The organism is Mesorhizobium sp. B2-1-3A (assembly GCF_006442655.1).
Classification (GTDB): Bacteria; Pseudomonadota; Alphaproteobacteria; order Rhizobiales; family Rhizobiaceae; genus Mesorhizobium.
The window spans coordinates 56,369-508,299 of the sequence record NZ_VFWK01000004.1 but is presented as its reverse complement, the minus strand read 5'-3'; the positions used below and the strand labels follow the sequence as shown (position 1 = coordinate 508,299).

At 62.9% G+C, this 451,931-nt stretch carries 433 protein-coding genes, 7 tRNA genes, 4 pseudogenes and 1 riboswitch (2 of these 445 running past the window's edge); of the genes and pseudogenes, 184 read left to right on the top strand and 260 right to left on the bottom strand.

The features are described from left to right. The 8 genes from bamA to FJ977_RS18135 all read right to left on the bottom strand — a co-directional run. Positions 1–825 carry the 5' portion of an outer membrane protein assembly factor BamA gene (gene bamA / locus FJ977_RS18170; protein WP_140773550.1) on the bottom strand. Its footprint begins 1,557 nt before the window's first position, so 825 of the gene's 2,382 nt are visible here — the first part of the coding sequence; its start codon is at positions 823–825; its stop codon lies beyond the left edge, outside the window. A 217-nt stretch (positions 826–1,042) separates the two neighbouring features. After that, complete coding sequence (rseP, locus tag FJ977_RS18165) at positions 1,043–2,185, bottom strand: RIP metalloprotease RseP (RefSeq protein WP_140773548.1); 1,143 nt, start codon at positions 2,183–2,185, stop codon at positions 1,043–1,045. Positions 2,186–2,282: 97 nt separating this feature from the next. After that, positions 2,283–3,098 (bottom strand): phosphatidate cytidylyltransferase, encoded by an 816-nt coding sequence (locus FJ977_RS18160; protein ID WP_140773547.1) that lies wholly within the window; start codon positions 3,096–3,098, stop codon positions 2,283–2,285. Further along, positions 3,095–3,829, bottom strand: a complete 735-nt coding sequence (locus tag FJ977_RS18155; RefSeq protein ID WP_140773545.1) for an isoprenyl transferase — start codon at positions 3,827–3,829, stop codon at positions 3,095–3,097. Before FJ977_RS18155 ends, FJ977_RS18160 begins: the two co-directional genes overlap by 4 nt. A 32-nt stretch (positions 3,830–3,861) precedes the next feature. Beyond that, complete coding sequence (frr, locus tag FJ977_RS18150) at positions 3,862–4,416, bottom strand: ribosome recycling factor (RefSeq protein ID WP_140773543.1); 555 nt, start codon at positions 4,414–4,416, stop codon at positions 3,862–3,864. A 109-nt stretch (positions 4,417–4,525) separates the two neighbouring features. Continuing rightward, entirely contained in the window at positions 4,526–5,248 is a 723-nt protein-coding gene (gene pyrH, locus FJ977_RS18145) for a UMP kinase (RefSeq protein ID WP_140773541.1), read from the bottom strand. A 161-nt stretch (positions 5,249–5,409) separates the two neighbouring features. Beyond that, positions 5,410–6,519: an aldo/keto reductase gene (locus FJ977_RS18140; RefSeq protein WP_140773540.1), complete on the bottom strand. Its 1,110-nt coding sequence runs from the start codon at positions 6,517–6,519 to the stop codon at positions 5,410–5,412. Between the two features lie 37 nt (positions 6,520–6,556). Further along, positions 6,557–7,084: a nuclear transport factor 2 family protein gene (locus tag FJ977_RS18135; RefSeq protein ID WP_140773538.1), complete on the bottom strand. Its 528-nt coding sequence runs from the start codon at positions 7,082–7,084 to the stop codon at positions 6,557–6,559. Positions 7,085–7,200: 116 nt separating this feature from the next. Between FJ977_RS18135 and FJ977_RS18130 the strand changes: the two genes are divergently transcribed. Further along, on the top strand, positions 7,201–8,136 hold the full coding sequence (locus FJ977_RS18130; RefSeq protein ID WP_140773536.1) for a LysR family transcriptional regulator: 936 nt from the start codon (positions 7,201–7,203) through the stop codon (positions 8,134–8,136). A gap of 13 nt (positions 8,137–8,149) precedes the next feature. Here the strand turns inward: FJ977_RS18130 and tsf are convergent, their stop codons facing one another. From tsf to FJ977_RS18105, 5 genes are all read right to left on the bottom strand, one after another. Beyond that, complete coding sequence (gene tsf, locus FJ977_RS18125; RefSeq protein WP_140773534.1) at positions 8,150–9,070, bottom strand: translation elongation factor Ts; 921 nt, start codon at positions 9,068–9,070, stop codon at positions 8,150–8,152. 126 nt (positions 9,071–9,196) lie between these two features. Further along, positions 9,197–9,979, bottom strand: coding sequence for a 30S ribosomal protein S2 (rpsB, locus tag FJ977_RS18120; RefSeq protein WP_023777441.1), 783 nt, complete (start codon positions 9,977–9,979; stop codon positions 9,197–9,199). 177 nt (positions 9,980–10,156) lie between these two features. Then, entirely contained in the window at positions 10,157–10,768 is a 612-nt protein-coding gene (locus FJ977_RS18115) for a LysE family translocator (protein WP_140773532.1), read from the bottom strand. Next, positions 10,765–11,043, bottom strand: coding sequence for a DUF4031 domain-containing protein (locus FJ977_RS18110; RefSeq protein ID WP_140773530.1), 279 nt, complete (start codon positions 11,041–11,043; stop codon positions 10,765–10,767). Before FJ977_RS18110 ends, FJ977_RS18115 begins: the two co-directional genes overlap by 4 nt. A 36-nt stretch (positions 11,044–11,079) precedes the next feature. Continuing rightward, positions 11,080–11,910 carry a cell envelope integrity EipB family protein gene (locus tag FJ977_RS18105; protein WP_140773529.1) on the bottom strand — a complete coding sequence of 277 codons (831 nt, stop codon included), beginning with the start codon at positions 11,908–11,910 and terminating at the stop codon, positions 11,080–11,082. A 138-nt stretch (positions 11,911–12,048) separates the two neighbouring features. Here FJ977_RS18105 and FJ977_RS18100 point away from each other — a divergent pair, with 138 nt between their 5' ends. The 5 genes from FJ977_RS18100 (at position 12,049) to FJ977_RS18080 (ending at position 16,316) form a co-directional block, all read left to right on the top strand. After that, positions 12,049–12,513 (top strand): RidA family protein, encoded by a 465-nt coding sequence (locus FJ977_RS18100; protein WP_140773528.1) that lies wholly within the window; start codon positions 12,049–12,051, stop codon positions 12,511–12,513. Between the two features lie 7 nt (positions 12,514–12,520). Beyond that, complete coding sequence (locus FJ977_RS18095; RefSeq protein WP_140773526.1) at positions 12,521–13,249, top strand: glycerophosphodiester phosphodiesterase; 729 nt, start codon at positions 12,521–12,523, stop codon at positions 13,247–13,249. 55 nt (positions 13,250–13,304) lie between these two features. Then, positions 13,305–14,522 (top strand): GNAT family N-acetyltransferase, encoded by a 1,218-nt coding sequence (locus FJ977_RS18090; protein ID WP_140773524.1) that lies wholly within the window; start codon positions 13,305–13,307, stop codon positions 14,520–14,522. A 107-nt stretch (positions 14,523–14,629) separates the two neighbouring features. Then, positions 14,630–15,067, top strand: coding sequence for an HIT family protein (locus FJ977_RS18085; RefSeq protein WP_140773522.1), 438 nt, complete (start codon positions 14,630–14,632; stop codon positions 15,065–15,067). A gap of 112 nt (positions 15,068–15,179) precedes the next feature. Further along, positions 15,180–16,316 carry a phosphatase PAP2 family protein gene (locus tag FJ977_RS18080; protein ID WP_140773520.1) on the top strand — a complete coding sequence of 379 codons (1,137 nt, stop codon included), beginning with the start codon at positions 15,180–15,182 and terminating at the stop codon, positions 16,314–16,316. On the opposite strand, the gene FJ977_RS18075 is transcribed toward FJ977_RS18080, so the two are convergent. The 4 genes from FJ977_RS18075 to FJ977_RS18060 form a co-directional block, all read right to left on the bottom strand. Beyond that, entirely contained in the window at positions 16,228–16,959 is a 732-nt protein-coding gene (locus tag FJ977_RS18075) for a chloramphenicol phosphotransferase (RefSeq protein WP_246683141.1), read from the bottom strand. The two genes, FJ977_RS18080 and FJ977_RS18075, sit on opposite strands and share 89 nt — an antisense overlap. A gap of 63 nt (positions 16,960–17,022) precedes the next feature. Beyond that, positions 17,023–19,491 carry an ATP-dependent Clp protease ATP-binding subunit ClpA gene (gene clpA, locus FJ977_RS18070; RefSeq protein ID WP_056576958.1) on the bottom strand — a complete coding sequence of 823 codons (2,469 nt, stop codon included), beginning with the start codon at positions 19,489–19,491 and terminating at the stop codon, positions 17,023–17,025. Between the two features lie 6 nt (positions 19,492–19,497). Continuing rightward, the gene (clpS, locus tag FJ977_RS18065) at positions 19,498–19,827 is read right to left on the bottom strand and encodes an ATP-dependent Clp protease adapter ClpS (protein ID WP_010909565.1); all 330 of its coding nucleotides are present in this window, start codon (positions 19,825–19,827) and stop codon (positions 19,498–19,500) included. 276 nt (positions 19,828–20,103) lie between these two features. After that, a complete protein-coding gene (locus FJ977_RS18060) occupies positions 20,104–20,433 on the bottom strand; it encodes a phasin family protein (protein WP_140773518.1) in 330 nt (109 codons plus the stop codon). Positions 20,434–20,719: 286 nt separating this feature from the next. On the opposite strand from FJ977_RS18060, the gene FJ977_RS18055 reads away from it, so the two are divergent. Beyond that, the gene (locus tag FJ977_RS18055) at positions 20,720–22,144 is read left to right on the top strand and encodes a D-alanyl-D-alanine carboxypeptidase family protein (RefSeq protein ID WP_140773516.1); all 1,425 of its coding nucleotides are present in this window, start codon (positions 20,720–20,722) and stop codon (positions 22,142–22,144) included. A 47-nt stretch (positions 22,145–22,191) separates the two neighbouring features. Here FJ977_RS18055 and FJ977_RS18050 read toward each other — a convergent pair whose 3' ends face one another. From FJ977_RS18050 to FJ977_RS18040, 3 genes are all read right to left on the bottom strand, one after another. After that, positions 22,192–22,893, bottom strand: a complete 702-nt coding sequence (locus FJ977_RS18050; RefSeq protein WP_140773515.1) for a DnaJ domain-containing protein — start codon at positions 22,891–22,893, stop codon at positions 22,192–22,194. Between the two features lie 277 nt (positions 22,894–23,170). Beyond that, a complete protein-coding gene (locus tag FJ977_RS18045; protein ID WP_140773513.1) occupies positions 23,171–23,608 on the bottom strand; it encodes a DUF1489 family protein in 438 nt (145 codons plus the stop codon). A gap of 69 nt (positions 23,609–23,677) precedes the next feature. Then, a complete protein-coding gene (locus FJ977_RS18040) occupies positions 23,678–25,081 on the bottom strand; it encodes an L-serine ammonia-lyase (protein ID WP_140773511.1) in 1,404 nt (467 codons plus the stop codon). 178 nt (positions 25,082–25,259) lie between these two features. On the opposite strand from FJ977_RS18040, the gene FJ977_RS18035 reads away from it, so the two are divergent. Beyond that, positions 25,260–25,979: a DUF599 domain-containing protein gene (locus tag FJ977_RS18035; protein WP_140773509.1), complete on the top strand. Its 720-nt coding sequence runs from the start codon at positions 25,260–25,262 to the stop codon at positions 25,977–25,979. On the opposite strand, the gene FJ977_RS18030 is transcribed toward FJ977_RS18035, so the two are convergent. The 7 genes from FJ977_RS18030 to FJ977_RS18000 form a co-directional block, all read right to left on the bottom strand. Further along, positions 25,952–26,749, bottom strand: coding sequence for a YdcF family protein (locus FJ977_RS18030; protein WP_140773508.1), 798 nt, complete (start codon positions 26,747–26,749; stop codon positions 25,952–25,954). The two genes, FJ977_RS18035 and FJ977_RS18030, sit on opposite strands and share 28 nt — an antisense overlap. Positions 26,750–26,804: 55 nt before the next feature. Then, positions 26,805–28,370, bottom strand: coding sequence for an amidase family protein (locus FJ977_RS18025; protein WP_140773506.1), 1,566 nt, complete (start codon positions 28,368–28,370; stop codon positions 26,805–26,807). Further along, entirely contained in the window at positions 28,370–28,825 is a 456-nt protein-coding gene (locus FJ977_RS18020) for a GNAT family N-acetyltransferase (protein ID WP_140773504.1), read from the bottom strand. The genes FJ977_RS18025 and FJ977_RS18020 overlap by 1 nt, the downstream gene beginning before the upstream one ends. 7 nt (positions 28,826–28,832) lie before the next feature. Continuing rightward, the gene (gatC, locus tag FJ977_RS18015) at positions 28,833–29,120 is read right to left on the bottom strand and encodes an Asp-tRNA(Asn)/Glu-tRNA(Gln) amidotransferase subunit GatC (protein WP_027044576.1); all 288 of its coding nucleotides are present in this window, start codon (positions 29,118–29,120) and stop codon (positions 28,833–28,835) included. 80 nt (positions 29,121–29,200) lie between these two features. Further along, positions 29,201–30,058, bottom strand: a complete 858-nt coding sequence (locus tag FJ977_RS18010; RefSeq protein WP_246683140.1) for a radical SAM protein — start codon at positions 30,056–30,058, stop codon at positions 29,201–29,203. Further along, the gene (locus FJ977_RS18005) at positions 30,055–30,471 is read right to left on the bottom strand and encodes a hypothetical protein (RefSeq protein ID WP_140773503.1); all 417 of its coding nucleotides are present in this window, start codon (positions 30,469–30,471) and stop codon (positions 30,055–30,057) included. The genes FJ977_RS18010 and FJ977_RS18005 overlap by 4 nt, the downstream gene beginning before the upstream one ends. Positions 30,472–30,495: 24 nt before the next feature. Further along, the gene (locus tag FJ977_RS18000) at positions 30,496–31,203 is read right to left on the bottom strand and encodes a metal-dependent hydrolase (RefSeq protein ID WP_140773502.1); all 708 of its coding nucleotides are present in this window, start codon (positions 31,201–31,203) and stop codon (positions 30,496–30,498) included. Positions 31,204–31,327: 124 nt separating this feature from the next. Between FJ977_RS18000 and ruvX the strand changes: the two genes are divergently transcribed. Then, positions 31,328–31,834, top strand: coding sequence for a Holliday junction resolvase RuvX (ruvX, locus tag FJ977_RS17995; protein WP_140773500.1), 507 nt, complete (start codon positions 31,328–31,330; stop codon positions 31,832–31,834). On the opposite strand, the gene FJ977_RS17990 is transcribed toward ruvX, so the two are convergent. From FJ977_RS17990 to FJ977_RS17980, 3 genes are all read right to left on the bottom strand, one after another. After that, positions 31,752–32,093, bottom strand: a complete 342-nt coding sequence (locus FJ977_RS17990; RefSeq protein ID WP_140773498.1) for a DUF6105 family protein — start codon at positions 32,091–32,093, stop codon at positions 31,752–31,754. The genes ruvX and FJ977_RS17990 overlap by 83 nt on opposite strands. Continuing rightward, positions 32,093–32,641 carry a hypothetical protein gene (locus FJ977_RS17985; RefSeq protein ID WP_140773496.1) on the bottom strand — a complete coding sequence of 183 codons (549 nt, stop codon included), beginning with the start codon at positions 32,639–32,641 and terminating at the stop codon, positions 32,093–32,095. Before FJ977_RS17985 ends, FJ977_RS17990 begins: the two co-directional genes overlap by 1 nt. A 118-nt stretch (positions 32,642–32,759) precedes the next feature. Beyond that, the gene (locus FJ977_RS17980) at positions 32,760–34,388 is read right to left on the bottom strand and encodes a DNA alkylation response protein (protein ID WP_140773494.1); all 1,629 of its coding nucleotides are present in this window, start codon (positions 34,386–34,388) and stop codon (positions 32,760–32,762) included. Between the two features lie 226 nt (positions 34,389–34,614). On the opposite strand from FJ977_RS17980, the gene FJ977_RS17975 reads away from it, so the two are divergent. From FJ977_RS17975 to dprA, 4 genes are read left to right on the top strand one after another with little or no spacing between them, the layout of a single operon-like run. After that, positions 34,615–35,595: an aspartate carbamoyltransferase catalytic subunit gene (locus tag FJ977_RS17975; RefSeq protein ID WP_140773492.1), complete on the top strand. Its 981-nt coding sequence runs from the start codon at positions 34,615–34,617 to the stop codon at positions 35,593–35,595. Then, positions 35,592–36,878, top strand: a complete 1,287-nt coding sequence (locus FJ977_RS17970) for a dihydroorotase (protein WP_140773490.1) — start codon at positions 35,592–35,594, stop codon at positions 36,876–36,878. The genes FJ977_RS17975 and FJ977_RS17970 overlap by 4 nt, the downstream gene beginning before the upstream one ends. Before the next feature lie 56 nt (positions 36,879–36,934). Beyond that, a complete protein-coding gene (plsY, locus tag FJ977_RS17965) occupies positions 36,935–37,522 on the top strand; it encodes a glycerol-3-phosphate 1-O-acyltransferase PlsY (protein WP_140773489.1) in 588 nt (195 codons plus the stop codon). Then, positions 37,519–38,649, top strand: a complete 1,131-nt coding sequence (gene dprA, locus FJ977_RS17960; RefSeq protein ID WP_140773487.1) for a DNA-processing protein DprA — start codon at positions 37,519–37,521, stop codon at positions 38,647–38,649. The genes plsY and dprA overlap by 4 nt, the downstream gene beginning before the upstream one ends. Before the next feature lie 9 nt (positions 38,650–38,658). On the opposite strand, the gene FJ977_RS17955 is transcribed toward dprA, so the two are convergent. The 5 genes from FJ977_RS17955 to FJ977_RS17935 form a co-directional block, all read right to left on the bottom strand. Then, positions 38,659–38,871 carry a hypothetical protein gene (locus FJ977_RS17955; protein ID WP_140773485.1) on the bottom strand — a complete coding sequence of 71 codons (213 nt, stop codon included), beginning with the start codon at positions 38,869–38,871 and terminating at the stop codon, positions 38,659–38,661. After that, positions 38,868–39,665, bottom strand: a complete 798-nt coding sequence (gene otsB / locus FJ977_RS17950; protein ID WP_140773484.1) for a trehalose-phosphatase — start codon at positions 39,663–39,665, stop codon at positions 38,868–38,870. The genes FJ977_RS17955 and otsB overlap by 4 nt, the downstream gene beginning before the upstream one ends. After that, positions 39,665–41,434 carry a trehalose-6-phosphate synthase gene (locus FJ977_RS17945; protein ID WP_140773482.1) on the bottom strand — a complete coding sequence of 590 codons (1,770 nt, stop codon included), beginning with the start codon at positions 41,432–41,434 and terminating at the stop codon, positions 39,665–39,667. The genes otsB and FJ977_RS17945 overlap by 1 nt, the downstream gene beginning before the upstream one ends. Before the next feature lie 110 nt (positions 41,435–41,544). Continuing rightward, positions 41,545–43,707, bottom strand: a complete 2,163-nt coding sequence (locus FJ977_RS17940; protein WP_140773946.1) for an amylo-alpha-1,6-glucosidase — start codon at positions 43,705–43,707, stop codon at positions 41,545–41,547. Positions 43,708–43,749: 42 nt separating this feature from the next. Continuing rightward, on the bottom strand, positions 43,750–44,811 hold the full coding sequence (locus FJ977_RS17935; protein ID WP_140773480.1) for a glycosyltransferase family 4 protein: 1,062 nt from the start codon (positions 44,809–44,811) through the stop codon (positions 43,750–43,752). Positions 44,812–45,018: 207 nt separating this feature from the next. Here FJ977_RS17935 and FJ977_RS17930 point away from each other — a divergent pair, with 207 nt between their 5' ends. Both FJ977_RS17930 and FJ977_RS17925 read left to right on the top strand, forming a co-directional pair. Further along, positions 45,019–45,477, top strand: a complete 459-nt coding sequence (locus tag FJ977_RS17930; protein ID WP_246683138.1) for a hypothetical protein — start codon at positions 45,019–45,021, stop codon at positions 45,475–45,477. Between the two features lie 300 nt (positions 45,478–45,777). After that, on the top strand, positions 45,778–46,437 hold the full coding sequence (locus tag FJ977_RS17925) for an FkbM family methyltransferase (RefSeq protein WP_140773477.1): 660 nt from the start codon (positions 45,778–45,780) through the stop codon (positions 46,435–46,437). A gap of 102 nt (positions 46,438–46,539) precedes the next feature. On the opposite strand, the gene FJ977_RS17920 is transcribed toward FJ977_RS17925, so the two are convergent. Beyond that, positions 46,540–46,615, bottom strand: a tRNA-Lys gene (locus tag FJ977_RS17920). A 314-nt stretch (positions 46,616–46,929) separates the two neighbouring features. Here FJ977_RS17920 and FJ977_RS17915 point away from each other — a divergent pair. Then, positions 46,930–47,433 carry a BA14K family protein gene (locus FJ977_RS17915; protein ID WP_140773476.1) on the top strand — a complete coding sequence of 168 codons (504 nt, stop codon included), beginning with the start codon at positions 46,930–46,932 and terminating at the stop codon, positions 47,431–47,433. Between the two features lie 111 nt (positions 47,434–47,544). Here the strand turns inward: FJ977_RS17915 and FJ977_RS17910 are convergent, their stop codons facing one another. From FJ977_RS17910 to FJ977_RS17830, 17 genes are all read right to left on the bottom strand, one after another. Beyond that, positions 47,545–48,021, bottom strand: a complete 477-nt coding sequence (locus tag FJ977_RS17910) for a DUF6882 domain-containing protein (protein WP_140773474.1) — start codon at positions 48,019–48,021, stop codon at positions 47,545–47,547. Positions 48,022–48,053: 32 nt separating this feature from the next. Continuing rightward, positions 48,054–49,547, bottom strand: a complete 1,494-nt coding sequence (gene glpK / locus FJ977_RS17905) for a glycerol kinase GlpK (protein WP_140773472.1) — start codon at positions 49,545–49,547, stop codon at positions 48,054–48,056. A 92-nt stretch (positions 49,548–49,639) separates the two neighbouring features. Further along, the gene (locus FJ977_RS17900) at positions 49,640–51,364 is read right to left on the bottom strand and encodes an ABC transporter substrate-binding protein (RefSeq protein WP_140773471.1); all 1,725 of its coding nucleotides are present in this window, start codon (positions 51,362–51,364) and stop codon (positions 49,640–49,642) included. Positions 51,365–51,443: 79 nt separating this feature from the next. Continuing rightward, positions 51,444–51,731, bottom strand: coding sequence for a DUF2160 domain-containing protein (locus tag FJ977_RS17895; protein WP_056576880.1), 288 nt, complete (start codon positions 51,729–51,731; stop codon positions 51,444–51,446). Further along, positions 51,728–52,066, bottom strand: a complete 339-nt coding sequence (locus FJ977_RS17890) for a hypothetical protein (RefSeq protein ID WP_140773469.1) — start codon at positions 52,064–52,066, stop codon at positions 51,728–51,730. The genes FJ977_RS17895 and FJ977_RS17890 overlap by 4 nt, the downstream gene beginning before the upstream one ends. After that, positions 52,066–52,986: a carbohydrate ABC transporter permease gene (locus FJ977_RS17885; protein WP_056576877.1), complete on the bottom strand. Its 921-nt coding sequence runs from the start codon at positions 52,984–52,986 to the stop codon at positions 52,066–52,068. The genes FJ977_RS17890 and FJ977_RS17885 overlap by 1 nt, the downstream gene beginning before the upstream one ends. Position 52,987: 1 nt before the next feature. After that, positions 52,988–53,854: a sugar ABC transporter permease gene (locus tag FJ977_RS17880; RefSeq protein ID WP_140773467.1), complete on the bottom strand. Its 867-nt coding sequence runs from the start codon at positions 53,852–53,854 to the stop codon at positions 52,988–52,990. Beyond that, the gene (locus FJ977_RS17875; RefSeq protein ID WP_140773465.1) at positions 53,855–54,922 is read right to left on the bottom strand and encodes an ABC transporter ATP-binding protein; all 1,068 of its coding nucleotides are present in this window, start codon (positions 54,920–54,922) and stop codon (positions 53,855–53,857) included. 10 nt (positions 54,923–54,932) lie between these two features. After that, positions 54,933–56,012 (bottom strand): ABC transporter ATP-binding protein, encoded by a 1,080-nt coding sequence (locus FJ977_RS17870; RefSeq protein WP_140773463.1) that lies wholly within the window; start codon positions 56,010–56,012, stop codon positions 54,933–54,935. Between the two features lie 41 nt (positions 56,013–56,053). Continuing rightward, a complete protein-coding gene (gene glpD / locus FJ977_RS17865; protein ID WP_140773461.1) occupies positions 56,054–57,580 on the bottom strand; it encodes a glycerol-3-phosphate dehydrogenase in 1,527 nt (508 codons plus the stop codon). 125 nt (positions 57,581–57,705) lie between these two features. Further along, positions 57,706–58,473 carry a DeoR/GlpR family DNA-binding transcription regulator gene (locus FJ977_RS17860; protein ID WP_027044602.1) on the bottom strand — a complete coding sequence of 256 codons (768 nt, stop codon included), beginning with the start codon at positions 58,471–58,473 and terminating at the stop codon, positions 57,706–57,708. Positions 58,474–58,591: 118 nt separating this feature from the next. Continuing rightward, a complete protein-coding gene (locus FJ977_RS17855) occupies positions 58,592–60,013 on the bottom strand; it encodes an aspartate aminotransferase family protein (RefSeq protein WP_140773459.1) in 1,422 nt (473 codons plus the stop codon). Positions 60,014–60,221: 208 nt separating this feature from the next. Beyond that, on the bottom strand, positions 60,222–60,953 hold the full coding sequence (locus tag FJ977_RS17850; RefSeq protein ID WP_140773457.1) for a peptidase: 732 nt from the start codon (positions 60,951–60,953) through the stop codon (positions 60,222–60,224). Between the two features lie 31 nt (positions 60,954–60,984). Continuing rightward, entirely contained in the window at positions 60,985–61,776 is a 792-nt protein-coding gene (locus FJ977_RS17845) for a transglutaminase family protein (protein ID WP_056576855.1), read from the bottom strand. A gap of 7 nt (positions 61,777–61,783) precedes the next feature. Continuing rightward, on the bottom strand, positions 61,784–62,725 hold the full coding sequence (locus tag FJ977_RS17840; protein WP_140773455.1) for an alpha-E domain-containing protein: 942 nt from the start codon (positions 62,723–62,725) through the stop codon (positions 61,784–61,786). Between the two features lie 134 nt (positions 62,726–62,859). Further along, the gene (locus tag FJ977_RS17835) at positions 62,860–64,272 is read right to left on the bottom strand and encodes a circularly permuted type 2 ATP-grasp protein (protein ID WP_056576849.1); all 1,413 of its coding nucleotides are present in this window, start codon (positions 64,270–64,272) and stop codon (positions 62,860–62,862) included. A gap of 170 nt (positions 64,273–64,442) precedes the next feature. Next, the gene (locus FJ977_RS17830; RefSeq protein ID WP_010909609.1) at positions 64,443–64,679 is read right to left on the bottom strand and encodes an Lrp/AsnC family transcriptional regulator; all 237 of its coding nucleotides are present in this window, start codon (positions 64,677–64,679) and stop codon (positions 64,443–64,445) included. A 251-nt stretch (positions 64,680–64,930) separates the two neighbouring features. On the opposite strand from FJ977_RS17830, the gene FJ977_RS17825 reads away from it, so the two are divergent. Then, the gene (locus FJ977_RS17825; protein ID WP_140773453.1) at positions 64,931–65,350 is read left to right on the top strand and encodes a DUF4864 domain-containing protein; all 420 of its coding nucleotides are present in this window, start codon (positions 64,931–64,933) and stop codon (positions 65,348–65,350) included. 4 nt (positions 65,351–65,354) lie between these two features. Here FJ977_RS17825 and tgt read toward each other — a convergent pair whose 3' ends face one another. From tgt to coaD, 7 genes are read right to left on the bottom strand one after another with little or no spacing between them, the layout of a single operon-like run. Then, positions 65,355–66,485: a tRNA guanosine(34) transglycosylase Tgt gene (tgt, locus tag FJ977_RS17820; RefSeq protein ID WP_140773451.1), complete on the bottom strand. Its 1,131-nt coding sequence runs from the start codon at positions 66,483–66,485 to the stop codon at positions 65,355–65,357. Next, positions 66,478–66,747, bottom strand: a complete 270-nt coding sequence (locus tag FJ977_RS17815; protein ID WP_140773449.1) for a hypothetical protein — start codon at positions 66,745–66,747, stop codon at positions 66,478–66,480. Before FJ977_RS17815 ends, tgt begins: the two co-directional genes overlap by 8 nt. After that, the gene (queA, locus tag FJ977_RS17810; protein ID WP_140773447.1) at positions 66,737–67,825 is read right to left on the bottom strand and encodes a tRNA preQ1(34) S-adenosylmethionine ribosyltransferase-isomerase QueA; all 1,089 of its coding nucleotides are present in this window, start codon (positions 67,823–67,825) and stop codon (positions 66,737–66,739) included. Before queA ends, FJ977_RS17815 begins: the two co-directional genes overlap by 11 nt. Beyond that, positions 67,825–68,274, bottom strand: a complete 450-nt coding sequence (locus FJ977_RS17805) for a DMT family transporter (RefSeq protein ID WP_140773445.1) — start codon at positions 68,272–68,274, stop codon at positions 67,825–67,827. The genes queA and FJ977_RS17805 overlap by 1 nt, the downstream gene beginning before the upstream one ends. 12 nt (positions 68,275–68,286) lie before the next feature. Next, complete coding sequence (locus FJ977_RS17800) at positions 68,287–68,799, bottom strand: peptidylprolyl isomerase (protein WP_140773443.1); 513 nt, start codon at positions 68,797–68,799, stop codon at positions 68,287–68,289. A 29-nt stretch (positions 68,800–68,828) separates the two neighbouring features. Further along, a complete protein-coding gene (locus FJ977_RS17795) occupies positions 68,829–69,416 on the bottom strand; it encodes a peptidylprolyl isomerase (protein WP_140773441.1) in 588 nt (195 codons plus the stop codon). A 16-nt stretch (positions 69,417–69,432) separates the two neighbouring features. Continuing rightward, a complete protein-coding gene (gene coaD / locus FJ977_RS17790; protein WP_140773439.1) occupies positions 69,433–69,933 on the bottom strand; it encodes a pantetheine-phosphate adenylyltransferase in 501 nt (166 codons plus the stop codon). A gap of 193 nt (positions 69,934–70,126) precedes the next feature. Here coaD and FJ977_RS17785 point away from each other — a divergent pair, with 193 nt between their 5' ends. Next, positions 70,127–70,279, top strand: coding sequence for a hypothetical protein (locus tag FJ977_RS17785; RefSeq protein WP_081294748.1), 153 nt, complete (start codon positions 70,127–70,129; stop codon positions 70,277–70,279). A gap of 68 nt (positions 70,280–70,347) precedes the next feature. On the opposite strand, the gene gyrA is transcribed toward FJ977_RS17785, so the two are convergent. Beyond that, positions 70,348–73,152 carry a DNA gyrase subunit A gene (gene gyrA, locus FJ977_RS17780; RefSeq protein ID WP_140773437.1) on the bottom strand — a complete coding sequence of 935 codons (2,805 nt, stop codon included), beginning with the start codon at positions 73,150–73,152 and terminating at the stop codon, positions 70,348–70,350. 210 nt (positions 73,153–73,362) lie between these two features. Here gyrA and FJ977_RS17775 point away from each other — a divergent pair, with 210 nt between their 5' ends. Continuing rightward, positions 73,363–75,066: a SulP family inorganic anion transporter gene (locus FJ977_RS17775; protein WP_140773435.1), complete on the top strand. Its 1,704-nt coding sequence runs from the start codon at positions 73,363–73,365 to the stop codon at positions 75,064–75,066. Further along, positions 75,063–75,686, top strand: coding sequence for a ParB-like protein (locus tag FJ977_RS17770; protein WP_140773433.1), 624 nt, complete (start codon positions 75,063–75,065; stop codon positions 75,684–75,686). Before FJ977_RS17775 ends, FJ977_RS17770 begins: the two co-directional genes overlap by 4 nt. Here FJ977_RS17770 and FJ977_RS17765 read toward each other — a convergent pair. Beyond that, complete coding sequence (locus FJ977_RS17765) at positions 75,650–76,543, bottom strand: AraC family transcriptional regulator (protein WP_246683136.1); 894 nt, start codon at positions 76,541–76,543, stop codon at positions 75,650–75,652. The two genes, FJ977_RS17770 and FJ977_RS17765, sit on opposite strands and share 37 nt — an antisense overlap. A gap of 85 nt (positions 76,544–76,628) precedes the next feature. Between FJ977_RS17765 and FJ977_RS17760 the strand changes: the two genes are divergently transcribed. From FJ977_RS17760 to FJ977_RS17750, 3 genes are all read left to right on the top strand, one after another. After that, positions 76,629–77,156 (top strand): hypothetical protein, encoded by a 528-nt coding sequence (locus FJ977_RS17760; protein ID WP_140773431.1) that lies wholly within the window; start codon positions 76,629–76,631, stop codon positions 77,154–77,156. Positions 77,157–77,188: 32 nt separating this feature from the next. Continuing rightward, a complete protein-coding gene (locus FJ977_RS17755) occupies positions 77,189–77,566 on the top strand; it encodes a VOC family protein (RefSeq protein ID WP_140773429.1) in 378 nt (125 codons plus the stop codon). 101 nt (positions 77,567–77,667) lie between these two features. After that, positions 77,668–78,297: a MarC family protein gene (locus FJ977_RS17750; protein ID WP_140773427.1), complete on the top strand. Its 630-nt coding sequence runs from the start codon at positions 77,668–77,670 to the stop codon at positions 78,295–78,297. 66 nt (positions 78,298–78,363) lie between these two features. Here FJ977_RS17750 and FJ977_RS17745 read toward each other — a convergent pair whose 3' ends face one another. Further along, on the bottom strand, positions 78,364–78,789 hold the full coding sequence (locus tag FJ977_RS17745) for an OsmC family protein (RefSeq protein WP_140773425.1): 426 nt from the start codon (positions 78,787–78,789) through the stop codon (positions 78,364–78,366). Between the two features lie 146 nt (positions 78,790–78,935). Then, complete coding sequence (locus tag FJ977_RS17740) at positions 78,936–79,457, bottom strand: single-stranded DNA-binding protein (RefSeq protein ID WP_056576800.1); 522 nt, start codon at positions 79,455–79,457, stop codon at positions 78,936–78,938. Positions 79,458–79,683: 226 nt separating this feature from the next. Here FJ977_RS17740 and FJ977_RS17735 point away from each other — a divergent pair, with 226 nt between their 5' ends. The 9 genes from FJ977_RS17735 to FJ977_RS17695 all read left to right on the top strand — a co-directional run bounded on the left by FJ977_RS17735 (position 79,684) and on the right by FJ977_RS17695 (position 88,160). Then, on the top strand, positions 79,684–79,998 hold the full coding sequence (locus tag FJ977_RS17735) for a metalloregulator ArsR/SmtB family transcription factor (RefSeq protein WP_015317709.1): 315 nt from the start codon (positions 79,684–79,686) through the stop codon (positions 79,996–79,998). A gap of 14 nt (positions 79,999–80,012) precedes the next feature. Then, complete coding sequence (locus FJ977_RS17730) at positions 80,013–80,489, top strand: SRPBCC domain-containing protein (protein WP_140773423.1); 477 nt, start codon at positions 80,013–80,015, stop codon at positions 80,487–80,489. Positions 80,490–80,509: 20 nt separating this feature from the next. Then, on the top strand, positions 80,510–81,115 hold the full coding sequence (locus FJ977_RS17725; RefSeq protein WP_140773421.1) for an ATP-dependent Clp protease proteolytic subunit: 606 nt from the start codon (positions 80,510–80,512) through the stop codon (positions 81,113–81,115). A gap of 88 nt (positions 81,116–81,203) precedes the next feature. Next, positions 81,204–81,503, top strand: coding sequence for a hypothetical protein (locus FJ977_RS17720; protein WP_140773419.1), 300 nt, complete (start codon positions 81,204–81,206; stop codon positions 81,501–81,503). A gap of 703 nt (positions 81,504–82,206) precedes the next feature. After that, the gene (gene uvrA / locus FJ977_RS17715; protein ID WP_140773417.1) at positions 82,207–85,128 is read left to right on the top strand and encodes an excinuclease ABC subunit UvrA; all 2,922 of its coding nucleotides are present in this window, start codon (positions 82,207–82,209) and stop codon (positions 85,126–85,128) included. After that, the gene (locus FJ977_RS17710; protein ID WP_140773415.1) at positions 85,128–85,538 is read left to right on the top strand and encodes a DUF302 domain-containing protein; all 411 of its coding nucleotides are present in this window, start codon (positions 85,128–85,130) and stop codon (positions 85,536–85,538) included. Before uvrA ends, FJ977_RS17710 begins: the two co-directional genes overlap by 1 nt. Next, complete coding sequence (locus FJ977_RS17705; RefSeq protein ID WP_140773413.1) at positions 85,535–85,999, top strand: GNAT family N-acetyltransferase; 465 nt, start codon at positions 85,535–85,537, stop codon at positions 85,997–85,999. The genes FJ977_RS17710 and FJ977_RS17705 overlap by 4 nt, the downstream gene beginning before the upstream one ends. A 35-nt stretch (positions 86,000–86,034) precedes the next feature. Beyond that, positions 86,035–86,841, top strand: a complete 807-nt coding sequence (locus tag FJ977_RS17700) for a DUF72 domain-containing protein (RefSeq protein WP_140773412.1) — start codon at positions 86,035–86,037, stop codon at positions 86,839–86,841. A gap of 170 nt (positions 86,842–87,011) precedes the next feature. Beyond that, positions 87,012–88,160, top strand: coding sequence for a GGDEF domain-containing protein (locus FJ977_RS17695; protein WP_140773410.1), 1,149 nt, complete (start codon positions 87,012–87,014; stop codon positions 88,158–88,160). A gap of 6 nt (positions 88,161–88,166) precedes the next feature. Here the strand turns inward: FJ977_RS17695 and FJ977_RS17690 are convergent, their stop codons facing one another. Together FJ977_RS17690 and FJ977_RS17685 are read right to left on the bottom strand one after the other, a co-directional pair. Beyond that, complete coding sequence (locus tag FJ977_RS17690; protein ID WP_140773408.1) at positions 88,167–88,538, bottom strand: DUF4260 domain-containing protein; 372 nt, start codon at positions 88,536–88,538, stop codon at positions 88,167–88,169. 42 nt (positions 88,539–88,580) lie between these two features. Then, the gene (locus FJ977_RS17685) at positions 88,581–89,015 is read right to left on the bottom strand and encodes an ester cyclase (protein ID WP_140773406.1); all 435 of its coding nucleotides are present in this window, start codon (positions 89,013–89,015) and stop codon (positions 88,581–88,583) included. Here FJ977_RS17685 and FJ977_RS17680 point away from each other — a divergent pair. Then, positions 89,014–89,595: a MarR family transcriptional regulator gene (locus FJ977_RS17680; RefSeq protein ID WP_140773404.1), complete on the top strand. Its 582-nt coding sequence runs from the start codon at positions 89,014–89,016 to the stop codon at positions 89,593–89,595. The genes FJ977_RS17685 and FJ977_RS17680 overlap by 2 nt on opposite strands. 58 nt (positions 89,596–89,653) lie before the next feature. On the opposite strand, the gene FJ977_RS17675 is transcribed toward FJ977_RS17680, so the two are convergent. The 6 genes from FJ977_RS17675 to urtA all read right to left on the bottom strand — a co-directional run bounded on the left by FJ977_RS17675 (position 89,654) and on the right by urtA (position 95,884). Next, positions 89,654–89,830 (bottom strand): hypothetical protein, encoded by a 177-nt coding sequence (locus FJ977_RS17675; protein WP_081294751.1) that lies wholly within the window; start codon positions 89,828–89,830, stop codon positions 89,654–89,656. Positions 89,831–90,099: 269 nt separating this feature from the next. Continuing rightward, positions 90,100–90,795 carry an urea ABC transporter ATP-binding subunit UrtE gene (urtE, locus tag FJ977_RS17670; RefSeq protein ID WP_140773402.1) on the bottom strand — a complete coding sequence of 232 codons (696 nt, stop codon included), beginning with the start codon at positions 90,793–90,795 and terminating at the stop codon, positions 90,100–90,102. A gap of 71 nt (positions 90,796–90,866) precedes the next feature. Further along, positions 90,867–91,613 (bottom strand): urea ABC transporter ATP-binding protein UrtD, encoded by a 747-nt coding sequence (gene urtD / locus FJ977_RS17665; protein WP_140773400.1) that lies wholly within the window; start codon positions 91,611–91,613, stop codon positions 90,867–90,869. Between the two features lie 3 nt (positions 91,614–91,616). Beyond that, the gene (urtC, locus tag FJ977_RS17660) at positions 91,617–92,846 is read right to left on the bottom strand and encodes an urea ABC transporter permease subunit UrtC (RefSeq protein WP_140773398.1); all 1,230 of its coding nucleotides are present in this window, start codon (positions 92,844–92,846) and stop codon (positions 91,617–91,619) included. Continuing rightward, positions 92,843–94,459, bottom strand: a complete 1,617-nt coding sequence (gene urtB / locus FJ977_RS17655) for an urea ABC transporter permease subunit UrtB (RefSeq protein ID WP_140773396.1) — start codon at positions 94,457–94,459, stop codon at positions 92,843–92,845. Before urtB ends, urtC begins: the two co-directional genes overlap by 4 nt. A gap of 114 nt (positions 94,460–94,573) precedes the next feature. After that, the gene (urtA, locus tag FJ977_RS17650) at positions 94,574–95,884 is read right to left on the bottom strand and encodes an urea ABC transporter substrate-binding protein (RefSeq protein WP_140773394.1); all 1,311 of its coding nucleotides are present in this window, start codon (positions 95,882–95,884) and stop codon (positions 94,574–94,576) included. Positions 95,885–96,197: 313 nt separating this feature from the next. Here urtA and FJ977_RS17645 point away from each other — a divergent pair, with 313 nt between their 5' ends. Together FJ977_RS17645 and FJ977_RS17640 are read left to right on the top strand one after the other, a co-directional pair. Continuing rightward, positions 96,198–96,605: a hypothetical protein gene (locus tag FJ977_RS17645; protein WP_140773392.1), complete on the top strand. Its 408-nt coding sequence runs from the start codon at positions 96,198–96,200 to the stop codon at positions 96,603–96,605. A 139-nt stretch (positions 96,606–96,744) separates the two neighbouring features. Then, complete coding sequence (locus FJ977_RS17640; protein WP_140773390.1) at positions 96,745–98,655, top strand: PhoX family phosphatase; 1,911 nt, start codon at positions 96,745–96,747, stop codon at positions 98,653–98,655. 63 nt (positions 98,656–98,718) lie between these two features. Here the strand turns inward: FJ977_RS17640 and FJ977_RS17635 are convergent, their stop codons facing one another. The 3 genes from FJ977_RS17635 to FJ977_RS17625 all read right to left on the bottom strand — a co-directional run bounded on the left by FJ977_RS17635 (position 98,719) and on the right by FJ977_RS17625 (position 101,344). Continuing rightward, complete coding sequence (locus FJ977_RS17635) at positions 98,719–100,290, bottom strand: GMC family oxidoreductase (RefSeq protein ID WP_140773388.1); 1,572 nt, start codon at positions 100,288–100,290, stop codon at positions 98,719–98,721. Positions 100,291–100,338: 48 nt separating this feature from the next. Beyond that, the gene (locus tag FJ977_RS17630; protein WP_140773386.1) at positions 100,339–100,869 is read right to left on the bottom strand and encodes a gluconate 2-dehydrogenase subunit 3 family protein; all 531 of its coding nucleotides are present in this window, start codon (positions 100,867–100,869) and stop codon (positions 100,339–100,341) included. 79 nt (positions 100,870–100,948) lie between these two features. Next, positions 100,949–101,344 carry a VOC family protein gene (locus tag FJ977_RS17625; protein WP_140773384.1) on the bottom strand — a complete coding sequence of 132 codons (396 nt, stop codon included), beginning with the start codon at positions 101,342–101,344 and terminating at the stop codon, positions 100,949–100,951. A 229-nt stretch (positions 101,345–101,573) separates the two neighbouring features. Here FJ977_RS17625 and FJ977_RS17620 point away from each other — a divergent pair, with 229 nt between their 5' ends. After that, complete coding sequence (locus FJ977_RS17620; RefSeq protein WP_140773382.1) at positions 101,574–101,879, top strand: ribbon-helix-helix domain-containing protein; 306 nt, start codon at positions 101,574–101,576, stop codon at positions 101,877–101,879. A gap of 122 nt (positions 101,880–102,001) precedes the next feature. On the opposite strand, the gene FJ977_RS17615 is transcribed toward FJ977_RS17620, so the two are convergent. Both FJ977_RS17615 and FJ977_RS17610 read right to left on the bottom strand, forming a co-directional pair. Continuing rightward, positions 102,002–102,715, bottom strand: coding sequence for a DeoD-type purine-nucleoside phosphorylase (locus FJ977_RS17615; protein ID WP_140773945.1), 714 nt, complete (start codon positions 102,713–102,715; stop codon positions 102,002–102,004). A 189-nt stretch (positions 102,716–102,904) separates the two neighbouring features. After that, positions 102,905–105,481 carry a PAS domain-containing sensor histidine kinase gene (locus FJ977_RS17610; RefSeq protein WP_140773380.1) on the bottom strand — a complete coding sequence of 859 codons (2,577 nt, stop codon included), beginning with the start codon at positions 105,479–105,481 and terminating at the stop codon, positions 102,905–102,907. Positions 105,482–105,808: 327 nt separating this feature from the next. On the opposite strand from FJ977_RS17610, the gene FJ977_RS17605 reads away from it, so the two are divergent. Then, a complete protein-coding gene (locus FJ977_RS17605) occupies positions 105,809–106,573 on the top strand; it encodes a flagellar biosynthetic protein FliO (protein WP_140773378.1) in 765 nt (254 codons plus the stop codon). 158 nt (positions 106,574–106,731) lie between these two features. Here FJ977_RS17605 and dksA read toward each other — a convergent pair whose 3' ends face one another. Next, positions 106,732–107,148, bottom strand: a complete 417-nt coding sequence (gene dksA, locus FJ977_RS17600) for an RNA polymerase-binding protein DksA (protein ID WP_006202025.1) — start codon at positions 107,146–107,148, stop codon at positions 106,732–106,734. A 273-nt stretch (positions 107,149–107,421) separates the two neighbouring features. Here dksA and FJ977_RS17595 point away from each other — a divergent pair, with 273 nt between their 5' ends. The 4 genes from FJ977_RS17595 to FJ977_RS17580 all read left to right on the top strand — a co-directional run bounded on the left by FJ977_RS17595 (position 107,422) and on the right by FJ977_RS17580 (position 111,237). After that, positions 107,422–107,925, top strand: coding sequence for a histidine phosphatase family protein (locus FJ977_RS17595; protein ID WP_140773376.1), 504 nt, complete (start codon positions 107,422–107,424; stop codon positions 107,923–107,925). 76 nt (positions 107,926–108,001) lie between these two features. Next, complete coding sequence (locus FJ977_RS17590) at positions 108,002–109,480, top strand: YcjX family protein (RefSeq protein ID WP_140773374.1); 1,479 nt, start codon at positions 108,002–108,004, stop codon at positions 109,478–109,480. Further along, positions 109,477–110,562, top strand: a complete 1,086-nt coding sequence (locus tag FJ977_RS17585; RefSeq protein WP_140773372.1) for a YcjF family protein — start codon at positions 109,477–109,479, stop codon at positions 110,560–110,562. Before FJ977_RS17590 ends, FJ977_RS17585 begins: the two co-directional genes overlap by 4 nt. Before the next feature lie 123 nt (positions 110,563–110,685). After that, positions 110,686–111,237, top strand: coding sequence for a hypothetical protein (locus FJ977_RS17580; RefSeq protein WP_140773370.1), 552 nt, complete (start codon positions 110,686–110,688; stop codon positions 111,235–111,237). A gap of 85 nt (positions 111,238–111,322) precedes the next feature. Here FJ977_RS17580 and FJ977_RS17575 read toward each other — a convergent pair whose 3' ends face one another. After that, positions 111,323–111,589, bottom strand: coding sequence for a hypothetical protein (locus FJ977_RS17575; RefSeq protein WP_019858327.1), 267 nt, complete (start codon positions 111,587–111,589; stop codon positions 111,323–111,325). A gap of 343 nt (positions 111,590–111,932) precedes the next feature. On the opposite strand from FJ977_RS17575, the gene FJ977_RS17570 reads away from it, so the two are divergent. Together FJ977_RS17570 and FJ977_RS17565 are read left to right on the top strand one after the other, a co-directional pair. After that, positions 111,933–113,768: a monovalent cation:proton antiporter-2 (CPA2) family protein gene (locus tag FJ977_RS17570; protein ID WP_140773369.1), complete on the top strand. Its 1,836-nt coding sequence runs from the start codon at positions 111,933–111,935 to the stop codon at positions 113,766–113,768. Between the two features lie 14 nt (positions 113,769–113,782). Then, positions 113,783–114,328 carry a DUF924 family protein gene (locus tag FJ977_RS17565; protein ID WP_140773367.1) on the top strand — a complete coding sequence of 182 codons (546 nt, stop codon included), beginning with the start codon at positions 113,783–113,785 and terminating at the stop codon, positions 114,326–114,328. 44 nt (positions 114,329–114,372) lie between these two features. Here FJ977_RS17565 and folK read toward each other — a convergent pair whose 3' ends face one another. The 3 genes from folK to folP all read right to left on the bottom strand — a co-directional run bounded on the left by folK (position 114,373) and on the right by folP (position 116,185). Further along, positions 114,373–114,885: a 2-amino-4-hydroxy-6-hydroxymethyldihydropteridine diphosphokinase gene (gene folK / locus FJ977_RS17560; RefSeq protein WP_140773365.1), complete on the bottom strand. Its 513-nt coding sequence runs from the start codon at positions 114,883–114,885 to the stop codon at positions 114,373–114,375. Then, positions 114,869–115,228 carry a dihydroneopterin aldolase gene (gene folB / locus FJ977_RS17555; RefSeq protein ID WP_056576709.1) on the bottom strand — a complete coding sequence of 120 codons (360 nt, stop codon included), beginning with the start codon at positions 115,226–115,228 and terminating at the stop codon, positions 114,869–114,871. The genes folK and folB overlap by 17 nt, the downstream gene beginning before the upstream one ends. A 72-nt stretch (positions 115,229–115,300) precedes the next feature. Continuing rightward, positions 115,301–116,185: a dihydropteroate synthase gene (folP, locus tag FJ977_RS17550; RefSeq protein WP_140773363.1), complete on the bottom strand. Its 885-nt coding sequence runs from the start codon at positions 116,183–116,185 to the stop codon at positions 115,301–115,303. Positions 116,186–116,284: 99 nt separating this feature from the next. Between folP and FJ977_RS17545 the strand changes: the two genes are divergently transcribed. Next, positions 116,285–116,908 (top strand): DUF922 domain-containing Zn-dependent protease, encoded by a 624-nt coding sequence (locus tag FJ977_RS17545; protein ID WP_181179920.1) that lies wholly within the window; start codon positions 116,285–116,287, stop codon positions 116,906–116,908. A gap of 232 nt (positions 116,909–117,140) precedes the next feature. Beyond that, positions 117,141–118,616 carry an MDR family MFS transporter gene (locus FJ977_RS17540; RefSeq protein ID WP_140773944.1) on the top strand — a complete coding sequence of 492 codons (1,476 nt, stop codon included), beginning with the start codon at positions 117,141–117,143 and terminating at the stop codon, positions 118,614–118,616. 102 nt (positions 118,617–118,718) lie between these two features. On the opposite strand, the gene FJ977_RS17535 is transcribed toward FJ977_RS17540, so the two are convergent. From FJ977_RS17535 to FJ977_RS17525, 3 genes are all read right to left on the bottom strand, one after another. Further along, positions 118,719–119,756 (bottom strand): NAD(P)/FAD-dependent oxidoreductase, encoded by a 1,038-nt coding sequence (locus FJ977_RS17535; RefSeq protein ID WP_140773359.1) that lies wholly within the window; start codon positions 119,754–119,756, stop codon positions 118,719–118,721. Positions 119,757–119,834: 78 nt separating this feature from the next. Next, positions 119,835–120,155, bottom strand: coding sequence for a 2Fe-2S iron-sulfur cluster-binding protein (locus tag FJ977_RS17530; protein ID WP_137931040.1), 321 nt, complete (start codon positions 120,153–120,155; stop codon positions 119,835–119,837). 100 nt (positions 120,156–120,255) lie between these two features. Next, positions 120,256–120,624, bottom strand: a complete 369-nt coding sequence (locus FJ977_RS17525) for an Hpt domain-containing protein (RefSeq protein ID WP_140773357.1) — start codon at positions 120,622–120,624, stop codon at positions 120,256–120,258. Positions 120,625–120,896: 272 nt separating this feature from the next. Here FJ977_RS17525 and FJ977_RS17520 point away from each other — a divergent pair, with 272 nt between their 5' ends. Beyond that, a complete protein-coding gene (locus tag FJ977_RS17520) occupies positions 120,897–127,412 on the top strand; it encodes a kinesin (protein ID WP_140773355.1) in 6,516 nt (2,171 codons plus the stop codon). Between the two features lie 184 nt (positions 127,413–127,596). Further along, positions 127,597–128,211, top strand: a pseudogene (locus FJ977_RS17515) (3'-5' exonuclease). A 35-nt stretch (positions 128,212–128,246) separates the two neighbouring features. On the opposite strand, the gene FJ977_RS17510 reads toward FJ977_RS17515, so the two are convergent. The 4 genes from FJ977_RS17510 to FJ977_RS17495 all read right to left on the bottom strand — a co-directional run bounded on the left by FJ977_RS17510 (position 128,247) and on the right by FJ977_RS17495 (position 132,320). Continuing rightward, on the bottom strand, positions 128,247–128,843 hold the full coding sequence (locus FJ977_RS17510) for an ABC-type transport auxiliary lipoprotein family protein (protein ID WP_140773353.1): 597 nt from the start codon (positions 128,841–128,843) through the stop codon (positions 128,247–128,249). Positions 128,844–128,930: 87 nt separating this feature from the next. Further along, the gene (locus tag FJ977_RS17505) at positions 128,931–130,304 is read right to left on the bottom strand and encodes an MlaD family protein (RefSeq protein ID WP_140773351.1); all 1,374 of its coding nucleotides are present in this window, start codon (positions 130,302–130,304) and stop codon (positions 128,931–128,933) included. 14 nt (positions 130,305–130,318) lie between these two features. Beyond that, positions 130,319–131,128 carry an ABC transporter ATP-binding protein gene (locus tag FJ977_RS17500; protein WP_140773943.1) on the bottom strand — a complete coding sequence of 270 codons (810 nt, stop codon included), beginning with the start codon at positions 131,126–131,128 and terminating at the stop codon, positions 130,319–130,321. Positions 131,129–131,132: 4 nt separating this feature from the next. Next, positions 131,133–132,320 carry an ABC transporter permease gene (locus FJ977_RS17495; protein WP_140773349.1) on the bottom strand — a complete coding sequence of 396 codons (1,188 nt, stop codon included), beginning with the start codon at positions 132,318–132,320 and terminating at the stop codon, positions 131,133–131,135. A gap of 77 nt (positions 132,321–132,397) precedes the next feature. On the opposite strand from FJ977_RS17495, the gene dgcA reads away from it, so the two are divergent. Then, positions 132,398–133,381: an N-acetyl-D-Glu racemase DgcA gene (gene dgcA, locus FJ977_RS17490; RefSeq protein ID WP_140773347.1), complete on the top strand. Its 984-nt coding sequence runs from the start codon at positions 132,398–132,400 to the stop codon at positions 133,379–133,381. Here dgcA and FJ977_RS17485 read toward each other — a convergent pair. After that, positions 133,352–134,566 carry an MFS transporter gene (locus FJ977_RS17485; protein ID WP_140773345.1) on the bottom strand — a complete coding sequence of 405 codons (1,215 nt, stop codon included), beginning with the start codon at positions 134,564–134,566 and terminating at the stop codon, positions 133,352–133,354. The genes dgcA and FJ977_RS17485 overlap by 30 nt on opposite strands. Positions 134,567–134,694: 128 nt before the next feature. Beyond that, positions 134,695–135,510 carry a UDP-2,3-diacylglucosamine diphosphatase gene (locus FJ977_RS17480; RefSeq protein ID WP_140773344.1) on the bottom strand — a complete coding sequence of 272 codons (816 nt, stop codon included), beginning with the start codon at positions 135,508–135,510 and terminating at the stop codon, positions 134,695–134,697. A 118-nt stretch (positions 135,511–135,628) separates the two neighbouring features. Here FJ977_RS17480 and FJ977_RS17475 point away from each other — a divergent pair, with 118 nt between their 5' ends. The 4 genes from FJ977_RS17475 to FJ977_RS17460 all read left to right on the top strand — a co-directional run bounded on the left by FJ977_RS17475 (position 135,629) and on the right by FJ977_RS17460 (position 141,123). Next, entirely contained in the window at positions 135,629–136,408 is a 780-nt protein-coding gene (locus FJ977_RS17475; RefSeq protein ID WP_140773342.1) for an SDR family oxidoreductase, read from the top strand. Positions 136,409–136,584: 176 nt separating this feature from the next. Beyond that, complete coding sequence (locus tag FJ977_RS17470) at positions 136,585–138,909, top strand: NADP-dependent malic enzyme (RefSeq protein WP_140773340.1); 2,325 nt, start codon at positions 136,585–136,587, stop codon at positions 138,907–138,909. Between the two features lie 192 nt (positions 138,910–139,101). Next, on the top strand, positions 139,102–139,782 hold the full coding sequence (locus tag FJ977_RS17465; RefSeq protein ID WP_140773338.1) for an outer membrane protein: 681 nt from the start codon (positions 139,102–139,104) through the stop codon (positions 139,780–139,782). Positions 139,783–139,920: 138 nt separating this feature from the next. After that, entirely contained in the window at positions 139,921–141,123 is a 1,203-nt protein-coding gene (locus FJ977_RS17460; RefSeq protein WP_140773336.1) for a DUF2865 domain-containing protein, read from the top strand. Here FJ977_RS17460 and gltX read toward each other — a convergent pair. The 6 genes and pseudogenes from gltX to FJ977_RS17430 all read right to left on the bottom strand — a co-directional run bounded on the left by gltX (position 141,041) and on the right by FJ977_RS17430 (position 149,277). Then, positions 141,041–142,414 (bottom strand): glutamate--tRNA ligase, encoded by a 1,374-nt coding sequence (gene gltX / locus FJ977_RS17455; RefSeq protein WP_140773334.1) that lies wholly within the window; start codon positions 142,412–142,414, stop codon positions 141,041–141,043. The genes FJ977_RS17460 and gltX overlap by 83 nt on opposite strands. 158 nt (positions 142,415–142,572) lie before the next feature. Next, positions 142,573–143,751, bottom strand: a complete 1,179-nt coding sequence (locus tag FJ977_RS17450) for a hypothetical protein (protein ID WP_140773332.1) — start codon at positions 143,749–143,751, stop codon at positions 142,573–142,575. 364 nt (positions 143,752–144,115) lie between these two features. Further along, positions 144,116–145,916: pseudogene (locus FJ977_RS17445) on the bottom strand (ABC transporter ATP-binding protein). A 392-nt stretch (positions 145,917–146,308) separates the two neighbouring features. Further along, positions 146,309–146,719, bottom strand: a complete 411-nt coding sequence (locus tag FJ977_RS17440; protein ID WP_140773330.1) for a GNAT family N-acetyltransferase — start codon at positions 146,717–146,719, stop codon at positions 146,309–146,311. A gap of 56 nt (positions 146,720–146,775) precedes the next feature. After that, a complete protein-coding gene (locus tag FJ977_RS17435; protein WP_140773328.1) occupies positions 146,776–148,452 on the bottom strand; it encodes an NAD+ synthase in 1,677 nt (558 codons plus the stop codon). A 108-nt stretch (positions 148,453–148,560) separates the two neighbouring features. Continuing rightward, positions 148,561–149,277 carry a DNA-3-methyladenine glycosylase I gene (locus FJ977_RS17430; protein WP_140773326.1) on the bottom strand — a complete coding sequence of 239 codons (717 nt, stop codon included), beginning with the start codon at positions 149,275–149,277 and terminating at the stop codon, positions 148,561–148,563. Positions 149,278–149,363: 86 nt separating this feature from the next. Here FJ977_RS17430 and FJ977_RS17425 point away from each other — a divergent pair, with 86 nt between their 5' ends. Both FJ977_RS17425 and FJ977_RS17420 read left to right on the top strand, forming a co-directional pair. Beyond that, complete coding sequence (locus FJ977_RS17425) at positions 149,364–149,927, top strand: DUF1003 domain-containing protein (protein ID WP_140773324.1); 564 nt, start codon at positions 149,364–149,366, stop codon at positions 149,925–149,927. Further along, positions 149,924–150,511, top strand: a complete 588-nt coding sequence (locus FJ977_RS17420) for a DedA family protein (protein WP_140773323.1) — start codon at positions 149,924–149,926, stop codon at positions 150,509–150,511. The genes FJ977_RS17425 and FJ977_RS17420 overlap by 4 nt, the downstream gene beginning before the upstream one ends. A gap of 30 nt (positions 150,512–150,541) precedes the next feature. On the opposite strand, the gene FJ977_RS17415 is transcribed toward FJ977_RS17420, so the two are convergent. Together FJ977_RS17415 and FJ977_RS17410 are read right to left on the bottom strand one after the other, a co-directional pair. Then, positions 150,542–150,901: a diacylglycerol kinase gene (locus FJ977_RS17415; protein ID WP_140773321.1), complete on the bottom strand. Its 360-nt coding sequence runs from the start codon at positions 150,899–150,901 to the stop codon at positions 150,542–150,544. A gap of 78 nt (positions 150,902–150,979) precedes the next feature. After that, positions 150,980–151,396: a GFA family protein gene (locus tag FJ977_RS17410; protein ID WP_140773319.1), complete on the bottom strand. Its 417-nt coding sequence runs from the start codon at positions 151,394–151,396 to the stop codon at positions 150,980–150,982. A 413-nt stretch (positions 151,397–151,809) separates the two neighbouring features. Here FJ977_RS17410 and FJ977_RS17405 point away from each other — a divergent pair, with 413 nt between their 5' ends. After that, complete coding sequence (locus FJ977_RS17405) at positions 151,810–152,880, top strand: diguanylate cyclase (protein WP_140773317.1); 1,071 nt, start codon at positions 151,810–151,812, stop codon at positions 152,878–152,880. A 65-nt stretch (positions 152,881–152,945) separates the two neighbouring features. On the opposite strand, the gene FJ977_RS17400 is transcribed toward FJ977_RS17405, so the two are convergent. The 4 genes from FJ977_RS17400 to FJ977_RS17385 all read right to left on the bottom strand — a co-directional run bounded on the left by FJ977_RS17400 (position 152,946) and on the right by FJ977_RS17385 (position 159,131). Further along, on the bottom strand, positions 152,946–153,515 hold the full coding sequence (locus tag FJ977_RS17400; RefSeq protein ID WP_246683134.1) for a DUF4337 family protein: 570 nt from the start codon (positions 153,513–153,515) through the stop codon (positions 152,946–152,948). Between the two features lie 191 nt (positions 153,516–153,706). Beyond that, positions 153,707–155,080, bottom strand: a complete 1,374-nt coding sequence (locus FJ977_RS17395) for a 3-deoxy-7-phosphoheptulonate synthase class II (RefSeq protein WP_056576615.1) — start codon at positions 155,078–155,080, stop codon at positions 153,707–153,709. A gap of 134 nt (positions 155,081–155,214) precedes the next feature. Continuing rightward, positions 155,215–158,712 carry a transcription-repair coupling factor gene (gene mfd, locus FJ977_RS17390; RefSeq protein WP_140773315.1) on the bottom strand — a complete coding sequence of 1,166 codons (3,498 nt, stop codon included), beginning with the start codon at positions 158,710–158,712 and terminating at the stop codon, positions 155,215–155,217. Positions 158,713–158,843: 131 nt separating this feature from the next. Then, a complete protein-coding gene (locus FJ977_RS17385) occupies positions 158,844–159,131 on the bottom strand; it encodes a succinate dehydrogenase assembly factor 2 (protein WP_140773313.1) in 288 nt (95 codons plus the stop codon). Positions 159,132–159,223: 92 nt separating this feature from the next. Between FJ977_RS17385 and recG the strand changes: the two genes are divergently transcribed. Continuing rightward, positions 159,224–161,332: an ATP-dependent DNA helicase RecG gene (gene recG, locus FJ977_RS17380; protein WP_140773311.1), complete on the top strand. Its 2,109-nt coding sequence runs from the start codon at positions 159,224–159,226 to the stop codon at positions 161,330–161,332. On the opposite strand, the gene FJ977_RS17375 is transcribed toward recG, so the two are convergent. The 4 genes from FJ977_RS17375 to FJ977_RS17360 all read right to left on the bottom strand — a co-directional run bounded on the left by FJ977_RS17375 (position 161,284) and on the right by FJ977_RS17360 (position 166,414). After that, complete coding sequence (locus tag FJ977_RS17375; RefSeq protein WP_056576606.1) at positions 161,284–162,036, bottom strand: DUF502 domain-containing protein; 753 nt, start codon at positions 162,034–162,036, stop codon at positions 161,284–161,286. The two genes, recG and FJ977_RS17375, sit on opposite strands and share 49 nt — an antisense overlap. A 93-nt stretch (positions 162,037–162,129) precedes the next feature. Further along, positions 162,130–163,953, bottom strand: a complete 1,824-nt coding sequence (gene glmS / locus FJ977_RS17370; RefSeq protein ID WP_140773310.1) for a glutamine--fructose-6-phosphate transaminase (isomerizing) — start codon at positions 163,951–163,953, stop codon at positions 162,130–162,132. A gap of 199 nt (positions 163,954–164,152) precedes the next feature. After that, entirely contained in the window at positions 164,153–165,529 is a 1,377-nt protein-coding gene (gene glmU, locus FJ977_RS17365) for a bifunctional UDP-N-acetylglucosamine diphosphorylase/glucosamine-1-phosphate N-acetyltransferase GlmU (RefSeq protein ID WP_140773309.1), read from the bottom strand. Between the two features lie 138 nt (positions 165,530–165,667). Next, positions 165,668–166,414: a cytochrome c biogenesis CcdA family protein gene (locus tag FJ977_RS17360; protein ID WP_056572171.1), complete on the bottom strand. Its 747-nt coding sequence runs from the start codon at positions 166,412–166,414 to the stop codon at positions 165,668–165,670. A 166-nt stretch (positions 166,415–166,580) separates the two neighbouring features. Here FJ977_RS17360 and FJ977_RS17355 point away from each other — a divergent pair, with 166 nt between their 5' ends. The 8 genes from FJ977_RS17355 (at position 166,581) to rpmG (ending at position 175,646) form a co-directional block, all read left to right on the top strand. Continuing rightward, a complete protein-coding gene (locus FJ977_RS17355; protein WP_140773308.1) occupies positions 166,581–166,958 on the top strand; it encodes a hypothetical protein in 378 nt (125 codons plus the stop codon). Positions 166,959–167,318: 360 nt separating this feature from the next. Further along, positions 167,319–169,955, top strand: a complete 2,637-nt coding sequence (topA, locus tag FJ977_RS17350) for a type I DNA topoisomerase (protein ID WP_140773307.1) — start codon at positions 167,319–167,321, stop codon at positions 169,953–169,955. A 6-nt stretch (positions 169,956–169,961) separates the two neighbouring features. Next, complete coding sequence (rnr, locus tag FJ977_RS17345; RefSeq protein ID WP_140773306.1) at positions 169,962–172,268, top strand: ribonuclease R; 2,307 nt, start codon at positions 169,962–169,964, stop codon at positions 172,266–172,268. After that, positions 172,268–172,702 carry a DUF983 domain-containing protein gene (locus tag FJ977_RS17340; protein ID WP_181179918.1) on the top strand — a complete coding sequence of 145 codons (435 nt, stop codon included), beginning with the start codon at positions 172,268–172,270 and terminating at the stop codon, positions 172,700–172,702. The genes rnr and FJ977_RS17340 overlap by 1 nt, the downstream gene beginning before the upstream one ends. Before the next feature lie 74 nt (positions 172,703–172,776). Continuing rightward, the gene (locus FJ977_RS17335) at positions 172,777–173,517 is read left to right on the top strand and encodes an NUDIX domain-containing protein (RefSeq protein ID WP_140773303.1); all 741 of its coding nucleotides are present in this window, start codon (positions 172,777–172,779) and stop codon (positions 173,515–173,517) included. 77 nt (positions 173,518–173,594) lie between these two features. Beyond that, complete coding sequence (locus FJ977_RS17330) at positions 173,595–174,773, top strand: MFS transporter (RefSeq protein WP_140773301.1); 1,179 nt, start codon at positions 173,595–173,597, stop codon at positions 174,771–174,773. A 92-nt stretch (positions 174,774–174,865) separates the two neighbouring features. Further along, complete coding sequence (locus tag FJ977_RS17325) at positions 174,866–175,324, top strand: hypothetical protein (protein ID WP_140773300.1); 459 nt, start codon at positions 174,866–174,868, stop codon at positions 175,322–175,324. Positions 175,325–175,478: 154 nt separating this feature from the next. Next, positions 175,479–175,646, top strand: coding sequence for a 50S ribosomal protein L33 (gene rpmG, locus FJ977_RS17320; protein ID WP_006201775.1), 168 nt, complete (start codon positions 175,479–175,481; stop codon positions 175,644–175,646). 103 nt (positions 175,647–175,749) lie between these two features. Here the strand turns inward: rpmG and ugpC are convergent, their stop codons facing one another. The 7 genes from ugpC to FJ977_RS17285 all read right to left on the bottom strand — a co-directional run bounded on the left by ugpC (position 175,750) and on the right by FJ977_RS17285 (position 182,833). Beyond that, a complete protein-coding gene (gene ugpC / locus FJ977_RS17315) occupies positions 175,750–176,817 on the bottom strand; it encodes a sn-glycerol-3-phosphate ABC transporter ATP-binding protein UgpC (RefSeq protein WP_140773298.1) in 1,068 nt (355 codons plus the stop codon). 4 nt (positions 176,818–176,821) lie between these two features. Then, positions 176,822–177,670, bottom strand: a complete 849-nt coding sequence (locus FJ977_RS17310; protein ID WP_140773296.1) for a carbohydrate ABC transporter permease — start codon at positions 177,668–177,670, stop codon at positions 176,822–176,824. Continuing rightward, positions 177,670–178,593, bottom strand: coding sequence for a sugar ABC transporter permease (locus tag FJ977_RS17305; RefSeq protein WP_140773294.1), 924 nt, complete (start codon positions 178,591–178,593; stop codon positions 177,670–177,672). The genes FJ977_RS17310 and FJ977_RS17305 overlap by 1 nt, the downstream gene beginning before the upstream one ends. A 182-nt stretch (positions 178,594–178,775) precedes the next feature. Continuing rightward, positions 178,776–180,053, bottom strand: coding sequence for a sugar ABC transporter substrate-binding protein (locus FJ977_RS17300; RefSeq protein ID WP_140773293.1), 1,278 nt, complete (start codon positions 180,051–180,053; stop codon positions 178,776–178,778). Positions 180,054–180,082: 29 nt separating this feature from the next. Next, positions 180,083–181,270: a PLP-dependent transferase gene (locus FJ977_RS17295; RefSeq protein WP_140773292.1), complete on the bottom strand. Its 1,188-nt coding sequence runs from the start codon at positions 181,268–181,270 to the stop codon at positions 180,083–180,085. Continuing rightward, entirely contained in the window at positions 181,267–182,001 is a 735-nt protein-coding gene (locus tag FJ977_RS17290; protein WP_140773290.1) for a FadR/GntR family transcriptional regulator, read from the bottom strand. The genes FJ977_RS17295 and FJ977_RS17290 overlap by 4 nt, the downstream gene beginning before the upstream one ends. Before the next feature lie 130 nt (positions 182,002–182,131). Further along, positions 182,132–182,833 carry a DJ-1/PfpI family protein gene (locus FJ977_RS17285; protein ID WP_140773288.1) on the bottom strand — a complete coding sequence of 234 codons (702 nt, stop codon included), beginning with the start codon at positions 182,831–182,833 and terminating at the stop codon, positions 182,132–182,134. Between the two features lie 88 nt (positions 182,834–182,921). On the opposite strand from FJ977_RS17285, the gene FJ977_RS17280 reads away from it, so the two are divergent. Beyond that, complete coding sequence (locus FJ977_RS17280) at positions 182,922–183,869, top strand: GlxA family transcriptional regulator (protein ID WP_140773286.1); 948 nt, start codon at positions 182,922–182,924, stop codon at positions 183,867–183,869. Between the two features lie 47 nt (positions 183,870–183,916). Here the strand turns inward: FJ977_RS17280 and FJ977_RS17275 are convergent, their stop codons facing one another. The 3 genes from FJ977_RS17275 to FJ977_RS17260 form a co-directional block, all read right to left on the bottom strand. After that, positions 183,917–185,413 (bottom strand): FAD-dependent monooxygenase, encoded by a 1,497-nt coding sequence (locus tag FJ977_RS17275; RefSeq protein WP_210243844.1) that lies wholly within the window; start codon positions 185,411–185,413, stop codon positions 183,917–183,919. A gap of 632 nt (positions 185,414–186,045) precedes the next feature. Then, positions 186,046–187,419, bottom strand: a complete 1,374-nt coding sequence (locus FJ977_RS17265) for a PleD family two-component system response regulator (protein WP_140773284.1) — start codon at positions 187,417–187,419, stop codon at positions 186,046–186,048. A gap of 33 nt (positions 187,420–187,452) precedes the next feature. Beyond that, on the bottom strand, positions 187,453–187,824 hold the full coding sequence (locus tag FJ977_RS17260; protein ID WP_006334976.1) for a response regulator: 372 nt from the start codon (positions 187,822–187,824) through the stop codon (positions 187,453–187,455). Between the two features lie 247 nt (positions 187,825–188,071). Between FJ977_RS17260 and FJ977_RS17255 the strand changes: the two genes are divergently transcribed. Further along, complete coding sequence (locus FJ977_RS17255) at positions 188,072–188,371, top strand: DUF3572 domain-containing protein (protein ID WP_027052046.1); 300 nt, start codon at positions 188,072–188,074, stop codon at positions 188,369–188,371. Continuing rightward, on the top strand, positions 188,368–189,021 hold the full coding sequence (locus FJ977_RS17250; protein WP_140773283.1) for a hypothetical protein: 654 nt from the start codon (positions 188,368–188,370) through the stop codon (positions 189,019–189,021). Before FJ977_RS17255 ends, FJ977_RS17250 begins: the two co-directional genes overlap by 4 nt. Before the next feature lie 40 nt (positions 189,022–189,061). Here FJ977_RS17250 and FJ977_RS17245 read toward each other — a convergent pair whose 3' ends face one another. Together FJ977_RS17245 and FJ977_RS17240 are read right to left on the bottom strand one after the other, a co-directional pair. Beyond that, complete coding sequence (locus FJ977_RS17245) at positions 189,062–190,615, bottom strand: hypothetical protein (RefSeq protein ID WP_181179916.1); 1,554 nt, start codon at positions 190,613–190,615, stop codon at positions 189,062–189,064. Between the two features lie 83 nt (positions 190,616–190,698). Then, positions 190,699–191,286 (bottom strand): GNAT family N-acetyltransferase, encoded by a 588-nt coding sequence (locus FJ977_RS17240; RefSeq protein WP_140773281.1) that lies wholly within the window; start codon positions 191,284–191,286, stop codon positions 190,699–190,701. Positions 191,287–191,352: 66 nt separating this feature from the next. Here FJ977_RS17240 and FJ977_RS17235 point away from each other — a divergent pair, with 66 nt between their 5' ends. Continuing rightward, entirely contained in the window at positions 191,353–192,681 is a 1,329-nt protein-coding gene (locus FJ977_RS17235; RefSeq protein WP_140773279.1) for a DNA polymerase IV, read from the top strand. A 62-nt stretch (positions 192,682–192,743) separates the two neighbouring features. On the opposite strand, the gene FJ977_RS17230 is transcribed toward FJ977_RS17235, so the two are convergent. After that, positions 192,744–193,250 (bottom strand): hypothetical protein, encoded by a 507-nt coding sequence (locus FJ977_RS17230; protein ID WP_140773277.1) that lies wholly within the window; start codon positions 193,248–193,250, stop codon positions 192,744–192,746. 183 nt (positions 193,251–193,433) lie between these two features. Between FJ977_RS17230 and FJ977_RS17225 the strand changes: the two genes are divergently transcribed. Beyond that, a complete protein-coding gene (locus FJ977_RS17225; protein WP_140773275.1) occupies positions 193,434–194,315 on the top strand; it encodes a DMT family transporter in 882 nt (293 codons plus the stop codon). A gap of 26 nt (positions 194,316–194,341) precedes the next feature. Here the strand turns inward: FJ977_RS17225 and FJ977_RS17220 are convergent, their stop codons facing one another. The 4 genes from FJ977_RS17220 to FJ977_RS17205 all read right to left on the bottom strand — a co-directional run bounded on the left by FJ977_RS17220 (position 194,342) and on the right by FJ977_RS17205 (position 201,934). Then, positions 194,342–195,145, bottom strand: a complete 804-nt coding sequence (locus tag FJ977_RS17220) for an ion channel (protein WP_140773273.1) — start codon at positions 195,143–195,145, stop codon at positions 194,342–194,344. A gap of 79 nt (positions 195,146–195,224) precedes the next feature. Then, the gene (locus tag FJ977_RS17215) at positions 195,225–196,235 is read right to left on the bottom strand and encodes a methyltransferase (RefSeq protein ID WP_140773271.1); all 1,011 of its coding nucleotides are present in this window, start codon (positions 196,233–196,235) and stop codon (positions 195,225–195,227) included. A 40-nt stretch (positions 196,236–196,275) separates the two neighbouring features. Then, positions 196,276–199,803 (bottom strand): DNA polymerase III subunit alpha, encoded by a 3,528-nt coding sequence (gene dnaE / locus FJ977_RS17210; RefSeq protein ID WP_140773270.1) that lies wholly within the window; start codon positions 199,801–199,803, stop codon positions 196,276–196,278. A gap of 118 nt (positions 199,804–199,921) precedes the next feature. Then, entirely contained in the window at positions 199,922–201,934 is a 2,013-nt protein-coding gene (locus tag FJ977_RS17205; protein ID WP_140773268.1) for an acetyl/propionyl/methylcrotonyl-CoA carboxylase subunit alpha, read from the bottom strand. A 198-nt stretch (positions 201,935–202,132) separates the two neighbouring features. On the opposite strand from FJ977_RS17205, the gene FJ977_RS17200 reads away from it, so the two are divergent. From FJ977_RS17200 to FJ977_RS17175, 6 genes are all read left to right on the top strand, one after another. After that, on the top strand, positions 202,133–203,260 hold the full coding sequence (locus FJ977_RS17200) for an S-(hydroxymethyl)glutathione dehydrogenase/class III alcohol dehydrogenase (protein ID WP_140773266.1): 1,128 nt from the start codon (positions 202,133–202,135) through the stop codon (positions 203,258–203,260). 68 nt (positions 203,261–203,328) lie between these two features. Then, positions 203,329–203,898, top strand: coding sequence for an S-(hydroxymethyl)glutathione synthase (gene gfa / locus FJ977_RS17195; RefSeq protein WP_140773265.1), 570 nt, complete (start codon positions 203,329–203,331; stop codon positions 203,896–203,898). Positions 203,899–203,961: 63 nt separating this feature from the next. Continuing rightward, positions 203,962–204,429, top strand: a complete 468-nt coding sequence (locus FJ977_RS17190; protein ID WP_140773264.1) for a YaiI/YqxD family protein — start codon at positions 203,962–203,964, stop codon at positions 204,427–204,429. Positions 204,430–204,459: 30 nt separating this feature from the next. After that, a complete protein-coding gene (locus FJ977_RS17185; RefSeq protein WP_140773262.1) occupies positions 204,460–205,137 on the top strand; it encodes a DUF1345 domain-containing protein in 678 nt (225 codons plus the stop codon). Between the two features lie 97 nt (positions 205,138–205,234). Further along, a complete protein-coding gene (locus FJ977_RS17180; RefSeq protein ID WP_140773260.1) occupies positions 205,235–206,116 on the top strand; it encodes a cytochrome b/b6 domain-containing protein in 882 nt (293 codons plus the stop codon). A 1-nt stretch (position 206,117) separates the two neighbouring features. Next, complete coding sequence (locus tag FJ977_RS17175; RefSeq protein WP_140773259.1) at positions 206,118–206,909, top strand: molybdopterin-binding protein; 792 nt, start codon at positions 206,118–206,120, stop codon at positions 206,907–206,909. 84 nt (positions 206,910–206,993) lie between these two features. Here FJ977_RS17175 and FJ977_RS17170 read toward each other — a convergent pair whose 3' ends face one another. The 5 genes and pseudogenes from FJ977_RS17170 to FJ977_RS17150 all read right to left on the bottom strand — a co-directional run. Continuing rightward, on the bottom strand, positions 206,994–207,422 hold the full coding sequence (locus FJ977_RS17170; protein ID WP_140773257.1) for a hypothetical protein: 429 nt from the start codon (positions 207,420–207,422) through the stop codon (positions 206,994–206,996). 112 nt (positions 207,423–207,534) lie between these two features. Next, on the bottom strand, positions 207,535–208,536 hold the full coding sequence (locus FJ977_RS17165) for a hypothetical protein (RefSeq protein WP_140773255.1): 1,002 nt from the start codon (positions 208,534–208,536) through the stop codon (positions 207,535–207,537). Between the two features lie 147 nt (positions 208,537–208,683). Continuing rightward, complete coding sequence (locus tag FJ977_RS36680) at positions 208,684–208,824, bottom strand: DoxX family membrane protein (RefSeq protein ID WP_281406831.1); 141 nt, start codon at positions 208,822–208,824, stop codon at positions 208,684–208,686. A 109-nt stretch (positions 208,825–208,933) separates the two neighbouring features. Next, on the bottom strand, positions 208,934–209,506 hold the full coding sequence (locus FJ977_RS17155) for an NADPH-dependent FMN reductase (protein WP_140773252.1): 573 nt from the start codon (positions 209,504–209,506) through the stop codon (positions 208,934–208,936). A gap of 115 nt (positions 209,507–209,621) precedes the next feature. After that, a pseudogene (locus FJ977_RS17150) lies at positions 209,622–209,837 on the bottom strand (IS3 family transposase); the annotation flags it as partial. A 116-nt stretch (positions 209,838–209,953) separates the two neighbouring features. Here FJ977_RS17150 and FJ977_RS17145 point away from each other — a divergent pair. The 4 genes and pseudogenes from FJ977_RS17145 to gcvP form a co-directional block, all read left to right on the top strand. Next, positions 209,954–210,100: pseudogene (locus tag FJ977_RS17145) on the top strand (IS5/IS1182 family transposase); the annotation flags it as partial. Positions 210,101–210,200: 100 nt separating this feature from the next. After that, positions 210,201–210,287, top strand: a riboswitch (glycine riboswitch). 149 nt (positions 210,288–210,436) lie between these two features. Continuing rightward, a complete protein-coding gene (gene gcvT, locus FJ977_RS17140) occupies positions 210,437–211,537 on the top strand; it encodes a glycine cleavage system aminomethyltransferase GcvT (RefSeq protein WP_140773248.1) in 1,101 nt (366 codons plus the stop codon). A 5-nt stretch (positions 211,538–211,542) separates the two neighbouring features. Continuing rightward, the gene (gene gcvH, locus FJ977_RS17135; protein WP_140773246.1) at positions 211,543–211,911 is read left to right on the top strand and encodes a glycine cleavage system protein GcvH; all 369 of its coding nucleotides are present in this window, start codon (positions 211,543–211,545) and stop codon (positions 211,909–211,911) included. Between the two features lie 18 nt (positions 211,912–211,929). Then, the gene (gene gcvP, locus FJ977_RS17130; protein WP_140773244.1) at positions 211,930–214,740 is read left to right on the top strand and encodes an aminomethyl-transferring glycine dehydrogenase; all 2,811 of its coding nucleotides are present in this window, start codon (positions 211,930–211,932) and stop codon (positions 214,738–214,740) included. Here gcvP and FJ977_RS17125 read toward each other — a convergent pair whose 3' ends face one another. The 10 genes from FJ977_RS17125 to cpaB form a co-directional block, all read right to left on the bottom strand. Then, entirely contained in the window at positions 214,741–215,916 is a 1,176-nt protein-coding gene (locus FJ977_RS17125; protein WP_140773243.1) for a GGDEF domain-containing protein, read from the bottom strand. A gap of 169 nt (positions 215,917–216,085) precedes the next feature. Continuing rightward, positions 216,086–216,559, bottom strand: a complete 474-nt coding sequence (locus FJ977_RS17120; protein WP_140773242.1) for a hypothetical protein — start codon at positions 216,557–216,559, stop codon at positions 216,086–216,088. A 160-nt stretch (positions 216,560–216,719) separates the two neighbouring features. Then, positions 216,720–217,553 carry a hypothetical protein gene (locus FJ977_RS17115; protein WP_140773240.1) on the bottom strand — a complete coding sequence of 278 codons (834 nt, stop codon included), beginning with the start codon at positions 217,551–217,553 and terminating at the stop codon, positions 216,720–216,722. 76 nt (positions 217,554–217,629) lie between these two features. Next, positions 217,630–218,595: a type II secretion system F family protein gene (locus tag FJ977_RS17110; protein ID WP_140773239.1), complete on the bottom strand. Its 966-nt coding sequence runs from the start codon at positions 218,593–218,595 to the stop codon at positions 217,630–217,632. 1 nt (position 218,596) lies between these two features. Further along, positions 218,597–219,562, bottom strand: coding sequence for a type II secretion system F family protein (locus tag FJ977_RS17105; protein WP_140773237.1), 966 nt, complete (start codon positions 219,560–219,562; stop codon positions 218,597–218,599). Between the two features lie 4 nt (positions 219,563–219,566). Next, on the bottom strand, positions 219,567–220,985 hold the full coding sequence (locus FJ977_RS17100; protein ID WP_140773235.1) for a CpaF family protein: 1,419 nt from the start codon (positions 220,983–220,985) through the stop codon (positions 219,567–219,569). After that, the gene (locus FJ977_RS17095) at positions 220,982–222,196 is read right to left on the bottom strand and encodes a response regulator/pilus assembly protein (protein WP_140773233.1); all 1,215 of its coding nucleotides are present in this window, start codon (positions 222,194–222,196) and stop codon (positions 220,982–220,984) included. Before FJ977_RS17095 ends, FJ977_RS17100 begins: the two co-directional genes overlap by 4 nt. Positions 222,197–222,231: 35 nt before the next feature. Beyond that, complete coding sequence (locus FJ977_RS17090; RefSeq protein WP_056572257.1) at positions 222,232–222,501, bottom strand: hypothetical protein; 270 nt, start codon at positions 222,499–222,501, stop codon at positions 222,232–222,234. A gap of 6 nt (positions 222,502–222,507) precedes the next feature. Beyond that, positions 222,508–223,893 (bottom strand): type II and III secretion system protein family protein, encoded by a 1,386-nt coding sequence (locus FJ977_RS17085; protein ID WP_246683204.1) that lies wholly within the window; start codon positions 223,891–223,893, stop codon positions 222,508–222,510. A 90-nt stretch (positions 223,894–223,983) separates the two neighbouring features. Next, positions 223,984–224,910, bottom strand: a complete 927-nt coding sequence (gene cpaB / locus FJ977_RS17080; RefSeq protein ID WP_244735111.1) for a Flp pilus assembly protein CpaB — start codon at positions 224,908–224,910, stop codon at positions 223,984–223,986. A 238-nt stretch (positions 224,911–225,148) separates the two neighbouring features. On the opposite strand from cpaB, the gene parE reads away from it, so the two are divergent. Together parE and FJ977_RS17070 are read left to right on the top strand one after the other, a co-directional pair. Continuing rightward, complete coding sequence (gene parE / locus FJ977_RS17075) at positions 225,149–227,206, top strand: DNA topoisomerase IV subunit B (RefSeq protein ID WP_140773230.1); 2,058 nt, start codon at positions 225,149–225,151, stop codon at positions 227,204–227,206. A gap of 46 nt (positions 227,207–227,252) precedes the next feature. After that, positions 227,253–229,322, top strand: a complete 2,070-nt coding sequence (locus FJ977_RS17070) for an FUSC family protein (protein ID WP_140773229.1) — start codon at positions 227,253–227,255, stop codon at positions 229,320–229,322. Here FJ977_RS17070 and FJ977_RS17065 read toward each other — a convergent pair. Continuing rightward, entirely contained in the window at positions 229,319–230,443 is a 1,125-nt protein-coding gene (locus FJ977_RS17065; RefSeq protein WP_140773227.1) for a DUF2336 domain-containing protein, read from the bottom strand. The two genes, FJ977_RS17070 and FJ977_RS17065, sit on opposite strands and share 4 nt — an antisense overlap. 152 nt (positions 230,444–230,595) lie before the next feature. On the opposite strand from FJ977_RS17065, the gene FJ977_RS17060 reads away from it, so the two are divergent. Together FJ977_RS17060 and FJ977_RS17055 are read left to right on the top strand one after the other, a co-directional pair. Further along, positions 230,596–231,048 carry a MaoC family dehydratase gene (locus tag FJ977_RS17060; RefSeq protein WP_056572267.1) on the top strand — a complete coding sequence of 151 codons (453 nt, stop codon included), beginning with the start codon at positions 230,596–230,598 and terminating at the stop codon, positions 231,046–231,048. Next, entirely contained in the window at positions 231,048–231,929 is an 882-nt protein-coding gene (locus FJ977_RS17055) for a CoA ester lyase (RefSeq protein ID WP_140773226.1), read from the top strand. Before FJ977_RS17060 ends, FJ977_RS17055 begins: the two co-directional genes overlap by 1 nt. A 3-nt stretch (positions 231,930–231,932) precedes the next feature. Here the strand turns inward: FJ977_RS17055 and FJ977_RS17050 are convergent, their stop codons facing one another. Beyond that, on the bottom strand, positions 231,933–232,607 hold the full coding sequence (locus FJ977_RS17050) for an isoprenylcysteine carboxylmethyltransferase family protein (protein ID WP_140773224.1): 675 nt from the start codon (positions 232,605–232,607) through the stop codon (positions 231,933–231,935). A 135-nt stretch (positions 232,608–232,742) separates the two neighbouring features. On the opposite strand from FJ977_RS17050, the gene FJ977_RS17045 reads away from it, so the two are divergent. Next, positions 232,743–233,459: a TetR/AcrR family transcriptional regulator gene (locus FJ977_RS17045; protein WP_140773222.1), complete on the top strand. Its 717-nt coding sequence runs from the start codon at positions 232,743–232,745 to the stop codon at positions 233,457–233,459. An 11-nt stretch (positions 233,460–233,470) separates the two neighbouring features. Here FJ977_RS17045 and FJ977_RS17040 read toward each other — a convergent pair whose 3' ends face one another. Both FJ977_RS17040 and FJ977_RS17035 read right to left on the bottom strand, forming a co-directional pair. Beyond that, the gene (locus tag FJ977_RS17040) at positions 233,471–234,079 is read right to left on the bottom strand and encodes a flavin reductase family protein (RefSeq protein ID WP_140773216.1); all 609 of its coding nucleotides are present in this window, start codon (positions 234,077–234,079) and stop codon (positions 233,471–233,473) included. Further along, positions 234,080–234,664, bottom strand: coding sequence for a nitroreductase (locus tag FJ977_RS17035; RefSeq protein ID WP_140773214.1), 585 nt, complete (start codon positions 234,662–234,664; stop codon positions 234,080–234,082). It lies immediately after the preceding gene. Between the two features lie 154 nt (positions 234,665–234,818). Between FJ977_RS17035 and FJ977_RS17030 the strand changes: the two genes are divergently transcribed. Beyond that, positions 234,819–235,781 carry a hypothetical protein gene (locus tag FJ977_RS17030; protein ID WP_140773212.1) on the top strand — a complete coding sequence of 321 codons (963 nt, stop codon included), beginning with the start codon at positions 234,819–234,821 and terminating at the stop codon, positions 235,779–235,781. A gap of 24 nt (positions 235,782–235,805) precedes the next feature. Here the strand turns inward: FJ977_RS17030 and FJ977_RS17025 are convergent, their stop codons facing one another. The 5 genes from FJ977_RS17025 to FJ977_RS35825 form a co-directional block, all read right to left on the bottom strand. Further along, the gene (locus tag FJ977_RS17025) at positions 235,806–236,750 is read right to left on the bottom strand and encodes a GNAT family N-acetyltransferase (protein ID WP_140773210.1); all 945 of its coding nucleotides are present in this window, start codon (positions 236,748–236,750) and stop codon (positions 235,806–235,808) included. Between the two features lie 85 nt (positions 236,751–236,835). Next, the gene (gene thrS, locus FJ977_RS17020) at positions 236,836–238,812 is read right to left on the bottom strand and encodes a threonine--tRNA ligase (protein ID WP_140773208.1); all 1,977 of its coding nucleotides are present in this window, start codon (positions 238,810–238,812) and stop codon (positions 236,836–236,838) included. A 149-nt stretch (positions 238,813–238,961) separates the two neighbouring features. After that, the gene (blaOXA, locus tag FJ977_RS17015) at positions 238,962–239,780 is read right to left on the bottom strand and encodes a class D beta-lactamase (RefSeq protein ID WP_140773207.1); all 819 of its coding nucleotides are present in this window, start codon (positions 239,778–239,780) and stop codon (positions 238,962–238,964) included. Positions 239,781–240,493: 713 nt separating this feature from the next. Then, entirely contained in the window at positions 240,494–240,868 is a 375-nt protein-coding gene (yidD, locus tag FJ977_RS17010) for a membrane protein insertion efficiency factor YidD (protein ID WP_140773205.1), read from the bottom strand. A gap of 76 nt (positions 240,869–240,944) precedes the next feature. Further along, positions 240,945–241,103, bottom strand: coding sequence for a hypothetical protein (locus FJ977_RS35825; protein WP_181179914.1), 159 nt, complete (start codon positions 241,101–241,103; stop codon positions 240,945–240,947). A gap of 90 nt (positions 241,104–241,193) precedes the next feature. Here FJ977_RS35825 and FJ977_RS17005 point away from each other — a divergent pair, with 90 nt between their 5' ends. Further along, positions 241,194–242,111: a LysR substrate-binding domain-containing protein gene (locus tag FJ977_RS17005; RefSeq protein WP_140773204.1), complete on the top strand. Its 918-nt coding sequence runs from the start codon at positions 241,194–241,196 to the stop codon at positions 242,109–242,111. Here FJ977_RS17005 and FJ977_RS17000 read toward each other — a convergent pair. Further along, the gene (locus FJ977_RS17000; protein ID WP_056572283.1) at positions 242,108–242,554 is read right to left on the bottom strand and encodes an iron-sulfur cluster assembly scaffold protein; all 447 of its coding nucleotides are present in this window, start codon (positions 242,552–242,554) and stop codon (positions 242,108–242,110) included. The genes FJ977_RS17005 and FJ977_RS17000 overlap by 4 nt on opposite strands. Before the next feature lie 240 nt (positions 242,555–242,794). Here FJ977_RS17000 and folE point away from each other — a divergent pair, with 240 nt between their 5' ends. The 3 genes from folE to FJ977_RS16985 all read left to right on the top strand — a co-directional run bounded on the left by folE (position 242,795) and on the right by FJ977_RS16985 (position 245,029). After that, positions 242,795–243,430, top strand: coding sequence for a GTP cyclohydrolase I FolE (gene folE / locus FJ977_RS16995; protein ID WP_056572284.1), 636 nt, complete (start codon positions 242,795–242,797; stop codon positions 243,428–243,430). Positions 243,431–243,514: 84 nt separating this feature from the next. Then, a complete protein-coding gene (gene hisI, locus FJ977_RS16990; protein WP_056573393.1) occupies positions 243,515–243,973 on the top strand; it encodes a phosphoribosyl-AMP cyclohydrolase in 459 nt (152 codons plus the stop codon). Positions 243,974–244,057: 84 nt separating this feature from the next. Beyond that, entirely contained in the window at positions 244,058–245,029 is a 972-nt protein-coding gene (locus FJ977_RS16985) for a patatin family protein (protein WP_140773203.1), read from the top strand. A gap of 10 nt (positions 245,030–245,039) precedes the next feature. Here FJ977_RS16985 and recJ read toward each other — a convergent pair whose 3' ends face one another. From recJ to FJ977_RS16945, 8 genes are all read right to left on the bottom strand, one after another. Continuing rightward, positions 245,040–246,821: a single-stranded-DNA-specific exonuclease RecJ gene (gene recJ, locus FJ977_RS16980; protein WP_140773937.1), complete on the bottom strand. Its 1,782-nt coding sequence runs from the start codon at positions 246,819–246,821 to the stop codon at positions 245,040–245,042. A 292-nt stretch (positions 246,822–247,113) separates the two neighbouring features. Next, a complete protein-coding gene (locus FJ977_RS16975; protein WP_140773202.1) occupies positions 247,114–247,338 on the bottom strand; it encodes a DUF6434 domain-containing protein in 225 nt (74 codons plus the stop codon). 161 nt (positions 247,339–247,499) lie between these two features. After that, entirely contained in the window at positions 247,500–248,483 is a 984-nt protein-coding gene (gene glpX / locus FJ977_RS16970; protein ID WP_140773201.1) for a class II fructose-bisphosphatase, read from the bottom strand. A 200-nt stretch (positions 248,484–248,683) separates the two neighbouring features. Further along, entirely contained in the window at positions 248,684–248,851 is a 168-nt protein-coding gene (locus FJ977_RS16965) for a Thivi_2564 family membrane protein (RefSeq protein WP_081295122.1), read from the bottom strand. Between the two features lie 71 nt (positions 248,852–248,922). Beyond that, a complete protein-coding gene (locus FJ977_RS16960; RefSeq protein WP_140773200.1) occupies positions 248,923–249,282 on the bottom strand; it encodes a hypothetical protein in 360 nt (119 codons plus the stop codon). An 89-nt stretch (positions 249,283–249,371) separates the two neighbouring features. Continuing rightward, positions 249,372–250,685, bottom strand: a complete 1,314-nt coding sequence (locus tag FJ977_RS16955) for a homoserine dehydrogenase (protein WP_140773199.1) — start codon at positions 250,683–250,685, stop codon at positions 249,372–249,374. Between the two features lie 37 nt (positions 250,686–250,722). Then, entirely contained in the window at positions 250,723–251,940 is a 1,218-nt protein-coding gene (locus tag FJ977_RS16950; RefSeq protein ID WP_140773197.1) for an LL-diaminopimelate aminotransferase, read from the bottom strand. Positions 251,941–251,985: 45 nt separating this feature from the next. Continuing rightward, positions 251,986–252,318, bottom strand: a complete 333-nt coding sequence (locus tag FJ977_RS16945) for a hypothetical protein (RefSeq protein WP_348643213.1) — start codon at positions 252,316–252,318, stop codon at positions 251,986–251,988. A 158-nt stretch (positions 252,319–252,476) separates the two neighbouring features. Between FJ977_RS16945 and phaC the strand changes: the two genes are divergently transcribed. The 4 genes from phaC (at position 252,477) to FJ977_RS16925 (ending at position 256,791) form a co-directional block, all read left to right on the top strand. Then, positions 252,477–254,312, top strand: coding sequence for a class I poly(R)-hydroxyalkanoic acid synthase (gene phaC, locus FJ977_RS16940; protein WP_140773195.1), 1,836 nt, complete (start codon positions 252,477–252,479; stop codon positions 254,310–254,312). A gap of 215 nt (positions 254,313–254,527) precedes the next feature. Next, entirely contained in the window at positions 254,528–255,790 is a 1,263-nt protein-coding gene (locus tag FJ977_RS16935) for a YcbK family protein (protein WP_140773194.1), read from the top strand. A 435-nt stretch (positions 255,791–256,225) separates the two neighbouring features. Further along, a tRNA-Glu gene (locus FJ977_RS16930) sits at positions 256,226–256,300 on the top strand. 209 nt (positions 256,301–256,509) lie between these two features. Continuing rightward, positions 256,510–256,791 (top strand): hypothetical protein, encoded by a 282-nt coding sequence (locus FJ977_RS16925; protein WP_140773193.1) that lies wholly within the window; start codon positions 256,510–256,512, stop codon positions 256,789–256,791. Between the two features lie 1,411 nt (positions 256,792–258,202). On the opposite strand, the gene FJ977_RS16915 is transcribed toward FJ977_RS16925, so the two are convergent. The 7 genes from FJ977_RS16915 to FJ977_RS16885 all read right to left on the bottom strand — a co-directional run bounded on the left by FJ977_RS16915 (position 258,203) and on the right by FJ977_RS16885 (position 262,177). Continuing rightward, positions 258,203–258,607, bottom strand: coding sequence for a TadE/TadG family type IV pilus assembly protein (locus tag FJ977_RS16915; protein WP_140773190.1), 405 nt, complete (start codon positions 258,605–258,607; stop codon positions 258,203–258,205). Beyond that, the gene (locus tag FJ977_RS16910; protein WP_140773189.1) at positions 258,597–259,037 is read right to left on the bottom strand and encodes a TadE/TadG family type IV pilus assembly protein; all 441 of its coding nucleotides are present in this window, start codon (positions 259,035–259,037) and stop codon (positions 258,597–258,599) included. The genes FJ977_RS16915 and FJ977_RS16910 overlap by 11 nt, the downstream gene beginning before the upstream one ends. Positions 259,038–259,043: 6 nt before the next feature. Further along, entirely contained in the window at positions 259,044–260,270 is a 1,227-nt protein-coding gene (locus tag FJ977_RS16905) for a pilus assembly protein TadG-related protein (protein ID WP_181179912.1), read from the bottom strand. Positions 260,271–260,507: 237 nt separating this feature from the next. Beyond that, the gene (locus tag FJ977_RS16900; RefSeq protein ID WP_056573404.1) at positions 260,508–260,771 is read right to left on the bottom strand and encodes a DUF6074 family protein; all 264 of its coding nucleotides are present in this window, start codon (positions 260,769–260,771) and stop codon (positions 260,508–260,510) included. 161 nt (positions 260,772–260,932) lie between these two features. Beyond that, positions 260,933–261,229 carry a DUF982 domain-containing protein gene (locus FJ977_RS16895; protein ID WP_140773188.1) on the bottom strand — a complete coding sequence of 99 codons (297 nt, stop codon included), beginning with the start codon at positions 261,227–261,229 and terminating at the stop codon, positions 260,933–260,935. A 180-nt stretch (positions 261,230–261,409) separates the two neighbouring features. After that, positions 261,410–261,649, bottom strand: coding sequence for a hypothetical protein (locus tag FJ977_RS16890; RefSeq protein ID WP_140773187.1), 240 nt, complete (start codon positions 261,647–261,649; stop codon positions 261,410–261,412). Between the two features lie 111 nt (positions 261,650–261,760). Then, a complete protein-coding gene (locus FJ977_RS16885) occupies positions 261,761–262,177 on the bottom strand; it encodes a hypothetical protein (protein WP_140773186.1) in 417 nt (138 codons plus the stop codon). Between the two features lie 200 nt (positions 262,178–262,377). Here FJ977_RS16885 and map point away from each other — a divergent pair, with 200 nt between their 5' ends. The 10 genes from map to FJ977_RS16835 all read left to right on the top strand — a co-directional run bounded on the left by map (position 262,378) and on the right by FJ977_RS16835 (position 272,662). Beyond that, positions 262,378–263,205, top strand: coding sequence for a type I methionyl aminopeptidase (map, locus tag FJ977_RS16880; protein WP_140773184.1), 828 nt, complete (start codon positions 262,378–262,380; stop codon positions 263,203–263,205). A gap of 55 nt (positions 263,206–263,260) precedes the next feature. Then, positions 263,261–264,025 carry a DNA repair protein RadC gene (gene radC / locus FJ977_RS16875; RefSeq protein WP_140773183.1) on the top strand — a complete coding sequence of 255 codons (765 nt, stop codon included), beginning with the start codon at positions 263,261–263,263 and terminating at the stop codon, positions 264,023–264,025. 360 nt (positions 264,026–264,385) lie between these two features. After that, on the top strand, positions 264,386–265,195 hold the full coding sequence (locus FJ977_RS16870; protein WP_140773182.1) for a hypothetical protein: 810 nt from the start codon (positions 264,386–264,388) through the stop codon (positions 265,193–265,195). Between the two features lie 355 nt (positions 265,196–265,550). After that, positions 265,551–266,732 (top strand): PfkB family carbohydrate kinase, encoded by a 1,182-nt coding sequence (locus tag FJ977_RS16865; RefSeq protein WP_140773181.1) that lies wholly within the window; start codon positions 265,551–265,553, stop codon positions 266,730–266,732. Between the two features lie 60 nt (positions 266,733–266,792). Next, positions 266,793–267,569 carry a glutamine amidotransferase gene (locus tag FJ977_RS16860; RefSeq protein ID WP_140773180.1) on the top strand — a complete coding sequence of 259 codons (777 nt, stop codon included), beginning with the start codon at positions 266,793–266,795 and terminating at the stop codon, positions 267,567–267,569. A gap of 35 nt (positions 267,570–267,604) precedes the next feature. Continuing rightward, positions 267,605–268,375 (top strand): ATP-binding cassette domain-containing protein, encoded by a 771-nt coding sequence (locus FJ977_RS16855; RefSeq protein WP_140773179.1) that lies wholly within the window; start codon positions 267,605–267,607, stop codon positions 268,373–268,375. A 34-nt stretch (positions 268,376–268,409) separates the two neighbouring features. After that, positions 268,410–269,396, top strand: a complete 987-nt coding sequence (locus FJ977_RS16850; RefSeq protein ID WP_140773177.1) for an autoinducer 2 ABC transporter substrate-binding protein — start codon at positions 268,410–268,412, stop codon at positions 269,394–269,396. Positions 269,397–269,442: 46 nt separating this feature from the next. After that, positions 269,443–270,390 carry an ABC transporter permease gene (locus tag FJ977_RS16845; protein ID WP_246683129.1) on the top strand — a complete coding sequence of 316 codons (948 nt, stop codon included), beginning with the start codon at positions 269,443–269,445 and terminating at the stop codon, positions 270,388–270,390. Next, the gene (locus FJ977_RS16840; RefSeq protein ID WP_140773175.1) at positions 270,387–271,346 is read left to right on the top strand and encodes an ABC transporter permease; all 960 of its coding nucleotides are present in this window, start codon (positions 270,387–270,389) and stop codon (positions 271,344–271,346) included. Before FJ977_RS16845 ends, FJ977_RS16840 begins: the two co-directional genes overlap by 4 nt. Further along, positions 271,346–272,662, top strand: coding sequence for an ArgE/DapE family deacylase (locus FJ977_RS16835; protein ID WP_140773174.1), 1,317 nt, complete (start codon positions 271,346–271,348; stop codon positions 272,660–272,662). The genes FJ977_RS16840 and FJ977_RS16835 overlap by 1 nt, the downstream gene beginning before the upstream one ends. A gap of 54 nt (positions 272,663–272,716) precedes the next feature. Here FJ977_RS16835 and FJ977_RS16830 read toward each other — a convergent pair whose 3' ends face one another. The 3 genes from FJ977_RS16830 to tig form a co-directional block, all read right to left on the bottom strand. Then, positions 272,717–272,923, bottom strand: a complete 207-nt coding sequence (locus FJ977_RS16830; RefSeq protein WP_246683127.1) for an SMP-30/gluconolactonase/LRE family protein — start codon at positions 272,921–272,923, stop codon at positions 272,717–272,719. 150 nt (positions 272,924–273,073) lie between these two features. Continuing rightward, positions 273,074–273,598, bottom strand: coding sequence for a hypothetical protein (locus FJ977_RS16825; RefSeq protein WP_140773173.1), 525 nt, complete (start codon positions 273,596–273,598; stop codon positions 273,074–273,076). 165 nt (positions 273,599–273,763) lie between these two features. After that, entirely contained in the window at positions 273,764–275,248 is a 1,485-nt protein-coding gene (gene tig / locus FJ977_RS16820) for a trigger factor (protein ID WP_140773172.1), read from the bottom strand. Between the two features lie 354 nt (positions 275,249–275,602). On the opposite strand from tig, the gene FJ977_RS16815 reads away from it, so the two are divergent. Further along, positions 275,603–275,685: transfer RNA gene (locus tag FJ977_RS16815), tRNA-Leu, on the top strand. A gap of 19 nt (positions 275,686–275,704) precedes the next feature. Here FJ977_RS16815 and FJ977_RS16810 read toward each other — a convergent pair. Then, positions 275,705–276,289 carry a GDYXXLXY domain-containing protein gene (locus tag FJ977_RS16810; protein WP_140773170.1) on the bottom strand — a complete coding sequence of 195 codons (585 nt, stop codon included), beginning with the start codon at positions 276,287–276,289 and terminating at the stop codon, positions 275,705–275,707. Continuing rightward, entirely contained in the window at positions 276,286–277,404 is a 1,119-nt protein-coding gene (locus tag FJ977_RS16805) for a DUF2157 domain-containing protein (RefSeq protein ID WP_140773169.1), read from the bottom strand. The genes FJ977_RS16810 and FJ977_RS16805 overlap by 4 nt, the downstream gene beginning before the upstream one ends. 235 nt (positions 277,405–277,639) lie before the next feature. On the opposite strand from FJ977_RS16805, the gene FJ977_RS16800 reads away from it, so the two are divergent. The 5 genes from FJ977_RS16800 to FJ977_RS16780 all read left to right on the top strand — a co-directional run bounded on the left by FJ977_RS16800 (position 277,640) and on the right by FJ977_RS16780 (position 280,627). After that, positions 277,640–277,780 (top strand): DUF1127 domain-containing protein, encoded by a 141-nt coding sequence (locus FJ977_RS16800; RefSeq protein WP_013531315.1) that lies wholly within the window; start codon positions 277,640–277,642, stop codon positions 277,778–277,780. A gap of 50 nt (positions 277,781–277,830) precedes the next feature. Further along, the gene (locus FJ977_RS16795; RefSeq protein ID WP_065005581.1) at positions 277,831–277,971 is read left to right on the top strand and encodes a DUF1127 domain-containing protein; all 141 of its coding nucleotides are present in this window, start codon (positions 277,831–277,833) and stop codon (positions 277,969–277,971) included. A 569-nt stretch (positions 277,972–278,540) separates the two neighbouring features. Further along, on the top strand, positions 278,541–279,953 hold the full coding sequence (gene trmFO, locus FJ977_RS16790) for a methylenetetrahydrofolate--tRNA-(uracil(54)-C(5))-methyltransferase (FADH(2)-oxidizing) TrmFO (RefSeq protein WP_140773168.1): 1,413 nt from the start codon (positions 278,541–278,543) through the stop codon (positions 279,951–279,953). A 67-nt stretch (positions 279,954–280,020) separates the two neighbouring features. Continuing rightward, entirely contained in the window at positions 280,021–280,311 is a 291-nt protein-coding gene (locus tag FJ977_RS16785; RefSeq protein ID WP_140773167.1) for a type II toxin-antitoxin system ParD family antitoxin, read from the top strand. Next, positions 280,295–280,627, top strand: coding sequence for a type II toxin-antitoxin system RelE/ParE family toxin (locus FJ977_RS16780; protein ID WP_181179910.1), 333 nt, complete (start codon positions 280,295–280,297; stop codon positions 280,625–280,627). The genes FJ977_RS16785 and FJ977_RS16780 overlap by 17 nt, the downstream gene beginning before the upstream one ends. Before the next feature lie 12 nt (positions 280,628–280,639). Here the strand turns inward: FJ977_RS16780 and FJ977_RS16775 are convergent, their stop codons facing one another. The 7 genes from FJ977_RS16775 to FJ977_RS16745 all read right to left on the bottom strand — a co-directional run bounded on the left by FJ977_RS16775 (position 280,640) and on the right by FJ977_RS16745 (position 286,627). Beyond that, positions 280,640–281,590 (bottom strand): sterol desaturase family protein, encoded by a 951-nt coding sequence (locus FJ977_RS16775; protein ID WP_181179908.1) that lies wholly within the window; start codon positions 281,588–281,590, stop codon positions 280,640–280,642. Further along, positions 281,590–282,024 (bottom strand): hypothetical protein, encoded by a 435-nt coding sequence (locus FJ977_RS16770; protein WP_140773164.1) that lies wholly within the window; start codon positions 282,022–282,024, stop codon positions 281,590–281,592. The genes FJ977_RS16775 and FJ977_RS16770 overlap by 1 nt, the downstream gene beginning before the upstream one ends. 79 nt (positions 282,025–282,103) lie before the next feature. Further along, a complete protein-coding gene (locus tag FJ977_RS16765; protein WP_181179907.1) occupies positions 282,104–282,955 on the bottom strand; it encodes a phytoene/squalene synthase family protein in 852 nt (283 codons plus the stop codon). Between the two features lies 1 nt (position 282,956). Further along, entirely contained in the window at positions 282,957–283,352 is a 396-nt protein-coding gene (locus FJ977_RS16760; RefSeq protein WP_181179905.1) for an Mth938-like domain-containing protein, read from the bottom strand. 25 nt (positions 283,353–283,377) lie between these two features. Beyond that, a complete protein-coding gene (secDF, locus tag FJ977_RS16755; RefSeq protein ID WP_140773163.1) occupies positions 283,378–285,927 on the bottom strand; it encodes a protein translocase subunit SecDF in 2,550 nt (849 codons plus the stop codon). Positions 285,928–285,978: 51 nt separating this feature from the next. Then, the gene (yajC, locus tag FJ977_RS16750) at positions 285,979–286,320 is read right to left on the bottom strand and encodes a preprotein translocase subunit YajC (protein WP_056572354.1); all 342 of its coding nucleotides are present in this window, start codon (positions 286,318–286,320) and stop codon (positions 285,979–285,981) included. Positions 286,321–286,414: 94 nt separating this feature from the next. Continuing rightward, complete coding sequence (locus FJ977_RS16745; protein WP_140773161.1) at positions 286,415–286,627, bottom strand: hypothetical protein; 213 nt, start codon at positions 286,625–286,627, stop codon at positions 286,415–286,417. Here FJ977_RS16745 and FJ977_RS16740 point away from each other — a divergent pair. Further along, complete coding sequence (locus FJ977_RS16740; protein WP_140773159.1) at positions 286,611–287,501, top strand: ATP-binding protein; 891 nt, start codon at positions 286,611–286,613, stop codon at positions 287,499–287,501. The genes FJ977_RS16745 and FJ977_RS16740 overlap by 17 nt on opposite strands. 27 nt (positions 287,502–287,528) lie before the next feature. Here the strand turns inward: FJ977_RS16740 and FJ977_RS16735 are convergent, their stop codons facing one another. Then, positions 287,529–288,350 carry an AraC family transcriptional regulator gene (locus tag FJ977_RS16735; protein ID WP_140773158.1) on the bottom strand — a complete coding sequence of 274 codons (822 nt, stop codon included), beginning with the start codon at positions 288,348–288,350 and terminating at the stop codon, positions 287,529–287,531. Positions 288,351–288,456: 106 nt separating this feature from the next. On the opposite strand from FJ977_RS16735, the gene FJ977_RS16730 reads away from it, so the two are divergent. Then, the gene (locus tag FJ977_RS16730; RefSeq protein ID WP_140773156.1) at positions 288,457–289,347 is read left to right on the top strand and encodes an NAD-dependent epimerase/dehydratase family protein; all 891 of its coding nucleotides are present in this window, start codon (positions 288,457–288,459) and stop codon (positions 289,345–289,347) included. Positions 289,348–289,457: 110 nt separating this feature from the next. Here the strand turns inward: FJ977_RS16730 and FJ977_RS16725 are convergent, their stop codons facing one another. From FJ977_RS16725 to FJ977_RS16665, 13 genes are all read right to left on the bottom strand, one after another. Further along, positions 289,458–290,990 (bottom strand): peptidoglycan DD-metalloendopeptidase family protein, encoded by a 1,533-nt coding sequence (locus FJ977_RS16725; RefSeq protein ID WP_140773155.1) that lies wholly within the window; start codon positions 290,988–290,990, stop codon positions 289,458–289,460. A 127-nt stretch (positions 290,991–291,117) separates the two neighbouring features. Beyond that, on the bottom strand, positions 291,118–291,771 hold the full coding sequence (locus tag FJ977_RS16720) for a protein-L-isoaspartate(D-aspartate) O-methyltransferase (RefSeq protein WP_140773154.1): 654 nt from the start codon (positions 291,769–291,771) through the stop codon (positions 291,118–291,120). Beyond that, positions 291,768–292,526, bottom strand: a complete 759-nt coding sequence (gene surE / locus FJ977_RS16715; RefSeq protein WP_140773152.1) for a 5'/3'-nucleotidase SurE — start codon at positions 292,524–292,526, stop codon at positions 291,768–291,770. Before surE ends, FJ977_RS16720 begins: the two co-directional genes overlap by 4 nt. Then, positions 292,526–293,830 carry a serine--tRNA ligase gene (gene serS / locus FJ977_RS16710; RefSeq protein ID WP_140773151.1) on the bottom strand — a complete coding sequence of 435 codons (1,305 nt, stop codon included), beginning with the start codon at positions 293,828–293,830 and terminating at the stop codon, positions 292,526–292,528. The genes surE and serS overlap by 1 nt, the downstream gene beginning before the upstream one ends. 191 nt (positions 293,831–294,021) lie before the next feature. Continuing rightward, positions 294,022–294,897, bottom strand: a complete 876-nt coding sequence (gene tatC, locus FJ977_RS16705; protein ID WP_140773149.1) for a twin-arginine translocase subunit TatC — start codon at positions 294,895–294,897, stop codon at positions 294,022–294,024. Further along, on the bottom strand, positions 294,894–295,667 hold the full coding sequence (tatB, locus tag FJ977_RS16700; RefSeq protein ID WP_140773147.1) for a Sec-independent protein translocase protein TatB: 774 nt from the start codon (positions 295,665–295,667) through the stop codon (positions 294,894–294,896). The genes tatC and tatB overlap by 4 nt, the downstream gene beginning before the upstream one ends. A gap of 30 nt (positions 295,668–295,697) precedes the next feature. Then, positions 295,698–295,919 (bottom strand): twin-arginine translocase TatA/TatE family subunit, encoded by a 222-nt coding sequence (locus tag FJ977_RS16695; protein ID WP_010909892.1) that lies wholly within the window; start codon positions 295,917–295,919, stop codon positions 295,698–295,700. A 180-nt stretch (positions 295,920–296,099) separates the two neighbouring features. Next, positions 296,100–296,867, bottom strand: coding sequence for an SMC-Scp complex subunit ScpB (scpB, locus tag FJ977_RS16690; RefSeq protein WP_140773145.1), 768 nt, complete (start codon positions 296,865–296,867; stop codon positions 296,100–296,102). Continuing rightward, on the bottom strand, positions 296,864–297,667 hold the full coding sequence (locus FJ977_RS16685; protein WP_140773932.1) for a ScpA family protein: 804 nt from the start codon (positions 297,665–297,667) through the stop codon (positions 296,864–296,866). Before FJ977_RS16685 ends, scpB begins: the two co-directional genes overlap by 4 nt. 63 nt (positions 297,668–297,730) lie before the next feature. Next, positions 297,731–298,750, bottom strand: a complete 1,020-nt coding sequence (gene nagZ, locus FJ977_RS16680) for a beta-N-acetylhexosaminidase (RefSeq protein WP_095790978.1) — start codon at positions 298,748–298,750, stop codon at positions 297,731–297,733. A 151-nt stretch (positions 298,751–298,901) separates the two neighbouring features. Then, positions 298,902–302,282, bottom strand: coding sequence for an SPOR domain-containing protein (locus FJ977_RS16675; protein ID WP_140773143.1), 3,381 nt, complete (start codon positions 302,280–302,282; stop codon positions 298,902–298,904). A gap of 103 nt (positions 302,283–302,385) precedes the next feature. Further along, a complete protein-coding gene (gene argS / locus FJ977_RS16670) occupies positions 302,386–304,143 on the bottom strand; it encodes an arginine--tRNA ligase (protein WP_140773141.1) in 1,758 nt (585 codons plus the stop codon). Positions 304,144–304,206: 63 nt separating this feature from the next. Next, positions 304,207–305,421 carry a deoxyguanosinetriphosphate triphosphohydrolase gene (locus tag FJ977_RS16665; protein WP_140773140.1) on the bottom strand — a complete coding sequence of 405 codons (1,215 nt, stop codon included), beginning with the start codon at positions 305,419–305,421 and terminating at the stop codon, positions 304,207–304,209. Between the two features lie 87 nt (positions 305,422–305,508). Between FJ977_RS16665 and erpA the strand changes: the two genes are divergently transcribed. The 4 genes from erpA (at position 305,509) to FJ977_RS16645 (ending at position 307,476) form a co-directional block, all read left to right on the top strand. After that, entirely contained in the window at positions 305,509–305,856 is a 348-nt protein-coding gene (erpA, locus tag FJ977_RS16660) for an iron-sulfur cluster insertion protein ErpA (protein WP_013531288.1), read from the top strand. Positions 305,857–305,860: 4 nt separating this feature from the next. Continuing rightward, positions 305,861–306,259, top strand: a complete 399-nt coding sequence (locus FJ977_RS16655; protein WP_140773138.1) for a VOC family protein — start codon at positions 305,861–305,863, stop codon at positions 306,257–306,259. A gap of 14 nt (positions 306,260–306,273) precedes the next feature. Beyond that, positions 306,274–307,068 (top strand): exodeoxyribonuclease III, encoded by a 795-nt coding sequence (gene xth / locus FJ977_RS16650; protein ID WP_140773136.1) that lies wholly within the window; start codon positions 306,274–306,276, stop codon positions 307,066–307,068. 90 nt (positions 307,069–307,158) lie between these two features. Next, positions 307,159–307,476 carry a hypothetical protein gene (locus FJ977_RS16645; RefSeq protein ID WP_181179903.1) on the top strand — a complete coding sequence of 106 codons (318 nt, stop codon included), beginning with the start codon at positions 307,159–307,161 and terminating at the stop codon, positions 307,474–307,476. 40 nt (positions 307,477–307,516) lie between these two features. On the opposite strand, the gene FJ977_RS16640 is transcribed toward FJ977_RS16645, so the two are convergent. The 4 genes from FJ977_RS16640 to FJ977_RS16625 form a co-directional block, all read right to left on the bottom strand. After that, on the bottom strand, positions 307,517–308,368 hold the full coding sequence (locus FJ977_RS16640; protein ID WP_056572397.1) for a tetratricopeptide repeat protein: 852 nt from the start codon (positions 308,366–308,368) through the stop codon (positions 307,517–307,519). Next, positions 308,355–310,079, bottom strand: coding sequence for a dihydroxy-acid dehydratase (gene ilvD / locus FJ977_RS16635; RefSeq protein WP_140773132.1), 1,725 nt, complete (start codon positions 310,077–310,079; stop codon positions 308,355–308,357). The genes FJ977_RS16640 and ilvD overlap by 14 nt, the downstream gene beginning before the upstream one ends. 290 nt (positions 310,080–310,369) lie before the next feature. After that, a complete protein-coding gene (locus FJ977_RS16630) occupies positions 310,370–311,581 on the bottom strand; it encodes an OmpP1/FadL family transporter (RefSeq protein ID WP_140773130.1) in 1,212 nt (403 codons plus the stop codon). Positions 311,582–311,941: 360 nt separating this feature from the next. Continuing rightward, positions 311,942–314,725, bottom strand: a complete 2,784-nt coding sequence (locus tag FJ977_RS16625) for a valine--tRNA ligase (RefSeq protein ID WP_140773128.1) — start codon at positions 314,723–314,725, stop codon at positions 311,942–311,944. 265 nt (positions 314,726–314,990) lie between these two features. On the opposite strand from FJ977_RS16625, the gene FJ977_RS16620 reads away from it, so the two are divergent. Then, a complete protein-coding gene (locus FJ977_RS16620) occupies positions 314,991–315,623 on the top strand; it encodes a VOC family protein (protein WP_140773126.1) in 633 nt (210 codons plus the stop codon). 59 nt (positions 315,624–315,682) lie between these two features. Here FJ977_RS16620 and FJ977_RS16615 read toward each other — a convergent pair whose 3' ends face one another. The 4 genes from FJ977_RS16615 to FJ977_RS16600 form a co-directional block, all read right to left on the bottom strand. Further along, complete coding sequence (locus FJ977_RS16615) at positions 315,683–316,519, bottom strand: PopZ family protein (RefSeq protein ID WP_140773124.1); 837 nt, start codon at positions 316,517–316,519, stop codon at positions 315,683–315,685. Positions 316,520–316,735: 216 nt separating this feature from the next. Next, positions 316,736–318,127 (bottom strand): TolC family outer membrane protein, encoded by a 1,392-nt coding sequence (locus tag FJ977_RS16610; RefSeq protein WP_181179901.1) that lies wholly within the window; start codon positions 318,125–318,127, stop codon positions 316,736–316,738. A 168-nt stretch (positions 318,128–318,295) separates the two neighbouring features. Next, positions 318,296–318,964: a protein-L-isoaspartate O-methyltransferase gene (locus FJ977_RS16605; protein WP_140773122.1), complete on the bottom strand. Its 669-nt coding sequence runs from the start codon at positions 318,962–318,964 to the stop codon at positions 318,296–318,298. A gap of 91 nt (positions 318,965–319,055) precedes the next feature. Then, positions 319,056–319,129, bottom strand: a tRNA-Cys gene (locus FJ977_RS16600). A 265-nt stretch (positions 319,130–319,394) separates the two neighbouring features. Here FJ977_RS16600 and FJ977_RS35820 point away from each other — a divergent pair. Beyond that, positions 319,395–319,613 (top strand): hypothetical protein, encoded by a 219-nt coding sequence (locus FJ977_RS35820; RefSeq protein ID WP_181179899.1) that lies wholly within the window; start codon positions 319,395–319,397, stop codon positions 319,611–319,613. Between the two features lie 48 nt (positions 319,614–319,661). Here FJ977_RS35820 and FJ977_RS16595 read toward each other — a convergent pair whose 3' ends face one another. Continuing rightward, positions 319,662–319,922 carry a hypothetical protein gene (locus tag FJ977_RS16595; protein WP_140773120.1) on the bottom strand — a complete coding sequence of 87 codons (261 nt, stop codon included), beginning with the start codon at positions 319,920–319,922 and terminating at the stop codon, positions 319,662–319,664. Between the two features lie 222 nt (positions 319,923–320,144). Here FJ977_RS16595 and FJ977_RS16590 point away from each other — a divergent pair. Further along, a tRNA-Asn gene (locus FJ977_RS16590) sits at positions 320,145–320,219 on the top strand. 146 nt (positions 320,220–320,365) lie between these two features. Here the strand turns inward: FJ977_RS16590 and FJ977_RS16585 are convergent. Then, positions 320,366–320,560 (bottom strand): hypothetical protein, encoded by a 195-nt coding sequence (locus tag FJ977_RS16585; RefSeq protein WP_140773119.1) that lies wholly within the window; start codon positions 320,558–320,560, stop codon positions 320,366–320,368. Between the two features lie 488 nt (positions 320,561–321,048). Between FJ977_RS16585 and FJ977_RS16580 the strand changes: the two genes are divergently transcribed. From FJ977_RS16580 to FJ977_RS16570, 3 genes are all read left to right on the top strand, one after another. Further along, positions 321,049–322,182, top strand: coding sequence for an acyltransferase (locus tag FJ977_RS16580; RefSeq protein WP_140773117.1), 1,134 nt, complete (start codon positions 321,049–321,051; stop codon positions 322,180–322,182). 317 nt (positions 322,183–322,499) lie between these two features. Further along, complete coding sequence (locus tag FJ977_RS16575; RefSeq protein WP_140773116.1) at positions 322,500–322,793, top strand: hypothetical protein; 294 nt, start codon at positions 322,500–322,502, stop codon at positions 322,791–322,793. Positions 322,794–322,922: 129 nt separating this feature from the next. Continuing rightward, entirely contained in the window at positions 322,923–323,354 is a 432-nt protein-coding gene (locus tag FJ977_RS16570; protein WP_140773115.1) for a cupin domain-containing protein, read from the top strand. An 85-nt stretch (positions 323,355–323,439) separates the two neighbouring features. Here FJ977_RS16570 and FJ977_RS16565 read toward each other — a convergent pair whose 3' ends face one another. Further along, positions 323,440–323,895: a carboxymuconolactone decarboxylase family protein gene (locus FJ977_RS16565; RefSeq protein ID WP_140773114.1), complete on the bottom strand. Its 456-nt coding sequence runs from the start codon at positions 323,893–323,895 to the stop codon at positions 323,440–323,442. 273 nt (positions 323,896–324,168) lie between these two features. On the opposite strand from FJ977_RS16565, the gene FJ977_RS16560 reads away from it, so the two are divergent. From FJ977_RS16560 to FJ977_RS16550, 3 genes are all read left to right on the top strand, one after another. Further along, positions 324,169–324,927: a copper homeostasis protein CutC gene (locus FJ977_RS16560; RefSeq protein WP_181179897.1), complete on the top strand. Its 759-nt coding sequence runs from the start codon at positions 324,169–324,171 to the stop codon at positions 324,925–324,927. Continuing rightward, positions 324,924–325,412, top strand: a complete 489-nt coding sequence (locus tag FJ977_RS16555; RefSeq protein WP_140773112.1) for a GNAT family N-acetyltransferase — start codon at positions 324,924–324,926, stop codon at positions 325,410–325,412. Before FJ977_RS16560 ends, FJ977_RS16555 begins: the two co-directional genes overlap by 4 nt. 68 nt (positions 325,413–325,480) lie before the next feature. Further along, positions 325,481–325,963 carry an SRPBCC family protein gene (locus tag FJ977_RS16550; RefSeq protein WP_140773110.1) on the top strand — a complete coding sequence of 161 codons (483 nt, stop codon included), beginning with the start codon at positions 325,481–325,483 and terminating at the stop codon, positions 325,961–325,963. Between the two features lie 70 nt (positions 325,964–326,033). Here the strand turns inward: FJ977_RS16550 and FJ977_RS16545 are convergent, their stop codons facing one another. The 4 genes from FJ977_RS16545 to FJ977_RS16530 form a co-directional block, all read right to left on the bottom strand. Then, entirely contained in the window at positions 326,034–327,056 is a 1,023-nt protein-coding gene (locus FJ977_RS16545; protein ID WP_140773109.1) for an acyltransferase, read from the bottom strand. 269 nt (positions 327,057–327,325) lie between these two features. Then, on the bottom strand, positions 327,326–328,123 hold the full coding sequence (locus FJ977_RS16540) for a xanthine dehydrogenase family protein subunit M (protein WP_140773108.1): 798 nt from the start codon (positions 328,121–328,123) through the stop codon (positions 327,326–327,328). 12 nt (positions 328,124–328,135) lie between these two features. Continuing rightward, entirely contained in the window at positions 328,136–330,487 is a 2,352-nt protein-coding gene (locus FJ977_RS16535; protein ID WP_140773107.1) for a xanthine dehydrogenase family protein molybdopterin-binding subunit, read from the bottom strand. Between the two features lie 109 nt (positions 330,488–330,596). Then, positions 330,597–331,097, bottom strand: a complete 501-nt coding sequence (locus tag FJ977_RS16530; RefSeq protein ID WP_140773106.1) for a (2Fe-2S)-binding protein — start codon at positions 331,095–331,097, stop codon at positions 330,597–330,599. Positions 331,098–331,119: 22 nt separating this feature from the next. On the opposite strand from FJ977_RS16530, the gene FJ977_RS35815 reads away from it, so the two are divergent. The 3 genes from FJ977_RS35815 to FJ977_RS16520 are packed head-to-tail and all read left to right on the top strand — an operon-like array spanning position 331,120 to position 333,904. Further along, on the top strand, positions 331,120–331,425 hold the full coding sequence (locus FJ977_RS35815; protein WP_181179895.1) for a hypothetical protein: 306 nt from the start codon (positions 331,120–331,122) through the stop codon (positions 331,423–331,425). Then, positions 331,413–332,549 (top strand): FIST signal transduction protein, encoded by a 1,137-nt coding sequence (locus tag FJ977_RS16525; protein WP_181179893.1) that lies wholly within the window; start codon positions 331,413–331,415, stop codon positions 332,547–332,549. The genes FJ977_RS35815 and FJ977_RS16525 overlap by 13 nt, the downstream gene beginning before the upstream one ends. Positions 332,550–332,563: 14 nt before the next feature. Beyond that, a complete protein-coding gene (locus FJ977_RS16520) occupies positions 332,564–333,904 on the top strand; it encodes a hybrid sensor histidine kinase/response regulator (protein ID WP_140773105.1) in 1,341 nt (446 codons plus the stop codon). A gap of 77 nt (positions 333,905–333,981) precedes the next feature. Here FJ977_RS16520 and FJ977_RS16515 read toward each other — a convergent pair whose 3' ends face one another. After that, the gene (locus tag FJ977_RS16515; RefSeq protein WP_140773104.1) at positions 333,982–334,665 is read right to left on the bottom strand and encodes a response regulator transcription factor; all 684 of its coding nucleotides are present in this window, start codon (positions 334,663–334,665) and stop codon (positions 333,982–333,984) included. 233 nt (positions 334,666–334,898) lie between these two features. Here FJ977_RS16515 and FJ977_RS16510 point away from each other — a divergent pair, with 233 nt between their 5' ends. Both FJ977_RS16510 and maiA read left to right on the top strand, forming a co-directional pair. Continuing rightward, a complete protein-coding gene (locus FJ977_RS16510; RefSeq protein ID WP_140773102.1) occupies positions 334,899–335,597 on the top strand; it encodes a fumarylacetoacetate hydrolase family protein in 699 nt (232 codons plus the stop codon). An 11-nt stretch (positions 335,598–335,608) separates the two neighbouring features. After that, the gene (gene maiA / locus FJ977_RS16505; RefSeq protein WP_140773101.1) at positions 335,609–336,259 is read left to right on the top strand and encodes a maleylacetoacetate isomerase; all 651 of its coding nucleotides are present in this window, start codon (positions 335,609–335,611) and stop codon (positions 336,257–336,259) included. Positions 336,260–336,264: 5 nt separating this feature from the next. Here maiA and FJ977_RS16500 read toward each other — a convergent pair whose 3' ends face one another. Next, complete coding sequence (locus FJ977_RS16500) at positions 336,265–337,509, bottom strand: MFS transporter (protein ID WP_140773099.1); 1,245 nt, start codon at positions 337,507–337,509, stop codon at positions 336,265–336,267. Positions 337,510–337,609: 100 nt separating this feature from the next. Here FJ977_RS16500 and FJ977_RS16495 point away from each other — a divergent pair, with 100 nt between their 5' ends. Then, positions 337,610–338,071 carry a helix-turn-helix domain-containing protein gene (locus tag FJ977_RS16495; protein WP_140773097.1) on the top strand — a complete coding sequence of 154 codons (462 nt, stop codon included), beginning with the start codon at positions 337,610–337,612 and terminating at the stop codon, positions 338,069–338,071. A gap of 110 nt (positions 338,072–338,181) precedes the next feature. Then, positions 338,182–339,222 carry a zinc-dependent alcohol dehydrogenase family protein gene (locus FJ977_RS16490; protein WP_140773095.1) on the top strand — a complete coding sequence of 347 codons (1,041 nt, stop codon included), beginning with the start codon at positions 338,182–338,184 and terminating at the stop codon, positions 339,220–339,222. 21 nt (positions 339,223–339,243) lie between these two features. On the opposite strand, the gene FJ977_RS16485 is transcribed toward FJ977_RS16490, so the two are convergent. Next, positions 339,244–340,107, bottom strand: a complete 864-nt coding sequence (locus tag FJ977_RS16485) for a DMT family transporter (RefSeq protein WP_140773094.1) — start codon at positions 340,105–340,107, stop codon at positions 339,244–339,246. A 105-nt stretch (positions 340,108–340,212) separates the two neighbouring features. On the opposite strand from FJ977_RS16485, the gene FJ977_RS16480 reads away from it, so the two are divergent. Then, positions 340,213–341,631 carry a PLP-dependent aminotransferase family protein gene (locus tag FJ977_RS16480; protein WP_140773092.1) on the top strand — a complete coding sequence of 473 codons (1,419 nt, stop codon included), beginning with the start codon at positions 340,213–340,215 and terminating at the stop codon, positions 341,629–341,631. A gap of 16 nt (positions 341,632–341,647) precedes the next feature. On the opposite strand, the gene FJ977_RS16475 is transcribed toward FJ977_RS16480, so the two are convergent. Then, complete coding sequence (locus FJ977_RS16475; RefSeq protein WP_140773090.1) at positions 341,648–342,538, bottom strand: LysR family transcriptional regulator; 891 nt, start codon at positions 342,536–342,538, stop codon at positions 341,648–341,650. 128 nt (positions 342,539–342,666) lie between these two features. Between FJ977_RS16475 and FJ977_RS16470 the strand changes: the two genes are divergently transcribed. Further along, a complete protein-coding gene (locus FJ977_RS16470) occupies positions 342,667–344,142 on the top strand; it encodes an MFS transporter (RefSeq protein WP_140773088.1) in 1,476 nt (491 codons plus the stop codon). A 25-nt stretch (positions 344,143–344,167) separates the two neighbouring features. On the opposite strand, the gene FJ977_RS16465 is transcribed toward FJ977_RS16470, so the two are convergent. The 3 genes from FJ977_RS16465 to FJ977_RS16455 all read right to left on the bottom strand — a co-directional run bounded on the left by FJ977_RS16465 (position 344,168) and on the right by FJ977_RS16455 (position 346,695). After that, entirely contained in the window at positions 344,168–344,665 is a 498-nt protein-coding gene (locus FJ977_RS16465) for a MaoC family dehydratase (protein WP_140773086.1), read from the bottom strand. Between the two features lie 202 nt (positions 344,666–344,867). Further along, the gene (locus FJ977_RS16460) at positions 344,868–345,296 is read right to left on the bottom strand and encodes a phasin family protein (RefSeq protein ID WP_140773084.1); all 429 of its coding nucleotides are present in this window, start codon (positions 345,294–345,296) and stop codon (positions 344,868–344,870) included. Between the two features lie 103 nt (positions 345,297–345,399). Next, complete coding sequence (locus tag FJ977_RS16455) at positions 345,400–346,695, bottom strand: DUF445 domain-containing protein (RefSeq protein WP_140773082.1); 1,296 nt, start codon at positions 346,693–346,695, stop codon at positions 345,400–345,402. A gap of 331 nt (positions 346,696–347,026) precedes the next feature. On the opposite strand from FJ977_RS16455, the gene rirA reads away from it, so the two are divergent. Beyond that, complete coding sequence (rirA, locus tag FJ977_RS16450; RefSeq protein ID WP_140773081.1) at positions 347,027–347,488, top strand: iron-responsive transcriptional regulator RirA; 462 nt, start codon at positions 347,027–347,029, stop codon at positions 347,486–347,488. 284 nt (positions 347,489–347,772) lie between these two features. Here the strand turns inward: rirA and FJ977_RS16445 are convergent, their stop codons facing one another. Genes FJ977_RS16445 through hemP form a run of 5 tightly spaced genes read right to left on the bottom strand, consistent with a single transcriptional unit; the run spans position 347,773 to position 351,888 of the window. Then, complete coding sequence (locus FJ977_RS16445) at positions 347,773–348,561, bottom strand: heme ABC transporter ATP-binding protein (protein ID WP_140773079.1); 789 nt, start codon at positions 348,559–348,561, stop codon at positions 347,773–347,775. A gap of 23 nt (positions 348,562–348,584) precedes the next feature. After that, entirely contained in the window at positions 348,585–349,685 is a 1,101-nt protein-coding gene (locus tag FJ977_RS16440; protein ID WP_140773077.1) for an iron ABC transporter permease, read from the bottom strand. An 11-nt stretch (positions 349,686–349,696) separates the two neighbouring features. Then, complete coding sequence (locus FJ977_RS16435) at positions 349,697–350,587, bottom strand: hemin ABC transporter substrate-binding protein (protein ID WP_140773075.1); 891 nt, start codon at positions 350,585–350,587, stop codon at positions 349,697–349,699. 11 nt (positions 350,588–350,598) lie between these two features. After that, positions 350,599–351,660 (bottom strand): hemin-degrading factor, encoded by a 1,062-nt coding sequence (locus tag FJ977_RS16430; RefSeq protein WP_140773073.1) that lies wholly within the window; start codon positions 351,658–351,660, stop codon positions 350,599–350,601. A 21-nt stretch (positions 351,661–351,681) separates the two neighbouring features. Next, positions 351,682–351,888 (bottom strand): hemin uptake protein HemP, encoded by a 207-nt coding sequence (gene hemP, locus FJ977_RS16425; protein ID WP_010909946.1) that lies wholly within the window; start codon positions 351,886–351,888, stop codon positions 351,682–351,684. Positions 351,889–352,087: 199 nt separating this feature from the next. On the opposite strand from hemP, the gene FJ977_RS16420 reads away from it, so the two are divergent. From FJ977_RS16420 to FJ977_RS16405, 4 genes are read left to right on the top strand one after another with little or no spacing between them, the layout of a single operon-like run. Next, positions 352,088–354,307 carry a TonB-dependent hemoglobin/transferrin/lactoferrin family receptor gene (locus FJ977_RS16420; protein ID WP_140773071.1) on the top strand — a complete coding sequence of 740 codons (2,220 nt, stop codon included), beginning with the start codon at positions 352,088–352,090 and terminating at the stop codon, positions 354,305–354,307. A 5-nt stretch (positions 354,308–354,312) separates the two neighbouring features. Continuing rightward, positions 354,313–354,756, top strand: a complete 444-nt coding sequence (locus tag FJ977_RS16415; protein WP_140773069.1) for a hypothetical protein — start codon at positions 354,313–354,315, stop codon at positions 354,754–354,756. 1 nt (position 354,757) lies between these two features. After that, positions 354,758–355,894, top strand: a complete 1,137-nt coding sequence (locus tag FJ977_RS16410; protein ID WP_348643212.1) for a TonB family protein — start codon at positions 354,758–354,760, stop codon at positions 355,892–355,894. Positions 355,895–355,953: 59 nt separating this feature from the next. Further along, a complete protein-coding gene (locus FJ977_RS16405; RefSeq protein ID WP_019858631.1) occupies positions 355,954–356,268 on the top strand; it encodes an antibiotic biosynthesis monooxygenase in 315 nt (104 codons plus the stop codon). A 43-nt stretch (positions 356,269–356,311) separates the two neighbouring features. Here FJ977_RS16405 and FJ977_RS16400 read toward each other — a convergent pair whose 3' ends face one another. Together FJ977_RS16400 and putA are read right to left on the bottom strand one after the other, a co-directional pair. Continuing rightward, positions 356,312–357,379, bottom strand: a complete 1,068-nt coding sequence (locus FJ977_RS16400) for a glycosyltransferase (protein ID WP_140773067.1) — start codon at positions 357,377–357,379, stop codon at positions 356,312–356,314. A gap of 81 nt (positions 357,380–357,460) precedes the next feature. Next, positions 357,461–361,069, bottom strand: a complete 3,609-nt coding sequence (gene putA / locus FJ977_RS16395) for a bifunctional proline dehydrogenase/L-glutamate gamma-semialdehyde dehydrogenase PutA (protein WP_140773065.1) — start codon at positions 361,067–361,069, stop codon at positions 357,461–357,463. Between the two features lie 162 nt (positions 361,070–361,231). On the opposite strand from putA, the gene FJ977_RS16390 reads away from it, so the two are divergent. Then, positions 361,232–361,684: an Lrp/AsnC ligand binding domain-containing protein gene (locus FJ977_RS16390; RefSeq protein ID WP_056572481.1), complete on the top strand. Its 453-nt coding sequence runs from the start codon at positions 361,232–361,234 to the stop codon at positions 361,682–361,684. A 64-nt stretch (positions 361,685–361,748) separates the two neighbouring features. Here the strand turns inward: FJ977_RS16390 and FJ977_RS16385 are convergent, their stop codons facing one another. Then, entirely contained in the window at positions 361,749–362,948 is a 1,200-nt protein-coding gene (locus FJ977_RS16385; protein ID WP_140773063.1) for a cytochrome-c peroxidase, read from the bottom strand. Positions 362,949–362,955: 7 nt separating this feature from the next. Further along, positions 362,956–363,405, bottom strand: a complete 450-nt coding sequence (locus FJ977_RS16380) for a FixH family protein (protein ID WP_140773928.1) — start codon at positions 363,403–363,405, stop codon at positions 362,956–362,958. Positions 363,406–363,556: 151 nt separating this feature from the next. Here FJ977_RS16380 and FJ977_RS16375 point away from each other — a divergent pair, with 151 nt between their 5' ends. After that, on the top strand, positions 363,557–364,477 hold the full coding sequence (locus tag FJ977_RS16375) for a sugar kinase (RefSeq protein WP_140773061.1): 921 nt from the start codon (positions 363,557–363,559) through the stop codon (positions 364,475–364,477). A gap of 12 nt (positions 364,478–364,489) precedes the next feature. Here the strand turns inward: FJ977_RS16375 and FJ977_RS16370 are convergent, their stop codons facing one another. The 3 genes from FJ977_RS16370 to FJ977_RS16360 all read right to left on the bottom strand — a co-directional run bounded on the left by FJ977_RS16370 (position 364,490) and on the right by FJ977_RS16360 (position 368,208). Continuing rightward, positions 364,490–365,512, bottom strand: coding sequence for an aldose epimerase family protein (locus tag FJ977_RS16370; RefSeq protein ID WP_140773059.1), 1,023 nt, complete (start codon positions 365,510–365,512; stop codon positions 364,490–364,492). A gap of 92 nt (positions 365,513–365,604) precedes the next feature. Next, positions 365,605–367,062, bottom strand: coding sequence for an NAD-dependent succinate-semialdehyde dehydrogenase (locus FJ977_RS16365; RefSeq protein ID WP_056572490.1), 1,458 nt, complete (start codon positions 367,060–367,062; stop codon positions 365,605–365,607). A gap of 195 nt (positions 367,063–367,257) precedes the next feature. Further along, positions 367,258–368,208, bottom strand: a complete 951-nt coding sequence (locus tag FJ977_RS16360; protein WP_140773057.1) for an AEC family transporter — start codon at positions 368,206–368,208, stop codon at positions 367,258–367,260. 144 nt (positions 368,209–368,352) lie between these two features. Here FJ977_RS16360 and FJ977_RS16355 point away from each other — a divergent pair, with 144 nt between their 5' ends. The 10 genes from FJ977_RS16355 to FJ977_RS16310 all read left to right on the top strand — a co-directional run bounded on the left by FJ977_RS16355 (position 368,353) and on the right by FJ977_RS16310 (position 379,144). Further along, positions 368,353–371,373: a caspase family protein gene (locus FJ977_RS16355; RefSeq protein ID WP_140773056.1), complete on the top strand. Its 3,021-nt coding sequence runs from the start codon at positions 368,353–368,355 to the stop codon at positions 371,371–371,373. 99 nt (positions 371,374–371,472) lie between these two features. Further along, positions 371,473–372,021, top strand: coding sequence for a histidine phosphatase family protein (locus tag FJ977_RS16350; protein WP_140773054.1), 549 nt, complete (start codon positions 371,473–371,475; stop codon positions 372,019–372,021). Between the two features lie 224 nt (positions 372,022–372,245). Continuing rightward, positions 372,246–372,316: transfer RNA gene (locus tag FJ977_RS16345), tRNA-OTHER, on the top strand. A 5-nt stretch (positions 372,317–372,321) separates the two neighbouring features. Beyond that, positions 372,322–372,390: transfer RNA gene (locus FJ977_RS16340), tRNA-Leu, on the top strand. A gap of 362 nt (positions 372,391–372,752) precedes the next feature. Beyond that, positions 372,753–373,898 (top strand): slipin family protein, encoded by a 1,146-nt coding sequence (locus FJ977_RS16335; protein WP_181179891.1) that lies wholly within the window; start codon positions 372,753–372,755, stop codon positions 373,896–373,898. A 235-nt stretch (positions 373,899–374,133) separates the two neighbouring features. Beyond that, positions 374,134–374,427 (top strand): acyl carrier protein, encoded by a 294-nt coding sequence (locus FJ977_RS16330; protein WP_027029416.1) that lies wholly within the window; start codon positions 374,134–374,136, stop codon positions 374,425–374,427. Positions 374,428–374,483: 56 nt separating this feature from the next. Then, entirely contained in the window at positions 374,484–375,674 is a 1,191-nt protein-coding gene (locus tag FJ977_RS16325; protein ID WP_140773052.1) for a beta-ketoacyl-ACP synthase, read from the top strand. 51 nt (positions 375,675–375,725) lie between these two features. Next, complete coding sequence (locus tag FJ977_RS16320; RefSeq protein WP_140773050.1) at positions 375,726–377,003, top strand: beta-ketoacyl-ACP synthase; 1,278 nt, start codon at positions 375,726–375,728, stop codon at positions 377,001–377,003. A 115-nt stretch (positions 377,004–377,118) separates the two neighbouring features. Then, positions 377,119–378,147 (top strand): zinc-binding dehydrogenase, encoded by a 1,029-nt coding sequence (locus tag FJ977_RS16315; protein WP_140773048.1) that lies wholly within the window; start codon positions 377,119–377,121, stop codon positions 378,145–378,147. Between the two features lie 13 nt (positions 378,148–378,160). Beyond that, entirely contained in the window at positions 378,161–379,144 is a 984-nt protein-coding gene (locus tag FJ977_RS16310; protein WP_181179889.1) for a lipid A biosynthesis lauroyl acyltransferase, read from the top strand. 66 nt (positions 379,145–379,210) lie between these two features. Here the strand turns inward: FJ977_RS16310 and FJ977_RS16305 are convergent, their stop codons facing one another. Next, entirely contained in the window at positions 379,211–379,642 is a 432-nt protein-coding gene (locus FJ977_RS16305; protein WP_140773044.1) for a L,D-transpeptidase, read from the bottom strand. Between the two features lie 220 nt (positions 379,643–379,862). Between FJ977_RS16305 and FJ977_RS16300 the strand changes: the two genes are divergently transcribed. The 5 genes from FJ977_RS16300 to FJ977_RS16280 all read left to right on the top strand — a co-directional run bounded on the left by FJ977_RS16300 (position 379,863) and on the right by FJ977_RS16280 (position 386,539). After that, positions 379,863–381,140, top strand: a complete 1,278-nt coding sequence (locus FJ977_RS16300) for an acetylornithine deacetylase/succinyl-diaminopimelate desuccinylase family protein (RefSeq protein ID WP_140773042.1) — start codon at positions 379,863–379,865, stop codon at positions 381,138–381,140. A gap of 227 nt (positions 381,141–381,367) precedes the next feature. Further along, positions 381,368–382,846: an ABC transporter substrate-binding protein gene (locus FJ977_RS16295; RefSeq protein WP_140773040.1), complete on the top strand. Its 1,479-nt coding sequence runs from the start codon at positions 381,368–381,370 to the stop codon at positions 382,844–382,846. Positions 382,847–383,106: 260 nt separating this feature from the next. After that, positions 383,107–384,054 carry an ABC transporter permease gene (locus tag FJ977_RS16290; RefSeq protein ID WP_140773038.1) on the top strand — a complete coding sequence of 316 codons (948 nt, stop codon included), beginning with the start codon at positions 383,107–383,109 and terminating at the stop codon, positions 384,052–384,054. Continuing rightward, positions 384,051–384,920, top strand: a complete 870-nt coding sequence (locus FJ977_RS16285) for an ABC transporter permease (protein ID WP_140773036.1) — start codon at positions 384,051–384,053, stop codon at positions 384,918–384,920. Before FJ977_RS16290 ends, FJ977_RS16285 begins: the two co-directional genes overlap by 4 nt. Beyond that, the gene (locus FJ977_RS16280) at positions 384,917–386,539 is read left to right on the top strand and encodes a dipeptide ABC transporter ATP-binding protein (RefSeq protein WP_140773034.1); all 1,623 of its coding nucleotides are present in this window, start codon (positions 384,917–384,919) and stop codon (positions 386,537–386,539) included. The genes FJ977_RS16285 and FJ977_RS16280 overlap by 4 nt, the downstream gene beginning before the upstream one ends. A 15-nt stretch (positions 386,540–386,554) precedes the next feature. Here the strand turns inward: FJ977_RS16280 and FJ977_RS16275 are convergent, their stop codons facing one another. Further along, positions 386,555–386,986 (bottom strand): TerB family tellurite resistance protein, encoded by a 432-nt coding sequence (locus tag FJ977_RS16275; RefSeq protein WP_027046940.1) that lies wholly within the window; start codon positions 386,984–386,986, stop codon positions 386,555–386,557. Positions 386,987–387,106: 120 nt separating this feature from the next. On the opposite strand from FJ977_RS16275, the gene FJ977_RS16270 reads away from it, so the two are divergent. The 4 genes from FJ977_RS16270 to FJ977_RS16255 all read left to right on the top strand — a co-directional run bounded on the left by FJ977_RS16270 (position 387,107) and on the right by FJ977_RS16255 (position 389,595). Then, positions 387,107–387,892, top strand: coding sequence for a TSUP family transporter (locus FJ977_RS16270; protein ID WP_140773926.1), 786 nt, complete (start codon positions 387,107–387,109; stop codon positions 387,890–387,892). 52 nt (positions 387,893–387,944) lie between these two features. Further along, on the top strand, positions 387,945–388,115 hold the full coding sequence (locus FJ977_RS16265; protein WP_080511798.1) for a hypothetical protein: 171 nt from the start codon (positions 387,945–387,947) through the stop codon (positions 388,113–388,115). A gap of 101 nt (positions 388,116–388,216) precedes the next feature. Continuing rightward, entirely contained in the window at positions 388,217–389,047 is an 831-nt protein-coding gene (locus tag FJ977_RS16260) for an AraC family transcriptional regulator (protein WP_140773032.1), read from the top strand. A 128-nt stretch (positions 389,048–389,175) separates the two neighbouring features. Then, positions 389,176–389,595: a VOC family protein gene (locus tag FJ977_RS16255; protein WP_140773030.1), complete on the top strand. Its 420-nt coding sequence runs from the start codon at positions 389,176–389,178 to the stop codon at positions 389,593–389,595. 276 nt (positions 389,596–389,871) lie between these two features. Here FJ977_RS16255 and FJ977_RS16250 read toward each other — a convergent pair whose 3' ends face one another. Together FJ977_RS16250 and FJ977_RS16245 are read right to left on the bottom strand one after the other, a co-directional pair. Beyond that, positions 389,872–391,347, bottom strand: a complete 1,476-nt coding sequence (locus FJ977_RS16250) for a cobyric acid synthase (protein ID WP_140773028.1) — start codon at positions 391,345–391,347, stop codon at positions 389,872–389,874. Beyond that, a complete protein-coding gene (locus FJ977_RS16245) occupies positions 391,347–391,961 on the bottom strand; it encodes a dimethylsulfonioproprionate lyase family protein (RefSeq protein ID WP_140773026.1) in 615 nt (204 codons plus the stop codon). Before FJ977_RS16245 ends, FJ977_RS16250 begins: the two co-directional genes overlap by 1 nt. A gap of 144 nt (positions 391,962–392,105) precedes the next feature. Here FJ977_RS16245 and FJ977_RS16240 point away from each other — a divergent pair, with 144 nt between their 5' ends. The 3 genes from FJ977_RS16240 (at position 392,106) to mmsB (ending at position 394,661) form a co-directional block, all read left to right on the top strand. After that, positions 392,106–393,272, top strand: coding sequence for an isobutyryl-CoA dehydrogenase (locus tag FJ977_RS16240; RefSeq protein ID WP_140773024.1), 1,167 nt, complete (start codon positions 392,106–392,108; stop codon positions 393,270–393,272). Between the two features lie 57 nt (positions 393,273–393,329). After that, on the top strand, positions 393,330–393,698 hold the full coding sequence (locus FJ977_RS16230) for a four helix bundle protein (RefSeq protein ID WP_140773020.1): 369 nt from the start codon (positions 393,330–393,332) through the stop codon (positions 393,696–393,698). Between the two features lie 78 nt (positions 393,699–393,776). Then, a complete protein-coding gene (gene mmsB, locus FJ977_RS16225) occupies positions 393,777–394,661 on the top strand; it encodes a 3-hydroxyisobutyrate dehydrogenase (RefSeq protein ID WP_140773018.1) in 885 nt (294 codons plus the stop codon). Between the two features lie 281 nt (positions 394,662–394,942). On the opposite strand, the gene FJ977_RS16220 is transcribed toward mmsB, so the two are convergent. The 7 genes from FJ977_RS16220 to FJ977_RS16185 form a co-directional block, all read right to left on the bottom strand. After that, entirely contained in the window at positions 394,943–395,587 is a 645-nt protein-coding gene (locus FJ977_RS16220) for a cytochrome c oxidase assembly factor Coa1 family protein (protein ID WP_140773016.1), read from the bottom strand. Positions 395,588–395,736: 149 nt separating this feature from the next. Further along, complete coding sequence (locus tag FJ977_RS16215; RefSeq protein ID WP_140773014.1) at positions 395,737–396,102, bottom strand: hypothetical protein; 366 nt, start codon at positions 396,100–396,102, stop codon at positions 395,737–395,739. A 137-nt stretch (positions 396,103–396,239) separates the two neighbouring features. Further along, positions 396,240–397,619 (bottom strand): aspartate aminotransferase family protein, encoded by a 1,380-nt coding sequence (locus FJ977_RS16210; protein ID WP_140773013.1) that lies wholly within the window; start codon positions 397,617–397,619, stop codon positions 396,240–396,242. 257 nt (positions 397,620–397,876) lie between these two features. Beyond that, positions 397,877–399,934 carry a prolyl oligopeptidase family protein gene (locus FJ977_RS16200; RefSeq protein ID WP_140773009.1) on the bottom strand — a complete coding sequence of 686 codons (2,058 nt, stop codon included), beginning with the start codon at positions 399,932–399,934 and terminating at the stop codon, positions 397,877–397,879. 73 nt (positions 399,935–400,007) lie between these two features. Beyond that, a complete protein-coding gene (locus FJ977_RS16195; protein WP_181179887.1) occupies positions 400,008–401,183 on the bottom strand; it encodes an MFS transporter in 1,176 nt (391 codons plus the stop codon). After that, on the bottom strand, positions 401,180–402,361 hold the full coding sequence (locus tag FJ977_RS16190; protein ID WP_140773008.1) for an MFS transporter: 1,182 nt from the start codon (positions 402,359–402,361) through the stop codon (positions 401,180–401,182). Before FJ977_RS16190 ends, FJ977_RS16195 begins: the two co-directional genes overlap by 4 nt. Positions 402,362–402,531: 170 nt before the next feature. Further along, complete coding sequence (locus FJ977_RS16185; RefSeq protein WP_140773006.1) at positions 402,532–404,463, bottom strand: phospholipase D-like domain-containing protein; 1,932 nt, start codon at positions 404,461–404,463, stop codon at positions 402,532–402,534. A gap of 263 nt (positions 404,464–404,726) precedes the next feature. Here FJ977_RS16185 and FJ977_RS16180 point away from each other — a divergent pair, with 263 nt between their 5' ends. The 3 genes from FJ977_RS16180 (at position 404,727) to FJ977_RS16170 (ending at position 410,314) form a co-directional block, all read left to right on the top strand. Continuing rightward, positions 404,727–406,304, top strand: a complete 1,578-nt coding sequence (locus tag FJ977_RS16180) for a trimethylamine methyltransferase family protein (protein WP_140773005.1) — start codon at positions 404,727–404,729, stop codon at positions 406,302–406,304. 74 nt (positions 406,305–406,378) lie between these two features. Then, a complete protein-coding gene (locus tag FJ977_RS16175) occupies positions 406,379–408,949 on the top strand; it encodes an FAD-dependent oxidoreductase (RefSeq protein WP_140773003.1) in 2,571 nt (856 codons plus the stop codon). Positions 408,950–408,958: 9 nt separating this feature from the next. Next, the gene (locus tag FJ977_RS16170) at positions 408,959–410,314 is read left to right on the top strand and encodes a Xaa-Pro peptidase family protein (RefSeq protein WP_140773001.1); all 1,356 of its coding nucleotides are present in this window, start codon (positions 408,959–408,961) and stop codon (positions 410,312–410,314) included. Here FJ977_RS16170 and FJ977_RS16165 read toward each other — a convergent pair. Both FJ977_RS16165 and FJ977_RS16160 read right to left on the bottom strand, forming a co-directional pair. Then, positions 410,279–411,106, bottom strand: a complete 828-nt coding sequence (locus FJ977_RS16165) for a PhnD/SsuA/transferrin family substrate-binding protein (protein ID WP_140772999.1) — start codon at positions 411,104–411,106, stop codon at positions 410,279–410,281. The genes FJ977_RS16170 and FJ977_RS16165 overlap by 36 nt on opposite strands. Before the next feature lie 90 nt (positions 411,107–411,196). Then, positions 411,197–412,207: a fatty acid desaturase gene (locus FJ977_RS16160; RefSeq protein WP_140772998.1), complete on the bottom strand. Its 1,011-nt coding sequence runs from the start codon at positions 412,205–412,207 to the stop codon at positions 411,197–411,199. Positions 412,208–412,436: 229 nt separating this feature from the next. Here FJ977_RS16160 and FJ977_RS16155 point away from each other — a divergent pair, with 229 nt between their 5' ends. After that, positions 412,437–413,294, top strand: coding sequence for a helix-turn-helix transcriptional regulator (locus FJ977_RS16155; protein ID WP_140772996.1), 858 nt, complete (start codon positions 412,437–412,439; stop codon positions 413,292–413,294). Between the two features lie 108 nt (positions 413,295–413,402). After that, a complete protein-coding gene (gene bmt, locus FJ977_RS16150; protein WP_181179976.1) occupies positions 413,403–414,425 on the top strand; it encodes a betaine--homocysteine S-methyltransferase in 1,023 nt (340 codons plus the stop codon). Between the two features lie 15 nt (positions 414,426–414,440). On the opposite strand, the gene FJ977_RS35810 is transcribed toward bmt, so the two are convergent. The 3 genes from FJ977_RS35810 to FJ977_RS16135 all read right to left on the bottom strand — a co-directional run bounded on the left by FJ977_RS35810 (position 414,441) and on the right by FJ977_RS16135 (position 417,787). Beyond that, positions 414,441–414,710 (bottom strand): hypothetical protein, encoded by a 270-nt coding sequence (locus FJ977_RS35810; RefSeq protein ID WP_181179885.1) that lies wholly within the window; start codon positions 414,708–414,710, stop codon positions 414,441–414,443. A gap of 363 nt (positions 414,711–415,073) precedes the next feature. Beyond that, entirely contained in the window at positions 415,074–417,224 is a 2,151-nt protein-coding gene (locus FJ977_RS16140) for a VWA domain-containing protein (protein ID WP_140772993.1), read from the bottom strand. Between the two features lie 2 nt (positions 417,225–417,226). Beyond that, positions 417,227–417,787, bottom strand: a complete 561-nt coding sequence (locus FJ977_RS16135; RefSeq protein ID WP_140772991.1) for an RNA polymerase sigma factor — start codon at positions 417,785–417,787, stop codon at positions 417,227–417,229. Positions 417,788–418,009: 222 nt separating this feature from the next. Here FJ977_RS16135 and FJ977_RS16130 point away from each other — a divergent pair, with 222 nt between their 5' ends. Both FJ977_RS16130 and FJ977_RS16125 read left to right on the top strand, forming a co-directional pair. After that, positions 418,010–418,564, top strand: a complete 555-nt coding sequence (locus FJ977_RS16130) for a chromate transporter (RefSeq protein WP_202321836.1) — start codon at positions 418,010–418,012, stop codon at positions 418,562–418,564. Next, a complete protein-coding gene (locus tag FJ977_RS16125; protein WP_140772987.1) occupies positions 418,564–419,115 on the top strand; it encodes a chromate transporter in 552 nt (183 codons plus the stop codon). The genes FJ977_RS16130 and FJ977_RS16125 overlap by 1 nt, the downstream gene beginning before the upstream one ends. A 17-nt stretch (positions 419,116–419,132) precedes the next feature. On the opposite strand, the gene FJ977_RS16120 is transcribed toward FJ977_RS16125, so the two are convergent. From FJ977_RS16120 to FJ977_RS16100, 5 genes are all read right to left on the bottom strand, one after another. After that, positions 419,133–419,870 carry a dienelactone hydrolase family protein gene (locus FJ977_RS16120; protein WP_140772985.1) on the bottom strand — a complete coding sequence of 246 codons (738 nt, stop codon included), beginning with the start codon at positions 419,868–419,870 and terminating at the stop codon, positions 419,133–419,135. Positions 419,871–420,014: 144 nt separating this feature from the next. After that, a complete protein-coding gene (locus tag FJ977_RS16115; RefSeq protein ID WP_181179975.1) occupies positions 420,015–421,292 on the bottom strand; it encodes an MFS transporter in 1,278 nt (425 codons plus the stop codon). A gap of 26 nt (positions 421,293–421,318) precedes the next feature. Continuing rightward, complete coding sequence (locus FJ977_RS16110; protein WP_140772981.1) at positions 421,319–421,996, bottom strand: FadR/GntR family transcriptional regulator; 678 nt, start codon at positions 421,994–421,996, stop codon at positions 421,319–421,321. A 102-nt stretch (positions 421,997–422,098) separates the two neighbouring features. Further along, entirely contained in the window at positions 422,099–422,782 is a 684-nt protein-coding gene (locus tag FJ977_RS16105) for a 4Fe-4S dicluster domain-containing protein (RefSeq protein WP_181179884.1), read from the bottom strand. 97 nt (positions 422,783–422,879) lie between these two features. Next, the gene (locus tag FJ977_RS16100; protein WP_140772979.1) at positions 422,880–424,454 is read right to left on the bottom strand and encodes a trimethylamine methyltransferase family protein; all 1,575 of its coding nucleotides are present in this window, start codon (positions 424,452–424,454) and stop codon (positions 422,880–422,882) included. A gap of 284 nt (positions 424,455–424,738) precedes the next feature. On the opposite strand from FJ977_RS16100, the gene FJ977_RS16095 reads away from it, so the two are divergent. Further along, positions 424,739–425,437: a B12-binding domain-containing protein gene (locus FJ977_RS16095; RefSeq protein WP_027046950.1), complete on the top strand. Its 699-nt coding sequence runs from the start codon at positions 424,739–424,741 to the stop codon at positions 425,435–425,437. Positions 425,438–425,522: 85 nt separating this feature from the next. Here FJ977_RS16095 and FJ977_RS16090 read toward each other — a convergent pair whose 3' ends face one another. Continuing rightward, the gene (locus FJ977_RS16090) at positions 425,523–425,660 is read right to left on the bottom strand and encodes an entericidin A/B family lipoprotein (protein ID WP_019858698.1); all 138 of its coding nucleotides are present in this window, start codon (positions 425,658–425,660) and stop codon (positions 425,523–425,525) included. A 54-nt stretch (positions 425,661–425,714) separates the two neighbouring features. On the opposite strand from FJ977_RS16090, the gene FJ977_RS16085 reads away from it, so the two are divergent. Beyond that, positions 425,715–426,353 (top strand): DUF1638 domain-containing protein, encoded by a 639-nt coding sequence (locus FJ977_RS16085; protein WP_140772977.1) that lies wholly within the window; start codon positions 425,715–425,717, stop codon positions 426,351–426,353. On the opposite strand, the gene FJ977_RS16080 is transcribed toward FJ977_RS16085, so the two are convergent. Continuing rightward, positions 426,350–427,273, bottom strand: a complete 924-nt coding sequence (locus tag FJ977_RS16080) for an NAD(P)-dependent oxidoreductase (protein ID WP_140772975.1) — start codon at positions 427,271–427,273, stop codon at positions 426,350–426,352. The two genes, FJ977_RS16085 and FJ977_RS16080, sit on opposite strands and share 4 nt — an antisense overlap. Before the next feature lie 151 nt (positions 427,274–427,424). Here FJ977_RS16080 and FJ977_RS16075 point away from each other — a divergent pair, with 151 nt between their 5' ends. From FJ977_RS16075 to FJ977_RS16050, 6 genes are all read left to right on the top strand, one after another. Next, positions 427,425–428,000 (top strand): DUF4893 domain-containing protein, encoded by a 576-nt coding sequence (locus FJ977_RS16075; RefSeq protein ID WP_140772973.1) that lies wholly within the window; start codon positions 427,425–427,427, stop codon positions 427,998–428,000. 86 nt (positions 428,001–428,086) lie between these two features. Next, positions 428,087–428,869 (top strand): formyl transferase, encoded by a 783-nt coding sequence (locus FJ977_RS16070; protein WP_140772971.1) that lies wholly within the window; start codon positions 428,087–428,089, stop codon positions 428,867–428,869. Positions 428,870–429,073: 204 nt separating this feature from the next. Beyond that, positions 429,074–429,376 (top strand): virulence factor, encoded by a 303-nt coding sequence (locus tag FJ977_RS16065; protein ID WP_056572575.1) that lies wholly within the window; start codon positions 429,074–429,076, stop codon positions 429,374–429,376. Beyond that, entirely contained in the window at positions 429,369–429,965 is a 597-nt protein-coding gene (locus tag FJ977_RS16060) for a methylenetetrahydrofolate reductase C-terminal domain-containing protein (RefSeq protein WP_140772969.1), read from the top strand. Before FJ977_RS16065 ends, FJ977_RS16060 begins: the two co-directional genes overlap by 8 nt. After that, entirely contained in the window at positions 429,962–431,053 is a 1,092-nt protein-coding gene (locus tag FJ977_RS16055) for a methylenetetrahydrofolate reductase (RefSeq protein ID WP_140772967.1), read from the top strand. The genes FJ977_RS16060 and FJ977_RS16055 overlap by 4 nt, the downstream gene beginning before the upstream one ends. A gap of 82 nt (positions 431,054–431,135) precedes the next feature. After that, positions 431,136–432,110, top strand: a complete 975-nt coding sequence (locus FJ977_RS16050; RefSeq protein WP_056572581.1) for a methyltetrahydrofolate cobalamin methyltransferase — start codon at positions 431,136–431,138, stop codon at positions 432,108–432,110. Positions 432,111–432,189: 79 nt separating this feature from the next. Here the strand turns inward: FJ977_RS16050 and FJ977_RS16045 are convergent, their stop codons facing one another. Then, complete coding sequence (locus FJ977_RS16045; RefSeq protein WP_140772965.1) at positions 432,190–432,384, bottom strand: hypothetical protein; 195 nt, start codon at positions 432,382–432,384, stop codon at positions 432,190–432,192. 71 nt (positions 432,385–432,455) lie between these two features. Here FJ977_RS16045 and FJ977_RS16040 point away from each other — a divergent pair, with 71 nt between their 5' ends. Further along, entirely contained in the window at positions 432,456–434,525 is a 2,070-nt protein-coding gene (locus FJ977_RS16040) for an ASKHA domain-containing protein (RefSeq protein ID WP_140772963.1), read from the top strand. Between the two features lie 29 nt (positions 434,526–434,554). Here the strand turns inward: FJ977_RS16040 and FJ977_RS16035 are convergent, their stop codons facing one another. Further along, entirely contained in the window at positions 434,555–435,580 is a 1,026-nt protein-coding gene (locus FJ977_RS16035) for an acyltransferase (RefSeq protein WP_246683124.1), read from the bottom strand. A 296-nt stretch (positions 435,581–435,876) separates the two neighbouring features. Between FJ977_RS16035 and FJ977_RS35805 the strand changes: the two genes are divergently transcribed. Beyond that, complete coding sequence (locus FJ977_RS35805; RefSeq protein WP_181179882.1) at positions 435,877–436,062, top strand: hypothetical protein; 186 nt, start codon at positions 435,877–435,879, stop codon at positions 436,060–436,062. Positions 436,063–436,295: 233 nt separating this feature from the next. Next, positions 436,296–437,249, top strand: a complete 954-nt coding sequence (locus FJ977_RS16025; protein ID WP_140772961.1) for an alpha/beta hydrolase — start codon at positions 436,296–436,298, stop codon at positions 437,247–437,249. A gap of 22 nt (positions 437,250–437,271) precedes the next feature. On the opposite strand, the gene FJ977_RS16020 is transcribed toward FJ977_RS16025, so the two are convergent. Then, positions 437,272–438,171: a LysR substrate-binding domain-containing protein gene (locus FJ977_RS16020; RefSeq protein ID WP_027043894.1), complete on the bottom strand. Its 900-nt coding sequence runs from the start codon at positions 438,169–438,171 to the stop codon at positions 437,272–437,274. Positions 438,172–438,394: 223 nt separating this feature from the next. Here FJ977_RS16020 and FJ977_RS16015 point away from each other — a divergent pair, with 223 nt between their 5' ends. From FJ977_RS16015 to FJ977_RS16000, 3 genes are all read left to right on the top strand, one after another. Next, a complete protein-coding gene (locus FJ977_RS16015; protein ID WP_095199791.1) occupies positions 438,395–438,580 on the top strand; it encodes a hypothetical protein in 186 nt (61 codons plus the stop codon). A 341-nt stretch (positions 438,581–438,921) separates the two neighbouring features. Continuing rightward, positions 438,922–439,056, top strand: coding sequence for a hypothetical protein (locus tag FJ977_RS36675; RefSeq protein WP_081295128.1), 135 nt, complete (start codon positions 438,922–438,924; stop codon positions 439,054–439,056). A 281-nt stretch (positions 439,057–439,337) separates the two neighbouring features. After that, a complete protein-coding gene (locus tag FJ977_RS16000) occupies positions 439,338–440,339 on the top strand; it encodes a GlxA family transcriptional regulator (RefSeq protein ID WP_056572589.1) in 1,002 nt (333 codons plus the stop codon). A gap of 5 nt (positions 440,340–440,344) precedes the next feature. Here FJ977_RS16000 and FJ977_RS15995 read toward each other — a convergent pair whose 3' ends face one another. From FJ977_RS15995 to FJ977_RS15960, 8 genes are all read right to left on the bottom strand, one after another. Beyond that, positions 440,345–441,142, bottom strand: a complete 798-nt coding sequence (locus FJ977_RS15995) for an ABC transporter ATP-binding protein (protein ID WP_140772957.1) — start codon at positions 441,140–441,142, stop codon at positions 440,345–440,347. Next, entirely contained in the window at positions 441,139–441,912 is a 774-nt protein-coding gene (locus FJ977_RS15990) for an ABC transporter permease (RefSeq protein WP_140772955.1), read from the bottom strand. Before FJ977_RS15990 ends, FJ977_RS15995 begins: the two co-directional genes overlap by 4 nt. A gap of 90 nt (positions 441,913–442,002) precedes the next feature. Further along, on the bottom strand, positions 442,003–442,953 hold the full coding sequence (locus FJ977_RS15985) for an ABC transporter substrate-binding protein (RefSeq protein ID WP_140772953.1): 951 nt from the start codon (positions 442,951–442,953) through the stop codon (positions 442,003–442,005). Positions 442,954–443,092: 139 nt separating this feature from the next. Further along, complete coding sequence (locus FJ977_RS15980) at positions 443,093–443,434, bottom strand: peptidase inhibitor family I36 protein (RefSeq protein ID WP_140772951.1); 342 nt, start codon at positions 443,432–443,434, stop codon at positions 443,093–443,095. A 91-nt stretch (positions 443,435–443,525) separates the two neighbouring features. Continuing rightward, on the bottom strand, positions 443,526–444,374 hold the full coding sequence (locus FJ977_RS15975) for a DUF1194 domain-containing protein (RefSeq protein WP_140772949.1): 849 nt from the start codon (positions 444,372–444,374) through the stop codon (positions 443,526–443,528). Positions 444,375–444,467: 93 nt separating this feature from the next. After that, positions 444,468–447,029: an FAD-dependent oxidoreductase gene (locus tag FJ977_RS15970; RefSeq protein ID WP_140772947.1), complete on the bottom strand. Its 2,562-nt coding sequence runs from the start codon at positions 447,027–447,029 to the stop codon at positions 444,468–444,470. Between the two features lie 124 nt (positions 447,030–447,153). Beyond that, entirely contained in the window at positions 447,154–447,903 is a 750-nt protein-coding gene (locus FJ977_RS15965; RefSeq protein WP_246683123.1) for a siderophore-interacting protein, read from the bottom strand. A gap of 59 nt (positions 447,904–447,962) precedes the next feature. Then, entirely contained in the window at positions 447,963–448,973 is a 1,011-nt protein-coding gene (locus tag FJ977_RS15960; protein ID WP_140772943.1) for a pyridoxamine 5'-phosphate oxidase family protein, read from the bottom strand. Between the two features lie 207 nt (positions 448,974–449,180). Between FJ977_RS15960 and FJ977_RS15955 the strand changes: the two genes are divergently transcribed. Further along, positions 449,181–450,002: a helix-turn-helix transcriptional regulator gene (locus tag FJ977_RS15955; RefSeq protein ID WP_140772941.1), complete on the top strand. Its 822-nt coding sequence runs from the start codon at positions 449,181–449,183 to the stop codon at positions 450,000–450,002. 3 nt (positions 450,003–450,005) lie between these two features. Here the strand turns inward: FJ977_RS15955 and FJ977_RS15950 are convergent, their stop codons facing one another. Beyond that, the gene (locus FJ977_RS15950; RefSeq protein ID WP_140772939.1) at positions 450,006–450,764 is read right to left on the bottom strand and encodes an FkbM family methyltransferase; all 759 of its coding nucleotides are present in this window, start codon (positions 450,762–450,764) and stop codon (positions 450,006–450,008) included. After that, positions 450,761–451,931, bottom strand: partial view of a DUF2029 domain-containing protein gene (locus FJ977_RS15945; protein WP_140772937.1) — the 3' portion only. Its footprint extends 62 nt past the window's final position; only the last 1,171 of its 1,233 coding nucleotides appear in the window; its start codon lies beyond the right edge, outside the window; the stop codon is at positions 450,761–450,763. Before FJ977_RS15945 ends, FJ977_RS15950 begins: the two co-directional genes overlap by 4 nt.

Genomic DNA, 451,931 nt, shown 5'->3' with positions numbered 1-451,931 from the left:
GCCTTCCTGGACGGTGATGGTGACCGTGTACTTATTCGTGGCGCTGTCGAGTTCGCCGACGGCCGAAACGACCTGGAAATCGGCATAGCCGTGATTGTAATAGAAGCGGCGCAGCAGCTCCTGGTCGGCGCGCAGCTTGTCCTCGTCATAGACGTCGTCACGCAGGATGAACGAAACCCAGGACGAGCGCTTGGTGTTGATCACGTCCGACAGGCGACGGCTCGAATAGGCGCTGTTGCCGACGAAGTTGATTGCCGCGATCTGCGTGCGGTCGCCTTCCGTGATGTGGAAGACCACATTCACGCGGTTGTCGCCGAGGTCCATGACCTGCGCGGTCACGCCGGCGTCGTCGCGGCCGATATGCTTGTAGGCGCCCTTGATCTGCTCGACGTCGGCATCGAGCGTCGCCTGTGAGAACGTGCCGCGTGGCTTCAGCTGGATAGCCATCTGAAGCGCGGGGTCCTTGATCTTCTTGTTGCCCTGGAACAGAACCTGGTTGACGACCTTGTATTCGGCAACCTTGACCACCAGCGTCGAGCCGACCTGGTTGATCTGGACATCCGAGAACAGGCCGGTGCCGAACAGCGCCTTGACGGCCGCGTCGATGTCGGAACTGGAGAAGGCCTTGCCCGGCTTGATGGTGATGTAGTTGCGGATGGTCTCGGCGTCGACACGCTGGTTGCCGGTCACCTCCACCCTGCTGACGACAGCGGCTTCGGCCGTCGATGTGGCAACGAATTGCACTGCGAGCGCACCTGGTACGACCAGAGCGGCGGACAGTGCCGCCGCTGACGCGGCGTTTAGAAACTTGGAAGCTGCCTTCATCGGGCTTAATAACCTTTTCTCGTAGTCCCCACGGCGAGAAAACCGGACGTGCGGTAATTTCCCCTACCGTATTAACCGGATTTTCCCTACACGCAAGGCTTCTGGTTAATTTGTATTTACTTAACCCTGGTGCGTGGCTTTCGCGTCACTCATATCCCCGTGCATGGTAAACGGCGTCTCAACATCGGCCATGCCGAAGCCGAATTTCTTCATGATTTCAGCATCCAAAGAGATCATTCCAGAACACGAAACCCATGAAGCACAGGACAAGGAGCAGACCGGCCCGATAGGCCATTTCCATCATCCGTTCCGACACCGGTCGGCGAATGACGGCCTCCACCCCGTAGAACAAGAGATGGCCTCCGTCGAGGGGGGGAATCGGCAAAAGGTTGAGAATACCTATCCCGACAGACAGCAGCGCGACGAGCTGCACCAGCCACTCGAAACCCAGCTTCGCAGCCTTGCCCGCCATGTCGGCGATCTTGACCGGACCACCCAATTGGCACTTGTCCTCGCGGCCCGCGGCGAAACGCTGCAGGAACTGGCCGGTGCGCTCGATGACGTGGCCCGTTTCCTCAACGGCCGCCGCCACGGCACCGACCGGCGTGTAGGTGATGAGACGGGGCTGGCCGAGTTCCTTGTTGTTGACGACGCCGATCACGGCGACCTTGACCTTGTTGCCGAGCGCGTCTTCCTGCTCCATCAACTGCGGGGTCGCGGTGACCGTGACTTCCTTGCCATCGCGCAGCATGACGAAGGTGATGGTATCGCCGGCCCGGCCCGAGACCAGCCGCTGCACATCGCCGAAGGTTTCGACCTTGCTGCCGTCGACGCTGACGAATCGGTCCCCGGGCAGGATGCCGGCCTTCGCCGCGGGACTGTCCGTCGTAACCTCCGCCACCATGGGCTCCGCGACATAACGCCCATAGGCCGCAAACAGGACGGCAAAGACGACGATCGTCAGCAGGAAATTGAACAGAGGCCCGGCCGCGACCGTCGCCGCGCGCTTCCAGATCGCCTGGGTATGAAAGGCGACCTTGCGCTCCTCGTCGGTCAGCGTCTCGAGTTCATCCGAGGTGGGTTGGCTGGAGGTGGCGTTCATGTCGCCGACAAATTTGACATAGCCGCCAAGTGGTATGGCGCAAAGCTTCCAGCGCGTGCCATGCCTGTCGTTGAAACCGATGAGTTCGGGACCGAAGCCGATCGAAAAGGCCTTGACCCCGATGCCGCACCAGCGGCCGACGAGGTAGTGGCCCATTTCGTGGACGAACACCACCACGGTCAGCACGAAGAGAAACGGCACGAGCGTGCCGAGAAAGAAACCTTCCGTGCTGAAAATCGCGTGAAGAATCTCGTTCAATTCAGGTCCTCAAATTCTTCCGCAGTTGCGCCGTGACTGTGACATCAATCCAGGCGAATCCAAGGCGCGTCCGCGCGAGATCGTGGAACGGCATCATTCAAATCTGAAACAGCCCCTGTGCCGGATGATCGGCGCCCGCCGAAATCCAGCCGATGACGTACAGGGCGAGAGCCGCCGCGACAAGCCCGTCGACACGGTCCATCACGCCGCCATGCCCCGGAATGAGCACACCCGAATCCTTGCGGCCGTGCCGCCGCTTTACCCAGGATTCGAACAGGTCACCGGCTTGGGCTACAATCGAAAGCACCAGCGCCACAAGGCCGAGCAGCGCCAGGTTCCCGGCACCGGCGGCGGCTGCCAGCATAACCCCGGCAACGACACCACCGACAGCGCCGCCAAGCGCGCCGCTGCGCGTCTTGCCGGGCGAAATCGACGGCGCAAGTTTGGGACCGCCGACGGCGCGCCCGACGAAATAGGCAAAAATGTCGGTCGCCCAGACGACCGCGAACAAAAACAGGATGGCGACGAGGCCCGCATGGTCGCCATCGCGCAGCAGGGCGAGCGACAGGCCGGACACGCTGGCGTAGGCAAGACCGCTTGCCTCCCACTGCCCGGTCTGGCGAACCAGGGCGGCAATCGCCGTCACGGCAATCAGAATCACGGCAAGCAGCAGCAGCCAGAACGCAGGAAGCCCGGCGATCAGGGCCCCGATGAAAACGACCGCCAGCGCTTCGGGCAGGAAGCCCAGCCCATGGGCAGTGACAGGCCGCGACATGCGTGTCCACTCGTAAAAGATCATCGCCACCATGGCTGCGCAAAGCAGCCGGAAAGGCAGGCCGCCAAGCCAGGTCAGGCCAAGGGCGATGACGGCAAGCACGACCGCTGAAATGACGCGGAGCTGAAGGTTGCTCATCCCGCGGCCGGTCGCGACGCGACGTCTTGCGGGCCCAATCCGCCGAAACGGCGCTCACGGCCGGCAAATTCGCGCAAGGCCTCGGCGAGGTGCTCGCGGCTGAAATCAGGCCAATAGCAAGGCAGGAACACCAACTCGCTATAGGCGGCCTGCCACAAGAGGAAGTTGGACAGGCGAAGCTCGCCACTGGTGCGTATGACCAGTTCCGGATCGGGAATGCCTTGCGTGTCGAGACAGCCGGCAAAGCTTTCGGCGGTGATCGCTTCGCTGTCGATCTCGCCGCGCGCCACGGCCGAAGCAAGCTTGCGCGCCGTGCGCACGATCTCGTCGCGTCCGCCATAGTTGAAGGCGATGACCAGCGTCAGCGCTTCGTTGCCGGCGGTGAGCGATTCGGCCTCGTCGAGCAGCCCTCTGATGTCGGCCTGCAGCCCTGCCCTGTCGCCGATGATCCTGACCCGCACACCGCTCTGATGGAGTTCGGCGAGATCGCGGCGGATGAACAGCTTCAACAGTCCCATCAGGTCGCTGACTTCGGACTTCGGCCGCGACCAGTTCTCCGACGAGAAAGCGTAGACGGTCAGGAAGGAGATACCGAGATCCGGTGCCGCGCGCACCGTCTTGCGCAGCGCCTCGACGCCGGCGCGATGACCGGCGAGCCTCGGCATGCCGCGCGACTTGGCCCAGCGTCCATTTCCATCCATGATGATCGCGACATGCGCGGGCGTTGTCATGATCTCGCTTTCGGGTCAGCCTGCGGCCAACCCTAAACCTGCATGATTTCAGCTTCCTTGTCGGAAAGCAGCTGATCGATGGTGCTGATCGTTTCGTCTGTGAGCTTCTGGACCTGGTCCGAACGCTTGCGCTGATCGTCCTCGCTGATGGTGCCGTCCTTCTCCGCCTTCTTCAGGAAGTCCATGCCGTCGCGGCGCACATGGCGCGCGGCGACGCGGGCGTTCTCGGCGTAGCCGTGCGAGATCTTGACCAGTTCCTTGCGGCGCTGTTCGTTGAGCTCCGGCAGCGGAATCCTGAGATTGGTGCCGTCGACGATCGGGTTGAAGCCCAGATTGGATTCCCGAATGGCGCGGTCGACGGCTCCAACCATCGACTTGTCCCAGATCGACACCGAGATCATGCGTGGTTCCGGAACGGTAACGTTGGCGACCTGGTTGATCGGCATGGTGGTGCCGTAGGCCTGCACCTGGATGGCATCGAGCAGATTGCTGGAGGCGCGACCGGTCCGCAGCGAAGCCAGGTCATGCTTGAACGCGGCGATTGCCCCATCCATGCGCCGCTTGAGATCGTCGTACTCACCACTCATCTTAGTCTCCTCGACCCGTCTGCCGCGGGTTCACTGCTTCGGGGCAAGGCCCCGTTCGAGCCTGATTTTCGAAAAGCCGGTTTCCCTTTTCAAGGGATCAGGCCCCGGATCAATCGTCCGCGACGACCGTGCAGCGGCCGCCGCCCCTCAGAATATCGCCGAAACCACCTTTTTCGTGGATCGAATAGACGATTATCGGAATGTTGTTTTCACGCGCAAGTGCAATCGCAGCAGTATCCATGATGGAAAGGCCGCGATTTATGACTTCGGCATGGCTGATGCGCTCGAAACGCGTCGCATGCGGGTCCTTTTTGGGGTCGGCCGAATAGACACCGTCGACTTGCGTGCCCTTGAACAACGCGTCGGCGCCGATTTCAGCCGCGCGAAGCGCTGCGGCCGAATCAGTGGTGAAGAACGGATTGCCGGTGCCGCCGGCAAAGATCACCACCCTGCCCTGGTTCATGTAAGCGTCTGCCTGGCGTTGCGAAAAACTCTCGCAGAGTTCTGGCATGGCGATCGCCGACAGCACCACAGCATCGACGCCGATTTTGTGCAGCGAGGTGCGCAGTGCCAGCGAGTTGATGACCGTGGCAAGCATGCCCATATGGTCGCCGGTGACGCGGTCACCGCCCTTGGAGGCGACGGCCACGCCGCGGAAGATGTTGCCGCCGCCGATGACGACTCCGACCTCGATGCCCAGCGCGCGGGCCTCGGCGATGTCGGCGGCAATGCGATCCACGACCGAGACATCGATGCCGAAATGCTGTTCGCCCATCAACGCTTCGCCCGACGCTTTCAACAAGACACGTCGGTAGAGGGGCTTCACCGTCATTTGGTCCTCGTCATTTTGCATGTGGCGCGCCTGGGCTGGCCGCCCTCGCGCAGGCGCCGCGTCCCGAACATTGGCGCGATGCCGAGTTCCGATACACGAAGGGCGCCGCGATGTCACGCGGCGCCCAATCGGCGAATTCACGGCAACCCCTGGCCGATCGATCAGTCGGTGGATACGCTGGCCGGCTCGCCCTCGACAAGCACCGGCGAGGCGTAGCCGGGAGGCTTGTCGCCCGTTGCCGCGCCGCCGGTGACGCGCGCCTGTATCTGCGGCCCGAAATAGGAATAGGGAAACGACGCCGGCGTTGCGCTGACCGAATCCAGCCGGTTGCGAAGCCCTGCCGGTATCTCGAAGTCCAGCGCGCCAAGATTGTCCTTGATCTGGCCGAGCGTCGTCGCACCGAGGATAACGGCGGCGATTCCGGGCTGCGTCGCCACCCAGTTGAGAGCGACCTGCGGCATGCTGCGGCCGAGCTCGCACGCAACCTTCTCGAGCTCGGCCACGATGGCCCAGTTATGCTCCGTGAATTTCTGGAAGCCCGGATGCGTCGAGTTGCGAAACCCGTCGAGCCGGCCCGCGTTTCCGGCCTGGACCGGCCGATATTTGCCGCTGAGCAGCCCGCTGGCCAGCGGGCTCCAGACCATGATGCCGGCGCCATGGCGCGTGCCGAACGGTACGAACTCATTCTCGATCGAGCGCTCGGCGAGGGAGTATTCGAGCTGCAGCGCCGAAACCGGTTCATATCCGCGCAGCTCGGCGATCGCCTGTGCCCGCCCCGCATACCAGGCCGGCACGTCGGACAGGCCGACATGGCGCACCTTGCCCACCCGCACCAGGTCATCCAGGGTGCGCATGACCTCTTCGGCCGGCGTCAGCCTGTCCCACACATGCATGAGGTAGAGATCGATATAGTCGGTGCCCAGCCGCTTCAGTGAAGCGTCTATCGCGCGCATGATGTTCTTGCGGCCGTTGCCGCCGGCATTGGGATTACCGGGCTGCATGCTCATGGTGAACTTGCTGGCGATCACCGCGTTATCGCGCAAGCCCCGCTCGGCGATGAATTCGCCAAGCCAGGCTTCGGCGGTGCCACCGGTGTAGAGGTCCGCCGTGTCGAAGAAATTGCCGCCTGCCTCGACATAGGCGTTAAACATCGCGCGGGCCGTGTCCCTGTCTGCTCCCCAACCCCACTCCTTGCCGAACGTCATGGTGCCCAGCGCCAGCCGGCTGATCCTGAGGCCGCTGTTGCCGAGCGTGTAATAGGTCATGGTCATGATCGTCTTCCAATGCTTGATGGTTGATGCCGCCGCATCACTGGCCCGGCGTCGCCTTGACCCAGGGGTTGCCGCGCTCGTGCGTCATGCGGAAGGCGAAGCCATCGACCTTCCAACCGGAGGCGGCGCGCGTCAGCTTGTGCTCATACGTGCCCCAGACCTCCCAAAGCGGGTCGCCATTGCCTTCCATCCGGTTCCAGGCATAACCGTTGGACAGGACGGTCGCCGTGTCCGCCTCGAGAACGACCTGGTGATTGGTGCGCAGGTGCAGGCTTGTCTTCGAACCCTTGAGGTTGCAGGCCCAGGCGCCGATCAGATCGTCGGAGGCGATGATGGCCGCGGGCTGTCCCGACAGGCTGCTGAAGTCGGCGGCAACCCGATCCGCGAAATAGCTGCGCGCGAGTTTCCAGTCCTGCGCGTCGACGGCGCGGTCGATGGCATCGGCGATCCGGATGACCGCGCGTTCATCCGCTAGCGCCTGCCAGCCGGATGGTTCCGCCCCGCCGGCATCGACCGGTGACAGCGCCATGCCGGCCGCGAAAGTTACGTGCTTCAACGCATTCATGTCTCTTCTCCTCAATGCCATCAGCCAACCGCGGATGTGTCGGCGACAATGTGGATCGGTGTCTTGGCATCGATAAGATTGCATTGTTCGCAAGGACCATGCGATATCATTCATGAATGGATCGGGATCTGCTCAGCCATCTGCCTGTCATCGTTGCCGTTGCCCGGCGCGGCGGCTTCGCGCTTGCAGCCGCCGAACTCGGCATGAGTCCGTCCGCCGTCAGCCATGCGGTGCGCCTTGTCGAGGAGCGCATTGGTCAGCCGCTGTTTGCGCGCACGACGCGCAGCGTTTCGCTCACCGAGGCCGGCAAGGCACTGGTGGAAACGGCGGCCCCTGCCCTCCAGGATATTGCCGAACGGATGGATCGTATCCGCAGCGTCAAGGGCAAGCCGTCCGGCCTGCTCAGGATCAATGCCTCCAACATCGCGATCCCATTGGCGGTGACGCCGGTCGTTGCCGCCATGGCCGAGCGCTATCCGGACATCACGGTGGAGGTCTTCGCCGATCAGGGACTGGTCGACATCGTCGGCGAAGGTTTTGACGCCGGGATCCGGCTGGGCGAGATGATCGCGCAGGATATGGTCGCTGTGCGGCTCACGCCTCCGTTCAAAGCCGTCATCGTCGCCTCTCCCGCCTATATCGGACGCCGTGGCCGCCCGCGCAGCGTAGCAGATCTCGCCAACCACAATTGCATCGGCTACCGGCTGGTTCGCTCCGGCGCGCTCTATCGCTGGGATTTGGCGGAGGACGGCAAGGATGTCGTCATGGAAACCGGCGGAACGGCCATCGTCACGGATTCGCTGGCCGCGATTGATCTCGCGCTTGCCGGAGTGGGCCTTGCCTACATGTTCGAACCGCTGGCGCGCGCGGATCTTGCGGTCGGCCGCCTGGTGCAGGTGCTGCCGCAATCAGCGATCGAGGAACCTGGCCTGTTCCTCTATTTCCCGCGCCGGGCGGCGATGGCGCCGAAGCTGAGGGCGTTTATCGACACCGCACAAGAAATCGGCCTGACATCCATGCGGACATCAGGCCGAAAAACACTGTCGGAATAAAGCGGTAGGAAGCTTACTTCTTGACCGCCGCCGCGACTTCCGCCGCGAAATCGGTCTCTTCCTTCTCGATACCCTCGCCAAGCGCGAAGCGCAGATAGGCGGTGATCTTGGCCGGCGCGCCGATTTCCTTCTCGGCATCCTTCAGCGCCTTCTCGACGGTGATGTCGGGATTGAGCACGAAGGCCTGCTTCAAGAGCACGACTTCCTCGTAGAACTTGCGCATGCGGCCTTCGACCATCTTCTCGATGATCGCTTCCGGCTTGCCGGATTGACGCGCCTGGTCGGAGAAGATCGCCTTTTCGCGTTCTACCGCGGCCGGGTCGATCTGCTCTGCCGTCAGCGCCATCGGGTTGGTGGCGGCGACGTGCATGGCGACCTGGCGGCCGAACGCGTTGGCCGCATGCTCATTGCCCGTGGTTTCGATCGCCACCAGCACGCCGAGCTTGCCAAGGCCGTCGGCAACCGCGTTGTGGACATAGGTCGCCACCGCGCCATGCGGAACGGTCAGCTTCGCCGAGCGGCGGAAGCCCAGGTTCTCGCCGATTGTGCCGACAGCGTCCTTGATGGTGTCGGTGACCGACTTGTCCGAACCCGGATATTTGGCGGCGGCAACCGCCTCGGTCGCGCCATAGGCGAGAGCGACCTTGGCAACGTTGGCGACGATTTCCTGGAACGCGGCGTTGCGGGCGACAAAGTCGGTCTCGGAATTGACCTCGACGACCGCGGCCTCGCGCACGCCATTGTCGACTCCGATCAGGCCTTCGGCGGCGGTGCGGCCGGCCTTCTTGTCGGCCTTCGAAATGCCCTTCTTGCGCAGCCAGTCGACGGCCTCTTCCATATTGCCGTTGGTCTCGTTCAACGCCGCCTTGCAGTCCATCATGCCCGCGCCGGTCAAGTCGCGGAGTTCTTTGACCTGTGCAGCCGAAATGCTCATTGTCGCCTCTTTGTTTTAAATGCACCGACGCACCATCGGTACTCGATGGTGCGTCTGTTTAGCGTGCCAAAATATGAGAAAGATGAAGGCCGTCGCCGGCCTTCGATTATCAAGCCCGGGTTGTTATCAAGCTTCTGGGGCTTCCGATGCCGGAGCCGGATCGAGCGCCGGCTCGACCGGAGCTTCAACCGAAGCGCCGATGTCGACGCCGAGCGCGCCCTGCTGACGGGCGATGCCGTCGATCGCAGCCTTGGCGATCAGGTCGCAATAGAGCTGGATGGCGCGGGCCGCGTCGTCATTGCCGGGGATCGGGAAATCGATCTTGTCCGGATCGCAGTTCGAATCGATGATGGCGACGACCGGGATGCCAAGGCGCTTGGCCTCGAGGATGGCGATCGCTTCCTTGTTGGTGTCGATCACGAACATCAGGTCGGGCGTCGAGCCCATGTCCTTGATGCCGCCCAGCGCCTTGTCCAGCTTCTCGCGCTCGCGATCGAGGTTCAGGCGCTCTTTCTTGGTGAGGCCCTGGGCCTCGCCGGCCAGCATCTCGTCGAGCTTGCGCAGGCGCTGGATCGAATTCGAGATCGTCTTCCAGTTGGTCAGCATGCCGCCGAGCCAACGCGAGTTGACATAGTACTGGGCCGAACGCTGAGCCGCATCGGCGACGATGTCCGACGCCTGGCGCTTGGTGCCGACGAACAGCACGCGGCCGCCCTTGGCGACGGTGTCGGAAACCTGCTTCAGCGCCTGGTGCAGCAAGGGCACCGTCTGCGAGAGGTCGATGATGTGGATGTTGTTGCGGGCGCCATAGATGTAGGGCGCCATCTTCGGATTCCAGCGGTGGGTCTGGTGGCCGAAGTGAATGCCAGCTTCCAAAAGCTGGCGCATGCTGAAATCAGGCAGAGCCATTCTTATTTTCCTTTCCGGTTAGCCTCCACGGACACAGGCATTTTCGGACCAGGTCCTCGAACGCCACCGGAGGTTTCAGCCGGATTTCTCCCGGGCAGACACCAAAGTCCGTGTGTGGAATGAGCGCGCATATAGAGGGGAAGCGCGACAAACGCAAGCGGGGTGCCGTTTTACGGCTCAGCGTGCGGCAATCAGCGCTCCGGTACCGATCATGACGCTACCGGCAAACCGGTTCATCAGCCGCATGCGCCTGGGTGTCCTGAACCAGCCCGAAGCCCGGCCCGCAAGCGCCGCATAGGCACCCATGGTGAGGACGTTGACGCTGATGACGACGGCCACCACCAGCAGGCCATCGACAAAGGTGAGCGTCTCGAGGTTGAGGATCAACGGCATGATCGAGGCATGGAACAGGATTGCCTTCGGGTTCCCCAGCGCAATGGATGCGCCAAGCAAGAAGGACCGCGACAATCTCGCCTCGGCCGTCCGCGGCTCATCCGATTGCGCGGCCGAGGCGCGCCACATCCTCATCCCGAGAAAGATCAGATAGGCAGCACCGGCATATTTCAGCAGGAGAAATATCCATTCGAAGGTCTGGGCCAGCACCACCAGCCCGAGCAGCGCCAGGGTGACCAGCACCGCATCGCCGGCGGCGACCCCAATGCCGGCCATGAAGGCACGAAGGAAACCACGCGACACGCCGTTGGTGATGACCGCGAACATCGCGGGTCCCGGTGTGGCGGCGGCGAGTGTGACGGCGGCGCAATAGGCGAGAAATGCAGTTGGCGTCATGGCTTGGCCTTTCCATTGGGCACCCGCACGCGCCGGAAGATCGCGACGATCTCCTCGCGGCTGCATTCGATGGCGCCGAGCCGCACCGCGCGGTCGCGCTCCAGGCCGGTTATGTCATAGTGCGGAGCCGATGTCTTGGGCGGGCCCTGGTAGGACGAGCGCTTGACGCCCAGTTCGGCGGCGAATCGATGCAATTCGTGGATATCGTCGGCCATCAGGTGGCACCAGCGATGGCCGGCCCACTTCCAGATCGCCGCATCGACGTAGACCGCCATCAAGCCCGCCGCGGCCAGCTCAATTGCGCGCCCCGGCTATTTCGATACCGGGCAAGGCTTTGTCTGGTCGAACAGCGAAAGATTGACCAGTTTGCCCGTCATCGAGAAGTCGCCATAGTCCATGGTGAGATCGCGGGTGATGCCGTTCTCATGCAGCTTGAAGCTGATCCGGTATTCCGGCACCTCTTCACCGTTCTGGGCGCTGTCATCGAAATAGGCGATGTCGACAGGCCAGTATTTGTCGGTGGCGAGTTTCGCCAGCGCCGGAGCTTCCGGATCGGCCTTGTCGGCCTCGGTCTTCTTGCCGACGACGACGGTGGTCGTCATCACCTTGTTGGCGTCTTCCGAGCCGTCGAACAGGTTTGTCTGGTAGAAGTTTTCGCCTTTCTCGGCCTTGCCGATCAGCTCGACCAGATGCTGGGTCGGAAACTGGGTGGCGGCGAGTTCCAGGCTGTTCTTCTCAGGCTTGTCGATATCGACCTTCAGCCCTTTCGCATCTTTCGTGGCGATACCCTTGACCTCCTTGTCGAGGTTCTGGTCGACAAAGGATTTGGTCACGAACGAAAAGGTCTTGCCTTCGGCATCCTCGAAAGTCGTCGTCTGCTGGTCGGTGAGTCTCGTGTTGTCGTTGGTGACGATCTGGGTCACGAAACGGAATTTCACCGTATAGCCTTCGCAGGCCGAACCGTTGAATTCGTAGACCATGCGACCGGATATGCCTGTTATGCCGGACCGGTCGGAGGCCTTGTTGAGGGTGAGGTCATACACGGCGCGGTGCGCCTGCAGCGCCGGGACGGCGAAAGCTGGTCCTATCGAGAAGACCGCCGACAACAGGACGGCGTGGAATGCAAGGCGCGTTGCGCGCATGAGGTACTCCGATCGTCGCGGCTGATGGCAGGCCGCAGGGAAAGATGGTCCAGCTTAAAAAAAGTCGTGGCGGAAGCGAGGCAAAAATAGCAATTTCGGCCCGGCCATCGCGGCGCCTTCCAGCAATAGGGAAAAGCAATGAGTGAAACAATCGAAAAGCGGCTAAGCGATCTTGGCGTGGCGCTTCCTGTCGCCGCCGCACCTGCCGCCAACTACGTGCCCTATTGCAGGTCAGGCAATCTGCTGTTCACCGCCGGACAATTGCCGCTCAAGGACGGCAAGCTGCAGGCGAGCGGCCTGCTCGGCCGCGACGTCGACACGGCAAGCGGCAAGGACGCGGCAAAATACTGCGCAATCAACATTCTGGCACAGGCCAAAGCCGCGCTCGGTGATCTCGAGAAGATCCGCCGGCTGGTCAAGATCACCGTCTTCGTCGCCTCCACGGCTGACTTTGTCGAGCAGCATCTGGTCGCCAACGGCGCCTCCGATTTCCTGGTCGCCGCCCTTGGCGAGCGCGGCAAGCACGCCCGCTCCGCTGTCGGCACCGCCTCCCTGCCGCTTAATGCCGCAGTGGAAATCGAAGCGATCTTCGAAGTCGAATGAGGCTGACATGACCGACCTATCCTGGCTGACGGCCCGGCCGGTTGCCCATCGCGGCTTCCACGACATGAACAAGACGCGCTGGGAAAACACGCTGTCGGCCTTCGCCGCCGCGGCTGAACGCGGCTACGCCATCGAATGCGACGTGCATCTGTCGTCGGACGGCGTTCCCATCATCATCCATGACGACGACCTGAAAAGGCTCACCGGACAGGATGGTTTCGTCTGGCAACGCAGCGCGGCCGAACTGACCGCGCTCAAGGTTGGCGGCACATCCGACCATTTGCCGACGCTGCAGGAAGCGCTCGACCTGGTTGACGGCCGCGTCCCCATGGTCGTCGAACTGAAAGGGATTCCCGGCCGCGATGAAGGCCTGGTGGCGCGTGTCGGCAAGATGCTCAAGCGTTACAAGGGCAAGGCGGCGATCATGTCGTTCGATCACTGGCTGATCCGCGATTTCCCGAAACATGCGCCAGGCATTCCCGCTGGTTTGACCGCCTACGGCAAGGACCTCAAACTGATCGAAGCGCATTTTTCCATGCTGGCGCACGAGATCTCCTTCACCTCCTACGCCGCCGGCGACTTGCCGAACCCGTTCGTCAGCTTCGTGCGTGAAAAGCTCAAGATGCCCGTCATCACCTGGACGGTCCATGACCAGCCCGCGATCGATCTGACCTTCAAATATGCAGATCAGATGACATTCGAAGGGTTCGAACCCGACCTAGTCAAAGTCGCCTGAGCGGTGTGTCTGAAACGTGACTTGTAGCAGCCCGAATGGAGCTTAAATAAGCCTCATGGATCAGGGCGACGACGGCGACCAGCAAACAGCAAACGCGGACTATTCGATCCGCATCGCCGCCGGCATTGGTGCTTTCACCTGCGATGAATGGAACGGCTTTGCCGGCACCACGCGCGGCGATGCGGAAAATGGCTATAACCCGCTCGTTTCATTCGCGTTCTTGAGCGCACTGGAAGATTCCGGCTGCGCCGTGCGGCGCACCGGCTGGCAAGGACATCACCTGCGGCTGGAGACCGCGCAAGGCAGGCTGCTGGGTGCGGTCCCCTGCTATCTCAAGTCGCACAGCCAGGGCGAATATGTGTTCGACCACGGCTGGTCGGATGCCTTCGAGCGCGCCGGTGGCCGCTACTACCCGAAACTGCAATGCGCCGTGCCGTTCACGCCCGTCACCGGCCCTCGCCTGCTGGTCGGCAAAGGCGAGGATCCCGATGCGGTCAAGGCCGGGCTCGCCGCCGGCCTCAAAATGGTGACCGACAAGCTCGGCGTGTCCTCGGCGCATGTCACCTTCGCGCAGGAAAGCGACGTCGCGACGCTTGAGGCCGCGGGCTTCCTGCATCGCACCGACCAGCAGTTCCACTTCTTCAACGAAGGCTTTTCGACTTACGACGACTTTCTCGCCACACTTGCCTCGCGCAAGCGCAAGGCGATGAAGAAGGAACGGCGCGAAGCGCTTGCCGATGGCGTCACCATCGAGTGGCTGACCGGCAAGGACCTGACCGAGAAAGCCTGGGACGACTTCTTCACCTTCTACATGGACACCGGCAGCCGCAAATGGGGCCGCCCCTATCTGAACCGCCAGTTCTTCTCGCTGATCGGCGAACGCATGGCGGACGACATCCTGCTGGTGATGGCCAGGCGCAACGGGCGCTACATTGCCGGCGCCATCAATTTCATCGGCTCCGACGCGCTCTATGGCCGCAACTGGGGCTGCATCGAGGATCACCCCTTCCTGCATTTCGAGGTCTGTTACCACCAGGCCATCGATTTCGCCATCGAACGCAAGTTGAAGGTGGTCGAGGCTGGCGCGCAGGGAGAGCACAAGCTGGCGCGCGGCTACAGGCCGGTGACAATGCATTCCGCCCACTACATTTCGCATCCTGGCCTGCGCAACGCGGTCGCCGACTATCTCAGGCGCGAGCGGCGCGAAGTCGAGCGGATGGGCGAATATCTGGAAGAGCATACCCCGTTCCGCAAGGACTTGGAGGAGGAGTAAGCAGGTTTTGGCATGGTCGATCTCGCCTGATCGCCCGTCGCATCGTCTTGCCGCTCCGGAAGAGCTTCGCTACACGGGATGGCGAGGTAGAATCCGGAGCGTTCGCCATGGCCCAAGCCGCCTATGACACCGACAACATCTTCGCCAAGATCCTGCGCGGCGAAATTCCTTCGCACCGCGTTTACGAAGACGATGCGGTCGTGGCCTTCATGGATGTGATGCCGCAGGGGCCGGGCCACACGCTGGTGGCGCCAAAGGCACCGTCGCGCAATCTGCTCGACGCTGCCCCGTCGACCTTCGGCCCGCTTTTCACGGTCGTCCAGAAAGTGGCGCTGGCCGTGAAGAAGGCTCTCGACGCCGATGGCGTCACCATCCTGCAGTTCAACGAACCGGCCTCCGGGCAGACCGTCTACCACCTGCATGTGCATGTCATCCCGCGCTTCGACGGCATCCCCCTGAAGCCGCATACCGGTGCAATGGAAAAGCCCGAAGTGCTGGCTGAGAACGCCGAAAAGATCCGCGCCGCCCTGCCGGCTGAATCTTAAGTCTTTGTAAACCGAGCGATCATCGCAGCGACTTGGAACATCACCCGGCGGCGGCATTCTTAATATTCCAGCAAGCCCTTGCGAGGCATTTTTCCTGCGCGAGGGACATGCATTGCAAGATACTTTAGAATATTTGAGCCGGCGGTCCGGGGCCAATGGTGAGGCCGCTTTTTCAAAACTCTTGGTCGAATCGTTTCTTCGGCACCGTATTATTCATGCGGTTGCGCTGTTTACTCTGGGATTAGGCTTTGCGGTTGGCGCCCGGGTCGGAAATTTGCCGGATTTCGGGTTGCTTTACGAGTATGCCTTTTATCTGGTGGTCTATTTCTGGATTTTTGGATGTGCATATGCAGCCTTCCGGCTGCTTCAACTGGCGTTGTTCCACCGCGCAAGATCGCCAGCCAACCATTTGCTGGTTTCCTTCCGGCAATTGCTGGCCGATAGAAACCGCATTGCCAATGGCGTGAACGGCCTTGTCGCGATCCTGATTTTTGTTTCGGGGTTTTCAGTGTTGAAGGGCGCGATCGCGGTACTGGCGCCTTTCTCCTGGGACCAGGCCATCGCTCACTTCAGCACCAAGCTGCATTTCGGGCGCGCTTCTTACCAATGGCTTTGGTGGATTCTTGAAAGCCCGCTAGCCCTCCGTCTTCTCAATTTCTGCTATAATTTTTGGTTTGCGGTGCTGATCGTGACTGTCTTTTCAAGTGTCGCGGCGACCCGCGATACTCTTCTGCGTCATCAGTTCCTGCTCAGCTTCATGCTGCTCTGGCTGATCGGCGGCTTCTTCGTTGCTTTGACATTCTCATCCGCCGGCCCCTGCTACTTTGCAAGGTTGGGCTTCGGCGATCTCTATCAGCCGTTGATGGACGCACTTCAGTCGGCGAATAGCCAGTATCCGATCTGGGCCCTGTCCCTGCAGGACCGATTGTGGAACGGCTATGAGGGTGTGTCCTCAGGAACCATGGGCATATCAGCGTTCCCTTCCATTCATGTCGCGTCATCCGTGCTTTTTGCACTGTATGTAACGAGGCTGTCTCCACGGCTGGGCGTCGCACTGTGGATATTCGCGGCGATCATCATGCTCGGCTCCGTGGTTCTTGGGTGGCACTACGCCCTGGACGGTTACGCGGGCATACTGATCTCGGTCGCCATCTGGAAAATCACCGGCGTGGTATTGTCCCGGACGACGATTGCTTCACGTTTCGCGAGCGAGGTTCCTTTGGCCCGCCCGGAAGCTGCGTCGCTATAGTCAGGAACGCTGGTGGGTTGCGGGGGGACGGATCTACAAGCCCCTGAAAGGCTGTCGGGTTCGCCGCTCCCGGTAGAAGCCGTTCGCGGATCGCATCCGCACATTGCACCGGGCTCAGCAATGAAGTGTCGACCTCAAGGTCATATACGCCCGGCCGGTGTACCTCATCCTGCCACAGACGCACCGGCGAAGGTACGGGATCAGCCGGCGAGCCGGTGACATAACCCCTGCCCGCCTCGCTGGCGGCTCGCCTTTCCATGATGATTTCAATTGGACAGCGAACGCCGACAAACAGCACTGGCAGGCCGGCGAGCCGGCGCGCACAATCGATCAGGCAGTCGAGGGGCTTCGAATACGCATCGTGATGGCCGACATCCGTCACGACATTCAGGCCCAGCCGGCTATGGGCCGCGATCGATTCGTAGAGGGCCGCATAGAAGCGGGGCACGAAGACCTCGAGGTCAGGTCGCTCGCCGCCAGGGCGCAGGCCTATTCCCGGACGATATCGCGGGGGTGTGATCCGCTCATAGCTATCGACGCCCAGATTCATCCACGGGCCATCGAAGCTTTCCTGAATGGCTCTGGCGATGCTCGACTTTCCCGATCGCGGCGCGCCGTTGAGGATGATGATCTGGCCGGCCATGGCCACCCCATTGTTCGAATGAAAAAAGCCCCGTTTCCGGGGCTTTTCTCGACTGCGAAATGATCAGTTCTTTCTTGGCAGTTGCGGTACAAGGCTGCGCTTGCCGCCATCCTTGCCCTTGGGCTCCGGCTTCTGCGCCACAACCTTCTTTGCCGCGGGCTTCTTGGCCACCGCCTTCCTTGGCTTGGGTGCGTCTTCCGGCTCTTCCTTCTTCGGCTGCACCGGCGCCTCGTCGGCCAGCGATTCGAGCTTCAGGCCGGTCTCGCCGGTTTCCTTCTTCTCGACGGTGACGCGCACCGTGCCGCCCTTCTTCAGCTTGCCGAACAGCACCTCGTCGGCCAACGGCTTCTTGATGTGCTCCTGGATGACGCGACCGAGCGGCCGCGCGCCCATGCGCTCGTCATAGCCCTTGTCGGCGAGCCAGGCGATCGCATCCGGCGACAGGTCGAAGGTGACGCCACGCTCGGAGAGCTGGGCCTCGAGCTGCATGACGAACTTCTGCACCACCTGATGGATCACCGGCACCGGCAGCGAGCCGAATGGGATGATCGCATCGAGACGGTTGCGGAACTCCGGCGTGAACAGCCGATTGATCGCCTCGACATCGTCGCCTTCGCGCTTGGTCGAACCGAAACCGATCGCCGCGCGCTGCGCATCCGATGCACCCGCATTGGTGGTCATGATCAGGATCACATTGCGGAAGTCGATCTGCTTGCCGTTGTGGTCGGTCAGCTTGCCGTGATCCATCACCTGCAACAGGATGTTGAACAGGTCCGGATGTGCCTTCTCGACCTCGTCCAGCAAAAGCACGCAGTGCGGATGCTGGTCGACGCCATCGGTCAACAGGCCGCCCTGGTCGAAGCCGACATAGCCGGGAGGCGCGCCGATCAGCCGTGAAACGGTATGGCGTTCCATGTATTCCGACATGTCGAAGCGGATCAGCTCGACACCGAGCGAGGCGGCGAGTTGCTTGGCGACTTCGGTCTTGCCGACGCCTGTCGGGCCTGAGAACAGGTAGGAGCCGATCGGCTTCTCCGGTTCGCGCAGGCCGGCACGTGCCAGCTTGATCGCCGAGGTCAGCGCGGTAATGGCGGTGTCCTGGCCATAGACGACACGCTTCAGTTCGATGTCGAGGCCTTGCAGCACTTTCTCGTCATCGGCCGAAACGGTCTTCGGCGGGATGCGCGCCATGGTGGCGATCGTTGCTTCGATCTCCTTGATGCCGATGGTCTTCTTGCGCTTGGCTTCAGGCACCAGCATCTGCGAGGCACCGGTCTCGTCGATCACGTCGATCGCCTTGTCCGGCAGCTTGCGGTCATTGATGTAGCGCGCCGACAGCTCGACCGAGGCCTTGATGGCTTCGCTCGTGTAGCGGACCTTGTGGAATTCCTCGAAATAGGGCTTCAGCCCCTTCATGATCTCGATGGCATCCTCGATGGTCGGCTCGTTGACGTCGATCTTCTGGAAGCGCCGCACGAGAGCGCGATCCTTCTCGAAGAACTGGCGGAATTCCTTGTAGGTGGTCGAGCCGATGCAGCGAATCGCACCCGACGACAAAGCCGGCTTCAACAGGTTGGACGCGTCCATCGCGCCGCCCGACGTGGCGCCGGCGCCGATCACCGTATGGATCTCGTCGATAAACAGAACGGCGCCCGGATAATCCTCGAGCTCCTTGACGACCTGCTTCAGCCGCTCCTCGAAATCGCCGCGATAGCGCGTGCCGGCCAGCAGCGTGCCCATGTCGAGCGCGAAGATGGTGGCGTTGTGCAGCACTTCGGGAACATCGCCCTCGACGATGCGCTTGGCCAGGCCCTCGGCGATCGCCGTCTTGCCGACGCCGGGGTCGCCGACATAGAGCGGATTGTTCTTGGAGCGGCGGCACAGCACCTGGATGGTGCGGTTGATCTCCGACTCGCGCCCGATCAACGGATCGATCTTGCCGGCCTTGGCCTTGTTGTTGAGGTTGACGCAATAGGCGGTCAGCGCGTCCTGCTGCTGCTTCTTCTTGCCGCCTTCCTCTTGCGGCTCGGCGCCATTCTGGCCGCCCTGTTCGTCATCGGCACCGCGCGGCGAGCGCGTCTCCGATGCGCCCGGGCGCTTGGCGATGCCGTGCGAGATGTAGTTGACCGCGTCGTAGCGGGTCATCTGCTGTTCCTGCAGGAAATAGGCGGCGTGGCTCTCGCGCTCGGCGAAGATGGCGACGAGCACGTTGGCGCCCGACACTTCCTCGCGGCCCGACGACTGCACGTGGATGACCGCGCGCTGAATGACGCGCTGGAACCCCGCGGTCGGCTTGGAGTCCTCGTCGTATCCGGTGACGAGGTTGTCGAGCTCGGTGTCGATATAGGTGAGAACAGTGTGCTTCAGCTCGTCGAGATCGACGTTGCAGGCGCGCATGACGGCGGCCGCCTCGGTGTCGTCGATCAGCGCGAGCAGCAGATGTTCTAGGGTTGCGTATTCATGGTGCCGCTCATTGGCGAGCGTCAGCGCCTGGTGAAGCGCCTTTTCCAGGCCTTGGGAGAAAGCCGGCATGTTACCTCACTTCTTCTCCATCACGCATTGCAGCGGATGCTGATTCTGTCGGGCGAAATCCATGACCTGAGACACTTTGGTCTCGGCCACCTCGAATGTATAGACCCCGCACTCGCCCACTCCATGATTGTGAACATGGAGCATGATGCGTGTGGCGGCTTCGCGGTCCTTCTGGAAAAAACGCTCCAGAACGTGAACCACGAACTCCATCGGAGTGTAGTCGTCGTTGAGGATGAGGACCCGGTAAAGGCTGGGCTTCTTGGTTTTGGTTTTGGTGCGCGTGATCACGGCCGTCCCGCGGCCGGCCTCATTGCCGTCGCCGCCGCCGTTTTGCATCCGCGCCACTTGTTTCGTGGCAGTCAAACCGATCGTCACGTAATCCTGCCTCTTCGAATCCTCATGCGAGTTCGACATGTAGGTGTTCGATGGACGATTTTAAGCCCTTCTGGTTAGCTGACAATATGGCTAGGTGACCAAACTTCGCGGATTTTCGCAATCGTGAAGCGCTACGCCGCCCTGGAGCGGAAATTGGCATGAAAAAACCCGGCCGCGCTTCCGCGACCGGGTTTGTCCCAGACCCAAAGGGCCTGACTTGCAGCTGTCGGGCGAAAATTACTTCGCCTTGGCAACGATCGATTCGAACGGCTTGTAGGCTTCCTTGGCGAGTTCGGCATAGAGATCGCCAATCTTGGTGGCCTCGGCGACGAACGCCTCGTAGGACTGCTTGGCGTAGTCAGACTGGATCTCGATCGCCTTTTCCAGCGACTTGGCCGAAAAAAGCTTCTCTGCAGCGGCGCTGCCGGCCTCGAAACTCTTCTTGGTGTATTCGCCGGCTTCGGTCGCGATCGCCTGCGCGCCCTTGGAGAGCGAAGCGAAGCTCTTCAATCCGGTATCGGCGAATTCCTTGCCGTATTTGCTGAAGTCCTCATAGGTCTGGGTCATTTCACGATTCCCTTGACGGTTGAGGCGTCCTTCTTCGGGGCGCCCTTGTGCAATGCACTCAAATATATTGTGCGACGCACAAAAGTCAATATTTGGCCTGCGTGCGGAGCCTGCCTGCGCAGGCAATGGCTAAAAATCAAATAAAGTGAGTTTCAAGCCCGAAGAAAATGGTGAACGCGGCGGTTACCATAAACGGATTGGTAACGCTGCCCCGGTAGCTTGGCCGGAAGTGAGGCAGGACCCTTTGCCGCCTCCAGCGCAACGAAGAAATTCAAGGGAAATATCAGTGCGTCAGGCGTTGTTGGGCATCGTTTCCAAATCCACCTCCCCCCTCAAAGCGATCATGGTCTTCGCCTTGGCGATGACATTCGTTTGCGCTGACGTCGCCACGTCGCTGGCAGCGCGGCCGGCAGCCATTGTCGTGGACGCCAAGACGGGCAAGGTGCTGTACTCCGCGGATGCCAACGGCAGGCGCTATCCGGCGTCGCTGACCAAGATGATGACGCTCTATCTGACCTTCGAAGCCATGGCGAAGGGCAAGATCAGCAGAAACTCGCCGGTGGTGTTTTCGGCCCATGCCTCCGCCGAGGCGCCGACGAAGCTTGGCGTGAAGCCGGGCGGTTCGGTCACGGTCGAGACCGCGATCCTGTCGATCGTCACCAAGTCGGCGAATGATTCGGCCACCGCGCTCGGCGAAATGCTCGGCGGTGATGAAACCACCTTTGCCCGCATGATGACCGCCAAGGCGCGGCAGCTCGGCATGAACGGCACCGTCTTCCGCAACGCCAACGGCCTGCCCGATCCTGGCCAGTTCACCACCGCGCGCGACATGGCCACGCTGGGCATCGCACTGCGGGAGCATTTTCCCCAGTACTATGGCTATTTCTCGCAGCGCTCCTTTCTCTACGGCCGCCAGCGCATCAACGGACATAACCGCCTGCTTGGACGCATCAAGGGCGTCGACGGCATCAAAACCGGCTACACCCGCGCCTCCGGCTTCAATCTCGTCTCGTCCGTCTCCGACGGCAACCGCCGGCTCGTCGCCGTTGTCATGGGCGGAACGTCGGGCGGCAGCCGCGACAACCAGATGGCAAGCCTGATCAACACCTATATGCCCAGGGCATCGACCCGCGGTGGTGGCGATCTGGTCGCCAAGGCTGACAGCAACAATCCGATCAAGGCACTTGCCAAGGTTCTGCTGCCCAAGCACGACGCGCCGACCCCGGATGAAAAGCCGGTAGCCGTCGCTGAAGACGACACAGCTGTCGCCGACGACGCAACCGTCGCCCAGGGCGACAGCGAGGACGAGGAGACCGCTCAGGCCGAGGCACCCAAGCTGGTAGTCCCGGCAAAGAAGGTGAAGACCGTCATCGTCGCTGCCCCCAAGGTCGCCACGGCACAGGTCGTGGCCGCCTATGCCGAACCGACACCGGCTGTCGATCCGGTCAACACGGCGTCGGTACCGTCGGGCTGGGCCATCCAGGTCGCATCGTCGCCTAAGCAGTCGGAAGCCCAGGCATTCCTCGACAAGACCACCAAGCAGGCGCCCAAGGTGCTGGCGGATGCCGCCGGCTTCACCGTCGCCTTCGACAAGGACGGCGTCACCTATTACCGCGCCCGCTTCGGCGGCTTCGGATCGAAGGACGCCGCCTGGAAGGCCTGCACTGCTTTGAAGAAGAAGAAAATCGAGTGCTACGCCGTCCAGCAATAGGACGGCGTGGAAGCGATCTCCCGGAAAATTGTTGCGTCGAAGGAGAACTAATTGTGATTGGAGAGCAAGACGTCCTTGGCTTCGTTAATTCGCGCCGCCAGGAAAGACGTGCCGCCGACATCGGGGTGCAGGCGCTGCATCAAGCGGCGGTGCGCCTTGCGGACATCCGCCGCGGCGGCCCCCGCTTCAAGACCAAGGACCTTGTAGGCCTCCTCCTTAGTCATGGAGCCCGGACCTGGCGCAACACCCAGCCCTTCGCCACCGTTCGTCTCAGTGTTTTTGCGCCAGACGGGAAATCTGCCGTCAAGATACGTCTCTAGCAGTTGGCGACTCTCCGCATCGCCGGAGAGTTCGCGGTAGAGATGCTGCAGCTCCGCAAGGCCCATCGCGCCAAGCATCTTGCCGTCGTGACGGCCGGCCAGAACCAGTCCTTCAAGGCCGCCCGTATTGTGATCCAGTTCCATCTCGAGTGCTGCCGTCCGCACCGTTGAGCGTTTTCCCGACGCCGAACTGACCTTGGGTCGGTTCGCGTGCGTGGCGGCATACCAGCCGATTGCCACGAACAGGATGACGCCGCCGATTCCGCTTCGACCGACCAGAAGCACGGCGCCGCCCACCAGCGCCAGCAGCACCGGACCCAGTGTTCTCGTCCCGCTCGCGAGCCGGGCCGGGTCTGCCCGGAGGAAGGCCGAGACTACGGCCAAGAGCGCCAGCAGCAATGCGACCAGAACGATAATTGCGCCTAACATTTCCCACCGCCCCGCGGATACCCTGTCGGCCCGGACAGCCGCGTGATGTCATCAAACACTTTTTCTGCGCCGGAATGATGGCCTTCCCTCGGGCGGGAAGAGGCCGCCATGCAGGCCGGCCCGGCGAACGCCGCGGCTTTCGTCAAGTTCGACAGCTTTTGATCGCGCATGAATTTCAAGATGTGGCGTTGTGGCTCCGCTTGCAAGTCCAGTGCGAGGCAAGATTGAGGGCCAGAAACAGCCCGCGCCAGGACAGGCAACGCTTGTGCGCGGAGACCTACAGCAAGCCGAGGTCGGCAAGCTCGCGCCTGAGTTTCGGCGGCATCTCGACCAGCCCGGCCTTGCCCTTGCCGAGATCGAGTGGCGCGTCCGAGGGTTTCAGGTAGCGCCAGCCCTGGAAAGCCCGCCGCGACTGCCAGTCAGTGCGCACGACTTGCGGATCGAGCATCAAATGGCAGCGGCCGATGCCCTCATCGTCTGTGAACGGCCGGATTTCGGTGATCAGCTGGCGGCACTGCACGTTGCCCTTGATCACCCAGTAGAGTGAACCGCCATCGGTGATCTCGGCGCCCCGCGTCGGCACCATGCGCGTGGTGTGCCAGTGTTCGACCGGTTCACCGGCCCGTCGCCGTTCGTCAAGACGGAACGCGATCCATTCCTCGAGATCCTCGACGCTGTCGCAGCCGACGCACAGTTTTAGGAGATTGAGAGCCATTCGCTAAGGTTAGTCCGGAGCGCCGACACGTCAACGGCCTGACGAACTTCTCCACAGTGCCAGGCGCCCTCAGCACTCCACGACATTGACGGCGAGCCCGCCGAGGCTGGTTTCCTTGTACTTCTCGTTCATGTCGAGGCCGGTCTGGCGCATGGTCTCGATCGCCGAGTCGAGCGGCACGAAGTGAACGCCGTCGCCCTTGATGGCCAATGACGCGGCGGTCACCGCCTTGACCGCGCCGAGAGCATTGCGTTCGATGCATGGCACCTGCACCAGCCCGCCGACCGGATCGCAGGTCATGCCGAGATGGTGTTCGAGCGCGATTTCGGCCGCATTCTCCACCTGCATTGCCGTACCGCCCATGACGGCGCACAAGCCGGCCGCGGCCATTGCCGAGGCGGAACCGACCTCGCCCTGGCATCCGACCTCGGCGCCCGAGATCGACGCATTGGTCTTGATGATGCCGCCGACGGCCGCTGCCGTCAGCAGGAAGTCGCGGATGCTCGGCTGGTCGGCCTCGGGATGGAAATGCAGCCAGTAGCGAAGCACCGCCGGCAGCGTGCCGGCTGCGCCATTGGTCGGCGCGGTGACGACGCGCCCGCCCGCCGCATTCTCCTCGTTGACCGCCATCGCGTAGATCGACAGCCAGTCATTGGCGAGCAGCGGATTTGGCCGGTTCTGTTGCCACTGTTCCTGCAGCTTGTCGTGGAGTTGCCGGGCGCGGCGCCGCACCTTCAGCCCACCAGGCATGATGCCGTCCTGCGACAGGCCACGGTCGATGCAGCCCTTCATCGCGTTCCAGATCGCGTCGAGGCCGGCATCGAGCTCCTCGCGCGACATCTGCGTTTCCTCGTTGAGGCGCTTCATCTCGGCGATGGAAAGGCCGCTCTTGGCCGCCATCTTCAGCATCTCGACCGCGTTCTTGAAGGGATAAGGCACTTTCTTGCCCTCAGTCGTCACCGACCCCTTGGCCTTCATCCGCTGCAATTCTTCTTCCGAGACCACGAAGCCGCCGCCGATCGAATAGTAGATGCGCTTGAGAAGCAGACGGCCACCGGAATCATAGGCATAGAACGCCATGCCGTTGGCGTGACCCGTGAGCGGCGTCTTGCGGTCGAGCACCAGATCCGTGGCCGGGTCGAAATGGTAGGACGGATGACCGGGCGGTGAAATCAGCCTGTCGGCGGTGATGCGGCCGACAATGCCGTCGGCCTGGTCGGGATCGACTGTTTGCGGCGTCTGGCCGGCGAGGCCGAGGATAACGGCGCGGTCGCTGCCATGGCCGATTCCGGTATAGGCGAGCGAGCCGTGCAGGCTGGCCCCGATGCGGGCAACCTTGGCGCCGGCGGGGCGCGGCCAGTCGTCCCCCGCGACCTCGTCGAGAAACCGACGCGCGGCAGTCATCGGCCCCATCGTATGAGAGCTGGAGGGGCCGATGCCGATCTTGAACAGGTCGAAAACCGAAAGGAACACGCTGTCTCCTGGGGCACGTCGAGGACTTCATACAGATATAGGAATTCCCCGGATGTTTCCGCTCTTTTGGCAATCGCGGCGCAGCACCTGCCGACCTTGTTTGCTCCGGCAGCGACATTGCCGTCGATCACGTGAGCCCGCATCGAAGCGACCGCGCTGGATGTGATAAATTCAGCCCATGGGCGATTCCTTCTATCTTTCGATGGCTGATTTCGGGGCGCTGGCCTTCTTCCTGATCGCGTGGCTGCTGCACACGCTCGCCTCCGACGGCAAGCTGGTCAGCCGCATGTCGCTGACGACGGCGATGAATGCGCAGCGCGAAGCCTGGATGCGCACCATGGCCGAACGCGAAATCCGTATTGTCGACACCGCCATCATGAGCGGCCTGCAGCAGGGAACCGCCTTCTTCGCCTCCAGTTCCCTGATCGCGCTCGGCGGCTGCTTTGCCTTGCTCGGCGCGTCCGACCGGGTGCTTGAAGTGCTGAGCAACCTGCCGCTCGGCGGAGCGCCGTCGCGCCCGGCCTTCCAGATCAAGGTGCTGGGACTGGTGCTGATCCTCGCCTTTTCCTTCTTCAAATTCGGCTGGGCCTACCGGCTGTTCAACTACTGCTCGATCCTGATCGGCGCGGTGCCGATCCCGCACGGCGAAGCCTCACGCAATCCGGTCACGGAAACGGCGGTGTGGCGGGCGGCGCAGATGAACATGCTGGCCGGCAAGCATTTCAACTCGGGCCTGCGCGGCGTGTTCTTCTCGATCGGCTATCTCGGCTGGTTCGTCGACCCGGTGGTGTTTGTGCTGTCGACGCTGCTGTTGCTGGCCGTGCTGGTGCGCCGCCAGTTCTTCTCGGCGGCGCGGCGCGCCGTCATCGGTCAGCCGCCCGGCGCCGGAAACGGCTGATCGATGCGGCCCGAAAGCCAATAGGCTAAAAGCCCGATCCATTCGCGGAGCGCTATGGTGGTGTTCTGCACGGAATCGATCGGATTGTCGCGAAACAAGCCGACACCTTCCTTGCCGGACGTGTGATAGTCGACCGGCCATGGAACGGTTGGAAACCCAGCCTTGTCGAACAGCGCCTTGGCCCTTGGCATGTGGAAGGCGGAGGTCACCAGCAGCCAGGTCTCGCCCGGCTTCGGTTCGACGAGTTTGCGGCTGAAGACCGCATTTTCGTAGGTGTTGCGGGACTTGTCCTCGAGGACAAGACGATCGGCCGATACACCAAGCGGGACGAGCAGGCGAGACGCGGTGTCGGCGTCCCCCTCGGCGTCGATGAAAAACGAGCCGTGTCCGCCCGATACAACCACCTTGGCCTGTGGGAAGCGCCGGGCGAGGATTGCGGTCTCGATCATGCGGTCGCCGCTGCTGCCCAATTCATAGCCGCCACGCGCCAAGTTGATGGCGCCCTCGAAGCCGCCGCCGAGCACGATGATGCCATCTACCTTTTGCGGCAACGGAGGGCGCGGAAAGCGTTCTTCCAGCGGGTTGAGCATCATCGCGCCAAGCGACGTCCAGGTCGAGAGCGCAAGGATCAGAAACCCGAGCACGCTGCCGGTGACGGCCAGCCGCCGCCGGCCGATCATCCCGGCGATCAGCCCCGCCAGAAGCAGGAAGATCGTCAGGTTGAGTGGCTGGATGAAGAACCAGAAGACCTTGGAAAGAAGGAAGAACATCGCTCACCCCATTGCGGCGTCGCGCATCCTTTTACGCGCTAGACGAGCGATACCCTTACCACCACTTTTCCGGCTGGAATGTGCCGGCCGCCTGCTCGATGACGGCGGCGGTCTGGAACAGCGTCTCTTCCTCGAACGGCCTGCCGATCAGCTGCAGGCCAAGTGGCAGGCCCTTGGGATCGAGACCGGCCGGCACGGCGATGCCCGGTAGGCCGGCCATGTTCACGGTGACCGTGAAAATGTCGTTGAGGTACATCTTGACCGGGTCGGCGGCCATGTCCTCGTCGGCAATGCCGAAGGCGGCCGACGGGGTCGCGGGGGTCAGGATGACGTCGACGCCGGCCGCGAAGACGTTTTCGAAGTCGCGCTTGATCAGGTTGCGGACTTTCTGGGCCTGCAGATAGTAAGCGTCATAGTAGCCGGCCGACAGCACATAGGTGCCGATCATGATGCGGCGCTTGACCTCGCGGCCGAAACCGGCCGCGCGGGTCTTCTCATACATCTCGACAATGTCCTTGCCCGGCACGCGCAAGCCGTAGCGGACGCCGTCATAGCGCGCGAGGTTGGATGAGGCTTCCGCGGGCGCCACGATGTAGTAGGCCGGCAGTGCGTATTTGGTGTGCGGCAAGGAAATGTCGACGATCTCGGCGCCGGCATCCTTGAGCCAGGCAATGCCCTTCTGCCACAGCGCCTCGATCTCCTCGGGCATGCCGGCGACGCGGTATTCCTTGGGAATGCCGACCTTCATGCCCTTGATCGGCTTCCCGATCGCCGCCTCATAGTCCGGCACCGGCCGGTCGACCGAGGTCGTGTCCTTCGGATCGACGGAGGCCATCGACCTGAGCAGGATCGCGGCGTCGCGCACGTCGCGCGCGATCGGTCCGGCCTGGTCGAGAGACGAGGCGAAGGCAACGATACCCCAGCGTGAGCAGCGGCCATAGGTCGGCTTGATGCCGACGGTTCCGGTGAAAGCGGCCGGCTGACGGATGGAACCGCCAGTGTCCGTGGCCGTGGCGCCGGCGCACAGGAAGGCCGAGACGGCGGTCGCAGAACCACCGGAAGAGCCGCCCGGCACCAGTTGCGCATTGTCCAGGCTGCGCTGGGTTTTCGTGCCGCCGGCCGATACGAAGCCGCCATCGCCCTGATGCGTCGTCGGCATCACCACCGTGTCGAGGCGAGAACGCCGCCACGGGTTTATGACCGGGCCATAATAGGATGTCTCATTGGACGAGCCCATGGCGAACTCATCCATGTTGAGCTTGCCGAGCATCACTGCGCCGTCGGCCCACAGATTGGCAGTAACAGTCGATTCGTAGCGCGGCTTGAAGCCGTCGAGTACATGGCTGCAGGCCTGGGTATGAACGCCTTCGGTGCCGAACAGATCCTTGATCCCCAGCGGAATGCCTTCCAGCGCACCGCCCTCGCCCTTGACCAGCCTGGCATCGGACGCCTTGGCCATGTCGCGCGCTCTGTCGCCGGTCACAGCGACATAGGCATTGAGCGCCGGATTGGCGCGATCGATCGCCGAGAGATAGGCCTCGGTGATCTCGGTCGCGGTGATTTCCTTGCCGCGCAGCTTGGCGCGGGCCTGCGAAATCGTCAGTCGGGTCAGGTCGCTCATCAAAGGCTCTTTTCGTAAAATACCGACCACTCGGAATCGGGATAATCCAGCACCGGGCCGCAGCGCGAGAACCCGGCACGTTCGTAGACGGCCCAGGCCGCGGGATGACGATCGCCCGTCTCCAGCACCAGCCGCTTCAGTCCTTCCTGCCGCGCCAGCGCCTCGACCCGTTCGACGATCCCAGCGCCGATCTTGCGGCCGCGATGCGAAGGCCGCGTGTACATGCGCTTGACCTCGCCGATGGCGTCGCCATGGCGTTTCAGCGCCCCACAACCGATGGCGATGCCATCGTCGCGGGCGATGAAAACGGTCGTATCCTGGCCCGCCATCTGCTCGACCGTCAGATGGTAGCAATGCTCAGGCGGGGTCAATTCGAGCAAGGTCTCGTTGAGTTCCTGGACCAGCCCGCGCACATCGTCCTGCAGCGGCGTCTCGATGGCGATCTCGATTGCCATCGGCGCCCTACTCCACGACCTTTGGCACGAGGAAGAAATTCTCTTCGGTCGCCGGAGCATTGGCGACGATGTCGGCCGCCTTGTTGCCGTCGGTGACGACGTCCTGGCGCTTCTTCATCTCCATCGGCGTCACCGAGGTCATCGGCTCGACGCCGGACACATCGACCTCGTTCAGCTGCTCGACAAAACCAAGGATGGCGTTCAGCTCGCCGGTCATGCGCTCTGCATCTTCTTCGCTGACCGCAATGCGGGCGAGACGCGCCACGCGCTTCACTGTCTTGACATCAACGGACATACATTTGCCTCGGGGAAAACCAGTCCGGGCTATAGCGGCGCGGCGCGCACTGCGCAACATGCATCGTGCCTGGCATCGCGCTAGGCAGCGGTGCCGACCCGGTCCTTGGAGCGCCGCAGCGGGTTGGGCAACTCGAACAATCGCTTCGTGGACGAACACATGCCGCATGCGTCCTCGTCTTCCAGCGCCGCGAAGGCTCGCAATTCCGCCATGGAGCAACCTGGCTCAAGCGGTCGATATGCCAGATAAGGATCCCATTTGCCGGAAAGCCGGTATTTTGCCTTCTGCATTGGCAGATAGGCGAGAGGACCGCATTTCCAGATCTGCCCGTCGTGGAGTTGCTTGCAATGGCGAGCCGGGCAGATTTCCCAACTGGCGCGAGGATCGCCGTCTTCGAACGGCGACATGGTGTCGCCGAAGCCTTCGTAACGCCGGGTCCAGTTCTTGTCGGATGGGCGGATCTCGATATGCAGCCCGTGTTCCCGGCGCCACGCCTCCACGAGATCGAAGACCGGTTTCAATCTCGCCTGGTACTCCTCGGAGGGGTGATGAACCGAGACGCACAATTGGGTATTGCCATCAGCGGCCAGAATTGCCGGCAATGTCGGGTGACGGTGCAGGAAGAAGCCGTTGCTGACGATTTCTATGCGCGCACCCGGCCAATGCCGCCGGACCAGCCCGACAAAGGCAGGCAGCTCCGGATGGATGGTGGGCTCTCCGCCCAGTAGAGAGAACCAGACGACGTCTATGCGCCGGCTCCACAATCCCATCCAGCGATCCGCCTCCTCGAGCGAGACGGTGCCGGAATGGGCGTGATTGGAGTAGTGCGAGCAACTTTCGCAAGACAGATTGCAGCCATGCGCGACGTGCAGTTCCAGTTTTGGGAACACCAGCCGCTCACGGCGAAAAAACGACCTGACGCGTTGCATCATCGTCATGGCAGGGCAACGCCCTCACACAGATAGTAGCTGCCGCTGTTGCCGCTCGCCTCGCTTTCGTCGTCGATCGGCCGGACCGACACGAGATCGAGTTGCGTCGGGCTGATCCGCGTCACCGACAGGAGATCGGGAAAGACATAGCCCGGTTCCTGGCAGATGGCGGTCACCGCCCAGCTCGGCGAGCGCGTCGCCTTGCTGACCTGGACGAACTCGCAATTGTATTCGACGCCCTGCAGGCCGTGCACGGAAAGCACGATGTTGCCGGCGTCGATCAACGTCTGCAGCGTGTCTTTCCTGGCCTGCGTGCAAAGCTCCTCGGACTGAAGGTAGACGCCTTCAATAAAGTCATCCGCGGCGAGCGCGGGCGACGCCGCGACAAACATCGACACACAAAGAGATCGCCCCAACGCCATGGATTTGTTCCGCTTTGGCTGTTTCTAGATCGTAATCGTCTGACCGATATCAGGCAATGCGACCTTCACGCCGGACCCTTCCAGGCCGGCCTCGAATTTCTCGGGCGTCGGATCGATCATTGGAAACGTGCCGAAGTGGCAAGGCACGACCGTGTCGAACTTGAAGAAGCGGCGACATGCAAGTGCCGCCACCGCGCCGCCCATGGTGAAACGGTCGCCGATCGGCACAATGCCGATCTTCGGCTCATGCAGTTCGTTGATCAGCGCCATGTCGGAAAAAATGTCCGTGTCGCCCATATGGTAGAGCGTCCGGTCTTCCGGGAAATGCAGGACCAGCCCGCCGGGATTGCCGAGATAGACATTCCTGCCGCCGTCTTCGCCAAACGAGGAGGAGTGCAACGCCTGGACGAAAGTGGTGGTGAAGCCGCCGCAATCGACCGTGCCGCCGATGTTGCCGGGATTGATCTTGTTGCCGTCCACCCCCTTGCCGACCAGATACATGCAGATCTCGAAATTGGCGACCAGCTGGGCACCGCTCTTGCCGAGCACTTCCAGCGCGCCGCTGATGTGGTCGCTATGCCCGTGCGTCAGCAGGACATGCGTGATCCCTTCCGCCGGCTCTTCCCAGCCGCCCGTCCAGGATGGGTTGCCGATCAGATAGGGGTCGATGAGGATCTTGGCGTCAGCGGTTTCGATACGGAAGGCCGAATGGCCGTACCAGGTCAGTTTCATGTATGCATTCCTCGATTTTTGCCGGGCCAAAGGATAGAACGCCGATAGCCCCGAGATCAAAGGGTATAGTGTCCGCCGCCCATCCGGAAGGATGCGTGCCGCTGAAAAAGACAAGGAAAAACCGTTGGCTATCATCACGATTGAGCAATTGCCGGCGCGGCTCGCCAATGGCAGGACGCTGGCGGGGCTCGATCTCGGCGACAAGACGATCGGCGTCGCGGTTTCCGACCGGGGATTCTCCTTCGCCCATCCACGCCCGGTCATCATGCGAAGGAAATTCTCCCTCGACGCCGCCGTGCTTCTGGCCTTGCTGGAGAAGGAGAATGTCGGCGCGGTGGCGATCGGGCTGCCGATCAACATGGATGGGTCGGAAGGTCCGCGCGCGCAGAAATCGCGCGCCTTCGTGCGCAACATGGCGCAGCTGAGCGACCTGCCCTTCGTGTTCTGGGATGAGCGGCTGTCGACGGTCGCGGCCGAAAGGACGCTGATAGAAATGGATTTCTCGCGCGCCAAACGCGCCGGCAAGATCGATTCGGCGGCGGCCGCCTTTATTCTGCAGGGAGTTTTGGACCGGCTTCGGTTGCTCGATGCAGCCGAACGAACGGAACCTGGACCGCCCAACGCCGACTGATCCAGCCGGCGATTTCGCGACGGCGGCGAAACGCCCACAGGGCCAGCAGCAGAAACCCGTCGAAGATACACGTCTTCGCTACCATTCCCGGGATGATCGACGGGTCGATGCCCAGCATCTGACCGTAGAGCTGGAAGAAGAAGTCGTGCGTCTGCCGGCTGAGCATGACGTAGCCGAAATTGAGGTCGTTGGCCGACAGATAGAACCAGCCCCAGAAGATCGCCATCGGGGCCGCCCACATTCCGAAGATATAACGCATCAGCGGCCTCCCTTCCCGTTCGGTCCAGTTCGGCCCGATATCAGGGAGAGCAGCGAATTATGGGCCGCTGCCTTCGCCATGCTGTGCGCCATGGCATGGAAATCCGCGTCATCGGACGCGGCTGCCGAGCGCCGCTCGGCGAGCATCGCGACATAGGAGGCCAGAAGCGCGGCCAGTTGCACCGCGACGACCATGAAAAGCCCGTTGATGCCCTGCGCGGCGCCACCGATCAGGATCATCGACAGCACGCCTGAAGCGGAAATGAAGGCCATGCGAACGACGCTGTCTGCGCCCGGATTGGCCGCATCGTTGATCAAGGAATCGACAAAGGCCCAGAAGAACAGCACCGAGACAACCAGCAATGCTGTCGCCAGCGGCGCGACAACGATGACATTCTCCAGATTGACGAACCGGGCGCTCTCGACGGTGACGCCGAGCACGCCGAGGGCTGCGGCCACGCCGCGGTTTCCATCGATGCAGATCAGTGCCAGCAGGGCGAAAACAATCGCCCAGTGCACGGACAGAAAGGAGGTCAATACGTGTCGCATCGTGGATCCTGCTTCGGCAGGCATGACAGTGGGCTTTGCCGCCCGCCGCCGCAATGGAAACCATTTGTTAAGGTTAACGGCGATCCACAGGGCGCACAGCGACCCGGCGGTTCCAGGCTCAGTTCACCGGCGGATAGAGCGTGTCGATGATCATGCGGGCATCGTGGCGCGAATCGAGCATGCCATAGGTGTTGCGCCACTGGCCGGCCAGGCGCGTCTCGACGAAGGCATCGGCGATCCGCCCCGCCCCCAGCCGGCGCAATTCCGCCGCCGCTGCCGACAGCGCCAGTTGTTCGGTCAGCAGCCGGGCCGAGCCCTCATCGGTTGAAGCAACCTGCATTGCCGCCTTCAGCACGCCGATCGTGCCGCGCCCACCGGCGCCGAGGTCGCGGTCGATTCCTGCCAGCACCTCTTCGAACAGACCCGGCGCGCGGCCGAGCACACGCAGCACGTCGAGCGCCATGACGTTGCCCGACCCTTCCCAGATCGCGTTGACCGGGGCCTCGCGATAGTAACGGGCGAGCGGCGCTTCCTCGACATAGCCATTGCCGCCGAGGCACTCCATCGCCTCGAAGAGCAGCGGCGGCGCGATCTTGCACACCCAGTATTTGACGACCGGGGTCATGGCGCGGGCAAATGCCGCCTCGCCGCGATCGCTGGCCGCTTCGTCGAAGGAGCGCGCCAGCCTGAACGACAGCGCGGTTGCCGCAGCGACATCGAGCGCCATGTCGGCCAGCACGCGCTGCATCAACGGTTGCTCGATCAAGGTCGAACCGAACACCTGGCGGTGGCGGGCATGATGAACCGCTTCCGCCAGCCCTGCCCGCATGATCGCCGAGGACGCAACGGCACAGTCGAGCCGGGTCAGGGTCACCATGTCCATGATCGTCTTCACGCCGGCGCCGGGTTCGCCGACCATCTCGCCGATGGCGTTGACGAACTCGACCTCGGAAGACGCGTTGGAGCGGTTGCCGAGCTTGTCCTTCAGCCGCTGGAAGCGGAAGCCATTGCCCGATCCATCACCGAGAACACGCGGCACGAGGAAGCAGGACAGTCCCTCCGGCGCCTGTGCCAGCACCAGGAAGGCATCCGACATCGGCGCCGACATGAACCATTTGTGGCCGGTCAGGCGATAGAAGCCGCTGCCGGCACGTTCCGCCCTTGTCGTATTGGCGCGCACATCCGTGCCGCCCTGCTTCTCCGTCATGCCCATGCCGAGCGTCAGCCCGGTCTTCTCAACCGGCGGCTTCTGGCTCTGGTCGTATTTGCGCGTCGTGACCCGCGGCGCCCATTCGCGGAACAGTTTCGGGCTGGCCATCAGCGCCGCCAGCGAGGCGCTGGTCATGGTGATCGGGCAGAGATGCCCGGTCTCCAGCTCTGCCGTCAAATAGAAGCGGGCGGCGCGCACCTGATGGCGGCGGCCGATCTCGGCGTCGCCATTTTCCCAGACTGAGGAATGCAGGCCGTTCGCCACCGAACGGCGCATCAAGGCGTGATAAGCGGGGTGGAATTCGACCAGGTCGATGCGTCGTCCCTGGCGGTCATGGGTCCTGAGCTTCGGCGTCTCGACATTGGCGAGACGGGCCAGTTCCTGCGCCTCCTGCGTCAGCACGAAACGGCCGAGCCCGTCCAGATCCTTGCGCACCGGGTCGGAAAAGCGCTCGGCAAGCTGGATCAGCAACGGATCGCCTCGCCAGGCGTTGCCGCCTGTCAACGGCGGCGGCTGGTTCGTTACGTCGTCGGTCACGCCCAATCCTTTTATCGGTAGACCTTTTGTCGGTAGAAAGGTCCTTATCGTGCGAAAGCCACGAATCCGAGGCCTTCAGCTAGATATAGCCAAGCGTCGCCGCGCGCGCGACGAAAATACCGGCCGATATAATCGGCTATCTACACGAAAAAATTGAGGAGAACGGCGCCAATCGAAAGCTGGTGCTTGCGGGCGCAAAATCCGCACCCTATAGCAGCCCCTTGAGATGACCGACGCTTCGTCCCTGCCACTCTATCCCCACCGCCATCTTCTTGGCATCAGCGATCTTTCGCCGGCCGATATCGAGCTTTTGCTCGACAGGGCGGACAGGGCGGTCGCGATCTCGCGGCAGTCCGAGAAAAAGACCTCGACGCTGCGCGGACGCACCCAGATCAATCTCTTCTACGAGGCCTCGACCCGTACGCAGTCTTCGTTCGAGCTGGCCGGAAAGCGGCTCGGCGCCGATGTCATGAACATGTCGGTGGCGAGTTCTTCCGTGAAGAAGGGCGAGACGCTCATCGATACCGCGATGACGCTGAACGCCATGCGGCCCGACATCCTGATCATCCGCCACCAGTCGGCGGGTGCCGCCGCTCTTCTGGCACAGAAAGTCGGCTGCTCGGTGGTCAATGCCGGCGACGGGGCGCATGAACATCCCACACAAGCGCTGCTCGACGCGCTGACCATCCGCCGCGCCAAGGGTCCGCTGTCGAAGCTGATCGTGGCGATCTGCGGCGACATCCTGCATTCGCGCGTCGCGCGCTCCAACATCATGCTGCTCAACGCGCTTGGCGCGCAGGTGCGGGTCGTGGCGCCTTCGACATTGCTGCCGTCCGGCATTGACAGGATGGGCGTCATCGTCACGCGCTCGATGGCCGAGGGCCTGAAGGACGCCGACGTGGTGATGATGCTGCGCCTGCAGCGCGAGCGGATGGAGGGCGCTTTCGTGCCTTCGGTGCGCGAATATTTCCGCTATTTCGGCCTCGACGCCGAAAAGCTGAAGGCGGCCAAGGAGGACGCACTGGTGATGCATCCGGGCCCGATGAACCGCGGTGTCGAGATCGCCTCGGAAATCGCCGACGGCCCGCAAAGCGTCATCCAGGAACAGGTGGAGATGGGCGTCGCCGTTCGCATGGCGGTGATGGAAGCGCTGCTTGATCCCCGTCGTAATCAAGAGGGCCGCAATCAAGAGGGTCGCGGCGCATGAGCACGACGGTCTTTGAACGCGCCCGCATCGTCGACCCCTCGCGCGGCATCGACGAAGTCGGCTCCGTCATTGTCGATGGCAAGAAGATCGTTGCCGCCGGCAAGGCGGCGTTGAACCAGGGCGTGCCCGGGGGAGCGACCGTCATCGACTGCGCCAACAAGGCGATCATTCCCGGCCTGATCGACGGTCGCGTCTTCATCGGCGAACCAGGTGGCGAGCATCGCGAAACCATCGCTTCGGCGAGTGTCGCCGCCGCGGCCGGCGGCGTCACCTCCATCGTCATGATGCCCGATACCGATCCGGTGATCGACAATGTCGCACTGGTCGAATTCGTGCTGCGTACCGCCAAGGACACGGCGATCGTCAACGTCTTTCCGGCGGCGGCAATCACCAAGGGTCTCGACGGCCGCGAGATGACGGAATTCGGCCTGTTGCGCGAGGCGGGCGCCGTCGCCTTCACCGATGGCCGCCACACCATAGCAAGCGCGCTGGTGATGCGCCGGGCGCTGACCTATGCGCGCGACTTCGGCGCCACCATTGTGCATGAGACGCAGGATGCCGACCTCGGTTCGTCCGGCGTCATGAACGAAGGCCTGTACGCCAGCTGGCTCGGCCTCTCCGGCATTCCGCGTGAAGCCGAATCCATCCCGCTGGAGCGCGATCTGGCTTTGGCGCGGCTGACGCGCGGTTCCTATCACGCGGCGAAGATCTCGACGGCTATGGCGGCAAACGCCGTGACGCGCGCCAAAGCCGACGGCGCTGCCGTCACCTCGGGCGTTTCGATCCACAATCTGTCGCTCAATGAAAACGATGTTGGCGAGTACCGCACCTTCTTCCGCCTGACACCGCCGCTGCGCGCCGAGGAAGACCGGCTGGCGATGATCGAGGCGGTCAGGGACGGCACGGTCGACATCATTGTCTCCTCGCACGATCCACAGGATGTCGACACCAAGCGCCTGCCCTTCGCCGACGCCGCGGCCGGAGCCATCGGATTGGAGACGTTGCTTGGCGCCGCCTTGCGGCTCCACCACAATGGCGATGTGCCGCTGCTGCGGCTGATCGAAACCCTGTCCACCGCGCCGGCAAGGCTGTTCGGATTGCCCGGCGGCACACTGAAGCCTGGTGCTGTCGCCGACCTTGCGATTGTTGATCTGGACGAACCCTGGATCGTCAGTGAAAGCGGCATTCGCTCGCGCTCGAAAAACACCTGTTTCGAAGGCGCGCGCCTGCAGGGCAAGGTCTTGCAAACACTGGTCGCGGGCCGCACAGTGTACTCGGCATAGACCGGGAACAGGTATCGCACCTTATCCGGCTGGCCAGGGGAAATGCGGGGGAAACAATGACTTACGGCCTGATCCTGGCATTGGTGTTCGGCTATCTGCTGGGCTCGATCCCATTCGGCTTGCTACTGACCCGTGCCGCTGGCCTCGGTGACGTGCGCAAGATCGGCTCGGGCAACATCGGTGCCACCAACGTGCTGCGCACCGGCAACAAGGGCCTGGCCGCCGCGACACTGCTGCTTGATGCGCTGAAGGGCACGGCCGCCGTGCTGATTGCAGGCCATTTCGCGCAGGAAATGGCGGTCTGGGCCGGCCTTGGCGCCTTTCTCGGCCACCTCTTCCCGGTCTGGCTGGGCTTCAAGGGCGGCAAGGGCGTCGCGACTTATCTCGGTGTGCTGATCGGCCTTGCCTGGCAGGTGGCGCTGATCTTCGCCGCCGTCTGGCTGGTGATGGCCTTCCTGTTTCGCTTCTCCTCGCTGGCGGCGCTGACGGCGGCCGTCGTCGTGCCGATCGCCCTGTATTTCATGAGCGCACCGCAGATAGCCGTCGTGTTCGTGGTGATGAGCATCATCGTCTTCATCAAGCACAGGGCGAACATTTCACGGCTGCTTGCCGGCACCGAGGGCAAGATCGGAGCCAAGGGATGAGCGAGCCAGCCGCCGGGCCGCGCCTCAGCGACCGGCAGCGGCTGAGCTGGCTACGGCTGATCCGCACCCAGAATGTCGGCCCCGCTTCCTTTCGCGACCTGATCAACCGCTTCGGTTCCGCCGAAGTGGCGCTGGAGATCCTGCCGGAACTGATGATTTCGGGCGGCGCCAGCCGGATTGCCCGCATTCCCTCGATCGCCGAAGCCGAAGCCGAGCTCGAGGCAGCTCGCAAGGCTGGCGCGCGTTTTGTCGGTATCGGCGAGCCAGACTATCCATCCTTGCTGAGAACCATGGACAATCCTCCCCCGCTTCTGGCGGTCAAGGGCAATGCCGCTGTGTTCCGGTTGCCGGGGATTGCCATCGTCGGCGCCCGTAACGCATCGCTGGCCGGCATAAAGATGGCGCGCAAGCTGGCGGCCGATCTTGGCGGCGACGGCTACGGCATCGTCTCCGGCCTGGCGCGCGGCATCGACACGGCGGCGCACCAGGGCAGTCTGGCGACTGGCACGGTCGGTGTGCTCGCCGGGGGCCTCGACCTGCCCTACCCGCCTGAAAATGCCGGCCTGTGCGAGGAGATCACCGCGCGTGGCGCCATCATCTCTGAAATGCCATTCGGCTGGCAGCCGCGCGCCCAGGATTTTCCACGCCGCAACCGGCTCGTCGCGGGGGCTGCCCTTGGGCTGGTCGTGGTCGAGGCTGCGCAGCGTTCCGGCTCGCTGATCAGCGCCAGGCTTGCCGGCGAAATGGGCAGGCTGGTCTTTGCCGTGCCCGGCTCCCCACTCGATCCGCGCGCCGCAGGCTGCAACGGCCTGCTCAAGGACGGCGCCACTCTGGTCACCGAGGCATCGGATATTTCCAGGGCGATCGCACCGCTGACAGGCATGCGGGCGCCTGATGTGCCGCCGTTTGAGGACCCGCCCGACTTTTCAGCCACCCCGCCGCCCGGCGAAAGTGACCGCGCCCGCGTCAGCGAGGCGCTCGGCCCGACGCCGGTGCCGGTCGACGAGATCATCCGTCACACCGGCCTGCACCCGGCTCAGGTTTTCATGGTGTTGCTGGAACTCGACCTTGCCGGTCGGCTCGAACGCCATGCCGGCGGCAATGTTTCGCTGGTTTTCGCGCCTTAAAGCCGATCGTCAGTGCCGATTGGTATTTTTGTCCTGATTTTCCGCATAGTCCTGCGTGTTCGCTCCAAAAAGATCCCTTTCGACAATCCCGCGCCAGACCATGTCCGCATCCCCCGGGCGGGACGGATCGAAGTCGGGATCGGTCTCATGCACGTTCGGGCGCGAGCGCCGCCGCAGCCAGGCAGGCATGATCTCCCGGATGAGGCTGGTGAACTGGGTCATTGCCGGCTCCTTCGTTCCGTGGGGCGACCAGTCGATCTCTCCGCGTTGCCGTGGCTAACGGCATCAAGCCAGGCCAGCGCCTCGTCGACCCCGGCAAGTGCATGGCGCGCGGCGGTCGGTCCGCGCGGTCTGATACGCACGGAGACGCCATCCATTTCATTGATGACGTCAAAGCCGCTTTCATCCGAAGTGTCATCACCGAGGAATACGGGGCTGCGGCCGGCAAAAGCCGGTTGCTCCATGAAGCGCCGGATGGCCGCTCCCTTCACCGCCTCCAGTGGCATCAGTTCAACCCCTGCATTGCCGGCCAACACCCGATAGCCTGCGGGCAGCCTGTCCAGTGCCTGTTCGACCAGTTGTATGGCGTGCCGCAACAAATGCGGCGCCGCGCGTGTATGAATGGCCAGGATCGGTCCCTTGCGCTCGATATAGACATCCGCACTGCCCAGTTCCGCTTCGATTTCCCGGGCAAGGGCCGCGATGTCCGCCGGTTCACCGGCCGCCTCGACCGCACCATCGCGCGCCAGCCTGTGCTCGAGACCATAAAGCCCCGCGGCGCGCAATCTGAGGGGTTGGAATAGATGGTCGACAGCGGCGATCGACCGTCCCGTGATGAACGCCAATGCTCCGTCCAGTTGCGCTTCGAGCCGTGCCAGCAGCATGCGCAACTCCTCACTGACAACCACCGCATCGGGATGCGCGGCATGTTCGAGAAGCGTGCCGTCAATGTCCAGGAACAGTGCCCACCGTGCTTGCGGTACGTCAGGCACGGACAGGTTTGGCGATATCGACATCACAGCGCCGCCACGCGTTTGCGATCGAGCAACGATATCACATTGCCGGGGGGCGTCGGAGCGACGCCCACGGCACGATCGACCGCATCACGCTTGCGCAGGCGCGCGGCATCGAGAAGCATGCTGCCCGCCCACCGATAGACATTGTTGTCGCGCACGATCTCGCGCATGCGTCGCATGCGCTGGAGTTGCTCGTCCTCGGACATGGTCAGGGCCTGCAGCAAGGCATCGCCCATCATAGCCGCGTCATAGGGATTGACGATCAGCGCCTCCAGCAGCTCCTTGGAGGCGCCGGCGAACATGCTGAGCAGCAGCACACCTTGTTCATCCTCACGCGCCGCGACAAACTCCTTGGCGACGAGGTTCATGCCGTCGTGCAGGCTGGTCACCATGCAGACATCGGCCGCGCGGTAGATTTCGTAGACCTGTTCTTGCGAGTGATGTTCCGTCACCATCAGAACGGGCGTATAGCCTTCGCGACCGTAGCGCTGGTTGATATCCTCGGCATGGCGCAGGCACTCCTCATACAATTGTTGATAGGCAGGAAGAGTGCCGCGGCTGGGCGCCGCGATCTGCAGGAACGCCACCTTGCCGATCCATTCCGGATGAAGCGTCAGCAGTTCATCGAGTGCATTGAAGCGATCAAGGATACCCTTTGTATAGTCGAGACGTTCGACGCCGACGCACAGTTTGACGTGTTCGGCCAGGCCGAATTTCTCGCGGACCTGCCTACGGCATTGCGCCACGTCAGGCAGCTTGGCCAGTTGCGCCGGCGGCCATTCGATTGAAATCGGATAGGCATGAACCAGGCTGATCTGGCCGCCATAGGAGATGGCCGAGTCCTCGCGCTCGATCCTGCTCTCCAGGAAACGGTCGACGCTGTCGATGAAGTTGTTGCAATGAAACTGGGTGTGAAAACCAACGATCGAACTGCCAAGCAGGCCCTCGAGAATCTTCTCGCGCCACGGGCATATGCTGAACACCTCCGAGTTCGGCCACGGAATATGCCAAAAGGTGATGATGATCGCCTCGGGCAGGCGTTCCCGGATCATCCGCGGCAGCAACGCGAAATGGTAATCCTGGACCAGCACGATCGGCCGCTCGTTGCGGGCTTCCGCGACGACGGTATCGGCGAATTTGCGGTTGACCGCCTCATAGGCTTCCCAATCCGAGGCGCGGAATATCGGCCGAGTGAACGCGATATGGCACAGCGGCCAGAGGCCTTCATTGGCAAAGCCGAGATAATAACCTTGCTGCTCTTCCTCGCTCAGCCAGACGCGGCGCAGCGTGTAGGAAGGATTGTCGGGCGGCACCTCGATCCGATCGTTCTTGTCGACCACGAGCGCGTCGGCCGAACCACCGCCATAGGCGATCCAGGTGCCGGCACATGCCCGCGTGATCGGCTCCAGGGCGGAGACGAGCCCACTGGCAGGTACGACCAGCCGGATGTCGTCGCCTTCCCGGTTGTGGATATACGGCTCGCGGTTCGAGACGACGATCACCTGGGCATCGGGAAGTTCGGTCGCAAGGATATGACGCAGCGTTTCGGGCGACCACTGCACCAGTGCCGCGGCCGCCGACTGCCCATTTTTCTCGAATTCCGGCAAAGGGCTGCGAGCGGGTTCAAGCTCCGAGGCGGTAGGCCTGCTGCCCTTGCGCGCCCGCACCACCTTCGTCACCAGCACAGCGGCCAGGACGCAGACGGCGACAAGAATAAACAGCCACAATGCGAATACGGGGACGACGAGGTACGAACTGTTGTCAGGCATTGAAATCGATGACCCTTCAATGGGATGCCGCAGCGGCTTTATCGGCTGGAGTTTCGGCACCCCATAGTCTAGTGGTCCAACGCCCGCGGGACGTGATGGTTCCGATTTTTTCAGCTCCTGACCACGAGCGGCACCAGCCCCTCATGCGGTTCGGCAAGGAAGGCGCCGACACGGTCTCCCACGCGCTGGAATGTCAGATCCACCGCCGCCTGCCCTACCGAAAGATGGCGGATGACGAGGTTGTCGATGCCGATAGGCAGGCGCGGCCGGGTCACATGGATCTCGCCTGTCCAGCCATCGATCCGCAGGCCGAGGCACGACTGCATGAGCATGAAGGCGGAGCCGGCGGACCAGGCTTGCGGCAGGCAGGCCACCGGATAGGCAATCGGCGCTTCGCCGGCCGCTCGCGTGAAGCCGCAAAAGAGTTCCGGCAGCCGCATGTTGAAATGAACGGCGGATTCGAAGGTGCCGCTCATCAGCCGCACAACGCTGTCGCGAATGCCGTATCGCGCCAGCCCGGCTGCGCAGATCGCCGTGTCGTGCGGCCAGATGGATCCGTTGTGATAGGACATCGGATTGAAGAAGATCGCGTCGTCCGCCAGCGTCCGCAATCCCCAGCCGGAATGGAACGAGGCCGACAGCAGCTGGTCGGCGACCATGCGCGCTCGATCCGGTTCGGGAAGGCCGACATAAAGCAGGTGACCGGCATTGGATGTGCGCACCTTGCAGGGTTGGCCGTCGCCGTCCAGCGCCAGCGCATAGTAGCCAAGCTCCTCGATCCAGAAATGGCGCTCGACTTTTTGGCGAATGGCGTCGGCGCGTATTTCCCAGCCCTCCGCCCGCTCCGCTTCACCACGCAGCCGTGCCAGTTTCGCCAGGCCCTGGAATGCCGCAAAGACATAGCCTTGCACCTCGACCAGCGCGATCGGCCCTTTCGGGATGCGGCCATCGGCGTGGAAGACGGAATCGAAACTGTCTTTCCATCCCTGGTTGGCAAGGCCGGATTCCGCGGCACGCTGGTAGGTGAGGAATCCCGTCGAACGGCTCGCCGTCTCGATCCATTCGGCCGCGGCGCACAGCGAGGGCCACAGGTCATCGATGAAGGCCGTGTCTCCCGTGCGGTCCGCATAGGCGCACGCAAGATGGATATAGAGCGGCGTCGTGTCGACACCGCCATAGTAGCGCCCGAACGGCAGCTCGCTCAGCGCCACCATCTCGCCCTTGCGCGTCTCGTGCATGATCTTGCCGGGCTCGGAATCGCTGAAGGGAGAGGTCTCGGTCGCCTGGTGCTGGGCGAGAAACGCCAGAACGCCGCGCGCCAGGCCAGGATTGAGCCAAAGCATCTGCAAGGCTGAAATCACGCCATCGCGGCCAAAGGCGGTGGAGAACCAGGGAATGCCGGCATAGGGATAGGGCCCGGTCGCCAGTTCCGTGGTGAGCAGCGCGACATCGGCGCGAGCCCGCGCCATCCAGTCATTGAAAACGCGGCCCGAACTGTGCAGCGTCGCGCCATGCCGGCGTTTGGCGCGCATGCCGAAACGAGCACGGGCGGCGGCAGCGCGAAACCGCTGGCTTTCGGGGCTAGCAACCGTCTCGTTGCCCACCTCCACGTAAAGCGTCTGGCTGCTGCGCTTGGTGACGGCGATGATGAAATCCGCCCGCTCGGAGGTCAGTTGATCGGGCGTCTGTGAAAATGAAATCGCCGATGTCCGCACCACGTTGTCCAGGCCTTCGTAGCGGAGCACGACCGCGCTCCTGGCGATCTCGGCCGTATGGGCGGTTCCGCGCTTCGAGCGGGTCGAGCCCCGAACCTCGAACATGTCGCGAAAATCGGCGGCAAAACGCAGCGACAACAGGATCGTCGAATGCTCACGGCTGTAGTTGGACAGCGTTATGCGTTCATACAGCCGTTCCTCCCACAGCAGCCGGACGCGCTCGATATGGATAGCGCCCTGCGGTATCTGGCGACCCGCCGTGCTCTCGATCGGCAGATTGGTCAGATTGGAGGTGAACAGCACATTGTCCTGGCTGAGAGACGCGCCAAGCAACGATGTCGACCGCCCGCCGACTGTCAAGCGAAATTCGGAAAGCACGCGCGTGTCGTCGCGGAAGAACCCGTCGCCGACACCGCGTATGTCGCCATAGGCGTCAGCAACGGCGAAGCAGTCACCATGCTTGAGCGCGAAAAGACGATGCGGCTCCCTGGGCGCGGTTTCGTCCAGGGAAGCCAGTGCTATGGCAGGATCGAGCTTGCGCTCGTCGAGGTGGGTGATGGTCAAAAGATCGTCCCGTGCTGGTTTCGAACGGGTGAAGGCCTACGAGGCTCTGCTTTGCTCATGTCCGTTGTTCAGCCGCGAATAGGCCGCGACGTAGTCCCTGGCCATTCTGTCGGCTGAGAACCGCCTCTCGAACACCGCTCTTATGCGCCGCCTGTCGAGTTGCAGGAGAGCCGGCATCGTGGCGACGGCATCTTCGATGCTTTCGACGACGAAGCCGGTAACCCCATAATCGATGATCTCGGGCATGGCGCCGCAACTCCAGGCCATGACCGGGGTTCCGCAGGCCATGGCCTCGATCACGGCAAGGCCGAAGGGTTCGGGCCAATCAATGGGAAACAAGAGGGCGGCTGCGTTGCCAAGAAACATGCTCTTCTGGTCCTCGCCGATCTCGCCGACATATTCGACCCTGTCGCCATCGACCATCGGCTGGACGACTTCCTCGAAATAGGCGCGATCGCCATCGCCCACCTTGGCCGCAAGCTTGAGTTTGAGCCCGGTGCGGCGGGCGATCTCGATCGCCCTGTCCGGCCGCTTGTCGCGCGACATCCTGCCGAGAAAGGCGAGATACCCGCCGTCCGAACCTGCCTCGAAATCGGGTTCGTAGAGATCGACGGGCAGTCCGTGATGAATCGTCGCCAGCCAGTTCGCGGACGCGAACCGCGCCCGCTGGCTGCGGGATATGGAAATCATCGGGAAGCGCGGGAACCGGTCATAGGCTTGTGCGAGATCGGCGTAATCCAGCCTGCCATGCGGGGTCGTGACCGTACGCTGCGGGATCTCTCGGAAGAACGGGAAGTGCAGGAAATGGCTGAGGTGAAAATGAATGACGTCAAAGTCGTCGGCCCGCTTCCTCACCTCGTCGAGCATCGACAGATGCGCCGCGATCTCGGATTTCAGTGGACGCGGATCGAGCCGAAGTGCCCGCTCGCGGCATGGCACGAGCCTGGCGGAGGTCTTCGTGTCGCCACTGGCGAACAACGTCACATCGTGGCCAAGGGCGACGAGAGCCTCGGTCAGGTAGGAAATGATGCGCTCGGTGCCGCCATAAAGCCTTGGCGGCACGGATTCGTATAGCGGCGCGACGTGGGCAATCTTCATGGCCCGGCCTTCCCTCTATGAGCTGGTGATGCAGCGAGAATGCCTCAGCCGCCGGATCGTTCCGGCCTCATTCGCAGATGCGTCAAATGGTCGGGAGCATTTGATGTTCGATCAAGCCGCCCTATTTCATTTTGGCTGCCGAGTTGCACTCGGCTCAAGGAGGCCTCAGTGCAGGAGCCCAGGGATATCGCAGCCCGACGCCTGAGCATGATCATCGAGCAATATGTCGAGGCCAGAAGACGGCGTTATGGCTTCGTATCGACGGATCAGGCTGCCAGGGTTATCCGCAAGATGCTGAAACCAGCGGATCCAGCCCTTTCCGACCGCGAGCTCGACGATATGGTCGCCGCACTCGCGGTGAAGAATCGCCTGGCGGTCGTCTTCGATCGCGGCGCCAGGGGACCGGCTGATGGCACCGAGGCCGACCTGAACAGAAAGGAACCGCCCATGCGAGCACCAACGGAGACTCCGGATGTTGCCGGCGCGGTGGATGCCATTCTGGGCACCCGGACCGCCCCGCTTTCCCAAACAACTCCACTTTCGATGAGCGTTGTGATCTCGCTGCTGCGCGAACGGACCGGCACCAAGCGCTCGGACGCGGATCTGGAAGGCCTGATCGCCAAGAAGGCCGCCGTTCTGGACGTGCATCTGTCGCGGAACGGCTGAGCGGTTGACTGCAAAGGTTCACGCCCGGATCCAAGGCGCCGGCATGACGGTGAGCCTTCGAATTCGCGGTCGATATTGCCGAGGATGGCGTCCGCGTTATCCAGCTGCAGTTGAAGGCTGCGATGAACAGCGCGATAGTCCACGGCGCCGCCGAAACAGGTCCTACGCCTTGCCCTTTGCCACGCCTGCCTCATGGTTGCAGGCAGAGCGAGACTTTATCCTATCGTCAATACGTGCTGAAATGACAGGTCTCGTGCGTTACTCTACGGCAATTGTTGTGGCCTGCAGGGAGAGAGAAAAGTGGATTTCGAACAAGCGGTCCAGGACTTCTATACTTCGATACTGAGACCAGGTGACATTGCGATCGACTGCGGCGCCCACACTGGGCGGCACACCAGGCCGATGCTGGATTTGGTAGGCCATACTGGCCACGTCTATGCCTTCGAACCTTTGCCCGGCCCTATATCGGCCTTGGCGGACAGCGTTGCAGGGAAGAGCAACATCACGCTTCACAATAGCGCCCTGGGAATGACCAGGGGCAGGGCCTCTTTCGTGCATGTGCCCGATTTCCCGGAGTACAGCGGCTTTCGCGAGCGCATCTACCACGATGAAAATCTCCAACGGGAGAAGATCTCCGTCATGGTCGAGCGCCTTGACGACGAAGTGCCCACGATCCCGTTGACGCGTTACATCAAGGTCGATGCGGAAGGCGGAGATTTGGGCATCCTTCGGGGCGGTGAGCATATCCTAAGCGTGAGCCGTCCCTACGTCACCTTTGAGTGCGGCGACAATTCTATCCTCAACTACGACTATACGTCCGCCGACTATTTCGATTTCTTTCATCGACTGGGCTACCGTATAACGACTATCCTCGGCGGAGAAGAACTAGACCGCGGCGGCTTCGTCGAAAGCAATCGCGTCCAGAGCGTATGGGACTATATTGCTTGGCCTACGATGTAAGATAGCTACTGGCGATGGTCACTGTCGTGCGACTTCCGAAGTCGCACGAGTCGCTGAAGTTCAAGCGCAAAAACCTAAGCGATTGACGTTTAATATGAACAATGGTGAGCGCGATGGGATTCGAACCCATGACCTACTGATTAAAAGTCAGTTGCTCTACCGGCTGAGCTACGCGCTCCCGCGGGCGCGAAAGGCTGCCCTCGAAATTGCGCGGAACATAGGGAGAGTGCTTCGACCGGTCAACCGGAAAAACAGCGTCCGCGAGCCGGACTTCTCAAGCACTGCCACGCCCACTGCCAGGCTGCCTCCCTGCCCGCTTCAATCGAGAGCGATACACCCTGGCGAAGCCACGGTGCCGACTCTCCTCGACACTGCCGACAGGCCGGAGAAACATTGCGAATCAGCAACTTGGGATTTAGCGAGGAACCTTCCCCCACATCACCCGTTGTCTCGCCACAAGGGACGTCAACCACCCTTTCGAAGGAGAATACAATGAACAAGATCGTATCGGGTATGCTGGCGACCACTTTGTCGGTTTCATTCGCCGCGGCTGCCGTACCGGCAAATGCTGCCCAGATGTTCGTTCCTCAAGCATCGGGAACTTCGTCGGATATCTTGAATGTCGGAGAGAGCCGCTATCCTGCCAAGTGGCGTCATGGCAACCGTCACTTCAATGGCAATCGCAATTTCGGCAACCGCAATTTCGGCGCTCGCAACTTTGCGCGAAATGACGGCGGCGGCTATTGGAACGGCCATCGCGGTTATCGCGAATACCATCGCGGCTATCGCCGTCATGGCGACTATTGGTTCCCGCTCGCAGCTTTCGCGACTGGCGCCCTGATCACGGGTGCGATCGTCAACAGCGAGAACCATCGCGTCTACGAAGGCAATTCCCATGTGCAGTGGTGCTACGACCACTACCGCAGCTACCGTTCCTCGGACAACACCTTCCAGCCGAACTACGGCCCGCGGCAGGAGTGCCGTTCGCCTTACTGACCCAGGCGAATATCAGTAGCTGGAAACTCTGAAAGGAAGGCCCGCGTCGGAAATGGCGCGGGCCTTTTGCGTTGGAATTGCACCATCCCGATCGGTGGAATGAAGTTCCTGTCAGCTGGCCCAGCCTGCGCTTTTGAGGATCAGATAAAGACCGCCCCCTTCCCCGCGCGGAGAGCGGTAAGCACCGAGTGCTTCGCAGACACGCACCATCGCTGCTGTCAGTTCCCAGCCGAGCGCTTCCAGATCATCTCTCGTGTCGGTCACATAGGCCTGCTCAAGTTCGGCGATATCGTTCTTCTCACCAAAGGAACGAACCCGCTTGGCATCGCCGAGAAGGTCGTCGGGCAGGTTCGAATTCGACCAGGCCCAAAGCCAGTTACCAGCTTTGGCGCTCGTCGAGCCTGCAATCTGGATTTCGGTGACGACTTCTACGACACCCTGGTCCGAGAACAGAAGCCTGCCGGTCGTCAGGTCGTAGTCATAGCGCGGCCAGTGACCGAGGCGGAACTCCTTCTCCAAACGGGCATTCTTGGCGCGTAGCTGTTCAAAAGCCTCGTCACGCCAAGCGCGATACCAGTCTGGCTGCATGCCCCCACCTTCAGCTGGTTCCGTGGTGACCGTTATGGCACGCTCAACGTCCTGCGCACAGCATCGCGCCAGCCCGCCAGCTTCGCGGACCGCATGGAATTGTCCATCTCCGGCTTGAAACGCCGCTCCAGTGCCCAGCTTTTCGCGAACTCCTTCGCCTTCGGCCAGACCCCTGCCTTGGAGCCGGCGAGCCAGGCCGCACCCAGCGCGGTCGTCTCGAGGATGGTCGGGCGGTCGACCGGCGCGTCGAGAATGTCGGCCAGGCGCTGCATCGTCCAGTCCGACGCCACCATGCCGCCGTCGACCCGGAGAACTGTTTTGGCCGAAGTCCCCTTCCAGTCCTTGCGCATGGCGTCGAGCAGGTCACGGGTCTGGTAGGCGACGGATTCGAGTGCGGCGCGCGCAAATTCCGCCGGGCCGGAATTGCGCGTCAGCCCGAAGATGGCGCCGCGCGCGTCGGCGTCCCAATGTGGCGCGCCAAGACCGACGAAAGCCGGCACCAGGTAGACATTCTGCGTCGGGTCGGCCTCGGCAGCCAGTTGCCCGCTATGCTCGGCCTTGCCGATCACCTTGATGCCGTCGCGCAGCCATTGCACGGCCGCCCCGGCAATGAAGATCGAACCCTCCAGCGCGTAGGTGGTCTTGCCGTTCAGCCGATAGGCAATGGTGGTCAAAAGCCGGTTCTTCGAACGCACCAGATCGCTGCCGGTGTTGAGCAGCGCAAAACAGCCGGTTCCATAGGTGGATTTCATCATGCCGGGCTCGAAGCAAGCCTGGCCGATGGTCGCGGCATGCTGGTCGCCTGCAACACCGAGGATTCTTATCTCGGCGCCAAACAGATTTTTCTCGGTCGCTCCATAGTCATCGGCGCAATCCTTGACCTCGGGCAGCATTTTCGCCGGGATGTTGAGAATGGCCAGCAACTCGTCGTCCCAGGCGTTTTCCGCGATGTTGTAGACCAGCGTGCGCGACGAGTTGGTGGCGTCTGTGGCGTGGACCTTGCCACCGGTCAGCCGCCAGATGAGAAAACTGTCGATGGTGCCGGCCAGCAACTCGCCTTTCTCGGCACGTTTCCTGGCGCCCCTCACCTTGTCGAGCATCCAGGCGATCTTGGTGCCGGAAAAATAGGGATCGAGCAGCAGCCCGGTCTTGCGCGTGAATTTCTTCTCCAGGCCTTGCTTCTTCAGTTTCTGGCACAGCGGCGCGGTGCGGCGGTCCTGCCAGACGATCGCATTGTGGATCGGCTTGCCTGTCGCCTTGTCCCAGATGACGACGGTCTCGCGCTGGTTGGTGATACCGATCGCCGCGACATCCGCAGCCTCGCGACCGGCGGCCTTCAGCGCACCTTTGACCGTGGCGACGACACTCGCCCAGATCTCCTCCGGGTCGTGCTCGACCCAGCCGGAGGCAGGATAGTGCTGGATGAATTCCTGCTGCCCGCTGCCCACGACTTTCATCTGGCCATCGAACAGGATCGCCCGGGTCGACGTCGTTCCCTGGTCGATTGCCAGCACAAAACCGTTCATTCCCGCGTCCTCCGCCTTGACACAAAGAAGGGAGACGGCAACGCGCCGCCTCCCCCAATTTCACACGGGCGCGAACGCCCGCATAGACAGTCCTATTTCTGCCAGCTCTTGACCAACTCGTCGTAGTTGACGGTCTGCGGCTTTTCCTTCTCGTTCTCGATCTTCAGCTGCGGAGCGAGATTACCGGCCTTGACCGCGTCGGCGTTCCAGTAGGCGAGATCATGTTCCTCGGCGAGCTTCGGCCCGATGTCACCCTGGACGCCGGACTTCTCGATGCGGCCCATGACCTTTTCCTGCTCGGCGCAAAGCGAGTCCATCGCTTCCTGGGCCGACTTGGCACCAGAAGAAGCGTCACCGATCGCCTGCCACCACAGCTGTGCCAGCTTCGGATAGTCCGGCACGTTGGTGCCGGTCGGCGACCACTGCACGCGGGCCGGCGAGCGGTAGAACTCGATCAGGCCGCCGAGCTTCGGCGCGCGTTCGGTGAAGCTCTTGTCGTGGATGGTGGAGTCGCGGATGAAGGTGAGGCCGACATGGCTCTTCTTCACGTCCACGGTCTTCGAGGTCACAAACTGGGCGTAGAGCCAGGCCGCCTTCGCCCGGTCTTCCGGCGTCGACTTCATCAGCGTCCACGAACCGACGTCCTGGTAGCCGAGCTTCATGCCGTCCTTCCAGTAGACGCCATGCGGCGACGGCGCCATGCGCCACTTCGGCGTACCATCGTCATTCATCACCGGCAGGCCGGGCTTGACCATGTCGGCGGTGAAGGCGGTGTACCAGAAGATCTGCTGGGCGATGTTGCCCTGCGCCGGCACCGGACCCGATTCGGAGAAGGTCATGCCTTGCGCTTCCTGCGGCGCGTAGGCCTTCAGCCAGTCGAGGTATTTCTGGATCGAATAGACCGCCGCCGGGCCATTGGTGTCGCCGCCGCGCGCCGTGCAGGAGCCGACCGGCTGCGATTTCTCATTGACCTTGATGCCCCATTCGTCGACCGGCAGGCCGTTCGGGATGCCCTTGTCGCCGTTACCGGCCATCGACAGCCAGGCGTCGGTGAAGCGCCAGCCCAGCGAGGGATCCTTCTTGCCGTAGTCCATGTGGCCATAGACCTTCTTGCCGCCGACATCGCGGCCGGTGAAGAATTCGGCGATGTCCTCATAGGCCGACCAGTTGACCGGCACGCCGAGGTCATAGCCGTACTTGGCCTTGAAATCGGCCTTGTTCTTCTCGTCGTTGAACCAGTCGTAGCGGAACCAATAGAGGTTGGCGAACTGCTGGTCGGGAAGCTGGTACAGCTTCTTGTCCGGCGCGGTGGTGAAGGAGGAGCCGATGAAATCCTTCAGGTCGAGGCCCGGATTTGTGACATCCTTGCCTTCATTGGCCATCCAGTCGGTCAGGTTGCGCACCTGCTGATAGCGCCAGTGGGTGCCGATCAGGTCGGAATCGTTGACCCAGCCGTCATAGAGGTTCTGGCCGGTCTGCATCTGGGTCTGGATCTTCTCGACGACGTCGCCCTCCTGAATGACGTCATGCGTGACCTTGATACCGGTGATGGCGGCAAAGGCCGGAGCCAGCACCTGCGACTCATACTGGTGTGTCGTCAGCGTTTCCGACACGACCTTGATTTCCATGCCGGCAAACGGCTTGGCGGCGTCGATAAACCACTGCATCTCGGATTCTTGATCGGCGCGTGATAGGGACGAAAGGTCGCCTATCTCCTTGTCCAGAAAGGCTTTTGCCTCATCCATACCGGCATAGGCGTTGCCCACGCCGAGCAATAGCGCAAGGGCAGTCGTTGATGTTAGGAATTGCCGTCGCATTGTGTTTCCTCCACTTTTCAAGGTTCAAGTGCGATCTGGAGCGGTCGCCAGCACGCGGCCGCTCCAACAGTTTCCCCCTCTATACGTAGCGGAACACGCCGATGGCGTAGACCACGGAGAGAGCGAGAGCCCACCACAGGCTGGGCCCAATCAGACCCAGCCAAGCGAGATGGATAAAGGCGCTGCCAAGCAGCGAAACGAAGAGGCGATCGCCGCGCGTCGTCTCGAAGCGCAGCACGCCGACACGCGGATTGCCGCCGGGCGACGCGTATTCCCAGACCCCCATGCCGACCAGCAGCAGCGCGATGACGATGAAGAAGGCGGCCGTCGGCCAGGTCCACGCCATCCAGGAGAAGTCGAGATTCATGAATGGTTCTCCGATCCCACCTGCCTCACGAGGTCACCGTTTTCAGCGGCACAAGCGACCAAATTGATCAAACCCGAGAGGTGCATAAATGCGTGCCACGAGATGGGTTCGTCGTTCGGGGCTTTCTCGACCTCTGCGCGCACATCATTGAGGTCGTCGTGTACATCCCCCATCACTAGTGCCGGAGCTCCGGGCTGGAATGCGTCAGTGAAATAGATCTTCCAGTAGTGACTTTGCCTCACACGGATGCCGTTAACGCCTTGACCTTCAAGACAATCAAACAAGCTGTTGGTCAGGCGGCGCAGCTCGGAGATCTTGATGTCAGCTTCCGCCATCACACCCTCCCCAGGGCGAAGCCCTTGGCGATGTAGTTGCGCACGAACCAGATCACGAGCGCGCCGGGGATCAGCGTCAGCACGCCGGCGGCGGCAAGCAATCCCCAGTCCATGCCCGATGCCGACACTGTGCGGGTCATGGTCGCCGCGATCGGCTTGGCGTCGGTCGTGGTCAGCGTGCGGGCGATAAGCAGTTCGACCCACGAGAACATGAAGCAGAAGAAGCAGGCGACACCGATGCCGCTGGCGATCAGCGGCATGAAGATCTTGATGAAGAAGCGCGGGAAGGAATAGCCGTCAATATAGGCGGTCTCGTCGATCTCCTTCGGCACCCCGGACATGAAGCCTTCGAGGATCCACACCGCCAGTGGCACGTTGAACAGGCAGTGCGCGAGCGCCACCGCGATATGCGTGTCGATCAGGCCGAAGGCGGAATAGAGCTGGAAGAACGGCAGCGCGAACACCGCCGGCGGCGCCATGCGGTTGGTCAGAAGCCAGAAGAACAGATGCTTGTCGCCAAGGAAGCGATAGCGCGAGAAGGCGTAGGCCGCAGGCAAGGCCACGGACACCGAGATCACCATGTTCATGACGACATAGGTGATCGAGTTGATATAGCCGGAATACCAGGCCTTCTGCGTGAAGATCGTGACATAGTTGGCGATGGTTGGCGCATGCGGATAGAGCGTCAGCGAGTTGACGATCTCCGCATTGGTCTTGAAGCTCATATTGATGAGCCAGTAGATCGGCAACAGCAGCACGAAGATGTAGAGCGTCGGCACGATCCACCACCAGCGCGATTCCTCGCCGCGGCGGCGCATGCGCCTGTCGAGCTCGCTCTGCGACAGCGAACTGGCGAGACCCTCCGCGGCGGCGGCCCCGTTCATCGCATTGCGCTCGGTTCGTTCATTGGCGCCGGCCATCTCAGCGCTCCGCGTCGTAATTGGTCATCACGGTGTAGAACACCCATGACAACAACAGGATGATGAGGAAGTAGACCAGCGACATGGCGGCCGCCGGACCGAGATCGAACTGGCCAAGCGCCGTCTTGACCAGGTCGATCGACAGGAACGTCGTCGAGTTGCCCGGCCCGCCGCCGGTGACGACGAAGGGCTCGGTGTAGATCATGAAACTGTCCATGAAGCGCAGCAGCACGGCGATCAAAAGCACCCGCTGCATCTTCGGCAATTGGATGTAGCGGAACACCGCCCAGCGCGAGGCGCCGTCGATCTTGGCCGCCTGGTAGAAGGCGTCCGGGATCGAGACCAGGCCGGCATAGCAGAGCAGCACGACGAGGCTCGTCCAGTGCCAGACATCCATGATGATGATCGTCACCCAGGCGTCGAAAGGGTCCTGCACGTAGTTGTAGTCGATGCCGAGCGCATTGAGGTAATAGCCGAGCAGGCCGATGTCGTTGCGCCCGAACACCTGCCAGATGGTGCCGACGACGTTCCACGGGATCAGCAGCGGCAGCGCCATCAGCACCAGGCAGACCGGCACCCCCCAGCCCTTCTTCGGCATGTTGAGCGCGATGAAGATGCCGAGCGGCACCTGGATGGCGAGGATGATGAAGGAGAAGATGAGGTTGCGGCTCATCGCCTCCCAGAAGCGGCTGGAATGGAGCAGTTCCTCGAACCACTCGGTGCCGGCCCAGAAGAAGACGTTGTTGCCGAACGTGTCCTGCACCGAATAATTGACGACGGTCATCAGCGGGATGACGGCCGAGAACGCCACCAGCACCAGCACCGGCAGCACCAGGAACCAGGCCTTGTTGTTCCAGGTCTTGTCCATCTATGCCCCCATCTCGACACGCCAGGAATCGGCATAGATGTTGATGCCCGCAGGCTCGAACCGCACCTTCGGTTCGGCTGGAACGGCCTCGTCCTCGCCGATGACGGCGGCGATGTCGCGCCCCTCCAGTTTGGCGCGCACCACCTTGTGGCGGCCCAGATCCTCGACCTTGCTGATTGAAACAGCCATGCCGTCGCGGCCGAGACGCACATATTCGGGACGGATGCCGAGTTCGACGGCACCGCCGGCCGCTTTGGGTGCGCCCGGCAATTCGATCCGCTGGGAGCCGAGCGTCGCCGTCCTGCCGTCGATCGCCACCGGCATGACGTTCATGCCGGGCGAGCCGATGAAATAGCCGACAAAAGTGTGGCGCGGCCGCTCGAAGAGCTCCGCCGGCGTTCCGATCTGGACGATACCGCCGTCATACATGACCACGACCTGGTCGGCGAAGGTCAGCGCCTCGGTCTGGTCATGGGTGACGTAGACCATGGTGTAGCCGAAGCGGCGATGAAGCAGCTTCAATTGCGAGCGCAGCACCCACTTCATGTGCGGGTCGATGACGGTCAGCGGCTCGTCGAACAGGATGGCGTTGACATCTGAGCGCACCAGCCCGCGGCCAAGCGAGATCTTCTGCTTCTGGTCGGCGGTCAGGCCCCTCGCCTTCTTCTTCGCCCACGACGCCAGGTCGATCATCTCCAGCGTCTCGCGCACCTTGCGGTCGACATCGGCCTCCGGCACGCCGCGATTGCGCAGCGGGAAGGCCAGATTGTCATAGACGGTCATGGTGTCGTAGATGACCGGGAACTGGAACACCTGCGCGATGTTGCGCTCCTGCGTCGACAGATTGGTCACATCCCTGCCGTTGAACAGCAACTGGCCGTGCGAGGGATGAAGCAGCCCCGAAATGATGTTGAGCAGCGTGGTCTTGCCGCAGCCGGACGGGCCGAGCAGCGCATAGGCGCCGCCATCCTCGAAAGTGTGGTGCACTTCCCGCAGCGCGAAATCGGCATCCTTCCGCGGGTTCGGCAGGTAGGAATGCCTGACATGGTTGACGTCGATGCGCGCCATATCGCTCTCCTCAAGCCGCCAGCTTCGGCGCGGTCACGGCGCGGCCGTGCTCGTCGAAGACCATGATGTGTCGCGGATCGATGAACACCTCGACCACCGCGTCGGTCTCGAAATCGCGGATGCCGTGGGTCAGCATGACCCAGCGCACATCGGCGAAATCGAGATGGATGAAACTCTCGGACCCGGTGATCTCGGTGATGGTGACCTTTGCCCGCACCGGCACCGCCGAGGCATTGGGCCGTTCGAGCGAAAGATGGTGCGGCTGGAAGCCGATCGTGTAGTTGCCGTCGGCGATGCCGACGAGTTCGGACGGCACCGGTAGCTTCACCCCGCCTTCGAGCAGGAAGTCGGCGCCTTTCTTGGCCAGCACGATGGTGTTGAGCGGCGGATCGGCGAAGGTCCTGGCCGTCACCAGGTCGACCGGCCTGCGGAAGACGTCGATTGTCGGCCCGAACTGGGTGATGCGGCCTTCCGACAGCGTTGCCGTGTTGCCGCCGAGCAGCAGCGCCTCGTGCGGCTCCGTTGTGGCATAGACGAAGATGGTGCCGGCGGCGGCAAAGATCCTCGGCAGTTCGGCTCGCAACTCCTCGCGCAGCTTGTAGTCGAGATTGGCGAGTGGTTCGTCGAGCAGCACCAGGCTGGCATTCTTGACGATGGCGCGCGCCAGCGCTGTGCGCTGCTGCTGGCCGCCCGACAGGTTGAGCGGTGTGCGGTCGAGATAGGGCGTCAGCTTGAGGAGTGCGGCGGCCTCGCGCACCTGGCTGTCGATCTTGCCTTGCTCGACGCCGGCCACCCTCAGCGGCGAGGCGATGTTCTCATAGACCGTCATCGCCGGATAGTTGATGAACTGCTGGTAGACCATGGCGATCTTGCGCTTCTGCACCGGTGTGCCGGTGACATCACGGCCATCGAACCAGACCGAACCGGAGGTCGGCGCATCGAGGCCGGCCATCAGCCGCATCAGGCTGGTCTTGCCGGAAAGCGTCGGCCCAAGCAGGACGTTGAGCGAGCCGTGCTGAAGGGTCAGCGACACGTCGTGTATGTGCTCCACCGCACCGACTGTCTTGGTGACGTTCCTCAGTTCAAGCATGACGCCTCCTCCCAGGCCTTCTGCATCAGCTCAAAATCTCCTCATTCGGCGGCCGCGACATGCCGGCGGCTTATGCCGCGCATGAATTCATCGAGGGCCGCGACCTGCTCGCGGGCGAGATGCAGGCCGCGCTTGGTGCGGCGCCACAGCACATCCTCTGCCGTGACGGCCCATTCGTTTTCAACGAGATAGCGAACCTCGGCCTCGTAGAGGTCGCCACCGAAATTGCGGCCGAGCTCGGCATTCGACTTGGCAAGTCCGAGCAGAACCTGAGCGCGTGTCCCGTAGAGCCGCGTCAGCCGCCGGGCGAGGCGCGCATCGAGGAACGGATAGGCAGCCTTCAGCTTGGCCACCTGCGCATCGAAACCGGTGGCCGGGAAATCGCCGCCCGGCAGCGGCGCGTCCGACGTCCACGGCTTGCCGCGCTTGCCGAGAAAACCCTCGATCTTCTCCAGCATCGATTCCGACAGCCGGCGGTAGGTGGTGATCTTGCCGCCAAAGGCATTGACGATCGGCGCGTCGCCCTCGCCGCCGTCGGCCTTCAGCACGTAGTCGCGCGTCGCCTCCTGCGCCTTGGAGGCACCGTCATCATAGAGCGGACGCACCGCCGAATAGGTCCAGACAATGTCCGAGCGCTTGACGGGTTGCGCGAAATACTCACTGGCCGCAGCGCAGAGATAATCGATCTCGGTATCGCTGATCTTCACGTCGTGCGGATCGCCGGGATAGTCCCGGTCGGTGGTGCCGATCAGCGTGAACTCTTCCTCGTAGGGAATGGCGAAGATGATGCGGCCATCCTTGTTCTGGAAGAAATAGGCGCGCGGATCGTCGAATTTCTTGGCGATGACGATATGGCTGCCCTGCACGAGACGGACATTGTGCACATCGTTCAAGCCGACGACGCCGGAAAGCACGTGATCGACCCATGGTCCGGCGGCATTGACCAGCAGCCGGGCCTTGACCTCTTCGGTCTCGCCGTTCTGCAAATTCTCGATCTTGATTGTCCAAAGGCCGTCTTCGCGGTGCGCGCCGACAACCTTCGTACGAGTTCGAATCGTCGCGCCACGATCAGCGGCATCGCGTGCGTTGAGCGCCACCAGGCGCGCATCGTTCACCCAGCCGTCGGAATATTCGAAGGCCTTTTTGAACAGCGGCTTCAAGGGCTTGCCCGCCGGATCGCTCGCCATGTCGAGCGTCCTGGTCGCCGGCAGCAATTTGCGGCCGCCAATGTGGTCGTAAAGGAAAAGGCCGAGCCGGATCAGCCAGGCGGGCCGCAGGCCCTTGGCATAGGGCAGCACGAAGCGCATCGGCCAGATGATGTGCGGCGCGTTCTTCCACAGAACCTCACGCTCCATCAGCGCCTCGCGCACCAGGCGGAATTCATAGAATTCGAGATAACGCAGGCCGCCATGGATCAGCTTGGTCGAACCTGAGGAGGTTCCGGAGGCGAGGTCGTTCATCTCGGCGAGAAAGACCGAAAACCCGCGCCCAACAGCATCCCGGGCAATACCGCAGCCATTGATGCCGCCGCCGATTACGAAAATGTCCCGGACCGAAGTTGTGTCCACTTAACGCCTCCACGATTTCGCATTGCACCATTTTGGTCTTTTGCGAAACCGTGGCGGAATTATTTCGAACTGATAACGAATGTCAAACGAAATATCACGACACCGTGAGGCGGCCGTGACCAGCCTCAGCCAAGCGACGTCTCGATCAGCTGAACTTCGGCCTCCTGGCAGATCTTGCGCACCGACGCGATGTCGCAACGATCGGTGATGAAGGTGTTGACCTGTGAGAGGTGGCCGATACGCACCGGCGCCGTGCGTTCGAACTTGGTCTGGTCGGAGACCAGGATGACATGCCTGGCATTGGCAATGATCGCCTGCGCCACCTTCACCTCGCGAAAATCGAAATCCAGCAAGGCGCCATCATGGTCGATGGCCGAAGCGCCGATGACGGCGTAGTCGACCTTGAACTGCCGGATGAAATCGACCGCGGCTTCGCCGACGACGCCGCCGTCCGAGCCGCGCACGACCCCGCCCGCGATCACCACCTCGATCGAAGGATATATGCGCATCCTGTTGGCAACATTGATGTTATTGGTGATGACCATGAGGCCATTGTGATCGAGCAAAGCCTTGCTGACCGCCTCCGTCGTGGTTCCGATGTTGATGAACAGCGAGGCATTGTCGGGAATCAGCCTTGCCGCGGCGCGGCCGATCGCTTCCTTCTCGTCCGCCGCGATCTTGCGCCTCGCCTCATACTCCATGTTCTCGATCCCGGAAGGGAACAAGGCGCCGCCATGGATGCGCGAAAGCAGCCGCTGGTCGCAGAGATCGTTGAGATCCTTGCGAATGGTCTGCGGCGTCACATTGAAATGAGTGGCCAGGTCGTCGACCAGCACACGGCCATGGTCCTTGGCCATCTGGATGATCTCGGCATGGCGCGGAGACAGATACATAAGGCAAGCTCCCGTTTTCGTTTTTCCTGTCTATAGACGAAAGCGAAAGCCATGAAAAGGCATAAGCCGGCTAACGGAAATTACCTGATCACCAAGACAAAGCCGAAACGCAACGCCATCAAGGCTGGATCACGCCATTCCTGGCGATTTCGGTGATGATGGCAAAAGCCGCGTCGACGTCACCAGCGGTCGTTTCGAACTGGCCAACCTGGAACCGTATTGCCACCTGGCCGTCCACCCTCGTCTGCGTCAGGTAGATACGGCCATCGTCGTTGATCGCATTGACCAGCCGCAGATTATGCTCGTCGGCATCAGCGCTTGATGTCGTTTTGTGCCGGAACGAAAACAGTGACAACATCGGTTCGCTGACGATTTCGAAATCCGGCTCTCCTGCCAGCCGTGCGGCAAGCCCCTCGCTCCACGCGACATGGTTGCGGATCATTGCGCGCAGGTTCTGCAGCCCGTGTGCGCGCAGCAGGAACCACAATTTCAAGGCGCGGAAGCGCCGGCCGAGCGGCACCGACCATTCGGAATAGTTGATGATGCCGTCACGTCCGTGCGTCTTGAGGAATTCGGGCTTGATCGCCAGCGTGCGCACCAGGTCTTCCGGCTGTCGCAAGAACTGGATGGAGCAGTCGAACTGCGCGCCCAGCCATTTGTGAGGGTTGAAGACGACTGAATCCGCCTGTTCGGCGCCGGCCCAGAAATGACGATACTCCGGGCAGATCATTGCCGACCCGGCCCAAGCGGCATCGACATGCAGATAGAGCCCATGCCGGCGCGCCACATCGGCGATAGCGGCGATATCGTCCGTGCCGCCGATGCTGGTTCCACCGACGCTGCCTATGATGCCGGCAGGCAGCATTCCTGCCGCACGATCAGCGACGATTGCCGCTTCCAGGGCTGTCGCATCCATGGAGCGGAAACGGCCGCTGACGGGAATGCGCACCAGATTGTCCTCGCCGATGCCCGAAACCCATATCGCGCGGTCGATCGAAGTATGCACCTGATCCGAGGAATAGACGCGCAGCCGTGCCTGGCCGGACAATCCCTCTTTGTTGCCTTGCCAATCCAGCGCCCGCTCGCGCATGGTCAGCACGGCATTGAGTGTCGCCGACGAGGCCGAATCCTGGATAACGCCGGAGAACCCTTCGGGCAGGCCGAGCGCCTGGCGCATCCAGTCGACGGTGCGTGTTTCGAGTTCGGTGGCAGCCGGCGACGTCTGCCAAAGCATGCATTGCGCGGCCATCGCCGACACCAGATACTCTGCGACCACCGAGACTGGCGCCGCGTTGGCCGGGAAATAGGCGAAGAAGCGCGGATGCTGCCAATGCGTCATCCCCGGCACGATCTTCTCCTCGAAGTCGGCGAAGATCCTGTCCATCGGTTCGGCGTCTTCGGGCGGAGAGGCTTCGATGCTCCTGAAAATGTCGCCCGGATCGACCAGCGGCCGCACCGGCCGCTCGCGCAATGAATTGCGATAGTCGGCGCCCCAGTCGGCGGCACGCTGCGACCATTGCCGGAACTCGTTGTTGTTCATCCTGTCCTCCCGACATGATCGCAAATCCGGCACCCTTGGCCCGGTTCTCGAATTCCGCCATTAATTAACACGTGAAATAGATGCAATACTGTCGCCTGCCGCGCCCTGAATCGCATCGCATTTGATCGGATCGACGTCGACGCGCTTTAGGTCCTTGTTTTCATGCATGTCGTTCGCGCAAAACCGGAGCCGCTTTGGGCGACACGCATTAGCCCGGGAAATCCGGCAGACTGGCAAAAGCCGTCTTCAACGCATTCGACCAGCCATCGGAGATCGTGCGGTAATACTGGTCGTCCTGACCGATCCGCTTCTTCAGGCCAACCTTGAAAGTATCCTTCTCCAGGAACAGCAGGTCGAGCGGCAAGCCCACCGACAGGTTCGATTTCAGCGTCGAATCGAACGACACCAGGAGCAGCTTCACCGTCTCGGCCAGGCTCATGGTCCGCTCATAGGCGCGAATGATGATCGGCTTGCCATATTTGGTCTCGCCGATCTGAAAGAACGGCGTGTCGTCGGTCGACTCGATGAAATTGCCCTCGGGATAGATCATGAACAGCCGCGGCGGACTGCCCTTGATCTGCCCGCCCAGGATGAAGGAGGCGTTGAAATAGGAATCGGCCTTCTCGCCGGCCGGCGAGGATTGCGCGATCACCTCCTTGACCGTGTCGCCGACCAGCCGCACCGTCTGGTACATGGACGGCGTGTCGAGGAGCTTCTCGTGACGATCGCCGACCGCCTTCGTACGCTCGTCGAGCAGGCTGACCACCGCCTGTGTCGTCGCCAGATTGCCGGCCGACATAAGCACGATGACGCGTTCGCCGGGCTGCTCCCAGACATGCATCTTCTTGAAGGTCGAGATCGAATCCATGCCGGCATTGGTACGCGTGTCCGACATGAACACGAGCCCGCGATCGATCTTCAGGCCGACGCAATAGGTCATGGAATCTCTTCTGGCACTAATCCTTGCGGGATTACTGCTCTACCGTGACGGTGACCGCAAGCTGTTCTTCCGCCTGCCCCAGCCGAATTCCCGATACCGGCGAGGCATCGCGGTAGTCGCGGCCGGTGGCTACCTTCACATAGCGTTCGTCGGGAGAAATACCGTTGGCCGGGTCGAAGGCGACCCAGCCGAGGCCCGGGACATGCGCCTCGGCCCAGGCATGGCTTGCCGCTTGTTCGACGGCATCCATCATCAGATAGCCGCTGATGTAGCGCGACGGAAATCCCATGGCGCGCGCGGTGGCGGCAAAGATATGGCTGTGGTCCTGGCAAACCCCGGTTTTCAGCGCCAGCGCCTCTTCAGCCGGTGTCGTCGCATTGGTGGTGCCCGGCGTGTAGGCGACGCGCTCGCCGATCATTGCCATCAGCCGATGCAGCCTTTCGATATCGGTGCCCGCGCCGACCGCTTCGGCGAGATCGCGAATGCCGCCGCCTATGGTGGTCAGCGGTGTCTCCTGCGCGAACAGCCACAGCGGCGCGAAGCCGTGATGCGGCCCGCTAACGCCTGACGTGTCGCGCGTCACCACCTCGCCAGAAGCCTCGACCGTGATGAAGTCATGGTCACCCTCGACGCTCAACAGTCGGGTGTCGTTGCCGTAGTGATCGGTAAATCGCACTTCCTCGCGCGCGCCCTCGACCTTCAGCGCCCATGACAGCACTGTCTGTGTCTGCCCGCTCACCGGAAGCAACCGCAGCCGCTGCAGCAGATATTGCACCGGCGCGTCGTAGCGGTATTCGGTCCGGTGCGTGATCTTGAGCCTCATGGCTTCCTCAATAAAACCGGTAATCCTGCGCGATCTCGTCGCCGAGCCTGGTGTTGTCGCGAATGAAGTTGGCCAGGAACTCATGCAGGCCGGCATCAAAAATGTCCTTGATCGACCCTGCCCTCAGCATGGTCTGCGTCTTCTCCGCCGTTGCGTGGCAGGCGTGACGCTCGCCGTAATCGTCGCTGAGGAACTTCAGATGCTCGGACAGGAAGCGGTAGCAGAAAGTCAGCGAACGCGGCATGCGTACGTTGAGGATCAGGTAGTCGGCGATGTTGGTCGGCTTGTAGTCGGCATCATAGACCCAGCGGTAGGAGCGATGCGCCGACACCGAGCGCAGGATCGATTCCCACTGATAGTTGTCGAGGGTCGAGCCAACCCAGGAGATCGACGGCAACAACACATAATATTTCACATCGAGGATGCGTGCTGTGTTGTCGGCGCGCTCGACATAGGTGCCGAGTTGCGAGAAGTCGAAGATTTCGTTGCGCAGCATGGTGCCGTAGAACGAACCGCGGATCAGCGCCGTCTCGCGCTTGATCGCATCGAGCACGCTTGGCAGGTCGCGCTCGTCGATCGGCCTCGCCAGCATCCGCTTCAGCGACATCCAGGCTTCGTTGATGCTTTCCCAGGTCTCGCGCGTCAGCGCGGTGCGCACCATGCGGGCATTGTTGCGGGCCGTCTCGATCGACGACATCGTGCTCGACGGGTTCGAGGTGTCGCGCAGCAGAAAATCGGCGACGTTCGCGGCCGTGTAGTCCGAGTACTTCTGCGTGAAAGTGACATCCGAGCCAGCGCTGAGCAGAACCGAGTTCCATTCCTCCGACGCGCTTTGCGTGCGCGTCAGCGCCATGCGCAGCCCGGCATCGACCAGCCGCGCCATGTTTTCGGCCCGCTCGATATAGCGGTTCATCCAGTAGAGCCCGTTGGCGGTGCGGCCGAGAAGCATGGAATGGCCCTTCGGGCTAGTGAGTAGGGAACAGTGAGTAGTCCGTAGCAAATAGTTGAATTTCGATGGAATATGGCATGCGTTTCCCCTCTACAGCTGACCACTCACTACTGACTATTCCCTACTCACTCATCTCAATCATCCAGCACCCAGGTATCTTTCGTTCCGCCGCCCTGCGAGGAATTGACCACCAGCGAGCCTTCCTTCAACGCCACGCGCGTCAGGCCGCCCGGCACGATCTGGATGCGGTCGGAGACCAGCACGTAGGGCCTGAGGTCGACATGGCGCGGTGCCAGCCCCTTGTCGGTCAGGATCGGACAGGTCGACAGCGCCAGTGTCGGCTGGGCGATATAGTTGGAAGGCTTCGCCGCCAGTTTCTTGGCGAACGCCTCGCATTCCTTCTTGGTCGCCGCCGGGCCGACCAGCATGCCGTAGCCGCCGGACCCATGCACTTCCTTGATCACCAGTTCGTGGATGTGCTCGAGCACATATTTAAGGCTGTCCGGCTCGGAACAGCGCCAAGTCGGGATGTTGCCGAGGATCGCCTTGCGGCCGGTGTAGAATTCGACGATCTCGGGCATGTAGGAATAGATCGCCTTGTCGTCGGCGATACCGGTGCCCGGCGCATTGGCAATGGTGATGTTGCCGGCGCGGTAGACATCCATGATGCCGGGTATGCCAAGGGCCGAATCCGGCCGAAAGGTCAGCGGGTCGAGGAAGGAATCATCGACGCGGCGATAGAGCACGTCGATCTGCTTGTAGCCCTCGGTCGTGCGCATCGCGACATGGCCGTCGACGACGCGCAGATCCTGCCCCTCGACCAGTTGCACGCCCATCTGGTCGGCAAGGAAGGCGTGCTCGAAATAGGCCGAGTTGAAACTGCCTGGCGTCAGCACCGCGATGGTCGGCGCGCCCTTGGTGCTCTGCGGCCGCACCGCCGCCAGCGACTGGCGCAGCAGCTGCGGGTAGTTCTCGACCGGCCGCACCTTGATCTTTTGGAACAGCTCGGGGAACAGCTGCATCATCGTCTCGCGGTTCTCCAGCATGTAGGAGACACCCGACGGTGTGCGTGCATTGTCCTCCAGCACGTAGAATTCGTCCTCGCTGATGCGCACGATATCGACGCCGATAATATGAGTGTAGACGCCCGCCGGCGGTCGCACCCCGATCATCTCCGGCAGGAAAGCCTCGTTCCTGGCGATGAGGTCCCTGGGGACACGGCCAGCACGCAGAATCTCCTGACGATGGTAGATGTCGTCGAGGAAGGCGTTCAGCGCCTGCACACGCTGCTCGATGCCTTGCGTCAGGCGGCGCCACTCATTGCCTGAAATGATGCGCGGAACGATGTCGAAGGGAATAAGTCTCTCGGACGCCTCTTGCTCGCCGTAGACTGCAAAGGTGATTCCGGTTTTGCGAAAGACGCGTTCGGCGTCCTGCATCTTCTCGGTAAGCCTGGCTGGATCCTGCTCCTTCAGCCAGCGGTCATAAGCCGAATACGGTCTTCTCAATCCGGAGACTTCCGGAAGCATTTCGTCGAACGCTGCCAATCGCATACTCCCCTGTGACGCCATTTCACTGGCGTCGCCGGAGAAAATCAAGCGTAATCGGTGATTTGGGAGATCCGGGCGATCAGTATGTCGCGCCTGCCTAAAATTGAGGCAGCTGAAATACGGCCTTGATCAGGCTTTGCCTCGCGCCCGGGCACATGCATTCCCGGCTAGAAGGCGCGAAACGTGACGACCGTGAACGTGTCCTTGATGCCGGGAAGAATCTGCACCTTCTCGTTGACGAAGTGGCCGACATCTTCCTCATCGTCGACATAGAATTTGGCGAGCAGATCGTAGTTGCCGGCGGTGGAGTAAATTTCCGAGGCGATCTCGGCATCGGCAAGCGCGCTGGCAACCTCATAGGATTTGCCCAGCTCGCATTTGATCTGCACGAAAAACGCCTTCATGGCTTCGTCCCGCTAAACGTCCAAGTCCAAGCGGCCCTTCTGGCAGACTGGAGCCGGCCTTTCAAGCATTGGAATCCGTACTTAGCCGACACGGGCACTGGCCGCGGCCTCGCGCAGCGCCGCAACCGGCATGACATTCCAGTGGCGAATATTCGCGATCGGTGAAACCGGGATGCATCGCCAAGCGTATGTTATCGTGGGTCTCGGACATCATTTTGAGGGACCATTCCGAGGAACGACGGAGACAGGCCATGCGCCGCGCCTTTTTCGCATTCGCAGTCATTCCATTCATCTTCATATCCTCGGCCTTTGCCGGCGATGCCGAAATCAAGGCTGGCCAGACTGTCATCGATGGTCAGTTGAAGGCCCTGCTGGCCGATGATGGCGCCAAGGCCTACAGCTTCGCCGCCCCGAACGTGAAGCAGGTGTTCCCGACCGTCGATGCCTTCATGAACATGGTGACCAACGGCTACCCGCCGGTGCGCAAGCCACAGTCCTATGCCTTCGGCAAGGTCGAGCAGACAGGCCCGGGTTCGATCATCCAGCAGGTGCTGATCGTCGGCCCCGACGGCAAGGATTATGAGGCAGTCTATACGCTGCAGCAGCAGCCCGACGGCACGTTCCAGATCACCGGTTGCAGCCTGCGCGCGTCGAATTCGCTGAGCACCTGAGGTTTCACAGGACGGGGATGTCGCCCCTCGCCCAGCCCTCGGTGATCTCGGCCCCACGCGTCTCGAAGCTGCCGGTCTCGATCCCGGCGCGAATGTCCTGCATCAGCTTCTGGTAGTAGGAAAGATTGTTCCAGGTGAGCAACATCGCGCCAAGCGCCTCCTGCGAGCGCACGAGATGATGCAGATAGGCGCGCGAATAATCGCGCGCCGCTGGGCAGTCGCTTTCCTCATCCAGCGGGCGCGGGTCGTCCGCATGGCGCGCGTTGCGCAGATTGACCTTGCCCCGCCTTGTGTAGGCAAGGCCGTGCCGGCCAGCCCGCGTCGGCATTACGCAATCGAACATGTCGATGCCGCGCGCCACCGATTTCAGGATATCGTCAGGCGTACCGACACCCATGAGATAGCGCGGCTTGTCGTCAGGCAGTTCCGGACAGGTGATGTCGAGCATCTCGAGCATCACTGCTTGCGGTTCGCCCACGGCCAGCCCGCCGACCGCATAGCCCTTGAGATTCATCGCGCTCAGCGCCTGCGCCGAGCGCACCCTGAGCGCGGCGTTGTCGCCGCCCTGCACGATGCCGAACATTGCCTTGCCGGGCTGGTCGCCGAACGCCACCTTGCAGCGCTCGGCCCAGCGCAGCGACAGCTCCATCGCGCGCTCGATCTCCTTCAATTCAGCGGGCAGCGCCGTGCATTCGTCGAGCTGCATCTGGATATCGGAATCAAGCAGGCCTTGAATCTCGATCGAACGCTCCGGCGACATCTCGTAGGCTGCGCCATCGATATGTGAGCGGAAGGTGACGCCTTTTTCGGTCAGTTTCCTCAGCTTCGACAACGACATCACCTGAAAACCGCCGCTGTCGGTCAGGATCGGATGCGGCCAGCGGGCGAATTCATGCAGGCCGCCGAGCCGCGCCACGCGCTCGGCGCCCGGCCGCAGCATCAGGTGATAGGTGTTGCCCAGGATGATGTCGGCGCCGACGCCGCGCACCTGGTCCATATACATTGCCTTGACGGTGCCGCCGGTGCCGACCGGCATGAAGGCCGGCGTGCGGATTTCGCCGCGCGGCATGTCTATGACACCGTGCCGCGCCTTGCCATCGGTCGCCAGAACCTTGAAGCTGAACGGCTTAGCCATTGAATTCCTTGTCATGAACCGGCGCGTCAGGCGCCTGCCTGTCGAGCGACTGGCGGTATTGCACGCAGCCGCGCATGAATTTTGGCCAGGGCGGCACGGCGATCGATGGCTCGGTCTTTTCAGGCAGCAGGTCCCACAAATCCGGGTGATGCCAGCAGAGATCATGGCCTGACGTGTCACGATGCGCGCGAATGCCGGCGCGCAGCTTTTTGACTTCGGCGATCAGGCCTTCACGATCGAGGGTTTGCAGATCATCGTCCATCGCTCATCTCCGCTCGATAAAGCAGGCTTGCGTCTCCATAGGAGTAGAACCTGTACCGGTTCGCAATGGCATGCGCATAGGCGGCACGCATCGTATCGAGACCGCTGAAGGCCGAAACCAGCATGAACAGCGTCGAGCGCGGCAGATGGAAATTGGTCATCAGCATATCGGCCGTGCGAAAGCGGTAGCCGGGCGTGATGAAGATGTCGGTCGGGCCGGACCATGCAGGCACCGTACCATCTTCACGCGCGGCACTCTCCAGCAGACGTAGCGAGGTCGTGCCCACGGCTATGATGCGCCCGCCCCTCGCCTTGGCCGCATTTAGTGCGTCGGCAGTCGCCTCACTGACCGATCCGATCTCGGCATGCATCTTGTGGTCGGCGGTGTCGTCGGCCTTCACCGGCAGGAACGTGCCGGCGCCGACATGCAAGGTCACGAAGTGGCGCTCGACACCCCCGGCGTCGAGAGCAGCAAAAAGCTCCGGCGTGAAATGCAGGCCGGCGGTAGGGGCGGCAACGGCGCCTTCCTCCCTTGCATAGATGGTCTGGTAGTCGGCCCGGTCGCGCTCGTCGTCATCGCGCTTAGAGGCGATGTAAGGGGGCAGTGGAATGTGGCCGACGGCGTGCAGCGCTTCGTCGAGGAAAGGCCCCGACAGGTCGAAGCCAAGCAGCGCCTCGCCGCCCTCGCCCTTCTCGATCACCGTGGCGTCGAGTTGGCCGAGGAAACAGGAATTGCCGTCATGACCGAAATGGATGCGGTCGCCGGCGGCGATACGCTTGCCTGGCCGCATGAAGGCCAGCCAACGGTCCGGCGCAACGCGCATATGCAGTGTCGCTTCGACTTGCGCCGCCGCTTCGCCGCGCCGCCTGATGCCTTTGAGCTGTGCCGGAATGACCTTTGTGTCGTTGAAAACCAGCACATCGCCGGCCCTGAGCAGGGATGGCAGGCCGCCAACCGCCCGGTCTTCAAGCTCTTCGCCCGGCTTGACCACCAGCATCTTGGCACTGTCGCGCGGCTCTGCCGGGCGGAGCGCGATGCGCTCTTCCGGCAGGTCGAAATCAAACAGATCGACGCGCATCAGTAGAGCCGGACGAGCAGCGCTCCGACCAGCAGCAGCACCGCGCCGGCGACCCGGCCGAGCGAGATCTCGCGCACCGCGACGCCAAGGAAGCCGACGCGATCGATAAGCATGCCGGCCAGCAGCTGGCCGGCCACCAGGAACGCCATCAAGGCGGCGGCCCCGATGCGCGGCGTCAGGATTGTGGAGAGCGTGACATAGAAGCCGCCGAGCATGCCGCCGGCGACGAACAGCCACGGCGCCGGCGCCTTCCAGTCGAGCGAGATGCCTTGCAGCTTCACCACCGTGACGGAGATGATGCCAAGCACGACGGCGCCCGACAGGAACGAGAAGGCAGCAGCCGCGACCGGGAGACCCAGGCCGCGCGCCAGCTGCGAATTGATCGGGGCCTGAATGGCAATGAAGGCGCCGGACAGGATGCCGAGAAGCGACCAGACGACGCCCATCATTGTCGTTTCGCCTTACTTGACGTCGGCCGCGACCTTCAGCGACACGATCTTGTCGGGATCGACCACTGGCTCGCCGCGCTTGATCTTGTCGACATTGTCCATGCCTTCGATGACCTGGCCCCAGACCGTGTACTGGCGGTTGAGGAAGGCGGCGTCGTCGAAGCAGATGAAGAACTGCGAGTTGGCCGAGTTCGGGTTCTGCGAACGCGCCATCGAGCAGGTGCCGCGGCCATGGTTGGCGTTGGAGAACTCAGCCTTCAGGTCCGGCTTGTCGGAACCGCCCATGCCCGCGCGCGAAGGAGCAAAGGTCGGCTTGCTCGAATTGCCGAACTTCACGTCGCCGGTCTGCGCCATGAAGCCGTCGATGACGCGGTGGAAGACCACGCCGTCATAGGCGCCTTCCCTGGCCAGTTCCTTGATGCGGGCGACATGGCCGGGAGCCAGGTCGGGGAAAAGTTCGATGACGACCTTGCCCGTGGTCGTTTCCAGGATGAGCGCGTTCTCGCGGTCCTTGATCTCAGCCATGTCAGATATCCTTTTTCAAAAAAACAGAATTATTTGTCCGCGGCGATGCGCACCTTGATCATCCGGTCCGGGTCGGCGACCGTACCGTTGTCGGCCTCGTCACCCTTCTTGATCTTGTCCACCAGTTCCATGCCGCTGACGACGTTGCCGACGATGGTGTACTGGCCGTCGAGCGGCGGCGCCGGCGCGAACATGATGAAGAACTGCGAATTGGCGGAGTTCGGATCCTGCGAGCGGGCCATGCCGACCACGCCACGCTTGTAGTGCTCGGTCTGCGAGAACTCGGCCGGCAGGTCGGGCAGGTCCGAACCGCCGGTGCCGACGGCTTGCGAATTGAAACCCTTCTTCATGTTGCCGAACTTGACGTCGCCGGTCTGCGCCATGAAGCCGTCGATGACGCGGTGGAAGGCGACATTGTCATAGGCATGGTCACGCACGAGCTTCTTGATCTGCGCGACATGCTTGGGCGCCAGGTCGGGCCGCAGCGCGATGGTGACGTCGCCGTCCTTCAGCGTGATGATCATGGTGTTTTCGGGATCGGCGGCATAGGCGGAAACGGAAGCGGTCAAAAGACCGGCGAGCACGACAAGGAACGAGGCGAGCCTTTTCAGCTGCATGTGTTTTCTCCGAGGCTTATTTCGTGAATTTGGCGGTGAGCGCGCCAGCAACTGCCGCCGGCACGAAGGGGCGGATGTTGCCGCCCATCGAGGCTATCTGCCGTACAAGTGTGGCGGTAATGGTGCGTACCGACGGGCTGGCGGGCAGAAAGACCGTCTGCAATTCAGGCGCCATGGTCTCGTTCATGCCGGCCATCTGCATCTCGTAGTCGAGATCGGTGCCGTCGCGCAGGCCGCGGATCATGATCGAGGCGCCCTGCTTCCTCGCGGCATCGATGACAAGCCCGTCGAAGGCCACCACCCTGATGCGGGCGCCATCGCTGCCAAATTCGGCTTTCGTGGCGGCTTCGATCAATTGGACCCGTTCCTCGAAGGAGAACAGCGGCTTCTTGCCGGGATGAATGCCGATCGCGGCATAGACGATGTCGGCAACCGCCAGCGACGCCTTCAGCACATCGAGATGGCCGTTGGTCAGCGGGTCGAAGGAGCCGGCATAAAGGGCGATGCGTTCGGTCATGGCGGAGCTTCTAGCGAGCCTCTCTCACAAAGGCAAATCCGATTGGCGGGCGGGTCGTGAACCTTTTCCGGCACATGAACGACAGATGAACACGCTGATCACCAAGCCTTCACGCAGCGTTCACTAGATTGCACCTTAATAAGATGAAACCAAAATCCCATCTATCCGTTGTAAGGCGCAGGAGAACACGCAAATGCTGATCTACATGCTCGCCACCGCAATGACCGTCGCCATGCTGATCGCCACCGTTTTTGGGCTGCATCAGGAGGCACAACGCGTCCGCGTCAAGGCAACCGTCAAGCGCTTCGAAGGCTTCGGCCCGCGCAAGCCGTATCGTCACTACTAAATCATTCCAGACTTGCTGCCGCGCCGGCCAATGGGCCGGCGTTGCTATGTCGAAAACCGGTCCAGGACTTATTCAGCGCTATCCGAGCCAGTGTCCGTCACCGGACCGGACTCAGCGCCAACCTCGACGGTCTCTTCGCTCTCTTCGTCCGCTTGCGGTTCCGAGATCCGCTCGACCGAAACCACCTTTTCACCCTCAGCCGTATTGAAGATGGTCACGCCCTTGGTGGCGCGGCTGGCGAAACGGATGCCGTTGACCGGAACCCGGATGACGGTGCCGCCATCCGACACCAGCATGATCTGATCGTCATTGCCGACCGGGAAGGTCGCCACCAGACGGCCGATTTCGGCCGTCTTCGACACGTCGGTGGCCCGGATGCCCTTGCCGCCGCGCCCGGTCAGGCGGAAATCGTAGGAAGACGAGCGCTTGCCGTAGCCATATTCGGTAACCGTCAGCACATACTGCTCGTGCGCCTTGAGGAATTCGTAGCGTTCGTCGGAAAGCTCCGTCTCCTCGCCGACCTCTTCATTCGTCAGCGCGATTTCTTCCTCTTCGCCGACCGCGATACCGGCGGCAAGCCGCCGTTCGGCCGCGGCCCGCTTGAGATAGGCGGCGCGTTCGGCCGGCGGCGCATCGACACTCTCGATCACCGACATGGAGATGATGCGGTCGGTCTCGGCCATGGTGATGCCACGCACGCCGACAGAGTTGCGGCTCTGGAAGACGCGCACGTCGCCGACCGAGAAGCGGATGCACTGGCCGGAACTCGCGGTCAAAAGCACGTCGTCATTGTCGGTGCAGGTCTCGACGCCGAGGATCTCGTCGCCTTCCTCCTCCAGCTTCATGGCGATCTTGCCGTTGCGGTTGACCTGGACGAAGTCGGACAGCTTGTTGCGGCGCACTGTGCCGCGCGTGGTGGCGAACATCACGTCGAGTTCGCCCCAGCTCGTCTCGTCCTCGGGCAGCGGCATGATCGTGGTGATGCGCTCGCCCTGCTCCAGCGGCAGCATGTTGATCAGCGCCTTGCCGCGTGACTGCGGATTGCCGATCGGCAGCCGCCAGACCTTTTCCTTGTAGACGATGCCGCGCGAGGAGAAGAACAGCACCGGCGTATGCGTGTTGGCCACGAACAGCCGCGTGACGAAATCCTCTTCCTTGGTCGACATGCCGGAGCGGCCCTTGCCGCCGCGGCGCTGCGCCCGGTAGAGCGACAGCGGCACGCGCTTGATGTAACCGGAATGGCTCACCGTCACGACCATGTCCTCGCGCTGGATCAGATCCTCGTCTTCCATGTCGGCGCCGCCGTCGGTGAGTTCGGTGCGGCGTGGCGTGCCGAACTCGTCGCGCACTGCGGCGAGCTCGTCCTTGACGATCTGCTGGACGCGCGCGCGCGACGCCAGGATGTCGAGATAGTCCTTGATCTCGTCGCCGATCGTGTTCAACTCGTCGGCGATTTCGTCGCGGCCGAGCGCGGTCAGGCGCTGCAGGCGCAGTTCGAGGATGGCGCGCGCCTGCTCCTCGGAGAGATTGTAGGTGCCGTCCTCATTGATGCGGTGGCGCGGGTCGTCGATCAGAAGGATCAGCGATTCGACGTCACCCGCGGGCCAGCGCCGCTCCATCAATTGTTCGCGCGCCGTCTGCGGATCCGGCGCGGTGCGGATCAGCTTGATGACCTCGTCGATATTGGCAACGGCGATGGCGAGACCAACCAGCACATGGGCGCGGTCGCGCGCCTTGCGCAGCAGGAATTTCGTCCGCCTTGTGATGACCTCCTCGCGGAAGGAGACAAACGCCTTCAGCATGTCGGTCAGGGTCAGCAGTTCCGGCTTGCCGCCATTCAGCGCCACCATATTGGCGCCGAAAGAGGTCTGCAGCGGCGTGAACCGGTAAAGCTGGTTGAGGATGACATCGGCGACGGCGTCGCGCTTCAGCTCGATGACGACGCGATAGCCCTGGCGGTCGCTTTCGTCACGGATGTCGGAAATGCCCTCGATGCGCTTGTCGCGCACCAGTTCGGCCATCTTCTCGATCATCGAGGCCTTGTTCACCTGGTAGGGAACCTCGGTGATGATGATCGATTCCCGGTCATTGCCGCGCTGCTCGATGTTGACCTTGCCGCGCATCACGATGGAGCCACGGCCGGTCGAATAGGCGCTGTAGATGCCGGAACGGCCAAGCACGATGCCGCCGGTCGGGAAATCGGGGCCCGGAATGATCTCCATCAGCGCCGGCAGGTCGATCGCCGGATTGTCGATGACGGCGATGGCGCCATTGCAGACTTCGCCAAGATTGTGGGGCGGGATGTTGGTGGCCATGCCAACGGCGATACCGCCGGAGCCATTGACCAGCAGATTGGGAAAGCGCGCCGGAAGGACCTTCGGCTCGGTATCCGAGGCATCATAGGTGTCCTGGAAATCGACGGTGTCCTTGTCGATATCCTCCAGCAGCTCATGCGCGACCTTGGTCAGCCGCGATTCGGTGTAGCGCATCGCCGCCGGCGGATCGCCGTCGATCGAGCCGAAATTGCCCTGCCCGTCGATAAGCGGCACGCGCAGCGACCAATCCTGCGCCATGCGCACCAAGGCATCATAGATCGAGGCGTCGCCATGCGGATGGTATTTACCCATCACGTCGGCGACCGGGCGCGCCGACTTCACATATTTGCGGTTCCAGTGGTAGCCGCTTTCATGCGCCGCGTAGAGGATGCGGCGATGCACCGGCTTCAGGCCGTCGCGCACATCGGGCAGCGCACGGCTGACGATCACGCTCATGGCGTAGGAGAGATAGGAGCTCTGCATCTCCTCGATGATGGAGATGGGCTCGATGCCGGTGGGGCCGCCGTCGGCGCCGCGCGGTGTCTTTTGGTCGGTCAAATCGGATCACAATCTAATCAGGAATCACTGACCGCTTATATAGGAAGCACGGCCGAAACTCCAATGTTAGCGGCACTTTTCCAGTGTCATTTTTGGTGGTAATTTCAAAAGGATACCGCTGATTGCGACGATATGGCCACAACGCTTTTCGCCGCCACAAGGCAAAAGCCGGCAATGGACCGATTTCCCCAAGCGAAAGCCGCAAGCACGATGAATCGGAGCCAATGGCTGCCTTTGCGAGCGCTGAGCGGCTGGCAGCCCCGGGATATCAATGGTGATCTGGTCGCGGGTTTGACACTGGCCGCGATCGCCATTCCCGAGCAGATGGCAACGGCCCGGCTCGGCGGCTTTGCGCCCGAGATCGGCTTCTTCGCTTTTGTCGCCGGTTCGGTGGCGTTTGCCCTGTTTGGCGCCAATCGTCACCTCTCGGTTGGCGCGGATTCGACCATCACGCCGCTGTTTGCCGGCAGCCTGGCGCTGCTCGCCACATCCGGCTCGCCGCATTATCTGGCTCTGGCAGCCATGCTGGCCTTGATGGTCGGGGCGATCGTGACGCTGAGCGGCGTCTTTCGCCTCGGCTGGATCGCCGATCTCCTGTCGGTGCCTGTCACGACGGGGTTTTTGGCCGGCATCGCCGTCCACATCATCGTCTCGCAAATGCCAGGGCTGCTCGGCCTGCCTGCCGAGAGCGGCGAGACCTTGCGGCGTATCGGCGAGATTGCCGGCAGTCTCCATCTCACCAATCCCTGGGCCCTCGGCCTCGGCCTCGGCGTGTTCACGATCGTGTTCTGCTCGGAACGGATCAGCGCCCGCATCCCTGGCGCCCTGATCGGCATGGTGCTTGCCACGCTCGCGGTCATCATCTTCGACCTCAGGGATCGCGGCGTCGAGGTGCTCGGCTCCGTGCCAAACGGCCTGCCGCGAGCCTACCTGCCGGAGGCTGGCCTCGATGATGTACAGGCGCTGATTCCTCTGGCCCTGCTGATCGCCATTGTCGTCATGGTACAGACGGCCGCCACCTCGCGTTCCTTCGCCTCGCAACAGGACGATGCCCCCGACGTCAACCGCGACTTCGTCGGCGCCGGCGCCGGCAGCATCGTGTCAGGCCTGTTCGGTGCCTTTGCCGTCAATGCCAGCCCGCCGCGCACGGCAATCGTCTCCCAGTCGGGTGGCCGCTCGCAACTGTCCGGCCTCATTGCCGCGGCCATCGTGCTGGCGCTCGGCGCCTTTGGTGGCGGCCTGCTCGCCAATGTTCCGCAGGCAGCCCTTGCCGGCGTCCTGATGTTCGTTGCCCAGCACATACTGCGCTGGAAAGTGTTCGCCAGCGTCTACCGGCAGGCGCCCGTCGAATTCGCCTTGATCCTGATCACCATGGCGGCGATCGTCGTGTTGCCGATCGAGACCGGCGTGGCAGTCGGCATCGGCCTGTCGCTGTTGCACGGGATCTGGAGCGCCACCCAGACGCAGCCTATCGAACTCGAACAGGTGCCGGGGACTTCCGTCTGGTGGCCGCCCGGCAAGCCAAGCGCCGGCGAGCAGCTCCCAGGCGTGCTGGTCGCGGCCTTCCAGGCGCCGCTGTCCTTCGTCAATGCAGACCGTTTCAAGCGCGGGCTTTGCGATCTCATCGATGCCAGGAACGAAACCGTGAAACTGGTCGTGCTGGAGGCCAGCAACATCGTCGAAATCGACTACACCGCCGCGCAGGCGCTGATCGATACCATCCTTCATTGCCGCAAGGCGGGCGCGATCTTTGCCATAGCGCGGCTGGAATCGCTGCGCGCCCAGGCGGCCCTGGCGCGGTTCGGCATCGCTGAAATGGTCGGCACGCAGCGCATATTCCACAGCGTCGACGCGGCGATCAAATCACTTGGTCCGGGGCAACAGCAGCAGCAAGAACAGGATGGAGTGCCATGATTGACCCCCGAGAACCCATTGTCACGCCGGTTCCCGTCGAGGACCTCAGGCCGACGCAGATAACGGTCGGCATGCGGGAAGTTGCGTTGAAACGTCAGATGATCCGGGAACAGGACGCCAAGAAGAAGACCGGCGCTTTTCTCGGCAGACACATGGTGCCGGTCGTATTGGGGCCCAAAAATCGAAACTACGTCACCGATCACCATCACCTCGCTCGCGCCCTGCTCGAGGAAGGCGTCAAGGACGTTCTTGTGACCGTGATCAGCGACCTGTCCGCGCTCGACAAGGACGCGTTTCTTTTCGTGCTCGACAACAGAGGCTGGATGCACCCGTTCGATGAGAACGGCCGGCGCCGCGACTACTCGGCAATTCCAAAGACAATCGGCGAGCTGATCGATGATCCCTATAGGAGCATGGCCGGCGAGTTGCGCCGGCAAGGCGGCTTCGCCAAGGACACGACGCCGTTCAGCGAATTCATCTGGGCGGATTTCCTGCGCCGGCGCATCGATCGCAACGCGATTGCGAAGAATTTCGACAAGGCGATGAAAGAGGCGTTGACGCTCGCCAAGGGCAAGGACGCGGACTATCTGCCGGGCTGGTGCGGACCGACCTCGGATTGAGCTTGTCTCCGTCGAGGCACCCGCATGCCGGAACTGCTTGATCGGCGCGCGCGATAGTCGCCTGGCGTCTCGCCCATGACGCGTCGGAACCGGCGGTTGAAAGTCGACAGGTCGTTGAAACCGGCGTCGAAGGCTATCGCCGAGATCGCATCGTCCGACAGGCGCAGCCGCACCGCTGCCCGGTGGAGGCGGGTCTTGAGCAGGAACTGGTAGGGCGTCATGCCGGCAACCTGCCGGAAAATACGCAGGAAATGATAGGGACTGGTCGCCGTCTCATCCGCCAGTGCCGACAGAGAAATCGGCCCTTCGGCATCCAGCTCGATCCGCCGCACGGCTTCGGCCACCCGTTTCTGGTCGCGGCGGCTCGGTCCGCGCCTAGCGGACGTGGCGCCGGAAATCGCGGCCACGGCCGCACCCGCGATGCGCAGGGAAAGTTCCCGGAAGGCATCCTTGTCGGCCATCTCACGCGCGGCTTCCGCCTCGGCCAGCAGCGGTGCCAAGGCCGGCAAGGGCGGCAGGCGCGGCGCCTCGAAGGTGAGTGTTCGGGCGCCCGGCACGCCGGCGACGATCCGTTCCATGTAGGCCGGTCCAAAATGGAACGAGAGGCAACGGTCGCCGCTGCCATGCTCGTGCCCGCATTCATAGCATGTGCCGGAATTGCCGAGCAGCAATGCGCCCGGCGCCAGCATGGCCGTGCCTTGCTGCGCACGGTAGCGGAACGTGCCGCTGGTGACCGCCGCGACGCAGAAATCCTGATGGGCCTCCTCGAACGGCCGGTCGCCGGCGCCAGCCGTGCAGATCACGTCCGCGACGTGCCAGCCGGGTCCGGATGCGAGAGTGCGGGTCGTCGCGGTCATGGCTGAAATATAGCAATTTTTCCCAAGCCCAGAACCCCGTCAGCGCCTACTCCTTCCGGTCTCCTGACAGAAAGAGGCCGCAGCCATGTTCGACCCCTTCGCCGAAGCCTTGCACAGTCCCGGACCGATCGGCGGGCTTGCCGAAAAACTGAACCTTTACGGCCGCTTCGTCGGCGCCTGGACTTTCGACGCCTCACGCCACCTCGAGGACGGCACCGTGCTGACCGGACGCGGCGAGGTGCATTTCGGCTGGGTGCTGGAAGGCCGCGCCATCCAGGATGTCTGGATCCTGCCCGCGCGGAACACCGGTTCTCAGCCTTCCCTCGGCAAGTGGACATTCTATGGCACGACGCTGCGGGTCTATGATCCTGGCGCGGACGCCTGGCACATCTTCTGGAGCGATCCACGCAACCAGTATTTCAGCCGCCAGCTCGGCCGTGCCGAGGGCGACACGATCGTGCAGGTCGGCGCCGACGGCATCGGCTCCTCGGTGCGCTGGAGTTTTTCGCGGATCACCGAAAACGCCTTTCGATGGCTCGGCGAGCGCTCGCACGACGGCGCGGACTGGCACCTCGAAGTCGAGTTCCTGGCGCGCCGTCAATCTGCCAGATGACGTCGCAACACTTTGTAACAATGGAGAAAACCATGTTCGACCATATTTCGATCGGCGTTCGCGACAGCAATGCCTCGAAGCGCTTCTATGACGCAGCGCTAAGGCCTCTTGGCTACAGCTGCATCAGCCAGTCACCGGGTTCGCTCGGTTATGGTGCCCACAGCGTCGCGCTATGGGTCAACGAGGCATCGCGGCCGGTACCGGCGGACGAAAAATCCGGCCTGCATCTCTGCTTCGCCGCACCGACGCGGGACAGCGTCGATGCCTTCCATACCGGTGCGTTGCGCGAAGGCGGAAGCGACAATGGCGGTCCGGGTCTGCGCGCCGACTATGGTGAAACCTACTACGCTGCCTTTGTCGTGGACCCGGACGGCTATCGCCTGGAGGCCTATTGCGACGCCGCCGGCTAACCCTGCCGGGAGCCCGTGCTTTCGCGGTCCTGACTGTTTCCACCGACCGGGCTTTGCTCTACCAATGTGGAGCGGGCTCGGCCCGGCGGGAGGGATCAGCGATGCCGAGTTTCGACAGCCTGTTCAATGCCTTCGTCACCATTCTCGTGACCATCGACCCACCCGGGCTGGCGCCATTGTTTCTCGCTGTGACACGCGGCATGAACCGCGAGGAGCGCCAGCAGGTTTCGGTGCGCGCCTCGGTCATCGGCTTCCTGGTGATGGCGCTGTTCGCGGTGGCGGGCGCCTCCATCCTGTCGGTGTTCGGCATCACCCTGCCGGCCTTCCGCGTCGCCGGCGGCTTCCTGCTGTTCTTCATCGCCTTCGAAATGGTGTTCGAGCGCCGGCAGGACCGCAAGGAGAAGATCGGCGACGTCGCCATCACCAAGGACATGATCCACAACATCGCCGCCTTCCCGCTGGCGATCCCGCTGATCGCCGGCCCCGGCGCGATTTCAGCGACGGTGCTGCTCTCCGGCTCGTTTCAGGGCTTTGCCGCGCAGGCCGCCCTTGTCGGCATCATCTTCGTCTGCCTGGCCATCACCTATCTGGTGTTCGTGCTGTCGGAACGCATCGACCGCATCCTCGGCCAGACCGGCCGCTCGATCCTGACCCGCCTGCTCGGCGTCATCCTGGCCGCACTCGCCGTGCAATTCGTCGCCGACGGCATCAAGGCGCTGATGGTGGGGTGAACGGCAGCCCCTACTGCCCTACTGCCCTACTGCCCTACTGCCCTACTGCCCTACTGCCCTACTGCCCTACTTCGCCGACGTGTCTACCACCTCGAAATCATGCGTGATCGTGGCCGTCTTGGCCATCATCGCCGAGGCCGAGCAGTATTTTTCGATCGACAGGTCGATCGCCCGCTTGACCTTGTCGGGCGAGAGCGCCCTGCCCTTGACGATGAAATGCATGTGGATGCGGGTGAACACCTTTGGCTCGGTCTCGGCCCGGTCGGCATCGAGTTCGACGACACAATCCTCAACCGCCTCGCGTCCCTTTTCGAGGATATGCACGACATCATAGGCCGAACAGCCGCCGGTGCCGATCAGCACCAGTTCCATCGGGCTCGGCCCCGGTGTCTTGCCCTCAGGTCCGAACGCCGTTCCCAGCACCAGCTTGTGACCGCTGCCAGACTCGCCGACGAAGGTGCGCTCCTCGACCCATTTTACCCGTGCCTTCACCGCTTTGTCCTTTCAGTCCCAGATCGCGCCTGCTGTCAGGCCAATCAACAACGCAAAACCCCGAAAGTCCATGCAGGACCCTCGGGGCGTATCGATCACGTAACGTCAGTCATATGGCGACGTCAGCCGTTCGGTATCGCTTTCGATCAGAACGGGATCTCGTCATCCAGCTCGCGCGACGAACCGCCGCCACCGCCGCCCCTGGGAGCGCCGCCGCCACGGTTGAAGCTTTCGTTCGGGCCGGACTGGCCGAAATCGGAACCGCGGCTGCTGCCGCCACCGGAATAACCGCCGACCTGGCCGCCCTCGCCCTGGCCGCGCGCGTCGAGCATCTGCAGTTCGCCACGGAATTTCTGCAGCACGACTTCCGTCGTGTACTTGTCGGCGCCGGTCTGGTCCTGCCATTTGCGCGTCTGCAACTGGCCTTCGACATAGACCTTCATGCCCTTCTTCAGATACTGCTCGGCCACCTTGGCGATGCCCTCATTGAAGATGACGACATTGTGCCACTCGGTCTTTTCCTTGCGCTCGCCTGAATTCTTGTCGCGCCAGCTTTCCGACGTGGCGATGCGGATGTTCACGACCGGCTCGCCCGAGTTCAGGCGACGGATCTCCGGATCCGCGCCAAGATTGCCGACCAGAATGACCTTGTTGACGCTACCCGCCATGATTTTTCTCCGCGCTCATCCGAAACAAATTTTTGTCGCAGCACCTTACAGGCTGCGCACGTCTGCCGCCTGCTAAGGCTGGCTTTTCCCACAAGGTTTTTGTTCCCTTTTCGTTCCTATATGCACTGCTGCTGATTGTCAAGGAATGGCAGCAATGCCCGAGGCCTTCATATGGGTTTCAAAACAGCGCTTGCCAAATCAATAAGTATCGACTTATGCTTTTGTCATGATCGAAGCAGAGATTTTCCGCGCCCTGGCCGACCCGACACGCCGCGCCGTCTTCGAGCGCCTCGCCACAAGTGAGATGAGCGTGTCGGAATTGCGCAGCGGCCTGACTGTGTCGCAGCCGGCCGTCTCACAGCATCTGGCGGTGCTGCGTGGCGCCGGCCTCGTGGTCGAGCGGCGGGCCGGCCGCAACGCCTATTACCGTGCCGATCCGCAGGGGCTTGCCCCCTTGCTCTCCTGGATCGAACGCTACCGGACCTTCTGGCCGGAGCGCATCGAAAGGCTGAAAACGGTTTTGAAGGACATGGATCAGTGAAGGAAGTCGGATCAATGAACGCCGAAAGCCAAAGCGAAGCCGCCTCGGATGCGCTCGAGTTCGAATATGACCTTGCGGAGCCGCCGGAAAAGGTTTGGCGGGCGCTGATGGTGCCGGAACTGCTCGCCGCTTGGATGATGCCCAACGACATCACGCCGGAAATCGGCAATCGCTTTGCTTTCGCCGGGACGGACGCTGCGATCGAGTGCGAAATCCTCGACGCCGAGCCCGAACGCCTCCTGCGCTATTCCTGGCGAGAGCAGGCGGACGATCCTGCACGGCAGGATCCTCTCGACAGCGTCGTCACCTTCACGCTCGCCCGCACCGTTTCGGGCGGCACGCATCTGCGCATCGTCCATGACGGATTTTCCCGCAAGGCGATGCCTGCCATTGTCATGGCGGACGCCGGCTGCCGGCTTTCGCTCGGGCTGCGCGGGGCTGGAAAGCCCATCGCGGCGAACACACCGCGCCTTGTGCTGCTCGCGGCCTGAACACGGAATTGGAGAAGAAAATGAGCGGTATTGCCAGTCTGGTGCCGATGGTGATCGAGCAGTCGAGCCGCGGCGAACGCGCCTTCGACATTTTCTCGCGGCTGCTGCGCGAGCGCATCGTCTTCATCAATGGCGAGATCAACGACGACGTCTCGGCGCTGGTCTGCGCGCAGCTCTTGTCGCTGGAGTCGGACAATCCCGACAAGGAGATCTCGCTCTACATCAACTCGCCGGGCGGCGTGGTGACCAGCGGCTTCGCCATCTACGACACGATGCAATATGTCAGCTGCCCGGTGTCGACCGTGTGCATGGGATTTGCCGCCTCGATGGGGTCGTTCCTGCTGATGGCGGGCACGCCGGGGCGGCGCATCGCGCTGCCGAACGCCACCATCCTTCTGCATCAGCCGCTGGGCGGCTTCCAGGGCCAGGCCTCCGACATCCAGCGCCATGCCGAGCGGATCGGCAAGACCAAGCGGCGTATGGCCGAACTCTATGCCCAGCATTGCGGCCGCAGCTATGAGGAGGTCGAACGCACGCTCGACCGCGACCATTTCATGACCGCCCGCGAGGCCCAGGCATGGGGCATTGTCGACCACGTTTTCGATACGCGCAAAAAGGCGGCCTAAGCCCAAGCCAGATCGGAATCCTGGCGGTTGTCGAAGATTTGACGACACCGGTCTGGCTCCGGCAGCGGCTCGTCTCTATAATTCTGCAATGGCCGACACTCATTCACCCAGGACGTCGCATCGCGTCATCGCCGCCGCGGTGCTCACTTTCGCCAGCCTTGCGAGCGGCATGGCACTCGCCGACGACAGCGCAGCGCCGGCGCAGAAAGGCGCCCTGCCCGGCGTGGCCGGCGATTATCGCATCGCCAAGCCGGCTCCCCAGCCGGAACCCGACGACGCATTTCCCAGCAACGGGAACGGCACGTTCAAGATCGGCGATACCGATGTCAGGATTTCGGGCAGCATCACGGTCGATATGGCCACGGGCGGGTTTAAGCCCCCGAGGTGAGCAGCCCTCCGCGAGGGCCAGTTCAGCCATTTCCTCAAAAGAACAGCCCCGCCGTGCCTTGGGCAAACGGACGGGGCTTTTCTGGATCTCAAATCCATTTTTTGCCGGGAGTGTACTGCCGGCGTTTGATTTCGGATGCTTCGCGGCGTCAGCCGACGATCCGACTAGCAGTCTCTGATTTTTAGGGAATACGGCAAGTCACGGTTTGTCGGGTGGCGAAAACGCTAAACCCTGGCACTTATGCCTGCCGCGGCTCCAACGAGGCGTGGAGCCCTTGGGGACTGTCCGGTGGCGTCATGCTCCGCTCCTGTGTCCGTTGCGACATTGCCGTCGCGAAGCGCAAATCGCAAATGCCTGCGGCGTCTCGCAGGCCGCCTTTGGGCGGCGAGGCCATCGAAAGACGGCCGGCTTCGCTGACTTTTGGAGACTGCTCCCATGCGCCGGCCGCGTCAACCATCAATAGCCGGTTACCGAAAAACGTGATCGCTGGGAGGTTACGTCCAGGTCAGGTTTTTACACAGCTTTGTCAGGAGCGTGTTCAGCCTTTGTTCTTTCCGCTTGCCCGTTCGCGCGAAAGGCGGTTAAACGACTTCTGTCGGGAGTTGTGGCGTCTCTCGACGTGGCGGCAAAAAGACCTACATAGGGGATGGCCGGGAAGAACCCGCCAATCCCACGAATTCCAGATCTGAGGCGGCGACCGGCTATGGCCGACCATAAATTCCTTTCCATTCGCGGGGCGCGCGAACACAATCTCAAGAACGTCGATCTCGACCTGCCGCGTGACAGCCTGATCGTCATGACCGGCCTGTCCGGCTCGGGCAAATCGTCACTCGCCTTCGACACCATCTATGCCGAAGGCCAGCGACGCTATGTCGAGAGCCTGTCGGCCTATGCCAGGCAATTCCTCGAAATGATGCAGAAGCCTGACGTCGACCAGATCGACGGCCTGTCGCCTGCCATCTCCATCGAGCAGAAGACCACCTCGAAGAACCCGCGCTCGACGGTCGGCACCGTCACCGAGATCTACGACTATATGCGCCTGTTGTTCGCGCGTGTCGGCGTGCCCTATTCGCCGGCCACCGGCCTGCCGATCGAGAGCCAGACGGTCAGCCAGATGGTCGACCGGGTGCTGGCGCTCGAGGAAGGCACGCGCCTGTTCCTGCTGGCGCCGATCGTGCGCGGCCGCAAGGGCGAGTACCGCAAGGAATTGCTGGAACTGCAGAAGAAAGGCTTCCAGCGCGTCAAGGTCGACGGCGTCTTCTACGAGATCGCGGATATTCCGGCGCTCGATAAGAAATACAAGCACGACATCGACGTCGTCGTCGACCGCATCGTGGTGCGTGGCGATCTCGCCACGCGTCTCGCCGACTCGATTGAAACAGCGCTGAAGCTCGCCGAGGGGCTGGCGGTGGCCGAGTTCGCCGACAAGCCGCTCGACGCCAGCCAGACCGGCGAGGATTCGGTCAACAAGTCGAAGAACGAGACGCATGAGCGCATCCTGTTCTCGGAGAAATTCGCCTGCCCGGTGTCGGGCTTCACCATTCCGGAGATCGAGCCGCGCCTGTTCTCGTTCAACAACCCGTTCGGCGCCTGCCCGACCTGCGATGGTCTCGGCAGCCAGCGCGCCATCGATCCCAATCTCGTCGTGCCCGACGAGAACGTGTCGCTGCGCGACGGCGCCGTCAGCCCGTGGGCGAAGTCGACCTCGCCCTATTACGTGCAGACGCTCGAGGCGTTGGGCAAGGCTTACGATTTCAAGCTCGGCGACAAGTTCAAGGATTTGAGCGCGGAAGCACAGGACGCGATCCTGCGCGGCACCGGCGAGCGGGAAGTCACCTTCCAGTATGATGACGGGCTGCGCTCCTACAAGACCACCAAGACCTTCGAAGGCGTCATCCCCAATCTCGAACGGCGCTGGAAAGAGACCGAATCCGCCTGGATGCGCGAGGAGATCGAACGCTTCATGTCGGCGACGCCCTGCCCCGTGTGCAAAGGCTATCGGCTGAAGCCCGAGGCGCTGGCGGTGAAGATCGGCGGCAAGCATATCGGTGAAGTCACGGAACAATCGATCCGCAAGGCCGACCAGTGGTTCACCGATCTCCCGGCCCAACTCAATGACAAGCAGAACGAGATCGCGGTCAGGGTGCTGAAGGAAATCCGTGAACGGCTCCGCTTCCTCAACGATGTCGGGCTCGACTATCTGACGCTGTCTCGCAATTCCGGCACGCTGTCGGGCGGCGAGAGCCAGCGTATCCGGCTGGCGTCGCAGATCGGTTCTGGCCTCACCGGCGTGCTTTATGTGCTGGACGAGCCGTCGATCGGCCTGCACCAGCGCGACAACACGCGCCTGCTTGATACGCTGAAGCACCTGCGCGACATCGGTAACACGGTGATCGTCGTCGAGCATGACGAAGACGCCATCCTGCATGCCGACTATGTCGTCGACATGGGACCGGCGGCCGGCATCCATGGCGGCGAGATCATCGCCCAGGGCACGCCGCAGCAGGTGATGGCCAACCCCAATTCGATCACCGGCAAGTACCTGTCGGGCGCGCTTGAAGTCGCCACCCCTGGTGTTCGGCGTGAGGCGAAAAAGAACCGGCGCCTGAAGATCGTCGGCGCGCGTGGCAACAATCTGAAGAACGTCACCGCCGAAATCCCGCTCGGCACCTTCACAGCCGTCACCGGCGTGTCTGGCGGCGGCAAGTCGACCTTCCTCATCGAGACGCTGTTCAAGGCGGCCTCGCGCCGCATCATGGGCTCGCGCGAGCATCCGGCCGAGCATGACCGCATCGAGGGCCTCGAATTCCTCGACAAGGTCATCGACATCGACCAGTCGCCGATCGGGCGGACACCGCGTTCGAACCCCGCCACCTATACCGGCGCCTTCACGCCGATCCGCGACTGGTTTGCCGGCCTGCCCGAGGCAAAGGCGCGCGGCTACCAGCCGGGCCGTTTCTCCTTCAACGTCAAGGGCGGCCGCTGCGAGGCCTGCCAGGGCGACGGCGTCATCAAGATCGAGATGCACTTCCTGCCCGACGTCTATGTCACCTGCGATGTCTGCCACGGCAAGCGCTACAACCGCGAAACCCTCGATGTCCTGTTCAAGGGCAAGTCGATCGCCGACGTGCTCGACATGACGGTCGAGGAAGGTGTCGATTTCTTCGCCGCCGTGCCCGGCGTACGCGACAAGCTCGACACGCTGAAGCAGGTCGGTCTCGGCTACATCCATATCGGCCAGCAGGCGACGACGCTTTCGGGCGGTGAAGCGCAGCGCATCAAGCTCGCCAAGGAATTGTCGCGCAAGGCGACCGGCAAGACGCTCTACATCCTCGACGAGCCGACCACCGGCCTGCATTTCCACGACGTCGCCAAGCTGTTGGAAGTGCTGCATGAACTGGTCGACCAGGGCAATACGGTAGTGGTCATCGAGCACAATCTCGAAGTGATCAAGACCGCCGACTGGGTGCTCGATCTTGGTCCTGAAGGCGGCGACGGCGGCGGCGAACTGGTTGCCTCGGGCACGCCGGAAGCGATTGTGCGCGAGAAGCGCAGCTACACAGGCCAGTTCCTCAAGGAATTGCTGGAGCGGCGCCCCGGAGGCAAGCGCGAAGCGGCGGAGTGATGGCTGAGGATGGTCTCATCACGGTCCAGAGCCGTTTTGGCGTGACCGAAACCATCGACCGCCTCACCGAGGTGGTCAAGCGCGCAGGGCTGCTCGTCTTCGCACGCATCGATCATGCCGCCGGCGCACGCGATGTCGGCGCCTCGCTGCGGCCGACCGAGTTGCTGGTTTTCGGCAACCCCAGAGGTGGCACACCACTGATGCAGGACAGGCAACTTGCCGGCATCGACCTGCCGGTGAAGGCGCTGGCCTGGGAGGATGAGGACGGCAAGATCTGGCTGTCCTACAATGATCCGCGCTGGATCGCCGAGCGCCATGGCCTGGGCGAAGCCAGCCGCGCCGCGGTCGAGGCGATGGTTGCCGGCATGAAGAAGGTGATCGCCGCTGCCGCTGGAATGGATCAATCATGAGGCTTGCCCACTCCGAAGATCTCGCCGCGATCGTCGCGCTGACGGAAGCAGCCTACGCTCCCTATAGCGCCGTACTCGACGCGCCGCCGATCCCGGTGACCGAGGACTATGCGCCGCGCATCGCCAACGGCGAGGTCTGGCTGCTCGAGAGCGGCGGCGAACTTGCCGGAGTGCTCACGCTGGAACGGCATCAGGACCACGCGATGATCTTCTCCGTCGCGGTGTCGCCCGCCTTTCAGGGCAAGGGGTTCGGTATCGCATTGCTGAAACACGCCGACGAGCGGACGGGTTCGTGGGGCCTGCCGGAGATACGGCTCTACACCAACGCGAAAATGGAACGGAACATCGCGCTCTATCTCGCTTACGGCTATCGCGAAACGGGTCGCCGGCCCAACCCTTACAGGCCAGGATGGGTGCTGGTCGACATGGCAAAACCGGTCGACGAAACCACGACGGTCTGATTTTTAGCCAGACTTCTGCACTCGGGAGGACGACAATGAGCAAATCGGGAACAATCCGCTCCGGCATGGGCGGCTGGACCTTCGAGCCCTGGGACACGTCTTTCTATCCGGACAAGCTTTCGAAGGCCAAGCAGTTGCAATACGCCAGCCGGCAGGTGCCGAGCATCGAGGTCAACGGCACCTATTATTCCAGCTTCAAGGAGCCGACCTTCGTCAAATGGGCAAGCGAGGCGCCGGACGGCTTTGTCTATTCGCTGAAAGGCAACCGCTTCGTCACCAACCGGCGTGTGCTGGGCGAAGCCGGTGAATCGATGATGCGCTTCCTCGGTTCCGGCGTTGCCGCGCTCGGCGACAAGCTCGGCCCGATCCTCTGGCAGTTCGCGCCAACCAAGAAATTCGATCCGGACGATTTCGAAGCCTTCTTGAAACTGCTGCCGGAAAAGCAGGATGGTGTCGCGCTTCGCCATGCACTCGAAGTGCGTAATGACAGTTTCATCGTGCCGGAATTCGCCGCGCTCGCGCGCAAATACAAGGCGGCGATTGTCTATGCCGACCATGCCAAATATCCCGATATCGCCGATGTGACCGGCGATTTCATCTACGCCCGGCTGCAGACCGGCTCAGACGACAATCCCGACTGCTATACGCCGAAGGGGCTCGATGAATGGGCGGCGCGTGCAAGGATCTGGGCGGAAGGAAAGCAGCCGGCCGACCTGCGGCGTGCCGACCCTGCAACCGACGCTCCGGTGCGGCCGCGCGACGTGTTCGTCTACTTCATCACCGAGGGAAAGGTGCGCGCGCCCTTCGGGGCGATGGCGCTGATGAGACGGTTGGCGGACTGACGAGCAACAGGCCACATGCCATAAGCGCCACCTGTGCGTTTTGCGCTTGGCAAAGCGCCTTTTGGTGGCATCTTCGCCTCCATCGTAACCTTATCGACACTTCCTTGCTGCATGAATGCGGCGACGCCAAGCCGCAGAGCTGGAACCGCCGCCGGCAAGGAAAGAGGGGCATGTCGCTCGACTACACTTCGCTTCTGCTGGCTGTCGGGTTCTCGGCGGCCTGCCTTAGTCTGACCTTGTTCGGCATGTGGCTAACCGCTCGCTCCGAGCGGTTCCTGCTGACATGGGCAATCAGCCTCGTGTTCGTGGTCGGCGATATCTTCTTCTATGACGCCTATATCGACATGCCCGGGCGCCTGCTCGGCATCGCCGCGCTGGGCTTCCTGCTGATCGGCTTTTCAACCATGCTGGGCGCTGCCTATCAGTTCAGAACGGGCGATTCACCGGTCAGGCGAACGCTGTTGGGTTGTCTTTCGCTGGTGGTGACCCTGCCTCCCATGGCGCTGGGCTATGACGGCCTGGGCTTCATATTCGAGAACTCGTTCGCGGCCTTGCTTCTGTTTGCCACCGCCTTCGAATATTGGAGGTGCCGGAACGAGGCTCCTGCCCTGACGATCGGCATCACCGCGCTCTATTCGGCCACCGCCACGTCTTTCGCGCTCTGCGCCATGGTTCTTGCCTGGGATGGAAAACTGGTCCTGGGGCATGCGCCAAGCAACTGGGCGGAGGAACTGAGCCTCATCGTGGTCATCGCCAGCATGACGGGTATTGGCGCCCTGTCGCTTGCGCTCAATCAGGGTCGTCTGGCGAGGCACCATCGCCGCGATGCCCTGACCGATCCCTTGACCGGACTGCTCAACCGGCGCGCCCTGTTCGACATGCATGGCGGTGTCCCGGTCGGCGCCTTTACCGCTGTGGTCGTTTTCGACCTCGACAACTTCAAGGCCATCAACGACGAATACGGCCACGCGGCGGGCGACGAGGTGCTGAAAGTGTTCGCCGGGGAACTCGCCGGCAATCTTCGCCAGGCCGACGTCGCGGCGCGCATGGGCGGCGAGGAATTCGCGCTGGTGTTGAAGCGCACTCTGCCGGAGACGGTTGAGGAAGCCGCAGAGCGCATCCGGACCGCTTTCGCGACGCGCTTGATTGAGACCGAAAACGGTTCCCTGAACTGCACGGTCAGTGCCGGCTTTGCATTCGGCAGCAAAGAAGGCCTCAGCTTCGACAAGGTGCTCAGCGCCGCCGACAAGGCGCTCTACGACGCCAAACGTGGCGGCCGCAACCGCGTCACCGCCTCCCCCTTCCGACGCGCGAGCTGACGGCGCTTACCGCTGCTTTCCGATGCGGCCAAGATGGGTGTGGTCAAAGCCTTCCGGCAATTTCAGGCCATAGCCCAGCATGCGGTCAAATCCCGCATGGGCAATCCAGAGCCACCCGAAACCGGCAAGAAGCGGAGCCGGCGCGAGGAGGCCAATTGCAAGCACAGCCGCGCCGAAGCCGTATATGTGGACGGCGTTGTAGATGAACGCGCCCGTCTTGGCCCCCAGAAGATAGCCAAGGAAGCTGAGGTCGGGAGCGAAAAACGCCGGCAGCGCTCCCCACCATGGTATCGACCCATTGCCGTGCCAGAAGAGCAGGAGACCTGCCCCGAACAAGATAGCCCCTTCGAAGCGCTGCCATAGGATGGTCTCGGCCATCATCTGCTCCCCGTTGAGTTTGCTCGTTCGACGATATCGCGGCTAAGAGGCGACCTCTTCATGCGTCGCCCCCCGGATCGCGGCCACGACGCCGGCCAGATTGTTCATGCCCCAGTGTTCGGCGTAGCGGCCGTCGCGGACGCGCACGATGTCGATGACATCGATGGCGATCGGCGCATTCGTCGGACCGGCTCCCAGCAATCGCCCGGTGAGGATACCGGTGACGGACTTGCGCGTCGTCACCATGTCGCCCTCGGCGATCTGGTCCTCGATCCTGACGCGCAATTCCGAAATCGCCGGTCGGAGGATGTTTTCGAAGGTGCTCCACATGCTTTCCGGCCCATTGGGCGATCCGGGCGGAGCCGCGTGATTGACGAAATCCGCGGCCATCAACTCGGCAAAGCTCTGTGCGTTGCCCTCTTCGATCACCTCTGCATTGAAGCGCCGGACGATCTCTTTCGGATTGGGTTTGGGCATGATTTACCTCGCAAAACAATACAGCCATACTGTATATATTCCCGACCGGAGTTCAATCCCTATGTGCATGTGCCGGATGGCCCGTTGCATCGGCCCCGTGCTGATGCGATTGGCTGGATCAGCCGGAGACAGGAAATTCGATGACATGACGAATAGCGCGAATTTCGAGCTTGCCGAGCGCCTGAGGGCAGCCATCGGTTCTTTTGTCAGGCGGACGCGCGAATGCGCCGGAACGCCTTCGGATGCAAGGTCGGAGACGCTTGGCCTCCTGGATCGCAAGGGTCCGCTCAGCGCGGCAATGGTGGCGAAAGCGCGAGCGGTCACCCATCAGAGCGCGCGCAAGGTCCTGTCGGACATGGAAGTCGGGGGGTTTGTCACCGGCGAGCAGAGCCCCCGGGACGGACGGGAGCGGCTGTATCGTCTTTCGGAGGACGGCATGGTTGAACTGAGGCAATCGCGATCCGCACGGGCGCGTTGGATTGCAGTCCGGCTGGAGAACATTCTGGACGAGGACGACCGCGAGACGCTGGCAGCAGCGATCGCGCTGCTGGAACGCATGGCATCGCCCGGGCCGGATTGATGGCAGTGGATGTCAGCCAGGTCGGGAAGGAAACGAGCCGGCTATCGGCCCGGCCCATCTATGCTGCCATGACGATCTCATTGAAGGCATCGAGGTCGACATAGAAGACCTTGGTGATCTCCTCGATCAGGTCGTCGTATTCGCAGCCCTGTGACCTCAGGATGTTGATGGCGGCGATGATGTCGACGCGTTCGGTAAGCCGCCGCTTCTGGTAGTCCTCGACGTAACGTTCCATGGCTGTCCCTTAGCCTGTGTGCCCAAACGCGTTTGAACGACAAAGATCGCAGGAGGGAAGCTAGGAAGCCTTGCTTGCGTGGAACTTGCCCGGCCTTCGCCGCGCCCTCGATCTGCGATAACCAGACTGGTACGGAAGCGGCCGACTCACAAAGCCAAGAAAAAGACTAGCATGCAGTCCCTGATGCACCAGAGACGCGAATGGCTGGATGAAAGAAATATTGGACTTGCCAAGGAATTCGAACCGGAAACTGAAGTCCAGTGCCGATTCTAGACCGTGAGAAATTTGCGGACATCAGCCCGGTCCAAATCTTCTGCCGGGCCGGTGTGGACGATCTGGCCACGATCCATGATGTTGACCTCGTCGGCAAGCTCGCGACAGAAGTCGAGATACTGTTCGACCAGCAGAACCGCGATGCCGGCCTGGTCGCGCAGGTAGCGTATGGCGCGGCCGATATCCTTGATGATCGATGGTTGGATCCCTTCTGTAGGCTCATCCAGCACAAGAAGCTTCGGCCGCATCACCAGCGCCCTGCCGATGGCGAGTTGCTGCTGCTGGCCGCCGGAAAGATCGCCGCCACGGCGGCCAAGCATCTGCTTCAGCACCGGAAACAGCTCGAAGACATGCGCCGGCACGTTGCGGTCGGCACGCTTCAATGGCGCAAAACCCGATTCCAGGTTTTCCCGCACCGTGAGCAGGGGAAAGATCTCCCTGCCCTGCGGTACGAATGCGATGCCCGACCGGGCGCGATCATACGCCGCGCTCCGGTCGAGCGCCTTCCCCTCGAAGGCAACACTTCCGTTCGTCAGCCGATGATGGCCAACGATCGATCTCATCAAACTGGTCTTGCCGACGCCATTGCGGCCGAGCACGCAGGTGATCTTGCCGGCGCCCGCCTTCAGCGAAACACCACGCAACGCCTGGGCGGCACCATAGTGGAGCGTGGCGTTTGAAACCTCGAGCATGTCTCAGCGCCTTTTCCAGAACCGGAGAAAGGCCAAATCGAAGCGATGGAATTGGACCCGCCAGACCATGCTCACCTCCCCAGATAAACTTCGACGACACGTTCGTCGGCCGAGACAAAATCGAGCGTGCCTTCCGAGAGCACGGAGCCCTCATGCAGGCAGGTCACCTTGACGTCGAGTTCGCGCACGAAATGCATGTCGTGCTCGACGACAATGACCGAATGGTCGCGCGCAATGTCCTTGAGCAGCCGCGCGGTCTCCTCGGTCTCGGCATCAGTCATCCCGGCCACCGGTTCGTCGACCAGAAGCAACTTCGGATCCTGTGCCAGGAGCATGCCGATCTCCAGCCACTGCTTCTGGCCGTGGCTGAGGTTGGCCGCCAGTTCGTTGCGTTTGTCGCCCAGCCGTATGATGCCAAGAATATCATCGATCTGGCGCGCCTCGGCGGCGGAGCGGCGGTGGAACAGCGCCGGGAAGATCGAACGGGGCCCCTTCAGCGCCAGCATCAGATTTTCCTCGATCGTGTGGCTCTCGAACACCGTCGGCTTCTGGAATTTGCGGCCGATGCCCATCATGGCGATCTCGGCCTCGTCATGCCTTGTGATATCCACCTGGCCGTCGAAGAACACTTCGCCTTCATCGGGCCGCGTCTTGCCGGTCACGATGTCCATCATCGTCGTCTTGCCGGCGCCGTTGGGGCCGATGATGGCGCGCATCTCGCCCTTGTCGAGCACAAGCGACAGGTTGTTGATGGCCCGGAAACCGTCGAAGGAGACCGAGACGCCGTCGAGATAAAGGATGGTGTTCGACTTCGACATCGCTTACTCCGCCGGCTGCGGTTCGACGCTGGACGACGACCAGTCGCCAGGCTTTGTCGCCGCGCTGCGAACGATCTTCGCGGGCGCCGGGTCGCCATCGGTGCCGGCCTCTTCGGCCAGCGATGCCGCCCGCAGCGCCCTGGCGTTGCCGCGCCAGGAATCCCACATGCCGATGATACCCTTCGGCAAGAGCAGCGTGACGGCGACGAACAACCCGCCCAGCGCGAACAGCCAGAGTTCCGGCAGCACGCCGGTGAACCAGGATTTGCCGGCATTGACCAGCAGCGCGCCGATGATCGGCCCGACAATAGTGCCACGCCCGCCGACGGCCGCCCAGATCACCACCTCGATCGAATTGGACGGCTCGAATTCGCCGGGATTGATGATGCCGACCTGCGGCACGTAGAGCGCGCCGGCACTGCCGGCCATGACGGCCGAGACGGTGAAGGCAAACAGTTTCACGTTCTCCGCCCGCCAGCCGAGGAAGCGCGTGCGGCTCTCGGCGTCGCGCACCGCCATCAGGAGCTTGCCGTATTTGGAACCGACGATCGCCCAGGTGATGAACACGGCGAGCGCCAACATCACGGCACTGGCTGCGAAAAGAGCCGAACGGGTCGCATCGGCCTGCACGTTGAAGCCGAGAATATCCTTGAAATCGGTCAGCCCGTTATTGCCGCCGAAACCCATGTCGTTGCGGAAGAACGCCAGCAGCAGCGCATAGGTCATCGCCTGGGTGATGATCGAGAGATAGACGCCGGTGACGCGGCTGCGGAAGGCGAACCAGCCGAAGACGAAGGCAAGCAGGCCGGGCACGGCAAGCACCATGACCGCGGCGAACCAGAAATGGTCGAAGCCATACCAGAACCAGGGCAATTCCTTGTAGTTCAGGAACACCATGAAATCCGGCAGGATCGGATTGCCATAGACGCCGCGCGAACCGATCTGGCGCATCAGATACATGCCCATCGCGTAGCCGCCGAGCGCGAAGAAGGCGCCGTGGCCAAGCGAAAGGATGCCGCAATAACCCCAGACCAGGTCAAGCGACAGCGCCAACAGCGCATAGCAGAGATATTTGCCGGTCAGCGCCACGATATAGGGCGGGATGTAGAACGCGCTTGCCGGAGAAACAGCAAGGTTGAGCAGCGGCACGATGATGGCCGCCGCCAACAGGACGAAAATGGTGATGGCGATGCGGCGGTCCGCACCAGCGGCGAAGAAGCGTCCCGTGATCATGCTTCCACCGCCCTGCCCTTGAGCGCGAACAGGCCGCGCGGCCGCTTCTGGATGAACAGGATGATCAGCACCAGCACGACGATCTTGCCGAGCACCGCGCCGGCATAGGGCTCGAGGAACTTGTTGACGATGCCGAGCGAGAAGGCGCCAACCAGCGTGCCCCACAGATTGCCGACACCGCCGAAGACGACGACCATGAAGCTGTCGATGATGTAGCCGCGGCCGAGATTGGGCGAGACATTGTCGATCTGGCTGAGCGCGACGCCGGCGATGCCGGCAATGCCGGACCCCAGCGCGAAGGTCAGCGCGTCGACCCATGGCGTCCTGATGCCCATCGAGGCGGCCATGCGGCGGTTGGCGGTGACGGCACGCATCTGCAGGCCCCAGGCCGTGCGCTTCATCACGTAGAGCAACACGCCGAAGACGGTGAGCGCGAAAACGAGGATCCACAGACGGTTCCAGGTGATGGCCAACTGGCCGACATCGAACGAACCCGACATCCAGGAGGGATTGCCGACCTCCTGGTTGGTCGGCCCGAAGATCGAGCGCACCGCCTGCTGCAGGATCAGCGACACACCCCATGTCGCCAGCAGCGTCTCCAGCGGCCGGCCGTAGAGAAAGCGGATGACGCCGCGTTCTATGGCAAGACCAACCAGTGCGGCGACCAGGAAGGCAAGCGGCAGCGCGATCACCAGCGACCAGTCGAACAGGCCGGGAAAGGATGTGCGGATCACCTGCTGGACGACGAAGGTGGTGTAGGCACCGAGCATCACCATCTCGCCATGCGCCATGTTGATGACGCCCATCACGCCGAAGGTGATGGCGAGCCCGATCGCGGCGAGCAGCAATACCGAGCCCAGCGAAATGCCGTACCAGATGTTCTGTCCGGCATCCCACAGGGCCAATGTCGAATTGATGTCCGCGATTACGGCTGTCGCGGCTTCCTTCACGGCGCCCGAGGCGTTGGCCTCGACCGAGGTGAGTAAGGAAACCGCATCGCGGTCGCCACGCGCGCCGATCAGTGCGACCGCCGCAAGCTTGTCGGCATCCGGACGGTCGGAGACAAGAACCGAAGCGGCGCGGGCCTGTTCGAGCAGCGCCTTGACGCTGGCTACCGTCTCCTTGGCGATCGCCGCATCGAGTGGCTCTATGTTGACGGCGTCGGGCGTTTTGAACATCGTGTCGGCGGCGGCGATGCGGACGGTCGGATCCTTGGCGCCAAGCGTCAGCGTGCCCAGCGCGTCGCGGATGACGCGGCGCAGCGTGTTGTTGACCTTGATCTTGGTGATGCCGTCCTTGGCCGCCTCGCCGGATGCTTCACCGCTCAGCGGGTCGGAAAGCTGGACGGTTTCGCCGGCTTCCTTGCCGACGAACACCAGGGAATCGGCCTTGCGGATATAGAGATTGCCATCCGCGAGTGCGGAAAGCGGGGCCTCCACGGCCGGGTCGCCGGTGGCCGCCAGTTCGTGAACGACAGTTCCGATCTCCGAAAAACCCTTGGCCGTCGCGAATTTGGCGATGATGCCACGCAGATCGGCTTCGCCTGCCCCCGATGACGACAGCGTCGCCAGCAGGAACAACAGCGTCAGCCCAATCATGCGGAACAGGTTCATCGCTTCAGGTGACTTCCGAAAGGTTGATTTCGCGCCCGGGCGGACTGGAGGAGAAAGCCCGCCCGGCGCGCTTGCGGTCATGGGCCTGGACCGGATGGTCCAGGCCGGGGAGGATCAGTTCGTTCCCTTGCCGCCGCACTTGCCCGTGGCAACGTTGAAGTTGCCGCAGGACAGGGGCGCGCGCCAATCGGAGATCAGGTTCTTGGAGTCCGGCAGGTAATCGGACCATTCGTCACCCATGACCAGGCCAGGCGTCCGCGAAACCGTCTCGAACTGGCCGTCGGCCTGGATTTCGCCGATCAGCACCGGCTTGGTGATGTGGTGGTTCGGCATCATCGTCGAATAGCCACCGGTCAGGTTCGGTACGGAAACACCGATCATAGCGTCGATGACCTTGTCCGGATCGGTGGTGCCGGCCTTTTCGACCGCCTTAACCCACATGTTGAAGCCGATATAGTGGGCTTCCATCGGGTCGTTGGTGGTGCGCTTGTCGTTCTTGATGAACTTGTGCCAGTCGGCGATGAACTTCTTGTTTTCGGGCGTGTCGACGCTCTCGAAATAGTTCCAGGCGGCGAGATGGCCAACCAGCGGCGCGGTGTCGAGACCGGCCAGTTCTTCCTCGCCCACCGAGAAGGCCATGACCGGGATATCCTCGGCCTTGATGCCCTGGTTGCCGAGTTCCTTGTAGAACGGCACGTTGGCGTCACCATTGACGGTCGAGACGACGGCGGTCTTCTTGCCGGCCGAGCCGAACTTCTTGATCGCCGAGACTTCGGTCTGCCAGTCGGAGAAACCGAACGGCGTGTAGTTGACCATGATGTCTTCGGCCGCGACGCCCTTCGACTTCAGATAGGCCTCGAGGATCTTGTTGGTGGTGCGCGGATAGACGTAGTCGGTGCCTTCCAGCACCCAGCGCTTCACCGAGCCGCCATCCTCGCTCATCAGGTAGTCGACCGCCGGAATGGCCTGCTGGTTCGGCGCGGCACCGGTATAAAACACGTTGCGCTCGCTCTCCTCGCCCTCATACTGGACGGGATAGAACAGGATGTTGTCGAGTTCGGAGAACACCGGCAGCACCGATTTGCGCGACACCGAGGTCCAGCAGCCGAACACCGCCGCGACCTTGTCCTTCGAAATCAGCTCGCGTGCCTTCTCGGCGAATAGCGGCCAGTTGGACGCCGGATCGACGACAACGGCTTCAAGCTTCTTGCCGAGCAGGCCGCCCTTGGCGTTCTGCTCGTCGATGAGCATCAGCATGGCATCCTTCAGCGTCGTCTCCGAAATCGCCATGGTCCCCGACAGCGAATGGAGAATGCCGACCTTGATCGTGTCGTCCGCCGCCTTGGCGGGAGCTGACATCAACAGGCCAGCGGCGACCACGCTTGCCGAGAACATTTTTGTTATTGTCGAGAAATTACCCCTCATACGGAAGACTCCCAAGCTGGTTGATTGCACCGCACCAATGCAATGCAACCCCCATGCCAACCGCTGTGCGGATGCCGAAAAACGGTAAATAGGCAAATATTATCAGACTGTTATTATATTAGGCGGAACAAACAAAGGAGAGCCGGTTAAAAATTGGTTGAGGGAAATTTGCGCAACGCACAAGGCATCTGCCTAATTTTCGCCCAATTTGGCCAAATGCCTAGATTTTGATCGCCGCACACGGGGCACGGACGACAAATGTTGCGGTACGGCGCAAAAATAGGGCAAGCTCGCGTCTCAACCGAGCAACGTCATGGCATCCCTGATTTATCGCATTTTCATCGGCATGGTGCTTCTGGCGGCAGCGACCGGGATCGCACGAGCCGACTTCAGCGACGGCAAGATGCCCGATGGCACCTATCACTGCGAGGTCTACCTGCTCGGCATGTTCATCAACCTCGGCGACATCACCATCAAGGGCAATGTCTACGCTGGTCCGGTCACCTTCGGGGCCGCCCAGCAGGGCTACAACTACCAGATGGATGCAAACGGCGTGATCTCCTGGCTGGGACCGCTCGGCGGCTATACGGCGGGCGGCAACTCGCTGTCGCTGACCCAGGCAACGCTGGACGGCCAGAGCCCGCCCTCCTTCGACATCATCATGAAGCAGCCCGATGGCGCCTTCACCGCGTCGACCTGCACCAAGGGAGGCAATCCGTAGGCCCTGCCTTGGCGGGTGCCACTTCCGTGCGGGCTGCCTGCCCTTCTGCTGCAAGCCCGCCCTCTCATGTCATCTGGATGTTGCCGAAGCTGGATAGGCAGCGGTGCGCCGTCACCCATCCACATCGAGAGGCAGACACATGGCCAACTTCCCGTTTTCGTCCTCCCCTGTCATTCGCGAAATCATCGCCGAGCGCGTCTCGCGCCGCACGCTCCTCAAAGGCAGCCTCGCTTCCGGCGCGTTGATCGCCGGCGGCGGCTTTGTCGGCTCCTTGTTCGCCGGCGAGACACATGCCGCCGCGCTTTCCACACTGGGCTTTCCCGAACTGAAGCGGGTCTATGACAAGACCCATGCCGCCGCCGAAGGCTATGAAACGACAATCGTCGCACGCTGGGGCGATCCACTTGTCGCCGGTCTGCCGGATTTCGACGGCAACATGGTCGCGGCCGCCGAACAGGAAAAGCGCTTCGGCTACAATTGCGATTACATCGCCTTCCTGCCGTTGCCCAAGGGCTCGGTGAACTCCGATCACGGCCTGCTTTGCGTCAACAACGAATACATCTCGCCCAACGTCATGTTTCCCGGCATGACCGAGGACGACGCCGGCAAGACGATGAGCAAGGAGCAGGTCGATCTCGGCCTGGCGGCGATGGGCCACTCGATCGTCGAGGTCATGTTCAAGGACGGCAAGTGGCAAACCGTCGAGGACAGCCCGCTCAATCGCCGCATCACGGCCAACACCGAGATGACCGTTTCCGGGCCGGCAGCCGGCCACGCGCTGCTCAGGACGTCCGCCGACGCGACCGGCACGAAGGTGCTCGGCACCAGCTACAATTGCAGCGGCGGCTTTACCCCATGGGGCACCGTGCTGACCTGCGAGGAAGGCGTTTCCGACCTGTTCGGCGGCGACCCGAAAAAGGCACCGACCGCGGACATTCTCGACCGCTATGGCTTTGATGGCTCCGATATCTATGGCCGTGGCCGTTTCCATGACCGCTTCAACATCGACAAGGAACCGAACGAGCCGAACCGCTTCGACTGGGTGGTCGAGATCGACCCTTATGATCCCCAATCGAAGCCGGTGAAGCGCACGGCGCTTGGCCGCATGTCGCATGAGGCCTCCACGGTCGTCCTCAACAAGGACGGCCGCATCGTCGTCTACATGGGCGACGACGACTATTTCGAATACATGTACCGCTACGTCTCGAACAAGGCTTACGACAAGGCGAATCCGGCTTCCGGCAACGGCCTTCTGGACGATGGCGTGCTCTCGGTCGCCCGTTACGACGCCGATGGCTCGCTGACATGGCTGCCGCTGGTTCATGGCCAGGGCAAACTCACCGCCGAGAACGGCTTCGCCGATCAGGCCGAGGTGCTGTTGAAGACACGGCTGGCGGCGGACGCGCTCGGCGCGACCCCGATGGACCGGCCGGAGGACATCGAGACCAACCCGGTCACCGGTCGCGTCTACGCCGTCATGACCAAGAACAAGAAACGGGACGAATCCAAGATCAATCCGGCCAACACGCGGCCCGAAAACCTCTGGGGTCATATCGTCGAGCTGATCCCGCCCGGTGGCCGTGGCGCCGAGGCCGACCACACATCAGACAAATACGCCTGGGACCTGTTCGTGCTCTGCGGCAACCCAAAGGACGCCAAGGTCGGCGCAACCTTCCATCCCGACACGTCGGACAATGGCTGGTTCGTCTGCCCCGACAACATCACCTTCGACCCCGCCGGCCGTCTCTGGGTGGCGACCGACGGCGCCAATGATTTCGACCTGCCGGACGGTGTCTATGGCGTCGACACGGAAGGCGCGGCACGCGGCCTGCCGAAGCTTTTGTTCACCTGCCCGCATGGCGCGGAAGCGACCGGTCCTTGCTTCACCCCGGACGGCACGACGCTGTTCCTTTCGGTGCAGCACCCCTCCGAGGATGCCCAAACGCTCGACAAGGCGCAGTCGCTGTGGCCGGATTTCAGGGACGGCCAGCCGCCGAGGCCATCGGTGGTCGCCATCCGTCGCAAGGACGGCCAGCCGGTCGGGGCATAGGTTCCAGCACACAAAAAAGGCGCGGAACCCGGTCAGGTTCCGCGCCAGCAGGCAGTCGGGAGGTTAGATGGTCTTGGCCGACATCTGGGCGGCGATGTAGTCGGCCTGGCGGATCGCCAGCGACACGATGGTCAAGGTCGGGTTTTCCGCGGCACCCGTCGTGAACTGGCTGCCGTCCGACACGAACAGGTTCTTGATGTCGTGCGTCTGGCCATGCTTGTTGACGACACCGTCGGCCGCCTTCTCGCTCATCCGGTTGGTGCCGAGATTGTGGGTCGAGGGATAGGGCGGCGTCGGGAAGGTGCGCGTCGCGCCGACCGCCGCGTAGAGCGCCGAGGCCTGCTTGTAGGCGTGGTCGCGCATCGCCGTGTCGTTGGGATGGTCATCGAAATGCACGTCGGCGATCGGCATGCCATGTTCGTCTTTTTCGTCGGCATGCAGCGTGATGCGGTTTTCCTCGCGCGGCATGTCTTCGCCGACAATCCACAGGCCGGCCATGTGGTCATAATGGTCGAGCGCCGTGGTGAAGGAGCGCCCCCAGCCGCCTGGGTTGAGGAACGCCGCCATGAACGGCAGGCCGAGCGACAGCGTCTCGAACTCATAGCCGCCGACGAAGCCACGTGACGGATCATGCCGCGCCTCGTCGCGGATGATGCCGGCCATGGTGGTGCCGCGATACATGTGCACCGGCTTGTCGAAGATCGCGTAGACCGAGCCCGTGGTGTGGCGCATGTAGTTCTTGCCCACCTGCCCCGAGGAATTGGCCAGGCCATGCGGGAATTTGCTCGATTCGGAATTGAGCAGCAGGCGCGGGCTTTCGATCGAGTTGCCGGCCACCGCGACGATGCGGGCCTTCTGCTCCTGCAGCTTGCCGTCCTTGTCCGCATAGACGACGCCGGTCACCTTTCCCGACGCATCATGGTTGATCTTGATCACCATGGCGTTCGGTCGGACTTCGAGGTGGCCTGTGGCCTCGCCCTTGGGGATCTCGGTGTAGAGCGTCGACCATTTGGCGCCCCATTTGCAGCCCTGGAAGCAGAATCCGGTCTGCTGGCAGGAGTTGCGGTCGTCGCGCTCGATCGAGTTGATCGCCATGTTGCCGGTATGGCATTCCTTGTAGCCGAGCTTGTCGGCGCCCGCCTTGAGAACCTTGAAGTTGTTGTTGCCCGGCAGGCGCGGCCAGTCATTGGTGCCGGTCACGCCCATCTTGGCTTCCGCCTTGGCGTAATACGGCTCCATTTCGGCCAGCGTCACCGGCCAATCGAGGAGGTTCGCACCCTTCACCTTGCCGTAGGTGGTCGCCGTCTTGAACTCATGCTCCTGGAAGCGAAGCGAGGCTCCGGCCCAGTGCGTCGTCGAGCCGCCGACCGATTTGACGATCCAGGCCGGCAGGTTGGGGAAATCCTTCGCCACGCGCCAGTCGCCCGATGTGGTGCGCTTGTCCTTCCAGGCGAGTTGGGCGAACGAATCCCATTCGTCGTTGATGAAGTCCTCATATTCGTGACGGGCGCCCGCCTCGAGGATGACGACGTCTATGCCCTTCTGGGCCAGTTCGTTGCCGAGCGTGCCGCCGCCGGCGCCCGAGCCGATGATGACGACCACGCCGTCGTTCTTGAGATCAAATTGTGCTGCCATGGTTTCCTCCCATGAGATCGGTCAAAATGCGGTTGCGGACAGAGTGGCTCAGAGCCACTCGATGTCGTTGAAACCGCGCGCGATGTAGCCGCCCTTGGAGTAGGACTCGCCCTCGTAGCCGAAGATCAGCCATACCTCTTTCTGGTTGTAGAGACTGACGACGAGGCCGCCGCGCACCGTCTGGAAGAAAGGCGTCTTCTCTATCTCGGTGAGCAGCGCCACACGCTGCTCTTCCCAGCCGAGCCCGCGATAACCGCCCTTGCCGGCCTTCTTGTCGAGTTCGGCAATGCCCTTCTCGATCAGTTCCTTGTGGGCGGGATCCTTGGCGGCTGTCTCGTCATGGCCCTTGACGGCGATGGCGTAATATTTGTCCGGCACCTGGTCGTGCGGATAGATGTCGCGCGCGACCTGGATCAGCGTCGCCATCGTCTCGGGCTTCAGCGCCGAGGTTTCCAAGCCCCAGGCGTGCTCCGGGCTGATGATGGCGCTGCCTGAAATGACAAGCAGCGCACCGACACCGCCGCGTTTGAGAAGCTCGCGCCGTGACAGGCCAGGCTTCCTCTCATAAATCGTGACCATAGTTTCCTCCCTGCTTGCTGTTCGCACCCCTTGGGGGTGCCGTTGCTGGCGCCGCGCGGTGAGCGCGGCTGGTTGTCCCCTATTGGAAGCGCCCTCCACGCTGCAGGACCTCGATCTTGTAACCGTCGGGATCCTCGATGAAGAAGAAGCGGGCGATGAGCGACCCGTCATGGTTGAACTCGACGATCTTTTTCGGATTGAGGCCGAGCGCGCCGAGCCGATCGTGTTCGCCGTCGAGATCGGCGACCGACACTGCGAGGTGACCATAGCCGTCGCCAAGCGCATAAGGCTCCTGCCGCCCCTTGTTGACGGTCAATTCCACTTCGAAAGGGGTATCGGCATTGCTGAGATAGATCAGCGTGAACGTCTCAAAATCCAGTCGCTGGGCGACCTCAAGGCTGAACGCCTTGGTGTAGAAATCGATGGACCGGGCCTCGTCGAGAACCCGGATCATGGTGTGGATCGCCTTCGCCAAATCAGACTCCGCAGCTTTCATGCTTTAGAGGCGATTATGCGCGCCGTCGAAGAAAGGTGGTGGCAGCCGATTACCACGTGTAGGATAGGAAAAACGGTAATGTCGATCTAAGGACGAAAGTCCGATTGCCGTTGTCGGCCGTCCGGACGAAGATGAAACCGCAGGCAGTGTCAAAAAAGGCGTCGACCACTGAGTCGGCACCCAAGACCAACAAAAACGGGAGGTAACGATGTGCAGAGTCTTTGCCGCACAAGATCCGGAAGGCTATCGTCAGATCAACCGGTCGATCCGCATAGATGGACATTCGACCAGCATCCAGCTCGAGGCGACGTTCTGGGCCCTGCTTGACGAAATCGCCGAAAGCCAGAACCTGACGACGCCCAAATTCATCTCGAAGCTGTACGACGAAGCGATCGAGATCAACGGCGAAATCCCCAATTTCGCGTCCATGCTGCGCACGACCTGCGCGCTCTATCTGCGCGGCCATCGGCCCGACCTGGACGAGCGGATGGCGCCTAGTCGAGAAGCGGCCTAGAGCAATTCCAGGAAAAGTATGAAACGGTTTTCTCGGGACAAGCGCGTAGCGCTTGCCCTTGGGAATTGCGCAAAAACAAATAGTTAGAGCAGTTCGCCGTTTCCGTGAAATGGTGAACTGCTCTAGCGCCCTTCCCCAGCGATTTCGAGCGCCAGCCGGGTCATGTCCGTGAAAAGCCGCTGACGTTCGGAATAATCGGTCAGTTCACCGGTCTCGATATTGTCGACCACCGTGCAGATCGACAGTGCACTGACCCCGAAATGCCTGGCGATTCGGTAAAGCGCGCTGGTTTCCATGTCCACCGCCAGCGCTCCTGCCGCCTGGGCCTCTGCAAATCGTGTGCGACCGTCCGGGTGGTGGAAGATGTCGCTGCAAAGTGTCAGGCCGGCGTGATGTTCGATGCCGAGTTCGGCCGCCTTGGCCAAGGCACGGGCCAGCAGCGTCGGATCCGGACCGGCGGCGGTCCCGTAAAGCCCGAAGACTTGACCGCTTTGAGCGCTTTCGGGCCGAACCGATTGCGAAATGACAAGGCTGCGCAGCTTTGCCTTGGCGCTCAGGCTACCGCAGGTGCCGGTGCGGATCAGCGTTCTTGCGCCATAATAGTCAAGTAATTCATGAGCATAGATCAGGAATGATGAAACACCGATACCCGTCGCCTGAATGCTGATGGGCTGGCCGCGAAACAGGCCGGTAAAGCCGAGAGCACCCCGGCGGCTATTGACGCAGCGTGGCGCTTCCAGAAATGTCCGCGCCATCCATTCGGCGCGCTGCGGATCACCCGGTAACAGCACCGTATCGGCGTAATCGCCTCTGCGCGCTTCGATATGTGGCGTCAACAGTTGCTCCCCCAAGCCCGTTTGCTCCTTCACCCGCAATCATGGCGTTGTGAGGGCGTGGCACAAGGGCAGAGAAGCGGAAGCGCCTAATGCATGTCGTCCAAAAGCGACCCCCGCTTGGGCGAACGCCGTGCGCAAAAGCAAAGACCCGAAGCACGGCGCATGGATCCGTTTCCAACTTGAGGCGCTCTAGGATTCGAGCATGTCCTTGACGATTGTTGCCAGCTGCTTGAGCGAGAACGGCTTCGGCAGGAAGCCGAAATGCGCCTCGGCCGGCAGGTTCCTGGCGAATGCGTCCTCGGCATATCCCGACACGAAGACGAACTTGATGTCGGGCTGGCGCTTGCGCAATTCGCCAAGCAGGGTCGGCCCGTCCATTTCGGGCATCACCACGTCGGAGACGACGATGTCGACCTTGCCGCCCAGCGCTTCGAACACTTCCAGCGCCTCGACGCCGGACGATGCCTCGTGCACGGTATAGCCGCGCGAGGTCAGTGCCCGCACGCCGCCCATGCGCACGGCGTCCTCGTCCTCGACCAGCAGGACCGTGGCCGACCCGGACAGGTCCTTGGTGCTGTCGACCGGCTTGACCGGCGCGGCGCTTGGCGCTTCACCGGGCTCGGCTGCCTTTTTCGCTTCCGCGATATGACGCGGCAGGAAGATGCGGAAGGTCGACCCCTTGCCGACTTCGGAATCGCAGAAAATGAAGCCGCCGGTCTGCTTGATGATGCCGTAGACCATGGACAGGCCAAGGCCCGTGCCCTTGCCGACCTCCTTGGTTGTGAAGAACGGCTCGAAGATCTTCTTCAGCACATCAGGCGCGATGCCGCTGCCTGTATCCTCGACTTCGACCACGACGTAGTCGGCCGCGGCAAGTTCGCGGTAGGGGAAGGTCTTGCACTCCTCGGCGGTCACGTTGCGGGTACGCACGGTGAGATCGCCGCCGGCCGGCATCGCGTCACGCGCATTGACCGCCAGATTGACCACCACCTGCTCGAACTGGCCGATATCGACCTTGACCGGCCACAGGTCGCGGCCGTGGTCGACCTTCAGCTTGATGTCATTGCCGACCAGGCGGGCAAGCAACATCCTGAGATCGGCAAGCACGTCGGTCAGGTTCAGCACCTCGGGCCGCAGCGTCTGCTTGCGCGAGAAGGCCAGCAACTGCCTGACCAGTGAAGCGGCCCGGTTGGCGTTCTGCTTGATGTTCATGATGTCGGGGAAGGACGGGTCCGACGGCCGGTGATTGGTCAGGAGCAGGTCCGAAGCCATGATGATGGCGGTCAGCACATTGTTGAAATCGTGGGCGATGCCGCCGGCGAGTTGGCCAACCGCCTGCATCTTCTGGCTTTGCGCCATCTGCCCTTCGAGTGCCTTCTGCTCGGTCGTCTCGACGGCGTAGACGATGGCCGATTCCTCGGCGCCCTCGCCGCCGGTGCCGTCGGCGACGGCGTTGACGTAAAACCGGATGTGGCGCTCTTCGTTGCCGGGAAGCACGGTGTCGATCGGCTCGATGTCGGCCTGCCGCTGGCGGGCTTTCTCGAATGCGGCGGCAAAGGCCGGCCGGTCGCGCTCATGGATCACCGTATCGAGCCGCACGCGGCGATCCACGGCGTCCCGGTCGACGACCGAGGAAAACAGCGACAGGAAGGGTGCATTGGTGCGCAGGATGCGCCCGCTGGCATCGACACCCGCTATCGCCATCGGCGTCGAATTGAAGAATCGGGTGAAGCGCACTTCCGAAGCGCGCAGATCGGCCGACGCATCCTCGCCCTGCGTGCGGTTGAGCACGATCGTGCGCGTCGGGCCGCCGACACCTTCGCGGCTGGCCGAAACGCGATGCATGAAACGCACCGGCAGCGCCTCTCCCGTCATCGTTGTCAGGTCGAGATCGATGACCGCGTTGCGCGTCGTGCCGGGATCGGCCTTGACCGAGCGCACCAGCGCCATGCCGTCACCGGCAACGATATCCGGCAAGGTCACGGCGCCGGGCGTGAAACTGGCGAGATCAATGCCAAGCCACTCCGCGAGCGTGGCGTTGATGTAGGTGACGCGACCGTCCTGGTCGGCGGAAAAGAAACCGGCCGGGGCATGGTCGAGATGGTCGATGGCCTTCTGCAGGTCGAGGAAGAAACGCTCCTGCTCGGCCCGTTCCTGCGAAATGTCGGCGAGTTGCCAGGCCAGCATCGGCAACCGCTGGCCCGGAACGCTGAAGGTTCGGGCGCGCGCCCTGTACCAGCGGGCACCCGGTTCGGCGCCGGGCCGGATCGATTGCGCCAGCCGAAACTCGCCATCACCCGGCTGGCCGTCACGCAGGCCGGAGGCCAGCCGGTAAATGGTCACCGAGGCCTCGGGAACATCCGAAAGCAGCCCTTCGACCGTCTTCAGGTCGGCCGCCGAGGAGGCTCCGGTCATATCAGCATAGGCCCGGTTGGCGTAGACGACGCGGCCCTTGGTGTCCGTCACCAGCAGGCCTTGCGACATTGAATCGACAAAAGCCTTGGACAGCTCATCGCCGGTCGAGCGCGGCGTGACCTGCACGAAGCCGATCGCGGTCGCGAACAGAAAGCCGACGCCGATCATCGCCAGCACGCCCAGCATGCCGAGCAGGAACGGATCGCCGAGGCGCTCGCGGAACAGGCCGAAGACGATCGCGGCCCCCGTCAGAACGACGATGAAGATGATGAGCCGGGTGACCGCGCCCGGTCGCGTGTTCTGGTCGACGATCGGTACCGGATAGAAATCGCCGCGCGCTTCCTTGGCCATATGCCCCCTGCTCGTGAAGTCCGCTGTTCCGACACCCGCCCCTAATGCATGTCGCCCAAAAATGACTTCGGTTTTGGGAAAACGACATGCATGAAACACAAGGACCTGAAGCGCGTCGCATGAATCCGTTTCAGCGCGACGCGCTTTAGCCGGTTGAATCACATTCTCCTAGTCCGGAAAAGGCCCGGGCGGCAAATGTCAGATAAAAATGATGCCTGCGGGCCGTAGAGTGTTTCAAGCTGTTCACGATGCGTGAAAGGCAACTTGCGGTGGCCAGCCGCAACGGTCTAGTGTCGCGTCACTTTCCAAACCGATCAGGGGAAACCAATGCAGTGGCTGGATAGCGTGGCAGGCCCTGGTTATGCGGCGGCACTCCTGTGGACTTTCGCGGCGCTGATCCTGCTGGTCATCGTGCTCGTCATCATCAGGCTCGTGCGCAACCTGACCTTCGGTACGTTTGTCGCCGGTGGACGGAACCGCAAGACGCGGCTTGCCGTCATGGACGCCACGGCCGTCGACAGCCATCGACGACTGGTGCTGGTGCGCCGCGACGACATCGAGCATCTGCTTCTGATCGGCGGCCCGACCGATGTCGTCGTCGAACGCGACATCCGTCTGGCTGCGCCCCGCCGTCCGGCGCTGACCGGAGATAGCGGCCTGCAGCCCGTCCCGGCGGCCACGGCCACGGCAGCAAAATCGCGACCGCCTCAGCCGGCTCCCGCGCCGGCACGTCCCGCACCACCTCCGCCTCCGCAGCCGATGACCGCTGCACCGCCGCCTGCCCGCCAGCGCCCGGCGGCGCCACCGCCAGCCCCGGCGCCCGCACCGAAGCCGGCGGCGCAAACCTATCAGTCGGCCAACGTCACGCCACTGCCTGCCTACGGCTCCGCCAACGCCAATGCCGTTAGGCACGCGCCGCCACCGCCGCCAAGGCAGGACACCATCGACGACACGTTGATGAAGGAACTCGAGGTTTCGCTGGACCAGCCCCGCTCCGGCGGCCCGGTGGGCAAACCGGCAGCCAAGGCGCCGCAATCGCTTGACGATGAAATGACCAAGCTTCTGGGCGAACTTTCAAGCCAGAAGAGATGACAAGCGCCTGAGCAGGGGCCGGCGACCTGGCCAAGGTCGAGTGCGCTGTCGCCCGGTTTTGGCCCAGCCAAGCACCAACCAAAAATGGCCGGGAACCCCGGCCATTTTGATATCAACTTCGTTGAAGCTGCCCGGAACCGCAGCCCCGAAGCAATGTGTCAGTCGTCGCGATAGACTTTTTCGCGGCGCTCATGCCGTTCCTGCGCCTCGATCGACAAGGTTGCGATCGGACGCGCATCGAGCCGCTTCAGCGCGATAGGCTCGCCGGTTTCCTCGCAATAGCCGTAAGTGCCTTCATCGATGCGCTGTAGTGCCGAATCGATCTTTGAGATCAGCTTGCGCTGGCGATCACGAGCCCTGAGCTCGATGGCGCGGTCGGTTTCCGAAGAGGCCCGGTCGGCGAGGTCAGGGTGGTTGGCGTTTTCTTGCTGAAGGATTTCGAGAGTTTCGCGCGCTTCGCGCAATATGTCATTTTTCCAGGTGACGAGCTTTAGGCGGAAGTAGGATTTCTGCCGTTCGTTCATGAACGGCTCGTCTTCGGAGGGTACGTAATCGGCGGTAACGATGTCGTTCATTCGACTCACCCAAACTGCCCCAAATTTGGCGCCTATATATTCGCCGGTCGACGCCTGCACAAGCGCAATCGCCCACCGTCTCACGCAATTGTTAAAGTACGCCGGCGGCCGCCGCTGAAGCGAGCCGCAGCCGATTCCATGGCCAAAGCGAGCCACCGTTTGCCATCCGTCCCATGCAATTCATTGGCGGGAGAACGCGGGACCATTGTGCGAACCGCTCTTCTCGTGGCTAATCGCGGTGCGGCTTCGGCTTTCGGCATCATTGGAGGTTGGGTGAGCAGGCTGTATCTGTTGCGACACGCCAAGGCCGGCTGGGCGCTGCCCGGCATGCGCGATTTCGATCGCCCGCTCGACGCATCGGGCCGCGCCGATGCCGAGATCATGGGCACGGCCATGCGGTCACGGGGCTATGTCCCCGACCTGACATTGTGCTCCAACGCCAAGCGCGCCAGGGAGACGCTCGAAGGACTGGCCGGCCAGACAGATACCGGCAAGGTGCTGTTCTTCGACACGCTCTACAGCGAAGACGCGGCCGGCTATCTCCGCCTTATCCGGGAGCATGGCGGGCCGGGTTCCCTGCTGGTCATCGGTCACAACCCGATGATGGAGGATCTTGCCATGGCGGTCTCGGGCGACGGCGAGGAGACGGCGCGGGCAATGCTCAATCATGGTTTCCCGACTTCGGGCCTGGCAGTCGTGCGCTTCCTGGACGACCTGACGAAGCTAGCCCAGGAAGCAGGTTATCTCGAAGCGTTTCTGACACCGGCCGATCTCTAGTGTCGCTTCCCGGCGCCATTTCAAAGCCTGGTTCCAAAGCCTATATCGCAGGGACCGAAGCCCGAGAGAGCACATTTTGGCATCATCGCTAACCACTATCACCGACGAGGCAAGAATTGCCCTCGATACGCTGTCGGGACGCGCCACAGGGCTTTTTTCTCCATCGTTGAGACTGGGCGTTACAGGCCTTTCCCGCGCCGGCAAGACGGTATTCATCTCCGCGCTGGTCCACAATCTGATCCACGGCGGACGCCTGCCATTGTTCGAGGCACAGAAATCCGGGCGCATCGCGCGCGCCTTCCTTGAAGAGCAGCCGGATGATGCCGTCCCGCGCTTCCAATACGAGGACCACATCGCCGCATTGGTCAACGACCGCGTCTGGCCCGATTCGACACGCGCCATTTCTGAACTGCGGCTGACCATCGAATACGAATCGGCCTCCGGCTGGAGCCGCATGTTCTCTTCCGGCAAATTGTCGGTCGACATCGTCGACTACCCCGGCGAATGGCTGCTCGACCTACCGCTGCTCGGCAAATCCTTCACCGATTTTTCACGCGAGGCCATCGAGATGGCCGCCTTGCCGGTGCGGGAGGATCTGTCGCAGGCTTGGCGGGAGATCTCGGCTCGGATCGACCCGAATGCCGACGCCGACGAGATGACGGCACGCCGCCTGGCCGAAAGCTTCGCCGCCTATCTCAAGGCCTGCAAGCTCGACGAGCGGGCGCTTTCGACCCTGCCGCCGGGCCGTTTCCTGATGCCCGGCGATCTCGAAGGCTCCCCCGCGCTGACTTTCGCGCCGCTGGCAGGCCTCGGCGACAGGCGTCCACGCCCGGGGTCGCTGCATGCCATGATGGACAGGCGCTACGAGGCTTACAAGACGCATGTCGTCAAACCTTTCTTCCGCGAACACATCACGCGGCTGGACCGCCAGATCGTGCTGATCGATGCCATGCAGGCGCTGAATGCCGGCCCTGGCGCCATGGCCGATCTCGAGCGCGCCGTGACCGAAATTCTAAGCTGCTTTCGTCCCGGCCGGGGCAGCTTCCTCACCGACCTCTTTTCCCGGCGCATCGACCGCATCCTGGTCGCCGCGACGAAGGCCGACCACCTGCACCATGAAAGCCATGACCGGTTGCAGGCAATCGTACGGCGGTTGGCCGACCGCGCCGTGGCACGGGCAAACTTCACCGGCGCCGACGTCGACGTGGTGGCCATGGCGGCGGTGCGTGCGACCCGAGAAGGCACGGTCAAGCAAGGCCGCGAGACGTTGCCGGTCATTATCGGCACGCCGATCGCCGGCGAGAAGATCAACGGCGAGACGTTTGACGGAAAGACCGAAACCGCCATATTTCCCGGTGATTTACCGGAGAAGATTGATGCGCTGTTCGACATCTCCGGGCCCGACCACAGGCAGGATTCCACGGACCCGGCAATCCGCTTTGTCCGGTTCCGTCCGCCAAAGCTCGAACGCACGGCCGAGGGCGTCACCCTGTCCTTGCCTCATATCAGGCTCGACCGTGCCTTGCAGTTCCTGATCGGAGATCATCTGGCATGACCGCGCCCCGCAAGCCGGCGGCCTTCCACATCGAGCCGGAAGCCACGCCAACACAGCATGCGCCAGAAGCGCGCCAGGCCGAGCCTTCGCGCAAACCCCGTGCGCTCAAGGCAGATGTCGCGCTGGTCATACCGGCGGAGATCGATGTTTTCGATGAGCCAGACATTGTTGCGGCCGAGCCGCCACCGGCGATCGCCCCCAGAAAGCGCTCGCTGTTGGGCAGCATCTTCTTCGGCGCCATGGGCGTGCTGGTTTCATTGGCGGTCGGCCTGTGGACCGACCAGCTGATACGCGACCTCTTCGCCCGTGCCGAATGGCTGGGCTGGCTGGCTGCCGGCATGGCTGTTGTTGCCTTGCTGGCGCTCCTGGTGATCCTGATCCGCGAGTTCCTGGCGATCGCCCGCCTCGCCGAGGTCGAAAAACTGCAAAAGCGCGCGCTCGATGCCATCGCGCGCGACGATCCAAAGGCGGCACGATCGGTGGTCGACGAGCTGTCAGCTTTCGTCGCGGCCAAGCCGGAAACAGCGGCCGGCCGGCGCGCGCTGGCCGAACTGCGCGGCGAAATCATCGACGGCGGCAATCTTGTGCGCCTGGCGGAAGCGGAAATCCTTGGCCCCCTCGATGCCAGGGCCAAGGTGATGATCCTCGAGGCCGCCAAACGCGTCTCGCTGGTAACGGCGGTCAGCCCGCGTGCGCTCGTCGATGTCGCCTATGTCGTGTTCGAGGCAGGCCGCCTCATTCGCCGCCTTTCGGAACTCTATGGCGGGCGGCCGGGAACGCTGGGGTTCTTCCGCCTGGCGCGCAGCGTTCTGGCGCATCTGGCGGTCACCGGCTCGATCGCCGTCGGCGACAGTTTCGTCCAGCAGATCGTCGGCCACGGCCTGGCGGCGCGCCTTTCGGCAAAGCTTGGCGAGGGTGTCGTCAACGGCATGATGACGGCGCGCATCGGCATCGCGGCGATGGAGACGGCGCGCCCCCTGCCCTTCAGCGCGGCAAAACGCCCTGGACTGGGCGATTTTCTCTCTGCATTGACATCGTTCGCCGCGAAGAAGGACACCGAAACGACGGGCTCCGGCAAATAGCGTCCTGTTCTTCCGGACGATGAGCCGATTGCGGTTTCGACGCCCTGCGGTGACGAAGCATTAACCAATCTTCTTCATGGTCAAACCGGTTCCAAACAGCCTCTTTGTTGCCGGGTGTCGTCGATGAAAAGCGTAATTCTGTCCAGCGTCTTGCCCCTGGCCGTCGCGATCACAGCAGTCGTCGGTGTCGCCTCGGAGGCTTCCGCCGCGGAGCCGGACAAGCAGTTCTTCCAGTCGGCCGAAGGCAAATGGGTCGGTCCGGGCGAAATCATCGCCGGCAAGTACAAGGGCACGAAATTCAACTGCAGTTTCACCGGCTCCACGCCCGACGGCAAGACGGGGATGACGCTGGACGGCGGCTGCCGGGTCGGCGTGTTTACCCAGCCGATGTCGGCCAAGATCGAGCGCAAGGGCCGCGACTACAAGGGCTCCTTCATGGGCGGCTCGGCCGGTGCAGGCCTCGATATCATCGGCGGCAATGTTGTCGACGCCCGCAAAGTGGTCTTCACCATCAACCGGAACCAGTTGCGCGGCGTCATGCAGGCCCGCATTCCCGACGACAATTCGATGACCGTGACGGTTGCCGTGCGTGTCCAGGACCAGTTGGTGCCGGTCATCGGCATGAACCTGAAGCGCGTCGATGCCGTCGAAGTCGGCTCCATCGCGCCGAACTGAGCGCGCATCGCGCCGTAATACACCTCAAAAACAAAGAGGCGGCAGCCCATCGCCACCGCCTCCTTTGAAACAGTCGAACGGGGCGTCAGCCCTTGATCGCTGCCGTCACCTCGTCATAGGCCTTGCAGGCGTCGGCAAGTGTCGTGGTGCCCTGGTACTTGGTTGTCACCGCCTGGACCTTGGCGGTCAGGTCAGCTGCCTTGGACGGGTCCTTGGTGATCGCTTCCTGCAGTGCGGCAGCCATGTCCTGCGCCTTCTTGGTCGCGATCTCGGCCGTGCATTCCGGTGCCTTCGAGCAGGCCGAGCCGGCAAGCACCGCCAGGCCGACGGCAACAAGCAAAAACTTCTTCATGTCAGTCATCTCCTCAAAAGGGCGCGACTTGATCGTCGCTCACCCTCTAATGGCCGAAGCCGAGCGTGCTCTAACGCTCGATTATGGCAAGATGCAACGCGGCCTCAGCCTCAACTTGTGTAACGCGCCTGCAATATTGTCCGGGCTGGATTCAGGCTGTTCGATCCGCACCGAAACCCCTATCCTTCCGGCCAGGCGCGAGACCTGAAAATCGGAATCGATTTTCTGATCGGATCATGCGCAAAATCAAAGTACTACGGTGGCCCAGCGCATCCCTCGATCCGCGCGGCGCCACGGTTTTGACCGCATCGGCCGCGGTCCTCGAACAAACGGAACGGTGGGAATGGCGGTAGAAACATCAGGCAGCGATCTCATTCAGGTGGTGGCGCTGCTTGCCGCGGGGGTCGTCGCCGTCCCGATCTTCAAGCGCATGGGTCTCGGCTCGATCCTTGGCTATCTGGCCGCCGGTGTGGTGATCGGTCCGTTCGGCATCGGCGTCTTTTCCGAATCGGGCGCCATCCTCCACGTCGCCGAACTCGGCGTCGTCATGTTCCTGTTCATCATCGGACTGGAAATGCAGCCGTCGCGGCTATGGGGCCTGCGGCGCGAAATCTTCGGCCTCGGCGCACTCCAGGTCGGGATCTGCGCTGTCCTTCTGACCGGCGTGGGAATGGCCGGAGGTTTTTCGATCTCGCAATCCTTCGTAGCCGGAGCCGGTTTCGTGCTGACCTCGACTGCGATCGTCATGCAGCTTCTGGAGGAGCGCGGGGAAATCGCCTCGCCGAAAGGCCAGCGCATCGTCTCCATCCTACTGCTGGAAGATCTGGCCATCGTGCCGCTGCTGGCCCTGATCGCGTTCCTGGCGCCGGGCGGCGCCGACACCAGCCTGTCGGAAAGACTGACCGAGGTCGGCATCGGTCTTGCGGCGATCGTCGGACTGGTGCTGGCCGGACGCTACCTGCTCAATCCCTTCTTCCGCATCCTGGCGGATGCCCGTGCCCGCGAAGTGATGACGGCGGCGGCCCTTCTGGTCGTGCTCGGATCGGCACTCGCCATGCAGCTCAGCGGCCTGTCGATGGCGATGGGAGCGTTCCTGGCCGGCGTTCTTCTGTCCGAATCGACCTTCCGCCATCAGCTCGAAGCCGACATCGAACCGTTCCGCGGCATCCTGCTTGGCCTGTTCTTCCTTGCCGTCGGCATGTCGCTCGATCTGCATGTGGTGGCCGCGAACTGGAAGCTGATCGCCGTCTATGTCGTCGCCTACATGGTGATGAAGGCGCTTGGCATCTACATCGTCGCCCGCATCCTCAAGACCGGCCATCGCGAAGCGCTCGAACGCGCCGTCTTCATGGCGCAAGGTGGTGAATTCGCCTTCGTCCTCTACTCAGCCGCCGCTGCCGTTGGTATCATCGACGGCCAGGCCAACGCGACCCTGACGGCGATCGTCATCATCTCCATGGTCCTGACGCCGCTGGCGATCATCGCCTTGCGCTATGTCACCCCGCGCGACGAGCAATCGCTCGACGGGGTCGATGTCGCCGACGGCCTGACCGGCAGCGTGCTGATCATCGGCTTCGGACGCTTCGGCCAGATCGCCAGCCAGCCGCTGCTGCTGCGCGGCATAGACGTCTCGATCATCGACAATGATGTCGAGATGATCCAGGCTGCGGCCGATTTCGGCTTCAAGGTCTATTATGGCGACGGCACGCGGCTGGATATCCTGCATGCGGCCGGCGCCGGCCGGGCACGCGCGGTGCTGATCTGTGTCGACAAGGCCGATGCGGCTGTTCGCATTGCCCAGCTGATCAAGGCCGAATTTCCGCTGCTTACAGTGCTGGCCCGGGCTTTCGACCGCGGCACCGCGCTGCAGCTCATTCGCGCCGGCGTCGACTATCAGCTGCGTGAGACCTTCGAATCGGCCCTGGTTTTCGGTGGCTCGGCCCTGGAATCGCTTGGGGTTGATCCCGAAGACGTGGCTGAAACGATCGAAGACGTCAGGCGCCGCGACACCGACCGCTTCGAAACCCAGCTCGCCGAAGGCATCCGCGCCGGACAACGCTTCTTGCGGGGCAATATCGGCACGCCGATTCCGACACCGCTCTCCACGCCGCGCCGCCCCGGCCAGGCACTCAATGAAGAGACGGCCGGCGTTCTGCACAAACCCGAAACCGCCGATTGAACAGGGAAGCATGCATGGGATTGGACAACAGGGCCCTGTCGGTCACCAAATTCTGGCGTGATGCCGGCGAGGATGCATGGTTCGAGAAAAACGATGCCTTCGATGCCGGTTTCCGCGACCGCTTTCTTGATCTGCACTACGCCGCCGCGCGGCGCGAATGCGATGACTGGTCAGAACACGCCGAAGGCTCGCTGGCGCTGATGATCCTGCTCGACCAGTTTCCGCGCAATTGTTTTCGCGGTACCGGCCACATGTTCGCCACCGACTCGCTGGCCAGGCATTTTGCTCGGAAGGCGGTCGCCGCCGGGCATGATCTGGCGCTGGAACCCGAACTCCGCGTGTTCCTGTATTTGCCGTTCGAACATGCAGAAAACCTTGCCGACCAGGACATTTCGGTCGAACTGCACACCGCCAGGGCCGAGTTCAACCTGAAATACGCACTGGAGCATCGCGACATCATCCAGCGCTTCGGCCGCTTTCCGCACCGCAACAGCTTGCTTGGCCGCGAAACCACGGCGGAGGAAAAGGCATTCCTGGACGCAGGTGGGTTCTCGGGCTGACGCCTGTCTGTCTCTTTGCTTTGGCGCAATCCCAAGGGAAAGCTTCAGCGCAACCACCAGTCACGGCCGGATGGCAATCGCTCGATGCCGGCGGCGTCAACGGCGCCCAAGCGCTCCGACACGCTTCGCCCGCCGACGGCAAGATCCGGCGCGATCTCAGCCAGCGGCGCCAGCACGAAGGCGCGCTCCAGCATGCGCGGATGTGGCACTTCCAGGCCGGTCTCATGGATGATGCGGTCGCCGAACACCAGAATGTCGATATCGATCAGCCGCGGCCCCCAGCGCTCCTCACGCACCCGCTTCAGCTTTCGCTCGGCATCGAGGCAGAGATCGAGCAGCGCCCGCGGCGAGAGCTGGGTCGACAGTTCGGCGGCGGCGTTGAGGAAATCCGGCTGATCGAGCTTGCCCCAGGGCGGCGTGCGGTAGAGCGAAGAAACGGCGGCGACGCGCGTGTCCGCATCGGCATCGAGAATACGCAATGCCGCTGCCATCGAGGCAGCCGGGTCGCCCAGATTGCCGCCGAGGCTGAGGTAGACGGTGTTACTCCGGCCAGACAACGGTCACCTCGACATAATCGAGCACGCCAGGCACCGGCGCGTTCGGCTTGCGCACGGTGATTTCGGCTCTCTTGATCTGGGGAAATCGCTCCGTCAGCGCCTTTGCCACTTCCATTGCCAGGGCCTCGATCAGGAAGCGCCGCTCGCCGGTGATGATCTTCTCGATCACCGTGAAGGCAATGCCATAGTTGACGGTTTCCCCGATGGCATCGTCGACAAGCGCGCGGCCGGGTTCGACCGACAGCACCGCGTCGACGTAAAAACGCTGGCCAAGCGCCTCCTCCTCGTCGAGCACGCCATGCCGTGCAAAGAAGGCGCAGTTCTTCAAGCGGATGACATACATGGCTCAGCGTCCCGATCTAGAGCGACTTGCGTTCCACTTGGACGCACAAAGTACGCTCTAACACTTTTGAATCTATGCACCGCGCTTTCCGAAAATCGATTCCGATTTTCGGGCCGATGCGGCGGTTTCACGCGCCAGCATAGCATCCGCCACGGCCAGCGCGTCCACGTTGATTGCGACATCATGGACGCGAAACAGATGCGCGCCCTTGAGCCTGAGAATGACGCTGGTCGCCGCCGTCCCGGCGGCACGGTCGGCCGCATCGCGGCCGGTGACGGTGCCGATGAAGCGTTTTCGCGAGGTGCCGGCCATCAGCGGAAAGCCAAGCGCATGAAGCTCTGCAAAACGCGCCATCAGGTCGAGATTGTCCTCAGACGTCTCCTTGGCGAAGCCGAAGCCGGGGTCAAGCACGATGCGATCGTCCGCAACGCCGTTCCGACGGGCGATCTCCAGCGATTTCTCCAGGAAGGCGAATTGATCGGCGATCACGTCGGGCAATTTTTCTCGATCCCGGCCAGTATGCATGATGATGAGCCCGGCACCGGTTTCGGCGGCGACCCGCGCAATGTCGGGCTCGCGCTGCAAACCCCAGACATCGTTGACGATATGCGCGCCGGCAGCCACCGCAAGCCGCGCCGTCTCGGCACGATAGGTATCGACCGAAATCAGCACCTCGCCGGAACGCGCCAGCGCCTCGATCACCGGCAGGATACGCGCCTGCTCCTCGCTGGCCGATATTGCGGCGCCGCCCGGCCGGGTCGATTCCCCACCAACATCGATGATCCGAGCCCCTTCGCCGACCATGCGACGCGCCTGGGCCAGTGCCGCCTCGGGACCATCAAACAGGCCACCGTCGGAAAAGCTGTCGGGGGTGACGTTGAGGATCCCGACGACCACGGCCTTGCGGCCAAGGTCGAGATGGCGTCCATGGGCCAGCTGCCATCGCCCCGCCGTCATTGCTCATCAACCATGGGCTCATCAATGATGTGTGATCCGCAAAGGATCAATTCCGTTGCGTTGGCAACGGCCGTAAAGCAAGGTGGTCGAAGAGGCAATATGATGAAACGAACCCTGCTCTGCGCGCTGCTGCTTGCTGTGACGACCGCCATTCCAGCGGGCGCGGCCAATTTGGTGAAGACATACAGCTATTTTTCCATTGGCGGCAGCACGCTCGAGGATATCGAGAAGCAGCTCTCCAAACATGGGCCGCAGGTCAAAAGCACGGGCTCGCGCCACCCCGGCGCCACCCAGATGGCCTTCACCACCCGTATCAGCTACGCCCGGCAGGCTGGCTCCTGCCGGATCGCCGACGCGGTCGTGACCCTCAAGGTCAAGGTAATCCTTCCGGAATGGCGCCGCCCGCGCAAGGCGGATGCCGATGTCAAGCTGTTCTGGGATACGCTGGCTGCCGACATCAAGCGTCACGAAGAACGCCATGTCGAGATCGCCAAGAATCATGCCCGCGAGCTCGAAGACGCGCTGAAGGCGACCTATCCGCAGAAGGATTGCGATGCGGCCAAGGCAAAGGCTGCCGAGATCACCGCCGCCGTCCTCGCCAGGCACGACCGCGCCCAGGTGCAGTTCGACCGCGTCGAAAGCGTCAATTTCGAAAGCCGTATCCTGCGGCTCATGCGCTATCGCATCGAGCGCATGCAGAATGGCCAGCTGCCGCCGGCCTGAATTTCGTGGGCGCACTGAGTGGCGCCGACGCAAGCCAACCGGGCCGAAGCGTAGTGCCAGCTTCGAAAAATTTTCGAACGGCAGTCGAAATCGGCCTATACGGAACGACATATCACGGGTTGGCAGGGCACAACCCTCCAAGCACGGGCATCACGGCCGATCGCGCGGCGCACCCACCAGACAAGCCCTATCGGTGCCCCGGACGGCGCGCAAGCACATGGACAAAAGACTTATGGACCAGGCTGTCGACAAGCAGACCATCGCGGCTGCGGCAACGCCACTGACCGAAGCCGAGAAGAACGCCATCATCGGCGGCGTGCTTTTGTCGATGCTGCTGGCGGCGCTCGACCAGACCATCGTCGCGCCCGCCATGCCGACCATCGGCCATGCGCTAGGCCATGCGCAATACCTGCCCTGGATCGTCACCGGCTACCTGCTGACCGCGACCGCCATGGCGCCGCTCTACGGCAAGATCTCGGACGTCTATGGCCGGCGGCCAACGGTCTATGCCGCGATCCTGATCTTCCTCCTGGGATCGCTTGTCAGCGCGATGGCTCCCAACATGTTCATGCTGGTGGTCGGGCGCGCCATCCAGGGCGCCGGCGGCGGTGGCCTGTTCGCCCTGGCGCAAACCGTGATCGGAGACCTTGTGCCGCCGCGAGAGCGAGCACGGTACGCGGCCTGGATTTCGGGCACCTGGGCGGTCGCCAGCATTGCCGGGCCACTGTTGGGCGGCACCTTCGCCGAGCACCTGCACTGGTCGCTGATCTTCTGGATCAACATCCCGCTCGGCATCGCCGCGATGGCCATCATCAACAAGCCGCTGAGGAAGCTGCCGGTCGCGGCAAAGCGGCATCGCATAGACGGACTTGGCGCGCTGCTTTTGATCGCGGCCACCGCCCTACTGCTTCTTGCCTTGAATTGGGGTGGCAGCGAGTATCCATGGCTGTCGCGAGAAATCCTCGGGCTGGTGGCGAGTTCGGCCATCATCTGGTGTGCGTTCGCGCTGCGGCTGTTGCGCGCTTCCGAGCCGCTGATCTCGCTCGAAGTGCTCTCCAATCCGATCGTTCTCGGGGGCACGCTTTCCCTGTTCCTCCTGCAGGCCTCCAATATCGGGCTGTCGGTCTATCTGCCGGTCTACCTGCAATCGGTCATCGGCTTGTCGGCGAGCGAATCCGGCACCGCCCTGCTGGGGCTGATGCTGGGCACGGTTGCCGGCGCGACATTCAGCGGGCGCACAATTCCACGCTTCGTCCACTACAAGCGGATCGCCATGATCGGGTTGGCCTTCGCCGCCGTGTGTCTCGGCATCCTCACGCTTGTGGCCGGGCACGCCTCGCTGCTGGTCGTCGAGATCCTGACGACATGCATCGGCATTGGCAGCGGCACCACCTTTCCGGTCGCCACGGTGTCGGTCCAGAACGCGGTCGACCCCAAGCATCTCGGCGTCGCCACCGGCGTGATGACGTTCCTGCGCTCGCTGGGCAGCGCGCTCGGCGTGGCTATCCTCGGTGCCGTCGCGCTGGGCAACGGCCTGCCGCTGGCTGGCGAAGGCGCCCAGACGGGCGGAGCCGTGGCTGGGACTTCGGCGTTCTGGGTGATCTTCGCCGCCGCCGTGGTCATGCTGGTACTGGCGCTTCTGACGCTCAGCCTGATGCCGGAAAAGCCGCTGCGCGGCCGGCCCGAGGCTCCGGTACTGGCGGACTAGACTGGAGCTATTCCAACAAAAATGAGAAGCGCCTTCTCCTGGGAATTGCATAAAATCAAGGAGATAGGGCGTCTTCCCGTTTCCGCGAAACGGTGAAACGCCCTAGGACGCGTCCACCACGCCGAGCTTCTTCTGCAGGCTCGTGGACGAGGTCGTGTACTGGAACACGATGCGTTCGCCGGGGCTGATGATGCGCTTGGCGGCCTGCGCCATCAGCGCCACTTCATGGAAGCCCGACAGGATCAGCTTCAGCTTGCCCGGATACCAGTTGATGTCGCCGACCGCGAAAATGCCGGGCACCGATGTCTGGAACTTCTCGGTGTCGACCGGAATCAGGTTCTCGTGGAGATTGAGCCCCCATTCCGCGATCGGGCCAAGCTTCATGGTCAAGCCGAAGAAGGGCAGCATGCGTGTGCATGGCACTTCGATATCGCCGTCCGGACCGCCCTTGATGGTGGCCGATGACAGCTGGCCGTCGGCGCCGGCGAGGCCGGTCACCTGGCCGACCCTGAATTCCAGCTGCTTCATCTCCTGCATGGCGTACATCTTGTTGACGCTGTCGGGCGCGGCGCGGAATTCAGGGCGCCGGTGGACCAGCGTCACGCTTTTCGCCACAGGCTGCAGGTTCAGCGTCCAGTCCAGCGCCGAGTCGCCGCCGCCGACGATGACCAGGTCATGGCCGCGAAAATCCTCCATCCGGCGCACCGAATAAAAGACGCTCTTGCCCTCGTAGGGCTCGATGCCCGGAATCGGCGGGCGCTTCGGCTGGAACGAGCCGCCGCCAGCGGCGATGACCACCACCTTGGCCTCGAACACCTCGTTCTCGTCCGTGGTCACGCGAAAGCTGCCATCCTCCAGCTTCTCCAGGCTGGAGACCATGCGGTTGTAGGTGAAGTCAGGCTTGAACGGGTGGATCTGTTCGAGCAGCTTGTCCACAAGTCCTTGCGCCGAGATCGAAGGCCAACCGGGAATGTCGTAGATCGGCTTTTCCGGATAGAGCTCCGCGCATTGGCCGCCTGGCTTGTCGAGAATGTCGATCAGGTGGCACTTCATGTCGATCAGGCCGAGTTCGAACACGGCAAACAGCCCGACAGGCCCCGCTCCGACAATGAGGACATCCGTCTTGATTGTTTCGGTCATGCTGTGTGTCCCCTTGGGAATGGGGCGAGACTGCATGAGCCGCGGCCTGCTGCCAAGCGGCAGCGGGAAAAATCGGCTTCAGCCCTGCCGTTCGGGCACCCGCACCACCAGACCGTCGAGCGCGTCGCGCACCTTGATCTGGCAGGACAGCCGCGAATTCGGCTGGACGTCATAGGCGAAGTCCAGCATGTCCTCCTCCATCGCCTCGGGCTCGCCGACCTCCGCCGTCCATGCCTCGTCGACATAGACATGGCAGGTGGCGCAGGCGCATGCGCCGCCGCACTCGGCCTCGATCCCCGGCACGGCGTTGCGGATGGCGTTTTCCATCACCGTCGAGCCGTTTTCGGCATCCACGTCAAAATGTGTGCCGTCATGGGCAATGAAGGTCAGTTTGGTCATTTGTCACCTGAAGGGAGTTTCAGCCGAGATAATCACTCCGGCAAACAAGTCAACTGCCGCGCGAAAGCGGCGCTCGGTGACGTTTTTCCACAAACCGGGGTCAGCGATTGATCGCGGCGATGAAATCGCGCACTTCGTCGATCAGCGTGCCGAGCCGCTTGAGCGTCTGGCTGTCTTCCGGCCGCCGCTCGATCTCGGTGGCGCAATCGGCGATGGCGAAGGCGCCGACGCCGCGAGCCGAGCCCTTCAACCCGTGAGCCAGCAAAAGCCGGTCCTTGAGATTGGCGTCGACTATTTTGTCGCGCACGGACAGCGCCTGCTGTACAAACAGCGCCAGCACCTCCTGCTCAAGAGCGCGGTCGCCCATCGTCTGCCGGGCAAGGTGTGCCAAATCGACCGGTCGGGACTGCCTGGTTCCCGATACGTCGCCCCCGGGCATTGAGAAGGCAATGCCGCTTTCGCCACGCATGAACTCGAACTCCGTTTTCTTCGGCCGCCTGAAAAACTAGGCGAATCCAATGGACAACGGGTTAATGAATGGCCGGGAAAAATGTTGCGAAAGCGGCGCCCAAATCACGCTTCCGTTAACCTTATATTTAAAGTTTTACGTATCCCGCGGAATGCATGTTTTCTTTACCCCCCTGTGTCATTACGATACGAGGGTCCATTTTCAGCCTCCTGCGCGGGGGTAAGACAAACAGAATTATAAGCCCGCGGCAGCTAGTACAGGGTAGCGAAGGCATGGCGAAGAAACCAACGACGAACACGAGAACTCTCGACAGCGACGTAGCCAGGGAACTGGAAAAAGCGCTCGATCTCGACCTCAGCGGCGACATCGGCAGCGGCGATCTCGATATCGCGGCTTCGATGGACGATCTGGAAGCGCAGATATCCCAGGCCGCCGACGAGCTGGCTCGCGAGGGACGCAACCAGAATCCGGCACCCGCCGCCAATCAGGCGCCCGTGGTCAATCAGGCCCCCGTGACCAATCAGGCCGCGAAGCCCGCGCCAAAGGCCAAGCCCGCTGAACTGCGCCCCGTGGAGACACGCAATGGCAATGGCACGCAGCCCACGGGCTTTGCGCCGGCCAACGACGATCGTCAGAAAGATTACAAGACCCTGCTGCACAGCCTCAACAGGCGCGCTTCCAACACCGTCTACTGGATCATCGCGTTTGTCTCGCTCGCCTGGATCGCGGGCGCCGGTGCGCTCGCCAACCTGCTGTTCGGACCGAGCATCTGGCGGATCCGCACGCTCGACCAGTTCTTTGCCCGTCCCGAGCTGATTGGCCTCGCCGTCGCGGCGATCGTGCCGATCATCCTGTTCTGGGCCTTCGCGGCCATGATTCGCCGCGCCCAGGACATGCGCATTGCCGCGCAGTCGATGACGGAAGTGGCCTTCCGCCTGACCGAGCCGGAAAACATGGCGCAGGATCGCGTCATGATGATCGGCCAGGCTGTTCGCCGCGAAGTGGCCGCCATGGGCGAAGGCATCGAACGCACGCTTGCCCGCGCCGTGGAACTGGAAACCCTGGTCCACAGCGAAGTCAACCAGATCGAGCGCTCCTACTCGGAAAACGAAACCCGCATCCGTTCGTTGGTCGACGGGCTCGGCAGCGAGCGCGAGGCCGTCGTCACCCATGCCGAGCGGGTCCGCGCCTCGATTTCAGGTGCGCATGAGACGCTCAGGGATGAAATCGGCGCCGCCAGCGACATCATCCGCGACTCGATCCTCAACGCATCGACCAAGCTGTCGATGACGATCACCAATTCCGGCGACACGCTGATCGACCGCATCAATGAAAGCTCGATGTCGATTTTCGATTCGGTGGAAGGCCGGCTCGACAACATCACCGACAGGCTTACGACCTCTGGCGAGGCCTTCGCCAGCCTGCTCGACACGCGCATTGCCAAACTGACGGACACGACGGACGGCCTTACCCGGTCGCTGACCGATCTGCTCGACGATCGCACCACCGGCATGGTGTCGCTGCTTGGCGGCGCCGCGCGCACCCTCAATTCGGAATTCGAAGCCAGCCTCAACGGCATCGAGCGCACGCTCGCCGAACGCGGCCAGGCGCTGATCAGCGAGTTCCAGACCCGCGCCGAAGCGCTGGACACCGGCACGCAGAAGCTCAATGCCGCGCTTGAGGCGCGAGCCCGCCAGATCAACGAGACGCTGGTCGAGCGCGCCCGCGAAATCGCCCACACTTTCGCCGAGAGCAGGGATACGCTGAGCGCGATGATCGATCAGGGCAAGACCCAGATCGGCGCCGACATGGCCGACATCGTCACCTCGACATCGAGCATGCTGGAGGCCCGCGCCAGTGACTTCGCCGGGCGCATGGAAGCGGCGCGTCACGTCGTCTCGCGCTCCTTCGACAGCGACATCCAGCGACTCGCCGACGCTCGCGTCGGCATCGAGGAAGCCGTCGAAAACCACAGCCGCAAGCTTTCCGAAAGCCGCGAACGCATGGCGGCCGCGATGGAGGCGGATCTTGCGAAATTCGCCGAGGGCCGCGCCGGCATCGATGCCGCCGTGACCAACCAGGTGCAGAAGCTGGCCGAGGGCCGCAGCCTGATCGCACGCGCCCTCGAAGAGGACCTGCGCAAGGTCAACGAATCGCGCGCTGCCATCGATGCATCGCTCGGCAGCCACCTCGAGAGGCTGGAAGAAGGCCGCAACCGGCTTTCACTGGCCCTCAACGAAGACTCTGGGAAACTTGTTCAAGCTCGCACGATCATTGATGAAATGGTCGCCGGACATGTTGGAAAACTGGCTGAAGGCCGCAACATCCTGTCGCGCGCCCTGGAAGCAGATCTCGGCAAGCTGTCCGACAGCCGCGCCAGCATTGACGGGCTGGTCGCCGGCCAGGTCGAGAAGATCGCCGAAGGCCGTGCGGTGCTCGCCAAGGCGCTGGAAAACGACATTATCGGCATCAAGAACCTGATCGAGACCCATTCGGCAAAGCTGGTGGAAGACCGCACCCAGCTCGGCCGTTCGCTTGAAAGCGACCTCTCGGGCATCAGGGGCCTGCTTGACGATCATTCCGGAAGGCTTGTCAACGACCGCAGCCTGCTGTCGCAGACGCTCGAAGCCGACCTTGCCAAGCTGGCCGAAAGCCGCTCGAGCATCGACGGCCTGGTCGCCGGCCAGGTCGAAAAGCTGGCCGAGGGCCGCGACATTCTCAAGCGCGCGCTGGAATCGGACCTCAACACCATCAAGGGCGTCATTTCGAGCCAGTCGGAAAAACTGGCTGAGGACCGCGGACAGCTTTCGCGGGTCCTGGAAGCCGACCTGCAGAATGTGAACAGCGTCATCGCCGACCACATGAACAGGCTGGTTCAGGATCGTTCGACCTTGTCGAAGGCTCTCGAGGACGACCTCGCCAAGCTCGCCGACAGCCGCTCCAGCATCGATGGCCTGGTCGCCGGCCAGGTGGAGAAACTGGCCGAAGGCCGCGACATTCTCAAACGCGCGCTCGAAGCCGACCTCAACACGATCAAGAACACCGTTGCCGACCAGTCGCAGAAACTGGTCGACGACCGCGCCCAGTTCGCCAAGGCGCTCGAAGCCGATCTCGAAAGCGTCAACGGCCTCGTCAACAGCCATTCCGAGCGGCTTGTCCAGGATCGCTCGACCCTGTCGAAGGCGCTGGAAGTCGACCTCGAAAGCGTCAACAGCCTCGTCAACAGCCATGCCGAGCGCCTGGTCCAGGAGCGCTCGACCCTGTCGAAGGCGCTGGAGACCGATCTCGACAGCGTCAGCGGCCTGGTCGCGGGCCACGCCGACAGGCTTGTCCAGGAGCGCTCGACCCTGTCGAGAGCGCTCGAGGACGATCTTGCCAAGCTCGCCGAAAGCCGCTCCAGCATCGATGGCCTGGTCGCCGGCCAGGTCGAGAAGCTGGCCGAAGGCCGCGACATTCTCAAACGTGCCCTTGAAGCCGATCTCGCCAAGCTGGCCGAAAGCCGCTCCAGCATCGATGGCCTGGTCGCTGGCCAGGTAGAAAAGCTGGCCGAAGGCCGCGACATTCTCAAGCGCGCGCTGGAATCGGACCTCAACACCATCAAGGGTGTCATATCCAGCCAGTCGGAAAAGCTGGCGGAGGATCGCGGACAGCTTTCGCGGGTCCTGGAGGCCGACCTGCAGAAGCTGACCGAAAGCCGCGGTGAGATCGACAACATCATCGCCGGCCATGTCGGCAAGCTGGCCGATGGCCGCGACATGTTGAGCCGTGCGCTGGAAGACGATCTCGGCAAGCTCGCCGAGACCCGCAAGGACGTCGACCGCTCGCTGTCGGGCCATATCGACCAGATCGCAGCCCGGAGCACCGACATTTCGGCCGCGATCGCCGCCGATGTCGACAAGATCGAGCAGGCGTTCAGCCGTCAGACCGGCATCATCGAGGAACGCGCCGGAACCATGGAGCGTGCGCTTTCGACCGGCGTCGACAACGTTCGCAACGTGCTCGAGAAGAGTGCGGTCTTCGTCGCCGGCGCATTGCGCGAAAAAGTCCTGGAAGTCACCAGCACGCTGCATGAGCAGGCCGGTGCGGCCTTCAGTGACGCCGACCGCAAAATCGCCGAGCGCGCCGAGCAGACGTCGGCCGCCCTTTTGGCGCGGGCCGAAGACATCGCCCGCACCTTCGAGGAGGCCGATCGTCGCCTCCACGCTCGTGCGGAAGACACGTCGAACGCCCTGCTTGCCCGTGCCGACGACACCTCCAGCACGCTGCTGGCGCGTGCCCATGAAACAGCCGATCAGCTGGCCGCCCGCGCCGGCGAAATCGCCGGCACCTTCGACCTGGCGGACCAGAAGCTCGCCGCCCGCGCCCAGGCAACCACCGACCAGTTGGCCGCCCGGGCTCAGGACACCGCGGATCATCTGGCGGCCCGTGCAAGCGAGATCGCCGGCACGTTCGACGCGGCCGACCAGAAACTGGTTGCCCGCGCCGTCGAGACGGCACAGTCGCTGGCCGCCCGCGCCGGCGACATCCTGCGCAACTTCGAAAGCGCCGACCAGAGGCTCGGCATGCGCATCGGCGAATCGGCCGAGGCGCTGGCCGCCCGCGCTTCGGACCTCGGCCGCATCTTCGATGCCGCCGACCAGCAACTGGTTTCGCGCATCGCGGAAGGCTCGGACGCCCTGTCCAGCCGTGCGTCGGAAATCGGCCGCATCTTCGACGAGGCGGACCAGCGCCTGGTCTCGCGTATCGCCGACAGCTCGTCGACGATCGGCGAACATGCGCAGACCATCGTCGGTGCTTTCGCCAGCACCGAGCAGAGGGTCGCCGACCGTGCCCGCCAGACCGGCCAGGAACTGGCCGTGCATGCCCGCGAAATCGAGCAGGCGCTTGCCGGCGCCGACGAGCGTCTTGCATCGAGCGCCGCGGCCGCGGCCGCCCGTGTCGAGGAGCAGCTCTCGGGCGTCGAGAACCGGCTCGCCTACACCACCGAGACGATGGGGCAGAGGCTCAACGAACAGGTTTCGACCGCCGAGGCGCAACTCGTTTCGCGCGCCAATGTGATCGCCGAGACCTTCACCGCGGTTGGCCAGCATATCGGCCAGAGCACCAACGACGCCGCCAAGACGATCGGCGCCAACACCCGCGAACTCAACACCATGCTCGCGGCCCGCTCCGCCGAAATGTCGAGGATCCTCGACGAAACCGCCCGGCCGTTGGTCGAGCGCTTCGCCCAGGGTGGCTCGGAACTGCAGAAGAGCATGGAAGAGGTCACCGAACGCGCGACCGAGAAGCTGCGCAGCGAAAACGCCGCCCTTGTCAACGCGCTCGCCAGCCGCACCGCCGAGACCTTGTCGGCGGTTGAAGGCGCCCGCTCGTCGCTGTCCGACAGCGTTGCCGATCTCATCGGCCGCATGACCAACTCCAGCTCGCAGCTCGGTCAGCTGATCGAGCAGGCCGCGCTCAACCTCGGCCAGGTCGACGAACGCCTAACCGGCAGCACACAGAGCTTCGCGGCGACCACCGAAAAGGCGGCGCAGACCTTCGCCAGCTCGGCGCGCCTGGTCGACTCGAACACCACAAGGCTGACGGAACTGTCGTCGTCGACCTTGCGCGAAGTGGCCTCTATCGCCACCAAGTTCGATGAACACAGCCGTCTGCTGGCCAGTGCCTCGGACCTGTTGAGCTCTGCTCAGAGCAACCTCGAGCACACGCTGGAAAGGCAGTCGTCGCTTGAAGATCTCGCCGTCGGCCTGGTCAAGAAGTCGGAAGATCTCGAAAGGGTCATGCGCTCCTTCGAAAATCTCGTCGGCCAGACGTTGCAGAACGCCGAAGGCAAGACGCTGGAATCGGCCGACAAGATCCGCAACGCCATCACCGATGTCGTGGATTCGGCCACCAAGCGCTTCGCCGATGCGACCGAGGAGATGCGGCGTACCGCGGGCTCGATCAAGAGCGAACTCGACCTCACCCGCGCCGAGCTCAAGAAAGGCGTCATCGAGATGCCGGAAGAGGCAAAGGAATCGACCTCTGCCATCCGTCGCGCCGTTTCCGAGCAGATCAACGCCCTGAAGGAGCTTTCCGACATCGTTGCGAAGTCCGGTCGTGGCGGCGACACCTCGGAGCCGCGCACCTTGCGTCCGGCGCCGCAAGCGCCGGCCACCCGCGCTGCCGAGCCGCCGCGTCGCGCGCCGGCGCCGCAGCCGGAGCTTCGCACGCCTCAGGCGCCGCTGGGCGGTGCCGCACTGCGCGGCACGCTCGACCTCGAGCGTCCGGTTGAGGCGGCACCGCGTCAGCAGCGTCCCGACGCCAATACCCGCACGCCACAGGGCGGCTGGGTGCGTGACCTCCTGACCGCGGCGTCGAACGATGCGGATCTCAGGCCGGCGGCTCCACCCTCGGCGCCCGCGGAAGCACCGCGTGCGGCCCCTGCCCAGCGCTCGCCACTGCATGTGGTGGAATCGCTGAACTCCCTCTCTGTCGACATTGCACGGGCCATCGACCACGACGCTTCGATCGAGCTGTGGAACCGCTATCGGCGCGGCGAGCGGGACGTGTTCACGCGCCGGCTCTACACGCTGAAGGGCCAGCAGACGTTCGACGAGATCCGCCGCAAATACCAGGGAGAGGCCGAGTTCCGCGCCGCTGTCGACCGTTACTGCGACGACTTCGAGAAGCTGCTGAAGGATGTCTCGCGCAACGACCGCGACAACATCATGGCGCAGACCTACCTGACGTCGGACACCGGCAAGGTCTACACCATGCTGGCCCACGCCAGCGGCCGCTTGCACTGAGCCGGAATTGAACAGGCGGGGTCCCGCCCCGCCTGTGACTGCCTCAAAGCTCCGTCGCTGAAACGTTCTCGCAGCTGCGAGCCGACGCATGCGCTCGATACGCTCGCGGCGCGAAGTCCGATTTCCCGACGGCGCGAAGACTACGGGCCTGCCGTCCTGATCCTCGATAAAAAGGGGGCCGACCGTGAAGACGGCAATCATATTCGACTGCGAGTTTCTCTGCCTTGAGGGTTCGCAACGCAGATTCTGGTGTGCTGCCCACGATCCCGACCCGGTCATCGCCCAGATCGGCGCTGTCAGACTTGGGCTCGAAGATGATTTTCCGCTGCTCGGTACACACAAGGCCTATATCAGACCGATCGACCGGTTTGGCCGGAGATATGCACTTGACCCGTTCTTCACCAAACTGACCGGTATCACTGAGGAAAACATCGAGACCGAAGGGGTCGCGCTGGGAGAAGCCCTTGCCGATATCGATCGTTTTTCCGGAGGCGCGTGATTCTGGTCCTGGGGCAAGGACGAACTGAACATGATCGCCATCTCCTGCTATGTCGCGGGCATTCAGCCTTCCATCCCGGCTACCCGGTTTGACAACGCCGTGAAGTTGCTGATCGCGGCCGGGATGCCGATCGAGGATCTGGCGAGGACGCCGAGCAACAAGCTTGCGGATTATTATGGTGTCGAACACCCGCCGTTACAGGGCCACGACGCGCTCGACGATGCGCTGTCAGTGACCTACACCTTGCGGCACCTGATGAAGACTGGAAAGCTGCGGCCGGAGGTCTTCGACCGCCTTTAGCCTGGAAGCGTCGGTGTATCCGGCGCGCCGGGCGCTCAGATCACCGAATCGGTCCAGCGGACGATCTGCTTGGCGGCATCGCCAAACGCAGCGTCCAGCGCACTGACATAGGCGGAATTGCCGCTGCCCGAGACCGGTGCGGTCGCGGTGAAGCTCTTGGACGCGCGCACCTCGCCGTTGCGGTCGTTGAGGATGCGCACGAACAGGTCGACTTCGGCGTGCTCGCCACCGTCGACGCGCACCTCGAACGAACGGATCTCGACGATGACCTGATAATCGATCGCTAGGCCCTCGCCCGGCTTGCCGACACCGGCAAAGCTGCCCGAGCGCTGGAATGTCTCGGCCAGTCGCGCCTGCACGATCAGCGGCAGGCGGTCGGCCCATTGCGCGCCCTTCAGATACTGGATCGAGCGGTCGGAGGGTTTGATTACGATATTCTGGCTGTCCAGCGCCTTGAGCGCCGAGGGCTGGGCGATCAGGATTTGCTTGCGGCTGTGGCCATGCGCGTCGACCGAAGGCGCCGACAACTCAAACGTGTCGAGCGGCGCGGGTCCGCCACCGGGCAACGCCGCGCAGCTGGCGAGGGCCAAGGCAAGCAATGCCAGGCCCGATCTGGACACAATCGACTTCACGCGCGACCCCTGCTGTCCCCGTTATCTATCGACCTCAAAATAACCCGCATCCGCAATGACTGTTTCTGGGGCGAGCGGACGTCGAAGTCAACGCCGCGCCCTGCCATCGAATTGCCGAACCTCGCCGTCGCCACCGGAAAGAATGCGCTGCGGATTGCGGCTGAGATCCGTGACCGCCTCCTCGATGCGCGAGATCGAGCGGCGGCTGTCCTGCACCAGCGCCTCGACATTCGACAGGCCCTGGCCGGAGAAACGCGCCAGATTGTCGGTAATGACACCTAGCCGCGCATTCAGCGTATCGGCAACCTGCTTGAACGACTTCAGCGTATCCCTGGCGTCGGCCATCACGCCGTCGGCCTGCCCCGATCCAAGCAAGGTGTCGACCCTGGCAAGGATGCCGTCGACGCGCACCGAGGCATCGTTGAGCCGCTGCGCCAGTTGCTTGGCGTCCTTGATCGTCTGGTCGATATCGTCGGCGCGGTTGGCGAACTTGTCGGTCACCACGGCAATGTCGGCGGCGGCCTTGTTGGCGTTCTCGCTGGCCTTCTGGATGTTGGCCAGGGCCGCACGCACCTGCGCCGGGTCGACACCGTCCAGCACGCCGTCCACCTTGGCCAGCGTTCCCTGCGTCTGCTTGGCAAAATCATTGACGGATCCGACCGCGGTGTCGACATTCTTGATCACACCGTCGAGCTGCTGCGATGTCTGCTTGAGGTTCGCGGTCACCGTATCGACATTGGCGACGATGCTCTTGATCTTGTCCCTGTCGACGGCATTGAGCAGGCCTTCCGCCGCCTTCAGCGTGCCGTCGAGCTTGCCGGACACGCCCTTCAGTTCGTCGGACAGCGCGCTGACGCTGGACAGGAACTTGTCGATGCCGTCGGAATTCTTGGCCAGCGCATCGGAGAACGTCTGTACGTTCTGGACCGTCTGCGTCAGCGGCCCACGAACATCCTTGGTGAAGCCCTCGAGTTCGGTCAGCACCTTGTCGGCACGGGTGAAGATGTTCTGCGCCGTCTGCAGTAGATTGGTCACGGCGGACGGATTGGCGACAATCTCGGCGACCTTGCCTTCCTTTTCGGCCTGATCGAGGAGTTTCACTTCCTTGGGGTCGGCGCCCTTGAGCTCGATGTTGGCCTGCCCGGTGAGGCCGGCAAGGCCGATATCGGCCTGCGTCGACTTGGTGATCGGCGTCATCCGGTCGATCTCGGTGTCGGCGATGGCGACAGTCGGGTTGTCCACGTCGATATAGACGCGTTTGACGTCACCGACCTTGACGCCGTTGAACAGCACGAAGCTGCCGCGGCCGAGGCCGGAGGCCGAACCTGGAATGCGCACGCGCAACAGCGTCGTCTCGCCCCTGTCACCGATCGCCGCCGTCCAGTAGACGAAGCCGAACGCCGCCAGGATCGCAACCAGCGTAAAAATGCCGACAATGACGTAGTTGGCTCTGGTTTCCATTGCTTCACTTATGGCTATGCACGTGCGGCAAGATCAAGTTGGCGGGCGCGTTTTCCGCGGAAATAGGATTTCACCCACGGTTCCTCGCTCTTCAGCATGTCGTCGATTGTGCCTTCGACCAATACTTTCTTCTTGCCCAGCACCGCCACGTGGTCGCAAGCGGTAAACAGCGTGTCGAGGTCATGCGTGACCATATAGACGGTCAGATCCATGGTGTCGCGCAGCTTGACGACGAGTTCGTCGAATTCAGCGGCACTGATCGGATCGAGGCCGGACGTCGGCTCGTCGAGAAAGACGATGTCCGGATCAAGCGCCAAGGCGCGCGCAAGAGCCGCGCGCTTGATCATGCCGCCGGAGAGTTCGGAGGGAAATTTCTGCGCCGCATCCGGCGGCAGCCCGACCAGCTCGATCTTCAGCAGCGCCAGTTCGTCCATCAGCTTCCTTGGCAGGTCGAGATATTCGCGCATCGGCACCTGCACGTTCTCCTGCACGGTCAACGCCGAAAACAGCGCGCCATGCTGGAACAGCACGCCAAGACGCATGTCGATGCGCAGGCGCTCGATATCGCTTGCCTTGTCGACGTCGACACCAAACAGCTTGATCGTTCCCGACTGCTTGGGCATCAACCCGAGAATGGTTCGCAACAGGACGGACTTGCCGGCGCCCGAAGCACCGACGAACCCCAGGATCTCGCCGCGCTTGATGTCGAGCGAAAGCTTGTCGAGGATCAGCTTGTCCTCGATGGCAACGGTGACGTCGCACACCGAAAGGACGATTTCGCTTTCGTCCTCTTCCCCAACCGTGATGCCGTTGCCCTTCGCCATCATTTCAGAACTCGATCGCTGCGTAGAACATGGCGAAAAGGCCATCGAGGATGATGACGACGAAGATCGACTTCACCACCGAGGCGGTCACGTGCTGGCCGAGCGATTCGGCACTGCCGCCGACCTTCATGCCTTCGACCGAGGCGATCGTGCCGATGATCATGGCCATGAACGGCGCCTTGATCAGGCCGGCGAAAATCGTGCTGAGATCGATGGCGACACGCAGCCGGTCGATGAATGCGGCCGGGGGGATATCGGAGTAGAGCCAGGCCGCGACAATGCCGCCGCCGAGTGCCGCGAAATTGGCGATGATCGTCAGACATGGCAATGCGATCACCAGCGCAACCAGACGCGGAAAGACCAGAACGCCAATCGGGTTGAGACCGATGACCTTCAGCGCGTCGACCTCCTCGCGCATCTTCATCGAGCCGATCTCGGCGGTGATCGCACTGCCGGAGCGGCCAGCGATCATGATTGCCGTCATCAGCACGCCGAGTTCACGCAGGATCAGCACGCCGACGAGGTCGACGACGAAGATGTCGGCGCCGAAATAGCTGAGCTGGTAGGCGCCTTGCTGGGCAACGATGGCGCCGACGATCGCCGACATCAGCACCACCACCGGGATGGCGCCGACACCCATGCGGTCGATCTGGTTGAAGATCGCCGCCGGGTTGACGGCGTGGCCGCGGCCAAGCTTCATCTGCGCGCCGCGGATGGTGGCGCCAAGAATATTCATCGAAGCAAAGAAATCGTCGCGCATCTCGTAGACGCGCCGCCCAACCGCCTCAAGCGCCCGGATGACGATGTTGGGCGGCTGCGCCGGCCCGGATTCGGGCTCGCGCCGGACAGCCTCGCCGACCGCGTCGAGCAGGATGGAAGCGATCTCGCTTTGGCCCTGCAGCCGGACCTCGACGTTCTTCTTCTCGAAGACACTGACGAGGCGGTCGATCAGCCAGGCGCCGGCGGTATCGATCTTCTCGATTTTCGAAAGATCCAGCGCCAAAGTCTTGAAACCGCTTCGTTTCTCGATCTTGCGCATGTCGGCGTCGATTGACGCCACCGTTCGTGTCGTCCAGATTCCGGAGAACGCGCAGCCGAGAACGCCACCCTCCTCGCCGACCGCCACGCGCGGTTGGTGGTCAGCCTCCGAGGCGGTCGTGCCGCTTGCGTCGCGCTTGCCGATGGTCAACATGGCGTCCTGTTTAGCCTGATGGGTCCGACCTTGTCGATTTGCCGACAACCCTTCTCGCACAGCCGGAGCAGAAAAATATGGCGCGTGTCATTTCGGTCGAGGCGGAGCGCTTTCCGATCGCCGGCACCTTCACCATTTCGCGCGGCTCGAAGACGGAGGCCGAGGTCATCACATGCACGATCAGCCAGGATGGTCATAGCGGTCGCGGCGAATGCGTTCCCTACAAGCGCTACGGCGAGACCATGGACGGGGTGCACGCCGCGATAGAGGCGATGCGCGAGCGGATAGCCGGTGGCATCGACCGGACCGCCCTGCTCGGCGCAATGCCGGCGGGAGCGGCCCGCAACGCGGTCGACTGCGCCCTCTGGGACCTTGAAGCCAAGATGGGTGACAACCCGGTTGCACGCGCAATCTGGCCAGCTCCGCCGCGTCCATTGGAAACTGCCTACACGCTATCGCTCGGCGAACCCGAGGCAATGGCGGCACAGGCCCGTGCCAACGCCGGCCGGCCGCTGCTGAAGGTCAAGATCGGCGGCGACAACGACATCGCCCGGATCCAGGCGGTGAGACAGGCGGCACCCGGGAGCCGAATCATCCTTGATGCGAACGAAGGCTGGACCGACGACAACATCGTCGCGAACCTCGCCTTTGCCGCGGAGCAAGGCATTGCGCTCATCGAACAACCCCTGCCCGCCGGGCAGGATGAGATCCTGCGCCATATTGCGCATCCGGTGCCGATCTGCGCCGACGAAAGCGTGCATGAGGCGAAGAACCTGGAAGCGCTTGTCGGCCTCTACGACGCCGTCAACATCAAGCTCGACAAGTCCGGCGGGCTGACGGCGGCGCTCGTGCTGCGTGACCACGCCCGCGAACTGGGTTTTGGCATCATGGTCGGCTGCATGGTCGGCACATCGCTGGCCATGGCACCGGCGGTCCTGCTCGCCCAAGACGCCGATTTTGTTGACCTCGATGGTCCGCTGCTGCTTGCGCGCGACCGGGTGCCGGGTCTCGTCTATCAGGGTTCGCTCGTCTCACCCCCGGACCGCGCGCTTTGGGGCTGAGCGCGCAGCAAGCCCGATCAGCACGAGGCCAATGATCGCGATCGGGATCATCACCAGGAAACCATCGACGCCGAGACGGTCATAGAGCGGACCGGACGCAAGCGTGACGGCGGCCATGAAGAAGCCGTTGAAGAAATAGGCAATGCCTTGCGCGGCGCCCGTGCGCTCCTCGGAAACGGTCTCGGCGATCATCTTCTGCAGGCCGATCAGCACCATCGCGACAGACACCGAATGCAGTGACTGCACGGCGAAGAAGCCGGCGACGCCAAGGCCGAGCGGCCATACCAGTGGGAAGATGATCCAGCGCACGATCGACCCGATGCCGGCGATCACCATCACCCTGACGACGGATATGGAGGCGAAAATGCGATTGAAAAACAAAAACATGCAGACTTCGGACACCACGCCCCAGGCCCACAGCAGACCGACAACGGAATCGCTGATGCCAATCGATTTCCAGTAGATGGAAACGAAGCCGTAAAGGAAGGCATGGCTGGCGGTGATGATGCCGACGCCAAAGGTGAAGTAGAGGAAATAGGCATTGAACAGGCTCGGCGCCGCGTGCTGGATGTCCGCGGCAGAAAGCGGCGAGGCCTTGCGCGGCCGCCCCATGCGCGGCGCCAGCAGCCCCGCGACGAGTGCCGCGCCAAGGGCAAGGAAAATGATCACCGGAACGGCTTGGGGACCTGTGGCCGCCAGTATGAAGCCGCCCGCGACATTGGCGCAGAGATAGCAGATCGAACCCCATTTGCGCATGCTTGCGTAGTTCGAACCGAAGCGGCGCACGCCCGAAAGCGCCAGCGAATCGGCGATCGGCGAATGCGGCGTCCAGACAATGGTCAGGGCAAGCGACACCGCCAGCACCATGGCGTAGGTCGGCGTCAGGAAATAACCCGCCGAGAGCAGCAGGGACGCTGCCACCAGCGCGACATAGACATCGGCGCGGTCCCGCGCCCGGTCGGCGAGCGTCGTCAGCAGCGGCGTCGTCACCACGCGCAGGAACATGGGCGCCGCCAGGATGACGGCGATCTGCTCGGCGTGAAAGCCCTTGGCCTGCAGCCAGAGCGGGAAATAAGGCAGATGCGTGCCGAGCGATATGAACAGCGTGCCGAAGATCAGGCTCATGCGCAGTTCGAAATGGCGCGGCTTGACGAGCTGTTCTGGCGAAAGCGGCGGCAGGGACATGAATCGATCCAATTACGCCGCACTTGGCCGGCCGGCCAGCAACGTAGATCGATCCCTTAACATGGCGAAAAACCAGGCGAAACCGGCTGGACTAATCAATTGACACCGAAAACCGGCGAGAATTCGGGTCAGGCCGCCTGCCCCACCCGATCTTCGATGAGCATCGGGATGAAGGGCTCGTCGGGCGCTTCCGGCAGGATTTGCGCCCAGGTCAGGATTTCCATCCGGCCGTCGAAGTGCTCGACCACGGCCGTGCAGCTTTCCACCCAGTCGCCGGTGTTGATGTAGCGCACATCGTCGAAATTCTCGATCGCGGCATGGTGGATATGGCCGCAGATGACGCCGTCGACATGCGAGCGGCGGGCTTCCTCGGTCAGCACGGTCTGGAACGAGCCGATGAAGTTGACCGCTTTCTTGACCTTGACCTTGGCCCAGGACGAGAACGACCAGTAAGGCAGGCCGAGCAATTGGCGCAACCGCGTCACCACGCGGTTGACGATCATCGCCGCGTCATAGGCATGATCGCCGAGATAGGCGAGCCAGCGCTGATTGTGAACGACGGTGTCGAACTGATCGCCATGGATGACGAGAACGCGCTTGCCGTCGGCTGTTTCATGGATCGCGCGGTCGGCGACGACGATGCCGCCGAAATGCACGCCCTGAAACTGGCGGGCGAACTCGTCATGGTTGCCGGCGATATAGGTGATGCTGGCACCCTTGCGCGCCTTGCGCAGCAATTTCTGCACGACGTCATTGTGGCTTTGTGGCCAGTGCCAGCTCCGCCGCAGCCGCCAGCCATCGACGATGTCACCGACCAGATAGATGATGTCGGCGTCATGGTATCTAAGGAAATCGATCAGGAACTCGGCCTTGGCCGCCTTAGAGCCGAGATGGACGTCGGAAATGAACATGCTGCGGAAAGTGCGGGGCTCTTGGCCTGACATCGCGATTCACCCTTGCTTTCGAGCAGCCTATGCCTCGATTCATGCAACAACCGTATGACGGTTGCGATTGGTCCAGTCTAAGGACTAGCTTGCCGGCCTAATCACAGGAGAAATCGTCATGGATCTCGGTATCCGCGGAAAGAAGGCAATCGTCTGCGCTTCGAGCAAGGGGCTTGGAAAAGGCTGCGCCATGGCGCTGGCCGAGGCCGGTTGCGACATCGTCGTCAACGGGCGCAATGCCGAACTGGTGGCCAGAACCGCTGCCGAGCTGCGCGAGCGCTATGGCGTGACGGTGACGGAGGTCGTCGGCGACGTCTCCAAGCCCGAGGTGCAGAAGGCGCTGCTTGCCGCCTGCCCCGAGCCCGACATTCTCGTCAACAATAATGGCGGCCCGCCGCTGCGCGATTTCCGCGAACTCGATCGCGCGAAAATCCTCGAAGGCGTCACCCAGAACATGGTGACGCCGATCGAGCTGGTGCAGGCCGTCCTCGACGGCATGGCAAAGCGCGGCTTCGGCCGCATCGTCAACATCACCTCGCTGTCGGTCTACGTCCCCATTCCCGGTCTTGACCTCTCGTCGGGCGCGCGCGCTGGTCTCACCTCTTTCCTCGCCGGCGTGGCGCGAACGGTGATCGATCGCAACGTCACCATCAACAGTCTCTTGCCCGGCAAGCTCGACACCGACCGGCTGCGCGGGCCGCACGAGGTCGGCACTGTCGAGGATCCCGCCGCCGCTGCCGCGCGCAAGACCCGCATCAGCGCCGACGTGCCAGCCAAGCGGCTCGGCACGCCGGAGGAGTTCGGCCAGATCTGCGCCTTCCTGTGCTCGGTCCATGCCGGCTATCTGACCGGACAGAACATCCCGGTCGACGGTGGTCTCTACGTCAGCGCTTTCTGATCAAAAGGTCGGCAGAGCGGCGAGATTAATCCGGCATGAAACAGCCGTAAGCATCTGACATCCAGTGATTTTTGACGCGCCACGGTTTAAAGCCGACGGCGCGTCAATTAGCGTCGCGAAAAACCTTGGCCGCATGCTAAAAGGAGCCTCGAAGCAGGTTTCGAGGGAGCGGCCGGATGGAAGGCGAGAACAAGAAAACGGCACGTTCGGACCTCGACGAAGCCGCCCTCTACTTCCACAAGCACCCGACACCGGGAAAGCTCGAAATCCAGGCAACCAAGCCGCTTGGCAACCAGCGCGACCTGGCGCTCGCCTACTCGCCCGGCGTCGCTGCCCCTTGCCTGGAGATCCGCGACAATCCGGCAACCGCCGCCGACTATACGGCGCGCGCTAACCTGGTCGGCGTCGTCTCCAACGGTTCGGCGGTGCTCGGTCTCGGCAATATCGGCCCGTTGGCCTCTAAACCCGTGATGGAAGGCAAGGCGGTCCTGTTCAAGAAATTCGCCGGCATCGATGTCTTCGACATCGAGATCGACGCCCCCGAGATCGAGCGCATGGTGGAGACCGTCGCCGCTCTCGAACCCACTTTCGGCGGCATCAACCTCGAGGACATCAAGGCGCCGGAGTGTTTTGAGGTCGAGGAGCGGCTGAAAGCCCGCATGAGCATACCGGTGTTCCACGACGACCAGCACGGCACCGCCATCATCGTCGCCGCCGCCGTGCTCAACGGTCTGGAATTCGCCGGCAAGACCATTTCGGACATCAAGGTCGTCACCTCAGGCGCGGGCGCGGCCGCCCTAGCCTGCCTCAACCTTCTGGTCTCGCTCGGCGTACGGATCGAAAACATCTGGGTCACCGACCGTTTCGGCGTCGCCTACAAGGGCCGAACCGACGAGATGGACCGTTGGAAAGACCCCTATGTGAAGGACACCGAGGCGCGCACGCTGGCCGATGTCATCCCGGGCGCCGACGTCTTCCTCGGCCTCTCCGCGGCCGGCGTGCTGAAACCGGAACTGCTGCAGCACATGGCGCCGAAGCCGCTGATCCTGGCACTGGCCAACCCCAATCCCGAGATCATGCCGGAAGTGGCGCGCGCTGCACGACCCGATGCCATGATCTGTACCGGCCGGTCCGATTTTCCCAATCAAGTCAACAACGTCCTGTGCTTCCCCTATATCTTTCGTGGCGCGCTCGACTGCGGTGCCAGCGCCATCAATGAAGAGATGAAGATGGCCGCCGTGCGGGCCATTGCCGCCCTTGCCCGCGAAGAGCCTTCGGACGTCGCCGCACGCGCCTATTCGGGCGAGACGCCGATCTTCGGGCCCGATTTCCTGATCCCCTCGCCCTTCGATCCCAGGCTCATCCTGCGCATCGCGCCGGCCGTCGCCAAAGCGGCCTGCGACACCGGTGTGGCGACACGGCCGATCACCGATTTCACCGCCTATATCGACAAGCTCAACCGTTTCGTCTTCCGCTCCGGCCTGGTGATGAAGCCGGTGTTCTCATCCGCCAAGGCATCGAGCGCCAAGCGCGTCATCTATGCCGATGGCGAGGATGAGCGTGTGCTGCGCGCCGCCCAGGTGGTGCTGGAGGAAGGCATTGCCGAACCGATCCTGATCGGCCGTCCGCACGTCATCGAGGTCAGGCTGAAACGCTACGGGCTGCGCATCAAGCCGGGCGTCGATTTCGGCCTGATCAACCCGGAGGACGATCCGCGCTACCGCCACTATGTCGACCTGCTGATCGAACTTGCCGGCCGGCGCGGCGTGACGACGGAAGCCGCACGCACCATGGTGCGCACCGACAATACCGTGATCGCGGCGCTGGCCCTGAAGCGCGGCGATGCCGACGCCATGGTCTGCGGCCTCGAAGGACGCTTCGAGCGGCATCTGCGCAACGTAACCCTCATCATTGGCCCTCGCGCGGGCATCAAGGACTATGACCTGTCGACCCTGTCGATGCTGATTTCGCAGCGCGGCATCATCTTCCTCACCGACACGCACGTCTCCGTCGACCCGACGGCCGAGGAGATCGCCGAGATGACCGTACTGGCGGCCGAGGAAATCCAGCGCTTCGGCATCGAGCCGAAGGCGGCACTGCTGTCGCATTCGGATTTCGGCTCGCGCGATTCGCCAAGCGCGCTGAAAATGCGGCAAGCGGCGGCGATCCTGGCGCGCATCGCGCCGGAACTTCAGTGCGACGGCGAAATGCATGCCGATTCAGCCTTGTCGGAACATCTGCGCCAGCGCGTCTATCCGCATTCGCGGCTTAAGGGCGAAGCCAATCTGCTGGTGTTCCCGAACCTCGATTCGGCCAACATCACGCTGACGGCGCTGCGCGCCATGATGGATGCGCTGCATGTCGGGCCGATCCTGCTTGGCACCGATATGCCGGCGCACATTCTGACGCCCTCGGTCACGTCGCGCGGTGTCGTCAACATGACGGCACTCGCCGTGGTCGAGGCCGCGCACAAGGCGCAGGCTGTCGCCAATCTGGACTAGGCCGAAGCCGGCTTCAGCGGCTCGGCCTGGTCTTTCGGGCACACCCTCCTGTCCTGGCGACAACTCGTTGCAAACCGAGGTGTTGCGCACCAGCAACTTGCGATTGCGGAAATTCGGCGTTGGCCGGAAGCGGATTTCGCCGGGAAAGCCGACCTGATATGGTTATCCATCTCATTTGACGGCGAGGACGTCGTGAAGGGCCTGTTGCTCGCATCCGCATTGCTGTCGCTGATCGGCGGACACGCGCTGGCCGCGGACGCCATCAGTGCCGAGCCCACAACCGTCCATGATTGGTCCGGCGTCTATGTCGGCGGGCAGATTGGCTACGGTTTTGGAAAAACCGACGCGGTTTTCAGTTCGCCCAACACGCCAACGTTTCAAGCAAGCCAGGACTACGACATCGACGGATTCCTAGGTGGCGTTCAAGTCGGCTATAACTACCAGATCAATTCCCTGGTTCTCGGCGTCGAAGCTGACATTGCGGGCTCGGACATCAAGGGACACTCGGGCGAAATCAATGTCGGCGTCCGCGGCGATACATACGACACCAAGGTGGACTGGTTTGGGACGCTGCGCGCCAGGGCCGGATATGCGTTCGACAGTACCCTGGTCTATGGAACCGGTGGCCTGGCTTACGGAAGCGTCGAAAACCGATATCTTGGCGGACCCTTAAATAGCTTTTCAGAAAAGGGCACCAAGACTGGCTGGACTCTTGGCGCAGGGCTGGAACAGGCATTCACCGATCATTGGTCCGCGAATGTCGAATATCTTTATGTCGATCTGCGAGACCAGACCATCGACTACGGTGGCAGCAACACTGAGTTCGACAACAAGTTCAGCACGGTCAAGATCGGCATGAACTACAAGTTCTGACAATCAGCGCGAACGGTTTGCCGTGATCCCTTCCCGCGACTTGACGGCTTTCAGCCAATCGCTGGACGGCATCCGAAACAGACGATTAACCGCGAATGGGGTAGCTTGGCGGCCACAGGCAAGCGGGATTTGAGGCGGATGATAAGCGCAGGGTTGAAGCGAGCGCATGCTGCCATGCTGCTTGGCCTGCTGCTGTCCGGCGCCACCATCTCCGAGCCACAGGCCGCTTCGCGGGTCTGTCGTCAGTTGGAGGCCGATCTTACCGCGGCTTCGCGTGGCGGCGGCGGTGGCTCGGCAATGATCCGGAAATACGACGCCGCGATCGACCGGCAGCGCGAACAGATCTCCAAGGCCCGTGGCCAGGCGGACAGCGCCGGGTGCGGATTCTCGCTGTTTTCCCGCAACGTCAACCAATGCGCCGGGCTCAACGCCACCATCGACCGCATGAACGCCAATCTCGACAGCCTCCAGGCCAAGCGCGCCCAGCTCGCCGGCGGCGGATCGCGTCGCGACCGTGGCCGCATCCTGGCCGCGCTCGACGCCAATGGCTGCCGAGACGACACGGTTGCGCCGCGCCACGCTCCGCTGCAGGAAGCTGATCGTGGAGAGGACGGCAACGCGAACCTGTTCAACCAGCTTTTCGGCAATGACAGCCAGCAGGGCGACACGCTTGACCAGCCCGACAATCCCGATGGGGAGCGCAATATCAGCAGGGTTTTGAACCAGCCCGGGGTTCCCGATTTCCCGAGCGCCGGCGGCGAGTTCCGCACGATGTGCGTACGTACCTGCGACGGCTACTTCTTCCCGATGTCGAACGCGGCCTCGGTCAGCGATTTCGAGCGCGACCAGAAGAATTGCGAATCGAGCTGCCCAGGCACCGAGATGCAGGTCTTCTATTCGCGCGGCATGGACGACGATTCCGCCGCGATGACATCATCGGTTACCGGCAAGCCCTATAGCGAACTGCCGACCGCCTATCTCTACAAGCAGTCCAACATGCCGCGCCCACCGGCTTGCGGCTGCAATGCGGCGCAGAACTTCCAGATCATTGGCGGCAACCCGCCAAATCCGCAACAGTCGCAGCCCGAAACCGAAGCGGCACCGTTCATTCCGGTCCCGGCCTCCAAGCCCGATCCGGGCGCCGACCCGGAAACCCTGGCCAATATGGAAGGCGGGCTCGACCGCGAAGCCATCAAGCGGCTTTCCGCCAAGCCGGTGACATCGCCCGTGTCCGCCTTGCCGCCGGAACAGCGCAAGGTCAGGGTCGTCGGGCCAACGTTCCTTCCCGACCCATCAGCGGCAATAAATCTGCAAGCTCCGGCCCCGAAGGCAGTCCGGTAAGCGCAAGTCTTAGCGGCATGAATAGCCCCTTGCCCTTGCGCCCGGTCGCTTCCCTGATCTTGCCGGTCCAATCCTTCCAGACTGTCCCGTTCCAAGGCTCTTCCGGCAGGACATCGAAGGCCTGATGAAGAAAATCGCGGTCGTCGGTGGAAAAATCGGACCGTTCCTGCGGCCCCTCGCGCAGGATGCGCCACCAGCCCACCGCATCGGCGAGCCGGTCGAGATTGCCGCGCACCGCCAACCAGAAAGGTTCGGCCTGGTCGCCCGAGATGCCGAGCACCATCAGCCTGTCTCGGGCCTCGTCGAAGGGCATGTGGTGCAGTAGAACGCGGTTGAGCACGAACAGCTCGTCCGGATCGAACTTGGCCGATGATTTCGAGGTCGCGGCCGGGTCGAAATGGCCGGCGAGTTCGGCCAGGTCATGCGCGGCCGCGACATTCTCCGAGGTGCCGACCAGCACGGCCAGCGAAGCGACGGCCATCGGCTCGATGCCGTCCTCGCGCAGGCTTTCAATGGAGAGAGCCCCGGTGCGCTTCGACAGTCCCTCGCCCGAGACGGTGGTCAAAAGATTGTGGTGACCGAAAACCGGCGGTTCGGCGCCCAGCGCCTTGAACAGGACAATCTGCACGCCGGTATTGGTGACATGGTCGTCACCACGGATGACGTGGCTAATGCCCATCTCGATGTCGTCGACGACGGACGGCAACGTGTAAAGGTAGGTGCCGTCCTCGCGCACCAGCACTGGATCCGAGAGTGAAGCGAGATCGACCGTTTCCTCGCCGCGCACCAGATCGTTCCAGTGGATGTCGGTGCGTTCGGGCTGCTGCGGATCGTCTGAGAAATTGGGCAACAGGAAACGCCAGTGCGGCCGGCGCCCGTCGGCCTGGTATTCCGCCACCTGCTCTCTGGTCAGCGCCAGGGCCTCGCGGCCATAGACCGGTGGCAGGCCGCGCGTGCGGCGCACTTTTCGCCGGAGATCGAGTTCCTCCGGCGTTTCGTAGCAGGCATAGAGAACGCCAGCCGCCTTCAGCCGCTCGACGGCCGCGTCGTAGATCTCGAAGCGCCGCGACTGATATTCGGTGGCGTCCGGGAAAATGCCCAGCCAATGCAGGTCGTAGAGGATGGCGTCGGCGAATTCCTGCTTCGAGCGGGCGATGTCGGTGTCGTCGAAGCGCTGGATGAAGCGGCCCTTGTTGTTCAGGGCAAACAGCCAGTTGAAGAGAGCGGTGCGCGCATTGCCTATATGGATGCGGCCGGTCGGTGACGGGGCGAAACGAACGGTAACTGTCATGGATGGGGCGTACCGGATGCCTTTGTGATTGACAAGATGCGCCCCCGCGCTGTGCCGCAGACATAGAACATGGCGCGCGCAATGAAAAGACCGGGCGGCGCGTGCCACGTTCGAGCGCAGCCGGCGGGCGGAGCCGACGCCGGTCGAGCCGAGGCTGATCAGCGGCCGAAATCGTCGGCACTGAGGCGAGTCCAGCGGTCGCCCATCAAGCCACCGATGAAGATGTCGCCGGAGCGGACCGCTTCCGTGACCTCGGCGATCCGCGAGCGGACCATCGTCCCCCCGGCATAGCGGAGGAGGACATTCTTGTAGCCGAAGAGCTGAGGCATGAACCTGCCTTGTGTCTGCCCGGCGATGCCCACGCAGCCCAGATTCCGCGCGTCGGCGATCAAGCCATCCAGCGTCGCGCCCCAATGAGATCCGGAGGCCTGGATTTGCAGCAGGTTCGCGATGCCGCCGGCTTGGCCGTAGAAAGCGTAGCAGCCGAGTATTTTGCCTGTTTCGTCATAGGTCCCGCCGAAATGAAGAGGACCGTCGGCCCGCTTCTCGGCCGCCAGCGCGAGCAGCCGTGGCAGCTCGCCATCCTGCCAGCGAGGCCGAAGCGAGTAATCGGACACCAGCGTCGGCAACCGCTCCGCAAACTGCGCGGCATCCATCGGCTCGCGATGGACCCGGTGTGACGAGGAATGCTGGGCGGGCGGCTCGAACCTTTTTCTCGTAAAAGTGTCGAATGCCCTGGCGCAAGGATCGAGTGCGAAGCGAGGCAGGCCCGGCCATTTACCGCGCGCCACGGCGGCCGCCATCGCGGCCGGCCGGAAAATGCAGGTCCATCCCAGACAATGCACCGGCAGCAGCTGATACTTCATCGGGCGCGCGAAGGCCAGGGACACCCGGTTGGCCGAATCGGTCAGGTGCAGATCGAAAGCGCCTTGATGCACGGCACGCAGCAATTGCGGTCCGGCCGAGCCGTGATCGGTGCCGGGGTCGGCCATGAGCGGTCCGATGATCGCCGCGTTCAATGCCGCCCCGTTGAGCTCGTAGCGGGCCTTCAGGACGCCGAGGAAGCCACCCAGACGGCCCTGCGGGGTGATCTGGACAAGCGCGCTGCTCTCACCGGGCTGGCCGGCAGGCTCAAGATAGATCTTTTTCATATACTCGGCCGTCTCCGCGATCGCGCGATCGAGAAGGTGACGTCGCCGCCGAAACTTCGTCAGGAAGAGTGCGGCGACACGCTCGAGGTCTTCGGCTGCGAGCGGCCGAACCGTGCCGTGCTGCGTCTCCAGCACCGACGGCGCAGCCACGCTTTTCACACCGGCATTTACAGAACCAAGATGCATCGTGAGGCCTACGGAGGTCGTCTGCCGGAGGGCGAAACCCTGCGCTGATCAATCGGATCCCAGGAGACGCGAAGATCTCCCCTGAGTTGCTTTGAGAAAAGCAATATCAATCAATAGTTGAGACAACGTATCTCGATCGGCACCATAAATAAAATGTCTCACGCTCAGGATCCGCAGGGGACCTGGATATCGCTTCACGTCTCGGATTGGCTCGGCCAGCATAGGCTGGGTGACGGGGAGCCACCGCCGATGCGTTCGCAACAGGTTCGGCTCCGCCCTGCGGTTGCGTGCCTCCGCGCCACTCCCGACCGGTTGTCAGCGCCTGATGGGGTGGCCTCCGAACGAAGCCGAAGGCCACCCCAGGTCAGATGGCAAGTCCCTTGGTCAGCTCGAGCGCCTGGCGCTCGAACAGGCGTCGGTAGATGCCGCCCTTCAGCCGGATCAGTTCGTCATGCGAGCCTTCCTCGACGATGTTGCCGCGATCGAAGACCAGCAACGAGAGCCCGCACCGTCGAAAGCCGGTGCGCGATGACCAGCGTGGTGCGGCCGACCATCAACCGCTCCATCGCCTGCTGGATCAGCACCTCCGATTCCGAATCGAGGCTCGATGTCGCCTCGTCCAGGATCAGGATGCGCGCATCGGCAAGGAAGGCGCGCGCGATCGCCACACGCTGTCGCTCGCCGCCCGACAATTTCACGCCGCGCTCGCCGACCAGCGTGCCGTAACCCTTCGGCAGGTTGACGATGAAGTCGTGCGCGCTCGCCAGCCTGGCGGCATGTTCGATCTCGGCCTGCGTCGCGCTCGGCCTGCTATAGGCGATGTTTTCGGCGAGCGACCGGTGGAACAGGATCGGCTCCTGCTGGACGATGGCGATCTGCCCGCGCAGCGACGCTTGCGCCACCTGCGAGATATCCTGGCCGTCGATCAGGATCTTGCCCGCATTCACGTCATAGAGCCGCTGGATGAGCTTGACGAACGTCGTCTTGCCCGACCCCGAGTGGCCGACGAGCCCGACACGTTCACCCGGTGCGATATCGACCGAAAAGTCGCGATAGAGCGGCGTTCGGTGATTGCCATAGTGAAAGGTGACGTGGTCGAAGCTGATGGCCCCTTGCGTGATCCGGATCGGCCCGGCGCCGGGCCTGTCCTCGATGCCGAGCGGTTCGGACTGGAAATCGACCAGTTCCTCCATATCGTTGATCGAACGCTGCAAATTGCGGATATGCGTGCCGATATCGCGCAAATAGCCCTGCAGCACGAAGAACGAGGTCAGCACGAAGGCGACGTCGCCGGCGCTCGCCTGCCCCCATGACCACAGCATCAGCGCCAGGCCGATCACCGCGGCCCGCATGGCCAGCAGCAGCACCCCTTGCGTGGTGCCGTTGACCGTGCCGCGCACCCAGGTGCGGCGCGTGCGTCCTCGCCATTTGGCGACGACCCTGGCGAGGCGGCGCTCTTCGCGCTCCTCTGCGCCAAAGCCCTTGACCACGGCGTTGCAGCTCACCGCGTCGGCCAGCGAACCGCCCAGGCGTGTATCCCACGTATTGGCGAGCCTTGCCGCCGGCGCGACATAGCCAAGCGACAGCATTGCGGTCACCATGATGAACAGCACCGAGCCGGCGGCAACGACCGCCCCCATCAGCGGCCAGAACCAGCCCAGCAGCAGCGTCGAGCCGACAAGCATGACGACCGACGGCAGCAGCGCGATAAGGATGGTGTCATTGAGCAGGTCGAGCGCCCACATGCCGCGCGTCACCTTGCGCACGGTCGAGCCGGCAAAACTGTTGGCGTGCCAGTCGGTGGAAAACCGCTGGACGCGATGGAAGGCATCGGCGGCGATGTCGGCCATCATCTTGAGCGTCAGTTCGACGATGCCCATGAACGCAAGGTTGCGCAGCACAACGCCGGTCAGCGCCAGCGCCATCAGAATCGAGAACGCCGTCATCGCGGCATTCCAGGCAATGGCGTCCGCACCGGCGCTGCTGGCGACGGCGTCGACCAGCCGGCCGGAATAAAGCGGCGTCAGGACGTCGGCCAGCGTCGACAGCAGGAAACCGCCCATGATGAGCGAAAGCCGCCAAGGCTGGCGCCGCCAGTGGGTGAGCGAGAAACCAAGAACGCTGCGAAACGCGCTCGCGCGCAAATCGATCTTAAGACGAGCCATGATATCATTCGGGCGCAAACGAGCCCGATCCCAGTAAAGTCTAAAATTGAAGAAGCCGCGCAAAGGGCTAATGATTGCCCGGAAGCGGACTGGCATATTTTGGCATCACGCCCTTGTCAGGGCGGCGACCGGCATCGGCATAAGCCTGTGCCCAATCCTGCTTCGGCGCGAAGAGTAGACCTTCGCGGAGCGCCGGCTGGGACCTAGGCTTCGCGGCCTCGCATTACCATGTGAAATACTGCCATTCGGACCTCCCGCAAAGAATCGCGGAACGGCCTTTATAGAGACGGCCCGATGCATCGCCAAGACCAGCTCCGGACCAAAGCGTATCTGGTCCAAGCACTGAGATTATTTTGCAACAATGGCGGATGGAAGCTTTCGCCGTGTGCCCGTCATTGGGGCGTGCGATCGAGGCGCATGTATCGGCCGTCCGTCGAGGGTTTGAAACCCAGTTTCTCATAGACGCCATGCGCGTCGCTGGTCGACAGGCTCCAGTGCGAGACGGTGCCGAGTTCGGGATGATCGATGAGCCCCCGCACCAGCCGCAAGCCGATGCCCTGCCCGCGATGCCGGGGCCAGACGATGATGTCGGCGAGATAGGCGAACACCGTGCGATCGGTGATCGCCCTGCCGAAACCGACCTGTTGGCCATCGATGTAAGCGGCGGCGCAGAACGAATTGGCAAAGGCCCGGCGATGAAATTCGTCGTTGCGTCCGGCGCCCCAGTAGCTCGTCATCAACAGGTCCGAGGTCGCGCGGAAGTCGATCCGCGCGAGGTCGAAACTGATCTCACAGTCTTGCATGGCTGTGTCCTCGCCTCGCGGCCCCGCGCATTTTCGCCCAGTGGACGAACCGCGCCTTATCCACGATCCCTGAAACGGTTGGTGATGGGATAGCGGCGGTCGCGGCCGAAATTCTTCCTGGTGATCTTCACGCCAGGTGCGGCCTGCCGGCGCTTGTATTCGGCGATATAGAGCAGATGCTCGATGCGCGTCACCGTCGCCCGGTCATGGCCGCGCGCCACGATGTCGTCGACGCCCATCTCGTTTTCGACCAGGCATTCGAGGATGTCGTCCAGCACCGGATAGGGCGGCAGCGAATCCTGGTCGGTCTGGTTTTCCCGCAATTCCGCCGACGGCGCCTTGTCGATGATGTTCTTCGGGATGACCTCGCCAGACGGTCCGAGCGCGCCCGGTGGCACATGGCTGTTGCGCCAGCGCGACAGCGCATAGACCTGCATCTTGTAGAGGTCCTTGATCGGGTTGAAGCCGCCATTCATGTCGCCATAGAGGGTGGCGTAGCCGACCGACATCTCGCTCTTGTTGCCTGTCGTGACCACCATCGAGCCGAACTTGTTGGAGATCGCCATCAGGATGGTGCCGCGCGCGCGGCTCTGCAGGTTTTCCTCGGTGATGCCTTCCTTGGTGCCTTCGAAAAGCTGCGTCAGCGCGTGCATGAAGCCTTCGACGGGCTCGAAGATCGGTGCGATGTCATAGCGGCAGCCGAGCGCGCGGGCGCAGTCCTCGGCATCCTTCAGCGAATCCTTCGACGTGTAGCGGTAGGGCATCATCACCGCGCGCAGCCGCTCCTCGCCAAGCGCGTCGACGGCAAGCGCGGCGCAGATCGCCGAATCGATGCCGCCAGACAGGCCCAGCACCACATTCTTGAAGCCATTCTTGTTGACGTAGTCGCGCAGGCCCAGCATGCAGGCGCGATAGTCGGCCTCCTCCCGCTCCGGGATTTTCGACATCGGCCCTTCCGAGCAGACCCATCCGTCCTCCGTGCGCTTCCACGTGGTGACGTCGACGGCGTCCTCGAACTGGCTCATCTGGAAAGCCAATGTCTTGTCGGCGCCGATGGCGAAGGAGGCACCGTCGAAGATCAGCTCGTCCTGGCCGCCGAGCTGGTTGGCATAGATCAACGGCAGGCCGCATTCGATGACCTGCTTGATGACGACCTGATGGCGCACGTCGATCTTGGCGCGATAATAGGGCGAGCCGTTCGGCACCAGCAGGATTTCGGCGCCGCTTTCAGCCAGCGTCTCGCAGACCGCGACGTCGCCCCAGATGTCCTCGCAGATCGGGATGCCCAGCCGCACGCCGCGGAAATTGACGGGGCCCTGCAGTTCCGGCCCGGCCTGGAAGACGCGCTTTTCGTCGAACTCGCCATAGTTCGGCAGGTCGAGCTTGTAGCGTTCGGCCAGGATCTTACCGCCATCGGCGACGATGATCGAATTGTGCGTGCCGCTCTTGCGCTTCAGTGGCGTGCCAATGATGACGCCGGGGCCGCCATCCGATGTGTCGGCGGCGAACTCCTGTGCCGCCTTTTCGCAGGCCTTGAGGAAGGCCGGCTTCAGCACCAGGTCCTCCGGCGGATAACCGGCGAGGAAAAGCTCGGTATAGAGCACGAGATCGGCGCCCTGGCGCGCGGCATCCGCCCTCGCCTCGCGGGCTTTGGCGAGGTTGCCGGCGACATCGCCGACTGTCGGGTTGAGCTGGGCGATCGCGATGCGCAGTATGTCGGGCTTCTTGGTCATGCCTGCTGACTTAGCGCGGCGGAATTGCCCGAGCAATGGCGTTCGTTTGGACCACCCCAGACCGTGCCGATCCGAATGACCTGGGGTTATTCGCGCCTAGACCGGCGATCAGTCGTCGCCCATATATTCGCGCAACGACTGCGGCGAATGGTTCTCTCCGATCGACATCGCCAGGATGCGCGAAATGTGCCGGCGCGGCAGCCTCGCGTCCGCCGCCCATTGATTGATCTGGGCCTGGATCTTGTCGAGGTCCCTCTTCGAAGTCGGGCTTTCGGCGATATCGAGGCCAGCATCACGAAGCGCGGCCGCCATGTCAGCCGAAATGACGAAGGCGTCCCAGCCTAGCCAGCGCAGGAAATACTGGCCGGTATTGCCGCCGAGCCGGCTGCCATGCTTGCCGAGATAGGCCATCAGTCCGACCTGATCATCCGCTGGCCAATCAGCAAGGAAATGGCCAAAGCCGCCATGTTCCTTGGACACGCGTTCGACGAAGGCGGCGTTGTCGCGGACCGATTTGATCTTCTGCGGATTGCGCACGATGCGCTGGTCGGAAGCCAGATCGTGCCAGAAATCGTCAGGCTGGAACAACAGCCGCTTCGGCTCGAAGCGCAGAAACGCCTCCTCGAAACCCGGCCATTTCTGTTCGATGACGCGCCAGACAAAACCGGCGGCAAAGATTCGCTCGGCCATGGTCGACAGAATGCGATCGTCCGGGATGTCGGCGACTGCGGCATTGTCGGGCACCGGCCCCAGCAACGACAAAAGCTCAGCCTCGCCGCCCTTGCGTTTTGCCGCGCGCAGACGAATTTTCTTGAAATCTGCCATGGGTCCCTCGCTGTTGGCTTGAATGTAACACTTCCCGCGAGGACCGGCAGCCTCTACGTCTATCTCCACTGACGACGGAGACTGCCATGTACAAGACGATCGACGACCTGGCGAACCGCTGGCTCAAGCGACGCCCGGATGGCCTCAGCCTATTGGAAAGCCGGGTGCTGCAATCGACGCTCGAACGCACCACGATCTCCAGGGACACCAACAAGGCGGTTGCTTTCCACCAGACCTTTGGCGACCGGCTTGCCGACACCATCGCCCGCATCGGCGGCTCGTGGTCCTTCATCCTCGGCTTCCTTGCCTTTCTGGTCCTGTGGACCGCGGGCAATGTCTGGCTGTTGACGCGCGACGCCTTCGACCCCTACCCGTTCATCTTCCTCAATCTGGTGCTGTCGATGGTCGCCGCCTTGCAGGCGCCGGTTATCATGATGGCGCAGAACCGCCAGACCGAACGTGACCGCATCGATGCCGCCCACGACTACGAGGTCAATCTGAAGGCCGAAATCGAGATCATGGCGCTCCACGAAAAACTGGATGAACTGCGCCACAGCCAGATCATCGGCATGCGCGACGAGATCGTGCGGCTGGCCGAAGTGGTCAAGCGGATCGACGAGAGGCTGGCGCAGCAGAAGTCGACCCCATGACCGACGCGGTCCATCATTTCATCGAACAGTACGGGCTGCTTGCCGTCTTCGTCGGCTGTGTCGCCGAGGGGGAAAGTGCCGCGATCCTCGGCGGCTTCTTCGCCCACCAGCATGTTTTCGTGCTCTGGCACGCCTTTGTCGCGGCAGCGCTCGGCGCCTTCGTCGGCGATACCTTCTTCTTCATCCTGGGCAGAAGTTTCGCAGACAACCGTCATGTCGTCAGGCTGCGCAGGCGGCCCGGCTTCCGCCGCGCCTATCGCCTGCTCAACACCCACCCCAACGTCTTCGTGCTATCGAACCGCTATGTCTACGGCATGCGCCTGGTCGGCGGCATCGCGGCCGGCCTGTCGACCATAGCAGCCCCCCGCTTCGTCATCCTCAACGCCATCTCATCGATAATCTGGGCGGTGCTGTTCAGCACCATTGGCTACGTTTTCGGGCTGGGCGCCGAGCATTTCGTTGGCCAGGCCTTGCTGCGCCACGAACGACTGCTGATCGGGCTCGGCATCGGCCTCACCGTGGCCGTGCTGGCCTGGCTTGTCGCCCGCCACATCGCCAGGCGCGAGCGTCGCCGGGAACAGTGACGGCGCCAGCCTCCATGGTCGGGCGGAAGGTCAGATGGGAAAGCCTGTGATCCGCTCGATGAGCGCGATGCCCCAGACGCCGGCGACGATGAACACCGAAATCAGCACGGCCAGCGAACCGCAATCCTTGGCCAGCTGGATGTCGACGTTGAACTCGCGGCTGAACGCATCGCAGGCGGCCTCGATCCCGGTGTTGAGCACCTCGACCATGATCAGGAGCAGCACCGCCCCGATCAGCAAGGCGTAGCCACGCCACGAGACGGAAACGAACCACCCCGCCGGCAAGGCGAGCAGCAACAGCAGCAATTCCTGCTGGAAAGCCTTCTCGCTGGCAGCCAGCTTGCGAAACGCCCGTACCGAATTGAAAAAAGCGTCGATCAGCCGCTGCATGCCCAAACCTCTTTCCGAGTTACCGGCACGAGATAAAGCAACGGCCCGATCAAGGGAATAAGGCGTCTCGTCCAAAATTCATTCGGCGACCGCTATCGAAGGCGTCGACTTTTCAAATTGCGGCAGCCCGTCGTCGATCGAATAATAGTCGCCCTTGTCGCCAACGAAGATATGACAGTCGCCCTTGAGGCCTGTCGGCTTGTCGAACGATCCCGCCATGACCGAAATGTAGCCTTGATCCCTCGGCTTCCAGAAAAGCACCGAACCGCATGCCTTGCAGAAGCCGCGCCTAGCGAAAGCGGATGCTTCATACCAGGTGATGCTTTCGGCGCCCTCGATGACGATGTCGGCGTCGGCAACATTGGTCGCGGCATAGAAATGCCCGCTCTGCTTCCTGCATTGCGAGCAATGACAGTAGACGACACCACGCAACGCTCCGTGCGTCCGGAAGCGGACCGCTCCGCACAGGCATGATCCCCGGTGACTGTCGCTCATTTTGGCACCCCTTGAAGAAACCTCGTCCAGCATCAATGCCAGGATTCCAGCTTTGCGGGGACTGCGCGCAAGCAAATACGACATCGATTGGCGTGGCTAATTTCGAAATTCAGTTTCATTTCCAGCAGCGCGCCGCACGGATTTCGAATCCAACGCGCCGAATTGGGTCTTGTCTCGCGACGGAGGTGCGAAAATTTACGCTTCTACAGCCACAGGTAGAGAAAACTTGTGGAAATCGTGCAAATTAAGGAAACTTTAGCGCTGCCGCATTTATGGTTACGCCAAGCGAAGGTCGTGGGTGGGGACAGGTCTCTTCGCAAGATGTTTCGGACTATCGGGTAGCGCTCCCCAGGGCGGCGATCAATGGAACCCGCAATTCCGCGTCGGGATCCGAGGGGACGAGTGAATTAGACATGCAGCCGGCATCCGCCCCAACCGAACAAGGCACCGATATCGTATCTGCCGTGGTCGCCACGATGCGCCAGCTTGGCGTGCTTGGCCTGCCGCGCAACTACGAGATCTTCTACGAGGCCCTGAGCGGCACCAATCGCGAGCTCAGCCTTGCCGTGCTCTCGCTGAGCAACCGGCCGACACAGGACGAGTTGGACAAGATCGGCCGTTCTTTCTTTGCCCATAACCATGGCCCAGACATTGTCGAGCATGCGCGGGACGTTATCGCCAGGGAGCTCGAGGAAGTCGCATCGCTGTTGCGGAGCGAGCGCGGCCACATCGAAAAATACGGCAGGATTCTCGATGAGACATCGAGCGGCCTGAGTAACCGAAGCCTGCTTTCGCAGGATCTCCTGCACAAGATCGCCAACGCCATGTCGATCGCCACCAACTCGACCATTGATCATGGCCGGCAGGTCGCCTCGACGCTCAACGACAAGACGACCGAACTCGAGAGCGTCAAGTCGAAGCTCGAAGAGTACAAGCGGCTCGCCGACACCGATCCGTTGACCCATATCTGGAACCGGCGCGCCTTCGACAAGGAAATCACCCGAATCTACAACAGCAACAAGGGCATCCTGTTCAATGCCCTGATCCTTGCCGACATCGATCGGTTCAAGGATATCAATGATCGCTATGGTCACCCGGTCGGCGACAAGATCATCCAGATCATCGCCGACATTTTCCAGACCAGCATCCGCGGCGGCATGTTCGTCGCCCGCACCGGTGGCGAGGAGTTCGCGCTGATTATCGAGGGCGCCAGCGAAGACGCCACCTGCGAGATCGCCGAGCGCATCCGCGCCCTGATCGAACAGACGCCGTTCACCAGCAGCCAGACCGGTATGAATTACGGCACCGTGACGGTGTCGATGGGCATCTGCATGGCGTCGGAGGCCGAAGGCCCCGAGGACCTCTACACGAAAGCCGACCGTGCGCTCTACCGCTCCAAGGTCAGCGGCCGCAACCGCGTCACCAAGCATTCCACCATGGCCGGCCGCGCCGGCAAGAGCTGGCTGCTCTACAAGAAGGACTGATCCCGGCCGGCCCTGCGCCCGCGACGAATGCCCTTGGGCCATGTCGGACCGAAGCGCCAGCGCAATCAAACATAGGCGAAGCCGGCGGCGATCGCGCCCAGAGCGCCAAGAGCCAGCGAGCCTATCCACGGCCAGCGCTTGCCACGGGTGATGATGGAAAGTGTCGCGACGGCGATCGAGATGTGCAGCAGCGTCACGGCAAATGTCAGAACATGGTGCCGATGTTCCCGCAGGTCGCTGTCACGCAGCTTTTCATCGACCTGCTTTTCAAATTCGGTCGCCTTGGCCTCTATCTCCGCGCCGTCGGCTTCATTGCGCTTGGCGTTGGCCTGGAATTGGCCGGCAGCGGGACCGCCCATTGCCGCCGCGATCTCATAGCTGTTCTTCTTGATACTCTTTGCCTGGAAGAAGCTCCACTGATCGCTGGCCTTGTTCTGGAGGTAGGCCGCCTCGCTCTCGTCGTTGATCGCCTCGGCGGTTTCGAGCGACTCGAAGCTGCCGACCGTCGCGGCAAGAACCGCCAGCACCGCAATGGTCACGGAGACCGTGGTCAGAAAGGGATTGCCCTCATGCGCGGCATGTTCGGCATGCTCGGCGTTCTCGAGATGCTCCTGGGTGGAGTCTTCCATGGTCATTTGCCGATTCCTCGCCGGATAACATCCTGTCGGCGGGAACCTTCATCTTAATCTTGGTTTTGCGGTGATCGCGCCGGCATAAATTTTCGTAAGGTTTGACACGACGATGGCCACGAAAGCATGGCCCGACACGAAAAAAGGCGCCTGATTTCTCCGGCGCCTTCCTGTTTCGATCGGTCGGGATCGACCGTTCAGCCGTTCACAGCCTGCTTGTGCTGCACCGGATGGCTTTTCTTCAGGAGGTCCGAGACCAGGAAGGCCAGTTCGATCGCCTGGTCGGCATTGAGGCGCGGGTCGCAATGGGTGTGGTAGCGGTCCTGCAATTCCTCTGCCGTGATGGCGCGCGCGCCACCGGTGCATTCGGTGACGTTCTTGCCGGTCATCTCGACATGGATGCCGCCCGGATGCGTGCCTTCCGCGCGGTGCACCTCGAAGAAGGTCTGTACCTCCTTCAGGATGCGGTCGAACGGCCGCGTCTTGTAGCCGGCTGCCTCGATGGTGTTGCCGTGCATCGGGTCAGACGACCAGACCACGCTGCGGCCTTCCTTCTGCACCGCGCGCACCAGCTTCGGCAGATGATCAGCGACCTTGTCCGAACCAAAGCGCGCGATCAAGGTCAACCGGCCGGGCTCGTTCTCGGGGTTGAGCAGGTCGATCAGTTCCAGCAAGCCGTCAGCGGTCAGCGACGGGCCGCATTTCAGGCCGAGCGGGTTCTTGATGCCGCGGCAATATTCGACATGGGCATGGTCGGGCTGGCGCGTGCGGTCGCCGATCCAGATCATATGGCCTGACGTGGCGTACCAGTCACCGGAGGTCGAGTCGACGCGGGTCAGCGCCTCTTCATAGCCGAGCAGCAGCGCCTCGTGGCTGGTGTAGAAATCGGTCTCGCGCAGCGCGTAGTTGGTCTCCGAGGTGATGCCGACGGCCTTCATGAAGTCCATCGTCTCGGTGATGCGGTTGGCGAGCGACTCGTATTTCTCGCCCTGCGGGCTGTCCGACACGAAGCCGAGCATCCAGCGATGCACGTTCTCCAGGCTGGCATAGCCGCCCTGCGCGAAGGCGCGCAGAAGGTTGAGCGTCGCCGCCGACTGGCGGTAGGCCATTTCCTGGCGGGCGGGATCGGGAATGCGCGACTTCTGGTCGAATTCGATACCGTTGATGATATCGCCGCGATAGCTCGGCAACGTCACCTCGCCCTTGGTTTCATTGTCGGACGAGCGCGGCTTGGCGAACTGGCCGGCAACGCGGCCGACCTTCACCACAGGCTGTGCGCCGGCAAAAGTCAGCACGACCGACATCTGCAGGAAGACGCGGAAGAAGTCGCGGATGTTGTCGGCGCCATGTTCGGCAAAGCTCTCGGCGCAATCGCCACCCTGGAGCAGGAAGGCTTCGCCGGCTGCGACCGCGGCGAGCTGCTTCTTCAGCTTGCGTGCCTCACCGGCAAAAACCAACGGCGGAAAGGTGGCGAGCTGGGCCTCCGTGTTCTTCAGCGCGGCAAGGTCCGGATAGGCAGGAACCTGCTTGATCGGCTTTGCTCTCCACGAATTCGGCGACCATTTCGTCATCGCTGCACCCAACGCTCTTTCCGGCGAACACCCTCGCCCGCATTTCCACCCCTATATGGGTTGGCGGCTCCATACACGAAGCCGATTTCCTATTCTAGACCGGAATTTCAGCTCTGGCGAATGGGCAGGGTGGGCTATGCCGCCTTCTCGACCAGCCTTGCCAGTTGCGTCATGACCACCGCCGAGCCCGCCAGACGCTTCTCGGCCGTTGGCCAGTCGCGGGTAAAGACGACACTGTGGTCGGGCCGGATCTTGGCCAGAGAACCCTGCTCGCCGATGAACTTGACCAGCCCGACCGGGTTGGAGAATTCGCGCTTGCGGAAATGGATGACGACGCCCTTCGGCCCGGCATCGAGCTTCTCGACATTGGCCTTGCGGCAGAGCGCCTTGATGAAGACGATCTTCAGGAGATGCTTCACCTCGTCCGGCAGCGGGCCGAACCGGTCGATGAGTTCGGCGCCAAAGGCGTCGATCTCCTCGGTGTTTTCGAGGTCGCCAAGGCGGCGGTAGAGCGCCAGCCTGAGCTGCAGGTCCGGCACATAGCTTTCCGGGATCATCACCGCCGTGCCGACGGCGATCTGCGGCGACCAGCCGCCATCCTGAACCTCGCCGGAATCCTTCACCTCGGCGACGGCCTCCTCCAGCATCTGCTGGTAGAGTTCGAAGCCGACCTCCTTGATGTGGCCGGACTGCTCCTCACCCAGAAGATTGCCGGCGCCCCTGATATCGAGATCGTGGCTGGCGAGCTGGAAGCCGGCGCCGAGCGTGTCGAGCGATTGCAGCACCTTCAGCCGGCGTTCGGCGGTGTCGGTCAGCTTGCGGTTGGCCGGCAGCGTGAACAGTGCATAGGCGCGCACCTTGGAGCGGCCGACGCGGCCGCGCAACTGGTAGAGCTGCGACAGGCCGAACATGTCGGCGCGATGTATGATCAGCGTGTTGGCGGTCGGTATGTCGAGACCGGACTCGACGATGGTGGTCGACAAAAGCACATCATATTGCCCGTCGTAGAAGGCGTTCATGATGTCATCGAGTTCGCCCGGCGGCATCTGGCCATGGGCCACCGCCACCTTCAATTCGGGAACAGATTCCTTCAGGAAATCATGGATTTCCGCGAGATCGCTGATGCGCGGAACAACATAGAAGGAATGCCCGCCGCGATAACGCTCGCGCAGCAGCGTCTCGCGAATGACCAGCGGATCGAAGGGCGAGATGAAAGTGCGCACGGCCATGCGGTCGACCGGCGGCGTGGCGATCAGCGAGAGTTCGCGCACGCCGGTCAGCGCCAGTTGCAGCGTACGCGGGATCGGCGTCGCCGACAGCGTCAGCACATGGACATCGGTCTTCAGGTCCTTGAGCCGCTCCTTGTGCTTGACGCCGAAGTGCTGCTCCTCGTCGATGATCAGCAGGCCGAGATTCTTGAACGAGATCGAGGATCCGAGCAGCGCATGGGTGCCGACGACGATGTCGACCTGGCCCTCGGCCAGCGCCTTCTTCGTCTCTGCCAATTCCTTGGCGCCGACCAGCCGTGAGGCCTGGGCGACACGGATCGGCAGGCCGGAAAAACGCTGCGAAAACGTCTTGAAATGCTGGCGTGACAACAGCGTCGTCGGCACCACCACGGCGACTTGGAACCCTTCCATGGCGGCGATGAAAGCCGCGCGCAGCGCCACTTCGGTCTTGCCGAAGCCGACATCGCCACAGATCAGCCGGTCCATCGGCTTGCCGGCGCCAAGGTCGTCTCGCACCGAATCGATCGCCGTCTGCTGGTCGTCGGTTTCCTCATAGGGGAAACGGGCCGAGAATTCGTCATAGAGGCCTTCGGCCGGCACCAGTGCCGGTGCGGCGCGCATCTGCCGCTCGGCGGCGATGCGGATCAGCTGCCCGGCCATGTCGAGCAGGCGCCGCTTCAGCTTTGCCTTGCGCGACTGCCAGGCACCACCGCCAAGCTTGTCCAGCGTCGCTTCGGCCGAGTCCGAACCGTAGCGCGACAGAAGCTCGATGTTCTCCACCGGCAGGAACAGCCGGTCGTCGCCAGCATAGTGGATTTCTAGGCAATCATGCGGCGCACCGACCGCCTCGATGGTGCGCAAGCCGATGAAGCGGCCAATCCCGTGGTCGGCATGGACGACGATATCGCCGGCCGACAAGGCCGAGGCCTCGGCAATGAAGTCGGACGCGCGCTTCTTGCGCTTCGAGCGCCGGATCAGCCGGTCGCCCAGAATATCCTGTTCGGCAACGACGACCAGTTTTTCGGTCTCGAAGCCGGATTCGAGTGGCAGGACGGCAAGAGCCGCCTGCCCCGGCTCGAGCCGTTCGGCTTCCGCCAGCGTCTCGACCTGCTTGAGATTGCCGAGATGATGCTCGGCCAGGATCTGGCCAAGCCGGTCGAGCGAGCCTTCGGTCCAGCCGGCGATGACAACACGGCGGCGCGCGGCGCGCTCGTCGGCGATGTGTCTGACGACCACATCGAACACGTTGACGTTCGGATCGGCGCGCTCCTCGACGAAGCTGCGGCCATGGCGCGAGCCGGCGTGATAGACCTTTTTGGCGCCGGCATCGGGCGCATCAAAGGGCGTGAAATCGATCGCTTCGCGTGGCCCGAGCGAGGCGATCAGGTTTTCCGGCGACAGGTAGAGCAGATCGGGCGCCACTGGCTTGTAGGGCACCGCATCTTTCAACGCAGCGTCAGCCTGCTTTTTACGCGCCTCGTAATGATCCAGGATCAGCGTGTGACGCTCAGCCAGCGCCTCATGCGCCAGATGGTCGAAAACAACCGGCGTCTCCGGCAGATAGTCGAACACCGTCTCCAGCCGGTCGTAGAAGAACGGCAGCCAGTGCTCCATGCCGGCAAAGCGCCTGCCCTCGCTGACCGCCGCGTAAAGCCCGTCGTCGCGCTGCGGCGCGCCAAAGGCTTCGATGTAGGAGCGGCGGAAGCGGCTGATGGTTTCGGGCGTCAATGCCACTTCGCTCATCGCCTGCAATGCCATCGACTTGCGCTGGCCGGTGGTGCGCTGCGTGGCGGCGTCGAAGACGCGGATCGATTCCAGCGTGTCGCCGAAGAAATCGAGCCTCAGCGCCTCGGTCCAGCCCGGAGCGAACAGGTCGAGAATGCCGCCGCGCACCGCGAATTCGCCGATGCCGCGCACTGTCGGCACGCGTTCGAAACCTGACGTTTCCAGCCGCGACACCAGCGCATTCATGTCGATCTGGTTGCCGGGCCTGGCGTGAAACGTCTGTGCCTCGACCAGGTCGGCCGGCGGAATGCGCTGCAGCAACGCATTGGCGGTAGTGAGAATGACGGCGCGGTGTGGATTCTTGGCCAGCGCGATCATCGCGGTCAGCGCATCGAGGCGTTTGGCGGCGGCATCCGAACCGGGCGAGACGCGGTCGTAGGGCAGGCAATCCCAGGCCGGCAGTTCCAGCACCGGCAGACCGGGCGCCGCGAAGGCCAGCGCCTCGATGATCGCCGGCAGGCGTTGGCCGTCGCGCGCCACGAACAGCACCGGCTTGTCGGGCGCGATTTCCAGGGCCGCCTGCACCAGCGCGAAGGCTTCATAGCCATCGGCGACGCCGTCGACGATGAACTGGCCGGCGCGGCCTTTCGGCAGACCAATGGTGGGAATGAGGCTCATCAGATCACGGTCTTGTTTATCGCAATTCCGGGCGGAAAACCGCTTCGCACTTTTCCTGGAATTGCTTGTTTTCAGTTTGTCGCAATTCCGGACGGAAAACCGCTTCGCACTTTTCCTGGAATTGCTTGTGTTCAGAAAGTCATGGTCCGGCGGAACGCCAGGATCTTTTGCAGGACGGCGCAGTCGATATCCGCCGGGATCGGCCGTTCGCCGGTGATCAGCGGCAGGAATTCGGTGTCGGGAATGTCGAGGAGCCTCTCATATTGGTCGATTTCCTCGTCGGTCAAGGCACCGATCTCGGCGTCGGCAAAGGTGCCGAGGATCAGATCCATCTCGCGCATGCCGCGATGCCAGGAACGGAACAAGAGCTTGCGGCGGTGGGCGTCCAGCCCCTCGCTTGATCGTTTCGTTCCGGTCATTGTGCCGCATCCTCGCTTGCTGCGGCGCATATAGCGTGGATAGAAGGTGCTGTCAGCCTTGCGCTGAGGCCGTCGCGACATAAGCTGACATCATGCGTCCTTCCATCCTCGATCCGCTGTTCGTCCCGATCACTTCGCTTGCCGGCGTCGGGCCGAAGGTTGGCGCGCTGATCGAGAAGGTCGTCACGGCTGATCTTGGTGATCGCGCGGCCCGCGCGGGCGACCTTCTGTTCGTGCTGCCGCATACCGTCATCGACCGCCGCAGCCGGCCAGGCATTGCTGGGTCCGCGGAAGGCCAGATCGTCACGCTCGACGTGCGCATCGACCGCCACCAGCCTCCGCCGCGCGGCAACAGGTCGGTGCCCTACAGGGTCTACGCCCATGACGATACCGGCGAAATCGGCCTGACCTTTTTCCATGCGCACGCCGCCTACCTCGAAAAGGCGATGCCTGTCGGCGAGCATGTCGTGGTCTCGGGCCGCATGGAATGGTTCAACGGCCGCCCGACCATGGTCCATCCCGACCATATCGCGCTGGCCAGCGAGGCGGAAAACCTGCCGCTGGTCGAACCGGTCTATCCGCTGACCGCGGGGCTCTCTGGCAAGGTGCTGCGCCGGGCGATTGGCCAGGCGCTGGCGCGCTTGCCCGAATTGCCGGAATGGCAGGACGGCGCCTTCATGCGCCGGCACACCTTTCCCACCTTTGCCGACGCACTCACCCATATCCACAATCCGGCGGATCCGATCGACGTTTCCATCGACGGCGCCGCCTGGCGGCGTCTTGCCTATGACGAGTTGCTGGCGGGCCAGGTCTCGCTGGCGCTGGTGCGGGCAAAGATCCGCCGCCTGTCTGGACGCCCCCTGGTCGGCAACGGCCGCATCGTCGAGAAACTGCGTGCGGCCCTTCCCTATTCGCTCACCGCAAGCCAGGAATTCGCGCTCGCCGAAATCAATGCGGACCTCGCCGACCCCGAGCGCATGCTTCGGCTTCTGCAGGGCGATGTCGGTTCGGGCAAGACGGTGGTCGCTCTGCTTGCCATGGCGCGCGCCGTCGAGGCGGGCGGCCAGGCGGCACTGATGGCGCCGACCGAAATCCTGGCGCGCCAGCATCTGGCGACGATCGCGCCGCTTGCCGCTAAGGTCGGGCTGCGCATCGCCATCCTTACCGGCCGCGAGAAGGGCCGCGAACGCACCGAAACGCTGGCTGGCCTGGCGAGCGGCGAGATCGACATCGTCGTCGGCACCCATGCCCTGTTCCAGGAGACAGTCACCTTCCACGACCTGGTCCTGGCCGTGATCGACGAACAGCATCGCTTCGGCGTTCACCAACGGCTCGCCATCACCGCCAAGGGCGATGCGCCCGACATGCTGGTGATGACCGCGACGCCTATCCCGCGCACGCTGGTGCTGACCGCCTTCGGCGACATGGATGTCTCGAAGCTGACGGAAAAACCGGCCGGCCGCCAGCCGATCCGCACTGTCACGCTGCCGCTTGAGCGTCTCGACGAACTGGTCGGCCGCATGGAGGACGCGGTCGCCGGCGGCCAGAAGATCTACTGGATCTGCCCGTTGGTGGAAGAATCGGAAGAGATCAAGCTGATGTCGGCCGAGGATCGCTTTGCTTCGCTGAAGCCGCTGTTCGGCGACCGCATCGGCCTCGTCCATGGCCGAATGAAGGGCGCCGAGAAGGACGAGGCCATGCGTGCCTTCAAGGAGGGCGAGACACGCATCCTGATCGCCACCACGGTCATCGAGGTCGGTGTCGACGTGCCCGACGCCACCGTCATGGTCATCGAGCATGCCGAACGCTTTGGCCTTGCGCAGTTGCACCAGCTGCGCGGCCGCGTCGGGCGCGGCGACAAGCCCTCCTCCTGCGTGCTGCTCTACAAGGACCCGCTCGGCGAGACCGCAAAACGCCGGCTGTCGGTGATGCGCGAAACCGAGGACGGCTTTTTGATCGCCGAGGAAGATCTCAAACTGCGCGGCGAAGGCGAGCTTTTGGGGACCCGCCAGTCCGGCACGCCGGGGTTCCAGGTGGCGCACATCGAGGCGCATGCCGATCTGTTGGAAGCCGCCCGCGATGATGCGAGGCTGATCCTGTCGCGCGATCCCGAGTTGCAGTCCGACCGGGGTGAGGCGCTGCGCCTGCTGCTCTACTTGTTCGGCCGCGACGAGGCGGTGCGGCTCTTGCGCGCCGGATGAGGCCCTAGCGGCGGATTGGCGACCGTTCCGTTGATCGGCTCGCCGTTCAGCGTCACCAATTTCGTCTTCACCTCGGGCGCCACCAGCCCGGCGGAGACGATCAGCTTGGCGCCGTCCTCGATCGTCATGTCGAGCAGCACGATGTCCGACTTCGGCACGTACATCAGGAATCCGGTTGTCGGGTTCGGCGTGCAAGGCATGAACACGGCGATCAGCGGATCGCCTTCCTGGTCGAGCTTCTCATTGATCTCGGTTTCTTTTTCGCTGGCGACAAAGACCAGCGACCACACGCCCTTGCGTGGATATTCGACCAGCCCGACCTGGCGGAACATGTCGCCCTTGTTCGACAGCACGGTCTCGAAAATCTGCTTCAGCGAGCCATAGATACCGCGCACCAGCGGCATGCGGCCAAGCAGGCGCTCGCCGAAACCGACAATGGCGCGGCCGACAATGTTGGCGGCGAGGAAACCGATCAGCGTGATCAGGATCAGGGCGACGATCAGCCCGAATCCCGGAACCGGAAATGGCAAATAGGTGTCGGGGCTGTAACGCGCCGGAATATAGGGCTTTACCCAGGAATCGACCCAGCCGATGAACGACCAGGCGATATAGGCGGTGATCGCCAGCGGCGCGCAGACGATGAAGCCCGTGAGGAAATAGTTCCTCAGCCGGGTCATGCCGGAGGTCTTCGGAGCATCGGACATGGTTCACCGGGGCGCGGGTTGCGGCGCAACATTAGTGAACCGGACGGCCGTTTGGAACTGCGAAGTTTTTAAAGAGCGCCTGTTGAAACGCCCCTACTCCACCGTGACGGATTTCGCCAGGTTGCGGGGCTGGTCGACATCGGTGCCCATGAAGACGGCGGTGAAATAGGCCAGCATCTGGATCGGCAGCGCGTAGATAATCGGCGAGATGATTTCGGGCACGTCCGGCAGGATGATGGTCTCCATCGTCTTGACGCTCGCCTGGGCCGCCCCCTTGCTGTCGGTGATCAGGATGATCTTGCCGCCGCGCGCCGCCACTTCCTGCATGTTGGACACCGTCTTCTCGAAGATCCGGTCATGCGGCGCGATCACGATGACCGGCATGTTCTCGTCGATCAGCGCGATCGGCCCGTGCTTCAACTCGCCGGCCGCATAGCCTTCGGCGTGGATGTAGGAGATTTCCTTGAGCTTCAGCGCGCCTTCCATGGCCAGCGGGAAATTGGTGTCGCGGCCGAGATAGAGCACATCGGAATAGCGTGACAGCTCCCGCGCGATGCGCTCGATCTGCTCCTCGAGCTTGAGCACCTGGTTGGCATAGCGCGGCGCCTCCGAGAGCGCCCGCACCAGGGTCTTTTCCTGCTCTTTCGAGATCGCCCCCCGCGCCACGCCGGCGCGCACCGCAAGCGATGCCAGCACCGAGAGCTGGCAGGTGAAGGCCTTGGTCGAGGCGACGCCGATCTCCGGTCCGGCCAGCGTCGGCAGCACGACATCGGATTCGCGCGCCATGGTCGATTCCCGCACATTGACGACGGCGCCGATCTTCATGCCGGCCTTGCGGCAGTAGCGCAGCGAGGCCAGCGTGTCGGCGGTCTCGCCCGACTGCGAGATGAAGAAGGCGGCATCGTTGGCCGACAGCGGCATCTCGCGATAGCGGAACTCCGAGGCGACATCGATGTCGACCGGCAGCCGCGCATAGCGCTCGAACCAGTATTTGCCGATCAGGCCGGCGAGATAGGCGGTGCCGCAGGCCGAGATCGCCAGCCGGTTGATCCCTGCGAAGTCGAACGGCAGGTCGAGCGGCTTCGAAACACCGGAGACAAAGTCGACATAATGCGCCAGCGTGTGCGAGATCACCTCGGGCTGCTCATGGATCTCCTTCTCCATGAAATGGCGGCGGTTGCCCTTGTCGACCATGAAGGAAGTCGACAGCGACTGCTGGCGCTTGCGCTCGACTTGTCTGCCGTCGATGTCGAAGATGGCGACGCTGTCGCGGCGCACTACCGCCCAGTCGCCGTCCTCCAGATAGGTGATCGAATTGGTGAAGGGCGCCAGCGCAATGGCGTCGGAGCCCAAAAACATCTCGCCGTCGCCATGGCCGACGGCCAGCGGCGGGCCGTTGCGGGCGCCGACGATCAGGTCTTCGTCGCCCTTGAACATGATGGCCAGCGCAAAGGCGCCTTCGAGCCGCTTCAGCGCCTGGTGCGCGGCCTCGACGGGCTTGCGCCCCCTGGCCAGTTCGCGCGCCACCAGATGGGCGACGACCTCGGTGTCGGTCTGCGAGGAGAAGGAATAGCCGTCGCGCGTCAGTTCATCGCGCAGTTCGGCGAAATTCTCGATGATGCCATTGTGGACGATGGCGACACCGTCGGAAAAATGCGGATGCGCATTGGTTTCGTTGGGCACGCCATGGGTCGCCCAGCGCGTGTGGCCGATGCCGATCGTGCCCTCGAGCGGCTCGTCCTTGAGCCGGCGTTCGAGGTTGATCAGCTTGCCCTCGGCGCGACGGCGGCCAAGCTCACCCTTCTCGATGGTGGCCACGCCGGCCGAGTCATAGCCGCGATATTCCAACCGCTTCAGCGCGTCGACGATGAGCGGCGCAACCTGCGAGTGGCCGACGATTCCAACGATACCGCACATGCAGACAGTCCCCAATTCCCCATGGAAAACCAGCGCTATTTAGGGATGGCCGGCCTGCCGTGAAAGTCACATTGCATTTCGTCCGGTGTAACGGACGTTTCTCAACGCATGCACCATGCCAGACCGCTCTTGCAATCCGGTTACTGCAATTGATCGGATTTCAATTGCTTCAGGAAGAAAGCAGCCCGCCGACTGACCGCTAATGATCGGCGCCAGCGACCTTCTTCTTCGCCGCCGCGGCCGAGGCAAATCGCTCGCGCAATTCCTTGCCCTTGCCGGGAATGGTCTTCTGGCGGGCGCGGCCGAAGGCCAGCGCGTCGTCGGGCACGCTTTCAGTGATGACGCTGCCCGACGCAATGTAGCCGCCCTTGCCGATCGATACCGGCGCCACCAGCGAGGAGTTCGAGCCGACAAAGGCGCCCTCGCCGATGTCGGTGAAGAATTTCGAATAGCCGTCGTAGTTGCAGGTGATGGTGCCGGCGCCGATATTGGCGCCCGCGCCGACACGGGCATCGCCGATATAGGTCAAATGGTTGACCTTGGCGCCCTCCTCGACAACAGCCTGCTTGACCTCGCAGAAATTGCCGACCTTGGCCTTCTGCCTGAGATCGGCGCCTGGCCGCAGCCGAGCGAATGGCCCGACATCGCAATTGGCCGCGATGGTGGCGCCCTCGATATGGCTGAAGGCATGGATCTTGGCGCCGCCGGCGATCTTCACGCCCGGGCCAAACCAGACATTGGGTTCGACCAGCGTGTCGGCGCCGATCTCGGTGTCGTGCGAGAAATAGACCGTTTCCGGCGCGATCAGTGTCACGCCCGACAGCATCGCCTCCTGGCGTCGACGCTGCTGCCAGATGCCCTCGGCCTGCGCCAGTTCGGCGCGGTTGTTGATACCGAGCGCATTCTCGAAACTGGCTTCGGTGGCGACGACATCGAGACCTTGCGCGCCCGCGATCTCGACAATGTCGGTCAGATAATACTCGCCCTTGGCATTCTTGTTGCCAACCGCGTCGAGCAGCTTCAGCGCATGGGTGCCGGCGACCGCCATCATGCCGGCATTGCAGAAGGTGATTTTCTTCTCAGCTTCGGAACAGTCGTTCTCTTCGCGGATGGCGATCAGCTTGCCACCTTTTTCGACCAGCCTGCCATAGCCGTTTGGATTTGGCGTTCGGAAGCCGATCACCGCGACGGCCGCGCCTTCGGCGAGCTTCATCCGGGCCAGGGTCAAAGCCTCCGCATCGATCAGCGGCGTGTCGCCGAACATCACCAGGATGTCGTCATAACCCCTTGATATCGCTTCACGGGCGGCAAGAACGGCGTGCGCCGTACCCAATCGCTTGTCCTGCACGAAGGTCTCGGCCTTGGGTGAGAACTTCGCCACCGCCTTGCGCATCTCTTCCGCGCCATGGCCGATGACGATCGCATCGCTGCTGGCACCGGCGGCGTCGGCCGCCTTCACCACATGGGCGACCATCGGCAGGCCTGCGATCGGATGCAGCACCTTCGGCAGCGCGCTCTTCATGCGCGTGCCTTCGCCGGCGGCGAGGATGACAGACAGGCAGGATCTCTGGCTCATGGGAGGACAACCATAGGAAAAGGGTTGGGAATCAAAACAGGATAGCAGTGGCGCCATGCTGCACCAATGCGGTTAAATTCCGGTGAGATGGTCGAGCAGCTGACTCTTAATCAGCTGGTCCACGGTTCAACCCTGCGCCTATCCCAGCCGCCCCAGCACCGGGAAATTCTCAAGCAGCCAATATGACACCGTCTGCACGCCTCCGGTGAGGAAAAACACGCCGGCGACCACCAGCAGCGCGCCGATCGCCTTTTCGACGCGGCCGAGATGGACGCGGAATTTGCCGAGGAAGCGCATGAAGGCACCAGAAAACAGCGCGGCGATCAGGAAGGGTATGCCAAGCCCCAGCGAATAGGCGGCGAGCAGCAGAGCGCCCTCGCCCACCGTTTCGCGCCCGCCGGCCAGCGTCAGGATCGGTCCCAGCACCGGGCCGATGCAGGGCGTCCAGCCAAAGGCGAAGGCCAGCCCCATGACATAGGCGGCGACGGCGCTGGCCGGCTTGCCCTGCGACTGGAAGCGCGCCTCGCGCGACAGCAGCGGAATGCGCAGGATGCCGAGGAAATTCAGGCCCATCAGGATGATCAGCACGCCGGCGGCCATCGCCAGCGGCTCCTGCCAGACACGCAGCAGCCGGCCTATGGTCGAGGCGCCGGCGCCGAGCGCCACGAACACGGTCGAGAAGCCGAGCACGAAAGCGATCGAGGAATAAAGCAGCGCGCCGCGCGCGCCCTGCCTTGCCGTCACGCCCGCATTGCCGCGGAAATCCTCGACCGACACGCCGGCCATGTAGCAGAGATAGGGCGGCACCAGCGGCAGCACGCATGGTGACAGGAACGAGATGGCCCCCGCCCCGACCGCGCTGACATAGCCGATATCCAATGCCATTCCCTGAGCTCCGACTGTTTGGCGACGATATAGCGGCACGCGGGTTTGTCCGCCAATCACCATCATGTGGCAAGTCATCGCGGGGAAGAAAGCACCCGCGGCTGGCGTTGATAGGACGAGACCGCGATTTCCCGCGCGTCTCCAGATATCAGCCAGGGAGATTTCCATGAAAACGATAGCCGCAGGGTTGGCCGCACTCCTGCTCAGCACCGCCGCGTCCTACGCCGCCGAAGCGTGGAAGGAAGCCAAGGTCAATGGCACCAAGATCTACACCGACGCCAAGGGCATGACGCTTTACACCTATGACAAGGACGAGAAGGGCAAGACCAATTGCTACGACAAATGCGCCGCCAACTGGCCGCCGTTGAAGGCCAAGGCCGGCGCCAAGGCGCAGGACGAATGGAGCGTGGTCGACCGAACCGACGGCACCAAGATGTGGGCCTATGACGGCAAGCCGGTCTACACCTTCATCAAGGACAAGAAAGCCGGAGACATGAGCGGTGACGGTGTCGCCGGCGTCTGGCATATCGTCAAGGCCGACTGAGCCTCCATTCCCGTTCCCGCTAGCTGGCGGGACATGGAGCTGGTCGCCGGCGTCCCCCAATGCATTTGGCGGCCAGCTTCTTCTTGCGCAATGTGAGCCAGGCTCCCCGCGCAACACAATTCGTCGACTCATCGGACGCGCGCGGTCGTTTTCGGCGACTTGCGACCGCCAACTCTCCTAATCGAAATTCTGTGATTTTCTCCATACACTCTTAGAGTGTATTGCTGCCGGCGACCTCGCAATTTGGGCGCTTCCCCTTGACCGGATGCAAAAGCGCGGCCATGTGAGCGACAAACAGAAACGAGATTTCGTCGCGCGCAGCGGAATTCTTCTGGCGCATCACAGCAGATAAGAGACCTCATGGACGTCGTCGTCGTCGAATCGCCGGCCAAGGCTAAGACAATCAACAAATATCTGGGCAGGAACTACAAGGTTCTGGCCTCGTTCGGCCATGTCCGCGATTTGCCGGCCAAGGACGGCTCGGTGCGCCCGGATGAAGACTTCGCCATGTCCTGGGCGGTCGACACGGCATCGGGCAAGCGGCTCGCCGACATCGCCAAGGCGGTCAAGGATGCCGACGGCCTGATCCTCGCCACCGACCCTGATCGCGAAGGCGAGGCCATTTCCTGGCATGTGCTGGAAGTGCTGAAGCAGAAGCGCGCGCTGAAGGACAAGCCCGTCAGCCGCGTCGTCTTCAACGCCATCACCAAATCGTCGGTGCTGGAAGCGATGGCCAATCCGCGCCAGATCGATGCGCCGCTGGTCGATGCCTATCTCGCCCGCCGGGCGCTCGACTATCTCGTCGGCTTCACGCTGTCGCCCGTGCTGTGGCGCAAGCTGCCTGGCGCCCGTTCCGCCGGCCGCGTCCAGTCGGTGGCGTTGCGTCTGGTCTGCGACCGCGAATCCGAAATCGAGCGCTTCATCCGCGAGGAATATTGGCAGATCGCCGCGATCCTCGGCACGCCGCGCAACGAGAATTTCGAAGCACGGCTGACCGCCTTCGAGCGCAAGAAGCTGCAAAAGCTCGACATTGCCAACAAGGCGCAGGCCGACGACATCAAGGCGATGCTCGAGGGCGCGACCTTCAAGGCGCTGTCCGTCGAAGCCAAGCCGACCAAGCGCAATCCCGGCCCGCCCTTCACCACCTCGACGCTGCAGCAGGCCGCCTCGTCGGGCCTCGGTTTCTCGGCCACGCGCACCATGCAGGTGGCGCAGCGCCTCTATGAAGGTATGGAGATCGGCGGCGAGACCACCGGCCTGATCACCTATATGCGAACCGACGGCGTGCAGATGGCACCCGAGGCCATTTCTGGTGCTCGGGACGCCATCGCCAAGGAATTCGGCCCAAAGTACCTGCCGGAGAAGCCGCGCCAATACACCGCCAAGGCCAAGAACGCCCAGGAAGCGCACGAAGCGATCCGGCCGACCGACTTCATGCGCACCCCGGCATCGGTGAGGCAGTATCTCGATTCCGACCAGTTGCGGCTCTATGAGCTGATCTGGAAGCGCGCCATCGCCAGCCAGATGCAGCCGGCCGAGATCGAGCGCACCACCGTCGAGATCGAGGCCGTCAACGGCGCCCGTACCGCCGAGCTTCGCGCCGTCGGTTCGGTCGTTCGCTTCGACGGCTTCATCGCCGCCTACACCGACCAGAAGGACGACGACGCCGAAGACGAGGAAAACCGTCGTCTGCCGGAGATCCGTGCCGGCGAGCAGCTTGCCCGCCAGGCGATCAACGCCACCCAGCACACGACCGAGCCGCCGCCGCGCTATTCCGAGGCCTCGCTGATCAAGAAGCTGGAAGAGCTCGGCATCGGCCGGCCGTCGACCTATACGGCAATCCTGAAGACGCTCGAGGACCGCGACTACGTCACGATCGACAAGCGCCGGCTGGTGCCGCAGGCCAAGGGCCGTCTGTTGTCCGCCTTCCTCGAAAGTTTCTTCGAGCGCTATGTCGAATACGACTTCACCGCCTCGCTCGAGGAAAAGCTCGACGAGATCTCCGACGGCAAGCTCGCCTGGAAGGACGTGCTGCGCGATTTCTGGAAGGATTTTTCGGGCGCGGTCGCCGACATCAAGGAACTGCGCGTCACCGACGTGCTCGACGCGCTCAACGAGGAACTGGCGCCGCTGGTCTTTCCCGCCCGCGAGGACGGCTCGAACCCGCGCATCTGCCCGAAATGCGGCACTGGCAATCTGTCGCTGAAGCTCGGCAAGTTCGGCGCCTTCGTCGGCTGCTCAAACTATCCCGAATGCTCATTCACCCGCCAGCTTGGCGACGCCGCCAATCCGAACGGCGAGAATGGCGGCGGCGAGGACGGCACCAAGGTGCTCGGCAAGGATCCTTACACGGCCGAGGAAATCACCCTGCGCTCCGGCCGCTTCGGCCCCTATATCCAGCGCGGCGACGGCAAGGAAGCCAAGCGTTCGAGCCTACCCAAGGGCTGGACGCCCGACTCCATCGACCATGAAAAGGCGCTCGCGCTTCTGGGTCTGCCGCGCGACGTGGGAAAACACCCCGAGAGCGGCAAGATGATCTCGGCCGGGCTCGGCCGTTACGGTCCGTTCGTCCTTCATGATGGCACCTACGCCAATCTCGACAGCATCGAGGATGTGTTCTCCATCGGTCTCAACCGCGCCGTCACGGTGATTGCCGAGAAGCAATCCAAGGGCAAGGGCGGCCGCAATGGCGGCACGGCCGCGGCCCTGAAGGAACTTGGCGACCATCCGGACGGCGGCGGCAAGATCGTCGTGCGCGACGGCAAGTACGGGCCATACGTCAATTTCGGCAAGGTCAATGCCACGCTGCCCAAGGGCAAGGATCCGCAATCGGTGACGATTGAGGACGCGCTGGCGCTGATTGCCGAGAAGGAAGCCAAGGGCGGCGGCGGCAAGAAGCCGTTCCGCAAGGCAGCAGCGGCCAAGGCACCGGCGGCGAAGAAAACAGCGGCCCCAAAGCCGGCTGCGAAGAAGCCGACCGCGAAGAAAAAAGGGTAGGACAGCGTGGCGCGCAGGATCACCGGAAGAAGCCACGGCGATCCGCGCACCGCCGACACGAGGGCCAAGGTCAAGGACGACTACAAGCCTTCTCGTGACGAGATCCTGCGCTACATCGCCGAAAATCCCGACCGGGCGGGAAAACGCGACATCGCCAAGGCGTTCGCGCTGCGCGGCGACGACCGCATCTGGCTGAAAGATCTCCTGCGTGACATGCAGGATGAGGGCGTGCTCACCAAGGAGCGCAAGCGGCTGGCCCGCGTCGGCGCCCTGCCCCATGTCGCCGTGCTCGACATTTTTGGCCGCGACGGCGACGGTGTCCTGCTGGCGCATCCAGCCGAGTCCGTGGGCACGGGCGAGCCACCCGTCGTATCGATCCGCGTGTCGCGCGGCGGCAACGGACCGGCGCCGGGCATCGGCGACCGCGTCCTGGCCAAGACCTTCCCGACCGATGACCCGTCAGGCCCCGCCTATACCGGACGGGTGATGAAGATCTTCGAGAAGCGCAACGATGCCGTTCTCGGCGTCTTCCGCGCGCTGCAGGACGGTACCTTCCGCATTGAACCAGTGGAACGGCGCCAGCCGGAGTTGATCGTCGACAAGGAATTCCAGAACGGCGCCAAGAATGGCGACCTGGTCGAGGTCGAGCCGGCACGCCCCTCCCGTTATGGGTTGCCGAGAGCCAAGGTGCTCAACGTGCTTGGCTCGCTGACCAGCGAAAAGGCGGTCTCGATGATCGCCATTCATGCCCACGACATTCCGCACATCTTCCCGGCCGACGTCATCGCCGAGGCCGAGGCGGTGAAGCCCGCGACGATGGCCAATCGCGAGGACTGGCGCGCCCTGCCACTGGTCACTATCGATCCGGCCGACGCCAAGGACCATGATGATGCTGTCTTCGCGACGCCTGACCTCGACGAAAAGAATCCGGGCGGCGTGATCGCCACCGTCGCGATCGCCGATGTTGCCGCCTATGTCCGCTACGGCACGGCACTCGACCGCGAGGCGCTGAAGCGTGGCAATTCGGTCTATTTCCCGGATCGCGTCGTGCCGATGCTGCCCGAGCGCATTTCCAACGACCTTTGCTCGCTGCGCGAAGGCCAGGACCGGCCGGCGCTCGCGGTGCGCATGACCTTCTCGGCCGACGGCCACAAGATCAGGCATTCCTTTCACCGCGTGATGATGAAGTCCGCGGCGAAGCTCGCCTACCCCCAGGCCCAGGCGGCGATCGACGGCGCGCCGGACGACAAGACCGGCCCGATCCTCGACACGGTGCTGAAGCCGCTATGGGATGCCTATGCCATCCTCAAGCGCGGTCGCGATGGCCGCCAGCCGCTCGAACTCGACCTGCCGGAGCGCAAGATCCTGCTCAAGCCGGATGGCACGGTCGATCGCGTCATCGTGCCGGAACGGCTCGATGCCCACAAGCTGATCGAAGAATTCATGATCCAGGCCAATGTCGCCGCGGCCGAGACGCTGGAGGCGAAGAAGCAGGCGCTGGTCTACCGTGTCCACGACGCGCCTTCGCTCGCCAAGCAGGAATCGCTGCGCGAATTCTTGGCAACGCTTGGCCTGTCGCTGGCGCGCGGGGCGCAGATGCGGCCCAGCCAGTTCAACGGCATTCTCGAGCGCGTGCATGGCGCCGACAACGAGGCGCTGGTCAACGAGGTGGTGTTGCGCTCGCAGAGCCAGGCCGAATATTCACCCGGGAATATCGGCCATTTCGGCCTCAACCTCAGGCGCTACGCGCATTTCACCTCGCCGATCCGCCGCTATGCCGACCTGATCGTGCATCGCGGACTCATTGCCGCACTCGGCCTCGGTCCCGGCGGGCTGACGCAAGAAGAGGAAGCGCGGCTGGAGGATGTCGCGGTGCTGATCTCCGGCACCGAACGGCGCGCCATGGCGGCCGAGCGCGACACGGTCGACCGGCTGATATCAGCCTATCTCGCCGAGCGCATCGACGAGCGCTTCGACGCCCGCATCTCCGGCGTCACCAAATCAGGACTATTTGTCCAATTGCCGCAATATGGCGCCGATGGTTTCATCCCTGTCTCAACTCTGGGCGGCGATTACTATATATACGACGAAACGGCCCGCTCCCTGTTCGGAGAACGCTCGGGAAAAGGCTACCAGCTCGCGGACCGCGTCGAGGTTCGGCTCGTCGAGGTGGCGCCTATGGCCGGCGCGATGCGTTTCGAGATGTTGACCGACCCGAAGCCCCTGCCAGGCTCCACCAGGTCGTTTCACAAGGCTAAGGGTCGTGCCCGTGCATCGCAATCGCGACCGGGGTCGCGCGGCAGGAGACGATGATGGAACAACAGGTTTTCGGCGGCGAGCATCAGTCGGGCCGGGTTGCCCGCCCCTTGTGGGCGGCAATGAAGCGCGGCTTTTTGGGGCGCTGCCCGAACTGCGGCGAAGGCAAGCTGTTTCGCGGCTTCACCAAGACCGTCGAGACCTGCAGCGTCTGCGGCGAGGAGATCCATCACCATCGCGCCGACGACCTGCCGGCCTATCTGGTCATCGTCATCGTCGGCCACATCGTTCTCGGTGCCTTCATGGGCGTGGAAGCGACGTCGACCTTGTCCACCTGGCAGCACATCCTCATTTGGGTGCCCCTGACCATCTTGCTGTCGGTAGCGCTGCTGCAGCCTGTCAAAGGCGCCGTCATCGGATTGCAATGGGCGTTCTATATGCACGGCTTCGGCGGCGAAAAGGATGGGATTGAGCCTCATCCGAGAGCCTAGAGCTCTGGCTGGCGCAACATACCGACCGTGAAGGCCACTTTCGCTTGCCAGAAGTTTCCGCTAGGTCCCTGCGCATGGAAGCAATGACCAAGGTGGACGTCGACAAGCTCGACAAGGGTCTTGCCGCGCATAGCGGCCGGCCTCTGCGTCCGCGTGACGCCGCGACGCTGATCCTGCTCGACCGCAAGGGCGATGAGGTGCTGGTGCTCATGGGCCGCCGTCACGCCGGCCACGCGTTCATGCCAGGCAAGTTCGTGTTTCCCGGCGGCCGCACGGATCCGGCGGACAGTCGGATCGCGATCGCCACCGCATTGCACCGCGACGAGGAAACAAAGCTGCTTGCTGGTCCCGGCCGCACCAGTGCGGCGCGAGCCCGGGCAGTCGCGCTGTCTGCTATCCGCGAAACCTATGAGGAAGCCGGGCTGCTGATAGGCCAGAAGGCCGCCTTTGCCACCGACAAGCGTGACTGGCAGGGTTTTGTCGAACACGGCGTAAGGCCGTCACTGGAAACGCTGCGTTTCATCGCGCGCGCCATCACCCCACCCAACCGGATACGCCGCTTCGACACCCGTTTCTTCAGCGCCTGGCGCAACGATGTCGCCGCCGAACTGCCCGGCGGCGGGCCGACCAACGAACTCGAGGAACTGGTCTGGCTGCCGCTCGCCAAGGCCCGGGAAGCGGACATACCCGACATCACGCGAATGATCCTGGACGAGCTGGAAAAGCGCCTCGCCCACGATCCGCTGCTGCGTCCGGGCGGTCCCGTCCCCTTCTACCGGCTTGTCCGCAACCACTTCACCCGCGAACTTCTGTAGAGCAATTCCAGGAAAGTGAGACGCGGTTTTCCGCCCGGAATTGCGTAAGATCAAAGAGACAGAGTATTCAGCATCCCATGACGGTCGATACCCAACCCAAGGGCGACGAACGCGTACACTGGCTGCCGATGGTGGCGGCGATCTCGTCGATCAGCGTCGTCGGCATAGCCATTGGCCTCGGCATGCCCCTGCTCAGCGTCATCCTGGAAACGCGGGGCCACTCGGCTTCGATGATCGGCCTCAACACCGCCGTCGCCGGCCTTGCCTCGATCGCCGGCGCGCCGTTGGCCACACCGCTCGCCATGCGCTTCGGCGTCGCCTGGACCATGATCGGGATGATCGCCGCCGGCGCCCTGGCCTTCGTCGGCTTCCATTTCGCGCCCGACTTCTGGATGTGGTTTCCGCTGCGCATCGTGCTGCATATCGCGTTGACGGTGCTGTTCATCCTGTCGGAATTCTGGATCAGCACGTCGGCACCGCCGCACCGGCGCGGTCTTGTGCTTGGCATCTACGCCACCGTCCTGTCGCTCGGCTTTGCCGCCGGACCGTGGCTGTTCGCCCATCTTGGCAGCTCCGGCTTCAGGCCGTTCGGCGTCATCATCGTGCTGGTGACGCTGGCCGCGATACCGGTGCTGGCCGCGCGCAATGAAAGCCCCTCCATTGTTGCCGATGGCGAAACCAGCAACTTCCTTCGCTACATCTGGCTGGTGCCATCGGCGACCGCCGCCGTGCTGGTATTCGGTGCGGTCGAAACCGGCGGCTTCGCGCTGTTTCCGATCTACGGCAACCGCATCGGCTATTCGGAAGCCGACGCCGCATTGCTGCTGACCATGATCGGTCTCGGCAATGTGCTGCTGCAGATCCCGATCGGCATGATCAGCGACCGGGTCAGCGACCGCCGCTATCTGCTGCTCGCTTGCGCGACGGTCGGCCTTGTCGGCACGGTCTTCATGCCCTTCTTCGCCCAGAATTGGCACCTGATGGCCGCCCTTCTGTTCGTGTGGGGCGGCGTAGTCGCCGCCATGTACACGATCGGTCTTGCCCATCTCGGCTCGCAGCTTTCCGGCCATGAACTGGCATCCGCCAACGCCGCCTTCGTGCTCTGCTATGGTGTCGGCATGGTGCTTGGCCCGCAGGCGATCGGCATCGGCATGGATGCGTTCGGTCCGTCCGGTTTCGGCTGGTCGCTCGGCCTGTTCTTTGGCGCCTACATGGCGCTGGTTGGCGTCAGGCTCGTCCGCAAAATTCTCCTTTGACCCTTTGAGACAGCGACCGCTGCTGACAGAACCGTGTCAGCAGCGTCAGGTTAAAAGAGTGTCCCCCAAGAACGGAAGTTGAGGACACTCCCATGATCGACAGCGGCTTTGAAACCACCTCATTGCGAATGACGCTCCTGCTGCTTGTGACCTTCCAGGCCCCGGCCGCGGATGTCGACCGCATCATGGACGCGGTCGTAGCGATCGCCCCGCTGGCCATGGGCAAATACGACCGCAACGCCTATCAGTCGGCACACGGCATCGAGCGCTACAGGCCGCTTGAAGGGGCCGCGGCCGGGGCCGAAATCGAAATGCGCCGCCGCCCGGGCACGGTCGAGGTTTCATTCGAACTGCCTGACGACCAGGCGCTGGCAAGCCGCGTCGTCGAGGCGATTTTCCAGGCCCATTCCTATCAGGAGCCGGTGATCCGCCTCCAGCCGATCCTCGCCAGCCGATCAAAGGGGCTGGATGACCGCGCCAATCCGAATCGTTGGTGGAACACGACCGGAGACTGGAAGAAGGTTGCCGTGCCAGAGACGGAAAACGTCTGATTTACGCGCAATGGGCTTCCCGGACGGGCCACATCAGGTCCGCCGGGCTTGACTTTCCAGGCACGTTCTTTATGTGTCGCGCCAAGTTTCCCGCGTCCGGGTGTTTTCCCCGTGCTCCAGCGGCCAAAACTCCACGAACAAACGGACTGATACCATGGCCAAAGCCGCAAACATCAAGATCAAGCTTCTGTCGACCGCCGACACCGGTTTCTTCTACGTGACCAGCAAGAACAGCCGTACCAAGACCGACAAGCTGTCGTTCCGCAAGTACGATCCGGTCGCCAAGAAGCACGTCGAATTCAAGGAAACCAAGATCAAGTAATCTGGGTTTTCCCTTGCAAACAAAAACGCCGCCCATCGGGCGGCGTTTTTGTTTGCGAAGGCAGAGGCGGCGGACTCGCTCCCTCAGCCCCGCTGAGTTTCCTTCAGCCGATGCGATCGCCGCTTTTCGGATCGAACAGATGCAGCGACGCCGGATCGGCCGCCAACCGCACGGTGTCGCCGGGCTTGACGCCGGCGCGGCCCATGGCAAAGACGCAAATCTGCTGGCCGGCCAGCGCGACGTAGAACTGTGTCGAGAGGCCGAGCGGCTCCACGACCCCTACCTCGCCCTGCAGCGCGCCGTCATCGGCCAACCGGATATGCTCGGGCCGCAGGCCGATGGTAATGGCATCGCCGTCGCTGAGCGGCAGGCCATCCGGCAACTTCAGCGCCTGTCCATCGGCCAGCACCGCTTCAGCTACCTCGCCCTTGCGAACCGTCGCCGGCAGGAAATTCATGCCCGGCGAGCCGATGAAACCGGCAACGAACATGTTGGCCGGATGGTCATAGAGATCGAGCGGCGCGCCAACCTGCTGGATCAGCCCATCATGCATGACGACGATCCGGTCGGCCATGGTCATGGCCTCGATCTGGTCGTGTGTGACATAGACCGAGGTGGTCTTCAGTTGCTGGTGCAGCGCCTTGATCTCGGCCCGCATATGGACGCGCAGCTTGGCATCGAGGTTGGACAGCGGCTCGTCGAACAGGAAAACCTTGGGATCGCGCACGATGGCACGACCCATCGCGACGCGCTGGCGCTGGCCGCCGGACAGTTGCCGCGGCAGGCGCTGAAGGTAGGCGTCCAGGCCCAGCCGCTTGGCCGCGCCATCCACCCTGGCATCGATCGCCGGCTTCTCGGCCTTGCGCAACATGAGGCTGAAGCCCATGTTCTTCGACACATCCATGTGCGGATAAAGCGCATAGGACTGGAAGACCATGGCGATGTCGCGGTCCTTGGGCGCCACATCGTTGACCAATCGCTCACCAATACGGATTTCGCCGCCGGAGGCTTCCTCCAGCCCGGCGATCATGCGCAGCAGTGTCGATTTCCCGCAGCCGGACGGACCGACCAGGACGACGAATTCGCCGTCGGCGATTTCAAGGTCGACCGCATGCAGGACGCGGACGGCGCCGTAATCCTTGCGGACCTTTTCGAGCGTGACAGAAGCCATCGGTCTATCCTTTGACGGCGCCGGCGGTCAGGCCGGTGACGAGATAGCGTTGCAGGAAGGCGAAGAAGATGCAGACCGGGATCAGCGCCAGGATCGACGCCGCCATCATCTGCCCCCAGTCGACGGCGAATTTGCCGATGAAGGTGAGCAGGCCGACGGCGAAGGTCTTCTTGTCGTCGCTGGAGATCAGCATCAGCGCGAACAGGAGCTCGCTCCAGGCGGCGGTGAAGACAAAGCCGAGCGTGGCGCCCATGCCGGGCAGCGTCAGCGGCACGATCACCCGGCGCATTGCCTGGGCACGCGTACAACCGTCGATCATCGCAGCCTCTTCCAGATCCTTCGGGATGCCGTCGAAGAAGGATTGCATCAGGAAGGTGGCGAAGGCGGTGTTGAAGGCGGTGTAGATGATTATCAGCCCGGTCAGGCTGTTGATCAGGCCGATCTGGCCCATGACGCGGTAGATCGGCGGAATGACCATCACCAGCGGAAAAGTCTGAGTCAAAAGCAGCATCAGCGCCAGCACCGCCTTGCCGCGAAAGGTGAAACGCGACATGGCGTAGCCGGCGAGCGTGGCGATCACCGTCACCAATGCCGCCGTCGACACCGAGACGATGACGCTGTTGAGGAAATAGCGCGGGAAATCGGTGGCCTCGAGCACGGTGACGAAATTCTGCAACGTCGTGCGCGACGGCCAGAAGGTGATGCCTTCGGAATAGAGCAGCCGCTCCGGCGTCACCGAGATCTTCAGCGTCCAGTAGATCGGGAACAGGGCGAAGATCACATAGGCGGCAATCGCCGCGTAGAGGCCGACACCACCAAGGAACCGTTGTGAAGCAGAGCGGCCCGCGATCATCAGACGTGCCTCACCAGGGAGCGGCGGATGGCGATCAGCGCGATCGCATAGGCGATCAACAGCACGAGCAGCAGCACGGCCACCGCCGAGGCATAGCCCTTGTCCAGCGACTTGAAGGCGCTGACATAGATATAGACCGGCACCGTATTGGTGGAACCAGCCGGCCCACCCTCGGTCATGACGAATATCAGGTCGGCGAAGGTGGCGATCCAGATGGTGCGCAGCATCACCGTGATGGCGATGGTTGGCGCGAGAAATGGCAGCGTCACCTTGGTGAAGCGCTGCCAGGGCGAAGCGCCGTCGATCGCCGCCGCCTCGTGCATTTCGGACGGGATAGACTTCAGCGCCGCCAGAAGCGTGATGGCGAAGAACGGAATGCCGAACCAGACATTGGCGACGATCGGCCCCCACATCGCCGTCGCGGGATCGGACAGCACATTGGTCGGCTCTGCCTTGAGCCCCAGCGCGTACAACCAATGCGGCAGCGGCCCGATGATAGGGTTGAACAGCCAGGCCCAGGTCAGCCCGGACAGGAAGGACGGCACCGCCCAGGGCAGGAACACCAGAGCCTGCACCACCTTGCGGCCCCAGAACGGCTTGTCGAGCAGCAGCGCCAGGCCAAGGCCGAGGAAGAATTGGAAGAACAGGCTGGCGACCGTCCACCACAGCGTGTTGACCAGGGCTTGCCCCAGAACCTGATCCGACAGCATCGCCCGATACTGGTCGAGCCCGACATATACCGACTTGAAGGCCGAGAATTTGCGGAAGGAGTAGCTGATGCCGATGATCAGCGGCACCAACAGCACCACGACCAGCAGGATGATCGCCGGGCTGAGATAGAGCCAGGGCTCGATGGCGGCATGCGACAGCCGCTTGCGGCGCGGCTTGCCGGCGGATCGTATTTCGGACACGGCATAGGTCATTGGGGCTCAACAGTGATGAGTGGGTGCCGGCGAAGGCGACAGCACCCTTCTCCCGTTTACGGGGAGAAGATGCCGGCAGGCAGATGAGGGGCAGCGCTAACCTTGGAAATGCTGCCCCGCCCCTTATCCGGGCCTATCGGGCCACCATCTCCCGTAAACGGGGAGAAGGAAAAAACCTGCGCTTACTTCTTGTTCTTCGCCAGCCAGTCCTGCTGTTCCTTGGTCAGGAAGGCAGCCCATTGGTCCGCGACGTCCTTGGCGGTCTTCTGGCCGAGCAGCACTTCCTGAAAATTCTTGATCGCCACTTGGTCGACGAAGTTGCCGAGATTTTCCAGATGCGTCGGCGGCGTCACCATTTCGTATTTGGAGCTGTCGCTCAGTTCCGTGAACCAGCCCTTGAACTGCTCGGTCTTGAAATGGGGATCCTGGTCGGCGCCGTTGTGGATCGGGACGACGCCGACTTCCTTGGCCCATGCCAGATTGTCCTTGGGCGAAAGCAGCGTCGCCATCAGCTTCCAGGCGTCGTCCTTGTGCTGCGAGTTGGCGAACATCGCCCAGCCCGCATAGCCGAGCGTCGGATACGACTTGCCGCTCGGACCGGTCGGCAGGGGCGCGACGGCGAAGTCGTCGGCGCTCATCTTGTCGGCGATGCCGAGCAGCGCGTCCGGATCCTGGTTCAGCATGGCGCAGGTGCCGGAATAGAAGCCGGTGACGGTTTCGTTGAAGCCCCAGCTCACCGCATCCTTGGGCGCCAGCCCGTCCTTGTACATGTCGGCCAGCATCTGCAGGCCCTTGACCGAGCCCTCGTCATTGATGGTCGAGGTGCCGTCCTCGTTGAAGTAGCCGCCCTTGCCGGCGGCGATGTTCATGAACATGTGCATGCCGTTGAAGGCGCCCGGCCCGCCGCGCAGGCAGTAGCCATACTTGCCCGGGATGGCGGAGATTTTCTTGGAATCGGCGACGAACTCGTCAAGCGTGGCCGGCGGACCGTCGAGGCCGGCTTCCTTGAACAGCTTCTTGTTCCAGAACAGCGCGTTCACATAGTAGCCGTAGGGGATCATGAACTGCGTGTTGTCGACCGTCGAGCCGAACTGCTTGGCGCGGTCGCCGAGCGTCTTGGCATCGTCCCACTTGGCCATGTAGGGGCCGAGGTCCTCGAGCTGGGCATTGTTGGCATAGAGACCCATCCAGCGTTCCGGCATCTCGACCACGTCGGGCGTATCGCCGGCCTGCACCATGGTCAGGAACTTCTCGAAAGCCTGCCCCCAGGGCAGCGAGATCAGCTCGACCTTGACGCCGGGATTGGCCGCCTCGAAGTCGGCGATCTGCTTTTTCAGGAATTCGGTGCGCGGCGGGCTGGTGATGACTTCGACCATCTTCAGGGTCGAATCGGCCAGCGCGCTCCCGGCGGAAATCGCCAATCCCGCAACGGTGGCAAGCATGATGGTCAGTTTTTTCATGTTCAAGACTCCCATTTTGAACCCGCTTGTTATTTTCTGGCTTTTTCGAAGGCCTGGGCGACGTCGGCCCAGAGGTCTTCGACACTTTCCAATCCGACATTGAAGCGGATGGTTCGGGGGCTGACGCCGAAGCGCGCCATCGAATTCAGTCCCGGCGTCTGTTCCAGCGACGCCTTGGCCGGCACGACCAGGCTTTCATGCCCTCCCCAGCTGACGCCGATGCGGAAAAATTTCAGCGCATCGACGAAGACGGGGATGTCGATATCGTCCGTCACCTCGAAGGAGAACAGTCCGGCATAGCCCGCCAGCGTCGCCTTGCCCGGATGGTTCGAATAGACGGGATGGTTGACGCGCTCGACATTGGCATGCGCCTTCAGCCGCTCGGCGATGGTGAGCCCGCTCTTCATATGGTGCGGCAAGCGCAGCGGCAGCGTGCGCAGGCCGCGCAGCAGCAGCCATGCTTCGAACGGCGACAGCTTGCCGCCGAGATAGGAATAGGTCTGTTCGTTGATGTGCTTGATATGCGCCGCGGAGCCGGCCACCACGCCCGCGACGGTGTCGCTGTGGCCGCCGAGATATTTCGACGCTGAATGCAGCACCAGGTCGACGCCATGCGCGATCGGCTTCTGGAAAACCGGCGTCGCCCAGGAATTGTCGATGGTGGTGACGATGCCCTGCTCCCTGGCAAGCCGTGTCAGATGCGCGATGTCCTGCAGCTCGAACATCATCGAGGTCGGGCTTTCCAGATAGAGCAGCTTGGCCCCGGGAAGTGCCGCGGCAACCGCGTCCGGATCGGAGCCGTCGACATAATCGACCTTGATGTTGAGCCGAGGCAGAAGCCGCTCGAACAGGCGATAGGCATCGCCATAGCAGTTCCGCACGGCCACGATGCGCTCGCCCGCCCCGACAAAGGCAAGCACCGTGGCGCTGATCGCCGCCATGCCGCTGGAAAAGCCGCGCGCGGCCTCGGCGCCCTCGAGGGCGGCAACGCGCGCTTCGAATTCCATTACCGTCGGATTGTCGCCGCGCGAGTAGATCGGCTGCTTTCGTTTGCCGGCAAAGGTGTCGGCCATCTCGGCATAGTTGGCGAAGGTGAACAGCGAGGTCTGGTAGATCGGCGGCACCACCGCGCCGCCGGGGAACGGTTCGTCATGCGCCAGCAGCGTCGCCGCCTCGGCAAGATAATCGTGATCGAAACCGCTCGGATGCTCGTTCATGTCTGGCTCGAAAGTTTGAGTTTAGCTGCACCGCGCTTGAGATCGTCCTCGACGGTGGCGATCAGCTTGAGTGCCTCGGCGCGGGCACCCTGCGGGTCGCGCGCGGCGATGCACTCGTAGATGGTGCGGTGGTAAGGAAAGCTGGCGTGACCGAAATCGCGCACGCCCAGCGGATGCTCCCAGAAGCGGTGGAACAGCTCGTGCATGGCGGCGATGATCTGTTCGAACAGCGGATTGCCCGAGACGCGGTAGACTGCCTGGTGGAACTCCCAGTCCTCTTCCGACGACATGCCGTCGCGGGTACGGAATGCCTGCTCCATGATGTCGAGCTTGCGCTTGATCTCGGCGATGTCGGCCGGGCTCGCCCGCTCGGCGCAAAGAGCCGCGGCCTCCGCCTCCAGCGCGCGGCGGATTTCGAGCGTGTGCATCAGGCTGGTGAAATCATTGCCGCCCGCCAGCGTCAGCGGCATATGCAGCATGTCGGGCGACACAGCCGCCTTGAGATAGGTGCCGCTGCCTTGCCGCCGCTCGACGAGACCAAGCCCTTCCCACCGCGTCAGCGCCTCGCGCACCGTGTTGCGGCTGACCTTCAGCCGCTCGGCCAGGATACGCTCGGTCGGAAGCCGCTCGCCGGGCTGCAAGGCTTCGGCGCGAACAAAGCCCACCAAAGCCTTCAGCACAGCGTCATCACGCGCCGTCGTCTGAATGGGTGGCAGGCTGTTCTGGTCCACACTTCCTCCCCGAAGCGACGCACAAGTGGTCCAATGGTCCAACCAATTTCTGCATAGTCGGAGAGACGTGTCAACAGCCGAAACGAGGACGGGCCGAACGGCGAGCCATGGCGCCGTTCGGCTCGTCAGTTCAAGCGTGGCTTCGCGCCGGCGTGGCGGCCGTGGCGCGCCAACGCGCGAACATGTCCTCACGAACCCGCCTCGAACCCGCGAGCCGCTCCTTTGCTTCCGCCAGCACGGAAGGCGAAGCCTGTGCGGGCGTGCCCGATTGGAACGGAGGCGCCGGGGCATATTCAAGCGAGAGCTGCACCGTTTCGGCCTCGGCCTGACCGAGAAGCCTGGCGACCAGGAGGAGGCCGAAATCGATCCCCGAGGTGACGCCGCCGGCGGTTATCAGCTTTCCGTCCTCGACAATTCGCTCGTCGACTGGGATGGCGCCGAACTCGGCAAGGAAATCATGCGCGTACCAATGCGTCGTCGCCCGCTTGCCTTTGAGCAGGCCGGCGGCACCCAGCACCAGGGCACCGCTGCACACCGAGGTGACGTAGCGCGCCTGAGCCGCGCGCTCCCGCACGAAATCGAGCACAGCCTGATCCTCCAGCAGCGTGTTGACGCCGCCTCCACCCGGAATGCACAGCATATCAAGAGGCGGGCAATCGTCGAAGGTCGCCGTCGGGTTGAGCGACAGTCGCGTCGACGACATCACCGGATTGCGATCCTTCCAGATCAATTCCACCTCGGCGCCCTTTGCCGATGCCAGGACTTCATAAGGGCCGGTGAGGTCGAGCTGCTGGACATTGGGGAAGACGAGGATGCCGAAACGAAGGGTCATGGAACTCTCCATAGGTTGACTCCAGCCAATCTAAGGCACCATGCTTTGGCACGATCGCCAATCATCCCTCGTTTCAAGCCAAATCGCCATGCGCCATATTGAAATCCTTGCCTATCCCGACGTCCAACTCCTCGATGTCAGCGGACCGCTTCAGGTCTTCGCCAGCGCCAACGACTTCAGGACGCAGGCCGGCGAGCCCGCGCCCTACGAGGTCACGGTCGTTGCCGCCTCGCCGCGGATCAGGACATCTGCCGGTCTCGTGCTGGAGGCAGCGGCGCTGCCGGCGCACGGGCCAGGGATCGACACGCTGATCGTGCCTGGTGGATGGGGAGTCAACGCGGCCTGCGAGGCCCCCGAGCTGATCGATTGGGTGACCGGCCGCTCGCGCGACGCCACGCGAACGGCGTCCGTCTGCAGTGGCGCCATGCTGCTCGCGACGGCAGGCCTGCTCGACGGCAGGCGTGCCGTTACCCACTGGGGACGCTGCGCCGAGTTCGCGCGGCGCTTTCCGGCGGTCCGCCTCGAACCCGATCCGATTTTCATCCGTGACGGCAATGTCTGGACCTCGGCAGGCGTGACGGCGGGCATCGATCTTGCCCTTTCCTTCGTCGAGGCCGACCTTGGCCGGCGCGTGGCGCTTGCGGTGGCGCGCGAACTGGTGGTCTTCCTGAAGCGCCCCGGTGGCCAGGCGCAGTTCAGCCAGACGCTCAAGCTGCAACTGGGCGACGAACGCTTCGACCGGCTGCATGGCTGGATCCAGGACAATCTGGATGGCGACCTTTCGCTGCCGAACCTGGCCGAGCGCGCCAATATGAGCCCGCGCAGCTTCTCCAGGCACTATCGGGAGGCAACGGGCCGGACACCTGCGCGCGCGATCGAGGAGATCCGGATCGAGGCGGCGCGACGGATGCTGGAACGGGGCCAGGCGGTCAACCAGACGGCCCGCCGCTGCGGCTTCGGATCGGAAGAGACGATGCGGCGCGGCTTTCTCCGTGTCCTCGGCACAAACCCGCGCGATTATCGCGAACGCTTCTGACGCAAAGGCCTGCGGCACTGCAGGAGGTCGCCGCTTTGATCGTGTCGCTAACGCGCCGCGGGCGGCCCGAACCAAGCGGTCAGCGCCTCGGTCAGCCCCATTTGGGTTCCAGCCCCGACCCAGGCCACATATCCATCCGGCCGGATCAAGACGCCGTCGGGCGCGGCGACCGTTCCAAGGGCCGGCAACTCCCAGATGCCGTCATGTCCAGCCTCGATCTGGCGGACCCGATCCGCCCAGGGCGCGATATCCAGCCAGCCTGGTCCACCAAGGTTGAGGAGCACCGGCCGGGCGTCGTGCAGCAGGCTGAAGACCCGCGCCGGACCGCGGGCTGTGACAAGGTCGAGGTCGGGCATCCGCCGCCCAAGCAACGTGTGGCCCTCGCCGAGATCGTAACGGATACCCAGGCCGGACATCTCCGCGCCAATCCGTTTGCGCGGCTCTTCCATGCCGAGCAACTCGGTCATCGTGTCGCCCAAGGCCTTGGTGCGCTCATCCGTACGGCGAAGCGCGACCTGCGCCATCGTGTTGCGCAACAAGCGGGCAGCGACCGGATGGCGCTCGGCGTGGTAGGTGTCGAGCAGGCATTCCGGTGAGATCCGCTTGACCACCTGGGCCAGCTTCCAGCCCAGATTGACCGCGTCCTGCACGCCGATATTGAGCCCCTGCCCGCCCATCGGAGGATGGATGTGCGCGGCGTCGCCCGCCAGAAGGACACGTCTGTCGCGGTAGGTGGCGGCCTGACGTGTCATGTCGGTGAAGCGAGAGAGCCAGGTCGGACTGTGGACCCCGAAATCGGTGCCGTAGACGGCGACAAGCGCCTCGCTGAGATCATTCAGCGTCGGCTCGCCGCCGATCGTCAGCTGCCTCTCGGTCAGCACGACACCCACCCTGTCGCCGTCCTCGATCTTGCCTATCGCATGAATACCGGAGGCGTCGTTGCGAAAGCCCAATGCCGGTTCCCTAGACATTTCGACCTCGGCGATCATCCAGCTCATCGTCGGATCCCATCCGGCGAACTCGATGCCAGCCGCCTTGCGGATCGTGCTGCGTCCTCCGTCGCAGCCGACGAGGTATTGCGCCCTCAAGCGTTGGCTACCGGACAAATCCAGGTCGACACCGTCATCATCCTGCGCGAAGTCAGTGACTTCCTGCGCGCGATAGATTGGCACCCCCAACTCATCGATCCAGCCGGCCAATATCCGTTCGATATGGTTTTGCCGCAGCGCCAGCAGATAATTGTGCCGGCTGGGAAAGTCGCTGATGTCCAAACGGATCATGTGGAAGCCGACGGTCGGGAAGCGCTGCCCGCGCGACAGAAACCGGTCGGCAATTCCGCGCTGATCGAGAACCTCGATGGTGCGTGCGTGCAGGCCACCCGCGCGCAAGCCGGCCAGTTGCTGGGTCGGGCGCCGCTCCACAATGGCGACGTCGATGCCTGCCAAAGCGAGTTCGCCGGCCAACATCAGCCCTGTCGGACCGCCTCCTGCGATCACCACCGCATGATCCCGACGCAATCCGTCCATAGGCGACACAATGCCCATTCTCGTTACTCCCGTTTTCCGCTGGCCAATGCATGTCGCCCAAAAGTGACCTCGTTTTCGGGAGAACGGCATGCATGAAGACAGAGACCCAAAGCGCGTCGCATGAATCCGTTTCAACGCGACGCGCTTTAGGCAGCGGTTTACGGGAACAGGCGGGTCTTGCCGCAAGGCCCTTGTGCGCCATATGTACAAAGTGGAGAGAGGTGTTTCCCTTGACCTGGGTGACAGCCAAAACGGCAGCTCGAGGTCATGGCTGCCGCAGCAGACACTGCTCCTGATCCAGGGAGCGTTGCTCAGATTTTTCCGCATAAGAAAAAAGCCCCTTTCGGGGCTGCTGCAGAGGTTTTGAGACAAAGGGGGCCGGTCGGCGGTTGGCAGCGGTACGAGGAGGCCACTATGTGCCAGCGCCGGCCGGCCGACCCCACGGACCCAGGAGATGCGGCGGACCTGAGCATCATGGGGTATTTCAGGATCGAGCCGGCTATCTACCCTCGTGCCGGCTTCGTCTTCCCCTGCACATTTGCGCACAGGCTTAGGAAAATCAACAGTTTCTTAACCAAGGCTCGCGAATCGATTGGATTAAGGTAAATAGCTAACCTTGTTGGATTGACCGGGGAATCGGCCGCGGACGTTTACGCCGCCTTGGCAACGACGCGGTTGCGGCCGCCGCTCTTGGCTTCATAGAGCGCGAGATCGGCGCGCTTCATCAGCGCCGCCACCGTATCCACCCCCTTGAGAACCGACGACACGCCGACGCTGACGGTGACCTCGATCGTCTTGCCGTCGGCACCGACGGCGAAAGGCTTCTGGGCGATTTCGGCGCGGATGCGTTCGGCCACTCTCTCCGCCACGGCGCCGTCGGTGTCCGGCATCACCACCACGAACTCCTCGCCACCAAAGCGGCAGGCAAGGTCGATACCCCTGACATTCTTGCGCAGCCGCCGGGCGAATTCCCGCAGCACCTCGTCGCCGCCATCATGGCCGTACGCGTCATTGATCGACTTGAAGCGGTCGAGATCGGTGATCATCACCGACAGCGGCCGGCGCCGCGCCACGGCGCGGTCGAACAGCGTCTGCAGATGACTGTCGAGGTAGCGGCGGTTGTGCAGCCCGGTCAGGCCGTCCGTCACCGCCATTTCGATGGTCTGGGTGACGCTGGCGCGCAACTGGTCGTTGTAGCGCTTGCGGCGCACCTGGGTGCGCAGCCGCGCCGTCAGTTCCTGCTGGTCGATCGGCCGCATCAGATAGTCGTTGATGCCGAGTTCGAGGCCGCGGATGATGCGCTCCTCCTCGCCCTCCTCCGCCAGAAGGATGATCGGGACGAAACGGGTGCGATCGAGCGAGCGCAATTGCGAGCAGAGCCGAAGCGGATCGAAATCGGCAAACGCCGTCGAGATCATCACGCATTCATAGGGGGTTTCGGCCGCCTGGAAGAACCCGGCATGCGGATCGTTGGTGACGTCGAGATCGGCGCGGTCGCGCAGCATCTTCTGGATGCGCTCGACCGACGATTTGCGCTCGTCGATCAACAGCACTTTCGGCGTCGTGTCCTCGGACGCGAAATTGCGGCTGAGCAGCTCTTCGATGCCGATATTGCGCGTCGTCGAGGCCCGCAGCCTGAGCTCGTCGGTCAGCGATTTCAACCGGACAAGGCTCTTCACGCGTGTCATCAGCTGCAGGTCGTTGACCGGTTTGGTCAGGAAATCGTCGGCGCCGGCCTCGAGCCCGCGCACACGGTCGGACACCTGATCGAGCGCGGTGATCATCACCACCGGGATATGCGACGTCGCGGGATCGCTCTTCAGCCTGCGGCAGACCTCGAACCCGTCCATGTCGGGCATCATCACGTCGAGCAGCACGACATCGACCTTGCCGTTCTCGCAGGTCTCGATCGCGTCGGGCCCGTTGGTGGCGGTCAGCACTTCGAAATATTCGGCCAGCAGCCGGACCTCCAGCAGCCTCACATTGGCAGGGATGTCGTCGACGACGAGGATCCGCGCGGTCATGTCACAAGGCTCCGGCTCGGCTGGAATGGCACATCAGGCATCGCCCAGATAGGATTTGATGGTCTCGATGAAACGCGGCACCGAGATCGGCTTCGAAATATAGGCCTCGCAGCCGCCCTGGCGGATGCGTTCCTCGTCACCCTTCATGGCGAAGGCCGTCACAGCGATGACCGGGATGACGTGCAGATCGTCATCTTCCTTCAGCCATTTGGTCACTTCCAGCCCCGACACTTCGGGCAGCTGGATGTCCATCAGGATGAGATCGGGCCGGTGCTGGCGCGCCAGGTCGAGCGCCTCCAGACCATTGCGGGTGCGCACCGTCTCGTAACCACTTGCTTCGATGAGGTCCCGAAAGAGCTTCATGTTGAGCTCATTGTCCTCGACGATCATGACCTTCTTAGGCATCGACATCCCGTCCCGGCCGTCCTTCCGCTCGAAGGTGGCCGTCATGCGCCCCTGGTTGAACGCACCAAACCCTGCTTCACTATACGGCAATATGATTGACGAAACGGAAACCCTCGGGCTGCAAAGCAGCGCGAATTCCACATCGCCTCCCGGCGCGTCCAAAAGGCGCGCCGCGCTGTAAAGGCTTGCCGCAAGCAACTCTTGCCATTACTGCGGAAGAGACTCATTCCACATGCCGAAGGTAGTGATGGCAAACGCGGCGTCAATGCGCGAAGAGGCGGAAACCATTGCCGTGAAGGCGCTGGGCTTCGTTGCCTCCGATCCGGAGCTGTTGCCGCGTTTTCTGGCGATCACCGGAATAGAGGCGCATTCGATCCGCAAGGCCGCTGGCGAGCCGGGTTTCCTGGCCGGCGTGCTGCAGTTCATTCTCGCCCACGAGCCGACGCTGATGCGCTTTGCCGAGGAAACGGGCACGCCGCCGGCGGCCGTCGGCAAGGCATTGCGCGCATTGCCGCTCGGCGACGACAACCATGAGCATTCCATATGAGCGATGATCCGGAGACCGCCCGCCAGATCGAGGAACTGGCGGCCGACGACCGGCCGCTGCTGGTGCTCGACGTCGACGACGTCGTGCTCGAATTCATCCGCCCCTTCCCGCGTTTCCTGAAGTCGCGCGGCTATGGCCTGACACTGGCGTCCTTCCGGCTGACCGGCAACATAGCCGAAACGGCGAGCGGCCGGCTGATCGAACAGCCCGAGGTCACGGCCCTTCTGGGCGATTTCTTCGACGCGCAAGCCGATTGGCAGAGCATCACCGACGGTGCGGCACAAGCCTTGGCAGGGCTCGGCAAGCGCGCGGAAATCATACTGCTGACGGCCATGCCGCACAGGCATCGTGCGGTGCGTCGCATCCATCTCGATGCCCTGGGTCTAGACTATCCGCTGCTGACCACCGAGATGGCCAAGGGACCGGCGGTGGCCAGGCTGCGCGGCAAGAAAGGCCGGCCGGTGGTCTTCGTCGACGATCAGCCGCACAATCTGGCGTCGGTGCGGGACTCGGTCGCCGACGCAAATCTTTTCCACCTGATGGCCGACAATTCGCTGCGTGCGTTCCTGCCGCCGGTCCCGGACGATGTCTTCATTGTCCAGGACTGGCACGAAGCCGCGCCCAAGATCGCTGGCGCTCTGGGGCTCTAGCGTCAGGCGCCTTTCCTGAAATTGCTTGGGGGCTGAACCCTCAAGGATTCAGTTTCGCCCCTGCCCCGCCATTGTCGCTACCACCACTGTCGTCGCCACCGCTATCGTCCGCGCCGTCGCCATTGTCGACGCTGTCGTCCACCGCCGGATCGGCGGGCTTCAGCATGACGCCGTTGACCGTGACCGAGCCGTCAGCCTTGGTGTTGACGGCCCATTCCAGCCGGCCGTCCGGCAGCGTCTTGGCAAACCCCTTGGCCATGAGAGCGACAGGCACGTACTGCCCCACCTCCGGTTCCGCCTTCGCAGCTTCTTGCAGATGGGTCATGATCTTGTCGAAGCCGGCGACATCGACGGTGAGAGTTGCGTCGGGTTTCTGGCCGAAGCTCGTCATCTCACCTTCCAGCGCGATCTCCATGTCCTTGTTCTTCACGGTGCTGTGGCCGATGACGACCTTCGGCGCCTTGGCCAGGAAATCCGCTTTGAGCCGATCGCCGAACTCGGCCGACAGCGGTGGATCCTGATTGAGATCAAAGGCTTCGATCGCCTTCTTCGCCATGCTGTCGAGATCGATATTGGCACCGCCGAAGTTCAGGTCGATATCGGTGGGCAGCAACGCCACGCTCCAGCTCGGCAAAAGCTGCTGCGGGACGGTCAGCCCCGACACCTTGATGCCGTAGGTGACCTTGCCGTTCTGGGCAACGCCATCGGAACCGAAGGCGGTGCTGAGCTGCGTCGCCCCGAAAGTGCCGATCGGGCTGTCGACCGCGAAATCCTTGAAACCATAGGTGCCGTCGATGCGCTCCCACACCGGAAGCGCGGCGAGCAGAAGCGACTTCAGCTGCGTCTGGTTCGCCTTCAGCGTCTTCTCGTCCTCATTGGCCACGGCAAATGCCAGGAGGTCGAGCAGCGGCTTGGTCTGCACACCCTTGCCGCTGGCCTCGACCGACAATTCCGGCGACTTCACGGTGACAGGAAAATTCAGGCCGCTCTCGGGATCGTTGAATTTTATCGCCTCGACGAAATTCGAAATTTTCTGCGACGTCGTGAAATCGACGCCGCCATTGGCGGCCTTCGTGGCGGCGATGGTCGCGGTGCCGGCACCGGCACTGACGTCGATCTGCTGCTTGGCATCCTTCGATGCCATCGTCATGCTCGCGATCGAACTGGTGCCGCTGATGAAGGCCGCCAGATTGGGGTCGTAGACGCCGGAACCCTTGCCGTCCTTGATCGAAAACTGCGTGCTCTGCGGTCCCTCGGGCCCCTTGAACTCGAAGGACGCGCTTTGCGAGAAATCCATCGAGACGTCCCAGGTCCCGTCGCTGCGCGGCTTGACCATAAGGGCGTAGGGGGCAAAGTCGAATTTCACCTGTTCCTGCTTGGGCAGGACCCCGGCCAGTGCCTTGAAATCAAACACGATCTTGTAGGCATCGCCTTCGACCGAAACCTTCAGAATGCCGGTGTCGAGCGCCTGTTTGCCGACATAGTGGGACAGGTCATCGGACAATTGCTTCGCGCCCTGGCTGTCGACGGTCTGGCCGAAAGCGGGCGCGCTGAAGAGAAGCGCGGTAAAGGCAACTGGCAACACACGGTTCACGGGAATTCTCCGTTTGGTCGAAAGGCAGAAATCGTTTCGTACGTCTGGTAGGGAAATACCATCACAACTGCAAGACGATGTGATCAGGTTCCAGGCCCCAGCACCAGCCGCATCAGCGGTCGGCCCGCCTTGCGCTCGACCAGCCTCTCGAACCCGGCCCTCTCGAACACCCCTGACGAGCCGACGAACAAGCCGATCGAACGCGAATCGCGCGACAGGTCGATCGGGCAGGCCTCGACAAGCCGTGCACCATTCCTGCGAGCGAAATCGACGCCCCCTTCAACGAGGCGATGCGTGATACCCCTGCCGCGCGCTTTGGCGCGAATGAAAAAGCACGAGATCGCCCAAACGGCCGGATCTGAAGCGTCGGCGGGGTCGATCGGCGCCGAGCCCCTGCCCTTGTTATTCCATTCGGGCACGTCGGCGCGCGGCCCGATCTGCATCCAGCCAACCACCTTGCCGTCCTCGAACGCCAGCAGGCCGGGCGGCGGGCCGGCTTCGATGCGTGCCTTGATATGGTCCTTGTTGCGTTCGCGGCTGCTTTCGCGCCGCGCCGCCGGCGCCAGCCTGAAATGCGTGCACCAGCAGCCGTAACAGGCGCCCTGCTTGCCAAAAAGGTCCTCGAAATCAGGCCAGAGCTCAGGCGCCAGCGGCACTATGGTCGTGCTCATGCGGTTCTCCCCAGGCCAAGCTTGTCGCTGGCCTTGCACTGTCGTACCATTGCTTCTGTTCTCTTTATGTTCGCAGTGATGGCGACCCCTGTCAACAATCCCGATCACGGTTTTTGCCGTGACTGCCTGACGTTTCAGCGCAGTGAGACGCGCCGCTGCGAACGCTGCGGCAGCCCTCGCCTTGCCCGCCATCCCGAGCTTTATCGGCTGCATCTGGCCCATATCGATTGCGACGCCTTCTACGCGGCGATCGAAAAGCGCGACAACCCGGCGCTCAAGGACAAGCCGCTGATCGTCGGCGGCGGCAAGCGCGGGGTCGTCTCCACCGCATGCTACATCGCCCGCATCCGCGGCGTGCGATCCGCCATGCCGATGTTCAAGGCGCTCGAGGCCTGCCCCGAGGCGGTTGTGGTCCCGCCCAACATGGAAAAATACGTGCGCGTCGGCCGTGAGGTGCGCGCCATGATGCAGGCGCTGACGCCGCTGGTCGAGCCGCTGTCGATCGACGAGGCGTTTCTCGACCTCGCGGGCACCGAACGGTTGCACGGCCTGCCGCCGGCCGTGGTGCTGGCGCGCTTTGCGCTGGCCGTCGAGAAGGAGATCGGCATCACCGTTTCGGCCGGCCTGTCCTACTGCAAATTCCTCGCCAAGATCGCGTCGGACTTCCGCAAGCCGCGCGGCTTTTCGGTCATCGGCGAGGCCGAGGCGGTCGGCTTCCTGGCGGCACAGCCGGTGACGATGATCTGGGGCGTCGGCAAGGCGTTCAACGCCACCCTTGAGCGCGACGGGATCCGCACCATTGGCCAGCTTCAGAAGATGGAGCGTGGTGACCTGATGCGCCGCTATGGCGCGATGGGCGACCGGCTCTACCGGCTGTCGCGCGGCGAGGACGTCCGCCGCGTCGACCCCGACCAGGACGCCAAGAGCGTATCGGCCGAAACCACCTTCGACACCGACATCGCGTCGCTGGAAGAGCTGGTTGCGGTGCTGCGGGGCCTTTCGGAAAAGGTCTCGGCGCGGCTGAAAAAATCAGGCATTGCCGGACGCACCGTGGTGCTGAAGCTGAAGACCCAGGATTTCAAGCTGCGCACGCGCAACCGGCAACTCGGTGACCCGACCCGGCTCGCCGATCGCATCTTCTCGACCGGAGTGGAGCTTCTGCGCAAGGAAACGGACGGAACGAAATTTCGGTTGCTCGGCATTGGCGTCAGCGACCTCTCCGATGACGACAAGGCCGACCCGCCGGATCTGGTCGACGTTCAGTCGCGCAAGCGCGCCATGGCCGAAGGCGCGATCGACGCCCTGCGCGACAAGTTCGGCCGCAAGGCGGTCGAGACCGGCTATACATTCGGCAGGGGCCGTGACGCCCACCCGCCGGAGCCGCTCGAGGACTGATCCGGTGCCGGGTGTGTTGAGATTCAGGCCAGGCCGGCATCACCTGAATATCAATGCACCCGTCAGGTGCGCTTCAGATCGATACGACTGGTCACAACGTTCTTGCCGGTTTTGGGATCGCGGTCGGTGACGGTCAGCAGAATGCCATTGACGCCCTTTTTCTGCACCGTCAGCTGCGCGCTGCGGTCGCCATTGACCAGCTTGGCCCAGCGGATGGCGAGGTTGATCGCGTTGCCGGAGCGGCTGCCGTTGAGCTGCGCCGGACCGGTGCGCGATCCGACATAGACGCCGCTGTATCTGGCACCACTGGTTTTCAGATGGGCGCTGATGGCACGCGTGACCACAACAAGGCCGCGGCAGTTGCCGTCGAGAGATAGCGAGGACGCTGTCGCATCCGATTTGAAAGTGCAGGAAACGCTGACGGTCGGCGCCTGCGTCGTCACCTGGACAGTCCCCTTGCCAGCAAAATTCCCCTGGAAGGATTGGAGAAACTTGCTCTCATCAGCATGTGCCGCATTGGCCGCGACCAGCAGGCAGCCGGCGAGTGCGAACCGCGCTGGTGATATCATCGAAGTTCTCCTCGTCAGGCATACATGCAGACATCAAGGCTTGGGTGGATACTGCAACTCAACGCCCCTTGGCGTATCAGGTTCCGCTGGCAACGCGACCATTTGCAACGTCGCCACGACTGGTCCAGAAGAATCAACCGGCTAGCGATTGCGGCAAAGGCTCCCGCCTGCGAGATAGCGGCCATGAAACCCACCCCATCGATCCCCAAGGCTGCGTTCTGGATGGCGCTGTCGGTCACCTCGTTCCTGGGGATGTCGGTCGCCGGCCGCGCCACGACAGCCGAGCTCAACGTCTTCCAGGTGCTGGAACTGCGCTCGGTGATCGGCTTCCTAATTCTCCTGCCGCTGGTGCTGACAAGCGGCGGCTTTGCGGCGATGCGCACGCAACGTCCCCTCGCCCACATCGCCCGCAATGTCGTTCACTATAGCGGCCAGGCGGCATGGCTTTACGCGCTGACGTTGATTCCGCTGGCGGTGCTGATCTCGATCGAATTCACCACCCCGATCTGGACGGCGATCCTGGCGGTGACTTTTCTGGGCGAACGGTTGAGCCGGCCGAAACTGGCGGCGGTCGTGCTCGGACTGATCGGCGTGGTGGTCATCGTGCGCCCGGGTGTCGGCTCTGTCGATCCGGGACACCTCGTCGTGCTGGGCGCCGCGGTCTGCTTCGGCATATCGCTGGTCATGGTCAAATCACTGACCCGCACGGACAGCGTCGTGCGCATCATTTTCTGGATGCTGATCATCCAGTCGGTGCTCGGCCTCATCCCCGCGCTCTATGTATGGCGCACCCCTTCACTCGAACTCTGGCCATGGATCGTGCTGATCGCCTTCACCGGCATGTCATCGCATTTCTGCATGGCCCGCGCGCTCACCTATGCCGACGCGACCGTCATTTCGCCGATGGATTTCCTGCGGGTGCCCTTGTCCGCGCTGGTCGGCTGGCTGCTTTATCACGAGCAGATCGACGCCTTCACCGCCGGTGGCGCGCTGCTCATCCTGATGGGCAATCTGCTCAATCTGCAGCGCAAGCCGGTCGAGCCGGCTGAAGTGGCAGCGTCATAGCCGGCATCGCCTGAATATTCATGCGCCTAGTCGCCTGCGTCCGGTATGTTGAGGACATGCCCGCAGGCCTTGCAGTGCACGGCGTCCGGTTCATGCCGCTGCAGCCCGCATTGCGGACACGGGAAGAACACCTTGGCCGGCCGGAAGATCGCCTGCGCCAGCCTGACGAACAGCGATATACCGATGATCATGGTGACGATCGCGGTCAGCTTGCCGGCCATGCCCGGCAGCACGATGTCGCCGAAACCGGTCGTGGTCACCGTGGCCACAGTGAAATAAAGCGCGTCGATGTAGTTTTCCAGCCCGGCTCCGTTGCGGAAGAAGAAGGTGTAGACGAAGCCGGTGATGACAAAGAGAAAGGTCAAAAGGTTGATGACCGCGTGGCTCGCCTCCCGCCATGGGCGCAGGCCACGCATCTCGAAATGCCGCCAGATCGAACCGCTGCGCGACAATGACCACAGCCGCAGGATGCGCAGGAAACCGAGATTGGCGAGCGCCGTCGGCATCAGCAGCGTCAAAAGGATGAAGACATCCACCCAGGAGGTCGGCTGCTTCATCAGGCGCAGCATGTCGTTGGAGGCCAGCAACCTTGCGATCAGGTCGACGCCGACGAGCACCGCCACGGCAGAATCCAGCCACAGGAACGAAGCCGATTGCTGGATGACGGGTGTCGCGATGAAGAAGGCGATGATTGCCAGATCGATGACGATTGCCGCCAGCTGGAACCGGAAAGCCGCCGGCGTGCGCCCATGGTAGAGCCTGCGCAGCGTGTCGCGCAGGCGCGCCAGGGCCGAATCGTTCCGCGAGCCGTCCTTGTCCGCTGCCTTCATGGCGACTGCGATAACCTTCGCCGCGACGGCCGTCCAGTGCGGCGCCTGGGGCCACGTCTCTGCATAACCACCATCGCGGTCAGCGTGGCCTCGCCTCGACAATGCTGATGTGCGGCCCGGCCTCTATGATGTCGGTGACCTCGAAGTCGGCCTTTGCCAGCAACGACCTGTATTCTTCGGCCGTCCGCTCCTGGCCGTCCGGTCCCACCAGCATGTTAAGATCGAAGAATTTGGCATCGGCGCCCTCATTGGGCGGTGACAGCACCGCCTCGAGCACCAGCAGCCTGCCGTCCGCGCGGATTGCCCGGCGGCAGTTCTTCAGGAGGGCGACATTGGTGTCGTCGTCCCAATCGTGAAGGATCCATTTCAGCAGTATAGCGTCCGCACCTTCGGGCAGGGCTGCGAGGAAATCGCCCGCGACGATCTTGCAGCGGCCGCCAACTTCAGCCGCATCCATGAGTTCCCCGGCCGTCGCCACCACATGCGGCTGGTCGAAAAGGATGCCACGGCTGCCGGGGGTCGCGGCAAGGATTTCGGCAAGCAGGAAACCGCGTCCGCCGCCGACGTCCATAATCTCTGCAAACAGCGAAAAGTCGTACGCTGCCAGAATATCCGCCGCCACGCCGCGCGAGAACGCCCCCATCGCGCGATCGAAGATGGCGGATTCCTCTGGATGGTCGATCCGATAATCCCAAACGCCCTTACCATGAGCCTTGCGGAAGGCGTTCTCACCGGTCTGGACACTGTGGAGCAATTCGCTCCATGCCTGCCGGTAATAGGGCCGGCCGACAAAGGTCGCCCAAGCCGCCACCGAATGCTCGGCATCGGAACGCAGGGCGCCGCCAAGTGGCGTCAACGAAAACCGCTCGTCATTGCCCTCATGGAGTATGCCAACGGCGGCGAGCGCGCGCAGCAGGCGGTAGAGCGCGCGCGGATGGGTGTCGGTCAGGCCCGCGAGCTCTGTGGCCGAGCGCTTGCCGTCCTTGATATGGTCGGCGATGCCGAGCATCGCCGCGACCGAGATCGCCTGCGACACCCGGTACTCGTTGACCATCCGTATCAGTTCGAAAGCCGCTGTCCGTGCATCCATGGCCCCCTCCAGGCACGACCATCGGACTATATCGCCTCTCCTACACCAATTCCACTTCGACCACGCCGGGCACGGCGCGCATCGCCGAGGCGATCTGCGGCGAGACGCGGTAGCCTCCCTGCAAGGCGATCTCGACCTCGCCCTGCGCCTCTTCCTTGATCACGATAATGCTCACCTGGCTCTCGCCACGCTGGGTGAGCTGGGATTGGATAATCGAAGCGGGTCCATCGTTCCTGACGAAAATGCGCAGCGCCTTCTGGATCCGGCTTGCCTCATCCTCCAGGGACTGGACCGAGTTGATGCGCAGATTGACACCCTCGGGCCTGTCCTCCGCCGCGACAGTGATGACGACGGAGCGGCCGGCTTCCAGGAGGTCGCGATACTGTGCCAATCCTTCCGAAAACAGCACGGCCTCGTACTGGCCGGAAGTGTCGGAAAAGGCCACCACGCCCATCTTGTTGCCGGTGCGCGTCTTGCGTTCCTGCTTGCTGGTCACCGTGCCGGCCAGGCGGCCGGCAGAAGCGCCGCGCTTGACGGCGGCTGAGAACTCCGCCCAGTTCTGCACCCGCATCTTCTGCAGCGCCGCCTTGTATTCGTCGAGCGGATGGGCAGAGAGATAGAAGCCGACAACCTGGAATTCGCGGTGCAGCCGGTCGGCGGCGAGCCACGGATCGGTCGCCGGCAGGTTGAGCGCCTGCGACTGCGCGCCGAGCGAAGCGCCGAAAATATCGGCCTGGCCGGAAACGGCATTCTGCTGCGCCAACGATGCAAGCCCCATCATCCGTTCGACGCCAGCCATCATCTGTGCCCGGTCATGCCCGAAACAGTCGAGCGCGCCGGCCATGATCAGGCTTTCGAAGACACGTTTGCCGACGATCTTGGGATCGACCCGCTCGCAGAAATCGGCAAGGTTCTTGAACGGCTTCTCGCCACGGACAGCGACGATGTGCTCGACCGCCGCGTCGCCGACGCCCTTGAGCGCCGCCATCGAATAGTAGATGCGGTTCTCACCGACCTCGAAAGGCCGAAAACTCGTCATGACCGACGGCGCCAGAACCTCGATGCCGAGACGCAGGGCATCCTGGCGGAAATCGGCGAGCTTGTCGGTGTTGCCCATGTCGAGCGTCATCGACGCCGCCAGGAACTCGACCGGATAGTGCGCCTTGAGATAGGCGGTCTGATACGAGACCACTGCGTAAGCGGCGGCGTGCGACTTGTTGAAACCATAGTCGGCGAACTTGGCCAGCAGGTCGAAAATGAAGTCGGCTTGCGGTTTGCTGACGCCACGCTCGACAGCCCCGGTGACGAAGCGCTCGCGCTGCTTGTCCATCTCGGCGCGGATCTTCTTGCCCATGGCGCGGCGCAGAAGGTCGGCTTCGCCGAGTGAATAGCCGGACAGCTCCTGCGCGATCTGCATGACCTGTTCCTGATAGACGATGACGCCTTGCGTCTCCTTCACCAGATGGTCGATCTTGGGGTGGATCGAGGCCATCTCCTCCTCGCCATGCTTTCTGGCGTTGTAGGTCGGGATGTTCTCCATCGGGCCCGGACGGTAGAGCGCGACCAGCGCGATGATGTCCTCGATGCAGTCGGGCCGCATGCCGATCAGCGCCTTGCGCATGCCGGCACTTTCCACTTGGAACACACCGACGACCTCACCGCGCGACAGCATGGCATAGGTTTCGGGATCGTCGAGCGGTATCGTCGCCAGGTCGATGTCGATGCCGCGCCGGCGGATCAGTTTCACCGCCGTCTCCAGCACGGTCAGCGTCTTCAGGCCGAGGAAGTCGAACTTCACCAGCCCGGCCTGCTCGACATATTTCATGTTGAACTGGGTAACCGGCATGTCCGAGCGCGGATCGCGGTACATCGGCACCAGTTCCGACAAAGGCCGGTCGCCGATGACGATGCCGGCGGCGTGCGTGGAGGCGTGGCGGTAAAGGCCTTCCAGCTTCTGCGCCATGTCGAGCAGCGTCTGGACGATCGGCTCCCTCTCGGCCTCTTCGGCAAAGCGCGGCTCATTGGCGATGGCGTCGGCGAGCTTGACTGGATTGGCCGGGTTCTGCGGCACCATCTTCGACAGCTTGTCGACCTGGCCATAGGGCATCTGCAGCACCCGGCCGACGTCGCGCAGCACGGCACGGGCCTGCAGCGTACCGAAGGTGATGATCTGGCCGACCTGGTCGCGCCCATATTTCTGCTGGACGTAGCGGATCACCTCTTCGCGGCGATCCTGGCAGAAGTCGATGTCGAAGTCGGGCATCGACACGCGGTCCGGATTGAGGAAGCGCTCGAACAGCAGCGAGAAGCGCAGCGGATCGATGTCGGTGATGGTCGTCGAATAGGCGACCAGCGATCCGGCACCCGAACCGCGGCCCGGGCCAACCGGAATGCCTTGCGCTTTGGCCCATTTGATGAAGTCGGCAACGATCAGGAAGTAGCCGGGGAATTTCATCTTCTCGATGATGCCGAGCTCGAATTCGAGCCGCTCGCGATATTGCTCGACCGTATAGCCCGGGGTTGGTCCATGCAACGCAAGCCGCGCGTCGAGCCCCTCGCGCGCCTGGCGGGCGAGTTCGGCGGCCTCCGCCTTTTCGGCGGCGTCCTTGTCGGCACTGTCGCCGCCGGTGAAACGCGGCAGGATCGGGCTGCGGTTCTTTGGATAGTAGGAGCAGCGCAGCGCGATCTCGACGGTGTTGTCGATCGCCTCAGGCAGGTCGGCGAACAGCTTTGCCATGTCGGCCTGGCTGCGCAAGAAATTGTCCGGCGACAACCTGCGGCGGGTGTCGACGGCGACGACGGAGCCCTCGGCGATGGCGATCAGCGCGTCATGCGCCTCATAATCGTCGCGCGACGAGAAAAAGGCCTCGTTGGTGGCGACAAGCGGAAGTTCGTGCGTATAGGCGAGATCGATTGTTGCGTGCTCGATGACCCGGTCGTAGCCCGCAACCCGGTCCAATTCGACATAGAGCCGGTCGCCGAACAGCGACTTGAGGGCCAAAAGCCTCACCTCTGCCAGATCGCGGCGATCCTCCTTCAAGGCGTTGCCAATCGGGCCGCGCGGCCCGCCGCTGAGGCAGATCAGCCCATCGGTCTGTCCATTCAGCGTCTCGGTGGTCAGGTGCACCGCCTCACCGGGCGGTGTCTCCAGGTACACACCGCTGACCAGCCGAACCAGGTTGGAATAGCCGGCTTCCGTCGCGGCGAGCAGGACAACCGGCCGCATCTCCGGCCCTTGCCGCCGGCGGTCGCGCTGGCCGTCGCTGTTCTCGCCGGAAAAGGCGAGCGCGATCTGGCAGCCGATGATCGGCTGGATACCGTCCTTGACCGCCTTCTGTGCAAACTCCAGCGCACCGAACAGGTTGTTGGTGTCGGTGACGGCGATCGCCGGTGCCTCGTCTTTCACGGCGTGGCCAACGATCTTGCCAAGCTGAAGCGCGCCCTCGAGCAGCGAATAGGCCGAATGCACGCGCAGATGAACGAACGGCCGCGCCGGTACCTCCGGCCGCGCGGCCGCGATCGCGGCTTCGCGCTTCAGGGGGTCGCGTGGAAGTCTGTCATCGGCCATGGTTTCTCGCGCTGTCGAAGGCTTTGAGTCGGTGAAGATGTATTGTCCGGGACCGGGCGATACCAGTCCAGCATAAACGACCGACAACCACAGGCTTCCGCGACCCTGCGCGACTTGCTCAAGCGAATTCCATGATCACCGCGTCAACGGCCAGGCTGTCGCCCGGCTTGGCGTTGAGCTTGGACACAACGAGATCGCGTTCGGCGCGCAGCACGTTTTCCATCTTCATCGCCTCGACCACGGCAAGCGTTTCGCCGGCCTTGACCTCCTGCCCCTCGGCAACGGCGATCGACACGACGAGGCCGGGCATCGGGCAGAGCAGCAGCTTCGACGTGTCCGGCGCCACCTTCTCCGGCATCAGTCTTTCAAGCTCGGCGGTACGCGGCAGCATGGCGCGCGCGGTCACCGACTTGCCCTTCCAGGCAATGCGAAGACCGTTGGCGACAGGCCGGATCTGGGCGACGACACTGCGCTTGCCGACCGTGCCGCGCCAGATCAGGTCGCCCGGCCGCCAATCGGATGAAACGGTCAGCGCCTTGCCGCCTTCGATCGACAGGTCGATCTCCATCGGGATCGAAATCATGCCTTCCAGGATGGACGCCTGGAGATAATCCTCGCCGATCTTCACCACCCAGTCGCGCTTCAGCGCCCCCGAATGCGGCGCCAGCCGCCCGTCCAGCCGGTCGAGCCTGTCGCGGCGCAACAATTCCGTGGCGGTGGCGATGGATGCCAGCACGGCCTTTTCCTCGCTGTTCGGCACGACGGGGGCAAAACCGTCGGGATATTCCTCGGCTATGAAGCCTGTCGAAATCGCCCCTTCCCGCCAGCGCGGATGCTGCATCAGCGCCGCCAGGAACGGGATATTATGCTCGATGCCGTCGACCACAAAACTGTCCAGCGCTTCCGACATGGCATCGATCGCCTCGAGGCGGGTCGGCGCCCAGGTACACAGCTTGGCGAGCATCGGGTCGTAGAACATCGAAATCTCCGAGCCTTCGGTGACGCCGGTGTCGTTGCGGATGACGACATCGCCAAACTGCCCCTCCTCCGGCGGCCGATAGCGCGTCAGCCGGCCGATCGACGGCAGGAAATTGCGATAGGGATCCTCGGCATAGAGCCGGCTTTCCACCGCCCAGCCATTCAGCTTGACGTCGCTTTGCTTCAAGGCGAGCTTCTCGCCGGCGGCGACGCGGATCATCTGCTCGACCAGGTCGATGCCCGTGACAAGCTCGGTCACCGGATGCTCGACCTGCAATCGTGTATTCATTTCAAGGAAATAGAAGTTCTTGTCCTTGTCGACGATGAACTCGACCGTGCCGGCGCTCTGGTAGTCGACGGCCCTGGTCAGCGCCACCGATTGCTCGCCCATGGCCTTGCGCGTCCTGGCATCGAGGAATGGTGACGGCGCCTCTTCGGCCACCTTCTGGTTGCGGCGCTGAATCGAGCATTCGCGCTCGCCGAGATAGAGCGCGTTGCCATGCGCGTCGGCCAGCACCTGGATCTCGATATGGCGTGGATCGACGACGAATTTTTCGATGAACACGCGGTCATCGCCGAACGAACTCTTGGCTTCCGATCGCGCCCGGTCGAACCCGTCGCGCACTTCCGATTGGTTCCAGGCAATGCGCATGCCCTTGCCGCCGCCGCCGGCCGAAGCCTTGATCATCACCGGATAGCCGATCTCGCCGGCGATCTTTTCAGCGTGGTCGGCATTCTCGATGACGCCGAGCCAGCCAGGGACCGTCGACACCTTGGCGGCGTTGGCGAACTTCTTCGATTCGATCTTGTCACCCATCGCCTTGATGGCTTTGGGTTTCGGGCCGATGAAGACGATGCCTTCGGCTTCGAGCGCTTCGCAGAAGGCGGCCCGTTCCGACAGGAAACCGTAGCCTGGATGCACGGCCTGGGCGCCCGTTTCCTTGCAGGCCGCGATGATTTTTTCAGGCACGAGATAGCTCTGCGCGGCGGGCGAAGGCCCGATATGCAGCGCCTCGTCGGCCATTTCGACATGAACCGCATCGCGATCAGCATCGGAATAGACGGCGACCGTGGCAATCCCCATCTTGCGCGCCGTCTTGATCACGCGACAGGCGATCTCGCCACGATTGGCGATCAGGATTTTCGTGAACATGCTGAGGTCATTCCCCTCCGGTCGGTCGTTCCTTTTATGGCCTGTGCTTGCAGGGTCAAGCCGACCATGCAAATCACCGCCTTTCAATCGATTTGCGATTCCAATTCTTCGCTGTGGCCCAGTCTCGGCACCAGCTTCCAGTTGATCGTGTCGACAAAACCTGAAACCTTGGAAAAAATTCGCATTGGAGGACGCCTGATGAAAACCCGCGCCGCTGTCGCTGTCGCCGCCGGAAAGCCGCTGGAAATCATGGAGGTCGACCTCGACGGCCCCCGCGACGGTGAGGTGCTGGTCGAGATCAAGGCGACCGGTATCTGCCATACCGACGAGTTCACCCTGTCGGGCGCCGATCCCGAAGGCTTGTTCCCGGCCATTCTCGGCCATGAGGGCGCCGGTGTCGTGGTCGACGTCGGCAAGGGCGTCACCTCGGTCAAGAAGGGCGACCATGTCATCCCGCTCTATACGCCCGAATGCCGGCAGTGCCCGTCCTGCCTGTCGAGAAAAACCAATCTGTGCACGGCCATCCGCGCCACGCAGGGGCAAGGCCTGATGCCCGACGGCTCGTCGCGCTTCTCGATCGGCAAGGACAAGATCTTCCATTACATGGGCTGCTCGACCTTCTCCAACTTCACCGTGCTGCCCGAGATCGCGGTGGCCAAGGTCAATCCGGACGCCCCCTTCGACAAGATCTGCTACATCGGCTGCGGCGTCACCACCGGCATCGGCGCCGTCATCAACACCGCCAAGGTCGAACAAGGCGCCACGGCTGTCGTCTTCGGCCTCGGCGGCATCGGCTTGAACGTCATCCAGGGCCTGAAGCTGGCCGGTGCCGACATGATCATCGGCGTCGATTTGAACAACGACAAGAAGGAATGGGGCGAGCGGTTCGGCATGACGCATTTCGTCAATCCGAAGGAGATCGACGGCGATATCGTCCCCTACCTCGTCAACATGACCAAGCGTGGCGCCGACCAGATCGGCGGCGCCGACTACACGTTCGACTGCACCGGCAACACCAAGGTGATGCGCCAGGCGCTGGAAGCCTCGCATCGCGGTTGGGGCAAGTCGGTCATCATCGGCGTCGCGGGCGCCGGCCAGGAGATTTCGACGCGGCCGTTCCAACTCGTCACCGGACGCACCTGGATGGGCACCGCCTTCGGTGGCGCGCGAGGCCGCACCGACGTGCCGCGCATCGTCGACTGGTACATGGACGGCAAGATCCAGATCGATCCGATGATCACCCACACGCTGAAGCTCGAGGATATCAACAAGGGGTTCGACCTCATGCATGAGGGCAAGTCGATCCGAAGCGTCGTCGTTTACTGAAGCAAAGCCACACGCCGCCGACCCACCGGCCAGCGACCTCTGTGGTTCACAACTGGGAGGAGAATGGAATGGCGGAGAAACTGCACCCGAAAATCGACAATGGCCTGCCCAAGGAAAGCGCAAGCTTTGCCGGCGGCACGCTGGTCTGCGCCTGCACCAGCAAGCCGGTCAAGGTGAAGGTCAAGGGGCAGATCGCCCACAATCACGCCTGCGGCTGCACCAAATGCTGGAAGCCGGAAGGTGCCGTATTCTCGGTGGTTGCCGTTGCTGGTACCGGCGACGTCACCGTCACCGAGAACGGCGACAAGCTCAAGGTGGTCGACCCCAGCGCGCTGATCCAGCGCCACGCCTGCACCGGCTGCGGCGTCCACATGCACGGACCGGTCGAGCGTGACCATCCGTTCAAGGGCCTGACCTTCATCCACCCCGAGCGTTTCGAGGAGGACGGCTGGTCGCCGCCGGGCTTCACCGCCTTTGTCTCGTCAATCATCGAATCCGGCGTCGATCCGAAGCGAATGGACGGCATCCGGGCCCGGTTGAAGACAATTGGGCTGGAACCCTATGACTGCCTCAACCCCGGCCTGATGGATTATATCGCCACCTGGACGGCGAAGAAGTCAGGCGCCTTGCCGGCCTGAACGCCGTAAGATTTCAGGCAGGGGCCGGACATGTTTCCGGCCCCTGTCCGTTTCGGAGAGACAATGTCCGCACCCGCCATCTACGTCGACGCCGACGCCTGCCCGGTCAAGGCCGAGGTCGAGAAAGTCGCCGAGCGCCTTGGCGTCGTCGTCACCTACGTCTCCAACGGCGGCCTGCGGCCATCGCGCGATCCGATGATCCGCAACGTCGTGGTCTCCAAGGGAGCTGACGCCGCCGACGACTGGATTGTCGAGAACGCCAAATCCAACGATGTCGTGGTGACTGCGGATATTCCGCTCGCGGCCCGCGCCGTGGCGCTGGGCGCCCACGTGCTTGGCCCCACCGGACGCCCATTCACACCCGAAACCATCGGCATGGCGGTGGCCATGCGCGACCTCAAGCAGCATTTGCGCGAGACCGGCGAAAGCAAGGACTACAATGCCTCCTTCGCACCGCAGGACCGCTCGCGGTTCCTCGGCGAACTCGACCGCATCTTGCGGCGCGCCCTGAAATCCGCCACACCGAGCTAGAACAGAGCGCCATCCAGGGTCGGAACCACCATGGCTGCCGAAATCCCCGTGCAAAAACCCATGCAGCGCCACATGCTGTTCGCCATGTCCGCGTGTTTCGGCGCGCTTGCGCTGCTTGTGGCGTTGCTGCTGCACGCCCCGCTCGCCTACTCGATCGGCGCCAACGCCTTTTTCGCCACTTACGTCATTCTTGTCGTCAGCCAGATGCCCAAATTCACCGGCAAATATCTGAGCAAGAATGCGCGGGCCACCGATCAGCCGGTGCTGGTCATCTTCGCGGTGACGCTTGTCGTTGTCGGCGTCGCCCTTGTCTCGTTGTTCCTGCTGATCAACCAGAAGGACAAAGGCCACCCGGTCGAACTTGGCTTCGCGCTGCTGTCGATCCCACTCGGCTGGTTCACTATCCATGCCATGGCGGCACTTCATTATGCGCATGTCTATTGGATGGACGGCGACGAGGTCGACACCAAGACCAAGACAAAAATCCCGGTCGGCGGATTGCTGTTCCCGGGTGACAAGCGTCCGGAAGGCTGGGATTTCCTCTATTTCTCGGCGGTCATCGGCATGACGGCGCAGACCGCCGACACGAACATCTCGACGACGCATATGCGTTGTGTCGTGCTTGTCCATTCTATCCTGTCGTTCTTTTTCAACACGGTCATCGTCGCCGCGGCCGTCAATCTCGCCGTCAGCCTTGGTGGTCCGTAATAAATCCGTGATCGGATGAAACATCGGTTTGGATCGCGACGTATCAGGAGGACAATGAACGCGCAGGCCACGCCGCGAGGCCGGGAGACGAGACAAGATGGAATCCGTTGCCAGAAGCCAATCCGCCACCGGACCGGATGCTCCCGCGTCGAGTGACAGCACACTGATCTACCGCCAGTCGCGCTGGACACGGCTGACGCATTGGATCTGGGCCATCTCGCTGTTCTTCATGCTGCTTTCCGGCCTGCAGATCTTCAACGCCCGGCCGCAACTCTACATCGGCAAGCAATCCGGCTTCGAATACAACAACACCATTTTCGAAATCGGCGCCGCGAACACCGATGCCGGTCCGCGCGGTTACACCGAAATCTTCGGGCACCGCTTCGACACGACGGGCGTTCTCGGCTGGTCGGGTCCGCCAGGCAACGAGACGGCGCGCGGCTTCCCGTCCTGGGCAACCATTCCCTCCTACTATGATCTCGGCACCGCCCGCGTCGTGCATTTCTTCTTCGCCTGGATCCTGACGACGACCTTGATCGTCTGGCTGGTCGCCAGCCTGATCAACGGCCATATCAGGCGCGATCTCGCCCCGCGCCTCGACGACCTCAAGCGGTTGCCGCGGGACATCGTCGACCACGCCAGGCTGAAATTCCACCACACACGCGAATACAACACGCTGCAGAAGATGGCTTATGGTGGGGTGCTGTTCGTGCTGTTGCCGCTGATGATCATCACCGGCCTCGCAATGTCGCCCAGCATGAATTCGGTGCTGCCGTTCCTCAACGAGCTACTCGGTGGCCGGCAGACGGCGCGTACCATCCATTTCACTGTCATGCTGTTGCTCGTCGGCTTCTTCATCATTCACATCCTGATGATCCTGGCCGCCGGCCCGATCAACGAACTGCGCTCGATCATCACCGGCTGGTACCGCACGGACCCTCCCGCGCATGACGACAAGACGACCGAAAGGAGTGCCTGAGATGGCCAAGTTCCAGATCAGCCGCAGAAAATTCCTGACCGCCGCCAGCCTTGGCACCTCGGGTATCATGCTGTCGGGATGTGACGCTTTCGACAGCCAGCTGAGCATCGGCAGTGGGCTGCGCAGCTTCCTCGAAAATGCCAATGGCCTGACATATCGCGCGCAGCGCTTGCTTGCCGGACGTGACGCGCTGGCGCCGGAATTCACCGAGGCCGATATCCGCCAGCCGCAGCGGCCGAACGGCGTCACCGCCCCTGACGATGACACCTACAAGGGCCTGCTTGCCAACAATTTCGCCGACTGGCGGCTGGAAGTCTCAGGCCTGGTTGAAAAGCCGCTGTCGCTCAGCCGCGAGCAGCTTCAGAACATGCCGAGCCGCACCCAGATCACCCGTCACGACTGTGTCGAAGGCTGGAGCTGCATCGCCAAATGGACCGGCACGCCGCTGTCGCTGGTGCTCGACCAGGCGGTGGTCAAGCCGCAGGCGCGCTATGTCATGTTCCATTGCCTCGACACGATCGACCGCAGCCTGTCCGGCGACATCAAATATTACGGCACGATCGACCTCATCGACGCCCGCCACCCGCAGACGATCCTGGCCTATGGCCTGAACGGCAAGCCGTTGCCGGTCGAGAACGGCGCGCCGCTGCGTGTGCGCGTCGAGCGCCAACTCGGCTACAAGATGCCGAAATATCTCTACAAGATCGAACTGGTCGACAGCTTCGCCAATGTCGGCGGCGGCCGCGGCGGCTATTGGGAAGACAATGGCTACGACTGGTACGGCGGCATCTGACCCGCATCCGAAAAAGAGGATCGGCCCGTGGAGACCACGGGCCAATGACCAACGCTATACTGTGTTTTGAGCCCCCGGCTCAGCTCAATAGCCGGCGTAGATCCACTGACAATTGTTGTAGGAATCACAGCTGTAGTACCAATAGCCGTCGCTGCGCGCGGTTTCACCGTTCGACGTCGCCATACTGGCGACGGCATCGGCCTTCTTGGCGTCGGCGCCCATGTCCTTGGCCATCTTGGCCATCTTGCCGGTGTCCATCAGCGTCGGCTTGCCGTCCTTCACCTTGGCGCCCTGCTCGGCTACCGGGCCGGCCTGGGCCAGCAGTCTGGCGGCGACGAGCATCGCCTCGCCATCCTTGTCGGCCTTGGCGATGTTGGCCAGCGCCACGGCTGTTTCCACCTTGGTGCGGGCATCGGCCTGTTGCTCCGGCGTCATCCCGCCGGCAAAGGCCAGCGTTGTCGAGCCAAGGCCAGCGGCAAAGGCAAGCACAAGCATCTTCCGAAATGCGGTCATGTGTTGTTCTCCCCCTGAGAGTGGACGTCCCCACCCGACACTAGAGGAGTTTCATGGCCGGCGAACCCTATCGAAACCGAGAGGGAGTGACGCGCAGCGTACGCTTGTTCTTTCAGGCAACCTTGTCGAGCAGCGGCTTCAACGCCGGATGAATCTCCGGCGAGGCATGCTTGATCAGGGTCAGCAGCGCGCGCTCGTTCTCGTAGAGAGGACGGTTCGCCCCGATATGTTCGACCAGCCATTTGGCTTCCCCGGCATCGATCGTCTCGGCGCGACGGGCCAAAGCCTCGGCTGCCCTGTTCTTGGCTTCCCATTCCGCCTCGATATCGTCCGGGGACCGGTAGGCTTCGATGATGCCGGCAAGGCCGCCGGAGACCATGCGGCTGAAGAAGCCGCCGATTTCCGGATCGGCGTGCTCGAGGAAGGTTTCCTGGCGCAACGCCACATCGCGAGTCGGGGCTTCATAGCCGGCCGAGCACATGACGAAATTGGCGATCGCCTTGACGAACAGGTCGTTCCAGGACGGATCGTTCTTGGCCTGGGCGGTCTGTTCGTTGATCCTGAATAGCACCTCGGCCTCGCTCCGGGTGATGGCGATGTTACCGTCGCCGCCATGGGCGTGGAGGATGCGGCGCAGCAGCTCGACTTCCGCCCTGGCGATCAGTCCGGGCACCAGCGCGCCGCCCAGCATCAGCGGCCCCTTGCCGTCGATGACGGCGTGCGCAACCTGCTCCAGCGCATAGACGCAAAGCTTGCTCGGCGAGGACCTTGCCTCTTCCAGCACATGGACCAGCAATTCGAGTTCGGTGCGGCTGTCGACCATGCCGTCGCGCGAGATGGTGCGGACGAGCCAGTCGGCATTGTCCTGCGAGATGTAGCCGGACGGCTTTTCCTGGTGGACGATGTAATCGGTCACCGCCTCGACGAAGAACGGCGCCCAATCCGCGCATTTGTCCCGCGCCGTCTGATCGAGCGCGAACAACGCCTCGGCCTCGCCTCGCGTCACCACGCCATCGGCGAACACCTCGCGGCGCAGCATCACCACGTCCTCCGAGGCAATGCGGTTCTTCGAGGTCAGCCCCGCCACCGGTGCGCTCATGATCAATTCGCCCATCGTCGTCCCCGTCCGCCCCAAAGCGTTACATCGGCCTTATATATCAGGAGTGTCTTGAAAAACCGGCAAACGGCGTGGTTAGCGAAGACTTGTCGGCCAATGCATGTCGCCCAAAAGTGGGCAGCGGTTCTGGGAGAACGACATGCATCAAAACAAAGATCTAGACCAGGAGTTGAAGGACGCGACGGTCCCGCGAATGGTGAACACGCGCCACTTCAGCATCGCATGCGCAACGAACATGACCCCAAGGCAAAGTCGAATGAGCAATACAGCGTAGGGCGCGATCACAAGATCGATCACGAAAACCTCTGTGACAGGGCTGCCGCCGATCAGTTGGCAGCCGCGACCGCACCGAAAAACACAACGCAGCGACTGCGCTTAGACACTTGAAACGTCGTCAGGCGTCTTTGGGAAGCACCTGAAGTACCCGTGCAATAAACATATGGAACTCGGCCATGTAGGTGCGCAAAAACTGCTCGGTGGATTCAACCGTCACTTCGCCGCTGTCCGTGATCAGGCCCGGCGTGAACTGTATGTAGGCTTCCGGAGCATTCATCTGCGGCGAATTGCAGAAGCTCAGCACGCTGCGCAGGCTCTGCTGGGCCACGGCGGTTCCAATAGTTCCCGGTGATGTCCCAATGACGGCCGACGGCTTGCGAGCGAAGGAATTCTTGCCATATGGGCGGCTCGCCCAGTCGATCGCGTTCTTCAACCCGCCTGGGATCGAGCGGTTATACTCGGGTGTTATGAAAAGCACTGCCTCCACAGCGGCGATGGAGTCTTTGAAAGTGCGCGCGACAGGTGGAAAGTCAGCATCGTAGTCGTAGCTGTAGAGCGGCAAATCCTTGAAGGAAATCTCCGACATCTCAAGCTCTGGCGGGGCGAGTTGCACGAGTGCTTTTGCAAGCTTGCGATTTATCGATGCCTTGGCGAGACTACCGATCAGGTAGCCGACCTTGTGTGTGGTCATGAGGCCCTCCAGGGTTTCCCACCGACCCAGAAACAGTATCCGCTTAATCAAGGACAGGCGCCAGTTAAATTCCTTCGGATTGGATTGCCCCCGGATTGGCAGCCAATTCCCAGCCTCACGCCGCGGCGCTTTGGAACGCCTTGGGACTGACGCCGCCGAGATGGCTGTGGCGACGGGTTCGGTTGTGGAAGACTTCGATATAATCGAAGATGTCGGCCCGGGCGAGGCTTCGGGTTTTGTAGATGCATTTTCGGATGCGCTCCTTCTTCAGGCTGCTGAAGGATGATCCCGCGACGGCGTCGTCCCAGCAATTGGCGCGTCTGCTCATGCTCGCCGGCAGGGCTTACGGTTCCGCCGCCTTCCGACGGGCTCTGGCCAACAAGGGCATCGCTCCATGCATCCCGCCCCATGCCAGCCATCGCATCCAGCACGAATACGATCCCATTCTACCGACAGCGCCACAAGATCGAGAACATGTTCGCCCGGCTCGAGGACTGGCGGCGCATCTACACACGATACGACCGATGCGCGCACACCTTCCTCTCGGCAATCGCCTTCGCCGCAACATTCATCTTCTGGATCAACGAGTCCTGACCCTAGCTAACGCGCTAAGCGCTTTAGATGTCGCAGGGAGGTGACAAGGTGTCGCCGGCGGGCTATGGATGGCGCGTCGAGGACTTGAGGTTTTGAGTCCTACCTGTTTGCGGGAGAGAGCAGCGAGAGCTGCCGCCGAAGGGGAAATCGCCCGAAATCTCTCAGGCAAAAGAACCGTAGACGGGAAAGACACTCTGGAAAGTCGGGGCTTGCCCCCGCGCCGAAGGTGTAAGCGCAGCTGACAGGGTTCCGGCTGCGCGAGTCTCTCAGGCTTCAGACAGAGGGGCACGGACTGGTCGCCATTCGCGGCCGATTGCGTGCGACTCTGGAGACGACATGACGGGCGACGACTCAAAACACCTTCCCCTCGAGGATATCCACACAGCCGCCGGTGCGCGCTTCGGCGCCTTCGCCGGTTGGTCGATGCCGTTGACCTACCCGGCCGGCGTCATGAAGGAACACCTGCATACCCGCGAACATGCGGGCCTGTTCGACATCTCGCACATGAAACTGTTCGAGGTCAGCGGACCGCAAGCGGTCGCGCTGCTCAACCGTGCCTGTCCGCTGGATGCCGGCGCGCTCGAAATCTCGCAATCCAAACTGACGTTATTCCTCAATGAGGCAGGCGGCATCCTCGACGACCTGATCGTCACCCGCCTCGGCGCCGACCGCTTCATGGTCGTCGCCAATGCCGGCAACGCCATCGCCGACGAAAAGCATCTGCGCGAGCTGGCCGCGAATTTTGACGTGGAGATCGGCCCGCTCGACCGCGTCTTCCTGGCCATACAGGGACCCGAGGCCTGGGCCGTGCTGTCCCGCGCCGGCATCGAGACTGGTTCGCTGCTGTTCATGCATGGTGTCGAACCGCGAAAGAACTGGTTCATGAGCCGGTCCGGCTATACCGGCGAGGACGGTTTCGAGATCGGCCTGCCCGAGGCCGATGCGCGCGACCTTGTGGCGAAGCTGCTCGAGGACGAACGCGTGCTGTGGATCGGCCTTGCCGCGCGCGACAGCCTGCGGCTGGAAGCGGGGCTTTGCCTGCATGGCCAGGACATCACACCGGAGACCGACCCGGCAGCCGCCGCGCTGATGTGGGCTATCCCCAAGGACATCCGCGCGTCCGGCGCCTTCATCGGCGCGGACGCCCTGCGCGCCGCCGTGGAACGCGGCCCAGCGCAAAGGCGTGTCGGCCTGAAGCCGGAAGGCCGCCAACCGGTGCGCGCTGGTGCTGCCTTGTTCGACGCCGACGGCAATCCCGCCGGCCATGTCACATCGGGCGGCTTTGGCCCCTCGGCTGGCCACCCGGTCGCCATGGGCTATGTCGCCGCATCGCTGGCAAAGCCCGGCACGCGGGTCTTCGCCGACGTGCGCGGCACGAAAATCCCTGTCGATATCAGTTCCCTGCCCTTCACCCCTCATCGCTACCGCAAAGGATAGACCGCATGGCAAAGACCTATTTCACATCGGATCACGAATGGCTCCGCGTCGAAGGCGGCATCGCCACCGTAGGCATCACCGACTACGCGCAGGAGCAGCTCGGCGACCTCGTCTTCGTCGAACTGCCGGAAACGGGAAAGAAGCTGACCAAGGGCGATACGGCCGTAGTGGTCGAATCCGTCAAGGCGGCCTCTGACGTTTACGCGCCGGTCGACGGCGAGATCACCGAGGCCAACGGCACGCTGTCTTCCGACCCCTCGCTGGTCAACTCGGCGGCAACCGGCGCCGGCTGGCTGTGGAAGATGAAGCTTGCCGACGAAAGCCAGCTCGCCGGCCTCATGGATGAGGCCGCCTACAAAGCCCATATCGGCTGATAACAGGATTTTAAGACGATGAGCGCAGCACTTACCCCCTTCTCGGCCCGCCATATCGGTCCTGATGTCAGCGACGTCAGAGCCATGCTTGCGGTGATCGGCGTCCCCTCTGTCGAGACGTTGATCAGCCAGGCCGTGCCGCAATCGATTCGCCTCGACCTGCCGCTGGCCCTGCCGGCGCCGGCGAGCGAAGCCGAAGCACTGGCCGAATTGTCGGCGACAATGGCTGGGAATACCGTGCTGAAGAGCTTCATCGGCGCCGGCTATCACGGCGTACACGTGCCGCCGGTCATCCAGCGCAATCTGTTCGAGAATCCGGCCTGGTATACGGCCTATACCCCCTATCAGGCCGAGATCAGCCAGGGCCGTCTGGAAATGCTGTTCAATTTCCAGACGCTGGTCACCGAACTGACCGGCCTGCCGGTGGCGTCGGCCTCGCTGCTCGATGAGGCCACCGCTGTCGCCGAAGCGGTCGGCATCGCGCTGCGCCACCACCGCGACAAACGCACCAAGGTGGCACTTGCCGGCACGCCGCATCCGCAGACGCTGGATGTGGTACGCACCCGCGCCGAACCGCTCGGCATCGAGATCGACGGCGAGACGATCGACGACAACACGGCTGCCCTGCTCGTCTCCTGGCCCGATACATCAGGCGTCTATGGCGACCACAAGGCGGCAATCGACAAGGCCCGCGCCACCGGCGCGCTGGTCGTCTTCATCGCCGATCCGCTGGGCCTGACGCTGACCGATGCGCCGGCGAAACTCGGCGCCGACATTGCCGTCGGGCCGATGCAGCGCTTTGGCGTTCCGATGGGCTTTGGCGGCCCGCACGCCGCCTATTGCGCCGTCTCCGACAGGCTGACGCGGCTGATGCCCGGCCGCCTGGTCGGCCAGTCGACCGACAGCAAGGGCCGGCCCGGATACCGCCTCGCCCTGCAGACGCGCGAACAGCATATCCGCCGCGACAAGGCGACGTCCAACATCTGCACCGCGCAGGCGCTGCTCGCCAACATGGCGACGGCCTATGCCATCTGGCATGGACCCGCCGGGCTGCAGGCGATTGCCGGGCGCATCCACGCGCTGGCCAACCGTCTGGCAGGCGGTCTCAAGGCGGCAGGCGTGCCCGTGCTCGGCGCCAGCCGTTTCGACACGGTGACGGTGGAGGTAAAGGGCAAGGCCGCTGAGATCGCCGCCGCCGCCGAAAAGACCGGCCGGCTGCTTCGCGTGCTTGATGCCGACCATGTCGGCGTAGCCTTCGACGAGACCTCGACCGACGCGGATCTCGACGCGATCGCGGCCCTGTTCGGTGCCAAGGCCGGGCCTTCGGCCGGCAGCACGGTGCCCGGCAAGCCGCGTGGAAAAGAGTTCCTGACCCAGCCGGTTTTCAACGAGAACAAGTCGGAAACCGACATGATGCGTTTGCTGCGCCGGTTGGCTGACAAGGACCTGGCGCTCGACCGCTCCATGATCCCGCTCGGATCCTGCACCATGAAGCTCAACGCCGCGGCCGAAATGATGCCGGTGAGCTGGCCAAGCATCGCCAATCTGCATCCCTTCGCGCCATCAGCGCATTCGGCCGGCTATCGCGCCATGATCGGCGAGTTGGAAGGCTGGCTGTCGGAAATCACCGGCTTCGACGCGGTCAGCCTGCAGCCCAATGCCGGCAGCCAGGGCGAATATGCCGGCCTGCTCGCCATCCGCGCCTATCACCGCTCGCGCGGTGAAGGCCACCGCACCGTCTGCCTGATCCCCTCTTCCGCGCACGGCACCAACCCGGCCAGTGCTGCGATGGCCGGCATGAGCGTCGTCGTCGTGCGTTGCCTGGAGGACGGCAATATAGACATGGACGATATGCGGGCCAAGGCCAACGAGCATTCCAAAAACCTAGCGGCGCTGATGTTCACCTATCCCTCGACGCACGGCGTCTACGAAGAAGGCGCCCGCCACCTCTGCGCCCTCATTCACGAGCATGGCGGCCAGGTCTATTTCGACGGCGCAAACCTCAACGCGCTCGTCGCCCTTGCCCGTCCTGCCGATATCGGCGCCGATGTCTGCCATATGAACCTGCACAAGACCTTCTGCATCCCGCATGGCGGCGGCGGCCCCGGCATCGGCCCGATCGGCGTCAAGGCGCATCTGAAGTCCTATCTGCCGGGCCATGTCACCGAAGGCTCGGCGCATGCCGTGTCGGCCGCACCTTTCGGCAGCGCTTCCATCCTGCCGATCACCTGGATGTATATCCGCATGATGGGTGCTGGAGGCCTGAAGCAGGCAACGGAGACCGCCATCATCTCGGCCAACTACGTGGCGACACGGCTCGCGCCGCACTTCCCCCTGCTCTACAAGGGCCGGCACGATCGCATCGCGCATGAGTGCATCCTCGACACGCGTGTGCTCAAGGAGAGCGCCGGCATCAGCGTCGATGACATCGCCAAACGCCTGATCGACTACGGCTTCCACGCACCGACCATGTCGTTTCCGGTTGCCGGCACGCTGATGGTCGAACCGACGGAGTCCGAACCCAAGCGCGAGCTCGACCGCTTCTGCGAGGCGATGATTGCCATCGCCGGCGAGGCAGCCAAGGTAGCGAAAGGCGAATGGCCGCTGACCGACAACCCGCTGGTCAACGCCCCGCACACCGCCGCCGAGGCACTGGCCGGCCAGTGGAACCATCCCTATTCGCGGCTGGAAGCGGCCTACCCCGCCGGCGACGCCGACACAGCGGCAAAGTACTGGCCGCCGGTGTCGCGCATCGATAATGTCGCCGGCGACCGCAACCTGGTCTGTTCCTGCCCGCCGCTGTCGGATTATCTGGGAGCAGCGGAGTAACTAAGCTGAGCGCAAGGCCGGCTTGACCGGTTCGGCCTTGCCCATCCTCTTGCGGCTGACGACGCAATTTCGGCCGGCGCGCTTGGCTGCGTAAAGCGCGGCGTCCGCCTCGGCCAGCACCTCGTCGAGGTTGGTGCCGTCGGCGCCACCAAAGCCGATGCCGCCGCTGACCGTGCTGCGCAACGGACCGAGCGGGGTGGCGACGATTTCGGTGCCGAAGGCCACCCCGATCTTGCTGGCGAGATCATAGGCCCGCTCTTCCGTCATCCGCGACATGACGACGGCAAACTCCTCGCCGCCCAGCCGAAAGGCGTCGACGCCGGTCCTGGCATATTTCCGGATGACGGCGGCGAAGCGACACAGGACCTGATCCCCTATGGGGTGACCGTAGATGTCGTTCGTCCTCTTGAAGTGATCGAGGTCGAACATGACGATCGCCGCGAAAGGACCGAAGGACCGCTCGCCGTGGAGCGATGTCAACCCACGACGGTTCATCAGCCCGGTCAATGGATCGGTCATCGTTTCGGCCTTCAGCTCGATCTGTGCCTGCAGATGGTGCAGCGAGAGCGTCAAGGCGCCGAGGCCGGTCATGCAGGCCACCGCCACGACGGAATTAAGGCGTTCGGCCCAATTGTCGGGCGCCACCCCGAGCGTCCATTGCGCCTTGGCCAGCAGAACCATGCCGCAAAGGGCAAACGACAGCGCACAGGTGCCGCTCAGGAACGAGACCACCAGCAGGATGCGGCGATCATGGCTGCCATTGACCCAGAACATGGCCCCGATCGTCGACAGCAGCACGGTCACCGTCGCGTAAGTGACGATGAAGCCGACACCATCAAGGCCGAGGAGGGTCAAGGCCGCGCAGATTGCCATGGCGGCAAGTGTCGGCACGACCGCACGCCTATGGGCCGGCACGCCAAGATACTGCATGGCCGAAATGCAGAGGATCAGGAAGCCCAGGCTGAGCAGCGCCAGCGCGATCTGGCAAAGCAGCGGATCCGGCTCCTTGGTGTATCGCCAGAACAGGATCACATGCGCGACGAGCACGAGGATGCCGCACGCCACCGTCAGCACGAAACGCGCCCGCGGCGCGGTGAACCAGATTGCAAACATGGTGACGGCCAGGCAGGTGCCCGACAGCGCGGCCGCGAGCAGGAGCGAACTGAAATCCAGCATATCGGGCGGGGGCCTCTCGAGAGTCGGCGGTTACGCCGCATTCTAGGTCAGCGGCAGCCCTCGATCATGGTTTTCAGTCGATCTTTCGACCGAAGCTGCGGTTAGGGTTTACAAAGCGTCGATACCACCTGTCCCGAAACCGTACCCTTGGCCGTCGCGAGGACGGCCATCAGCCCTTGTTGAGCAGTGCTAGATTGGCGTTGACGACCGTGGGATCGGCCATGCCGGCCTTCGCCTCCAGCAGCAGCGCCCTGGCCTTCTTCTTGTTGCCGCGCAGCAGTTGCGAATAGCCCATATTGTTGACGATCTGCGGCTTGCGGCCGGCGACTTTCAGGAGCTGGCCGTAGGCGCGGTCGGCAAAGTCGAAGCGGCCGAGTTCGTCATAGGAGGCGGCGAGTCCCATCCAGGCCTCCGCATTGTCGGCCTTCAGCTCGACGGCCTTGCGGAAATGCTGTTCGGCGAGGCCATAATTGGCGTCGCGAAACTGCGCCTTGCCTTGCGCCAGATCGGACGTATCGACATCCCTGGCGGCCGGCTGGATCGCGGTGGTCTTGGTCGTGTCGACGTTGTTGTTCGTCGTGCACCCGGTGATCATCAAGATGGCCGCCATCGTGGCCGCCGCCGCAAATTTCGTCTGACGCATGCCCTGCCCCGTCGCCCGATTTGTCGGGTCGTTCTTCAGGGAAAGACACTACAGCACAGCCATTAAGCTTCGGTGCCGAAATGCCCCTAAGATTTGGTTTCCGCAATACTGGCCGTTAACCATTGGGCTGCAACGCCTCGAACAGGTGCGAACCGCGTTCTTACGGCGGGTCCATTGCCTTGAGCGCGGCCGGAACCGGATAGCGGCTGCCGTCATAGCGCAGCCGGTGGGTCCGGCTCACCGACTTGCCGGGATGCGACTGGCACTCGCCATCCTTGTCGGGGAGCGGCTCGTCGGTATCCTTCCGCTCGACCACGATGATGTCGTGGTAGCCGCGATGGATCGTCGGGCTCATCGCCAGGCTGACCTTGCTGGAATGAAAGGATCCGGCGCAATTGGTGTCGCCTTCGCCGCCAAAGCCGGCCACGGCAAGCCCATCGAGCACCGCGTGCAGCGCATTGTTGGCGATGGCGTAGAGCCGCAGGTCGGTCTCACCAAAGGGATTGGGCTGCGAATGGTTGGCCATGTCGATGCGCAGGCCGAAGGCGGTGACACCGGGCGCCAGCCCATAGCGGCCGGTGTCGAATTCGATGCCGCGGATGGCGATGGCATCGTCGTTCATCAGCTTGGGCTGGAGCAGTCGCTGGCGTATTTGCAGGGTCTTCCTGTCGACGATCAGAAGCTCGATATCGCCGACATGCTGGCCATCGACGGATTGGACGCTGTCGATCAGCGGCACCGCGACCAGCAGCAGATCCTCATGGGCAGGCCAGACCTTGCAGACCAGGCCCGGCATACCGTCCTGCGGGTCCGCGAGCTGGATGCTGGTATGCGGTTCGAGCGTGAATGAGCGGCCGTCGGCGCTTTTCTGGACCTTGGGATAGGCCTGCCGCAACAGCGCGGCGGCATCGCCGCAATCGTCGGCCGCGGCCTGCGCCGGCCACAGGCTGGTGGCGGCGAGAGCGAGGGAGACGGCACACAACAGTATTCGCATGGGGTTCTCACGTCGCAGGGCCGCGTTCGGGCCGGATGATGCGTTGTCGGCCCCGGATCCAGAGCATCAATATTGGCTAGTGGCTACCCGTCATTTTGACGATGATCGGAATGACCGCGATCATCAGCACCACCGGCAGGATGCACACCGTCACCGGTATCGACATCTTGGCCGGCAGGGCATGCGCCTTCTCCTCGGCCAGCGACATGCGCTTGTGGCGCATTTCGTCGGAGAAGACGCGCAATGCGCCCGACAGGCTGGTGCCGAGTTCCTTCGACTGCTGCAGCAGCGTGGCGAAGGAGCGGACCTCGTCGAGGCTGAGACGGTCGGCGAGTGCCTTCAGCGCATCGTCGAGGCTGCGCCCGGCCCGCAGTTCCAGCGACACCAGCTGCAGGTTCTGGCTGAGCGCGGGATAGGTCTTGGCGAGTTCCTTGGAGACGCGCTCGATGCCGGCCTCCATGCTCATGCCGGCATCCGAGCAGACGATCATTAGGTCCATGAAGTCGGGAAAGCCGTTGCGGTATTCGCGCATCTTCTCCCGCACCTTCTGGGTCAGCACCAGGCCAGGCAGGAAATAGCCGGCCACGCCCGACAGGATGACGAACGCCCAACGGCTGGCCATCGTCGCGTCGGCATTGGCCAGCCACTGGTTCAGAACAAACGCGCCGATCGCGGCGCCGACCAGCGCCGAGAAGCGTATGATGAAGAACGTGCCGACGGCGCGCGGCTCCATATACCCGGCCTGGATCAGCTTCATGCGCAACCGGGCGACATTTTCTGGATCGCTCTTGGCGTAGAATTCCTGTGCCCGCCTCACCGCCTTCTCGCGCACGACGTCGGCATTCTTCTTCTGCAGCGGCTCGGGTTTCGCGGCCGCGGGACCATGGTCGACCTTGAGCCGGCGCTTCACTTCGTTGCGGTCGCCCTTCGCCGCAACCATCGGCCAGGCGACCGCGCCACTGCCCAGGGCCAGCAACAGGACAGCCACCGGCATCAACGAGGCCGGAGCAAGCGAGGCGAGGAACTCGATGAAGCCCTGCATGTCAGAACCTGAAATTCGACATTTTGAACATCATCAGATTGCCCAGCATCAGCCAGGTCACCGAGCCGCCGATCAGGTACCAGGTTTTCGGCTCGTCCCAGACATCGCGGTAGAAGCCCGGCATCAGCGCCATGATGGCGGCAAACAAAAGCGCTGGTATCGCCGTCAGGATATAGGCCGACATGCGGCCTTCGGTCGAGATGGCGCGCACCTTGCGGCGCAGCTTGCCACGCTCGCGGATCGTCAACGCCAGGCCGTCGAGGATCTCGCGCAGATTGCCGCCCGAACTGGACTGGATCGAGACCGCGGTGATGAACAGCGGCAGATCTTCATGGCCGACCCTGTCGAACAGTGAATTCAGCGCGGAGACCAGGTCGGAACCATAGGTCACCTCGTCGGCGATGACGCCGAATTCGGTGCCGATCGGATCGGGCATCTCGCGCGATACCATGGCAATGGCCACCGGCACGGGATGACCGGCCTTGAGGCCGCGCGTGATCAGCTCCAGCGCCTCCGGCAGCTGCATGCCGAAGCGCTTGAGCCGACGCTTGCGCTTGAAGCGCATCACCACCACCGGCAACAGCGGCACGAGCACAACGAACAGGACAAGCCCCATCAGAAGCGGCAAGCCATGCCAGATGGCGACCAGGGCCATGGCCAGCGCCAAGCCCGAGGTGATCATCAGGAATCTCGACAGCGGCATGATCATGCCCGACTGCGTGCGCAGGGCACGGAACCGGTCCGGCGAGAACAGCGAGGTGCCCGCATCGAGGCCGCGCTCCTTGCGCAGCTGGATCAGCACCTGCTCCTGGCTGATCTTGTTTTCCTGCAGCTTCATGCGCCGGTTGATGGCGGTGCGCTTGTCGCTGCGGCCGGCGTAGAGGAGATAGCAGGCCTCGGCGATCATGATGCCGGTGAGTGCTGCCCCGGCGTAGACGACATAGATCGCGCTCAGACCGTCGAACACCTGGTTACTCCTGCGGCCGGCCGGGTTCGAAATAGCGTCCGGGAAACTCGATGCCCATGGCGCGCAGATCCTCGAGGAAGCGTGGCCGGATGCCGGTCGCCTCGAAATAGCCGAGAATCCCGCCATCAGCATCCATGCCGGTGCGCACGAAGCGGAAAATCTCCTGCATCTGGATGACGTCGCCTTCCATGCCGGTCACCTCGGCGACGCTTGTCACCTTGCGCTTGCCGTCGGAAAGCCGGGTCAGCTGGACGATGATATCGATGGCGCTGGCGATCTGGCTGCGGATCGACTGCACCGTCATCGGCATGCCGGTCATGCCCAGCATCTGTTCGAGGCGCGAAATGGCATCGCGCGGCGTGTTGGCATGGATGGTCGCCATCGACCCCTCATGGCCGGTGTTCATCGCCTGCAGCATGTCGAAGGCTTCCTCGCCGCGGCACTCGCCGAGGATGACCCGGTCTGGGCGCATGCGCAGCGCGTTCTTGACGAGATCGCGCTGCTTGAGTTCGCCATGGCCCTCGATGTTGGCGGGGCGCGTCTCCATGCGCGCGACATGCGGCTGCTGCAGCTGAAGTTCTGCCGCGTCCTCGATGGTGATCAACCGTTCGTCTTCGGGGATGAAGGCCGACAGCGCGTTCAGCATCGTCGTCTTGCCGGTACCGGTGCCGCCCGAAATGATCGTCGTCTTGCGGGCGTGGACTGCCGCCGCCAGCACCTCAGCCATGTTCTGCGTGATAGCGCCGAATTCGACCAGCTTGTGAAGGCCGAGCTTGTTCTTGGAGAATTTGCGGATCGACACCAGCGGCCCGTCGACTCCAACCGGGCGGATGGCCGCGTTGAAGCGCGAACCGTCGAGCATGCGCGCGTCGACCATCGGCTGCGATTCATCGACCCGGCGGCCAACCGCGGCGACGATCTTGTTAATGATTCTAAGCAGATGCGCCTCATCCTTGAACGGGATATGGACCTGCTGCAGCTTGCCCTTCTTTTCGATGAAGCAGTTCTGGTGGCCGTTGATCAGGATGTCGTTGATGTCCGGATCCTTGAGCAGCGGCTCAAGCGGACCGAGGCCGACCATCTCGTCGACGATATCGTCGACCAGCGCTTCGAGCTCGACGGTGTTGATCGCCATCCGCTCCTGGCGGGTTTTTTCAGAAACGAAATCATGCACCTGCCGGCGCATCTCCTCCTTGGGCAAACGCTCCAGCGCCACGAGGTTGATCTCCTCGAGCAGCATGCGGTGAATGCGGACGCGCGCATCGAGCACCTTGTTGGCGTTCTTTGCCGGCGCGACATCCGGCTTTGCGGGCGCCTTTCGGCTGGTCGGGATGACGACAGCATGATGCGCGACCGGGGCTGATTCCGCCGGACGCTGCGGACGCGCGTCACGGTTCTGCAGGGTTGAAAAACGGCTGGTCATCCGGCCTTCCTCTTCAAGAAGCCCTTGCCGAGACTAAACAGCGACTTCGACTTGGGTCCAGTCGCGGCTGCCTCCTCCGGAAGAATGATCCTCTTCAGGTCGTTGACGACATTGGCATTGGGGTCGATTTCGTGCAACGGCACGCCACGGTCGACCGCCTCGCGCACCAGCCGGTAGTTGTTGGCGATGCCGCCGACGAAATGCTCGCCAAGAATCTCCTGGACGTCGGCCTGCTTGATGCCGTTGTCGAACATCTTCTGCTCGAAACGGTTGACGATGACGTTCGGCTTCACTTCCTTGCCGGCGGTCTCATAGACAGCCTGGATCAGCCTTTGCGTGTGGCGCAGGCACGGTACCGTCATCTCGGCCACGATATACAGCTTGTTGGAGCCGAGCAGCACGGTCTCCGTCCAGGGAAACCAGGTGCGCGGCATGTCGATGACGACATTGTCAAAATAGGCCGAGACGAGGTCCAGCATGCGGACCACGACATCGGTCTTGAACGAACGCATCTCCGCCGGGTGGGTCGGCGCGGCCAGCACGCACAGCCCGCTGGCGTGCTTGGACAGCATCACGTCGAGCAGCTGCCGGTCGAGACGTTCGGGCTGGTTCTCGATCTCGGTGATGTCGAAACGTGGCTCGAGGTCGAGATATTCGGCACAGGCGCCCTGCTGGAAATTGAGATCGACCACGCAGGTCGAGGCGCCACGCGTCACCGAATGATGCAGCTGGAAGGCGGTCTGCAGCGCCAGCGTCGTTGTACCGACGCCGCCGGCGGCAGGCATGAAGGTGTAGATCTGCGACTCGGTGTTTTCCTCCCGCCCCGGCCCCTGCAACGCCCGCACGACCGAGCGCACCAGGTCGGCCGTCGTGATCGGCTTGACCAGAAAATCGGCGACCTTGAGCTGCACCAGGATGCGCACCGCGGCGGCGTTGAACTCCTGGGTGACGACGACGACCGGTGTCTTGCCCTCCAGCCGGCGCATGATGCGCTGCAGCGACTCGACCTCCTCCAGCCTCGCCGCGTCCATGTCGACGATGATGGCGCCGAAATCGGCCTCCTGTATTTCGCCACGCAACTCGGTGACACTCTTCTCCACCGCCGAGAGCTGGATGATCTCGGAGGCGGCGAATGCGGTCCGCGTGTCCTGCACGAAGGTCCTGTCCGTCGATACGAGCAGGATTTTCCGGGTCTTGATGCCGTTTGCCATTTTTATCAGCCTGTGGGCTCGATCGCCCTTTGGGGTCAGTTGCCCGTGGTCGTCTGCGATGCCTTCGAAGCGGCGGCCTGATCGGGGGTGACAGGTCCGGCATCGCCACGCTTGGCAGGCACGAGAAGCCTGGTGTTCTGGACACCGTACTTCCACGGATCGACCATCTGCATGACGGTGTTGGCGGCCTGGGCGTTACCGGCGCCGGTCGTCAGCCCTTCACTGCGCACATAGTCGTCGCTGGTGCAGCCGGCGGCGAAGCCGGCCAAAAGCAAGGCAATGCTCGACCTCAGGATCAGACGCATGGCACTTCAGTCCTTCGGCAGGTCGAGGAAATGCCCGACCGTGGTGGCGGGAGTGGCTCTTGCGGCACTGCCATCGGCCAGCGCCAGCGCGCGACCGCTGTCCGATGCCTTCACTTCCTCGGTGTTGTTGAGGAAATAGTCGACGTTGCTGGCCGGCTGCGTGCCATCGGTCGGCTCGGCCATCTTCTTCGATGGATCGACCGGCTTGACCAGATAGGGCGTGACGATGATGACCAGATCGGTTTCGCGGCGCTGATAGGACTTCGACGAGAACAGCGGTCCAAGCACGGGCATCTTGCCGAGGCCGGGAATGCGCGATGTGGTGATGTCGTTTTGCGACTGCAGCAGCCCCGCGATCATGAAGCTCTGGCCATTCTTCAGGTCGACCGAGGTCTTGGCGCGGCGGACGATGAAACCGGGCACGGAGATGGTGCCGATGTTGTAGGAGGCCGACGCGTCGATGGAGGACACTTCCGGCGCGATGTCGAGGCTGACCAGCCCGTCCTTGAGCACTGTCGGCGTGAAGTCGAGGCTGACGCCGTACTTCTTGTAGCTGACGGAAATCTTGCCGTTTTCCTCGGAAACCGGGATCGGAAATTCGCCGCCGGCGAGGAAGCTCGCCGTCTCGCCCGAACGGGCAATCAGGTTCGGTTCGGCCAGCCGCCGGGCAAGGCCGCGCTCTTCCAGCGCCTTGATGGCGACATCGATCGACACGCCGTTCGACAACAGCCGGCCGATGATCTCGCCGGTTCCGGCCGCCGGCACGGTTCCCGGATCGATGGTGACATCGCGTCCACCGATACCGTAGGCGAAATTGGCGCTGTATTTGGCGCCGAGATCCTGGCTTGCCTGGCGATTGATCTCGACGAAACGGACGTTGAGCTGGACCTGCTGCGAGGACGAGATGTTGACGGAGTTGATCACCTCTTCATTGCCGGAAAAGCGGCTGGCGATCTTGCTTGCCTTGTCCGCGGCGACAGCGTCATCCGCCTCACCCGACAGCACGACACGGCCATTGGCCGAACCGACCTTGATCTTGGCGTCCGGCACGCTGGCGCGGATGGTGCTGGCCAGTTGATCCGTGTCGAGCGTCACCTCGATGTCGACGGTGCCGACAAGCTGCTTCTTCTCGTCGAACAAAGCGATGCCGGTGGTGCCGAGATTGTTGCCCAGCACATAGAAGGATTTGTCGGTCAGCGGATTGACGTTGGCGATCTCCGGATCGCCGATGACAATCTGGTAGAAAGCGGCGCTCGTCACGATCGTCTTGGGCTTCCCCTTGGCGACCTTGATCGACGCATTCTTGGTCGCCGAGACATAGACGACGTCATTGTCCGCCTTGGCCGCGCCAGGCAAGGCAAGCATCCCGCTCACAGCCACGGCAACCGCCATCCCCAAGATGCGCACGAAGCGCAACCGGCCTGCCATTCGATATAGGGTACGCATCAACATTGCCCCGTCCCGCCCGGTCCCCACCGGCATTTACTTCTGGTCCCGCGCAGGAACCTGATATTCCTCGGCTTTCGTGCCGCGCGTCACGATGACCGTCTTGAATTTCGGCTTCTCCGGCTCCTTGGTCATTGCGTCGAACAAGGAGCCGGCCGCGGCCTGAGCCTTGGCCGCAACCGATCCGCCGAAGGAAGAGATGGTGGTGACGCCATTCTTGCCGTCGCCGCCTTCGCTGGCCGAGCGCAGCGACAGCGACAGCGTGCCGACGGTGCGGGCAAGCGCCACTTTCTGCGCGCCCTCGGTCGTCACCTCTATGGTCACGGAATTGGCCACCTGCGGCGTGGTCTGGCGCTCGTCGGCGCCCTGCCCGACGCTCAGCACCTTGGCGTCCGCAACCACGATCTCGGAAGTGATGGTCGAACCGGCCGCCCCTTGCGCGTTCTTGGCGACTTCCTGGATTTCGCCGGCATCGCGCGTCAGCACGACATCGACCCGGTCGCCCGGCGTGACGAAGCCGCCGACACCGGCGATCTCGTCGGTGCGGATGGTGACCGCGCGCATTCCGGGGGTCAGCATGTTGGAGAGCGTCGCGCGGCCGTTTGGCCCCGACAGCTTGGTCAGCAGCACCGGTTCGTTGACCTCGATCGGCGACAGCACCACGCGGCTGCCTTCGCCAAGCAGCCCGTCGATGGTGGCAAAGGCGCCCTGCGGCAGGGAATCCTGAGGCCACGGGATTTCGATCAGCTTTGCACGGTCGAGTTCCATGCCGTAGCGCAACGACGCATTCGCCACCACGATGGTCTTGAACTCGATCCTTGGCGGAGCTGGGGCAGCGATCGACGACGTCTTCTCCTCGGCGTCGGCCTTGGCCTGGCTTTTGACCCAGAAATCCGCGGCAAAGATCGATATCGCGCCGAAAACGGCGGCGATGCCGATCATCGTTATGGCCTTGCCCCTCACGCCGAAACCCCTGCTGCCCGTCGTTTCTTGTTATGTTGGGCTCACGCTAGGCCGCTTTGTTAAAGAAACAGGAATCCCGGCCAGCCGTATCGGACCTATTTCCGCCCGCTTGGTTATCGAATGGTTTTAAGGTAAGAGGGGGTCAAATCCCCGAACGTAACAGGAACTTCCGTCGCTTGGCGCTGAAAAGCGTGGCAGTATCGGCGGGTGATTCGCAGCACCGGACCCTATGGCAGGCATGGACGACAACAACGATCTCTTCGGCAATATGGACAAGCAGCCGCAGCCGGTTCGCACACCGGCGCGCCCGGCGGATCCCCTTGTGCAGGCGGCGGCCAAGCGCCCCGCAGCGACCAAGGATGGTAGCGAGGGCTACAGCGCCGCCGATATCGAGGTGCTCGAGGGCCTGGAGCCGGTGCGTCGCCGGCCAGGCATGTATATTGGCGGTACCGACGACAAGGCGATGCACCATCTGTTCGCCGAGGTCATCGACAATTCGATGGACGAGGCGGTTGCCGGCCATGCCACCTTTATCGACGTCGAGCTTTCGGCCGACGGGTTTCTGACCGTTACCGACAATGGCCGCGGCATCCCGGTCGATCCGCATCCGAAATACAAGAAGCCGGCACTCGAAGTCATCATGACGACGCTGCATTCGGGCGGCAAATTCGATTCCAAGGTTTATGAAACCTCGGGCGGCCTGCACGGCGTCGGCGTTTCCGTTGTGAACGCGCTGTCGGATCATCTCGAGGTCGAAGTCGCGCGAGGTCGTCAACTATACCGCCAGCGCTTCTCGCGCGGCATTCCGATAAGCGGTCTGGAGCACCTCGGCGAGGTGCACAACCGCCGCGGCACCAAGACCCGGTTCCATCCCGACGAGCAGATCTTCGGCAAGGGCGCGGCTTTCGAGCCGGCGCGCCTCTACCGCATGACGCGCTCGAAAGCCTATCTGTTTGGCGGCGTCGAAATACGCTGGACCTGCGATCCCTCGCTGATCAAGGAAAAGGACCAGACGCCGGCGAAGGCGGAATTCCATTTTCCAGGCGGCCTCAAGGACTATCTCAAGGCATCGCTCGGCGACGACTTCCAGGTGACGCGGGAAATCTTCGCGGGTAAAAGCGAAAAGCAGGGCGGTCATGGCTCGCTCGAATGGGCTGTGACCTGGTTCGGCGGCGACGGTTTCATCAATTCCTACTGCAACACCATCCCGACCGGTGAAGGCGGCACCCACGAGGCCGGTTTCCGCAACGTGCTGACGCGGGGCCTGCGCGCCTATGCCGATCTCGTCGGCAACAAGCGCGCCTCGGTCGTCACCTCCGAAGACGTCATGATCTCGGCGGCCGGCATGCTATCGGTGTTCATCCGTGAACCTGAATTCGTCGGCCAGACCAAGGACAGGCTGGCAACGATCGAGGCGATCCGCATTGTCGAGACCGCGATCCGCGATCCATTCGACCATTGGCTGGCCGACAATCCACAGGAAGCCTCGAAGCTCCTGGAATGGGTGATCGCGCGCGCCGACGAGCGGGTGCGCCGGCGCCAGGAGAAAGAGGTGTCGCGCAAGAGCGCGGTACGCAAGCTGCGCCTGCCCGGCAAGCTCGCCGACTGCACGCAGAACGCGGCGGCCGGTGCCGAACTGTTCATCGTCGAAGGTGACTCCGCCGGCGGCTCGGCCAAGCAGGCACGCGACCGTGCCAGCCAGGCCGTATTGCCGCTGCGTGGCAAGATCCTCAACGTCGCCAGCGCCGGCAACGACAAGCTGGCCGCCAATCAGCAGATATCGGACCTGATCCAGGCGCTCGGCTGCGGCACGCGCTCGAAGTACCGCGACGAGGATTTGCGCTACGACCGCGTCATCATCATGACCGACGCCGACGTCGACGGCGCCCACATCGCCTCGCTGCTGATCACCTTCTTCTACCAGGAAATGCCGGCGCTGGTGCGTGGCGGCCATCTCTATCTGGCGGTGCCGCCGCTTTACTCGATCAGGCAAGGTGGCAAGGTCGCCTATGCCCGCGACGACGCGCACAAGGACGAACTCCTGCGCACCGAATTCACCGGGCGCGGCAAGGTCGAGCTTGGCCGCTTCAAGGGCCTGGGCGAAATGATGGCCTCGCAGCTCAAGGAGACCACCATGGACCCGAGGAAGCGTACGCTGCTCAGGGTCGACGTGATCGACGCCGAGGCCGCGACCAAGAACGCGGTCGACGCGCTGATGGGCACCAAGCCGGAAGCCCGCTTCCGCTTCATCCAGGAGCGTGCCGAATTCGCGGAGACGGAAGTGCTGGATATCTGAGCGCCACCCGGTCCATAACACGGGCTCCAGTTGCGGAGACGAGCATGTGACCCGGGCACGGCTGAAAGCCTATTTCGAGACAAGCTTGGCCGGGCTGACACAGCCGACGCACTCGGACTGGATTTTCGCCCTGCGAACCGTTTCGGCCGGGCTTATCGCGCTTCTCGCCGCCTATGCGCTGCGCCTCGATCACCCGCAATGGGCGATGATGACGGTATTCATCGTCGCCCAGCCCGTTGCCGGCATGGTGCTGGCAAAGGGTTTTTACCGTCTGCTCGGCACGCTCGCCGGTGGCGTCGCCGCGATCGGCATCACCACGATCTTTGGTACCGGCCCCTGGGTGCTGGTGACGGTGCTGGCGGTTTGGATCGGCATCTGCACCTTCGTCTCCTCGCTGCTGCGCAACCCGGAAGCCTATGGCGCGGCCCTGGCCGGCTACACGGCCATGATCATCGGCCTGCCCGCCTTCGGGCAACCGCACCTTGTCGTCGACCTTGCAGTCGCGCGCTGCGCCGAGATCGTACTCGGTATCGTCTGCGCCGGCCTGACCAGCCGGCTGATCCTGCCGAAACTGGCCAGTGACGCCATCATCTCGCGGCTGAAACGCTGCATTCTCGACCTCGCCATCTATGCCGGCGGTGCGTTCTCCGGCGGCGATCGGGCAACGCTCATCGGACTGCACCGCAAGCTTGTCGCCGACACCCAGACGCTTGGCGAGATGCGCGCCTATGCCAGGCTCGAGGCAGCAAGCTTCGCGCCCCGCGCCCATCCGGTCCGGCGCACCATCGGACAGCTGCTCTCGGCTCTCTCGGCGGCACGTGCGCTGCATTCGCACGCCGCTCCGAAGAACGCCGCGCTCATTCCGGTACGCTCGGAGTTGCAAGTGCTTGTCGGTGAACTGGCGGCCAAACCCGGCGCGTTGGATGATATCGCGCCCTGGGTGGCACGGCTCGACGCGATCTCGGCCAAAGCCAGGCAAATGCCCGATGCCTCGGTCGACCAGGGTGACGACAGGGTCGGCACCATCACCCGCCTCACCATCGCCGCCGATTTCGCCGAGGCGCTGAAACAGGTGCTGCGCGGTCTGGATGCGCTGCGCTCACCAGCCACGCGCCGCCAAGGTCGCGCCAGCCGGCAACCCGCCCTCGTGGTGCATCGCGACTATCCCGGCGCGGCACGTAACGCCGTCCGCGCGGCCCTTGCCACATTGCTGGTCGCCGCATTCTGGCTGACGACGAAATGGTCGGAAGCGGCAGGCACCGTCATTCTGGTTGCCGTCGTATCGAGCCTGTTTGCCGCTCGCCCCGACCCGGTGCAGGTATCTTGGGGCTTCTTCAAGGGCACCCTGCTCGCTTTGCCCTTTGCCTTTCTCGTCGGCCAGATAGCGCTTCCCGCCCTGCCCGGTTTTGGCTGGTTCACGCTCTTTGTCGTTCCCATATTGGTGCCGGCGGCGCTCGCCATGGCCAATCCGCGCTATGTCGGCGTGGCGACAGCCTTCGCCATCAATTTTCTCGCCTTCCTCAGTCCCCATCAGGCGATGACCTATGCTCCTGGCCCCTTCCTTGCCGGCTCGGCATCGATCCTGGTCGGCATCCTGCTGGCGATCGGGGTCTTCCTCATCGTGCTCCCCGCCGATCCGTGGCTCGCGGCCAATCGCATCGTGCGGGCCATGCGCGAGGATCTGGCTCGACTTTGCCTGCACGAGCGCGTGCCGAGGCGACCGGCCTTCGAGAGCCTCGCCTATGACCGGATCAACCAGTTGATGCCGCTGGTGCAGAATTCCGGCAGGAAGGGCGAAGCGGTTCTGGGTGGCGGCGTTGCCGCAGTCACGGTCGGTCTGGAGATCCTGCGGTTGCGCAGCGCAAGCCAGAACCACGCCATCCCGTCCGAGACCGCGCTTTCGGTCGCCAACTTCCTGAGAGGGCTGGCGCGCGAGTTGCTTTTCCGCGCGCCCGGCGACCCGCAGACAGCGACTGTCGCCGTGGCCCGGCAATATGCGGCGGGCATAGCCCAGCGGAACGCCAACAGCGACGCGCTGCAGATCGCGGCATCACTGCGCATTATCGCCGCGGCGATGGAGGATTTCCCGGATTTTTTCGCCAGGGATAAAGGCTAGGCCGCAGCGATCGCCAGTGCGTGCCCCCGCGCGTTCTCGCGCAGGGCGTCAAGATGGATCGACTTGACCAGAGCGGCGAGATCGCCTTCCGCGGATTGCCCGCCCAGTTCCTTGAGCATCAGCCAGCTGACTTCCTGCACGCCGGCAACGCGCTTGCCATTGGCAACTTCCCGCCAGATTTTCAGCGCGCGCAGGATGATCGCATGCGTGGCGGCGGCAAGGCCGGCGCTGCGGAACAGGGCCTGCAAGGCGACATCGTGCCCGCCGGCCAGCAGCGCCCTCACGCGCTGTTCAGACTGCTGGCCGAGGGCCACCAGCGTCGAGCCGAAGAAATCGACCTTGCCATGCGCGATGGTGCGGATAAGGAAGCTTGCGGTGAGATCGCCGCGCAGCCTGAGATGCTCGATCAGAGCCGCGTGTTCTTCCTGGCGCGTGCCCTCGATCAGCGTCACGGAGGCTTTGACGCAAGCGTCCCGCATGACGCGGTCGGCACGCGCGGCGCCCATCAATGCCATGACCAGTGGCGATGTCTTCAATGTTTCGCCAAGCTTGATCAGCAGCATATGCCGGCAGTCGGCAGGCAGGCGTGCATCCGATATCAGTGCCTCGCGTACCAGAGGCAGATGCCCGTGCCGTTCGGCCATGCGGCGGAAACTGAGGGAAGCGATGTCGGCGCCACTGTTGGCCAGCAGCACCGCGCAGGCTTCAGCCTCGCCAATCTCGGCGATGGCCGCCGACAGCGCCATCGAGACAACAGGACGGTCCGCGATCAGCTTCTGCGTTGCCTTCTGGCTCGCCGCCACACGGTTGATCAGATCGGCGTCGGTGAGCAGCGGCGAGCGCGCCAGCACGACACCGGCGACTTCGGGCTGGTCGGAAGCCAGCGCGCTGATGATCTGCAGCGGCGCGTGGTGGCTCATGGAAAGCGCTTCGGCCATTGCCAGCCGCACTTTCGACGACGCATCGTCGAGCAGCAGCGTCAGCGCGGCCTCCGCGGCGCAGCGATCCTCGAACGGCAATTCGGAATTGACATAGGCCCGGGCCAGCGCGTTGGCCGCGGCGGCACGCTCGGACACCCTGGCCGTGTAGATCCACTTCAGGAAATGCGAAACAACAACCATGCCCGCCTGCTATGCCCCTTGCCAGAAGGTTTCCGGCCCCGGTGAAGACGGTAGGCAGAAATGGTTTACGAACGGTTCACCATGTTCATTAACTGGCTTGCGACTGCTGAATGCAGCGCCTATCAACCCTCAGACAGCGGAGGAAACAGCAAATGGCCGGGCTATATCTCGAGGAATTCGTCGTCGGCCACGTCTTCCAGCACACGCTGCGCAAGACCGTCACCGAGAGCGACAACATGCTGTTTTCGGTGATGACATTGAACCCGCAGCCGCTGCATATCGACTTCGACTTCGCCGCCAAGAGCGAATGGGGCAAGCCGCTGGTCAACTCGCTGTTCACGCTCGGCCTGATGATCGGCATTTCGGTCAATGACATCACGGTCGGCACGACGGTCGCCAATCTCGGCATGAAGGAAACCGTGTTTCCGCATCCGGTCTTCCACGGCGACACCATCCGTGTCGAAACCTCTGTCGTCTCGGTACGCGAGTCCAAGTCGAAACCCGATCGCGGCATCGTCGAATTCGAGCACCGCGCCTACAATCAGCATGGCGACCTCGTCGCCAAATGCACCAGGCAGGCGATGATGCTGAAGAAGGCCGCCTGATGCGTTCGCTGCTGTTCGTTCCCGGCGATTCCGAGCGGAAGCTGGAAAAGGGGTTTGGCGCCGGCGCCGACGTGGTGATTGTCGATCTCGAGGATTCCGTGGCGCCGCAGAACAAGGCGACGGCGCGCGCGGTCGCCGCACGCTTTATCGTCGAACACAGGGGACAAACCACCTCGGCCATCTATATCAGGGTCAACGACCTCTCGACCGGGTTGACCGACGACGATCTTGCCGCGCTCGTTGCGGCAAAGCCGGACGGCATCATGCTGCCCAAATCCAACAGCGGCCAGGATGTGCAGCACCTCTCGGCAAAGCTCAGGGTTCGGGAGGCGGAGAACGGCCTGCCCGACGGCTCGATCAGGATCCTGCCGATCATCACCGAAACCCCGGCGGGAATACTCGCCGCCGCGACCTATGCCGGCGCAAGTGCGCGGCTCGCCGGTCTGACCTGGGGCGCGGAAGACCTGTCGGCGGCGATCGGCGCACGCTCCACCCGCGACGAGCAGGGCCGTTACACTGACGTGTTCCGCCACGCTCGCCTGACGACTATCCTGGCGGCCGGAGCCGCCGAGGTGGCCGCGATCGACACCGTGTTCCCGAATTTTCGCGACATGGCGGCATTCGCCGCGGAATGCGCGGAGGCCGAGCGAGACGGCTTCACCGGCAAGATGGCGATCCATCCCGACCAGGTGCCGGTCATCAATGCCGCCTTCACGCCCTCGGTCGAGGCGGTCAAACAATCGGCGGCGATCGTCGCGGCGTTCGAGGCAGCCGGAAATCCCGGCGTCGTTGGAATCGACGGCAAGATGTACGACCGCCCGCATCTGCGGCTGGCCGAAAGGCTGCTTGCACGCGCGAGGGCGGCAGGCATTTCCGCCTGACCGCTACCAGACCTTCGGGATCAGGCGGTAGCGGACCTCAGCAGCATAGTCATCATAGCCGCGCAGGCCGATGCGAAGCGTTTTCTCTTCTATGAACGTGCGGATGGCCAGGAGAACGACGAACACGAGCACCGATGCCAGCCCCCACCAGGAGTCAAGTAGGAGTGCCGTGCCGGCGAAGAAGAGAATGGCGCCGGCATACATGGGATGGCGGACATAGCTGTAAGGCCCGGTGGTGATCACGCGTTGTCCCCGTTCATCCTGGATCTTCACCACGGGCGCAGCAAAACTGTTCTCCAGCATGGTCAGATAGCAGATCCAGATTCCGATCAGCAGGACCAGCGCTCCAACCGCCTGCGCCCAGACAGGAACCGTCGACCAGCCGAAACGGAAATCGAATCCTATGAAAATCTGCCAGCCGACGATGGCGATGAGAAGTATTGATAGCAGGACCTTGTCGGCCGCCGTCTGGTTCTTCTGGATGGGAGGGCTCAGCCGCTCTTTCATAAGGCCGGGATCGCGACGCGCCAGCGCCACGCCCAAGGTAAGGCTGAGCCCCACCATCACCACCAGATAGACCCAGGCTCCCGGCCAGTGCAGCGTTCCCGCCGACAGGAAGAGCAAGGCGCCCATGACGCCGAACCAGATGAATGTCTGAAGAACCAATTTCGCGATCATGATCGACCTTCCACGGCATGCCCCTCGCCGGCATTGCCAGAAATAGACCAATGGTCTACCATACCGACCGATGGTCTATAATTCAAGTGGACTCCGCGCTGGACGGAAACGGCCATCACGTGCAGAAGGTTGGTCATGCCCCGCGTCATCAAACATCCAGAACTCAGGCGAGAAGAACTTCTGGACCATGCCCAAGCTCTGTTCCTGACGCACGGCTACGACAGAGCGAGCCTCAACGACGTGATTGCGTCAGCCGGCGTCTCGAAGGGCGCCTTCTATCACTACTTCGCCTCCAAGGAGGCTCTTCTGGACGCACTGGCCGACCGTTTCGCGAGACAGGCACTGGCTGGGGTTCAGGGCGTGCTCGACGATCCCGGCCTCGACCCGCTTGGCCGTCTGAACGGCCTGCTCTCCCAGTCGCGACGGGCCAAGATCGAGACCGCGGCGGAAGCCTGGGCTCTTTTCGAAACGATGTTTCGGCCGGAGAATCTGGTGCTTTTCCACCGCATCAACCTGGCGGCCAGCGCGTCGTTTTCACCCTTGCTGGTCAAGATCATCCGGCAAGGTGTCGAAGACGGCACTTTCAGGACCTTCGATCCGGAGGGTGTCGCCGACATCGTCATGCAGTTCGGCTTGGCCACGCATGATGTCGTCGCCAAGGCGATCGCCGGCGGCAGCGACGCCGATATGGAGGTCGCGATCGAAGTCCTGGAGAAACGCGTCAGGCTCTACGAGATCGCTCTCGACCGTATACTTGGCCTTCCCGACGGAAGCATTCGGATCGGAGAACCCGGCTACATCAGAGCCGTCATGACAGCCCGACGCAAAACGAACCCCGTCAAGGCGCGCTGAGCGGCCGGAGCCTACTCCTTGCCCCAGCGTGGCCGGCGCATCGAAAAGACCTCTTCGACGCTGGCGTAATCCATGTAACCGAGACGAGCCACATTTCCGGCCTTGGTGATGTCGAACAGGCCATCTTTCAGGAAGGCATCGTCAATGTGCACGCCGACCACCTCGCCGGCGACGACGACGGCGCTGGTTGGCGTTCCGTCCAACGCCCTTGGGCGGAAGACTTCCGTCACCCGGCATTCCAGCGCGGCAGGCGCTGCCGCCACACGCGGCGGCCTGACGAGACGCGAAGGCGCCATGGCGAGATCGGCATAGACGAACTCGTTGACGCCAGGCGGCGCGTTGACGGACGTGTAGTTCATCTTCTCCGCAAGATCGCGGCTGACCAGATTGGCGACGAACTCGCCGGTCTCCTGGGCAAAGGAGGCGCTGTCCTTCTCTCCTTCCGACGAGAACCAGACGATGAAAGGGCGCGTCGAAACCGCATTGAAGAAAGAGTATGGCGCGAGATTGATCTCGCCCGCCTTGTTCAGCGTCGATATCCAGCCGATCGGGCGCGGCGCCACGATCGCCTTCGACGGATCGTGCGGCAGCCCGTGCCCCCTGGACGGTTCGTAGAACATTCAACCCGCCCAGGGTCCTGCGTAATCAGCGTAGAGCTTGGCCGGATCAGGCCGTGGCCGCTCCGGCGCCGGGCCGGCATAAGAGCCGATGTGGATGAAACCGACGACGCGCTCCTGCGGCGCCAGTCCGAGGATCGCCCTGCCCTCCGGCACGTCGGAATACCAGTTGCTGATCATGTTGGTGCCATAGCCCAGCGCATTGGCCGCAATCATCAGGTTCATCGCCGCCATGCCGCCGGACAGGAACATTTCCCATTGCGGGATCTTGGGATTCTCTTTCGGCACCGACACCACACCGATCACCAGCGGCGCACGGGAAAAGCGTGCCAGCTCCTGGTTGCGGCGGCCTTCGGGCAGCGGCCCTTCCCGCTGCTCGGCAAGCTCCGCGAGCCTCCTGCCGATCTCGACGCGGACATCGCCGCGATAGAGGATGAAGCGCCAGGGCTCCAGCCGGCCATGGTCGGGCACGCGCGTTGCGGCGGCGATCATCGTCGCTATATCGGCGTCGCTGGGCGCAGGATCCTTGAGGTCCGGAATCGGTGCTGAATTTCGGGTCAGCAGGAAGTCGATGATCGGCGACGCCATGGGCGCAAGTCTCCTAGACACTCTGTTTTGAGCTGAAGCGCACCATCGGGAATTCGGGCGGCTCGGGCAAAGGCGCGCGAGCGCCGGGCTGAAGAGTCGTGGATCGGACTCTTAAGCCTTGAAATTGCCACCGCCATGGGCTTCAACGCAAGGCATGTTTGAGGGGCGACTGCGTCTTTTCCTGGTTTGGCTCTGCGCCGCGCTGTTCCTGCTGCCGGTCTCCTTGGCTGCTGCGCAGGAAAAAGACGGCGTCAGCGACCTGAAACTCCCCGGAATTTCGAGCTATGCGACGCCCAAGACCGAAGCCCCGCTGGCGCTCGGCGGCGGTGGCGCCATCACTTTGTCGGCCCAGCTGACCGACAAGGGCACCGACATCACCCGTGGCCTCGTCTGGCGTGTCTTCAAGCCCGAGCCCGTCAACGGCAAATTGCCGATGGTCGCCTCCGCGCATGGCGGCAGTGCCGTCTTCCAGCTCGAGCCCGGCAGCTATCTGGTCCATGCCTCCTATGGTCGCGCCGGCGCCACCAAGCGCATCACTGTCGGCAAGGAAGCCAAGCGGGAAAGCCTGGTGCTCGACGCCGGTGGCCTGAAGCTCGACGCGGTTCTATCCGGCGGCGTGCGCATTCCCCCGAAAAAACTGCGCTTCTCGATCTATGAGGGCACCGCCGAGGCCAATGGCGACCGCGCGCTGATCATTCCGGATGTGGAACCCAACAGCGTCGTGCGGCTCAATGCCGGCATCTACCACGTCGTCTCGACCTATGGCGCGGTCAACGCGGTGATCCGCTCCGATATCCGCGTCGAGGCCGGCAAGCTGACCGAAGCCACCGTCGAGCATCACGCCGCCGAGATCACGATGAAGCTGGTGCGCGAAACGGGCGGTGAAGCGATCGCCGACACGTCCTGGTCGCTGCTCAACGAATCCGGCGATCCGATCAAGGAAACAGTCGGCGCCTTCGCCTCGATGGTGCTTGCCGAGGGCGACTACACCATCATCGCCAAGAACCGCGACCGCATCTACCAGAAGGATTTCACGGTGGTGGCCGGGCAGAACCAGGAGATCGAGGTTCTGGCGACCGAGGCCGCGGCGATGGATCCGGAAGAAGGCGCGGATTAGCCTTCTACGACCCATTCCCCTATTTCAGGCCGCCAGCTTCAGCTTCGTCCGCGCCGGCAGGAAGGGAATCCGGCGGCGCGGCAGCTGCGGCGCCAGGTCGAACACGCCGCGGTAGAGACGCTCGAGCAATGCCTTGCGGTCGCGCAGCGGCTCCAGCTCACTCCAGCTCAGCACATCGCCGACGCGCACGTCGATCGCCCTGCCGGACAGCCGTGCGAATTCGCGGATGAGCAGCGACGTGCGCAATGTCAGCGAGGCCTTGCCGACGAATTTGGCCACCCGGCCATCGCGCTCAGCCATGTTCATAGGCCCGCTGACCAGGTGGAACAGCCTGCCATTCTGTCCGGAAAAATGCATGGGAACGACCGACGCCTTCGCTTCCTGGACGAGGCGGGCGGGAAACATTTTCCATGGCAGGTCGCGCGCCCGGCCAAAGCCTTTCGGCGCCGTGGCGACGCCGCCGGCCGGAAACACCACGATGGTGACGCCCTCCTTCAGCAGGCGTACCGCCTCGTGGCGCACGGCCATGTTGTTCTTCAGCGCTTCCTTGGTCTCGGAAAAGTCGATCGGCAGCGAATAGGGCTCCATCTCGCGAATCCTGAGCAGATCCTTGTGGATCATCACCCGGAAAGGCCGCCCGAGCTGCTCCGCCAGCGACAGCACCGCAATGCCGTCGCCGATGCCGAAGGGATGGTTGGCAACGATCACCAGCGGCGTATCGGGCAGTTGTGCGGGCGGCCATTGATCGGCGGTTCGCACGCCGACATCGATCAGGTCGAGCATGCGGCTGAACACGCGCTCACCGGTCGGTACGACCTCACGGCGCCAGAAATCGTAGAGTGCCGCAAAGCGATCGCGGCCGGAAAGGCCTTCGACGGAATGAATGAACCACCGCGCCAGCACCGGCTGGTGCGGATTGGCGTAGGAAAGTTCGGGAAAGGACCGTTCGCGCAATTTCAGCTTGAGCATAGGGGCTCGTTACAAGATCGGCGTGACAGGGATATGAAAATGGCGGTGGATCGCTCCACCGCCACCATCAAAGGTGCTGCTCAAATCAGGCGGTGCGCTTGCGCCGGCGATCGGGCGTGATCGCCTCTTCGGTCAGCCGATCGATTGCCTGCACAAGGCCCAGCGACTCCTGGTCACGCGATCCAAGCCGGCGCATGTTGACCGTCTGCTCTTCCGCCTCGCGCTTGCCGCAGACGAGGATGACCGGAACCTTGGCCAGGCTGTGTTCGCGAACCTTGTAGTTGATCTTCTCGTTGCGCAGATCGGCCTCGGCCGACAAGCCCGCGGCCTTGAGTTTTGCCACCACTTCGGTCGCATAGCCGTCGGCGTCGGACGTGATCGTCGCCACCACCACCTGCAGCGGCGCGAACCACAGCGGGAAGTGACCGGAATAGTTCTCGATCAGGATGCCGAGGAAACGCTCCATCGAGCCGCAGATGGCGCGGTGCACCATGACCGGCTGCTTCTTCTCCGAATCGGAGCCGATGTAGAAGGCGCCGAAGCGTTCCGGCAGGTTGAAGTCGACCTGCGTCGTGCCGCATTGCCATTCGCGGCCGATGGCATCCTTCAGCACATATTCGAACTTCGGCCCGTAGAAGGCGCCCTCGCCCGGATTGATCGAAGTCTTGATCCGATTGCCGGATCTCGTCCTGATCGTCTCCAGCACGCTGCTCATGATCGCCTCGGCGTGGTCCCACGCCTCGTCGGTGCCGACACGCTTGTCCGGCCGCGTCGACAGCTTCACGCTGATCTCGTCGAAGCCGAAATCGGCATAGGTCGACAGGATCAGGTCGTTGATGCGCAGGCATTCCGCCGCCAGTTGCTCCTCGGTGCAGAAGATGTGCGCATCGTCCTGCGTGAAGCCGCGCACACGCATAAGCCCGTGCAGCGCGCCTGATGGTTCGTAGCGATGCACATTGCCGAATTCGGCAAGTTTCACGGGCAGATCGCGATAGGACTTCAACCCATGCTTGAAAATCTGCACGTGGCCCGGACAGTTCATCGGCTTCAACGCGAAAACGCGATCGTCGTCGGTGTCGTCGCCGGCAACCGTCACCTTGAACATGGCGTCACGATACCAGCCCCAGTGGCCTGACGTTTCCCACAGGCTCTTGTCGAGCACCTGCGGGGCGTTGACCTCCTGGTAGCCCTGCTCGTCGAGCCGGCGGCGCATGTAGTTGACCAGGTTCTGGAACATCTTCCAGCCCTTGGCGTGCCAGAAGACGACGCCCGGCCCTTCTTCCTGGAAATGGAACAGGTCCATCTCGCGGCCAAGCTTGCGATGGTCGCGCTTCTCGGCCTCCTCCAGCATCGTCTGGTAGGCATCAAGCTGCGCCTGGTCGGCCCAGGCCGTGCCGTAGATGCGCGTCAGCATCGGGTTGTTCGAATCGCCACGCCAATAAGCGCCGGCCACCTTCATCAACTTAAAGGCATTGCCGATCTGGCCGGTCGAAGCCATGTGCGGACCGCGGCAGAGATCGAACCAGTCGCCCTGGGCGTAGATCTTGAGATCCTGATCCTCGGGAATGGCGTCGATCAGTTCGAGCTTGTAGCGCTCGCCCTTGTCGGCGAACACCTTCTTGGCCCTGTCGCGCGACCAGACCTCTTTGGTGAACGGCTTGTTGCGCGCGATGATCTCGCGCATCTTCTTCTCGATCACCGGAAAATCATCCGGCGTGAACGGCTCGTTGCGGGCGAAGTCGTAATAGAATCCGTTCTCGATCACCGGCCCGATGGTCACCTGCGTTCCCGGCCACAATTCCTGCACGGCTTCCGCCAGCACGTGGGCGGTGTCGTGACGGATAAGCTCAAGGGCGCGCGCGTCGTCGCGAGTGATGATCTCGACCTTGCCGGACTTGCCGAGCGGGTCGCTGAGGTCGCGCACGGTGCCGTCGATGGCATAGGCGACGGCCTTCTTGGCCAGCGACTTCGAGATCGATTCGGCAAGGCCGGCACCGGTCATCGCCGCGTCGTAGTCGCGGACGGAGCCATCGGGGAATGTCAGGGAAACGGAATTCAGCATCATGTATCTCCTATCCAGTCCCGCAAACGAGCGCGGGTGGTAAAATGCAGGTCACCGTCGGCTTGCGGCTGCGACCTGCATCAGGTTGGCCGGAGGCGTCCGGCGGCGGCAGTCTTTTATGAGCAGATGCCGCCGCCGTAAAGCCCAGCCTACTTCATCAGTTGCGGCAGATCCCTGAGGAACGCGGCCCTGGTCGCCAACCCTTTCGGCATATCAGTCCGATTGGTATCGACAACCAGCCGGGCGAACACGATCTGGCGTCCGTCTTTCCGGGCCCAACCGACAAACCAACCGAGCGAGCGCTTGTCCTTGCCGCCCTCGCCGAGCCTCGTGCTGCCGGTCTTGCCCTGAACGGCCCAATCACCAGCCTTAAAGCTCGGTATGATTGCGCGTGTCATCTCATGCGCCTTCGCCGACACCGGCATCTTGCCAGCGAGCATTTGGCGCAGGAAGGCAACTTGTTCGACCGGCGTGATCTTGAGCGAGGAGTTGACCCAGGAACGGGTGAGACCGTCATCCTTGCCGGGATTGCCTGAAACGTCGCCATTGCCGTAGTTAAGCTTCGATACATAGCCGGCAAATTTCTCGCCACCCAGCCGGCGGGTGATCTCCCGGGAATACCAGATAATCGAATCGCGTTCCCAGATCACCGGGTCGACGGCCTTCTGATCCCTCTTCACCGCATTGAATTCGGGTTTGTAGTCCCAGGTCGGCGTATGCTCGTCGCTCAGGATACCGGCGTCGTAGCCGATCAGCGAGAGCGGTACCTTGAACGTCGAGGCCGGGCTGAACCGCTGGTCGCAGGTTCCGTCCTGGAAAAGCGTCTTGCCGGTCGCCGCATCGGCGATCAGCGTGCAGTGCACATCCCCAAGCGGAGCCGATTGCGCGCGCATCGGGAACCCCAGCAACCAGGCGAGCAGGAAAAGGACTCCAGCCAGGATAAAGGGAAGACGGTCGATGTTACGCATTGATGCTCGCTCCAGAAGGGTGTTCGCGAGCGGGCTTAGCTAGGTCTCTTGTCTCGATTTTGTCTCAAATGCGCAGTCTTTGTGCAGGCTTGCGTTAACCCTACCGAATTCTAAAAATCTGTCCTCAAATCGAGATCCGTATAATGCTGGCCCATCAAACACGCGTTAATTCAACGCGTGTTGTACTTCAAATTTGAGGAGCTCATATCGTCTCCGGTTAACCCATCTGGACAATGTCTGCGTCGACTGCTCGAATGCCGATCAGAAATGAAATTATGGCCTTACTCTCCATGAGTGTTTGGAAAAAAGTTATAGCCTATATCGCGTTGACGAGCCTGATCGGGTACACGATGGGCATATCAGTGTCAGCGCTGGCTTCTGGAGAAATAAGGGATAAATTCAGCTGGATTAAATTCGAAAAAAACCCGATAGATTTCATACTATCTTTAGTTGGAACAGTCGCTTTCACTGTTGTTTTGTTTTTTATTATATATCTTATATACCATCATGAACGCTACATAGTATATATGGCGACCAAAATCTGGAGAGAATATAAGAAAATGACTGGGCCTCGCCTGTGACGATCACCTTATCGGCAACTGGTTTTGGACAGGAGTCGCGTCGTCGTGGTTGTAGGGTTCCATGTATCAAAACGACGACCCAGCATGATGCTGAATGGTACGAAATAGTCCGACTTTGAAGTTAGGCCACCGTCAGGCCTGGGCTTGGCCGCGTTTCCTGCCGATCCGCCAGTACCGCCACGGCATGAACCAGACATAACGATCAGCCAGCACTTCCGGAACCAAATCGACGCCGTGCGTGCCGAATGGGCCGCAGCGCAGCACGCGGAAAAATCCCATCCAGCCACCGGCCCACAGGCCATGGCGGGCGATCGCCTCATGCGCGTATTCGGAGCAGGTCGGCAGATGCCGGCAGGAATTGCCGACAAAGCCGGACAGCGTCAGCTGGTAGAGGCGCACGAGCGACGTGCCGAAGAGACGGCCAGGCGTCTTGCGCCACGGGCCGGGCCAGTTGCGGCCGCGTCCCGGCGGCCTGGCAGTGTGGGCATGCCCATGCGGGTCGTGCACCGCAATCTCCGTATCGCGTTCCTCCCGCGATAGATGTGAGCTTCGCCGGGAGAACGCAATCCCCACCCGCCGTGCGTCATGGGCGGAAGCGGCGAAACGGCTGCCGGTCAACCGCAGGCATCGAGCGGCCGGGGCGGATCGGCTCCTCGCCGCACTTTGTATGCAGCCTTTCGTCACGCCATTGGAACGTCGCGATCCGCATCACATCGCCGAAGATGTTCAGGAACTGGTTCAAGCTCGGTCTCCTTTGATGCGATTAGACCGCCGCTGGCCTTGGCCTTCAAACGAGTATAATTTCCACTTCGGATAACCCTGGATTATGCGAATGAAGCGCGGGCGCTTGCCGTTGACGGCATTGAGGAGTTTCGAGGCGGCGGGTCGGCATCTGAGCTTCAGCCGGGCCGCGGAGGAACTTTTCGTCTCCCAGGCCGCGATCAGCCGGCAGATCCGCGAGCTCGAGACCTTCCTGCGCCAGCCTCTGTTCGAACGCCATCATCGCCGTGTCGAACTGACCGATACCGGCCGCCGGTTGCTTGCCCAGTTGGTCCGAAGCTTTGACGATATCGACCGGCTGCTATCGGAACTGGTGGCGGTCCCCGCGCAGTCCCTGGTTCGTGTCAGTGTCGAGCCGTCGCTTGCATCCGTATGGCTGGTGCCCCGGCTCAACCGATTCCGCCAATTGCGGCCCGATATCGACGTGTCCCTGGAAGTTGATCCAAGGCTGATCGATTTCCGCGGCGATCAGCCCGAACTTGCCTTGCGCTTCAGCGCCCATGCCACCTCGTGGCCTCGCAGCCAGGCCGAGCGGCTTGCCTCGACGGTCGATTCCCCGGTTCTGTCGCCGATGCTGCTCGCCTCGGGCCCTGCCCTCGAGAAGCCGATCGACCTTGCCCGCTACACGCTTCTGCACGAGGAAAACCGCCAGGGCTGGGCGCGCTGGTTCGAGGCGGCCGGCGTGCCCGCCGACGCCGTGCCGGCGCGAGGTCCGATGCTGGCGGATGCCTCGCTGTCAAAGCAGGCAGCGCTGCTCGGGCATGGCGTGGCGCTGGGTGATCTCTTGCAGATCGGCGGGGAAGTCGCATCCGGAGCGCTGATCAAGCCGTTCGACATCGACGTTGCGTCGGGCGCCTACTGGCTGGTGGCAAGGAACCTGAAGGATCTGTCGGAACCGGCCGCCGCGTTCGCCGACTGGCTGAGAGGCGAGTTCGCCGAAAGCAGACACAAGCTGCAGCAGCAGGCCTAAGCCGCTTCTTCGGCGCGCTTCTTCTCGATCTGGCCGATGGCGTCGACCACGGCGTCGAAGGTCAGCATGGTCGAGGCATGGCGCGCCTTGTAGTCGCGCACCGGTTCCAGGTACCTCAGGTCGGCAAAGCGTCCTTGCGGCGGCTCGCCATTTTCCTTCAGCATCTTCAGCATGGTGTCGCGCACCGCGCGCAGTTCCTCGGCGCTCGCGCCGACGACATGCCGAGCCATGATCGAGGACGACGCCTGGCCGAGCGCGCACGCCTTCACGTCATGGGCGAAGTCGGTGACCACGCCGTCTTCCATCTTGAGGTCGACGGTAACCGTCGAACCGCACAGTTTGGAATGTGCCTTGGCGGTCGCGTCGGGATGGTCGAGCCGGCCGATGCGTTCGATGTTTCCGGCAAAGCCGAGAATTTTCGCGTTGTAGACGTCGTTGATCATTATTTTCCAATCCGTCGCCGCCAAGCGAACAGCGATTGCCGCTGCTGCGTCTTCCTTTCGCTCGCTACGACCTTATATAATGCTGGCAGTCCGGTAACGACAAGGCGATGAGCGCCGCTGTTCTGGCCGGGAAGTTCACGCCGCTTACGGGGCTGGAAACGGGGCGAGTTTCCGACACCGAAAGGTCGTGGTCCGTTCAACTCGTTCCTCCTTGGAGAGGAACTACGGGAGACGCCTTTTATGGATGCCGTCATCAAGAAATTCATGCCCCAGTCCGCTTACATGGAAAAGCCGGTCACCGACCGGCCGAGCGAAGCCGAGGTCGAGGCCGCGGTGCGCACCCTGCTGCGTTGGACCGGCGACAATCCGGACCGCGAAGGGCTGATCGACACGCCCAAGCGCGTGGCCAAGGCCTATCGCGAGATGTTCGGTGGCTACGACATGTGCCCGGCAGAGGAACTCGGCCGCACCTTCGAGGAGGTCGCAGGCTATGACGACCTCGTCATCGTCAAGGACATCCAGTTCCATTCGCATTGCGAGCACCACATGGTGCCGATCATCGGCAAGGCGCATGTCGGCTATCTCCCAGACGGCAAGGTCGTCGGCCTGTCCAAGATCGCGCGCGTCGTCGATATCTTCGCCCATCGCCTGCAGACGCAGGAAGCGCTGACCGCGCAGATCGCCGGCGTCATCCAGGACGTGCTCAACCCTCGCGGTGTCGCCGTGATGATCGAGGCCGAGCATATGTGCATGGCCATGCGCGGCATCCGCAAGCAGGGTTCCACCACGCTCACCTCCACCTTCACTGGCGTCTTCAAGGATACGCCCGAAGAGCAGGTTCGTTTTGTCACCATGGTGCGCGGCGGCGGGGCGTAAGCCCGGCACCGGCATCGCCCAACCATGATCCCGAAGAACCGGTTCTCGGACAGGATGGTGGTCAAACAGGAAAATGCACCGGCGATGTCGGCACTGGAATTTCCCGAAGCTCCGTCAGACAAGAAGGCTCTCGAAGAAGGCGCCGTGTTCTCGCCGCGCTTCGACGCGGCCGGTCTTGTCACGGTGGTCGTCACCGATGCCGAAGACGGCATGCTGCTGATGGTCGCCCATATGAACGCGCAAGCGCTCGCGCTGACATTGGAAACGGGCATCGCCCATTACTGGTCGCGTTCGCGCAACGCGCTTTGGAAGAAGGGCGAAACCTCGGGCAATTTCCAGCATGTCGTCGAGATGCGCACCGACTGCGATCAGGATGCATTGTGGCTGCACGTGAAAGTGTTGGGCCACGACGCAACCTGTCACACCGGCCGGCGTTCATGCTTTTATCGGACGGTGGGTCTGGTCGATGGCAAGGGGACGCTTGTCGACGACGGCAGCAAACCGCTGTTCGATGCGGAAAAGACGTATCGGAAGCCTGTGTGAACCATTCCATATTCACAAACCACTCATGTTCACTATTCTCAAACATCCTTTTGATACAAAGGATGTGGGACAAGGGAGATCATGATGCTCGAGTGGGCGTCATTGCGTAACAGATCAGACGTTCGAGAAGCCAACGGCCTCTCCTCGTCCGGCGGCGCACCCCAACCAAAACCCGAAAAGAAGACAGGCATCTCACTGGCATTGGGTGGCGGCTGCGCCCGTGGCTGGGCCCATATCGGCGTGCTGCGTGCACTCGACGAAGCCGGTATCGAAGTGTCGATGATAGCCGGCACATCCATCGGCGCGCTGGTCGGCGGCTGTTATCTCGCCGGCAAACTGGACGAGTTGGAAGAGTTCGCCCGCAGCCTCACCAAGCGGCGCATTTTCGGCCTGCTCGATCTCAATCTGCGCGGCAGCGGCCTGTTCGGCGGCATGAAGCTCGACGCCCGCCTGCGTGAGCATGTGGCAGGCGTTCGTTTCGAGGATCTCCCCAAGCCATTTGTCTGCGTCGCGTCGGAAATCCGCACCGGCCACGAAATCTGGGTGTCGAGCGGCTCATTGATCACGGCCATGCGCGCGTCCTACGCGCTGCCTGGCGTGTTCGAGCCGGTGAATTGCAACGGCCGGGTGCTGGTCGACGGCGCGCTGGTCAACCCGGTCCCGGTGTCGGTCTGCCGCGCCTACGAACAGCCCCTCGTCGTGGCGGTCAATCTTCACTACGACCTGTTCGGCCGCGCAGCGGTGATAAAGCACAGCGCCGGCGAACTGGTTGTCGAAAAGGACGCGCCGCGCGCCGGTCACTCGGACCCCGACCACCAGTCGCATCAGAGCCGCCTCGGCATCACCGGCGTCATGGTCGAAGCCTTCAACATCATCCAGGACCGCATCTCGCGCGCCAGGCTTGCCGGCGATCCGCCCGACATGTCGCTGCAGCCCAAGCTCAGCCATATCGGCCTGACCGAGTTCCATCGTGCCGATGAGGCGATCCAGCTCGGCTACCAGGCGACGATGGCCCAGATCGGCGAACTGAGCCGGCTGCAGACGGTTTTGGCTTAGCCAGCCAACCTCACGCCCGCGCCGCGTCGATAATGCGGAACTGTACGGTGCGGTTGCCGTTCCAGTAATTGCCCGACAGCGAGCCGGCGACATGCACCGTCTTGCCCCGGTTCTTGAACAGGAATTCGCCAAGTGCGGTGTCGACGGCGCGAAAGGCGATCCCCTGGATTCGGCCGCCGCTCTCCGACTGCAATTCGGCGCGGATATGGTTGGTGCCGACCGGCCGGGCGTCGGCCAGCCGATGGCGCGGCAGCGCGAAAACCGGTGCGACATGGCCGGCGCCGAAGGGGCCGGCCTTTTCCAGCGCATCGAGCAGGCTGAGCGTCGCGCCTTCGGCGGCAAGCGCGCCGTCGATTGCCAGGCTTTCCTCGTCCTGCAGCCGAAACACGTCGGCGGCCGCGCGCTCCTCGAAAAACGCCCTGAGTTCGCCAAGCCTGGCGCGCTCCACGGTGATACCGGCCGCCATGCCATGGCCGCCGCCCTTGACGATCAAGCCGGCATCGGCGGCTTCGCGCACCAGCCGGCCGAGGTCGAAGCCCGACACGGAACGGCCCGAACCGGTACCAATACCCACAGCGTTGAATGCGATGGCGAAAGCCGGCCGCCGGGCATGATCCTTCAGGCGTGAAGCGAGCAGACCGACAATGCCGGGATGCCAGTTGTTGCTGGCGGTGACGACGATGGCCGGGCCATTGCCGCCGGCAAGCTCGGCATCGGCTTCGGCGCGGGCTGCCGCAAGCATCTCCTGCTCCATCAGCTGCCGCTCCTGGTTCAGCCGGTCCAGCGTCTCGGCGATGGTCCCTGCCTCGACCGGATCGTCTGTCGCAAGCAGCCGACTGCCAAGGGCCGCGTCGCCGATGCGCCCGCCGGCGTTGATGCGCGGCCCGATCAGATAGGCAAGATGAAAGGTGCCGATCGGTTCGCCGATGCGAGAAACCCGCGCCAATGCGGCAAGCCCTTCATTCTTCTGCTGGCGCGCCACTTGCAGCCCTTTGACGACGAAGGCACGGTTGACGCCGGTCAGCGGCACCACGTCGCACACGGTGGCCAATGCAACGAGATCGAGCATGGAAAGCAGATCCGGTGGCGTGGTCTCGGTCAAGCCACGCAGGACCTTTGCGGTCTGCACCAGGGCAAGGAACACGACACCGGCGGCGCAGAGATGACCCTGACCGGAAAGATCGTCGTCGCGGTTTGGATTGACGACGGCAACCGCGTCCGGCAAGGCGCCACCGACCTGATGATGGTCGAGCACCACGACATCGGCGCCAGCGGCATTGGCCGCATCGACGGAAACGGCACTGTTGGTGCCGCAGTCGACGGTGACGATCAGCGTCGCGCCGCGCGAGACGAGTTCGCGCATGGCATCGGGGTTGGGGCCGTAACCCTCGAAAATACGGTCCGGAATATAGATTTCCGACGGCACCGAGAAATGCGTCAGAAACCGCTTCAGCAAGGCTGACGAGGCCGCCCCGTCGACATCGTAGTCGCCGAAGATCGCCACCTTTTCCCTCGCCATCACCGCCGCCGCGATGCGGGTGGCGGCCTTGTCCATGTCGGTCAGCGAGGCCGGATTCGGCAACAGGTCGCGGATCGTCGGATCGAGGAACCGCTCGGTTTGCTCGGCGGTAACACCGCGCCCGGCAAGGACGCGTGCGACGATGTCGGGCACGCCATGGCCTTGCGCGATGGCCAGCGCGATCATGTCTTGTCGCTCGGTCAGCCGATGCTCCCAGGAGAGACCGGTAGCCGATTGCCTGACATCGAGGAAGAGGCGCCTGTCGCCCATCATGCGCTTTGCCAACTCATAGTTGGCCGCAGGATAATGCATGTCGCCCAAAAGTGTGCAGCGGTTTTGGGATAACGACATGCACAAACAACGGCCTAGAGCGGTTCATCGTTTCACGGAACCGCCGAACCGCTCTAACTTGTTGTTTTGACGCAATTCCGGACGGAAAACCGCTTCGCACTTGTCCTGGAATTGCTCTAAGGAGCGTCGCGTGAACACGACGGGCTTTGGCGCCAAAGGCGGGCAAAGCCAAGCGGTTCGCGGCGGTAGGCATCGCATGAGAACTCAAGAATAACTACGCTTTCCGCTTTTCAGCCTGGCGCCGGACCCATTCCTCGGCCGCGTCCCCCATTGTCTTTTCCCGATCGTTCTTGAGCCAGGCCATGAAAGACCGATCGAACCTGAACGTATCGCCGCATTCGCGGATGAAAAAGCGGCGCACATTCTGGGTGTTGCGGTAGGACTTCGTGATGGGCGTGGCACGCGAAATCGGATTCGCGTGCCAATCGAACGCTTTCATCGTCGGTCCTTGCGCGCCAAGGTTCAGATGCGGCCAATGGCTAACAACTGCGGCGCGGCTTCGCAAGCAGGCTTAAAGCAATTCCAGGAAAAGTGTGAAACGGTTTTCCCGGGAAAAGCGCGTAGCGCTTTCCCCTTGGGAATTGCGTCAAACAAAGAGTTCTAGAACTTATCCAGATCCTGGTGCCGGGCCTTGATCTCCCGCACGGTTCGCGACGACGAGCGCAGGACGATCGTATGCGTGGTGATGTATGTGCCGCCGAACTTGACGCCGGCCAGCATATTGCCGTCGGTGACGCCGGTGGCCGCGAACAGCACATCGCCGCGCGCCATGTCCTCGGCATGGTAGATCCGCTTCGGATCGGAAATACCCATCTTCGCCGCGCGGGCGACCTTCTCCGGCGTATCGAGGATCAGCCGGCCCTGCATCTGGCCGCCGGTGCAGCGCAGTGCGGCCGCCGCCAGCACGCCCTCGGGTGCGCCCCCCGTACCGAGATAGATATCGATACCGGTTTCGTCTGGGTCCGTGGTGTGGATGACGCCGGCGACATCGCCGTCACCGATCAGCCGGATCGCGGCACCCGTGGCGCGCACGGCATCGATCAGCTTGGCGTGGCGTGGCCGGTCGAGGATGCAGGTGGTGATGTCGGACACCGCGACGCCCTTGGCCCGGGCCAGGCTGGCAATGTTTTCGGCCGGCGATGCGTCGAGGTCGATGACGCCTTCGGCATAACCCGGACCAATGGCGATCTTGTCCATATAGACGTCGGGCGCGAACAGCAGACTGCCCTTCTCGGCGATCGCGATGACGGCAAGCGCGTTCGGGAGGTTCTTGGCGCAGATCGTCGTACCCTCGAGCGGATCAAGCGCGATATCGACGGCCGGGCCTTTGCCGGTGCCGACCTCCTCGCCAATATAGAGCATCGGCGCCTCGTCCCGTTCGCCCTCGCCGATCACCACCGTGCCCTTGATGGCAAGGCGGTTGAGCTCCTGGCGCATGGCATCGACAGCGACCTGGTCAGCCGCCTTCTCGTCGCCGCGCCCACGCAGCCTGGCTGCCGCGACCGCGGCCCTTTCGGTGACGCGCACCAGTTCCATGGTGAGTATCCGGTCAAGGCCGGCGACGATATTCTGGGCCACATTCATTTCGGCAAATCCTCGTTTGCATGCCACCTCCCGCCGGAGGCGGGCTTGTTTTGTCAAACGAGCATGACAACGGCAAGACCTGCCGCGAGTTTTATCGAAAGATAAGCAATATCAATCGATTGAACCTTATTCCGAACAAGATTGCGGCCCGGCTGGAAACAGCCGGGCCGCCCTTGAAGATACAGAGATAACGCCGGGATCTAGAAAACCGCGAGGTATTTGAGCAGCGAAATGATGCCGATGATGATGACGATGATCTGCACGATCTGCCGCATCCGGGCATCGAGAGGCAGGCGCTGCACCAGATAAAGAACAAGGATGATGACGAGAAATGTGATCAGGATGCCGATCAGCACGGATGAAGCCATGGTGCCCTCCTAAAATGATTACCTGAGAAACCGCGAAACGAACCGGCAACGCCGGCTCGATGTCGACGCGGTCAATACCAGCGGCGCGAACTGTCGTTGTTCAACGACTGGCCGACGGCAATCCCGGCCAGAAACCCGAGCAGGCCGATCACGCCGACCAATGCGGTCGTGGTACCCGGGTTTTCGCGCGCCACGTCCGAAACCGCCTGGGCCTGGGTGCGCAATTGCTGCGCTGTCCGCGAAGCACGCGCGGCGGCCGTTTCGTAGAAATCCGAAGCCTGCTCACTGGCATCGTCGAGCATTTCCGCGCCCCGCGCCGAAATGCTCTTGTTGATCTTGGTGATCTCCTTGCGCAATTCGGCGATCTGCTTTTCCAGCGTTTTCTGGATGTCGTCGATGTGAGGGGTGTCGGATTTGTTGGTATCGGCCATGGAGCGGCTCCCTTGGTTGCTGACCAAGAGAACGGCGCCGGCGCGGATTCGTTCCGGCTGATCGCGGCTGCGCGACGGTGGGGGCGGAGCTACCCTGCCCGCTCGATGCGGATGACCTGCGGCTTGTCGGTCAGGTGACCGTCCTTGGTGATGCCGTCGACGGCCTTGCGCACGGCGGCCTCGGTGGTCTCATGGGTGACGAGGATCACCGTCTTCTGTGCCGCCGCCTCGCCGCTGACCGCATGCTGGACGATCGATTCCAGCGAAATATCGTTGTCGGCCATGCGCTTGGCGATCGCGGCGAACACGCCGATGCGGTCATGCACGGTCAGCCGGATGAAATAGCCGCCGGCATGGCTGCGCATCTGCGCCTTCTTGTAAGGCCTCAACTCCTTTGCCGGCCGGCCGAAGACCGGGCCATGCTGGAAGCCCGGCCGGCTCTTGGCGATGTCGGCGATGTCGCCGATGACGGCCGACGCGGTGGCGTTGCCGCCGGCGCCGGGGCCGGAAAGCAGCAATTCGCCGAGGATGTCGGTCTCGATCGCCACCGCGTTGGTGACGCCATGCACCTGCGCGATGACGGAGGCGGTCGGCACCATGGTCGGATGCACGCGCTGCTCGATACCGCTTTCGGTGCGCTGGGCGACGCCCAGCAGCTTGATCCTGTAGCCGAGGTCGCCGGCGGCACGGATGTCGGCCTGGGTGATGTTGGAGATGCCTTCCATATAGATGTCGTTGGCGGCGATCTTGGTGCCGAAGGCAAGGCTGGTCAGGATCGACAGCTTGTGCGCGGTGTCATGGCCTTCGATGTCGAAGGTCGGATCGGCCTCGGCGTAACCCAGCCGCTGCGCATCCTTCAGGCAGGCATCGAACGAGATGCCCTCGGCCTCCATGCGGGTCAGGATGTAGTTGCAGGTACCGTTGAGAATGCCGAACACGCGGGTGACCGAATTGCCGGCCATCGCCTCGCGCATCGTCTTGATGACGGGAATGCCGCCCGCCACCGCCGCCTCGTAGTTGAGCAGCACGCCTTTCTTCTCGGCGATCTCGGCCAGCGCCACGCCATGCTTGGCGAGCAGGGCCTTGTTGGCGGTGACGACATGGCGGCCGGCTTCGAGCGCCGCCTTCACCGACAGGCGTGCCGGCCCCTCGTCGCCGCCGATCAATTCGATGAACACGTCGATCTCGGCGGTCTGCGCCATCTTCACCGGATCGTCGAACCATTTTGCGGAACTGACATCGATGCCACGGTCGCGCTTCGGGTCGCGCGCCGAAACCGCTGCGACGATGATGTCGCGCCCGCATTGCCGGGTCAGTTCCGCCGCCTTGTCGCGCAGCACACGTGCCACCGATGCACCGACCGTACCGAGGCCGGCAATTCCAACACGCAGTGCTTCAGCCATGGAAGGCGACGTCCCTCAAATCAGATAGAATTCTTGCTTACCGGTGGGCGGAGAGCGGCACCACATTGTTGGGCTGCTTGGCGCTGGTCGACAGGAAGCGCTTGATGTTGCGCGCCGCCTGGCGGATCCGGTGCTCGTTCTCGACCAGCGCCACGCGCACGAAATCATCGCCATGTTCGCCGAAGCCGACACCGGGCGCCACCGCCACGTCGGCGTGCTCGATAAGCAGCTTGGAGAATTCGAGCGAGCCGAGGTGACGGAATGGCTCCGGGATCGGCGCCCAGGCGAACATCGAGGCCGCCGGGGCGGGAATATTCCAACCGGCGCGGCCGAACGCATCGACCATCACGTCACGACGCTTGTGGTAGATGTCGCGCACCTCGGCGATATCGGCGCCGTCGCCGTTGAGCGCATGCGCGGCCGCCACCTGGATCGGCGTGAAGGCGCCGTAATCGAGATAGGATTTCACCCGGGTCAGCGCCGAGATCAGCCGTTCATTGCCGACCGCAAAGCCCATGCGCCAGCCGGGCATGGAGAAGGTCTTCGACATCGAGGTGAATTCGACGCAGATGTCGATGGCGCCCGGAACCTGCAGCACCGAAGGCGGCGGATTGCCGTCGAAATAGATCTCCGAATAGGCAAGGTCGGACAGGATGATGATGTCGTTCTTCTTCGCGAACGCCACCACGTCCTTGTAGAAATCGAGCGAAGCGACCAGCGCCGTCGGGTTCGACGGATAGTTGAGGATCAAGGCCAGCGGCTTCGGGATCGAATGGCGAATGCCCCGCTCGACCGCCGGAATGAAGCCGTCATCGGGCTCGACCTGCAGCGAACGGATGACACCGCCCGACATGATGAAGCCGAAGGCGTGGATCGGATAGGTCGGATTGGGGCACAGAATGACGTCGCCGGGCGCGGTGATCGCCTGCGCCATGTTGGCGAAGCCTTCCTTCGAGCCGAGCGTGGCAACCACTTGCGTGTCGGGGTTGAGCTTCACGCCGAAGCGGCGCTGATAATAGGCGGCCTGGGCGCGGCGCAGCCCCGGAATGCCGCGCGAGGAGGAATAGCGATGCGTGCGCGGATCGCGCACGACTTCGCACAATTTGTCGACGATGGCCTTCGGCGTCGGCAGGTCCGGATTGCCCATGCCAAGGTCGATGATGTCGGCGCCGCGCGAGCGCGCACTGGCCTTGAGCCGGTTGACCTGCTCGAAAACGTAGGGCGGAAGGCGACGGACCTTGTGAAACTCTTCCATGGCGGTTCCAGACAGCAAAGGGGGTATTGGGCGCGCGCTATATACTCATTTGCAGGTAGGGTCGAGGGCGGGATCGCATTTGCCTTCGATCTGCTTCAGCGTCTGGGGGCCGTGCTTCTTGGCCAGATCCGTCAGCGCCGCCTGATCGGTGACGGAGCCGCCGCCGCTTTTGGCACCCTGCCCGCCCTTGTCGGCCTTGAGCTCGGCGAGCTTGGCGTTCCGCTCGGCCTCGGTGAACTGCTTGTTCGCCACTTGCGGCGGGATGTTCAGGTTCGGAAAGGTGCCCGTATCCTTCGGCCCCGCATTCTCCGCCATCGGCACCGGACCGCCGGTATTCGCGCTCGAACATCCGGCGATCCCCACGAGGACGATCGCCACGCCGATGCGGCAAAAGCGTGCGGCACCAAAAAAAACAGTCTCGCCAATATTAATCGTCATATTGTTTCCTTGGCAGCCGAGGTAGAGCGAGATTGGACCCTGTCGGATGTCCCATGTTAATATGTCAAGAAAACGCTTCGGGAGGAACCCCGCGAACCATGTCCAAAACACCCGATTCGGGCAAAACGGAAGATGACGAGCCTTCGACCGTCGAGCAATATCTGGTGAAGGATCCGGAACGCTTCGCGTTGAACATGGCGCGCATGGTCGAGCAGGCCGGCAAGGCGGCGTCCGCCTGGGCCGAGCCGCGCGAGAAAGGCGAGGTGCGCGACCACGTCGCCGAACCGGTCGTCGACATGGTCAAGACCTTTTCCAAGCTCAGCGAATACTGGCTTGCCGACCCGCAGCGCGCGCTCGAGGCGCAGACGCGGCTGTTCGCCGGCTACATGACCGTGTGGGCGAACGCCATACAGCGTGTCAGCCCCAGCGCCGAGGGTGCCGACGATGCCGTCAAGCCGGAGCGCGGCGACAAGCGCTTCCAGGATCCGGAATGGGGCCGCAACGCCTTCTTCGATTTTCTCAAGCAGGCCTATCTCGTCACCTCGCGCTGGGCGTCCGAACTGGTCGAGCACGCCGAAGGTCTGGACGAGCACACCCGCCACAAGGCGAGCTTCTACGTCAAGCAGGTGTCCAACGCCATCTCGCCGTCGAATTTCATCCTGACCAATCCGGAACTGTTTCGCGAAACCGTCGCCTCCAACGGCGAGAACCTGGTGCGCGGCATGAAGATGCTGGCCGAGGACATCGCCGCCGGCAAGGGCGACCTGAAACTGCGCCAGGCCGACTATTCGCCCTTCGAGATCGGCCGCAACATCGCCACCACGCCCGGCAAGGTGGTTGGCCGCAGCGATGTCGCCGAGATCATCCAGTATGATCCAGCCACCGAGACGGTGCTGAAACGGCCGCTGCTGATCTGCCCGCCCTGGATCAACAAGTTCTACATACTCGACCTCAACCCGCAGAAATCCTTCATCCGCTGGGCGATCGAGCAAGGCCATACCGTCTTCGTCATCTCCTGGATCAATCCGGACGAGCGCCACGGCGCCAAGAACTGGGAAGCCTATATAAGGGAAGGCCTGCAATACGGCCTCGACACGATCGAGAAGGCCACCGGCGAGCGCGACGTCAACGCGATCGGCTACTGCGTTGGCGGCACGCTGCTGGCGGCGGCATTGGCGCTGATGGCCAGCGAAGGCGATGACCGCATCAAGTCGGCGACCTTCTTCACCACGCAGGTCGACTTCACCTATGCCGGCGACCTGAAAGTGTTCGTCGACGAGGAACAGGTCGCGGCGGTGGAAAAGTCGATGAACGAAAAGGGCTATCTCGACGGCACCAAGATGGCGACCGCCTTCAACATGCTGCGCTCCGGTGACCTGATCTGGCCTTATGTCGTCAACAACTACATGCGCGGCAAGGATCCCCTGCCCTTCGACCTGCTCTACTGGAACGCCGATTCGACCCGCATGGCGGCGGCCAATCACTCCTTCTACCTGCGCAACTGCTATCTGGAGAACAACCTCTCGCGCGGCACGATGGAGTTGGCGGGCCGCACGGTCTCGCTCGGCGATGTCACCATTCCCATCTACAACCTCGCCTCGAAGGAAGATCACATCGCGCCGGCGCTGTCCGTCTTCCTCGGTTCGAAATATTTCGGCGGCAAGGTCGACTATGTGATGGCCGGATCCGGCCACATAGCCGGTGTCGTCAATCCGCCCGCATCCAACAAGTACCAGTACTGGACCGGCGGCGCGCCGATCGGCGATTTCAACCAGTGGATAGCCACGGCTACCGACCATCCGGGATCCTGGTGGCCGCACTGGCAAGGCTGGATAGAGGCCAAGGACAACACCCGCGTGCCTGCCCGCAAACCCGGCAAGCATATGAAAACCTTGGGGGATGCTCCCGGCACCTATGTCAAGGTGCGTGTGTAACGGACTGTAATGTCTGGTGAGTTGACGGCTTGCCAAAAGCGGGCGAAATGGTGTCGTCAACCGTCGAGCGGCCGTAATTCGGCAATCGCTGCAAAAATACTTTCAAGCTTGCGGATTTGACACAGGTCTCGTTTCCGGATCGGAGACAAAGGTCACCTTGGACTGCGGCGGCCAGTGCTGCGCCAAGGATTACCGGCCGGGTATCGAGGGGGAATTTGACTTTGAAATCAGCAGGATGGAGCCTCGCAAAGGGAGAACGCCGCGCCATCGTGGCAGCGCTCTGCTCCGTGCTCCTGGCCTCCTGCACCTCGGCCGGCGACCCGACAATGTCGGTCGGAATGCCTGGCTACAATGCCTCTTCCTCGAACATCAATGCGGCCGCCACCGGCAAGCCCATCACCACCGCCGATTCGACATCGCAGACCACGACCACCCAGACGACCGTGATGAGCGAAGGCGATACGGCGCTTCCCGAGACGGTCGCTTACGTACCGATCGCCAAACCCGAAGCTGCCTTTCCACTGACAACGCCGGCCGGGGCTGAAACGATCGCCGGACAAACGCCGCAGGCCCTGCAGCAGCCGGCCCAGACGGCGCAGCAGACCGACGCGGTCGCCCAGAAGATCGCCGCCGCCGATGCCGAGGTGACGGCGCCGAAGCCTGCCGCGGCGCCGGCGATGAACAATCCGGTCTATGTGACGGCGGGCGAGATGCCGCAAGCCGAGGCGCCGAAGAAACGGGGCTTCCTGGCCTCGATGTTCGGCGCCACGCCGGCTTCCGCAACCCCCGCTCCGCTGGTCAACACGCGCACGGGCGAACAGCCGGCCGTGCAGGCCAAGCCCGCGCCGGCTCCGGCAAAGCCGATCATCACACTGGCCTCGGCCGATTCCGCCGCAAAGCCGATACAGTTGGCTTCGACCGGCGACGAAGCCGGCCACATCACGGGCGGCGACGCGTTGCCCGGCGTGCGCCAGACGGCGCTGTTCGAGATCAAGCGCAAATCCGGCCTCGACGACGAAAGCGACGTCGACCTCAATGAGGACGAGGGTTCGGGCGGCAGCTATCAGGTAGCGTCCGCCGCCGGCATGGCCCGGCTCGCGCCCAACGGGCTGCTGAAGCAGAACGAAAGCGTTGATGTCGCCTGCCTGAAGCCGTCGCTGGTGCGCGTGCTGAAGACGATCGAAGGCCATTACGGCCGCAAGATGATGGTGACGTCAGGCTACCGCGACCCCGCCCGCAACCGCCGCGCCAACGGCGCCAAGAATTCGCTGCACATGTACTGCGCCGCCGCCGACATCCAGGTACCCGGCGTCTCCAAATGGGAACTGGCGAACTACATCAGGACCATGCCGGGCCGTGGCGGCGTCGGCACCTACTGCCACACCGAATCGGTCCACGTCGACGTCGGCCCTGAGCGCGACTGGAACTGGCGCTGCCGCCGGCGCAGCGGCGGTGGCGACGGTGGTGGCGACGGCTAACGGCGCTCTTTGATGGGCCGAAGCCTGTTGGCTGCCAAGGCCGTTCAGGCAATGTCGTTCCAGCGGACAATTCCAAACATTCGAGATTGGCCGAAGCGTCCTCCACTTCGTCATCCACGGGCGGAGCAGGAGCGAAGCTCCGTCGCGGAGACCCGAGGATCCAGTCCGTACCCCCTGTCGAAGAGCGCAGCGGAGCAGAATTTGCTCCGTGGCAGCGCCTTGAAATCGCGGCATGGATTCTGGGGTCTGCGCCGCGTCGCTTCGCTCCTTGCTCCGCCCCAGAATGACGAAGCGGTAGGCGTTTATGCTAATCGTCAGGCCGTGCAGTCGTGATGAAATCCCTGTATTACCAAGGCCCACAAAAAAGTTGTCCAGGGCGGCACTTGACGGGTTGCCGGTTGCGCACAACGCCAGTATAAGCCGCTTCGTCTGAGCGCGCCCATCGTCTAGCGGTTAGGACACCGCCCTTTCACGGCGGTAACAGGGGTTCGATTCCCCTTGGGCGTACCAGCAACTTCAAGCAATTAGCAAAAAACCTCCGCTCCCTGTCCCAATTTTTGGCGAATATCCGCCGAATCGCAAACCTGAAGCCGAGCGGCCACCGTCTCGATGCTCGCTGGCGCTGTCTGGCGCCGTGCTACGTCCTTCATTCGCATGTTTCACCTACATCTGACAGCAGTGCATATCTTTGCCATGCGGCACCTAAAGCGGAGGCCTAAATGGGCGGCTATAAGCCCTGGCATGATGCTATTCACGACCATCAGGTCGAGTGTTTCGCTTCGGAGAACGGTTTGACCGCGGACCTGGTCTGGGAGTTGATCCTCAAACACGGAAACAGCCGCAAGGCCGTGATCAAAGCTGCGCAGGGTTTGGAAGGTGATGTCAGGCAATACGGCGGATCAGCACCCTACTCCCCCGGGGAGCCGACGCCCCTCCTGACGACAATTGGGCCGACAAAAGCAACAGCCGGCTTGCACGGAAGGAAGCCCCAAGTCGGCTAGGCCCTCAAGTCGGCTAGGCCATGCGCCCAGCAGTCCGTGATCGCACCATATCGCAGGCTTCTTGAATCAGTCATGCCGTTCATGCGGCGGACCTGATTGTCCGCTTGGCCGGCGTCCACCCCCCACCCAACGGTCCCCAACCGACGGGCGCCGGCCATTTTATCCCAATCCTCGGATAGGCTCGCCGAGAAACCCCAACGAAATCTCGGCGAGCCAGCCGCCCTGGCATGAGGGACATAAACAGAGCGACCAATTGCTCTACGAGTCCGCTGTCCGCAAAGTTGCCGGAAATCGTGATACCCCTGGCAAATTGAAGCCCGCGCCCCTCTGGCGGCGAAAAGGCGCGGGCCCGATCGGAGACCCGATCTTCGGCAGGACGATGGAGGGCACCTACCTGCCGCACGGATCAACTTTTAGAGATGGCTAATGTTCCGAATCAGGTGCGCTTGGAGGCCGCACCGGCCCCGTGGCGTGCCACCGGACAAACGCAAGGGTCGCCGCAACGGTAGAAGCTGCGAACCCCTGATTCGGTTCCAAGGCCTTTCAGAGCCCCACAAGCGCGTCTGGTGCCGACCCGCTGTATTATCGTCCGCCGGCTCAGGCGCCTCCCGCTGCGCACCAGGGCGGCCAATGCGCGCTGTTCGGCGCCCTGCCGATACCGTAGAAGCGCCGCGGCTCATTCGTTAACGCCTTGTTTGCCTGACGTCTGTTAGCTTCGGCGAATGGAAACAACCTTCGACGATCTCGGCAAGGCTCTGGAACGCCACCAGCACACGCCTGGAGCCAGCGTCGCTGCGGCCGCTGTGGCCCTCGCGATAGGCCTGGGTATTATCATTGCTCTGGTCGGCATGGCGTCAACATCCGGTCCACAGGTTCCTCACAATGTCGGCTTGTGGGGCGAGCAGCACGCCATAGGTTAGGGGACCACACCAGCCCGACAAGCATGCCGAACTGGAGCTTGCTTTAGGGTTTTGCCCTCCTGGATTTGGCCGGGGTCAGAAAGCCATCCCTTATCAGATCCAAGGCATCGAGCGCGTCTTCATCCAACAAGTTTGTCAGGGGCACTCCGCCCACGCGCACAACCTTGTTGTTGTCTATGTCGTAGACCTCCCAGAGCCCATCCCTGACTCTCCGCATTGCGTGCCGTCGCTCCATAAGGAATTCCTAATAAGCGACGCATCGAAGCTCCTGCAAGACAACTCGATCCACAGGCTGGAGTTAACGGTGGAAAACTGCTCGCTGCGGCGACAAGGCTGAACGAAGCCCGCCCCAGACAGTTTTGCCCCCGTCCGAGGCGGGCTGGTTGGAAGCTGATGGAGGCAGCTTCCTGGCCTTGGCCCACGGGGATCAAAACCAAGGCGGATTCAGAACTTCACTAGGCGAAGAATGTTCCGGCGGTAGGATCGATCGCCTAGCCGCCGACCAGCGGCACGGTAACGGTGGTCGCGTAGTTGATCGGGAAGGCGCTGAGGTAAGGGAAGTCGACGACGAAGGCATAGGTGGCGGTCAGATGCGCCATACGGAAGCCACCGCTCGCCGGGTCGATGGCGATCGTCACGTTCACATCCTTCAAACCCAGGGCCTGCAATTTCTGCGTGGCGATCGATTGGATGTCGGCCTGGGTCAACGTGTTCTGAAGCTGCAGCGAGCGTGACGATGTCTCAAGCGTATAGCGAACGCTGGAGACCGAGTTCATCGACCAGCCCAAGGCGAAGATTCCGAACAGCAATATGATGAGGAATGGCGCGATCAGCGCGAACTCCAACGCCGTTCCACCCGATCGATCCCCCTTGAAGGCGCTTGCCTTAGCGGACACGGATCACCTCCAGGTGGCCGATGACGCTGGACGCGGAAAAAACGCCGAAGGTGAAGGGCGGCGTCCAGGTGGCCGATGCCTGGATCTGGACATAGACCGATGGAACCTTCGGCCCACTGCACAAGGCGGAAGCGTTGACCACGGTCGTCCCGCACATATAGATCCGGCTTAGCGTGACCTGGCCGTCCGTCGGCCGCTTCTCCCAGCTCGAGATCGCAACCGCCTGCGTCGCCGTGTCATTGGTCGATCCTGCCATGATCAGGTTCGCGGCGGTCTTCACGCCGGCGCGCATCGACAGCGAACTCGTCACATAGGACCAGCCGTCGATGATGCCGAGCAGCGCCGCGCACAGGAAGGGCAGGACCATGGCGAACTCGACTGCGGCAACGCCCGAACGGTCGCCAAGGATCGGCTTTGATCGGCGTTCCACGGGAGGCTACTCGACCAGTGCCACGGACTGCGCGGCCGGAATGTCGCGCATTCCGAGGCTGGTGCAATCCTGATTGATGGTTGAACTGCCTGACCATTGGATCGTATCGGCGACGACTTGGGTGCAGCCGCCGTTGCCCGCGAAATTGCCGAGATAGCTGATCTGCTGTCTTGGGAAGTAGATGGCCCCGGTCAGCAGCGAGTCGGCTGTGCCGTTGAAGGTGCTGGATGCACTGCTGCCGGCCCTGTCGCCATAGAACAGAACGCCTGAATAGGCTCCCGAAGTCGGCGCACTGAGCTGCACGGAGGCGTTGCCGTTCATGCTGACCGTCGAACTGCCTGACATGAAGATGGTCACCCCGCTGCCGGTGACGGAAGCGTTGGCGTTTATCTTGAGATTGCCCTGAACGACATAGACGCCCGGCTGGAGGGTAACGCTGCCGCTAAGGCTCAGTCCGCTGCAGTAGGTGCCAGGTTTCAGCGTCGATTTGTTGGTGTTCTGGCAGGGATTTGAAGCGGCCGGGGTCGGCAGGTCGGCGAATGGATCGGCGACAGGCAGCGCCTGGGTGATCGGGGCCGGGCAAACGGTGGTGACCGGATTGTTCAGTGAAACGCCGCCCGCCGATATCAGGCAATCGACCTGCAGTGCTGCCGAGCCCTGGAGCTTGATGGCGTCCGAAGCGTTCGAATTGGACATCACCACGCAGCCGGTGACCTTCACGCTGGTATTGCCGGAAAACAGTACAGCCTGCGAGGCGGTCGGATCGAGCGCGGTCATGCAGGACTTCGAGGCGTTGGTGATAAGGGCCACCGCCCTCGCCTGTTCAGGCACCTGGCCCTGCGTGAAGATCGAGGTGAACATCCGGTCGAGCTTCTGGCCGACGATGACCTCGACCGATTTCTTCGCCGTATTCGGTCCGGACGTTGGCGGCGTATTGACGACGATCGTGCCCGAGCCCAACCCATTGGACGTGGCCGACTGTGTCGCGGCTGCGACGATCGTCGGCTTGTCGGACCCTGAGATCTGTTCAAGCGCGCCGGCATAGGCGGCGGCATCGGCCGTCGCCTGCAGTTTCAGGCTGTTGTAGTACCAGTAGGAGGTCTCCACGCCGAAGCCAGCGGCACCGACGACGATCGGCAGGCTGAGGGCGAAGATAGTGGCAACATTTGCCTTGGTACTCCGGCGTATACCGGTCGCCATGAGCCGAATTCGGGTGAAGCAATTGGAAGCCATGGCTTAAATTAGAAAGCACGCATATATGAACGAACGGCTAAGAAGTTCGGTTCATTTTTGATCACGGCTTCTATTGGCTTCAAGCAGCCGGCCGTTCGCTGATCGGTGCGCGGACGACGGCGATTGCCGTTCCTGACGGCACGGCAGCGCTCCGCGGACGAATGAAAGCGATCCGGCTCAACCGGATGCGGTCAAATCCAGCGCGCCGGCAGTCTTGGTTTGCCGGCAGTCTTGGCTTCAGGCGGAAAGGACGGGCACTGGCTCTGAGGCCACTCCAGCCGACAACTCTTTCTGTACAGCCAGGAAAAATCTGCGGACTTCGTCACCGGCGGTGGCTCTGTCCCTGCCCGACCCGACGACGAGGTCAAGCAGCTCCGCTGCCTTGGCCCTCCAGAACGAGGCCGCTGTCTCGCCATGCAGATTGTCGAGCTTGGCCGCAACTTCTCTGACCAGGAATAACTGACGGTCGATCGGGAACGCACGGATTTTTTCTGCAGACATCTTCCGAACCATGAGACTGACGCAACGAATCAACATTGCTGAACAAGCAATGGCGTAGCCGCGAAGGTGGAAACGGAAGCTTAACGCCGCTATTGATGGATATCCGCGACACGAAACAGGCACTCAAGCCGAACTGGTTATCGAGGCAAGCGAAGCTGCCCTCAAGCCTGCAGCGCCCTCGCCTCGCCGCCGCGCTTGCGCGGCGCCATCATGTCGCTGGCCATCAGTCCGGTGACGCGGCAGAACGCCATGAATGCCCGGCAGGCATCCTCGGTCTTGACCACGTCTACCGTGGCGCCAAAGCAGGCGTTGAAGGCTTTCTGATACACCGGCCCCCGCCGGCGTGCCGGCCAGTCCTGGAGAAAATCCAACGCCTGCTCGACGCTGTAAATCTCCTCGACGGGCAAGCCGGGCCCTTGCGCGATGCGCACCGGCACCTCGAACTGCAATCTGTCCATCCGAAATCTCCCGAACTGGCGTCGCCCAGCAACGCCGTCCGTCGTCAAAAGTTGCTTTGACCGGTTTGTGCCACGGAAATGTGTCGTCACTGCGGAAGCGGCCGCTTCTGCTGCAAAGGGCGAGGAAAGTTCTGCCGGCATGAAGGTACCCGGCAGAACTTTCCGATCCGGCGGCGCAATTTACTGATTGGCCGGGTCGGTCTCGGCGTCGAAGGCCATGCGCACCACCATCACCAGAACATAGGCCGACGGCAAGGCGAACAGGGCGCCGAGCACGAGCGCTCCGGTTCCCGACAGATAGAGCGTCTCGGCGATCGCCCAGTAAACGGTTCCGATACAGATGAACGCCTGAACGGACAGAAATGAAGCAGCCGAGGCCGCACGCGACAGGCTTTTGAATGTCTTGATACGTTGTTGCATTGCGATGATCCGGAAATGACGCGCCGCGCCACCAATGCGCGGCTATGGCCGCCGCACGGATCGCGACACGAATGGCTTGGAATGGATGGCGAACGTGCGGTCTTGGACCGCTCAGGCCTGCGCGGACGGCGGCGCGCGCGGCTGATTGGTGCTGGTGCACGGAGCCGAGATCGTCCCATGGCCGGCGACAAACACCGCCGGCGACGTCGGGGCGAGCCAAAGGAAAACAGTTTCTGGAGCCGGCAATGCCGGATGGCCGCCCGCGAATTTGGCCAGCACCGGCCTTGCGGTGCGAACCTCAAGGGCCTGTGCCTTGTTGGTGACGCGCAGCAGCGCCGCGACTTCGCCCGACCGTTCGATGCCAACGCTGGCGCTGCCCTGGGCGGGGTCGGCGAAAATAGGGACGTCCGGCCGGCCGAGGCACAGCATCGCCAGCAGCACAAGGCCCATCAGACATGAGCAGGCTGCCGTCAGCGGCGCTTCAAGCGATCTGGCGCGCTTCAGGGCTGGACGCGATCTCCAAGACATCGTCCCGCCCTAGCGCACGACGGGCGGAAAGGAAAGCAAACCGTGCAAAACCGGCAAAAGACCGGACCGACGCGACGAATATCCCGCCGGTTCGGGCTGCATCAGGCAGTTCTTCCTTGAACCTTTTGCCCCCAAGTGCCAAATCTGATGGGATTTTCACGCCAGCACCCCTGCAGCGCCCTACCTTCCATACGGACAAAATGGTCACCTATCTCGACGCCGCCACCGCCCCCCTCAGGAACACCGGCCAGATCCGCCTCTATGGCGAGGAGGGTTTTGCCGGCATGCGCAAGGCATGCGACCTCACCGCGCGTTGCCTGGACGAGCTGGTGCCCATGGTCGCGCCCGGCGTCACCACCGATGCCATCGACCGTTTCGTCTTCGAGTTCGGCATGGATCACGGCGCGCTGCCGGCGACGCTCAACTATCGCGGCTACACGAAGTCGTCCTGCACCTCGATCAACCATGTCGTCTGCCATGGCATTCCCGACAACAAGCCGTTGAAGGATGGCGACATCGTCAACATCGACGTGACCTACATTCTCGATGGCTGGCACGGCGATTCCTCGCGCATGTATCCGGTCGGCACCATCAAGCGCGCCGCCGAGCGGCTGCTCGAGGTCACCCATGAATGCCTGATGCGCGGCATCGCCGCGGTCAGGCCCGGGGCCCGCACCGGCGCCATCGGCGCCGCCATCCAAACCTTTGCCGAGGCGGAGCGCTGCTCGGTGGTGCGCGACTTCTGCGGCCACGGCGTCGGCCAGCTGTTCCACGACGCCCCGAACATCCTCCACTATGGCAACGTCAATGAAGGCGTGGAAATGCGGCCCGGCATGATCTTCACCATCGAGCCGATGATCAATCTCGGCCGGCCGCATGTGAAGGTGCTGTCGGACGGCTGGACGGCGGTAACCCGCGACCGCTCGCTGTCGGCGCAGTACGAGCACACGATCGGCGTGACCGACGCCGGCTGCGAGATTTTCACGCTCTCGCCCAACAAGCTCGACCGGCCCGGCCTGCCGGCCTGATTTTTTGACCGTCGGGCGACTGCTGCGCCCGATCGATTGCCGGATGCGGGGGCGGATGGGGAAAGCCAACGACGACCAAGACGAGCGGAGTTTCTTCTCCGAGGTACCGGTTCGGCCGGCGGCGAAGGCAAACCCGGCTCCAGCCGAAAAACCTGGATATCTCGGCCATCGCGACCGCTTGCGCGAGCGCTTCGTCTCAGCGGGTCCGGACGCCCTGCCCGACTATGAACTTCTTGAGCTCCTGCTCTTCCGGCTGATCCTGCGCGCCGACACAAAGCCGGCCGCCAAGGCGTTGCTCGCGCGCTTCGGTACATTGGCCGAGGTGCTTGGCGCGCCCGTCAACTTGTTGCAGGAGGTCAAGGGCATCGGCCCGGCGGTGGCGCTCGACCTGAAAGTCGTCGCGGCGACAGCGCAGCGCATGGCGCATGGCGAGGTACAGGGTCGCGAAGTCCTGTCGTCCTGGACGCAGCTTCTCGCCTACTGCCGCTCTGCCATGGCCTTCGAGGCGCGCGAACAGTTCCGCATCCTGTTCCTCGACAAGAAGAACGCGCTGATTGCCGACGAGGTCCAGCAGACCGGCACTGTCGACCATACGCCCGTCTATCCCAGGGAAGTGGTCAAGCGCGCGCTCGAACTCTCGGCCACCGCGATCATCCTTGTCCACAACCACCCGTCAGGCGACCCGACGCCGTCGCGCGCCGATATCGAGATGACGAAAGAGATCATCGAAGCGGGCAAACGGCTGGGTATCGCGGTGCACGACCACATCATCATCGGGCGCAAGGGATACGCCAGCATGAAGGGCCTGCTGCTGATTTGAGCGCCGGCCGATATGGCGAACAAATCATCTTCGCCGAGAGCAGAGCCAGGCCGTTCGCCCGCAACGCATCCGACCAGGCTTTCGTCATCGACTTCCCGCATTCCAGCGCCTTTCGGACGGGCCGCTCGACCATCATTGGTTGGCAGCCAGGACCATGGTCCGGCCGGCATGGGACTTCAGTGCCGTAGCCGTCTCATGGCTCTGATTTACGTGTAATATCAAATAATTACGCCTCCTTCGGTCACCAGCCTCGCGCATTGCGACCGCATTTGTCTAAAGTTTACTCCGTACAGTTAGCGGTTTCTCATATTACGCTGCCCTAGCGGTTGGGCGGAGGTGGCGATTCCCCGAGGAGACACCATGACAAACCGGAAAACTCTGTTCGCGGCCCTTGCCGCATTGGCGCTTCTGGCGTCGCCGGCGCTCGCCGGAGGCGGCAATGGGCACGGTGGCGGCAACGGGCACGGCGGTGGCAACGGCAACGGCGGTGGCAATGCCGGCGGTAATGGCAACGGCAACGGCGGCAACGGCAATGCCGGCGGCAATGGCCATGGCAAGAGCGGCGCTTCGCATGGAAAGTCTGCGTCAGCCCCAGGACAGGTAGCCAAGGCGGAAACGGACACAACAACCGATACCACGGTCGACACCACCCAGGTTGCGTCCGTGCCCAAGGACAAGAACATCCACGCCAAGCTTGGTCGGCTGAACTCGCTGCAGCGCAACATCAACGCCTATATGAATTCCAAGAGCAAGAAGTTCGCCGCCATTCAGGCCTTTGTGACGCAGTCGGCGAAAGCCAAGAACGCCCAGGCCACGGCTGAGGCGGCTGCCGCCACGGCCGCCGCTGCCCAGGCCCAACTGGATACGCTGAATGCACAATTGACCGCCCTGCAGGCGGATCCGACCGCCACGGCCGCACAAGTCCAGGCTGTGAACGATCAGATCTCGGCTCAGCAGACCGTTGTAGACGCCGATAACGCGGCGGCCGCCCAGGCAGAGGCGGCGGCTGCCGCGGCGACCGTTGGCACCGATCAGGCGTCGCTCGGCGCGGCGCTGACGGACATGGCCAACAAGCCCGTAGACGCCGAGGTCACGACCTGGGCCCAGGGCGTCCTTGCCGGCAAGATCGACCAGATGGCGACCAAGATCGGAGCGGAGACGACGCCGTAGGCGTCTACCAAAAACGGCAGTATCCTGATTGTGGAAGGCAATGCCGCCGGGTTCGCCCAGCGGCATTGCTGTTTCTGGCCGTAGAGAAGACGCCCGAGGGCCATTCAAGCGTGGCAACTGCTTGCTGGATTGCTGGAAGGGGCTGCGATGAGCGTCCGATCAGGCGCAGCGGATCGAACGAAATACGGAAATTTGAAAATCGTTCAATCCTGGAAAGAGCAATCCAGCCATCTCGGTCAACTTGGATCAATCTTCCAATCAAGAAGCGCGATCTCCTATTTTTTGGAAAATGGTTTCATTGAGGCGCCACACTTACGCTGCTACCGTTTGAAACGCTTCAATCGGAACCAGGCAATTGCAACGCAAGCGCCCTACCATAGCGGATGTCGCACGGACCGCCGGTGTTTCCATCGGCACGGTCTCGAACTTCATCAATGGCACAGCCGGCCTCAGGGAAGACACTCGCGACCGCATCGAGAAGGCGGTCGCCGCGCTGATGTACCGGCCGAGTTCCTTCGCGCGCTCCCTGCCCGGCCGCGCATTGCGCAGACCAAAAAACCTCGATCACCTGCCAAGGCTTCTGGTCGCCGGACGCGTCAGCGTCGACTTCCTGTGCCGCGTCGACGTGCTGCCGCATAGAGACGACCGGATCACCGCCAGCCATATCGAAAAGGCGCTGGGCGGCCCAGCCGCCAATCTCGCGGTTGCCGCGGCCGGCGTCGGGGCGCCCTACGCTCTTGACGTGGAACTGGCGACGGCGGTCGGCAGGGATGCGGAAAGCGACTGGGCGCTGGGCGAACTTTCCAAGCTGGGCGTCCACGCCCTCCCCATCCGCAGCACGCCCAACAACCGGCTTTCGCAGGCGATCGTCATCATCGAGCGCAACGGCAGCCGCACCATCATCAGCGAACCGTTCGAACTGGGTGAGGTCGACCTGACCGCCAATCTGGACATCCAGCCCGAGCAGCGCCCCACCTGCCTGCATATCGAAGGCTTCCACTATGAGACGATGACCGCCTCCATCACGCGCTTTCATCAGGCCGGCTGGAAGGTCAGCCTGCATTCGGCCGGCTTGCCCAAAAGCGCGCGCACGCCGGAAACCTTCGCGCAGATGGTCAGGCAGATCGACCTGACCTTCATCAACGACGTGATGATGCGCGAGATTTTCGGCTTTCGCACCGGAATCGCAAGCATGATCGACGAGGTGCGGCTGATGCTGTCACGCATCAAGCCGCGTGGAACCGTCGTGCTCACCCTTGGCGAGTTTGGCGCGGTCGTCTTCCCGGCTGGCGGCGGCCCACAGATCGAAGTGCCGGCACTTCCTGTCAACCGCGTCGACGCTACCGGCGCCGGCGACAGCTTCGCCGGCATCTTCCTGAGCCTGTGGCTGCATGGCGCGTCGCTGGACGCCGCCGCCCGCTATGCCGCGATCGGCGCGAGCCTGACGACCACGGTCGAAGGCGCGCAGGGCTACATCGCGGATTTCGCGACCCTGAAGGCCAATGCCTTGGCGAGCGACACCGTTATGGCAAGTTAGATCAAAGACTTATCGATTTCTGGACATCCGCCCATCAAGCGAAATCAGGAGAATATGATCATGGCGAAAGCAAAAGTCCTTCTGGTCGGCGAGAGCTGGATGAGTTCGGCAACCCACTACAAGGGCTTCGATCAGTTCGGCAGCGTCACCTTTCATCTGGGCGCGACACCGCTCGTCAACGCCTTGAAGGACAGCGAGTTCGATCTCGATTACATGCCGGCCCATGAGGCTGTCGAAAAGCTGCCTTTCACCATGGAAGGCCTGTCGCAATACAGGGCGATCATCCTGTCCGACATCGGTGCGAACTCGCTGCTGCTCCATCCCGATGTCTGGCTGCACGGCAAGACGGTCCCCAACCGGCTCAAGCTTCTGCGCGACTGGACGCTGGCCGGCGGCGGACTGATCATGATCGGCGGCTATTTCTCCTTCCAGGGCATCGACGGCAAGGCGCGCTGGCATCGCACGGCTGTCGAGGATGCGCTGCCGGTCACCTGCCTGCCCAATGACGACCGGCTGGAAATTCCTGAGGGCTTTCGGCCCGAGATCACTGGCCCCAGGGATCATCCGCTCTTTGCCGGCATCGACGGCGAATGGCCCATTCTTCTCGGCGCCAACGAGGTCGTTGCCCGCGACCGCGACGATGTCGAAGTGCTGGCGCGGCTGCCGCAGGACCAGGGCGGTCACCCGCTGCTCGTCACCGGGCGCCATGGCGAAGGCCGCACCCTGGTCTGGACATCGGACATCGGCCCGCACTGGCTGCCCAACAGCTTTGTCGAGTGGCCCGGCTATGCGCGCCTTTGGACCAATGTGCTGCGCTGGGTGAGCAAGACCATCTAGCCACTCAGCCCGATCAGCAACGCTGGGGAACCACCATGACAGCACCGTTTCTTGTGGCCAGAAACATCGCCAAGCGCTTCGGCGCGCTGACCGCGCTGGCGAATGTCGACCTGGAGATCCGCTCCGGCGAGGTGCTGGCGCTGCTCGGCGACAATGGCGCGGGCAAATCGACCTTCATCAAGATCCTGGCCGGCGCCCATGCGCCGAGCGATGGCGAACTCGTCATCGAAGGCAGGCCGGTCGCCTTTTCCTCACCCAAGGATGCAGCGTCCTCGGGGATCGCGACGATCTTCCAGGAATTGGCGCTTTCCGAGAACCTTTCGATCGCGGAGAACGTGTTTCTCGGCCGAGAATTGAAACGCTCCATTTTTGGTATCCCATTCCTCAAGCGCCAGGAAATGCGCCAGCGCGTCGACGGCCTGCTGAAAGAACTCGATGCCCATATCTCCGACCCGGAAGCGCCTGTCGGAAGCCTGTCCGGCGGCCAGCGCCAGGCCGTCGCCATCTGCCGGGCGCTCAATCTCAATGCCAAGCTGGTCATCATGGACGAGCCGACGGCGGCCCTTGCCGTGGCCGAGACCCGCAAGGTGCTGGCACTGACACGGCGGCTCGCCGCGCGCGGCTGCGCCGTCGTCCTCATCAGCCACAATATTTCCGAAGTCTTCGAGGTTGCCGACCGCATCGTCGTGTTCCGGCGCGGCCGCAAGGTGGCCGAACGGCTGGCCACCGAGACCAATCACGAGGAAGTCGTTTCGCTCATAACAGGCGCTCATCCCGACGTGCGGGCGCTCGAAAAAACAAACTGAAACGCACGTCATTTCCAGAGAGGATCAAACCAAAATGCTTTCACAACTCAAGAAAGTGCTCGCCGCCTCCGCATTGTCACTCGTCGTTGCCACGGCGGCGCATGCCGCGGACAAGCACAAGGTTGCCTTTGTCCCACAGCTGATCGGCATCCCCTATTTCAACGCCATGGAAGCCGGCGGCAATCGCGCCGCCAAGGATCTCGGCGTCGACTTCATCTATTCCGGCCCGGTCGACACCAACCCGGTCGACCAGTTGCAGATCGTGCAGAACCTGATCGACCAGGGCGTCGAGGCGGTCTCGGTCAGCGTGCTTGATGCCTCCAGCATCGCCCCGGTGGTCGAGAGCGCCAAGGCCAAGGGCATCAAACTGTTCACCAGCGACAGCGATGCGCCCGACAGCGGCCGCGCGGTCTATGTGGCCCAGGCAACCGACGAGGGCCTTGGCACGACCATCGTCGACGAACTCGTCAAGCGCGTCGGCGAGGACGCAACGATCGGCATCGTCTCTGGCGAGGCGACGGCGTCCAACCTCAACGCCTGGATCGGCTTCATGCAGAAGCAAGCCACGGCCAAATATCCGAAGCTGAAGCTGCTCGCCCCGCAATTCGCCGGCGGCACGGCGGAGCGCGCCGCGCAAATATCAGGTGATCTCATGGCCGCCAACCCCGACATCAAGGCCATCATCGCCGTTGCATCCTCGACCTGCCCGGGTGTCGCCCAGGCCATCGAGACCGCCGGCAAGATCGGTTCGGTCATCGGCGCCGGCTATTGCAGCCCGAACACCGCGCGTTCCTACCTGAAGAGCGGCGCCTTCGGCTTCACCGTTCTGTGGGATCCCGAGCAGCTCGGCTATCTCACGGTCTGGGCCGGCAAACAGCTGATCGACGGCAAGACCTTCGAGGCCGAGAACAAGATCGCCGGCCTGGAAAAGCCCGTCACCTATGACGCCGCCAAGGGCATTCTGCTGCTCGGGCCGCCGGCTGTCTTCACCAAGGACAACGTCGACAAGTTCAACTTCTGAGCCTGACATGAGCGCGGTGCGACAATCTGCAAACGGTGTCTTCTCCATGAACGGACGAGAGTGGTCTCTGCTTGTCGCCTGTTTGCTGGCGATCGTCATCTTTTCCGTCGCATCGCCTCACTATGCCACCTCTGGCAATGCGGCGACGGTGCTGCGCAACAGTGTCGAACTGCTGCTTGTCGGCCTTGGCATGACCTTGCTGCTGGCCATGGGCGGCATCGATGTGTCGATCGGCATCGTCATGGGGCTCGCGGCCATCGCCATCGGCCGCGTGCTCGGTGCCGATGGCAGTCCGGTGCTGGCGATCATTGTCGGTCCGCTGGTCGGGGCGCTGCTTGGATGCGTGACGGCAATTGTCGTCGTCCTCGGCCGCGTCCCCGCCATCGTCGGAACGCTCGGCCTGCTCGGCGTCTACCGCACCGCCGTCTTCGTCCTGCTCGGCGGGCAATGGCTTTCCGGCCTGCCCTCGAGCCTCACCAACATCCTTGCAACAACCGTACTCGGCGTCCCCGTTCCCGCCCTGGTGATCGCCATTGCCTATCTCATCGTCTGGCTGGCGTTGCGGCGGACGCCCTACGGGCTGCATCTGCTGGCGATCGGCAATTCGGAGGAAAAGGCGCGGCTGTCGGGTATACCGGTCATCAAGACCCGCTTCATGACCTTCCTCATCAGCGGCCTTCTGATCGGTATTGCCGCCACTTTCTATGTCGCCACCTACCGCAATGTGGAAATGACGGTCGGCAGCACGCTGGCGCTCGATGCCATTGCCGCGGTCATTCTCGGCGGCACGAGCATATTGGGCGGCAAATGCAGCCTGATTGGCACCGTGCTCGGCGTGCTGCTTTTGAGAATCCTCCAGAACGGGCTGCTGCTGATCGGTGTCCCCTCGCTCTGGCAGCCCGTCGTCACCGGCGTTCTCATCATCGGCGTGCTCGGCTTCGAAGCCGTCTCCAACCGGCTGCCGCTTGGCCTGATACAGCGGGCCCGCGCATGAAGACGCTCCGCAATCTGCAGGGCCCAGCCCTCACCCTGGCCTTGCTCTGCGCACTCTGGCTGATCGTGATTGTCGGCCTGCTGGCGCTCAGGCCTTCGGTCTTCAATCTCGGCACGGTCACCACCATTCTTCAGTTCTCGACGATCCTGGCGCTGGTTGGCCTCGGCCAGGCGTTGGTTATCCTGGCCGGTGGCGCCGGCATCGACCTGTCGGTCGGCGGCGCGGTCTCTTTATCCGCCATCGTCGCAATGCTTTGCATCAAGCTGGGCCTGCCACCTGTCCTGCTGCCGGTCGTCTGCATCCTGGCCGGGGCGGTGCTCGGCGCATTGAACGGATGGCTGGTCAACGGGCTTGCCCTGCTTCCCTTCATAGCGACGCTCGGCACATTCTTCGTCTATTCGGGCGCGGCACTCGCCGTCACCGGCGGTGCCGCCCAGGCCGGCGTGCCGTCCTGGCTGCTTGTCTGGGGGCGTGGCGTCGTCATGGGCATTCCCATGCCCTTCCTTACACTTGCCATCCCGTGCTTCGCCCTCACTGGCCTGGTGCTGATCTCGACGGCCTGGGGGCGCTGGATCTACGCCATGGGCTTCAATGAACGCTCGGCCAAGCTGGTCGGCATTCCGGTCGATCGCGTGCGCTTCATTCTCTATTGCTTGAGCGGAGCGCTCGCCGGTGCCGCCGGTCTGGTTTCGCTCGCCTGGCTCGGCAGCGGCAGGCCCAATATCGGCCAGAACCTCGAACTTGAATCGCTGACCGCCGCCATGTTGGGGGGCATCGTCATCACCGGCGGGCGCGGTGGCGTCGGCGGCGTTTTCGCGGCGGTCCTGCTGCTGGTCACGCTGAAGACCGGTCTTCTGCAATTGAACATCAACACGGTTTGGCAGGTGGGGATTGTCGGCGCCCTTCTGGTTTTCGTCCTTCTCGCCGACCGACTTTCCCAACGTTGGAGATCATGATGCCGTCCAAAGAAGAGATCATCGCCGCACGCGTCGAGGCAGCAGCCGACCGCATCGTCGCAACGCTGAGCGATCTCGTCGCCTTCCCTTCGATCGTAAAATCCAATCCCAAGGAGGCCGGGCCGGGCGAGCGCGATTGCCAGCTCTATCTGCAAAAACGCATCGAAGCGCTCGGTTTCACGACCGATCTCTGGGATCCGGACGGTCCGGCGCTCTATGAAAAATACAAAGGCCGCGCCGGCGCCAACAAGGGTCGGACCTTCGACGGCCGGCCCAATCTCGGCGGCGTCCTGAAGGGCACCGGCGGCGGACGTTCCATCATGCTCACCGGCCACATCGACGTCGTGCCGCCCGGCGCCGCCAGCCACTGGGCGACCGACCCGTTCCAGCCCGTCCTCAAGGATGGATTTCTGCACGGCCGCGGCACGGTCGACATGAAGGGCGGCGTCGCCTGCATGCTGATGGCCGTCGAGATCCTTAGGGAGCTCGACATTCCCCTGTCCGGCGACATCGTCTTCACCACCGTCGTCGACGAGGAGATCGGCGGCATGGGCTCGCTCGCCATGGTTGATCGCGGCTTTCGCGCCGACGCCGGCATCATGACCGAACCGACGGCAAACAGAATAGCGCCGCTCTGCCACGGCATCCTGTGGGGCAGGATCATCATCGACGGCATAGGCGGCCACGCCGAACTCACGCCGAATGCCTGGTATTCGAGCGGCCCGGTCGATGCCGTTCAGCTTTGCCGGCAAATCCTCGACGGTATCGACATTCTCAACCGGCGCTGGATGTTCGATCCCAGGAAGAACCATCCGCTGATGGACCTGCCCAACCAGATCATCGTCACCCAGATCAATGCCGGCGAACACCCCTCCTCCATGGCAGGACGCGGCGAGATCATCATCGACGCGCAGTATCTGCCGAGCGAGCACGACGAATTCAGGCTGGGCGGCAACGTCAAACGCGAAATCGAAGAACACATCGCCAATGTCTGCCAGGCGGACCCCTATCTGCGAGAGCGCCCGGCCCGCGTCGAATGGATCCTTGACGCCGACTGCGCCGAGATCCCGTCGGACAATCCGTTCGTCGGCGTCTTCCAGCAAGCGGTCGAGGACGCCAAGCTGTCACCGATCCTCAGCGGTTTCGGCGCGCACAGCGACATCGGCCTGCCGACCGGGCTTGGCAACACGCCGACCGTCAATTTCGGTCCTGGCGATCCGGCACAGGCGCATCAGCCGAACGAACGGGTGTCGGTGCGCGATCTCGTCGATTGCACAAAGGCGATTGCGATCGCCGTCGAGAAATGGTGCCGCTAGCAGGTAGCGGAAACACCGATCCTCACCCGCCAAATCGCGGTTCGGGAACGCCGGTTACGCCGATACCGCTGATGGCGAACAGGCTGCCGTGCGATACGCCGCAGGGAGGCGCGGCAGCAGCGGCTTGACCGTAGATCGTGCGAGGTTCGGCCGGCCAAACCTCACGCTGGTGATCGTCTTCACCGACATGTCGAAGATGCGATCGACGGGGGCGTCAGGCACGTAGCGCACCAGGCGGCCGTCATTGACGATAGCGCGCATGGCATTTCCTCCCTGATCGCCATTTATGCCTCGGACGATCGCGCCTGGGCGGAATATCTCCCCGGTGGAATTGCAGCGCCAACATACCATGGAATCCAGGCCGCGGGTAGAAAAACCCAAGCATTGCGAAGGTTTAGACCCCGGCCGCGCTCAAGGCGGATCGGTCCGGCAGGTCCCGGCGATCTGCTCGACCGCCTCTTCAAGCCCGGCAAGGTCGAAATCCGCCTGGCCGCGACCTGACAACAATCCGAACCGCCAGGAAAGCGACAGCCGGCTTGCGGGAACAAGGCGCTTGATGCCGTCGGCGCCGTCGCGCACCAGCATTCGGCCGCGTGACCCGACCGACCAGCTCTCGTCGAACTTGCCGCCGCCGTCGACGCTGACCGACATGGTGATCTTGCGGCTGGCCGAAACCCCGTCATTCAACTGCAGCCATTCGGTCCAGCGCGGTTCGCCGTCCGCCCGGCAGGCAATGGTCAGCACCGGGCTGTAGCTCAAGGCGCCGCCGCCGGTGATCAGCTTGTTGGTGGCATGAAGCGAAGCAGTGACAAGGCCGGCGTCGTCCGTGCCGAAGCGCCAGTCGCCGGCAAGCGCGCCGGCTTGGGCAAGATCACAGGCGAAGGCCAGAACGAGCGCCAAGGCGACAGTACGCCCCGTTTCAAAGAATAGGCTCAACGCCCCCTCCAGGAACCATACGGTTTGCAGCAGCAGCGCAGATAATGATCAACGCCTGGTATCGCCAAGTGCCGCGTCCCGAGAAGCGAACCGGCTGTTGCAGTTTCGCAACGAAAAAGGCCGCCCCGAGGGCGGCCTTCGTCGATTCCATCGAGTGCGGGAAACTTATTCGGCGTCCTTGGCGGCCTTCTTCTTCGGCGCAGCCTTCTTCTTAGGCTCTTCCGCCTCGTCGCCGGCCTCGCTCGCCTTGGCTTCGGCCTTCTTGGCCGCCGCCTTCTTCGCGGGCTTCGCCTTGGTCGTGGTTTCCGCTTCCTCGTCATCGGCCATCAGCTCTTCCTTGCTGACCTTGACGTCGGTGACCGAAATCTGGCCGAGCAGGTGATCGACCACCTTTTCCTCGAACATCGGTGCGCGCAGCGCGTTCAGCGCCTCGGGGTTGCTGCGGTAGAACTCGAAAGCTTCCTGCTGCTGGTTGGCCGGGAAGCGGCGAACCTGCTCGAACAGGCCGCGCTGCAATTCCTCGTCCGATACGGTGACACCTGCCTTCTCGCCGATCTCGGCCAGCACCAGGCCGAGGCGCACGCGGCGCTCGGCAAGACGCAGATATTCGGCGCGGGCTTCTTCCTCGGTCGTCTCTTCATCGGCGAAGGTGCGGCCGGCGGCTTCCAGATCGCGATTGACCTGCGCCCAGATGTTGTTGAACTCGGCGTCGATGAGCTTCGACGGCGCCTCGAACGAATAGGCCGCATCGAGCTGGTCGAGCAGTTGGCGCTTGACCTTCTGGCGCGTCATCGAGCCGAACTGGTTCTCGATCTGGCCGCGTACGATCTCGCGCAGGCGCTCCAGCGATTCCAGGCCAAGGTTCTTGGCGGTCTCGTCGTTGATTTCCAGTTCGCCCGGCTTCGACACTTCCTTGACGGTGACGTCGAAGGTCGCTTCCTTGCCGGCCAGATGCGCCGCCTGGTAGTTTTCCGGGAAGGTCACGGTGACCTGCTTTTCGTCGCCCGCCTTGGCGCCGATGAGTTGGTCCTCGAAACCCGGGATGAACTCCTTGGAGCCCAGCACCAGCGGCTGATCGGTGCCGGCGCCGCCGGCAAAGGCCTCGCCGTCGATCTTGCCGACATAGTCGATGCTGACGCGGTCGCCTTCGGCTGCCTTGCCGGTCTTCGGCTCGTAGCTGCGAGCCGATTCGGCGACGCGCTTGACCTGCTCGTCGATCTCGCTGTCCGGCACGTCGAACACCTGGCGCGTCACCTTGATGTCGGAGAAATCCTTGATCTCGATCGCCGGGATGACCTCATAGTTGAGGCGGAATTCGAAGTCGGTGCCGCCGGCCAGGATCTTCTCGGCTTCCTTCTCGTCCTCGGTCATGATGACTTCGGGCTGCATGGCGGCCTTTTCGCCGCGGCCGGTAATGATCGAACGGGTCGAATCATTGAGGATCTCGTTGACCACTTCGGCCATGAACGACTTGCCGTAGACCTTGCGCAGGTGCTGCACCGGCACCTTGCCGGGGCGGAAGCCGTTGATGCGGACCTTGTTGCGCGCGTCCGACAGCCGCGCCATCAGCTTGGCTTCCATGTCACCGGCCGGCACGGTGATCTTGATCTCGCGCTTGAGACCGGAGTTGAGCGTTTCGGTGACCTGCATCGTAAAACCTTTGTTTTCACCAATGAGACTGCCACGGCCTCTGCCGTTTACAGCCTGCCGGTATAATCTTGCCGGGAATGGCTTTTGGTACGGAACCTGGCGATTTGACCGAAATACTCAAACTCTCCCAAACTGCGTTCCAAAATGTGAATAAGTTCTTGTTTTTCCTACTTCTTATCACATTCTGTAGAAGCGGATCGTCGCGTCCCGTCACATTTGACACGCCTTTTGTCACAGGCGAGGCTAATTTTCAACAGTCTTCGCGTTTAGGCGAATAACCAGCATTTCGGCCCTGACCCGACATCTTGTCTCCGACATTGACAGAATGATGGCTACATGAGATTGCCGGGCCATGCGGGTATGGCGGAACTGGTAGACGCACCAGATTTAGGTTCTGGCGAGAGATCGTGGGGGTTCGAGTCCCTCTACCCGCACCAATGACGACATCCAACATTACTAATAGAGCGGCTCCTCGAACAACGTCTTGTCGCCGTCGACCAGCGCCTTGATCTGCGCGGTACCGTCGCTGGCGAGCGCAAGGCGTATCCCGAACGGGCGCACCCGCATGTCGTTCTGGATCGCGATGCCCTCGCCCTCGGGCAGGTAGAAGCGCTCGATGCCGTAGTCCGGCGCGATCGTCGTGCCCTCGCTGCGCAGGTCCCAGCCTTCGGCGACATGGCCCAGAATATCGGCCTCGTCGGCGGCAGCGGGCGTCGGCGCCTTGCCGAACCAGGCGGTGGTCGGCGCCCAGTAGCCGTCGGCACCCTTCTTCAGGCGGACCACGATCGAGGTGTCGTCGCTGGAGAACTTGCCGGCGGGAATGTTGGCGATCATTTTCACCGGAATGCGCGAGATATCGTAGCCGAGGATGATGTAGTCGCCGCGCAGCAGGTCGCGCGGATCGACGGGCTCGATCTTCAACAGCACGTCCTTGCCGTTGCGCAGGATCGCCGCCCGGCCGGCGATGATCCAGCTCAGGAACCCTATCTGAACGAGCGCCAGCACCAGCGCCGAGATGACAAGTTTCTTTCCGGTCATCATGCCGTGGCTCCCCCGGTCGCTGGACCGTTCATGCGTTTTTCGACGCGAATGATGACGACTGCCAGGATACCGAGCAGCACCGCGGCAGCCAGGAAGAAGCCGGCCGTGTCGAGCATCGACTGCAAGGTCACGACATAGATCATGGCGAGTTCGAAGGCGAAGCCGAGATAGGCAAGCCAGCGCAGGCCTCGGCTTTCCCGTCCCGCCAGCACGATAGCGGCAACAATGCCGGCAAGCGCGACGACCGAGGCGATGGTGAAGCCGCTGTTATAGGTGCTTTCGTCCGCCAGTTCGAACTGGATGATTGCCAGGCCGGTGAGGAAGCCGAGCAGGGCATGCAAGGGTAAGCGGCCGCCAAGTTGCACGATCCGGTCGACTGGTTCCGGTGCGAAGACGGCAGCCGCGAAAAGCACGGCGGAGACAACGACAAGGGGGATCGCCACCGGCAGCGTCGCGTGATTCCCGGCCAACAGCACGAGATAGAAGAGCAGCGACAGGATGATCAGGTGCCGCGCCGGCTGGCTGCGGGTCCAGAACGAGACGGCAAACAGCGCGACCGCCATGATGACGAAGGCATGCGGAAAGTTGCTGCGGCTGTAGTAATCGAACCCTTTCAGGAACAGCCAGGCGTCGGCGATACCGACCGCCGCGACAGTCAGCGGGTTCGACCGTAGCGCCACCGCCGCCAGCGCTGTGCCAGCGCCCCAGGTGACCAGCGCGGAAGCCTCGTCGCCGGACAAATGATACATCTGGCCGATCAGCGCGATCGAACCGCCGAAAGCAGCAGCAGCCACGATCCACAGCGCTTCGCCGATCGCCGCATGGTCGCGCGTCTTCAGCACCGCGCCGCCGACATAGCCGCCAAGGATGATGGCAAAGAGAGCGGCCACTCGAGCGAGCCGCGGGATCGCATCCCAGTTGGCGGCGACGAAGATCAGGATGGCCGCGCCAAACAGCAGCGCCGCCATCATCGCCAGGATCGAACCGAAGCTGAGCGACTTGCGCGCGTTGGCCTCGACGTCACGCGTCAGGGAATCGGCCGTCGCTGCGTCGATCAGGCCTGTCTGCAGCCACCGCGCGATGTCGGACCTGACCCGTGTCGAGTACCCTGCCATGCCCTGCCTCCCCCGCTAGGTGGTTTTTTCAGCCGAACCAGCCAAACCGTTGACGTCACGGCACTTTCTGATTCTGGCTTCTTTGTGTCAGGTCCGTGAAGGCGCGTTAATGCTGCATTGCACAATTTGCATTGCTGCCATGCAGCCATAGCGCTTTTAAATCGATATGGGCCCGCCTATTTATGGTTCGTACACAAACGGAATGATCCGCAAGAAAGACGAAACGAGAACTACCATGAACCTGATCCGCAACTACCGCAACTGGCGCCGCTACAGGGACACCGTGTCCGAGCTGAGCCGCCTGAGCAACCGCGAACTGACCGACCTCGGCATCAGCCGCAGCGACATTCCATACGTCGCTCGCAAGGCGGTCTAATTCTTCGGACCGCGAATGGTCCGAACAAGTTTCAAAAAAAGAGAACGACAATGAACCTGATCCGCAACTATCGTAACTGGCGCGTTTATCGCGAGACGGTTACCGAGCTGGGTCGCCTTTCGAACCGCCAGCTGCATGATCTCGGTATCGTCCGCGACGAAATCAAGATCATCGCCCGCAAGGCGATCTAACGGAATTTCGCTGGGATCGACCTCCTCCCCGAGCCCAGCGAAGACGGTCAGCCCTTACCCTCCTCCCAAGGGTTGACCACCAAAACGGCGCCCGCCGCACCTCCTCCCACGGCGGGCGTTGTTTCCCCGGGGCAAACGAGTTTTGCCCCAGAGGTTTCGCCCCTCTTCAAATGGCGAAAGGAATTTCGTCAAAGCCGACCTCCTCCCCGGCGATGACGAATAGGCCCAACCTTCACCTCCTCCCGAGGGTTGGCCAACCAAACGGCGCCCGCCGCACCTCCTCCCGCGGCGGGCGCTGTTTCCCAGGTGGCAAACGGATTTTGCCCCAGAGGTTTCGCCCCTCTTCAAATGGCGAAAGGAATTTCGTCAAAGCCGACCTCCTCCCCGGCGATGACGAATACGGTCGGCCTTCACCTCCTCCCGAGGGTCGACCCCCAAAACGACACCCGCCGGACCTCCTCCCCCGGCGGGTGTTGTTGTTTTCAGGGCAGGCTCTCCCGACCAGGCGTTTCCCGTTCACCGCCGCGCGACAATTGCAATCGCGGCGGCAAGCGATTATTCCGGCGCTCATGAGCAAAAATCCTATCCACATCATCGGCGGTGGTCTCGCCGGTTCCGAAGCCGCATGGCAGGTGGCGCAGGCCGGCGTTCCCGTTGTGCTGCATGAAATGCGGCCCGTTCGGGGCACGGACGCCCACAAGACCGATGGCCTGGCCGAGCTGGTCTGTTCCAATTCCTTCCGCTCCGACGATGCCGAAAACAACGCGGTCGGGCTGCTGCACGCCGAAATGCGGCTGGCCGGCTCCTTGATCATGAGCGCCGGCGATGCCAACCAGGTGCCGGCCGGCGGCGCACTTGCCGTCGACCGCGACGGTTTCTCCGAGGCCGTGACGAAGAAGCTCGAGGCACACCCGCTGATCAGCATCCAGCGCGAGGAAGTGCCAGGCCTGCCGCCGGCGGACTGGGACCAGGCGATCATCGCCACCGGGCCACTGACCGCGCCTGGACTTGCCCAGTCGATAGCGGAGGCGACTGGCGCTGATGCGCTCGCCTTCTTCGACGCCATCGCGCCGATCGTCCATTTCGACACGATCGACATGGACATTTGCTGGTTCCAGTCGCGCTACGACAAGGTCGGGCCTGGCGGCACCGGCAAGGACTACATCAATTGCCCGATGGACAAGGAGCAGTACCTTGCCTTCGTGCAGGCATTGGTCAACGGCCAGAAAACGGAATTCAAGCAATGGGAAGGTACGCCCTATTTCGACGGCTGCCTGCCGATCGAGATCATGGCCGAGCGCGGCGTCGAGACGCTGCGCTACGGGCCGATGAAGCCGATGGGCCTGACCAATGCGCACAATCCGACGGTGAAGGCCTATGCGGTCGTCCAGTTGCGGCAGGACAATGCGCTGGGCACGCTCTACAACATGGTCGGTTTCCAGACCAAGTTGAAGCACGCTGAGCAGGTTCGTATCTTCCGCACCATTCCGGGACTGGAAAACGCCGACTTCGCCCGCCTCGGCGGCCTGCACCGCAACACCTACATCAACTCGCCGACGCTGCTCGACGCCTCGCTGCAGCTGAAGTCGCGCCCTGGCCTGCGTTTCGCCGGCCAGATCACCGGTTGCGAAGGCTATGTCGAAAGCGCCGCCATCGGCCTGCTCGCCGGCCGCTTCGCCGCCGCCGAACGGCTCGGCCACGCACAATCCCTTCCGCCACTCACCACGGCCTTCGGCGCGCTGCTCAACCACATAACCGGCGGCCATATTGTTTCCGATGACGAGCCAGGCAAGCGCTCGTTCCAGCCGATGAACGTCAATTTCGGCCTGTTCCCCCCGGTGGAAGCGCCGAAGACCGAAGGCAAGCGCCTGCGTGGCAAGGATAAAACGGTCGCCAAAAGGCATGCCATCACATCGCGTGCGCTGGGCGATTGCCGGCAATGGCTGGGGCTGCCGGCGCAAACGGCCGAAGCAGCGGAATAGCACCCCGGATTGGACCCCAAGGAGAAAGTAGGATACTATCCTACTTCACACCTACCGGAGCCGTTCTATGGAATCCGCCGAGAAACTGTCCATCACTGTCACGCCCGCAATGGCGCGCATGATCCGCGAGAAAGTCGAGGATGGGTCTTTCGGCTCCGCGAGTGAAGTCATCCGCGCCGCGCTTCGCGCTTTCCAGCGCGAAGAGGAAGAGCATGCCGAACGCATGGCCTCGATCAGGGCACGGGTGAAGGCGTCAATCGAGGATACCAGGCCGAATCTTTCTGGGGAGGAGGTTCGCGACCGCCTTGGGCGATTGTTCGCACAGTATTCGAGCCGCGCCGATGATCCGGCGGCTTGAGGTCGAATATCGCGAAAGCGCCAGTAACGATCTTGCAGACATTTTCAGATACCTCGTTGAGGCGAGCGGAAGCCCTGACGTCGCGAGAAAGTTCGTTCTGCGCATCGAAGGCCGTTGCCAGAACATCGGCAATGCACCTCGCGGCGGCCGCTCGCGCGACGACATTGTGCCGGGGCTGCGAACCGTCCCGTTCGAGCACTCCGCCGTCATCGCCTATGTGATCGAGGGCGATGTTGTCCGCATCGTCAACATCTTCTACGGCGGCCGTGACTACGAGACGCTGATGCGCGACGGCGGTTCGAGCGACGCCTCCTAGCCGCCAAAGCAGCTACTCCGCCGGCTCGGCACTCGCCACAGGCAGTCCCGGCTTGCCCGCCTCGCCGGGATTCCGCCTGACATAGGCGGCCTTCAGGCTTTCCGAGGTTTCGCGCGAACCGTCATGGCTCCAGCCCGGCGGCTTGATCAGATAATTCAGGCGCTCGCGCAGCGTCAGGCCCGGCGCGAAAGCGTCCCTGAACATGCCGATCCATTCGTGGAATGCCACTTTCAGCGGGTTGAAGGTGCCGAGATTCTTCACGATGCCATAGCGCGGCCGATCCTCCTCCAGTTCCGGCACGAATGTGCCGAACATGCGGTCCCAGATGATCAGCGTGCCGGCATAATTGGCGTCGAGATAGCGCGGATTGGTGGCGTGGTGGACGCGGTGGTGGGACGGCGTGTTGAAGATCAATTCGAACCAGCCCCACATCTTGCCGATGGTTTCGGTGTGGATCCAGAACTGCCAGACCAGGTTGAAGCCGAAGGTGAAGGCGATCACCGCCGGATGGAAGCCGAGCAGCACCAGTGGCGCCTGTAGCACGAACATGAAGGTGAACAGCCCGGTCCAGCTTTGCCGGAGCGCCGTCGACAGATTGTAATGCTGGCTCGAATGATGGTTGACATGCTCGGCCCACACCCAGCGCACCCGGTGCGCAATGCGGTGATAGACATAGTAGCGCAGGTCATCGAACAGGAAGGCGGCCAGGAACACCCAGACCGACAGGCCGAGATTGAAGATGCGGAACTGCCACAGCCACAGCAGCGCCCAGTAGGAGACGACGCCAAGCAGCAGCCCGGCGACGACATTGCCGGTGCCCATCATCAGGCTGGTCAGCGTATCGCGCGTCTCGAACGAGCCCTTGGCGCGGCCGCTGCGCACCAGCCAGAGCTCGATCAGGATCGCGGCGACGAAGAACGGAATGGCCAACTGGGTGACCTGGGGGAAATCATAGCTGTCCATCACGCGGCCTCCCTCGCGGAATTTGAATGATGCGACCCGAGAGCATTCAGCAAGGCCTGGGCATCGGCGGCACTCGCGAAGCGGAATCGGCCGCCCTTCCAGGTGAAATCCGTCAGCCGAACCAGAACCGTATGCGCCTCGCCGGCGCCGGACACCCTTGTGTCTGCAGGCGTGACGATGCGGGTCAAAAAGCAATCGCCGATGCCGTGAACAATGCCGATACGCCCTCGCCCAAGATCGAGAAATGCGGTCTTGGCATCCGCCGTCAGGCGGACTGTCGCAGCCGTCTCGTCAGGATAATCTTCTGCGAATCGGCGCAGCGCCTGATCCGGACCAGCCAGTGTGGCCGTCTTGCTGCCGCCCGTGAAATGCACCGCGGCAACCGACAGCGCAATGCCAAAGGCGACGATCGCGACCAGCACGGGCAAGCTCATGGATTTCCTCCGCGCCGGCCTGTCGTCTTCGGCGACAGTTTTCGGCTCGGCCGAATCCTTAACACGATTGACGTTTACGTCAAAGTGGCGGCCAGCCCTTGCTTGCGCGCCGCAACAGGAGCCAATGCCGGCGCAGGGCAGAGAGCCGCGCGACGCTGTCGAGCGGTGAATGGCTCGAGCCTTCCATCTTGTCGAGATAGGCGCGCGACAGCGCAAGTGGCATGAATGCCGGGCGCAACGACGCCGGCAACTCCGCAGCGCCCCGCTCGAAGGCTGAAAGGTGTTCGCGTGCCAGCGCGATCATCGCCGCCACGGCGCGCTGCGCTCCAGGCCCGCCATCGCCGGTAACAAACTCTTCCGGCGACGATCCCGCCGCCGCCAGGATGTCGGCGGGGATAAAGCACTGCCCGCGCTTGCGGTGCAGCGGCAGCAGCAGAAGTAGGCCGGTCATCGCCTGCGCACAGCCCGCCCTGCCCGCCAGTTCCGCAAAGCGCGGCGCCTCGACGGGATCAAGCACCATCGCCGCTAGCTGGATGAGCGCGGCTGCTGTCTCGCCGCAATAGCCTTCCAGATCCGTGCGCGACGGCATCGGATCGTCGTAGAGATCGAAGATGCGCGCTTCGAGCATATTCTCGAAGGCTAGTTTCGGCAGGCGATGAATGGAAATTGTCGCCTTCAGCGCGTCGGCGGTGGGATGGCCGATGCCTGCGCCTTCATTGTCGGCGGCGATGAGATCGCGCCACCATTGCAGCCGTACCTCACCCGGCAACGCTTCGTGTATGCGGTCGCGAATGCCCGCGACCTCGGCATTGAAAGCGTAAAGCGAAAACAGCGCATCGCGCTTGTCGACCGGCGCGTAGAGCGCCGTGAGATACCGGTCATGGTCGGCGGCGCGCACCGCGTCCATGACGATTTTGGCATTCTGGGACATATCAATCGACGGCGATGAGCGCGGCAGCCACGGCGCGGTCTTCCGCCAGAAGGACATTGTAGGTCCGCACCGCTGCCCCGGTCGACATCGGATCGGACGCTATGCCTGCCTCTTTCAAAGCCGCCCGCAGCGCTGCCGGCAACGGCCGGAGATCCTTGCCCATGCCGACCAGCAGGATCTCGACCTTGTCGGCCTCGGCCAGAAGTTTGTCGAAATCCGCCACCGTCAGCGCTGCCGCGTCCGCCGGCTCCCAGCCACGGATGCCGGATGGCAGGCACAGCAACGAGCCGCGGTGCGACATGTCGGCAAAGCGGAACCCGCCATTGCCATAGGCCTCGATCGGAGCGCGGCCTGGGAAATGCGCCTCGCGGATGACGATCCCTTTGCCGGTCACCACTCAGTCACCCCTTCGGGGCCGCGCGTCAGGTCGCGACCGCCTTGCCGCCGCCGACCGGCTTCTCCTCGTCGGCCGTGGTCTGTGGCCGCAGCTTGAACAGGATCAGCAGCGGTGCGGCGATGAAGATCGACGAATAGGTGCCGAACACGACGCCGAACAGCATCGCCATGGTGAAGGAGCGGATGACCTCGCCGCCGAACAGCACCAGTGCCAGCAAAGCCAGGATCGTCGTCACCGAAGTCAGCGTCGTTCTCGAAAGCGTCTCGTTGATGGCGTTGTTGAGCAGCTGAGGCAGCGGCATTCGCTTGTATTTTCGCAGATCCTCGCGGACGCGGTCATAGACCACGATCGTATCGTTCAGCGAATAGCCGATGATGGTCAGGATCGCCGCCAGCGATGACTGGTTGAATTCAAGGCCCGTTATCACGAAGAAGCCGAGCGTCATGACCACGTCGTGCACGGTCGCAACGATGGCGCCGACCGCGAACTGCCACTCGAAGCGGAACCAGACATAGATCAGGATGCCGATGAGCGCGATCAGCATGGCGATCGTGCCTTGCTTGGCGAGTTCGCCCGACACGGTCGGCCCGACGACCTCGACGCGGCGGAAGTCATAACTGTCCTGCAACTCGCCGCGCACCTTGTCGATGACCGTCTGTTCGGCGTTCTCGCCCGCATCCTGGGCGCCGACACGGATCAGCACATCGTTCGGCGCGCCGAACTGCTGCACCTGCACTTCGCCGATGTTGAGCTCGGTCAACCTGGCGCGGATATCGCCGAGATTGGCGTCGCCGCTCTTGGACTGCACCTCGATCAGCGAGCCGCCCTTGAAATCGATGCCGTAATTGATGTCGACGGTCATGAACAGCACGACCGACAGCACCGACAGGATGCTCGACAGGGCGAAAGTCCAGCGGCGGATGCCCATGAACGGAATTTTCGTACCGGGCGGAATGAAGGTCACCGGCGCCCTCGGCAATTCCTTCGGACGGGCGCGGCGCAGCCAGATCGACACCAGCAGGCGCGTGAAGGTGAAAGCGGTGAACACCGTGGTCAGGATGCCGATGGCGAAGGTGATAGCGAAACCTTTGACCGGCCCAGTGCCGAGATAGAACAGCACCACCGTCGCGATCAGCGAGGTAACGTTGGAGTCGACGATCGTCGCCAGCGCCTTGGTGAAGCCCGTATCGATCGCCTGGATCACCGAGCGCCCGTTTCGTCGCTCCTCGCGGATACGTTCATAGATCAGCACGTTGGAATCGACAGCCATGCCGATGGTCAGCACGATACCGGCGATACCGGGCAAGGTCAGCGTCGCGCCGAGCAGCGACAAGAGCCCGACGATCATCGCCACGTGCACCGCCAGCGCGATGTTGGCGAGGAAGCCGAGGAAACCATAGGCGACGAACATGAAGGCGACGACGAGGATCGAACCGATGATACCGGCGACCTTGCCGGCATGGATCGAATCCTGGCCAAGGCCCGGACCCACGGTACGTTCCTCGATAACGGTCAATGTCGCCGGCAACGCGCCGGCACGCAAAAGCACGGCCAGATCGTTGGCGCTCTGGGCGGTGAAATTGCCTGAAATCTGGCCGGTGCCGCCGAGGATCGGCTCACGGATCTGCGGCGCCGAAATCACCTGGTTGTCGAGGATGATGGCGAACAGCTTGCCGACATTCTGCGAGGTCGCCTGGCCGAAGCGCGCGGCGCCCTTCGAATCGAAGCGGAATGAAACCACCGGCTCGTTGTTCTGCGAATTGTACGTCGCTTGCGCGTCGACGAGGTTTTCGCCCGAAACGATGACGCGGTTTTCAATCAGATACGGAACCGGCGGATCGTCCTGGGAATAGAGCACCGAGGAGCCGGCGGGCGGACGACCCTTGAGCGCGTCCTGCACAGGCATCGACTGATCGACCATCTGGAAGGTCAGCTTTGCGGTCTGGCCGAGGATTTCCTTCAGCCGCTGCGGATCCTGCAGGCCGGGCACCTGGACAAGGATACGGTCGTCGCCTTGCCGCTGGACGATGGGCTCGGTGGTGCCGAGCTCGTTGACGCGGCGTTCCACCACTTCGATCGATTGCGCCAAGGCGGTCGACGTGCGGTATTTGATGCCGGCGTCGGTGACGGTGAACTTGAGCAGGCCCGGTTCGGAATCGTCCAGCGACATTTCCTGGATCGACCCGCCGGTGAACAGGCCGGCGGCGACCGGATCGGTCAAGGTCTTCAACGCCTTCTTGGCGGCATCGAGTTGCGCCGGATCCGTGATGCGGACCTGCAAGGTCCGCCCCGTACCGCCAAGGCCGGTGTAGCCGATCTTGGCGTCGCGCAGCAGCGTGCGGATTTCGTCGCGCGTCGTCTCGAGCCGATCCTTGATCAGATCGTTCTGGTTCATCTCGAGCAGGATGTGCGAACCGCCCTGCAGATCGAGGCCGAGTGTCATTTGCCGCTTCGGCACCCAGCTCGGGAGCTGGGCCAATGTGCTCGCGGGAATGAGATTGGGCGCGGCGAGGACCACTGTGGCGGCCACGGCCAGCCAGATCAGGATCATCTTGAAGCGCGAAAAATACAGCATATGGCGTCGTCCGTCAGAGCGTGTCCGCGGATCGCTCCGCCTGGAATTAGGTTATTTCTTGGCGTTCTGGTTCGCCACGGGTTCGCCCTTGACGCGCACGTCGGCGATCGTCGAGCGCAGCGCGGTCACCTTGGTGCCGCCGCCGAGGTCGATCTCGAGCTCATTGTCGTCGATCACCTTCGTCACCTTGCCGACGAAACCGCCGCCGGTGACGACCGTGTCGCCGCGACGGACCGCCGCCAGCATCTCGCCGCGCTTCTTCAGCTGCGTGCGCTGCGGGCGGATGATCAGAAAATACATGATCACGAAAATCAGGACAAACGGCAAAATGCTGATGAGCATATCGGGAGAGGTGCCGCCGATGCCTTGGGCGTATGCCGGTGTCACGAACATCGAGAGTACTCCTGAATTTTGAAAACAGCCGCCAACCGTCCTGCGGAGTTTGGCGGCCCCTTGAAATTTGGCCGGAATATAGTCGGTAAAGTTGTCAATGCAACTGCGCGGCCGGGCAAATCGGCTGCTTTTCCGGCCTGCCGGGCCGTGTTAGAGCATGATCGCGAAAAGCGCGAGCCGGTTTTCGGAAAAGATCACGCTCGAACAAAAGGTTGGAACCGGTTTCGAACCCGACGGAATCGAACGGGTCCCACCTGCCCGCCCCGCGGAAACGAACCAAAAGACCTGAAATGACCGACAGCAGCATCGACGCCCTCAACAAGAAACTTGACCGCCTGATCGAGGCTGTCAGCCGCCTCGCCCCGCCGCCCGTGCCCGAAACCGACCTTGGTGAAGCCGATTGCTTCGTCTGGCAGGCTGATCCGGGCTACCTGGAGCCGGTGCGCAAGGTCAACCGCGTCGATATCGGCCTGATCCGGGGCGTCGACCGTGTCCGCGACATCCTTGTCGACAACACCGAGCGCTTCGCCGCCGGCCATCCGGCCAACAATGTGCTGTTGTGGGGCGCGCGCGGCATGGGCAAATCGTCGCTGGTCAAGGCCGTGCATGCCGAGATCAATGCCAAGGCCAAATCACAAAAGGCCAGATCCGACCTGCCGCTGAAGCTGATCGAGATCCACCGCGAGGACATCGACACGCTGCCGAAGCTGATGGGCTTGCTGAAAGCAGCCCCCTTCCGCTTCATCCTGTTTTGCGACGATCTGTCCTTCGATCACGACGATACATCCTACAAGTCGCTGAAGGCGGCGCTTGAGGGCGGCGTCGAGGGGCGCCCGGCCAATGTCATCTTCTACGCCACCTCGAACCGCCGCCATCTGTTGCCGCGCGACATGATCGACAATGAGCGCTCGACAGCCATCAACCCGTCCGAGGCGGTCGAGGAAAAGGTCTCGCTGTCCGATCGTTTCGGACTTTGGCTCGGCTTCCACAAATGCTCGCAGGACGAATATCTCGAGATGATCAACGGTTATGCAAGCCATCATGGCCTCGACATCGATCCCGAGCAGCTGCGCGCCGAGGCGCTGGAATGGGCGACGACGCGCGGCAGCCGCTCGGGCCGCGTCGCCTGGCAGTTCACGCAGGATCTGGCCGGCCGGCTTGGCAAGCCGCTGAAGGATTGAGGCATCGCCAAAGCAAATTCCGGGATGTCACCTGGGCGGCTGCGCCCGTCGCAAGTCACGCGGCGTCTGGCCAATCTCGCGGCGCATCCAATGCGCCAGATGTGATTGGTGCGCGAAGCCCGTCAGTTCCGCAACCTCGCTTGTGCTGAGATCGCCCTGCTGCAGCAGAACGCGCGCGCGTTCGACGCGACGTCGCAACACATAACGATGCAGGGTGATGCCCATTGCCACCTTGAACCATGTCCGCAAATGCGAGCTGCTGGCGCCGGCAACCCGGCTCAGGCGATGAATCGAAAGCGGCTCATGGAGGGCGGCTTCAATGTGCTCCAGGACGCGCTTGAGCTGGGCATCCGACAGCCGGTTTGTTCGATCGATGTCTGAATCATCGAAGCCAAGCAACCTGACCGCGAGCGCGGCGCCGATGCTGTCGGCAAACAGAGAGCCGCTCGGCGCGCCGGCATCGAGATCGCTCTGGAGTGCTCGAGCAAGATGTTCGATGCGTTGGTCACGAAGCAAATGGCGTGTGTCGAGCCGCGTTGCCAGCGCCTTGCCGCCAAGTTCCGCCGCCACCCTTTCCATAAGGGCTGGCTGCAAGACAATCTCAATCGTATCGAACGGGGTTTCAGCCTCGAAACCGCCCTCCTCGCCAGCCGGCACCAGGTCGATGTCGCCGGCACGCCTGACGAAATATCGCCCAACCTGATTGCAGTAGGAGCGCGTCGCCGCGCTTGCATGCACCATGATGCGATGGTCTGACGCGCGCGACAGACGGTGGACGCCGGCCTCGATATGCCGGGAAACCATTGTGATGTCGGAGGAGGATCGGGCCGGAGCGAATTGCGGACGCATGCTCTCTCGATTCATGGCAAAACCTGTCCAAGATTTGGCAATTCCCGCGCGATTTTCAATGCCGGGAACCGGTACTCACGCCTCTCCATCAAGCAGAGAGGTTGCCATGAGTTTCTATGTTGTTGTCGGCGCGGGCCCGGTTGGACGCGAGACCGCTCGCCTTCTTGGCGAGGAAGGACATGACGTCGTCCTCACGAGCCGAAGCGTCGGCTCGAACGCACTGCGCAACGTGCGGGCCATGCAAGCCGACGCCACGGATGCCTCGGAACTGGCGCGTATCTGCCAGGGCGCCGAGGCCATCTTCATGTGTGCCATGGCCACGTATCATCGGTGGCCGACCGACTTTTTCCCCATCATCGACGGAACCGTGCGCGCGGCGGAAGCGGTCGGCGCGAAGCTCATCGTGCTCGGAAACCTCTATGGCTACGGGGCAAATGCCGATAGCCCGCTTCGCTCCGACCTGTCTCTGGACCCGACTTCGAAGAAGGGAACCGCCCGGACGATCATGTGGCAGCGGGCGGTTCGTGCCAGTGTACCGGCGATCGAATTACGGTCCAGCGACTATCTCGGACATGGCGCAATCAGCTATTTCTCACTGGTCGCGCTGCCCTCCATCATCGAGGGCAAGCCTACCGCCTTCATTGGAGACCTCGACGCAACCCATGCCTGGGCCTTCACCAAGGACGTCGCCAGGACACTTGTCGCGGCCGCCCGCTACAGGGGTGAATGGGGACGGGCGTTTCACGTTCCCTCGCAATACGCCTCCCCTCGGGAACTCATCCAGAAAACCGCGGCGATGCTCGGGCAAGAGATTTCAGAGACACGTTCCTACTCCGTCCCCGAAATGGAGGCCCTGGGCATGCATGAGCTCATCGAGATGAGCTACCTCTTTGAACGTCCCTTGCTGGTCGACTCCTCGGACGCCGAGACACTTCTCGGCGTGAAGGCCAGCAGCCTTGAGGAGATGATCGCCGACACGCTCCTTGATCATCTCTGAGCCTTGCGGGCAGACATTTTGCAAAACTGAAAAAGCCCGCTCCTCGCGGAACGGGCTGAGCCGGCGGGCCGGACTGGAGGTCAGACGGCCCGCAAATCGCTTTTTTTATTCTATTCGAGATAGGTCGAGGGATCGACCGGCGCCGAGTTCTTGCGCACTTCGAAGTGCAGCTTCGGCGAGTCCGTCGTGCCGCTCATGCCCGAAAGTGCGATTTCCTGGCCGCGCTTGACCTTCTGGCCGCGCTGCACCTCGATCGAGCTGGCATGGCCGTAGACAGTGACCAGGCCGTTCTCGTGGCGCACCAGCACCGTGTTGCCGAATTCCTTGAGCCCGTCACCGGCGTAGATGACGACGCCGTTTTCGGCTGCCTTGATCGGCGTGCCGGTGGGCACGGCGATGTCGACGCCGTCCTTGCCGGATCCGAAGCCGGAGATCACCCGGCCGCGCACCGGCCAGCGCATCTTGCCGATACCCGTGGCGCCCGGCGCCACCGCGTCGTCGTCCTCGGCCTGCTGAATGACTTTCGCATCCTTCTTCGGCGGCGTGTAGGACGCCAGTGTTTCCGATGGCGTGGTCTTTGTCGGGGGTTGCGTGGTTGCCGTGGTCACCGGATCGACCTTCGCCGGCTTTGCGCTGGCGACCGTTGCCGTTCCACCGGCCGGCACTTTCAGGGTCTGGCCGATCTTGAGCAAACCGTCCTTCATGCCGTTGGCCTGCTTCAGAGCCACGACGCCAACGCCGGTCTTCCTGGCAATCGAGGACATCGTGTCGCCCGACTGGACCGTGTAGGTACCGCCGGCGCCGGTTGCCTTGGCTACCTGCGCGGGCTTGGGCTCCTTGGGCTGGCTCGCGGCGGCCGAAGCATCGACCTGAGCGGCGGACTTGCCCTCCTTGAGCTTCGGCTGCTGCGGGAGAACGGCAACCTTGTCCGGCGCGGTGGCCGGCAAGTCGCGCTTGCCATCCTTTGCCGGTTTTGCATCGGCGACTTTCGGCTCGGCCTTGCTCGAATAAGCATAGGCCGGAATGACGATCTTCTGACCGGTCTTCAGCCCCTTGGTCGGGCTCAGGCCATTCACCTTCATGATGACATCGGCCGGCACCTTGTAATGCGCTGCCAGGCCGGAAATGGTCTCGCCGTCCCTGACGACGATCTCGGTCGCATGCGGCGTGCCGGCCTGCGCCATCTTCGGTGCGTCGGGCTGGGCATTCTTGAATGGCCTCGCGGCCGGCTCGACAGTGCCGGTCGTCGTCCTGTCGACATGAGGAGCGGGCCGAACCATGGCCGGCGCCGATGCGACACGGACGGGATTGGCGGCCGGCGCGAGCGCCGGAGCGGGTTGCGCCTGGGCGGAAACGGGCGGAGGCAGCGGCCGGCTGGAGACCGGCTCGAGACTGGAGCGGCTGACCGACTGCGTGTGGCTGCCGTCGAGCGGGGCTGCCGAGACATCGCCCGGATAGGGCTGCACGGCATCCTGCTTGTTGATGATGGCGCGCTGATTGTTGGTCGAGGAAGTGAAGACGTCGTCGACACTGTTGAACCGCGACGCCTGGGAACTGCACCCGGCGGCCGCGCCCGCAATCATGAGAACGGCGCAGCCCCGCGCCAGATTGCGACTATTTGCCTTCAAAACATTGAGTTGCATCGCACTAACCCGCACAAACTCTGCACCAACTGAGACAGGATTAAAGCGCGTTAATGTTACTGGCCGGTTAACCCATTAGAATCCGACGAAAATTTTCTTAAAACATTTTCGAGTGCGCTGGAGGCGCCTAGATGACCGCGGCGACGCTGCGCAGGATCGGCTGCAGCCGCACGAGCCCGATGTCCTCACGCTCGAAACGGCTGCCGACCTTTGTGAGCTTGGCCAGCACCTGCTCGCCCTCCTCCGGCCCGATCGGCGCGATGACGATGCCGCCGCTCGACAATTGGTCGAGCAGGAAGCGCGGCAGGCTGTCGAAGGCAGCCCAGGCGACGATACGGTCGAACGGCCCCTCGGCGGGCAAACCGGCTGAGCCGTCGGCCTGGCGCGCTATGGCGTTGCTGATGCCGAGCGCTTCGAAGCGCTGCTTCGCCTGTTCGGTCAGGGTCTTGTAGCGATCTATGGTGACGACACGCGCGGCGAGCCGCGACATCACGGCGGCCGTATAAGCCGAGCCGGTGCCGATCTCGAGCACGCGATTGCCGGGCTCGATGGCAAGCGCCGCGATCACCGCCGCTTGCATGTCCGCGCCTTCGATAGCCTCGCCGCACTCGATCGGCAGCATGCGGTCGGACCAAGCGATCTGGTGGAACTGCGCCGCCAGGAAACCTCGCCGTGGCGTTGCCTCGAAAGCCGCGATCAAGGCCTTCGGCACAGTTCCCCTGCCGCGCAGGCGCAGGAGGAAAGCGGCAAATCCTTCGCGGTCATCGATTGGCGGGTTCATGCAAGCGCCTTGCTCAGCTGGTCACGGATCTCATGCGCGGTAAGGTCGAGCTGCAATGGCGTCACCGACACCAGGCGATTGCGCAAGGCGTGGAGATCGGTGCCTCGCTTGCCCTCGACCGGCTCGCGGCCAAATCGCAGCCAATAGTAAGGCAGCCCGCGCCCGTCGCGGCGTTCGTCGACCCACAGGCTGTGCACGAGCTTGCCCTGCGAGGTGACCACCGTGCCGGCGACCTCCTCGGGAAGGCAGTTCGGAAAATTGACGTTGAGCAGCACGCCGTCCGGCAGCGGCGTCGCGACGAGCTTCTTCAACAGCGCCGGCGCCAGCGCTTCGGTGGTCTCGTAGGGGACGACGCGATCCTCGCCGACATAGGAGTAGCCCTGGCTGAGCGCGATCGAGCGGATGCCGAGCAGCGCGCCTTCCATGGCGCCGGCGACGGTTCCCGAATAGGTCACGTCGTCGGCGATGTTGGCGCCGGAATTGATGCCGGACAGGATCAGGTCGGGCGCACCGGGCAGGATCTTCTTCACCCCCATGATGACGCAGTCGGTCGGCGTGCCGCGCACGGCAAAGTGCTTCTCGCCGATCTTGCGCAGCCGCAACGGCTCCGAGATCGACAGCGAATGCGCATAGCCGGACTGGTCCTGCTCCGGCGCCACCACCCAGACATCGTCGGAGAGCGTGCGGGCGACGCGTTCGAGTGACGCCAGGCCCTCGGCATGAATGCCGTCGTCATTGGTCAGAAGAATGCGCATTATTTCGATTCGATCTTTTCCAGACCGCCCATGTAAGGCCGCAGCACTTCAGGAATGGTTACGCTGCCATCCTCATTCTGGTAGTTTTCGATGACAGCTATGAGAGCGCGCCCGACAGCGGTGCCCGAGCCGTTGAGCGTATGGACGAAGCGATTGGCCTTGCCATCCTTGTCCTTGTAGCGGGCGTCCATGCGGCGCGCCTGGAAATCGCCGCAGACCGAGCAGGACGAGATTTCGCGATAGGCGTTCTGGCCAGGCAGCCAGACCTCGATGTCATATGTCTTGCGCGCGCCAAAACCCATGTCGCCGGTGCACAGAACCATGGTGCGGAATGGCAGCTCGAGCCGCTTCAGCACTTCCTCCGCGCATTGCGTCATCCGCTCATGCTCGGCGAGCGAGGATTCCTGATCGGTGATCGACACAAGTTCGACCTTGTAGAACTGGTGCTGGCGCAGCATGCCGCGCGTATCGCGCCCGGCCGAGCCTGCTTCCGAGCGGAAGCACGGCGTCAGCGCCGTGTAGCGCAACGGCAGTTTTTCATGCGCGGTGATTTCCTCGCGCACGAGATTGGTAAGCGGCACCTCGGCGGTGGGGATCAGGCCAAGCCTGCCCTCCCCGTGCGGCGTGAAGAACAGATCCTCCTCGAACTTCGGCAGCTGGTTGGTGCCGAAAAGCACCTCATCGCGGACCATCAGCGGGGGGATGACTTCCTCATAGCCGTGTTCGGTCGTGTGCAGGTCGAGCATGAACTGGCCGATCGCGCGTTCCATCCGCGCCAGGCCGCTCTTCAGCACGGTGAAGCGCGAGCCCGACAGCTTTGCCGCCCGCTCGAAATCCATCATCCCGAGCGCTTCGCCGATCTCGAAATGCTCCTTCACCCAGTTCGGCCGCGTCGGCACCTTGCCGACGATGTGCTTGACGACATTGTCGTGCTCGTCCTTGCCGACCGGCACGTCATCGAGCGGCACGTTGGGCAGCACCGCCAGCGCATCGCTCAGCGCCTTGTCGAGTTCGCGCTCGCGCGCCTCGCCATTCTGGATAAAGGTCTTGATCTCGCCGACTTCGGCTTTCAGTTTCTCGGCAAGGGCGGCATCGCCCGAACGCATGGCGTTGCCGATCTCCTTCGAGGCGGCGTTGCGGCGCTCCTGTTTGGTCTGCAGCTCGGTGACGTGCTCACGCCGCGCCTCGTCCCTGGCGATCAAATCATCGACCGTGGACTGCGCCTCTGCCGCCGACCACGAGCGCTTGGCCAGCGCCTCGACAAGGGCCTTCGGGTTGTCGCGAATCCATTTGATGTCAAGCATGGTCTATCCGTCCTCGGGTAGCATGTCGCCCAAAAGTGCGCAGCGGTTTTGGGACAGCGACATGCTCAAAACAAAAACTGAAACGCACCGCCTTGATGGCGATGCGTTTCAGTCAGAGGGCGTAAACCGCATCCTTGACCGATGCAAGATGAGGCTGGGCGGCGGTTGTCGTTTTCCGCCGCGTTGATGTCTTAGGAGGCTGCCGGCGCCGGAGGTTCGTCCGGTGCCTTGTCCGCCACGGTCTCGGCGGCTTCCTGCTTCTCGCGTGCCAGGCGCTCGCGCTCCTGGCTGCGCTCGATCCACCGCGCGGCCCAGATGGCGACCTCGTAGAGCAGGATGGTCGGAATGGCCAAGCCGATCTGGCTCATCGGATCGGGCGGCGTCAGCACCGCCGCGACAACGAAGGCGATGACGATCGCCCATTTGCGCTTCTCGGCCAGCGCCTTGGACGACAGCATGCCGACGCGGGTCATCAGGCTGGTCACCACCGGCAACTGGAACACCAGGCCGAAGGAGAAGATCAGCGTCATGATCAGGCTGAGATATTCCGACACTTTCGGCAGCAGCGAAATCTGCACCTGCTCGTCGGTACCGGCCTGCTGCATGGCGAGGAAGAACCACATCACCATCGGCGTGAAGAAGAAATAGACCAGCGAGGCGCCCATCAGGAACAGGATGGGCGACGCGATCAGGAACGGCAGGAAGGCGTTGCGCTCGTTCTTGTAGAGGCCGGGCGCGATGAATTTGTAGATCTGCGTGGCGATCAGCGGAAAGGCGATCACCATGCCGCCGAACATGGCGAGCTTGACCTGCGTGAAGAAGAATTCCTGCGGCGCGGTGTAGATCAGCTCGACCTTGTGAGGGTCGAGACCCGCCCACTTGGTCGCCCATTTGAACGGCACGACCAGAAGGTTGAACAGCTTCTTGGCGAAGAAGAAGCAGACCAGGAAGGCGACGAAGAAGCCGCCAAGCGACCAGATCAGCCGGCGGCGCAACTCGATGAGATGCTCGATCAGCGGCGCCGACGACTTTTCGATCTCGTCCTTTTCCTTGTCCGAAACGCTCACTTGGCGGCTCCAGCCGTCTTCTTGGTGGCCGGCTTCTTCGCGGGCGCGGGTTTCGGTTCGGCTTTCGCCACGGCCTTGGCGGCAGTCGCCTTGGCGGCGGCGGGCTTCGTCGCAGCGGCGGTTGCAGGCTTTGCTGCTGTCGCGACCTTTGTCGCTGGTGCGGCTTTTGCGGTCGCCGCGGGTGCGGCTTTTGCCGTCACCGTCTTCGCGGATGTCGGGGCCTTGGCCGGCGCTTTTGCCACCGGTGCCGACTTGGCAGCCCTCTTGGCCGCGGATGCCTTTGGCGCCACGGCAGCTTCCGTGGATGCCGATACCACCGATTCATCGGTCATCGCCGGGAAAATCGGTGTTGGCGCCGCAGCTCCTGCAGCACTGACGCCAGGCATTTCCGTTGCGCCATTCTTCAACGGCTCGGCCGGCAGTGGGGTCGAAGCGGCGGGCGCCGACGGATCGGCGGCCGGCTTCGGCTTCATCGCGGCGTCGACGCCGGCGCGCACATCGGCGGCCGCCTGCTCGAACGGATTGAGCTGCTTCTTGATCTCGGCAACCGGGCTGAGGCCCCTGAGCTCGTCGACCGACTTCTTCACGTCGTCGAGCTCAGCTTCCTTCAGTGCGTCGTTGAATTGTTTCTGGAAGTCGGCCGCCATGGCGCGCAGCTTCGCCGTCGTGCGGCCGAAGGTGCGCAGCATATTGGGCAAATCCTTCGGCCCGACGACCACGATCATGACGATCGCGATCACCAGCATTTCGGTCCAGCCGACTTCAAACATGGCACTCTGTTCCGACTAGAACTTCTTGGCTCAGCTCTTGCTGGCTTTTTCCTTCACGGCCGAAACGGTCTCGTCGGCACGGTGTTCGACGGTGCGCTTGTCATCTGCGACGTCGTCGTCCGCCATGCCTTTCTTGAAGCTCTTGATGCCCTTGGCCATGTCACCCATCAGCTCGGGAATCTTGCCGCGGCCGAAAACCAGCAGCACGATCACCAGCACGATCATCCAGTGCCAAATCGAAAATGAACCCATAGCAAATCTCTCTCGAATGTTTTCCCTGGCGATGATCTATGCGTTTTCGCGTTGGGATTCAAACACAACAGCGACAGAGTTTATGAAAGGGTGACGGATGTCACGCTTTTTCGACTCACTGGCCCGCTACCAATCGGCGCATCTACGACCTATCGGCGCGCTTTGACAGAGGCCGGCGGGTCAATCTTCCGTGACGCGCGGTGTCAGCAGGCCAAGTTCCTCGAGGTCGATGTCGGTCAGCGGATCCTCGTCCTCGGTCAGCGCATCGGGGTCGGCCGGCGGCTGCGGAATGGAGAAATTGGACGGCATGCGGCCCGATAGCAGGCCCGCGCCCTTCAGCTCCTCCATGCCGGGAAGATCGCGGATTTCCTCGAGCGCGAAATGGTCGAGGAAGGTTTCGGTGGTGCCGTAGGTGACGGGACGGCCGGGCGTTTTGCGACGGCCGCGCATGCGCACCCATTCCGTCTCGAGCAGCGTGTCTAGCGTGCCCTTCGAGGTCTCGACGCCGCGGATGTCCTCGATCTCGGCGCGCGTCACCGGCTGGTGGTAAGCGATGATCGCCAGCACTTCGAGCGCCGCGCGCGACAACTTGCGCTGCTGCACCGTGTCGCGGCTCATCAGGAAGGCGAGATCGCCGGCGGTGCGGAACGCCCAGGCGTCGCCGACCCGCACAAGATTGACGCCGCGCCGGGCGTAGACCTGCTGCAATTCGTCCATGGCGAGGGCGATATTGATGCCATCGGGAAGGCGTGCGGCAAGCTGCTTTTCGCTGACCGGTTCGGCGCTGGCGAACACGATCGCCTCGGCCATACGCACGGCCTCCGCCATATGCAGGCGCTCGGCCGGATTCTGTGGCGGATTCTGGGGCGAAGCCTGGTCGAGATCGCCCTCGTCCGGCCCATCATCCACCTTGAAGGGGATAACAGAAGCGTTGGCGCGTTCGCTCATGATGCAACCTCGACTGCCTTGATTGCCGGTGCGCGGTGGTCGCGCAGATAGATCGGCGCGAACACCTCGTCCTGCCGCACATCCATCTTGCGCTCGCGCACCAGTTCCAGTGTCGCCGCGAATGAGCTGGCGATCGCCGTGCGCCGCTCTTCCGGACTGGTCATGTATCGGATGAGGAAGCTGTCGAGAGCCGTCCAGTCCCGCAGCGAGCCGATCAGCCGGGTTAGGATGTCGCGCGCGTCCTTGAGCGACCAGACACCACGCCGGGCGATCGTCACATTGGTGATCGCCTGCTTCTGCCGCTGCTGGGCATAGGCGGTCAAGAGGTCGTAAAGCGACGCCGAATAGGTGTTGCGCTTCTCGATAATGACCATTTCGGGCATGCCGCGCGCGAACACGTCTCGACCGAGCCGGTTGCGGTTGACGAGACGCGACGCCGCATCACGCATGGCCTCGAGCCGCTTCAGACGGAATTGCAGCACCGCCGCCAGTTCCTCGCCGCTTTCGCCCTCTTCGCCAGGCTGCTTGGGGATCAGGAGCTTCGACTTCAGGAACGCCAGCCACGCCGCCATCACCAGATAATCGGCGGCAAGCTCGAGGCGCAGCGCCCTCGCCGTCTCGACAAAGGCCAGATATTGCTCGGCCAGCGCCAGGATGGAAATACGCGCCAGGTCGACCTTCTGGTTGCGGGCAAGATGCAGCAAGAGATCGAGCGGACCTTCGAAGCCGGCGACGTCGACGACCAGCGAGGGGTCGCCGGTCAGCCGTGAATCATCGTTCTCGGCCCACAGGCGGTCCATCGGTGCGGCCTTCGCGGCCTTGCTGTCCAATGTTTCCGCCACAGCCTTGTCACTTCCTTGTCGTTAGGCCACCGCATCGAAATAGGTGGCGAATTCAGCGCGTATCTCGGTTTCCTCGGCCGCGTCGCGTTTCCTTATATAGGTCAGAGCCCGCTTTGCACGCTCCAGCGACTTGCCTTCAAGCCCCGTGGTGCGCGATGCGATGCCCGCCATCTCCTCGAAAACGCCGTTGCAGTGAAGGACCAGATCGCAGCCCGCCGCAAGGATCGAGGCCGCCTTTGTCGGGAAATCCCCAGAAAGTGCCTTCATCGAGGTGTCGTCGCTCATCAAGAGCCCGTCAAAGCCGATGTCGCGGCGGATGATCTCGTCGATGACCTTGCCCGACGTCGTCGCCGGGTTCTTCGGGTCGATGGCGCTATAGACGACATGCGCCGTCATTGCCATCGGCAGGTCGTTGAGTTCCCGGAACGGCGCAAAGTCATGCCGCTGCAGATCGCTGAGCGAAGCGTCGACCGTCGGCAGCTCGAAATGCGTGTCGGCAAAGGCCCGGCCATGCCCCGGAATATGCTTCATCACCGGCAGCACCCCGCCGGACATCAGGCCTTCGGCGGCGGCGCGGCCGAGTTCGATGACCGCGCGCGGCTCCTTGCCATAGGCGCGCGCGCCGATCACATCGCTGGCGCCTTCGATCGGCACGTCGAGCACCGGCAGGCAATCCGCCGTAATGCCGTAGCGCAGCAGGTCGAAGGCGTGCAGGCGCGCCATCAGCCATGCGGCACGCGCGCCGGCGTCGTGATCGTCGCGCCACAGCGCGCCAAGCGCCCCGCCGGCCGGATAGTTGGGAGCCAGCGGTGGCCGCAGGCGTTGCACCCGGCCGCCTTCCTGGTCGATGAAAACGAGCGCGTCTGGGCGTCCGATACAGTCGCGCATCTCGGCGACCAGATCGCGGATCTGCTCGGTCTCGCCAATGTTGCGGGCAAACAGAATGAAGGCCCACGGGCATTCATTGCGATAGAAATTGATTTCTTCGCGGGTGAGCGATTTCCCGGCACAGCCGAGGATCATGGATTTTGATTCGGTCATGTCAGGAGTTTAGGGCTTCGCGCGACCAAAGGGAATCGCTTGCGATCACATGCGGTCCAACGCCGGAAGTGCTTCCACATGAAAACGCTGGGCACACGAAAAAGCCGGCGCTGCCCAAGGCCGCGCCGGCTTTGAAAGGTTGGATCGGCGACTAACGCGAGACGAAGCAGTTGCCGCCGGCCGCCTTGTAGCTGGTGCACAGGTTGATGGCATCGTTGCGCGACTGAGCCGCGACGCGGACGCGGTAGAACGTGCCCTTGCCGGCGATCTCGGCCTTGACGATGTTGGCGGTGCGGCCGGCAAGCACGCTGCCATAGCGGCGCTGCAGATCCTGGTAGGTCGACTGGGCGCTCTCCACCGTCGGCTGCGAAGCAACCTGCATCGACCACGAACCGCCACCGGTCGCCGTCGTTGCCGGATCGATGGAAGCGACCTGATCGGGCTTGACCTCGCCGACGACGTCGACCGGCTGGTCGGACGGGCGCTGCGGCGCGATCGCAACCTTGGCCGGGGTGTTGGTCGACTGGGCCTTGGCCGGTTTGGCTGCCGGCTTGAGGGCCGGCTCGTCGTCCGACTGGGCGGCGGGCGCCACGGTGCCGGTCTGATCGGCATCGGCAGACGGCGCGACATGCTGCGGCGCCGGATCGGTCGGCTCGGCGGCCGCGACCTGCGGCGCGGCGGGCGCCGGGTCCTCGCGCGGCACCAGCGAGCCATCCGACTTGACAACCATGGTCCTCACCTTGCGCGGCGCAACGGCGACGACATCGGTGTTGGTGCCCTTGTCGGCATCCTGCAGCACCTGCGCGATGCGATCCTCGGACTTGGGCGCAGGCGCCGCATTGTCGGCCGGAGCCGCACTGGCGGTCGGGGCCGCATTGGCGGTGGCCGAGGCGTTGCCGTCGTCGGCTCCGCCAACGGCAGCACTCTGGTCAGGAGAAAGATCTATGGCGCGGGCCGGATCCTTTGCCTGCACGTCCACCGGTACCTCGGTGTTGGTGACAAGCTTCTGCTGCACCGGTTCGGCGGGCTTCGCGCCCTTGACCACCGCGTCGTAGACCTTGTTGTCCTGGTTCGGCACCACGGTGCCGCCCGGATTTTCCGGCTTGACCTTGATCGGTGAATTGTCGGCCTTGACGATCACCGGAGCTTCGCTGCCGCCCTTGCCGCCGAAGGACAGCGCAAAGGCGCCAAGACCGCCCGCGACCGCAACGGCCCCGACGATCGCAGCGATGAACAGGCCGCGGCGGCCCGACGATCTGGCCGCTTCGCGCTCGCCGAGACCCGGAACGGACATTGCCTCGTCCAGTTCAGGATCGTAGTCGAGTTCATCGACGGTGAAATCGTCCGCCTGCGAGACCGGCTGGCTGCCGGGCAAACTGTCGAGGTCGAAGCCGTCCGAGGCATCGGCATAGCCAGTGTTCGCGGCAGCACGAGCAGGCGTTTCCGCCGGCCGCGCCGCATAGGTGCGCGCTTCAGGCTGGTAGGCAGGCTTGGCTTCTTCGTATGCAGGCGCCTGGTATCCGGTATTCGACCTCTCATATCCCGGATTGAGGCTCTCATATCCCGGATTGGGCCTCTCATATCCCGAATTGAATCCGGCATTGTAGGATTCGTCGGCATAGGCAGCGCTGCTTGTGGGAGCTGCTGGAGCAGGCGCGACCTCCACCGAATTCATTTCCGTCAGAAGGCTGGCGAACTCGGCGTCGAGATCGTCATAGCCAGGCGTGGCCGGCTCATCTTCCTCGAAATGCAGTTCCGGAATGTCGAGATCGTCCGCCAGCGCCACGACGCGCTCCGGCACATCGACCGTTTCGACATCAGGCATCTCTTCATAGCGCGACGGCTGTCGCGGCTGCGGTGCGGATACAGGAGCTGCATAGGCCGCAGCCGCAACCGGCTCGGGCGCATGATAGGTCGGCACCACAGCCACTGCCGGGGCCACTTCCGGCGCAGCGGCCCTGGCCGCCATCGAAGCGGCCGGCTGCGCGGCAAATGCCGGCTGCTGGGGAACCGGTGTCACGCGGCTCCACGAACGGGTTGGCTCCGTCGGCGCTGAGCGCTCGGCCAGCCAATCGAGGGAATCGGCCTGATCCTGCTGGGGAGCTGTCGCGTGGCGCGCATCGAGGCTCCTGGCCAGGGCCGCATCGAACGCTTCATCGTCGAGATCGACATGATCAGCGGCATCCGAAGCAAGATCCTGGCCTTGAAGTTCGTCGAGCAGCAGATTGTCGAGGTCGGCATCGGCGGCATGGGCGGCACTCGAAGGATGCAGATCCTCGGGCGCATGGTCGTCGAGATCCCAGTCGAGATCGCCAACGGGATCGGCAGGTTCCGCAGAGATCTTCGCCGGTGCGGCGGCATGGACCTGGGCGGGAGCAACGGCCGGCTGAGTGACAACAGGCCGAGCAACGACAGGCTCGCTGACCGACGGCGACGTGCGCGCCGTCATCGCGCCCAGAAGCGCGTTCAACTCGTCTTCGAGGCTCCGTTCGTCCGCCGCGTGGGCCCGCACCGGCTCGGCCATGACCGCTGCCGGAGCTATCGGCTGGACCGCTGCCGTAACCTCGGCGACCGGCTCTTCGGCAGGCTCGGCGAACGCATCGTCCAAATTCAGATCGAAAGCATCATCCGAAACGGCTTCGGGGCCTGAAAACTCCCCTTCCGTGTCCACGGCATCGGCGAGCACGTCGTGCGCTTCCGCTGCATCAAAGGCCACCGGCTCGTCTGCCTGAACGTCAAAATCCATATCGACATCAGCCATGGCGTCGTCGAAATGACCCGCGAAATCCTGGTCGGAAGTCGCCTGGACCTCATTCGCGACGGCCAGTGCCGGCTCGGGATAGTCGACGGCGGCCGCAGCCACATGGCGCTGATCCGCCGGATGGTCGTCAAGCATCAGCTCGTCTTCGAGCGAAAGCGCGACCGCATCGTCGAATTGATGATCGGGCTCGACAGCCGCCGGCACTTCGGCCACCGCATGCTGAGCCTCAGGGGTGTCGTCCTCGATGTGGAAATCCTGATCGAGCGACGCGGCAAGCTCGTCCTCCATCGGGAGATCGTCTTCGAAGGGCGAAACGTCTTCGAGCGAACTGGCAACGGCATTGTCGAAATCGGCGTCGAAGGCAGGTTCGACGGATGGCGCGGTTTCGGCAGCGTGAGGGTTGGCATGGCTGGCGACCAGCCCGTGATCATCGGCACCCGTGAAGTCCAGATGGAAATCGTCGTCGAGCGACAGCGCAAGGTCATCGTCGGCCGCCTGCGTGGCCGCCGTTTCGAATGCCGGCTCATGAACCTCGACGGATGGAGCGGCCGCACTGTCGCCAGCGTCGAACTCGCCCATCAACTCCTTTTCGAGGTCGATGTCGAAATCGTCCTCCTGCACGGACGGGCCGGCGGCAGGAGCCTGTGCCGGCGCCTGCTGCTTGACCGGCTGGCGCGGGTCGAATCCCATGATCCTGGTCAGTTCCGCGAACGGATCATCGTCAGCGATGTCGTTGTTGTCGGCTACTCTCAGCTGGGTTCTGTCTGCCATTATTGTTCCCGAACTCGCACTCATTCGGACGCCATGGACGTCGCGCAGGGTTGGCCCTTACCAGCGCAATGTGGGCAAAAGGTGACAGGTTTTTTAGTCAAACCTAACGCATTTCGGTAGGCGCTGCGGCTCCGATCAACGTCAGGCCGGACGTCAGAACGTCCGAAACAGCCTGCACCAGCCCTAGTCTGGCATGCGTCAATTGTCGGTCGTTAACCTTAACAAAACGTAAGTCCGGATTATCCGTGCCCCGGTTCCAGTGTCCATGGAAACTGGAAGCCAGATCATAGAGGTAAAATGCCAGCCTATGCGGCTCCAGCGCAAGAGCGGCGGATTCGATCAGGCGTGGATATTCAGCGAGCTTGCGGATCAGCCCGATCTCGCCCTCGTCGGTCAGCGACGCGACGCCGGCCGCCAGGCTGTTGCGGTCGAAATTCGCCTCGCCCAACTGCTCGCTTGCCTGCCGGAACACCGAATGGCAGCGCGCCGAGGCGTACTGCACGTAAAACACCGGATTGTCCTTGGACTGCTCGGTCACCTTGGCGAAGTCGAAATCGAGCGGCGCATCGCTTTTGCGGTAAAGCATCATGAAGCGGATGGCGTCGCGGCCAACCTCCTCCACCACTTCCCGAAGCGTGACAAAGTCACCTGACCGCTTCGACATGCGGACCGGCTCGCCATCGCGAAACAGCTTGACGAGGTTGCACAACAGGACGGTGAGCTTGACCTCGTCGCCCGCAATGGCCCGTGCCAGCGCCTCCAGCCGCTTGACGTAACCGCCATGGTCGGCGCCAAGCACATAGATCAGGTCGACGAAGCCGCGGTCGACCTTGTCCTTCAGATACGCCACGTCGGCGGCGAAATAGGTGAACGCGCCATCGGACTTGACCAACGCCCGGTCCATGTCGTCGCCGACCGCGGTGGAGCGGAACAGCGTCTGCTCGCGGTCTTCCCAGTCGTCCGGCTTCTCGCCCTTGGGCGGCGGCAGCTTGCCCTTGTAGATATGGCCCTTCAGCGTCAGGTCGTTGATCGCCGAGCGGATCTTCCTGGCATTGTCGGCATGCAGCGTGCGTTCGGAGAAGAACACGTCGTGATGCACGTTGAGCAGCGCCAGATCCTCGCGGATCATCGCCATCATCGCGTCAATGGTCCGGTCCTTGACGATGGCCAGTGCTTCGTCATCGGGCATCTGCAGCAGCGAACGGCCGAACTCCTTGACCAGCGCATGACCGACCGGGACCAGGTAGTCGCCGGGATAGAGACCGGCCGGAATCTCGCCGATCTCCTCGCCGAGTGCCTCGCGATAGCGCAGGAAGGCCGAGCGTCCGAGCACATCGATCTGCGAGCCGGCATCGTTGATGACATATTCCTTGGTCACGTCGTAACCGGCAAATGCCATCAGATTGGCGAGCGCATCGCCCACCACGGCACCCCGGCAATGGCCGACATGCATCGGCCCCGTCGGGTTGGCCGAGACATATTCGACATTGGTTTTCCGGCCCGCGCCGACCGTCGAGCGGCCATAATTGCGTCCCTCGCCCAGAAGAGCCGTGAGATGGGCCTGCCAGAAGCCGTCCTTGAGCCGGAGATTGACGAAGCCAGGGCCGGCAACTTCGGCGGCGGCGACATCCTTGTCATCGCGCAGCGCCAGCGCCAGCCTCTCGGCCAGCGCGCGCGGATTCTGGCCGGTGGGCTTGGCCAGCACCATTGCCGCATTGGTCGCGAGGTCGCCGTGGCTGGCGTCGCGGGGCGGTTCGACGGCGATGCGCGACAGGTCGGGCGAAACGCCGTCCTTGTCTTTCAGATCGAGCGCTTCGACAGCCTTTGTGACTCGCGCGGTGAAATCGGCGAAGATGTTCATGGGTATTGCTCTGGCGGCTTTATGGGCGAATCCGGCTCGTTGGCCGGCAAAATCGCGCCCGCCCTAGCTCAAATCCGGGGTGCGGTCAAACAAACGCCGATGTTCCTTGAGCGCGTAGGTGTCGGTCATCCCTGCCAGGAAATCGGCCACGCTGCGCGCCTTGATGCGGTCCTCGGCCCGGTCCAGCCCCTCGCGCCAGCCGTCGGGCATGGCGCGCGGATCGGCGAAATAGACGTCGAACAGGTCCCTGACGATCTGCTCGGCGCCGGCGCGCACCCGCATCACCTCCTTGTGCCGATAGAGGTGCTTGTAGAGAAAGGCCTTCAGTTCCTTCTCGGCCGCGGCCATCTCGGTGGAAAAGGTCACCATCGTCTCGCCTGCCGCCCTCACGGCATCAGCACTGCGCGGGCCGACACGCTCCAGATTGGCTTTCGCGGAAACGATGACATCCTCGACCATGGCGGTGATCTGCCGCCGCATCAGTTCGTGGCCGGTGCGCACGCCATCGAGCGCCCGATAGCGTTGGCGCACGCCCCGCAGGATCGCTCCCGGCAGCGAGACGTCCTCCAGCATGTCGAGCGTCAGCAGCCCTGCGCGCAAGCCGTCGTCGATGTCATGCGTATTGTAGGCGATATCGTCGGCGATGGCGGCGCACTGCGCCTCGATGCCAGCGAAGTGGTCGAGCTCGAGATCCTGCAGCTCCGAATAATCGCGGATTGCCTGCGGCACCGGCCCCTTCAGGCCCTTGCCGCTGCTGTCCGTCAGCGGGCCATTGTGCTTGACCAGGCCTTCCAGTGTCTCCCAGCTGAGGTTCAGCCCGTCGAATTCGGCGTAGCGCGCTTCCAGCCGCGTCACGATGCGCAGCGACTGAGCGTTGTGATCAAAACCGCCCCAGGCCGCCATCTTGTCGTTCAGCGCGTCCTCGCCGGTGTGGCCGAAGGGCGTGTGGCCGAAATCATGCACCAGCGCCACCGCCTCTGCCAGATCCTCGTCGCCGCGCAACGCCCGCGCCAGAGCACGCGCGATCTGGGCCACCTCGATCGAATGGGTCAGCCTTGTGCGGTAATGGTCGCCTTCATGGGCGATGAAGACCTGGGTCTTGTGCTTGAGCCGCCGGAACGCCGTCGAATGGATGATGCGGTCGCGGTCGCGCTGGAACGGCGTGCGGGTCGGGCTTTCGACCTCATCGAACAGCCGGCCGCGCGAGCGCGCCGGATCCGTGGCATAGGCCGCGCGCGGCCGGTAGCCGAATCCGATGTCGCCCAACTCGTTGGTCATGGTCGATGCCGCAGGTTGACTGGTCTAGTTGACTTGGCCGCTTGCGCTTCATACCTATCATGTGAAACCGAAAGCAAGGTGACGCCCATGGGCGCGGATGCCAAGACTGCCATGAAAGTCGATATGACCGAGGCTGCCGCCAAGCGGATCGCCAGGATTGTCTCCAACGAGGCCGGCAAGACGGCGTTGCGCGTTTCCGTCGAGGGCGGCGGCTGCTCCGGCTTTTCCTACAAGTTCGATCTGGTCGATACGCGCAACGACGATGACGTTGCGATCGAGAAGGATGGCGCCACGGTGCTGATCGACGATTTGTCGCTCGTCTATATGGGCGGGTCGGTGATCGACTTCGTCGACGATTTGATGGGCCAGTCATTCCAGATCCGCAATCCGAACGCGGTCGCCTCCTGCGGCTGCGGCACCAGTTTCTCCATCTAGCGGCATGCCTGCCGTCGGCGCGGTCCGTCAGGTCGCGCTGTCGGCCGGGCGCGATCTTGATTCGACGCTCGCCTTCTGGCGCGATGTGCTCGGCCTGAATGTGCACGCGCGCTTCGACCCACCGGGCATCGCCTTCATCATGGCAGGCAGCGTGCGGCTGCTGTTTACCGACGGCATACCCGCGGGCACGGTCTATCTCGACATAACGGGCCTCGAAGCCTTCCACGGCGGGGCGAAAGCAGCGGGTGTCCCCTTCACCGCGCCGCCGACGCTCGTGCATCGCGATACCGAGGGCCAGTTCGGTCCGGCGGGAGAAAGCGAGTGGATGGCCTTCCTAAAGGACCCGGCAGGCAATACGATCGGCCTGGTCGAACGCCATCCAGCGCAAGACCCCTCTGAATAAGCACCGAGAGCGTCATGAAAATCGTCACCTGGAATATCAACGGCGTTCGCGCCCGCATCGGCAACCTCACCCATTGGCTGACCGAAAGCGCGCCCGACATCGTTTGCCTGCAGGAGATCAAGACGGTCGATGAGCAGTTCCCGCGCGCCGAGATCGAGGCGCTTGGCTACAATGTCGAAACTCATGGTCAGAAGGGTTTCAACGGCGTGGCGCTGCTGTCGAAGCTGCGCTTTGACGAAGTCATCAGAGGGCTGCCCGGTGACGACACCGACGAGCAGGCGCGCTTCATCGAAGGGGTATTCTCGACCGACAAGGGCGCGCTTCGCGTCGCCTCGCTCTATCTACCGAACGGCAATCCGATCGATGACGAGAAGAAATTTCCCTACAAGCTATCCTGGATGGCCCGGCTGGAACGCTGGGCCGAAGAGCGGCTGAGGCTGGAAGAGGCGCTGGTGCTGGCCGGTGACTATAACGTCATTCCCGAGCCGATCGATGCGCGCTTCCCGGAGAACTGGCTGGGCGACGCGCTGTTCCAGCCGCAGACGCGGCAGGCCTTCCGGCGGCTGCTTAATCTCGGCTTCACCGAAGCGGTGCGCGCGGTGACCGATGCGCCCGACACCTACACCTTCTGGGACTATCAGGCCGGCGCCTGGCAGAAGAACAACGGCATCCGCATCGACCATCTGCTGCTATCGCCGGAAGCCGCCAACCGATTCTCGTCGGCCTCGATCGAAAAGCATGTGCGCGCCTGGGAAAAGCCATCCGATCACGTGCCGGTGGCGATCGACCTCGCGCTGCAGCCAGCCTGACCGGCCCATTACGCCGTCGAATCGCCTCGGCTTTGTTTCGCCACAACGACGTTGTATCGCCACAAATCAGGCGCATGATGGAAGATCATCATGGCGGCCGGGGTTCCCATGACTATTCGATTTGTTGTCTGTCCGATCGGCTTGGCATTCGCCACGGTCGTCATGCTGCCGGCTTTCGCCGCCCCGGAATGTCTTGCCAATGGAAAATCCTATCCGGTCGGTCAGGTCGCCTGCCTTACGGTTGCCAACCAGAGCCATATGGCGCGCTGCGACATGGTGCTCAACAACACATCCTGGACCAAGGTCGGCGACAGCTGCCCCGAAAACAAGATGGCGCCGCACCTGAATGTCACGCCGATCTCGACGCCTGCGCCAAGCATGGTGCCGACGGAACCGACCGAAAACTGATTTTTCCCGATAGCTGATCTCCCTCGGCGGAAGATCACCCTTACTGGTCTGCGTTGGTGGTGCCCTTGGTAAGGATGTCATCGGCCAGCGAAATCGCCGTGCGGCGATCAGCTTCACCGGCCGCGGCAAAAGCCTCTTCCTGCATGCCTCGGATCCAGGGTTGGTCGGCCGGCGACGCGCGTTCGAGCGCCGCGGTCATCATCGCCAGCCCGCGAACGATCTTGCCGCTCTGGAACAGGAGATGGCCGAGCGTCGCCTGCGCGCCGGCATGGCCCTTCTCAGCGGCGAGCTGGAACCAGCGCCCGGCCTGCTTGACGCTGGCCTTCACGCCGCCCTCGCCTTTCAGGAACATCTGCCCCATCTCGAACTGGGCGTTCGGGTTGCGGTAGTTGGCGGCGGCGCGCATGTAATACTCCTGGGCCGCCACCTCGTTCTCGGTGACCGGACTGCCGGGAATGCCCTTGCGCAGATAATCACCGAGCGCCACCAGCGCGTCGGAGACATAGCTTTCTTCCGGCGAGCCGGGCTCGACATCCTGGTCGACGATTTCCGAGAAGAACTTGAACGCCTCATAGTCGTCGCGGGCCACGCCATCGCCCTCGGCATACATGCGCGCAAGCTTCCAGGTGGCGCCGATCTGACCGTTTTCGGCGGCGTATTTATAGGCCTCGGCGGCCTGTTCCTTGTGGCCGTTCTTGTAGGCGGAGAAGCCGAACTGGAACACTGCCCAGGGACTGGACTGCGGCTTCACGCCGGTCTTGTCGTCGAACACCTTGTCGTCGAAGGCCAAAGCCTGGCCCACGGCGCCAAAGATCGCAACAGCGACCAGTGCCGGAAGGACAGATGACCTCAACAACTCTGGTGTTGACTTCAACAACTCAGATATCCGCATAACAGTGTGTTTCTTTCGCACCGCCCGGATGGGTGACCGCGCCATCCCGGGCAGACCCGACCGTCTGTGCGTATTTCCATATCGCGCCCGACTGGTAGTCGGTCGTGCGCGCCTTCCATGTCTTTGCCCGCGCCGCCAATTCGGCGTCGGTCAGCGCCACTTCGATCGTACCGTTCACGGCATCGATCGAGATCACGTCGCCATCCCGTATCAGACCGATCGGACCGCCAACCGCCGCTTCCGGCCCGACATGGCCGATGCAGAAGCCGCGCGTCGCGCCCGAGAAGCGGCCGTCGGTGATCAGCGCCACCTTGCCGCCCATGCCCTGGCCGTAGAGCGCCGCCGTCGTCGACAGCATCTCGCGCATGCCCGGGCCGCCGCGCGGTCCTTCGTAGCGGATGACGAGAACCTCGCCTTCCCTGTAGTTGCGATGCGTCACCGCCTCGAAACATTCCTCTTCCGAATCGAAACAGCGCGCCGGGCCGGAGAATTTCAACTCCGCCATGCCCGCGACCTTCACGATCGCGCCTTCGGGGGCAAGGTTTCCCTTCAACCCCACGACACCGCCGGTTTGGGTAATTGGTCTGTTGGCCGGGCGGACCACATCCTGGTGTTCATTCCAGGCAACGTGCTCCATATTTTCGGCCAAAGTACGGCCAGTGACCGTCAGGCAATCGCCATGCAGATAGCCGTGGTCGAGCAGCGTCTTCATCAACAGCGGAATGCCGCCGGCCTCGAACATGTCCTTGGCGACATATTTTCCGCCGGGCTTGAGATCGGCGATGTAAGGCGTCTTCTCGAAGATCTTCGCCACGTCGAACAGATCGAACTTGATGCCCGCCTCATGCGCGATCGCCGGCAGATGCAATGCTGCGTTGGTCGAGCCGCCGGTGGCCGAAACCACGGTCGCCGCATTCTCCAGCGCCTTCAGCGTGACGATGTCGCGCGGCCGGATGTTCTTGGCGATCAGCTCCATGATCTTTTCGCCCGAGGCGAAATTGAAACGGTCGCGCATTTCGTAAGGGGCCGGCGCGCCGCAGGAATAGGGCAGCGCCAAGCCGATCGCCTCGGCGACGGTAGCCATGGTGTTGGCGGTGAACTGGGCGCCGCAGGAGCCGGCCGAGGGACAGGCGGCCTGCTCGATCTCGAGCAGTTCGGCATCACCGATCGTGCCGACCGAATGCTGGCCCACCGCCTCGAACACATCCTGCACGGTGATCTGTCGGCCGCGATAGCTGCCGGGCAGGATCGAACCGCCATAGATGAAGATCGACGGCACGTTGAGCCGCACCATGGCCATCATCATGCCTGGCAGCGACTTGTCGCAGCCGGCGAGGCCGACCAGTGCATCATAGCAATGGCCGCGCATGGTGAGTTCGACCGAATCGGCGATGACCTCGCGCGACACCAGCGACGACTTCATGCCCTGGTGGCCCATGGCAATGCCGTCGGTGACGGTGATGGTGCAGAATTCGCGCGGCGTGCCATTGGCGGCCGCCACGCCCTTCTTCACCACCTGCGCCTGGCGCATGAGCGAAATGTTGCAGGGGGCGGCTTCGTTCCAGCACGAGGCTACGCCGACCAGCGGCTGTGCGATCTCGGCGGCGGAAAGCCCCATGGCATAGAGATAGGACCGGTGCGGCGCGCGCGCCGGACCGACAGTCACATGGCGGCTAGGGAGCTTAGCCTTTGAAATGACCTTGGCGTCCATTCTCATCCTTGCCGCGGGCGGTGCGGCCTGCCTCATCGCCGGGCCTTTTGGCACGTGTCCCGAGACAGGTTCGAGGTGCGCCGGGTTTATGGCGGGAAATAGGCAATTTCCCCGGCCTGACTTTTAGCGCAGGGGTTGTTCAGAAAGTGTTGCCAAAACGTCACAATCGCACGAGGCGGCCATGGTGCGGTTTATGTGCAACGGAGCTTGGACGACGGAAGTAGCGACAACGCCGGCACAAACGAAAAAGGCCGGGCAACGCCCGGCCTTTTTGTCATATTCTCAATAGGTTAGAACTTGATCTTGACGCCGCCGGAAAGCGCGGTGACCAGATCGTTGCCGAAATCGTAAGTTGCGTCCTCACCAGCAACATAACCATTTTCGCCGACCAGCGTTCCTGAGCGCCCGCTGGTCATTACGCCAATCGCGCCGGCAAGGCGAAATTCGATATTCGGCGAAGGCGTGTAGGCAACACCGCCGCCCAAAGTCCAGGTATCGGACTGCGAGCCGTAGCCATGCGAAGTGCCGCGATCCCAAGAGAGCTGGCCGGCAGCAGACCACTGATCGTTGAACTTGTGGCCGATGCCACCCGTCACTGTCCAGCCATCACGATACATCAGGTCAAGCGAAGTCGCCTGTCCCGGACCATTTGTGAAACAAGCTGCAGATGGAGCGTAAGTCGGGCAAATCGGAACGCTTTGTAGGACGCTCCAATTGACCCACTTGACCGAACCGAAAGCCAGCCATCCGGGCGCAATGCCTGACTGCAATTTGAATTCCAGCGAATCCGGCATCGACTCCGTGGGGGCATAGATGCCCGTAGAACCTCCGGGCGTCGTGAGTGTGCCGGAGATGTTGTCAAGCTTGACCTGAGAATTATAGACAAGGCTTGCGCGCAAAGCGATATCTGGAATTTCGTAGGCCAGCCCGGCTCTCCAGCCCCAACCGCTGCTCGACAGGTCGACACGGCCAGTGGCAAGCGGCTCGAGGGACACCAGACCTTCCTTGAAGCCGTATACTTCCTGATAAAAGACGCCACCAATGAAGCGGATCTGACCTTTGCCGGCATCCATCTTATAGGAACAGGTGGCCGCGTAGTTATTACTCTGGATGTTGGTTTCGATATTGGAAATCGCGCCGTTCCAAATACCAGGCGCGGTATGTGCCCCCCAAGGCTGCGAATAATCGACCATGCAGTCGACGCCCGGTACAACCTGGACCTTACCACCTATGCGTGGGACCCAGTAACCTTCGGCTCCGTTGGCTGTGGTGCCTAAGCCGAGGTCGGCCCCGGTTGGACCACGCGCATTCTTGTACTTGCGGTCGGGCATTACGTAGGTCGCTTCGGCTTCCGTGGCGAACGGCGCCGGATCAAACAGCAGGTCGATGTCGTAGCCGCCGCGCTCCAGGCCGCCTGCATGAGCCGAGTTCATTGCGGTTCCGATCAAAGCAAGCGAAAAGCACCCCGCCCCAAGTAGCGCTTTCAGTCGCAGAATGGTCATGAATGTCCTCCCCGAATTCGAGTGCATCAAGCTAGAACCAATTCAGGTTAACGGCGCAACAACGAATTCTCGGGGCGTACATGTACATGCTCGCCGAACGCATTTTCGACAAAATGCAGATAAGCGCCGCAAGGCCTAAAAGCGGATCGAGGCGTGCTTGTCCGATCAGGAAATAACGAAAATTCGCCCAAAAAGGCTCAAAAACAGCCACTTTTAAGGGGGTTATGGCCCCATTGTTACATTATGGCAACAATGGGGCGCAAAGTTTCCGTTTACGTCAAAATTAACGTAGCGGAACGCCTGTTTTCAAGGCAGCTGACGTATGGGCACTCGCCCTCATGTCGTGCGCGAATCTGTCCTTCAACCAGCGTCGCGAACCCTGGTCAAAGCCACCGAGAGCTTGTCCTGCGCGTCGCGGTATTCGGCGAGCTTTTCGCGCTCGGCCTCGACAATCTCGGCCGGCGCGCTGGCAACGAACCGCTCGTTGGACAGCTTCTTGTGCAGGCGCGCGATTTCCTCGGTGACCTTGGCCAGCTCCTTCTGCAGCCGCGCGGCCTCGGCGGCGAGATCGATCAAGCTGCCAAGCGGCAGGCAGATCGTCGCCTCGTTGAGCACGATCTGCGCCGCGCCCTTGGGCGCTGCATCGGCGAGCGAGATGTCACCGACGCGCGCCAACCGCTTGATCGCCGAGTCCTCGCGAACCAGCCGCTCACGCGTGAGATCGTTGGCGCCGACCACGACGAGTGGTGCTATCGCCGCCGGCGGCACATTCATTTCCGAGCGCACCGAGCGGATGCCGGACACGAGGTCGACCAGCCAATTGATGTCGGCGGCGGCATCCGCGTCCTCGAAATCCGGCGCCGGCCAGGCGGCGTGGCAAAGCAGCGACTCGCGCTCCTTGCCCTCGCCCGCCGTCTGCGCCCACAGCTCTTCCGTCATGAACGGCATCATCGGATGCAGAAGCTTGTAGATCTCGTCGAGCACGAAGGCGACGCAGGCGCGGCTTTCGGCCTTGGCCGCCTCATCCGTGCCCATGAACACCGGTTTCAGCAACTCGAGATACCAGTCGCAGAACAGGTTCCAGACGAAGCGGTAGGCCGCCCCGGCCGCTTCATTGAAGCGGTATGAGGTGATGCCGTCCGTGACCTCGCGCGCCGCGCGTGTCAGTTCGGTCAGGATCCAGCGGTTGACCGCCAGCTTGGCATCGTTCAGCCAGAAATCGTCATTTCGGGCGACTTCGTTCATCTCGGCGAAGCGCGTCGCGTTCCACAGCTTGGTCCCGAAATTGCGATAGCCGGCGATGCGTGCCGGATCGAGCTTCACGTCGCGCCCCTGTGCCGCCATCACCGCCAGCGTGAAACGCAGCGCGTCGGCGCCGTACTCGTCGATGAGGTCGAGCGGGTCGATGACGTTGCCTTTCGACTTCGACATCTTGGCGCCGTTCTTGTCGCGAACCAGCGCGTGCACATAGACGGTATGGAACGGCTCCTCGTCCATGAAGTGCAGGCCCATCATCATCATGCGGGCAACCCAGAAGAAGATGATGTCGAAGCCGGTCACCAGCACGTCGGTCTGGTAATAGGTCTTCAGTTCAGGCGTCTGGTCCGGCCAGCCCAAGGTCGAGAATGGCCACAGCGCCGAGGAGAACCATGTGTCGAGCACGTCCTCGTCGCGGGTCAGGATCTCGCCGGGCTTGAAGTTTTCCAGCTTGTCCTCGACCCAGGCCTTCCACGGGCCTTCAAGCGCCAGATAATATTCGATCGCCGCACTCAGCGCCTCTTCCTCCGACTTCTCGACGAAGACGCGTCCGTCCGGCCCGTACCAGGCCGGGATCTGGTGACCCCACCACAGCTGGCGCGAAATGCACCAGGGCTGAATGTTCTCCATCCAGTCGAAATAGGTTTTTTCCCAGTTTTTCGGCACGAAGTTGGTGCGGCCCTCGCGCACGGAAGCAATGGCCGGCTTCGCGAGTTCGGCGGCGTTGGCATACCACTGCTCGGTCAGGAATGGTTCGATCGGCACGCCGCCGCGGTCGCCATGCGGCACGGCGTGGCGATGCGGCTCGACCTTGTCGAGGAAGCCGCCGGCTTCCATCAGTTCGACGATCTTCTTGCGCGCGACGAAACGGTCGAGCCCGTCGAGCTCGCCCCAGACAGCCTGGCGTTCCGGCGTCACCTCGAGGCCGGCGAGGAAGTCCTCATTGTCCTTCAACGTGATGGCGGCTTCGACGGTGAGGATGTTTATCGCCGGCAATTTGTGGCGCTTGCCGACCTCGAAGTCGTTGAAATCATGCGCCGGCGTGATCTTGACCGCGCCCGAACCCTTTTCGGGATCGGAATACTCGTCCGCCACGACAGGGATCTTCCTGCCGACGATCGGCAGCACCACGTTCTTGCCGACCAGATGCCGGAAGCGCTCGTCATCGGGGTGAACCGCGACCGCCGTGTCGCCCAGCATCGTCTCGGGGCGCGTGGTGGCCACGATGATGAAGGTCTTGGGGTCTTCCGGGTCGAATGCCGCGCCCTCGATCGGATAGCGGAAATGCCAGAGATTGCCGTTAACCTCCTGCTGCTCGACCTCGAGATCGGAAATTGCGGTCAGCAGCTTCGGATCCCAGTTCACAAGGCGCTTGTCCTTGTAGATCAACCCTTCCTTGTAGAGGGTGACGAAGACTTCAAGCACGGCCTTGGACAGGCCCTCGTCCATGGTGAAGCGCTCTCTGCTCCAGTCGGCCGAGGCACCGAGCCGCTTCAATTGGTTGAAGATCGCGCCGCCGGATTCGGCCTTCCACTCCCACACTTTGTCAATGAACTGTTCGCGTGTGAGATCGCGGCGGTGGATTTGCTTCTCCATCAGCTGGCGCTCGACCACCATCTGCGTGGCGATACCGGCATGGTCCATGCCAGGTTGCCACAGCACGTTCTTGCCGCGCATGCGCTCGAACCGGATCAATATATCCTGCAGCGTGTTGTTCAGCGCATGGCCCATATGCAGCGAGCCGGTGACGTTCGGCGGCGGGATGACGATGGTAAAGGCTTCGGCCCCCTCCTCGGCGCCGGCGCCAGCGCGAAACGCGTCGGCCTCTTCCCACACTTTGGCGATCTTCGGCTCGACGGTCTTTGCGTCGTAGGTCTTTTCAAGCATGGGAAAATGGTCCGCGCTGTCGGGATTTTTGCTGGTTCGGTGTAAATCGGAAGGTCTTGGCCAAGTCAACCGCAAGGGCCGCTTCGGTTCATGAGAAGCAGATAGGCGCGGCGGTGTTCATTTCAACGGGAGCCATGCCGCGCGGCGCACGCGCCTTGACCCGCGGCCGTCCCGGCAATACCTTGTAGATGCTGCTGTAGGGCGCATCGGCTTCCGGCCGGAGGGGCATTGCCCGCCTACGCCACCTTAACCCCGCAATGCGCCCATGCCGACACTCGAACATCACAAGAAACAGGCCAAGCTCTATCTCAAATGGCACCGCGAACGGTATTATCCCGTCGCCGCTGTGATTGGATGGCTTTTGCCGCGTTTTCGCCATTTCAGCGACAGCCAAATCCTCGATCACGACTTCAAGTTGGCCGATGCCCAGGAACTCGTCGCCAGGAAGTCAGGTTTCGAGAGCTGGCAGGCGCTGAAGGAAGGCCTTCAAACCGTGACCGATCATGCAGCAACAGACGCCGTAAAGCCGCATCTCGCCTTTGCCGAGCCACAGCTCTTTGTCCGCGACATCGCAGCGGCCTGCAGTTTCTACCGGGAAAAGCTCGGCTTCGAGACGCGCTTCACCTATGGCGAGCCGCCCTTCTACGCCCAAATTATCCGCGATGGCGCACGGCTCAACCTGCGCCATGTCGACAAGCCTCCACTCGCCGCCAGTTCGACCGATGACCTCCTGGCGGCGACGATCGTTGTCGACAACATCAAGGCTCTGTTTCTGGAGTACCAGGCGGCCACGGCCCCGTTCCACCAGACATTGCGGACCGAACCCTGGGGCGCCCGCACGTTCATCGTCAGGGATCCCGACGGCAATCTCATCTGCTTCGCGACCAGCGCGGGCTGACCTCATCGACAAAAACGCCGCCTCATGGGCGGCGTTTCGAGAGTGATCGTTCGAGGAGATTACTGCGCGCCGCGCGCGACACGCTCGATTTCTTCGCGCACCAGGCGCTCGACCAGCGTCGGCAGATTGTTGTCCAGCCAGTCCTGCAGCATCGGCCGCAGCATCTCCTCGGCCATCTCGTCGAACGTTTTCTTGCTGCGGCTGGCAAAGGCATCGGACAGCTCGCCAAAGGCCGCGGCGACCTGCCGGCCCGTATGTTCGGAAAGAATTGCCGGACGAGCCGAAGGCGCTTCATTTGCCGCAGCATATGCCTGGGCGGTGCCGGCCGAAGCGTCGCTCGAAGAAGGCCGTCCGAACGCACCCTCCACCACCGGTTCGCTCGCCGGGGCCTCGGGCTGGGCAACCGGCTTGCGGATGCTCCTGTCCGGCATCGCCTTCGCCTGCTCTCCAACCGCGGCGATCTCGCGCCGCCAATCGGCAACGATGGTATCGCTTGTCGCGCTGGCCTCTGGGGCCGGTGGCGCGTCGATCCTGGCGGCAGGCGCCGGCTCGGCGACCCTGGCACTGACCTCTGCAAGTGTCATCGACGGCCTGACCAGCACAGGATCGGCGCGCGTCTGCGATTCCATGCGCGCGATCACCGGCTCGGGCGACGGCGCTTGGACTTCCGCCAGCGCGACCGGCTTCCTGACCTCGGGGGCAGCATTGAGTTCGGCGCGAAACGCATCGACGTCCGCCGCCGGAGCTTCGCTCGGCGAAGGCTCCAGATCCTGCCGCAGCTCATCGGCCTCGCCGGGCTGCTTGCGGCCGTTATCGCTATCCTCGATGATCCTCCTGATGGAAGCCAGTATCTCTTCCATGGAGGGTTCGCGCTGTGCGCTGCTTGCCGTTGCCATCGTCACTTCCGCCGCCCTGGTGACCCTGCAGACTTCCACTCCGGCAAAGCCGGATTCGAATCATGGCGACAGCGTAACCGACGGATCGCCGAACGAGAATCCCCAATCTGGGGACACGTGGGATTTCAACAGATTAGAGCGTGAAGCCGAAAAAAGCTGGACGGGTTTTTAAAAAAATCCCGTCCTGGCAGAAAGCGAGAATTCCAGCCGATGGCCTTAGCGGCCATCCGGCGTCCGCACGCCGATCCACTTGTCCTTGACGGCGTTGTAGTGCTCTTCGGGCTTGTACTTGGTCACCGGCAAGCCGAGCCGGTCGACCGACAGGCGGCCCATCGCCGACAGGATGGCATAGCTTGCCACGACCACATCGTGTTCGGAATTGGCCTGGTTGATCTTGGCGGTGATGACGGCGGCCTGCGCGTTGAGCACGTCGAGCGTGGTGCGTTGGCCGACATTGCGCTCCTCGATAACGCCGTTCAGCGCCAGTTGCGCGGCATCGATCACCTGCTTGTTGGCGGAGACGCTCTGTTGGGCGGCGGTGTACTGCGACCATGCGGTGGCGACGGCCTGGCGCACCTGGTCACGGCTGACATCGACCTGGATGCGGGCCTCGCCAAGCGATTCCTTGTTCTGCCGCACCACCGCCGATGTCCGCCCGCCAGAATAGATCGGAATGGTCAGCGTCGCGCCGATATTGGCCGACGTCGAATTGCCGTTCGTTCCGACGTTCGGATTGCGATTGAGATAGTCATCCGAGATGCCGGCCGATGCGGAAAGCTGCGGCAACAGCGCGCCTTCCGCCGACTTCACCGAAAACGCGGCCGCGTCGACCAGATGCTGGGTCGCGAGGATAGCCGGATGTTCGGCCGAACCAATTGCAATCGCCGAATTGAGGCTCGCCGGCAACAGTTTCCCCAATGGCGAAGCGGGCTTGAGCTTGCCCGGCTCGTCGCCGACCACCTGGTGATAGGTTGCAGCGCTGGCCAACGCCTGCGCACGGGCGGCACTGAGCGAGGCCACCGCCGAGGCGCGCGACGCGTCGGCCTGGGCGACATCAGTGCGCGTGCCCTCGCCAACCTCGAAACGCGAGCGCGCGGCGCGCGCCTGCTCGGTCAGGAACTGCAGGTTCTGTTCGGTCAGCACGGCGATCTGCCGATCGCGGATCACATCCATATAGGCCGTGGCCGCACTGAACAGCGTGTTCTCTTCGGTGTTGCGCAGGCTCTCCACCGACGCCTTCACCTGGGATTCCGCGGCCGCCACGTTGTTCCTGGTCTGAAAGCCGTCGAACAGGGTCTGGTTGATGGTGATGCCGACGCTGGCCGACGACGTCTTGCTGTTGGCGCCGCTGGCGCGCGTGTTCACATAATTGGCGTCGGCGGATCCGGCGATGGTTGGGCGCCAGCCGGACTTGGCGATGGCCACGCCTTCATCGGTGACGCGCACGCCGGCACGGGACGCATTCAGCGAGGAATTATTCTGATAGGCCTTGGCGAGCGCGCCGGTGATGGTTTCCGCAGAGGCGGTCAGTGGAGACAGCGCGGTCGCGGAAACAAGGACAGCGGCAAAAAGGGTCTTGGATACAGACGGCACGGGTATATCCCTCATTCGTTTTCCATGGGAACCGCGCCGCGCCAGCTTCTCACAGGAGTAGCCGGAGTGACGTGTTTCGATGTTCCCTGTCGCTCGGTCCCAAAGTGCCCCCAGTCCGGGATCAGCAACGATTGTTCAAATGCAAGCGACCATGACAAAGCCTTTGCTGCAAGGCCAAACCATTCAGAATTCGAAAGCATGCTCACGTTCGAATCCGGGTAGTGGCTTAATTGCCGCATTAAATGCCCGTCTCCCGGTTACAACCCCCCCAGCCTTGAAAAAAAGTCGCGCCACACCGGAATTGCCCTGCCCTTCGACCGCGACGAGTCGGCCACCATCGGCGAGCTGATCGAGCAGCGGCGCCGGCACTTTCTCGACGCTGCCGCCGATGAAGATGACGTCATAGGGTGCCTTGGCCGCATGACCTTGCGCCAGCGCGCCCTGGACCACGGTCACATTGCCGCAGCCCAGGCCGGAAAGGGTCGACTCCGCCATTTGCGCCAGCACCGAATCGCTTTCGAGCGCAACGACGGATCTCGCCAGCCGCGACAGGATGGCCGAGGCATAGCCGCTGCCGCTGCCGACATCGAGCGCCGAATCGGTCGGGTTGATCTCGGCCAGTTGCATCAGCTTGGCCAGCGGTGATGCTTCCATGAGATAGCGCGCGCCATCGGCGCCGCCGCCGATGCGGATGTCCTCATCGATATAGGCGAGATCGCGCTGTCGGTCGCCGACGAAGAGCTCGCGCGGCACGGAAAGCAAGGCTTCCAGCAACGGGGCGCTGGTCACGTCGGTGGTGCGAACCTGACCGTCGACCATCTTGACGCGAAGCTCGGAGAAATCAGCGCTCATGTTCCAACCAATCCGCTTGCCGCGTCGAAAACGCGGCTCATTTCGACTGGAACTTCAGGCCCCGGCGCTTTTGCGCGGGAGCCTGGGGCATTGGAGGCCTCGCCCGGAATCGAACCGGGGTGCAAGGATTTGCAGTCCTCTGCGTAACCACTCCGCCACGAGGCCTCATTGCTCCCGGCGTTCCACCCGGTTCCAATAGGTTGCGGCGAAAATGGCGTCAAGCGGCCTCCATGCATTCCTCGCGGTTTCCTCTGAATGAATCCTTACCCCCACATCGGGCGTCGCGGCCACGGTGATCACGACGCATATTAGCACGGGATTAGATATAACAGCAGATCACGCGAAACTCCACGCCCCCGGCCGTCGTTGAGAAACGGGAGGACTGTTCCATGCTGCCTGCAAGCCGAACAACGCCCCGAACAACAACGCAATGAACGCCTGGGACGGCTTGTCGCGATCGGTGTGCGAGGAGTTGCTGCGGCATGCCATCGACTGCCTTGCGATAGACGGCGCCGCCAAGCTCTCGCCGCGTGACCGCGCGCGCCTCGCCTCGGCTGCCGCCATTCTCAGGGAAATCCGCGAGGACCTGGAAAGAAGTGCGGACCGGCAAGCGGATTCGCGAAAATCCGAAACTCGAACAAGGGCATGACGCGCCGGCAGGTCGGCCCGGTCAAGGACGCGGCTCGGTGACCGTCGTTCAGTCCGGACGCCGCCGCCGCTCCCACCACACGACGAGGCGACGGCGATGGCGCCGCACCATGGCGAATTCATAAGAAAGCACCAGCAGTCCGATCGGAACCATCCAGAAGCCAAGAATCGGCAGAAACCCGAGAATGCCGCCCATGGTCAAAAGAACACCGATCGTGATTCTGAGGCCCCGCGACTGCGGCATGGTGAACTCGCGCCCGAAAATCGAGATCTTTCGTGCCGGTATCCGGTTTTCGTCTGCTGCCGTCATCGCGAATGGCTGCCCATCTGGTGGCTCGATAATGTCAGTTTACGAAAGCCGCGACCGCCCTATCGGTTCCGCGCCCGTCGCCAAGACGGCTAATATGAGGGCGGACACCATCGATTGCGAGAAACCGCCGCGCGAAAAAGTCTCGGAAAAATACGAAATGCTTCTTTGCAAAGCCGAAAGGGGTTTGCTATAGGCTGCGCCACTTGCTGAAAGAGCCTCCGTTCCCCGGTAGCTCAGTGGTAGAGCAACCGGCTGTTAACCGGTTGGTCGCTGGTTCGAATCCGGCCCGGGGAGCCAATCATTTCCATGCACTTATGATATGTTAGAGCGCACTCAACAGTGCCAAGCTCTGCCTTGTGCAATGTTCGGGGCAACAATCCAGTGCCGGCGCGAGAGAATCGACCAGTTTTCAGGGTGCTCACCGTACCCGAACGTCGGGCGTCTCACTCTACAACGACACCAAGCACTGCCGCCTTCTTCAAGATCAAAGCTTTCAAATCCGCGTCAGAACGTTCCGTTCCCGTCCTTTGGCGAAGCAATTCGATAAATTCGGCCATGGATTGGAAGTCATGTTCACCCAGCATCGCCTCGACCACCATGGCCACGTCGACTGTGTCGGGTCCAACCGCTGTTTTCATTTGCCACCTCCGCGCAAGGTCGCATTAGCGATCAGTAAACTTCGCCCCCCCGCTTCCGTTCCCATCGGGGCGATGTGACGCCTTGCATTTTAGCCAAATTAGATGTGGGAGATGGTCATGGAATTCCGAGCGGGGGCTCATGACCACAGACCTGTTTCTCGCCGCTGTCGCGGCATTCGCGATTCTCGTCCCGCTCTACTTCATCCTCAAATGATGTGTTGATGCACGCCGGCAAAGCCATCAGGCGCGTCGAGATTGAGAGCGGCAGCATGTCTGAAGCCGCTGCTGCCTGGGGACCAGTGAAGGATGGGCTAGGCCGGGAGCCTACCGATCAGGACTTCATCCGTGTGACGCACTTTGCCACAGGAAGGACGAGTTGGTTTAGTCCATCTAAAGTCCGCAGAAGTTGTTTTCTGCCTTTTCTTTCAGTTGTCATGAACCATGACCGCGAATAGGTTGCGCCCAATTTTCCAATTGGGAGACCCCGATTGCTTAAGTCGCTTGCAGAAAGACTGTTCCCGAGATCAGCGCCTGCCGATGCTCTAGCGACTGTAGAACGCCAGCGGATTCCTTCACTGGACGGACTTCGCGGGTGCGCAGTGCTAGTCGTGATGTGCTCTCACTTTGACGGACTTTTCGGCATCACCAAAGGCAATCTCGGTGTCGACATCTTCTTCGTTTTGAGTGGTTTTCTAATCACTTCGCTGCTGCTTCGCGAAATTGCCGACACAGGCACCGTCAGCTTTGCCAATTTCTATGCCCGCCGAGTCCTGCGGTTGGCGCCAGCTCTGCTCGTCTGTGTTTTTGTTTTCGGCGCAATCGATCTCGCATTTGGGATATTCCCCCGCAACATCATCCTGCGATCAATTCCTGCCGCTATCTTTTATGTGAGCAACTGGGTGCGCGCCACAGATCGGTGGAATATGTTTGAGTTCGGGCACACTTGGTCGCTGGCAATAGAAGAGCAGTTCTATCTTATCTGGCCGATAGCGCTCCTCTTCCTGATTGGTCGCGTCCGGAACTTCACGGCGATTTTTGCCGGTGTGCTGTTTTTGGTTCTGGCAATACAGGTGAACCGCTACATGTTGGTGGCCCGTGGCGCGCCGGAGATGTGGGTCTCTGCAGCATTCCACACTCGCGCGGACGCGATATTTGCCGGAGCGCTGCCCGCCATCATCGTCGCGCACGCCAGGATATCGGAACAGTTCAAGCGGTTGCTTTGGTTGGCGGCGCCCGCTGGCGTCATGGTAATCATTCTTGTGCTGCTGTTGCCTGCCGACTACCTCGCCTGGAAGCAGCCGTTTGTTGTTGCGTCGGTCGCCGTCATCGTGCTCCATCTTTCGTCAAATGCAGGCTCGCGCATGCACATAGCAATGTCGGCTGACTGGCTCGTCTACACAGGCAAAATATCTTACGGTCTTTACCTCTACCATTACCCGATCTGGTATTTGACGGTGCACAAGTTCGGAACCGCACTGTCTGTCGGAGAAAAGCAAGCAATCGGTTTATTCATCCTGGCGCCCGTCTCCTATGCCATGGCAGGCATGTCATTCAAGTACATCGAAACTCCCGCACTGCTGATGAAGGAGCGTTTCCGCAGCAGGGTCACTGCCCTTGCCTAGTTCTTCGCGGCAAGGGCCGCCTAGATGGCCGCAGCTATCAGCGCCTGCGTGTCGGCAAGGCGCACGGCTTCGGCCTCAACGGCTGCGGCGAGCGGCTTGGGCTTCAGCCTCGATAGCAGCCCTGGCTTCCCGAGCAGCATTTGCTCTCACAGCCGACGCGACAAAGTCGGCAAGCGCGTCAAACATTTGAAGTTTAGGCAAAACAGGCACGGCTTATCGGTCGCGGTCCGGCTCGCTGCATTGTGACAGCGCGACCATTGCCGACCCCCCTCGCAAGATGCGAATTTGCCGCTCCGATGTTTCGCGAGGATGTCGTCATGCCCATCTGCAAGATTGTGCTCTGCGCGGCAGCGATGATGGTTGCCGCTACAAGCTTCGCCAGCGCCAGGCCGGACACGCGCAAGATGACCTGCGCGCAGACCCAGGCGCTCATCCAGAGCCAGCATGCGGTGGTGCTGAGCACCGGGCCGAACACCTATGACCGCTACATCAGACAATTCGGCGATGAATGCGATGCTCCGTTCATACCGATGGTAGCCTATGTTCCGACCAGCGGCGGTCAATGCATGGTCTATCGGTGCGAACAGCCCTCGCCTCAAGTTTCCGAGTGATCGCGGATTCGCATTTGCAATCCCGCATGGATTGACGTTTTCCCCGATCTGGAGGTGTCCATCAGCACCTCACGGCGCTTGCGCTTGGATATCCGTCGCGCGATAGATGCGCCGGTTCAGGGAGGAATCATGCGGAAGATCCTGGCATCGGTGCTGCTGTCCGCAGCCGCACTTTATGCAAATTGTGCTCTCGCACTCGACAGCAGCGGCACGCCCGTCGTGGTGACACCGCTTGCATCGCGCACGACGACCGCGTCCGGCCAGCCGATCACGCTGCCGCAAAAGAACGTGCAGATGCTGGTGTCGACCTATGATATCGCGCCGGGCGCGACCTTGCCGGTGCACCGGCACCCCTTTCCGCGCTATGCCTATGTCGAGGCCGGAACGCTGAAGGTCACCAATGTCGAGACCGGCAACAGCAACATCTACAAGACAGGCGATTTCATCATCGAAATGATCGGGCAGTGGCATCAAGCCACCAATGTCGGCGATGGCCCGGTCAAGCTCCTGGTGATCGATCAGGTCGAGGAAGGCGCCAAGAATACGGAATTGCGGCAGTAGCCGCCCATGCCCCGAAAGCGGAAAAGCAATCCGCTTTCCCCTGCCGTCGCGGACACCACCCTGCCCCAAGCGTTTCAAAGAGCGCTCAGCCCCAGGCTCCGACCATCTGTCGAGTCGTCGCATTCAGCCGATTGAAGGCGTTGATCAAGGCGATCTGGACAACCAAGGCGGCAAGCGCCTTTTCATCATAGTGCCTGGCGGCTTCGTCCCAGACATCGTCCGGCACGGCGTCCGGGCGGTCGGCGAGCCTTGTGCCTGCCTCGGCCAGCGCCAGGGCCGCCCGTTCGGCATCGGTGAAGTACGGCGTCTCGCGCCATGCGGCCAGCGCAAAGATGCGCTCGTCCTTTTCACCGGCTTTTTTCAGTTCGCGCGCGTGCATGTCGACGCAGACGGCGCAATTGTTGATCTGGCTGGCGCGCAGATGAATGAGCTTGCGCGTCACATAAGGCACATCGGCCGCCTCCGTCGACTTGTCCAGGGCCAGCAGCGCTTGCAGGGCGCCCGGGATGAGCATCACTGGGTTCTTAATTCGAGCTTGCATGGTCTTTCTCCATTGAAGGCGTTTCGCAGGGCATGTTTTGCCGAGCCCGGATGCCGCGCATCCAGCTTCGATTTGATGAAATTTCGGCGGCCGCCGGATCGCAGAAGGTCAATCAATAACCCATCAGCTATGGGTCTAATTCATAACTATACGGTTATATGACTGTCAAGCAGGGAAATGGCGCCTGGTCCAAATGGCTTTGTTTCGTTCACGCTTTCGCGTTGGCCGCCCGGGTGCTAGGGCATTGCGCACCATCATGGACAGGATCGCCCCTTGACCACACAAACCCGCCCGCCGCTGATCGAAATCTGTGTCGAAGGCATCGATGGCCTGCTCGCCGCGCAGGCTGCCGGCGCCGATCGGGTCGAACTGTGCGCCAGCCTGGTCGAAGGCGGCATCACACCGAGCCTCGGCACCGTGCGCGCGGCGCTGGACCAGGCGACGGTGCCGTTTCATGTCATGGTGCGGCCGCGCGGTGGCGATTTTCTCTACAGCGAGACCGAATACGGCTCGATGCTCGCCGACGTCGCCGCGCTGCGCGATCTCGGTGTGGCCGGCGTGGTGTTCGGCTGCCTGAACGCCGACGGCACCATCGACGAGAAGCGCATGGGCGAGCTGACGCAGGCTGCCGGGTCCCTGAACGTCACCTGCCACCGCGCCTTCGACATGACACGCGATCCCAGCGAGGCGCTGGAGGCGCTGATCCGCCGCAAGGTCGGCCGCGTGCTGACCAGCGGCCAGCGCGACACCGCGATCGAAGGCCTGCCATTGCTGGCCGATCTGGTGCGGCAAGCGGGCGACCGCATAGTCATCCTCGGCTGCGGCGGGCTCGATCTCGCCAACATCGCCGAGGTGCGCAAAAAGACCGGCCTGGCCGAGATGCATTTCGCGGCACTGAAGGATGTGCCAAGCGCCATGGGTTACCGCAATCCCAAGGTCGGCATGGGCGGCTCCGATCTCGACCGCGAATACCGCAACACATTGACCGACACACCGCTGGTGGCGGCGACGATCGCGGCGGCCAAGGCATGACCTCTCCGATAGACCGCATAGCGCCGGACGACGAAGCGGCCATACTGGCGCTCAACAACGAACATGCAGCGGAACTCTCCTGGCTTGAAGCCGAGCGGCTGTCGTTCCTGCTTGGCGAGGCATTCTACGCGCGGCGCATCGGCGATCTCGAAGCCTTCATCATGACCTTCGACCAGGAAGCCAACTACGACAGCCCGAATTTCGTCTGGTTCCGCGAGCGCTATGAACGCTTCATCTATGTCGACCGCGTCGTCGTGGCGGCGCACGCAAGGGGCCGCGGCCACGCGCGCCGGCTCTATCAGGATCTGTTCGAGCATGCGGAGCGCGCCGGCTACACGCTGGTCACCTGCGAGGTCAACATCGACCCGCCCAACCCGGCGTCTGATGCCTTCCACGCCGCTCTCGGTTTCGCCGAAGTCGGCGACGCGGTCATCCATGGCGGCAAGAAAGCCGTGCGCTACTACGTCAGGCGGATCGTCGCTTGATCCGCTAGCGCTGGCCACACAATGAAGCGGCAACTAATATAGCCGTTCCGCCAACCGGAGGAACAGCGATGCCAAGCAACGTCTTCCGCTTCGACGAAAGCTGGCACATTCCCGAAGGCACACCTCGGCAAGTGTGGGACGTGATCTCCGACGCCGAGTTGCTGCCGCTATGGTGGGGCGACGTCTACAAGGAAGTCGTGCCGCTCGACGCCAAGGGCAAGGCGTCAGTCGGTTCGCGGGCAAGGGCGCGTGCTCGCGGCGCCCTGCCCTATGAACTGAACTTCATCATCGAGGCCGCCGAACTCGAGCCCGGCCGGCTGGTGGTAGTGAAAACCTTTGGCGATTTCGACGGATTATGGCGGGCCGAACTGCAGCCCTCAGGCCCCGGCACCCATGTTCAGCTGACCTGGCAAGTCACGGTCGAGAGGCCCATCCTCAAATTCCTCGCACCGTTGCTGCGGCCGGCCTTCGCATGGAACCATCGCTGGACCACGCCGCGCGGCGAAGCCGGCCTGCGCCGTTGTCTGATGGCGAAAAACAGAGCCGCTTGACCGCCAAACCGAAATTCGGCCGGCCGGTTGCAGCCACGATGTCCGCCCCGCCGCAACTGCCTTGCCGTACTCACCAGTTGCGGTTGAGCCATTCACGCGCTGGACGCTCGATGAGGTAGTAGCTGCAGAGCGCGCAGGCGAAGGCGCCGGCCAGCATCAGCCAGGGGTTGCTGCCTTGCTCATAGACGAATTTGTAGAATGGCTGCTGCCACAGATAGAGCGAATATGACCACAGGCCCAATGTCGTCATTGGCCAGGACGACAGCAGACCGGAAAAAATCCGGCTGCTGAAATCGAGCGCGTTGACGGCCAACGCCAGCAGCGGCGTGGCCAGGAGATAATGGATCGGCGTCGGCACCGCGTCCACGAACAGGAAAACCGCGCCAGCCGCCGCTGCCAGGGCGACATAAGGCCCTTTCAGCACGTCCGGCAGCCTGCCCTCGGCCTTGAGCAGGCAGATAGAGGCCGACAGCAGGATTGATGCGATGTGCACATCGGTGCGCCAGTAAGTGGCCTCGTAGTCCAGGTTGAAGACCCAGTACGACACCGCGCCATTGGCCATGGCGAGCAAGGCCAGCGCCACCAGCAAAGGGAGGACGCGGTTGCGGCTGACGACCGTCGCGCTGATCAGCGCCAGGATGACATAGGCGTGCTCCTCGACACAGAGCGACCAGATATGGTCAAGCGCCCCGGCGCGGGTGACGAGGATTCCCGCGTAATTGTAGGTGAATGTCAGCGCCGTCAGCGCCGCCTTCCATTTGAAGGCGATGAATGTGCCGGACAGCGCGATCATGGCAACGATGACGAAGACCAGGAGCGCCGGATAGATGCGCGAGAAACGGCGCTTGAAGAACTTCTTCAGCGGATACCGTTCGATGAACAGGATCTCGGCCATCAGCCGGCCGCTGAGCACGAAGAAGAACTCGACGCCGAGCACGCCGAGGTTGATTCCGGGAACCGGGAAAAAATGGCCGATCAACACCAGGGCGATCGACAGGCCGCGCCAGCCATCGAGATAGGCCAACCTTGTCCTGGCCGACCTGTCTACGACGGCCCGGGACGGAACCATATGGGTCGCGGAAATTTCGGACATGCCGATCCTCTCGCATTGGCATGCGAAAGGGCACGGCGGTACGTGTTCCGAACCCGGCTCGCATTCCCGCCCACGCCCATACTGCAGTGCAATATAAATTTGTGCAAGTGCGAGATTGCCGCCGATACTGTTTCCAGACCGGTACGGCCCGGAATTGCTTCAAGCAAAAGGATGTCGCGCTGCGGCTGATTCCATCAGCAACTGGGCCGCGACGCACGAAAAAGGGGCCACGATGGCCCCTTTCCGTGAAACCATGAAACGCGTCAGTGTCAGGCGTTGGCGGCTGCCACGGCGCGCTTGGCCATGACCGCGATCAGATTTGCGCGATAGTCGGCGGAGGCGTGGATGTCGCTCATCAGGTTCTTGGCCGACACCTTGACGCCCGCGAGCGATGCAGCGTCGAAACTCTTCGCAAGGGCCGCCTCGATTTCCTTCGAGCGAAAGACACCGTCGTCGCCGGCGCCGGTGACGGCAACGCTGACGCCATCCTTGTCCTTGGCCACGAACACGCCGACGATCGCGTAGCGCGAGGCCGGGTTGCGGAATTTTTCGTAAGCGGCCTTTGCCGGAGCGGTGAAGCTGACCGCGGTGATGATCTCGCCGTCCTTCAATGCCGTTTCGAACAGCCCCTTGAAGAACTTGTCGGCTGATATCTCGCGTTTGTTGGTGACAATGGTGGCGCCCAGCGCCAGCAGGGCCGCCGGGTAGTCCGCCGCCGGATCGTTGTTGGCGATCGAGCCGCCGATCGTGCCCTTGTGGCGCACGGCCGGGTCGCCGATCAGCGACGCCAGATGGGAAAGCGCCGGACACGCCTTCCGCAGCTTCTCGTCATTGGCGACATCATAATGGGTCGTGGCGGCACCGATGGTGACCGTCTTGCCCGATACCTTGACGCCATGCAGTTCCTTGATGCGCGAGAGGTCGACGAGGTCCGAAGGAGCCGCCAGCCGCGTCTTCATGGCGGGGATCAAGGTCATGCCCCCCGACAAAAGCTTGGCGTCGCCGCTCTTCACAAGCTTGGCGGCTTCAGTGACCGAGGCGGCGCGGTGATAGTTGACCGAGTACATGGTTGTTCCTCCTCAGTGCTTCGTCGCGGCGCGGATCGCGGCCCACACGGTGGACGGCGAAGCGGGCATGGCGATATCGGCGATGCCGATGGCGTCGGTGATGGCGTTGATCACCGCCGGCGGCGAGCCGATGGCGCCGGCCTCGCCGCAGCCCTTGATCCCAAGCGGGTTGCCCGGGCATGGGGTGTTCGAGGTCGAGACCGTGAACGACGGCAGATCGCCGGCGCGCGGCATGGTGTAATCCATGTAGCTCGCCGTCAGCAGCTGTCCGCTGGCGTCATAGTGGGCGCCTTCCAGCAGTGCCTGGCCGATGCCCTGCGCCAGTCCGCCATGCACCTGGCCTTCGACGATCATCGGGTTGATGATGTTGCCGAAATCATCGGCGGCAACGAATTGAACAATCTCGGTCAGGCCGGTTTCCGGATCGACCTCGACCTCGCAGATGTAGCAGCCCGCCGGGAAGGTGAAATTCGACGGATCGTAGAACGCCGTCTCCTTCAGCCCGGGCTCCATGCCGCCCGGCAGATTGTGAGCGGTGTAGGCGGCGAGCGCCATCTGGAACCACGGCACGTTCTTGTCGGTGCCGGCGACCTTCAGCGCACCATTCTCGATGACGATATCGCCCTCGTCTGCTTCGAGCAGATGAGCCGCGATCTTCTTGGCCTTGGCTTCAACCTTGTCGAGCGCCTTGACGATGGCCGACATGCCGACCGCCCCCGAGCGCGAACCATAGGTGCCCATGCCCATCTGCACCTTGTCGGTGTCGCCATGGACGATCGAAACCGAATCGATCGGCACCCCGAAACGTTCGTTGACCAGCTGCGCGAACGTGGTTTCGTGGCCCTGGCCGTGGCTGTGCGAGCCGGTCAGCACCTCGATCGTGCCGACAGCATTGACCCGCACCTCCGCCGATTCCCAAAGACCGACGCCGGCACCAAGGCTGCCTACCGCCGCCGACGGCGCGATGCCGCAGGCCTCGATGTAGCAACTCATGCCGATGCCGCGTAGCAGCCCCTTCTTGGCGGCGGCAGCCTTGCGCTTGGCAAAGCCGGCATAATCCGAAGCCTTCATGGCCGCATCGAGCGAAGCCGCATAGTCGCCGGCGTCATAGCACATGATGACCGGCGTCTGGTGCGGGAACGAGGTGACGAAATTCTTGCGCCGCAACTCTGCCGGCGACACACCGAACTGGCGAGCGGCGGTTTCCATCATGCGCTCCATGACGAAGGTCGCTTCCGGACGCCCCGCTCCGCGATAGGCGTCGACCGGCGCGGTGTTGGTGTAGATCGCCTTCACATTGGCGTGGATCGCCGGAATGTTGTACTGGCCCGACAACAGCGTCGCGTAGAGGTATGTCGGCGTCGCCGACGAGAACAGCGACATGTAGGCGCCGAGATTGGCTTTGGTCTCCACCTTCAGGCCAAGTATCTTGTGGTTCGCATCAAAGGCCATTTCGGCATGGGTGTGATGGTCGCGGCCATGCGCGTCGGTGAGGAAGCTCTCCGTGCGGTCGGCTACCCATTTGACCGGCACACCGGTCTTCTTCGACGCCCACAGGCAGACGATCTCTTCGGGATAGATGTAGATCTTGGAGCCAAAGCCGCCGCCGACATCCGGCGCTATGACACGCAGCTTGTTCTCCGGCGCGACATTGTAGAAAGCGCTCATCACCAGCCGCGCGACATGCGGGTTCTGCGACGTGGTCCAGCAGGTGTAATGATCCTCGGCCTTGTCGTAGTGGCCAAGAGCCGCCCGCGGCTCCATGGCGTTGGGAACAAGCCGGTTGTTGATGATGTCCATCTTGACGACATGGGATGCCTTCTTGAAGGCAGCCGCCGTCTCGTCGGCGTTGCCGATGTCCCAGTCGAAGATCAGGTTGTTGTCGGCTTCCGGGTGGATCTGCGGCGCGCCCTTGTCCATCGCCTTCGAGGCGTCGACGACCGCCTTCAGTTCCTTGTAGGTGATCTCGACCGCTTCGGCCGCATCGCGTGCCTGGCCCTTGGTCTCAGCGACGACGATGACGACCGCGTCGCCGACATAGCGAACCTTGTCGAAGGCCAGCGGCGACCATGCGCCCATCTTCATCGGCGAACCGTCCTTGGAATGGATCATCCAGCCGCAGATCAGGTTACCGATGCCATCGGCCTTGAGCTCCTTGCCGGTCAGAACCCCGATGACGCCGGGCATGGCTTGCGCCTTCTTGACGTCGATCTTCTTGATCTGCGCATGCGCGTGCGGGCTGCGCACGAAGGCCGCATGCTTCATGCCGGGAACCACCATGTCGTCGACATAGCGGCCGGCGCCGGTGATGAATCTTTTGTCTTCCTTGCGCGCGACCCGAGCGCCAACACCTTCAATGCCCATAAGAAATTCCTCCCGAAATGGTGAGTATGAAGTAGCGAGTACGTTAATAGTGAAGATCGCCGCCGGTTCAGACCGGCTACTGACTACTCACTACTCTACTGCTCACTCTTCACGCAGCCTGCTTCGCCTTGCCCTTGGCTCCCTTCGACATCGTCTTCGATGCGGCGAGGATCGCCTTGACGATGTTGTGGTAGCCGGTACACCGGCAGATGTTGCCTTCCAGCTCGGCCCGCACCGTCGCCTCGTCGAGGCCTTCGGGGTGGCGGTTGATCATGTCGGTCGCCGTCATGATCATGCCTGGCGTGCAGAAACCGCACTGCAGCCCGTGATGTTCCTTGAAGGCTGCCTGCACCGGATGCAGGTCGGCGCCGTTGGCGAGACCCTCGATCGTCACAACGCTCGAGCCGGACGCCTGGACAGCAAGCATGGTGCAGGACTTGACCGCCTTGCCGTCGACATGGACGACGCAGGCCCCGCATTGCGAGGTATCGCACCCGACATGAGTGCCTGTAAGGCCGAGATTCTCGCGCAGGAAATGGACCAGAAGCGTTCGATCCTCGGCAACGCCGCTGACGCGCCTCCCGTTCACCATCAAAGAAACGTCCGACATGGTCCCTCCCTGGGTATCAACCTTGGTCATCACGCTGCCGACGCGCCGCTGGCGCTTCGGCCATGCGTTATTCGTACACCGCACAACGCACAAAAAACAGCGCGACGGAAAAGGCGCATCATTGTACTTTCGGGTCATGGCCAAGGCCAAAGGTGCACTCACCTCGCCCCATTGCCAAAACGCCTATTGGAAGCAACAATATCCCCCGACGCTCGCGCGCCAGAAGCTTGTAAAAACAGCCGCGTACAAAAACAGCGTCGGAGGAAATGCGGGAGAACGCCGCTGGCCAGTTCACGGACGCGCTACGCATGCGGCTTGTCGGCGCTGACCACGGACGAGCCCAACCCGGATGTTTTCGCGCGCGCGGTGGCCGCCGAGGCTGCCGCAATCAACGCCGGCTTTGCGCTGCTGTTCTTTTCCCAGAGCCTCGTCGAGGCAGGTGCCCTGTCGCGGGCACTCTCGGTCCACGCGCCGGGGCTCCATCATGCAGGCTGCTCCACCGCCGGCGAGATTACGCCGCAAGGGCTCGAAGAAGGCCATATGCTGGCAATGCTGCTGCCCTCCGCCTCATTCACCGCGGTCAGCACCATGGTCGACAACCTGTCCACATCGGGCATGGACAGGATCACCGGCGAGGTCGAGGCCTTGCGGCGCACGCTGCGCCGCCGGCTCGGCGGTGAGCAGACCAGGAACACCTTCGCGCTCTGCTTCATCGATGGGCTGTCCTATGCCGAGGAAGCGGTAAGCTCCGCCATCCACTGGGGACTTGACGACATACCGCTGCTCGGCGGCTCGGCAGGCGACGATCTGAAGTTCGAGACCACACGCCTGATCTCGAACGGCAGGGTCACCTCGGACAGCGCCATCATCGTGCTGATCGCCACGGAAATTCCGTTCCACGTCTTCAAGACCGACAATTTCGTTCCGACCGACGAAAAGCTGGTGGTGACGGCGTCCGATGCCGATCACCGCATCGTGCGCGAATTCAACGCCACCAATGCGGCGGAGGAATATGCCGCTTCCGTCGGGATCATCCCGCAGACCTTGACGCCGCTGAGCTTCGCCTCGCATCCGGTGGTGGTGAAGGTGGGCGGCGAATATTATTGCCGTTCCATCCAGAAGATGCACCCGGACGGTTCGCTGTCGTTCTTCTGCGCCATCGACGACGGCGTCGTGCTGTCGATCGCCCAGCCCAAGGATATGGTGGAATCGACACGCGCCGCCCTGCGCGAGGTCGAGGAGCGGCTTGGCGGCATCGACATGATCCTCGGCTTCGACTGCGTGCTGCGCCGGCTCGATGCACGCAACCGGCAGGTCTTTCGTGACATTTCGGAGCTCTACCGGGTCAACAACGTCGTCGGCTTCGGCACCTATGGCGAGCAGTACCGGTCGATGCACCTCAACCAGACTTTCACCGGCATCGCTTTCGGCGAACGCCAAGCAGCAGAATAGGGCGGCGAAATAAGATGCCGCTCAGGGACATAAACGATCTCGAAAAGCTGAAGAAGATCAACGCCGCCCTGGTCAGCCGCGTCGAGCGGTCGATGGACCAGCAAGGCAACGCCTTCTCGCTGTTCCAGACCGCGATCTCGCTCGAAAACCGCGTGCGCACGCGCACGGAGGAGCTGCACTCGACCTTGCGGCGGCTTGAGCAATCCAACATCGATCTCAGCGCCGCCAAGGAAAATGCCGAACTGGCGAACCTGTCCAAGACAAGGTTCCTCGCCGCCGCCAGCCATGACGTGCTGCAGCCGCTGAACGCGGCCCATCTCTCCGTCTCGGCGCTCGCCGAGGTGCAGACCAGTGACGAGGGCAGGAAGCTGGTGCGGCAGGTCGAGCGCTCGCTGGAAACAATGGAGGACCTGCTGCGCACGCTGCTGGACATCTCCAAGCTCGACGCTGGCGTGGTGCAGCCCGACATTGGCGACGTCAGCCTCGAGGCGCTGTTCTCGTCGCTGCGCTCGGATTTCCAGCCGGTCGCGGAAATGAAGGGGCTGTCGCTGAAATTCCGGCCGGTCAATGCCGTGGTCCGCTCCGACCGGACGCTGCTGCGCCGCATCCTGCAGAACATTCTCTCCAACGCGCTGGGCTACACCCGCTCGGGTGGCGTCCTTGTCGGCACCAGGCATCGCGGCGACACCATCCGCATCGATGTCGCCGATACCGGCTGCGGCATTCCCGAGGACCAGCGCGAGGCGGTTTTCGAGGAGTTCCATCGCGGCACCTCGCCTACCAGTGCCGAACTCGACGGCGGCGGCCTTGGACTCGGACTTGCCATCGTGCGCCGCATGGCCGGCGCGCTCGGCCACCCCGTGACTTTCTCGTCGAAGGTCGGGCGCGGCACGATCTTCCACATCGATGTCCCCGTCGGCATCGGGGCGCCCGCCGACGCCATCGCCAGCGCCACCGGCCTTGAGCGGTCGCGCGGCTACGGCCTGTTCGGCACCAAGGTGCTGCTGGTCGAGAACGACATCGAGGTGCTGGAGGCCATGACCTTCCTGCTCGAGCGTTGGCAGTGCCTGGTGCGCGCCGCGACCTCGACCGACGATGCGCTGGACCTGCTCGGCGACACCGACTGGGTGCCGGACATCATCATCGCCGACCAGCATCTCGACGGCGGCGATCTCGGCACCGCCACCATATCGGAAGTCCGCGACTATCTCGGCCGCGCCGTGCCGGCGCTCATCGTCACCGCCGACAGTTCCGAAGCCGTCGCCAAGGCCGCGCGCGCCGGGGGCATCGAGCTAATGCGCAAACCGCTGAAACCTGCCCAGCTGCGCGCGCTTCTGGCGCATTTGCTGGCTTAGAGGCTTACCCTCCCCTTGATGGGGAGGGTCGGCGCGCAGCGCCGGGGTGGAGGTGCGGCGCCAAGGGAGGTAAAAGCTCAGAACCCCGCCTGATCCCTGAAAAGCTCCGCATTGTCTAGCTTCGAAACCTCGATCACCGCTTGCGTGCGGCTATACACGTTCAGCTTGCGCAGGATCTCCGAGACATGCGCCTTGACCGTGGTCTCGCCGACCTGCAGCTCATAGGCGATCTGCTTGTTGAGCAGGCCCTGGCGCAGCATTTGCAGCACGCGCAGCTGCTGCGGTGTCAGCTTGGACAGGCGCTGGACCATGTCGGCGCGGTCGATGCTGTCGGCATCCGCCGGCTGGCCTTCATAGGTTTCCGGCACATAGATTGCGCCGTCCATCACCGAGCGGATGGCGGCGGCCAGATCGCTCTTGCGGGCCGATTTCGGGATGAAGCCGGCGGCACCATAGGACAGGGCCTCGGAAATGATCCTCGGCTCCTCATATCCCGACACGATCACCACCGGCAGGCGCGGATAGCGGGTCCTGAGCTGCAGCAGGCCTTCGAAACCGTGCACGTCGGGCATGGAGAGATCGAGAAGCGCAAGGTCGAAAGGCTTGGCGCCCGCCAGCAATTCCACCGCCTCGGTGATCGAGCGCGCTTCCACCGTATCGACTTCCGGATAGGCCATCTGGACGGCGCTGTGCAGCGCCTCGCGAAACAGCGGATGGTCGTCGATGATCAGGAACCGGGCGCGATCGTTGGGTGCTGTCATGTGGCTCGTTCCGGTTTACCCGCCACACCATAGTCCCGCGACCATGGCCGGATTATTGGCAAATAGTCTATCGCCAATTGCCAGGATTGCATCGCTGTAAAAGCAATGGAAACCCTGAATTCCTCATACAGCCCAGGCAAAGCCCATGCTTTATGAAAAGCGACGCCTTGCCCGTCCCCCGAAATCGGTCGAAGGTGCCGCCAGCAACCCGATATCCAAACGCAGAGACCAGCATGACCGCCTTTGTCCTTCCCGTGCCGCCAACACCTTCCGTCGCCATCAGCGGGTCGGCCGAGCGCTTTGCCGTGCGGCGCGTTTTCTGCGTTGGCCGAAACTATGCGGCGCACGCGCGCGAGTTCGGCAACGATGAACGCGATCCGCCCTTCTTCTTCACCAAGCCCGCCGACGCCGTGGTCGATTCCGGCACAGTGATCCCCTACCCGCCGCTGACGGCCAATCTGCACCACGAAATCGAACTGGTGGCCGCGATCGGCAAGGCGGGCTTCCGCATCGCGCGTGAGCGGACGCTGGATCATGTCTGGGGTTATGCTGTCGGCATAGACCTCACCCGCCGCGATCTCCAGGATGAGGCCAAGAAGGCGGCGCGGCCCTGGGACTGGTCGAAGGCCTTCGACCGTTCAGCCCCTTGCGGCCCGCTGGTTCCCGCGCAGAAATCCGGGCACCCGACGAAAGGCCGCATCTGGCTCGCCGTCAACGGTGCTGTGAAACAGGATGCCGACCTCACCGAATTGATCTGGCCAATCGCCGACATCGTCTCGATCTGCAGCGAGGCAGTCGAACTGCAACCGGGCGACCTGATCTTCACCGGCACGCCCGCCGGTGTCGGCGCGGTCAAGCCGGGCGAGACGATGACCGGCGGCGTCGACGGCATCGGCACGATCGAAGTGACGGTCGGCCAGCCGCAATCTTGAACGACAAAGCCATGAGCGACATCGTCCTGCACAATTACTATCGCTCCTCCACCTCCTACCGGGTGCGGATCGCGCTGGAGATGAAGGGGCTGAGCTACGACTACATCCCGCATCATCTGCGCCATGGCGAGCATCTTGAGCCGGCCTATCTCGCGGTCAACCCGCAGGGGCTGGTGCCGGCATTGGTGCTCGACGACGGCACGCTTTTGACGCAGTCGCTGGCGATCATCGAATATCTCGACGAGATCCGGCCGGAACCGCCACTGCTGCCGAAGGACGCGCTTGGCCGAGCGCGCGTGCGCATGCTGGCGCAGATGATCGCTTGCGACATCCACCCGGTGAACAATCTGCGCGTGTTGACCTCGCTGCGCACTTTGTTCGGCGCCAGCGACCAGGACATCACCAACTGGTTCCGCCACTGGGTGAACGAAGGCTTTCAGCCGCTTGAAAAGATTCTGGCTTCCTCGCCCGACACTGGAACGTTCTGCCACGGCGAGGCGCCGGGGCTTGCCGATATCTGCCTGGCAGCGCAGGTCACCAACAATGCCCGCTTCGGCGTCGACATGGCGCCTTACCCGACGATCGCGCGCATCCACGCCGCGTGCATGGCACTGCCGGCCTTCCAGAAAGCCGCGCCGCAGAACCAGATCGATGCCGAATAGGGCCTCTACCGACCCACGCGCAGCGTGAGTGCCCAGAACGCCAAAGCGAACAGGCCGATGCCGGCGCCCAGCAGGCAGACGCCGCTCCAGCCAAAGGCGCCGTAGGTCATGGTCGAAGCGATCGAGCCGAGCGCGCTGCCAAGCGAATAGAAGATCATGTAGCCGCCGACCAGCCGGCTGCGCGCATCCGGCCGGCGCGCGAAGATCAGGCTCTGGTTGGTGACATGCACGGCCTGGATCGCCAGGTCCAGCATGACGATGCCGGCGACAAGCAGCCACAGCGACAGGCCCATGAAGGCGATCGGCAGCCAGGCAGCCGTCATCAGAAGCAGGCTGAGGCCGGTGACCAGTTGCCCGCGCCCGCGATCGACGAGGCTGCCTGTCCAGCGCGCGCCCAATGCGCCGGCGACACCGGCAAGCCCGAACAGCCCGATCGCGGTGTGCGAGAGTGAAAATGGCGCGGCGCTCAGCGGCAGCACCAGCGGCGCCCACAGCACATTGAAAGTGCCGAAGATCAGCATGGCGAGCACCGCGCGCACGCGTAGCAGCGGCTCCTGCACGAACAGCAGCACGACCGAACCCAGCAGGCGCGGATAGGATGTGCGCGGCCGCTCCGCCTCGTGACGCGGCAGGATCAGGAAGAGAATCACCGCCATGACAAGCGTCAGCACCGCCGAGACCAGATAGACCCAGCGCCAGCCGGCGAAGTCGGCGACGACGCCGGCGACGAAGCGGGCAAGCAGGATGCCTGTTATGACGCCGCTGGTGACGGTGCCGACCGCCCGCCCCCGCTCGGATGGTAGCGCGAGGTCGGCAGCGTAAGCCACCAGCACCTGCACCACCACGGCAAGCAGGCCGACAACCGCCAGGCTTGCCAGCAGCATCGCGGCGTTCGGCGCGACCCCAACCGCGATCAGCGCCACGGCGGAAAGCACCGCCTGGCCGGCGATCAGCTTGCGGCGGTCGAACAGGTCGCCAAGCGGCACGATGAAGAACAGGCCGAGCGCGTAGCCGACCTGGGTGACCGTCACCACGATGCCGACCGAGGCCGGCGCGATGGCAAAATCATGCGCCATGGCGTCGAGCAGCGGATGGGCGAAATAGACATTGGCAACGCTCAAGCCGCAGGCAATGGCGAAGACCAGCGCAGTCATTCCTGACAGTCCCGGCGGTGATGCTGGCGTGGTCCGCGGCGCCCCGTCGGGCCGATCCAAGCTTGTTGCCGCGCTGTTCACCACCTGCAAATCCATGTCGCTCTCCGCAAATAGGTTTCAACTTGAAACCACTTGCTGGATAGGTGGAACAGTTTTATGTTGCAACCAAAATGAATGATCTGGACCAACGATTGCCATGGTGAAACGAACGAGCCACCACCAAGCGGATTGCCTGATCGCGCGGCCGCTGGACGCGATCGGCGATTGGTGGTCGCTGCTCATCGTGCGCGATGCCTTCGACGGCTTGCGCCGCTTCGGCGAATTCCAGAAGAGCCTCGGCGTCGCCAAGAACATCCTGTCGGCGCGGCTGCGCAATCTGGTCGCGCACGGCATACTGGAAACGGTTCCCGCGCCCGACGGCAGCGCGCACCATGAATATGTGCTGACGCAAAAAGGGCGCGGCCTGTTCTATGTCCTGGTCGCCTTGCGGCAATGGGGCGAGGCCTATTTCTCCGGACCGGGCGAGCCCTACACTTTCATGGTCGACACGCAGAGCGGCCGGCCGATCAGGCGCCTGGAAGTGCATGCCGAGGACGGGAGGCTGCTGGTCCCCGGCGACACGAGGCTCGCCGATTTCCGCGACCAGGAAAACAGCTGAGCGCCCTGGCTAGTTCGGCGGACTGGCAGGGCTGGCGGAATCGATTTCCGCTTGACCGGACAGGGAATCGGCTATCGTTTCCACAGACAGTACGCAGGGTGGAGTGACCGATGAAAGCCGTCGTCTTCGAGAAATTCGGCGAAGCGCCTACGATCCAGACCGTCCCCGATCCGAAGCCGGCCGCCGATGGCGTGGTCATCAAGGTCGAGGCAACCGGGCTCTGCCGCAGCGACTGGCATGGCTGGATGGGCCATGACGATGATATCCGGCTGCCGCATGTGCCGGGCCATGAATTGGCGGGCGTCGTTGTGGCGGCTGGCAAGCGCGTGACGCACTGGAAGGCAGGCGACCGGGTCACGGTGCCTTTTGTAGGCGGCTGCGGCCACTGCTTCGAATGCACGTCCGGCAACCACCAGGTCTGCGAGCATCAGTTCCAGCCCGGTTTCACCGCCTGGGGCTCGTTCGCCGAATATGTCGCCATCGACTTCGCCGACACCAATCTCGTACGCCTGCCGGAAGAGATGGAATTCGCCACCGCCGCCAGCCTGGGCTGCCGCTTCGTCACGTCGTTCCGGGCGATCGTCGACCAGGGACGCGTCAAGCCCGGAGAATGGGTTGCCGTGCATGGCTGCGGAGGCGTTGGGCTTTCGGCGATCATGATCGCCAGCGCCATGGGCGCCAATGTCATTGCCATCGATCTCACCGACGAGAAACTGGAGTTTGCCCGCAAGATCGGCGCGGTGGCGACCATCAACGCATCGACCACCCCCAATGTGGTAAAGGCCGTCAAGCAGATCACCAATGGCGGCGTTCATATGTCGATGGACGCGCTCGGCCATCCGACCACCTCGTTCAACTCCATCTCGAACCTGCGCCGGCGCGGCCGCCATGTGCAGGTCGGCCTGATGCTGGGCGACCATGCCAAGGCTGCGGTGCCCATGAGCAAGATCATCGCTTTCGAGCTCGAAATCCTCGGCAGTCACGGCATGCAGGCTTACCGCTACCAGGCGATGATGGAGATGATTCGTACCGGCAAGCTGAAGCCCGAACTGCTGGTCGGCAAGAAGATCAGCCTCGACGAGGCGCCCGCGGCCTTGATGGCGATGGGCGGTTTCGAAGGCATCGGTATCGGCGTGGTGACGAAGTTCTAGAGGCAGACGTCGTTTCCCGAACTACCGCGCAAACTTCTTCGCGCCAAACACGCAGGCCACCACGCCGAGCGTGACAACCACCATCAGCGGGCTGACCTGTTCGTGCAGCAAGCTCGCCGCGAGCGCCAGGCCGAAGAAGGGCTGCAACAGCTGCAGCTGCCCGACCGCGGCAATGCCGCCTTGCGCCAGGCCGCGATACCAGAAGACGAAGCCGATCAGCATGCTAAACAGCGAGACATAGGCAAGACCGATCCAGGCTTGGGAGCCGACGGCGGCAAAGGATGGTGGCAGGGTCGCGAAAGTCAGCACCAGCATGATCGGCAGCGACAGCGTCAGCGCCCAGCAGATCACTTGCCAGCCGCCGAGCCTGCGCGACAGCGCGGCGCCCTCGGCGTAGCCCAGTCCACACACGACGATGGCGCCCAGCATCAAGCCGTCGCCGAGCGGTGACGCGGTCACGCCCTGCGATAGGGCAAAGCCCGCGACAAGCGCGCTGCCGACGCAGGAAAACAGCCAGAACGCCGGCCGTGGACGCTCACCGCCGCGCAGCACGCCGAAGATCGCGGTTGCCAGCGGCAGCAGGCCAACGAAGATGATCGAGTGGGCGGAGGTGACGTGCTTCAGCGCCAGCGCGGTCAGCAAGGGAAAGCCGACCACCACCCCAAGGGCGACGATCACCAGCGACAGCAGATCGCCCCGCTCCGGTCGTTTCTGCCGGAACAAGACCAGCATTGCCAGGCCAAGCAGCCCGGCAATCGCGGCGCGGGCCGATGTCACGAAGGTCGGATCGAAATCCATCACGGCCACGCGCGTCGCCGGCAGCGAGCCTGAGAAGATCAGCACGCCGATAAATCCGTTCAGCCAGCCGCTCGCGGTCTTGTCCATTCCAGGCTCCATGTCTTTCGCCCTCTATCGGGCAGATGTCATGGCGCAGCCAGAGACAATGGAGTACAATTCAGCGAAACTGTAATGGCATGACGAGCAGTACGGATGACGGACTTCGCTTTGGAAACCGACGGCGCGCGCGCCCTGGCGGCCCCCACTCTGGTCGAAAGCGTCATGGCGGCCATCCGCCAGCGGATCGCCGCGCGCAGCCTGACACCGGGAGCCCGGCTGCCGTCGATCCGCGCCTTCGCGCAATCCATGCAGGTGTCCAAATCCACCGTGGTCGAAGCCTATGAGCGGCTCGCCGCCGAAGGCACGATCCGCTCCCGGCCGGGTTCAGGCTTCTATGCCGCCGGCACGCTGGCGCCGCTGTCGCTGGCCGAGATCGGTCCCCGGCTCGACCGTGCCGTCGATCCGCTTTGGGTCTCGCGCCAGTCGCTGGACGCTGGCGACGAGGTGCTGAAACCCGGCTGCGGCTGGCTGCCGGCCTCGTGGATGCCTCAGGCCGGACTGCGCCGAGCGCTACGCACGGCGGCGCGTGCCGATGATGCCGCGCTTGCCGACTACGGCACGCCGCTCGGCCTGCCGCCGCTGCGGCAATTGCTGGCACGGCGCATGGCCGGGCACGGCATCGAAGCCTCGCCCGAACAGATCGTGCTGACGGAATCGGGCACGCAGGCCATTGACCTCCTGTGCCGGTTCCTGATCGAACCCGGCGACACGGTGCTGGTCGACGACCCCTGCTATTTCAACTTCCACGCTTTGCTGCGTGCCCACCGCGCCAAGGTCATCAGCGTTCCCTACACGCCGTCGGGGCCTGATATCGAGCTGTTCGCCCAGGCGCTCGCCGAGCACCGGCCGCGCCTCTACATCACCAATTCCGCCATCCACAACCCGACCGGCGCGATCCTGTCACCGGTCACCGCGCACCGCTTGCTGAAACTCGCCGACCAGTCGGACCTGACTATCGTCGAGGACGATATCTTCGCCGATTTCGAACATGCCCCTGCCCCCAGGCTGACGGCCTTCGATGGGCTGAACCGCGTCGTCCAGATCGGCAGCTTCTCCAAGACGCTGTCGGCCTCGGTCCGCTGCGGTTTCATCGCCGCGCCCCGCGACTGGATCGAGGGCCTGACCGACCTCAAGATCGCCACCACCTTCGGCGGCGGGCGGCTGGCGGCCGAACTGGTGCTGACGCTGCTCAAGGACGGCAGCTACCGCAAGCATATGGATCTGCTGCGCGCCAAGCTCGCGCGAGCGATGGCCGAGACCGGCACTCGGCTGAAGGCGATCGGCATCACGCCCTGGATCGACCAACCGGCCGGTCTGTTCCTGTGGTGCGGCCTGCCCGATGGCGTGGATGCGGCCGACGTCGCACGGCATGCCTTGGCAGACAACGTAGTGCTGGCGCCCGGCAATGCGTTCAGCCTGTCGCAGACAGCCAGCCGTTTCCTGCGCTTCAACGTCGCCCAGTGCGAAGACGAGCGGATTTTCAAGGTGCTGGAAACCGCGATGAAGCGTTGATCTCAGCAGCTTTTAATCAACGCCCCGCACAGACCTCCCGCACGCAGTCGCGCAACCAGCGTTGCGCCGGATCGGCATCGAGGCGCGGATGCCAGAGCATCGAAATGGTGACTTCCACGGTGGTGACAGGCAGTGGAAAACTGTGCATGCCGGCGCGCGCGCCGGCCGTGTGCCGCTCGGGCACGCTGGCGATCAGGTCCGAGGCGCGCACCATGGCGAGTGCTGCCGAAAAACCCGAAACCATGCACACGACCGTCCGCCGCAGGCCAAGCGCGCTCAGGGCCTCGTCGATCGGCCCCTTCTCGCGGCCACGCCGCGAAACACTGATGTGCCGGCCCGCCGCATAGCGCTCGGCCGTCACCGTGCCTTCGCTCAAGGGATGGCCTGCTCTAACAGCACCAATGAAGCGGTCGCGAAACAAGGCCTGGATGCGCACTTCGGGTCCGGTTTCGCCGGCAACGCCGATTTCCAGGTCGATCGCCGCGTCGCGCAGCGACATCACATCCTTGTCTGATTTCGGCGCGAAACGCAGCCGCACCCCTCGCGCGTCGGCCTCGATGCGGGCGACAAGGCGAGGCCCGAACTCCTCGACGAAGCCTTCATTGGTGCGCAGCGTGAAGACCTTGTCCAGGCTTGAGAGATCAAGCAGTTCGGCAGGGCGCAGCAGCATCTCCGCGTCCTGGACGACGGGGCCGACCTGCCGCCGCAATTCCTCCGCGCGCGGCGTCGCCACCAGGCCGCGCCCGGCCCGCACCAGCAAGGGATCGCCCGTTGCCTCGCGCAACCGCGCCAGCGTCCGGCTCATCGCCGAGGGGCTGAGCCGCAGACGGCGCGCGGCGCGGGCCACGCTGCCTTCCGCCAGCAGCACGTCGAGAGCGAAGAGCAGATTGAGATCAGGAGACGTCATCGGCGGATCATAACATGATGTGGCGTCTCATGCATTGATATGATGCAAATGCTGCGCCTTCCGCCATATCAACCACAAGACTAGATCTCTGATGGTTCCGGTTCCGGAGCGAATGGAAGGAGATCGCCATGGCAGTCGCCGCACAAAGTCGAGATGGCTTGATATCAGCCCCGCAGGAGAAAGAATCGGTCGGCTGGGCTCTGGCAAGCCTGTCGCTCGCCACGCTGCTGTCGTCGCTCGGGACCAGCATCGCCAGCGTCGGGCTGCCATCTCTGATGCAGACGTTCGGCGCGTCGTTCCAGGCCGTGCAATGGGTGGTTCTGGCCTACCTCCTCGCCATCACCACGCTGATCGTCAGCGCCGGGCGGCTGGCCGACATGTTCGGACGCCGGCCGCTGCTGCTTGGCGGCATCGCGCTGTTCACATCGGCTTCGGTGCTCTGCGGCTTGGCCCCGACGCTTTGGCTGCTGATCGCCGCGCGCGCCGTGCAGGGGCTTGGCGCGGCGCTGATGATGGCGCTGACGCTGGCCTTTGTCGCCGAGACCGTGAGCAAGGAGCGGACCGGCAGCGCCATGGGTCTGCTCGGCGCCATGTCGGCCATCGGCACCACGCTCGGTCCCTCGCTCGGCGGCCTGCTGATCGCCGGCCTCGGCTGGCGCGCGATCTTTCTCGTCAATGTGCCGCTGGGTCTGCTGACCTTCGCCCTCGCCTGGCGTGCCTTGCCTGCCAGGGACAAGAACGCGCGGGCCGCCCAAGGCAGGTTCGACGCGACAGGCACTGTCCTGCTGGCCCTGAGCCTGGCTGCCTATGCGCTGGCCATGACACTTGGGCGAGGCAATTTCGGCGCGCTCAACATTGGCCTGCTTTTTGCGACCGGCATCGGCGTTGCTCTCTTCGCCGTCACACAATCAAGAGTGAAAACCCCGTTGATCCAGCTTGCCAGTTTCCGGGATCCGCGGCTCAGCGCCAGCCTGGCCATGAGCCTCATCGTCGCCACGGTGATGATGGCAACCCTGGTGGTTGCCCCGTTCTATCTGTCGCGAGGGTTGGGGCTCGATGCCGCGATGGTCGGTTTGGTGCTTTCAACCGGGCCGCTGGTCTCGACCCTGTCGGCGCTGCTGGCTGGGCGGCTTTCCGATCGCTTCGGAGCCAACAGGATGATGGTCGCCGGGCTCATCAGCCTTGCCGCGGGCACGTTCCTGCTCTCGCTCGCCATGACGAAACTCGGCATTGCCAGCTATGTCGTTCCGATCACCGTCACCTGCTTCGGCTATGCCCTGTTCCAGACCTCCAACAATGCAGCCGTCATGAGCGGTGTCGGCGCCGGCGAACGCGGTGTCATGTCGGGCCTGCTCAACCTGTCGCGCAATCTCGGCCTCATCACCGGCGCATCCTTGATGGGCGCCATCTTCGCGGTTGCGTCGGCTGGTGCTCCGAAAGCAACAGGACCGGACGTCCTGACCTCCGCTTCTGCGGCCCGCGGCATGCAAATCACCTTTGAGACGGCAACAGCCATGGCCTTGGTGGCGCTGCTGCTTGCCCTGTTTTCGGCACGCAATGCGATCAAGCTTGAACAGCCGGGGCAATCAACGCGGGATTCCTGACAGTACGGGGCTTGGGCTGATGCGCTCAGGCCCCTGCCCGTTTGCGGCGCTCATACAGCATGACCAGCGTTTCGGCCGTCAGTGCCGGCTTTTCCTCGCCTTCGATCTCGACGGTGTTGGCTGCCTTCATCAGATATTGGCCAGGGCCTCTGTCTTCCATGGAAAGCAAGACCGTGCGCAGCCTGATGCGTGCGCCGACCTTGACCGGCGCGAGGAAGCGCACCTTGTCGAAGCCGTAGTTGAAGGCGGCCTGCGTATTCTCGGGCACGATGCCCATGCCGAGCGCCAGCGCGCCGATGATCGACAGCGTCAGGTAGCCATGCGCGATCGTCGTACGGAACGGGCTTTGCCGCCGCGCCCGCTCGGGATCGACATGAATCCATTGATGGTCGCCGGTGCATTCGGCGAACTGGTTGATACGGTTCTGGTCGACCATGGTCCATTCCGAGACGCCCAGTTCCTGCCCGGACATCGTCCTCAACTGCTCGTAGGTCGGCGGCGTTTTAGGCCGTACTTCAGTCATTCCTGCTTTCCCGATAGCTTGCAGTGCCTCCGGACCACGAACGGACGGCTCCTGTCAATTCGCCTTGCGTGAATCCGTTCCGCCGAATTCCGGCTGAATCGCCCCATGCCGCCTGACGCGTGGCGCCGATGCAACTATGCGCAAGCGGGTAAGGAGTGCCGGCGATCCGCGTGGGGGGATGCGGACAACGGCCCACGCAGACCTATTTCTTTTCGTAGCCGGCGCGGATTTCCTCCATCGCCTCCTTGATGCGCGCGCGCAGGATGTCGATCGATTCGGTGCCGGATTTCCGGGCCAATTCAGCCACTTCGCCGGCATTCTTGAGCGCCGCCTCGAACGATTTCCTGGCGAACTCCGTCTGTTTGGCCATGAGCTCCTGTGGATTGCCCGGCGCCCGATAGCTTTGCGCCACGTCGGCAACCTCGCGCAACGTGTCCTGCAGCATTTCGCGTTGCCTCGACAACAGCGAGGTCGCTCCGGCTGCGCCGGCACGCGCCGCCTTCTCCAGCGCTTCCAGGTTCTTGCGGTGATGGGCGAGGATCGCCTCGACATCGACATTGGGCACCTTCAGGTCGCGGCCGAATTTGCCGAACATGTCCATGAAGGAATCGGATTCCGGTTGTTTTGCCATGACGTCTTCTCCCCTGTCGCCGCGAATGCGGGCGCCCTCGCCGGAGAATAGCACTCGCGTGTCACGAGTCCATTCGGACACAGGCATGGCGATGGACACGGAATCAATTGACCGGGAGCAGCAACTCGATCGTATAAAGCACTATGCCCGCCAGCCCGCCGATGATCATGCCGTTGAAGCGGATGTATTGCAGGTCTCGGCCGATGTTCATCTCGATAAGCCGCGTCAGTTGGGCAAGGTCCCAGCGCTTGACCTGGTCGGCGATGAATTTCGATACGCCGCTCTTCTGGCTCTCGACGAAGGAGGCCAGCGCCACGACGAACCCTTGGTTCATATCGGCCCGGATCTGCGCATCGCCGGCAAGATGGCGGCCGACCTCGACGAACATATTGGCGAGATGCGCGCGGATCACCGAATTCGGCGTCTTGGCGTCCTGCTCGATGAACAGGCTGAGGCTCTCCCACATGTCCCCGGCCAGCGCCCTGACTTCGGGGCGGGCGAGGAAATCGTGCTTCATCTTCTCGGCACGCTTTGCATATTGCTTGGACGTCCGCAGCCGTTCGACGAAGCCTTGCGCGAAACGATCGAACTCGGCCCGCATCGGATGGTCCGGATCGGCCCGCACCTCGTCGAGCAGGGAGCCCGCCGAAGCGACGATCTTCTTCAGGAGATAGGCGTCGGCTCTGAACAGGTTGAACAGCGACGGCAATTCCTCGCGGATTTTTTCGCGCATCGTTGCCAGCGCCTGTTCATCGTTGAGGAAGCGGCCGACCACCTTGATGAATTCGTCGAACAGTTTCTGGTGGCGACGATCGTCGGTGAGCGCCGACAGGAGTTCCGCCGCCAGCGGCGCAAGCGGCACCTTTTCGATCTGTTCAAGCATGCGGCTGGTGACAAAGCCGCGCAGGCCGGATTGCTCGACGGCGGCCAGCGTCTGAGGCACCAGCCGCACGACGAAACGCGACAGGCCGGCGGCGCGTTCGGCATCAGTCAGCCAGTCGGCGACGAGTGCCGCAAAATCGACCTCGGCGAGTTTTTCCCGCACCGGCTCCGGCGCCAGGAAATTGGCTTCGATGAAGCGGCCGAGATTGTCAGCGATGCGGTTCTGGTTTTCCGGGATGATGGCGGTGTGCGGGATCGGCAGCCCGAGCGGCCGCCTGAACAGCGCCACCACCGCGTACCAGTCGGCCAGGCCGCCAATGGTCGCCGCCTCGGCGAAGGCGGCGACGAAGCCCAGCCACGGATAGGTGTTTTGGAACGATTTGGCCAAGGCGAACACCAGCACGCAGAGTGCCAGTGCGGCCGTGGCGATGAATTTGGTCCGCCGCAGCGCCGAGAGCTTGGCGGCCGCGTCGGCATCGAAACGGACAGGCGCCAGGGACGAAGCCGATTGTGACATGGACGAACTGCTCCTGGTCGATCTCTGGTCGACCACTGGTATCTCTGGTCGACCGCTGCTCGATCTCTGGGGTCGATCTCCGGCCTATCTAGGGTTTCATCAGCCGAAATGCCCGTGACGACCGGTTTTCCCCGCGTTCCGCCCGATTGCGCACATAAAGTTGACGAGAATATTCATCTATAGTGCGAAGCTAGTCTGGAATTATTCCAAGGTATAGGCCATATTCGGTCGAGGCCAGTGTGGCGAATCCGAAATTCCGGATTACCGCCGCGCCAGCAAAAGTTCTGGAATCTGGCGCGGTCATACCACGCCGGCGCCTAGTGAGGACGAAATGCGGCTTACCCGCCAGACCAATTATGCCATGCGCATCCTGATGTATTGTGCCGCCAACAATGACCGGTTGAGCCGCATTCCCGAAATCGCGGCCGCCTACTCCGTCTCGGAACTTTTCTTGTTCAAGATCCTGCAGCCGCTGGTCGAGCATGGGCTGGTCGAGACGGTGCGCGGCCGCAATGGCGGCGTCCGGCTTGGCCGTGCCGCCGAGGCGATCAGCCTCTTCGACGTCGTGCGCGTCACCGAGGAAAGCTTCGCCATGGCCGAATGCTTCGAGAACGACGCGGCCGAGTGCCCGCTGGTCGACAGCTGCGCGTTGAATTCAGCGCTGCGCGAGGCGCTCAACGCCTTCTTCGCCGTGCTTGCCCGCTACACGATCGCCGATATGGTGGCGGCACGGCCGAATGTGCGCAACCTGCTTGGCATCGACATACTGGAACGCCGCGCCCCGGCCGCCTAGTCCACGACGCGGCTTAGCGGTTTGATTCTATTGATGCCTTGCGCGCGACGCCGCCCATGGGGTCGTCATTCTAGGGCGGAGCAAGGAGCGAAGCGACGCAGCGCAGACCCTAGAATCCATTCCGTGACGTTCGAGCGCCGCAACGATGCCGAACTAGCGACCGCGGCGCCAACACGAGTTCTGCACCGCCGCATTTTTTGTTTGATGCAACGGCATGGATCCTCGGGTCTGCGCGTCCGCTTCGCTCCCGCTCCGCCCGTGGATGACGAAGGTCACTGCCAAGCCTAAACGGCAGATTGCGGCAGCACGAACGGCATATTCCCGGCCGGCAACACACCGACCTTGAGCCGGCAGTCGAACACTTTCTCGATCAAATCGTCGCTCAGCACGTCCTGCGGTGAACCGGTGGCAGCCAACCGGCCGCGATGCATGACGAAGATGCGGTCGGCATACATGGCCGTCAGATTGAGGTCGTGCAGGATGGCGACCACGCCGCCACCCCTTCTGCCGAAATCGCGGGCGATGTTCATGATGATCAGCTGGTGCTTGATGTCGAGGCTGGAAACAGGCTCGTCGAGGAACAGGTAGCGCGGCTTGCCGTCGAGCACCGGCGCCCAGACCTGGCACAGCACGCGCGCAAGCTGGACTCGTTGCTGCTCGCCGCCCGAAAGCTCCTGGTAGAGCCGCCCGGCAAACCCATCGAGATCGACGCGGGCCAACGCCCGTTCCGGCAGCCGCGCATCCTCGCCAGGCAAGGCACCCGAGCGGCCGCCGACCAGCCCGAGCTTGACCACCTCGCGCACGGTGAATGGAAACGACAGCGTCGTCGCCTGCGGCAGGACCGCGCGATGGACGGCGATCTCGACCGGTTTCATCGCCGCGAGGTCGCGGCCGTTGAGGGCGATGCGCCCGGTATGGGCAAGCTCGCCGGACAACGCCTTCAGGAAGGTCGTCTTGCCCGAGCCGTTGGGGCCGACGATCGCCGCGATTTCGCCGGGTCGCGCATCGAAATCGACACCGCCGACGATGCGTTTGCCGGCGATATCAACCGAAACATCCCTTGCCTCGATCATCCCAGCCTCACAAATCCCGAATTTCACAGGTCAATTACGCCTCGCTTGCGCAGCAGTATCCACAGGAAGAACGGCGCGCCGGCGACCGCGGTGACAATGCCGATCGGCAGTTCCGCCGGCGCCACGATGGTACGTGCGACGGCATCGGCAAGCAGCAGCAGCGAGGCTCCGAGCAGTGCCGAGGCCGGCAAAAGATAGCGATTGTCCGGACCGATCAGCAGGCGCAGCAGATGCGGCACGACGATGCCCACGAAGCCGATGCCGCCGCTGACGGCGACGGACGCCCCGACCGCCGCCGAGACACCGATGATGGCGGTGTATTTCAGTCGCTGGACAGGTATGCCGAGATGGCCGGCGGTCGCCTCGCCAAGCGCCAGCGCGTTGAGACCGCGCGACAGGAAAGGCATTGTTGCCAGCGCCAATATGATTATCGGCCCGACGGACGCGATCTTCGCCCAGGTTGCGCCGCCAAGGGATCCCAGCGACCAGAAGGTCAAGTCGCGCAGCTGACGATCGTCAGCCATGAAGATGAGGATGCCGGTCAGCGCCATGGCAAGCGCTGCCAGTGCGATGCCGGCGAGCAGCATGGTGGCAACCGAGGTTTGCCCGCGCCGCGTGGCGACCTGGTAGAGCACCAGGGTGGTGGCGAGGCCGCCGAAGAAAGCCGCCAGCGGCAGGGCAAGCGTGCCCAGCAAAGCCGTTACCGGCGCCAGAATGGTGCCGCCAAGCACGATGATGGCCACGGCACCGAGGCTGGAGCCGGCCGAAACGCCGATCAGGCCGGGATCGGCCAGCGGATTGCGGAACAGCCCCTGCATGACGGCGCCCGAGACAGCGAGCGCCGCGCCGACCAGCATGCCGAGGATGATGCGCGGCAGTCGGATATCGTAGACGATCAGGCTGTCACGCGCGCTCAGCGCCGCATCAAGTGGAACAGCTCCGGACAGCCAATCCCTGATGACATTGACGGCCGATGCGTCCGACGCGCCTGATGTAAGCGACAGAAACACGGCGGCGGTGAGCCCGAAGCACAGCAGCAGGATGACGATGCGGGCGCGGCCCGAGCGATCGCCTTCGGACACACTCATCGCCTTCACCGGGCCGACGATCGATTGATCGACCATGATGCGCCCGCTCAGTCCGTGACCTGCCCGCCATAGAGCGAGACGGCGAGGTCGTGGATGGCGTCGGCCGTGCGCGGCCCGAAGCCGAGCAGATAACCGCCATCGATGCGGATCAATTTGCGGGCGGCACCTGCCGGCGTCGAGGCGACGGACGGATTGCCGAACAATTCGTCGTCCGATACCGGCGGCCCGGCATTGCTCATCATAAGGATCACATCCGGCCTGGCGGTAATGATCGCCTCGTCGGACATCTGCTTGTAGCCGGAAAAGCCTTCGACGGCATTGACGCCGCCCGCCAGTCTGACCATGCCGTCGGCCGCGGTTTCGCTGCCGGCCGCCAGGATCTTGCCGCCCTGAACCGACAGCACAAACAGGACGCGCTTGCGCTCCTTGATCGAGGCAGTCTGCTTTTCGGCAGCGGTGAGCCTGGCATCGAGCTCCCTGGCCAGCACCTCGGCCTTGGCGTCGGCGCCCAGTGCCTTGCCGACGATACGGACCTTCTCCAGGATGCCCTCACGGCTATAATGTTCAGGCACTTCGATGAAGGGGATGCTCGTCTTCTTCAGCACGTCGACGGCTTCCTTGGGACCGCTGCCCTGCAACGCCAGGATGCCGGTCGGATTGACCGACAGCACGCCCTCCGGCGACAGCGCGCGCATATAGCCGACATCGGGCAGGTCGAGCGCCGCCTTTGGGTACCGGCTGGTGGAATCGCGCGCCACCAGATGCTTCTCCTCGCCAAGCGCATAGACGATTTCGGTGATCGAACCGCCTATGGCGGCGATCTTCGACGGATCGGAGAAAACGGAACCGCCCTCGGCGGCACCCGCCGGTTGCAGCGCGGTGAAAGCCAAAGCAAGGCCGACCATCGGGCTGGCGATGATCCTGGAAAAACAGCCCATTGTCGTTCTCCTCAGGCTGCGGTCGGGTTTGGGATGCGCGGCAGATTCTCCGCCAGGAACCGCCAATCGTCGCGCTCGCTTTCGCCTTCATGCCGCTTGCCGAAGAACTGGATGATCATCTCGCCGTCGGCGGCATAGACCTCGAGCGAGGTGACATGGCCATCCTTGGTCGGCTTGCGCACCGCCCAGACCTCATGGATGTGGTCGGTGCGCAGATGCAGATGGAAGGTCTCGTCGAGCACGTTGATCCACGGCCCCATCGGCTTGATCGACCTGACCGGTCCAGAATGGATCTGGATGCAGCCGCGGTTGCCAACAAAGCACATGATCGGCATCTCGCCTTCGGAGGCGTGATGGAACATGGCGCGGACCGCGTCATTGTCGAGCAGCCAGGCATAGTCCGTTCCGACCATGCGCACCGCCTGGCGACGGCTGAGCTTAAGTGTCTTCAGCATGCCGAAGAACTGGTGCACATCGGTCAGCCGGCTCCAGCGGTCGCGCAGATCGTCAAGATTGGCGGTGGTTGCTCCGGCCTCGCTCTCATCATCCGCGATTGGTCCCGAAATATCGATTGTCGGCTCCTGGTTCGACGATCCCAGCGCGGCGACCAGTTTCTGGTAGGCGTAGAGACTGGAGGCCGGACGCAGATGCACCTTGTGCACCGCCTCGCCCGCCGCGTCGAAGAACTGCAAGCTGCGGCGGATCTCTTCGCCATCACGCTTTTCCACCGCGAAGCCATGCGCCCAGACTTTCGGGAAGATGCGCAGGTCGATGTTCTCGCCAAGCACCATGGCATTGTGGTTGCCGGTGATCACCTTGTCATAAACGCCGATCTTTTCGTGCACCGCGCTTTCATTACGGGTCAGCGCCATCACCTCGCCGACGGCCTCGAGGCCGGTCAGAAGGTCGTTGACGCGCGGCTCGACGCGCACGACGCCGTCGCCGCAATGCGCGGCCACCAGTTCGGCTTCCGAAATGCCGAGCTGGGCGGCCAGGTCACGCTCGCGCGCTTTCGGATTGTCCGTCCGTGCCCGCCGGATTTCATGTGGGGCGGGTTTTACGCGCTGGTCCATGTCTTAACCCCTGATACCTTTTTACTTGTTGAGAATGAGCTTGCCCTGCCGGGTGATCTTCAGCCGGTAGAGCGCACCATGATGCTCGATGCCGATCTCGTGCTCGCCCTGGAAAAGCGTGTTGCTGGACAGCGTTCGCACCGCCAGCGGGATCCGGTCGAAGCGGGTGGAGGCATCATCGGAACGGCGGACGCGATAACGAAAATCGTTGGGATTGTGCGTGTTCATCTGGGTCGATCCCTTTCCTGTGCCGGGCATCTGGCTAGGCGTTGCATATTGCCGATTCATTTCTTGACTTGAATAATCATGTTTATTAGTCAGTGCAATACCGGAGCAAATGAGTCAACATTTAACACGCCGGACACGATGAAAAATGCCAGCCAGCCCCGGGCCAGCCAGCATGAAACCTGGAATTTGGAGTTGGGGCATGGGGTTGGTGAACTGGGAATCGCGCGGCCGGTCGGCGGCGAGCGGCATGGCGGCTTTGTTGGCAAGCGTGGCGGTCATCGCCCTGTCCGCGCCAGCAGCCCACGCCCAACAGGCAACGCAGCCGGCGGGCGATCAAACGGATCAATCGAAGAAGGCTGACCAGGAAAAAGCAGCACCCGCGGGCGCGACGCTGCTCGACAAGATCCTGGTGCTCAGCCGCACCGGCGAAACAGCGATCGAATCACTGGCCTCGGCCAGCCATATCGACCAGGAACAGCTGGACCGTCGCATGGCGACGACGCCGAACGAGATGCTGCTCGGCGTGCCCGGTGTCGCCGCGCAGGCCGACGCCAGGCGTGTCGGCACCAGCATCAACATCCGCGGCTTGCAGGATTTTGGCCGTGTCGCCGTCATCGTCGATGGCGCACGCCAGAATTTCCAGCGGTCCGACCACGGCACGCAGTCGACCTTCTATATCGATCCCGAACTCGTCAAATCCGTCGATGTGATCCGTGGTCCTGTCGCCAACACCTACGGTTCGGGCGCCATTGGCGGTGTCGTCTTCTTCGACACCAAGGATGCCTCGGATTTTCTCAAGCCTGAAGAGACGTGGGCCGGCTCCATCACCGGACGCTACGAAAGCAACGGCAAGGGCTGGACCACCAGCGCCACCGGCGCCTATCGTCTCAACGAGAACTGGGATGTGTTGGGCAATATCGTCTATCGCAACTATGACGACTACAAGGATGGTGGCGGCGATACCGTCAAGGGCACCGGCTTTGACGTGCTGAGCGGCCTGCTCAAGACCACCATCCGCCCGACTGACAACAGCGAGCTGAAGCTGGGCTGGGTCGGCTCAAGCGACGGCTGGAACGAGATCAGCGGCGGCGTGCCGATCAATGATGCGGATCTGAAATCCAACACCTTCACCGCCCGCTACAACATCACCGACGAAGACAAGAGCTGGCTCGATCTCCACATCAACACCTCCTACAACAAGACCAATCTCGGCCTGACCAGCCTTGTTCCTCTCAGCCGATTCGATCCCGCCACGGGCGATTCCATAATCCTTCCGGTTGGATCGACATCGACATTCGATGTCGGCACGACGGCGATAGACATCTGGAATACATCGAGATTCGAGACTGGCGGCGTAGCGCACGAGCTGACCTATGGCGGCGATTGGGTCAATGATGACGTCAAAACCGGCGGTACCGCGGGCGGAGACAGTTTCTACACGCCTTCGGGAAAGCGCAACGTATCTGGAGCCTACGTTCAGGACAAGCTCACCTGGGAATGGCTCGAAGTCATTGCCGGGCTGCGCTACGACAGCTACAGCCTCAAGGACGGCACCCATGAAACGTCAGGTGACCGTCTTTCGCCGCGCATCACCGTCGGCGTCACGCCGTTCGACACGCCAAGCCTCTCGGGGTTGCAGCTCTACGGCACCTATGCGGAGGGCTACCGCTCTCCATCGCTGACCGAGACACTGATCAGCGGCAACCATCCGGCGGGGGTCACCTTCCCGTTCCTGCCCAATCCCAACCTGAAGCCCGAGACCGGCAAGACCGTGGAATTCGGCGTCAACTACAAACAGAATGACATCCTTGAAGCCGGCGACGCGCTTCGCATCAAGGCGGCCTACTTCAACAACAATGTGGACGACTACATAGAGGGTACATCCTTCGGGGCTTCCTTCACCAATCCAGCGAGCGCCTGCCCGGTCGATTGGGACCAGCTCATGAACAACCCCGGCTACATCCCGATCTGCTACCAGTATCAGAATTTTGCCAAGGCCAAGATAAACGGCTTTGAGTTTGAAAGCGTCTATGACGCCGCGTGGGGATATGCTGGCCTCTCTGCCTCGATAACCAATGGTCACACCATTTCCTACGCGGGTGTTCGAGCAGACCTCGCCACGATACCATCCTCCCAGGTCACGGCCCAGCTTGGCCTGCGCTTCCTCGAGGACAAGCTGACCGTCGGCGGCGAAGTGCAATATAATGGCAAGCCGAAGGGCAATGCCGTGGCCACGGACTATACGCTGGTCAACGCCTTCGCCAGCTATCAGGCGACGGACAATCTGAAGGTCGATTTCCGGGCCGACAATCTGTTCGACGTCAAATACGCCAACCCGTTGAACGGCAGCACGACAGTTGCGGTCTATGAGCCGGGCATAACGTTGAAGCTGGCGGCAACCATGCGTTTTGGAGGCTGATGGTCATGAAGAGCTTGGCGACATCCCTTCGTCTGCTGACCTCGACGTTTGCGATGTCGCTGGCGATGGTTCCGGCGCGGGCTGAAGGGTCCGCGCCGGTCCCCGCACTGACCCTCGAATTGAATGCCGCGCAACCTTCCGACAAGGGTTGCCGGCTGACATTCCTGGTCAACAACAACCTCGGTGCCGGCCTCTCCAAGGCGGCATTCGAGATCGCGCTGTTCAACGAGGCCGGCGTCGTCGACCGGCTGACCGTGCTCGACTTCAAGGATCTGCCGGAAGGCAAGACCAAGGTGACGCGCTTTGATCTCGCCGGTACCGATTGCACCAAGGTCAGCCGCGTTCTGATCAACAGCGCGACCGAATGCGCCGGCACCGGCGTCGAGCCGAATGCCTGCATGCGCAAGCTGAAGACCGACACCAAGACCGGCATCGCTTTCGGCGTCTGAGGTGGGGCTGCACGCCACGTTCACACAAGACACCGCGGCATGGTCCATGGCCGGCTGCGGTCTGCTGCCGTGCGGAGCAAACGATCTTGATTTGACAACACTGCGTGGGCCGCTGCAGTTTCCGGCCCGCAACATGCAGGAAGTCAGTCCCCTCCCCGACGCTGGCAGCGAGCTGGCGATAGCGCCGGTAGAGCCGCTTGCCCAGACGCGACCGCAAGCCGGCAACGGCAAGTGGGCGACGGCTATTATCATCTCCGGTCTGCTCCATGCCGCGGCAGCGGCGGCCTTTCTGATCTCGCCGGCCGGCACCTTCGATTTCCAGGACACGGAGCAGTCGGAAGGCAGCGATCGGACAGGTGACAAGGTCGCCGGCAGCGCGCTCGACAAGGACCCCGCGGCGGTAAACGTCAGGCTGGTGCCAAGCCCTCAGCCGGCCAAGCCACGTCAGGCAGAGGACGCCAGACCAGCGACGCCGGCAAAACCTTCGCAGCCCGAGCAGGAAGCCGTGAACCAAGCTCCAGAGCCGGCAAAGGAAGCGGCAAAGCAACCGCCCCAGCCTTTGCCGGAAGCTGTCAAACAGCAAGCGGTCACGCCGGACATACTGGTGGCGGCGGCCCCGCGCCCCGATGACCAAAGCGTGGCTGCCAAGGCCGAAACGCCGGCACAGCCAAGCGCCCAGGCCGAAACCATCGATATGCCTGTCGCCGTTCCGGACCAGCCGCCGATCCCCAGCGCCAGGCCAACGCCGGCGGCGGCGCCTTCAAAAGCGGTGGACGAGAAGCGCGGCACCGCTGACGGCCAGGACCGGCTGGCAAGGGCGGCCAGCAAGGGCAAAAAACAGGAAGAGCCAGGCAGCGCCGCGGAAGACAGCTACCGCGGCGATGTGATCAGAAAGCTCAGCCGCGTCAATCGAGCCGTCCCGCCTTCCCTGCAACTGACCGCGCGCAACAATGCCGTTGTGACATTCGTTATCAGCAGCAAAGGTGGCATTGATGACCTGCGTATCCTGGAAAGCTCCGGATCGCCAAACTTCGACCAGATCGTGCTTGGCATCGTCCGCAAGGCGGCGCCGTTCCCGCCCATTCCGCCCAAAATTGGCAGCAGCCTCGAGTTTACCGGCGCTATCGGGCCGTTTTGAATGTCCCGCTTTCCACCATCAACCGCCCATGCAATTCATTGATTGAAAAAGGAAATCCCATGTACATCGCCATGAACCGCTTCAAGGTGCAGAACGGCTCGGAAGCCGATTTCGAAGCCGTATGGAAAAACCGCGATTCCAGCCTTGCCGAGATGAAGGGTTTTCGGGAATTCCACCTGCTGCGCGGCCCGGTCAACGAGACCGAAGGCTATACGCTGTTTGCCTCGCACACCGTGTGGGCAAGCCAGGACGATTTCGTCGCCTGGACCAAATCGGAGAATTTCCGCGCTGCCCACAGGAATGTCGGCACGACGAAAGTCCACTATCTCGGCCATCCGCAATTCGAGGGCTTCTCCGTCGTCGAGGGCGCCTGACGTGGCTTTGCCCGAGCGAATGTGAGGACCTCTGGCACCCTCGTCATGATCGCGTGGAACCGCGCCCACCCAGCCGACGCAGCCATTGGGCAATGTGCATGCGCAGCCACTGCCAGGGCCGTCCTCGGGTCAGGTATCGCATCAGCCGCGGATCGTCGGCTATCTCTCTGAACTGGCGCACATGCTGCCTCAGGAATGCGGGTATGAACTTGCGTCCGTGGACATCACTGAGCCATGCTGAATTCTCCAGCACATAATCGACGACATCCGCCGCCAATATGCTCCTGTAGGCGCGATAGCTAGGCGTTTGCGGTACATGGCCCCCGGTGAAGGCAGCGCCGATGGAGGACATGTTCGATCCGTGCAGGCGGTAGAGGCTGAGTCCTTCGGACAGGATGAGGCTGCCGCTGGCCAGATGCGCGCATGTGGCGGTCAGATAATCCGCCCCCATATTGGCCTTGAACGGGAAGGACAAGACCGGTTCCAGCGCGCCGCGCCGGTACATGATCGCCGAGCATGGTGACCATAGCCAGCCGGTTATCGCAGGCGCGAAATAAGTCACCGGATGCTCCGATGCGTAGGCAATCCCGGACGCCATGTCGGCAAGCTGGCCATCAGGCACGATGGCGAGGCCATTGCCATCCGGTCCGGAGCGCGGTTTGCGCAAGGGAATGAAAGTGCCGCTCAGCAAGGTGCCGCGGCCGTCGACCAGGAATACGTCGGAGCTCGATAGCGCGGCCGAATGTGTTGCGTTGAGGTGGGCGGACAGATGCGCCAGGAGAAAATCCGGCAGCCACGCATCGTCGGAATCGAGGAATACCACGAAAGGCGCGTCGGTCGCGGCGAAGCCATCGCGGAATCCCGCGATCTGCCCGCCATTCCGCGGGCGCGCCAGCAGGCGCAGGCGCGGATCGTCTATGGCCGCCAGAAGCTCGCGGATATGGTCGGCCGAGCCGTCGGTCGAGGCGTCGTCGACAATGACGCAGTCCCAGTTCCGATAGGTCTGCGCCAACACCGAGCGGATCGCCTGTTCGACGTAGGCTCGGTAATTGTAGCAGGTGATGACCACCGCCACGCACGGCAGTTCGAACGGTGGGGACTTGTCATTCATTTGATCGGTTGCCCCGCTCGAGTCGCCGGCCGTGTTTATCCCCGGCAACTCGACATAAGGCAAGCGAGGCGCGAATCGTCCCTATGCCGCGGCCAACAGGCTGGCATTACCGCCGGCCGCGGTCGTGTCGACGCAGACGGCACGCTCATGCGCATAGGCCGCCGGGTTGAGCACTTCGCTGACCAGCGGCACGATCGGACCAGTCCTCTCGGCAATGACCTTGCGCACGATGCGCGCGGCTTCAGGCGTGCCCGAAAAAGCGACGACATCGACGCGCAGCGAGCGGGCCTCGACCGGATCAGGCCGGCCATCTATTGCCGCGAGCGGCAGCCCCTTGCCGGTCAACGCCGAAAGCGCCGCTGGCGCCCCAGGGGCAACGGCCAGCACCGCATTGCCGGCGGCAAGCGCCTGGATCGTCTGGGCAAGCAGCGTGTCGGCATCCGGCCCCAGGCACAGCACGCGGCCGCGCGGCGACAGCGACAGCGTGTTGGCCTCGCCGGTTGGCCCGGGCAGATCGACCTGGCCGAAATCGATACCGGCGGCGGCCCCGATGGCGGCAGCTCCCTTGCCGCGCAGGTGCTTCCTCAGGATGGCGATTCGGTCCGGGCGCGTCGACCAGCCGCCCAGCGTGGGATCGGGCAGATTGTCGGCCAGCTCGGTCGCCGTCACCTTGTGGCCATCCTGCAGATGGGTGCCCGCCTCCGGCCCCTTGCGGAAGCGCCGGAGATAGTGCGGCCCGCCGGCCTTCGGCCCGGTGCCGGACAGCCCCTCGCCGCCAAAGGGCTGCGAACCGACGACAGCGCCGATCTGGTTGCGATTGACGTAGATGTTGCCGGCGTGAATGCCGTCGACGAAATGCTGCACGCGACCCTCGATGCGGGTATGCAGGCCGAAAGTCAGGCCATAGCCCTTGCGGTTGATGGCGGCGATCACAGCGTCGATCTCATCGGCGTCGAATGTCGCGACATGCAGCACCGGCCCGAACACTTCGCGCTCCATCTCCTCGATGCCCTTGACCCTGAACACATGCGGCGCGACGAAGCGGCCATCCTTCGGCGCCTCGAGCTTGGCGATCAGCCGGCCCTCGAGGCCCTTCCTGGTGCAATAGTCGCGGATCGAAGCCTGTGCCTCATCGTCGATGACAGGGCCGACATCGGTCGAAATCTGCCAGGGATCACCGATGTTGAGCGCCTCCATGGCGCCCTTCAGCATCTCCAGCATCTTCTTCTCGACGTCCTTCTGCACGTAGAGCACGCGCAGTGCCGAACAGCGCTGGCCGGCACTCTGGAAGGCAGAGGCCAGGATGTCGCGCACCGCCTGCTCGGGCAGCGCGGTGGAATCGACGATCATCGCGTTGAGACCGCCGGTCTCGGCGATCAGCATGGCATCCGGTGCCGCGGTCTCGGCAAGCTGCTTCTCGATCAGCTTGGCGACCTCGGTCGAGCCGGTGAAGCAGACGCCGGCAATGCGCGGGTCGGCGGTCAGCGGCGCGCCGACCGAGGGGCCGTCGCCGGGCAGAAGCTGGATGACGTCTTCCGGCACGCCGGCCTCGCGCAGCAATTCGACGGCGCGGAAGGCAATCAGCGGCGTCTGCTCAGCCGGCTTGGCGATCACCGAATTGCCCGTGACAAGCGCTGCCGCGATCTGGCCGGTGAAGATGGCGAGCGGGAAATTCCACGGTGAAATGCAGACGATGGCGCCGCGCGCCTGAGTGCCCGTCGCGGCGTTTGCCGCCTCGGTCGCGTAATAGCGCAGGAAATCGACGGCTTCGCGCACTTCCGCCACACCGTCGGCCAGCGACTTGCCGGCCTCGCGGGTGGCCAGCGCGAAGAACTCGACGGCATTGGCTTCATAGAGGTCGGCGGCGCGGTTGAGGATGGCGGCGCGCTCGGCAACGGGGCGCTTTGCCCAGGCCGGCTGCGCTTCCACCGCAATGCGCACGGCGGTCGCGACTTGCTTGGCCGCGGCCTCGTGAACAGTGCCCACCACGTCGTCAGGCTTGGCCGGATTGACCACCGGGCGCTGCTTGCCATAGCCGGCGGCCCGCGTAATCGGCTTGGCATGCCAGCGGTCCGGCCCGGCAAAGGCCGCCTTGGCCTTGTCGATCGCCGCCAGCGTCACCGTGTCGGTGATGTCGAATCCCTTCGAGTTGCGGCGGCCGGCGCCAAAAATCTGGGAAGGCCGGGCTATCGCCGGATTGGCGGCGGGGCCCTGGCTTTCGATCGTTTCGAGCGGATCGCGCGCGATGTCCTCAGGCTCGACGTCTTCGTCGGTCAGCTGGTGGACAAAGGAAGAGTTGGCGCCGTTCTCCAGCAGCCGGCGGACCAGATAGGCCAGCAGGTCGGAATGCGCGCCGACCGGCGCATAGATACGGCAGCGCGTGCCTTCGGCCTGGCGCACCGTCTCGTGCAATGCCTCGCCCATGCCGTGCAGGCGCTGGAACTCGAAGGAATTGCGATCACCCGCCATCGACAGGATGGCGGCGACGGTATGTGCGTTATGGGTGGCGAACTGCGGATAGATGCGGTCGGTCATGCCGAGCAGTTTTTTCGCGCAAGCCATGTAGGAAACGTCGGTGTTGGCCTTGCGGGTGAAGACGGGATAGCCGTCAAGCCCGAGCGTTTGCGCCCGCTTGATCTCGGTATCCCAATAGGCGCCCTTGACCAGCCGCACCATAATGGTGCGGTCGTACTTCTTCGCCAGCGCGTAGAGCCAGTCGATAGCGAAAGCTGCACGCGGGCCATAGGCCTGGACAACGATGCCGAAGCCGTTCCAGCCGGCGAGTTCGGGCTCGGCCAGAACCCGCTCGATGACGTCGAGCGAGAGGTCGAGCCGATCCGCCTCCTCGGCGTCGATATTGAGGCCCATGCGCGAATGCCGTGCCGCGAGCGCCAGCGACAACAGGCGCTCGGCCATGACAGGCAGCATCTCTTCCTTCTGCGCCACTTCATAGCGCGGATGCAGCGCCGAGAGCTTCACCGAGATACCATGGTTCTGCCTGATGTCAGGACCGTTCGAGCCGGAATCGAGCGACGAGATCGCATCGGCATAGGCCTTGTGGTAGCGCAGCGCGTCAGCCTCGGTGCGGGCCGCCTCGCCCAGCATGTCGAAGGAATAGAGATAGCCCTTCTGGATCATCGGCCGGCCGCGCTTGACGGCTTCGGCGATGGTGCGGCCGAGCACGAACTGCTCGCCCATTTCACGCATGGCGGCGGCCACCGCCTTGCGGATGACCGGCTCGCCCAGCCGCCGCACCATCAAGCGCAGCGTGCCTTCGATACCGCCCTCGCCCTCGTCGAGGACACGACCGGTCAGCATCAGCGCCCAGGTCGAGGCGTTGACGAAGATCGAGCTCGAACCACCGGAATGCGCGGACCAATCATGCGGCGCGATCTTGTCGGCGATCAGATCGTCCATCGTCTCGGTGTCCGGCACGCGCAGCAGCGCCTCGGCCAGGCACATCAGCGCCACGCCTTCCTTGGTGGAGAGACCGTAGGCCGAGAGAAAGACCTCCATCAGCCGGGGATCGGACGAGCCGCGCACCGCCCGCACCAGATCGGCGGCGCGGGCCGAGATCGCATTCCGATCTTCTGTCGAGAGTCCTGTCGCCTCGGCCAGCCGCTTCACGGCCTCGTCTTCGTCAGGCAAATAGTTGGCACGGATCTGCTGGCGGATGGTGTCTAGCGGCATGGCGGTCCTGCGGAACGAGCATCGGGGAACGGGCCGGCGGTCACCGGACCGAATGGCGCAAGCTAGCACAGCTGCGAGTTTCCATCGGTCCAAAGAAATCGACAAGACAAATCAATCGATCTATCATTCTGCCAATTTTCCAAGGTTTGGACTGCAATTTCCATGACAGAAGACCAATTGGACCGCATCGACCGGAACATCCTGTCGGCGCTGGCAAGCAATGGCCGGCTTTCCATGTCGGAATTGGCGGCAAAGGTCGGTCTGTCGAAGACACCGGTGCAGGCGCGGGTGAAGCGGCTGGAGAAGGACGGCTATATCAGGGGCTACCAGGCAATCATCGACCGCGAGCGCATGGGCGAAGGCCATGTCGCCTTCGTCCAGGTGAAATTGTCCGACACCCGTTCAGCAGCACTCGACGCATTCAACCGGTCGGTACAGTCCGTGCCTGAGATCGAGCAGTGCCACATGATGGCGTCGAGTTTCGATTACCTGTTGAAGGTCCGTACCAGGGATATCGCCGCCTATCGCCGTGTGCTGGGCGAGCGCATCTCGGCCCTTCCCCACGTCGCCCAGACCTCGACCTTCGTGGCAATGGAGACGGTGAAGGACCGCTGACCATGATCCCGAAAATCGGGCGCCGGTTTTCGGACGGGCTCATGGTCAAACAAGAAAGCAGAGCCTACTCCGACAGCGTCTTCAGGAACGCCACCAGCGCGGCACGCTCGCGATCCGACAGCTCCAGCGGATGGACCTCGGATGTCCCCTCGACGCTGGGAGCCGCCTTGGCATAGTGCGCCACCACCTCGTCCAGCGACGAAAATTGCCCGGCATGCATATAGGGCGGCCGCGTGGCCGCGCCGCGCAGCGATGGCGTCTTGTAGGCGCGGATCAGTTGCGGTCCATCCCTGACCATGAAGCGCAATTCGCCACAGGCGCTCGCATCACCGTCGCGATAGGCGCCGAGACAATTGAACGGGTCGGCCTCGACCTGAGCAACCGCATCGACACGCCCGCGATCCGGTGGCAGATACGCGACTGGCGGCACACCGGTGTTGTGAAAACTGTTGTCGGTGAAGCGCGGGCCGTTGTGGCAGGTCACGCAATTGGCCTTGCCGATGAACAGTTTCAGCCCGAGGATTTCCTCCCGGGAAAAGACGGCATCGCCTTTGGGTTCGGCGCCGGTGGCAAGGTCCAGCGCAAAGCGGTCGAAACGCGTCTGCGCGGGCTCGATAGAGCGTTCGAAGGCAGCGATCGCCTTGCCGATATTGGCATAGACGCGGTTGATGGCGTCGCGCTGCCCATCGCTCATTGCATTCCAGGCGGCCTTCTCGGCATCGGTTCCCAGCGGGCTGGCATTCGACGGAACGCCGGAAAAATCCGGCAACGGCCCGAAGATCCGCTCATAGCGCTCGCCGAAGCGCGCCTTGATGTAATGCGCGTAGGCGGCGCGGTTTCCAGCCTGCTCCAGCGGGTTTTCAAGCGGTGTCAGCGCTTGCGCCCACAGGCTGTCGCGGCGGCCGTCCCAGAAGAAAAAGGGGTCGCGCGCCACGCCCGCCAGCGGCATGGTGCGCCGGTTGGTGCGGCCAACGCCAACGGCTTGCGGCAGGCCGTCCTGAAACTGGCGGTCGATCTTGTGGCAGGTCGAGCACGACACGGTGCCGTCGCGGCTCATGCCCTGATCGAAGAACAGTGTCGAGCCAAGCGCGGCTGCCGCCGGCACGTCGGCAAAGCGATTGGTGGTGTCGGGTTTCAACGACGGCAGCGTGTTCAACGCCAGCGAAGCGATGGTCTTCTTCTCGGCGTCGGAGAAATCCGGCTTGCCGCAGCCGACGAGGATGACGGCGACCGTCAGCGCCAGAAAGCAGAAAAGGCGCTTCATCGATCGCTCACAGCACCACGTTGAACAGCACCGTGTCGGAGCCGGCGCCGGACGAAATGGCAAAACGAAATTGCCACCAGCCGCTCATGGTGAATTTCAGCCCCTCGATGCGGTAGCGGCCGTCGCCCAGGTAATCGGTCACCTGCGGGCTGGTCGGCAGGCCGTGATTGTGTTGCGGCATGCCGCCGGAGATGGCGATCGCGGCGCGCTCCACCGAAGCCCCTGTCTTTGTTTTCAGGGTCAGCAGCCAGGATTCCAGTTCGCCCTGCCGCACCACGCCCCGTTCCGGCACGAAGCTGGCCATATACAGCCCATTCTCGGATTTCTTCGTCCGCGAGACATCCGGGCCGGCAAGCTGCGCTGATTGTGGCGCCGTCAGGTAGACGACCGCGAGAACGCCGACCAGCAGAGCAGCCAGACCGAGACCCGCCAGGAGATAACGCCATATCGATGCCAAACCGGTTCCTCTTCTGCAGACAACGTTCTGCCGGGTGGATCGCATCCCGCCAGCTTGTGGGAAAACGCTGTGGCGGAAAAAAGCCTGCTTGCCAAGCATGGCGCCGCCGCCGGCAAAAAGCTACAGCACGGAAATCACTGGAGGATAGCAGATGGCGGGAAACGGCGTCGCATCGATCGGCGAATGCATGCTCGAACTGTCGGGCCAGACCGGCGCGAACTGGCGCATGGGTTTTGCCGGCGACACGTTCAACACGCTTTGGGCGCTGCATGCGTTGAGCCAGGACCGGCCGGCGACCTATGTCTCGGCCTTCGGCGACGACCCCTTCTCGCAAGGCCAGATCGGCTTCTTCGCCGAAAACGGTATCGGCATCGGCTCCAGCCCGGTAATATCGGGCGCGCGCCCCGGCCTCTACGCGATCACGCTGACCGGGGCCGAACGCTCCTTCACATACTGGCGCGGCGACGCCGCTGCCCGGCAGCTTGCTTCGGATCCCGCCGCGCTGTTGAAAAACCTTGAAAACCAAGCGCTTGTGTACTTTTCCGGAATCACTTTGGCAATTCTGGAGGATGCGGCGCGCAAAACACTGCTGGAAGCCGTGGCCAAGGCACGCGCCGCTGGCTCGCTGATCGCCTTCGACCCCAACTATCGGCCGCGGCTTTGGCGCAACCGCGAAAGCGCGCAGGCAGCGATTGTCGAAGCACTCGGCGTCACCGACATCGCACTGCCGACCTTCCCCGACGAGCAGATGCTGTTTGGTGACGAGACACCGCAGGCGACCGCAGTGCGGCTCAGGCAATGGGTCGGCGAAGTCGTCGTCAAGAACGGCGAACAGCCGGCGCTGATTGCCGAAACCGGAACACTGCACGACGTGCCGGCCATCCATGTCGCGGACCCTGTCGATACGACCGGGGCCGGCGATTCCTTCAATGGCGGCTATCTGGCGGCACGCCTTGCCGGCCATGGTCCGCGGCAAGCGGCAAGCCGGGCCCATCGCGTCGCCGCCGCCGTGGTGCAGGTCCGCGGCGCCCTGGCGCCGTTCGAGACATTGCGGGAGGCGTTTGAAAACTAATGTCTGGAGAAACTAGGGAAGGCGGAAACGATATTCCGTCACGTGGTGATAAATTGCACCCGGCCACAGCGTCGCCTGTGGAAAATACGGCCGGTTTGGCGCATCCGGCCATATCTGAGGCTCCAGGCAGAAGCCGCTGAAGGCTTTGTAGTCCCGCCCTTCCAGCCCTTTGCGGGGCGTCACATACTGGCCTGTATAGAGTTGGACGCCGGGCTCCGTTGTCCAGACCTCCATCTCGACGCCGGAGCTTGCCCCTTGCGTCCAGGACGCTTGCCGCAGCGGCCCGCGCGCCGAGGCAAGGCAGAAATTCTGATCGTAAGGCAGTTGTTCGCCCTCGGTCTCCATGCGCAACGGCCGCGCCTGGCGGAAATCGAAAGGCGTGCCGTCAACCGGCTTGACCACGCCGGTCGGGATCATGTCGCCATCGACCGGCAGATAGGCGCCCGCGTTCAGCATCATCCTGTGATCGAGAATGTCGCCGGCCCCGCCATCATCCAGGTTGAAATAGGAGTGCTGGGTGAGATTGCACAGCGTCGGCTCCTCGCAGGTCGCCGTCAGTTCGACGCTGAGCGTGCCGGGGATCTTTAGCCGATAGGTGCAGGTGACGTCGAGCGCGCCGGGAAAGCCCATCGCGCCGTCCGGATCGTGCAGCGTCAGCGTGACGAAGTCCCGGCCGTGCAGTGAAACCGCCCATGGCCGGTGCGAATAGCCCTGCGAGCCGCCATGCAGCGTGTGCTTGTCGAGGAAATTTGGCTCGGTCTGGTAGCGGTTGCCGCCAATGGTGAAGCGGCCGTCGCGGATACGGTTGGCATAGCGGCCGACCACCGCGCCGAAGAAGGCGTTGTCGGCCTCATACTCTTGCAGGGTGCCGTAGCCGAGCACCAGCGGCGCATCATGGCCGGTCAGGCGCAAATCCTGGATGATGGCGCCGAGACCGATGATGTTGGCAGTGAGGCCGCCACCCCTGATGGTAAAACGGCGCACGGGCTCGCCCGCCTGTGTCGTGCCGAAAACCTCGCCGTCCTTCATCGCCATGCCCGCAAATGCCAGTTGATCCAGAGGACTTCGGGAGGTTTTCCCAGGAGAGATGGGCCGCCCATTGGCTTGCCCATCTCAAGACCAGTCTATCAGAGGCCGAGGCCGCCGATGCAGACATATTTGGTATCGAGATAATCCTCGATGCCCTGATGTCCGCCTTCCTTGCCAAGACCCGATTCCTTGACGCCGCCGAACGGCGCTTCCGGCGTGGTGATGAGGCCTTCATTGACGCCGACCATGCCGTATTTCAGCCCTTCCATGACCCGGAAGGCACGGCCGAGATCGCCGGTGTAGAAGTAGCAGGCAAGGCCGAACTCGGTGTCGTTGGCGAGTTGCACCGCCTCTTCCTCGGTCTCGAACTTGAACACCGGTGCGACCGGGCCAAAGATCTCTTCCTTCATGAAGCGCATCTTGGGCGTAGCGTTGGCGATGACCGTCGGCTGGAAGAACGAGCCGCCGAGCGCATGGCGCTTGCCGCCGGCGACGATCTTGCCGCCCTTTGAGGTGGCGTCGGCAATCAGTTCCTCGACCTTCTCGACCGCCTTCTCGTCGATCAGCGGTCCCTGCTGCACGCCTTCCTCGAGGCCGGAACCGACCTTCAGCCCGTTGCTGGCGGCGGCCAGTTTCTCGACGAACTTGTCATAGACGCCGGCCTGCACGAGGAAGCGGTTGGTGCACACGCATGTCTGGCCGGAATTGCGATACTTGGCGGTTATGGCGCCGGTGACGGCACGGTCGATATCGGCGTCGTCGAAGACGATGAATGGCGCGTTGCCGCCGAGTTCCATCGACACTTTCTTGACGGTGACCGACGACTTCTGGATCAGGATCTTGCCGACTTCGGTGGAGCCGGTGAAGGTGATCTTCTTGACCAGCGGGTTGGCGCAGATCTCGTCGCCGATTTCGCCGGCGGCACCGGTCAGGATGTTGACGACGCCCTTGGGGAAGCCGACTTCCTCGGCCAGCGCGCCCCAGGCGAGGCCCGAATATGGCGTCTGCGAGGCCGGCTTGACGACGGCGGTGCAGCCAGCGGCAAGTGCGGGACCGAGCTTGCGGGCCAGCATCGAGGACGGGAAATTCCACGGCGTGATGGCAGCGATGACGCCGACCGGCTCCTTGGTCACCAGGATGCGGCGGTCCGCCCATGGTGACGGTACGACGTCGCCATAGGTGCGGCGGCCCTCCTCGGCGAACCACAATATATAAGCCGCGGCCGAGCCGATCTCGCCCTTCGATTCGAACAGCGACTTGCCCTGCTCGATGGTCAGCAGTTCGGCCAGCACGTCCTGATTGTCCATCATCGCGTCATGCAGCTTGCGCAGCAGCTTCGAGCGTTCGAGCGCGGTCGTCTTGCGCCACGACTTGAAGGCGGCATCGGCCGCCTCGATGGCGCGGCGGGTCTCGGCCTTGCCCGACTTCGGCACGGTGCCGATCTTGAGGCCGGTGGCGGGGTTGTTGACGTCGACCGTCTGGCCGCTGTCAGCCTGCACCCATTCGCCGTTGATGAGATTGGCCTGCCGCATGAAATGGCTGGTTTTCTGAAGCATGGTCTATCCTCCGTTCGGCGCGCTGACGGGCCGGTCTGTGAATCTTCGGTGAGCGTGCGCCAGGACTTGAAAAGCCGGCACGCCGGAGCCACTGCTCTTTACCTAGGGCAAGGCCCGCAAGCAATCGCAAGATGGCATATAGGGGTTGGACCAGCCGGAGACGAGAGCGGTCGACATCTTCGTCCCCTGGAATGCCTACCCGAATACGTGCAAGACGACGGTCAGCCAGAAAGCCGTGGTGATGGCGGCACAGGCCGTGGCGATGGTCATCTGGTTCGAAGCCAGCGCCTGGCCGGTGTTGAACTGCACGGCGATGAGATAGGAATTGATGCCGGACGGCAGCGCCGCGACCACGACCGCCACCTTGGCGGTCATCGGCGGCAGGCCGAGCAGCCAGACGAAGGCGAGAACCAGTGCCGGCATCAGGAACAGTTTCAGCGCCGAAAGCGCCAGGGCCGGCCTGACATTGCCCGAAACGCCGAAGCGACGCAGGCTGAGCCCCATGGCAAACAGCGCCACCGGCCCAGCCGTGTTCGCCAGCGCATCGACCAGCCGCATGGCGAGGTTGGGCAGCGGCACGCCGCTGAGGCGCCATGCCAGCCCCAGCAGAATGCCGATGATCAGCGGGTTCATGAACAGCCGCCGCAGGAAGCTGCGTAGCACCCGCAGCGGATGGACATGGTCGCCGCTGCCGCGGCCGAACATTTCGAACAGCACGATCGAGGCCATCATCATGACCGGCAGATGCACCGAGACCAGAAGCGACAGCACTTCGAAGCCGCTTGGGCCGAATATGCCAAGGATGAACGGCGCGCCGAGCAGCACCACATTGGAATAGGCCGACGACACGCCTCCGACGACGCCGGCGCGCGCATCACGTCCGAATATCCGCGTGGTGACGACATGGCCGGCGGCCCAGGTGATCGCCACCGCCGTGAAATAAGCCCCCCACAGCGGCCATGGCGCCACGCCGTGGAAATCGGCATTCACCATCGTCTGGAACAGAAGCAGCGGCATCGCCACCGAGACCGCGAAGTCCGATATCCCCTCGCCGCTCGCCGGCCTGAGATAGCCGGTGAGCCCGGCGAGATAGCCGAGCGCGACAAGGCTGAAGACAAAAAGGACGGTTTCTGTGAGCGGGGACATTTTTTCAGGGATAGGCGAGCCACGCCCGTGGCGCAATCGCGCCCGAATTTGATCATGCCCGAATTTGATCATGCCTGAATTTGATCATGGTCTGCTGGCAGCGTTATAGAGGGTTTGGAACATCAGGGCGGACACGAACGACAAATGACCTTTGTCGAAACCTCAGGACGCAATCTTTTTGCGCGGATGTGGCTGACGGCCTTCGTCGCCGCTCTGTTTTGTCTTGCCGCGACGGCGTTTGCATTTGCCGAATCGAAAAACCTCAAGGGTGTGGCGCTGATTATCGGTCAGTCGAAATACGAACACATCGCCGCCCTGCCCAACCCGGCCAACGACGCCCGCGACATGGCCAAGATGCTGACCGACCTCGGCTTCGACGCCCGCAACGTCACCGATCGCGATGCCGGCAAGCTGAAGCGCGACCTCGAACGGTTCGTCGAGGATGCCGAAGGCGCCGACGTCGCCTTCATCTACTATTCCGGCCACGGTATCGAAGCCGGTGGCGAAAACTATCTGGTTCCTGTCGATGCCGACGTCTCGTCGCTCAAGGATGCCGGTCAGGCCCTGGTGCCTATGTCCGCCGTCATGGATGAATTGAAAAAGACCGTGCCGGTGACGATCATGCTGCTCGACGCCTGCCGCACCAATCCGTTTCCGGCCGACGCCGTGGTGCGGCGCGCGCCAACCGCTTCCGCCGAGCCGATCGGTGCTGGCGGGCTGGAACCGTTGCGTGGTGCCAAGGCCCTCGGCAACGCACCGGCGGCGGATGCGAGCCTGGGCACGGTGGTCGGCTTCGCCGCCGAACCGGGGCGTCCGGCTCTGGATGGCGCCCCCGGTGAAAACAGCCCTTACGCGGCCGCGCTGCTGCGCCACCTCGCGGCGATGAAAGGCACGGAGTTCGGCTCGGTTATGCGCATGGTGACCGAGGAGGTCTATCTCGACACCAAGGCAAAGCAGCGCCCCTGGGTCAATGAAAGCCTGCGCCGGCTGCTCTATTTCGGCGTCGCGCCACCGGAACCGACAGGCGATGACGGGCTGATCACCGGCGAAAGACGGCAGTTGCTCTTGACCATCTCCGACCTGCCCGATCCCAAGCGGGCGCAGGTGGAACTGGCCTCGCTGCAGGACGGAGTGCCGCTCGACGCGCTCTATGGGGTGCTCAGGGCACTCGGCACGGAAAAGATCCCCGAGGATCCGGCCGACCTGCAGAAGGTGCTCGACGCCCAAGCCGAGCGGCTGAAGAAGATGATGTCCGAGCGCGCGGCGCTGCGCACGGACGATCCGGAGATCAAGCGGCTGGTCGCGTCCGCCGACAAGGCCATAGGCCAGGGCGCCATGGTGACGGCGCGCAAATTCCTCGATGACGCGGTCGGCAGGGTCGAGCAGAACAGCGACGCGGTTGACGAGGCCGAGGACCTGGTCCGACAGAAACGCATCGCCGACGCCGCTATCTACGCCAAACGCGCCGACGCCGCCGCCCTGGTCTTCGACTACAAATCCGCCGCCAACGATTACGCCAAAGCCTTCTCGCTGGCCGAGAAATGGGACGACAAGCTGCGCTGGAACTACAAGAACCAGGAAGCCGAGGCACTCAACGCCTATGGCTATGCCACCGGCGACCTCGATGCATTGCAGCACGCGATCGAAGCCTATCACGTCATCCTGAACTTCATTCCCAACGGCGAGCAGAACAGGGATTGGGCGATCACCCGCAACAATATGGCGGTGGTGCTGCAGACCATCGGCGAGCGCGAGACCGAGACCGCGCGTCTCGAGGAGGCAGCACAGATCTTCCGCGATTCGCTTGTCGTCTTCGAGCGCGAGAAGGACGACCCCAATTGGGCCGCCGCGCAGAACAATCTCGCCAATGTGCTTTTGAAGATCGGCGAACGCGAGAGTGACCCAAAGCGACTCAATGAAGCAGTGGCGGCGATGCGCGCCACGTTGGAAAAGCGCCCGCGCGACAAGCTGCCGCTCGACTGGGCCGCTTCGCAGAACAATCTCGGCCTCGCGCTCTATGCGCTCTCGGAGCGAGAGCCCGACGGCGGGCATCTGAAGGATGCGGAAGCAGCCTACCGGCTGGCGCTTGGGGAATACACGCGCGAGAAAACGCCCGTGGAATGGGCGATGGTCGAAAACAATCTCGGCAATACCCTCGTGACTTCAGGCATCCAGCTCAACGACAAGGCCAAGATCAACGAGGCGGCCGATGCGTTCCGCGCGGCGCTGAAGGTGCGGACCCGCGAGACCTTCCCGGTGTCATGGGCGACCAGCCGGCTCAACCTCGGCAACGCACTGAGCGGGGTTGCCCGCTTCGATATGGGCACGGGCACGCTCGAAGAGGCCGCCGCGGCCTATGACGACGCGCTGACGGTGTTTACCCGCCAGCGGTTCCCGATGGATTGGGCGTCGGCGCAGAACAATCTCGGCTCGATCTACCAGACGCTTGGCCAGCGGACCCGCGATGCGGCCAAGCTCGAACAGTCGGCGGCAGCCTTCCAGGCAGCCCGGCAGATCTATGTCAGGCGGAAATTCCCGCTGGATTGGGCCATGAGCTACTACAATCTCGGCAACACGCTGCAGCTTCTTGGCGGCGTGACGGACAAGCCCGAGCATTACAGCGAGGCGGTCGACGCCTATCGGAATGCGTTGCGCGAATACAAGCGCGAGACGAACCCCCGGCAATGGGCGCTGGCCCAGGCCGGTCTGGGCTCGACGCTACACTGGCTGAGCATGAGCAATGCCGATCCGAAAACCTTGCAGGATTCGATCGCGGCGCGGCGGGCGGCACTTGAAGTGCTGTCCATCGAGTCCGCACCGGTCGACTGGGCCAACGCCCAGAACGGCATCGGCATGAGCCTGCTCAACCTCGGCAACATCGAACGGACCGGCAAATATCTCGACGAGGCCGAGGCGGCTTTCACCGCGACGCTGAAGGTGTTCACCAGGGAAAACCAGCCCATGCAATGGGCTTTCGAACAGAATAATCTCGGCGATATCCACTGGAACCGCGCCAGCTATGGCGGCGGCAAGCCGGAATATCTCAGGGCCATAGAGTTCTTCGAGAACGCCAAGCAGGGCTTCACCGAAGCCGGCTACACCATCCCCATCCCGCTCACCGACCAGAAGATCGATCTGGTGAAGCAGCAGCTCGCCAAAAAGTGAGTCTGGGACGTCCGCGACGCCCGCTTGTCTTTGTGCCGGCCTTCCGATCCCTATATGCGAATGACCGGAGCCCGGTGTCAGGCTCCTGGAAGGACCGCGATGATTCGATTTGCCCTGGCCTTGTTCCTGCTCGTCATTCCCGTCGCGGCCCATGCCACGGATGCCGGCTGGGCGTTGCTGCGCGATGGCGGCCATGTGGTGCTGCTGCGCCATGCCATGGTCACCGGCACCAACGATCCGGCTAATTTCGACGTCGACAGCTGCGCCACCCAGATCAACCTCTCGGCGCGCGGCAAGCAGCAGGCAAGCAAGATCGGCGCCTTGTTTGCCGCCCGCGCCGCGCCGATCGAGCGCGTGCTGTCCAGCCGCTATTGCCGCTGCCTCGACACCGCGCGCATCGCCTTCGAGGCCGAGCCGGAGCTTTTTGCGCCGCTCGATCTGCTGAAGGGCGACGATGCGCAGAAGGCAGCGCAGATCGCCGCCATCATGAAGGAAATCCGCGCCTATTCCGGTTCCGACAACCTGGTCATGGTCACCCATCTGGAAGACATCATGGCGCTGACCGGGGTTTCGCCGCGAGAGGGCGAAGCCGTGATCGTCGAGCCGCAGGGCGACGGCCTGCGTGTACTCGGTCGCGTCACCTTCTAACGGTACCGCGCTTCCAACGTTGGACGCAGTGTTGCCGAATTGCCACCACTGAAAAAAGCCGCGAATTCGCCCCGACAATGCCGCTTGCGACAACCCGTCGCAGGCTCTATAGCCGCGCTCCCGGTCACGAGAACCGAAGTGAGCACAACGGTTGGAGCTTTCGTCTCCGCCCGTGCAGGCGGCGTTGCCGCCCTGTATACGGCGCCGCTTTGGGGATTGGGGTCGCGGATGTAGCTCAGGGGTAGAGCGCCGGATTTGGGTCCGGAGGTCGCAGGTTCGATTCCTGCTGTCTGCACCGCGGATAGCTCAGTTTGGTAGAGCATCAGATTTAGGTTCTGATTGTCGAAGGTTCGAATCCTTCTCCATTGGCCTGATAAGCCAGCACCCTGCCACGGTGTTATCTGAAAAACGGTCCGGGGACTGGAATGCCGAAGACCTGACGGACGACCGAAGCCTTCGGGCCAAGGCCGTATCGAAAGGTTTGACGCCATCGGCTCGCGGCCAGGTCCGCGGTGACGGTCAAGGCGCGGTGTCGCCGGCAAGGCAGGCCACGGCTTGCCGAGCCCGCTTCGCTGCCCCGCGACCCGCTCCCGAAGACCCGCCACGGATTGATGCCACCAGTCCCCGGATCATTCGTGTCCGGACCATGACGACGTGAAACGAGAAACGAAGGGAAGATCGACGCATGACGTGACGCCTCGCATGGGGCCATGCCCGACAGGAGTAATAAAATGACGACTATTCTCGACAAGGTTCTTGGACGCCAGCGCGTCCTCGTAAAGGAAAACGAACGTGCCCTCACCCTCCACAAGGGGGAGATCAAGGCCGTCCTGCTGCCGGGCGAGCACTCGCTCGCCAATCGGCGCGGAAGCCTGGAAGTGTCGCGGCACGATCTGAAGAACCCGGAATTCGTTTCGGCATATGAGAAGGCGTTGTTCGACAAGCTCCCGGATGTGGCCGCGCGTCATTTCACCGTCGTTCGCACCGGGCGCACGGATGTCGCCGTCATCGAGCGTGACGGCAATTTGCATGCCGTGCTGGCACCGGACCGCAAGCTGGTGCTGTGGACGGATGCCGGTCCGTGGACGGTGGCGCTGATCGACACATCGGCCGATCTGGCCATCGATCCGGCGGTCATGCGCCGGCTCGGCCAGGCCAGGAAGGCGGAGTTGATGTCGGTCCATCCGGTCCTCGACGGGCAGGCCGGGTTGCTGTTCATCGACGGCGTCCTGGTCCGGACGCTTTCCGCGGGCGTGCACGGCTTCTGGAATGTCGGACGCATGGTGCAGATGAAGGTCGTCGACCTCAAGCGCCAGTCGCTCGACGTCGCCGGGCAGGAAGTGCTGACCAAGGATCGCGTGACGATCCGCGTCAATATCGCCGCCGAATACCGGGTCGTCGATCCGGTCAAGGCGGTGAGTGCCGTGAAGGACTTCTCTGAAGCCCTTTACCGCGCCCTGCAATACGCTTTCCGCAAGACGCTGGGCGCGCTGACGCTTGACCAGATCCTTGAAAAGAAGGTGACGGTCGACGAGGAAGCGGCAGCCAAGGTCCGTGCCGACATGGCCGAGATCGGTGTCGAGGTCAGCGATATCGCCCTCAAGGATGTCATCCTGCCGGGCGAGATGCGCGAGATCCTGAACCAGGTGGTGTCGGCCGAAAAGCAGGCCGAGGCCAATGTCATCCGCCGCCGCGAGGAGACGAACGCCACGCGTTCGCTGCTCAACACGGCCAGGGTGATGGCGGAGAACCCGGTGATGCTGCGGCTGAAGGAGCTCGAGGCTCTGGAAACCATCGCCGGCAAGGTCGAGCGGCTGACCGTCCACAACGGAACGGGCGGATTGCTCAACGATCTGGTCAAGCTCCGCGACAACTGATGGGATGTCGCCCAAAATTGGTTCCGGTTTTGGGAAAACGACAGGCATCGAAACAGAGACTGACGTGACGTAATGGGAAGGGCCGCCGGGTTGACCGGCGGCCCTTCTTGCGTTTCTTGGGCAGCCTACCCATCTGCGCCCGGACTATCAGGCCTTTTCCTGCCCGGAAAAACCGATTAGACAGCGCCCAAACAAGATGCGGACAGATTCCGCCCGCAAAGAAGGAAAAGCCCCGTTGTCCACCACGAATTCCACCACGTTCGACAAAGTCGCCAAGATCATTGCCGACACCAGCGAGATCGATATCGACACCATCACACCCGAGAGCCACACGATCGACGATCTCGGCATCGACAGCCTTGATTTCCTCGACATCGTCTTCGCCATCGACAAGGAATTCGGCATCAAGGTGCCGCTGGAAAAGTGGACCCAAGAAGTCAATGACGGCAAGGCGTCGACCGACGACTACTTCGTCATGAAGAACCTGTGCGCCAAGATCGACGCGCTGGTCGCCGCCAAGACCGCCTGACGTCAGTTGAGCGCGCGACCTTGACGCGCTCCGCCGCCTGACCCACAAAGCCGCCCATGAGCAGCCCCCGCGACGTCGTCATCACTGGTATCGGCCTTGTCTCCTCGCTGGGAGAAGGCCCTGACGCCCACTGGCAGAAGCTGGCGCAGCCGGGCCTGCAGCCGGTGCTCGAAGCCGCGCGCTTTGCGCCCTACACCGTCCATCCGCTGCCGGAGATCGACTGGAACCTGCAGATCGCCAAGCGAGGCGACCAGCGGCAGATGGAAACATGGCAGCGGCTCGGCACCTATGCCGCTGGGCTTGCGCTCGACGACGCCGGCATCAAAGGCAATGACGAGCTCAGCACGACCATGGACATGGTTGTGGCCGCCGGCGGCGGCGAGCGCGACGAGGCGGTCGATGCCGCCATTCTCGCCGCTTCGGAAAGCCGCAACGACCGCGACGTGCTGCTCAATGAGAAGCTGACCACCGAGTTGCGGCCGACCCTGTTTTTGGCGCAGCTTTCCAACCTGCTCGCCGGCAACATCTCCATCGTCCACAAGGTGACGGGCTCGTCGCGCACCTTCATGGGCGAGGAAGGTGCCGGGGTCGCCGCCGTCGAAACGGCCGCCGCGCGCATCCGCTCCGGCCAGTCGACGCACATCCTGGTCGGCGGCGCCTTCCAGACCGAACATTCCGACATGCTGCTCGGTTACGAGCTTGCCGGCTATCTGCATCGCGGCCCCTGGAAACCCGTGTGGCAAAGACAGGGCGCCGAGGGCGGCGGCATCGTCACCGGATCCGGCGGTGCCTTCCTTGTGCTGGAGCAGCGCGAACACGCGACAAGCCGCGGGCGCAAGATTTATGCTGAACTCGGCCCGGTCGTCTCAGGCCGCGCCAGGCGGCCACGCGGAGAGCTCGATGCCGAGATTGCCGCGCTGCTCGGCCAGGCGGCGCTGCCGAACGGCAAGCTGCTTGCCCTGTCGGGCGCCTCGGGCGCGCATGCCGCAACCACTGCCGAGAAGGCAGTACTCGATGCCAATCCCGGGATCGCCGCGCGCGGCTTCTCGACACTGACCGGACACATGAAGGAAGCACAGTTTCCCTTCGCCGTGGCGCTGGCGGCACTCGCCGTCGACCGCAAGGCCGCTTACCCTGTTTTCGATGCCGCGGCCGAGAAGCCGTTCGAAGGCATTCCCGCGAGCGTCCTTGCAACGGCGATCGGCTATCACCAATTCGAGGGCATGGCGCTGGTCAACGCCGGCTAACGCGGCGCTCCGCGATCCATGCTGCAACGATAAACGCTCGAGGGCTCCCGGATGGCCAATCTGAACGATCACATGGGCAGGCCAATCGTCGCCGTCACCGGCATCGGCGTGGTCACCTCGCTTGGCGTCGGCAAGACCGACAATTGGGCGGCGTTGACCTCCGGCAAGTCGGGCATCCACCCGATCACCCGCTTTCCCATCGACCAACTGAACACCCGCATCTCCGGCATGGTCGATTTCCTGCCGTCGAGTTCGAAAGGTGCCAGCCCGCTCACCTATGAGCTGGCCGAGCTTGCGGGCCTCGAAGCGGTGACCGAATCCGGTCTTGATTCCAGCGACTTCGGCGGACCGCTTTTCCTTGCATCGCCGCCGGTCGAACTCGACTGGGCCGAGCGCTTCTCGCTCTACAATTCCGACAAGGACAAGGATGACACCGCCGCCGAAAGACTGCTTCGGGTGGCGCGCAGCTTGAAAGAGCTGGATATTTTCGAGACCACCCAGTTCGGCTCGATCGCCGACCGCCTTGCCGACCGCCTTGGCACGCGCGGTCTGCCGATCACCCTGTCGACGGCTTGCGCTTCAGGCGCCACCGCGATCCAGCTCGGTGTCGAGGCGATCCGGCGCGGCGAATGCGACCGTGCGCTATCGATCGGCGCGGACGGTTCCGCCACCGCCGAGGCACTGATCCGCTTCTCATTGCTTTCGGCGCTCTCCACGCACAACGACATTCCCGAAAAGGCATCGAAGCCTTTCTCCAAGGATCGCGATGGCTTCGTATTGGCCGAGGGATCCGGGGCACTGGTGTTGGAATCGCTTGAGGCGGCATTGGCTCGCGGCGCGACCATTCTTGGCGTCCTCAGCGGTTGCGGCGAGAAGGCCGACGACTTCCACCGCACCCGCTCGAAGCCGGACGCTTCACCCGCCATCGCCGCGGTTCGCGCCGCCCTCGCCGATGCCGGCCTGAGTGAAGACGAGATCGACTATGTCAACGCCCACGGCACGTCGACTCCCGAGAACGACAAGATGGAACATCTGGCACTGTCGACCGTATTCGGCGAGCGCATAAGCTCCATGCCGGTTTCGTCCAACAAGTCGATGATCGGCCACACGCTGTCGGCGGCCGGAGCCGTCGAGGCGGCGTTCTCGCTGATGACGATGCGTGAAAGCGTCATCCCGCCGACCATCAACTACGACAATCCCGACCCGGCGATCGTCCTCGACGTGGTGCCGAACAAGAAGCGCAACGCCGAGGTTCGCAGTGTTTTGTCGAACTCCTTCGGCTTCGGCGGCCAGAACACTTGCCTTGTCATGGCGCGGGAACCGGTCTAAGCGAGCGCTTTCCGCCAATGCATGTCGCGCAAAAGTGACCTTGGTTCTGCGACAACGACATGCATAAAACCAAGAGCTGAAGCGCGACGCGCTTTAGAACAGAACCGACAGGCTTATGCGCGCACTGCAACTTATCGAGGACCGCCGTCTCGAAACGGTGGACCTGCCGCCCCCGCCGCCACCCGCACTTGGCGAAGTCACGCTGCGCATCAAGGCGGTGGCGCTGAACCACATCGACGTCTGGGGCTGGCGCGGCATGGCCTTCGCCAAGCGCAAGCTGCCACTGGTCGTCGGTGCTGAAGCCTCTGGCGAGGTCGAGGCGGTCGGCCCCGGCGTTTCCAGCCTGCTGCCCGGACAATTGGTGTCGATCTATGGCGCGCGCACCTGCGGCCTTTGTCGCGCCTGCCGCGAAGGCCGCGACAATCTGTGCGAACATGTTTCCGGCGTTCACGGTTTCCATCTCGACGGCTTCGCGCAGGAAAAGATCAACCTGCCCGCACGCCTGCTGGTCCCCGCCCCACCCGGCGTGACCGACATTGGCGCCGCGGTGGCGCCTGTCACCTTCGGCACTGTCGAGCATATGCTGTTCGACAATGCCAGGCTTCAGCCGGGTGAAACCATCCTCATCCATGCCGGCGGCTCTGGCATCGGCTCGGCCGCCATTCAGCTCGCCAAGCGGATGGGTTGCACCATCATCACCACGGTCGGCTCGAACGACAAGATCGACAAGGCCAAAGCGCTCGGCGCCGACCATGTCATCAACTATCGCGACGACCGCTTCGAAGGCGTCGTGCGCAAGCTGACGAAGAAGAAGGGTGTCGACGTCGTGTTCGAACATGTCGGCGCCGACACCTTTGCCGGCTCGATGCTGTGCCTGAAGCGCGGCGGCCGCCTGGTGACCTGCGGCTCAACCTCTGGCGTGTCGACGCAGATCAACCTGATGCAGCTGTTCCAGCAGCAACTGAAGCTGCTCGGATCTTTCGGCTGCCGCATGGAGAACATGGCCAACGCCATGCAGAAAATGGCGGCGGGACAGGTCGCACCGGTCATCGACACCGAGGTCGGATTCGACGATATCGACGCCGCGCTGAAGCGCATGGAAGGCCGCGACGTCTTCGGCAAGATCATCCTGCGCGTCGCCTAGGGCCTTGACCTCGGTGCTCAAGAAGTTTCGCCGCGACCTCAGATTTCGCTACGGCCGGCAGTTGCGCCAGGCCAACTACTGGCTGGTTGCGCGTGCGGCGATGATCATCCTTTCGGTGCTGCGCCTGCTGCCGGTCGACAGCGCATTGAATTTCGCCGACCGGGTCGCGCGCCTCATTGGCCCCAGGGTCGGACGCCATCAGGTCGCCATCGACAATCTGCGCAAGGCCTATCCGGAAAAGAGCGAGGACGAAATCCAGGCCATCGCCTCCGACATGTGGGGCAACATGGCCCGCCTCGCCGCCGAATACATCTTCCTCGACGCCCTGTTCGACTATGACCCTGCCGCCAGCAAGCCCGGCCGCGTCGAGGTCAAGGGAACAGAACATTTCGTCGAGATCGCCGCGGAGAAGCAGCCGCACATCGTCTTCACCGGCCATCTCGGCAATTTCGAACTGCTGCCGGTGGCGGCGGCAACTTTCGGCATGAACATCACGGCGCTGTTTCGCCCGCCCAACAATCCCTATCTTGCCGACTACATACTTTCGACCCGCCGCTCGACCATGGGATCGCTGCTGCCGTCGATGGCAGGAGCCTCGTTTGCCCTGGCGTCTGTGTTGGAAAACGGCGGCAATATCGGCGTCCTTGTCGACCAGAAATTCTCCAACGGTCTCGACACGACCTTCTTCGGCCGTCCCTGCCAGAGCAACCGTGTGCTCGGCACCCTTGCCCGCCACTATGACTGCGACGTCTATCCGGCGCGCTGCATCAGATTGCCAGGCAACCGTTTCCGGCTCGAGATCGAGGACAAGCTGGTCTTGCCGCGCACCGCTGACGGCAGCGTCGACGTCCACGCCACCACCCAGATGCTGAACGATGTGGTCGAGCGCTGGGTGCGCGAGGATCCCGGCCAGTGGATGTGGTTTCACAAAAGGTGGGAAATCAGCAACTGGCGGCGCAAGAAGCGGCCGAAGCCGGCTCCTGCCGCGAGCGCCTAGCCCAAGCTGCTGGCGAGAAAGCGACTCTACGCCAGCTATTGATGCGACCGGCGAATCCGGGACGTTTCAGTTCGTCACGACAATGCGCGTGTTGCCGAAGCCCACTTCCCGCACCATCGAATAGAAGGCCGCGGCATTGGCCGTGTGCAGCCGCACGCAGCCATGCGAGGCCGGACGGCCGAGTTGCCTGACAGCGCCCGTCCCATGGATGGCATAGCCACCATGGAAGAACACCGAATAAGGCATCGGCGACATGTCGTACTTGCGCGAATACCACATCTTGGCGGTTCGCTGCGGCCGATATGTGCCGCGCGGGGTGAAATAACCCGAGCGGGCGGTCGACACGGCCCAGCGATAGACCTCCGACCCGTACCGCACCGTCATCGTCTGCGACGACACGTCGATCTTCGCTTCCAACATCGCCGCGTAACTTGCGGACGGCGTACCCAACAGCGCGGTTGCCAACATCGCCGCTGCCACGAGAAAGAACTTCTTCATGCGATCAAACCCCTTTGATTGCCCCTTGCCTGCTTGCCATCACGTTGTTTTTCACCTTTTTAATGGCAGTGAACAGATAGCACACACTCCTTGATCAATTCCCCAATCCAAAGCAGCGAATTTGAACGATTTCCCGCGATAGTTGCCGCAACGACACGTCGCGCAGGCTTGATGCCTGGCGGGCTTGCAATGCAACACCGATCGCTGCTCAACTCTCCCGATGAACGAGAGACTCCTGCAAGCAATCGATGACAGGCGCGACGATGTCGTCGCGCTGACCGCCGACCTCATCCGTTTTCCGACCATCAACCCACCGGGCGAAGCCTACCGGCCATGCGCCGAATATCTTGGCGCGCGGCTGAGGAAGCGTGGTTTTGAAACCGAATTCATCCGCGCCGAAGGCGCGCCGGGCGACACCGACCGCTACCCACGCGTCAATGTCGTGGCCCGTTTCGACGGCCGATCGCCCGGTGCCTGCGTCCACTTCAACTCGCATATCGACGTCGTCGAGGCTGGCGACGGCTGGACCGTCGATCCGTTTGCCGGCATCGTCAAGGACGGCAAGGTCTATGGACGTGGCGCCTGCGACATGAAGGGCGGCCTGGCCGCGTCGATCATCGCGGTCGAAGCCTTCATGGACGTCTATCCCGATTTTCCCGGCGCCATCGAAATATCCGGCACGGTCGACGAGGAATCCGGCGGCTTCGGCGGCGTCGCCCATCTGGCCGGCCTCGGCTATTTCTCCAAGCCCAAGGTCGACCACGTCATCATCCCCGAACCGTTGAACAAGGACCGCATCTGCCTTGGCCACCGCGGCGTCTGGTGGGCGGAGATCGAGACCAAGGGCGAGATCGCGCATGGCTCGATGCCGTTTCTCGGCGACAATGCGGTGCGCCATATGGGCGCAGTGCTCAAGGCTTTCGAGGATGAACTGTTCCCGGCGCTCGACCGCAAGGTGACGCGCATGCCGGTCGTGCCCGAAGGCGCCAGGCGCTCGACCATGAACATCAATTCCATCCACGGCGGCCAGACCGAGGATTTCCGGCCCGGCCTACCCTCGCCCAACGTGCCCGATTCCTGCCGGCTGACCATCGACCGCCGCTTCCTGCTTGAGGAAGATCTGGCGACGGTCAAGGGTGAGGTGACCGGCATCCTCGAGCGGCTGAAGCGCGAGCGCAAAAAATTCGATTACGAGATCCGCGACCTGATGGAAGTACTGCCGTTGATGACCGAGCGCGAAGCGCCGGTGGTCAAGGCCGTGGCGCAAGGCATTCATGCGATCTTCGACCGCGAACCCGACTACGTCATCTCGCCCGGCACGTACGACCAGAAGCACATTGCCCGCATCGGCCATATCTACGACTGCATCGCCTATGGACCGGGCATTCTCGACCTCGCCCACCGGCCGGACGAGTGGGTCGGCATAGAGGACATGGTGGAATCGGCCAAGGTGATGGCGATCGGGCTCAACGTGCTGCTGCGCGGCACAATCGGATGATCGGCCTGCGGCGCAAAAACATTTCTCCTGCCGCGGCGCGACAGCACGAAACGCAATTTACTCCCGCGCGAAATCACGCTTCTATCCCTAATGCATCTCGCCCAAAAGTGACCTCGGTTTTGGGAGAACGACATGCATAAAAACAAGGACCTAAAGCGCGTCGCATGGATCCGTTTCAACGCGACGCGCTTTAGGCTTGAGCATTTGAGCACATGGGGAGTTCAGCGATGAAACTGTGGAAGACCCTTCTGGCCGCTGCCGTGCTGGCGGTCGCAACCGCCACTTCGGCGTTTGCCGCCCGGACCGATCTTGTCATCGGCATTCCGCTTGAACCCCCGCATCTCGACCCGACGGCGGGAGCGGCCGCGGCTATCAGGGAGGTCACCTACGCCAACGTGTTCGAGGGCCTGACCCGGATCGGCCCCAATGGCGAGGTTCTGCCGGATCTCGCCGAAAGCTGGACCATTTCCGATGACGGCAAGGTCTACACCTTCAAGCTGCACACCGGCGTGAAATTCCACGACGGCGCCGATTTCAGCGCCGACGACGTGAAGTTCTCGCTCGACCGTGCCCGCGCGGAAAACTCCGTCAACGCGCAAAAGCAGCTCTTTGCCGCCATCGACAAGGTCGACGTGGTCGACCCCGCCACCGTAAAGGTGACGCTCACCCACCCGCAAGGCTCGTTCCTCTACAATATGGGCTGGGGCGATGCGGTGATCGTGTCGTCGAAATCCGCCGACACCAACAAGGAAAAGCCCGTTGGCACCGGCCCCTTCAAATTCCAAAGCTGGGCCAAGGGCTCATCGATCACCCTGGTGAAATCGGATCATTACTGGGGCACTCCTGCTTTCCTCGAAAAGGTCGAATTCCGCATCGTTCCCGATGCCGCGGCCGCGGTGCCGGCTCTGCTTTCCGGCGACATACAGGCTTTCCCCTTCTTCGATCCCGACAGCGTCGCGCAGGTCAAGGATGATCCCCGCTTCAAGGTTGTTGTCGGCGCGACCGAAGGCGAGACCATCCTATCCATCAACAACAAGAAGCCACCCTTCGACAAGCTGCAGGTCAGGCAGGCTATCTCCTACGCGCTCGATCGCAAGGCAATCATCGACGGCGCCTCGGCCGGGCTCGGCCTGCCAATCGGCTCGCATATGTCGCCGGCTAACAAATATTATGTCGACCTGACCGGCCGCTATCCGCACGACGTGGCCAAGGCCAAGGAACTCCTCAAGGAGGCGGGACTGGAGAACGGCTTCAAGGCCACGTTGAAGCTGCCGCCGACGACCTATGCGCGGCTCGGCGGCGAGATCATCGCCTCGCAGCTGCGCGATGTCGGCATCAACCTGGAAATTATCCCCGTCGAGTGGGCGCAGTGGCTGGACCAGGTGTTCACCAAGAAGGACTACGACCTGACCATCGTCTCCCATACCGAGCCGAACGACATCGATATCTACGCGCGCAAGGACTACTACTTCAATTACGACAACCCCGCCTTCAACAAGGTCATTGCCGATCTGGAACTGACCTCCGACGAAGCCAAGCGCAAGGAATTGTATGCGCAAGCGCAAAAGATCCTGGCCGACGACGCCGTGGTGGGCTTCCTCTACGAACTGCCCAAGGTCGGGGTCTGGGACGCCAAGCTGCAAGGCTTGTGGGAAAACGCCCCGATCCCCGCCAACGATCTGACCAAGGTGAAGTGGAGCGAGTGAGGCTCTTCTCGGTTTCGTCATCCTAGGGCGAAGCAGGCGCGCAGCGGCTGCGTAGACCCTAGGATCCATTCCGTGACTTACGAGCGCCCCCCCGGGGCGCAGAATCTGGGAGACGCAGCAGTGGAGACAGAAGGAGGCGCTGGTTTTGAACCGTCGCGCTCTTTGATCTCTGTCACAGCATGGATCCTGGGGTCTTCGCGACGTCGCTTCGCTCCTGCTTCGCCCCAGGATGACGACGCTACTGTCGTCCGGCGCCTCCCATGACTGCCTACCTCCTCAAGCGCCTGGCCATCTCGCTCGCCACGCTGGTGCTGGCCTCCATCGTGGTGTTCGCCGTGCTCGAAATCCTGCCGGGCGATCCGGCGCGGCTTATGCTGGGCATGAACGCAAGTGCCGACCAGGTCGAGCTCTTGCGCAACCAGATGGGTCTCAACGCGCCGCTGGCCTGGCGTTACCTTCACTGGGCCGGCGGCCTGCTCAGCCTCGATTTCGGCCGCTCCTACACCTATTCGGTGCCGGTCATCGACCTCGTGCGCGAACGCCTGGCCGTTTCCCTGCCTCTGGCGCTGATCGCGCTCGCGCTCTCCACCCTCATCGCCATTCCGGTCGGCCTGTTTTCCGCCAGTCGGCGCGGCCGCGCCGGTGACACGATTTCCATGGGCGCGGCACAGCTTGGCGTCGCCGTGCCCAATTTCTGGTTCGCGCTGATGCTGATCTATGTCTTCGCCGTCTGGTTGCGGCTGGTGCCGGCAGGCGGGTTTCCCGGCTGGGGAGCCGGCGCATGGCAAGCCTTGAAATCTCTGCTTCTGCCGGCGGTCGCCCTTGCGCTGCCGCAAGCAGCGATCCTGGCGCGTGTCACCCGCTCGGCCCTGATCGAGGTGCTGAACGAGGACTACATCCGCACCGCCCGCGCCAAGGGCCTGCCCTATCGCGCCGTGCTGTGGCGGCATGCGCTGCGCAACGCCATGATCCCGGTGCTGACCATCCTCGGCTTGCAATTCGCCTTCCTGCTTGCCGGCACGATCATCATCGAGAACGTCTTCTATTTGCCCGGCCTCGGCCGGCTGGTGTTCCAGGCGATCACGCAGCGCGATTTGATCGTCGTCGAAAGCGTCGTCATGCTGCTGGTCGCCGCGGTCATTGCCGTCAACCTCGTTGTCGACCTTTCCTACGCGGTCGTCGATCCGCGCCTGAGAGGCCTGCAATGACCTTGCACCTCGATATCCCCGAGGAGACATTCAGCTCCATTCTGGCCAAGGCGTTCCGAAACACGGCTTTCGTCACCGGCTTCGTCATCACCGTGCTGATCCTGGCGATGGCTATAGTCTCCTATGTCTGGACGCCGTACGACGTGACGAAGCTGATCATTGCGGACAAGACGCAAGGACCTTCGCCGGCGCACTGGTTCGGCACCGACCATTTCGGCCGCGATATCCTGTCGATGATCATGGTCGGCGCCCGCAATTCGATCGCCGTGGCGCTGGTCGCGGTCGGCATCGGCATGGGTATCGGCGTGCCGCTCGGCGCCTTTGCCGCGGCACGCGGCGGCTTGGTCGACGAGGCGCTGATGCGCGTCAACGACCTGGCCTTCGCCTTCCCCGCGCTGCTGTCGGCCATCATGATCACCGCCATCTTCGGGCCGGGCGCGGTCAACGCCATCATCGCCATCGGCATCTTCAACATCCCGGTCTTTGCCCGCGTCGCCCGCGCCGGCGCGCTGGCGATCTGGCCGCGCGAATTCATTCTTGCCGCGCGCGCAGCGGGCAAGAGCAGCACGCAGATCACCGTCGAACATGTGCTGCCCAACATCGCCACGCTGCTGCTGGTCCAGGGCACCATCCAGTTCGCGCTGGGTATCCTGGCCGAGGCCGGGCTTTCCTATCTCGGTCTCGGCGCGCAGCCGCCAATGCCGAGTTGGGGCCGCATGCTGTTCGACGCCCAGACCCGCATGGTGGTGGCCCCCTGGATGGCGATCTTCCCCGGCATGGCGATCGTCATCACCGTGCTTGGGCTCAATCTTCTGGGCGACGGCATCGCCGATATTCTCGACCCGAAATCGCGGCGGCAGCGATGAGCCTGCTGGAGATCGAGAACCTGTCGTTGTCCATCGGCGACACGCGGATCCTGAAAGGCATGGAGCTTTCCGTCGCGCCCGGCGAGGTCATGGGGCTGGTTGGCGAATCCGGCTCAGGAAAATCGATGACCGCGCTGACGATGATGCGGCTTCTTCCCCATGCAGCGCGCGCCACCGGGCGCGTCTCGTTCGACGGCATAGATATCCTGGCGGCAAGCGAGGACCAGATGTGCGCCCTGCGCGGCGACGACATCGGCATGGTTTTCCAGGAGCCGATGACGGCGCTGAACCCGGTCAAGACCATCGGCGAACAGGTAGCCGAGGGCATACGCTGGCACACCAAGGCGACGCGCGCGCAAGCCGAGGAGCGGGCGCGAAAAATGCTCGACCGGGTCGGCCTGCCCTCGGCAAAATTCCCGATGTCGCGCTATCCGCATGAACTGTCCGGCGGCCAGCGCCAGCGCGTCGTCATCGCCATTGCTTGCGCGCTGAAACCGAAACTGCTGATAGCCGATGAGCCGACGACGGCGCTCGACGTCGTGCTGCAGGCGCAGATCCTGGACCTTCTGCGTGACCTCGTCGCGGAGAGCCGCATGGGCCTGCTGCTGATCTCGCATGACCTCGCCGTGGTGACCGAGATGGCCGACCGCATCACCATCCTGCGCCGCGGCGAGGTGATGGAGGCCGGAGATACCGCGCGCACGCTGTCCGAACAACTCCACCCCTATACGCGCCAGCTGGCGCAAGCCTCGATGCATGTGCCGGCACGCGCCAGACGACATGACGCTAGCCAGGGCAAGCCCCTGCTCCAGGTCGAAGGTGTAACCCGCGACTATCGCGGCCGCCGCGCCTCGCTGTTTAGCCGCACGCCTGACATCCGCGCCGTCGACGACGTATCGCTGTCGATGACGCCAGGCCAGTCGGTGGCGCTGGTCGGCCGCTCCGGTTGTGGCAAGTCGACGCTCGCGCGCATGATCCTGGCGCTGGACCGGCCGAGTTCAGGCATGATCCGGTTTCGCGGCGAAGCGATCACCGGCAAGAGCGAAGCCGAGTTGAAGCCGGCCCGGCGTGACATGCAGGTTGTCTTCCAGGATCCTTACGGCTCCTTCGACCCGCGCCAGAAGGTCGAAAAACTGGTCTCGGAACCCTTGCATGTGCTGGAGAAAAAACCAACGCGCGCCGAGCGCCGCGAGATGGTGGCGCATGCGCTGCACGAAGTCGGCCTCGACCAGCGCGACATGGAGAAGTACCCGCACGAGTTCTCCGGCGGCCAGCGCCAGCGCCTGTCGATTGCCCGAGCCATCATCACCCGCCCCAAGCTGGTCGTCGCCGACGAGCCGGTCTCGGCGCTCGACGTCTCGATCCGCGCCCAGATCCTCGATCTGTTCGCCGAGCTCAACCAGAAGCTCGGCATTGCCTACCTCTTCATCACCCATGACCTGACCGTCGCCCGCGCCATCACCGACGAGGTTCTGGTGATGCATGAAGGCAGGATCGTCGAGCGCGGCAAGACGAACAAGGTGCTGGACCATCCCCAATCAGAAGCGGCACGGGCGCTGGTCACCGCCGCGCCAGACCTGCACCGAGCGATCGCCCGGAAGATGCAAGAGCAAGGGTGAGCGGGATGACAGCCCCTATTCTTCCGGCTTCACCACATCGACCGGGCTGATGTCGAGCAGGTCGAGCGTGCGGCGCAAGAGGCGCACCTCGCTCTCGGCCAGTTGCGAATCCGCCTTGGCGATTTCCGCCATGTGCTGGGCCAGTTGCTTGCGCCGTTCGACGTCGAGGTCGCGAAACAGCGCGATCGCCTGCGAGCCGTTGGTCTCGTAGCCGAACTCGTTGAGATATTCGATGACGGCGTCGATGCTGGTTTCCTGGATGCCGAAGGCATCCTTGCAGATGCGCCGGAAGGCAACCATCTCGCTCTCGCTGACCGTCCCATCGGCCAGGATCATGCGGAAAAGCATCAGAAGTTCGGCCGACAGCACCGGATCGTCCGCGACCTTGCGCACGCCGGGGTCGCCGTCGAAGATCGAGCGTATCTGGTCCAGCAATGCGAATGCCATGGGCGGCCCCTTTCCGATTCCTCTTCAATAGAGTTAGCGCGGAATCGGTCTTGCGCAAACGGGGCTGTCGTGGTCGAACGCCCCGCTATCTCCAGTCTACCGGACATCTCCACATATCAGATGATCGACCTCACCACCCAGACTGTCGCCATGCTCGCCTTGGCCGCCTTTGCAGCGGGCTTTGTGGACTCGATTGCCGGTGGCGGCGGACTGATCACCATCCCCGCACTGCTGCTTGCCGGGTTCTCGCCGGTCGAAGCGCTTGGGACCAACAAGCTGCAAGGCATGTTCGGCTCCGGATCGGCGACGATCCACTATGCCTCCAGGGGTCATGTCGACCTGCGCCGACAATTGCCGTCGGCCCTGCTGGCGGCCGCTGGGGGTGTCGTTGGCGCCTTGCTGGCCACTATCGTTCCGGGCGACCTGTTGCGCGCCCTGTTGCCGCTGGTGCTGATCGCCATCGCACTCTATTTCGCGCTCAAGCCCAACATGAACGACGTCGACCGGGCCGAGCGCCTGTCGCCCTTCCTGTTCGGACTGACCCTGGTGCCGGCAATCGGCTTCTATGACGGCCTGTTCGGCCCCGGCGCTGGCTCTTTCTATATGCTCGCCTTCGTCGCCCTCGCCGGCTACGGCGTGCTCAAGGCGACGGCACATACGAAGCTGCTCAACTTCGCTTCCAATATCGGCGGCTTCATCGTCTTCGCCGCTGTCGGCGTCATCTCCTGGAAGATCGGGCTGATGATGGGCGTTGCCCAGTTCCTCGGCGCCCGCGTCGGTGCGAGCCTCGCCATGCGCATCGGCGCCAGACTGATCAAGCCGCTGCTGGTGGTCGTCTGCCTGGCTCTGGCGGTGAAACTGCTGGCCGACCCGGCCAATCCGCTGCGTGTCATGATTGGTGTGTGATCACGCGCCTGTTACTATGCCGCTGTTCGAATCATGTTGGAGGAGCCCGGACATGAATCTCAGCGCGCCTACCCAGATTGTTTTCATCATTTCTCTTGTCATTGCCATCATCGGCATTCTCGCCGCCCTTGGCGTTCTCGCCTTTATCCCGCTTGCATCGGTGTGGATCGTTCTGATTGCCTACATAGTGCTCGCCGCCGGCTGCCTGATGCGCGGCGCCTGACAAGTTCCCTTGAAGTGGGGACGCAGAGCGCCCGGCCAAAAGCCGGGCGCTTTTGATTCTGACCTTCGGTCTGCTAGATTTCCCGAGCAGAAGGATGGCCGATGCCAATCGAGATGCAGCGCCGGAAGGAACAGGACCGCTCCATCGCAGGGCGCTTCGAGATGCGCCGGCGCCTTCCCGATCCTGTGCTTGATGGTATCGTCACCGACATTTGCGGCTATCGCGAAACGGCGCCCGGCCATGTCCGTAATGTCGAATACGCTTCGCTCACAGTGCCTTTGGTGATCAGCTTCGCCGAACCCTTCGCCATCGGCCTCGGCAAGGCGCCCGGCGACAATGACCGCTTCGCCAGTTTCGCCGCCGGCCTCTTTGCCGGACCGGTGATGATCGAATCCTTCGGCACCGCCTGCTGCGTGCAGGTCAACTTCACGCCGCTTGGCGCACGCCGTTTCTTCCGCCTGCCGATGAGCGAACTGACCGACAGCATGGCCGTCCTCGACGACGTGCTGGGCGCCGAGGGCCTGGCGCTGCGCGAACGGCTCGGCAACGCGCCGGACTGGGCGTCGCGTTTCGATCTCGCAGAGGCTTTCGTCGCCGCCCGTCTTGCCAACGCCGCCGAAACTCCGCTCGAAATCGCCTGGGCCTATGACCGCATCATCACATCAGGCGGTCGGGCCCGCATTTCCTCCATTGCCGAAAAACTGGGCTGGAGCCGAAAGCATCTCGCCGGCAGCTTTTCGAATGCGATCGGCATCGGCCCAAAGACATTGTCGCGCATCGTCCGCTTCAACCGGGCGCTCGGCCTGTCGCGGCAGCAGACCGCCGATTGGGCCGATATCGCCGCCGATTGCGGCTATGCCGATCAGGCGCATCTGGTGCGCGAATTCAGGGACCTTGCCGGCGAGACGCCGACGGCACTTTCGGTCAGGTAACATTTCTTCAAGACGCGGGAACGGCCTTCACCCAGATTGATGCATGTCGCCCAAAAGTGCGTAGCGGTTTCGGGACGACGACATGCACAAGCAGGATTCATCGACCAACCCCATTGAAGGAGATCGACATGGCCACCAGCAACGAAGCCCCGCGCCTGTACCCTGCCCTGCGCTACAAGAACGCGGCGAAAATGATCGACTGGCTCTGCGAAGCCTTCGGCTTCAGCGTCCGCGCCCGCTATGGCGAAGGCGATGTCGTACACCATGCCGAACTGGTTTTCGGCGCCTCGATGATCATGCTGGGCAGCGCGCGCGACGACGACTATGGCAAGATGGTCGGCGAACCGGGCACAGGCGGTGGCAAATCGATCTATATCGCCGTCGACGATGCCGACGCCGCCTATGCGAGGGCGAAGACGGCCGGCGCAACGATCATCCAGGAACTGGTCGATCGCGACTATGGCAGCCGCGAATTCATCTGCCGCGATCCGGAAGGCGGCGTCTGGTCGTTCGGCACTTACTGGCCGAAGGCGGGGGATAAGGGCTGAGTCCTCCGCGGAAGCTCAAGGTTGGCGAAAGCACACCAACTTCGTCATCCACGGGCGAAGCAGGAGCGAAGCTCCGTCGCGGAGACCCGAGGATCCATTCCGTGACCTTAATCAAAGGCGCAGCGGAGCAGAATTCTGCACCGTTGCAACACCTTGATGTCCCGGCATGGATCCTATGGTCTGCGCCGCGTCGCTTCGCTCCTTGCTTCGCCATAGGATGACGATGCGAAGGGCGTCTTCGCCAACAACAGAAGCATGTGGTTCGCCAACCGACCCCTACCGAGCCAGGCCGAAAATCGCGTTACAGTCGAGATGGGTCTCCAATTCGGCCGCGACCTCGTCCAGCGCCCGTTCGACTTCGGCGCGGTAGTCGATGCCACCGCCCCTGATGCCGAGGCTTTCCAGGAATTTCCCGCGAAAGGCGTCGGCGCCAAACAGGCCATGCATATAGGTGCCGATCACCTTGCCATCGGCCGAGATCGCGCCATCGTCGACGCCATTGATGACAGCCGACGGCCGCAGCGTATCCGGGCCGGTGGTACGCCCGAGATGGATTTCGTAGCCATCGAGCGGCAGGTCGAACTGGACCGAGCGGGCGCTGACATTGCGCACCGTCTTCTCTGGCTCCATCACCGTTTCAATGTCGAGCAGGCCAAGCCCCTCGGCCTCGGTGACGCTGCCTTCGATTCCGTCGGGATCGCGCACCATACGCCCAAGCATCTGGAAGCCGCCGCAAATGCCGACAACATGGCCGCCGCGGTTGCGGTGCACGGCAAGATCCCGGTCCCAGCCGTTCTCGCGAAACTTCAGGAGATCGCCGATCGTCGACTTGGAGCCGGGAATGACCACCAGCCCGGCGTCCTCCGGCAACGGCTTCCCCGGCGGCACGAACACCACTTCGACCTGCGGTTCGGCCTTGAGCGGATCGAGGTCGTCGAAATTGGCGATGCGGCCAAGCATCGGCACCGCCACTTTCAACGCACGCCCCTCGCCGGACGCCAGCCGTTCCAGCACCACCGAATCCTCCGAAGGCAGCCGCGCCGCCGCCTTCAGCCACGGCACGACGCCAAAGCAGCGCCAGCCGGTGAAACTGTCGATTACCTTGATGCCGTCATCGAACAGCGAGACGTCGCCGCGGAACTTGTTGATGAGGTAGCCGACGATCATGCGCCGGTCCTCTTCCGGCAGGATCAGATGCGTGCCGGCGACCGAGGCGATGACACCGCCACGATCGATGTCGCCGACCAGCACCACCGGCACATCGGCACGCGTGGCAAAGCCCATATTGGCGATGTCGCGGCTTCTGAGGTTGATTTCGGCCGGCGAGCCGGCTCCCTCGACGATGATGAGATCAGCGCCCTCGCCGACCTTGGCCCAGGAGTCCAGAACCGCATCCATCAGCCGGCCCTTCAGCGCCTGGTAGTCGCGCGCCCGCGCCTCGCCGAACACTTTTCCCTGGACGATGACCTGCGCCCCGACATCGGTCTGCGGCTTGAGCAGCACCGGGTTCATGTGCACCGACGGCGCGACACCGCAAGCGATTGCCTGCAGCCATTGCGCGCGGCCGATCTCGCCGCCGCCATGGCTGTTGTCTCCGGGAATGTCGGCGACGGCGGCATTGTTCGACATGTTCTGCGGCTTGAACGGCCGCACCTTCAGGCCACGCTTTTTCGCGGCGCGGCACAGGCCGGCGACCAACACCGTCTTGCCGACATCCGAACCCGTCCCTTGCAGCATGATCGCCTTGGCCATCAGCTTCGGCCCTGCGCCGCGGTTCCGGTGATCGTGGATTTCTGCGCCAGCGGTCCGCCGCGCCAGATGTAGAGCGCCAGAAGCGGCTCGTTGCCGGTTCGCATGGCATGGTTGACATTGGAAGCGTGATGGACGACCTCGCCGGCCTCCCGCTTGTGAAAACCGCCCTCGCCCATGCGCCATTCCGTGCCGCCGGTCAGCGGGATGTAGATCTCCTCGGCGACGTGATGATGGTCTGGGTAGACGATTTCGGGTCCAAGGATCAGCAGGCCGGCCGCCACCTCATCATTGGCGAAATGACCGCGCGTGCCGAACAATTCCAGCCAGCCATAATTGTCGATGAAGGTCTTGCCGAAATCGGCCCCGGTGTAGGTCTGCCCCCAATGCAATTCGTTGCGTCGCTGCGCCAGCAATTGGACCAGCGGTTGCGCAGACATCGGTGCGAGGTCAGCCACGCGAGCGAGATGGCGCAGGCAACCGAGCGCATGCGACTCCAGCGCGCGGGCCGGCATATCCCAGCCGATGCGCACGACGGCGTCGCGCACCAGCGCGTCATCCACGGAAGCGAGATAGGCGTGGAACCGTCCCAGCAGCTCATCGAATTTTGTCGTCACATCTTGCTCCGGACATGCATTGGCGCACAGCCGCTCCGCAGGGGATCGGGTTGCGCGGCGGCATCATTGGTCTAGATTGGTGCGCGCGCAAAGCCAAAAACGACAGGCCAGCGGGCTAGCTGGCCAGCACATAGGGAGCACGCCATGGACGCCGCGGTCGATGCGAGCACCAGCCAGTTCGAACTCAACGAGGAACAGCGTGCCATCCAGGAGATGGCGCAGGCCTTCGCCGCCGATCGCGTCGCGCCGAATGCGCTCGACTGGGACCGCAGGAAATACTTCCCCGCCGACGTGATCCGCGAGACCGGGCCGCTCGGCCTCGGCGGCATCTATGTCAGGGACGATGTCGGCGGTTCGGCCCTCGGCCGCCTCGACGCCGTGCTGATCTTCGAGGCTCTGTCGCATGCCGACCCAGGCTTTTCGTCCTTCATCTCGATCCACAACATGGTGGCCTGGATGATCGACCGGTTCGGTAATGACGAGCAGCGCCAGCGCTTCCTGCCGAAGCTGACCTCGATGGAATGGCTGGCGAGCTACTGCCTGACCGAGCCGGGCTCCGGCTCGGATGCCGCGGCGTTGAAGACGCGCGCGGTCAAGAGTGGCGGCGACTATGTCCTCAACGGCGCCAAGCAGTTCATCTCGGGCGCCGGCGACAGCGATGTCTATGCCGTGATGGTGCGCACCGGCGCCGACGGGCCGAAAGGCATTTCCACGATCATCGTACCGAAAGATGCGCCCGGGCTCTCCTTCGGCGCGAATGAACACAAGATGGGCTGGCATATGCAGTCGACCCGCCAGGTCATCTTCGAGGACTGCAAGGTGCCGGCGGAGAACCTGTTGTCGGGCGAAGGCGCAGGCTTCGGCATCGCCATGGCCGGGCTCGATGGCGGCAGGCTGAACATCGCCGCCTGTTCGCTGGGCGGCGCGCAGTCGGCGCTCGACAAGGCGCTGTCCTATACCGCCGAGCGCAAGGCCTTCGGCTCGAAAATCAACCAGTTCCAGGCCCTGCAATTCAGGCTGGCCGACATGGAGACCGAGTTGCAGGCGTCGCGCATCTTCCTCTATGCCGCCGCCTCCAAGCTCGACCGCAAGACGCCCGATGCCGGCAAGTGGTCCGCCATGGCCAAGCGCTTCGTCACCGACACCGGCTTCAACGTCGCCAACAATGCGCTGCAGCTGCTCGGCGGCTACGGCTATCTGCACGACTACGGCATCGAGAAGCTGGTGCGCGACCTGCGTGTTCACCAGATCCTCGAAGGCACCAACGAGATCATGCGCGTCATCATCGCGCGGGCATTGATCGGCCGGTAGGCAGTAGGCAGTAGGCAGTAGGCAGTAGGCAGTAGGCAGTAGGCAGTAGGCAAAGAGATGACCGGCAAGATCAATTCATACAAGGATCTTATCGTGTGGCAGCAGGCGATGGATCTGGCTGTCGCCACCTACTCCTTGACCAAGACATGGCCGAAAGAGGAATTGTATGGGCTGACCAGCCAAATCCGCCGCTCTGCAACCTCTATCCCTGCCAACATCGCTGAGGGCTATGGCCGCGACAACAGAGGCTCCTATCAGCAATTTCTCAGGATCGCCCAAGGCTCGCTGAAGGAGTTCGAGACACACCTCCAGATCGCCGAACGCATTGGGCTTGCCACGCAAGATCAAGCCCATCAGATGCTGTTGGCGACCGAGGGGCTCGGAAAGATGCTTCGCCAACTCATTATCAAACTTGCCCCCGAATAGAATCCCTACTGCCTACTGCCTACTGCCTACTGCCTACTGCCTACTGCCTACTGCCTTACTCAATCACGGAGCGCCACTATGACCACAATCGCCTTCATCGGCCTCGGTAACATGGGCAATCCAATGGCCGCGAATCTGGTCAAGGCGGGGCATCAAGTGCACGGCTTCGACCTCATGCCCGAGAATCTGACGATCGCGCGCGACCATGGCATCGTCGTCATGGCCAACGCGCCGGCGGCTGTGAAGGATGCCGACGTTGTGATCACCATGCTGCCCGCCGGCAAGCACGTGCTGTCGGTCTACGAAGACATCGCGCCCAAGGCAAAGAAGGGCGCGCTGTTCATCGATTCCTCGACCATTGATGTCGAATCGGCGCGCAAGGCGCATGCGCTCGCTGCGAAACACGGCCTGCTCTCGATCGATGCGCCCGTCTCGGGCGGCACGGGAGGTGCCACGGCCGGCACGCTGACATTCATGGCCGGCGGCTCCAACGATGCCTTCGCCGCCGCCGAGCCGATCCTGAAGCCGATGGCCGGCCGTATTGTCCATTGCGGCGGCGATGGTGCCGGCCAGGCGGCGAAGATCTGCAACAACATGATCCTCGGCATTTCGATGATCGGCGTCGCCGAGGCCTTCGTGCTGGCGGAAAAACTCGGCCTGTCGCATCAGGCGCTGTTCGACGTCGCCTCGACATCTTCAGGCCAATGCTGGTCGCTGACCACCTATTGTCCGGTGCCCGGCCCCGTGCCGACCTCACCCGCCAACAGGGATTACAAACCGGGCTTTGCCGCGGCCCTCATGCTGAAAGACCTGAAATTGTCCCAGGAGGCAGCACTTGGCGCGGGAGCGGTGACCCCGCTTGGCGCCGAAGCGGCGCAACTCTACGCCCTGTTCAGCGCCCAGGGCCATGGCGGCGCCGATTTCTCCGGCATAATTAATTTTCTCAGGGGTAACCTAGCGTAAGCAACGGATTTGATGGACTTTTCCGGATTCCTCCGTCAGAAAAACCCCAAATTTAGATTTGCTTAAGCTCTCGATAACTCCGCGGTAACGATGTCGCTATAAAACTGATCGTGAGGCGGACATATCGCATCCGCCCGGCGCTCCGGATCAGGTCTCGCGTACCGGAGCCCGTAAGTTTCGCCAAGTGTTCGAGTAGCGAAGCGCCATGCGTATCTGGCAAAGCCGCGTTCCCGATGGAGCGCGGTTTTTGCATTTCTGCAGCGCTCAAGCCGGGCAGACGTCTATATTCCGATCGCCGCGTTCGGGATTGGCACGTGATCTTCGTTGGTCAGCACGATCGGCGCATCCACTCCATCAACCCTGACCACGAGCAGGCGCATGCTCCAAGTGCCGGCATTGCGAACCAGATGGGAAAACACGGTGCCTTTGCCCTTGGCGCCGTGGACGGGAATACTGAACTGCGCGTCGCCGGTCCCATTCGCGTTGACGTTGAGATGGCCGCCGACCCAGAACTTGTCGGTCACGTCGTCGCCAATGGCAGCCTTCACACGGGTGTCGGCGCGAATGGCATCCATGGTCATGTGGTAGGCGTCATTGCCCTTGAGCATGAAGGGGATGCTGCCGACCATGGTCGCACAACCGCCGATACTGACCACCCAGACGGCAAGGCCGGCGATCGCCCAGTTGCGCTGCGTTTTGCGGAACTGTTCCTCGTCGCGCCAGGCCCGGTTCTGCCACGCCCAGCGGCTGCCGCGTGCGCCAAGCACGATGATCACGATGAGGTTGACGACCGGGATCAGCGCCAGCAGCGCGATGAAAGTGCTGTTGCCGATACCCCAGATCCAGTTGAGGAAGAAGGCCCCCCAATTCCAGCGGTCGAGTTCGGCCGGGATTTCGGCGGGTTGGTTAAGCGGCTGTCCAGCCATGAGGTCCCCCTGATGCAAGCCGCCCCAGATCGGTTCTGGAATAACGGCACGCATAACGCGCTGCAGGCAAATCTGCCTCAGTGGGTTCTACATCACCATCCCGAAAACCGTAACCGGTCCCCTTCGGGCGACAATCCGTGGCTTCGGGGTCAAGTTTTCGACGAAAGGCGGCGAAAATTCGCCTTTACCGTGCGGCTGGCCGGCTTCAGCGCCGCGCTGACCGACCGTTCAGCGGCGACGCCATTGAACAGCGACGGTGTGCGGCCGGAAAGAACCTCCGGCCAGAACCGCGAAGCTGATTGCAGCAAGGACATCTGCGCCGCAAGCGTGCCTTCGGCCATGGCAACGGTCTTCTCGCTGACCGCCCTTGCCGTCTCCGTGCTCCAGGGCTCGCCGCTCCCGGCGTCCCTGGCCATCAAGGGCAGCCGCATCATCGCCACCAGCGGCGCCAGCATCAGATCCGCGCCGATGCTGGCCGCGTCTTGCACGCGTCGGCCCTTGCCGATTTTTCTCATGAAAACAATCCCTCATCGCGGTCCGATCGGCTGCCGCCTCACACACTACGCGCCAAGGACGAGATTCGTTCCCTACCATCGGAAGGTATCCCGAAACCGGGCATTCCCTTGAAGAAACGCCCGGTCGAGGTTCGCTCTTATCGTTTGCGCAGATCTGCCTGAGCCAGATCCAGCGCCTTGCCGATACGCTCGCAGGCCATGTCGATCGTGTCGCGGGTCCAGATCAGCGGCGGCGACAGGATCATCGTGTCACCGGTGGCGCGCAGCATCATGCCGTTGGCGATCGCATGGTCGCGCACCGTCACCGCGGCACTTCCCGACGGCAGGAACCGTTCCTTGGTCGCCTTGTCCTTGACGATCTCGATCGCGCCCATCAGGCCGATCGAACGCACCTCGCCGACGAGATCATGTCCGGCAATGCGCTCCTGCAGGGCCACGGCGAAATAAGGCCCGGTGTCGTTCCTGACGCGGTCGACAAGGCCTTCCTGCTCGATGATTTCAAGATTCTTCAAGGCTACGGCGCAAGCCACCGGATGACCGGAATAGGTGTAGCCGTGATTGAACTCGCCGCCCTTCTCGACCAGCGTCGATGCAATGCGGTCGCCGACCAGCAAGGCCGACAACGGCTGGTAACCTGACGTCAGCGCCTTGGCCGTGGTGATGGTGTCCGGTTCGATGCCAAGCGTCTGCGCCGCGAACCATTCACCCGTGCGGCCATAGCCGGTGATGACCTCGTCCAGCATCAGCAGAACATCATATTTGCGGCAGATGCGCTGCACTTCCGGCCAGTAGCTCGCCGGCGGAATCTTGACACCGCCCGCCCCCATCACCGGCTCGCCGATGAAGGCTGCTACCTTGTCGGCGCCGGCCTCGAGGATGGCGTCCTCGACCGACTTTGCCGCGCGCAGGCCGAAATCATGGTCGCTTTCGCCAGGCAGTGCCAGTTCATAGGCATAGGGCATCATCACATGGACGATGTTGGGCACGGCGCCGCCGAGCTGCTTGTGCATGGCATCCATGCCGCCGAGCGAGGTGCCGGCGATGGTCGAGCCATGATAGGCCATCTTGCGCGAGATGACGCGGTTCTTTTCCGGCTTGCCTTCCAGTACCCAGTAGTGGCGCACCAGGCGCAGCGCCGTGTCGTTGGCCTCCGAACCGGAGGAACCATAAAACACCTGGTTGACGTGCTTCGGCGCGATCTCGGCCAGCTTCTTGGACAACAGCACCGGCGTCGGCGTCGAGCATTTGAAGAAGGAATTGTAGTAGGGCAGTTCCTTCATCTGGGCGTAAGCGGCCTCGGCCAGTTCGTCACGGCCATAGCCGATGTTGACGCACCACAGCCCGGCCATGCCGTCGAGGATTTCGGCCCCTTCGGAATCGTAGATGAACGGGCCGTTGGCGTGGGTGATGATGCGCGAACCGGCTTCGCGCAGTTCCTTGTGGTCGGTGAAGGGGTGAAGATGATGCGCGGCGTCGATCTGCTGAAGCTGCTTCAGCGAATAATTCTGATAGGTCATGTCTGGATCTTTCCTCTGGATTCAGTCCGGCTGGCGCCGGGGCGAATGCATCAGAGGGCTGCGGGCGGTGAATAACCGATGCGGGCGCACAGCCGCAAAAGCTCGGCGCGCAGCGTGCGCGGTGACGGTGTCACCGCGACCCGCGATGCGCGAGCCTCAAATGCGCTAACCAAGGTCCTGACGAGAGCCATGCCGGCACCTTAGAGCAAAGGCTGGTCGAGGTGAACCACCCTTTGCTTGGCCATGAACGAATGATTCTAGGCCTTGGCGGTCAGCGCCCGCTGCAGGAAGACATACTTCATCGCCGTCTGCGCCGCCTGCGGCCGGCGGTCGCCACGCCCGCCATGTCCGCCTTCGGTTTCCTCGAAAAACAGCGTCCTGGCGTGGCCGGCCTCCTGCAGGCGAGCCGCCATCTTGCGCGCATGGCCGGGATGGACGCGGTCATCGGCGGTCGAGGTCGTCAGCAGCACCGGCGGATAGGCGGGATTGGCCCTGACGTGCTGGTAGGGCGAATAGGCGGACAGCCACTTGGCGTCTTCCGGCTTCGACGGATCGCCATATTCGGCCATCCACGAGGCGCCGGGCGGCAGTTCGGTGTAACGCAGCATGTCGAGCAGCGGCACCTCGATGATGGCGGCGCCGAACAGTTCCGGGTGCTGCGTCAGCGAAACGCCGGTCAGCAGGCCGCCATTCGAGCCGCCCTGGATGCCGAGCGAGCTTGCTGTCGCGATGCCGCGCTTCACGACGTCCTCAGCCACCGCGGCGAAATCGTCAAAACCGTTCTGGCGATTGCCTTTCAGCGCCGCCTGATGCCAGGCCGGCCCGAACTCGCCGCCGCCGCGGATGCAGGCCTGCACATAGGCGTTGCCCTTCTCCAGCCACAGCCTGCCGCGCACGCCGGCATAGCCGGGCAAGAGCGGCACTTCGAAGCCGCCATAGCCATAGAGCAGCGTCGGCACCGAACCCTTCTGGTCGCGCCGCCTGACGACGAAATACGGGATCATCGTGCCGTCCTTCGAGCGCGCCTCGAACTGCTCCGAGATCAGCGGCGCGGCATCGAACCGCGCCGGCTGCGACTTCACCGTGGCCAGCGTCTCGCCATCGTCATCCGACCAGATGATCGAACTCGGCGTCAGGAAATCCGTGAAGGAGAACGATACGCTCGACCCGAAGTGCTCTGCATGGCTGATGCCGACAGTGCCGTTTTCGGGCAAAGCCACCGGTCTCATGGACCAGGCGCCCTCCTTGCGTTCGCAGACAAGAACCTTGCCACGGACATTGTCCATCAGGCTGATGAACAGCCGGTCCTGGGTCCTGGCGAGCCCGGCGATGGACACGCGATGCGCCGGCGCCAACAGGGTTTCAATGGCCCCAAAACCGCCGGTTTCGATCCAGTGGGCGAAATCGAGCGAATAGAGCCCGTCCGGCTGGCACACCGTGCCGTCAGGCGCCGTCCACGGCGTGCGCACGCCGAACACCAGTTGATCCTTGAAAAGCGATGTATCGGTGGCGTCGTCGGGCAGCGGAATGCGCCTGTTTTCACCGGACGGCAGATGCAGGAAACTGTGCGACGCGAAGAAATTGATCGCCCGCGCCAGAAACACGTGACGCTTGTCGCCGTCGAACTCGACGCCGGCGCCGGCGGCGAGATCCTCGGTCTTTGCCTCGAAGATCGGCGTCGCCTTTTCCAGCGTCGTGCCACGCTTCCAGAGCTTGATCACGCGCGGGTAGCCGGACTCGGTCTTGTCGGCCTCCTCGAAGGCCGCCGAGACAATGACCGTGTCCTTGTCCAGCCAGCCGAAGCTCGACTTCGAGGCCGGAGCCCGGAATCCACCCTCGATAAACGACTTGGTTTCGATGTCGAACTCACGCATCTCGCTGGCATCGCCGCCATCGGGCGACATCGACAGCAGGCAGCGGCTGAAATCCGGATAGAGCCGGCTGGCGCCGCTGAACACCCATTTTATCCCCTCCTTCGCCGCAAGCTGGTCGAAGTCGATGATTGTTTCCCAGACCGGCTTCTCGGTCTTGTAGGAAGCGACCGTCGTGCGCCGCCACAGGCCGAGCGCATTGGTCTTGTCCTGCCAGAAATTATAGACATGGCCGGCGATTGCCGCGCCGACCGCGATATTGTCCTCGGCCGTCATCAGGTCGAGCGCCGTCTCGAACGACGCCTGGTAGGACGGATCGCTCTGCAATTCGCCAACCGTGATCTCGTTCTGGCGGTGCACCCAGTCCAGCGACTGTTTGCTGGTCCTGTCTTCCAGCCAGAGGAAGGGATCTGCGGCTTCTGGCTTGGCGATGGGCTTGGTCATGGAATCTCCGATAGGCAGTGCTTCGGCATGCAACATCGACATGCCTTGTCCGATATTCAATAGCTGCGGCATCTCAACAAAGGATTCGGGCCTTACCGCGACCAGCGACACTCGCAACCGCCAGCACCAGGCACATCAGGCCCAGCGTGATCGGCAGGCCGCCGGCGCCCAGAAAATCCATTGCGCTTCCTGCCAGCGGCGGCACGGCGATGCCGCCGACGCCCCACATCAGCGAGAAGGCGGCGTTGCCGGCGACCAGTGTCGAGCCGGTGAAGCGCTCGCCAAGCTCGATGATCGACATCGTGTAGATGCCGTAAGAAACCGCGCCCCAGACAAAGATCATCGGCCAGATCAGCGGCGTTTCGATGAGAAGCGGCAGCAGCACGCATCCGAGCAGGGTCAAGCAAACACATGCAAGCCGCACCAGACGCGCGGAAATCCGCTCCGCCAGCAGGCCGAGCGGCACCTGCATGGCGATGTTGCCGGCAATCATCATCGACAGCAGCGCCGACATGCGGACCTCCGCGATGCCGTGATGGGTGCCATAGACCGGCAGCAGGGCGAGCGCCCCCTGTTCGAAACCCGCGGCAACGATGACCGCGAACAAAAGCAGCCACGCCATCGGTACGAAGCCCAGGACCGAAACCTGGTGACCGGCCTCGTCCACCTTGGGCAGGCGCGGCAGTACCGAAGCCAGACAGATGCCGCATAGAACGAAGGCCGAAACACCTACGAGGAAGGGTGGCCAGCCTTCGGTGCCGACGGCAAGCAGACAAAGCGGGCCGGCCGCGAAGCCGGCCGATATGATCGTCGAATAGACGCCCATGATGCGCCCTCGCCGCGCCGGCGGCGCCAGTGCGATCACCCAGATTTCACTCAGCACATAGAGCGGATTGGTCACCGCGCCGATCAGGAAGCGCAGCGGAAACCACAGATAGACATTCTGCGTCCAGCCGATCAGCGCCAGCACGACAGCCGAAAGCGCCGCACAGGTAAGCGCCGTCCGCCCTGCCCCGAACCGCCGCGCCAGCCCCGGGATGAGCGGCGACGAGACGATGAAACCGATCGGCGTCATCGCCGCCGACAAGCCGATCATTGCCGGCGAGACGCCCTGGCGCTGCAGGATGAAGCTCAACAGCGGATAGGACAGCCCTTGCGCGATCGCGAACACCGACACGGTCGCGATCACGCCGGTGATCGCTGCCCATTGCATCCCGGCCTGGCTGTTGTCCGGACCGGCCGCCATCATGCCTGGCCGCTCCGGCGAACCGATGCGCGATAGAGCGCGAAGATCACCAGCAAGGCGTCGAGGCCGATGATCACCACGGGCAGGCCCAGCGGGCCGATGCCCTGCATCAGCAGGCCGGCGCCGGGCGGCCCGACGATACCGCCAACGCCCCACAGCAAGGCGAAGGCGGCGTTGCCGGTGACAAGCAGTGAGCCCTTGAACCGGCTGCCGAGCTCGACCAATGCCATCGTATAGACACCGTAGCCGACGGCGCCCATCACCAGCAGCACGCCCCATATCAGCGGCGTCAGGATCAGCAGCGGCAGCAGAATCGCGCAGGCGGCCGTTGCCATCGCGCAAGCCAGGATCATCGCGCGGCCACCGAACCGCTCCGCGAGCAGGCCAAGCGGGATCTGCAGCAGGATATTGCCAAGGGAAAGCGCCATCACCAGCGCGGCGAGCACGGCTTCCGGCAAGCCATAGCCGGCGCCGAAGACCGGGACCAGCGCATAGGTGCTTTGCTGGACCGCGGCCGAGACCAGCACGGCCAGCAGCAGCGCCGGCGCCAGCCGTGCAAAACCGATAAAGCTGCCGGCGGGCTGGCCGTCATCCTCGAAACCGGTGAGCTTCGAGGAGACAAGGCGCAGGATGATAGCGCAAAGCACGAAGCCGCCGACACCGACGCTGAAAGGCCCCCAGCCCGAAGTGCCGACCAGGGTCAAGGTGAACGGGCCGGCAGCATAGCCGGCGCCCATCAGCGTGTTGAACACACCCATCACACGACCGCGCCGTGAGGGCGGAGCCAGCGACAGTGCCCAGACCTCGCCGAGGATATAGAGCGGGTTGATGACGACGCCGATGATGAAGCGGATGACGTACCAGGCCACCCAGTTTTGCAGGTAACCTATGCCCAGGAAGCACAGCGCTCCAACCAGCGAGCAGCCGACCGCCAGGTTTCGCGCACCGACCAGCCGTACCGCCGCCGGCACGAACGACGCCGACAGGATCAGCCCGAGCGGCATCATTGCCGCCGACAGGCCGATCAGCCCGGGCGACATGCCTTGCTTCTGCATCAGGAGCGTGAACAGGGGCGAGCTCAGCCCTTGCGCGGCGCCGAACATGGCAAGCGCCGCGGTCACGCCGGCAAGCGCCGCCCACTGCGTCCCCGCTTCGCCTTCGCTCGAGCCGGTTGCGACCATTCCGTCATTCCATGTGAGGTGCCGGCTGACCTCCCGGCCGGCAAGCGTCACTAGCTACTGGTTCGATCAGGGGAAAGAAAGGGCCGGCACGGGAAATCCGCTTGCGCCAATCAACCCGAGCGATTGGCGGTCACCGATCGGTCCGGGTTGAAAGGCGCGACTTGGCGACGCTACGGAAAATACCGGGCAATCGCGCCTTTCTTGCCTTCGGCGTAAGGTTTCAGCCACTTGTCGTCGATGGAAATCCCGTCATCGGAGGAAGGCCCTTTGCCGATCGTCCTTCGCCAGGCGCGGAACTTGTAGTGGTCGAAGACGTCGAGCATGTGCACGGCATAGGCCGCGGCAAACGTTTTGTCGCCTTCCACGATCACCAGGTTCTCGTCGTTTTCGTAGGACGCCTTGTAACCGAGATTATGGCTGCCGGTGATGACGGTGGCGTTGTCCTCCATCGGATCGATGATGACGATCTTGTCGTGCACGATCGCATGACCGACGGTCAGTACCTCCGCCTGGAAGTCACGCGCGATCGTGGCGCCGGTAAGGTTCGCCGCTCGCACGATGGAGACATTCGGCGCTTCCCAGACCTTCTCCGGATAGACGAAGGGCGCCTTGCCGTCCTTGTTCGACTTGTGGGTGACCGGATCCTTGGTCGGAGCGACATAGTTGGGCATGGCGGTTTCATCGCTGATCGCGCCCTGCACGATCAAATTCGGATCAGCCCCCGCGGCCGCGACGGCCTGGTCGACAATCGAGTTTTCGCCAAGCCGCGAAGGATTGAACACCAAGAACAGCACCGCCCGCTTCGCCGCCTTGATACGTGCGAAGACATCCTCGAGGTCCACCGGGCGCACCGAGATATCCTTCTTGCTGCGCTTCGGGTCGTTCGGGGAGAACCAGACGGTCATGCCGTCCAGCGCCGAGGTCGCGCCGTTCAGCGGATTGGGCAAATGGTTATTCCCGCGGAATGGCACGCCTTGCATCTGCGCGACGTGCCCGGCAGCGGTTTCGCTGGCTGGCGGAGGAAACACATCCGCCTTCATGCGTTGCCAATAGTCGTTGAAGACCTCGGCCATCGCGGGATCGTCACGGACGAAGGCATTGTTAGACTGTCCGCAAATGCCCGTCGAGGTCCAGTTGGTGCTGCCGGTCATCACCGCCAGCGGCTTGCCCTGCCCATTACGGTAGACGGCGAATTTGTTGTGGCCGATATGGTTGTTGTTGAACAGGCGATCCGTCATCACCACGCCCGCATCGCGCAGGCGCTGCCTGTACCGAAAATTGCCGGCATCCCAAACCTCGGTCTTGTCGTCTTCGGCCGCGTCTGGAAGCTTGCCCTTGCCGGAATTGGAAAGGATGACCTCGACGACATCCTTCGCGGCGATGATAGCGTCGCACAATTCGTCATCACCAAGCTCATAGAGGGCAAGCCTGACCGTGCCGCCCTCGATCCTGGCCCGTTTCAGGAGACTGGTCAGCACATCGGGTACATCGCCATGCAGATAGGCGCGTATCTTGCTGGTCGGGTCCTGAAGGATCGCGGCGATCTTCTCGCGCTGCCCCACCTTGATGCCCGCCTCCTGCAATGCGTGTGACATCCATTGCGTCGACAGCACGCCATTGGTGAAGGCAACGCGTGCCTTGCCGAACATCTGGCCAAGGAAGATCGGCGGGCTGACGGCGCCCTGGCCGAGATAGCCAAGCGGCCGCGCCGGCCCCGTATAGGCGGGTTTGCCGTCGACGACCTGATCAGGGCGCACCGGCACCGGATCGAGGCCCGGCTTCATGTCGCCAACGGGACGCACCCGGTAGGCGATCATCTCGCCATCCGGCCTGACGTCGATGCTGTCGCGCCGTCGCCGTACGGTCAAATCGCGCCAAAATGTCTTCTGTACCGGCCAGACGCCGGTGTCCTGCGGAATCCATCTCGGATTGCGCTGCCCCTTGAACGGCACCCAGGACGCCAGGCAGCGCTCTTCGCCGGTGTCGGGATAGAGGCGCACGATCTCGAAACCGAGGCAACCCGGGATCATCCCATCAATATCCCAGGAAAGGAACGCGACTTCGTTGTTTGTCGCGGCACGCACTTTGACGACGTCAGGCATGGCTGCCCCCTCCAAAGACGTTAAGCGCCAAAGTATATCAGAAGTAAAAGACGGAAGTGTAACGCACCCCACGTCGGCCTCCGTCCCGCCTGCCGTCCGCTGGCATTTCCCGGCGAGCCGGTCTGGCCAAGGCGAATGTCGTAGCCGCACAACTGCCGTTCCGGCATGTCGCTTCCCTCGCCCTAGTGGTCGCCGCCTCCGCAATGGCCGGCGGGCCGCCGGTCCATTATGCCGCCCGCTATTCGCATCCTACGAGGACCATCATGACCGCCGCCCTAAACCCTGCAGAACCGGCCCTGGCACCCGACCGTGCCCGCCGTGGCGGCCGCGCCGGAAAGCGAGCCGGAGGCTCGGCCGCGTTCGAGCAGCCGCCGTTTCGGCAGCTGAAGATCCCGCTGCAGCCCACGAAGCTGGTTTCGGACGACGAACTGGAGTCAATCCACCTCGCCTCCTTGCGCGTGCTCAGGGAAATCGGCGTCGACGTCCTGCACGACGAGGCCCGGCGTATCATGAAGGCGCATGGCGCCGACGTGCGCGAAGGCTCGGAACGCGTTCGCTTCGACAGCGACATGATTCTCGAACTCGTCTCGCATTGTCCGTCCGAATTCACCATCCATGCCCGCAATCCCGCGCACAATGTCCGCTTCGGCGGCAATAATCTGATCATCTCGATGATGGCGTCGGCACCCAATTGCTCCGACATCGACCGTGGCCGCCGGCCCGGCAACCAGGCGGACTACCGCAATTTCCTGCGCCTTGCGCAGATGCACAACATCCTGAACTGCACCGGCGGCTATCCCGTCGAACCGACCGATATCCATCCGTCCGTCCGCCACCTCGAATGCGTTCGCGACCTCGCAATGCTGACCGACAAGGTGTTCCACATCTATTCGCTCGGCAAGGAACGCAATGTCGACGGCATTGAAATCACCCGCATCGCGCGCGGCATCAGCCACGAGCAGCTGCTCGAGGAGCCGTCCGTCTTCACCATCATCAACACCAATTCGCCGCTCAAGCTCGACGTGCCGATGATGGAAGGCATCATCCAGATGTCGAGCAAGGGCCAGGTCGTCATTGTCACGCCTTTCACCCTGTCGGGCGCGATGGCGCCGGTGACCATCGCCGGTGCGCTGGTGCAGCAGAATGCCGAGGCGCTGTCGGGCATTGCCTTTGCCCAGATGGTGAAGAAGGGCGCGCCTGTCGGCTATGGCGGCTTCACCTCCAATGTCGACATGAAGTCCGGTTCACCGGCCTTCGGCACGCCCGAATACATGAAGGCGCAGCTCGTCGGCGGCCAGCTTGCCCGCCGCTACAACATTCCCTATCGCACCTCCAACACCTGCGCCGCCAATACGGTCGACGCGCAGGCGGCCTATGAGAGCGTGTTCTCGCTGTGGGGCGCCATCCAGGGCGGCGGCAACCTGATGATGCACGCGGCCGGCTGGCTCGAGGGCGGCCTGCGCTGCTCCTACGAAAAGACCATTCTCGATATCGACCTCTTGCAGATGGTGGCCGAATTCCTGACTCCGCTCGATTTGTCGGAAGAAGCGCTGGGCTTCGACGCCATCCAGTCGGTTGGCCCAGGCGGCCATTTCTTCGGCACCCAGCACACGCAGGACCGCTACAAGACCGCCTTCTACTCGCCGATCCTTTCCGACTGGCGCAACTTCGAGACCTGGGCGGAAGCCGGCTCGCCGACGGCGCTGGAAAAAGCCAACAAGGTCTGGAAAGAGCGGCTGGCGTCCTATGACGAGCCCTACATGGACCCGGCCATCCGCGAGGAACTCAACGACTTCGTCCAGAAGCGCACGGCCGAAGGCGGCGCGCCCACCGATTTTTGATCGCGCTTGGCGTGCGTCGTCACGCGAGCGACCGAAACCCCTGACTCAATTTACGCAAAAACGGACCTATCTTCATGAAATCCCATGTAAAAGCGGTTGTCATCGGCGGCGGCGTCGTCGGCTGCTCGGTGCTCTATCACCTGGCCAAGGCCGGGTGGACCGACATCATGCTGATCGAGCGCTCGGAGCTCACCTCCGGCTCCTCCTGGCACGCGGCGGGCGGCTTCCACACGCTGAACGGCGACCCCAACGTCGCCAAGCTGCAGGCCTACACCGTGCAGCTCTACAAGGAGATCGAGGAAATCTCAGGCCAGTCCTGCTCGCTGCACCTGACCGGCGGCGTGATGATGGCCGATACGCCCGAGCGCATGGACTTCCTGCGGCTCGCCCACGCCAAGGGCCGCTATCTCGGCATGGACACCGAACTGATCACGCCTTCGGAAGCCAAGGCGATGTTCCCGCTGATGGACGAGACGAACTTCGTCGGCGCCATGTGGGATCCGGTTGAAGGCCATCTCGATCCTTCGGGCACGACGATCGCCTACTCCAAGGCGGCCAAGAAGCTCGGCGCCGAGATCGTGCTGCGGAACCGCGTCGTCGACCTGACGCAGCAGCCGGACGGCACCTGGAACGTCGTCACCGAACAGGGCACTGTCCATGCCGAGCATGTCGTCAACTGCGGCGGCCTGTGGGCGCGCGAGATCGGCCGCATGGTCGGCGTCGAGCTGCCGGTTCTGGCGATGGAGCACATGTACCTGCTCACCGAGCCGATGCCGGAGGTCGAGGAATTCAACAAGTCGACCGGCCGCGAGATGATCGGCGTACTCGACTTCAAGGGCGAGATCTACACCCGCCAGGAGCGCAACGGCATCCTGCTCGGCACCTATGAAAAGGCCTGCAAGCCGTGGTCGCCGGTCAACACGCCCTGGGATTTCGGCCATGAGTTGCTGCCGCCGGATCTGGACCGCATCGCGCCGTCGCTGGAAATCGGCTTCAAGCATTTCCCCGGCATCGAAAAGGCCGGCATCAAGCAGATCATCAACGGCCCCTTCACCTTCGCGCTCGACGGCAACCCGCTGGTCGGCCCGGTGCAGGGCCTGACCAATTTCTGGTGTGCCTGCGCCGTCATGGCCGGCTTCAGCCAGGGCGGCGGCGTCGGCCTCGCTCTGTCCAACTGGATGGTGCATGGCGATCCCGGCTTCGACGTCTGGGGCATGGATGTCGCCCGCTTCGGCGAATGGGCCGGCCTGCGCTACACCAACGCCAAGGTGCGCGAAAACTATTCGCGCCGTTTCTCCATCCGCTTCCCCAATGAAGAGCTGCCGGCAGCGCGTCCGGCGCAGACGACACCGCTCTACGACACAATGCTCGCCAACAACGCCGTCATGGGCGATAGCTGGGGCCTGGAGACCCCGCTGTGGTTCGCGCCGAAGGGCAAGGAGCCGAAGGACATCGTCTCCTTCCACCGCTCCAACGATTTCGGCCCGATCGGCGAGGAAGTGCGCGCCACGCGCGAACGCGTCGGCGTGACCGAGATCGCCAACTTCGCCAAATACGAAGTGTCGGGACCGGGAGCGGAAGAGTTCCTCAACCGGCTGATGACCAACCGCATGCCGAAGACCGGCCGCATCGTGCTCACCCCGATGATCAACGAATTCGGCAAGCTGATCGGCGACTTCACCATCGCTAAAGCCGGCGAAGACCGCTTCATGATCTGGGGCTCGTCGGCCGCGCAGAAATACCACATGCGCTGGTTCGAAAAACACCTGCCGAAGGATGGTTCGGTGCGCATCCATCGCTTCGACCAGACGCTGGTCGGCCTCTCGATTGCTGGGCCGAAGTCACGTGACCTCTTGCAGAAGCTGGTCGATGTCGACATCTCGACCAAAGCCTTCCGCTTCATGGATTTCCGCGAGATGGCGGTCGGCGGCGCGCCCTGCCTAGTCAACCGCATCACCTACACCGGCGATCTCGGCTACGAAATCTGGATGGCGCCGGCCTATCAGCGCCTGGTCTACAAGGCGATCAAGGATGCCGGTGAAGAATTCGGCCTGGTCGATTTCGGCATGCGCGCGCTGCTGTCGATGCGCCTGGAAAAGAACTTCCCGACCTGGTTCCGCGAGTTGCGGCCGATCTACGGCCCGTTCGAAGGTTCGATGGACCGCTTCATCAAGCTCGAGAAGAACGATTTCATCGGCCGCGAAGCCGCCGCCAAGGAACAGGCGGAAGGACCAAAACTGCGCCGTGTCTCCTTCATTGTCGATGCTGCCGATGCCGACGTGATGGGGGACGAACCGATCTGGGCCAAAGTGAGCAAGGATTTTGGCACGGTGGAAAAGCCGCATGGCTATGGCGCGCCGCGATTCGACGACAAGGGCAAGGAAGTGCGTGGCTCCAAGGCCGCCGAGGGCGCGTCCGCCGTGCGCGGCATCATCGACGGCGACTGGCGCGTGGTCGGCTGGGTGACCTCGGGCGGCTATGCCCATTATGTCCAGAAGTCGATGGCGCAGGGCTACGTTCCGGCAGCACTGGCCGAGGATGAAAGCGCCGGCCTGTTCGAGATCGAGATCCTCGGACACCGGCGTCCGGCCCGCATCAATGTCGAGGCGCCGTTCGATCCGAGCGGCGAGAAGATGCGGACCTGAGGTTCGACCATGGACAGCGCGGTGCCAAAGGGCAGCTTCGGCCGCCATCGCAAGATCATGCCGTTCGAGCCTGGCTCGATCGAGGAATTGCGCGAAAGCTCCCGCCAGAAGGCGGCTTCGCTCAACCAGCATGTGCTGGGCTATGGCGCGCAGGCTGAAGCGGAATGGGCGGCGGCGGGCATTGCCGCCCCCGATCTTCCGGCGATGCGCAAATACCGGCTGGAGCGCATCCGCGCCGAGCTGAAGCGGCGCGGCTATGCCGGCGCCCTGCTCTACGACCCCGTCAATATCCGCTATGCGACCGACAGCACCAACATGCAGCTATGGGTGGCGCACAACCCGACGCGGCATTGTTTCGTCGCCACCGAGGGCCCGGTGGTTCTGTTCGACTATTTCTCCTGCGAACATCTGTCCGACCATTCCGGCGTCGTCGACGAGGTGCGTCCGGCCGTATCGTGGATGTATCTCTATGGCGGCGAACTGACAGACCAAAAGGTCCGCCGCTGGGCCGCCGGCATCGCCGATCTGGTGAGGGAACATGGCGGCGGCAACAGCCGTATCGCGGTCGACCACCTCAATCCGGAAGGCGTCGAGGAGTTGGCGCGGCTAGGTGTCTCCATCGGCAACGGCGAAGCGGTGATGGAAAACGCCAGGCTGATCAAATCGCCTGATGAAATCCTCGCCATGCGCCGTGCCATCGTCGCCTGCGAGGCGGCAATGGGTGAGATGGAACAGGCATTGAAGCCTGGCATTTCCGAGAACGAACTCTGGGCCGAACTGCACCGCGCCAACATTGCGCGCGGCGGCGAATGGATCGAAACGCGTCTGCTGGCGTCGGGCCCGCGCACCAATCCCTGGTTCCAGGAATGCTCGTCGCGCGTGATCGAAGCGGGCGACCTCGTCGCCTTCGACACCGACCTGATCGGCCCCTACGGTTTCTGCGCCGACCTGTCGCGCACCTGGCTTTGCGGCGACGCAAAACCGACCAACGAGCAGCGCGACCTGTTCCGCATCGCCGCCGACCAGATCGAACACAACACGCAATCGATGCAGCCCGGCATTTCGTTCCGCGATCTTGTCGAGCGCTCGGTGGTGCCGCCTGGAGACTGCTTCCCGACGCGCTACGGCGTCCTCTACCACGGCGTCGGGTTGGCCGACGAATACCCCACGCTGCCGCATGCCAGCGACTGGACGCCGGACACGCCCGACGGCGTGCTCGAACCGGGCATGGTGTTGTGCGTGGAAAGTTATATCGGCCGGCTGGGCGGGCGCGAGGGCGTCAAGATCGAGGAGCAGATCCTGATCACCGAGACCGGCAACGAGCAGCTTTCAACCTACCCGTTGGATGCGAGGCTGCTCGGCTAACCCTGCAAGGGCTTCGCGCATTGCCTTGATTGTCTTTTCCGGCGTCGTCCGGGCGGTAATGAACGGCAGGCCCTTGCGCCGTGCCGTCCAGCCGACGATCACGACCTTGCGCGCCTCCGGCTCGAAACGTTGCGCCAGCGCCCAGCTCTCGCAGTCAATCGCGGCTATGTCAGCCTTGCCCTCGGCAACGGTGACGATCGAGCCGCGATGGCCACCGCTTTCGCTGCGCGAGGAAAAGATATCGAGGCTTTCGCCGGCCGCCTGCAGGTCGCGCGTCAGCCCAATAATGCCCGACATCGAATCGAGGCTGTTGAAGGTGAAGCGCTTGCCACGGATCAGGTCGAGCGGCAGCGAGGCCTTGCCGTCCGCGGGCGAGCGGACTTCCGGCCCCTCGCCGGTCCGCATCACCAGCGCGCTCGAATAGAGCTCGCCCTGCCCGCCTTCATAAGCGTCATAGTTTGGCTGGCCAACCACCTGCACATGGTTCGACAGGCCGAGTTCCATCGGTCCCCAGCAGGTCTGCGCGAACAGCAGCGCCGGGTGCAGCCAGAGCTTGTGAAAATCGAGTTCATCCGGCGGCAATGTCACCGGATCCGGAGCGATCAAGGCTCCCTGGGCATCGCGGATGCCGCCCGGCACGGGCGGCAGGTCGCCATTGCGGCGCACGATGGTTTGCGGCGCATCGATGCCCTTTTGACGGAAGGCGTCCCGCAACAGCGCCCATTGCGCGTCTACCTCGCCGCGCGCCTCGGGCCAGTCATACATTGGCAGGGCCGCAATCGATTCACTCATGCCGATATCAAATCATCATGTTTGGAGAAAGGATCGCAAAAACGCGGCGTCCAATCAGAATTGGCCGACACGTATCCCGGGATGCCCGGACTATTCCTTTGGCGGCTCGGCGGGCACCGGCGCGCTGCCGAGCCCATTGATGTTGCGGGCCCGGATGCGTGGCTTGAACGCCCGGCCGTGCTCAGGCGCACGACGCAGCACGGGGTGCACGATCGGCTCCTTTGCCTTGAAGGCATAGGCTTTGATCAGCGCGAAATAGTTCGGATAGGCATAGCCATTGTTCATCCGCAGCCACTCGTCGCGGCGCTCGCGAAACAGCTTGGGCAGCTTGTACCAGGCGACTGTCGGGGTCTTGTGGTGAACGAAGTGCAGATTGTTGTTCAGGAACAGGAACGACAGCGGCGAGCGCTCGATGATCACCGTGCGGCCCTCCGGATGCTCGGACCATTGATGCTCGGCAAAGGTGCGGATCGCGATCAGCGACTGACCGAGCCAGACCGGTGCCAGAATGTAGAGCCAAAGCGGAATGCCGAAGCCGAACTGCACGATAGGCGCCACGATGGCGAGGCCGATCGCATGCAACAGCCATGCTTTGCGGATCGCCTTGTCGCCGGCCATGATCTGTTTGGCGTCGTCGATGAAGAAGCCGATGCAGGACAGCCAGGGGCCGAGGAAGAACCGTCCGGCCATGGTGTTGTTGACCTTGAGCAGGAATTTCATCGTCGGCGGCAATTCGTCGTGCTGCCACAGCGCCTGATAGTAGCTTTCCGGATCGTCCAGTGGATCGGTCAGCCGCTCGTCGGCATGGTGGCGCAAGTGCAGCGTCTTGAAGCGCCGGAACGGCCAGACAAGACCGATCGGCAGGAAGACGAACGCTTCGTTGATCAACGCGTTGCGCGTCGGATGGCCATGCAGCACTTCGTGCATGATCGACGACTGCAGTGCCAGGACAAAGCCGAGGAGAAAGAGCGCCAAGATGGGGTAGGAAGGCCAGAGCAGGAAACCGATGGCAAGCCACGTTCCGTAACAGGAGAAAGCGAGAACCGTGGTTGGCCACTCGATGGCCGGTGCGTTGCGTCGCTTGATGCTCTTGCCTGTCATGCTATCGACCACTGCCCCTCAGTCGCCGGAACCCCCAATGGCTCCTGACAGCATAGTGTCAGGAGAAACGATTCCACTCAACGCGACAAAGTATACAAAATGTTGCGATTGCGCATTTTTGACCGCACATGTTACACATTGTAAACAACCTTAGGGATTCATTTACGCCTGAGACGGACCCCGGGCCGCTTCGGCGCAAATTTTTCCTCAAGATTCGGAGAACCGGACGATGGACAAACGCGACCTGTCAGCAATCTTCCGGGAGCGTCTGAGGCTGCTCCTGACACGATCGGATCTCAACCAGTCTGCCTTCGCTTCAGCGGTCGGCATCGACCGGTCGGCACTGTCGCAGCTGATGTCGGGCGCTTCGACGCGCCTGCCGAGGGCCGAAACGCTGCTCAACATCGCCGCTGAATTCAAGGTATCGCTCGACTGGCTGCTCGGCCTCAGTCAGGACGAAGGCGTCACCGGCGAAATCCGTGAAAGCCTGGAGATCGAGGAAGCGCCCGACGGTTTCGACCGCACCCTGCTCGCCAAATGGTTCGCCGAGGCTGCGGGCACCAAGATCCGTTACGTGCCGGCCGGCATCCCCGACCTGCTGCGGACCCGCGCGCTGGTCGACTATGAGGCCAACATCACCAACAGGAGCCGCCTGGCGCAGGCCAGCGAGACGCAATACCGCATCGAATACAACCGGCGCCCGGAAACCGACATGGAAGTCTGCATGCCGCGCCACACGCTGGAGATTTTCGCCCGCGGCCTCGGCGTCTGGGACCGTTTTCCGGAGGCCGATCGCCAGCAGCAGCTCGCCCATATGGCGACGCTGCTTGACGATCTCTACCCGACCTTCCGGCTGTTTCTCTATGACGGCCGCATGCGCTATTCGATCCCGCTCACCATCTTCGGGCCCTATCGCGCCGCCATCTATGTCGGTGACATGTACGTCGTGCTGAACGCCACCCAGCCGGTTCAGGCACTGACCCAGCACTTCGACAACCTGATCCGGGCCGCCGATGTCAACCCGCACGAGGCCGCCGCCTTCGCGCGCAATCTGGCCGGAATGACGTTCCCGTCAGGCTCTGCCTGATCGACGGCCATCGCGGTAATCGAGCAGCCCGTCACTTGCAAAATCATTGACTAGACATAAAGACTTCTTTATATCCTTATTCGAATTCGAAATATGAAAGCCAATCCGATGACGACGACCAATCCGATCGATGCCCTGCTGGCTGAAAAGGGCGTGCTGCTGGCCGATGGCGCCACGGGCACCAATTTGTTCGCCATGGGTCTGGAGGCCGGCGAGGCGCCGGAACTGCTCAACGAGACCGCGCCCGACACCATCACCAGCCTGCACCAGAATTTCGTCGATGCCGGCGCCGACATCATCCTGACCAACTCCTTCGGCGGCACCCGCCATCGGTTGAAGCTCCACCATGCGCAGGACCGCGTGCATGCGCTGAACAAGCGCGCCGCCGAGATTGCGCGGGCCGTTGCCGACAAGGCCGGCCGCAAGGTGATCGTTGCCGGCTCCGTCGGCCCGACCGGTGAATTGCTGGTGCCGCTCGGCGCCATGACCTATGACGAGGCGGTCGACGCCTTTGCCGAGCAGATCGAGGGTCTCAAGGAAGGCGGCGCCGAAGTGGCCTGGATCGAGACCATGTCGGCGCCCGACGAAATCCGCGCCGCGGCGCAAGCCGCCATCCGCGTCGGCCTGCCCTACACCTATACCGGCTCCTTCGACACAGCCGGCCGCACCATGATGGGCCTGTTGCCGAAAGATATCCATGGCGTGGCCGACGGGCTGTCGCAGGCCCCGCTCGGCGTTGGCGCCAATTGCGGTGTCGGTGCCTCCGATATCCTGGCCTCGCTGCTCGACATGACCGAGGCGAAGCCGCAGGCGACGGTGATCGTCAAGGGCAACTGCGGCATTCCCGAATTCCGCGGCACCGAGATCCATTATTCCGGCACGCCTGAATTGATGGCCGACTACGTCCGTCTCGCTGTCGATGCCGGCGCGAAAATCGTCGGCGGCTGCTGCGGCACCTCGTTCCAGCACCTTGCCGCCATGCGCAAGGCGCTCGACGCCCATACCAAAGCCAGCCGCCCGACGGTCGAAACGATCGTCGAGCGCATCGGTCCGATGCGCAACAAGGTAGCGACGGAAAACACCGCCGAGACCAGCGAAGCACGCCGCGAGCGCCGCCGCAGCCGGGCCTGAAGCAATATCTTTGGGTTAATCGCTATTGTCAGCGTAGCTTGACTGCGCCGACTTGAAATCGACCACGTTGTCGCCGCGCATCGTCATCAGAGCACCGGATGAACCCGGGTCGGTGATCTGTTCCAGCATCAAGCGAAAGCGGTCGTTGGTCAGCGCCGACATTGCGGTGTCACGCGCCTGCGCGACGTCGTCGCTGATGCGTCTGGTTTCGGCTGACGGGGCTGATGAAACCGGCGAAGCGTCTCGCACCGGCGGCGGCGAGTTGGCGATAGTCCTGGTCTGCAATTCCGGCTCCCTCAAGCCCCGTAAACAAGCCCGGTGTAACAAGAGGACATTGCGATCCGGTACCGGAAATACCGCGCAATTTAACGATCATGCCGCTTAGCGCTGCGCCAGGATCTGTTGAGATTCAGGTCAGGCCGAGCCGAGAATGGTGGCTTCCGAGAACCGGAGCGGAGCGTACTTAAAAGTACGTGAGCACCGGAAGCGCAGGAAGCCGCCATTCGCAGGCCGGTCTCACCTGAATATCAATAGATCCGAAAAAAAGGCCGGCAAGGGAATGACCCCTCGCCGGCCTGCCTCACCCGCCCGTAGGCCGGTTTCCCGTATCAGAACGATCCCATCTGAAAGAAACCGGCCGTATCACCACTACCGGTTGCCGCCCAGCGCCGAGGCAAGGCGCACAAGCGAGAGGAACTCGGACCTGTACCCAAACGGGTCGGCTCCTCGAGCGGCGGTGGCGATCTCCATGATCTTGTCGTAACCGAACTTCGCGGTCGCATCCTCGTCGCGCAGCTTCTGGCCAAAAGCCGCGACCGCGACGGAGAAACGCTGGTCGGTGCTGGCCTGGTCGAAGGACGCCAGCTCGTTGGCCGACGTCACCGGCGTGGTGATCAGCTTCGAGACGTCCTCGTTGGGCAGCTTGTAGCGGATCTTGACGAAGGCATATTCATCCGCGTTGGCGACACCGCCATTGTTGACCGTGGCCTGGCCATAGCGCAGCGGGTCGATCTGCTCGCCGCCGCTGCCCTTCGGCGTGATCTCGTAGATAGCGGTGACCGAATGGCCCGAGCCGATATCGCCGGCATCGACGCGGTCGTTGTTGAAATCCTCGCGGTTCAGCGCCCGGGTCTCGTAGCCGATCAGGCGGTATTCCGAGACCTTGTTCGGGTTGAACTCGACCTGGATCTTCACGTCCTTGGCGATGGGGAAAAGCGTCGAGGAGGCATCCTCGACCAGCACCTTTTCCGCCTCGGCCAGGGTATCGATATAGGCGGCGGTGCCATTACCATTCTGGGCGATGGTCTGCATCATCTGGTCGTTCAGATTGTCGTGGCCAAAGCCGAACACCGACAGGAAGACACCGCTCTTGCGCTCCTGCTCGATCAGGCGCTTGAGATCATCATCGTCGCTCTGGCCGACATTGAAGTCGCCATCGGTGGCCAGCATCACCCGGTTGACGCCGTCCTTGACGAAGGATTGCTGGGCAAGCTTGTAGGCCTCCTTGATGCCGGCCTCGCCAGCGGTCGAGCCACCCGGCTGAAGATTATCGATGGCATTGAGGATCTTGTCCTTCTCGGCGGCCTTGGTCGGCATCAGCACGGTGCCGGCCTCGCCGGCATAGGTGACGATGGAGATCGTGTCGTCGGCCTTCAGCTTGCTGACCAGCAGCCGGAATGCCGACTTGAGCAGCGGCAGCTTGTCGGGTTCGTCCATCGAACCCGACACATCAATCAGGAACACCAGATTGGCCTTCGGCTGCTCGGTCGGCTTGATGTCGAAGCCCTTGATGGCGACATGCATCAGCTTGGTGTGCCCGTTCCACGGCGTCGGCATGACGCTGACGGTCAAGTTGAACGGCGTCGACGCCGAGTCCGGCCCCTTCCAGTCATAGGGGAAGTAGTTGATCATTTCCTCGACACGCACCGTGTCGGCCTGCGGCACGGAGCCTTCCTTCAGCGAACGGCGCACGAAGGAATAGGAAGCGGTGTCGACATCGATCGAGAAGGTCGAGACCGGGTCTTCCAGTGCGGCATGCACCGGATTGGTCTTGAAATCCTGGACGCGATTGCGGTTCTCCTCCTGCGGCGCGATCTGATCGGCCGGTGCCATGGCCGGCTGCGGCGCCATCAGCTTGGACTCGGCCGCGGGCATGCGGGCGACCCGCGATGTGCTGGGAGCATTTACGGTGCCATCCAGGGCGAATTCACCGGTTGCCTTGGGCGGAGGAGCAAGGCTCATCTGCACTCGTTGACCACCAGCGGCATCCTGCCGGGGAGCGCCATTTGCCGTTGCCGATTCCTGCTGTGCCGCGCCGACCGCAACGGTCGATTCTGATTTCGGCGGCGAGGCAGGCACCACAAGCGCCTCGCTCGCATCGCGGCTTTCCACATCCGCGTCGGCCTTCTTGTCCTTCTCCAACCCGGCCGGAGCCGGCTTCGGCTCGGCCGGTTTCACGGTCGCCGGCTTGTCAGCCAGCGTCTCGGTGATCTTTTCGTCGCCGCCGAATTTGGGCGGCTGCTCCCTCAGCAGGTGGAAAGTGGCGTATCCGGCGATCGGCAGGGCGACGAGCCCGGCAAGGGCCGGCGTGGCGATGAGTTTCTTTTGCATGATCTCGCTCCAGAGCTTTTGTGCTCGCTCTGTGAGACGAAGACCGCCGACCGATCCTTGGGTGACGGCAGAAATATTTTCCTGATCATAGGCGCGCATGGCGGCCTCGAAGGCGCGCGCCTTCGCGCTCTCGCCCGGCGCCGGTGCTGCGATATCGCGCAGTCTCTTGAGTTCGTTGTCGTCGACCATGGTCACACTTCCCCGGCCGAGCGCATCAGCGTCTTCAGCCGTTTCTTCGCTTCATGGATGTGCCAGGAAACCGTCGTCTCCGAGATCGCCATCGCCTCGGCGGCGGCCGCGTGGCTCAGGCCCTCGCCATAGACAAGCAGCACCGCATCGCGCTGCTTGTCCGGAAGCTGCCGCACCGCTGCCCACAGCGCCTCGGCCGGATCCTCGCTCTCGGCCGGGGCCTCGCCCGAAATCAGCGCATGGACGCCATAAGCCTCGGTCTTGACCGTCTCGCGGGCGGTCTTGCGCATCATGTCGCGCGCCGCGTTCATCGTCATGGTGTAGAGCCATGTCGTGAAGGCGCCGCCACCGCGATAGTCGCGGATAGCCTTGCCGAGCCGGACGCAGACTTCCTGGGCGATGTCTTCGGCATCCGCCTTCTTGCCGCACCAGCGATAGGCGGCGCGATAGACGAAGTCGTAGTGACGCTCCAGCAATTTGCCGAAGGCCCCCCTGTCTCCGCCCTTCGCCCGCCCGATCAGTTCGGCGTCGGAGGCTTCGCTCTCATCCAGCATCATCGCCATCATTTGCCTGTTGGACGAAGGCTAATGGATGATCCTTGGGGTGATGCAAAGATTTTTTTCCGCCCAGCGCTTTAGCGCTCAATCACCCGCCGGGACGGCTTCACATCCGGCGCAAGAAAGAGTGACCCGCTGGCATCAAGCATGGTGCTGGCAATTCCATATGGACTCGGGTCTCTGGTTCCTTTGTCCAGCAAGTAGATGGCCACGGTCAGAACGTCGAACATGTCCGAACCGGAAACACCGTCCACCCCCAGCTGCTCGCAGCTGTTCTGGATTTTCACACGCATCGCCCTGACCAGTTTCGGCGGTGGATTGAGCGGCTGGCTGCTGCGGGAATTTGTTCAGAGCCGCAAGTGGATGACACAGGAGGAATTTCTCAACGGCCTGTCGATTTCCCAGGCGCTCCCGGGTGTGAACGTCAAGAACATGGCTGTCTGGATCGGCTACAGGCTGCTTGGCTGGCGTGGTGCCGTTATTGGCTTTGTCGGCATTATCGTCCCGCCCGCGATCGTCATAGTCCTGCTGGGAACGGTATTCTCTTCACTGTCGCGCTATGCGCTGACACATGTTGCGCTAACCGGAGCCGCGGCGGCGGCCGTTGGCCTGTCGCTCTCGATGGGCATCACGGCCGCGCGAGCGGTGCCTCGAAACGTTGTTCCCATGACGATCATGGCCGGCACATTCATTGCCGTCGCACTTCTGCACTGGCCGCTTTTCTGGGTCGTTCTCGCGGCTGGGACAGTGAGCGTCGCCTACACCTATGCCAGGGCAGGTTGATGAGCGAGACCCCACAGACATCGTTGTTGCTGAGCTTGCTGGCAGTCTTTGCTCCGCTCTCCCTCGTCACCATCGGCGGCGGGCAGAGCGCCATCGCCGATATCAACCGTCAGGTCGTCGACGTCCATCAGTGGCTGAGCCAGGCACAATTCGTCGACGCCTTCGCCATCTCGCGCATGGCCCCGGGGCCGGGATCGCTGCTGGTTACGCTGATCGGCTGGCAAGTCGCGGGTTTTTGGGGCGCCGTCGTTTCAACGCTGGCAATTTTCGGTCCAACCACCTTTCTGATCTACGCGGTCGCTCATCTGTGGTCCCGCAACGGCGGCGCACGCTGGAAGCGAGCGCTGGAGACAGGGCTCCGGCCAGTCGCCGCCGGAATGATCCTCGCGGCGACCTACGTGTTGCTGCAGGCGATAGATGGCGGCTGGGTCGCGCGCGCCATCGCATTGGCATCAACCGCCGCGCTTCTCCTGACCAAGGTCAATCCGCTGCTTTTGATCGGCGCAGGCGTGACTATTTTCATCGGACTTCATGCGATCGGCCTCGTTTAGGCGATCCGCCCGACGGCTCAGATCAGTGTTTCGGCAAACAGCGTGATCAGCCTTTGCCAATGCCGCTCGGCGCCGGCTTCGTTGTAGACGCTGTGATCCGGCACGCACCAGCCATGCGCCATACCGACATAGTTCTCGATCGTGTGGTCGACCTCCGCGTTCCGCAGTGCCTCCTCCAGCCGGGTCGACTGTTCCGGCGGGAAACTCCTGTCGACGCCGGCCATGCCGACATAGACGCGTGCCTTGATCGACGCGGCCTTGCGGTGCGGGCTGTCGGCGGCGTCGCTGGCGAGATTGCCGCCATGGAAACTGGCGGCGGCCTTGATCTTTTCGGGATAGGACGCGGCAGCGTTCAGCGCCCGCGCACCACCCATGCAATAGCCGACCGTGCCGATAGGCCCGGTGACGCCTTCGCCGGCGAGCGCATCGAGAAAGGCCGCGCTGTCGCTGATCGTCATCTCCTGTGTCGTGCCGGTGACCAGCGCCATCAGCGCCGCCTTGGTCTTTTCCTCGACGAAGGCTGTCTTGGCATCGAACGGCCCGTAAGGCGCGTTGCGGTGGAAGAGATCGGGCACCAGCACCGCATAGCCCTCACCCGCCAGTCGCTCGGCCATGCCGTCAAGCGCCGGTCGTGGACCGAACGCATCCTGGTAGACAATGACGCCGGCCCTGGCTGGAGAGTTCCCGGCCGAGCGGAACAGGCCCGCCTTCGCCACACCGTCACGGGTCTTGATCTGAAGGTCCTGCTTCGCCATTGCCTGCTCCGTTGATCAGATCAGCGATACATATCCGCGCAAACCGCCACGGCAAGGCGTTCCCTGAGCCCCTTGGTCAACATTTCGTGCAGGATCGCGTGACGCGTTGGCGGGTTCCCGAGGCCGCGTCGAGGAAGGCTTGTATCAGCCTTCCCCCTCGATGCGCATGGTCGTGGCGCCGACATGCAGCGCACGTCCGGCGCCGAACCCCATGATGGCGGCACCCAGTCCAAGCGCGACGAACAGGAAGGCGGATTCCGAGAAACTGCCGGTCCAGCCGCGGATCAGGCCGACCAACAGCGGTCCGGTTGCCGCAAGCACATAGCCCACGCCTTGCGCCATGCCCGAAAGATGCGCGGCGACATGCGAATCCGGCGAACGCAGAACGATTAGGGTCATGGCGGCAGCGATCAGGCCACCTTGCCCGATGCCTTGCAGGATTGCCCAGAAAAGCACGGTCGAAGTCGGCGCAAAGAGAATGCCGAGCAGCGCGACCACCGCTATGCCAACAAGCACCACGTTGATGCCGCGCTGGTCCTTGAGCCGTACCGCGATGGAAGGCACGGCAAGGCAGGTGATGACCTGCGCCATGACAGACACCGAAGCGATGGCGCCGGCGGTGGCCGCGTCGAAGCCGCGCTCGCGCAGGATCGGCGCCAGCCATCCGAAGATGCAATAGGCAAGCGCCGACTGCAGTCCCATGAACAGTGTCACCTGCCAGGCCAGGCGATCGCGCCACAGACCGACGACGCGAAAGCCGCGATGGCTGACCTGTCGCCGGCTGCCCAGCGCCTGCGGGATCCAGATCAGCAGCACGACCAATGTCGGCACCGCCCATGCGGCGAGCGCGCCCGACCATGAGCCCGTGACAAAGTGCTCGATCGGCAGGGTGAGGCCGGCGGCAGCGGCTGAACCGGCGCATAGGGCCATCGTGTAGAGCCCGGTCATGAGGGCGGCACTGCCGGCAAAATCGCGCTTGACCAGCCCCGGCAAAAGCACGTTGCCGATGGCGATGGCGCCGCCGGCAAGGAAGGTGGCGACAAACAGCAGCGGCACCGAGCCGAACCAGCGCAGCCCGGTTCCCAGCGCCAGCAGCGCAAGCGCGCCAAGCAAGGTGCGTTCAGCCCCGTAGCGCTGGGCAAGCCTGGGAGCAAAGGGGGCGAACAGACCGAGACACAAGACCGGCAGCGTGGTCAGCAGGCTGGCGCCGGTCGTCGAAAGACCGGTCGCCTGCATCACCTCGGGCAGCAGCACCGACAGGCTGGAAAATAGCGGCCGCAGGTTGAAGGCGATCAGCACAAGGCTTGCGCCAAGCACGATGCGCGCGGCACGGCTGCGCAGTTCGGGTGGCTGCGGCTTCGGCAAGCTATCGGCTTCTGCATCGATGAGATCCAGCCCCTCGACGGCCTTGGATTGCGCCATCGGAGCGGGCTGACGAAACGTCTGGTTCATTGGGAAAGCAGTCTTTCAAGTTGGGCAAGCACCGGCGCCATGAAAGCGCGGACGGCGGAAACCGCACGGTCGGGGTCACCCGCGGCTATGGCGTCGACGATCGCCGCATGCGCCTGCTGGTCCGGCTCGGGCAGTTCGCCGTCGATGGTGGCGTGGATGGTTTCGGTGATGGCCGCGGTGAAGAAGTCGTAGAGCTCCATCATCGCTCTGTTGCCGGACGCCGCGACGACCGACTTGTGGAAGGCGAGATCGCGCCGGATGAAGGCGTCGCTCCCGCCACTGGCGGCGGAGCCGCGCTCGGCAAGCAGCAGGCGCATCCGAACGAGATCGGCGGGTGTGCGGCGCAAGGCGGCAAGCCGCGCGGCCTCCAGGTCCAGCGCTGCCCGCGCCTCCCATTGGTCGCGCAAGCCGGTTCGCTTGACGCGGTCGAGCGCGGCCGATGAATCGACGGTCGAGCGCACATAGGTGCCAGAGCCCTGGCGCGTATCCAGCAATCCTTGCGAGACCAGCACCCTCACCGCCTCGCGCACCGTGCCGCGGCTAACCGAGAGAAGGTCGCTGAGAGCCGCCTCATTGGGAATGCGCTCGCCCACGCCCCAGCGGCCGCCGACGATTTCGGCGCGCAGGCTCCCGGTTGCGCTGTCGGTAAGATTCGTTCGGATGGCAGGTTGCATCGGCCTATTCATCAAGTCATCTGATGACTTGATGAATAGGCCTGCTTTTGCCTGCCGTCAAGGTTCACATCAGCAAGTCCAAGCGCCACGCAATGGCGACGATCAGCTCCCGGCCCGTGCAAAGCTCGCCATATGGAAGGCCTGAACCTCCGGCGGATAACGATAGGCGGTGCCATAGGGACAGGCATTGCGGTCGAGGCAGCCGCCGCTCCGGCACGGTTCGCCATTCCCGCCACGCACATGTGACAGGCAGGCCTGGTAGGCGAAGCCTTCCCTGGAATAGGCATCGACCGGACAGGATTTCAGGCAAGGTTTCTCGATACAGGTGTCGCAAAGGTGGACTGCATCAGCCCGCTCCGGAAGCGCGATCTCGTCCTCGAACAGCAACGCGCCGCGATAGGCATGCCAGAGCCCGTATTGCGGATGCATGAGAATACCGAGCGGCGACGGTTTTAGCCCCTCCGCACGCATCGCCCATTGCTGGAACGGCAGATAGGGCTTGTCCGAGGGCGAAACGGCGCGGGCGCCAAATTTTTCCGCGATCGCGCCGATTATTTCGCGTGACCATGTGTCGAGCGGATTGGCGATTGCCTGGGGTTGTTGCTCTCGCCAGCGCAGGAAATGCCGCCAGGGTGCGGCACCCGCCTGCCCCACCAGCAGAATGGACCTTGCCGGTGCACCCGAAGCGCCATGAGGGGCATCGCTATCGGAAAAAGCAAAGCCGCCACGCAGGACGAGGCCGTTGGCGTCAAGCGCGGCCGTGATCCCTTCGATCATGCCGCGCACGAAGTCATCCCTTCTTGTCCGGATCGGAGAAGGCACTCCGCCAGACTTCCTTGTGGATGATGTTGGCGACTTTAGCCCCGCCTGACTCGGGCTCCTTTCAGGTGAAGGCGTCGGGCATCGACCCCTTCTTCCTGGCGATGAAGTCCTTCAGGGCTTCGTCGATGCTCGGGTCGAGATGCGGCGCCTCGTAGCTCTCCAGCCAGCGGCGGGCTAGATCGTTGGCGCGTTGCGGCGCGGTCTTTTCGCCTTCGGCCAGCCACTGCTCATAGGAATTGTTGTCGGCGATGTTAGAGCGGTAGAAGGCGGTCTGGAAATTGGCCTGGGTATGGTCGCAGCCGAGATAATGGCTGCCCGGCCCGACCTGGCGGATGGCATCCATCGCCTGGCCGTTCTCCGAGAGATCAACGCCCTCGGCGAATTTCTGCTGCATGCCGAGCTGGTCGACGTCCATCATGAATTTTTCGTAGCAGGACGCCAGCCCGCCCTCGAGCCAGCCGGCCGAGTGAAGAACAAAGTTGGTGCCGGCAAGGATGGTCGAGTTCAGCGTGTTGGCGCTTTCATAGGCGGCCTGCGCATCCGGAACCTTGGACGCGCAGAGCGAACCGCCGGTGCGGAACGGCAGGCCGAGACGGCGGGCGAGTTGTGCCGCGCCGTAGGAGACCAGCGACGGTTCCGGCGTGCCGAAGGTCGGCGCGCCCGACTGCATCGAGATCGACGAGGCGAAGGTGCCGAACAGCACCGGCGCGCCCGGCCGGATCAGCTGGGTGAACGATGCGCCGGCCAGCACTTCGGCCAGGACCTGCGTCAGCGTGCCGGCGACCGTCACCGGGCTCATCGCGCCGGCAAGGATGAACGGCGTGACGATGCAGGCCTGGTTGTGCCGCGAATAGACCTTCAGCGCGCCGAGCATCGTCTCGTCGAACACCATCGGCGAGTTGGCGTTGATCAGACTGGTCAGCACCGTGTTGTTCTCGACGAAGTCGTCGCCGAAGACGAGCTTGGCCATGGCGACGGTGTCCTCGGCGCGCTCCGGCGCGGTCACCGAACCCATGAACGGCTTGTCCGAGTACTTTATGTGCGAATAGATCATGTCGAGGTGGCGCTTGTTGACCGGCACGTCGACCGGTTCGCACACAGTACCGCCGGAATGGTGGATCGACGGCGCCATATATGCGAGTTTTACGAAATTCCGGAAATCCTCGATCGTCGCATAGCGCCTGACACCATCGAGGTCGCGCACGAAGGGCGGGCCATAGACCGGTGCGAACACCGTGGCATTGCCGCCGATCTGCACCGAGCGTTCTGAATTGCGGGCATGCTGTGTATAGACGGACGGCGCGGTCTTCAGCAGCGAACGGCAAAGCCCCTTCGGGAAATGCACGCGCTCGCCCTTGACGTCGGCGCCGGCCTCTTTCCACAGCTGCAGCGCTTCGGCGTCGTCGCGGAAGATGATGCCGATTTCCTCGAGCACCGTGTCGGTGTTCTTCTCGATCAGCGCCAGCCCTTCCTCGTCGAGCACCTCATAGACGTTGATCTTGCGCTTGATATAGGTGAGCTGGGTGCCGGGCCCGCCGCCGGAGCGCGCCGCGCGCCTAGCCGCGGCTCCGCCGCTCGCGCCGCGCCCACGCCGCGCGTTTGACGCTTCCTGGTCGACTGCCGCGTGTTCGCTCATGATCGCTCTTCCCTGGCTGGGCCCTAATATGGGCCGGTCCGTAACCGTTGCGGCCGCATGGCGCGGCTTTCGCCGGATCGTAGCCATGCACCCTATTCGAAACGGCCCGTCCGCGCCAACGCCTGTCGCAAAATCGACAAGAAAACCAATAGATTTTCCAGTCGCTTTCCTTTTGCGGGAAGTCGCAAATCAGCTATGGATACCCGCCCGTTGCGGGTTAGGTATGAACGCCAATATTTTGTGCCTTGCGACACAGTCGCGATGCCGTGAGGAGCTGGATTAAAATGTCCGACGACGAGATCATCCTTTCTGAACTTTCCGACGACGAGTTGGTGCAGCAGATGCACGACGACCTCTATGACGGGTTGAAGGAAGAGATCGAGGAAGGCACGCGCATCCTGCTGGAGCGCGGCTGGGTGCCCTACAAGGTGCTGACCGAGGCGCTTGTCGAAGGCATGCGCATCGTCGGCGAGGATTTCCGCGACGGCATCCTTTTCGTTCCCGAAGTGCTGCTGTCCGCCAACGCGATGAAGGCCGGCATGTTCATCCTGCGCCCGCTGCTTGCCGCCACCGGCGCGCCGAAGCAGGGCAAGATGGTCATCGGCACCGTCAAGGGCGACATCCACGACATCGGCAAGAACCTGGTCGGCATGATGATGGAGGGCGCCGGCTTCGACGTCATCGATCTCGGCATCAACAACGCGGTCGAGAAATATCTCGATGCGATCGAGCAGCATCAGCCCGACATCATCGGCATGTCGGCGCTTTTGACCACGACCATGCCCTACATGAAGGTCGTCATCGACACGATGAAGGAAAAGGGCATCCGCGACGACTATGTCGTGCTGGTTGGCGGCGCCCCGCTCAACGAGGAATTCGGCAAGGCCGTCGGCGCCGACGCTTATTGCCGCGATGCCGCGGTGGCGGTCGAGACCGCCAAGGACTTCATGAAGCGCAAGCACAACGTGCGCGCTTCCGCCTGATCCAAGGCATCAGGATGGACAAACAGAAAAAGCCGCGCCTTGCAGCGCGGCTTTTTTGTTCCCAGATGATGGATGAGGCCGCCGATCAGTTGGCGACAGTGTCTTTGACAGCCCTTGCCGTCGATTTGACATCCTTGCCGACGCCCCGAATGGTGTTGGCGCAGGCTGTAAGGGCCAAGGCACAGGCAAGAATGGCAATTGGCGCGATGCGCAGCAGTTTCATGGACGGTGTCTCCCTCGACAGATAGATTAGCCCCGCAGCGAAAGCCGGCTCGACTTGGTCAAGACGCAAAAAACGAAACCGAATCAGACAGACAGGCTGCTCGTCATCGCCTGCGGAATGATTGCGCGCGAGGTATTGGCCGTCAAGGAACAGCTCGGGCTTGATCACCTTGACCTGACCTGCCTGCCTGCCGAGTTTCACTTCTATCCCGACCGCATCGCGCCCGCCATGGACAAGGCGATCGGGAAGGCCAAGGCGGAGGGCTACGAGCACATCTTCGTCGGCTATGCCGATTGCGGCACCGGTGGCCTGCTCGACCGCGTCATCGAGAAACATGGCGTCGAGCGCATGGCTGGCCCGCATTGCTTCGCCTTCTATCAAGGCATGGAAGCCTACGCGAAGGTTGCCGACGACGACATGATGTCGTTCTACATGACGGATTTCCTGTGCCGCCAGTTCGATGCCTTCTTCATGAAGCCGCTGGGCCTCGACAAGCACCCGGAGCTGATCAAGGACTATTTCGGCAACTACGAGAAGCTGATCTATCTCGCCCAGACCGATGATCCCGAGCTCGACAAGGTCGCGGAAAAGGCCGCCGTCCTGCTCGGCCTCGCCTATGAGCGTCGCGCGACCGGCTATGGCGACCTGACCGCGGGGATCGCGCAAGCGGCAAAAACGGGTGAATTGATCTAGCCCGGCCCGTTCTCCGCGCCTAGCGCCGCCAGCACATCGGCAAAGCTCGTCCTGCAGACAAAACCCAGCCTGTCCCTCGCCCGCGACGCGTCATACACCCGGTCGATGGAGGAAAACATCGTCCAACCCTTGCGCGCGTAGAGCGCCGCGAAGCCCGGGAAATAGCGCCCGACAACCGACGGCGCATCCCTGATCAGCGCATCGCAGTCGTCGGGCTGGAACGGCGTCGGCGCACAGATGATAAACGTATCGAAGCCAAGCTGCGGCGCCTTCTCCAGCGCGGCGACATGGGCCTCGGCCGCATCTTCCACCGTCAGCCGCCGGAACAGCAATTCGTTCGCCTTGGTGTTGGCATCCGATTGTTCGATCGCATGCGCCATGTCATCGGCCTCGGGAAAGAAGCGGGCCGTGCGCAGGACGACCACCGGCAGGCCGTGCTGAAGATGATAGAGGCGGCAGAGATGTTCGGCCGAGAGCTTGGTCACGCCATAGATATTACGCGGTTCCGGCGACATCGCTTCTGTCAGCCATGCCGCCTTGCGCGCGCCACCCTTGAAGCCGTCGCGTATCGCCTGCGAGATCATCAGCGAGGTTGTCGAGGTGAAGACGAAGCGTTCGACGCCGGTCGCCACCGCCGCGTCGAGCAGGTTGAGCGTGCCCTGCACATTGGTGGCGACGAAATCGCTGTTGGCGCGGCTCTCTATATTGGGCTTGTGCAGCGCGCCGCTGTGGATGATGGCTTCGATGCCATTATCCCCGACCGCCCGCATAACCAGGTCACGATCGGCGATCGAGCCGATCATCTGCGTTTCAACAGATGGAACAGGGTCGAGGCCAATCACCTCGTGGCCAAGCGCGCGCAGGCGCGGCGCCAGCGCGCTGCCCAGCCAACCCGACGATCCCGTGAGCAAGATTCGCATGCGCCCCACCATGATTTTTGACGGTGACGCTGTTAAGCACGGATGACAGGCGCGAGCGACCCGGTAAAGTCAGCCATCAGCCGGCAGAAGCGCCGCTCCGGACATTAACTGCCATTTTCAACTGCCATTTTAGAGACTCGGGGAGTTCCAGATGATCCTTCGCCCACTGCTCGCGGCCATCGGCCTGCTCTGCTGCACCTTGCCCACGCTTGCCGACGGCCAGGTGCAGAAGCTGATCACGCCTGCCGACAAGGCCCGTCTCGACAAGTATGGCGAGACGCGCAAGGCAGCGCTTGCCGAGGCGAAGGCGGGCAATCCGGCCGATGTCAAACAGCTCGATGCCTTGCTGGCGAAGCCGCTGGTGTCGTTCTCCGACAAAGACCTGACCGGCAATTGGAAGTGTCGCACCATCAAGGCGGGCGGGTTGAGCCCACTCGTTATCTATGGCTGGTTCAAGTGCAAGGTGACCGACGACGGCTCCGGGTGGCGGCTGGAAAAGATCAGCGGGTCGCAGCGAACCCAAGGCCGCTTCTTCGACGACAACGAGAAGCGCGCAATCTATCTCGGCTCCGGCTCCGTCAACAACGATCGGGCCAAATCTTACGGCAGCGGCCCGCAGACCGACCAGGTCGGCTATGCCTTCCGCACCAGCGCCAGCGAATGGCGCATCGAACTTCCCGCGCCCTATTACGAATCGAAGCTCGACATCATCGAGTTCAAGCGCTGAGCGTGGTCATCAAGATTTAACCCCCTTCCGGCACAAAATCCGGCCAGCACGCGGCAGCCGGCCGCATGCAAGGCAGGGAAGTGGCAATGTCCTCACCGGGAGCAACCAGCGCGCCGATCGTCGTCGTGACCGGCGGCGGCCAGCATGTCTGGGCCATGATCAACGCAATCGCCGATCGCGTTGGCCCTGTCAGCGTCATCCTCGAAATCCCTGAATCCAAAAAGCAATTGCTGCGTGGCCGGGCTCGCCGCCAGGGCTGGGTCTCGGCCATGGGCCAGCTTGGCACGATGGTGCTGAGCAGGTTGGGCAAGCGGCTTCTGGCCAGCCATGGCGCGCGATTGATCGCGGAGGAGAAACTTGAGGTCGAGCCGCGACCGGGCCAGGAGATCATCCAGGTGGCCTCGGCCAATGGGCCTGAGTGCCTGCAGGCGATCCAGAAGATCCAGCCAGGCGTCGTGCTGCTCAACGGTTGCCGGCTGATTTCGGCCGGGATGCTGAGCAAGATGCCTTGCCCGGTGCTCAACTACCATGCGGGCATCACGCCGAAATATCGCGGCATGAATGGTGGCTACTGGGCTCTGGTATCAGGCGACGCGCAGAATTTCGGCACGACTGTCCATCTCGTCGACGCTGGCGTCGACACTGGCGGCGTGCTGAAGCAGGCCCGCGGCAGACCGAAAAAAGGCGACACCATCTCAACTCACGCGCTGCGCCAGGCGGCGTTCTCACGCGACATCTGCGTCGAGGCCGTGCGCGATGCACTGGCCGGAAAACTCACGACGATCGACCCGGGCCTGGCTTCGAAACAATGGTATCACCCGACGATCTGGTTCTACGTCTGGACCGGCCTCAGAACCGGAATCTGGTAGGCTCTTTTCAGCCCGGCACTGCATAAGGCAGGATGGCTTTTTCGGCATGCCGAACCTGCCGCAGATGCACGTCGCAAACGAATAAAGACACCTTTCATTTTACGACATTGAAATGCGTCGCTTTTGAATGCGCGCGCGTCGTCCCATAACAAGCGGCCCCATTGCGCATGCGGCAATGCTCGATAGTTCGAGGAGCGAGAATTCATGGCCGATCTTATCGTCGTCTACTGGCGCGACATCCCTGCCCAGGTCATCGTCAAGAAGGGCCGGCAGAACGCCAAGCGTGAGCTGCCGCTGCGCTTCACCGAGGCCATCGACATGTGCGCCATGCGCACCGGCGCCGGCGGCACCGACGACTATCTGGCCGAATGGCGCAAGGCCGATCCGGTCCCGGTTGGCGACGACCTCGAAGCCGAGGTCGAAAAGGCTTTTCAGGAGCTCGATGCGAAATACGACCGCGAGCGGCTGGTCGCTCTGGTCAAGGCGGGCGGGAAAGAAAATGTCTGAGACGAACCCGGCGGTTACCCAGGCCACCCTGGTCAAGAAGGCAGCGCCGAAATCCGACTACAAGCCGGCCGACGTGTCGCCGCAGCGGCGCGTGCAGCGTTCTTTCGCGGTCAGGCTGTGGTCGATCCGGCATTCTCGCCTGCTCGAATGGTTTTACGCCCGCTTCGCCGACATGTTTCTGCTGCTGCACCCCTTGTGGAAGGGCATCGGCTACGGTCGCGTCGAGGCTCCGGTGAAATTCGTCGAGAAGCGCGTCAAGGGCTTCATGTTCGACTGCCGCATGTGCGGCCAGTGTATCCTGTCCTCGACCGGCATGTCATGCCCGATGAATTGCCCCAAGCAGCTGCGCAACGGTCCCTGCGGCGGCGTGCGCGCCAACGGCAATTGCGAGGTCGAGCCCGATATGCCCTGCGTCTGGGTCAAGGCCTGGGAAGGTTCGCAGAACATGGTCAATAGCGACAAGATCCTGGCCGTGCAGAAGCCGGTCGACCAGTCGTTGCGCGAAACGTCAGCCTGGCTGCGGGTCACCGCGCAGGCGGCGGCGACCCGTGAAGCCGCTGCCGCGCCAAAGACCGGAGCCGCCGCATGACCGCTCGCCAGCGCGACGAAAACCCGGCCGGCATTCACCTGCCGCTCGATCCCCTGCCCGGCCACTCTTCTCGCGGCCGGCTGGAGCGCGTGCTGCGGCGCGGTGAATTCGCGGTGACGACCGAGCTCAATCCCCCAGACAGCGCCGATCCCGAGGACGTCTACAACAGGGCGAAGATCTTCGATGGCTGGGTCGACGCCATCAATGCCGTCGATGCCTCGGGCGCCAACTGCCACATGTCCTCGGTCGGCATCTGCGCGCTTCTGACCCGCATGGGCTATGCTCCCATCATGCAGATCGCCTGCCGCGACAAGAACCGCATCGCCATCCAGGGCGATGTGCTGGGCGGCGCCGCCATGGGTGTCGCCAACATGCTGTGCCTGACCGGCGACGGCGTGCAGGCCGGCGACCAGCCCGGCGCCAAGCCGGTGTTCGACCTCGATTCCATGTCGCTGCTCGAAACCGTCCGCATCATGCGCGACAACGGCAAGTTCCTGTCCGGCCGCAAGCTGACGACGCCGCCGCAGGTCTTCCTGGGTGCTGCCGTCAACCCGTTCGCGCCGCCCTTCGATTTCCGCCCGATCCATCTTGGCAAGAAGATCGCCGCCGGCGCGCAGTTCGTGCAGACGCAGTATTGTTTCGACGTCCCGATGTTCAAGACCTTCATGCAGAAGGCCCGCGACCTCGGCCATACCGAGAAAGTGTTCGTCCTGTGCGGCGTCGGCCCCCTCGCCTCGGCCAAGACCGCCAAGTGGATCCGCTCCAACGTGCCGGGTATCCATATCCCGGACGCCGTCATCAAGCGGCTGGAGGGTGCCCAGGACCAGAAGAAGGAAGGCAAGCAGCTCTGCATCGACATCATCAACGAGGTGAAGGAAATCCCAGGTATTTCGGGCATCCATGTGATGGCCTACCGCCAGGAGGAATATGTCGCCGAGATCGTCGATGAATCGGGCGTGCTCAAGGGCCGCCAGCCCTGGAAGCGCGAAATCCGTCGCGACGACCAGATGGTTGCAGATCGGCTGGACCACATCCTGCATGACGAGATTACCGAAACCCAGGTGGATATGGTGAAGACCGCGCACTGATCCCGTGCGGAGCATCAGCATTTGCTTGATCGAAAAGAGATAACGATATAAAGAACTCTTTATATCACGACGGAGAGATTTCATGACCCGGACCATCGTTGCCTCGGCGACACGAGAAATCATCATCGGCTTCGACCAGCCCTTCTGCGTGATTGGCGAGCGCATCAACCCGACCGGCCGCAAGAAGCTCGCCGCCGAGATGGTGGCCGGCAATTTCGAGACCGTCATCAAGGACGCGCTGGAACAGGCAGCCTGCGGCGCCACCATGCTCGACGTCAATGCCGGCGTCACCGCGGTCGATCCCAATGCGACAGAGCCGGCGCTGCTGGTACAGACGCTGGAGATCGTGCAGGGTCTCGTCGACCTGCCGCTGTCGATCGACAGCTCGGTCACCGCCGCGATCGAGGCGGCACTCAAGGTCGCCAAGGGCCGCCCGCTGGTCAACTCCGTCACCGGCGAGGAGGAAAAGCTCGAGGCCATCCTGCCGCTGATCAAGAAATACAACGTCCCGGTCGTCGCCATCTCCAATGACGAGACCGGCATTTCGATGGATCCGGACGTGCGCTTCGCCGTCGCCAAGAAGATCGTGCAGCGCTGCGCCGATTTCGGCATTCCGGCGCACGACGTCGTCGTCGACCCGCTGGTCATGCCGATCGGCGCGCTGGGCGACGCCGGCCGCCAGGTGTTCGCGCTGCTGCGCCGCCTGCGCGAGGAACTCAAGGTCAACACCACCTGCGGCCTGTCCAACATCTCCTTCGGCCTGCCGCATCGCCATGGCATCAACGCCGCCTTCATCCCGATGGTGATCGGCGCCGGCATGACCTCGGCGATCATGAACCCGGTGCGGCCGCAGGAAATGGAAGCCGTGCGCGGCGCCAATGTGCTGAACGGCACCGACGAGAACTGCACCAACTGGATCAGGACCTACAAGGACTACAAGCCTGCCGAAGGCGGCCAGGCGGTTGCGGCGCCGACGCAGGTCAATGCTCCCGGCGAAGGCGGCGGCAATGGCGGACGCCGGCGCGGCGGCCGTGAAGCCCGGATGGCCAGGGGATAAGCGCGCAATCGTGAACCGAACCGCAAACCACGCTGAACCGATCGCATCATTGATGCGGTCGGACGCGTCTGCTTTGCGTTCAGGCGATGCCTTGTATGGCGTCGAACAACGCCATTCCCGTCCACGATCCGAATATACCGGTCGCGCCGCCTGTGATTCCGGTGGCCAGGCATTGCGAATTGCGCAGCCATGGCCCCTTGAGCAACCGCACCATGGTGAAGGCGGTGAATATGCCGGAAAGCAGGAGATCGGACATGATCGGTCTCTGGACCATCAGACATTCCGCCCAATCCTGAGACGATCCGTTAAACGGTATCGACAATTCTTACCGAGACACGTGCAAGCATGAATTCTCCCGCCAACATCACCGATCCGCTCGTGCTGTTCATGCCGTCGGGCAAGCGCGGCCGGTTTCCCGTCGGCACGCCGGTGCTGGATGCCGCGCGCCAGCTTGGCGTCTATGTCGAGAGCGTCTGCGGCGGCCGCGCCACGTGCGGGCGCTGCCAGATCGAGGTACAGGAAGGCAATTTCGCCAAGCACAAGATCGTCTCCTCCAACGATCACATTTCGGCCAAGGGACCCAAGGAAGAGCGCTATGAGCGCGTGCGCGGCTTGCCCGAACGGCGCCGCCTGTCCTGCTCGGCGCAGATCCTCGGCGACCTCGTCATCGACGTGCCGCAGGATACCGTCATCAATGCGCAGACCATCCGCAAGGATGCCGACACCAGGGTGATCGCCCGCGATACGGCGATCCGCATGTGCTATGTTGAGATCGAAGAGCCCGACATGCACAAGCCGCTCGGCGACCTCGACCGGTTGAAGATCGCGCTGATGAAGGATTGGGGCTTTAAAAACCTCGAATTCGATTTCTACCTGCTGCCGCAGGTGCAGGGCATATTGCGCAAGGGCAACTGGACCGCCACCGCCGCCATCCACAAGGATGCCGACAGCGACATCGCACGCGTCATCGCGCTGTGGCCGGGCCTCAAGAACGAGGCCTATGGCCTGGCCTGCGACATCGGCTCGACCACCATCGCCATGCATCTGGTGTCGCTGCTCTCGGGCCGTGTCGCCGCTTCGTCCGGCACGTCGAACCCGCAGATCCGCTTCGGCGAGGATCTGATGAGCCGGGTCTCCTATGTGATGATGAACCCGGATGGCCGCGAAGGCATGACGGTGGCCGTGCGCGAGGCGATCTCCAGCCTCGTCGACAAGGTCTGCGCGGAAGGCAATGTCCAGCGCAACGACATCCTGGATTCCGTCTTCGTCGGCAATCCGATCATGCACCATCTGTTCCTCGGCATCGATCCGACCGAACTCGGCGGCGCCCCCTTCGCGCTCGCCGTCTCGGGCGCGGTGCGCATCAAGGCCTCCGATATCGGCCTCAAGCTCAACCAGGGCGCTCGCCTCTACATGCTGCCTTGCATCGCCGGCCATGTCGGCGCCGATGCCGCGGCGGTCACGCTGTCGGAAGGCCCGCATCGCCAGGACGAGATGATGCTGATCGTCGACGTCGGCACCAACGCCGAGATCGTGCTTGGCAATCGTGCGCGGGTCGTGGCTGCTTCATCTCCCACCGGCCCCGCTTTCGAAGGCGCCGAAATCTCCGGCGGCCAGCGTGCCGCGCCCGGCGCCATCGAGCGCGTGCGCATCGACCCCGAGACGCTGGAGCCCAAATACCGCGTCATCGGCTCCGAACTGTGGTCCGACGAGCCAGGCTTCCTCGACAGCGTGCAGGCAACGGGCGTTACCGGCATCTGCGGTTCCGGCATCATCGAGATCGTGGCGGAGATGTATCTCGCCGGCATTATTTCCGAAGATGGCGTCGTCGACGGATCGCTCAGCTTGCGCTCGCCCCGGGTCGTCGCCAACGGCCGAACCTTCTCCTACGTGCTGAAGGAAGGCGAACCAAAGATCACCATCACCCAGACCGACGTGCGCGCCATCCAGCTCGCCAAGGCCGCCCTTTACGCCGGCACCAAGCTGCTGATGGAAAAGCAGAACACCGAACATGTCGATCGCATCCACTTCGCCGGCGCTTTCGGCTCCTTTATCGACCCGAAATACGCCATGGTGCTGGGCCTGATCCCCGATTGCGACCTCGACAAGGTCTCGGCCGTCGGCAACGCCGCCGGCGCCGGCGCACGCATGGCGCTCTTGAATCGCGGCTATCGCCGCGAGATCGAGGAGACGGTGAGCCAGATCGAGAAGATCGAGACTGCCCTGGAGCCGAAATTCCAGGAGCATTTCGTCTACGCCATGGCGCTGCCCAACAAGGTCGATCCGTTCCCGAAATTGTCGGCGGCGGTGAAACTGCCGCCACGCAAGACGGTCAGCGAGGATGGTGTCGCCGGCGACGCCACCCCGCGCCGGCGCTCGCGCGAAGGCCACGCGGCACGACGCGGCCGCGAATAGCGTTCGCGCGGGACTGTCATTCGAAATTGCTACTCGACCGCGGCGCCAAGCTGAACCGCGGCATGTCTGATCGCAGGTTCTTTGCGGCGTGCCCGATTGAGCAGCCGGATCAGGGGTTTTTCGATTGCCAGGTAGAGCAATGCGGAGGCAGCCAGGCTGAGCATGACCAGCAACACAGGTCGCCAGCCGGACGGAACGCCCAGCCGCAGCAAAACGCCTGTCATGATGATCGCCACCAGCACATGCCACAAATAGATCGAATACGAGGCTTCGCCCACGAACTGGAGCCAGGCCCAGGGCTTTGAAGGCCGGGCACGCTCCGCAAAAACCGCTCCGCCCAGAATCAACGTCGCCGGGACGCCCCAGCGCAGCACGCGCGGCATTTCCGGATCAAGCGCCTGGGCGAGCCCAAGCAGGATTACCCCGCCACCAATCAATGACAGGGCCAGGATCAGCTGAAGCCTGATGTCCTTCATCCACAATCTTCCGATGACGACGCCGGCTCCGAACTCAAGCACGATGGGCGACGTGAAAGCGCTGGCGTATCCCCTCAGCCAGAACAGGTGCAAAACGACAATAGCCAGCAATGCGCCGACCGTTGCAGCGAGACGCCGCTTCTCATCAAGCAGCAGCGCCAGCGCGAAGATGATGTAGAACATCATCTCGTAGCAGAGCGTCCAGCCTTGGATGACCACCGGATGCAGCGAACCATTCTGCAGGACGGGCAGGAAAAACAGAGACCCGATAAGATTATCCCAGCTGAGCTCATGCCCGTAAAAAAACTGCGGCTTGAGGAATATACCGGCCGCGGTCACCAATGTGACGATCCAGTAAAGCGGTACGATGCGAACTATGCGCCGCCACATGAATTGCCGCGGGTCGGTGGGGCGGCGCGCCGTCGTCACCCACATGATGAAACCGCTTATGACGAAGAAGATGTCGACGCCTGCCGCTCCAACAGCGAAAGGCCCGTTGAACTGTTCGCTGACGTGGAAACAGACGACCGCGACGGCAGCGAACGCGCGAAGATACTGAATGCTGTGAATCTCGCCCACGCCCCATACCCCTGTTAGCATCCCCATGCTGCACTGCACAATAACAGGCATTCCTCGACCGGTGTCAACTCTCCGATTTCGGGGGCATGCATGAGTCGAGGCCGGGCCGGCATGCCTGCCTATCCGGGCACGCGCACTGATTTCATTTGCATGCAAATGTTTCCGGATCGCCGGATCCGGAAACCAAAACGCTGTTTTCACGAAATCCATCCGATACATAACGAGCGCATTTAGCGGACATCGAACGGCGGCCAGGGACGATCCTCGGCCGCCGTCGTCCTTCAAGGGAGATGAAAATGTCGATGTTCGAAAATCTAGGCCGGTTCGGTGTGACCATCAGGAAGACCCACGCCAGGAACAAGGCGATCCGCGCGCTGAACAGCCTGCCGGCGCATGTCCAGAAGGACATTGGCTGGCCGGCTTCGCCGCCGAGCGATCCGCAGGCCGCGCTCACCTCGCTGCTTCTGGGCACGCCGCGCTGATGACCTTCGCCGACAAATGCAAACTGCTCGGCAGGCGCCGGGGATCTCGCACATCCCCGGCCCGAACCAGCAACCGGCTGCGCGTGGCGCTTTTGCCGCGCCGCTGACAACGGAGCGCGCATCACACCGACGTGTGGACACGGCGTAAATCTTGACATTTTTGGCCAACGCACGATCTTCGCAAGAGATGGGGAATTCTCTTAGTCGGCTGCAGCCGAAGTTCGTGTATCCGCATGCCAAGTTTGAAAAGCCACGTCGTTTCCTTCGTGCTCAGGCACAGCCGCAAGAAGGCGTTTTCCAGCCCTGAAAACCTGCAGCGCTGGATCGCGGCCGCGCGCAAGACCGAAGATCACCATCCGCCGGCCTCGCTACACCAGCGTTTCGACATCGAGACACGCACCGTCGACGGCTTTCCGGTCTACGAAATTGCCCCCAGGGCCGGAGAGCACAGGCGGATTCTCTACCTGCATGGCGGTGCTTACGTCTTTGAAATCACACCCTACCACTGGCATCTGATCGCCGAGATGGCCGACCGGCTGGGTTACGGCATCACCGTGCCGATCTATCCCATCGCCCCGGAACACGATTTCCACGCCATGTTCGGCATGGTCGGCGATGTCTATCGCCAGATGCTCGACGAGACGGAACCGGAGGACATCATCTTCATGGGCGATTCCGCCGGCGGCAACATGGCCGTGGTGCTGACCATGATGGCTGCCGAAGAGGCCCTGCCCTTGCCGTCGCGCCATGTGCTGATCTCACCCGGGCTCGACATGTCGCTTTCCAACCCCGAGCTGTTCGAGGCAGAGCGCAACGACCCCTGGCTCGGCATCCCGGGCGGCCTCGAGGCCATCCGGATGTACAGTGCCGGCATGGACCGCAGCGACTGGCATATCAGCCCGGTCTACGGCGATCTCTCGGTGCTGCCGAAAACGCTGATGCTGACGGGCTCGCGTGATCTTCTGACCCCCGACAATCTGATCTTCGCCGAAAAAGCGCGGGCAGCCGGCGTCGAGGTCGACGTCGTCCACGAGGAAGGCATGTTCCACGTCTGGCCGCTGATCGACATGCCGGAATCCCGACGCGCACGCCAGCACATCGTTGCGTTCCTCAGCGAGAACCGCTCACCGGTCAGGCAAGACAGGAAGACAAGGTTTGAAGCGCCCTCCGCCGAGGCGGCGGAGTAACGCTTGTCCCTTCGGCGGCGGATCAGAACTTGCCGGTTTCCCGGAACACCTCGAACGTCGCACGGATGTGGTCGGCGACGGCCTTGACCGGCGCGCTGGCGTCCGGGGCCACCACCATGGCAAGATTGTAGGTGCCGATATCGGGCATGCCGTCCTTCGGGCAGAGCTCGACCATGTCGTTGCCGAGGAATGACCGCGGCAGCGGCGCGACCGCGAGGTCGGCCATGATCGCGGCACGCTGGCCGGCCGTATGCGCGCTCATGTAGGCGACGCGATAGTTGCGGCCCTCGCGCCCCAGCGCATCAAGCGCACCGGCTCGCCAGGCGCAGCCCTCCTCCCACAGCGACACCGGCAACGGTTCGCGCAGATGCGCGCAGCCGCCCTTGGCGCCGGCCCACACGATCGGTTCGGTCAAAAGCACCTCGGCGCCGAGCGCGCTGGTCTTGTAGGAGTTGGTCAGAAGCGTGATGTCGAGCGCGCGATCGTCCATGCGTCGGCGCAGATTGCTGCTCTGGTCTATGGTGACATCGACGGCGATCGAGGGGTGCGATTGCGCGAAGCGCTTCAGCACATGCGGCAGCACGCGCTCGCCATAATCATCCGGCGAGCCGAGCCGCACCACACCGACAATCTCGGGAATGATGAATTTCGACACCACCTCGCGGTTGATCGACAGCAGCCTGCGGGCATAGCCGAGCAGCATCTCGCCGTCCGTGGTCAACGACACCGAGCGGGCGTCGCGCGCGAACACCGAGCGGCCAAGAATGTCTTCCAGCTTCTTGATCTGCATCGACACCGCCGACGGCGTACGAAAGACGGCATTGGCGGCGGTGGTGAAGCTGCCGGTCTCGGCAATGGCCACGAAAGTGCGCAAAACGTCGAGATCGAGCAGTGGCAGCGGATGATTAAGCGGGGCGTTCATGGCGATCAGCCTTCAATTTTTCTGATACAAAGCATCATTCCATTTCGTTTGATTGAACATCAGATCGGGAGCATAGTCAACTCCATCGATTGAGGATGCTGCCACAAGCAGCCATGAAACGACCACGACACAGACCTGCAATCGACACGAAATGAAGCTGAAACAAACCTGACTTAACAGTCGCTGCCCTGGCATCCCTGCCAGGCGCGCAAGGAGAAATGAAATGTCTATCCTGTCGTCCCTCGGCCGCATCGCGACCGAATTCAGCGCGGCCCGCGCCCGCTACCAGACCGAACGCGCCATCCGTTCCCTGCCGATCGAACTGCAGAAGGATATCGGCTGGCCTGAGGCATCCGACACCAAGACCGGCATTCGCAATGGCGTCGGATCCTGGGCTGGAGCAAAGTAAACCGTGTGTAGCAAATGCTGAAGGCCTGCCGCGCGCACCCAGCCCGGCAGGCCTTCCCTATTTTATTTGCATTCAAATGAGTTTTGAAGCCATGTCGCCAACGCATGGCGCATATGAGCAAGCCGCATAGCGGCGCGGATTTCAAACTAACACTCTGTAAATAATTGCAAATTTCAGGCACTCTGCCCAAATTTGTCGCATTCGGTGTCGCATTTCATATCAAGCGCTTCGCTTTTGCGATTTAGTTTCTGCTCACACAAGCCTATATCAGCGCCAGCAAACGAGCTGCCCCACTCCATCAAGCGAAGGCGACCCGTCTGAGCAACCGATTGGAGATGATCATGAAGCTTTTTTCCCGCCTCTTTGCCCGCCGCGAAATGAACCTGACCACCGCTCTCGAGCGTCAGCGCCTTGCCAACACCATGCCCGGCCAGACCGGCGCGATGGCTGCGGCGCGCCTCGGCTTCGTCGCCTGACCATTTTTGCAAGGCAGCGCTTCCCTGCCGCTGCTTCAAGACTGTAACGCCGCCTGGCTCCGGCCACGGCGGCGTTTTTGTTCGCCTTTGCGCATTTTGCCCGTCGTTTGGACAGTTGATGCCGCGCCTCGGGGCATCGCGAACAGCAATTGCCCATTTGCGACCCATGTCGCAAATTTAATCTTGCCCAGGCGGCGTAGCCGATTGACAAGCATGATTTTTCCTGATGTCGCTATGCTATTCGCGACATCCTGTTCGCGTCATGGCCAGATGAGGTTCCCGTGAACGCCGTCAAGCATCCGATCAAGCGATCGTTTGTGTTCTTCCTTATCCCCGATTTCACCATGATCGCTTTTGCGACCGCGCTCGACCCGCTGCGCTCCGCCAACCGCATGCTCGGCTACGAAGCCTATCGCTGGCGCCTCGCCAGCATCGATGGCAAGCCGGTGCGCGCCTCGAACGGCGTCGAATGCGCGGTCAACACCTCGCTGGAGGACGAGCGCAAGAAGATGGCCGGCCCCGATCGGCCCAACATGGCCATCGTCTGCAGCGGCATCAACGTCGAGCGTTACCAGAACAAGTCGGCCTTTGCCTGGCTGCGCGAAGAGTACAATCGCGGCGTCGCCGTCGGCGGCCTGTGCACCGGGGCCCATATCCTCGCCGCCGCCGGTCTGCTGTCCAACAAGCGCTGCGCCATCCATTGGGAAAACCTGCCGGGCTTCTCCGAGGCGTTTCCGAAGGCCAATGTCTTTGCCGACCTCTTCGAGATAGATCAGAACATCTACACTTGCGCCGGCGGCACAGCCGCGCTCGACATGATGCTGAAGCTGATCGGCGACGATTTCGACGAGAGCCTCGTCAATCGCGTCTGCGAGCAGGTGCTGACCGACCGCGTGCGCAGCCCGACCGACCGCCAGCGCCTGCCGCTGCGGGCTCGCCTTGGCGTGCAGAACTCGAAAGTGCTGACCATCATCGAATTGATGGAGGCGAACCTCTCCGAGCCATTGTCGCTGATCGAGATCGCCGACCATGTCGACCTGTCGCGCCGCCAGATCGAACGCCTGTTCCGCACCGAGATGGGCCGTTCCCCTGCCCGCTACTACCTGGAAATCCGGCTCGACCGCGCCAGGCATCTGCTGATCCAGTCCTCGCTACCGGTCGTCGAGGTGGCGGTCGCCTGCGGCTTCGTCTCGGCTTCGCATTTCTCCAAATGCTACCGCGAGCTCTATGCCCGCTCGCCGCAGCAGGAGCGTGTCGACCGCAAGCAATTGCTGGCGGCCTGACCGGATCAAGCCTCCGCCGGCTGGCCCTGTGCCGTGCGCATTGCCTCGACGCGGATGTCCTCGGTCAGCCGCGCCTTCAGCGCCGAGAATTCCGGACTGGTCTTGAGCGTGTAATGGCGCGGATGCGGCAGGTCGATGGCGACATCCGACTTGATGCGGCCTGGCCGTGCCGTCATCACGATGACGCGCGAGGCCATGAAGATCGCCTCCTCGATGTCGTGGGTGACGAACAGCACCGTCTTCTTGCGCCGCTCCCATATGCCGAGCAAGAGCTCCTGCATCAGCCCGCGCGTCTGGTTGTCCAGCGCCCCGAACGGCTCGTCCAGCAACAGGATCTCGGGATCGTTGGCGAGGGCGCGGGCGATCGCCGTGCGCTGCTGCATGCCGCCGGAGAGTTGCTTCGGCCAATGGTTCTCGAACCCTTTCAGGCCGACGAGATCGACATAGGACGCAACGATTGCGTCCCGCTCCTTTTGCGCCATGCCGCGTTCGCGCAGGCCAAAGGCGATGTTTTCGGCGACCGTCAGCCACGGAAACAATGTGTAGGACTGGAAGACCATGCCGCGATCCGGCCCCGGTCGGGTCACCGCCTTGCCGTCGAGCAGCACACGGCCCTCGCTTGGCGCCTCGAGACCGGCGACGATCCTGAGCAGTGTCGATTTTCCGCAGCCGGACGGACCAAGGATGGTGATGAAGTCATTGGCGGCGACCGCCAGGTCGACCGGCATCAGAGCCTTGACCGGCTGTCCGCCGCGCACGCCGGCGAAGGTGCGCGAAACGCCCTCGATGAGAAGCTTGCTCACGCCAGGCTCCATGGAAAGAGCCAGCGGTTGAACGCCTTGAAGGCGAAATCGGACAACAATCCGATCAGCCCGATGACGATGATGCCGAAAATGATCTGCCCGGTCGCCAGGCGCGACTGGCTGTTGATGATCATGTAGCCGATACCGGAGGACGAGCCGATCAGTTCGGCGACGATGACATAGGTCCACGCCCAGCCGAGCACCAGCCGCAGCGTCTCGGCGATTTCAGGCGCATTGGCCGGCATGATCACCCGCTTGACGATGCTGTTGTTCGTCGAGCCAAGCGTATAGGCGGCCTCGACGAGGTCGCGCCGCGTCGACCCCACCTTGACGGCGATGATCAGGATGATCTGGAACACCGAGCCGACGAAGATGACCAGCAGCTTTTCCAGTTCACCAATGCCGGCCCACAGGATGAGCAGCGGAATGAAGGCCGAGGCCGGCAGATAGCGGGCGAAGGAGACAAAGGGCTCCAGGAAGGCTTCCACGGGCTTCCATGCCCCCATCGCGATGCCGAGCGGCACGGCTACGACCGACGCCAGTACAAAACCGCCAAAGACCCGCCAGATGGTGATCAGTATGTCGAGCCAGAAACGGTCCTCGACAAGCAGCCGCCAGCCGTCCCTGAGCATCGACAGCGGGTCGGCGAGGAAGATGCGGTTGACGTGACCGCCAAGCGTGATCCAGGCCCAGAACGCGATGAACAGCACGAAGAAGGAAATGCCGAGCGCGGTTCGCAGGCCCGGCGAAACTGGATGCAACGGGCGCATCTTTACATCGTCCCCATCTTCAAATTGTCGCGTGTCGAGGAGAGAACGGCGGCGCCAGGCGCCGCCGTGATGGGGCAAAGGCCGGGAAGATCAGTTCGCCACCGCGCTGGTATCGGCCAGCGTGGCGACGTCAGGCGCTTCCTTGATCAGCCCCATCTGCAGCAGCAGCTCGCCGGCGGTCTTGGAAAAATCCTGGAATTCCTTGGTGAAGAACTGCTTGTTTTCGGCCTTGTCGGCCCATTTCAGGTATTTCGCCGAATCCTCGAATTCCTTGGCGGACTGTTTCACGTCGGCGCCCATGATCTCGTAGGATTTCTGCGGGTCGCTCTTGATCAGGGCGAGCGCGTCGAAATAGCTGTCGGCGAGCGCCTTGGCGGCATCGGGATTGGCCTTGAGGAATTCGGGCGTGCAGCCGACCGTGTCGAGCACCATCGGATAGTCGAGCGTGGTCGCCAGTATGTGGCCCTGGTCGGCCTTGTCTCGCACGGCCGAGATGAACGGCTCATAGGTGACCGCCGCATCGTTCTGGCCGGCAAGGAAGGCCTGCGCCGCCGCATCCGGCTCCAGATTGACGACCGTCACGTCCTTGGTCGACATGCCGTTCTTGTTCAGCACCCAGGCAAGCAGGAAATAGGGCGATGTGCCCGGCGCCGAGGAGGCGACGTTCTTGCCCTTGAGATCGGCGACGGTCTTGATGTCGTTGCGCACGACAATGCCGTCCGCGCCATAGGATTTGTCGAGCTGGAAGATCTGCTTGGTGGTCACCCCGCTGGCGTTCCACACCAGCCAGGTTTCGACCGTGGTGGCGGCGCATTGCAGGTCACCGCTGGCGATGGCGAGCGGCCGGCTGGCCTGAGGCACCTTCTTCAAGGTCACGTCGAGGCCGTGCTTCTCGAAGAGGCCCGCCTGCTTGGCAAGCGTCAGCGGTGCGAAGCCGGTCCAGCCGCTGATGCCGATGGTGACCGATGTGGCGGCCATCACCGGCGCGGAGAGACCGGCGGCAAGCGTCAAAGTGGCGGCAAAAATGGTGGTCCTGTTCATATGAGTTCCCCTTTTGTTTCTCTGGGGGAATTGTTCACTGACGCCAATCGGCTTGTCAATCAACAGGAACGTGTTTGGCGGCGCTGCCGGCAGGCACGCCCCGTTGCCGACGCTCGGCAGCGCTGAAGCCCTACCGCCCTCAATAGCCGTCGCAATAGCACTCGGCCGACGAGATGCGATCGTTCCAGTCGCCACCCAATTCGCGGGCCCTGCGCCTGATCTCGATCGATTGACCCCTCATATTCGTATCCTCATAGGCCACAAGTGTGCAGCCCCGGCGAACGAACACCGACGACACGCGGTCGTTCCAGAACTGGCCACGGCGAAAATTCACGGAATCGTCGGGGCCCATTTCGATCGACCGCCCGCGAAAATTCACGTGCTCGAACATGACGCAGGCGGGCTGGTCATTGTACTGGGCGCTGGCGCCGTCGGCAAAAAGCACGGACGCGACAGCTGTCAGGATGGCAAGGCGTTTCATCTGATGTTTCCTCGGTTTCGGCCGCGGCCCCCACCTGCTGGATAGCGCGGCCCGGCCGTTTTGCCAATGCTTGCCGCGCCGTTGCCCAGGCCTAGCGGCTGTCCAGCATCCAGCTGCGGTTGCGCCACATTTTCTCGCCGATCTGGCAGTCGGCGGCCGGCTTGTCCTGCGCCAGCACCACTGGCGGATGGTCCGCCTCCTCCGCCGCCCATTGCGGTGATGCCGGACCGGCGAGTTCCAGCACCAGCTTGCGGCGGATGGCTTCGGGAAATTGCGTCCAGTCGTTGACCGGGATCATGAAGGCACCGGGGCCGCCTATGACGCAATCGCTGTAGTAGCGGTCGAGATCACTGACGTCATAGGCGCCCGAAAATCCGCCTCGGGTCATCAGCGGCAGGCCGTTGATGACGATGCCTTGCCTGACCACCCCGTCGCGGGTGAGATTGACCGGCGCACCCTGATTGTTGGGACCGTCGCCCGAAATATCGATGACCCGCTTGGTTCCCTGATAGCCGCTTTCGGCGAAAAGATCGCTGCCGAACTCCAGCGCGCCTGATATCGAGGTGCGGCGCGCGCTGTTGGGCGGCTGGGCGGACAATTGCGCCACCACTCGCTCGGCATCGGCGCGGTTGGCGATGACAGTCCACGGCACGATGACGCGTTGCCATGTGGTGCCGGCCCATTCGACATAGGTGACGGCGATCTTGCCATAGGCGCCATCGGCGATCGCCTGCAGCACATTGTCATGCGTCAGGGCCGCTGCGTAGCCGTGTCGCTGGATCTCGAGCTCATCCGCCGACATCGACAGCGAGACATCCACCGCCAGCACCAGCTCGACATCGACCGGCTCGTCCGCGCGGGATTCCGGGGCCTGCCAGAGCATCAGCGCCAGCGCGGCGCAGCTGGAAATGAGATGTCTTGCGTGCGGGAAAGCAGACATGCCGCAAGGGTAAGGCAAAACGGCACGGTTAAAAAGACAAAAGCCCGGCCAAAGGCCAGGCTTTTGCAATCGGTCTTTTGCTCGATCAGCCGATCAGCTGCGCGGCTTGAGGTTCTCCGGATCGTAGAGCGGCTTGTAGCCGACACCGGCAACCTCCACCGGATAGGTCTCGCCGAAATATTCCACCTTGAGCTTGCGGCCTTCCTGCGCATGCGAATGCGGCAGGTAGGCGAGCGCGATGTTCTTGCCGATGGTCGGGCCATAGGCGACCGATGTGGTGAAGGAGCGGCGGCCGAGTTCGTCGACCAGCGTCTCGCCGGTGGCGGGATCCAGCACCGGCATGATGCCCACGGGATAACGCGCCACGCCTTTCGAATCGGTGTTTTCGGTCATCACCAGCGTGCACAAGGTCGCCGGCTGATGCTCGCGGGCACGGTACTCGACATGCTTGGCCTTGCCGCAGAAATCATTCTCCTTGACCTTCGGGCGCGCGAGATCGGCTTCGAGCAGATTGTACTCGGTCAGAAGGTCGGCGTTCTGCAGCCGCAGGCTCTTTTCCATGCGGCGCGTATTGGCATAGGTCTCGACACCGAACGGCATGACGCCGGTCGAGCGCAGCGCGTCCCAGACGGCCAGGCCGTCCTCATAGCGCATGTGCAGTTCCCAACCCTGCTCGCCGACATAGGAGATGCGGAAAGCGGTGACATCCTTGCCACCGATCCGGATCGGCTTGATCGCGGCGAAGGGGAAGTTTTCCACCGAGAGCCCGTCCGGATTCTCGACCACCTTCTGCAGGGTCGCGCGGGCATTCGGTCCCCAGATGCCGATGGTGACGTATTTTTCCGTCACATCGGTGATGGTGACGTCAAAACCCTTGTCCTGCGTGGTGCGCTGCATGTAGCGGAAGTCGCGCGGGCCGGCATCGGCGCCGTCGATCACACGGCAGCGATCGGCCATGCGGATGACGGTGAAGTCGGCGCGCACCATGCCCTCCTCGTCGAGGAAGTGGGTGTAGATGCCCTTGCCGATGTTGTTGTCGCCGCCGATCTTGGCCGCGCACAGCCATTCCAGCAGCGCGACATGATCGGGCCCTTCGACGTCATACATGGAGAAATGCGAGAGATTGACGATGCCGCAATCCTCGCTCATCGCCAGATGCTCGGCATTGGAGACGCGCCAGAAATGGCGGTTGTCCCACTCGTTCTCGCGCACCGGAACCCGGTTGCCGTACTTCTCCAGAAGATGCTCGTTGGCGGCATAGCCATGGGCGCGCTCCCAGCCGCCCAGTTCCATGAAGTAGCCGCCGAGTTCCTTCTCGCGCTCCCAGAACGGCGAGCGCCTGATGTTGCGGCCCTTGGAGAAGGGTTCGCGCGGATGCACCGCCGGATTGTAGACCTTCATCGCCGTCTCGGTGCAGCGATCCCAGATGAACTGCTCCTTGGTCTGGTGCGGATAGAAGCGCGCATAGTCGATGGCGTGATGATCGATCGCGGTGCGGCCGTCGGTCATCCAGTCGGCGATCAGCTTGCCCATGCCGGGCCCGTCCTTGACCCAGATGGCGACGGCATACCACAGGCCCCTCACCTTCTGGCTCTCGCCCATCGACGGGCCGCCATCGGCCGTCACCTGCAGCAGGCCGTTGAAGGAATGGCTTTCATTGTAGCCGAGCTCGCCCAGGATCGGCGTCAACTCCATGGCGCGCTCGAGCGGCGCCAGGATCTGCTCCATGTCGAGATCGCGCTGCGACGGAGAAAGACGGGCCTGGTCCTTCTCCAGCAGGTCGCGCGGATGACAAAGGCGCGGATTGGTCTCTTCGTAGTAACCCCATTCGATCTGCCCGCCTTCGGCGGTCTTGGGATCGCCGGTGTCGCGCATATAGGCCGAGTTGCCCTGGTCGCGCAGCAATGGCCAGCCGATCTCCTTGCCGGTCCCGGCGAACTCATTGTACGGCCCGAAGAAGGTCAGCGGATGGTCGATCGGCATGACCGGCAGGTCCTCGCCGACCATTTCCGCGATCAGCCTGCCCCAGATGCCGGCGCAGACGATGACATAATCGGCCTCGATGGTGCCGCGGTCGGTCACCACGGCGCTGATGCGGCCGTCCTTGACCACGAGCGACCTGGCCGGCGTGTTGGCGAAGGATTTCAGCTTGCCCGAAGCCTCCGCCTGGTCGACCAGCTTGCCGGCAACGGTCTGCGAGCGCGGAATGACGAGGCCGGCGTCCGGATCCCACAGGCCGCCCTGGACCATGTCCTGTTCGATCAGCGGGAACTTTTCCTTGATCTCGGCCGGTTCGATCAGGCGTGCGCGTGTGCCGAAAGCTTTCGCCGAAGCGATCTTGCGCTTGATCTCGTCCATGCGGCCATCGTCGCCGACACGGGCCACTTCAAGGCCGCCGATGCGGGCGTAGTGGCCCATCTTCTCGTAGAAATCGATGGAATAGAGCGTCGTCCAGCAGGACAGGAAATCATGGCTGGTGGTGTAGCAGAAGTCGGAAGCGTGCGCGGTCGAACCGATGTCGGTCGGGATGCCCGACTTGTCGATGCCGACAATATCGTCCCAGCCCCGCTCGATCAGGTGATGGGCGATCGACGCGCCGACAATACCGCCGAGGCCAATGATGACGACCTTCGCCTTTTTCGGAAACTCTGCCATTGCCCGCGACTCCAAAGTGATAAAGCGGGCGGACTATAGGGCGGAGCGGTGGGCCTGATGAAGCCTGTTTGCGACATTGGCAAAAAGCCGAGCGACCAGACGACAGAATGGTTCTGTTCGTAGCTCAGTCCAGCCCGACCTTGCCCGGCGCCCAATAGGCCTTGGCTTTCACCCGTGACGATCCGACGCCCTCCGTTTTCAGCACGCGGCTCACATGCTGGATCGACCGCGCCTTGCCTGTCAGGACGAAATACGCACCGCCGGCAGCCTGCGTGGCCACCTCGACAGAAGCAGCGGTGAGATGCGCATCGTCGGTGGCACGCGCAATCAGCGTCGCATCGCCAAGGCCGATCGCCGCCAGTACCGGCCGTGATTCCGCAATATCAGTCGCTTCGAGAATCAAGCTCACGCGCGATCTGGGAATGGCGCGGAGTGCCGCCGCCAGGGCGAAGGAAGTTTCGTCGCCGAACAGCACCATCGGTGCCTCAAGGCCGGAGAAGTCAAGTGAACGGCGTGGCCCGAAGAACTGGCAACTATCGCCTTCGCGCAAGGCATCAGCCCACCGGCTACCGGGACCGTCGCCATGCGCGAAGGCGAGCAGCCGTGTCCTGCCGCGTTCCGCGTCCCAGTATATCGGCGTATAGGTTCGGGCGGTCAGGCCCGTGCCCATGGATATCTGCAGCTTCTGGCCGACCGCCCAGGCGATCCCCTTAAGCGCCTCACCTTCGAGATCGACCATGCGGAAATGCTGCGACAGGACCTCCACGGCGGCAACGCGGGCTGGGCGCATCAGCCATCGCAGCAAGGTCCGCGTGACGTAGCCCGGCTGGGGCGAAGACGTCGTCTCCTGGAAGCGGTGGGCAGAATTGGTCAAGAGCATCACTCCATTACCTCAGGTGTGGCGGGATCGGCACCATGTTGCTTGCGAGCCGGTCACGATGGAATCGAACGGAGGTAGCCCTGGCGGTCCGTTTCCAGGCCTTTCCGCAAAAGATCGGAAACGCCGGGAACCGACACGGCAGCACTCGCAAGTTCGGCGCCGAGGCCTGTGTCCCGGCCGAGCCTGATGTACGCGGCGAATGGCTTGGCCGCCTCCATCGTGCGGGCTGGTGGCCTGCCGGGCCAGTCGCCGAGGCGCAGAAGGGTCGGGCTCTCGCCGATCTCGGCGGCGGGGTCCTCGATGATGGCGACCAGCGCTGACGTCTTGTCCTGGAAGACGAATGGTGCGCATGCGGTCTGATCGGCTGATATGCGGACGTTGCCCGACACATGAACGACCTGCGCCGACCCCAGGACCAGCACCATGGCAGCGACCTGAGGCTGCGCAAGATGATGGCCGAAGAGGCGATTGCCTGGACGCTCCGTGAAACCGTTCCCGCCGCTCCGCGCCAGTATGCCGGCTGGATCGTCCTTTGGACTGAGCTCGACACGGCCCCAGGCATCGACGGTCGCCAGCGCCATGAAGCGGTTGGCGGCAGCGAACGCGCTGACGCCTTGCGGCGCCAGCATCTCGACCAGGGCCGCCCAATATTCGGAGCGGATCAACGCCTCGTCGCGATGGCCATAGCATTCCTCGACGGCAATGCGGATTTCACCATTCCGAACCTCCCTCACCGTGCCGTTGACGCGCATCGTCTCGCCGATGCATGGCAGCAGGAACAGCGAGCCAAAACCCTGGCCAGGCACGGCCAAGGCCGGATCATCGAGCATCGCGATCGGCAACCGCAGTTCGTATGTGTCGCCGCTGGCGAAACCAGTCACGCCACCGCCGAGGGTGACGCCGAGCGTGGAGCTGTCTCCAAACGCTGCGAACATCAACCGCGAAGCCGCTATCCAGCGCAGCGCGGCACGATCGAGATGACCGATAATCCGAAAGTTCGTCGGCGGCGGGGTCGCGCCCATGGTTGCTTTCAACAGGGTGGCGGCATCGATCGGCTTGTTCATGACAGCACTCCACGCTTGGGTGGGAGCGTTGAGGGAGCGCGACGGACACGACCTCAATACCCTTTCTCCATGGCTTCCTAATGGGCTCCTTGGTGGCATTTCCCTTGGGTTCGAGGACAATCACTACAATCTCAAGCGATTGGCGACATCGGGCAAATATGACAAAATGTTTCGAGATCCTGCCAATGTGGAAAGCCAACAGCCCAGATGCCTATTATCGAATCGCATCCCAAACCTACTGATTTTCCCGATCCGGACGATGTGCCTCGGCCGGTGATGGTTTATGGCTTGACGCTGGCGACAGGCGTCATCGAGCTCAGCCATCACGCGCATCGCAAGGCCCAGCTGCTGCTCACATTGCGCGGCGTCTTCACATGCGAAGTCGAAAGCGGTCTGTGGCTGGTGCCGCCACATTGCGCGATCTGGATGCCCGGCGGTGCCGTGCACGCCATCAAGGCGTCCGGACCGATTGAAGGCTATAATGTCTTTATCGACCCCGCGATGGCGGCAGCCTTGCCGGCCACCTGCTGTACGCTGTCCGTCTCACCGCTGCTGCGCGAATTGCTGATCCGCGCCGCCAGTTTTCCCCTGGACTATCCAGAAGGCGGCCGAGAATCGCATCTGGGCACGCTGCTGCTCGATGAGATCGCCGCGGCTCCGGTTGAGCATCTGCACCTGCCGATGCCGCGAGACGATCGGCTGCGCCGGATCGTCGAGGCGATGATGGCCGACCCCGCCGATCGCGGCACGATGGAGACATGGGCGAGGCGCGCCGGTCTCAGCGAGCGGACGTTTGCGCGCATTCTCGCGCGCGAGACGGGAATGAGCTTTGGCCGCTGGCGCCAGCAACTGACGATCATGCTTGCGCTACAGTGGATGGCGGCGGGCGCCTCGATCCAGAGCGTGGCGCTCGACCTTGGCTATGAAAGCGCGGGCAGTTTCGTCACGATGTTCCGAAAAGCGTTCGGTACCTCGCCGGGCCGCTATATGGCTGAACGGCGCGGAGCCACAGCCACCGTTGACGGGTGAACCTTACGCGAAGGCCCAGATGTCCTCGGCCTGGAAGCCGACCTGGTAGCCGGCGGTCTTCAGCTTGACCACGACCTGGCCGATTTCGGCCGCCGGCAGCGCGCCGACCTCGACCTTGATCATGCCGGGGCGATAGCGTTTCAGATCAAGTTGTTCGAAGACGATCCAGTCGGCGCCCTCGCAATCGACGAGGAAGGCGTCGATATGACTGATGCCGTTGCGGTCGAGCAGCGTCTGCAACGTTTCCGACGGTACTTCGATGTCCCTGAGGTGCGGCGCGAATTTGTTGAAATTGGCATCGGCCTCACCCCAGGCGTTCTTGCCCGACATCAGATTGGTGTCGGTGACCGACGAGCAGCCAATGAACTCGATCGGCAGCGTGCCGGCCTCGAGGGCGGCTGCGTCGAAAGTATGGACGGTGATCGTGCCCCTGGTTCTTGTGACGGCCACCGGCTCGATGATGAAGCGGTCCGTGTCGGGATAGTTGGCGCGCAGCCGCTTCTGATTGTACGGGATCGGCTCGACCAGCATGGCGCGGGCGCCGGCAATCCTGTGCAGCCACGGCGTCACATCGTCAAACAGCGCGCCGTCGCAGGCGCCGACATTGACCATCTGGAACGGCTGCCCCGCCCCACCGAAGCGCGCTTTCAGCGCCGCCCTGGCGAGGAATTTCGTGCCGCGCAGCGACGGCCCGCGATCGAGCAGGCCGGAGGGAAGACCGAGCGACAAGGCGATGCGCGCCAGGCTGGATAGCGAACTCATGGCTTGTCTCCGGGAATGACGTGCAAGGCCGCGCGGTGTTGGCCACGAACCGATGCCGCCCACAGCGCCATGAACGGCACCGCCAGCAACAGGAAGGGTGGGATCAGATGAGGGAAATAGATGCGCGTGTCGTGGATCGGAAAGACCGTGAACTTGGCCAGCGCACCGAGCACCAGCGCGGCGAACAGGATGCCGGCACGGCGCTCGAGGCGGAAGCCGGCACGGCCGGCGGCGAACCAGCCGGCCAGTGCCAGGACAGAAACGCCGACCCAGCTGTTCAGGTTGACGGCGCGCAGCAGCGACGTCGCAAACGCCCTGAGATAGGCGGCGACCGAGAAGGCCGGCTCGAACCCGTCCATATTGTAGTGCTGTTCGATGCTGGAGAACCACAGATGCGGCCACCAGCCGGGATGATGGGCCCAGTGCGAAATGGCGAAATAGGCAACGAACGACGCGGCGAACCCGGCCAACGCGCCCCACGCCTGCTGCCGGAAGGCGACCAGCAACACAGCAAAAATGGCAAGGAAAACAATATTGTCCGGCCGCACCATGAAGGCGAGAAAGAGCAGGATCGCCGTCGCCGCCTCGCGGCCCCTGACATAGGCGTAGAGCCCGCCGAGCAGCAGCGCCGACGTGAGCAGGTCCGGCGTCGAGGCACGCGCCGCATCGCCGAAATCAGCCATGATCAGCACCGCGCCGACCACCGGCGCCAAGGCCAGGGCCTTTTCCGAGCGCAGCCAGAGCAACACGATCGCACCGAACAGCAGTACCGAAAACACCTGCACAAGGTGCATCGCCTCGACCGGAGACATCACCGCGCTCAGCGTCGACAGCATCTCGGCATAGAGGAACTTGATCCGATACATGCCGAGCAGCGAATGGAAGTCGGCGGCATTCTCCGTCATGTGGCTGCGGAAGCCGCCGCCATCATCGGTCAGTGTCTTGTAATCGGCCACCGATACGCCCGCTTTGACGGTGCTGTAGGCGTAATCATGCAGCGCCTGCGCATCGGGATAGGTGCCTTCCTCTGATATTGCGAGGTAAGGCAGCATGTCCCAGTTGGCATCGGGCATCACCCATGCCGTGAACGCGGTCAGAAGGATGTAGAGCGCGAAGGCCGCCGCGCCGATCGGTGCGGCCAGCCGCGCATAGGTCCCCTCACCCCAG

What these genes read in the sequence shown, in the direction of transcription:
- FJ977_RS18020 (WP_140773504.1), bottom strand. Translation starts at nt 28,825, where the DNA reads ATGGCAATCGAGATCGCCATCGAGACGCCGCTGCAGGACGATGTGCGC.
- FJ977_RS17580 (WP_140773370.1), top strand. Translation starts at nt 110,686, where the DNA reads ATGAAAAGCGTAATTCTGTCCAGCGTCTTGCCCCTGGCCGTCGCGATC.
- FJ977_RS18100 (WP_140773528.1), top strand. Translation starts at nt 12,049, where the DNA reads ATGAGTGAAACAATCGAAAAGCGGCTAAGCGATCTTGGCGTGGCGCTT.
- FJ977_RS16435 (WP_140773075.1), bottom strand. Translation starts at nt 350,587, where the DNA reads ATGGGCTGTTTTTCCAGGATCATCGCCAGCCCGATGGTCGGCCTTGCT.
- FJ977_RS16300 (WP_140773042.1), top strand. Translation starts at nt 379,863, where the DNA reads ATGAACGAGAGACTCCTGCAAGCAATCGATGACAGGCGCGACGATGTC.
- FJ977_RS17750 (WP_140773427.1), top strand. Translation starts at nt 77,668, where the DNA reads ATGCCGAGTTTCGACAGCCTGTTCAATGCCTTCGTCACCATTCTCGTG.
- FJ977_RS17285 (WP_140773288.1), bottom strand. Translation starts at nt 182,833, where the DNA reads ATGACCCTTCGTTTCGGCATCCTCGTCTTCCCCAATGTCCAGCAGCTC.
- FJ977_RS17420 (WP_140773323.1), top strand. Translation starts at nt 149,924, where the DNA reads ATGACCGACGCGGTCCATCATTTCATCGAACAGTACGGGCTGCTTGCC.
- FJ977_RS16470 (WP_140773088.1), top strand. Translation starts at nt 342,667, where the DNA reads ATGGCAGTCGCCGCACAAAGTCGAGATGGCTTGATATCAGCCCCGCAG.
- FJ977_RS17325 (WP_140773300.1), top strand. Translation starts at nt 174,866, where the DNA reads ATGATCGACAGCGGCTTTGAAACCACCTCATTGCGAATGACGCTCCTG.
- FJ977_RS17985 (WP_140773496.1), bottom strand. Translation starts at nt 32,641, where the DNA reads ATGCGACACGTATTGACCTCCTTTCTGTCCGTGCACTGGGCGATTGTT.
- FJ977_RS17690 (WP_140773408.1), bottom strand. Translation starts at nt 88,538, where the DNA reads ATGGCCGAGACCATCCTATGGCAGCGCTTCGAAGGGGCTATCTTGTTC.
- FJ977_RS17335 (WP_140773303.1), top strand. Translation starts at nt 172,777, where the DNA reads ATGGAAGCAATGACCAAGGTGGACGTCGACAAGCTCGACAAGGGTCTT.
- FJ977_RS17185 (WP_140773262.1), top strand. Translation starts at nt 204,460, where the DNA reads ATGGCTGCCGAAATCCCCGTGCAAAAACCCATGCAGCGCCACATGCTG.
- urtB (WP_140773396.1), bottom strand. Translation starts at nt 94,459, where the DNA reads ATGAACCTGTTCCGCATGATTGGGCTGACGCTGTTGTTCCTGCTGGCG.
- FJ977_RS17735 (WP_015317709.1), top strand. Translation starts at nt 79,684, where the DNA reads ATGATCGAAGCAGAGATTTTCCGCGCCCTGGCCGACCCGACACGCCGC.
- FJ977_RS16455 (WP_140773082.1), bottom strand. Translation starts at nt 346,695, where the DNA reads ATGTCACAATCGGCTTCGTCCCTGGCGCCTGTCCGTTTCGATGCCGAC.
- FJ977_RS16535 (WP_140773107.1), bottom strand. Translation starts at nt 330,487, where the DNA reads ATGGGCATTGAAGGTGTTGGCGCTCGGGTCGCGCGCAAGGAAGACAAA.
- FJ977_RS17065 (WP_140773227.1), bottom strand. Translation starts at nt 230,443, where the DNA reads ATGGTTGTTGTTTCGCATTTCCTGAAGTGGATCTACACGGCCAGGGTG.
- FJ977_RS17470 (WP_140773340.1), top strand. Translation starts at nt 136,585, where the DNA reads ATGGAAGGCGAGAACAAGAAAACGGCACGTTCGGACCTCGACGAAGCC.
- tgt (WP_140773451.1), bottom strand. Translation starts at nt 66,485, where the DNA reads ATGGCTAAGCCGTTCAGCTTCAAGGTTCTGGCGACCGATGGCAAGGCG.
- gcvP (WP_140773244.1), top strand. Translation starts at nt 211,930, where the DNA reads ATGAGCGCAGCACTTACCCCCTTCTCGGCCCGCCATATCGGTCCTGAT.
- FJ977_RS17110 (WP_140773239.1), bottom strand. Translation starts at nt 218,595, where the DNA reads ATGCAGGGCTTCATCGAGTTCCTCGCCTCGCTTGCTCCGGCCTCGTTG.
- FJ977_RS16905 (WP_181179912.1), bottom strand. Translation starts at nt 260,270, where the DNA reads ATGGCTTCCAATTGCTTCACCCGAATTCGGCTCATGGCGACCGGTATA.
- FJ977_RS17040 (WP_140773216.1), bottom strand. Translation starts at nt 234,079, where the DNA reads ATGTTCTACGAACCGTCCAGGGGGCACGGGCTGCCGCACGATCCGTCG.
- FJ977_RS16795 (WP_065005581.1), top strand. Translation starts at nt 277,831, where the DNA reads ATGAACCTGATCCGCAACTATCGTAACTGGCGCGTTTATCGCGAGACG.
- FJ977_RS16575 (WP_140773116.1), top strand. Translation starts at nt 322,500, where the DNA reads ATGCCCATCTGCAAGATTGTGCTCTGCGCGGCAGCGATGATGGTTGCC.
- FJ977_RS16445 (WP_140773079.1), bottom strand. Translation starts at nt 348,561, where the DNA reads ATGATCGAGGCAAGGGATGTTTCGGTTGATATCGCCGGCAAACGCATC.
- FJ977_RS16900 (WP_056573404.1), bottom strand. Translation starts at nt 260,771, where the DNA reads ATGTCTGCAGAAAAAATCCGTGCGTTCCCGATCGACCGTCAGTTATTC.
- dgcA (WP_140773347.1), top strand. Translation starts at nt 132,398, where the DNA reads ATGGCGCGTGTCATTTCGGTCGAGGCGGAGCGCTTTCCGATCGCCGGC.
- FJ977_RS16280 (WP_140773034.1), top strand. Translation starts at nt 384,917, where the DNA reads ATGAGCCTGCTGGAGATCGAGAACCTGTCGTTGTCCATCGGCGACACG.
- FJ977_RS16025 (WP_140772961.1), top strand. Translation starts at nt 436,296, where the DNA reads ATGCCAAGTTTGAAAAGCCACGTCGTTTCCTTCGTGCTCAGGCACAGC.
- FJ977_RS17260 (WP_006334976.1), bottom strand. Translation starts at nt 187,824, where the DNA reads ATGCCTAAGAAGGTCATGATCGTCGAGGACAATGAGCTCAACATGAAG.
- dksA (WP_006202025.1), bottom strand. Translation starts at nt 107,148, where the DNA reads ATGAACGACATCGTTACCGCCGATTACGTACCCTCCGAAGACGAGCCG.
- glpX (WP_140773201.1), bottom strand. Translation starts at nt 248,483, where the DNA reads ATGAATGTGGCCCAGAATATCGTCGCCGGCCTTGACCGGATACTCACC.
- FJ977_RS15985 (WP_140772953.1), bottom strand. Translation starts at nt 442,953, where the DNA reads ATGAACAGGACCACCATTTTTGCCGCCACTTTGACGCTTGCCGCCGGT.
- FJ977_RS35820 (WP_181179899.1), top strand. Translation starts at nt 319,395, where the DNA reads ATGAACGCCTGGGACGGCTTGTCGCGATCGGTGTGCGAGGAGTTGCTG.
- FJ977_RS16960 (WP_140773200.1), bottom strand. Translation starts at nt 249,282, where the DNA reads ATGGCCGATACCAACAAATCCGACACCCCTCACATCGACGACATCCAG.
- FJ977_RS17500 (WP_140773943.1), bottom strand. Translation starts at nt 131,128, where the DNA reads ATGGCGAAGGGCAACGGCATCACGGTTGGGGAAGAGGACGAAAGCGAA.
- FJ977_RS16675 (WP_140773143.1), bottom strand. Translation starts at nt 302,282, where the DNA reads ATGGCAGACAGAACCCAGCTGAGAGTAGCCGACAACAACGACATCGCT.
- FJ977_RS17675 (WP_081294751.1), bottom strand. Translation starts at nt 89,830, where the DNA reads ATGGAACGTTACGTCGAGGACTACCAGAAGCGGCGGCTTACCGAACGC.
- FJ977_RS17945 (WP_140773482.1), bottom strand. Translation starts at nt 41,434, where the DNA reads ATGCCTGACAACAGTTCGTACCTCGTCGTCCCCGTATTCGCATTGTGG.
- coaD (WP_140773439.1), bottom strand. Translation starts at nt 69,933, where the DNA reads ATGACCGAACGCATCGCCCTTTATGCCGGCTCCTTCGACCCGCTGACC.
- FJ977_RS17280 (WP_140773286.1), top strand. Translation starts at nt 182,922, where the DNA reads ATGCGCCATATTGAAATCCTTGCCTATCCCGACGTCCAACTCCTCGAT.
- FJ977_RS17220 (WP_140773273.1), bottom strand. Translation starts at nt 195,145, where the DNA reads ATGAAGGCAGCGGACAAGGACGGCTCGCGGAACGATTCGGCCCTGGCG.
- FJ977_RS17250 (WP_140773283.1), top strand. Translation starts at nt 188,368, where the DNA reads ATGAGCGATGATCCGGAGACCGCCCGCCAGATCGAGGAACTGGCGGCC.
- FJ977_RS16080 (WP_140772975.1), bottom strand. Translation starts at nt 427,273, where the DNA reads ATGCGAATCTTGCTCACGGGATCGTCGGGTTGGCTGGGCAGCGCGCTG.
- FJ977_RS17730 (WP_140773423.1), top strand. Translation starts at nt 80,013, where the DNA reads ATGAACGCCGAAAGCCAAAGCGAAGCCGCCTCGGATGCGCTCGAGTTC.
- FJ977_RS16745 (WP_140773161.1), bottom strand. Translation starts at nt 286,627, where the DNA reads ATGCTGCTGTCGGTCATTTCAGGTCTTTTGGTTCGTTTCCGCGGGGCG.
- FJ977_RS17360 (WP_056572171.1), bottom strand. Translation starts at nt 166,414, where the DNA reads ATGGCATTGGATATCGGCTATGTCAGCGCGGTCGGGGCGGGGGCCATC.
- FJ977_RS17400 (WP_246683134.1), bottom strand. Translation starts at nt 153,515, where the DNA reads ATGACCATGGAAGACTCCACCCAGGAGCATCTCGAGAACGCCGAGCAT.
- FJ977_RS16500 (WP_140773099.1), bottom strand. Translation starts at nt 337,509, where the DNA reads ATGGATTTGCAGGTGGTGAACAGCGCGGCAACAAGCTTGGATCGGCCC.
- FJ977_RS17895 (WP_056576880.1), bottom strand. Translation starts at nt 51,731, where the DNA reads ATGAATCTCGACTTCTCCTGGATGGCGTGGACCTGGCCGACGGCCGCC.
- FJ977_RS17955 (WP_140773485.1), bottom strand. Translation starts at nt 38,871, where the DNA reads ATGACCCAGTTCACCAGCCTCATCCGGGAGATCATGCCTGCCTGGCTG.
- FJ977_RS17855 (WP_140773459.1), bottom strand. Translation starts at nt 60,013, where the DNA reads ATGAACAACAACGAGTTCCGGCAATGGTCGCAGCGTGCCGCCGACTGG.
- FJ977_RS17740 (WP_056576800.1), bottom strand. Translation starts at nt 79,457, where the DNA reads ATGGCGGGTAGCGTCAACAAGGTCATTCTGGTCGGCAATCTTGGCGCG.
- FJ977_RS17870 (WP_140773463.1), bottom strand. Translation starts at nt 56,012, where the DNA reads ATGCTTGAACTGAGGAACGTCACCAAGACAGTCGGTGCGGTGGAGCAC.
- FJ977_RS18160 (WP_140773547.1), bottom strand. Translation starts at nt 3,098, where the DNA reads ATGAGCAACCTTCAGCTCCGCGTCATTTCAGCGGTCGTGCTTGCCGTC.
- FJ977_RS36675 (WP_081295128.1), top strand. Translation starts at nt 438,922, where the DNA reads ATGAAGCTTTTTTCCCGCCTCTTTGCCCGCCGCGAAATGAACCTGACC.
- FJ977_RS16360 (WP_140773057.1), bottom strand. Translation starts at nt 368,208, where the DNA reads ATGTCCCCGCTCACAGAAACCGTCCTTTTTGTCTTCAGCCTTGTCGCG.
- uvrA (WP_140773417.1), top strand. Translation starts at nt 82,207, where the DNA reads ATGGCCGACCATAAATTCCTTTCCATTCGCGGGGCGCGCGAACACAAT.
- FJ977_RS17760 (WP_140773431.1), top strand. Translation starts at nt 76,629, where the DNA reads ATGTTCGACCCCTTCGCCGAAGCCTTGCACAGTCCCGGACCGATCGGC.
- FJ977_RS18045 (WP_140773513.1), bottom strand. Translation starts at nt 23,608, where the DNA reads ATGGCTCTCAATCTCCTAAAACTGTGCGTCGGCTGCGACAGCGTCGAG.
- FJ977_RS16625 (WP_140773128.1), bottom strand. Translation starts at nt 314,725, where the DNA reads ATGCTTGAAAAGACCTACGACGCAAAGACCGTCGAGCCGAAGATCGCC.
- FJ977_RS17680 (WP_140773404.1), top strand. Translation starts at nt 89,014, where the DNA reads ATGATTTACCTCGCAAAACAATACAGCCATACTGTATATATTCCCGAC.
- FJ977_RS16855 (WP_140773179.1), top strand. Translation starts at nt 267,605, where the DNA reads ATGACAGCACCGTTTCTTGTGGCCAGAAACATCGCCAAGCGCTTCGGC.
- FJ977_RS16775 (WP_181179908.1), bottom strand. Translation starts at nt 281,590, where the DNA reads ATGGACAGCTATGATTTCCCCCAGGTCACCCAGTTGGCCATTCCGTTC.
- FJ977_RS16355 (WP_140773056.1), top strand. Translation starts at nt 368,353, where the DNA reads ATGACCTTTGTCGAAACCTCAGGACGCAATCTTTTTGCGCGGATGTGG.
- maiA (WP_140773101.1), top strand. Translation starts at nt 335,609, where the DNA reads ATGAGCGACATCGTCCTGCACAATTACTATCGCTCCTCCACCTCCTAC.
- FJ977_RS16530 (WP_140773106.1), bottom strand. Translation starts at nt 331,097, where the DNA reads ATGTCGGACGTTTCTTTGATGGTGAACGGGAGGCGCGTCAGCGGCGTT.
- FJ977_RS17505 (WP_140773351.1), bottom strand. Translation starts at nt 130,304, where the DNA reads ATGGAAACCAGAGCCAACTACGTCATTGTCGGCATTTTTACGCTGGTT.
- FJ977_RS16315 (WP_140773048.1), top strand. Translation starts at nt 377,119, where the DNA reads ATGCGCGCACTGCAACTTATCGAGGACCGCCGTCTCGAAACGGTGGAC.
- gatC (WP_027044576.1), bottom strand. Translation starts at nt 29,120, where the DNA reads ATGTCCGTTGATGTCAAGACAGTGAAGCGCGTGGCGCGTCTCGCCCGC.
- glpK (WP_140773472.1), bottom strand. Translation starts at nt 49,547, where the DNA reads ATGAACGGTTTTGTGCTGGCAATCGACCAGGGAACGACGTCGACCCGG.
- FJ977_RS16665 (WP_140773140.1), bottom strand. Translation starts at nt 305,421, where the DNA reads ATGACCAACGAGTTGGGCGACATCGGATTCGGCTACCGGCCGCGCGCG.
- FJ977_RS17115 (WP_140773240.1), bottom strand. Translation starts at nt 217,553, where the DNA reads ATGCGAATACTGTTGTGTGCCGTCTCCCTCGCTCTCGCCGCCACCAGC.
- FJ977_RS17880 (WP_140773467.1), bottom strand. Translation starts at nt 53,854, where the DNA reads ATGGACAAGACCTGGAACAACAAGGCCTGGTTCCTGGTGCTGCCGGTG.
- FJ977_RS18105 (WP_140773529.1), bottom strand. Translation starts at nt 11,910, where the DNA reads ATGCGCGCAACGCGCCTTGCATTCCACGCCGTCCTGTTGTCGGCGGTC.
- FJ977_RS17050 (WP_140773224.1), bottom strand. Translation starts at nt 232,607, where the DNA reads ATGATCGCGAAATTGGTTCTTCAGACATTCATCTGGTTCGGCGTCATG.
- FJ977_RS17900 (WP_140773471.1), bottom strand. Translation starts at nt 51,364, where the DNA reads ATGCGACGGCAATTCCTAACATCAACGACTGCCCTTGCGCTATTGCTC.
- FJ977_RS16955 (WP_140773199.1), bottom strand. Translation starts at nt 250,685, where the DNA reads ATGGCTGAAGCACTGCGTGTTGGAATTGCCGGCCTCGGTACGGTCGGT.
- FJ977_RS17545 (WP_181179920.1), top strand. Translation starts at nt 116,285, where the DNA reads ATGATGAAACGAACCCTGCTCTGCGCGCTGCTGCTTGCTGTGACGACC.
- FJ977_RS16100 (WP_140772979.1), bottom strand. Translation starts at nt 424,454, where the DNA reads ATGAGCGAACACGCGGCAGTCGACCAGGAAGCGTCAAACGCGCGGCGT.
- FJ977_RS17180 (WP_140773260.1), top strand. Translation starts at nt 205,235, where the DNA reads ATGGAATCCGTTGCCAGAAGCCAATCCGCCACCGGACCGGATGCTCCC.
- FJ977_RS16740 (WP_140773159.1), top strand. Translation starts at nt 286,611, where the DNA reads ATGACCGACAGCAGCATCGACGCCCTCAACAAGAAACTTGACCGCCTG.
- folE (WP_056572284.1), top strand. Translation starts at nt 242,795, where the DNA reads ATGGATGCCGTCATCAAGAAATTCATGCCCCAGTCCGCTTACATGGAA.
- FJ977_RS18140 (WP_140773540.1), bottom strand. Translation starts at nt 6,519, where the DNA reads ATGACCATGACCTATTACACGCTCGGCAACAGCGGCCTCAGGATCAGC.
- FJ977_RS16170 (WP_140773001.1), top strand. Translation starts at nt 408,959, where the DNA reads ATGGACAGCGCGGTGCCAAAGGGCAGCTTCGGCCGCCATCGCAAGATC.
- FJ977_RS16810 (WP_140773170.1), bottom strand. Translation starts at nt 276,289, where the DNA reads ATGATGACCGGAAAGAAACTTGTCATCTCGGCGCTGGTGCTGGCGCTC.
- FJ977_RS16250 (WP_140773028.1), bottom strand. Translation starts at nt 391,347, where the DNA reads ATGGCCAAGGCGATCATGCTGCAAGGGACGGGTTCGGATGTCGGCAAG.
- FJ977_RS16255 (WP_140773030.1), top strand. Translation starts at nt 389,176, where the DNA reads ATGGCCACCAGCAACGAAGCCCCGCGCCTGTACCCTGCCCTGCGCTAC.
- FJ977_RS17635 (WP_140773388.1), bottom strand. Translation starts at nt 100,290, where the DNA reads ATGGCAGCACAATTTGATCTCAAGAACGACGGCGTGGTCGTCATCATC.
- FJ977_RS16520 (WP_140773105.1), top strand. Translation starts at nt 332,564, where the DNA reads ATGCCGCTCAGGGACATAAACGATCTCGAAAAGCTGAAGAAGATCAAC.
- FJ977_RS17495 (WP_140773349.1), bottom strand. Translation starts at nt 132,320, where the DNA reads ATGTTGACCATCGGCAAGCGCGACGCAAGCGGCACGACCGCCTCGGAG.
- FJ977_RS16965 (WP_081295122.1), bottom strand. Translation starts at nt 248,851, where the DNA reads ATGGCTTCATCCGTGCTGATCGGCATCCTGATCACATTTCTCGTCATC.
- FJ977_RS16195 (WP_181179887.1), bottom strand. Translation starts at nt 401,183, where the DNA reads ATGATGGCGGCCGGTCCGGACAACAGCCAGGCCGGGATGCAATGGGCA.
- FJ977_RS18030 (WP_140773508.1), bottom strand. Translation starts at nt 26,749, where the DNA reads ATGTTCTTCCTTCTTTCCAAGGTCTTCTGGTTCTTCATCCAGCCACTC.
- FJ977_RS16870 (WP_140773182.1), top strand. Translation starts at nt 264,386, where the DNA reads ATGACAAACCGGAAAACTCTGTTCGCGGCCCTTGCCGCATTGGCGCTT.
- FJ977_RS16190 (WP_140773008.1), bottom strand. Translation starts at nt 402,361, where the DNA reads ATGGTCGCAACCGGCTCGAGCGAAGGCGAAGCGGGGACGCAGTGGGCG.
- FJ977_RS17800 (WP_140773443.1), bottom strand. Translation starts at nt 68,799, where the DNA reads ATGGCTGAGATCAAGGACCGCGAGAACGCGCTCATCCTGGAAACGACC.
- FJ977_RS16065 (WP_056572575.1), top strand. Translation starts at nt 429,074, where the DNA reads ATGGCCGATCTTATCGTCGTCTACTGGCGCGACATCCCTGCCCAGGTC.
- FJ977_RS17405 (WP_140773317.1), top strand. Translation starts at nt 151,810, where the DNA reads ATGCAGCCGGCATCCGCCCCAACCGAACAAGGCACCGATATCGTATCT.
- FJ977_RS16895 (WP_140773188.1), bottom strand. Translation starts at nt 261,229, where the DNA reads ATGGACAGATTGCAGTTCGAGGTGCCGGTGCGCATCGCGCAAGGGCCC.
- FJ977_RS17085 (WP_246683204.1), bottom strand. Translation starts at nt 223,893, where the DNA reads ATGGCGGTTGCCGTGGCTGTGAGCGGGATGCTTGCCTTGCCTGGCGCG.
- FJ977_RS18010 (WP_246683140.1), bottom strand. Translation starts at nt 30,058, where the DNA reads ATGACGATGATGCAACGCGTCAGGTCGTTTTTTCGCCGTGAGCGGCTG.
- FJ977_RS16545 (WP_140773109.1), bottom strand. Translation starts at nt 327,056, where the DNA reads ATGTCCGAAATTTCCGCGACCCATATGGTTCCGTCCCGGGCCGTCGTA.
- FJ977_RS17705 (WP_140773413.1), top strand. Translation starts at nt 85,535, where the DNA reads ATGAGGCTTGCCCACTCCGAAGATCTCGCCGCGATCGTCGCGCTGACG.
- FJ977_RS16800 (WP_013531315.1), top strand. Translation starts at nt 277,640, where the DNA reads ATGAACCTGATCCGCAACTACCGCAACTGGCGCCGCTACAGGGACACC.
- FJ977_RS16985 (WP_140773203.1), top strand. Translation starts at nt 244,058, where the DNA reads ATGCTCGAGTGGGCGTCATTGCGTAACAGATCAGACGTTCGAGAAGCC.
- FJ977_RS17240 (WP_140773281.1), bottom strand. Translation starts at nt 191,286, where the DNA reads ATGAGCACGACCATAGTGCCGCTGGCGCCTGAGCTCTGGCCTGATTTC.
- FJ977_RS17355 (WP_140773308.1), top strand. Translation starts at nt 166,581, where the DNA reads ATGAAAACGATAGCCGCAGGGTTGGCCGCACTCCTGCTCAGCACCGCC.
- FJ977_RS16480 (WP_140773092.1), top strand. Translation starts at nt 340,213, where the DNA reads ATGACGGACTTCGCTTTGGAAACCGACGGCGCGCGCGCCCTGGCGGCC.
- FJ977_RS17840 (WP_140773455.1), bottom strand. Translation starts at nt 62,725, where the DNA reads ATGCTTCTCGGCCGCACCGCCAACGGGCTCTACTGGATGAACCGCTAT.
- FJ977_RS17975 (WP_140773492.1), top strand. Translation starts at nt 34,615, where the DNA reads ATGACCGACGCTTCGTCCCTGCCACTCTATCCCCACCGCCATCTTCTT.
- tsf (WP_140773534.1), bottom strand. Translation starts at nt 9,070, where the DNA reads ATGAGCATTTCGGCTGCACAGGTCAAAGAACTCCGCGACTTGACCGGC.
- FJ977_RS16070 (WP_140772971.1), top strand. Translation starts at nt 428,087, where the DNA reads ATGTCCTCACCGGGAGCAACCAGCGCGCCGATCGTCGTCGTGACCGGC.
- FJ977_RS16735 (WP_140773158.1), bottom strand. Translation starts at nt 288,350, where the DNA reads ATGCGTCCGCAATTCGCTCCGGCCCGATCCTCCTCCGACATCACAATG.
- FJ977_RS17620 (WP_140773382.1), top strand. Translation starts at nt 101,574, where the DNA reads ATGTGCAGAGTCTTTGCCGCACAAGATCCGGAAGGCTATCGTCAGATC.
- FJ977_RS17805 (WP_140773445.1), bottom strand. Translation starts at nt 68,274, where the DNA reads ATGATGGGCGTCGTCTGGTCGCTTCTCGGCATCCTGTCCGGCGCCTTC.
- FJ977_RS17530 (WP_137931040.1), bottom strand. Translation starts at nt 120,155, where the DNA reads ATGACCAAACTGACCTTCATTGCCCATGACGGCACACATTTTGACGTG.
- FJ977_RS16490 (WP_140773095.1), top strand. Translation starts at nt 338,182, where the DNA reads ATGAAAGCCGTCGTCTTCGAGAAATTCGGCGAAGCGCCTACGATCCAG.
- FJ977_RS18090 (WP_140773524.1), top strand. Translation starts at nt 13,305, where the DNA reads ATGGATCAGGGCGACGACGGCGACCAGCAAACAGCAAACGCGGACTAT.
- FJ977_RS16540 (WP_140773108.1), bottom strand. Translation starts at nt 328,123, where the DNA reads ATGTACTCGGTCAACTATCACCGCGCCGCCTCGGTCACTGAAGCCGCC.
- FJ977_RS17000 (WP_056572283.1), bottom strand. Translation starts at nt 242,554, where the DNA reads ATGATCAACGACGTCTACAACGCGAAAATTCTCGGCTTTGCCGGAAAC.
- bmt (WP_181179976.1), top strand. Translation starts at nt 413,403, where the DNA reads ATGACGACGACCAATCCGATCGATGCCCTGCTGGCTGAAAAGGGCGTG.
- FJ977_RS16110 (WP_140772981.1), bottom strand. Translation starts at nt 421,996, where the DNA reads ATGCAACCTGCCATCCGAACGAATCTTACCGACAGCGCAACCGGGAGC.
- FJ977_RS17430 (WP_140773326.1), bottom strand. Translation starts at nt 149,277, where the DNA reads ATGGCAGATTTCAAGAAAATTCGTCTGCGCGCGGCAAAACGCAAGGGC.
- FJ977_RS16060 (WP_140772969.1), top strand. Translation starts at nt 429,369, where the DNA reads ATGTCTGAGACGAACCCGGCGGTTACCCAGGCCACCCTGGTCAAGAAG.
- FJ977_RS16460 (WP_140773084.1), bottom strand. Translation starts at nt 345,296, where the DNA reads ATGGCAAAACAACCGGAATCCGATTCCTTCATGGACATGTTCGGCAAA.
- FJ977_RS16605 (WP_140773122.1), bottom strand. Translation starts at nt 318,964, where the DNA reads ATGAGCGCTGATTTCTCCGAGCTTCGCGTCAAGATGGTCGACGGTCAG.
- FJ977_RS17385 (WP_140773313.1), bottom strand. Translation starts at nt 159,131, where the DNA reads ATGACCGGAACGAAACGATCAAGCGAGGGGCTGGACGCCCACCGCCGC.
- FJ977_RS17525 (WP_140773357.1), bottom strand. Translation starts at nt 120,624, where the DNA reads ATGCGTGGCGAAAGCGGCATTGCCTTCTCAATGCCCGGGGGCGACGTA.
- FJ977_RS16725 (WP_140773155.1), bottom strand. Translation starts at nt 290,990, where the DNA reads ATGCAACTCAATGTTTTGAAGGCAAATAGTCGCAATCTGGCGCGGGGC.
- FJ977_RS16200 (WP_140773009.1), bottom strand. Translation starts at nt 399,934, where the DNA reads ATGACCAAGCCCATCGCCAAGCCAGAAGCCGCAGATCCCTTCCTCTGG.
- FJ977_RS16215 (WP_140773014.1), bottom strand. Translation starts at nt 396,102, where the DNA reads ATGAGAAAAATCGGCAAGGGCCGACGCGTGCAAGACGCGGCCAGCATC.
- FJ977_RS17610 (WP_140773380.1), bottom strand. Translation starts at nt 105,481, where the DNA reads ATGGCCAAGGAAGCGCGCGGCGATTTCTATCCGGTACCGATCGTCGAC.
- surE (WP_140773152.1), bottom strand. Translation starts at nt 292,526, where the DNA reads ATGCGCATTCTTCTGACCAATGACGACGGCATTCATGCCGAGGGCCTG.
- FJ977_RS16640 (WP_056572397.1), bottom strand. Translation starts at nt 308,368, where the DNA reads ATGCGGATATCTGAGTTGTTGAAGTCAACACCAGAGTTGTTGAGGTCA.
- FJ977_RS17375 (WP_056576606.1), bottom strand. Translation starts at nt 162,036, where the DNA reads ATGTCCGATGCTCCGAAGACCTCCGGCATGACCCGGCTGAGGAACTAT.
- FJ977_RS16430 (WP_140773073.1), bottom strand. Translation starts at nt 351,660, where the DNA reads ATGGACCAGCGCGTAAAACCCGCCCCACATGAAATCCGGCGGGCACGG.
- FJ977_RS16335 (WP_181179891.1), top strand. Translation starts at nt 372,753, where the DNA reads ATGACGACTATTCTCGACAAGGTTCTTGGACGCCAGCGCGTCCTCGTA.
- FJ977_RS15990 (WP_140772955.1), bottom strand. Translation starts at nt 441,912, where the DNA reads ATGCGCCCGTTGCATCCAGTTTCGCCGGGCCTGCGAACCGCGCTCGGC.
- FJ977_RS17025 (WP_140773210.1), bottom strand. Translation starts at nt 236,750, where the DNA reads ATGCTCAAGCTGAAATTGCGCGAACGGTCCTTTCCCGAACTTTCCTAC.
- FJ977_RS16400 (WP_140773067.1), bottom strand. Translation starts at nt 357,379, where the DNA reads ATGAATGACAAGTCCCCACCGTTCGAACTGCCGTGCGTGGCGGTGGTC.
- FJ977_RS16485 (WP_140773094.1), bottom strand. Translation starts at nt 340,107, where the DNA reads ATGGACAAGACCGCGAGCGGCTGGCTGAACGGATTTATCGGCGTGCTG.
- topA (WP_140773307.1), top strand. Translation starts at nt 167,319, where the DNA reads ATGGACGTCGTCGTCGTCGAATCGCCGGCCAAGGCTAAGACAATCAAC.
- FJ977_RS16260 (WP_140773032.1), top strand. Translation starts at nt 388,217, where the DNA reads ATGCCAATCGAGATGCAGCGCCGGAAGGAACAGGACCGCTCCATCGCA.
- FJ977_RS18095 (WP_140773526.1), top strand. Translation starts at nt 12,521, where the DNA reads ATGACCGACCTATCCTGGCTGACGGCCCGGCCGGTTGCCCATCGCGGC.
- FJ977_RS17910 (WP_140773474.1), bottom strand. Translation starts at nt 48,021, where the DNA reads ATGCAGCCAGACTGGTATCGCGCTTGGCGTGACGAGGCTTTTGAACAG.
- FJ977_RS17830 (WP_010909609.1), bottom strand. Translation starts at nt 64,679, where the DNA reads ATGAAGGCGTTTTTCGTGCAGATCAAATGCGAGCTGGGCAAATCCTAT.
- FJ977_RS17720 (WP_140773419.1), top strand. Translation starts at nt 81,204, where the DNA reads ATGGCCGACACTCATTCACCCAGGACGTCGCATCGCGTCATCGCCGCC.
- folP (WP_140773363.1), bottom strand. Translation starts at nt 116,185, where the DNA reads ATGACGGCGGGGCGATGGCAGCTGGCCCATGGACGCCATCTCGACCTT.
- FJ977_RS17710 (WP_140773415.1), top strand. Translation starts at nt 85,128, where the DNA reads ATGGCTGAGGATGGTCTCATCACGGTCCAGAGCCGTTTTGGCGTGACC.
- argS (WP_140773141.1), bottom strand. Translation starts at nt 304,143, where the DNA reads ATGAACATCTTCGCCGATTTCACCGCGCGAGTCACAAAGGCTGTCGAA.
- FJ977_RS17005 (WP_140773204.1), top strand. Translation starts at nt 241,194, where the DNA reads ATGAAGCGCGGGCGCTTGCCGTTGACGGCATTGAGGAGTTTCGAGGCG.
- FJ977_RS18075 (WP_246683141.1), bottom strand. Translation starts at nt 16,959, where the DNA reads ATGGCCGGCCAGATCATCATCCTCAACGGCGCGCCGCGATCGGGAAAG.
- FJ977_RS17395 (WP_056576615.1), bottom strand. Translation starts at nt 155,080, where the DNA reads ATGACGAAATGGTCGCCGAATTCGTGGAGAGCAAAGCCGATCAAGCAG.
- FJ977_RS17645 (WP_140773392.1), top strand. Translation starts at nt 96,198, where the DNA reads ATGGCATCCCTGATTTATCGCATTTTCATCGGCATGGTGCTTCTGGCG.
- FJ977_RS18035 (WP_140773509.1), top strand. Translation starts at nt 25,260, where the DNA reads ATGGGCGATTCCTTCTATCTTTCGATGGCTGATTTCGGGGCGCTGGCC.
- FJ977_RS17415 (WP_140773321.1), bottom strand. Translation starts at nt 150,901, where the DNA reads ATGCAGCGGCTGATCGACGCTTTTTTCAATTCGGTACGGGCGTTTCGC.
- FJ977_RS16890 (WP_140773187.1), bottom strand. Translation starts at nt 261,649, where the DNA reads ATGCAACAACGTATCAAGACATTCAAAAGCCTGTCGCGTGCGGCCTCG.
- FJ977_RS17265 (WP_140773284.1), bottom strand. Translation starts at nt 187,419, where the DNA reads ATGACCGCGCGGATCCTCGTCGTCGACGACATCCCTGCCAATGTGAGG.
- FJ977_RS15950 (WP_140772939.1), bottom strand. Translation starts at nt 450,764, where the DNA reads ATGAGTTCGCTATCCAGCCTGGCGCGCATCGCCTTGTCGCTCGGTCTT.
- FJ977_RS16415 (WP_140773069.1), top strand. Translation starts at nt 354,313, where the DNA reads ATGAAGAGCTTGGCGACATCCCTTCGTCTGCTGACCTCGACGTTTGCG.
- FJ977_RS18060 (WP_140773518.1), bottom strand. Translation starts at nt 20,433, where the DNA reads ATGACCCAGACCTATGAGGACTTCAGCAAATACGGCAAGGAATTCGCC.
- FJ977_RS17540 (WP_140773944.1), top strand. Translation starts at nt 117,141, where the DNA reads ATGGACCAGGCTGTCGACAAGCAGACCATCGCGGCTGCGGCAACGCCA.
- FJ977_RS15980 (WP_140772951.1), bottom strand. Translation starts at nt 443,434, where the DNA reads ATGAAACGCCTTGCCATCCTGACAGCTGTCGCGTCCGTGCTTTTTGCC.
- FJ977_RS17825 (WP_140773453.1), top strand. Translation starts at nt 64,931, where the DNA reads ATGCGCCGCGCCTTTTTCGCATTCGCAGTCATTCCATTCATCTTCATA.
- FJ977_RS16595 (WP_140773120.1), bottom strand. Translation starts at nt 319,922, where the DNA reads ATGACGGCAGCAGACGAAAACCGGATACCGGCACGAAAGATCTCGATT.
- clpS (WP_010909565.1), bottom strand. Translation starts at nt 19,827, where the DNA reads ATGCAAAACGGCGGCGGCGACGGCAATGAGGCCGGCCGCGGGACGGCC.
- FJ977_RS16015 (WP_095199791.1), top strand. Translation starts at nt 438,395, where the DNA reads ATGTCTATCCTGTCGTCCCTCGGCCGCATCGCGACCGAATTCAGCGCG.
- FJ977_RS17915 (WP_140773476.1), top strand. Translation starts at nt 46,930, where the DNA reads ATGAACAAGATCGTATCGGGTATGCTGGCGACCACTTTGTCGGTTTCA.
- ugpC (WP_140773298.1), bottom strand. Translation starts at nt 176,817, where the DNA reads ATGGCTTCTGTCACGCTCGAAAAGGTCCGCAAGGATTACGGCGCCGTC.
- FJ977_RS16830 (WP_246683127.1), bottom strand. Translation starts at nt 272,923, where the DNA reads ATGCGCGCTATCGTCAATGACGGCCGCCTGGTGCGCTACGTGCCTGAC.
- FJ977_RS15955 (WP_140772941.1), top strand. Translation starts at nt 449,181, where the DNA reads ATGCCTATTATCGAATCGCATCCCAAACCTACTGATTTTCCCGATCCG.
- FJ977_RS17225 (WP_140773275.1), top strand. Translation starts at nt 193,434, where the DNA reads ATGAAACCCACCCCATCGATCCCCAAGGCTGCGTTCTGGATGGCGCTG.
- urtC (WP_140773398.1), bottom strand. Translation starts at nt 92,846, where the DNA reads ATGATCACGGGACGCTTCTTCGCCGCTGGTGCGGACCGCCGCATCGCC.
- FJ977_RS17770 (WP_140773433.1), top strand. Translation starts at nt 75,063, where the DNA reads ATGATTGACCCCCGAGAACCCATTGTCACGCCGGTTCCCGTCGAGGAC.
- secDF (WP_140773163.1), bottom strand. Translation starts at nt 285,927, where the DNA reads ATGCTGTATTTTTCGCGCTTCAAGATGATCCTGATCTGGCTGGCCGTG.
- FJ977_RS17485 (WP_140773345.1), bottom strand. Translation starts at nt 134,566, where the DNA reads ATGTCCCTGCCGCCGCTTTCGCCAGAACAGCTCGTCAAGCCGCGCCAT.
- FJ977_RS17480 (WP_140773344.1), bottom strand. Translation starts at nt 135,510, where the DNA reads ATGTCAGGCCAAGAGCCCCGCACTTTCCGCAGCATGTTCATTTCCGAC.
- FJ977_RS17440 (WP_140773330.1), bottom strand. Translation starts at nt 146,719, where the DNA reads ATGCAAGACTGTGAGATCAGTTTCGACCTCGCGCGGATCGACTTCCGC.
- FJ977_RS17585 (WP_140773372.1), top strand. Translation starts at nt 109,477, where the DNA reads ATGACCGCGCCCCGCAAGCCGGCGGCCTTCCACATCGAGCCGGAAGCC.
- FJ977_RS16510 (WP_140773102.1), top strand. Translation starts at nt 334,899, where the DNA reads ATGACCGCCTTTGTCCTTCCCGTGCCGCCAACACCTTCCGTCGCCATC.
- FJ977_RS16630 (WP_140773130.1), bottom strand. Translation starts at nt 311,581, where the DNA reads ATGACCATTCTGCGACTGAAAGCGCTACTTGGGGCGGGGTGCTTTTCG.
- FJ977_RS16770 (WP_140773164.1), bottom strand. Translation starts at nt 282,024, where the DNA reads ATGAGCTTGCCCGTGCTGGTCGCGATCGTCGCCTTTGGCATTGCGCTG.
- FJ977_RS17120 (WP_140773242.1), bottom strand. Translation starts at nt 216,559, where the DNA reads ATGCGTCAGACGAAATTTGCGGCGGCGGCCACGATGGCGGCCATCTTG.
- FJ977_RS16240 (WP_140773024.1), top strand. Translation starts at nt 392,106, where the DNA reads ATGGACGCCGCGGTCGATGCGAGCACCAGCCAGTTCGAACTCAACGAG.
- FJ977_RS17520 (WP_140773355.1), top strand. Translation starts at nt 120,897, where the DNA reads ATGGCGAAGAAACCAACGACGAACACGAGAACTCTCGACAGCGACGTA.
- FJ977_RS17190 (WP_140773264.1), top strand. Translation starts at nt 203,962, where the DNA reads ATGTCCGCACCCGCCATCTACGTCGACGCCGACGCCTGCCCGGTCAAG.
- nagZ (WP_095790978.1), bottom strand. Translation starts at nt 298,750, where the DNA reads ATGACCGAATCAAAATCCATGATCCTCGGCTGTGCCGGGAAATCGCTC.
- FJ977_RS17175 (WP_140773259.1), top strand. Translation starts at nt 206,118, where the DNA reads ATGGCCAAGTTCCAGATCAGCCGCAGAAAATTCCTGACCGCCGCCAGC.
- otsB (WP_140773484.1), bottom strand. Translation starts at nt 39,665, where the DNA reads ATGTCGATATCGCCAAACCTGTCCGTGCCTGACGTACCGCAAGCACGG.
- FJ977_RS16325 (WP_140773052.1), top strand. Translation starts at nt 374,484, where the DNA reads ATGAGCAGCCCCCGCGACGTCGTCATCACTGGTATCGGCCTTGTCTCC.
- FJ977_RS17155 (WP_140773252.1), bottom strand. Translation starts at nt 209,506, where the DNA reads ATGACCACACACAAGGTCGGCTACCTGATCGGTAGTCTCGCCAAGGCA.
- FJ977_RS17575 (WP_019858327.1), bottom strand. Translation starts at nt 111,589, where the DNA reads ATGAAGAAGTTTTTGCTTGTTGCCGTCGGCCTGGCGGTGCTTGCCGGC.
- FJ977_RS17170 (WP_140773257.1), bottom strand. Translation starts at nt 207,422, where the DNA reads ATGACCGCATTTCGGAAGATGCTTGTGCTTGCCTTTGCCGCTGGCCTT.
- FJ977_RS17165 (WP_140773255.1), bottom strand. Translation starts at nt 208,536, where the DNA reads ATGGGCGAATTGATCATGAGCGCACCGGTGGCGGGGCTGACCTCGAAG.
- FJ977_RS18155 (WP_140773545.1), bottom strand. Translation starts at nt 3,829, where the DNA reads ATGACAACGCCCGCGCATGTCGCGATCATCATGGATGGAAATGGACGC.
- FJ977_RS16320 (WP_140773050.1), top strand. Translation starts at nt 375,726, where the DNA reads ATGGCCAATCTGAACGATCACATGGGCAGGCCAATCGTCGCCGTCACC.
- FJ977_RS17695 (WP_140773410.1), top strand. Translation starts at nt 87,012, where the DNA reads ATGTCGCTCGACTACACTTCGCTTCTGCTGGCTGTCGGGTTCTCGGCG.
- FJ977_RS16610 (WP_181179901.1), bottom strand. Translation starts at nt 318,127, where the DNA reads ATGAGGGATATACCCGTGCCGTCTGTATCCAAGACCCTTTTTGCCGCT.
- FJ977_RS16135 (WP_140772991.1), bottom strand. Translation starts at nt 417,787, where the DNA reads ATGGCGATGATGCTGGATGAGAGCGAAGCCTCCGACGCCGAACTGATC.
- FJ977_RS16365 (WP_056572490.1), bottom strand. Translation starts at nt 367,062, where the DNA reads ATGCTTCAGAAAACCAGCCATTTCATGCGGCAGGCCAATCTCATCAAC.
- FJ977_RS17885 (WP_056576877.1), bottom strand. Translation starts at nt 52,986, where the DNA reads ATGGCCGGCGCCAATGAACGAACCGAGCGCAATGCGATGAACGGGGCC.
- urtA (WP_140773394.1), bottom strand. Translation starts at nt 95,884, where the DNA reads ATGAGGGGTAATTTCTCGACAATAACAAAAATGTTCTCGGCAAGCGTG.
- FJ977_RS16720 (WP_140773154.1), bottom strand. Translation starts at nt 291,771, where the DNA reads ATGAACCCGCCAATCGATGACCGCGAAGGATTTGCCGCTTTCCTCCTG.
- hisI (WP_056573393.1), top strand. Translation starts at nt 243,515, where the DNA reads ATGTCGGCACTGGAATTTCCCGAAGCTCCGTCAGACAAGAAGGCTCTC.
- FJ977_RS17890 (WP_140773469.1), bottom strand. Translation starts at nt 52,066, where the DNA reads ATGGCGGAAGCTGACATCAAGATCTCCGAGCTGCGCCGCCTGACCAAC.
- FJ977_RS17935 (WP_140773480.1), bottom strand. Translation starts at nt 44,811, where the DNA reads ATGAAGATTGCCCACGTCGCGCCGCTATACGAATCCGTGCCGCCAAGG.
- FJ977_RS16730 (WP_140773156.1), top strand. Translation starts at nt 288,457, where the DNA reads ATGAGTTTCTATGTTGTTGTCGGCGCGGGCCCGGTTGGACGCGAGACC.
- FJ977_RS16130 (WP_202321836.1), top strand. Translation starts at nt 418,010, where the DNA reads ATGTCCGAACCGGAAACACCGTCCACCCCCAGCTGCTCGCAGCTGTTC.
- urtE (WP_140773402.1), bottom strand. Translation starts at nt 90,795, where the DNA reads ATGCTCGAGGTTTCAAACGCCACGCTCCACTATGGTGCCGCCCAGGCG.
- FJ977_RS16785 (WP_140773167.1), top strand. Translation starts at nt 280,021, where the DNA reads ATGGAATCCGCCGAGAAACTGTCCATCACTGTCACGCCCGCAATGGCG.
- FJ977_RS17795 (WP_140773441.1), bottom strand. Translation starts at nt 69,416, where the DNA reads ATGCAGCTGAAAAGGCTCGCCTCGTTCCTTGTCGTGCTCGCCGGTCTT.
- FJ977_RS17235 (WP_140773279.1), top strand. Translation starts at nt 191,353, where the DNA reads ATGTTCGCAGTGATGGCGACCCCTGTCAACAATCCCGATCACGGTTTT.
- FJ977_RS16405 (WP_019858631.1), top strand. Translation starts at nt 355,954, where the DNA reads ATGTACATCGCCATGAACCGCTTCAAGGTGCAGAACGGCTCGGAAGCC.
- FJ977_RS17205 (WP_140773268.1), bottom strand. Translation starts at nt 201,934, where the DNA reads ATGTTCACGAAAATCCTGATCGCCAATCGTGGCGAGATCGCCTGTCGC.
- FJ977_RS17330 (WP_140773301.1), top strand. Translation starts at nt 173,595, where the DNA reads ATGACGGTCGATACCCAACCCAAGGGCGACGAACGCGTACACTGGCTG.
- FJ977_RS17700 (WP_140773412.1), top strand. Translation starts at nt 86,035, where the DNA reads ATGAGCAAATCGGGAACAATCCGCTCCGGCATGGGCGGCTGGACCTTC.
- FJ977_RS16040 (WP_140772963.1), top strand. Translation starts at nt 432,456, where the DNA reads ATGAATTCTCCCGCCAACATCACCGATCCGCTCGTGCTGTTCATGCCG.
- parE (WP_140773230.1), top strand. Translation starts at nt 225,149, where the DNA reads ATGGACGACAACAACGATCTCTTCGGCAATATGGACAAGCAGCCGCAG.
- FJ977_RS17970 (WP_140773490.1), top strand. Translation starts at nt 35,592, where the DNA reads ATGAGCACGACGGTCTTTGAACGCGCCCGCATCGTCGACCCCTCGCGC.
- FJ977_RS16140 (WP_140772993.1), bottom strand. Translation starts at nt 417,224, where the DNA reads ATGGTCGACGACAACGAACTCAAGAGACTGCGCGATATCGCAGCACCG.
- FJ977_RS17055 (WP_140773226.1), top strand. Translation starts at nt 231,048, where the DNA reads ATGCGTTCGCTGCTGTTCGTTCCCGGCGATTCCGAGCGGAAGCTGGAA.
- gcvH (WP_140773246.1), top strand. Translation starts at nt 211,543, where the DNA reads ATGGCAAAGACCTATTTCACATCGGATCACGAATGGCTCCGCGTCGAA.
- FJ977_RS16840 (WP_140773175.1), top strand. Translation starts at nt 270,387, where the DNA reads ATGAAGACGCTCCGCAATCTGCAGGGCCCAGCCCTCACCCTGGCCTTG.
- FJ977_RS17100 (WP_140773235.1), bottom strand. Translation starts at nt 220,985, where the DNA reads ATGACCAGCCGTTTTTCAACCCTGCAGAACCGTGACGCGCGTCCGCAG.
- FJ977_RS18135 (WP_140773538.1), bottom strand. Translation starts at nt 7,084, where the DNA reads ATGAATGCGTTGAAGCACGTAACTTTCGCGGCCGGCATGGCGCTGTCA.
- FJ977_RS17630 (WP_140773386.1), bottom strand. Translation starts at nt 100,869, where the DNA reads ATGGTCACGATTTATGAGAGGAAGCCTGGCCTGTCACGGCGCGAGCTT.
- FJ977_RS17095 (WP_140773233.1), bottom strand. Translation starts at nt 222,196, where the DNA reads ATGGCAAACGGCATCAAGACCCGGAAAATCCTGCTCGTATCGACGGAC.
- FJ977_RS16805 (WP_140773169.1), bottom strand. Translation starts at nt 277,404, where the DNA reads ATGGCAGGGTACTCGACACGGGTCAGGTCCGACATCGCGCGGTGGCTG.
- gltX (WP_140773334.1), bottom strand. Translation starts at nt 142,414, where the DNA reads ATGACAGTTACCGTTCGTTTCGCCCCGTCACCGACCGGCCGCATCCAT.
- FJ977_RS17230 (WP_140773277.1), bottom strand. Translation starts at nt 193,250, where the DNA reads ATGATATCACCAGCGCGGTTCGCACTCGCCGGCTGCCTGCTGGTCGCG.
- FJ977_RS17030 (WP_140773212.1), top strand. Translation starts at nt 234,819, where the DNA reads ATGTTTGAGGGGCGACTGCGTCTTTTCCTGGTTTGGCTCTGCGCCGCG.
- FJ977_RS16555 (WP_140773112.1), top strand. Translation starts at nt 324,924, where the DNA reads ATGACCTCTCCGATAGACCGCATAGCGCCGGACGACGAAGCGGCCATA.
- FJ977_RS16780 (WP_181179910.1), top strand. Translation starts at nt 280,295, where the DNA reads ATGATCCGGCGGCTTGAGGTCGAATATCGCGAAAGCGCCAGTAACGAT.
- tatB (WP_140773147.1), bottom strand. Translation starts at nt 295,667, where the DNA reads ATGTTTGAAGTCGGCTGGACCGAAATGCTGGTGATCGCGATCGTCATG.
- FJ977_RS16295 (WP_140773040.1), top strand. Translation starts at nt 381,368, where the DNA reads ATGAAACTGTGGAAGACCCTTCTGGCCGCTGCCGTGCTGGCGGTCGCA.
- FJ977_RS17765 (WP_246683136.1), bottom strand. Translation starts at nt 76,543, where the DNA reads ATGACCGCGACGACCCGCACTCTCGCATCCGGACCCGGCTGGCACGTC.
- FJ977_RS17215 (WP_140773271.1), bottom strand. Translation starts at nt 196,235, where the DNA reads ATGGATGCACGGACAGCGGCTTTCGAACTGATACGGATGGTCAACGAG.
- gfa (WP_140773265.1), top strand. Translation starts at nt 203,329, where the DNA reads ATGGCGGAGAAACTGCACCCGAAAATCGACAATGGCCTGCCCAAGGAA.
- tig (WP_140773172.1), bottom strand. Translation starts at nt 275,248, where the DNA reads ATGCAGGTCACCGAAACGCTCAACTCCGGTCTCAAGCGCGAGATCAAG.
- FJ977_RS15960 (WP_140772943.1), bottom strand. Translation starts at nt 448,973, where the DNA reads ATGAACAAGCCGATCGATGCCGCCACCCTGTTGAAAGCAACCATGGGC.
- scpB (WP_140773145.1), bottom strand. Translation starts at nt 296,867, where the DNA reads ATGAGCGAACGCGCCAACGCTTCTGTTATCCCCTTCAAGGTGGATGAT.
- FJ977_RS17755 (WP_140773429.1), top strand. Translation starts at nt 77,189, where the DNA reads ATGTTCGACCATATTTCGATCGGCGTTCGCGACAGCAATGCCTCGAAG.
- hemP (WP_010909946.1), bottom strand. Translation starts at nt 351,888, where the DNA reads ATGAACACGCACAATCCCAACGATTTTCGTTATCGCGTCCGCCGTTCC.
- FJ977_RS16615 (WP_140773124.1), bottom strand. Translation starts at nt 316,519, where the DNA reads ATGGCAACGGCAAGCAGCGCACAGCGCGAACCCTCCATGGAAGAGATA.
- FJ977_RS16860 (WP_140773180.1), top strand. Translation starts at nt 266,793, where the DNA reads ATGGCGAAAGCAAAAGTCCTTCTGGTCGGCGAGAGCTGGATGAGTTCG.
- xth (WP_140773136.1), top strand. Translation starts at nt 306,274, where the DNA reads ATGAAAATCGTCACCTGGAATATCAACGGCGTTCGCGCCCGCATCGGC.
- FJ977_RS16550 (WP_140773110.1), top strand. Translation starts at nt 325,481, where the DNA reads ATGCCAAGCAACGTCTTCCGCTTCGACGAAAGCTGGCACATTCCCGAA.
- FJ977_RS17930 (WP_246683138.1), top strand. Translation starts at nt 45,019, where the DNA reads ATGATCATCGAGCAATATGTCGAGGCCAGAAGACGGCGTTATGGCTTC.
- FJ977_RS17725 (WP_140773421.1), top strand. Translation starts at nt 80,510, where the DNA reads ATGAGCGGTATTGCCAGTCTGGTGCCGATGGTGATCGAGCAGTCGAGC.
- FJ977_RS16685 (WP_140773932.1), bottom strand. Translation starts at nt 297,667, where the DNA reads ATGGACCGCCTGTGGGCCGAGAACGATGATTCACGGCTGACCGGCGAC.
- FJ977_RS18085 (WP_140773522.1), top strand. Translation starts at nt 14,630, where the DNA reads ATGGCCCAAGCCGCCTATGACACCGACAACATCTTCGCCAAGATCCTG.
- FJ977_RS15970 (WP_140772947.1), bottom strand. Translation starts at nt 447,029, where the DNA reads ATGGCAGAGTTTCCGAAAAAGGCGAAGGTCGTCATCATTGGCCTCGGC.
- FJ977_RS16375 (WP_140773061.1), top strand. Translation starts at nt 363,557, where the DNA reads ATGGCGGGAAACGGCGTCGCATCGATCGGCGAATGCATGCTCGAACTG.
- urtD (WP_140773400.1), bottom strand. Translation starts at nt 91,613, where the DNA reads ATGTCGAAGTCGAACACCATCCTTTATCTCGACGGCGTCTCGGTCTCC.
- FJ977_RS17990 (WP_140773498.1), bottom strand. Translation starts at nt 32,093, where the DNA reads ATGCGTTATATCTTCGGAATGTGGGCGGCCCCGATGGCGATCTTCTGG.
- map (WP_140773184.1), top strand. Translation starts at nt 262,378, where the DNA reads ATGGTCACCTATCTCGACGCCGCCACCGCCCCCCTCAGGAACACCGGC.
- clpA (WP_056576958.1), bottom strand. Translation starts at nt 19,491, where the DNA reads ATGCCGGCTTTCTCCCAAGGCCTGGAAAAGGCGCTTCACCAGGCGCTG.
- FJ977_RS17300 (WP_140773293.1), bottom strand. Translation starts at nt 180,053, where the DNA reads ATGAAAAAACTGACCATCATGCTTGCCACCGTTGCGGGATTGGCGATT.
- dprA (WP_140773487.1), top strand. Translation starts at nt 37,519, where the DNA reads ATGAGCGAGCCAGCCGCCGGGCCGCGCCTCAGCGACCGGCAGCGGCTG.
- FJ977_RS17860 (WP_027044602.1), bottom strand. Translation starts at nt 58,473, where the DNA reads ATGTATCTGTCTCCGCGCCATGCCGAGATCATCCAGATGGCCAAGGAC.
- FJ977_RS16220 (WP_140773016.1), bottom strand. Translation starts at nt 395,587, where the DNA reads ATGGCTGGACAGCCGCTTAACCAACCCGCCGAAATCCCGGCCGAACTC.
- FJ977_RS17255 (WP_027052046.1), top strand. Translation starts at nt 188,072, where the DNA reads ATGGCAAACGCGGCGTCAATGCGCGAAGAGGCGGAAACCATTGCCGTG.
- FJ977_RS16925 (WP_140773193.1), top strand. Translation starts at nt 256,510, where the DNA reads ATGGGCGGCTATAAGCCCTGGCATGATGCTATTCACGACCATCAGGTC.
- FJ977_RS17275 (WP_210243844.1), bottom strand. Translation starts at nt 185,413, where the DNA reads ATGGGCATTGTGTCGCCTATGGACGGATTGCGTCGGGATCATGCGGTG.
- rirA (WP_140773081.1), top strand. Translation starts at nt 347,027, where the DNA reads ATGCGGCTTACCCGCCAGACCAATTATGCCATGCGCATCCTGATGTAT.
- FJ977_RS17060 (WP_056572267.1), top strand. Translation starts at nt 230,596, where the DNA reads ATGGCCGGGCTATATCTCGAGGAATTCGTCGTCGGCCACGTCTTCCAG.
- FJ977_RS17435 (WP_140773328.1), bottom strand. Translation starts at nt 148,452, where the DNA reads ATGACCAAGAAGCCCGACATACTGCGCATCGCGATCGCCCAGCTCAAC.
- FJ977_RS15975 (WP_140772949.1), bottom strand. Translation starts at nt 444,374, where the DNA reads ATGTCTGCTTTCCCGCACGCAAGACATCTCATTTCCAGCTGCGCCGCG.
- FJ977_RS16075 (WP_140772973.1), top strand. Translation starts at nt 427,425, where the DNA reads ATGATCCTTCGCCCACTGCTCGCGGCCATCGGCCTGCTCTGCTGCACC.
- FJ977_RS16465 (WP_140773086.1), bottom strand. Translation starts at nt 344,665, where the DNA reads ATGACTGAAGTACGGCCTAAAACGCCGCCGACCTACGAGCAGTTGAGG.
- queA (WP_140773447.1), bottom strand. Translation starts at nt 67,825, where the DNA reads ATGCGCGTCGATCTGTTTGATTTCGACCTGCCGGAAGAGCGCATCGCG.
- FJ977_RS16645 (WP_181179903.1), top strand. Translation starts at nt 307,159, where the DNA reads ATGGCGGCCGGGGTTCCCATGACTATTCGATTTGTTGTCTGTCCGATC.
- FJ977_RS16885 (WP_140773186.1), bottom strand. Translation starts at nt 262,177, where the DNA reads ATGTCTTGGAGATCGCGTCCAGCCCTGAAGCGCGCCAGATCGCTTGAA.
- FJ977_RS17035 (WP_140773214.1), bottom strand. Translation starts at nt 234,664, where the DNA reads ATGGCGTCGCCGATCATCGACTTCCTGCTGACCCGAAATTCAGCACCG.
- FJ977_RS16160 (WP_140772998.1), bottom strand. Translation starts at nt 412,207, where the DNA reads ATGACAGGCAAGAGCATCAAGCGACGCAACGCACCGGCCATCGAGTGG.
- FJ977_RS17125 (WP_140773243.1), bottom strand. Translation starts at nt 215,916, where the DNA reads ATGCTGGATTTCAGTTCGCTCCTGCTCGCGGCCGCGCTGTCGGGCACC.
- FJ977_RS16950 (WP_140773197.1), bottom strand. Translation starts at nt 251,940, where the DNA reads ATGGAAGAGTTTCACAAGGTCCGTCGCCTTCCGCCCTACGTTTTCGAG.
- FJ977_RS17305 (WP_140773294.1), bottom strand. Translation starts at nt 178,593, where the DNA reads ATGACCTATGCCGTGTCCGAAATACGATCCGCCGGCAAGCCGCGCCGC.
- recG (WP_140773311.1), top strand. Translation starts at nt 159,224, where the DNA reads ATGCGTCCTTCCATCCTCGATCCGCTGTTCGTCCCGATCACTTCGCTT.
- FJ977_RS17295 (WP_140773292.1), bottom strand. Translation starts at nt 181,270, where the DNA reads ATGAACGAGCATCCGAGCGGTTTCGATCACGATTATCTTGCCGAGGCG.
- FJ977_RS16370 (WP_140773059.1), bottom strand. Translation starts at nt 365,512, where the DNA reads ATGGCGATGAAGGACGGCGAGGTTTTCGGCACGACACAGGCGGGCGAG.
- FJ977_RS16765 (WP_181179907.1), bottom strand. Translation starts at nt 282,955, where the DNA reads ATGTCCCAGAATGCCAAAATCGTCATGGACGCGGTGCGCGCCGCCGAC.
- FJ977_RS16165 (WP_140772999.1), bottom strand. Translation starts at nt 411,106, where the DNA reads ATGAGTGAATCGATTGCGGCCCTGCCAATGTATGACTGGCCCGAGGCG.
- thrS (WP_140773208.1), bottom strand. Translation starts at nt 238,812, where the DNA reads ATGCTGAATTCCGTTTCCCTGACATTCCCCGATGGCTCCGTCCGCGAC.
- FJ977_RS16155 (WP_140772996.1), top strand. Translation starts at nt 412,437, where the DNA reads ATGGACAAACGCGACCTGTCAGCAATCTTCCGGGAGCGTCTGAGGCTG.
- FJ977_RS17535 (WP_140773359.1), bottom strand. Translation starts at nt 119,756, where the DNA reads ATGACCGAAACAATCAAGACGGATGTCCTCATTGTCGGAGCGGGGCCT.
- FJ977_RS18130 (WP_140773536.1), top strand. Translation starts at nt 7,201, where the DNA reads ATGGATCGGGATCTGCTCAGCCATCTGCCTGTCATCGTTGCCGTTGCC.
- FJ977_RS18000 (WP_140773502.1), bottom strand. Translation starts at nt 31,203, where the DNA reads ATGAAACTGACCTGGTACGGCCATTCGGCCTTCCGTATCGAAACCGCT.
- FJ977_RS16515 (WP_140773104.1), bottom strand. Translation starts at nt 334,665, where the DNA reads ATGACAGCACCCAACGATCGCGCCCGGTTCCTGATCATCGACGACCAT.
- FJ977_RS17640 (WP_140773390.1), top strand. Translation starts at nt 96,745, where the DNA reads ATGGCCAACTTCCCGTTTTCGTCCTCCCCTGTCATTCGCGAAATCATC.
- FJ977_RS16495 (WP_140773097.1), top strand. Translation starts at nt 337,610, where the DNA reads ATGGTGAAACGAACGAGCCACCACCAAGCGGATTGCCTGATCGCGCGG.
- FJ977_RS18110 (WP_140773530.1), bottom strand. Translation starts at nt 11,043, where the DNA reads ATGGCGGTCTACGTCGATGCGGCGATCTGGAAGTGGGCCGGCCATCGC.
- FJ977_RS17460 (WP_140773336.1), top strand. Translation starts at nt 139,921, where the DNA reads ATGATAAGCGCAGGGTTGAAGCGAGCGCATGCTGCCATGCTGCTTGGC.
- FJ977_RS17605 (WP_140773378.1), top strand. Translation starts at nt 105,809, where the DNA reads ATGCAGTGGCTGGATAGCGTGGCAGGCCCTGGTTATGCGGCGGCACTC.
- FJ977_RS16290 (WP_140773038.1), top strand. Translation starts at nt 383,107, where the DNA reads ATGACTGCCTACCTCCTCAAGCGCCTGGCCATCTCGCTCGCCACGCTG.
- FJ977_RS17845 (WP_056576855.1), bottom strand. Translation starts at nt 61,776, where the DNA reads ATGAGGCTCAAGATCACGCACCGGACCGAATACCGCTACGACGCGCCG.
- FJ977_RS17570 (WP_140773369.1), top strand. Translation starts at nt 111,933, where the DNA reads ATGGCGGTAGAAACATCAGGCAGCGATCTCATTCAGGTGGTGGCGCTG.
- FJ977_RS16835 (WP_140773174.1), top strand. Translation starts at nt 271,346, where the DNA reads ATGCCGTCCAAAGAAGAGATCATCGCCGCACGCGTCGAGGCAGCAGCC.
- trmFO (WP_140773168.1), top strand. Translation starts at nt 278,541, where the DNA reads ATGAGCAAAAATCCTATCCACATCATCGGCGGTGGTCTCGCCGGTTCC.
- FJ977_RS17565 (WP_140773367.1), top strand. Translation starts at nt 113,783, where the DNA reads ATGGGATTGGACAACAGGGCCCTGTCGGTCACCAAATTCTGGCGTGAT.
- FJ977_RS17045 (WP_140773222.1), top strand. Translation starts at nt 232,743, where the DNA reads ATGCCCCGCGTCATCAAACATCCAGAACTCAGGCGAGAAGAACTTCTG.
- FJ977_RS16275 (WP_027046940.1), bottom strand. Translation starts at nt 386,986, where the DNA reads ATGGCATTCGCATTGCTGGACCAGATACGCTCGATCTTCGACGGCGAC.
- FJ977_RS16095 (WP_027046950.1), top strand. Translation starts at nt 424,739, where the DNA reads ATGTCCGACGACGAGATCATCCTTTCTGAACTTTCCGACGACGAGTTG.
- FJ977_RS18025 (WP_140773506.1), bottom strand. Translation starts at nt 28,370, where the DNA reads ATGAGCGACCTGACCCGACTGACGATTTCGCAGGCCCGCGCCAAGCTG.
- rpsB (WP_023777441.1), bottom strand. Translation starts at nt 9,979, where the DNA reads ATGGCTCTGCCTGATTTCAGCATGCGCCAGCTTTTGGAAGCTGGCATT.
- FJ977_RS16585 (WP_140773119.1), bottom strand. Translation starts at nt 320,560, where the DNA reads ATGAAAACAGCGGTTGGACCCGACACAGTCGACGTGGCCATGGTGGTC.
- FJ977_RS17310 (WP_140773296.1), bottom strand. Translation starts at nt 177,670, where the DNA reads ATGATCGCGGGCCGCTCTGCTTCACAACGGTTCCTTGGTGGTGTCGGC.
- FJ977_RS16020 (WP_027043894.1), bottom strand. Translation starts at nt 438,171, where the DNA reads ATGAACGCCCCGCTTAATCATCCGCTGCCACTGCTCGATCTCGACGTT.
- erpA (WP_013531288.1), top strand. Translation starts at nt 305,509, where the DNA reads ATGGGCGCGGATGCCAAGACTGCCATGAAAGTCGATATGACCGAGGCT.
- FJ977_RS18115 (WP_140773532.1), bottom strand. Translation starts at nt 10,768, where the DNA reads ATGACGCCAACTGCATTTCTCGCCTATTGCGCCGCCGTCACACTCGCC.
- FJ977_RS16695 (WP_010909892.1), bottom strand. Translation starts at nt 295,919, where the DNA reads ATGGGTTCATTTTCGATTTGGCACTGGATGATCGTGCTGGTGATCGTG.
- gcvT (WP_140773248.1), top strand. Translation starts at nt 210,437, where the DNA reads ATGACGGGCGACGACTCAAAACACCTTCCCCTCGAGGATATCCACACA.
- FJ977_RS17340 (WP_181179918.1), top strand. Translation starts at nt 172,268, where the DNA reads ATGGAACAACAGGTTTTCGGCGGCGAGCATCAGTCGGGCCGGGTTGCC.
- FJ977_RS16050 (WP_056572581.1), top strand. Translation starts at nt 431,136, where the DNA reads ATGACCCGGACCATCGTTGCCTCGGCGACACGAGAAATCATCATCGGC.
- FJ977_RS16270 (WP_140773926.1), top strand. Translation starts at nt 387,107, where the DNA reads ATGATCGACCTCACCACCCAGACTGTCGCCATGCTCGCCTTGGCCGCC.
- FJ977_RS16390 (WP_056572481.1), top strand. Translation starts at nt 361,232, where the DNA reads ATGACAGAAGACCAATTGGACCGCATCGACCGGAACATCCTGTCGGCG.
- FJ977_RS16845 (WP_246683129.1), top strand. Translation starts at nt 269,443, where the DNA reads ATGAACGGACGAGAGTGGTCTCTGCTTGTCGCCTGTTTGCTGGCGATC.
- FJ977_RS35805 (WP_181179882.1), top strand. Translation starts at nt 435,877, where the DNA reads ATGTCGATGTTCGAAAATCTAGGCCGGTTCGGTGTGACCATCAGGAAG.
- FJ977_RS17410 (WP_140773319.1), bottom strand. Translation starts at nt 151,396, where the DNA reads ATGAGCGACAGTCACCGGGGATCATGCCTGTGCGGAGCGGTCCGCTTC.
- FJ977_RS17815 (WP_140773449.1), bottom strand. Translation starts at nt 66,747, where the DNA reads ATGGACGATGATCTGCAAACCCTCGATCGTGAAGGCCTGATCGCCGAA.
- FJ977_RS16975 (WP_140773202.1), bottom strand. Translation starts at nt 247,338, where the DNA reads ATGAAAGCGTTCGATTGGCACGCGAATCCGATTTCGCGTGCCACGCCC.
- plsY (WP_140773489.1), top strand. Translation starts at nt 36,935, where the DNA reads ATGACTTACGGCCTGATCCTGGCATTGGTGTTCGGCTATCTGCTGGGC.
- FJ977_RS17450 (WP_140773332.1), bottom strand. Translation starts at nt 143,751, where the DNA reads ATGCATCTTGGTTCTGTAAATGCCGGTGTGAAAAGCGTGGCTGCGCCG.
- FJ977_RS17785 (WP_081294748.1), top strand. Translation starts at nt 70,127, where the DNA reads ATGCTGATCTACATGCTCGCCACCGCAATGACCGTCGCCATGCTGATC.
- FJ977_RS16385 (WP_140773063.1), bottom strand. Translation starts at nt 362,948, where the DNA reads ATGAAGCGCCTTTTCTGCTTTCTGGCGCTGACGGTCGCCGTCATCCTC.
- ilvD (WP_140773132.1), bottom strand. Translation starts at nt 310,079, where the DNA reads ATGGACGCCAAGGTCATTTCAAAGGCTAAGCTCCCTAGCCGCCATGTG.
- FJ977_RS17875 (WP_140773465.1), bottom strand. Translation starts at nt 54,922, where the DNA reads ATGGCGCGCATCGACGTCAACCATGTCAGGCATTCCTACCTGCCGAAC.
- yajC (WP_056572354.1), bottom strand. Translation starts at nt 286,320, where the DNA reads ATGTTCGTGACACCGGCATACGCCCAAGGCATCGGCGGCACCTCTCCC.
- blaOXA (WP_140773207.1), bottom strand. Translation starts at nt 239,780, where the DNA reads ATGCGTAACATCGACCGTCTTCCCTTTATCCTGGCTGGAGTCCTTTTC.
- frr (WP_140773543.1), bottom strand. Translation starts at nt 4,416, where the DNA reads ATGAGTGGTGAGTACGACGATCTCAAGCGGCGCATGGATGGGGCAATC.
- glmS (WP_140773310.1), bottom strand. Translation starts at nt 163,953, where the DNA reads ATGTGCGGTATCGTTGGAATCGTCGGCCACTCGCAGGTTGCGCCGCTC.
- FJ977_RS16265 (WP_080511798.1), top strand. Translation starts at nt 387,945, where the DNA reads ATGAATCTCAGCGCGCCTACCCAGATTGTTTTCATCATTTCTCTTGTC.
- rpmG (WP_006201775.1), top strand. Translation starts at nt 175,479, where the DNA reads ATGGCCAAAGCCGCAAACATCAAGATCAAGCTTCTGTCGACCGCCGAC.
- mmsB (WP_140773018.1), top strand. Translation starts at nt 393,777, where the DNA reads ATGACCACAATCGCCTTCATCGGCCTCGGTAACATGGGCAATCCAATG.
- FJ977_RS16125 (WP_140772987.1), top strand. Translation starts at nt 418,564, where the DNA reads ATGAGCGAGACCCCACAGACATCGTTGTTGCTGAGCTTGCTGGCAGTC.
- FJ977_RS16230 (WP_140773020.1), top strand. Translation starts at nt 393,330, where the DNA reads ATGACCGGCAAGATCAATTCATACAAGGATCTTATCGTGTGGCAGCAG.
- FJ977_RS16185 (WP_140773006.1), bottom strand. Translation starts at nt 404,463, where the DNA reads ATGCCTGACGTCGTCAAAGTGCGTGCCGCGACAAACAACGAAGTCGCG.
- mfd (WP_140773315.1), bottom strand. Translation starts at nt 158,712, where the DNA reads ATGAGCCTCATTCCCACCATTGGTCTGCCGAAAGGCCGCGCCGGCCAG.
- glmU (WP_140773309.1), bottom strand. Translation starts at nt 165,529, where the DNA reads ATGAGCCAGAGATCCTGCCTGTCTGTCATCCTCGCCGCCGGCGAAGGC.
- serS (WP_140773151.1), bottom strand. Translation starts at nt 293,830, where the DNA reads ATGCTTGACATCAAATGGATTCGCGACAACCCGAAGGCCCTTGTCGAG.
- phaC (WP_140773195.1), top strand. Translation starts at nt 252,477, where the DNA reads ATGTCCAAAACACCCGATTCGGGCAAAACGGAAGATGACGAGCCTTCG.
- FJ977_RS16115 (WP_181179975.1), bottom strand. Translation starts at nt 421,292, where the DNA reads ATGGCGCAATCCAAGGCCGTCGAGGGGCTGGATCTCATCGATGCAGAA.
- FJ977_RS17685 (WP_140773406.1), bottom strand. Translation starts at nt 89,015, where the DNA reads ATGCCCAAACCCAATCCGAAAGAGATCGTCCGGCGCTTCAATGCAGAG.
- dnaE (WP_140773270.1), bottom strand. Translation starts at nt 199,803, where the DNA reads ATGGCCGATGACAGACTTCCACGCGACCCCCTGAAGCGCGAAGCCGCG.
- FJ977_RS17850 (WP_140773457.1), bottom strand. Translation starts at nt 60,953, where the DNA reads ATGACCTATTGCGTCGGCCTGAAGATCGATCGCGGGCTCGTGTTCATG.
- FJ977_RS16420 (WP_140773071.1), top strand. Translation starts at nt 352,088, where the DNA reads ATGGGGTTGGTGAACTGGGAATCGCGCGGCCGGTCGGCGGCGAGCGGC.
- putA (WP_140773065.1), bottom strand. Translation starts at nt 361,069, where the DNA reads ATGCCGCTAGACACCATCCGCCAGCAGATCCGTGCCAACTATTTGCCT.
- FJ977_RS16565 (WP_140773114.1), bottom strand. Translation starts at nt 323,895, where the DNA reads ATGCAAGCTCGAATTAAGAACCCAGTGATGCTCATCCCGGGCGCCCTG.
- FJ977_RS18050 (WP_140773515.1), bottom strand. Translation starts at nt 22,893, where the DNA reads ATGTTAGGCGCAATTATCGTTCTGGTCGCATTGCTGCTGGCGCTCTTG.
- FJ977_RS16655 (WP_140773138.1), top strand. Translation starts at nt 305,861, where the DNA reads ATGCCTGCCGTCGGCGCGGTCCGTCAGGTCGCGCTGTCGGCCGGGCGC.
- FJ977_RS17775 (WP_140773435.1), top strand. Translation starts at nt 73,363, where the DNA reads ATGAATCGGAGCCAATGGCTGCCTTTGCGAGCGCTGAGCGGCTGGCAG.
- FJ977_RS16440 (WP_140773077.1), bottom strand. Translation starts at nt 349,685, where the DNA reads ATGGTCGATCAATCGATCGTCGGCCCGGTGAAGGCGATGAGTGTGTCC.
- pyrH (WP_140773541.1), bottom strand. Translation starts at nt 5,248, where the DNA reads ATGACGGTGAAGCCCCTCTACCGACGTGTCTTGTTGAAAGCGTCGGGC.
- FJ977_RS16045 (WP_140772965.1), bottom strand. Translation starts at nt 432,384, where the DNA reads ATGGTCCAGAGACCGATCATGTCCGATCTCCTGCTTTCCGGCATATTC.
- FJ977_RS17475 (WP_140773342.1), top strand. Translation starts at nt 135,629, where the DNA reads ATGGATCTCGGTATCCGCGGAAAGAAGGCAATCGTCTGCGCTTCGAGC.
- FJ977_RS16180 (WP_140773005.1), top strand. Translation starts at nt 404,727, where the DNA reads ATGACCGCCGCCCTAAACCCTGCAGAACCGGCCCTGGCACCCGACCGT.
- FJ977_RS16475 (WP_140773090.1), bottom strand. Translation starts at nt 342,538, where the DNA reads ATGACGTCTCCTGATCTCAATCTGCTCTTCGCTCTCGACGTGCTGCTG.
- FJ977_RS16210 (WP_140773013.1), bottom strand. Translation starts at nt 397,619, where the DNA reads ATGACCTATCAGAATTATTCGCTGAAGCAGCTTCAGCAGATCGACGCC.
- FJ977_RS17425 (WP_140773324.1), top strand. Translation starts at nt 149,364, where the DNA reads ATGTACAAGACGATCGACGACCTGGCGAACCGCTGGCTCAAGCGACGC.
- FJ977_RS16620 (WP_140773126.1), top strand. Translation starts at nt 314,991, where the DNA reads ATGCCGACACTCGAACATCACAAGAAACAGGCCAAGCTCTATCTCAAA.
- FJ977_RS18005 (WP_140773503.1), bottom strand. Translation starts at nt 30,471, where the DNA reads ATGGCGTTGGGGCGATCTCTTTGTGTGTCGATGTTTGTCGCGGCGTCG.
- FJ977_RS16285 (WP_140773036.1), top strand. Translation starts at nt 384,051, where the DNA reads ATGACCTTGCACCTCGATATCCCCGAGGAGACATTCAGCTCCATTCTG.
- recJ (WP_140773937.1), bottom strand. Translation starts at nt 246,821, where the DNA reads ATGATGGGCGACAGGCGCCTCTTCCTCGATGTCAGGCAATCGGCTACC.
- radC (WP_140773183.1), top strand. Translation starts at nt 263,261, where the DNA reads ATGGGGAAAGCCAACGACGACCAAGACGAGCGGAGTTTCTTCTCCGAG.
- FJ977_RS17090 (WP_056572257.1), bottom strand. Translation starts at nt 222,501, where the DNA reads ATGCGTCTGATCCTGAGGTCGAGCATTGCCTTGCTTTTGGCCGGCTTC.
- FJ977_RS16175 (WP_140773003.1), top strand. Translation starts at nt 406,379, where the DNA reads ATGAAATCCCATGTAAAAGCGGTTGTCATCGGCGGCGGCGTCGTCGGC.
- FJ977_RS16570 (WP_140773115.1), top strand. Translation starts at nt 322,923, where the DNA reads ATGCGGAAGATCCTGGCATCGGTGCTGCTGTCCGCAGCCGCACTTTAT.
- FJ977_RS16090 (WP_019858698.1), bottom strand. Translation starts at nt 425,660, where the DNA reads ATGAAACTGCTGCGCATCGCGCCAATTGCCATTCTTGCCTGTGCCTTG.
- folB (WP_056576709.1), bottom strand. Translation starts at nt 115,228, where the DNA reads ATGTATGTCATCCGCTTGAAGAACTGCGCCTTCTTTGCACGGCATGGC.
- FJ977_RS16350 (WP_140773054.1), top strand. Translation starts at nt 371,473, where the DNA reads ATGATTCGATTTGCCCTGGCCTTGTTCCTGCTCGTCATTCCCGTCGCG.
- FJ977_RS16055 (WP_140772967.1), top strand. Translation starts at nt 429,962, where the DNA reads ATGACCGCTCGCCAGCGCGACGAAAACCCGGCCGGCATTCACCTGCCG.
- FJ977_RS17200 (WP_140773266.1), top strand. Translation starts at nt 202,133, where the DNA reads ATGAAAACCCGCGCCGCTGTCGCTGTCGCCGCCGGAAAGCCGCTGGAA.
- FJ977_RS16120 (WP_140772985.1), bottom strand. Translation starts at nt 419,870, where the DNA reads ATGGCGAAGCAGGACCTTCAGATCAAGACCCGTGACGGTGTGGCGAAG.
- FJ977_RS16305 (WP_140773044.1), bottom strand. Translation starts at nt 379,642, where the DNA reads ATGAAGAAGTTCTTTCTCGTGGCAGCGGCGATGTTGGCAACCGCGCTG.
- FJ977_RS16850 (WP_140773177.1), top strand. Translation starts at nt 268,410, where the DNA reads ATGCTTTCACAACTCAAGAAAGTGCTCGCCGCCTCCGCATTGTCACTC.